A 461373-nucleotide genomic window follows, 5' to 3' on the forward strand; every position below is an offset into this window, starting at 1 on the left:
TATTTGGAGTATGATGTTGGAGTTTCGCAAGGACGCTATTTTTTTCATACGATGTGTTGTTAAGGCGCAAGGATTTTATCTGCGATAAAATTTAATGCTGTTGATGAGATTGCTTCGTCGCTGCGCTCCTCGCAATGACAAAAAAAGAGTATCGGCGGCCCGCAGGGCCACCGATACTTTCATTTATCTCTCAAGCGTAAAATTAGAAATCACTTTCGGACGTTCAGCCTCGTTGGCTGCTTTCCAGGATGTCCTGTACATCCATTCCGTCATTTTATGGAGCTTTTTATAGTTGATATTTTCAGATTCATCCTGAGGCGTGTGGTACTGATCATGGAGTACGCTGGTGAAAAACACTGCCGGAATTCCAATTTTTGCATACGGCAAATGATCACTTCTAAAGTAGAAATACTCGGCATGATTTGGAGAATCCCAGTCTTTCAGGTATTTGAATTTTGTACTTTCGTTATTGGCATCCTCTGCCATTTTAACCAATTCCTCAGAGTTTTTATGGGGTGCATTTCCTCCAAGGAGAGCGGCTTCATTATTATCATTTCTGCCGATCATATCTCCGTTCAGAACAGCTACAATCTTTTCTTTTGGAACCACCGGATGAGCAGCATGCCATCTGGAACCGAGCAATCCTCTTTCTTCCGCTCCATGGAAAACAAACAGAATACTTCTTTTCCCAGGTTGCTTTTTATAGGCTCGGGCCATGGCAAGCATTGCAACGCATGTACTGGCATTATCGTCGGCACCGTTGTAGATAGTGTCATTTTTTACGGGATGTCTGATTCCGTCATGATCCTGGTGACCGCTTAACAAAACATATTCTTCTTTAAGGGCAGGATCTGTACCTTCAATTTTTCCGATGATGTTTACGGAAGGATATTTGTAGGTTTCTGTGATAAGGTTCAGAGCCATTTTAGGGTTATTTTTCACCCAATTTGCATTTTCTCTTTTGATCCATAAAACAGGAATGTTATCCGTTATTTTTTCTCTCAGACCCTCTACGCCGTAAGTTCCTCTTGTCATTTGAGGAAGAACTTCAACCCAGCTTTTTTCAGAAATATCATCGGTGATGAAAATTATGGCTTTTGCGCCCAGTTCGAGAGCTTTGCTGTAATATTTTGTCCTTACAAAACCGGGATATCTTCTTACAAAAAGTGTCATTTCCTTGTCGATATTTTTATCGGAAGCATTGACGGCAAGAACTTTTCCTTTGATATTTAATTTGGAAAGCTCTTCAGGTTCTGCATTTCCGGCGTATACAATCTCAGCATCAATTGCGGCATTGACAGGTTCCGCAACAAGGAAATCTTTCCATAGTATCAGATTACTGTTTCCGATTTTCAGACTGGTTTGAGGAATCACCTGATGCCTGTACATATCAAAAAACTGGAAAAATGTACCGTTGTCACCAGCGGGCTTCATTCCGGCTTCTTTGGCTTTATCGGCCAGCCACATCGACACTTTTAATTCATCCAAAGTTCCTGCTTCACGACCCCAGAACTGATCGGCTGCCAGTTCATACATGTCTTTTCTGAGATCCATTTCTTTGATGGCAGAAACCAGTGGTTTTTTATAGTTTTGAGCATTCCCAAGGCTGAACAGGAGAATACTGAGTATGGAGAATATGTAATTTTTATTCATCAGATTTTTAATTGAAGTTAGCCAATTTATCTGAGAACTGTTTTGAAAACTCCTTTCTGTCTTCCTCCAGTTTTTCTTTGTCAGCCGGAAGGACATAATTAAAAAGGACTTTATCTTCATGGTCAAGAAATATAATTTCCTTTTCATTACCATCGATCATCTGGGCGAAAATTTCCCACATCGGGGTATCTTTCAGTCTTAATAATTCAAAAAACTGCTCCGCTTTTATTTCTATTCTCTGCATGTTTCGTTTTTTATGTATTTAAAAATGTTGTTTAAAATTCTAATAGTTTCAGCTTAAACTGAATGGCAAAATTCTGTTTGAAATTGGGTGTGGTATAATATCCGACTCTGTAGAACAGCCCTAAATTGAAGTAGCTTGACAGAAAATTATTCCACTCAAGACCCACCTCCTGATACAGGTGATCCAGTTTTCTGAATCTGAATTCATGGTATTCCGGATGCTTCATATCTCCGATGGTTCCTCTTAATACAAAATCAAAGCTCGAAATATTCTGTCCAAAGCTTTTGAAGTACAAAGGAAGCTTGTGGGTGAAGTAGTAGGCAATAAATTTATCATTGTAATACTTTCCGCCCTCCAGCGTGGCAAAACCAAGGTAAGAGGTAAGGTTAAAATTAAAATCCTTACTCGGGGAAGCCAGTCCGTTCATTGTAAAATGCTTCCAAATAGGAGCTTCACCCAATACCACACCTCCGTAAAGTCTGAATCCAGTGGTTCCGAGCATCGTTTTAAAGTTATGGACAAACAGGGCATCAAAACGGGTATAATTAAAATCTCCGCCCAAAACTTTGTAGCTTTGTTCGTAATTGAAATACAGTTCAGGATATTTCTGATCGATGATCGATTTTCCCTGAGGCGTCATGATATTCGTCGAGTTCGGGGAATATTTTAAAGTAAATAACGTATTGAAATTATCAAATTCACCGCCTTTTCCTCTGAATTCATAATCAAATTTAGCTTCCTCAATATTTCTTTTGGCTGCAAAAACCAGGGTCAGTCCATTCGTCACATCATTCAGGTAAGAAAGTGATGCTCCTCTGAAATGATAGTATTTATCATTGTTAATGTTGTTTCCGTAATTCATCATCCGCATCTTGAAATTCCACAGCCTTCTGTAGAACTCTCCCGATGCCGTCACATCATTATAATACTCGATTCTGAAAAATGAATTTTTATCCAACGTCGTCTTCATATCAAGACCGATTCCGTATTTCCATTTATCATCCTTAAAACCATAGGCAAAATAATAATCCGGAGAGAAATAGGGATTGAAGGTTTCATTCATTTTGGCTTTTAAACCAAGCCTGAAGCCTTCATATAAGTTGTAATTCACAATTTCATCTACGGCAAAATCTACAATGCCTGCCCTGATCTGTCCATTGATAAGACCCGTCAGGATTTTCGCTTTGTTGTCAATATTATACTTTCTGCCTAAGCTGTCAATCGTTTTGTAAGTGTTTTTTTCCCTTTCTGTCAGAGGGTCGGTCCGGTATTTATCAAGAAGATGTCCATCAGCGTTTTTTACAGAAAAAGTATAGCCTTTAAAATCATTACGATCCTCCTGAACCGGTGATTTGAAATCAAAATAGGTAGAAGTCAGGAAAGCATACGTTCCGAAACTGGTCCTGTCTTTCTTCTCAGGATGTTCTTCCGTTTTTCCTTTGTTTTCCTCTTCCATAGCCACTCTGCTCATTCTGAGTTTTACCTTTTCCTGAGCCAGAAACCATTTATTATTGTAGAAAACCCAGGTACTCGTGATGATACCGTCGTTTTTGTTCTTGCTGAAATTTTCAATCTTTTGAATCCCGTAGGTCTCAGTGTCTACATAGATAGCACCGTTATATTTTCTCCTTTTATCCGGTTTTTTGTAATTCACCTCACGGAAACGGATCACAAATGTTTTTCTGCCACTTACTTCAATGGTATCCGAAAGGAAAAAGCGGTAGAGCCCTCTGTTCTCCTGCTTGATCTGGTTCGGAACTTTGTCCCTGTTGCTCTGCTGGATGGCGATCATTTCGTAGATTGGCTGTTTAAGTCCGGAAATTCTGTTGTCCAGAATATTGACCTTTTCGCCGTACTGTTTAGAATATAAAAATTCCTGAGCCCTTTCCCACAGGAAGAGTTTACTTTTTGAAAAGATCTGTTTGGCAGAGATATTATTTAACGAATCTTTTTCTCTTTTTTTCTTGAAAAACTGCGTGTCATTGAAAAAATTATTAAACTGCGTAATACTGTCCTGATCAATGTCCATAGACATTTTTTCGTAGGATTTAAACGTATAGGAATCTAAACTCTTCGGTGAATTTTCGTTAAAAAGCTTGTTCACCTTTTTTAGGATGTCAATCGCTCTGGGATCACTCCGGTCTTCAATGACGACTTCTTCAATATCGGTAGTTTTTGATGCTTTTTTAAGCAGAGTAACTTCCATATCAGCTTCTACTGCTGCAGTTTCGATTTCGTATTTTTCGGCTTGTATCTCAATGGTACTGCATGAAGCTTTAAACTCCAGTGCTCCCTGGATATCTGTAAATCCCAGAACTTTTCCATCACAGGAAATTTTTGCGTTGGAAATAGGTTTTTGGTCAGTTTCGTCAATGACCCTGATCTTTGATTGAGCGTAACCAAAGAAAGACATTAACAAATACAGTAAGACTAAAAACCTTTTCATGTAAAAACTAGATCAAAAGTAGTAATATTTCTTGTGTTGAGAAAGTTTTTATGATTTGTTAATACATTGATTCCATCTAAGTTTCAGATAGAAAAATAGAGTAAAAGGAGATTTTAAAAATAAAGACATTTTAGTGATCATCCAATGCTCCCATAAAGTCGATGATCTTATCTGTTTCCTGATCCGTCAGTTGCAGTGGGCTGTCAGAAAGCGTCTGATTATCCACTTTAAAACCGAAACCCTTTCCGCCGCCTTTGTTATAAAAATTCATCACTTCTTTCAGGGTTTTATACCCTCCGTTATGCATATAGGGAGCCGTTTTGCTAATGTTTCTCAGGGTAGGTGTTTTAAATGAATGCTGTAATGCTGCCACCGTTTCATGGAATTTTCCTCTTCCCAGATCCTGATCAAACATTTTATTCTCTCCGTTCACAGCTGTTCCCAGTACTTCCTGTTCCGTTTTTTTGAAATTCGGGGGAACGGTTCCGTTAAACAAAGGAATGAAGTGACACAAAGCACACTGCGCTTTTCCTACAAAAAGATTGAATCCCTGTTTCTGGTTTTCGGTCATTGCAGAACGGTTTCCATTCATATACCGGTCAAAATTAGAATTAAATTTTGCTAAAGAACGGATGTAAGTTGCCAGTACATTCTGAAGTTGCCAGGTCTCTGCTTTCGGGGTGTTATAAATCTTTTTGAATGCCGGAAGGTACATCGGATCCTGATTAATTTTACCCAAAATGACATTCAGGTCACCGTGCATTTCTTCTTTGTTGGAGATCACATCCGAACTTTGACCTTCCAGATCATCTTTTCGCATATCCCAGAACTGTCCGTGCTGAAACCCTGCATAATTCAGGGAAGGTGTATTTCGCTGCAGTTCTGCATGGTCAAGAGACATCGATTTGGCAAGCCCGTCTGTAAAAGCTTTTTCCGGATTATGACAGGTTGCACAGCTTCTGTTGTTGCTGTTGGAGAGAATTTTGTCGCTAAAGAGTTTTTTACCCAAAGCCGCCTTTTCATCAGAGAATGCAAATTCTTTCCCGGGAATAAATGCATTGGGATTGAAAGCATTTTTCGAGAAAAAAGTAGCTGCATTTTTACTTAAAGCAGTGGTCACTTCAATGTCCGGAATGTTTTCCTGTTTTTTAAATTCCAGGAGTAAAGAAGAAATTGTATTCAAATGATCCGGAATGAAATTAACATAGTCAAACGTATTTCTGTCCGTATTTTTTTTCAGGGCAACAATGGCTGATTGAATGGCCGCGTTAATACTTTTCAGGGCCTTATCTTTTGACTGATCCGTAGAAATTTGCTGTAAAGTCAGTTGAACAGCTTCTAAAGAATAAGGCATTTCCTTCAAAAATGTTCCTGATATCGGGGTATCGAAACTTGAAATTCCTAAACTTGAAATCCTGAAAATTTCCTGTCTCGCAGCATCGAAAACCTGATCTTTGCTGATGGAGATTGCCTGAAAGTTGGTTTTAATGGTATTGCTTTTATTGATCAATTTCTTCAGAAACCTAATGGATTCTTCCTTGTTTTCAGGAGTGTAAGGGTAGAAGAGCTCTTCCAGAACCTGAAGACCTTCCGGTTCCAGTTCGGTATGCTCGTCCATTTCAATTTCAGAAAGGGCAGGACCGTTGATAAACCGCGCTGAATTCGGCAGGAAATATTCAACCGCCCATTCCATTTTTTTATAGGTAATTCTCAGTTCCTCAAATTTTCTCTGGATTGTCTTTTCATCGGTATTCTTTGAGACAAGAACGATGAGTTCGTTGATCTGTTTTTCAAAGGAAGCATTGTTTTTGGCTATTTCACTTTTTACAGCACTCAGATCCTCATTGATGGGCTGATGTTTGTCTGTTTTACACTGAAAAAGAACAAAAAGAACAGCTACAATGGATAATACAGCGAGGACCGGATATTTGACGAATATTTTCATAGGCATGAAAAAGTATCAACGGAAATTTCCGCTGATACTTTGGGCTTTTTATGGGATATCTAAAATTATTTCTCTACGTTTCTGATGATGACGATCTGGCCGCCTTCCTTATTGGTATTCACACCCGCACCGTCAGCATTTTTAAACTTATCCTTCTGCCAGGTATGAGAGTGGATGTTTACTGTAAAAGTATTCGGAATTCCAATGATGTCTGAGATGTCAACCATCGCTCCATACTCCCATGAACCGAATTTTTGAAGCGTTCCGGATTGGTTATATGCGGTCTGCCATGCTGTATCCAGTCTGTTATGTTTCATATTCAGCCACGGTTTGTACTGTTTTGTAGCGATATTCAGCTGCCAGATATAAGAATCATGAGCGGCGGCTGTGTAATAAGAATCACCGTCTTCCTGGATGTAAACGAAGTTCTCCGTTACACAAAGGTTATCAGGATTGATCAGGTTATTTCCCGGATTGGAATCTCCTTCTGCAACCACTTCCAGTTTTCCTGTCAGCATATTGTTTTCGTTAAGAACAAGCTTGTACACTCTTCCCCACATGGTTAATCCCGGTTTCGGAGTGGCACCGTCTGAAGATTCTCCTGTTGCCGTAAAGTAAATTTCTCTTCCTTTTCCAGCTCCTTTTCTGTAATCTACGTCCTCAACTCTTGAAAAACGGATCGCATTATTGTCAATGTTCTTTTGATTAATCTGTGCTCCGGTTGAATTTTTAGCATTGGAAATCTCAACAAATTCCACATCATAAGAACCTCCTTTCACCATATCGGTTTCCGTATAGTTGTTGTTGGTTCTTTTTAATGCATATAATTTTCCGTTGTCAAGATCTCCCTGAGTTGTTGAAACATACATGATCAGCTGTCCTGCAGACTGATGGGATGAAGAATAAGACTGATCTTCACCAATCATGATGTACGTTTTTCCGCCTGAAATATCTTTAGGAAGCGGAACTGCATTTTCCATAGAAGCTTTACCCAAAGCTGGTTTTACTCTTGTCTGGTCAGATGCCTGAGAAGCAGAAGCCAACGGATTAAGCGCGTGAACCATACTTTCTTCACCGGATTCACCGGCAGTAAGGAATGCACTGAAACCATGCGTTTCAGGAGTGGCAAGGGTAGCAGAACATAATCTGGTCATTCCTCCGATCCCGTTCAGGATGTATTCTCCTTTTACAGGTTTGAATGTTTTATCTAAATAAACTCTTGATACAGACTGAGTAATCTCGTGGTTCGTGATCATTAAATAACCATCTGAGCTGGGATCTTTCATAATTCCCATACCGTCCGGCTGACCTGCAAACACAAAATTAGGGGTTCCGGAAAGAACATCGGAACTGGAAATCAACGTCGTAATATTCAGATTTTCAAAACCCGTCATTCCATAAACGAAGGCCGGTTCCTGTGAAAAATTTTCAATTTTAATATTCTGATTGACAGGAGTGGTTTCCTGCCCGTCATTGTCATCGTTACAGCTCTGAAAGGCCATAGCAGCGAAGAATAGAGCTCCGATAGTTTTGTTAATTTTCATAATTACTTTTTTGAATTTCGATTGTAGCAAAACTAATGGTCTATTGTGAATTATATTTTAAGGGGACGCAACAAATAGTTTAAGTTTGGGTAATGGTTTGTTAAGATAAGATCAATAATTAGAATGGTTATAAATAAAAAAAACTCCTGATATTTTCAGGAGTTTTTAATGTTTTATGATAAAAGGATGATTAATCCTAAATATTCAAAGCTTTTTGGTAAGCATTTTCCAAACCGTCAATATTTTTACCTCCTGCCGTTGCAAAGCCCGGATTTCCGCCGCCGCCGCCCTGGATCTCTTTAGCCAGGTCTTTTACGATGGTTCCTGCCTGATAATCTGCTGCCAGATCGTCAGAAACTCCGACAGTGATCATGGGTTTTCCGTCCGCGTCAGAAAGAATAATCGTTACTGAATTTGGGGTTTCTTTTTTCAGCTGGAATACGATGTCTTTTACAGAACCTGCGTCCAGAGAAGTTTTCTTCACCAATAACTGCTTGTTACCTTTCTGTTCGTAAGCATTTTTCCATTCACCGATTTCTCCTTTCGCTTTTTCCTTTTTAAGGGCTTCCACTTCAGATTTTAAAGAGGCATTTTCGTCGATCAGTTTTTCAATAGATCTTACCACATCTTTAGATTTCAGCAATTGAGAAAGTTCAAGGATCTGTTTTTCTAAGTTTTTGAAATATTCCTCAGATTGATCTCCGGAAATCGCTTCAATTCTTCTAATTCCTGCCGCTGCAGAACCCTCAGAGGTAATTTTGAAATGACCGATGTCAATGGTGTTTTTCACGTGAGTTCCCCCGCAAAGTTCCTTAGAGCTTCCGAACTGGATCATTCTCACACTGTCTCCATATTTTTCACCAAACAAAGCCATAGCTCCTTTTTCCAAAGCCTCCTGAATAGGAATACTTCTGAATTCCTGTAAAGCAATGCTCTCTTTGATCTTGTGGTTTACTTTTTCTTCTACCAACGCCAGTTCTTCCTCCGTCATTTTATTGAAGTGAGAGAAGTCAAAACGAAGATAATCAGGACCTACGTAAGAACCTTTCTGCTCTACATGTGTTCCTAAAACCTCTCTTAATGCTTCATGCAAAAGGTGAGTCACAGAGTGGTTCGCCTGAGAGTTTTTTCTGTCGGTTGCATCTACTTTCGCATAGAAAACAGCACCAGCATCTTTCGGAAGACCGTTGATTAGAGAAATGATTAACCCGTTTTCTTTTTTAGTTTCCAAAACTTCGAAGCTTTCAACAGCATTTTCCAGAACTCCTTTGTCTCCTACCTGGCCACCGCCTTCAGGATAGAAAGGAGAACTGCTCAATACCACCTGGTAAAATTCTCCGTCTTTATTTTCTACTTTTCTGTATCTTGTAATATAGGTTTCAGATTCAATCTGGTCGTAGCCTACAAAGTTTTCAGGCTTTGTTTCTAAAGTGACCCAGTCGTATACTTTCTGAGCAGAATCAGCCTTTGAACGAAGCTTCTGCTTTTCCATTTCCACTTTAAATCCTGCTTCATCAATGGTAAGACCTTTTTCCTCCGCAATAATTCTCGTTAAATCATCCGGGAAACCGTACGTATCATATAATTCAAAAACTTCTTCGCTAGGTAATACTTTGGAACCGTCTGCAATCGTCTGCTCAATTAATTTCTCAACTCTGATCAGTCCGTTTTCAATGGTTTTTAGGAATGAATCTTCTTCACTTTTGATCACTTCAGTAACTAATTTTCCTTGCTTTTCCAATTCCGGGAAGAAAGGTCCCATCTGATCTTTAAGTACAGCAACCAATTCAAAAAGGAAAGGTTCTTTCATATCCAGGAATCGGTAAGAATAAGAAATTCCTCTTCTTAAAATTCTTCTGATCACATAACCTGCACCTCCGTTGGAAGGAAGCTGCCCGTCAGCAATAGCAAATGCCACCGCTCTGATGTGGTCTACCACAACACGGATCGCAATATCTTTTTCGTCTTCTAAAATTCCTGTATATTTTTTACCTGAAAGTTCTTCCACCTTAGCGATAAGCGGTGTGAAAACATCAGTATCATAATTGGAAGATTTGCCCTGAAGTGCCATACAAAGACGCTCGAAGCCCATTCCTGTATCCACGTGCTGTGCAGGAAGTTTTTCAAGAGATTTGTCAGCCTTTCTGTTGAATTCCATGAAAACCAGGTTCCATACTTCCACCACCTGCGGGTGATCGTTGTTGACAAGATCAAGTCCTGAAACTTTAGCTTTTTCTTCCGGTGTTCTAAGGTCAATATGGATCTCTGAACAAGGTCCGCAAGGCCCGCTTTCACCCATTTCCCAGAAATTATCCTTTTTGTTTCCGTTGATAATTCTGTCTTCAGAAATATGAGATTTCCAGAAATCGTAAGCATCCTGATCTCTTTCAAGGTTTTCAGAAGCATCTCCTTCGAAAATAGTTACGTATAAGTTTTCTTTCGGAACTCCGAATACTTCAGTCAGTAATTCCCAGGCAAAAGCAATAGCATCTTTTTTGAAATAATCACCAAAAGACCAGTTTCCTAACATTTCAAACATGGTATGGTGGTACGTATCTCTTCCCACATCATCCAGATCATTATGCTTTCCGGAAACTCTAAGACATTTCTGTGTATCGGCAATTCTTGGGGCCGTAGGCGTTTTGTAGCCTAAGAAAAAATCTTTGAACTGTGTCATTCCTGAGTTGGAAAACATAAGGGTAGGGTCGTCTTTCAACACGATAGGTGCTGAAGGAACGATAAGGTGGTCTTTACTTTTAAAATAATCTAAAAATTTTTGACGTATCTCTTGTGATGTCATAGTATTGCTTTGCTTTTAAAACTATCAAATTTTTGATAAGATGCAAATTTAATGTTTTTAAGCGATTTGTAAATAATTTTATGCTATGTTTTGAATGGGGTAGAGCGGGTAAAGTTTATTTGTTGTTGATAAAAGTACGGCTGCAAATAAATTCAAGGATCATTTTTGTCATTGCGAGGAGCGAAGCGACGAAGCAATCTCAAGAAAAGAAGCTTAACTATTTTGTATAAACCTATAAGGTTTGGTGGCTTTGGAGCATTTAGCGACCGTAGGAAAAGCAAAATGTTATTGAATAAACGGAAAGGATTTAACTATCATGTTGTTTTTAAGGTGCAATGGGAAATGAAGAGATTGCTTCGTCGTTGCACTCCTCGCAATGACAGCAGTCTACAATTTTATCGGAGATAAAATCCTTGCGCCTTAAAGCAGTATTAAATCGGAAATTTTTTGCGCCCTTGCGTTTATCCAACATTTTTGGAGTCATTAAAAAACATTCCGAATTCATTCCTTTTATAAGCCTCTCTCAATGTCTTAGTAATAAAAATTTTGCATGTTCTGTTTTAACTTTTTATATTCGTTTTAATATTAAATAAAGACCTGATCAATTTTATGATTTTGAGACCAAAATATAGGGTCTGTGGAAATCAGTAAAACTAGTTTTTATGATATTAAAGAATAGAAAATGACGAAAAATGAAGTGCTGAAAAGCTGGGTAGAGCAGTATTCCGGGCCTCTTTTGAAAAGAGCAGCCTATCTGCTTTCAGATAAAGTGGAAGCGGAAGACATCGTGCAGGATGTTTTTTTAGCCGCAATTTCGTCCTATGATTCTTTTGAAGGAAAAAGCCAGCCGCTCACCTGGCTGACAGCTATTTTAAACAGAAAAGCTGCTGATTTTTACCGGAAAAAGTATAAATCGGATCCCGAGATCAAACTGGATCATTTTTTTGATGAAACCGGTTCCTGGAAAAATGACGGTGTATTGAATGACTGGAATGTTTCAGAGAAGGAATCCGAACTTTTAGATAATAAAGATTTTAATAAAACCTTTGAGGAATGTATTGAGGATTTGCCCTCCAGATGGAAGATTCCGCTGAAAATGTATTATCTTCAGGAGAAAAAAGCAACGGAAGTGAGTCAGGAATTGAAGATATCTGCGACTAATCTTTGGAAGATCCTTCAAAGATGCAGAATGCAGCTGAGGGAATGTCTTGATAGCAACTGGTTTACCCACTTATAACCATATCATAAAAAATGTTGAGAAAATTTATTCATATTCTGTTCCTGCCATGCAGCAAAGCCACAATGCTGATGGAGAAAAGGAATGCACAGGCCATCTCCCGGAAGGAAGACTGGCAGCTTTCCATACACCTGAAGATCTGTAAATGGTGCCGTGCATATGAAGAAAAACTGAAAATTTTGGATGATATTTTAAAAAGAAAACTTTCTCAGAAAGAAAATACTGAAATTAATGATTCTGATATTCAAGGTTTTAAAAATAAAGTTTTAAAAAACTTAGATCTTTAGAAAAAATACTGTCAGGATTTTGAAATGTCTCCGACTATACTTTTGAAAACAAATAAAGTATCATTCAAAATCTTAAAGACATGAACGGAACATCAAAACTGAACGTCGAATCCGGAACGTACCAATCGGGATATTATATTTCACTTTTCGGGGCAGCATTGATTTTGCTCTGGATTGGCATATTCAAATTTACACCTACAGAGGCAGCTGCCATCAAACCACTGGTGGAAAACCATTTTCTTACTTTCTTCGTATATAAAACAGCAAGCGTCCAAATGGTGTCAAATGCTATCGGAGTGATAGAAATTATCATTGCCTTATTACTGATATTTAGTGTGAAATTTGCATCTCTAAGAAGGTATGCCGGAATTGGGCTGATCATGACATTTCTGGTAACGCTAAGCTATCTTTTCACAACACCCGGAATCTGGAAAATAGTGGATGGTGTTCCTGTCACAGATTTTTTCATCCTGAAAGATCTGATGTTATTGGGATTCGGGTTAATGATCGTACAAAACAATAAAAAGTAATGGATAAAAAGAAAAAAATGAAAAATATATTTATCGTACTCGGAATTATTCTGGGTATCGCAGTTTTTGCTGCAGGATCAGGGCTTTTTAAAAATTCTAAGTCCAAAGAGCTAACAAACGGAAAAGAAAAAGAAAATCAGGAAATTATGGATAATAAAAATGTCAGAGAAATCTATTTTGCAGGCGGATGTTTTTGGGGTACAGAGCACTTTTTTCAGCAGATCCGCGGAGTGGTGGGAACTGAAGTAGGCTATGCCAACGGAAATACTCAGAATCCAACATATGAAGAGGTGGTGAGCCATACCACAGGTTTTGCGGAAACGGTAAAAGTAAAATATGATCCTGAACAGGTTGATCTGAAATTGTTGATCGATCTTTATTTTAAAACAATTGATCCTACAACTCTGGACAAGCAGGGCAATGACAGAGGAAATCAGTACAGAACTGGTATTTATTTCAGCAATAAAGAAGATGAAACTTTAGTGAAAAATGAAGTTCTGAAACTGGCTAAAAATTATTCTCAGCCTGTAGTTGTAGAAACGGTAGCATTGAAAAACTTCTACAAAGCGGAAGATTATCATCAGGACTATCTGGATAAAAATCCGGGAGGTTACTGTCATATCGAGCCGGGACTTTTTGAAATGGCTAAAAATGCAAACCCACTTCCCAAAGCAAAATACCAAAAGCAGGATAAAAAAGTTTTAAAAGAAAAACTGACTGCAGAACAATATAACGTAACGCAGGAAAACGCCACAGAAAGACCTTTCCAAAATGAATACTGGAACGAAACCCGTGAAGGAATCTATGTAGATATCACCACTGGTGAACCTTTGTTTATTTCAACAGACAAGTTTGAATCCGGGTGCGGATGGCCAAGTTTTTCAAAACCGATCACCAAAAAACTGATCGATGAGAAAATGGACAAAACTGCCGGAATGGTAAGAGTGGAAGTAAGAAGTAAAACGGGAGATGCTCACCTGGGGCACGTTTTTACAGATGGTCCTACGGATAAAGGAGGTCTTAGATACTGTATCAACAGTGCTTCGCTGAAGTTTATCCCAAAAGCTGAAATGGAGAAAAAAGGCTACGGAGATTATATATCTCTGTTGGATAAAAAGTAATATGAAGAGAGACCGCTGAAAGGCGGTCTTTTTTGTTGTTAGGAAACAAACCAGGCATTTAAAACCTTGCTGAAAATCTTTGATTTTCTAGCGCCTTAAAATATTCTCATTTTCAGTCATGCCTTGCGTCTTTGCGGTTTCCCAACAAACCCCTAAAATAATAAATGGATGTTGAAAATATCACGCAGATTTCACGGATAACGCAGATTTCAGTACATTATTTACGCGCCAAACCTTATAGGTTTTATTGTTATAAAATTACTTGAATAAATTCAAGAGTTTAAATTGAAGAAAGTCTGAAAATTGGTTGACAGCAATACTTTTTAATAATGCATTTGAAATCTCTCTTTAATACTAAGCATTGAGATATTTACCAGGAATAAAAACCCGAACATGATGTAGAAAGCCTCCTTAGGAAGATTGATTAAAAACTGCTGAATTTTATCAAATAAATTGAGTTTATAAACTTCATTTAAAGAAATAACATCATGACAAAGAAAACACTCATATTTAAATTCTTCGATATTTGGATCGATGTAATTAACAGTGGCAAAGAAATGTCCTGTTTTTTCTAAATCATATGCATAAGTCTCTTGCTGAGTGATTGCCATATCATTTAATAAAGACGCAAAATCTCCATAGGTGTTATTTTTATTTAAAATAAATTCAATCCCTGTATTTTTTTTATTCCTTTTTTGAAGATTTTTTACTTCTGAAACATAAAAATTTGAATTTTCTTTTCCTTTACCAGGTTCGATTTTTATTTTTTTATAATCCCAGTTTCTCAATGGTTCAAAAGTGGAATTAAGGTTGCTTTTATCTTTTGATAGTTTTGCGGGAAGTCCAATATCCATAACAGAAACATTGATTTCCTCAAATTTTTGATTTCCGTAATACCAAAACAGCAGAGGAATAAGTACCGCACTGATCATTCCCGGCAGATAATATATTTTTTTCATTCCTGTCATTTTGATAAAATTAACGAAAAATTGAATACCCAAATAATCAAACCCTATTTTTAACATTCTACCCATACACAAAACAAAAAAGTGATCCAACGGACCACTTCATTTTTAAATCAATTCAATCATTCAATCTTTAAATTATTTAATTTTTCAATCATTAAATATTAATTGTTTACCAATCCCTTTTTCTCAGAATCCAGTAAGAACCAAAAATAAAGATCACAGACCAGATAATGCAGGCAATCATGCTTTCTGTTGGATAGTGAGCTTCATATTTTACCCCCATAATTTTCAGCATATTCAGTCTCATTAATGGATTAGGGATTAAATTTGACATACTCTCTAACGGTAAAAGACTGGTCACAAAAAAATCATTTTCCAGTACAGCTTTTCTCTGTTCGCCCTGCACTCCTGTTAATTTCTGGTAAGCTTCCAGACCGGCTAAAATCTTTTCAACTACCCAGTATGCAAAGAAACCAAGGAATACAAACATAGATTTTCTCAGTAATACGGAAAGAAACATCAGGAATGAGAAGAATGTAAACAGCTTTACAAAATAATTTCCTATAAAATAAACTTCTGCATACGTTTTTGAATCGTCGGTTACCTTAGAGTATTGATGTCCCAAAAACATAGCAATGATAAATACAATAAGAGTAGAGACTGTTGTAAAAATCGTGATCGTCAGAAGTTTTGATCCTATAAATTCTTTTCTGCTCAGACCATCAATCGTGTTTTGCTTAAACATCCTGTTGGTGAATTCCTGCGAAATTGAAAATACAATGATCAGTCCAAGGAAAATCTTTAGCAAAGCAACAATCCATGTCGTAAAATTCCAGATCTCGGGAAAATTATAAATTCCCTGTTCCTTTAAGTTGATAGTTCCTCCGAAAATATTCAGATCTACCAGTCCTATGAAAAGAAGGGCAATCAGAATGGCAAAATACATGATGGTAAAAACCTTGAACGGCCTGTAGTTCAGGTTTTTATAATATTCTAGTTTTAATAGTTTAAGCATGGGTATTCGTGTTTTTTACAAGTTCAAGAAATTGAGATTCAAGAGACAGTTTTTTCTTCGTTAAATGAGACAGAAAAATTCCCTTTTCAGCAAGCTTTTGATTTAAAGCCGAAGCAGATATAGACGCATCTTCCCGGATCTGAGCTTTGATAATCTCTCCGTCAGCTTTCACAGCACTGAACCACTGAAGTTCTTCCAATGCGCTTAAAAGTAAAGTGTTATTATCTGCCTTTAATTCAAAATATCCGTTATTCGCTGTCATTTCATCCACTCGTCCGCAATAAATTGAATTTCCTTCTTTCAAAACAATCACGTGGCTGCATATCTTTTCAATTTCGTCCAGAAGATGGCTGGCAATGATAATGGTAATGCCCTGTTTAGCAATATTACTGATGATCTCACGGATCTGAATAATTCCCTCCGGATCCAGACCATTCGTCGGTTCGTCAAGAATCATTACTTCAGGATTGTTCAGCATGGCGGAAGCGATGGCTAAACGCTGTTTCATTCCCAGAGAATACGTTTTGAAAGCATCATTTTTCCTTTCAAAAAGCCCTACCGTTTTCAGAACTTCTGCAATTCTGCTGTAAGGGGTTTCTTTAATCTCAGCCACAATCTTAAGATTCGTTTCGGCGTCCAGATAAGGATAAAAATTAGGCTGTTCAATGATGGCACCAATTCTTTTCAATGTATCCGGCTCTGTACCTTTCTTTCCAAACCAGTACCAGTCGCCGCTGGTAGGATTGATAGTGGAAAGCAGCATTCCGAATGTAGTAGATTTTCCACTTCCATTGGGACCAAGCAGGCCGTAAACGTTGCCTTTTTCTACATCAAAGGAGATATTATTGACAACCGTTCTCTTGAATTTTTTAGTCAAATTCTTTACTGACAAAATTTTTTCCATGTAATTTGTTTTACATAGTAGTAGTCTATGTAATTAACGGAATGTTACAACATTTGATTTTTTTTTAGTCAATATTTTTATTCGTTGTCATCAGAATCGATGTAACAAGATTCACAGGATCATTGTTTTATGGATGTAACTATTTTTATTGAACACAGACCTATTGTAAAATCATCACATCAAAAAAATATAACTATGAAAATTATGAAATGGACGAAGCGTATTCTTATGGCGCTGTTTTTAATCATTATTGTACTGTTGATTACAGGATTTGCCTTTGAAAAAATATCCCGTGCAAGGGCTGAAAAAATTAAACCTGACGGACAGTTCGCAGAAGTTGAAAATCATAAAATGCATTACCTTAAAGAAGGAACGGGCGGTCCGACAGTCGTTTTTGAAACAGCTTTTGATCCAGCAGGCCATTTGCAATGGTACCATATCCAGAAGGATCTTCCCAAAACCTACACTACTTTTTCCTACGACAGATCCGGAATTTTGTGGAGTGAGCGTGGAACCAATCCTAAAAAAGGTGAGAAAATAGCAGAAGAACTCCATACGTTGTTGGAAAAATCTGGTGCGCCAAAACCTTATATTTTGGTCGGACATTCTTTTGGAGGAATGCTGACGAGGTTTTTCGTTAAAAAATACCCTCAAGATGTGGCAGGTGTGATATTAGTTGACAGTCAATATCCTGCTGATGAAAAATTTCTTTCACCGGAAATGCATAAAATGGTTAATCAGGGCCTTCCAGGAGGATTTTTGAAGTTCGCGAATACTTTTGGAGCAGCGAGACTGATGTTTAAAAATATGTTTCCGCTGGGAGAACAGTATAAATACCAAAATTCATTGATGCCTGCGCTGCTTTACAAAAGTGCCGATGCTACCCTGGAAGAGCAGGATCATATGAAATCCATTAAAAAAGAAGCGGCTGCCATCAGTTCTTTTGGATCTATTCCTTTATATGTAATCACAGCAGGAGATAAGACAAGGTATAATACTTTCATTAAAGAGCCGAAATTAAAAAACGAAATGCTTGGTGCATGGGATAAAATGCAGAAAGATCTATTGAATTTATCCACCGACAGCAAACAGATTATAGTCCCTGCGAGCGGTCATTACATCAATCAGGATCAACCCAAGGTCATAGAAGAAACAGTGAATGAAATGGTGAAAAAAGTAGAAGATTAATAGATGTGAATGGTGAATTTTGCTTCGCAAGTGAATGGTGAATTTTAGGTTATGAGAGCCAAGAATCAAGATACAAGAACCAAACGTCAGATTTCAGACAGCAGATTAACTCAATAACTATGAACTTGCAACCAGCAACTGACAACATTCTTCAACCCATTACCAACTCCAAGACTCTCTCACTCTAAAACCCTCAAACGCTCAAACCCGAATCCAGGCTCATCAATTTTACTACATTTTCAATAGATGTTCAAGATTAAAATATTAAATTTGATAGAATTAATCGTTTGTTTATGAAGTTAATTGAATTAGCGAAGGAGCTTAATGTTTCGGCAGAAGCCATCAAACAGTTTATCCAGGATTTTGATCTGGAGCTGGGTGTCTGCATCAGTACCAACTTTGAAGTAAAGGAAGATTTCGAAAAGTTTGCCCGTGAAAATCTGGATTTTTTAAAGCTTTATGAAAAAGATCTTGACAAAAATAAAACCCTGGAGCAGATCGCTGAGGTGATTAACCAGCCTAAGGAGAAAGTAGAAGAAGCCATAAAGGAAACTAGCCCCAATATTTTTGACAACGGGTTTTTCCGTTCGTCTATCTCAAGTTACGGCATTGATAATAAACTCGGCGGTAATTATCAGTTTGTTTACGATTATTTTGGACAGAAAACCAGCCTGATGCATCGGGATTTTATAGGGTACAGAGATTTATTTTTCTATATATCGGCAGTTTTGGAGCCATTCCTGAATCCTCAGCAGATCAAAGACTGGGGAATCCATAAACCGGCAGGAATTATCCTTTACGGACCTCCGGGAAGCGGAAAAATTTTCTGGGCGACCAAAATTGCTGAAATTATTGGCTATAAGTTCAAAGAAGTTAAAAAACATTATCTGGGAACATCATTCATTGATGGGAACCCAACTAATTTCACTGACTTTCTCGTCACCATGATGAAAGAAGAGAAAGTCCTGCTTTTCCTTGATGATTTCGATGAAATTATGATGGAACGAAAAGCAGAAACAGATCTGGCTTCCTGTAATCTTGAAACTCAGGAACTCATCCTGCATTATATCGGAAAATTTGAAAAAGAAGAACTGCTGATGGTAGGTTCCGCTAATTCCGTTTCGGAAATCGATGAAGAAATTCTCGCTCCGGGAAGATTTGATGTGATGATTCCGGTATTTCCACCCAACGCGGCAGAACGTTCAGAAATCATCTTATATGCGATGACCCGAGGACTTGAGGAAGATTCTCTTCTCTATAAAATCCTTAAAAAGAACAAAGCCGATAAAGTTCCGTTCTGGCACGATATCTCAGCTAAAATGAAAGCATTCAGCAATACCATGCTGATAGATTTTACACAGAGTCTTAAAAAACGCCTTAAAAACCAATACCAAAGAACCAAAAACGAAAACCTGAAGATCGATCAGGCTCTTCTGAATGCTGCCTTAAGAGATGCTGGCGGAAAGCTTACCGAAGAATATCTTGACCAAGTAGCCAGATTCCTCGCAGATGCCATTATCAATAATTTTGACGAATTCAGATTCAGAATACAATCCCTGAAAAAAGAACTGGAAACCTATAAAGTAGTAGAAGAACCGAGAAGAGAAATTGGATTTCATCATAATGGGGAAGAGGGAAATGGCGGAGCGCAGGGCTGATGCGTTCTGGTTTGAGAGTGTGAGAGTAGGAGGGTTTTAGAGTGGGAGAGGCTTGGAGTTGGTGCGGGGTTCGGAGTATCTTGTCGGTTGCTAGTTGTTAGTTCATAATTATTGAGTTAATCATCTGCTATCTGAAATCTGGCGTCTGGTATCTTGGTTCTTGTATCTTGATTGACTTCGTCGAACTGACGTTTCTTGGCTCTCATAATCTAAAATTCACCATTCACTTGCGAAGCAAAATTGACCATTGACATATCTTAATCTCAGCCTAGAATCAAAAATTACTCATCACTTATTACTCATTACTTATGAACAGCGTTTGGGAACTTGAAACCTTTTACAGAAAAAGAGACATTGTTATCATTGGGTCCGGATTTTCCGGGCTATGGACGGCCGTGTGCATCAAGGAAAAATATCCTGAAAAATCGGTTTTAATTATTGAACGAAATACAGTTCCATTGGGAGCCTCCACCCGCAATGCCGGATTTGCCTGCTTTGGAAGCCTTACAGAAGTCATTGCTGATTCTCAGAAAATGGGCTGGAAGAAGACATTGGAACTTGTTAAGATGAGGTTTGAAGGTCTTCAGAAAATCAGAAGCTATTTTAAAAACAGTGACATAGATTTTGAACTGGACGGAGGCTATGAAATTTTGAATAATGAGGAGCCTTTGCAGCAGCTTGATGTTGTCAATGAGAAACTGAAAGCCATAACCGGTCTCGATAAAACCTACGCTCTGAATCAGGAGAAGCTCAAAGAATTCGGTCTCGGAAAATCGGAATTTCTTGTAGAAAACCCGTGTGAAGGAAGTCTGCATTCCGGGAAACTTTTGCAACAACTTTTGGAGAAATGTTATGAGCTGAAAGTTGAGTTTCTTTTCGGAACAGAAGTGAAAAATATTGATGAAAACGCAAAAGAAATTGATATTCACCTTTCGGAAACGCTTTCTGTAAAAGGTGATAAGGTTATTTACTGTACGAATGCTTTCAGTTCAAAATTCCTTGAAAAAGAAGAAATCATTCCTGCCCGCGGACAGATAATTTTAACAGAGCCAATTGTAGGTTTAAAACTCAGAGGAACTTTTCACTATGATGAAGGATTCTATTATTTCAGAAATCTTGGGAACCGGATTCTGCTGGGCGGTGGCCGGAATCAGGATTTTAAAACAGAAGAAACCACCAGTTTTGAAACCACCGAATTTTTACAGAACCATTTGGAACAATTTTTAAAAGAAGTTATCCTACCGAATCAAGACGTTAAGATCTCTCTCCGCTGGTCAGGCATTATGGCTATGGGTTCCGAAAAAACTCCGATTGTAAAGCAACTTTCAAACCGACAGTTCTGCGCAGTACGACTCTCAGGAATGGGAGTGGCGCTGGCTCCGAAAATAGGGGAGATGGTGGCTGAAATGGTGTAGATTTAGACATCAGACATCAGACATCAGATTTCGGACTAAGGCTAAGGAAAAGGCTCAGATTAAGACTACTATTTGAGCTCTAATACCCTCAAACGCTCGTACACTCAAACTCTTCAACCCGAATCCCGCACCCCGAAACTCTAAGACCCTCCAACGCTCCAACTCTAAAACCCTCCCACACTCAAACTCAAATTCACAAACCCGAAAAATTCCGTATTTTTGTATAAAATTAAAATTTCGTGATCAACAACGACCAGATAAAAGAAGTTCAGTCTAGAATTACAGACTTACATAAATACCTTCAGATCGACAAAAAGAAGATAGAAATAGCGAATGATGATGAAAAAACCGCCGCTCCCGAATTTTGGGATGCTCCAAAGGAAGCCGAAGTTTTTCTGAAGCAGCTTCGTTCCAAAAAAAGATGGGTGGAAGATTATGAGGAGATCAGTACCCAGTTTGAAGACCTTCAGGTGCTGGCAGAATTTGCCAAAGAAGATCCGGATTCTGAAAAGGAGCTGGATGAAACATTTCCAAAGCTTGTAGAAAAAATAGAAGACCTTGAATTCAAAAATATGCTTTCCAATGAAGGGGATGAGCTTTCTGCTGTGCTTCAGATCACGGCGGGAGCAGGAGGTACGGAAAGTTGTGACTGGGCCGCAATGCTGATGAGAATGTATACCATGTGGGCTGAAAAACAGGGGTATAAAATGCGTGAGCTTAACTATCAGGAAGGAGATGTAGCAGGCGTAAAAACCGTTACCCTTGAAATTGATGGTGAATATGCCTTCGGATATCTGAAAGGTGAGAACGGTGTACACAGACTGGTAAGGATTTCACCTTTTGACAGTAATGCAAAACGTCATACCAGTTTTGTTTCGGTATATGTTTATCCTTTGGTGGATGATACGATTGAGATCAACATCAACCCGGCTGATATTTCATTTGAAACCATGAGATCTTCCGGAGCAGGAGGTCAGAATGTGAACAAGGTAGAAACTGCCGTACGTCTTCGTCACGCACCCACCGGAATTATCATTGAAAACTCCGAATCCCGTTCCCAGCTTCAGAACAAAGAAAAAGCCATGCAGCTCCTTCGTTCCAGACTTTATGAAATGGAGCTTGAAGCGCGTATGAAAGCCAGAACCGAGATCGAAGCCAACAAGATGAAAATAGAATGGGGAAGCCAGATCAGAAACTACGTCATGCATCCGTATAAACTCGTAAAAGACGTTCGTTCTGCGCATGAAACTTCAGATGTGGATTCTGTAATGAACGGAAATATCACTCCATTCCTGAAAGCCTTCCTGATGGCCGATGGGACCGCTGTTTCAGACGATGATATGGACTTGTAAAATATCATGTCTCTATTTTAGTTAAAAACTTATAATTAATTTTTGTTTAAGACATTTTACGCTTACTTTTGTTGTTAATCGTTATATATGGAAGATTTCAATAGCTGGAGAGATTTACTGAACCCCGAGTTTTACATTAAAATGGGTGGGTTTTGGCTTATTTTATTTATCGTTTTTGCTGAAACAGGACTTTTTGTAGGATTTTTCCTGCCTGGAGATTCACTACTGTTCGTGTCAGGAATTTACGCCGTTGAAATCATCAAAGAGACTTTTGGCTCTACAGGGAGCGATTTCTTAGATACTACTATTCTAGCTTCATGTGTGGCACTTGCTGCCATTATCGGAAATGAGGTAGGATATTATTTTGGAGTGAAAACAGGTCCGGCTTTATATAAGAAGCAAGATACCATGCTGTTTAAGAAAAAATACCTTTATCAGGCTCATGACTTTTTTGAAAAACACGGTGCGCTGGCTATCATTATGGCGAGATTTTTACCGGTGGTAAGAACCTTTACGCCAATTGTTGCGGGTATAGTGAAAATGGACAAGAAAGAATTCTTAAGAGATAATGTAATCGGAGCTGTCCTTTGGTCATTTGTATTAATCTTTGCAGGACACTACTTAGATAAGTTATTCCAGGAACAGTTCGGAATCAATTTAAAAGAGAAACTGGAGCTGATTATCATTATCATCGTTCTGGTAACAACGCTTCCGGTGATCATCAAATTTGTATTCGGTAAAAAAGAAGACCATTCGAAATACGAAAACAAAGATTTAGATTAAGAAAATCACACAATCATATCAATAACCTGCTTTACGGCGGGTTATTTTTTTATCCATTCCAGAATGTTTGGGTAAATGATGCTGTCCCTTTTTATCCTGCTGAAAAACCTTGGAACGTGGCCTGTTCTTTTCATAAAAATCAGTTTGTGGGGAATATTCTGTTTCGTGAGGGCAGAATCCATAGACAATCCCTGGTGTTGGTTCACCAGAAAATCATTGTTTCCCTGAAACAGCAGTGTAGGAACATTTGAGATATTCGCGATTGGACTGGCTTCCTTAAAGGCTTCAGATATATTTTTCCGGTCAAATTTCTCTCCTACCACCTTCTGGAAAGTGGGAGAAGTATATTTTGAATAGAATGAATTAAGATACTCGGGGCTGAAAAAATCTGTTGGTCCGCTTAAAGAGATAATCTTTTTGATCTGCTCCGGATGCTTGTAACCGTAGAGTAGGGCAAGATGTCCGCCGGCGCTTTCCCCAAGCAGGATATAGTTGTTGGGCTGAAGTTCTGCTTTTTCGGCCAGTGAATTGAACTTTTCAATGGCGTATCCAATGTCTTCCAGTTGCTGTTTATACGTAATGTTTTTCTGTTTCGAAACAAGCCTGTAATTCATATTAATGCTTGGAATCTTATGTTCAAAAAGCATTTTCTGAATCTTGATCATATGCTCTTTCTTTCCAAGAGTCCATGCTCCGCCATGAACGATAAGAACTACGGGAGCATCTTCGGCATAATCCAAAGGAAGAAAGACATCCATTTTCTGTCTTTTATGATCGCCGTATTTTAGGTTGTAAATTTTCTGCTGACCACCGGTGCCTACCCAAACCCTGAATCTTGTATTACAGGACTGCAACAGGAAACTGAGGCATCCTATGATGAAAAAATGGTATCTGAGAATGAGCTTTTTCATTACTTAAATTTACGAATAAATTACGGGTTTCGGGGTATGGGTTTGAGTGTTTAAGAGTCTTAGTGTAAATTGGGTTTGGTGAATGTTGTCAGTTGCTGGTTGCTAGTTCTTAGTTATGGAGTTAATCATCTGCTGTCTGAAATCTGAAATCTTGGTTCTTGTATCTTGATTGACTTCGTCGAACGGACGTTTCTTGGCTCTCATAACCTAAAATTCACCATTCACTTGCGAAGCAAAATTCACCATTCACCTTTTTTGCTTAAAGCTTTTCCGCCGTTTTAGAAGAAAGCCCTTTTTTAATCATAATAACATCTTTTTCACCCTTTTTGAAAGTGAAAGATATTTCCATATCATCATCCTGTAGGAAAAATACGTCCTTTTTTTCGGCCAGCATTCTTACCTTGGGATCATTATCGTTTTGAATAAAAAGCTGCCCGTTTTCATTCAGAATATGAACAATATGATCATCTGATAGGGCATAATTACCTACATACTTTTTGAATAAATCGGTACTTAAAGTGACTTCTTTTTTAGGTTGCGGAAGCGTGTATGGCTGTCTTAAGATAGCTGCTAAAATAGTATTTCCTGCTTTCTCAAGTTTTTTACTCGTGATATTATTGAGCAGTATAATGCAGAGATCCTCATCGGGAAGCATCGCAAAATAGCTTGTAGAACCTTCTATATTTCCACCGTGATTGATGAGTTTTTTTCCATAAAGATCATCAACAAACCAACCATAGGCGTATCCGCTCAGATAAGGTGTGGTCGCTTTTTTAAATGACTCTTTGGAAACAATTGTATAATCCCTTAAGCCTTTATAATACTTGTAAAGGTCTTCAGCAGTACTGTAAATCTGTCCTGCAGGGCCGGTTAATGTGGGATTCCATATTTCTGTTTTGTCCTGCTTCGTTTTTGAAATATAGGAATAGGGAACCGTTTTGTACGGGCTCTTCAAAGCCAAGTAATCAAAGCCGGTATGCGTCATCTTCAGAGGATTTAAGATAATTTTTCTTACAGCATCTTCATAAGAAAGTCCCGTTACTTTTTCAATGATTATACCCAATAAAATATATCCGGAATTGGTATATGAGAACTGCGTGCCGGGTTCAAAATCCAGCGGCTCATTTTTGAAAAAAGAAAGTTCTTTGCTTTGGGTAATGGTCTCTCCGGTGTGAAGCAGGCGGAAGTATTCCTTATTTCGCAGCGCTTCGTAAATTCCTGAGGAATGAGTAAGGAGATGCTCAATGGTTATTTCTTTGCCTCTTGGATAATCAGGAATGAATTTGGAGATCGGGTCTTTGAATGAAAGTTTTCCTTCTTCGCTGAGCTTTACAATCGTTAAAGCAGTGAAAGATTTAGTCAGAGAAGCGATCTGATAGACACTTTTATCCTGATTGGGGATCTTTTTTTCTGCATTTTGCCAACCGTACGACTTTTCGAAAATGGTTTTATTCTGATAATGTACCAATGCCGTTCCGTTGAACTTATTAACAGCTGCAAACGCCTGTATAATGCTGTCTATTTCCTTCTTCCGTTCCTGGCTGATATTGCTTACATTGGGCTTAGTCTGAGCTTTAAGTGGAGAAGAGAATGTACTGAACATAAAAATCATACATCCTAAAACGAAAATATAAGATTGATGGCGCATGGTATCCGGTTTTAAAAAACGGTTAAAAGTAAGCAGACTTTTGTTCACATCAACGGTCCGTCCGCAGAAAATATTTAAAATTAATATCCAGAAACAAATAAAAATAGATTTTAATAATTATTTTTGCTTCACTTAACATATATTAAAAAAATATTAAAATAATATGGCATCTGGTTTTTTTGCAATTTTAGATGATATTGCCGCGCTGATGGATGATGTAGCTGTTACAAGTAAAATAGCAACACAGAGAACAGCAGGTATTCTGGGCGATGACCTGGCTGTGAATGCTGAGAAAGCTACAGGTTTTCTTTCTTCACGGGAAATCCCGGTTTTGTGGGCGATTACAAAAGGCTCCTTTATCAATAAACTGATCATTCTTCCTGTGGTATTCCTTCTCAACTGGCTCTATGCTCCGGCCATAAACTATGTGCTGATTCTGGGAGGATTATATCTGGCGTTTGAAGGCGTTGAAAAGATCATAGAATTTCTTTTTCACCGGGATAAAAAAGGTCACGAAGTGGTAGAAGAAATTGTAGAAGATGAAAAGAGTGATGAAGAAATAGAAAAAGCAAAGGTAAAATCGGCCATTACCACAGATTTTATTTTATCTGTTGAGATTGTCATCATTGCTTTGGGAACCGTTTTGGAAGAAAGTCATCCCTTCATTACCCAGATTTTGGTAACAAGTCTGGTTGCTTTTATCGCTACGGTAGGCGTGTACGGAATTGTTGCTTTGATTGTAAGAATGGATGATGCAGGATTCAAATTAATCAAAAAGAGTAATGATAAGGGCTTCTTTGGAAAGCTTGGACACTTTTTGGTAAATGCTTTACCGGTTGTTATTAAGGCTTTAGGAGTAATAGGTACCATTGCTTTGATTATGGTAGCTGGTGGTATTTTTGCACACAGAATAGAATTTCTTCACCATGTTTTACCTTCATGGTCTTCTAATGAGTTGCTTACTATTCTTAAAGAAATTATTCTGGGACTTATAGGAGGTCTGTTTGCGGTTGCACTTTTTACGATAGGAAAAGGGGCTGTTTCTTTGGTCAAGAAGAAATAAAAAATAAAAGAATTAAATTTAAATATTCAAAAAAGCCTGCACTCAGATATGAATGCAGGCTTTTTTATATTATTTTTTCAGATTTGACCTGATTAATTCAATGATGGTTACCGACTTTGTTCCAAACATATTTTTGACCCAGAATTCTGATGCCTGTTGCCGCTCCAGAATTAGAAAAAGGGCCAGACCTTCTTCCTGTGACCACCATCTTCCATTTCTCCTGACTCCCTTTATGACTGTTTCCAGATCTGTTTTACCTCCTTCAGGATGAATAAGCCATTGATACATTGAATATTGCCCGAGACCTTCCATGGTAAGAAACAGATCATCCATTGCTGCCAGAGTCTTGTATTTCCCTGTTAAATATTTTTTTTGTCTTTTATCCATCAGGTTCAGGCCTTTTAACAGCTCTTCCTGATCAAGTTCTTTATTGGAAATACTATTATAGAAGGTACTTACTTCAGCATTAAACAGGTTAACATATTCTTTATTCTGGCTGAAAATATTCTGAAGCATATCATCATTGGTATTGACTCCAAAATTATGTTCCTTTTCATATCGGGTAATTTTTATTCCAAAATTCAGCATTTGCTGCGAATGGGAAAATTCATGAAGAAATACCCCGGTAATTAAATTGTCCAATCCGAGTTCCTTGCTTTCTACGCCTGCTTTTTTCCAGAAACTGGGAAGAGGCATCACGAAAAAAGAATGATTTGCTGTACCGGGAATCTCGGAAGCATAAGAGGTGATACCTACCGGAATAGAATCTTTGTTGGGTAAAGTAATTTTGCCATGGTGAAGGGCCTTTTTCCAGGTTAATTTTAAATTTAAAAGGCTGGGTCCATTAATATTTTCCCCCTTATTTATAGTAACTGTAGAAGTTGAATACACATAGTTTTCATCAAAGAATATAAATTCTACAGGCGTTATGGAGTCAATTTTATAAATATTCTGATAAACCAATATCCATGCGGAAAACCAATGGGTCACTGTCTTTTGAAATTCTTCATTCGGAGTGCTCTGTCCCAATGTTTTGGCTTGGAAAATAAGAAGTACCAGAAAAAAGTATATTTTCTTCATATGTGTTGGATTGTGTGAAAAGCCAATATACAAAATATTACTATAAAGAAAGAGTTCGTAATTCCGGTTATTGATGAAGATAAAATCAAACCCCTTAAAACAAAAAAGTCGGAAGAAAAATCCTCCGACTACAACTGCCATAAGGCCTTATAATATATCTTAGTTGAATAAGTCTTTCACTTTATCGAAGAAAGTTTTTTCCTTCCCGGAAGGTTCTGCAACCATTTCTCCGCTTGACATCTGTTTTTCAAAGAAATCTTTCTGATCCTTTGTCAGTTTTTGCGGGGTCCATACATTGATGTGGATGAACATATCACCTTTTCCATAGCTATCGATGCTTGGAAGGCCTTTCCCGGCCAGTCTAAGGATCTTTCCGGACTGTGTCCCCGGATCAATGGTAATTTTAACTTTACCACCTACCGTTGGCACCTCTTTCTTGGTTCCTAAAGCGGCTTCAGCAAATGAAATATATAATTCCTGATGAAGATTGTCACCTTCTCTCTTGATTGTCTTATCTACTTCCTCCTCAATGATTACCAATAAATCACCCGGAATTCCTCCGAATGGCGCATCATTTCCTTTTCCTCTTACATTCAGCTGGATGCCGTCTCTTGCACCCGCCGGAATATTGATTGAGATTTCCTCTTCATCTTTGATCAGTCCCTGTGCATTGGCACCCGCTGGAATTTTATCGGCTACTTTACCGATTCCCTGACAGGTTCCACACGTAGTCTGTGTCTGCATCTGTCCGAACATTGTATTCATAACCTTTAGCTGAACACCGGAACCGTTACAGGTAGGACAGATTTTTGAAGTGGCACCTTCCGCCATCTTCATTTTTTTTACTTTGATGGTTTTTTGCGTTCCGTTCACCATTTCTTCAAGGTTCAGCTTGATTCTGATTCTTAAATTAGAACCTTTCACCTGCTGACGTCCTCCGCCACCGCCGCCAAAACCACCGAAGCCTCCGCCTCCGAAAATATCTCCAAACTGGCTGAAAATATCTTCCATGTTCATTCCGCCGCCGAAGCCTCCGCCTCCGAAGCCACCGTTTCCGCCCATTCCGGCATGACCGAACTGGTCGTATCTTGCACGTTTCTGGTCGTCGCTCAGTACTTCATACGCCTCTGCAGCTTCCTTAAATTTTTCCTCAGCCTCTTTATCACCTGGATTTTTGTCCGGGTGAAATTTGATGGCCATTTTTCGGTATGATTTCTTTATCTCTTCGGCCGATGCAGATTTACTGATCTCAAGAACTTCGTAATAATCTCTTTTTGACATAATGCTTATAATTGATTATTGATGAGTGATTAGTGGTGCAATAATACATCATTAATCAGTCATCATTTATCATTGATATTTTTAGTTTCCTGTTACTACTTTTGCAAAACGGATCACTTTATCACTTAAAGTATATCCTGTTTCAATAACGTCTACGATTTTGCCTTTTAGATCTTCCGATGGTGCAGGAATCTGAGTAATCGCCTCGTGGAAGTCTACATTGAATGTATCACCTGCTCTTACTTCCATAGGTTTTAAGCCTTTTTCAGTAAGTCTGTTCTTAAATTTCTGATAGATCAGTTCTACACCCTGAAGGTCAGATGAATTTCCATTTTTAGCAATTTCCTTTAAAGCTCTTTCGAAATCATCCAGAATACCCAGCATAGAAATCATCATATCCTGATTGGCATACTGGAAGAATTCCATCTTCTCTTTTGCCGTTCTTTTTTTATAATTTTCGAATTCAGCGTACAATCTGATGTAACGGTCTTTTTCTCCTGCCAAAAGTTCCTCTGCAGAAGGTGTCGCTGTCACATTTTCCTCAGCTGCCACTTCGTTCTGAACATTGTTTTCTTCCTGATTATTGATGCTTTCTTCGTTAATATCCTGATTTTCCATAATTCAATATTTATTTAAATAATTGTTTGACAAAGAACCTGCCAAATAGAAAATATGGACATTAAGGCAGAAAATGAAAACAGAAATTGGCTGTGAATGGTCAATTTTGCTGGGAAAGAAGGAGGGGAATGTGAAAAGTCAATTTTGCTTCGCAAGTGAATGGTGAATTTGTTGTGTTTGGAAAATTCACGATTTACAATTAAGAATTCACTTTATCGTTGTGAAAGGTCAATTTTGCTTCGCAAGTGAATGGTGAATTTGTTGTGTTTGGAAAATTCACGATTTACAATTAAGAATTCACTTTATCGTTGTGAAAGGTCAATTTTGCTGCGCAAGTCAATGGTGAATTTGTTGCGTTTAGAAAATCCACGATTTACAATTTAGAATTCACTTTACTGTTCACGATTCACTTTTTTATCCGGCAAATGTCTGATACAGTAAGTACAGGTTTAATACAATAATCACTACAGAAATAACCCAGACACTTATTTTTAAAATAGGTTTATTCACGAATTCTCCCATTTTGGCTTTGTCATTGGTGAACATGACCAGAGGAACTACCGCAAAACTAAGCTGCATGGATAAAATTACCTGACTTAAAACCAACAAATCTGTGGTTCCCTGTTCTCCATAAATGATAGCAACTATTAAAGCAGGAATCACAGCAATAAGCCTGGTGATTAGTCTTCTTAACCATGGTTTTAAACGGATGTTTAAAAAACCTTCCATGACGATCTGCCCTGCAAGTGTTCCCGTAAGCGTTGAGTTTTGTCCCGATGCCAGCAAAGCAATCGCAAAGGCAATACTTGCCATGGAAGCCCCTAAAATTGGAGTCAACATTTTGTAGGCATCGTGAATATCCGCTACGTGTTTATTTCCGGTGGTATGAAAAGTAGCAGCAGCCAGGATAAGAATCGCAGCGTTGATAAAGAAAGCCAGCATCAGAGAAACGGTACTGTCTAAGGTGGCGAACTTGATGGCTTCTTTTTTCCCTTCTTTGTTACGCTCATAATCTCTCGTCTGAACAATACTGCTGTGCAGATACAAGTTATGAGGCATAACGGTAGCTCCCAAAATTCCGATGGCGATATAGAGCATTGCCGGGTTTTGAATAATCTCTTTTTTAGGAACCAGTCCTCCAAGAATTTCATTAAAAGCAGGCTGTGAAATCACAATTTCATAGATAAAACAGGCCAGAATAATAAAGATAAGTCCGCCTACAATGCTTTCTATCCATCGGAAACCTTTAGCCTGAAGCAAGAGAATAATCAGAACGTCTACCGTTGTGATGACAATTCCCCAGGTCAGCGGAATATGGAATAAGAGGTTTAGAGCGATGGCAGAACCTATCACCTCCGCGAGATCACAGGCGGCGATGGCTATTTCACAGAATACCCACAGGATAAAATTTGTGGTAGGGTTGAAGTGGTCGCGACAGGCTTGTGCGAGATCCCTTTCGGCAACAACACCCAATTTTACAGACAGGTGCTGCAAAACCATTGCAAAAATATTTGAGATAAGAATTACCGAAAGCAGGGTGTACCCGAATTGAGCTCCTCCCGCAATGTCGGTAGCCCAGTTTCCCGGATCCATATAGCCTACGGCAATCATCAGTCCCGGACCTGCAAATGCTAGATATTTTCTCCAGAAAGAACCTTTTCTGGGAACTTTTATGGAGGAGTATACCTCTGGTAATGAGTGGGAAGTTTTATCTTTACGCCAGGCGTTATTTAAATTGAAATTCATAAATGTTAGAAATGACTAACAAATTTACTTAAATAAATGTAAATACGAAAGTCGGTGACAAAAAAAATCCCGAAAACTAATTTTCGGGATCCTATTTTTAAAGATTCTAAAGATCTATTTTGCAAATCTCACAGCCATTTTTCTGTCTGCAGCTCTTTCTGCATCAGAAGCTTTAGCGTCTACTTTAGCATATTTACTTCCGTAACCTTCAGCTTCTAAAACCTGAGCTCCAACGCCAGCTTTAGCTAAAGCACCTTTGATAAATTCAGCTCTTGATTTAGACAATTTTACATTGCTTGCTTCATTTCCTGTCTTATCAGTATATCCTCCGATTTTGATTTTTGCATCCGGGAATGCTTTTAAAATAGCAACCAGGTTGTCAAGCTGACCCTGAGAACCAGCTTCTAGTTCAGTAGCACTTCCAATTTTGAAGTTTACATGGTCAAAATCATACCACTTATCTTTTAATGCGGCATCATCAGCTGCATTTTTATAGTTACCGGATTTCAGGAAAGTAATCATCTGATCTTCCATACCTCCTTTGTAACCTTTCAGCATAACTCCGTTAAGATCGATGTTTTCATCTGTCTTAGCCGCTGGTGTAGTGGTAGCAGAAGTATCTGCCGGAGTGGTGGTAGCTGCTGTATCTGTTTTGGCAGCTGTAGAATCAGTGGTTGTAGTGGTCGTTGTCGTCTGTTTCTTTTCACATTGTTTCCAAAGGAAATAACCAGCGGCAATTAAAAGTAAAAGCGGAAGCAACCATTTCCAGATTGAACCTCCGCCTTCATTATTATTTCTGTCAGGATTGGTTCCTGCAGCTGTAGTACTTCTTGTAACTTCTATTTTAGGCTCTTCCGGTTTTGGAGCTGCTTCTGCATGAGAAGTTGTAGAACCTCCGCCAAACCAGCTTCCTAAATTCAGAGATGCCAGAGAAAGTCCTGCGGGAAGAAGTGAAGAAACAATTCCTTTCTGCTCACCCAACAGGTTTGAAATACCTGATTTGTCTAAATTATTATCAGCAGCATATTTTCCGATAGACCCTACCGTAGCTCCTGTTACCAAATTAAGCAGTGAACTGGAAGAGTTATTGCTGATTCCTGCATAGGTAGCAATAGCATTCACAATTCCACTGATTTTGTCTCCAAAAATAGAAGTCAGCAATGTAGAAATAACAGGGCTGCTGGATGCACCACCTATTAAATTTCCTAAAATTCCGCTCGACGAGGCATTGGTTATTGCATCCAAAACTCCCGGGTTATCAGAATTATTTGCCAGTCCTCCTACAACCGCAGGAAGTATACCTCCAATTGCTTTTGAAATACCGGATTCACTTTCTCCAAACTGTGAAGCTGCTTGTGAAACCAAAGCGGGACCTAATTGTCCTTTAATTAAATCAATGACATTTAAAGACATAATAAATTATTTTTTAGATTAATGTTGAATAAATTTAAACAAAAATCTGTCCAAAAGTCACTTTTTTTTGAATATTTATTTAATTTCCCACCAGGTTTTTGAAAATCAGCAAGGTTTTTTAATAAGCTTTTGCGAATAATACACGTCTATTAGACGGCTTTCCGCTCACCATAGAAATACCTTCTTCTACATCATCATCCATAGGAATACATCTGATGGTAGCCTTCGTTTCATCCTTGATCTGCTCTTCTTCTTCAGCAGTTCCATCCCAATGTGCGTAGATGAACCCACCTTTTTCTTCAAGAACCTTCTTGAATTCTTCGTAAGTATCCACTCTTGTGATGTTATCTTTTCTGAAGTTGAACGCTTTTTCGTAAAGGTCTTTCTGAATAGTCTGCAATAATTCTTCAATATATACATCCACTCCCTCAATAGAGCGAACTTCTTTTGTTAAATTATCTCTTCTTGCGATTTCAACAGATTTATTTTCAAGATCTCTTGGTCCCATTGCGATTCTTACAGGAACTCCTTTCAGTTCATATTCTGCAAATTTCCATCCTGGTTTGTTATGCGTATCGTCATCAAATTTTACAGAGATGCCTTTTGCTTTTAATTTCGCCACGATATCCAGTGCCACTTCGCTGATCTGAGCCAATTGCTCGTCTCCTTTAAAGATAGGAACGATCACTACCTGAATTGGAGCTAGGGTAGGAGGAAGTACCAGTCCGAAATCGTCGGAATGTGTCATGATTAATGCTCCCATCAAACGTGTGGAAGTTCCCCATGAGGTTGCCCATGCATGTTCAATCTTACCTTCTTTATTGGTGAATTTTACGTCGAATGCTTTCGCGAAATTCTGACCTAAGAAGTGAGAAGTTCCTGCCTGAAGTGCTTTTCCGTCCTGCATCAATGCTTCGATACAATAGGTTTCGTCAGCTCCCGCAAATCTTTCAGAAGGTGTCTTTAATCCTTTAACAACCGGCATCGCCATGAATTTCTCTGCAAAATCTGCATACACGTCATTCATTTTTTCAGCTTCTTCCACCGCTTCATCTTTGGTAGCGTGTGCCGTGTGGCCTTCCTGCCATAAGAATTCTGCGGTTCTTAAGAAAAGACGGGTTCTCATTTCCCAACGAACAACGTTTGCCCACTGGTTGATCAATATAGGAAGGTCTCTGTAAGACTGAATCCAGTTTTTATATGTATTCCAGATAATTGCTTCAGAAGTAGGACGCACGATAAGCTCTTCTTCCAGTTTAGCATCCGGATCTACAATCAGTTTGTGCGGATTGTCCGGATCTGTTTTTAATCTATAATGGGTAACTACTGCACATTCTTTAGCAAAACCTTCTGCATTTTTTTCTTCTGCCTCAAACAGGCTCTTGGGCACAAAAAGCGGGAAATAAGCATTAACGTGACCTGTTTCTTTGAATCTTTTGTCCATTTCATCACGCATTTTTTCCCAGATTGCATAGCCGTATGGTTTGATCACCATGCATCCTCGCACTCCAGAGTTTTCAGCTAAGTCAGCTTTTACCACCAACTCATTATACCATTTGCTGTAATCTTCGCTTCTTGAGGTTAATTTTGCCATTATTTTTTAAAATTTTTTTAACTTTTGTACATTATTGTTATCTAAAAATAAAAATCTATTTTTGATAGATTTATTTACCAGTGTTTTGGTACATTTTTGGTACAGATTGCAAATATAATTTAAATTAAAAATCTTTACGTTATCATGAAAAGAAATATACATAAAAATTTGCTCGGTCTGTTAAAGTCCAAAGGGATTTTAGCGATATCGGGTGGATTGCTGCTTGTGTCCTGTGGCGCTCAGATGGGCGGATATACAGAGACGGATGGGGTGTACTACGACCCCAATAAAGATACGCTGCCTGAAGGGGTGATCATCAATAACGGCGGAAACAGAGTGGGGGAAAACTATGATTATTACCAGGACTCTAATGTGATCCAGAATGCACAGACCAATTCCAGAGAACAGGACAACAGATATGATACTTGGAGTGATAACAACTGGAATACCAATGCTACAGACTCAGACTGGGGTGCTTTTGCCGGATCTCAGACCAACTATTACGACAATTCCTGGGGTTCACCTTGGGGATGGTATGGTGGTTATAGCCCTTATTGGGGCATGAACCGTGGCTGGGGCTGGGGAGGCTCGTTCGGATGGGGTAGCTCATTTGGATGGGGCGGATCCTTCGGCTGGGGCTGGGGAGGCTCTATGGGCTGGGGCAGTCCTTACTGGGGATACGGATATTCTCCTTATTGGGGCGGATATTATGACCCATTCTGGGGTGGCGGTTACGGTAACCCATATTGGGGCTGGAACGGCGGCTACTGGGGGAATGGCTACAGACCCATCTACAGAAGAAGTGGCGGTGGCGGATTCAGTAACCCTGGTTTGACCAATAATATTTACAGAAACAATAGTTATAACGGAGGTTTCAGAAACAGCAACAATAATGGAATGAATAATTCATCCAATGGCGGCTTCAGAAACGGAAGTACAAACGGAGGTTTCAGAAACAGTTCAAACGGTGGTTTTAGAAACAGCAACTCTACTAATAACGGAGGATTCAGACAAGGAAACATGAATGGTGGTTACCGAGGAGGACAACAGTCCGGAGGATTCCGTAATTCAAATTCTCAACCAAGACCTAATTATAATACACAACCAAGCTATAACAATAACAACAACGGAGGATTCAGATCCAATGATGGTGGCGGTTTCAGATCAAGCGGAGGTTCTTCCGGTGGTGGTTTTAGAGGCGGCGGTTCTTCAGGTGGTGGAGGCGGTGGCTTCAGATCATCTGGCGGAGGCGGAGGCGGCGGCTTCAGAGGTGGAAGATAATTTCAAACTTAATAACTATTAAATAAATAATGTTAAAAAAATCTTTAGTATTAATGAGTGTTGCTGCTGCATTTTATGCGCAGGCTCAGGATGTTTCTATATTGAGAAATACTGTAGATGTTTATTCCAGTACTCCGATGGTAGGTTCTTCAAAATTCAATGCAATGGCTGGAGCTAACGGAGCATTAGGAGGTGATGCCAATTCCATGCTTACGAACCCTGCTGGTTTGGGAGTTGCCATTTCAGGAGAAGTTTCCGGAACATTGGCCATCGCGGGAAATAAAAATAAAAGTACATGGGCGGGATCCACGATTGACTATAGCAAAACGAATACAGATCTTGGAAACGTAGGTGCTGTGATTACTTTTCCGCTGATGAGTGAAACAGGATGGAAGTTTATCAACATCGGGATCAATTATTCCAATCAGTCATTGGATAACTATGTAGAATCTCCGGGAAGTGATAATGTCATCAAAGATTTTACCGATAAAAGTTCATCTTTAGCAGGTCATGCTTACAACAGATATGGAAACCTTTCCAAGACCAGTTTTGGGGTTGGGGCGAACTATAATCATAATGTCTATTTAGGAGCTTCATTGAATTTTTTCAATGCCTCTATTGACCAGTATGATACAGCAGCCTTTAAATCTCTGGCTGACGGATCTATGGAGTATTTCGACAGACAAAATACACCTATGTTTGAAAGATCTTCCGGTTTTTCTGCCACTGTTGGGGTAATTGGAAAGCTGAGTCCTAATTTCAGAATTGGGGGTGCTATAGAAACACCTACTTTCTGGCGAATAGACAGAGATTATAATTTTTATAACGATCCCAACTATGGAGATGCGACAGGAAGTGAATCCCGAGATCTTACCACACCGCTTAAAGCGACCGTAAGTGCTGCATTTGTTGCCAGCAAAAACTTCTCATTAAATGTAGATTATACATTGGGACTGACAAGACCTAAATACACAGTAGTTACTGGTATTGAATCTGAACTGAACAGTTTCTTCAAGGATAATTATAAGAATGTTTCAGAAGTGAGAATCGGAGCAGAATACAGACTGAAACAGTTCAGAGTGAGAGGAGGTTACTCTTACGTATCCAATCCTTTTGATGCTTTAACGGTAAGCCAGGTAAATCCTGACGCTTCTACCTCTAACAACTCGTACAGCAATATGATGCTTAACAGCAGAAATCTTGCTTCGTTCGGTATTGGATATGATTTCAAAGCATTTTATATAGACGCATCTTATCAGTACATAACGTCTAAATACAGCAATCCTTACTTAAGAGGTATTGAAACAGGAAATCCTGATACAGATACTGCTTATTATTCTCCAACAAGAATCATGTCATCTGACTACTTTGCTGTTTCAGATGTGAAAAATAACAGAAACAACTTCTTTATTACATTAGGCTGGAAATTCTAATTCCAGATCGTGTAGTGAGTGATTAAATTGAAGGCTCCGGATCGTAAGATCCGGAGTTTTTTATTTCGTTTAAATTAAATAAAGATTAATGTGCAACAGGATGAGAGTGGAAAAGATGCATGATCAGGGCTAAAGAAACGCCCAGGATCACAAGGCCAATCTTTATCCAGTCGATATTATGATTCTTATTGCTCTCAAAAATAATCACAGAGGAGATATGCAGGAAGATTCCACCTACTATAGCCAGAAAATAAGGCTGAAGATCAGGATTGAAATAATTTCCAAGCAGCATTCCCATCGGAGAGGCAAGGGCAAACAGGGCAACGATCAGAATAGAAGGATACGGTGAACTTTTGGACTCATTTTTCCGGTTAAACAGAAAAGCTCCGAGAATAAATGAGATCGGAAGATTATGAAATACAATTCCCAAAAGATAAGGTGATAGCTGTTGTTTTTCATTGGCCAAAGGAATTCCCTCAATAAAAGCATGGATGAACAACCCAACCATCAGGGCCATCGGAAGAATGTTATTATCACTGTGATGATGAAAATGTCCGTGCTCGAAACCTTTCGTTAAAGCTTCAAGGATCATCTGAAGCAAAACTCCGGCGATTACGAAAATTCCCAGGCTGCTTCCGATTTTAGAAGTATAGACTTGTGGAAAAACCTCATTGAGACAGATGGTGATCAGAAATCCTGCACTCAGGACCAACAGATTTTTAGCCAGCTTTTCTTTTTTTCCGAAATGCTTGCCGAGAAAAACGCCCGTAATGACGCTTAAGATCAGTAAAACGACGGTTATCATGCTTTTTTCTTAAATAAATTGATACAGCGTGTAGAAACCTCACGGTCAAATTCATTCAGCTGATAATCGCCCCAGATCTTAACTCTTTCAAAACCGCAGTCTGTAGCATATGAATTAATGGCTTCCAAAGTATGAAGTTTTACTTTTTCAAAGAAGTGAAAAGGTTTTCCGTCCGCTTCAAAACGGATGTCCTTTATAATATGTCTTCCCTCGATCTTTTTCAGGATCTTAAAATCAATATCACCACGCGTTATTATAGTCTCAGGAACTATTTTTGTTCTCACGTACTCTTCGTTTAGATAATCCAAGACAAAATATCCTCCGGGTTTTAAAACATTATAAACCGACTGGAACACTTTTTTGTCGTCACTTTCGTTATCAAAGTACCCGAAACTAGTAAATAAATTGAAGACCGCATCCATCGGATCCGCATCAATAGGGTTTCGCATATCATGAACATTGAACAAAAGCGTCTGGGTTTCAAACTGTTTATCGAATTCGATACTTTGTCTGGAAAGGTCTAATCCCAGTACGTCATATCCTAATTTATTCAAAAAAACAGAGTGTCTACCTTTTCCGCAGGCCAGATCAATAATCTTGGATGAAGGCGGTAACTGAAGGTCTTCAGTGAGTTTTGTAATGAAATTTTCGGCTTCCGTATAGTCTCTGTTACTATAAAGAAGATGATAATAAGGTGTATCAAACCAAGATTCAAACCATTCCATAATGCAAAAATAACTAAATTTGTGCGGTTAAAAGCAAAGTATTTAAATATTGAAAGATCGAAAGATTCAATTAAGCGCAAAATTGAACCGCTAATCTTTTAATTATTAAATCATTAAATCTTTTAATTATAATTTATGGACACAGAAAATCTAAAGATTCAGATAAAGACATTCTTCGGACTGGAGCAGATCCTTGCTGAAGAGATCAAAAAATTAGGCGGGAAAAACGTAGAAATTAAAAACCGTGCGGTCAATTGTGAAGGTGACCTCGGCTTTCTTTATAAAATTAACTACTCTGCAAGAACAGCGTTAAAAATATTAATTCCCGTTTTTGAATTTAAAGCATTTAATCAACATCAGTTTTACAGTAAACTCTCTGCTATCGCATGGGAAGATTATATGCGTATAGACCAGTCTTTCGCGATTGATTCTACCGTGAACTCTGAAACATTTAAACATTCACAGTTCGTGACGTTGAAAATGAAGGATGCGATCGTGGATTATTTCCAGGAAAAATTCAACAGACGCCCTGATGTAGAGACAAGAAGTCCTGATATCAAGTTCCACCTGCATATTGACAGAGAACTGGTAACGATTTCTCTGGATTCTTCAGGAGATCCTTTATTTAAAAGAGGTTACAGAAAAGAGCAGGGTGAAGCGCCTATTAATGAAGTTTTGGCAAGCGGAATGCTTCAGCTGGCAGGTTGGGACGGAAAAGGAAACTTTTTGGATCCAATGTGTGGTTCAGGAACTCTTCTTGTGGAAGCAGCAATGATTGCCATGGATCTTCCTGCACAGATCTTTAGAAGAAGATTTGCTTTCCAGAACTGGGCTAATTATGATGCTGATCTTTTTGCAAAAATAAAAGAAGTCAGAGTCAACAGAGTGAGAGAATTTACCGGGAAGATCGTAGGCTATGATATTGATGGAAGAATGCTGAATGCAGCCAGAACCAATATTGAAGCAGCCGAAATGGAAGATGTAATCCAGGTGAAAACACAGGATTTCTTTGAATCCAAAAAAGAACTTTTCCCATTACTGATGGTTTTCAATCCACCTTATGACGAGAGAATCTCTATTAATGATGATGATTTCTACAAAAAAATAGGAGATACATTCAAAACAAGCTACCCGAACACATTAGCCTGGCTGATCTCCTCTGATCTGGAGGCTGTGAAGAAAATTGGTCTTCGTCCTTCACGAAAAATCAAACTTTTCAACGGAAAACTGGAAACCAGATTCCTGCAGTATGAAATGTATGAGGGAACGAAAAAACTTCATAAATTAGAAAAAGAATAATCAAATTTTACATAGAACCTTCCTTAGCCGGAAGGTTTTTTTAATTTAAACACTATTAGAATGTCGAAGTTATTTAAGGACTTACAGAAAAACTGAAACCCAATAGTAACTTCCATCCTCCTTCTTCCAGCTTCCTTTTTTAAAATAATCAGGTGTTTTTTAAAAAGATTTTTTATTTTTGCTTCAACTCAAATTTTAAATATGGCGTGGGATATTTTTGAAGCTTTAGGAGATGTATTGAATGGAGTGGATCTGTTATCCGGTAGTTCTTCATCTTCTGCGAGACTGAATTTTACTGATAAGACTTCAAAAAAGAAAAAGTCGAAGTATGTCACCGAAAAAGTAAGTGCAGGCTTAATAGCGGTGGCTGGAGTTTTACTTTTTTTTGTGTTTAAGGATCCGTTACCGGCAGAAAATTATACGCAGACTTTAATAGTGGCCTCACTTATAGGAGCTGCTATTTCAGGGATCCTGTTTTTTCTTTTGAATCTAATGGAGCTTTATTATTTTAAAAACTTTTTTAAATTATTACTTTTCAGTGGCTCGGTGATCTTGTTCTTTATTGCTCTCGTACTTTGTGTTTATTTCAAATCAGGAGTGTTTATTTAAAGACAGAATTAATAATGATCGTTTTGCGTGAAATATTTTCCCACAGATTCCGCAGATTGCACAGATTTTTTATGTGAAAATGTATACAATTTACCCTTACACACATCCGCTTCATAGAATCAACAAAGTTGATTCTCTCTTAGCCAACTTAAAATCTTCATCATCATAATAGAACTTTGCGTTAAAAAATTTCCGCAGATTCCGCAGATCATTCAGATTTGTATTACACAAAAAAGCTCCTAGTAAGGAGCTTAATTTTAATTTGTATTTTTTTTCTATTATAATTACAATGTCGTTTTCGTAAACATCTGTATAGACATATACCCACGTCCCCAGTTGAAGTTGGGATCTACCGTAGACCACATATTGAATCTGATCGTTGCGGTATCCGCAGTAGGTTCCACGTAACCGTTCAGAGCATAAGTGACATTCACTGGCGAAGCCGTATTGTTGACAACTGTATCTCCTACTGTAGCATTCACAGAAGCCATTCTTGAACTGGCACCTGAAGAAACCGCCGGAACCGTATATTTTCTGGAACCTGCCGGAAGCTCAGCTCCGTTCTTTAAAAAACGGACTCCATAATAGCCTCCGAAATTGGTTGCTATCGCGGTAGTTCCCATTGGAACGCTGTAAGTAGTGACAAGTTTTGCCTGGGTAAATGCGGGAATGGTAATCGTCACACTCAAACCTAAATTGATATTATTCACGGCAGTAGTAGCTGTCACAAGCTGATCTATAGGTGCCGTGGCTGTTACATCAAAAACATTGTCAAGTTTCCAGGCTGTTTTGTCACGCTGTTGATACGTGATCCATTGCGGAAGGGCAGGAGTTCCGTAATTGGTATAAAAACCTTCTTCCATATTGGTCGTGACATTCGTGTTGTAAACGATAAGTCCCTTCGCGGGAGATGGAATAGTGGTTCCGTCATTGGGAGCTGTCAAAGTGACACGTGGAATAAGCATTCCTTTATTGGTCGCATTGATTTGAAATTTGGCCGATGCATCCACCGTTGTGGTTCCCAAAGCTGCTGACCCTGTAGAAGTGATAATGAAGTCGTTGTCAGTCTGGGCAGCAGTAGGTGAGGCTGCATTATCTTTGTTTCCATCCACGTGGAAAGCTCCGGCCGGGTTATTTGTTCCTACTCCAACCTGTGCGCTCGAGAAGATACCCATAAGTAACGAAATGGCTGCTAAATTTGCTTTCATAGATTGTGATTTTGAATTAAAAAAATCTTTAAATGAATGTTTAATGATTGGATTTTAATCAAAAATACCTAAATATATTCAATGATATATCTTTACTTGTGTGTTTTATTTATAATTATTCTTTTATATGAGAACTAATTACATGTATAGAATACGTTTTTAATTAGATCAGTTTAAAGCGGAAGATTCAGGTCCATAAATTCTACAGGATCAATTTTTTATATGTTTGCTGAAAATTAACACATCCATGAATGACACTTTATATTTAAAATTTATGTAATTTTTATTTATTCATAGAATTTTCTTAATCTATTTCAAATGTTTAACGTTTGTTGTTTTTAATGATAAAATAATAACATATTTTGACGATTTATTATTGAATGCTTGGTTGTGTCTTCTCTACATTCGTATAAAACAATAAAATATTAACAATATGAAGAAGATAAGCTTAGTGTCTTTACTGATGATTTGTATCAGTATTTTCATGATTATTTCATGTAATTCAGAACGTTCAGATGATCCGGTCATTTCAAATGAATCTGTGTCAGCAAAAGGGAGTACAGCGTCTAAAGTGGCTGCTTTCGGGAAAAAGCCATTGTCAATTATGTACGTTGAAGTCAATAATAATGATATCAGGGAAGTAGGTAAATATAAGCTGGCAGACGGGAGACAGCTTTTTGATGTTGCTATTATTTTTGCTGCTAATATCAATTATAATACTTCCACCCAAAAAGCATATCTGCATTTTAATGACCAGGTTACCAATGTGCTTAGTAATAAAAATATGTACATAAAACCTTTACAGGATAAAGGAATTAAAGTCATGTTATCTATTCTTGGAAACCATCAGGGTGCAGGATTTGCTAATTTTCCAAATCAGGCTGCAGCGAAGGCTTTTGCCCAGGAATTAGCGAATGCTGTGAATACTTATGGTTTAGATGGTATCGATTTCGACGATGAATATGCCAATTATGGAGCCAATGGAACTCCTCAGCCTAATCAGTCTTCATTTGTCTATTTGGTGACTGCTCTCAGAGAATTGCTTCCGGATAAAATTATTTCATTTTATAATATTGGCCCTTCCGCAGACAATCTTTCTTATAATGGAGTTACTGTAGGATCTAAGGTAGATTTCGCATGGAATCCATATTACAGCACCTATTCCGCGCCTAATATTCCAGGTCTTGATAGTGCTCATAAGGGGGCTGCGGCAGTGAATGTGAACCCTGCAACTTCTACTTTTACAAACACGTCTACGGTTACGAATTATGCGCAGAGAACAAAAAATGATGGATATGGTGTTTTCCTGTATTATGATTTGGGATCTGCCAATATAGCATCCTACTTCTCTAAAGCTACGAATGTACTGTATGGGCAGAATACCGTATATTAAGATGATCAGCTGAGACAGGTAGTGCTTAAAAGTAGATATTAATACAAAATATATTATTTACAGCTTAATGTAAAGGACAAATATTTCAATAATATTTGTCCTTTTTATTTTTTAGCGATATTAACTGCTTGCTTCGTTGAATCAGTTTAAAGCAGATGGTACAAGTCCATATTGTTTTTTGAAGGCATAGGAGAAATGCGAAAGATCCTCAAAACCGACTTCCATGAATACATCCGAAGGTCTTTTATGCTTTTCTTTTAAATGATAATAGGCCAGTTCCAGCCGTTTTTGAGTAAGCCACCGTTGAGGCGTAGTCTGAAAAACTTTCCTGAAATCCCTGTTGAAAGTAGAAAGACTTCTTCCCGTAAGATACCCGAATCTTTCCAGAGGCATATTGAACATGTAATTTTTTTCCATAAAACCGATCAGATCTACTTTTCCAGGTTCTTCAAAATCGGCCAGAATATCATCTACTTCCGGATCAATTTCTCTGAGGATGCTGATGGCTTCAGTAATTTTAAACGAAGCAATATGCTCCGGGAAAGTTCCCTCCACTTCAAAATAAGGGATCAGAGAAGCAAGACAGCTTTTTAACAAAGGATGACTTTGAAAGCTATAAATTTTAGCATCATGGCCTGTTGTTTTGTGCTTTAATTCAACGGACGCATAAAAATGTTTCAGCTTTTCTGTGGTAAGATGCATAACTACAGCTTTGTGTGGAAGTCCGTCTTTAGGATAATTGATGATGGTCGCGAGATGGTTTCTGGGAATCAGAAAAATATCTCCAGCTTTGAACAGATAGGTTTTATCAGCCTGGATAATTTTGGTTTCGCCGGAAATAAACCAGACCAGCATGTGGTATTCAAAAACCGTTTCCGTTTTGAAGAGCTTATCGTCGTAGGTTGAAAGCTTGATGTCCGGGGTGATGTACTGTATCTGGAAATCCATCGTTTTTAGTTTATAAGTACAAATGTATTTAAAAAGTGATTATTCTCCATCGAAAGTAAAACCAAGCATTTCTTCACTCAATTTCCATAATCTCTCTGCATTTTCTCGGTCAATGGAATACGGTTGCACGCCACGGATGGTTGTCGGCTCATCATACCGGTGTTCTATCTGCCCGAGATCGATTTCAGCGATATCACAGTTTTCACAATACACTCCGCCGATATTCTGAAGATCAGGACTTGTTGCGCACCAAACGGTTGTAGCGGCACCTTGCGGAATTGTTTTTAATTTGGCTTCCACTTCAGGTTTTATTTTTCCATCCTTGTCATGCGTTCCCATCTGGATATAAAGATCAATAGGTTCTTCTCTCCCCAAATCGGTTCCATACACAGAACCCGGATGTAATGAATACGCTCTAATATTGAATTTCTTTCCCTTTTCATCCAATGCGACGGAAAATAAATTACATGCCGTTTTCGATTGGCCATAACCTGCAAGAGTCTGGTATTCTCTGTTTACAAAATTCGGATCTTCAAAATCAAACGGAGCCATCTGATGTCCATAAGAAGAAACACTTAGGACACGGGCGTTTCCTGCTTTTTTCAGTGCTGGCCAAAGTCTTGCGGTCAAATGGAATTGTCCAAGATAATTTGTGGTTAACTGAGATTCAAAACCTCTGTCATCTCTTCGAAGCGGAACCCACATAATGCCTGCATTATTGATCAGAAGATCAAGTTTTCTTCCCGATGCCAAGAATTTTTCGCTGAATGCATTGATAGAATCCGGATCCATCAGATCCATTTTTTCAAGTTCTATATGGTCAATACCCATAAGGTTTTTACCCGCTTTTTCAATATCTCTTGCCGGAATAATCACTGTTGCTCCGGCGGATACCAATACTTTCGTCGTTTCAAGACCAATTCCTGCGTAACCTCCCGTAATGATGACTGTTTTTCCGGTAAGGTCAATTCCATTGATAATTTCCTGTGCTGTTGATGCTGCATTAAACCCTGAATGAACAGGCTGTTGTAATGGATTGATATTCTGTATCATTTTTTATTGTTTAAAGTTCTACAGCAAATGTATAGTGTATCTATTATGATGATTTTGTTTAAAATGTCAAATTACTGTGTTGAGAATTTCAAAGCTATTTTTCAAACTTTAAAAGTTAATTTCTTTGAATAAGCTGTTAAACTGTTTGTAGATTCCTCAGCGAATAAGTAATTTTGAAAAATTTTCAATTTGAGACCTACTATTTCCATTGTCGTTGCTATTTTCAACCGAAAAGACGAACTTTTTGAACTGCTGAATTCTTTGACTTTTCAGACAGATAAAGAGTTTGAAGTGATTATTGTAGACGACGGTTCTCTTATTGATCTTAAGCCAACCATTCAAAATTTTGATGAAATACTGAACATCAAATATTTCAGAAAAGACAATTCCGGCCCCGGACTCAGCAGAAACTATGGGGCGAAGAGAGCTCAGAATGACTGGTTGCTTTTTGTAGACAGCGACGTGATCGTAGAAAAAGAATATATCGAAAATATTAAAAAAGATATTGAAACCATTCCATGCGATGCGTTCGGAGGAGCGGATAAAGCCCACAAAGGTTTTAATCTGATGCAGAAAGCCATTTCTTATTCGATGACCTCAGTTTTTACAACAGGAGGAATCAGAGGAAGTAAAAAAGCAGTTTCCAGATTTCAGCCGAGAAGTTTCAATATGGGCGTGAATAAATCAGTTTTTGAGAAAGTAGGCGGTTTTTCCGAGATGAGAATCGGGGAAGATCCGGATCTGTCCATGACCCTTTGGGAAAAAGGTTTTACGACCGCATTTTTCGATGATATCGCTGTGTTTCACAAGAGAAGGGTAGATCTGGGTAAATTTTCAAAACAGGTATATCAGTTTGGGTGTGCCAGACCCATTCTGAATCAGAGGCATCCCAATTATGTCAAAATCTCTTTTGCATTTCCTACCCTGTTTATGTTAGGGTATATTTTCGGTTTTATAGAATATTTTGTTTTAGGCAGAGGGATTATCCTGGCCTTTTACGGATTGTATACTTTCCTGGTATTATTCCATGCGATGGTAGTGACGAAAAATATAAGCATTGCCGGAATGGCGGTGATTTCTACCTATATTCAGATGTTTTCCTACGGCTATGGATTCCTGAAATCATGGGTGCTCCTGAATGTTTTCAGAATGAAACCCGAAGACGCTTTCCCGAAACATTTCCATATCAAATAGATCATCTTTTTTCATGCAAAGATTTATTAAATTAAGCAACTGGATAAATGCATGTCCGATTATATTTAAATAAAAAAATATTTTCTGTATTGCGGGCTGTCATATCGGCCTAGGAATTTGGAGCGTTAAAAAAATAAAAAAAATTGCTGAATTCCTGAATTTTGTATATATCCAAGAATATAAATTTAAACATGCTTTAATAAAAAAAATAAAAGCTGCCAGAAACTCCGACAGCTTTTATAACAATAAATTAGGATATAAATATAGTTTCATGGTTGAGAACGCCTGTTTTTAGCATGCATTCCCGCATTTTTTCATAAGTTCTGGCGATATCATGATCCAGTCCGATAGAGAACCTGATCAGTCCGTCTGAGATGCCCATTGCTTCACGTTCTTCTTCCGGAATCTCCGATGAAGTAGAACTTCCCGAGCAGGAAAATAAAGTTTTGTAGAATCCTAAACTCACCGCAAGATAGCCCAGGTTTTCCGCCTGCATCATTTCCATCAGCTCATTCGCTTTGTCAGTAGTTCCGGCATCTAGCGTAAGAAGTCCTCCAAATCCATATTCTTCGTACATCATAGATTTCATCAGCTCATGATCTTTATGGGATTTCAGTCCCGGATAAGATACTTTCAGTCCGTCTTTTTCAAACCTTTCCGCAAGATACATTGCGTTGTGACTGTGCTGCTTCATTCTGATATGAAGCGTTCTCAGGTTTTTCAGGATACTTGCAGATCTGAAGCTGTCCATGGTAGGTCCCAGAAGCATACAGGCTCCATTGTTTACGTTTTTCGTATCATTGATGAATTCCTGTGTTCCGCAGTAGACACCGCCTACCGTATCACTGCTTCCGTTGATAAATTTGGTTAAACTGTGAATAACGATATCAGCACCTAACAATGTAGGTGAAACAGAAAGAGGGGAGAAGGTATTATCTACAATCAGTTTAAGGTTGTGTTTTTTACAGATCTCCGAAAGCTTTCTAAGGTCTGCCACTTCAAGAAGCGGGTTGCTTACACTTTCGCAGTAGATGACTTTCGTATTGGGAGTTATGGCATTTTCTATAGACTCAAAATTACTGATGTCTACAAAAGTAGTGTCGATATGAAATGGAGGTAGGAAATTTTTAAGAAAAGCATACGTTCCACCGTAAATGGTTCTGCTGGAAATAATATGGTCACCGCTTTTACATACCTGCATTAAAACAGAAGTAATTGCTCCCATTCCGGATGCGGTAACGTTGGCAGCTTCTGTATTTTCCATTTTAGCCAATGCCTGAGCAAGATACAGATTCATCGGGGATGAATGTCTGGAATATAAATAACATCCTTCAGCATTGCCTTCAAAAGTATCAAACATGGTTTTTGCAGAGAGGAAGGTATAGGTAGAGCTGTCAGAAATCGATGGATTTACGCCTCCGAATTCGCCAAAATATTGCAGATCCTGGATCTCATTGGCTGCATTAAAATTTTCCATAAGCTTTAGATTTTATTTGTCGGGGTTAAATATGCTCTGTTTTCATAATTATTACAAGAGATATTTAAATATGTAGAATATAAATCTGGTATTTTTGCTTTTATTAGAAAATATGTTTATTATATTTGATTTTGTTAAACTTTATCCAAAAAATTATCTATGAACTTTGATGAAACTGATAAAAAACTGCTCCTGTTCCTTCAGGAAGACTGCAAACAGACCACCAAAGAACTGTCTTACAAGCTTGGTTTGTCTGTAACGGCTGTTTATGAACGGATAAAAAAGCTTGAAAATCTAGGCGTGATCTCGAAGTATGTCGCATTATTGGACAGGCATAAAATTGACCGGGATTTTATTGTCTTATGTCATATCAAATTAACACAGCACAAAAAAGAATTTGTGCTGCAGTTTGAAAGGGAAGTCATGAATCTGCAGGAAGTGACCGAATGTTTCCATGTAAGCGGTGATTACGACTATATCCTTAAAATTGGGGTAAAAGATATGGAGGATTACCGGAATTTCATGCTCAGCAAATTAACGGCGCTTCAGCATATAGCCAGCACGCACAGCTCTTTTATGATCTCTGAAGTGAAAAATACAACCGCTATTGTTCTGTAATTTAAACTGGGTTTGGTTGATGGTTGGTCGTAATTAACTATTAAATGATCGTCTGAAATCTGATGTCTGATGTCTGAAATCTAAAACAAGTGTCTTACCGAACTCAGGTAAATTTATACGAGGACTCCGTTCTTTGAAGCGATAGGTTCAGGAAGGTCGTCATGCTCTCCAATCATTTGAAGGACATCGATCTCAATGGTCCGGCATATGGAAAGCATCGGAATGTCGAACATCATTCCTTCAAACGGGTTTTCTGAGTAGTCACCAACAAGTTCCATCACGATGTAGATCCATCCGATAATGACACAGAAAGGAACGCTGATCAATATTCCCCAGTTTCCTAGTTTCGCAAATTCATTTACTAGTCCTAAAGGAAGAAGCATAATGAAAATCACGTTAAAAATAAAGGCCGTACTCGCAAACTGTCTCGGTGAAGGGAATTTTTTAATTCTTTCCGCCTGTCCCTGATAGTCATAAAACAAATTCAGAGCCTCCTGAAGCTGCATCTGGTTGAAATCTGTGATATCACCGAAATTTTTCAATTCATTCACATCTTTGGCCTGTTTTGAAATCAGATACGTGGCGAAATTTTTATATTCCGGCTGAAGATCCAGTTCCTTTTCCGAAAGGTATTTATGAAGGAAAATAGGCGTTCTTCCATAATCAGGGAATCCGGCTTTAATCAGTCGGTGTCTCCTGATATTAATATCCCCAAAATGTCTTTTCTGAGACATATGCTCCCATTCCGTAGGCACTAATAATTGTTCGCGGAACGTATACAGCCATGCAATATGGCGGTATGCAATTTTCTTTTTGATGCTTTCTGTTTCACTGTTGCCTTCACCCGTGGTGTTAAAAGCATACAGCATGGAAACGAAAGAACGGCTGGAATTCACAATTCCACCCCATATTTTCCGGGCTTCCCACAATCTGTCGTAGGCCTGGTTATTTTTAAAACCCACATAAAAAGCTTCTGCAGTACCAATCAGGGCGACAGGAACCCATGGTATGATCATCCATTTCCATTTAAAAAAATAAAAAAGGGCTGCCACTAAAGTACACCAGGCCGTAAGCCAGATAATATGTCCGCCTGCGAGATTGAGAACCTGTTTGTAATTAAAATATTTGGTGGTGATCATATTGTTTCATCAAGTTGGGTGTGCATAAGCAAAAGAAATACCAAAAACAGGGTGGTCTTTTGCTTTAATAAATGTAATAAAAAAAACCTCTAAAAAAATTAGAGGTTTCGTATAATTAATATGGTAATGTTTTTTTAGTCTTTCTCATTTAAAAAAAACTTCATCATCATCTTTGTTATGGAAATTGTAAATGATGACAAAGATATTATGAACACATGCTTTAAACAGTGAGGTTCCATAGATTTATGTCATAGAAATTTTGCCTTGCTGCTGATATCAAATACAATCTATAGTTTATATTTGCAAAAAATTATAAACATGAAAATATTTAAGGTGATTTCCCTAATCACTCTTTTTGGTATTTTGGATAATAATGTATTATTGGCTCAAAATTTAACCCTTAATGCAAATCTGCTGGAAACTAATTTTAATGAGGATAGTAATCCAACAAATCTAAATTTTATCACAGGAAATAGATTGATTTTTAATTCGAAATTTGGTATTGCAATAAAGGATTCTGATGGGGCGAAAAGTAAATTACTGATAAAAATAAGCTCAGCATACAAGAATTACGTAAACGAAGATAATGTCTATACTTATGACGCGGCAAAAGCACTGTATATTTCTGTGGTAGATCATAACGCTTATTTCTTTATCAAAAAGAATTCGCTGTTAAGTTTATGGAAAACAGATGGGACAGATGCAGGCACAAAGCTGATAAAAGAATTTCCTAATTCGAATTTTATGACTTCGGATTTTGTCATTACTTCATTTACGAAATTTAACAGCAAACTTTATTTTAATATTTACCACCAGTTTGGGAGTCCGAGTAGAAGTGAACTTTGGATTTCAGATGAGACTGCTGCAGGAACTGAAATTGTAAATACTCTTAATAATAATTCCACTTTATCTGCGGGAAATTATACACCAACTGCCAACCATCTGTATTTTACGAATTATAATTCTAATGCTTACTGGGAAAAGAAAATATGGAAATCTGATGGAACTGCAGCAGGTACAATACCTGTTTTTACCGGTGTTCAGGATGACTTTTCGATAGCAAGCGATATGGTGAAGCTTAATGGCCAGATCTATTTTATAAAGACCAAAAATAATAATTCCTACCTGTCGTATTATGATTACAGTAGCAATACAGTGACAGATGTAATGAGTCTTCCGGGTTTATCAGCCACGAATTCAAATTTATTTTTACAGAATAATTCTCTTGTTTTTGTTAATAATGACACGCTATGGAAATCAGATGGGACTTTAGCAGGAACCCATGCAGTTACCTCCAGTTCTTTTCCAGATTATGGAAATATAGAGATCAATAATATGACTGTATTTAAAAATAAAATTTATTTTGGCTGTTATTTAGGAAGCTTTTCAGAATATGCAAAACTGGTATATGACGGTGATTTCCTGACTAAATTTTCAGATTCATTTCCAGAATTAGAAACAGCTGCCATGGTAAAAAAGTCGGATGCTTATAGCGGAGAAAGCAATTACCTGATCTTTCTGAAATATACCAATTCAAATAAGGAGTATTTTGCATTTGATGGCTATTCTTCAAAACATATTCAAAATTTAAACTTTGATTATAATTCCGGTTTTGAAATAAATGTTGTGGATACACCGGATAATAATTTATTAATCAATGCGAAGACCAAAAAATATGGGCAGGAGATTTTTAAATTTGATTTTGGAAATGGCAGCTCAAATATTTATGAAAATGCAAATTCTACAGGCGGTTCATATCTTTATTCACCCCAAGAGTTGAACAATAAACTATTTTATTTTGGATCAGACGAATATGGGTTAGGTCCTATGTTGTCTGATGGTTCTGTGGCAGGGACAAAAAAAATCAATGAGAATATGACTGTTCAGGTTAATTCAGGATCATCGTATGTCAAAGATATTCCAAGTGTTAAAATAAATGATAAAATTTATTTTCCTTGTATGATTAACGGTTCCGGTTTAGAATTATGTGTTTCTGATGGGACGGCGGCAGGAACGCTTCAGGTAAAAGATATTAATCCTAATGGGAATGGACTTAGCTATGATACGCCTTACTTTTTCAAATTGGGGTTGAATAAATTTTTATTTAAAGCCAATGATGGAGCAGGAGAAAAGCTTTGGGTTTCAGACGGAACAAGCGCTGGAACAAGTATTGTATCGTCTTATGTATCAAGTAATGAGAAGTATGCGAGATTGAATAATACTACTTTTTTCACGTCTTATGATCATAACCTGAATAAGTCTGTGCTAATGAGTACTGATGGCACGCAAGGTAATACAAACGTTTTTCATGATTTTGGAGCAAAAAGAAACATGGTTTCAGTGTTAGGAAATACAGACAATAAGTTTTTTTGTTTAGTTTACAATCAAATAGATTATTGGACGAGTAATTATGAGGTGTGGATTTCAGATGGAACAGTGAATGGAACTTTCATGCTAAAAGCCTTTAGTAATCCGCACTATTCGAATCCTGGATTCAATACTCATGTAGCTATGCACAATAATAAGCTTTATTTTTATGCGTGCGCAGAGAATCAAACAAACCTTACTTTGCATTCACCCTATGTTTCTGATGGAACTATTAATGGAACGCATAAAATTTCTACAGAAGAATTTCCAAATGGTTCTTATTCGTCATCTCCGTATTCATCAAGTTTTATAACCAGTTGTTCGGATAAGGTTTATTTTATGCAGGTTCCAAGTAACTATGGATACAGCAGCATATGGGCTTACAGTAATAATCAGTTTAATAATATTTATATGCATCCTACACCCAATGTATCCCTTTTTATGCAGGATAGCGCTCAATGTATTAATGATAATTTGTTTTTCCTTAATAAGCAGTATACTGAAAATAAAATTTGGATAACTAATGGAACTTCAGGAATAAAGGAAGCAGACATTCAGGTCAATGGAGCTATTGCCAATAATGTTATTATCAATACTCTTGCAAAAGTAAATAACAAAATATTTTTAAATGCACCTTTTAGGGATTCTGATAATTTCAACTCCTACGGAAATGAGTTATATGTTATGGATGTAAGCCAGATTACGTTAGGAACTAATGAAGTTGTGGGTAACACTAAAAATAGTGAACGATCAGTAATGGTTTTTCCAAATCCTGCTGAATCAGTAGTTAATTTGGTAGCTACGAAAGATGATTATATTAAAAATGTTGAGCTTTATAATATGAGTGGGAATTTGATTCTTAATAAAAAACAGATCAACAATTCTAAAACAACATTAGATGTAAATACCATGGGAGCTGGGGTTTATCTTTTAAAAATTCAGACCGAAAAAGGAAATTTTGTTAAAAAGATCATAAAGAAATAGAAAATAACAAAGCCTCAGATATTCTGAGGCTTTGATTTTATTGATGAAAGAAAGTTAATTTCTTAATATTTCAGCATTTCTTCAATCTTTTTGCTGAGTTTTTCAGCATTAGGAAGCATTTCTTTTTCCAGAATCAAGTTGATAGGAACGGCCGGAACATCCAGAGAACCCATGGTTTCTACAGGTGCGTCCAGATATTTGAAACAGTTTTTCGAGATACGGTGTGCAAATGCTTCAGCGAATGAATTATTCAACTGTTCTTCCGTAAGAACGATACATTTTCCGTGGGCTTTCACTCTTTCGAACACAAGTTCTTCATCCAGAGGAATGATGGTTCTCAGATCGATTACTTCCACTTTTCCGCTGAAATTCTTCACAGCTTCCTTCGCCCAGTAAACACCCATTCCGTACGTGACTACCAATAACGTTCTGCCTTTTTCAGTTTCATTCTGATCAGCTTCAATAATTACTTTACCTTTTCCAAAAGGAAGGATATAATCTTCTGCCGGTTCAATAGTTTTAGCATCTTCAGTTCCCGGAACTTTGCTCCAGTATAAACCTTTGTGCTCTAACATGATCACTGGGTTCGGATCGTAATAAGCTGCTTTTAATAAACCTTTGAAATCGGCTGCATTACTAGGATAAGCGATCTTGATTCCTTTAATATTGGCTAAGATACTTTCTACACTTCCACTGTGGTAAGGTCCGCCACCGCCGTATGCACCGATAGGTACACGGATGATATTGCTTACAGGAAATTTCCCCTGACTTAAATAACTTGATTTTGAAATTTCAGTGATCAGCTGGTTGATCCCCGGATAGATGTAATCCGCGAACTGAACTTCTACGATAGGCTTTAATCCTACAGCGCTCATTCCGGCAGTTGATCCGATGATATAAGCTTCCTGGATAGCCGTATTGAAGACTCTTTTACTACCGAATTTTTTTCCTAAAGTCACCGTCTCTCTGAAAACACCTCCGATTCTTTCTCCTACATCCTGTCCGTAAAGAAGGGCTTCAGGATGCTTCCACATCAGTTCCTGAACCGCGTGAATGGCAGCATCTACCATAACGATTTTTTCACCGCCTGCAGGCTCACGCGTTCCCGTTTCCTCCGTAATTGGAGTAGGAGCGAAAACGTGTTGCATAACCGTTTCCGGCTTTGGATCTTCTGCATTTTTAGCTCTTTCAAAAGCTTCTTCAGCTTCAAGGCGGGCTTTTTTAGTGATCTGCTTTAAAAGATCTTCGTCAGCTCCTGATTCCAGAAGTTGTTTTCTAAGGATTTCACCCGGATCTTTAGCTCTATGTTTTGTTAAATCTTCTTCGTCTCTATAGAATTCTCTTCTTACTCCTGAAGTATGGTGACCGATAAGTACGGTTTTTGCACAGACAACCAAAGGTTTTCTTTCGTTTCTTACAAAATCCACGGCCTTTTTCATCGCTTCAAAACTTTCCACGAAATCGGTTCCGTCTACACGCATTCTGCTAAGACCTGTAAACCCAGCTACGAAATCGTAAGCATCACATGTTCTTGCTTCTTCTTTAGTTACGGAAATTCCCCATTCATTATCCTGTACAAGGAATATGATAGGAAGTTGATGAAGAGCAGCAAACTGTAAAGCTTCACTTACTTCACCTTCCGTTACGGAATTGTCTCCAAGGCTGCAAATCACAACAGGATTGTTTTCAAAAGTCTGTAAATTAAACTCCTGAATATACTTGATTCCCTGTGCAACTCCTGTAGTAGGAATGGTCTGCATTCCTGTAGCGGAACTCTGGTGAATGATCTTCGGTTTGTTTTCGTCTCTGCTTGAAGGGTGAGAATAATACGATCTTCCTCCTGAAAAAGGATCTTCCGCTTTGGCCAGCAATTGAAGCATCAGTTCATACGGCTCAAAACCGATTCCCAAAAGAATACTTTCGTCTCTGTAATAAGGAGAAATCCAGTCTTCTTTTTTTAGCTGATAAGCGGTAGCCAGCTGAATAGCCTCATGGCCTCTCGAAGTACTATGAACATATTTACAGATATTTCTGTTTTCTTCATAGATATCTGCCATTGCTTTAGCCAGCATCATGTGATTGTACGCTTTTAGCAAAATATCCTGAGAAACTTTTTCGTGAAGTGTATTTTCCATAGGAAGCAAATATACACAAAAAAACAAAATACGAACAAGTGTTAGTGTTTTCTTAAAATTGTTGTGGGTGAGGGCTTATTCCGCGATTAGTTTTCCGGAAATCAGTGCTTTGAGACTGTGCTGTTTATAATGATTTGTTTTAAAAAAAAGCCGCTTTCAAAAGATTTGAAAGCGGCCGGGGAATTAATGAAAAGTTGATTTGCTATTCTTTAATAACTCTTTTGGAAATGACATCTTTTTCAGTTTTTACCTCAATAATGTAAATACCATTGGAATATGCTGAAAGGTTTAAAGATTCGGTATCACCATTGATATTTCCGCTTTGTAGCTTTTTGCCGGATAGATCATAAATATTGAATGTAGCTTTTTTCGGAGCATTCAATACTTTCACAATGTCTTTTGTTTTAGTTGGAGCAATAATGATATTGCTTATAGGGCTCTCTAGAGCGAGTGTCTGATTTGTTTTTGAAACAGAAGCGCCGCTGTGACCCGTTACTATGATGGAATATTTTTGAGGTGCCGCAGCTCCCAAATTATTGACCAGACTGCCTTTATTGGTGATTTCTATTCTGTAACTTCTTCCTGCCACAGGAGCATCAATGACAACCTGTTCTACGTTGTCTACTTTGTTGTCTGCTTTTGTTGCAGCGGTCATTGGACTGTTTACATCCAGTTTCCAAGGATAGTAGACAGTGTTATTTGAGGTGTCTATAATTCTTAAATCCAGGTCATTGACTAATTTTGAGGTTCTGTTATTATGAAGATCCGGCCAATCCGCATTTTCATTTACTTTATATTCCGGGTCAATCCATGATATAGTTACTTTCAAAGGTTCAGTGCCGGAAGCGGTAACTGTTTTTTTATTGGCTATACTACTATTCAGTGTTTCATCTGTGAAGATTACGGTATTATTAGATTTTCCTACCAATAATTCTGCTCCTTTTTTAGCATTGATGAATCCCCATCCATTCTGTGGATCCGGGCCGATATTTCCTGCTTCTGAAGCAGAGTGTATGGTTAAGACTTTAGCAGATGCGGCATTCAGTTCGGCATTACTGAAAAGTTGTTTATTGATCTGCGTCCAAAGCCCTATTATACCCGTTACAATGGGTCCGGAATAGGAAGTTCCATTGCCTCCTGATGCATAATCTTGGCTTCCGATCGTGTTTTCAGCAGTGGAGGCATGGGATACATTAGGGCCTACGGTAGTAATATCGGGTTTAATACCTCCGTCATCTCTTGGTCCGGCACTGCTGTAAGAAGAATGGACTACATCTGATGCGGTATTATATCTTTTTCCGTTGGCCGTGATGATATCAGAAGCTCCAACAATAATAATATTTTTAGCAAGTGAGCCCGGTCCTATACAGTCATATCCCTGATCACAATTTTTTTTAGGTAGTACATCTGCGGATTTAAACTTAACGTAAGTTGAACCTGAGCTGTAATATTTCACTGCTGAAGCTGGTGGTAACATACCAAAAGAATTACCAGCAGATTTAACAATGATATAAGAAGGGTTGTTATAGACTATCTGATCATAATTTTGGTCAGTTGTAAAGTATAGCCCCTGCGCATCGTAGCTAATTCCTTTGTTGTAATAACTGGTCCATAACCATTTGTAGCTTCCGTCGATCACCTTGTAATCCCACCCTAAATTGGTGCCATAAGAATGATTGGATATTTTAGGCATGGCAGTTAATATTTTTTGAAATACAGTACTTTCAGTTGTGCTTCCTGGCAGCTTAGACGCGGAAAAGGAATAAGAATCAATTGTAGAATTTTTAGCAATTCCCTGGATATTTTTCCCCAAATAAGTGTAAGCTTTCCCACCGATAAAGCTGGAGACTCCGGTAGCGTGGGCACTGTAGTTCATCGTGCTTGCTTCTTTATTGGTAATTCTGTTTGTACTGTTGTTGAAAACTTCGTGTCCGGCATAAACACGTCCGCCGTCAAATACAGTAAATTTAATGTTCTCACCATTAAAAGACCCAGTTAATCCCGAAATGGTTCCGTTCTGGATAAAATCAGAATTGGAATTTTTAATCTGATCAATATCATGAGGCTCATAAAAGTAAGGTGTGTCTTCTATAAATCCTGCTAAAAGACTTCTTTTTTCTTCAATCTCTTTTTGATCACTCTTACCACTTTTAGCTTCACGGTTCCGGGCTACAAGAGCATCAAATTTTTCATTGTTAGTGTTTCTTTGTTTTTCGAATTCTTTGTATAGAGCGTCATTTTTTTGAGCACTTACAAATAGGGCGGCCAATGTTGCAGCCAGAAATAAATGTTTTTTCATATTGATATTTTTTTGTTATCGGGACAAATATATATGAACTTATTTCAATTGACAATGATTTATTATTTATATTTCAATAATTAGTTTATTTTATTGATATTAATTTATTTAAATTGTTATTTTTATTTAATTATTCATAATTGATGTTTGTTTTTAAGATAAAATTCACTTTTTATTTATAAAGCTAATTTTGTGAAAAGTTATTCGCCTTTCTTTTGTATTTTACTGCTGAATTTTTGAAAAAATGGAGTAACTTTACATTCTCTTTTTTTTAGAAAAGTTAGAAACTTATATGTATTTAATTTTTGACACAGAAACAACCGGTTTACCTAAGAATTTTAATGCTCCGCTTTCAGACTCTGATAACTGGCCAAGAATGGTTCAGATCGCGTGGCAGATACATGATGATGAGGGTAATTTAATTGAAAATCAGGATTATATTATAAAACCTGAAGGGTATGATATTCCCTTCAACGCCGCAAGGATCCACGGAATTACCACCAAGATCGCCAATGAAGAAGGACGTGACCTGCAGGAGATCCTGGAGGAATTTTCCAAAGCACTGGACAGGGTAAGAATCGTTTCCGGGCACAATGTAGAGTTCGATTACAATATCGTAGGAGCAGAATTCTTCAGAAAAGATATAAAAGACAACCTTCAGGCTAAACCTAAAGCTGATACCATGATTCTGGGAACAGATTATTGTAAGCTTGGTGGCGGAAGAGGAGGAAGGTATAAATCTCCTAAACTGGAAGAGCTGTACGAAAAGCTTTACGGTCATAAATTTGACGAAGCGCACAACGCAGCAGCCGACGTAAATGCGACCGCCAGGGTTTTCTTCGAAATGATGAGGATAGGCGTCATTCCTTCCGAAGTACTGAAAATCTCTGAAGATCAGCTTGAGTATTTCAAAAGACTTTATCCTGATCCGATAAAGCCGTTTCCTATTGTTATCAGACGGCAGGTTGCTGATTTTAACAGTAAGAAAAAACATACAGACTCCCGAAATATTGACGAAGTTGATATCGGAAAATATTTCAACTTCAACAGCCACAGTGTTTTCTCAACATTGATGGCGACTTCCAGCATAAATGATCTGATCAAAAAAGCTTCTGATGAAAACTTTCCTGCCGTAGGAATGGTAGACATCGGAAACATGATGGGGGCTTTTAAATTTGTATCAGCGGTAGAGTCCACAAACTCCGACCGTTCAAAAAAGCATAAAGAATTTCTTGCTAAAAAACAGGAAGCTGAAGAAAACGGAACAGAATTTACAGAAGAAGAACCGGTTTCAGCACCGCTTATTCCGATTGTCGGATGTGAGTTTTACATATCAGAACGTTACGAACAGAAACAATTTACCAAAGATGATCCCGACAGAAGAACGCAGATGGTTCTTTTGGCGAAGGATTTTAACGGATATAAAAACCTGGCGAAACTTTCGAGTATAGGATTTTTGAAAGGGTTCTATTTCGGAGTACCGAGGATCAGCAGAGAATTGATCGCTGAATATAAAGAGGGACTTATCGCTGTAACTTCCGGTATTTTGGGAGATATTCCTGATGCGATCCTTAATACAGGGGAGCAGAAAGGGGAAGAGCTTTTTAAATGGTGGAAGGAAACTTTCGGTGATGATTTCTATGTGCAGCTTCAGAACCATAAACTGCCTGAAGAAGAGCATTTGAATGAAGTTTTACTCTATTTGGCTGATAAATACGATACAAAAATCCTTGCCCAGAACGAAACATTTTATACCCAAAAAGATGATGCCAATATCCAGGATATCGTAAGCTGTATCAAAGACGGTGAAAAGCTGACAACTCCGGTAGGAAAAGGCTTCGGAAAACGACGAGGACTTACCACGGGAGAATATTATATTAAAAACAGCGACGAAATAAAAGAAACGTTTCTGGCTTATCCGGATGCTTTTGATGCGTATGAAGAATTTCTTGCGAAATTTAGTCCGTATACTTTAAAAAGAGATGTTCTTCTTCCTAAGTTTGATATTCCGGAAGAGTTCATCCATGCTGAAGATGCTGCGGATGGCGGAAAAAGAGGGGAGATGGCTTATCTTACACACTTAACGTATGAAGGAGCAAGAAAAAGATATATTGAAACCGGAATTACAGATGAAATCAAAGAACGTCTGGACTTTGAGCTCGATGTAATTGCGAATACCGGTTATCCCGGATATTTCCTTATCGTGCAGGATTTCTGTAACGAAGCCCGGAATATGGGCGTTTGGGTAGGACCGGGAAGGGGTTCTGCAGCAGGTTCTGCGGTAGCTTACTGTATTGGGATTACCAACGTTGACCCTATTAAATATGATCTCCTTTTTGAGAGATTCCTGAATCCGGAAAGGGTTTCCATGCCTGATATTGATATTGACTTTGATGATGAAGGCCGGGACAGGGTGATCAAATGGGTAATCGAAAAATATGGACAGAGTCAGGTAGCACAGATTATTACGTATTCAGTTTTAGGAGGTAAATCGGCTATTAAAGATGCCGGAAGGGTATTGGATCTTCCGATTCCTGATACCAATAATATTGCAAAACTGATTCCGCCAAGTCCCGGAATGAACATCGCAAAAGCTTTAGCTAAATATGATAAGCTGAAGCCTGAAGATCAAATGCTGGTGGATGAAATGAGAATGGTCCTCGATAATCCTGATGATCCGCGTTTCGATGTATTGGCGAGTGCCAGGAAAATGGAAGGTTGTATCAGGAATACCGGAATACACGCCTGTGGGGTGATTATTACGCCTGAGGATGTAAGTAACCTGGTTCCGATCACCATTGCCGCGAAAGATGCAGATATTCTGGTTTCCCAGTTTGATAACTCGGTGGCGGAAAGTGCCGGACTTTTGAAAATGGACTTCCTGGGACTTCGAACGCTGACGATCATTAAAGATGCCATGAAACTGGTAAAGCAAAGACATAATATAGACCTTGATCCGGATGAAATTCCGCTGGATGATACAAAAACATACCAGTTGTTTAAAGAAGGTAGAACTGTCGGGATTTTCCAGTATGAAAGCCCCGGAATGCAGAAGTACATGAGAGAGCTTAAGCCTACGGTTTTTGCCGATCTTATTGCCATGAACGCCTTGTACCGTCCGGGACCGATTAAATATATTCCGAACTTTATCAACAGGAAGCACGGAATCGAAGAAATTGTTTACGATTTACCGGAGACCGAAGAATATTTAAAAGAAACCTACGGAATTACCGTATACCAGGAGCAGGTAATGCTTTTATCCCAGAAGCTGGCCAACTTTACAAAAGGTGAAGCCGATACGCTAAGAAAGGCCATGGGTAAAAAGCAGATCGACGTTCTGAATAAAATGTACCCTAAATTCATTGAAGGAGGAAGGAAAAACAATCTTAACGAAGAGCGGTTAGAAAAAATTTGGAATGACTGGAAAGCCTTTGCAGAATATGCCTTCAACAAATCTCACTCTACATGCTATGCATTAATTGCCTACCATACTGCTTATCTGAAAGCTAATTATCCGGCTGAATATATGGCGAGTGTAATGAGTAACAACATTAACAATACGGACTCTATTACCATGTTTATGGAGGACTGCAAGAGTATCGGGGTAGATGTTTTGGGGCCGGATGTGAATGAATCTCAATATAAATTCTCTGTAAACGAAAAAGGGCAGATCCGTTTCGGTTTAGGAGCAATCAAAGGGATTGGAGAAGGGCCGAGTGAGGCGATTACAAGAGAAAGAGCCAATGGAAGGTTTAAAAATATTTATGATTTCTTCGAGAGAATTCAACCTTCCCAAATGAATAAAAGAGTGGCGGAAAGTTTAGTATTGGCAGGAGCTTTCGATGAACTTGGTTCTTACCACAGGGGTCAGTATTTTGATATTGATATGGCTGGTAAAACTAATCTGGAAAGGTTGATCAGATACGGACAGAGTTTCCAGGAGAGTAAAAACGAAATGGAGCACTCTCTTTTCGCAGACTTTGCCGATGAAGTGCAGATCGAGCAGCCAAAACTGCCACCTTGCCCGGAATGGCCGAATATGCATAAACTTAATAAAGAAAAAGAAATCATAGGATTCTATCTTTCTGCACATCCGCTGGATGAGTTTAAATATCATTTTCAGTTTATGCAGGGACAGTTATCTAAAAAATCTGTCCTGGAAAAAGACGAGGAAGAAAAGCTGGTGACGGACGAAGTTCCTATTTTGGAGAAAGATTCTTTGGATGAAACGGTGGATCTTATTGAAGTCGTTTCTGATGAATTGTCCATAGGAGAAGAGGAAGTGATAGAAGAAGTCACGAAAAAAGCCGAACCAAAAGGGAATTTTATGTTCTTAAACCTTGATGAGGTGGACGCGTACAAAGAGCAGGCTTTTGCTAATAAGCAGGAAGAACTGTTTGAAGAAAAGAAGAAAGACTGGAAAACGCTTCAGAAAGAAAGAGAAAATGGAGGTGGTGGAAAAGAATATACCGTAGCCGGACTTATTACTGAGTATAGAGTACAGGATGGGTTCAGAAGCGGTGAAAAAGTAGCTTTTGTAACGCTGGAAGATTATTCCGGGTCCTATTCTTTCAGGCTTGGAGACAGGGATTATATGCGTTTGAAAGAAAAGCTGGAAGTTCAGAGGTTTGTAATTTTTAAAATAAAATTCGCACAGGTAAAAGATGGAAGGGTTTTCGTGAATGTAAACGATGTCATAGAGCTTCAGGAAGCTTTTGAAAGGTTTGCAAAAAGCATTTCTCTGGTGATGGATGTGATGGATGTTCGGGCTGAAGATCTTGATTTCTTCAGAACAGTTCTCGACAGGAATAAAGGAAATCAGAAACTTAAATTCTTTATCAAAAATATAGAAGATGATTCCCAGATTGAAGTTCAGTCTATGAAACATTCTGTAGATCTGAATGGTGACCTGATCAAGGAAATTCAGCTTCTCAACAAATATGAGTTCTATTTGAATTGATAATGGGTACCTATTAAAAATATAAAAGCGGCATTTTGTCGCTTTTTTTGTTTTTTTAATTGAAAATGAGTGGAGTAGATGTAAAAAATTATTTTATGTTAAGTTAATATTTTTCATATTTAAGTGATTTTAAATTTCATTGTAAATAACTGGTAATCAAATGTATTTAATTTATCTTCAGATTGTGAATTTTAAGTTAAAATTAAACATATATTTAATTTTGTTTAAAAAATAGGCTTTTTTAATTGTTTTGATTTAATATTTTATGTTAATTTTTGATTCATTATTGAATATTTAAGTACATTTACAACCCTAATTTTTATTTTTACTATTTATGAAAAAAACTCTATTGTCGTTTTTATTCTTCTTAATGGCGACACTCATCAATGCCCAGGTGATTCTGGGCAGCGGAACTACACAGGGCGGGTATATGCCTGTGGATGTGAATTTCGGCTATAATTACAGTCAGCAGATTTTTACCAAGACTGAAATTAATGCAGCAGCAGCAGGCAATGTTACGGGGGTAAAATTCTTTCTCCCGAATAATGCAGATATTTCCAAATCTGTTGATTGGGTGGTTTATGTAGGACATACCACTAAGACAAGCTTTAGCTCTGTTACAGACTGGGTTCCTTTAGCCAGTATGACTCAGGTATTTTCAGGAGCCGTAAGTGTCGTGGGTAATGAAGTTACGGTCAACTTCAGTTCACCTTTTGCCTATAACAATACCGATAACCTGGTTATTGCTATTGATGAAAATACGGCAGACTATACGGCTAGTACCAATAAGTTTTACACGTATACAGGACCTTCAAATTCAGGGTTAGCATACAGAAGTGATACGATAAATCCAGATCCTGCAGCTCCTCCTTCAGGAACACGTGGGACTACCAAATCTGTTACCTCATTGTTGGGGCTTTCTCCGGCAGCAGCACCGGTATGTCCGGTTGTTTCTGCTCCTGCAGCAAATGCAACCAATGTATCTGTGTTGCCTACGATCAGTTGGGCGGGATCCAGCTATGCATCTTCTTACAAGTTGAGCGTAGGAACAACGCCAGGAGGTACAGATGTGATGAATATGGTAGATATTGGAAATGTTGTCAGTTATACATTTACCAGCTCTCTTGGCTTCAGTACGCAGTACTATTATACAGTATATGCATTAAACTCAGTGGGAGCAAGTACCGGATGTACGGAAAGAAGCTTTACTACTGCTTCGTTGGGATGCCCTTCCGTAAGTATTCCTGCAGCATCTGTACTGGGAACTTCGGTAAAGCCTACATTTACATGGTCTGCTGTAACAGGTGTGACAGGGTACCGTTTGAGTATCGGGACATCTGCAGGAGCTAATAATGTATTGAGTAATTTTGACTTAGGAAATGTATTGAGTTACACTTTAACTGCAGCACAGCAGCTTAACCCTTCTACTCAATATTTTTATACAATAACAGCCTACACCGCAAATGCTGCTTCTACAGGATGTACGGAAAGAAACTTCACTACAGGAGCCACATTACCTCCTGCTAATGATGATTGTTCCGGGGCAGTTTCGTTAACAGTTAATCCTGGGTTGACTTGTACAACGTCAACACCAGGGAATACTCTTGGGGCTACTTTCTCTATGGCCGCTACGCCTTGTAGTGGTAATCCGGGAGATGATGTTTGGTACAGTTTTACAGCTACAGGAAGCAGTCATCTGATTACGATTTCCAATGTAGTTTCTACCGGTGTCAGCTCTGATACCGATATGTACTTCCAGGTTCTTGGAGGAAGCTGTGGTACAATGACCAGCATATTGTGTTCTGATGATAATATCAATATGGCGACAGGACTTACTGCAGGCCAGACCTATTATGTAAGAGTTTATACTTATTCATCCAATGCAAATACCAACGCGAGCTTTAGTATTTGTGTATCCACACCTCCGCCACCACCGGCAAACGACGATTGTGCGAATGCGGTAACGGTAACGGTAAATGCTGATATGAACTGTGGTTCTTTAACGTCAGGAAATACTTCAGGAGGAACCAATTCTAATGTGCCGGTAGGTGCTTGTTCAGGTAGTCCTGATGACGATGTATGGTATAAATTTGTTGCTACAGGCACAAAGCATACGATCTGGTTTAAGAATGTAGCTTCTGTAGGAACTTCTTCATCTACTTCATTGTATGCTCAGGTATTCAGTGGTGCGTGCGGAACATTAACCAGCACTACATGTATTACCTCAAATTCAAGCTATACTGTTTTATCTAACCTGACAGCAGGGGAGACTTATTATGTAAGAGCTTATAACTCAAATGCTAACTCCGGGGCTTCATTGTATGCCAATACATTTGATCTATGCATAGGAACGCTACCTGCACCTCCGGCAAATGACGAGTGTTCAGGTGCTGCTACTTTGACTGTTAATCCAGATATGAGCTGTGGATCTGTAACTTCGGGAACTACTTTTGGAGCAACCAATTCTTCAGTTCCGGTAGGTACCTGTTCAGGAACTCCTGATGATGATGTCTGGTATGCATTTACTGCAACAGGAACTGCACATACGATTTGGTTAAAAAATGTGGTATCAGTGGGAAGCAGCTCATCTACGAGCCTGTATGCACAGGTATTCACAGGAGGATGTGGGGCTTTGGTCAACAAAACCTGTATCACTTCAAATACAAACTACACTGCGCTTACTGGCCTTACAGCTGGAGAAACTTATTATGTAAGAGTGTATAACTCCAATGCAAATACCTCTACAACGATTTATGCTAATACATTTAGTCTATGTATCGGTACATTGCCTCCTCCTCCGGCAAATGATGACTGTGCTAACGCGGTTTCATTAACAGTGAGCGGTACGGGAACTTGTACAAATCCTGTAAGTGGTTCTACTTATAGCGCGACTCAAAGTACAGGAACAACTCCAACTTGTGCTGCCACCGGAATCAATGACGATGTTTGGTATTCGTTTACGGCTACTGCAGCAACGCACCTGGTAACAGTAAATTATACGGATAATGCTACAGCAACACAGGTGTATTCAGGAGCTTGCGGTAGTTTTACAGCAGTGTCGTGTACAGATGGGGCTTTTGGTAATTCAAATGTATTGTTACAGAACCTAACAGCAGGTCAGGTTTATTATGTAAGAGTATATTCTTCATCAAGTACTACTACGATAGCTTCATCTTTCAGCATCTGCATCACTACACCGGTAGCGCCTGCTAACGATACGTGTGATACGGCAATTGCAATTCCTTGCGGTGGAACAGTAGAAGGCAACAATGCACTTGCTGCCAACGAAACTTTACCTACCAGTACTTGCGGTGGAACAACCACTACAGCAAGTTATAAAGGAGTATGGTATACCGTAAAAGCTCATGCAGCAGGACCTATTACAATCAGTGCTTGTGGAGCAGAGTTTGACAGTTACTTAAGAGTGTATTCTGGAAGTTGTGCCGCACTTTCGTGTGTAAGCAATACTTCGGGAATTGGTTATGCTGACGGCGGATGCCCTGGTGCAAATCTTAATGATTCATCTACTTTAACATTCAATGCCACAGCAGGAACTACGTATTATGTATTACTGACTGGTTATACTGCAGCGAGATTCGGAAAATATACGATTTCTGTGACGCAGGATTGCTCTACAATGGGTACTTCTGAGGTTAAAAAAGAAAACAATCTTAAAGCATACCCGAATCCTTTCGCAGATGTTCTGAATATTTCTGACATTTCTAAAGTGAAGTCAGTATCTATTGTTGATCTGGCAGGAAGAGTGGTGAAAACCATTGATAATCCTTCTTCAGCCCTTCAGTTGGGTGACTTGAAACAGGGAATGTATCTTGTGACTCTGAATATGAAAGACGGATCTAAGCAGACCATCAAGGCCATTAAAAAATAAAATTTTATTGACCATATTATAATAGAGCAGCAGCCGGAAGGCTGCTGTTTTTTTTGATGAAGGTCTTTTTTGTGAAGCAGTTTTACATAAATAGGCGAAAAATCTAGGTGTGGGATTATTTTAAAAATAAATTTCATATGGTGAATTATAGATAATTGTTAAAATATAAAACAGGATTTCTTTATTAGTAATAAGAAATAAATGAGCGGTTTGTTTTTTATGTAATTCATTGATTTATTGCTGTAATGATGAAATGTTTGATACATTGCCATTATTAATTTTAAACTCTTACGATATGAAAAAACTCTTATTTTTTATGGCAATGTTTCCTGTTTTTATCTTTGGACAGTGGACAGAAAATTTTGATTCCGGAACTACACTTCCCACAGGTTGGGCTGTAATCAACGCTGGCGGCAGTAATGGCTGGGATATTCGTGTGCCGAATTCAGGAACAGCACAGTCCGGGACAAACGTAGCGGGAATTACATATAATTCTACAGCTCATGATGATTATTTGATCACAAAAGCTATCAATGTTCAGGCAGGGATTAGTGACAGATTTTCTTTCTATATAAAATCAGCGTATACATTCGCTCTGGAAAATTATGAAGTCCTGCTTTCAACAACAGACCAGACACAAGCAGCTTTTTCCACAGTGATTCAGGCTACGTCAAAGGCTCCGGGTACATGGACACAAAAAACAATTAGTTTATATGCATACGTGGGACAAACGGTGTATGTAGCAATTCATGCAACGGATACAGACCAGCTTTATCTTTTTGCAGATAATTTTGTTGTAGATGCTCCTCCCACTATCGTACCCGACTGCACCCTATTTACTTTACCAGCAAATGGGGCTACCGGGGTAAATATAGATGGTATTCTGAACTGGAACCTGATATCATCAGCCTCAGGATATAAAATTAAAGTAGGTACTACGACCGGAGGAACTGATATTGTAAATAATACGGATGCAGGAAATGTGAATACTTATAATATTCCGGGCAGTCTCAGCCCTCAGACAACATATTATGCCACAGTGATTCCATACAATGCCATTGGTGATGCTGTAGGTTGTTCTGAAATTTCTTTTACTACTGCTTCTGCTCCTGCCAACGATAACTGTGCTAATGCGGTTCCCTTAAGTGTGGGAGTTCTCCTCACAGGTACCACTGAAGGAGCGAGCCAGAGTACAGAGACCGCACCAACTTGTTCAGCCACCGGTATAAATGATGATGTGTGGTATTCATTTACGGCTACAGAAACCACACACCTGATAACAATCAATTATACTGATAATGCAACGGCAGCGCAGGTTTATTCCGGATCTTGCGGCAGTCTTACAGCGGTTGCCTGTGCAAGCGGAGGCTTTGGAAATTCTAATCTGTTGCTGCAGAATTTAACAGCAGGACAGGTGTATTATCTGAGAGTATATTCTTCCACCTCTACTCCTGGTACAGTATCAAATTTCAGCATCTTTATAACAACACCCACAGTTCCTTCCAACGATACCTGCAATACCGCCATTGCAATAACGTGTGGTGGAACAGTAGAAGGGAATAATGCGCTTGCTTCCAATGACACCCTTCCCGGCAGTACTTGTGGAAGCGGGGGAACTACAGGAAGCTATAGAGGAGTATGGTATACCGTGACAGCTGTCGCTACAGGATCGATAACTGTAAGTGCTTGTGGAACAGAATTTGACAGCTATTTAAGAGTGTATTCGGGAGGCTGTTCAGGACTTACATGTGTAGGTAATACCTCAGGTGTGGGATATGCTGATGGCGGATGTCCTACCCCTAATATATTCAATGCTTCCACTTTAACGTTCAATGCTACGGCAGGTACAACATATCATGTACTACTCACAGGATATTCAGCAGCAAGATTTGGAAAATATACGATTTCGGTCACTCAGAATTGTTCTGCAATGGGCACTTCAGAAGTTTCAGGAGCTAAAAATGACATCAAAGCCTATCCGAATCCTTTTACAGATGTTCTGAATATTTCTGAGATCTCTAAAGTGAAGTCAGTGTCTATTACTGATCTGGCTGGAAGAGTTGTAAAAACAATTGATAATCCTTCTTCAGCCCTTCAGTTGGGAGATATGAAACAAGGAATATATCTGGTAACTCTGAATATGAAAGACGGATCTAAACAAACCATTAAGGCCATTAAAAAATAAATTTTTATTGACCATATCTTATAGAACAGCAGCCTTTTGGCTGCTGTTTTTTTGATGATAATTACTGAATAAAATCAGTTAAAAAATAGGAGTAATTCAATAGGTAATGATATTTGTTAAAAGTATTGTTTTTTAAATTTAAAAAATGATTATGTTGTATTTTTTTTATTAAATTAGCTTATACCATAAACAAATATTATATGAAAAAGATTTTACTTGCGAATCTGTTAATGATTAGCGCGTCGGCATTTGCGCAAACCTATTGTATCCCTGAGTTTTCAAGTGGATGCGATGGAGGAGATGTAATTGACAGTTTTACAATTTCGGCTGCCGGATTCAGCCATTTGGATACAGGATGTTCACAGGGAGCATATGGAGATTACCTCACACAGACTATTAACATGAATGCAGGCGTTAATTATGCCTTTTCTATTACCCATGGCTATTCTGACCAAAATGTCAGAATCTGGATCGATTTTGATAACAATGGAACTTTTGATGACGCAGCACCTGAATTGGTTGCTGAAGCAAGCAGTACAGGTCCTGACAACAATTCAGTGACCAACGGAACAATCAGTATTCCCTTAACTGCTGCGCCAGGAACTTACAGAATGAGAGTGGGAGACCGCTTTTCAAGCCAGCCGGAACCATGTAATACAGCGGGGTATGGAGAAGCACACGATTATACGGTAGTTATCGGAGCGGCTCCAAGCTGCCTTTCACCAGGTAATTTATCTTCCAGTACCGTTACTTCAAACTCGGCTTCTATTTCCTGGACAGCTTCTACAAGCACCGTTGGCGTAGGTTATGAATATTACCATTCTGATACAAGTACAGGACCAACAAGTACGACTACGGCTACGGGAAGTGTAGGTGCATCCGCTATTACGGCATCATTATCTTCACTTTCTCCTGCCACTACCTACTACGTATGGGTGAGATCTGTATGCAGTGCTTCCGATAAAAGTGCGTGGTCTGTAGGAACATCGTTTACAACAGAATGTGCCACGGTTGTACCTACCACTGCATATACCAATGATTTTGCTACATTCCCGGGCAACTGCTGGGAACAGGCTTCAGGTGGAGATCCCACTACAGGACCTGATGATACCGAAGAACTATGGTATCAGGGAGACTTTTTGAACGCGGACGACGGTAACAATTCTGCAAAAGTCAATCTTTACTTTACGGGTAATGCTGCATGGCTGAAGACGGTACCTTTCGATCTTTCAGCGGGAGGCTACAGAGTTAAGTTTGACTACGGAGTGACAGCGTTTTTCGATACTACACCATCCGGTATGGGATCTGATGATGTTGTTCAGTTTCTGGTATCAGGAGATGGAGGAAGCACATGGACGGTTCTACAGACCTGGAATGCGGCAAACGGACCTTCTAATACCTCTGCTACCTATTCTTATAATCTGACTTCCTACACTGGAGCGAATACGGTTTTTGCATTTTATGCTTCCGATGGAACGGTAAATGATCCGGAAGACTACGAATTCTTTATAGATAACTTTAAAGTAGAAACCGCGTCACTGTCAACGTCTGAAGTGTCCGGTGCAAAAGCAGCTATTAAAGCATATCCGAATCCGTTCACAGATGTTCTGAATATTTCAAAAGCAGAGCTTGTGAAATCAGTCTCGGTTTCCGATGTATCAGGAAGATTGGTGAAAACCATCGATAATCCTTCTTCAGCACTCCATTTGGGAGACTTGAAACAGGGATTATACTTTGTAACCCTGAATATGAAAGACGGCTCTAAACAAAGTATTAAAGCCATTAAAAAATAGAAAGAAAAAATCATAACACTACAAAAAAAAGACGGCTACTGCCGTCTTTTTATATTACTTATTACCCATCACTCATTACCCATCATTTATTAGGTACCGGCTGTATATCACCTGTAGTCATATGTTCAAAAAGGGTAGGGAAAAACATAACAAGGATAAAATAGATAATGATCATTAGTACAATTAATGAAAAAAGGATAATGACCAGGCTATTGGGCTTATTTTTCTTTTGTGGTTCCATGATTTTTGTGGTATTTGGTTAATAGATTAATATCAATACCAAATACTAAGCTAATTTCTTGCCACACTGTTTGCAGTATCTTGCGTCATCATCAATATCTTCATTACCGCACTGCTCGCAGATCTTTTCCAGATTCTGTCTTTTATTCCGCATTTCGGCAGTCACAATTCCTGTAGGAACTGCAATGATGGAATAACCTGCCAGCATCAGAATAACAGCAAAGAATTTACCCATCGGTGTAATAGGAGAGACATCGCCATAACCCACAGTGGTAACGGTAACTACGGCCCAGTAAATAGACTGCGGAATGGTTTCAAAACCGGGTCTTCCGCCTTCCACCATAAACATCAGAGAACCCACAATCACAGAAAAAATAATAAGGAATAAAAGGAAAATATAGATCTTTCTGGAACTGTGTTTTAAAGCCCTTACGATGAGGTAACCGTCATTCATAAAATCCAGAAGATTGAAAATTCTGAAAACCCTTAGCATTCTCAGCATTCTGAAAATCAGAAAATATTTGGTCACCGGAAAGAAAAAGCTAAGGAAGAAAGGAACCAGTGCCAAAAAATCGATGATTCCGAAAAAACTGAAAATATAGTTTTTCTTATTTTTTACCACACTGATACGCATCCAGTATTCAACCGTGAAGAAAATGGAAATGATCCATTCCAGGATCAGAAAAGTTCTGTGAAATTTCTTGTCAAGTTGAGGTACACTTTCCATCATAATAATGGCGGTACTTATCAGGATCAGAGATAATAATGTAATGTCAAATAACTTCCCGAGTCTGGTGTCGGCACGGTAGATAACCCTGTAAAGAAACCTTTTCCAAAGCTTGTCTTCAGGAACAAGATTATGTTCTCTTTCCATTTTTAATGTTTTTTAAAATTAACAAATTATCGTTATTTTCGTAGCAAACATACAGAATAAAATGACAATAAGCGAAGTAATTTCAAAAATAGAACTCCGTATTCCACTGCAGCAGGCAGAAGATTTTGACAATGTAGGATTGCTGTGCGGAGTGCCGGACCGTAATGTAAGCGGGATACTGGTTTGCCACGATGCTCTGGAGAATGTTGTGGATGAGGCTATTCAGAAAAACTGTAATCTGATCGTATGTTTTCATCCCATTATTTTTTCGGGTTTAAAATCACTGACGGGGAAAAACTATGTGGAAAGAGCTGTGTTAAAAGCTATTGAGAATAAAATTGCCATCTACGCCATCCATACGGCATTTGATAATGATTTCTTTGGAGTCAATCATGGAATTTGCAGCCATTTGGGATTAAAAGACGTGAAAATTCTTCAGCCTAAAAAAAATAATTTAAAACAACTGACGGTTTTCGTACCGAAAGAACAGTCTGAGCAGGTAAAAGAAGCGCTTTTCTCTGCAGGAGCCGGGAACATAGGGTTTTATGACGAATGTAGCTTCACCCTTAACGGAAACGGGACATTCAGACCGACGGAAGGCTCTAATCCATTTTCGGGACAGCAAGACGTTCGTGAAAACGCTGATGAAGATATGATTTCAGTGATTTTTGAAGGGTACAAACAGGGGAGAATCATTTCAGCCATGAAGGCAGCGCATCCGTACGAAGAAGTCGCTCATCAGATTTATCAGTTGGAGAACGATAACCAGCATACAGGTTTGGGAATGTATGGTGATTTGGAAGAAGGAATGGAGGAGCAGGATTTTTTAAAGTTCGTTAAAGAAAAATTCGGGCTGGAATTGATTAAACATTCTGATTTTACGGGCAAAAAAATCAAAAGAGTAGGAGTTCTTGGAGGTTCAGGAGCAAGCGGAATTAAGGCTGCATTATCCCAAAAATGTGATGCTTACCTCACCGGAGATATTAAATACCACGACTATTTTCTGGCAGAATCCAAAATGATGATCTGTGACATAGGCCATTATGAATCAGAACAATTTGTAACTCAACAATTATTTGAAATTTTATCACAAAAATTTAGTACATTTGCAATTTCAAAATCTATTGAAAAAACAAACCCAGTAAATTATTTCATTTAAGATATGGCAAAAACCAACGATATTTCAGTTGAAGAAAAATTAAGAGCTTTATACGATTTACAGATCATTGATTCAAGATTGGATGAAATCCGAAATACCAGAGGAGAATTGCCAATTGAAGTTGAAGATCTTGAAATTGAGATTGAAGGACTTGAAAAAAGAGCTGAAAAATTTCATGCAGACATCAAAGATCAGGACGATCAGATCAAAACTAAGCATGAAGTGATTAACCATGCAAAAACTTTAATTGAAAAATACAAATCTCAGCAGGATAACGTAAGAAACAATAAAGAGTTTGAAGCATTAGGAAAAGAAATGGAATTCCAGGATCTTGAAATTCAGCTTGCTGAAAAAAGAATTAAAGAATTCGGAGCTAAAATTGCTCACAAAAATGAAACTTTAAGCGAACTTAACAGTAAAATCGAAGATCTTAAGAACCATTTAAAATTCAAAAAAGAAGAATTGGATGGTCTTGTATCTGAAACTCAAAAAGAAGAAGAGTACTTAATAGAGCAGTCTAAAGAGTATGCAGGTAAGATCGACGAAAGATTACTGGCTTCATATAACAGAATCAGAAAGAGCTCTATCAACGGACTTGCTGTAGTAGGATTGGAAAGAGGAGCGCCGAAAGGTTCATTCTTCACAATTCCTCCTCAGAAGCAGATGGAAATCGCTCAGAGAAAGAAAATTATTATCGATGAGCATTCAGGGAAAATCCTGGTTGATGACGAATTGGTAATGGAAGAAAACGACAGAATGAAATCTGTAATTAAATTTTAATTACAATTCAAACCATATAAAAAGTGCTTCAGCAATGAAGCACTTTTTTTGTGTTTAATAGAATGCTTTGAAATCCTTAATCACTATGGATATTCAATGGACTTTAGCCTGTTGCATAGTTCCGGAAATGAAACAATGTTCATTTATTTCGACAGCTTTATATATGCTTAATCATCATAAAAATTCAATAGAAACGGGCTTTAGCCCGTTGCCCCGTCCCGGAAACGAAACAATGTTCATGTATTTCGACAACCTTATAAACGCTTAATGATAATATTCAATAGGAACGGGCTTTAGCCCGTTTTACATCACGTTTAATAATTTCACCCACGGCTTCAGCCAAAACATAAAAAAAGCTGCTTCATTTGAAACAGCTCATTGTATTTTTAGTCGTGATGCTCGTACATTTTATTGTAGAGATCCATAAACTTCTCTTTGACCGCTTTTCTCTTCAGCTTTAAAGTAGGCGTCAGAAGTCCTGTCTCGATCGCCCAAACTTCCGGGGTAAGTTCGATTCTTTTGATCTTTTCCCAGTTGCCAAGGTGTTCGTTGATGCCTTCTATTTCCTTTTCAATTCTTTCTTTTAATTCAGGGCTTTTGGCGATTTCTGCCGGAGTGGAACCGATATTCAGGTTATTTCTCATAGCCCAGTTTTTAGCAAACTCAAAATCAGGCTGTACCAATGCACACGGCATTTTTTCACCGTCACCTACCACCATGATCTGTTCAATGAATTTTGAAGCTTTTGCTTGATTTTCAATAGTTTGCGGAGCGATGTACTTTCCTCCTGATGTTTTGAACATTTCTTTTTTACGGTCAGTGATTTGAAGGAATCCTTCCGCATCAATATGTCCGATATCTCCTGTTTTAAAGAATCCGTCTTCTGTAAAAGCTTCTTTAGTCATATCTTCAGCTTTAAAATAGCCTTTGAAGATCGAAGGTCCTTTTACTGTAATTTCACCGTCTTCCTGAATTTTTACCTGTAAATTGTCCAATGGTACCCCAACAGTTCCAACTTTCATTTTCTCAAAACTGTTAACAGCAATTACCGGTGAAGTTTCTGTCAGTCCGTAGCCTTCCAGAATAGGAATTCCGGCATTCTGGAACATCATATTCAGCCTCGTAGACAATGCGGCAGAACCGGAAACCAGAGTTACGATTTCTCCTCCCATACCTTCTCTCCACTTGGAAAATACCAGCTTGTCGGCAATGATTTCCTGCAGTCCGGATGGTTTAGAGATGGTTTTCTTTTTACTGATCAGGTTTAAAGCCCAGAAGAATATTTTAGATTTCAGACCTCCCGCAGAAGAGCCTGTATTGTAGATTTTATCGTATACTTTTTCTACCAGTCTTGGTACCACAGTCATATAGTGAGGCTTCACTTCTTTGATGTTTTCCCCCATTTTATCGATGCTTTCAGCGAAATAGATGGAAAATCCATTGTACTGATACAGATAGAAAAGCATTCTTTCAAAAATATGACAGATCGGAAGGAAGCTTAAAGCTCTGGAATCTTTGTAATCAAGGCTTTTTCGCTTAGGAATTCTTGGAATTGAACCCAGAACATTCGAAACGATATTATGATGGGTAAGCATCACTCCTTTTGGTCTTCCCGTAGTTCCTGACGTATAAATAATAGTGGCCAGATCTTCAGAATTAATCGCATTGGAAAGGTCTTCCACTTCAATTTGTGTGGAATCATCTTCTCCAAGATCCAGAATTTCTCTCCAGTTGGCTGCTCCGCTTATCGTATCGAAAGTGAAAATACCCTGTAAAGAAGGGATATTATGCTTTACTTTCATCACTTTCGTCAGAAGTTCTTTATCGGACACAAAGCAATACTGTATTTCAGCATTATTAAAGATAAATTCATAATCTTCAGCAGAAATACTCGGATATACAGGAACAGAAACTACACCGATCTGGGATAGACCAAAATCCATTACCGCCCATTCTGTACGTGAATTGGTAGTGATCAGAGCAATCTTATCTCCGGGTTTTATTCCCAGTTTCAAAAGTCCTCTGGATATTTTATTTCCCTGATTGATAAACTCTAACGTTGAAGTTTTTTTCCATTCGCCCTGATATTTGGTAACAAACATATCCGTTTTAGGAAATTTTTCTAAAGCGTAGTGTGGAATATCGAATAATCTTTTGATCGTCATGATTTTTTAAGCAATTTTTAAAGAATTTTAAATATAAGCATTTTTTTTAATTGTAGTAATCAGAAATCACCAATTGAAAATTAATTGAATGCCTACCATAACAAACAAAGAATTTATAACCATTGTATAAAAAATACCGATACGATAATTCATTTAACCTAACCCTGAATTTTAGTCTCTATCACCTTCATTCACTGATCCCTGCCACCTAATCCCTGCCACCTGCTCCCTAATTTCCAATTCTATTTTCAGATTTCGTTAAAAAGTGTAAATTTACGGCTATCTAATTATTATTTTTTATGGACTTTAATTTATCGGAAGAACAGCTGATGATTCAGCAGGCTGCAAGAGATTTTGCACAAAATGAACTATTACCCGAAGTTATCGAAAGAGACCGCGAGCAGAAATTCCCTACAGAGCAAGTAAAGAAAATGGGAGAGATGGGGCTTCTGGGAATGATGGTGGATCCTAAATACGGAGGTGCTGGTATGGACAGTGTTTCTTACGTTCTGGCCATGGAGGAGATCGCGAAAATAGATGCTTCTGCAGCTGTGGTAATGTCTGTAAACAACTCATTGGTATGTGCAGGTCTTGAAAAATTTGCTTCCGAAGAACAGAAAGTGAAATACCTTACACCTCTTGCAAGCGGAAAGGTAATTGGAGCTTTCGCATTATCTGAGCCTGAAGCAGGTTCTGATGCTACTTCTCAAAAAACTACAGCAGAAGATAAAGGAGATTACTACCTTTTAAACGGTATTAAAAACTGGATCACGAATGGTGGAACAGCTTCTTACTACATCGTAATTGCACAGACAGATCCTGAGAAAAAACATAAAGGAATCAACGCTTTCATCGTAGAAAGAGGATGGGAAGGTTTTGAAGTAGGCGTAAAAGAAGACAAATTGGGAATCAGAGGAAGTGATACACACTCTTTGATCTTCAACAATGTAAAAGTACCTAAAGAGAACAGAATCGGGGAAGACGGTTTCGGCTTCAATTTTGCAATGGCAGTATTGAACGGAGGAAGAATCGGTATTGCTTCTCAGGCGTTGGGAATTGCTTCAGGAGCTTACGAACTGGCTTTAAAATATGCTAAAACAAGAAAAGCTTTCAAAACGGAGATCATCAATCACCAGGCGATTGCGTTCAAATTGGCAGATATGGCTACTCAGATCACGGCGGCAAGAATGCTGTGTTTCAAAGCTGCATGTGAGAAAGATGCCGGTAAAGATATCTCTGAAAGCGGAGCTATGGCAAAATTATACGCTTCTCAGGTAGCAATGGATACTACTATTGAAGCAGTACAGATCCACGGTGGATACGGATACGTGAAGGAATATCACGTAGAAAGAATGATGAGAGATGCGAAGATCACGCAGATCTATGAAGGTACTTCTGAAATCCAGAAAATTGTGATTTCAAGAAGCATCGCAAAATAAATATTTAAAACACACTGCTTATGAAAAAAACTTTGTGGATCAGTCTGGGCGTAGTCCTTCTTCTGATAAGCGTTTTTGTATGGTACAAATACTTTTTCGTTTTTGGGGAAGGGGTGAAATCCGGCTATCTGAATTATGCCATGAAAAAAGGCTATGTCTTCAAAACCTACGAAGGAAAATTGATCCAGGAAGGTTTTGGAAAAGGGAAAACAGGAACCATTACAAGCTACGAGTTTGAATTTTCTGTAGATGATCCTGAAATTTTTAAGCAGTTGGAAAGCAACAGCGGTAAAACTTTTGATCTTCATTACAAAGAATACAATGGAGCACTTCCCTGGAGAGGAAACACAAAGTTTGTTGTAGACAAAGTAGTGAATATGAAATAGCGAAAGGCTCCCATTTGGGAGCCTTTCTTTTACAAACCACTTACTTTAATAATATATGAGCGCTCTTTCAAGCGATATTATTCACTTTTAATCTTCTATTTTATAATCAGCTGATCTGATTTTGGAAACTGATCAACAATATCATCGCCTACACCGAAATTACCTTTTAGGATATCCTTCGGGTTTCCACTGATCCAGCTGCTCAGGTCAATCGCTTCGTAAAGTCCGTTATTAAATCCTAACAGAACAATCAGCTTTTCAGATCCGATGTTTTTGATGTAGTGTCCGGCTCCCATCGGAACGTAGCCTACGTCACCTTTTTCAAACTCATCCTTTACAAACTGTCCTTCAGCCAGAAATACACCCATTTCTGCACGTCCCTGAATATAATACTGCCACTCATCTGCATTCGGATGCCAGTGCATTTCTCTCAGGCCACCCGGTTCTATCTCGAAAATACTGCCGGTAATCGTCTTTGCAATAGGGAACTCTTTCTGGGTAACCACTCTCTGTAAACCTCCGCCCGGAACCGTAATCGGCTGTTGTGCCCCGAGAGGGTAACGATGTGTTGATACCAATGAAATTTCACCTCTTGCCGTAGAAAGTCCCGAACGGATATCAGGAAGCTCACACTGGGCAAAATAGGCTTCTCCCTGATATAGCTTTTTAACCTCTTCTTCAGTAATCCCAAGATTCTGAGCCGCAATGTCTACAGGAACACTTGAAATAAAATCTGTAATGCTGAACGTATGGTCTTCGGAAAAATCACCGTTGTCAAATATCAGAATGAAATGACAGCTTGTACTGCTGATGCACTGCAAAACATGACCAAAACCTCTGGGGAAATACCAGACATCTCCCGGATTGAAAATATCAACAGAAACATGACCCTCCGGATCAATCACCGTTGTTCTCATCTGTCCTTCCAGTACATAACCCCATTCCGCAGCATTGGCATGCCAGTGAAGTTCGCGGATGGCTCCCGGATCCAGATGCATACTCACTCCTGCAAGATTTTGTGAAGCTTCAAATTCCTTTACGGAAACACCTCTCGTGATCCCACCAGGTCCTAATCTGGGCTCTTTTTTTTCCAGTTCATATTTAAAATTGGGAAGCGTCTTATCCATGGATTATTATGCTTGTCTTAATAAATATAAATATAGGAAGAAGTAATGGTTCTAAATTTTTGTATTGATTAAAAAAATATTAAAAAAATCCATCTTTCGATGGATTCTGTTTTATTGAGGATGGTCGTCGGTCGTTTTTTTGTTTTTCTTCTTATAAAAATAGTATACTATCCCGCCGATAATGAATAATGGCCACAGGGGAAGAATGAAAAGAAAGGCAGATGTGATCACTCCCCAGCCTGATGAAATGGCTGCCAGTGATTTTCCACCGAAAGTTTTAGGTTCCTTTTCAACATCAGATTTATCCGTCAGGGTTACCGTTATCGTGCATAGGGTATTGTCTGCATAGTTATTTCCGGCAACCTGTATGTTTTTGGTTTCAATATCACCGATAGTGCTCAGATCATTCATTAAGGTATCAAAATTGCGGATCGGCACTTTAATGTCCATATAATATACTCTTCGTGTGTTCTCCGTGTAAGAAGATTCCCTTCTGACAGGCTCTGCGGTAACATAAGCCAGCTCTTCACTTTTTACATACCCGTTATTTCTCAAAGTTTCTTCCCTTACCAGTTCTTTTACGGTATCGGCATTGTCAGCCTTTACGGACAGCACTCCGGTTTTTACCATTCTGTTTTTCGCATTGAGCTCATAGCTGTCGTTTTTCGGTTGGTCTTTGTATACGATTTTGGTTTCTTTGATCACTTTTGGAGCCTGAACATTCACAACGATCTTTTCAGTTTTTTTCTCCGCAGAATCTTTTTTCTCGATTTTCGATTCCAGTTTGGTAGAGGTAATTTTATCAGAAAGAGAATCTACCATTTTCGAAGTATTTTCTATTTTCTGTTTGATTTCCCCTTTTGCATCTTCAAAATCTTTTATTCTGACGCTCGCCGAATCCAGAACTTTATCTGCTGTATTATTAATAGAGTTAACGGTTTCGCTTACAGCTGCAGCTGTACTGTCTGCGGCGTGTAATGTATCTTCTATTTTGGATTGGGTCCCTTCTGCCTTTTTACACATTATAAAAGTGCTGGATACGGCCACGAGTAATATGAACTTTTTCATAACATTATTTTTTTGATGAAGTAAAATTAGCGGTGAACGGAGCCAAACTTTTGTAAATGGAAAGTAATGTACTGGTAAAATTGTAATTAACTTGTTTTCAGTATTTTGTTTTTATTTTACAAAAGATTTACAAAAGATTTTCAGATGAACTTATGTATGTTTTCAAGCAGAAATAAAAAGATGTATGGAAACTTTCAATAGGATTGTATACTTTTTAGCTGTCGAACAGATTTTTCCGCTGCTGACTTTTGATGTTTAACTTTGCAGGGAAAAGATGCTTCGGCCTTGCTTTGCTATTTAAATTATTAGTTATTTTTAAACAATTGAATGATTTTAATAATTAATTATTGTGTTTTTTGGTTAATTTAACGGTTATTTGATAGTTTTTTAAAAAATATTTATAATTTGCATTTTGAATAATTACATTTGTGTATTAATATTTTAATAATGAAAAGATTATTTTTGTTGAGCTTTTTATTGCTTTTGTTTGGATTCGGAGGAGGATTAGGCTGTACAAATGTTTCTGCTTCAAAAAATAGTGTTAAAACAGAATCAGTCATGAGTAGAAATAATACTGAAATTAAATTTTCAGAAGTACGAAGACTGAATAGGGATGTATCATTAAAAGAGTATACCATTTTGCAATCTTTTGAGGAAACCGTGAAATTATACCGTTTAATGGAAGATAAGAGATTTTCGCGGTCGGCACCCATTCCTACATTAGATGAAAATGAGTTTCTGCTGGTGTTGAAGCCCAGATTGAAAACACAGCCATACGGAGATATTGAAATACAGAAAATAGAAGAAGTGAAATCTGTTTTAAATGTGTATTACAAAGAAATTAATAACGAAGAATATCTATTAAACAGAGAAAAGAATCCCATACTGATTCTTAAAGTAGAAGGGGAAATTCCTTCAGGTGTTAAGCTAATAACCTCTTAATTTAAATTTAAAAAAAATAAATAAATGAGAAAAAAATTACTGGTTTTGGGAACCTTACTCATGTTTTCAGCAGTGGGGTTTGCTCAAAAAAATTACTGGAAAAAATCTGACTCGAAAATCAACAGTGAAATTCGTGAAAGTAATGTAAAGATTACTGATTTCACTTTGTTTAAACTTAATGTCAGTGAAATTCAAAATCAACTTAAAAATTTGCCGGACAGTGACCTGCATCTGTCTAAAAAAGGAGTCCTGTTGAATTTTCCAAATTCTGAAGGAGGTTTTGATACTTACGAGGTTTTCGAATCATCAACGATGCATCCCGACCTTCAGAGCAGATATTCTGAGATCCGTTCTTACAGCGGTTTCAAAAAAGGAGACCAGTCAGCAGTTTTAAAGTTTACCATAGATCCTTATTTTGGATTTAACGGGATGATCAGAAATAATCAGGGAATTTATTATATTGATTCCTATACAAAAGATAATAACGTTTATAAACTTTATGACAGGAAAAATGCGTCATCTCCCAATCAGTTTGAATGTCTTTTTAATGAAAATAATGAACGGAATGAATCAGCTTTAAATGTTCAGAAAACAGTCATTGACGGATTGCTTAGAAAATACAGGCTGGCTATTACAACCACAACAGAATACACGGCTTATATTGCAGGGCAGGCCGGTGTAGGTGCAGGAACGGATGCTCAGAAAAAAGCGGCAGTTCTTGCAGCTGTTAACCTGGCTGTCACAAGATTGAATGAAGTTTTTGAAAAAGATATCTCCGTAAGATTACAGCTTATTCCGAATACAGATTCTTTATTCTTTATCAGTACAGATACTTTTAATACCCTGGATGCCGGGCAGATGTTAAATGAAAATATCACGGTTACCAATACTGTTATTGGTGCAGCCAACTACGATATCGGACACCTGTTCTTTCAGGCAAACGCAGGAAATGATAACGGTTTGGCAGCCACTCCTTCCATTTGTGGAAACAGTAAGGCGGGTGGAGTTACAGGTTCTGCAGTTCCGGTAGGAGATCCTTTTGTAATAGATTATGTAGCCCACGAAATGGGACACCAGTTTGGTGCCAACCATACGCAAAATAATGGTTGTAACAGAAATACGCCTACTTCCATAGAGCCGGGAAGTGCCAGCTCTATTATGGGATATGCCGGTATTTGTGCTCCCAATGTACAGCCCCATAGTGATGCTTATTTTCATGCAGTAAGCATCGCAGAAATGTATACCCGGTTAACTTCAGGGACAACTTCCAACTGTGGTGTTAAAACGCCTATTGCCAATACAGAGCCCATTGCCAATGCCGGCTTAGACAAAAGTATACCGAAGGGTACACCGTTTATGTTAACCGCAACTGCTACAGATGCAGATAATGACGCGCTTACCTATACCTGGGAACAGACTGATTTTGGGGTTGCGACTCAGCCGCCTCAACCGACCAATGCAGTGGGACCTCTTTTCAGGTCTGTAATGCCTACATCGTCACCTTCAAGATATTTTCCGAGACTTTCAACCATTGTTTCGGGCTATAACCCTGCCATTGTAACTCCTACGGATGTGAGAGCATGGGAGAAACTTGCCTCTGCAGGAAGAGATCTTAATTTTTCAGTTCTTGTAAGAGATAATAATCCACTGGGAGGGCAGACAGGACGTGATGATGTGAAACTTACCGTTATCAATGCTGCTGGACCTTTCGTGGTTACTTCACAAAACACTGCTGGAGTTGTTTGGACTCAGGGTCAGTCCTATGCCATTACCTGGGATGTTGCCAATACAACAGCTGCGCCTGTAAGCACACCAAATGTAACAATTCTGTTGTCAAAAGACGGTGGTCTTACTTTCCCAACAGTTTTGGTAGCAAGTACTCCTAACAGTGGTACCTATAATTATACTGTTCCGGCTGGTCTTGGAACAGTTTCAAACAATGCCAGAATTATGGTGAAAGCTGTGGATAATGTATTTTTAAATGTGAATTCTCAAAATTTTACAATTAATTCAGCAGTGGTAGTAGATCCCGGTCCAAATCCGGGGAATCCGATAATTCCTACAAGAATTTATCAGGGGCTGATGATATATCCTGTGCCTTCCAATGATGGCTATGTTTACATTAAAGCAGATTTCCCTAGACAGGTTCCTTTACGTCCTTATGTTATTTCTTATGAAATATTTTCAATGGATGGAAAACTGGTTGTTCCTAAAAAGACTAAATATATATTTGATAACGATCTGGAACAGATTAACCTAAAACATTTACCTACCGAATCCTATATGATTCATGTGACGGTAGATGGAGAAAAAATTGTTAAGAAATTAATGATGGTCCCTAAGTAAATCCTCCCTATAGATTAAAAAAAAAACCGTTCATAGGAACGGTTTTTTGTTTTTATGGGATTTAATATTATTCATTATTAAATTCACTGATAAAATGCAGTTTCACATTCGGGAATTTCTCCTGTGTCATATGAATCGTGAATGAAGAATCTGCCAGGAATACCAGCTGATCATATTTATCTCTTGCAAGGAAACGCTGCTTCAGTCTTGCAAACTCTTTAAACTCCTCAGATTTTTCGTCAGCTTCCACCCAACAGGCTTTGTGCATGGAAAGAGGTTCGTAGGTACATTTTGCACCATATTCATGCTCAAGACGGTACTGAATTACCTCATATTGAAGCGCACCTACCGTTCCGATGATCTTTCTGTTGTTCATTTCCAGGGTAAATAACTGCGCAACCCCTTCATCCATCAGCTGATCAATACCTTTTGCCAGTTGTTTAGCTTTAAGCGGATCATTGTTGTTGATATAACGGAAATGCTCAGGAGAGAAGCTTGGAACTCCTTTGAAGCTCAGTTTCTCACCTCCCGTCAGCGTATCACCGATTCTGAAACTTCCGGTATCGTGAAGACCTACAATATCTCCTGGGAAACTTTCGTCTACAACCTCCTTTTTGTCAGCGAAGAAGGCGTTTGGAGAAGAGAACTTCATTTTTTTACCTTCTCTTACCAATAAATAATTTTCATTTCTTTTAAATGTTCCCGAAACAATTTTCACAAAGGCCAAACGGTCTCTGTGCTTCGGATCCATATTCGCGTGGATCTTGAAAACGAATCCTGTGAAAGTACTTTCTTCAGGTTTCACAAGACGTGTATCACTTTCTTTAGGCTGAGGCATCGGTGCGATTTCAATAAAGGCATCCAATAACTCACGTACTCCGAAATTATTCAATGCAGAACCAAAGAATACAGGCTGAAGGTCACCTGCCATATAATCCTCACGGCTGAATTCAGGATATACAGACTGTACAAGTTCCAACTCATCTCTTAAGTTTTGAGCTGCTTTTTCTCCGATCACCTCGTCAATTGAAGGATCATTGATATCGTCAAACTTAATCGTTTCACCTACTTTCTGTTTCTTTTCTTCAAGGAATAACTGAATATTGTTTTCCCAGATGTTATAAATTCCCTGGAAGTCACTTCCCATCCCTATTGGAATGGATAACGGAACAACTCTTAATCCTAATTTCTGTTCCACCTCATCCAAAAGATCAAAGGCATCCTTACCTTCACGGTCAAGCTTATTAATGAAAACAAGCATCGGGATGTTTCTCATTCTGCAGACCTTCACCAATTTTTCAGTCTGCTCCTCAACCCCTTTTGCAACGTCGATGACAACGATTACGGAATCTACGGCAGTTAAAGTTCTGTAAGTGTCTTCAGCAAAATCCTTGTGACCCGGTGTATCCAGGATGTTTATTTTGTGGTCTTTATATTCAAATGCCAATACGGAAGTCGCTACAGAGATCCCTCTCTGTCTTTCGATTTCCATAAAGTCGGAGGTAGCTCCTTTTTTTATTTTGTTGGACTTTACCGCACCGGCTTCCTGAATCGCACCCCCAAAAAGAAGTAATTTTTCAGTAAGGGTTGTTTTTCCGGCATCCGGGTGGGAAATGATCCCGAAAGTCTTTCTTTTTTGTATTTCTTTGATTAAGTCTGACATAGTGTATTTTGAAGTTGCAAAAATCGGGATTTTTTGCGAGGTTTTCAAATAATTTACGGGAATAAATGGTTGGGAAGGTAGAATAGGGGCTTTATGGGTTTGCGAGGGGGAGAGTTTTAAGGTTTGAGTGTTTAATTAAGGCATAAAGATGAACACTAGTCTAAATTCTCTTTTTAAGTAAAATAAAATACCAGCCAAAGGATAAGTCCACAGATTAAAAAGGCTGCTGATATAACGAACAGAAGTATAAAACCTTCACTTTTTCGATCTATTTTCCATGTTTCTCGATCAATGAAATAGCTGTGAAAAACCTGAGGAGCAATTTTCAGATCCGGTCTGAAAATACTGATTCCCTGCAGAAAACGGGCGTATAGGGTATACCGGTCTTTGACGACATGGAGTGGAAGAGTCATTTCAACATATAAAGAATTTGAAGCATCTTTTTCAGATTGGGTAAAAACCTCGAGCAACGGTATGATTCCGCTATTTCTGGTATTATGTGATGAGATGTCAAATTCTTTTCCGGAAGCAACAAGATCGGCATACAGTATTTTTTTTACAGTTTCATTTTTTGAATTACAATAAAGAATTCCGGTTTCATTAATGATAATTTTACTTGCTGTAAGATTTCTTTTGATGATATAATGCTTTACTGAAGGAATTAAAATGCCAAATCCTATAGGAAAACAGATTAATGCCGGAATAAGCATCACTTCAATACCTCTTTTGTAAATTCCGTACGCGGGAAGAAGGATGAGAAAACCACAACCGAAAAGCAATACGCCATAAAGAAGTGTCTGAAGTATGAATGTCGGAAATGTGCTGATTTTAGATTCTAAACTTTGGAAAGACTTTTCTGAGTTCATTCTGGCTGTGATTGTGATGAATAGGCGAAAATAAGTATTTCCTTTTTTAGTTGCCCAAGGCTTTCAAAAAAATTATCTTTGTTTTCATAAATTTTTTACAGAGAAAAGCATGGAAAATAGCAGGTATCCGAAGTTTACGTTCACATGGATCGGTGGTCTTGTTCTGGTGGCAGGACTATTCATAGGAACAATGGCTGTTACTTTTTTTGGAAGTTTCTGGAAAATTGCTTTCAGAGAAAACCTTGAACTGAAAGACTGGTTTTTAATGCTGACGAATGCTGTTGGTTTTTTGACAGCAATTGCTTTTTTTGATTTTTTCATTGTGAGGCCGAGCACAGGAAAAAAACTGAATTTCAACTTTTCTCCCACAAATTTTTATACCTACCTCCTGATATTCCCTATGATGCTTGGGATGATGTTTATCTCCGAATTTATCACTTCACTGATTCCTGTCACGGGACCGTTTTGGGGAAAGTATTATGAATATTTTGCCCAGCTGATGGAACAGCTGACCTTTGAACCCGTGATCATGATCATCATGACCGTGATTATGGCTCCTATTTTTGAAGAGATTATTTTCAGGGGAATTATCCAGAAAGGATTAATGAATAAAGGAGTAGATCCTAAAAGAGCGATTTTTTATACATCCGTTATCTTCGGACTGATCCACGGAAATCCATGGCAGTTTGTAGGTGCGGTATTATTGGGAGGGGTTCTGGGATTAGTATATTATAAAACAAAATCTTTGTTGCTGCCGATGTTGCTGCACGGATTTAACAACCTGTGTTCTTCAATGCTGGTGACTTACACCAAAAGCGAAAGTTTTGCAGATGCCTTGAAAATTTCCGAATGGGTCATTTTAGCCGTTGGAATTGTTCTTTTTTCTTTATTCTACTACCTTTTCATGAAAAAGAATAAAGTGCATTACGCTGAAAATTTAAGAGATAACAGGAGTGAGCCGTAATAAAAATACGGACAAACGAATTGAGCAAAAATGAATATAGATATGGAATTATTGGTTGCTACGCACAACGTACACAAAAAAGAAGAGATCCAGCAGATTCTGGGAAATGATTTTACAGTAAAAAGCCTTACAGATTATAATATTCACGAAGAAATTGTAGAAGACGGCGATTCTTTTAACGCCAATGCCCTGATCAAAGCAAAATACTGTTTTGAGAAAACCGGAATTCCCAGCTTGGGTGACGACAGCGGACTTGTAGTGGAAGGTTTAGACGGCAGACCCGGAATTTTTTCCGCCCGTTATGCAGGAGATCACGATTTTGCTAAAAACATGGAAAAGGTTTTAAGCGAACTGGAAGGTGAAGAAAACAGAAAGGCGTATTTCATTACTGTTTTGTGTTATTATGATGAAAACGGAGCCCGCTATTTTGAAGGGAAAGCCCATGGGAATTTATTGACAGAAAACAAAGGACACAAAGGATTTGGATATGATCCTATCTTCGTTCCTGAAGGATATGAGATGACTTTTGCAGAAATGAATCCTGAAGATAAAAACAGAATCAGCCACCGTAAACAGGCATTAGACCTGTTCCTGGACTTCTTAAAAGTAAAATATTAATTCTGAACGAGTTCAGGATAAGAAAATTAAGATTGAGGGCTTGAGGGAGTTATGAGTTATGAGTTTCAGGGTCGGAGAGTTTTAGAGTTTTTAGAGTTTCGGGATGCGTGTGCCGGGTTCCAATCCTTTGACCCATTCTTTAATATCCTTACAAACTAATCACCTAATATCTGCTAGCTGCCATCTAAAATTCACCATTCACTTGCGAAGCAAAATTCACCATTGACATTCTTGCTCCCGTTTAAAGTCTGATACCTGAAATCTGATGTCTAAAAAAATGTCTTATCCTGAACTCGTGCTATGTTTAAATTTTCTGTCGTACATTTGTTTCAATAAACTATTGATTTGAGTACTTATTTAACGATACTGGGTTTTAACTCAGCTATTCCGACCATTAATTCTTCACCTACAGCCCAGCTGCTGGAAATAGAAGAAAGACACTTCCTGATCGATTGTGGAGAGGGAACACAGGTACAGCTGAGAAAAGCAAAAGCAAGATTTTCAAAGATCAATCATATCTTTATATCACACCTGCACGGCGATCATTGTTTCGGGCTGCCGGGACTTATAGCGTCTTTCCGTCTGCTTGGAAGGGATACTCCTATTCATGTTTACGGTCCGAAAGGCATAAAAAAAATGCTGGAAACCATCTTTACGATTACGGAAACGCACCGCGGTTTTGATGTCATTTATCACGAGCTGGATAAAGACTATTCCGAAAAGATTTATGAAGACAGCAGGGTAGAAGTGTATACCATTCCTTTGGATCACAGAATATACTGTAACGGTTATCTTTTTAAAGAAAAACCGAAAGACAGACACCTCAACATGAAGGAAATCGCTAAATACAGCGAAATTGAAAGCTGTGATTATCATAATATAAAAGCAGGAAAAGATGTCGTGCTGAGTGATGGGTACGTTCTTAAAAATGAAGTGCTGACCCTGGATCCGGCACCTCCGGTTTCCTATGCCTTCTGCAGCGATACCCGCTATCTTGAAACGGTACTCCCGATCATTAAAAATGTAACCGTTCTGTACCATGAGTCCACGTTCCTTCATGATCTGAAAGAAATGGCGGATTATACAGGACATTCAACGGCTCTGGAAGCGGCAACAATCGCTCAGAAAGCTGAAGTGGGGAAACTTATCCTGGGACATTTTTCAAACCGATATGGAGACCTTACGGTATTTACCGATGAAGCCAGAACTGTTTTTCCCAATACCTTCCTTCCAAAAGCCCTGGAAAGCGTAAAAATTTAAAACCTGTATGCTTAATTTTGAAGAATTAAAAAGCTTTTTGAACGAAAAGGCAGACCAATACAACAGTCCCGATTTTTTAGAAGATGACCCGATACAGATTCCGCACCGCTTTTCCTTAAAACAGGACGTGGAAATTGCAGGTTTTCTGGCGGCCACTATTTCCTGGGGAAACCGGAAGTCGATTGTGAAATCTGCAGAGAAAATGCTGGATATCATGGGGAATTCTCCTTATGATTTTGTATTGAATTATTCAGATAAAGATCTCGAAGTTCTTCAGGACAAAAGTATACACAGAACTTTTAACGGCCAGGATTTTGCTTACTTCATCAGGCAGTTCAATAAAATCTATAAAGAAAATGAAAGTCTCGAGAATTTATTTTTAGTAAAAGATCAGGAGACCAATTTTCTTCATGCTATTGAAAGATTCAGAAACAGTTTTCTGGAAACGGAGAAACACAGAAGCCATAAACACGTCAGTTCGCCATATAAAAATTCGTCCTCCAAAAGGATCATTATGTTCCTGCGCTGGATGGTACGGAAGGATAAGCATGGCGTAGATTTTGGGATTTGGGAAAATATAGACCAGAAACACCTGTCGATTCCGCTGGATGTTCATACGGGAAATATTTCGAGAAAGCTCGGTTTGGTTTCCAGAACGCAGAATGACTGGAAAACAGTGGAAGAACTGGATGCTGCTATCAGACAATTTGATGAGAAAGATCCCGCCAAATATGATTTTGCCCTGTTTGGACTGGGAGTGACCAAAGAACTCTTATAACACTACGAAAGGATGAAAAAAGAAACTGAAAAAACAGAAGTCGAAAAAACAGAAATCTTAGAGAAAATAGCAAACGGTATTACGTGGTGGGTAGGTTCTATTCCGTCACTTATCGTTCATACCTTATTCTTTATTACCTCATTTCTTTTGCCGATGCTCAATTTGGTTGAGTTTGACAAAATGCTTTTGATTCTTACAACAGTCGTTTCTCTGGAAGCGATTTATCTGGCTATTTTCATTCAGATGTCCGTGAATAAGAGTCATGAGAAAATTGAAGACATCCAGGAAGATATCGAGGAGATCAGTGAAGATATTGAAGACATCCAGGAAGATATTGAGGAGATCAGCGAAGACATTGAAGAAATCAGCGAAGATATCGAGGAGATCAATGAAGATATTGAGGACATCCAGGAAGATATTGAAGAGATTAATGAGGACGAGGATGACGAAGACCACAATGAAAGAGCTAAAAATGTGATCCTTAAAAGCAATGTGAATTCCAACAAAAATGAAATCAAAGCTCTAAAAGATATCATCAGCCAGCTTAAGAATGAAATTGAGGAACTGAAGAAATAAACAGATTTTTCGAACAGGACAAAAGATAACTGAGTATAATCATTCTCAGAAATAAAAGACCGGAAACAGTAAACCGGTCTTTTTTTATGCTGTTTTTAACATTGAAAATGTAATCCTACTAATTTTGTGGAATATATAATTATAAAATAAAATTATTACGAATACACGTGGTGAATTATTTGATCTTACTAAAAAAGAGTGTTTTTAATTGATATTTTTGCTACATTTGAGCAAACAATAATAAAATGTTAAGTTATAGATTGAATAATTACTTTTTAGTTACACTGTTTTTACTAACGTCTGTTTTGGCATTTTCCCAAAGGGCAGACCGAAAGCCAAAGCCTGAAAAGTTTAGTGCAGAAAGTAAGAAGGCCGGTGTATTCATAGACGTCAATGTACCCACTTACCCACCTTCAGCCTATACAATAGAAGATATTGTAAAAAAAGTGCTGATTTCCGGAGGATCGGTCTGTGCGGCCCCCAATGTGAGTAATGTAACCATAACTCCCAATCAGCTTTCAACAGATACAGAGAGAGCCTGGGGATATTTCAACAAAGGAACGACCAATTTCCCTTTTACTGATGGAGTTCTTCTGGTAACAGGAAAAGCAAGAAGGGCTGGAAACGGTTTGGAAGGCCCGAATTCATTAAGCGATATCGTGCCGGGTGCGGGAATGAATGATCCCGATCTGGTAGCAGCCATTAACCCACCGGGTAACCTTAAAGACGTGGTATCCCTGGAATTTGATTTTGTCCCGAACAGCAATCAGGTGAAATTCAATTATTTGTTTGCCTCAGAAGAATACACCAGTGGGTTTCCTTGTGGTGACTTCGCAGACGGTTTTGCCCTCCTTCTTAAAAAAGTAGGAGATCCTACCTATGAAAATCTGGCTATTTTGCCCAACGGAGACGGACCTGTAAGTGTAACGAATATTGTTCCGGCAGGAGTAGGCTGCGGTCCTGCAGACATTAAAAATGAACAGTATTTCGCTGGATTGAATACACTGAATGTAGAAACTAATTTTATAGGAAGAACGATACCTCTTAAAGCGGTTGCCACCGTTATTCCTGGCCAGACTTATCATTTTAAAATGGTTTTGGCGGATGCAATAGACAATAATTATGATTCTGCTGTATTCTTACAGGGAGGATCGTTTGATATCGGAATGACCATTGTTGACAATAACGGAAACCCTCTGGGAGAAACATTGAATATGTGCGACAATACCCCACAGGTTTTAAAAGCACAGGTAACAGCCGTTCCTGGAATGACGTACAAATGGTACAAAAACGGCGTCCTGATTCCTAATGCAACCAGTGCGATATACATAGCCACTTCTCCGGGAGTATATGAAGTGAAAACTTTTGTGGGCGGAACGGAATGTCAGAAAGCAAGCATCACGATCATAGGAGGAACTTCTCCTACTGCTCAGAGTGCCACACTCAAACTGTGTGCTACCCCGACTTTAAGTACCTTTAATCTGGACAGTGCAAAACCACAGATCAGTACAACAGCTGGAGCCGTATTCCGTTTTTATGCCAATCAGGCGGATGCACAAGCGCAAAATAACAGTTTCATCACCAACACAACAGCATATAATGGGACAGATAACCAGGTTATTTATGTGTTGGTTTCCAATGGAGCTTTCTGTAGCAAAATTGTTACCCTGACATTAAGAAGAGAAGAAACTCCGGTTGCCCAGCTTACCGCGCCAAGAATGAGAATCTGTGCCGGTGAGTCTCTGATCTTAACCGCTTCCGGTGGAGTAACGTATCAGTGGGGTGACGCATCATCGACTGGCGGCGTAAGAACGGTAAGCCCAACCCAAACGACTACTTATACAGTATATGCTATCGGTGCACAGGGATGCCGATCTCTGCAGCCTGCTACTATTACGGTTGATGTTGTACCGGCTATTGTATCTTCTCTGAAAGGAGGGCACATCTGTGAAGGAGATATGATTCTTTTAGACGCCGGATCAGGGCCGGGATATACCTATGAATGGAATACCGGTGAAACCACTCAGGCTATTACCGTGGGAACCCCGGGAGAATATACCGTAAAGATCAGCAACGGAGTGTGTTCCAAAGAATTTAAAACTCAGGTGATACGTGCCATAGTTCCTCAAATCATAAAAGTGGATTATAACGTGAACGGAACCATGGTTCTTACCGCAAGCAACCCAAGTAATGGGACACTGGAATATTCTGTAGATAACGGTTTCACATGGCAGGCTTCCAATGTATTCTCCAATGTTCCTAAAAATACAGTGATCTCCATCCGTGTCAAAGTGAAAAATACCAGCTGTGTAGGATTTCTTGAATATTTTACATTTGTCATAAAGAATGTGATCACGCCAAACGGAGATAAAGTAAATGATATCATCGATTTCAGTGGAGTGAGTGGATATAAGGACTTTAAGGGTCTGGTTTTCGACCGCTATGGAAGAGAGGTGTTTAAGGCTGTTAAAACCCGACCGTACTGGGATGGTTATTTCCAGGGAAAACGTCTGCCTACTTCATCCTATTGGTATCAGGTAACCTATGAGGATCCTGCCAGTAAGGAGATGGCGGTGAAAACAGGATGGATCCTTCTTAAAAATCTGGAATAAATTTTTATACAATATTTACAAAGACTGGTATTTTTGCCAGTCTTTTTTATTATTTTTAAATAAAGCAAGTTTATATTGTAAAATAAATAAACTTGTATTAGTGATAATGTAAATTGTGCTAAATTGAATTTCAATCAAAAAAAATAGTATTTTTGTTTCAAATACTATAAAATGTTAAATAGGAGGATTGGAAGTTTATTTTTGGCGTTATTTTTTGTACTCTTCGGAAGTTCTGTTTTTGCTCAAAACAGAGACAGGACTACAGTTACTCCAAAAAAGATAAACCCTGCCTCTATGAAAGCCGGTGCTTTTATAGATGTTAATACACCCAATTATCCGGAATCCAGTTACAGCGTTACACAGCTGGTGAAAGACGTGTTGATATCCGGAGGAGCCTGTTCTACGTCAAACGTGAGCAACGTTAATGTTTCTCCCAATTTATCGGTCAGTGATCCGAACCGCAGCTGGGGATTTTTTAACAAAGGAACTACCGCTTTCCCTTTTGCGAAAGGAATTATTCTTACTACAGGGTTTGCCAGAAGAGCAGGAAATAGCCTTGAGACGTCATTAAGTGATGCTCTGCCTTCTTCTTCCGGAGATTTAGATCTTGCAACGGCATTAAATGTAAGCAATAATTCGCTGAAGGATGCTACCTATATTGAATTTGATTTTGTTCCCACTTCTACTGAAATTACATTCAGGTATTTATTTGCTTCAAAAGAATACGATACAAGCCACCAGTTTGCCTGTAACATATCAGATGGATTTGCTTTACTGTTAAAGAAAGCCACAGATCCTACCTATACGAATCTTGCAGTACTTCCGAACTCAGCGGGCCCGGTGAGTGTAACCAATATTCACCCGACCATTCCCGGAGGTTCAGGTTGTGGTCCTGTCAATCAGCAGTATTTTGCAGGGATCAATAATAACCCTATGATTGAGACCAATTTTGACGGACGTACTGTGCCATTAATTGCAAAAGCAACGGTTGTTCCCGGTCAGACTTATCATTTTAAAATGGTTTTGGCAGATTACTCGGATTCCAATTTTGATTCCGGTGTTTTTCTTGAAGCCGGATCATTTGATATCGGGGTAAAGATTCTGGATCCTGCCGGAGTGCAGCTTCCTGCTACAGTTACGATGTGTGACAATTCGCCACAGATATTTACGGCTTCCGTACAGGCCCCGAATGTTACCTATCAGTGGTTTTTAAATAATAATCCTATTACGAATGCTACAGGTCCAAGTTATACTGCCACACAACCAGGAGTATACAGTGTACAGGTACTTATTCCGGGAAATAGCTGTCCGGGGACGGCCACGGTGACCGTAGTGGGCGGAACGTCTCCTACCGTACAGAATGCAGTGCTTACAGCCTGCTATACCGCCGGAAATGCAATTTTTAATTTACCTTCAGCACAGGCTTCCATCAGTACAACACCCGGTGCAACGTTTGATTATTATGTCAATCAGGCTGATGCACTAGCTGGAAATGCAAGTACTATTGCAGGTCCTGCTGCTTATTCAAGCCCGGGAGGACAAACAGTATATGTTAGAGTCAAAAACGGCTTCTGTGCCAAAGTAGCTGAACTGCAGCTTGTAAAAGCAGCTCAGATAGCCCCATCTATTTTACCTCCGGCCGTATTGACCTGCGCCAGTTCTCAGACCACTTTAGATGCTTCTGCTTCGGTATATCCTGCAGGATCCGTTTTCAGCTGGACAACTACAGGAGGAAACATAGTTTCAGGAGCCAATACATTAACTCCGGTTATCAATGCCCCGGGAACGTATACATTAACGATATCAAATACCTTCCAACCAGGTAGTGTAGTTTGTACAGGAGTTGCGAACGTGACCGTGACAGGAGACAGTGCGCCACCGGTAACGGGTCTTACCGCAACCAAAATACAGATCTGTAACGGTGAATCTGTTACTTTGACAGCATCAGGAGGTGTAACATACAACTGGGCAACGCTTCCGGGAACCGGAAATACCCAAACAGTAACACCTACTGCTACCACTACTTATACAGTGACTGCTGTAGGAGCTAATGGATGCGTCTCTCAAAATCCTGCGACCATTACTATTGAGGTTTCCCAACCGATCACAGTACAGAATGCCGTATTGCATAAATGCTACGCTCCGGGACTGACTTATGATCTTACCACAGCTCAGAGCCAGATCACTTCTGCGGGAGGTGGGGTGACATTTACTTATTATGTTCTACAGGCTGATGCTCAGGCGGGTAATGCTAATTTTATTGCAACACCTACGTCATATGCGCCACCGGCCAATCAAACGATATATGTTTTAGTGAAAAACGGAGGATGCCATTATGTGGTTGAACTTCAATTACTAAGAACCGCTGAAACAACACTTACGATAGCCGCACCACAGGAAATTACCTGTACGAATCCTCAGGCAACATTAAATGCTTCGGCATCAGTAGTGCCTGCAGGATCTACTATTGCCTGGACAACAACAGGTGGCGGGAATATTGTATCAGGAGCAAACACGCTGAACCCTGTAGTGAATGCAGGTGGAGTGTACACGCTTACGGTTACGAATGTTTCCCAGCCCGGTAATTTAAGCTGTACTTATACAGCTTCGGTTACGGTAACACAAAATACAGCACTGCCAACTGCTGCAGTAGTTTCTTCACAACCCAGAATATGTGTAGGAGAATCGGTAACACTGACGGCTTCAGGTGGTGTAACTTATAACTGGGTGGGGCTTCCAGGAAACGGAAACACTCAGGTAGTTTCTCCAACATCAACTACTGTATATACGGTATTTGCAGTAGGGGCCAACGGATGTATTTCTGCAACTCCTGCAACGGTTACTGTTGTGGTAGGCCCGCCAACTGCAGGAGTCACCGCATCTAAATTAAAAATATGTGCAGGAGAATCTGTAACCCTTACCGCTACCGGAGGATTTACTTATAACTGGGTAGGACTTCCAGGAAACGGAAACACTCAGGTAGTTTCTCCAACGATTACGACCATCTATTCTGTATTTGCCTTGGGAGGAAACGGCTGTAGTTCCATTAATCCGGCGACAGTGCAGATTGAAGTTGTACCTGCCATTGTTTCTACACTACAGGATGTTTACGTCTGTGCAGGAGATACCGGAATTCTGGATGCAGGACCGGGTGTTAATTATACTTATTTATGGAGTACAGGGGCAACTACCCAAACCATATCAACCAACGTTCCGGGAACGTATAGTGTAACCATCAGCAATGGGGTATGTTCTAAGGTTTTCACCGCAAAACTGTTGAATCCTGAACTGCCTAAGTTTATCAATGTGGTATATGAAAATCATGTGCTTACTCTTACCACCAGCAATCCTTCTGGAGCTGTTTTAGAGTTTTCAATAGACGGGGGAATAATTTGGCAGACGTCCAATATTTTCAATAATGTTCTGGATAATACAAATTATCATATGATGGTAAGAGAAAAAGATGCAAAGTGCAGTACATCACTGGATTATTTCACATTTGTGATCAGCAATGCCATTACACCCAATATGGACGGTATTAATGATACCATCAACTTTACAGGAATCAGCGGCTATAATAATTTTGCAGCGTCTGTTTTTGACAGATATGGAGCAGAGTTGTTCAGAGCTACCAAGACCGATGCGGTCTGGAGGGGAACTTTAAAAGGTCTGAACCTCGCTACAGGCACGTACTGGTATAAAGTACAATGGGAAAATCCAGCGAGTAAAAAACTTGAACAGCGTTCAGGTTGGATATTGTTAAAAAATAGGAACTAATAAGTAAACCTTCCATATTTGGAAGGTTTGTTTTTTTTATGTTAAAAAAAAAGTAAAAAATACACGGTATATTTGAAAATAAATTAAATTTGTTGAAACAAAAGTATTATGCGAAGAAATCTCCTGTTTTTTTTATTTTTTTTAGTCACCTCGACTTTTTCATATTCACAAACTGGCAAGCCCAGGATACCTCACAAAGAAAATATTCCCACAACAAATAAGGCTGGAGCTTTTATTGACGTTAATGTTCCTCCGTATCCGGAATCCGCATATTCCATTACACAGCTGGTAAAGGATGTCCTGATCTCTTCGGGAACCAATACATGTGTGACTCCCAGTGTAACTAATGTAAAGATAACCCCTAACCATGCAGTAAGCGATGCTGACAGATCATGGGGCTATTTCCATAAAGGAACGACCAATTTCCCTTTTAAAGATGGGATCGTATTGTCTACCGGGATAGCCAGAAGAACAGGGAATGGCCCTGAAGGAAACTTAGGTAATGATAACGGGGGCGGAACAGATTCAGACCTTGCCCAGGTAATCGGAGGTACGGGAACACTTGCTGATGCTGTTCTTCTTGAGTTTGACTTTGTCCCTACGACTTCTCAGATTAAATTTAATTATATATTAGCCTCTGAAGAATATTACGGAGGATTCCCGTGTGATTATGCCGATGCTTTTGCGATCCTGCTTAGGCCTACATCGGGAGGACCTTATCAAAATATGGCTATACTTCCCGGTGGTGCCGGACCTGTAAGTGTAACGAATATTCACCCGGCGATAGCAGGAGGATGTGCAGCTGTTAACGAGCAGTATTTCGGAGGATACAATACCACCAATATTGAAACCAATTTTGAAGGAAGAACTGTTCCTCTTACGGCTACAGCTACTGTAGTGGCCGGTCAGGAATATCACTTTAAGATGGTCATTGCAGATTATACCCCTTATTCTTTTCCGGATCACGTGTATGACTCTGCTGTGTTTCTGGAAGGCGGATCATTCAACATTGGCGTAGAGCTTTTAGATCCGAGCGGTGCTACTTTACCGTCAGATATCAATGTCTGTGATAATGTACCACAGGTGATCACAGCTTCAGTAAGCGATCCTAATTTATTATACAAATGGTTCCTGAATGGAGTGGCTATCCCGGGTGCTACCACAAACACTGTGACAGCCGTACAACCCGGAACCTACACGATTGAAGTAAGTGTTCCAGGAAATCCTTGTCCCGGAAAAGCAAGTATAGAAATCCACGGAGGAATGACTCCGCAGGCTCAGGATGCTACATTGCTGCTTTGTGCTACGCCGGATATCACTACTTTCGACCTTACGAATGCAATGCCATCCATCAGCCCCACACCGGGAGCTGTATTTAAATTCTATGTCAACCAGGCAGACGCAATTGCTCAAAATACCAACAACATCCAGAATATTTTAAATTATAATGGTACAGACGGACAGATCCTATACACCGTAGTTTCAAACGGAGGTTTCTGCAGCAAGCTCATAGAATTAAAATTGCTTAAAGAGACGACCCCTGTAGCGGGTGTAAAATCTTCCAGAATAAAGGTATGTCCGGGAGAATCCGTGACGCTGACTGCTGAAGGAGGAGTGACCTATCAATGGGTTAACTTCCCGGGCACGGGTAATACACAGACGGTAACCCTGCATCAGACTACGACATTCACCGTTTATGCAGTGGGAGCAAAAGGATGCCGTTCATTGAACCCTGCTACCATAAGAGTTGAGGTGACACCGGAAATCACTTCTCCTCTGAAAGATGTGGAAATGTGTCTGGGCGACCGTGTGGTTTTAGATGCCGGTGCAGGACCTAATTATAAGTATTTATGGAGTACGGGAGCATCCACACAGACTATTACGGTAGACAGCTGGGGTGTTTATACGGTAGAAGTAGATAACGGATTCTGTAAAAAAATATTCACGGCGAAAGTGGGAGGGGCAGCCACTCCATTTGTAACCGCCATAAATTATGAAAGTGCTAAAATGACAGTGACTATTATCGCAGAAAACCCTGTGATGAACAATACGCCAAGCACCTTAGAGTATTCTATAAACAATGGAATCACATGGCAGGATTCTAATATTTTCACCAACCTTTTAGACAATACAAATTATACGGTACAAGTAAGAAGGGTAGGGACTCATTGTATAGGAACATTTGATTTCTATACCCTGCAGATCAATAATATCATTACCCCTAATGACGATGGCGTAAATGATGTACTGGATCTTAAAGAACTTATTGGATTCAAAAACTTCACAGGATCAGTCTTTGACAGATACGGAGTGGAAATGTTCAGGTTCTCCAAAGAAAAACCGGTATGGGACGGAACCGTAGGAGGGAAGAAGCTCTCTACGGCTACATACTGGTACAAATTTAATTTTGAATATCCTAAGTCTAAAGTTCAGATGAACTGGTCCGGATGGATCATGCTTAAGAACAGAGAATAAAAGATAAAGCATACAGAAAAAGCCTTTCAAGAGAACTTGAAAGGCTTTTTTGTTTTTTAAAACAGACTTTACTGATTTTGTTTCCAGAGATTGGTAAAGCCGATAAAATCCAGAACGCTGAGCTCTTCCGCTCTTTTGTCCAGGAATTCATGGGTTTTTAAAGCCTCAGGAATGTTCAGTATTTTAAGGGAATTTGAAAGTTTTTTTCTTCTCTGATTAAATCCTGCTTTCACGATTTGTTTAAAAAGAACCTCGTTCCCTGCCAATCCTTCTTTAGGATTTCTGGTAATCCTGATGACCCCTGATTTTACTTTCGGAGGCGGATTGAACACATTCTCATGTACAGTGAACAGGTAGGTCACATCGTAATACGCCTGAATAAGGACAGACAGAATACCGTAATCTTTAGTTCTCGGTACTGCGGCTGTTCTTTCTGCGACTTCTTTCTGGAACATGCCTACCATTTCAGGAACCTGTCCGTAATAATCAATGATTTTAAACAGGATCTGTGAAGAAATGTTGTACGGGAAATTACCAATGATCGCGATCTGCTCTCCATTGATAAAATTAAAGTCCTGTTTCAGAAAATCTCCTACAAAAGTATTTTCTGTGATCTTTGAATAGTTCTTTTTAAGGTATTCAATAGATTCTGTATCAATCTCGGCAAGGTAGATGGTCTGATCCTTTTCGAGCAGATATTTGGTAAGGACTCCCATTCCGGGACCAACTTCCATGACGTTTTTATAGTCTTCAAAACTAAGACCTTCCACGATTTTTCTCGCGATATTTTCATCTGTCAGAAAGTGCTGTCCAAGATGTTTTTTTGCTTTTACACTCAAAGTTTTTTATGATTTTATTAACATTGATTTTCTCAATTTCGTCCCAAATTTCGGAAGTTTTTTTCTAATTTAGCCAAAAATTTTAATATTAATGGCTAAATCTGTAGATGAGTTTAATAAGAAAAGGCTTCGGTCCAGCAATATTACAGTAGTAATAAGTATTGCCTTAGTGTTATTTTTGTTAGGATTAATGGGGCTTATTTTAATTAATGCCCAGAAATATTCTGACTATATCAAAGAACAGTTGGTAGTAAATGCTTATTTTGATGAAAACTATGATGCGAAAGATTCTGTAAAAATTGCAAAACTGGAGGAAGAAACTTTTAAAAAGGTACAGACGTTAGCTCCTGTAAAAAAAGCGACCTACATCTCAAGGGATATGGCGGCAAAAGAAGCCAAGAAAACCATGGGGATAGACAGCGATGCGCTTTTTGAAGAAAATATTTTCCCTTCATCCATTGAAGTGGCATTAAAGCCTGAATACGTAGACCCTGCAAAAATAGACGGTGCGATTAAAATAATCAAATCTGTTCCGGGTATCGTGGATGTGAAAAATGACAGTACGCTGATGGTGGATGTTTACAACAACCTGAGCAGGATTTTAAAGTGGATCTTAGGATTCTCCGTTCTTTTCCTGATCCTGGCTGTGGTATTGATTAACAACTCTATCAGGCTGAAAATTTTCTCTAAAAGATTTATCATCAAAACCATGCAGCTCGTTGGGGCAAAAAGAAGGTTTATTCTTAAGCCGTTTATCATCGAAGCTGTCATTTTAGGTGCTATCGGTTCTACGATTGGACTTCTGGCGCTTGGTGGAGTATGGTATTATTTCACAAGTCAGATTGGTTCGGCTTTCGTACAGGACAATAATCAGTACTTCTGGTTAGTTGTTTTAGTACTTGGAGTAGGGGTGTTTATTTCTGTCCTAAGTACCATTTTCGCTACATGGAGATTCTTAAAATCAAACGTTGACGATCTATATTACTCTTAATAATGAGCAAAAAAACAAATAAACTGGCCGCTTCAGAGTTTGGCAAAGAAACCGAAGTTCCACAGGAAAGTACCTTTTACTTCGGGCAGCAGAACTTCAAGTGGATGCTGATAGGTCTGGCATTTATCGTAGTGGGATTCCTGCTGATGATGGGGCCTGATGCTAACACCGTAGATGGTAAATTTGATCCCAATTCATGGAATGACGATATTTTTTCCATTCGCAGGATCAGAATTGCACCACTGTTCATAGTGATAGGCTTCGTCATAGAAGTGTACGCTATTTTAAAAAGAAAATAAATACAAACTTTATTTAAGGATTAAGAGATTAAGGAATTCGGAAACATCTGAATTTCAAAATCTCTTAATCTTTTAATTTTTACAATATTATGGATTTAATCAAAGCGATTATTATTGCTATTATTGAAGGACTTACCGAGTATCTTCCAATTTCTTCTACAGCACACATGGGATTTACGGCCAACCTTTTGGGCCTGCAGGACGATGAATTTCTGAAAATGTTTCAGGTTTCCATTCAGTTTGGAGCTATTTTGTCTGTAGTGGTGGCGTACTGGAAGAAGTTCTTTGATCTGAAAAATATCCAGTTCTATTATAAACTTGCCTTTGCTGTGGTTCCTGCATTGGTGTTGGGGTACTTATTTGATGATAAAATTGAAGCTGTTCTTGGAAACCAGATCGCTATTTCTTCAGTACTCGTACTGGGAGGTGTCGTTCTTCTTTTTGTTGACAAATGGTTTAAAAACCCTAGAATTGATGATGAAAAAGGCATTACGATAAGAAGTGCCATTACCATCGGCTTCTGGCAGTGTCTTGCGATGATGCCGGGAACCAGCCGTAGTGCAGCTTCTATTATCGGAGGAATGTCACAGGGACTTACCAGAAAGGCTGCCGCAGAATTCTCTTTCTTTTTAGCAGTTCCCACGATGCTGGCGGTGACGGTGTATTCCGTTTTCCTGAAAACATGGGGTAAAGAAACGGCGCATCCTCAGAAAGGATATGAAATGATCATGGCCTCTCAGGATCACATCATGATCTTTGTGGTTGGAAATATTGTCGCATTTATTGTGGCATTGATCGCTATTAAAGCATTCATCGGGGTGCTGAACAAATATGGTTTCAAGCCTTGGGGTTGGTACCGTATTTTCGTAGGGATTGCCCTGTTGATTTATTTCTATTTCTTTAAGTAAGAGTATGAAAAATAATATTCTAAAAATACTGGCTTTTTCCGGATTAATCGTTTCCTGCGCTCCTGCACATACGCTTTTCGTGAAAAATAATACGAAAGAAAGAATAGAGTTTGTAGTAGAGCTTAAAGAGAAGAATACTACAGCCCAGGATTTAATGATCTGTAAAGAGCTTGTTCCAGACGAAGAACTGGATCACAAAGCTTTTATGGAGTATTCCAAGGAGGGAAAATGTTACAGTCAGAAAATTACAGCAATTAACAAGACCAGCTATAAATTTAATTTGCCGGAAAATTATACCGTAAATATTGTTCCGAATAGTTCTGTATATCCTTTTCACAACATCTACTACTTCATCGGAGATAAAAAATGCTTTGTGAATGTAGAAAACGGTCCCGACTGCAAACAGAGGGTCAATAAGCTCCCCAGCTTAGTAAGTATCACCGAAATTACAGAATAATGACAGCTGAAGAACTGCAATCAGGATATGTGTTTTTATTGGACAAACCTTTGGACTGGACTTCTTTCCAGGCTGTCAATAAAATGAAATATAAGCTCAAAAGAGAGTTTAATCTTCCCAAGAAATTTAAAATAGGCCACGCCGGAACGTTAGATCCAAGAGCAACGGGACTTCTCATTGTCTGCTGTGGAAAATTCACCAAGAAAATTCCTGAGATTCAGGATGCTCCCAAAGAATACTGGACCGAGATCAAAATAGGTGTTCAGACAGAATCCTATGATACTGAGAAGCCGGAAATTCTTCAGCAGGATTTTGCCCACATCACACAAGAGCAGATCAATGAAGCACTGGGGAAATTTGTTGGAGAAATCGAGCAGAAACCTCCTGTGTATTCAGCGATCAAGATAGACGGACAGAGAGCCTACAACCTGGCAAGAGCAGGGGAAGAAGTGGAAATGAAATCCAGAAAAACTACGATTTTCTATATTAATGATATTAAAATCGACCTTCCTTTGGTCAGCTTTACAGTAGGATGTTCAAAAGGAACCTATATCAGAAGTCTGGCTCACGATATCGGGCAGGAACTGAGAGTAGGGGCTTATCTGACCCAGCTCAGACGTACAAAAATCGGAGATTACACCATTGAAAATGCAACGGCTGATTTTCTGGAAAACGAATACAGATTTGAAGGCTTATGATAAAAAATTTACTCCTTATTTTAGGGCTCTTATCTTCCGCGATATTTTTTTCGCAGGAAACAGAGACAAAAAAAGAAAAAATGGGGTTTTATGTGAACCCATCACTGAATGTAGGCCTGAATCTTCAGACTAAAGATAATCAGTTCAGCAATTCACAGTATATTGAGCCGAAACGCGTGGGTAAAATAACGTATGGCGTCACAGCCATTGGAGGTTACAATTTTCTTCCTAACTTTGCACTCGGAACCGGATTTAAATACAGTTTTATAGAAGACAATTATCACCTGGTATATTGGATGATTCAGCCAAAGATCATATTCAGTCCGGGCGACCGTCCTTTTTATATTGATTTAAATTACGGAAAGCAGCTTAATCATTCAGCAATTTCAGATTCTGAATTTTGGGGTGCAAGGCTTGGAATCATGGTTTCCTATTCAAAAAGGCTGAGCCAGGAGGGTGGAATTACGTTTGAAGGACATCAGCTCAACGGGAAATCAAATGGCTTTTTCATTGGCTTAAGCTATGGAATTACCATTTTCAGCAATAAAAATTATACAGGTTACGGAGAAGACTAATGGAAAAAACGCGAATCAATAAATATTTATCAGAAGTAGGCTACTGTTCTAGAAGAGCCGCAGATAAACTTTTGGAAGAAGGAAGAATTACGATTAATGGAAAGGTTCCTGAGATGGGTACAAAAGTTTCCGATGAAGATGTGGTGGAAGTGGATGGGAAACCTATCCGTGAGCCGCAGGATAAGCCTGTTTATATCGCTTTTAATAAACCCGTGGGGATTGTCTGCACCACAGACACCAAACGTGAAAAAAACAATATCGTAGACTATATCAACTATCCGAAAAGAATTTTCCCGATCGGAAGGCTGGACAAACCGAGTGAAGGTCTGATCCTGCTGACCAGTGACGGCGATATTGTAAACAAAATCCTTAGAGCAAGAAACAACCACGAAAAAGAATACATCGTACGTCTTGACAAGCCAATGTCTCCGAAATTCCTTGATAAAATGAGGAATGGGGTTCCTATTCTGGATACCGTCACTAAAAAATGTGATGTGGAAAGAATCGATGATATGACGTTCCGTATCATCCTCACCCAGGGACTGAACAGACAGATCCGCAGAATGTGCGAATACCTCGGTTATGAAGTAAAAAAACTGAAACGTATCCGTATCATGAACATCAAATTGGATCTTCCGGTAGGAAAATGGCGTGAACTTACAGAAGAGGAACTTAATTCACTTAACAACCTTCTTTCTGACTCTATCAAAACAATTGATTAAGATCATATCATAAATAATAAAAAAGTAAGCAGGGATATTTTCCTGCTTATTTTTTTTCTGGTAATCTATCTGAAGATGGCAATGGAAAAGATACTTAAAGTGTTATTTTTTAATAAAATTCACACATTGGTGTAATATTTTTAGTTTATTGGTGTATATGTGTTATATTTATACTAATAACCACTAAAAACCTGGAAACCATGAAATTAAAGTTTAATCTACTTTCCCTTGTTATTTTATTAGTATTTTCAAATTGCCAAAATGATAACCATAATCCGGATCTCCCGCACGATTCTACATTTTACATTGATTACAGAAGCCTGAAAGGATTACCGGATGGAGTAGCGGTCATTGAGCTGGATCCTGAAGCTCCAAATTTTGGACATATCAGCAGCAAACTTGAATTAGGCGTTGGTGTCCTGCCTCATCATCTTTATTATAATCAGACGGCGAACAAATTATACACTACTGCTTTAGGAGGAAGCTATCTATACCAGATAAAAACAGGAAAAGACAAAAACGGACAGCCACAATTAGTGGATGCAACACCTATTGATACAGGAGAGAATACGGTAGGCGAAAATTTGTTTTTTACTAATGACGGAAGATATTTTATGACTTTTATGGGAGGAGCAGGAGGACAAAAGGATGGAAGTATAGGTGTTTTTAATGCCAATAGTAATCAGCTTATCAAAACTATTAAAGCTCCGATTCAAGACAATCCCAATCAATTTATTATGTACCCGCACGGTATTTCTGTTAATGAAGAAAAAGGAATAATGATGGTCACCTCAACCATTCACCCGGATCTTACTACCGGAATGGGAAACACCTGTACTTTATTAGATATGAATACCTATGAATTAAAAGAGACCTATCTGGTGGCAGACTCGCAAACAGATATGTCCAGTCCTGTCGAGGTTCTGTTACTCCGTGGAAAATTTCCACAGTATGCCCTTGCAACCACAATGCTGGGCGGTGATATCTGGATCGCTCCATACAATGCGGCAACCAAGAAATATGATGCTTTCAGTAAAATATTTGACGGAAGCACACAGGGATTAGGCTGGACACTCGAAATGTATATTGATGATAACAGCAAGCTCTATGTAAGTTTTGCAGATCCTGGAAAAGTTTTGGTCTTTGATATAAGTAATCTTCCTCAACTCAAGCTTTTAAAAACCCTTACGGCAGATAAAGGAGCACATCATATGGTTTTCTTTAAAACCAAAAAAGGAAAAGAAGTTGTAGCCGTACAAAATAACCTGTTGAATATTCCTAATTTAAATTCCGGCACCATTAGTGTTATTGAAATCGAGACGGGGAAAACGTTAGGGACAGTCGATTTACGCACCAAGTATGGAATATTGCCTGAATCAATTGAAGGCACGAATGGTCCCGGCAGCTACATGCACCATTAAAATGTAAAATAACCTGAGTTCTTTCAACTGGCAGTAATAATGTCAATGGTGAATTTTGCTACGCAAGTGAATGGTGAATTTTAGGTTGCAGGAAGTAGATATTAGGTGGCAGGTTGTAGGGATTATAGACTGTGCCAAAGGTTAAAACTAGGGAGCTTTTGATTTGGATTTTAAGTGGTATTGATATCAATGGTGAATTTTGCAACGCAAGTGAATGGTGAATAGCAGATTTTAGAGCCAAGAATCAAGAGCCAAGATTTTAGACATGAGACACAAGACATCGGACGATAATTTATTAGCTTAATTACTACCAACCAGCAACTCATGAACTAGCAACCAGCAACTCTTTAAAACCCTCTTTCACATTATTTTAAATATAATTTCATTCTTTCCTCATATTCGGGCTTTAATTTTAAAAGCTTCAGAATTTTCTTATCATCACGGTAGGTAGTCCGGTAGAATATAATTTTGTCAGCAGAATATTTGAAGTAGGGATGATCTTTCAGCCATTCTTCAGGAGCTTCTGTTAAAGTATATTTAGGAACATTTGAAACATCTAGCGGAGCAATAGAAAGTAATTTTTGAACCAAATCTTTATCAATATTATAAGTATCTAAAATTTGCTGTTTGTTGACAAAACCTCTCAGTTTTTTTCTAAAGCCAATCATTGATCCGGCACTTTTTTCATCCAGGCCAAATTCGAGTAACTGCTTGAATGTAATTGTATTTAAATCAATTTTTGAAAAGTCAGTTTCCTGTTTTTTGTCTACAGTAGGATTGAGTTTAATATATGGTTGTAATTCCTGAAATTTCTCTGAAGAGATTACAAAACATTTCTGAAGATCTTCCGGTGTCTTAAAACTTCCCCTAAGATTTCTGTCACGGTAATTGACAATCGTCTGAGCCTGTCTTTCCGAAAACCCTAAAACTTTCCATCCCTCTAAATCCGTTGTATTTGGATCAAAATTATGGTATTGAATTTTAGATTTTAAAGCATGACTTTTAGATGAATTTTTGAAATCATTAGGTTTTTTTGCCGGAAGCAGTACATAAGGTTCCAGCCTGCTGTAATTTTCAGAAGAGATGATAAAACATTCTTTAAATTTTTCCTTGCTGACAAAGCTTCCGCCTAAATAATTTTTATACTTTAAAATGGCTTCGGCCTGTTTTTCACTGAAACCTATTTTCATCCAGTCAGCAGCAGAAAAGCTATCCGGATTGAACTTTCGGGAGACGATGATCTCTTTCTTTTCGTAACCTTTAAATTTCCCGGAATAACGGTCTTTACCATTCTCAGGAAGCAGAAGATAAGACTCCAGCTCTGTGAACTTTTCAGGAGAAACGGCGTAGCATTTCTTAAATTGGGCTTTCGAGGTAAACTGACCTCCTACGATCTTTTTATAATTAAGAAGGGTAGCCACCTGTTTTTCAGAAAACCCTAAACGTTCCCACTGTTTTGCATCCAGTTCATTAGGATCAAAATCTGTCAGATTCAAAGGAACCGAGCTTTCTGTTATAAATCTAATCTCAGGAAATTTCTCTTTTCCCCTGCCGGTATAGTTCTGAAAGGCAAGAAGGACGATCATCAACGTTCCCATCAATGCCAGTTTCCGGTAATCATTTTTTCTCATCATTCCGTAAACTTATCAATAAAAACAAATCGGGGCAATGGAGTAAAGGATAATGCATCGTTTTGTACAACAAATACTTACAAATAGTTTTTAATTTACATTTGAATGCTTTTCAGGTAGAATGATTTGAAGAAATGAAGAAAATAATGGGGCGGTTGAAAAACAAAAGCATCCTTTAAAGATGCTTTTTATGATTTAATACTATTTATTCGGAATCTCGATCTGCGAGGGAAGCTTTCAGTTTCTGAAGCTCAGCCTTTATAAATTCAAGGCGGTCAATAATAGTCACCGTTTCAGAAATCTTGCTGTTGGTGGTCAGCGCGATTCTTGCGCCATCCAGTGTATAGCCTTTTTCCTTGACCAGATGATAGATCATTTGGAGGTTCTTAATATCTTCCGGAGTGAAGTAACGGTTCCCTTTCTTGTTCTTTTTAGGCTTAATGATAGGGAATTCCTGTTCCCAATACCGTATCAGTGAGGTGTTTACATCAAAAGCCTTTGCCACTTCTCCTATTGAATAATACAGTTTGTCAGGTAAATTTATCTTCATTGTATGAATCCTAAAAGCCAAAGATAAATATTTTTTAAACTCTGATGCAAATATGCACGTCTAAATCGTTATAACAGGAATTTTTTTTTTAAAATAACAGAAATGAAGTTTTATAACTAAAGTATTAATTTCTTTAATTATGTATTTTGTATGTATTTTTTTTATAAAATTCAAGATTATGATTAATTTGGGATTTTTTTTTGAGGATTTGATGGATAATTGTCATAAAATGAGCCTTTTATGTTATTATTTTTTCGTTAATTTGACTTACACTAAAAAATATTATTTTATGAAAAACTACTTCTTCCTTTCCATGGTGCTTCTTCCTTTTTTAGGAGCTGCGCAATGGACTAAAACTTCCGTGAGGACGCAGAAAGTCAAGGCTTCCCAGGAAAAGCTGGAATACTCGGCTTTGTATTCTTTAGATGCTAATCAACTTAAGCTTTCACTGAAAGGTGCTTCCGACCGTTTTTCCGGATCTAAAGGAGTGATTGTGTCACTTCCTACGGCAGGAGGTAAAATTGAAAAATTTCAGGTTTGGGAATCTTCCAATATGGATCCTGCTCTTCAGAAAAAATATCCGGATATCAAATCCTACGTAGGAACAGGGGTAGATGATCCTTCTGTATATCTGAGATTCAGTATGTCACCAGTAGGATTTTCATCCATGATTACCAGATCCGGTCTTTCCGAATTCATAGAACCTTATACTGAAGACAGAACCGTATATGCCGTTTTCGACTCTAATGCAAGAAGAGGTCAGGATAAAGAACCTTTTGAATGCTCCGTGATAGAGGGAGCAGAGAAAAGCGCTGCTGAAAAAAAAAACGAAAGTGTCAATAAGAAAACAGCAGGTTTTAATATTTTCAGACTGGCGTTATCCTGTACAGGAGAATATGCACAGTATCACTTAACAGCTGCGGGTACTCCCGCTACAGCTACAGATGCCGAAAAAAAAGCAGTGATTCTTGCTGCAATGAATGCATCACTGACAAGACTGAACAGTGTTTTTGAAAAAGACCTGTCCTTTCATTTTAACCTTATCGCCAATAATGAGACCATCATATTTTTAGATCCGGCTACAGATCCTTATACAAGTGGTGGCCCGAATGAAGCTCACGCTCAGATTTCTTCAAGGATTGCTCCTGAGGATTATGAGATGGGTCATTTAATAGATAAAAAAGGAGGAAACGGATCTGCCGGTGTAGGCGTTATCTGTAACAATAACTCAAAAGGAGCAGGATGGACTGCCCATAATTTTCCGGAAGGAGACAAGTTCGATATAGATTATGTAGCTCATGAAATGGGACATCAGCTGGGTGCAGGACACTCTTATACCTACAGATCTGCACAGGCGGATCAAAGAGTAGAGCCGGGAAGTGGAAGCACGATAATGGCGTACACAGGTATTACAACAGCTTCTGATGTTCAGTTTAATTCCAATGATTATTTTCATACCAATAGTGTTACCCAGATTAAAAATAAAATCAACAGTATTGTCTGTGGGGTCAATGCGCCTTTTGCAAATCCTGCTCCAGATGTTAATGCCGGTGCAGATTATACCATTCCTAAATCTACCCCATTTGTCCTAAAAGCAACCTCAGCAGATGCCAATACTGCTTCTTATACGTATACCTGGGAACAGGCAGATCAGGCTGCTGCTGCTCAGATCGGGGCAGGGGATATTTCAATAGCTTATCCTACAAAACCAACGGGACCTACTTTCAGATCTTTTACCCCAATAAGTTCTGCGGTAAGATATTTTCCTGATTTCAATAAAGTACTGGCAGGTGTTTTATCTACCCGTTGGGAATCGGTTTCAAGTGTGGCAAGAAGTCTTAATTTTGCAGCTACCGTAAGAAACAACAGTCCGGCACAGCCACAGGTTTCCAAAGATGCCACGGTGTTAACTGTGGATGCAGCATCCGGTCCTTTTCAGGTGACAGCCCCAATATTCGGGCAGTCATTAGCTTCAGGAGGAAACATTAATGTGAACTGGGATGTTGCCAATACCAATCAGGCTCCTGTAAGCACCGCTAATGTTAATATTAAACTATCTAAAGACGGTGGGCAGACCTTTACAACTATAGCGGCCAATACTGCCAATGACGGTAGTGAGCAGGTGACAATACCGGCGGGATCTATGTCTGCTAATGCTTATATTTTGGTAGAAGCAGTAGGGAATGTGTATTATGCAGTAAGCCCAAGTTTTGTGATCGATTATAACGTAACAGGCGAGACATGTAATACCTATACGTATAGCGGCCCGGCTGTGGCCATTACAGATGGTCCTGGCGGTACAGGTATCTCAGCACCTAGAATAAACATTCCTTTAATGGTCAACAATACGGGAACCATTACTAAAATAAAAGTGACACCGTCTGTTACCCATCCGAACATCAGTCAGCTGGCTATAGGAATTGAAAGTCCGGTCGGATCTTCAGCTCTTTTCTGGAACAGACAATGCTCCGGGCAGTCAGGAATTACAGCTTCATTCAGTGAGGCGGGGAGTGTGGTGGCTTGTGCATCACCTCTTGCGGGAGAAACGAAATCAAATGAATCTTTAGCGATATTTAAAGGACATAAAGCTCAGGGAGAATGGAAACTCTTTGCTACAGACAATAATGCAGGAAGTGCAGGAACAGTTACAGCATGGTCTCTGGAAGTATGTACAAGAGAAACCCAGACGCTGGGAACCCATGAGGTTTCTTCTCCATTGGCGGATGATATCAAAATTTATCCTAATCCAAGTGACGGTAATTTCTTCATTAAGTCTAGAAACTTAAAAGGAGAAGTGAAAGTAGGAATGTTTGATGCCAGCGGAAGAATAGTATTTTCATCTGCCTATCAGAGTGAAGGCAACAGCACAAAAGAGTTTAACGTTAATGTTCCGAAAGGAGTATATGTGATCAGCATCAATTCTTCAAAAGGAGCTTACAGTACAAAGCTTGTGATCAAATAACAGAATAATAATTTCTGAATGAAGGGCTGGTGAAAACCGGTCCTTTTTTTATGCCCATTTGCGTTGTCTCTCTTTTTGCAGTACTTTTATACAATAACTACCATCCGTCTATTATCAGAATGAATTCTATCTCTGTCCTTCATATCGAACTTTTCCAGTCCGGCAGGAATACTTCAGATTTTTATTTCAATACCATGAAAGAACATCTGGTGGTAGGTCACCGTCATATTGAAAAACCACACCGCCACGACTTTTACGCGGCTGTTCTCTTTACAAAAGGAAAAGGAACCCATGAGATCGATTTCCAGAAATACGAGGTGTCTGAAGGAAGTCTTTTCTTCCTGTCTCCGGGACAGATCCACAGCTGGGAACTTTCGGAAGATATTGACGGCTATATCTTTTTCTGCTCGCAGGAGTTTTATGAAATGCACTATGTAAGCCAGAAATTGAGGAATTTTCCCTTTTTCGGTTCTGTATCTTTTCCCCGCAAATTGCAGCTTGATGCTGGAGAATTGGTGAAAACGGACAGCTTATTTAAGGAACTTGGAAAAGAACATCAGTCTCAGTCCGTGATGAAGGAAGGATTTATTCTTTCCCTGATGTCACAGGTTTTCATCAATGCAACAAGACTGTTTTCGAAAGATATTGATATGCGTTCTTCTTCCGCCAGTCTTTCTTATTTTAAACATTATCAGGATTTCGAAAATCTGATAGAGCAGCATTTTACAGCTCAGAAATCAATATCTCACTATGCATCACTATTAGGAATTACTCCAAAACACCTGAACCGGATTGCACAGACCGTTGTTCAGAAGACAGCCACCGATGTTATTACCGAAAGGGTAGTTCTGGAAGCCAAAAGAATGCTGATGTATCTCGATGAAAGTCTCGTGGAAATTGCTTTCAGACTCGGATATGAAGAATATTCCTACTTTGTAAGAGTATTCCGGAAAAGCTCCGGAATGACTCCTACTCAGTTTATGAGAAAATACAAGGTTTAAAATGCTAGATATCAGATACAAGACATGTGCTCCCTCATCCTTTATCTCGCATCTCCAGTCTAAAATCTGACGTCTGAAATCTGAAATCTGAAATCTGACATCTATAGCAAAAGCTTAAACGGTCCCTCAAACGTTGTCTCAAATGAATCCAGCATTTCTCCTTTTTCATCAAATACCCCGATAACCATATTCTGTTTTGAGAATTTAATGTCTTCTTCCGGGAAGGTGATATTGATGTTTCCTTTCAGAATTTCATCCCCTTTCAGAATGATCTTTTCAGAACCGAAATATGTGATTTCTGCATGGGCCGGAGTCATTACTTTAATAGTCAGGGTCTTTTTCTCGTTGGATTTATTTAAAAGGGTATAAATAAAAGTATTGGTGATCTTACCGTCTTTAATAAAGAACGTAGAACCCGCCGGTTTAATAAATTTTGCCTCCATAGATCCTCGGTCATACATCAAGAAGCCTAAGAATCCGATGAGCAGGGCTAAAAATACCGTCGTCGCTTTCATTCTTGAAGTGAATTTGAAACTGTCTTGGTTTTCAATTTCTGCTTCTGTGGCATAGCGGACCAGTCCTTTTGGAAGTCCTACCTTCTCCATCACCTCATCACAGGCATCTATACAGGCTGTACAGTTCACGCATTCCAGCTGCTGTCCGTTTCTGATGTCAATACCGGTAGGGCAGACCACAACACACTGATGACAATCGATGCAGTCCCCTTTTCCTGCTGCTTTACGGTCTTCATTATTTCTCCATTTTGAACGGCCTTCTCCTCTTTTGAAATCATAATAGACATTGATCGTCTGCTTGTCGATCAACACGCCCTGAAGTCTTCCGTAAGGGCATACCAGTGTACAAACCTGCTCACGGAGCCACGCGAAAACAAAGTAGAACGTCATGGTGAAAAATATCATGGTAATGAATTTCAGGGGATGCTCCTGTGGTCCTTCATTCATAATACGGAATAATTCTTCGTATCCTACAATGTACATGAACATAACGTGAGCGATGATCAGCGAGATTAAAGCAAAAACGGACCATTTTAACAGCCTTTTTCTGATTTTTTCAGCATCCCATTCCTGTCTGTCCAGCTTCATCTGTTTGTTTCTGTCACCTTCGATCAGGTATTCAATTTTCCGGAACACCATTTCCATAAAAAGAGTCTGTGGACATAACCATCCGCAGAATATTCTTCCAAAAACCACGGTGAAAAGCATTACGAAGATCACGGAGGTTACGGCTCCCAGCGCCAGGATAAAGAAATCCTGAAGGTAAAACGGTTGTCCAAGGATAAAAAACCTTCTGTCGATCACATTGACCAGAAGAAAAGGATTGCCGTTGATCTTTACAAATGGCAGCCCGAAAAATATAGCAAGCATGACGTAGCTTGCATAATTCCTGTAGTTGGTATATTTTCCTTTTGGTTTTCGTGGAAAGACCCATTTTCTTTTGCCCGTTTCGTCCATGGTTCCCACCGAATTCCTAAACGTATCGTTTTCTATTTCTACAAATTGGCTGTTGCCTGATTCTGCACTCATTGCGGTACTTTTGTTAAGTTAAAAAAGTATTAAGGTGATATTTGAGATCGGATCAAGCTGGTTTTTCAGTCAGTTTTACAAAGGAAAAAGGAGTGTTGATCTTACCATGGCAAAGGTCCGCATAAAACTGTTTTTTAACTAATACCATCTGCTTCCAAAATAGGACAATTGAGACATTGTGCTTTGTCGTAGAGATGATTGTTCCCGAAAATTATTATATTTTTAGAAGTAGTTGAAATCCAGAGTTTTCAATTCTTTTTTTTCGTAGTTTAGCCCTACCCGGGGAAAGGCAGATTTACATTTCATTTTTTATGAAGTTTTCCACTTTGGCGGGTTTACTAAACAAGATTTCCGTGAAAAATAAAATTTCTATTGTATGCCTCCTGTTGTTCATTTGTTCAGCATTATCGGCTCAGATTCCAAATAAACTGACGCTTAATGAGAAAATCTATGGATTGTCTAAATTCTGGAGCGATGTGGAATACAATTTTGTCTATCTGTACAAAACGGATCAGCCCAAGTGGGATAAAGCTTATAGAGAAGCTATTGTAAGCATCCAGAAAACGGAAAACGATTACCAGTATTATAAAGAACTTAAAAAATTATGTGCTGTTTTAAAAGACGGACATACACAGGTTTATTTTCCGGAAGATATCGAAAATAAGATCATGGTTTCTATGTTTGGAGAATACAGGCTTTTTCTGATGAATGTACAGGGAAAGGTGTATGTGATCGGGACCAATAAAAGCAAAGAAAAAGAGATTCCGTTGGGAAGTGAGATCATAACAGTAAATGGGCTGTCTACAGCTGAATATCAGGATAAATTTGTTAAACCTTATATTTCCTCTTCTACCGTGAGTTATCTCAATTTTAAAGCAGGGGTGAATCTGTTAGAAGGAGTCAATGGAGACACTTACGACGTGGAAATCAAAACTCTAAAAGGAGATATCAGAAAACTGCATCTTACCCATTCAAAAACGGAGGAAACTGCTGTCAATCCTGAAGCGCTGCCCAATCAGTCGCTTTTTGAATTCAAATGGCTGAAAAATAATATTGCGTACGTAAAGATCAGCACCTTTGAGAACTCTTCCGTTGTGAAAGACTTCGAATCTAAGCTGTCTGAACTTAAGAATGCAAAAGGAATTATTCTGGATATCAGAAATAATGGCGGCGGCAGTTCTAAAAACTCAAAAAATATCGCAAAATATTTTGTCAAAGGAGATACCATTTATGGCGCGAAAAACTACAGCCGGAAGATCATTCCGACAGAAAGAGCTCTTGGTTCCTTTCTTACACCCAAAGATACGGTCGCTGGAAAAACTGAGTGGGGACTTTCAAAACAGGAAACCACTGATTTGTTTAAGGCCTATTCAGGGAGCAAGTTTCATGAATTTGAGTACAAACCTCAGGTGATAGAGCCTGTAGAAAAGCTGAACGTTCCTACTGTTGTGCTGACAAGTGTTTTAACAGCTTCAGCTGCAGAAGACTTTTTGATTTATCTCTATAATCAGAAAAATATAACCAGAATTGGTGACTATTCCAATGGAAGTACCGGTCAGCCTCTTCAGATAGAACTGCCGGGAAATGGCTCTGCCATTATATGTACCAAAAAAGTGACCCTGCCGGATGGTGAAGAATTTGTAGGAGTCGGGATTAAGCCGCATATTTTTGCAGAAAGAAACCTGAATGATACTTTATATCCTGTGAAGTTCGATTCTCAGCTCGAAGCTGGAATTAACTACTTAAAAAAAACTGTGAAAAACTAATGTAATTTTTACCGCTTAAACAAAGGGAATCTTATTTTACAAATTGTAAATTTGGAGGTCTTAAAGTTGAAGAATGAAAAATATATGCAGAATAAGTGTGATTGGTTTGGTTTTCGCATTGGTAAGCTGTCAATCAGTAAATTATAACAAAATGTTTTATGAAGATGTACAACCGGAGAAAGTGTCGGATCAATTCACTTTTACAGAAGGACCGTCTTCGGATCAACATGGAAATGTTTATTTCACTGACCAGCCTAATGACAAAATCTATTACTGGGACTGGAAAACCAATAAGGTCATAGAGTTTTTGGGAAAGACGGGCAGAGCCAACGGAACCCATTTCGATAAAGACGGAAACCTCATCACCTGTTCCGATGACCAGGGAGAAATCTGGAAAATTTCAAAAGATAAAAAAGTAGAAGTCATCCTGAAAGGTTTTGAAGGAAAAAGGTTCAACGGACCTAATGATGTCTGGAACGATGCGTCCGGCGGAATGTATTTTACAGATCCTTTATACAAAAGAGATTACTGGATAGATTTCAAGCAGGAAATTGCACATAAAAGTCTTTATTACAGAACGAAGGACGGAAAAACCATTAAGTTGGAAGCTTTTGTACAGCCCAACGGAATTGTGGGAAGTGAGATCTTTAAAAAACTTTATATTTCAGATATCGATGCCGGAAAAACCTATGTTTATGACATTCTTGGAGAAGGAAAGTTATCAGAAAGAAAGCTGTTCTGCGAGATGGGTTCAGACGGAATGACGCTGGATAAACATGGAAATCTCTATTTAACAGGAAAAGGAGTGCATATTTTTAACCGTCACGGAAAGAAACTGTACCATATTCCTATCGAAGAGGAATGGACTTCCAATGTCACTTTTGGGGGCGAAAATAATGATGTCTTATTCATCACTGCCTCAAAATCTGTATACACTCTACCCACGAGAGTAAGGGGAACCAGATAAATAACTTTTAAAATTAAACCATCCTTTAATTTAAGGATAATACAGAATAACTTAGTAAGACTGTCAGTGACAGTCTTTTTTTTGTACTTTAAACAGAGGTGATTTAAAATAGTTTTGAATTTTATTCTTGTTTATTCTTTAATTGATTAAAAATTATAAATGTATTTCTATTTATTGAGAATTATTTATGTTAATTATAAGAAATGTCAATAAACAGCATTGTATGTTGTTGATTTTGTGTGTTTTGTATTGTATTTTTTGCTTTTTTTGTAAAACATTTATAAGCATATAGAGATTTAAGTTTAATTGTGTATTTAAACCTTCGTAAAGAACTCTTTATATGAAAATTTTAACATAACACCTTCAAAATTATAGATATGAAATTTTACTTATTTATTGCATTGTCAATGATCCCGTTTTTAGGATCATCACAGTGGACAAGAACAGAACTGCGATCGCAGAAAGTCAAGAAATCACAGGAAAAACTGGAATTTTCAGCTTTGTATTCATTAAATGCAGATCAACTGAAACAGGCTTTACAAAAAGCTCCTGCACGTTTTGCCAATGCTAAGGGAGTTGTGGTTTCACTTCCAGTGGCTAACGGAAAACTGGAGAAATTTCAGGTTTGGGAGTTTTCTAATATGGCTCCTGAGCTTCAGGCTAAATATCCTGATATTAAATCTTATGTGGGAACCGGCGTGGAAGATCCATCTGTAGTTTTAAGATTCAGTCTTTCTCCGGTAGGGTTTTCATCTATGATTATCCGGTCCGGTGTTTCTGAATTTATAGAACCTTACACGGAAGACAGGACGGTATACGCTGTTTTTGACTCTAAAGCAAGAAGAGGTCACGATAAAGAACCTTTTGAATGCTCAGCAGCTGAAATGGCAGAAAAAAATCACGTAAATAACAGTGGTACAGTCAATAAAAAACTGGCAGGATTTAATGTCTTCAGAATGGCTTTATCCTGTACCGGAGAATATGCTCAATATCATTTGACGGCTGCAGGTACTCCCGGAACAGCCACAGATGCACAGAAAAAAGCAGTGATTCTAGCTGCTATGAACGCGTCCTTAACCAGAATGAATGGTGTTTTTGAAAAAGATCTTTCCGTTCATTTTAATTTAATTGCCAATAATGATGCGGTGATATTTCTCGACTCAGCAACAGATCCATATCCAGTGGACGCCGGTCCTGATGAAGCCAATGCCGGAATCATCACGGTACTGAGTGCCTCTGATTTTGACATGGGGCATTTATTGGATAAAAAAGATGCCAATGGAGCAGCTTATGGAGATGCGCTTTGCGGTTCTCAGCCGGGAAGAGGATGGACAGCCTGTAATTTTCCGGAAGGAGATACCTATGATATAGATTATGTAGCTCACGAAATGGGACATCAGATGGGTGCGGGGCATACCTATACTTCCCACACAGGTCAGGCTAACCAGAGAGTAGAGCCAGCCAGTGGAAGTACAATTATGGCGTACACAGGAATTATAGGAGGGAATTTAGATGTTCAGTTTAATTCCAATGATTATTACCATATCAACAGTATCAATCAGGTAAAGGCCAGAGTAGCTTCAATTTCTTGCGGTGTAAATACTCCGTTTACGAATCCTGCACCTGCCGCTACACTGGGAGGAAACTATACCATTCCAAAATCTACTCCCTTTGTACTGAAAGGAACAACTACAGATCCAGGCAGTGCTTCCTATACGTATACCATAGAACAGACAGATCAGGCTGCTACAGCGCAGATGGGAGCTAATTCCTTTGCGTACGCGGCGAAACCTTCAGGCCCTACCTTTAGATCTAAAACCCCTACCACTTCTCCGGTAAGATATTTCCCTGAATTTAATACGGTTTTGTCAGGAGTGCTTACGACTCGTTGGGAATCGGTTTCTGATGTAGGCAGAGTACTTAGCTTTAATATGTCTGTCAGAAACAATAATCCTGTACAACCGCAGGTTGGGCAGGCAACATCCGTTGTGACAGTAAATGCAGCGGCTGGGCCTTTTAAAGTGACCGCTCCTGCTTTCGGACAGTCATTGGCTTCGGGAGCATCATTTAATGTAACCTGGGATGTGGCAGCTACAAATGCAGCACCTATCAATACAGCCAATGTTAATATTAAATTATCTACAGACGGTGGCTTGACTTTTACCACCATTGCAGCCAATACAGCTAATGACGGAAGTGAGCAGGTGACAGTTCCTGCGGGATCTTCTTCAGCCAATGCTTTTGTTTTAATAGAAGCTGTAGGTAATGTTTATTATGCAGTGAGCCCAAGCTTTGTTATTGATTATTCAGTGACCGATGAGGCTTGTACAACCTATACTTACAGTGGAAGTCCTGTAGCCATTACAGACGGCCCGGGCGGCGGAAACATTTCTGCCCCAATCGTTACGGTTCCTTTAATGGTTAATAATACGGGAACGATCACAAAAATTAAAGTAACTCCAGCTATTACCCATCCAAACGTGAGGCATCTGTCTATAGGTATCGAAAGTCCTTTAGGATCTTCCGCTTTGGTTTGGAACCGCAGCTGTAATGGAAATTCAGGAATTACTGCCTCATTCAGTGATGCCGGAACTGCAGTGGCATGTGCTTCACCGGTTCAGGGTGAGACAAAATCTTATGAGACTTTAGCTATTTTTAAAGGACATAAAGCTCAGGGGCAATGGAAACTCTTTGCATCAGATAATAACCCGGGAAGTGCCGGAACTATTACAGGATGGTCTCTTGAGGTATGTACACAGCAGACAAAAACGCTGGGAACTAAGGAAACTTATTCTCCACTGGCAGATGATATCAGAATCTATCCTAATCCAAGTGATGGTAAGTTCTTCATTAAATCCAGAAATATAAAAGGAGAAATGAAAGTGACTGTGTTTGATTCTTCAGGCAGACTGATCTCTTCCGATGCTTACCAGAGCAATGGAGATTTCACCAAAGAGTTTAACTTAAATGTTTCTAAAGGTGTTTATATGATCAATATCAACTCGCCAAAAGGAGCATACAATCAAAAACTCATCGTTAAATAAATTTTTTTAGTAGTAGTATAACAACGAAGAGAGCCCGGTAAATTGCCGGACTCTCTTTTTATTTTTAATGGTTGGATTTGATTAATAAGCAACCTCCATTTTTACTTTTTTGCCTTTCAGTTTTTCAGCACTTAATTTCTTTAAAACAAAGCTTACTTTATTCCTGGAAACTGCTACATAAGAAGTCGTATCCTTCACTTCAATGATCCCGATATCTTCCTTCTGCAGTTCTCCTTTTTTGATAAGATAACCTACAATATCCACTTTATTGACTTTGTCTTTTTTTCCGGCACTGATGTAAATCGTCTGGAAAGGTGTTTTCTCAGGAACTTTATTAAAATCTTTTACACTTTCTTCAGGGGTATTGCTTTTAATGAACGGGAAGTTTTCATCTTCAGTCATGATCAGGTACGCAAAACCTTTTGCATTCATTCTGGCAGTACGTCCGTTTCTGTGGATGAAAGCATCTTCTTTCGGAGGAAGCTGATAATGAACGATAGATTCCACTTCTGGAACATCAAGACCTCGGGAAGCCAGATCCGTAGTGATTAATATTCTCGCAGAATCATTTCTGAATTTCAGAAGAGCACGTTCTCTCTCATCCTGTTCCATACCGCCATGGAAAGTTTCCCTGTCGATTCCTTTTTCAGCCAGAAGGTCAGAAATACGGTCTACAGCCTCACGGTGATTACAGAAAATCAGCGTTCTCTTATTTCCTATTTTACAGATTAAATTAAATAGCGTATCCAGTTTCTCTTCCGAAATAGTCATTACTTTTCTGAGCTGAATATCCGGTTTTACTTCGCTTAATTTTAGAAAATCAATGATCTTTTCATTTTTTAAACCTGTAAATTCTGGAATTTCATCCATTGTTGTTGCTGAGGTTAAAATTCTTTGCGAAAGTCCTCTCAGCGAACCTGAAATATATTCCATATCCTCATGAAAGCCCAGCTCCAAAGCTTTATCAAACTCATCTAAAACCAAAGTTTTAATCGTTTTAGGATCAAAATTGTTATTTCTTAAATGGTAAGTCACTCTTCCCGGAGTTCCGATTAAAACTGCTGGTGCTTCAATTAAATTATTGACCTCAATTTTTTTATCATGACCACCATAACACACTGACACTTTAAAATCTGTTCCCATTGATTTGAAAACCTGCTCAATCTGCAATGCCAGTTCCCTTGCCGGAACCAGGATCAAAGCCTGAATTCCCTGAACATCTTTTTTAAGGTTACGAAGAACCGGAAATAAAAATGCCAGCGTTTTCCCTGAACCTGTAGGAGATAGCAAAACAACATCCGTATTGTTTTCAGTAGTCTTATATGTAGATTTCTGCATCTGATTCATATCCTGAATCTGCAGTTTTTGATAAATTGATTCTAATTCCATTTTGCAAAGGTAGTAAATTTAGAGGGCAAGTTTGGAGTGGGGGAGTTTGAGCGTTTCAGGGTGGGAGAGTTTTTGAGTTTCGGGATACGAGATACGGGTTTGAGAGTTTGAGGGTGAGAGGGTTTGAGAGTGGGTAAAGTAAATGAGCTTGAAAGAAGTTTGTCAGTGGCTGTTTTTTTTAGTTGCTGGTTGTCAGTTGCTAGTTCGTAGTAATTAAGCCGATGGATAATCGTGCTTGATATCTATTATCTGGCATCTTTTTTTCTTAGCTCTTCACTAAAATCAAAGGACCATAATTTCAACCTTCGGCACGGTCCCTAATCCCTAAAACCTGCCACCTAATATCTGCCATCTACTTCAACCTACTCAACATCTCTTTCCCTCTCACTAAAGTAACAGGATAAGCTTCAGCCGTATTGGAAATGGCTTTTTCGTAAAAATCTTTGGCGGCTATGGTATTTCCCTGGGTAAAATTGATGAAACCTGATATCTCGTACATGAAATTTCGGAGCTTGAGATCTTTGTCTTCTTTGTCTGAGAGGTATTTTAGAAGTTTTTCGGCGGAGGTAAGACGGGCATCTTTGTAAGGCTTGATGTCATATCCATCAGGTTTGCTGAACCAGTAATCCCACATAGCGCCACTATTGTGTTCGTTCCATGAATATTTAACCAGTTGCAAAGCTACTTCAAGAAGGGCAGGATCAAGATTTTTATTTTTCGGATCCTGTTTTTCGCTTTCCGCAATATAATGGTCGATGGTGATGTCTGCGCCTTTCTCCTGTATTTCCTGAAAAATAGATTCTTTAAGGTATAAGGAATGGTTTTTGGAGAAATTTTCATAAGCAAATGACGAAGGAAAATGATCTGCCAGGTTTTCTATACGGTAGCCTTTTTTAAGTTCAGATTTTAAATCAATCTTATAAACGGTATTGTAATCGTGAAAAAGATACACGTAGATGATTCCTTTTTTTAAATCGCAGATGGTAGAATATAAAGTGTTCAATTCGCCTTCCTGATGGGTCTTGTCTAAAATGGTTTTTAGAAACCCAATATTGTTTTCCTTGGAAGCGGCAAGCATTTCATTGGCGATGTCCGGTCTTCTGCATGAAAGTTTTCCATTGATCATATTGCAGTTGGAATTCACCTGGAAATTACCGGTCTTTTCTGTGATTTTTCCGGGAGTGATCACAACAGAATTTCCTTCTTTATCCGCCAGCAGAACTTTGGCAGAGATGGCATAGTCATATTTCTTTAAATAGACCATGGCTTCTTTTACGGTTTTGCATTTTCCTAAAATTTCCCACATCAGATCTCCTTTGTAAGGATTTTGCAGATTCAGCTTACTCAGGTCGTAATTGGCTGCTGCAAAATCATAGAACAGGCCGTATTCATTCATGGCAGCGGCGGTCTGCATATCCGGAGCTCCGAAGCTGATGGATCCGTAGCGGTCTTTGGTAGCAGGATTATACCATATTCTTGTGAAAGGAGTCATGTCATCTTCATTGGCCGCAGCGAATGTTTCTCCACCTCTTGAGCATGAAAATATGGTACAGGCTTTTGCTGTGTTCATACCGGACGAAATCAGGCTGATAAAAATGAAAAGGAAATATTTATACATTGGTTAGTTTTTAGGAATGTTGGTGTTTTGATTGCAAAAAGATGATTTTGTTAAAGTTTTTTTGAAAAATATATTTATCTGAGTGTGGGATAAGGAGCCAAGAACCAAGATGCTAGACGTCAGACATCAGACATCAGATTTCAGACTTTAACTTTAGACGGAAGTAAAGATTGAGAGGGATTAAAAAGAAGATTTGTATTTTCAACACTACAACACTACAACACTACAACACTACAACACTACAACACTACAACACGAATCACAGATAAATTCCATTGTTAATATAAAATAAAATTCATATCTTTGCACCCACTTTTGTGTGAAAGGTTTGAAAAGGTAAAATATTAAAAATTAATTACTTCCGTATTTTTTAGATCCACATTTATTCAGACCATTAAAAAAGAAGGAATACAAATTTTATTAGAAAATGTCAAAAGAGACAAATTCAGCAGAGGTTTTATTAAACCAAAACGTAGCACCAGAACAATTTGATTGGGATTCATTCGAATCAGGTCTTGATGCAGATGCGAGAAAAGAAAAAAGCGATTTAGAAGAAATCTATAACGGATCTCTTAGCAGCTTGAACGATAACGACGTTATCACTGGTAAAGTTGTAAGATTAACGGATAAAGAAGCTATCGTTGATATCGATTTCAAATCTGAAGGTGTTATTTCTCTTAACGAATTCCGTTACAACCCAGGCCTGAAAGTAGGTGATGATGTGGAAGTAATGGTAGACAGAAGAGAAGACAAAACTGGACAATTACAGTTATCTCACAGAAAAGCTAGAACGCTTAAAGCTTGGGATAGAGTAAACGAACTTCACGAAACTGGAGAAATCGTTAACGGTTTTGTTAAGTCTAGAACTAAAGGAGGTATGATCGTTGACGTACACGGAATCGAAGCATTCTTACCAGGTTCTCAGATTGATGTTAAGCCAATCAAAGATTACGATCAGTTCGTAGGTAAAACTATGGAGTTCAAAGTTGTGAAAATCAACCCTGAGTTCAAAAACGTAGTAGTATCTCACAAAGCATTGATCGAAGCAGATATCGAAGGTCAGAAAAAAGAAATCATCGCTCAGCTTGAAAAAGGTCAGGTTCTTGAAGGTACTGTTAAGAATATTACTTCTTACGGTGTATTCATTGACTTAGGAGGTGTAGATGGATTGATCCACATTACAGACCTTTCTTGGTCTAGAGTGAACCACCCATCTGAAATTCTTGAGGACGGACAGACTGTGAAAGTTGTTATCCTTGATTTCGATGATGAGAAAACAAGAATCCAGTTAGGTATGAAGCAATTAGAAGCTCATCCTTGGGATGCTCTTTCTGCTGACATGAAAGTTGGAGATAAAGTAAAAGGAAAAGTAGTAGTTCTTGCTGACTATGGTGCATTCGTAGAAATCGCTCCAGGTGTAGAAGGATTGATCCACGTTTCTGAAATGTCTTGGTCTACTCACTTAAGATCTGCAGGAGACTTCGTGAAGGTAGGTGATGAAGTAGAAGCTGAAGTATTAACACTAGACAGAGAAGAAAGAAAAATTTCTCTTGGTATCAAGCAGTTATCTAAAGATCCATGGGAAAATATCGAAGCTAAGTATCCGGTAGGATCTCAGCATGTAGGAACTGTAAGAAACTTCACTAACTTTGGTGTATTCGTAGAGTTAGAAGAAGGTATCGACGGATTAATCTACATCTCTGATCTTTCTTGGACTAAGAAAATCAAGCACCCATCTGAGTTCTGTGCAGTAGGTGATAAATTAAACGTTATCGTTCTTGAATTAGACATCCAGGCTAGAAGATTATCTCTAGGTCACAAGCAGTTAACTGAAAACCCTTGGGATAAATTCGAAACGAAATATGCTGAAGGTACTATCCACGCTGGTAAGGCTGTAGAAGTTCACGATAAAGGAGCTTCTGTACAGTTCGAAGACGTAGAAGTTGAAGCTTTCTGCCCATCAAGATTATTAGAGAAAGAAGATGGATCTAAAATCAAGAAAGGTGAAGATGCTCAGTTCAAAGTAATCGAATTCAACAAAGAGTTCAAAAGAGTAGTAGTTTCTCATACTGGAATCTTCAGAGACGAAGAGAAGAAAAATATGAAAGACTCTTCTTCTAGAAACGTATCTTCTTCTTCAAACAACGAAGAAAGATCAACTCTTGGAGATATCGATGCATTAGCAGAATTGAAAAGAAAAATGGAAGAAGGTAAATAATCCTTAATCTATTTGAATATATGAAGCCGCTCGTAAGAGCGGCTTTTTTTTTTGTTTCTATGAGCAATCAGGATGTACGGCGTAAGATCTTGATTTTATGATGGTTGAAATTTATTTATTTGTTAATGTTTTTACTTTTTTGGTGTAATTTGATTGTAAATTATTTTAATTTACTTGATTATTATTAAATTATTTCATCAAATAGGGAAAAAATATTATTTTTAGCCAACTAAATTTAAACAATAACCATGAAAAGAACATTCTTATTTTTATTCATGACATTCATGATGTCATGGAGTGGACTTAAAGCACAAGGTCTTGATTACATTATCATGCTGGATAACGGAAGCTCCATCACCGCAGATGAATACGCTAATATGAAGCGGGGTGCCATTAAGCTGATGGAAGAGCTTTTGGCCTGTAATAACAAAAGCAGAGTAGCTGTTGTACAGTATGGAACAGGAAAGTATGGGGATACCAGTGGGACTTATAAGCCCATGATTTATATCGAATCCGATTTTACCAGCGATCAGTTTGTCGCCCAGAATTTTGAAAGACGTCTGGATTTTGGAGATCTTTTTAATGAATCATTAGGAATGATTGGTGATGCACTTGACGGAAATCCCAATGCTAATATTGTAAGTCCTCAGACAACCTTAGGCCTGGTGAGTGATCTTAGAGTGGTTGTATTTACTGATGCAATGAGAAATCTGGGCAATGCACTTACAGGCACTTATCTTGTGAATTCTGGCAGTCCGGGCTATGGTACTACTGCAGCATTTGTGAATGAACTGAAGTTCAAATACAACAGGGGTGCAAGGTTTACAATGATTCACACCAGTCCAGTGATGTCAGCAATCAGGGCTGGTGCAGCTATTGCCTCATATGGTGCGGGATCATATTCCGGACCGGTAGAACCTGTTCAGGGAGATCCTAATATTAACGTAACTCCAAGATTATATTTTAACAGGCCTAATGGATTTCAAGTTTTCCCTGGTGAAATAGACTACTGGAGAGATCTGGCACAAAATATATGCGAGACAAATGGTATGGGAACTGTAGATTTCAGATACGAGCCGGGAGAATGTATAGGATATACACAGGGTGTTGGCGGATATCATCATCTTCCGGCCGGGGCTACCTTATTAAATTTGAAGCTGGAACTGGTAGGCTTACAGTCGGGAACGGTTTTTCCTGTGCCGTTTAATCCTTCATTCGGGCCTGGCAACTATTTTGTCTATTATCCACTACCTTCAGACTTTGATGCTGCTGTAAATGGTGGAGCAACTGGAATTCAGAAATTCAAAGTAACAATGGAATACTCTTATAACGGTCAGACTGAAGTAGCCTATGCATGGAACAATTATCCGTTTTTTGATTATGACATTAACATGGATTGCCCGGTATTAAAGACAGCAAAACCATCAGAAGAAAAGATGTTCAAGCTTACTCCTAACCCTACTGATGGATTATTTAAAGTAATTCTGAATAAGGAACTTAAGTCAGGAAAGCTTGAGATCAGAGACTTGAGTGGAAATGCAGTGTACAATAAAATAGTGCGTAATCAAAAAGAAATAGACATTGATATCAGTTCCCGAAAAGAAGGGGTTTATATGGTTAATGTCACCAATGATAAGAACGAAATCTATTCAGAAAAAATAATTAAAAAATAAAAAATTAAGCTGTCTTTCAAGGCAGCTTTTTTTGTATAGCCTGCTATCACTTAATTGTAGAATTAATAAAAATCCCGGTGGTGAGATTATTTTTCTTAAAACATTTTATTTTTTAAAATAATTTATTAAAAAATAACGTTAATTGTGAATTATTTGTAAATTAGCGCCTTTATTAGTAAAAATGAAAAAGATAACTCTACCTCTTTTATTTGCTGCATTCGCAGTATTTCCTTCTACTTTATTTTCACAAGATAACGAGAAGCTAGTTAAGGATTATATTTCTCAAAACAAGATCAGAGAATATAAAAAGAACGATCTTACCAACTTCGTCATTGACAATATTGATGCATCAAAGTCAATGAACGGAAATGTTGTAAAGTTCCAGCAGACTTACAATGGAATGCCGGTTTATGGTTCCACAGGAACGGTGTTAGTTAAAGATAATAAAGTCGTTTATTATTCCGATAACTTTCTGAAAGATTATAAAGTATCTACTTCTGCTGCTGCAACGATCACAAAAGAAGCCGCGCTACAGAAGATAGCTGCTGATTTAGGGGCTGAGAATGTTTCGGAACTGCCGATTATGGCATTCTTCGAAAAAGGAGCTAATAAACATACTGCAGCGAAACAGAGACTGGTATATACTACAGATGATAACCAGAATCTTAGACTTGCCTATGAATACATCTTACATGAACCCAAAACAACAAATCACTGGAATATCCTCGTTGATGCCAATTCAGGTAAAATTTTAAGCAAACTGAATTTAAACCTTTCATGTAATTTCCATGATGGAGCCTTTGCTCATGACGAAAATACAATGGCATCATTGCCACAGGTTGAAACTGCCTACCGTTTCAATACAAATAACCTCGTTACTTTGGCACCGGATAATGCCTCTTATAACATTTTCCCTTTGCCGGTAGAAGCACCGACATTCGGATCGAGAGCTATAGTGAACAATCCATGGATTCTTGCTTCCTCACCGGAAGGATGGCATTCTAATGTAACCACTCATTACACCACCACAAGAGGGAATAATGTGTATGCTTACGATGATAAAGATGCCAATGAACAGACCTTCGGGGTTTCTCCGGATGGAGGAGCAACAAGAAATTTCAATTTTGCATACGACGCGAACGCTTTTACCTATCTTAATTTATCGGCAGCGACGACTAACTTGTTTTATATCAGTAATATGATGCACGATGTTTTCTACAAATTCGGATTTACTGAATCTGCAAGAAACTTCCAGAGCAATAATTTTGGTAACGGAGGTCTGGACGATGATGAGGTTTTTGCACAGTCACAAGATGGAGGAGGTTTTAATAATGCCAATTTTGCCCCTTATCCGGATAATTACAACCCGGTAATGCAGATGTATCTTTGGTTGGGTTCAAACCGTAAATTATTCTACAAAGCACCATCTGATGCAGTGGGCCGTGTTGTGAATGCGGGAGTTGCTCAGTTTGGACCTACATTAAATGATATTGGTATAACAGGAGATGTTAAACTGGCCAGTGTTATTGATGGCTGTACAGCATTAACTGCAGGAGAATTGGCAGGAAAAATTGGTCTTGTTGAAAGAGGTGGAACATGTGGTTTCTCTGTAAAAGTGAAAAATGCACAAAATGCAGGAGCTATTGGTGCCATTATTTATAACAATGCTGCCAATGGGGCTACGTTAGGAAATATGGGGGGTACCGATGCTACTGTTACCATACCTTCGATATTAATTACTAATGCTGAAGGTGAATATATTAAAGGAAAATTAGCTACGTCTACAACCGTAAATGTTGATTTGAGAGCAGATACAAAATATGACGGTAGCTTTGATAACGGAATCGTTGCTCATGAATACGGTCACGGAATCTCCAACAGATTGACAGGAACAGGATATAACTGTTTAAATTCAAATGCTGATAAAGAGCAGATGGGTGAAGGATGGTCAGATTTCTTTGCACTGATGCTGACCAACAGACCGGGAGACAACGCTACAGTAGCCAGAGCAATCGGAACATATGCCAGCGGACAGACCACTGCAGGTTCAGGGATCAGACCGGCTAAATATTCACCGGATTTCGCTGTGAATAACTATACTTACGGAAGAACAAATGGAATGGAATACAACAACGGATCAGCTATTGTTCCGGATGTTCACTCCATCGGATTTATCTGGGCAACCATGCTTTGGGATCTTAACTGGAAATATGTTGAGAAATACGGATATGCATCTGACGTAACTGCTAATGCTAACAGCGGAAGTGCAAGAGTACTTCAGTTGGTGACGGATGCATTGAAACTTCAGACATGTAATCCAACATTTATCGACGGAAGAAATGCAATCCTTCAGGCTGAATTGGCAACAACAGGAGGTGTAGACAAATGTATGATCTGGAGAGTTTTTGCTAAAAGAGGTTTAGGATCACTGGCTACTGCCGGATCTTCGACGAATATCAATGACCAGACAGAGAGCTTTACCCTTCCGGAAGGATGTTCTGCATTGTCAACAGAAGAAGTAAAAGCAGCTAAAAACACCATCTCTATCTACCCGAATCCTGCTAAAGATGAATTCTATATTAACTTCCCAAGCAGTACCATAGGAAAAGTAAGCCTTGAGATTTATGATATGTCAGGAAAACTGGTTTCTTCAGAAGATAAGATTTCACCGGTTGCCAGAAAAGCAGTTTCTACTAATGGCTTGATCAACGGAACCTATATGGTGAAGGTACAAGGTCTTGGTTTTGAAGCTACATCTAAAGTAATCGTTAAGAAATAATTACTCCATAAATCAATTTTTTGAGAATCGCCGCAAGCTTGCTTGCGGCGATTTTATTTATCTATCATAATGAGGTTTCAGGGTATTTCAATTATTATGTTGTAACTTTGCAGGCTGTAAAAAAAATTATGAAGAAGAAAAATATACTCAAGGGAGTTTTATTCGTAGGGATCGGGGCCAGTATATACGGAATGCTGGCAACATTTGTGAAAATGGCTTACCATGACGGTTTTACCACTTCTGAAGTGACCACTGCTCAGTTTGTGATGGGGCTGGTAGGGCTTCTGTTCCTGAATTTTATGCAGACCATCACATCCAAGCAGAAACTATCATCACCGAGTGCTAAAGAAGTAAGAATGCTGATGATCGCCGGAACGTCTTTAGGCTGTACAAGTCTGTTCTATTATATCGCGGTTCAGTATATTAATGTTTCCATAGCGATTGTGTTACTGATGCAGTCCGTTTGGTTCAGTGTTGTGGTGGAAAGTATTATTGCAAAGAAATTGCCTAATGCAAGAAAAGTGGTTTCCGTGATTATTGTACTGGTAGGAACTATTCTAGCAACAAACCTCATCAATATGGACATCGAGCTCGACTGGCATGGGGTTTTCTGGGGCTTAATGGCTGCGGCATCATATACCATGACCATGTTTACTTCCAATACGCTGGCTACACATCTTCCGGTATTCAGAAAAAGTATCATCATGCTTTCCGGTGGAGCAATTGTGATATTTGGATTCCTGTTTTTTGCCCAGATAGGACCGATGTATTTTGATGGATTAAAATCATTATACCTTAATTTTACTGAAAATACAGAGCATATTCACTCTTTCAATTATTCTATTTTCTGGACCTATGGATTTGTTCTGGCTTTGTTCGGAACCATTGTGCCGCCTATCTTATTCAATGTAGGTTTCCCGAATGCGGGGCTTGGCCTGGGAAGTATTGTTTCATCACTTGAACTTCCGGTATCGGTGACGATGGCTTTCGTTTTATTAGGTGAGAAAGTCTTGCTGGTTCAGTGGGGCGGGATTATTCTGATCCTTTTTGCGATTGTCCTGATGAACCTTCCCGCAAAAAAAGAATTGAAGACTATTGAAGTAGCTTAAAAAAATAATCAATTAAATAGTGTTAAAAACCGTTCCTTTTGGATCGGTTTTTTTAATTTTAATAGCTAAAACAAAACGTTCATGACTTATTTCCAAAAAGCAATGGCTGTCATCATGTTATCTGCGGTGCCCACCTTCTTATTTTCTCAGATAAAACCGCTTGATGCCATGTTGTCTGATTATCAGTATCCGTATGAAGTTCATTATTTAGATTTCAAATCTCAGAATAACGATCTCAAAATGGCTTATATGGATGTACAGCCCCAAAAGCCGAATGGAAAAACCATCATGCTTCTCCATGGAAAGAATTTTAACGGAGCGTACTGGCAAAAAACAGCAACAGATCTTTCAGAAAAAGGCTTCAGAGTAATTATTCCTGATCAGATCGGGTTTGGAAAGTCTTCTAAACCTCACAACTATCAGTTTTCTTTTTCACAGTTAGCAGAAAATACAAAAGCTATTTTGGATAAACTTCAGATCGATAAAGCAATCATTCTGGGGCATTCCATGGGTGGAATGGTTGCAACGAGATTTACGCTTCTCTATCCGGAAAAAGTTCAGAAACTGATTCTGGAAAACCCAATCGGACTGGAAGATTATAAAACTTTTGCTTCTTATCAGACCATAGATCAGGCCTACCAGTCTGAACTGAAAAATACAGCTGAGACTTACAAAAATTATCAGATGAAATTTTATTATGATAATCAATGGAAAGAAGAATATCAGCCATGGCTGGACCTTATCGCAGGCTGGACACTGCATAAAGATTATCCGCAGGTAGCCTGGGATGCTGCGCTTACTACAGATATGATCTATAACCAACCGGTCTGTTATGAATTCAAAAATATAAAAACACCGACACTGCTTATTATCGGAACGAGGGACAGAACGGCAATAGGAAAAGACAGGGCACCAAAAGAATTACAGCCTAAAATGGGACAGTATCAGGAATTAGGAAAAAAGACACAGCGGGAAATCGCCGGATCAAAATTAGTTGAGCTCGAAAATGTAGGACATCTTCCGCATATAGAAGTGTATCCTAAGTTTTTTACTGCTTTGTATGAGTTTATTAAATGAGGTAAAGGCTAAGACTAAGGCTGAGATTAAGGTTATTGAAAAGAATAGTTAAGAGACAATATAATAGTTTTTTAAGCTATACTTTCTTATCTTGAAAAGCATAGGTTAAAAACTGCTTAGAAAAGCCAGCCACAAGGTGGCGATTTAGCCCAAGATAGGATGAAGTCCTATCAGATTTCAAAGCTCCGCAATGATATCAAAATAAAAAGAGACTACCTGATAAACAGATAGTCTCTTTTTGTATGTATTGTTGTCTGAATTACTTTTTCTTGTAAGCAGCATCCTTGATTCTAGCTTTTTTACCTCTAAGGTCTCTGAAGTAATAAATTCTAGATCTTCTAACTCTACCTCTTCTGTCAACTTCAATTTTCTGAAGCGCAGGCATGTTGATAGGGAATACTCTTTCTACACCTACATCACCACTCATTTTTCTGATAGTGAAAGTTTTTGTAGCGCCAGTACCTCTCAATTGAATAACGGTACCTTTGAAGAACTGAGTTCTTGTTTTTTGTCCTTCTTTAATTTCGTAATACACAGTAATTGTGTCTCCTGCTTTGAATTCAGGGAAATCTTTTTTAGTAATGTACTGATCTTGTACGTACTTTAATAAATCCATTTTTAATAAAATAAAATGTTAAAGCTAAGCAACTTACACGTTCTTCGTCAGAGGTTGAATAACAGGTCGCAAAGATACAAAATACTTTTTGATTCTACCAAATAATTAATGTACTAAAAACTATAATTTTTTCACCCCAAATCTGACGTAAACTTAACAGTTCCTTTAAGTTCCCATCAGCAATAGTTTACATAGGAAGTCTACTTTTGCCCGAAATTAAAAAATCAGATCATTATTTTTTTAATGGCCTGATTTACAAATCGAAATAAATCTAAAACAAAAGTAAACTATTATGAAACACTATTTCTTCTTTTTCTGTTTTGCCGTCCAGATGGCATTCGGGCAGGCACTTTTCCCCTACCTGCAGAATCCGACGCCCAACTCGATGATTGTCAATTGGAAAACAGCTTCTGACAACGAAACGACCGTAATCTACGGAACATCTCCAACCAGTCTGAACGTGACGGTTACAGGAACCACAAACATTTTTTCAGATACGGGTTATAACAACAACTATTATTACCACACTGCAAAAGTGGCAGGTCTTCAGCCCAACACCAAATACTATTATAAAATAAAGACCGGAACTACAGAGTCTGCGGTTTATAATTTCAGAACCCTTCCTCTTCCGGGACAGGCTGCGACGGCAGACGGGAAAATCCGTTTCCTGATCATGGGAGACAACCAGATCAAAGCGGAACCCAGGTATGATACGCTTACTCTGAATGCTTTCAAAAAACTAAAGCAGAAATTTGGAGCCAGCACAGATCCTTCAGATAATATTGCGCTTACTTTTATGGTAGGAGACCAGGTAGACGTAGGAACACTGGACCATTATGAGAATGTCCATTTTAAAAAGAACATCAAATTATCACCATATCTTCCTATTCAAACAACGGTAGGAAACCACGAGACGTATGGAACGCTTGGGATGAATTCTTATTACGCCCATTTCTATATCGATGAAATTAAATATAAAAATATCTCATCAGGAAACGAAAACTATTATGCACAGCAGGCTGGAAACGTTCTGTTTGTAAGTTTGAGTTCTGAACATACAGGTACTGCACAGCAGACATGGCTTTCCCAGATTTTAGATGCAGCGAATGCTGATCCTACGGTAGACTGGATTATTTCTTTAAGTCACAGACCCTACCAGGCAGAGCAGTATGTAGGAGATATTTCTACATGGGTGAGAAACAATGCAGTGCCATTGCTGACGACTTCCAATAAATATTTAATGCACGTTGGAGCTCACCACCATTTATACCACAGAGGTCAGTTGAAAGAAACCCCGAATTATCAGATTATTTCCGGAGGTACAGCCTGGGACCAATATTGGGGAATGTCTAATGAGCAGGATTTTGATGATGTACAAAAAACACTGACTGACTGGACGTACCAGATCGTAGAAGTAGATGTGCAGACCGGAAAAGTAGATATAGAATGCTACTCAATTGGGGGTGTCTATAATAAGAAGCAAAACGAATTGGTAGATACTTTCCACCGGTATAAAAACCAGCCGAAGCCTTCAAAACCTTCTGTTACAAACACCTTTGCTGCATCAGTAACATTGCCTTTAACGCTTGACGGAAGTGCTTTTGCATCATCCAACGGAGAGCTTCTGAACACTACACAGTTCCAGATCAGTAAAGCGGCGAACTTTTCAGTTATTGAAAAAGAATTTTACCGTGATTATGAAAACTGGTTTGGGAAAGACGGAAACGGAACACCGGATAAAACGAAAAACTTAAATGCAGGAGTGGATATTACAAAAGCTACCATCGCTGCGAACTCTATCTCAAACGGGACTTATTATGTAAAGGTTCGTTACAGAGACAGAAACCTGGAATGGAGTGACTGGAGTGATGTCAAACAGTTTGAGGTAACCGGAAGTGTGGTTTCCAATCCTACTTTTACATTAGATAAAACCGAATATACACAAGCTGAGCCTATCACAGCGACTTACACCGGAGGACCTGGAAATCAGCAGGACTGGGTTGGAATTTATAAAAAAGGACAAACGCCTGCGACGACAACTTCTCAGGGCTTTATTTACACCAACGGACAAACGGCAGGAACAGCTGTGTTCACGAATGGTCTTGCCAATAAAGGTCAGTATTTTGCAGGTTTCTTTGCCAATGGAGGATATACTGAAATTACAGGCAGAAAAAGCTTCTATGTAGGACCGAAAGTAGTGCTGCAGGCTACGGCAGATACGTATCCGGTAGGAGGAACGGTTGTTATCAATTACAGCAGCGGACCGAATTTGGTGAAAGACTGGATCGGAATTTATAAAATGGGGCAGACGCCGGGAACCAATACGGCTACTAAATGGAGCTATGTGACAACACCTGCAGGAACACTGAATTTTACAGGTCTTGCAAAAGGATATTACTATGCTCAGTATCTTCTTGAAGACGGATATACAGGAATCGGAGATAAGGTATTCTTTAAAGTAGGGGATATCGTAACAGATTTATGGATCAACAAACCGGTCTATACATTAGGTGAAAATATTACCGCTTCATGGACAGATTCTCCTGGAATTATCAAAGACTGGCTGGGAATTTACCCTCAGAGTGTTCAGACGCCGGATGATAACTTTGTTTCTTATACGTATTTCGATGGGGTGACTCAGGGAACAAAAACCATCCAGGGAACAGCACTTCCTACAACACCGGGGAACTATTATATGGTAATGTTTACGAATGACTCTTATACAGAAGTTTCCAACAGAAAACAATTCCAGGTAACATCAGGAACATTGGGAACCGATGAAGTGAAAAGCACAGAGAAAAATGTAGTGATATACCCGAATCCAACGAAACCGGGTGAGCCTACATTCATCAAGAGTGATTATCCAATTGAGAAAATTGAGCTGTTATCAGCATCAGGACAGTTGTTGTATGAATCTAAAAACATCAACAACCAACGTTTCTCTCTGGTAAACGAAAATCTTCCGAAAGGCGTATACTTCGTAAAAGTGCACACAAGAAAATTATTTACTTTAAAACTGGTGATCCAGTAATATTCTAACAACATATTGAAAAAAAGCAGGAAAATTATTTCCTGCTTTTTCTATTTAATATGAACAGGAACAATAAAATGCAAATAACAATGATCATCTTTTTATTTTTTAATGGGAGATTAAGTTCATTAAAGCTCCTAAAATCATGATCGAAATACCAAATGTGATCATTCCCAATACATAGGAAACAAGGGCTTTAAAATAACTGGCTACCTTGCCTTTATCGAAAAACTGTCCTACAGACCAGGAAAAATAGACAAACACGATCGCTGCAGCAATCTGCATCAGATGATATTTCGTAAATCCTTCAACAATGGCAAAAACAGAGAACATCAGCATTTCCATTCCAAGAATAAAGCACAGAAGGATCAGTATTTCAAAAAAATTGTAATCGTATTTTCTGAAAAATATTTTTAGCCAAAAAGCAATAAACGCACCCATAATAATATTGGAATATCCATAATGACTTTGAACCCAATTATTAATGGCATTGAGCTTCGAATCTCCCGCACCATCAATTTTTATATAGCTGTCTTCGATATGGAAAAAATGATTGATAAGTGTGTAGATTAGCGATGTGACAATGATAAATATTACTGGTTTAACAAGCCGGCTTCTGTTTTCACTGATGAAATTCCTGATGTTTTCGCCGGGTCTTATTAATAATTCCCGTATGGTATACAAAATACCTCTGTCAAAATGTAAAACGTGTTCGATTTCATGGAGGATATAATGTCCGTCTATTCTTTTCGGTTTTAAATTTTGTCTGCAGTTTGAGCAAAATTCTTCATTCATAGTAGTTTAAGTTTTAAATGCAAAAAAAGATAAATAGTTTTACATACCCTTTACACTTTAGTTTAGTTTTTGGAATTTTTATGTACTCAAATACTTTTCTAATCTCCAGTCATCATTCTTTGCGTTAAAAAAATCTCACAGATTCTACAGATTCCGCAGATTTTTTCATGCAGTCAGACATTTCGCTTCATTGAATCAACGGAGTTGATTTCTCCCTTTGCACTCCTTAAATTTCCAGCATATTAATTATTCTTTGCGTGAAAAAAAACTCCCGCAGATTCCGCAGATTTCGAAGATTTTTTAATGCATTCAGACATTTAGCTTCATCAAATCAACGAAGTTGATTTCTCCCTTTGCTCTCCTTAAATTTCCAACATATTAATTATTCTTTGCGTGAAAAAAAACTCGCGCAGATTCTACAGAGTTCGCAGATTTTTTTATGCAGTCAGATATTTCGCTTTATCGAATCAACGAAGTTGATTTCTCCCTTTGCTCTCCTTAAATTTCCAGCATATTAATTATTCCTTGCGTGAAAAAAAACTCGCGCAGATTCCACAGATTCCGTAGATTTTTTAATGCATTCAGACATTTAGCTTCATCAAATCAACGAAGTTGATTCCCTTTTGCTCTCCTTAAATTTTCATCATAATTAATCATCCTTTGCGTCAAAAAAAACAGATACCAAGGTTTAAATTTTTCACAAAAAAAATCAGCCATTACAAACAGCCGATTTTTATATTGAAATTAGAATATTTTAAAATTCATACAGAAGATCATCTTCCTGTAAAATTGTACTCGAGGCACCGTAAGCATCCTGTGGTTCAGCATCTGCAAGAATTTTTGAGTCCTGGATAAGTTTTCCATCCGGAGTATACACTTTCAACAGTACCCATTTTCCACTGCGCTCCATTTCCTTTAAACCTGATTCGGTTTTATATTTGATTTTTCCGCTCTGAAGGACTCCGTCTTTTACAACGGCTTTATTGCCGGGCTTTCCTTTTGCATACTGTACGATCTGTGCTGTGAAACCTTCTGCTTCTTCCAAAGGCTGGCTGTAGGTATAAACAATGGCTCCTTTATCATCATAAACAGTGGAATCATATCCGGTCTGTTTAGCATTCATTTTTTTCTCAGATTTTAGCTTTTCATCTTCCCTGAAAGATTTTGAAAGAACTAAAATACCGTCTTTATATTGCTGTTCATTAAACTCTTCGTATAAAGTTCCGTTGTAAGGCATGTCATCCTTATACGTTAAAGTGCCTTTCAGTCTTCCGTCCGGATGATAGTATTTCATCTCCTGTACCACATCATCCTTTAAGACTTTTTCAGAAGACAGCTTTCCGTTTTCGTCAAAGTATTTATTCAGAATGACGGAACCGTTTTTATAGACATCAATGGCGGTAAAACCAGATAAATCATAACTGAACTGATAGTCTTCGCCGTCCTGAGGTTTGTAATAATTGGATTCTTTATCGTAAACGTAGATCAGATTTCCTATTTTCTTACCCGTCTCATCGTAGGTTGTTTTATAGCCGTCTTTTTTGCTTTTCTTATCTTCCTGAAGAATCTTTCCATTTTTTGAATAGATGATGCTCTCCTTGATTGTCCCGTCGCTTTTCTGCTTTTCGATTTTGGATACCCTCATCGGATTGTAGTAATAATCTACGGTTACATTGTCATCAGAGTTTCCTGTATTGCTTGTGCCGATGTGTTTTCCTTTATCGCCGTAATATTTAGTTTCGTACTTTCCTTTACTGTCTGTGGTGATTTCGTAGCGAATTCCTTTGATATCGTCATCATAGGCGATCGTTTTGAAATTCTCAGAATCCTCATAGGTGGTAATAGTATTGAAAGAAGAGGATAATTCAGCGTCTTTGTAGGTGTACATTTTTCCTTTAAAGGTACCGTCTGCTTTATAGACAAGATCTTCCACAGGTCTTCCTTTTTCATCAAACGTTTGGGCTGGTCCTATCTGTTTTCCGCCCGCAAATGTTGCTGTGCTCAATGTTTTACCTTCAGGGCTGTACCAGATCACTTTTCCTTCATAGACCTCGCTGCCCGGAGTGGCATTGGAAGCAAGACCTTCCATCTGCGGCTTACCATTTTTATAAAAATCTTTAATTAAAGTAAGCTTGCCTTTATTTTCAGTTTCCCGGTAGAATTCCATTTTATCCTGAGTGGTTTTCTCCCAGTTTTCGTCAAAATAGATTTTTTCCTGTGCGCTTACACTGATGCTGAGGATCAGAGCAAGAACTGCGGAGGTAAATAATTTTTTCATGTTTTTATTAAAGTTTAAATGATTCAGTAGTGTATAATTTGAAGTGAAATAGAAGGATCAGTCTGTATATAAACAACATTGATTGATCACGCCAAATATAAGTCAATTTGCCGAGAAATAGAGGGAATTGAACGCACAAAACCTCCGTAAAATCACGGAAATTTTTCTGAAAAATTTTACTATAAGAACATGCGGAAAATTGGATTGATCTGCCTTTTACAGCTCAATATTTTTACAAATAAAAGAAATCCTTCTTTTTCTTTTTGATCAGCTGATCGATCCCGAAAGCTTTGTATCCATTAAGAGAAAACATGCCCAACAGCATAATAAACAAAACCTGTGGCAGATAGAAAAAGTAGGTAAGCCATGTGAAAGGATCCATAGAACGGGTCCCAACGGCAGGATCTATGGGAACAAGTTCAGTAGGAATAGAGTGAAGGTCTTTGGTGAATAATGCCACCAACATGATGACAATTAATGACAGTGAACTGAATCTCGTTAAAAGCCCCAGCAATAAAAATAATCCCCAGAACGCTTCATTAAAAGCCACAAAATTAGCCATAAACTGAGGATTCGAAAAGCCTAAGCTACTAATGGTTTTCAACATATAGCCCTGAAAAACCGGATGGAAAAGTTTATTGAAACCTGTGATAAAAAAGAACAGCCCGATGCTTATTCTGCAAATGACATAAAACAAATCTCCGGTTGTATTGGACGTATTCTTTTCCATAGTATCGAGGTGTAAATTAAATTTTTAAATGGTTTAAAGGATTTAACTTAAAGTATGATGCCGGAATCCACCAAAAGTTAGATCTGAATTCAAATAAATTTCTGAATAATGGAGATATGAGAAAAATGATTAAATTTAACGGACAGAAAATCTAATATTTCATGATAGATAAAAGAGTAAAAAATGCAAAGGAAGCCATCGAAGGAATTAATGATGGAATGACTTTAATGCTGGGCGGGTTTGGTCTGTGCGGTATCCCTGAAAACTCAATAAATGCTTTGGTAGAGAGCGATGTGAAAGACGTAACCTGTATTTCAAACAACGCGGGTGTAGATGATTTTGGATTAGGATTGCTGCTTCAGAAAAGACAGATCAAAAAAATGATCTCTTCATATGTAGGCGAAAATGCTGAATTCGAAAGACAGATGCTGTCCGGAGAACTGGAGGTAGAGCTTACACCACAGGGAACTTTGGCAGAAAAATGCAGAGCGGCTCAGGCTGGAATTCCTGCTTTTTATACGCCTGCAGGATATGGAACTGAGATCGCAGAAGGAAAGGAAGTAAAAGATTTTAACGGAAAACCTCACATCCTTGAACACGCTTACAAAGCAGATTTCTCAATCGTAAAAGCATGGAAAGGGGACTATCTTGGAAACCTGATCTTTAAAGGTTCTGCAAGGAATTTCAACCATCCGATGGCGGGTGCGGCAAAAATTACCATTGCTGAAGTGGAAGAATTGGTAGAACCGGGTGTATTAGATCCTAATGAGATCCATATTCCGGGGATTATGGTGCAGAGAATTTTCCAGGGTGAAAAATTTGAAAAAAGAATTGAACAGAGAACGGTAAGACAGAAAGATTAATTCCTGTCGAAATCCGTTATTGACCATAAAAGAAAAGCGCTGAAATAATTCAGCGCTTTTTTTATTCCTGTGAAATAAGATTTTTTCTTTCCCCGATCTGTTGTCGCCACATCGCGAAATACAAACCTTTTTCTGCAATGAGATGGCTGTGAGAACCTGTTTCTATCACCTGTCCGCGTTCAAGAACATAGATTCTGTCTGCATGCATAATCGTGCTTAAACGGTGGGCAATAAGAACTGTAATCTGTTCTTTTTCTTTTGAAATATCTTTGATGGTAGACGTTATTTCCTCTTCTGTGATGCTGTCCAAAGCTGAAGTTGCTTCATCAAAAATCAGTAAATGAGGTTTTCTTAAAAGTGCTCTTGCAATGGCAATTCTTTGTTTTTCTCCACCACTCAGTTTCAGTCCGCCTTCACCAATAACGGTTTCAATACCTTTTTCAGCTCTTTCCAGCAATGCGGTACAGCTGGATTTCTTTAATGCCATTTCCAGATCTGCCTCGGTAGCATTGGGATTCACAAAAAGAAGATTTTCCTTGATGGTTCCTGCAAAAAGCTGAGTGTCCTGCGTTACAAAACCAATTTGATTTCTCAGTTCGTCAAAATCAAACTCTTTTCCGTTAATTCCATTGTAAAAAATATTTCCTTCCTGTGGCCTGTAAAGTCCAACCAGCAGTTTAACCAAAGTACTTTTTCCTGAACCACTTGGTCCCACAAAAGCAATGGTTTCGCCATTTTTCACATCAAAAGAGATATTGTTTAAAGCTTTATACTGAGCCGACTGGTGTTTGAAAGAAACATGCTTAAACTGTAATTCCTCAATAGCTCCAATTTGCTTGGGATGAAGCGGTTTTTCTTCCACTTCTTTCTTCATTAAATTGTCAAAATTCTGAAGAGAAGCCTCTGCTTCGCGGTAAGAAATAATGATATTCCCGATTTCCTGCATCGGTCCGAAAATAAAAAAACCATAGAACATAAGAGAAAGGTATTGTCCCGGAGTGACGATATTTTTAAAAATCAACAGTAACAACGTCATGGTAATCAGCTGCTGAAGAAAATTAACCATCGTTCCCTGAATAAAACTTAATGAACGGATGCTTTTCACCTTTCTCAGTTCAAGTCCAAGGATCTTGTACGTATTGTTATTTAAACGGATCACTTCCTGATTCGTTAATCCCAAACTTTTAACGATTTCTATATTTCTTAAGCTTTCGGTCGTACTTCCTGCCAGAGCTGTCGTTTCTGAAACAATATTCTTCTGAATGCTTTTGATTCTTTTACTCAATAAATTGGTGATGAAAGCAATCAGGAAAATTCCGCAGATATAAACAGGCATAATCGACCAGTGCAAACGGATCGCATACACGGAAACGAAAATGATACTGACTAAAATTCCAAAGAAAATATTAATAAAGCTGGTGATGAATTTTACGGTATCTTCTCTTACTTTCGTTAAAATAGATAAGGTTTCACCACTTCTCTGATCCTCAAATTCCTGATAAGGCAATGCCATTGAATGTTTCAGACCATCTGTAAAGATTTTCGCGCCAAACTTCTGAGTAATAACGCTTACCGCATAATCCTGAAAAGCTTTGGCAATTCTGCTCACCATCGCTGTTCCGATAAGCAATCCCAAAAAGTAAAAAACACCGTGATAAACGCCACTACCGTATAAATATTGATTCAGGTTTCTCGGCAGGAGCTTTTCCTTGTCAAAAAAGTTGGGATGTGTCACCAGCTGATCCAGGATATTACCCGTAATGGCCGGAGCAAATAAAGAAAAAACCTGGTTAATGGTAGCCAGCAGCAAAGAAAGCGCGATCAACCATTGATAAGGCTTAAGGTATCTTAAAAGTATTTTCATTCTAGTAAATAATGTTGCAAAATTAGAGATATTATTTTGACTTCTGGTATTAAGCTGAGTTTCGGTTAAGAAAATTAATATTAGTTGATTGGAAGCGTAAGTTACGGGGTACGCGGTGCGGGTTTGAGTGTTGGAGAGTTTGAGTGTTTTATAGTAGATGAGTTTGGAAGAGGGTTGTCAGTTGCTGTTTTTTTTGTTGCTGGTTGTCAGTTGCTAGGTGCTGGTTCGTAGTAATTAAGCTGATGGATAAGCGTCTCATATTTCACATCTTCCGTCTTATTTCTTAACTATAATCAAAAGACCATAATTTGAATCTTCGGCACAATCCCTGCAACCTGCTACCTAATATCTGCCACCTAGAACCTGCCACCTGCCTCACCTTTATCTCAACCTTAGCAACAAAGCCCTTTTGTATTCAAGTGAAAAGAATTAAATTGCAGTCTAAGTTTTTATTATGCTTACAAAAGAACAAATTGCTAAAAGGATTTCAAAAGAACTGAAAGACCGATATTATGTAAACCTGGGAATCGGAATCCCAACATTGGTGGCTAACTATGTTCCGGATGGTATTTCCGTAGAATTTCAAAGTGAAAACGGAGTGCTCGGAATGGGCCCTTTCCCTTTCGAAGGAGAAGAAGATGCCGATATCATCAATGCCGGAAAACAGACCATCACCATCCTGCCGGGAGGCTCATTTTTCGATTCGGCCTTCAGTTTCGGGATGATCCGCGGTCAGAAAGTAGATCTTACCATCCTTGGAGCGATGGAAGTTTCTGAAAACGGAGATATTGCCAACTGGAAAATTCCGGGAAAAATGGTTAAAGGAATGGGTGGAGCAATGGACCTTGTAGCATCTGCAGAAAATATTATCGTTGCGATGATGCACGTGAACAAAGCCGGAGAAAGCAAGATCCTGAAGAAATGTACCCTTCCGCTTACTGGCGTTAGCTGCGTGAAAAGAGTCGTAACCGAATTAGCTGTATTAGACGTTACTCCTCAAGGATTCAAACTGGTAGAAAGAGCACCGGGTGTTTCTGTGGAGCACATCGTAAAATCTACAGAAGCTGATCTGATCATCGAAGGTGAAATTCCTGAAATGCAATTTTAATATAATTGAAATTGCTTCGACTCCGCTCAGCATGACATCGCTAAAAATCTACTGTTAAATTTACATATAGTATTAGAAATGTCATGCTGAGCGGAGTCGAAGCATCATATAATTTTTGTTTCAAGACAAAAGAAAAAGTCTGTTTCAATATCTGAAACAGACTTTTTTATGTTTTAGATGTACTCAATATAATTACTGAAAATTCTTAATGAATTACGCTCAGTATAACATCTAACTTCTATTTTGAATCCTGCGCCCCAAAAACCTTCTGTAAAATAGAAGTCGTTCTCATTGCAGGTGTATTTCTGATTCCGCTTTCCTTTTCCGCGACCATTTTGAACACCCCATTGATGGTTTCTGTTGTTACATATTCATTAAGATCAGTCGTTACAGCCTGTCCTGTAAAGGTGTTGTATTTGGAGATCAGGTTTTTCCAGACCGTATCAGCACCTACTTTTCCTAACGAAGCTTTCACTTTGGGTTGAAACGCGGTAAACAGCTGACTTTGTGTTTTGGTCTGTAGATAATTGGTTGCTGCGTTATCACTGCTTAACAAAATATTTTTAGCATCCGTAATTGTCATGGATGTGATCGCTTTTGTAAAAATAGGTGCAGCTTCAGTTACAGCATCTTCAGCAGCTCTGTTTAATAATTTTACACCTTCATCTGCAAGACTTCCCATGCCCAGAGAGCGGAGTGTAGTGTCTATTTTTCTTAATTTTTCAGGCATTAAGATTTTTACGGCTTCATTCTTTAAAAATCCGTCTGTCAGAGCCAGTTTCTTTACACCATCAGTCACCCCAAGGCTTAAAGCTTCCTTTAATCCTGAAGAAATCTGTGTCGAGGTAAGGCTTCCAAGATTGATGGGAGAAGTTTTGGTTGGAGTTGCTGTCGTAGTAGTTGAAGTCGTGGTTGTCGCTGCAGGTGTTTTAGGTTTCGATGGATTGTCAAGATCAACACCGGTTTTAGTTTTAACCGTAGATTTGATAATATCTAAGAGCTGTGCCTGTGAAGAAATTGAAAATAATAATCCTGCGGCCAGTAAAATGCTTTTTCTCATTGTATTTTTTTGCAAATTTAGATGTTTTATTATTTAATAAGTTAAAATGCACCGAAGAGTTTTGGAAAATATTTATATTAGCTAAAACCTTAATCATACCCAGATGCGACGTTTTCTCTTTATATTTTCCACTCTTTTTTCCACTGTTTTTCATGCTCAGATGAAGCCGAATTTAATTCCTTATCCTCAAAGTGTTGAGTTTTCAAAAGGAGAATTTATTTTAAGTAATACAACAGCTGTAAAAGGTAATGAAAAGTCTTTTGAGTATCAGTTTTTTCTTAAATCTTTAAATAAAAACTATCAGTTGGATCTGTCAAAAAATGAAAGAACTCATGGAACAGATGTCATTTTTGTATCTGTAGATAAGGACAAAAAAGAAGATTATGAAATTAATGTAACAGAAGACTTTATGTCTGTGATTGGAAAGGATGATGCAGGGCTTTTTCACGGTATTCAAACGATGCTTCAACTTATTCAGAATTATAAAGATGGTAAAATTCCTGCTGTAAAGATCAAGGATTATCCAAAATTTGCCTGGCGCGGAATGCACCTGGACGTCTGCCGTCATTTCTTCAATGTGGATGAGGTCAAACAGTACATCGATTATCTGGCTATGTACAAGCTGAACACCTTTCATTGGCACCTGACAGATGATCAGGGCTGGAGAATTGAAATAAAAAAATATCCGAAACTGACCGAAATAGGTTCAAAACGTAAAGAATCTATGATTGGAGCTTATGTAGACAATACATTTGACGGGAAACCTTACGGCCCATATTTTTATACTCAGGAACAGATCAAAGACGTTGTTAAATATGCTCAGCAGAGACATATCACCATCGTTCCGGAAATTGAAATGCCGGGACATGCTTTAGCTGCTTTGTCTGCATATCCTGAATTGGCCTGTACAAAAGGGCCGTTTGAAGCGGCTACAAAATGGGGCGTTTTTGACGATGTGTTCTGCCCGAAAGAAGAAACATTCACCTTTCTGGAAAATGTTCTTGATGAGGTCATGAAATTATTCCCTTCCCAATACATCCACATTGGTGGTGATGAATGCCCGAAAACAAGATGGAAGGAATGTGCCCACTGCCAAGAATTAATTAAGAAAAATAATCTGAAGGATGAGCATGGTCTTCAAAGCTATTTCATCCACAGAATTGAAAAATATGTCAACAGTAAAGGCAGAAAAATCATTGGTTGGGATGAAATTCTCGAAGGTGGTCTTGCGCCAAACGCAGCCGTGATGAGCTGGACAGGAGTGAATGGAGGAATTGAAGCCGCAAAATCAGGACATTTCGCAGTGATGACGCCCGGAGCGTATTGCTATTTTGACCACTATCAGGGAGATCCGCAGTCGGAGCCTAATGCTTTTGGTGGATTTACACCTTTAGATAAAGTGTACTCTTATAATCCAATTCCTTCAGAGTTGAATGCGGAGCAGGCAAAATATATCATGGGTGTTCAGGCCAATTTATGGACAGAGTACATTACAGATTTTAAACAGGTGCAATACATGATTTTTCCAAGGCTGATGGCACTTTCTGAAGTTGGTTGGGGTACGGCAGATTCAAAGAACTACAAAGCATTTGAAAACAGAGTCATTAGTCAGTTCAAAGTTCTGGACAAAATGAAGGTGAATTATGCAAAAAGCATTTACAATATCTCTGGAAAAGTAATTCCTGCCGGTAGCGGTGTTTCTTATGAGCTTACCGTTTCACAGGACCCGAAAGGAATCCGATATACAACGGATGGAACAGATCCTTCTCTGAATTCGCAGGTATATCAGGGACCAATCAATATTTTGAAATCTTTAACTGTTAAATCTGCGTATTTTGAGGATGGAAAACTGAAAAGCGCCGTTTCTGCACAGGAATTTACAGTTTCAAAAACGACAGGAAAAAAAATAACCTTAGAACAGCAGCCAAGTGAAAATTATTCTTTCGGTGGCGCTTTTACTTTAGTGGATGGAATTATCGGAAATACCAGACAGCTGGGGAAAACGTGGCTTGGTTTTCAGGGGAAAGATGTCGTAGCGACTATTGATCTTGGTCAGAAGACAGGTTTTTCAGAAGTTTATTTCAATACTTTAGAAAATAAAGGAAGCTGGATCCATCTGGCGAAATCTGCGCAGATCTTTATTTCTGATGACGGTAAGAATTTTAAGATGATCAAAGAGATCGGAAAAGATGAAATCCAGAGTTCAAAAGGAAAAATAAAATTAAATGTAGGAAGCCAGAACTCAAAATATATCAAATTAAAAATAGAAAACGCTGGTATTATTCCTGCTGGAAATCCCGGAGCTGACTCAAAAGCATGGTTATTTGTGGATGAAATTGGCGTAAATTAGCCAAAAGTTGAATGATTATTATGCAGAACGACATCCTCACTTCAGAATTTGCCACCTCACCCGAACTGGTTGATAAACTCTATCAGTACGGCATTCCCAAAAGCTATACCGAAGGAGATATTATTCTGGATGAAAATACTTCCATACGCTCTATCCCGATCATTATGAAAGGGATGATCAAAGTGATCCGAACAGATGAAGACGGAAGAGAAATCCTGCTCTACTACATAAAAACCGGAGAAAGCTGCATCATGTCCTTTCTGGGCGGAATGCACAATGAAAAAAGTATGGTAAAAGCCGAAGTGGAAGAAGATACCGAAATCCTTTTTTTACCCGTAGGTAAAGCTTCACTGTTTATCAGAGAACATCCGGAATGGCTGGATTATATTTTTAAACTCTATCATAAACGTTTTGAAGAATTACTGGAAATCATCAACGCCATTTCTTTTAAAAAAGTAGATGAAAGACTTCTGAATCTTCTCAATAAAAAATCTGAACTTACCGGTTCTAAAGCCATTATCATCACCCATGAACAGCTGGCCAACGAGTTGGGTACCGTAAGAGTTGTCGTTTCAAGACTGCTCAAACAATTGGAAGAATCCGGAAAATTAAAACTGGGTAGAAATAGAATTGCTCTTTTATAATAATATTAGTCCCGACCCAAGTATTTTACACCAAACGATAATCTTAGATTTTTAAATAACTTAAGTGTCAAAAAACTATTGAGCCTTTTGTGGTTAAAAAAGTTTCTCAAAAAACACCTTATGTAACAAAAGTAGCTGTATATCTCACCAACTATCTCCATTTTTACAAAAATTAATCTAGAAAAAATGCTGGAAATTATAAAAGAACCCTGGCCCTGGTATGTAGCCGGCCCTTTGATCGGACTTACGGTTCCTGCCTTATTGATTCTTGGAAATAAATCCTTCGGAATCAGCTCTTCATTAAGACATATCTGTGCTGCATGCATTCCGGCCGGAATCAGTTTTTTCAAATACGACTGGAAGAAAGAAGTGTGGAATCTGTTTTTTGTACTGGGGATTTTTTTCGGGGGAATGATTGCTTCCCATTTTCTGCTCAATACATCCGAAATTACCGTTAATCCGGAATTGAAAACCGAATTGGCAGGCTACGGCATTACAGATTACACCAATCTGGTTCCTGTTCAGTTGATGAACTTTGAAAGTCTATTGACCCTTCGTGGATTCATCATGATGATTGTCGGAGGATTTCTGGTAGGCTTCGGAACAAGATATGCAGGTGGATGTACAAGCGGACACGCCATCATGGGACTTTCCAATCTGCAGTGGCCGTCATTGGTGGCAACGGTATGTTTTATGATCGGTGGTTTTATAATGGCCAATCTCATTCTGCCTGTTATTCTTTCCCTTTAAACTTTTAAACAAAATTGATTATGACTCATCATAAAGTAACCGATATCCGTCATCAGGATACCAACTGTACGAATGAAAGCAATCTGAAGCATCCATGGTACTACAATCTGAAATACCTTTTGGCTGGAATTATCTTTGGAATTATTTTCGTGAAAGCCGAGGTGATCAGTTGGTTCAGAATCCAGGAGATGTTCCGCCTGCAGTCTTTTCATATGTATGGAATCATCGGAAGTGCCGTTCTGGTGGGAATAATTTCGGTTGGATTAATCAAAAAATTCAATATTAAAACAATATATGGTGAACCTATAATCATACCTTCAAAAAAATTTAACAAAGGCCAGATCTATGGCGGATTGATCTTCGGATTTGGCTGGGCCATTACCGGAGCATGTCCCGGACCACTTTTTGCCCAAATCGGGACGGGCGCATTGGCGGTGAGTGTAACCCTTCTCAGTGCAGTTGCAGGAACATGGGTGTATGGTTATTTCAGAGACAAACTGCCACATTGATCATTAAAAAATAAGAAAAAGACTACAGAGCAGCTGCCGTGGTCTTTTTTCCTTTTATGCTAGCGGGAAAATTGCTAATTTGGGCGTCAAATACATCTCACATGCAAAGCAGACGAAACTTCATTAAAAAAACAGCCGCCGCTTCTCTGGCACTTGCTGTAAATCCCCTGGATCTCATCGCTAAAGACTTACCTGATCATTCTAAAGCAGTTGGAAAGCCAATCGTTCTCTCCACCTGGAATTTTGGTCTGAAAGCCAATGAAGAAGCCTGGACTATTCTTGGAAAAGGCGGAAAAGCGCTTGATGCAGTGGAAAAAGGAGTTCGTCTGGTAGAACTGGATCCTACAGAAAGAAGTGTAGGTTATGGCGGACGTCCGGACAGGGATGGAAGAGTGACTCTTGATGCCTGTATTATGGATGAAAACTATAATATCGGTTCCGTTGCATGTTTAGAGCATATCAAAAATCCTATTTCCGTGGCAAGATCGGTTATGGAAAAAACACCACACGTAATGCTGGTTGGAGATGGAGCTTTACAGTTCGCCCTTGCTCAAGGCTTTAAAAAGGAAAATCTTCTCACTCCCGAATCTGAAAAAGAATGGAAAGAATGGTTAAAAACCAGCGAATATAAACCCGTTGCCAATATTGAAAACCACGACACTATAGGAATGATTGCTCTTGACGCACAGGGAAACCTTTCCGGAGCCTGTACGACCAGTGGAATGGCGTTCAAAATGCATGGAAGGGTAGGAGATTCTCCTATTATCGGAGCGGGTCTGTTTGTTGATAATGAAGTAGGAGCAGCTACGGCTACAGGTCATGGCGAGGAAGTGATCCGGACTGTAGGAACCCATCTTGTGGTTGAACTGATGAGACAGGGCAGAAATCCTCAACAGGCCTGCAAAGAAGCAGTAGAAAGGATTGTGAATATTACCAAGAGAAGAAATAAAAACCTGAAAGACATCCAGGTTGGCTTTATCGCTTTAAATAAAAAAGGGGAGTACGGTTCGTACTGTATTCAGGACGGATTTAATTTCGCAGTCTATGATCAGAAAGGAAACCGTCTTGAAAAGCCGGAATTTGCCTTGAAATAAAAATATTTTCTTACCATTCAATAAAAAATAAATGTCAAAAATAGAAATAGCGTGTTTCAATCCTGAATCAGCCATAATTGCCTTTGAAAACGGAGCTGACAGAATCGAATTATGTGACGGATTAAGCGAAGGCGGGACGACTCCCGATTTTGAAACAATGAAAGAGCTAAGAGCAAAAATTAATATTCCGCTTTTTGTAATGATCAGACCACGAGGAGGAAATTTCACTTATTCTGAAGCTGAATTGGAGCAGATGAAAAAAGAATTGGTTCAGTTGAAATCTTTAGGCGCAGATGGTTTTGTTTTTGGGATCTTAGACCAAAATGATGAGGTGAATGTAGAACAGAATAAGGTTTTAGTTGAATTGGCTAATCCTCTTCCATGTACTTTTCACCGCGCTTTTGACAGAGCAACCCATCTTGAAGATTCTCTGGAAAAAGTAATTGACTGCGGTTTTAAAACAATTCTTACTTCAGGTCAGAAGCCCAATGTTTCAGAAGGTAAAGAAAATTTGAAAAAACTGGTTGAACTTTCCAATGGAAGAATTGAAATTCTGGTTGGAGGCGGTCTTCGCTCTACCAATATTGAAGAAATAAGAGAATTTACCAATGCTGACTATTTTCATTCTTCAGCAATCACGGATGGAGGAGCTTTTGCCATTGCAGATGAGGTTGTAGCTTTGAAAAATAAATAAAGCGGATTTTTTAACGCAAAGTTTTATTTTAGAGAGCGTTGAGTTTTGAGGAAGGCAAAGAGTGCGACGCTGCCGCTGATGAAGCTGTACAATAAGAAGATTGCTTAATCGAATCAATGAAATTGATTCCTTCTTTGCCGCCTTAAAGCTTTACATTGTAAAAATCAAACTTTGCGTCAAAATATGTCATGTTTTTTTAACGCAAAGCTTTATTTTAGAAGGCGCTTAGTTTTGAGGAAGGCAAAGAGTGCGACTGTGTCGCTGATGAAGCTATATGGATAAGAAGATCGCTTAGTCGAATCAATGAAATTGATTCTGTCTTTGCAGCCTTAATGTATGCAGTATTATAGTAAAACTTTGCGTTAAATATAATGTTTTTGTTTTTAGGGAATATTTAGGTAGTGTAATGCAAAAGTGGGATTATACCCTGAGTAGGTGTTTGGTATAAAACGTCTGCTTAATCGAATCAATGAAATTGATTCATTCTTTGCAGCCTTAATGTATGCAGTATTATAGTAAAAACTTTGCGTTAAATATAATGTTTTTGTTTTTAGGGAATATTTAGGTAGTGTAATGCAAAAGTGGGATTATACCCTGAGTAGGTGTTTGGTATAAAACGTCTGCTTAATCGAATCAATGAAATTGATTCTGTCTTTGCAGCCTTAATGTATGCAGTATTATAGTAAAAACTTTGCGTTAAATATAATGTTTTTGTTTTTAGGGAATATTTAGGTAGTGTAATGCAAAAGTGGGATTATACCCTGAGTAGGTGTTTGGTATAAAACGTCTGCTTAATCGAATCAATGAAATTGATTCCTTCTTTGCCGCCTTCAATTATACAGTATTAAAATAGACCTTTGCGTTAAAAAAACAAAACACAAAAAATAAAAAACACAAATGAATGACAGAAAACGAATTATCCTACAAAATAATAGGAGCAGCCATTGAAGTTCACAGAAATTTGGGAGTCGGGTTATTGGAAAATGCCTATGAAACTGCTCTTGCATATGAATTGAAACAGCAGGGAATAGATGTACAGCAACAAATATCTCTGCCTTTAAAGTATAAAGAAGTTACAATAGAAAATGCCTATAAAATTGATTTAATTGTAGAAAATAAGGTGATTATTGAAGTTAAAGCTGTTCTTGAATTGAATCCTGTTTTTAACGCTCAAGTTTTGACCTATCTGAAACTTACTAATATGAAGTTGGGGCTACTGATCAATTTTAACAGTGAACTTATCAAATACGGAATTCACAGAATTGTAAACAAACTTATTAATGAATAAATCCATCCTTTTTATCTTCCTTTTTATTCAAACTATGATGACTGCACAACTAACAGAACGAAGTTTGTCTTCGGAGAAATGGCAGTTCAAAAATACAAAAGAGCAGGATTGGATGTCTGCAAAAATTCCGGGTACCGTTCATCTGGATCTGATGGATAATAAGGTGATTCCTGATCCTTTCAAAGATGAAAATGAAAAAAAGGTGCAATGGATAGAAAATGAGGACTGGGAATATAAAACCATCTTTAAAGTATCTGCAAAGGAACTCAAAAATGATCATGTTGATTTGATTTTTAATGGTCTTGATACCTTCTCAGAGATCTACCTGAATGGAAAACTGTTGAAAAAAACAGACAATATGTTCAGGAAATGGAATGTTCCCGTGAAAGAGTTCCTGAAGCAAGGAGATAATGAGCTAAAGATTAAATTCAAATCAGCAGTGAAAGAAGGGAAGGAGCTTGCTCAAAAAGTTCCGTTTACAATGCCGGAATCACCCAGAAGCTTTATGAGAAAGGCTCAGTATCAGTTTGGATGGGATTGGGGTCCGAGATTGGTGACCGCAGGAATCTGGAAAGATATACAATTGGAGTCCTGGAATTTTGCAAAAATAGAGACGGTTAAATACCATCAGAACTTTTCAAATGAAGTTTTGGATTTTAATTTTGAAATTGAGATTAATGCACAGGAAGCCGGGAATTATAATTTGAATATTAATCAATTGAACAAGACCGTTTTGCTTAAAAAAGGGATGAACACCATTCGTCTTCCTTATGATATGAGTGGGTTCAAACTTTGGCAGCCCAACGGTTGGGGCGATGCGAATCTTCATGATTTTAAAATCGAACTTTTAAAAAATAAGACAGCTTTAGACCAAAAAAATATAAAAGTCGGACTTAGAACCGTAGAACTGGTTCAGGAAAAAGATGCAGCCGGAAAATCTTTCTATTTTAAAGTTAATGGAAAACCTTTGTATGCGAAAGGAACGAATTGGATCCCCGCTGACAGCTTTTCGCCCAGAATAACCAAAGAAAAATACCGGAAACTGATTAAAGATATGAAAGAGGCCAATATGAATATGGTCCGTGTCTGGGGTGGCGGAATTTATGAAGACGATGAATTCTACAAAGCCTGTGACGAAAACGGTATTTTGGTATGGCAGGATTTTATGTTTGCGGGAAGCTTTTATCCGGCTGATGAAGCTTTTTTAAACAACGTCAGAGAAGAGGTAAAAGATCAGGTGAACAGACTTCAGAATCACCCATCTATTGCTTTGTGGTGCGGGAACAATGAAGTAGATGAAGCCATTGTCAACTGGGGATACCAGAAACAGTTCAAATACTCAAAAGACGATTCCATTCAGGTTTGGAAAGACTATAAAAAGCTGTTCCATGATGTCATTCCAAATGCGTTACAGGAAAATCTTACTCAGGAAAAAAATATCTATTGGCCAAGTTCACCATCCATCGGTTGGGGACATAAAGAAAGTCTTACTGAAGGAGATTCCCATTACTGGGGAGTTTGGTGGGGAGAGCAGCCGTTTGAAATCTATAATGAAAAAGTAGGCCGTTTCATGTCTGAATATGGTTTTCAGGGGATGCCAAGCCTGGTAGCTGTAAAGTCTATGTTTTCCGGAATTCCTGATCTGAATTTGCAAAATCCTACGATCAAAGCTCATGAAAAGCATGGAAGAGGCTGGGAAATTATTAACGAATACATTAAAAGAGACTATCAACTTCCTTCAGACTTTGTACAATACAATTACATTTCCCAATTGCTGCAGGCGAGAGGTATGAGAATCGCTGTAGAAGCTCATCGTCGTGCAAAACCATACAATATGGGAACTTTATACTGGCAGCTGAACGACTGCTGGCCGGTGGTTTCGTGGTCTTCCATCGATTATTTAGGAAACTGGAAGGCCCTTCAGTATCAGATGAAACGAAGCTTTGAGCAGCAGGTTATTTTAACGGATGAAAAAGATGGGAATTTAAACTTTTACGCCATTAATGATGGAATTAAGAATTTTACTGATGTTAATTTAGAAATCAAAGCATTGAATTTTGACGGAAAGGTTTTAAAAGAAGCCAAAGCATCTTCAAAAGAAAAAGCATTGGAAAGTATTCTGAAATTTGATCCGATTGAAATCAAAAATGTAATAACTGAATCTGAAAAAAATAAAATCTTTTTGCAACTTACCTTAAAAGACAAAGAAGGGAAAATTATTGCTGTCAATAATCATTTCTTTGCTAAGCCCAAGGATCTGCAACTCACAAAACCAAATATCAAGATTAAAATAATCACTCCAAATGAAATTGAAATTTCCACAGATGAATTGGCAAAAGACGTTTACCTGATCGGAGATATTCATTTCAGCGATAATTTCTTTGATCTTCTTCCTCATACTTCAAAAAGAATCAAGCTTTCAAAACCTATGAAAAATATTGAAGTAATCAGCCTTTGGAATACCTTACAGAATTAAGAAAGTAATCGAAAACAAAAATCTGCATCATCAGCTGAATCAGCGAGAGCATAAAAAAAACAAACTTCATAGGTTTCAAAAACCTGTGAGGTTTAATAGTACTCAACAAAGTATTAATCATCCGCAGCATAAAATTTTATCGAAGATAAAATCCTTGCGCCTTACAACACAAAGCATGCAAAAAATAGCGCCTTTGCGACAATCCAACAACAAAAAGCCTTCCGTAGTTATTGGAAGGCTTCTTTCTATATAAAATAAGTTGGTGCTAATGAATTAATTACTGAACATACGCCACATAACTCTCATTAATGGCACCATTAGAAGTTTTTGCAAAGAAGGTATAATCTATCCAGAAATATCCGCTGCTTCCCCAGGAGGTTCCCCATGAATTCTGAACTTTAAATGCCTGCTTGCTGTCATCATACCCGATAACACAGATCGCATGACCTCCGTAGTTTTGGCCGGAATGGGCTTTCCAGATCCATCCTGTGCTTCCCATATTGTAAAAACTGTCATCTACACTTACGGCGATGACAACAGGAAGATTCATGCTCAATAGATTTTTCACGCCTGCAATGTCAGTTTTGTTAACCGTTCCCCAGCTTGTAAACTTGTGGGTACTGGCTGCACTTTTCTGCGTAGCATTAGGTTGGGTAGAACATCCCGCATCGGTGTACGGCATTTCGTTCCAGCTGCAGACTCCCTGGTTTTTGATCAGGTTAAGTCCCGCAGTTACATAAGCTCCCTGTGCGCAAGTACCGACTTTGATCTGGTTGTACACATACTCAGGGCTTCTGCTCTGTGTTACCCCCTTAAAGTTAAGTTCAAGAGAACTCGCGGCTGCATAAGCGGTAGCCCAGGCAACGCATGAACCTTCCGATCCCTGATTACCCACTGTTGAACTTGGAATAGAGTAGCTGCTTGGAAGACTTACTTTGGCAGCCTCAGAACTTTTCCCCTTAAACTTAAGCGTCAATGCTTCTACATCTGCTTTTTCATAAGAGTTAAAAGTCTGTTCATCCACCAGTCTGGCTCCCAGAGAATACTGCTTTTGGGAAGCCTGTTCCGGTGTTGAAGTGGTGATGTCCTCGTTGGAATTACAGGAGGACAGAAATAGCACGCCTAGTGCTAAAGACATTAATTTACTTTTCATATTAATTATTTTTGTGGTTTTGTAAAATTAATAATTTATTCAATATTTTGTGATTTATTTTGTAAAAAATATTAAAATTTAACATTAGAAATTAGTCGTATTTAGGAATTATGTTAAGATAGAGTATTCTGAAAATGTGATGTTTATTGAGTTTAATGAAATATATTCGCTTTAAATTTATTTTAAATAAAAATAGATTTTTGCGCTTAAAAATTACTTTTTGGAGCTCATAACTGAAAAATCAACCGTAACTTTGCAGTATATTTCTTACACATTATGGTAAATTTTGTTCTGATTGCAGTGTGTATTATCGCAGGAATGGTATTCAAGGCAACAAAATCTATCCATCCCGATGCCCACAAAGGAATTAACACCTGGATTCTTTATCTGGCCCTGCCTGCTGTGTCCTTTAAATACTTGCCCAAAGTAAAATGGACCACAGAAATGCTGTTTCCCATTGCAGCAACTTTTCTGATCTCAGTTTTCTGTTTCTTCTTCATGATGTTTTACAGCAAAAGTAAAGGCTACTCAAGAAGGTCCAGAAGTACATTGGAACTGACGAGCGGATACAGCAATACCTCCTTTATAGGTTTTCCTCTGATCAGTGCTTTTTATGGTGAAAGTCTATTAAGTATTGCGATCATCTGTGACCAGACCATGTTTTTTGCTCTTTCAACTATGGGAATTATTGCAGCGGTAAAAGGAGGAAGCAGATCCGGAAAAGTAAGCGCTCTGTTTATTTTGAAAAGACTGATCACCTTTCCGCCATTAATTGGATGTATCGCAGCACTGACCTTATCACAGTTTATTGATTTCACTGCTGCAGAACCGTTTTTTGATAAACTGGCTTCAACGGTAAGTCCATTGGCATTATTTTCTGTAGGGCTTCAGCTGAAATTCAACGGATGGAAAAAACTGATTCCCCAGATGTCCGTTTCCATGCTCTATAAACTAATCTTAGCTCCGGCTATTGTACTTGGATTAGCCTTGTTACTTAATATAAAAGGAGATGTAGCGAAAATCACTGTATTCGAAGCCGCTATGCCAACGGTCGTCACCTCCAGCATTATTGCAGAACAGTTCAGATTAAATACTAAGCTCACCAATCTGATCATCGGTTTCAGTATTCTCGTAGGATTCCTTACCTCTGCCGTCTGGTATCACATCACCGAATGGCTTTTCTAAAATAACAGACCGAAACTTACCTACGAGAACAAAAAATAATGATTACTGATTCTATTAAGCTGAGTTTTTATCCAGCAGCTTCATCAGCGACGAAGTCAAGCTCTTTGTCTTCTTAAAATTAAACGTCCTTTAAATCAAACTTTGCGTTTAAAAAATCGTACAAATTAAAAATAATCTCTCGCAGATTATACAGATTCAGCAGAGGCTTATGTATTTTAAATCTGTATAATTTGCTCAATCCGCGAGAAACCTTCAGCGCAATAAGAGCATTCATATGATGTATATACAAGAAACATATTCAATAGGAACGGGCTTTAGCCCGTTTAATTTTAATAATAACGCAAAACGGCTTTAGCCAAAATTTAAATTCACACAGTTCCTCGCAACAGTAGATACAATCTCAATAAAAAATTGCAGTTCTCTAAAGAAAAATCTAATTTTACACTTTAAAATTTTCCCTTGCAGTACGCCCAAATCGTTTTACCACTTAATTTAAAAGGATCTTTCACCTATAAAGTCCCTGAAGAGCTGATGCCGGATATTCAGCCCGGAATGCGTGTATTGGTGCCGTTTGGAGGCAAGAAGATTTATACGGGAATTGTTTTTGAACTTCACGACAATGCGCCTGAAAATTTTGTAGCCAAGGAAGTCATCAGTATTTTGGATGATCAACCGATTCTTCCTGAAGAACAAATCAATTTCTGGAACTGGCTTTCGGATTATTATCTGTGCGGATTGGGGGAGATTTACCGTTTTGCATTTCCTTCCTCTTTAAAACTGGAAAGTGAAACCTATTTAAAATTAAAACCCAATATAACGGTTGATTTTGAAAATCTGGATGTCAATGAAATGTACCTTGTCCAGGCATTGGAAGTGCGTCAGTTGATTAATTTAACGGATATTGAAGCCTTTATTCCTAAAAAAGATATCATTAAAACGATCAATTCTCTGATCGATCTGCAGTATATTGAAATTGACGAAAAAATTGCAGAAAAATATAAAGCTAAGGAAGTTGCGTATGTAAAGATTAATGATGAGGTTTTGGGTAATCAGAATCTGACGGAGATTTTGTTAAAACTGAACAAAGCTCCCAAACAGAAAGATCTTTTCCTGGCTATTTTAGAAAAACAGACTGAGCATCCTGATATTCCGGTTAAAAAATCTGAACTGTTTGAGGACGGATATTTCGGAAGCTCCCATTTCAAAGCCCTTGCAGATAAAAATCTTGTCGAAGAATATTATATGCAGAAAGACAGGATCGAGAGTTATGAAGGAGTCATTGAAGAACTTGAAGAACTTTCTGAGCAGCAGGAGGAAGCTAAAATTGAAATAGATGAAGCTTTCGAAGAAGGGAAAAACGTATTGTTGCATGGGGTAACTTCCTCAGGAAAAACACATATTTATTTAGAGAAAATTGAAGAATGCATTCAGGAAGGAAAAAATGTACTGTTCCTGCTTCCCGAAATTTCCCTGACCAAACAGATTACCCAAAGGCTGGAAAAAAAATACGGAAGACAGCTTGGTTTCTATCATCAGAAACTGACGGATTTTGAACGGGTGGAAGTCTGGAGAAGAATCAAACAGAACGATATCAAAATTCTCATAGGAACCCGGAATGCGATGTTTCTGCCGTTTAAAAATCTTGGACTGATCGTTGTAGATGAAGAGCATGATTCTGCATACAGACCAAGAGAAGCTTCCCCTAATTTCAATGCAAAAGATGCCGCACTGGTTTTAGGAAATATGTACGGAGCGGGTGTGATCCTCGGATCAGCGACGCCTTCAGTGGAAAGCTATTATAATGCACGAAAAGATAAAATAAAATATATCTTCCTGAACGAAAGATTCGGGAATGTCAATCTGCCGGAATACGAGCTCATCAACTTTAAAGAAGCCCAGGAATCTAAAAAAGTCTCCGGGAACTTTTCTTTGCACCTGATTGACGAGATCAAAAAGACGGTGGATGAAAAAAATCAAGCCATTGTGCTTCACAACCGCCGTGGTTATGCCAATGTCATAGAATGTGAAACCTGTGGCTATGTCAATTACTGTTCGAACTGTGATGTCGTCATGACCTATCACAAGGCTGCGAATGAAATGAAATGCCACTACTGCGGACAGAGAGCCTCAAAGCCGAGAAGCTGCCCGAAATGCCAGTCTGAAAACCTGAATGAAAGAGGAGTAGGCGTAGAGCAGATTCATGAAGAAGTGTCCAAACTCTTTCCTGACCATGAAGTAGATCGGATGGATGTGGACTCTATGCGTAAGAAATTTGCGTATGAAAAGCTGTACGAGAAAATTGAAGATGGTGAAACCGACATTATCGTAGGAACACAGATGATTTCTAAAGGTCTTGATTTTGACCATATCGAACTGGTGACCATTCCAAAAGCCGATTCCTTATTATATGTGCAGGATTTCAGAGCGGAGGAAAGAGCGTACCAGCTGATCACGCAGGTATCCGGAAGAGCAGGAAGGGTTTCTGGAAAAGGGAAAATCTTAATTCAGACTTATAACCCTGATCATTCCGTTTTTCAGCTGATCAAGATGAATAATCCGGCGAAAATCTATAAATATATCCTTACCGAACGTCAGAAATTCCACTATCCGCCGTTCACAAAGCTCATTATGATCGAGCTGAAGCACCGGAAAGAAGACAAAGTGAACAGAGCTTCCCAGTTTTTAGGATCCATTTTAAGGAAATATCTTCCTGAAGAATGTGTTTTGGGACCTGAAAGAGCGCAGATTGCAAGGCTGAATAATTTATACCAATTCCAAATTATGCTTAAACTTCCACGCGGTAAAAAGTATGATGAATTTAAGAAAATGGTTTTGCTGAGTTTGAATGAATTCGATGAAATCACTGCTTATCAAAGTATTAAAAAAGACGTTTTAGTAGATTTTTAACATTTTTTAACAAACTTTAGGCTCTTTTATAAGACCTCTGTGACCCTTTATCTGACAATAATTTCTACTTTTGGTCGTTGATTAAGTGTTTGGCTCTTTAATTGGATGATTTAACTTATCATTTTTTATTGTGTCAAACTATGGAACCAAAAAAAGATAGATGGTAAATTACAGAAAATATATTTCAAGTGCAGCGGTATTGGCTTCTGGGTTTTTCCTTGCTCAATCTACCGTTTCTACCGTTCTTTACTCACAGGCTTACGATAATCAAAGAAGTACTTTGAATCTGCCTTCTCCCATTACTTCGGTAGCGGAGAAGACAATTTTGTCGGCCAAAGAGCTCGTAGACATAAATGTAAACACAATGATGGCGGATCCTGTGCTGAAAAATGCCAGTTGGGGATTCGTAGTGTATGACCCGAAAACGAAGAAGGTGATCTCTTCGTACAATGAAAATACTCCTTTAGTACCGGCTTCTACTACCAAATTGTTGACCACGGAAACAGCGTTGAACCTTTTAGGCGAAAACTACCGTTGGATGACGCAGCTGGAATATTCAGGGACTATTGATGAAAGTGGAGTTTTAAATGGAAATTTGTATCTGATAGGCAGCGGAGACCCTTCTTTAGGAACCAATAAAGCAGGAGCGTGGTCATACAGAGACATTGTTTCAGACTTCATGAGCGGACTTTCCCGCGAAGGTATCAAAAAGGTAAATGGTGATATTATCATTCAGACAGCGCTTTTCAAAGGCAATATTACAATGCTTCCGGAAAATGTTGTATGGCTTGAAAACAATAATTACTACCTGCCTGTAGGAACTACCCGCGAGATCAATCCGGCAAACGAAAAGCTGATCGTGAAAAAATCAGGATTTGCTTCTGATAAAAAGTATTTCTACGTGTCTCCTTATGTGAACCAGATGGTGTATGCTGAAAAGTATGATGGCGACGGTATTTTAACCACAAAACTTCCGGATGCTCCGGCTTATCTTGCCAATACGTTCAGAACGACACTGGTGAAAAGCGGAATTGGAGTGACAGGAAAAGTAACGCCAAAAATGACGGATGCAGCACCTGAAAGCAGAAAACTGGTAGCAGCTTATAAATCTCCTACATTAGGTGATATTGTATTCTATACCAACCAGCACAGTGACAATTCTCTTGCAGAAGCTTTACTGAAAACAGTAGGTTACCAGAAAATGGGCGACCAGACTTCAGAATCAGGAAGAATAGTAGTAACCAACCACCTTAAAAATGAAAGCTTCGATATGATCGGGCTGAATTATATGGACGGAAGCGGACTTTCAAGAGGAAATAACGTAACGCCTATTTCTCAGGTGAAATTCCTGACTTCGTTAATGGATGAGAAATATTACAAAACATATTTTACGTCGCTGCCGGTAGGAGGGCAGTCCGGAACACTGAAAAGAATGTTCATCGGAACCGGAAACGGACAGGTTTTTGCTAAAACAGGAACTTTAAATAAAGTAAAGACTTTAGCAGGATATCTGAAAACCAACTCAGGGAAGACGCTTGTGTTTTCTTTAATGGTCAATAATTATTCAGGATCTGTAGATATGGTGAAGAAAAGAATGGAAAAAATTCTTGAGCCGGCTCTCGATCTTTAAACAATATTTTTTTTAATATTTATAAAAACCTTTTAATCCATGATTAGAAGGTTTTTTTTATCTTTGATTACATCTAATAACCTGAGTATGAGAAAATTTTATCTTTTAATCCTTGGCTTTTTAATCTCACAGAATTTTTTTAGCCAGAAACAGGAACCCAATATTGAAATGAAAGGGCTTATCGCAAAAGAAATGAACGCTTTTACGAAAAAGATGATCACCTACAATATCAATCCGAATACCTTAAATTATGATCTTCAGTACCAGAGAATGGATGTCAGTCTGGATCCTGCAGTATACAATATTTCAGGTTCCGTGACTTCTCATTTCAAGCCCACTCAGAATATGAGCAGCATTTATTTTGATCTGTCTGATATCATGGTGGTTTCTCAGGTGCAGTACCATGGAAGTAACCTGACCTTCCAGCAGCTTCCTACCAAAGAAGTGAAAATTGATTTTCCTGCCTCGATTCCTGCCAATACGCTTGATTCACTGACGATCCACTACTCAGGAGCCCCTTCTACAGGAAATGCTTTTACAACAACAACGCAGGGCGGAATCCCTATTTTATGCACTTTAAGTGAACCTTATGGAGCGCAGGACTGGTTTCCTACCAAGCAGAGCATGAACGATAAGATTGAACGATTTGATCTTAAAATTACCACACCTTCACAGTATAACGTAGCAGCTAACGGAAAATTAATGTCTGAAACCACGCTTCCCGGAAATCAGAAACTGACCTTCTGGAGAACAGCGTATCCTACAGCAGCCTATCTGATCGCCGTTTCCATCACCAATTTCGTTAAACTGAACGATATCATCGGGAATCCGCCGTTTCCGTTTGTGAATTACATATATCCTTCCACGAATGCCAATGCCACCAGCATGGCTAATATTGAATGGACCAAACAGGTTATGAATACTTTTGAGACCTATTTCGGACCCTATCCTTTCCGGAACGAAAAATATGGACATATGGAATTCAAATTCAATGGCGGAATGGAGCATCAGACCATGTCATCCATGGGTAGCTGGAGCAAACCGTTAATTGCTCATGAGCTGGCGCATCAATGGTTCGGAGATAAAGTGACTTGTGGTGCCTGGAATGATATCTGGCTTAATGAAGGTTTTGCAACATTCGGGGCTGGTCTTGCGAATGAAAAATTACTGATGACCAATGCTGAATTTAAGAACTTTCTGTTGGGAGAGATCAATAATATTACTTCTGCTCCCAATGGTTCTACTTACGTTCCGGATGCAGAGCTTTCAAGTGTAAGCAGAATTTTCAGTAACAGACTGACGTATGCAAAAGGGGCCTATATTCTGAGAATGATTAAATGGATTTTAGGAGACACCGCTTTCTATCAGGCCGTAAAAGACTATCATGGAAGACCGAATTTAGCCTACAGTTATGCCAGAACCGCAGATTTTAATGCATCGCTTTTACAATCCACTGGAAAAGATTTCACAGGATTCTTTAATGACTGGCTGTATGGTGAAGGTTATCCAAGCTATACCACAAAGTGGAAACAGACCGGAAACCAGATCTTTTTTAAAGTTTCACAAACCCAGAGTAGTCCATCGGTCAGCTTTTTTGAAATGCCATTACCAATCAAAGTGAACGGAACGGGAGGGGAGATTGCTTATTTTGTACTGAATCATACTGCTAATAATCAGGGGTTTTTAGAAACCGTTTCTTTTCCGGTTGCCAGTGTTGAATTCAATTATGATTATCAGATTCTTGAGAAAAATTCTACCGTGCTTCAGGATAATACGTTAAGTGTTTCTTCCGTAGAAAAGGATGAATTTGCATTATATCCGAATCCGGCTAAGAATGAACTGTATCTGAAAGGTTTTGAAAAAGCAGCAGAATATTTCATTCATGCTTTAGATGGGAAATTAATTAGAAAATCACTTTATCAGCCTGGAAAAGCAATCGGAATTTCAGAGCTGGTTCCGGGGACTTATATTTTTACCATCAGTGAGCAGCATATTAAGTTTGTAAAACATTAAAAACACACTAATTGATCTGTTTTATTTTCAAAATGATCACGATAAGTGTATTTAATTGTGAAATGAAATGGTCATGTGTCTCTATTTTTAATTTAAAAAATTACATATTAATGAAGATATTGTGAAATAAATATTTATAAAAAGCCATAAATGCTATAGTTTTTTATGTAAACATCTATTTTATATAAAATTGACCTTTTAATCTGTGATTAGAAGGTTTTTATCTATATTTAACCGAATAATTTTTTGGGAAATGAAAACACTTTATCTTTTGATTCTGAGCGCCTTGCTGCCGCAAGTGATGTACAGCCAGAATACACATGATCACAATATTGAAATGAAAGGATTGATAGCAATGGAGCAGAAATCCTTTGCTCATAAGATGGCCACTTACAATGTGAGCCCCAATACGCTGAATTACGATCTTCAGTATCAGAGAATGGACATCAGTCTGGATCCTGCAGTGTATAACATTTCAGGTTCTGTGACCTCGCACTTTAAGCCTAATCAGAATATGAGCAGCATCTATTTTGATCTTAACAGTACACTTACCGTTTCTCAGGTGAAATACCACGGAACAGATTTAACGTTTCAACAGCTTTCTACAAAAGAGCTGAAGATAGATTTTCCGGCTTCTATTCCTGCCAATACGCTGGATTCCCTGACGATCAATTACTCCGGTGCTCCATCTTCGGCTAACAGTGCTTTTTTTAATGGAAATCAGGGCGGAACGGCTGTTCTGTCAACATTAAGTGAGCCTTACGGTGCACAGGATTGGTTTCCTACCAAGCAGAGTCTGAACGATAAAATTGAGCGTTTCGATTTTAAAATTACCACACCTTCACAATATAACGTTGCAGCAAACGGCAAACTGATGTCTGAAACGATACTTCCGGGTTCAAAGAAACTGACTTTCTGGAGAACGGCGTATCCTACAGCAGCATATCTGATTGCGCTTTCGATTACCAATTTTACCAAATTAAACAGTACCATCGGAAATCCGCCTTTTCCGTTTGTAAATTATGTATTCCCATCCACCGCTTCCAATACGACGACAATGTCTAATATTGAATGGACGAAACAGGCGATGGATACATTTGAAACCTATTTTGGACCTTATCCTTTTCGTAATGAAAAGTACGGTCATATGCAGTTCCAGTGGGGAGGCGGTATGGAACATCAGACCATGTCTTCTATGGGAAGCTGGAGCAGAAGTATTATCGCTCATGAGCTTGCTCACCAATGGTTTGGGGATAAAGTAACCTGTGCAACCTGGAATGATATCTGGCTGAATGAAGGTTTTGCCACGTTCGGGGAACATTTGGCGAATGAAAAACTATTGATGACCAATGCTCAGTTTATGAGTTTTCTGGTTGATGAAAAAAATACCATTACCAGTGCGACCGGAGGAAGTACCTATGTTTCAGATGCAGAACTTTCCAATTCAAACAGGATTTTCAGCAGCAGACTTTCCTATGCAAAAGGAGGATATATTGTAAGAATGATCAAATGGATTTTGGGTGATACGGCTTTCTACCAGGCCGTAAAAGATTATCACGCAAGACCGAATTTAGCCTATGGTTATGCAAGTACCGCAGATTTTAAAGCTTCATTTCTTCAGTCCAGTGGAAAAGATCTGACTGAGTTTTTTAATGATTGGTTGTATGGACAAGGGTATCCAACTTATAATATCAAATGGAGACAGACCGGAAACCAGATTTTCTTTAAAGCAGGACAGACGCAGAGTAATGCTTCTGTAAGCTTTTTTGAAATGCCGCTACCGATCAAAGTCAATGGTACAGGAGGGCAGACCGCTTATTTTGTTCTGAATCATACGACCAATAATCAGGGGTTCCTTGAAACGGTTCCTTTTCCTGTGGCGAGTGTTCAGTTTAATTACGAACATCAGATTTTGGACAAAAACTCTACGGTAGTTCAGGATAATACACTAAGCGTTTCTTCTGTGGATAAAGAAGAGTTTGCACTGTATCCGAATCCGGCTAAGAATGAGCTGTATTTAAAAGGAGTTGACAGAGCTGTTGATTATTCGATTTATTCTGTTGATGGAAAACTGATCAGAAAAGCAGTATACCAGCCTGGAAAATCAGTTGAAATTTCAGAACTGGTACCGGGAACCTATATCTTTACAGTTCAGGAGAAAAATATAAAATTTGTTAAGCATTAAATAGAGTCAGGAGGTTTGAAGATTGAAGAGGGAAGTAATTGCAGTCTAAAATCAGAACTAAAAGTCTGTTTATTTTGGAACAAAGCCTCGAACTATCCTTGTCAAGGTTTTAAACCTTGACAAGGATGCCAACAGAAACTTTCACTTTCTCATTTTAACGAATTTAGATTAAATAAAAAAACGGACCTTGAGTCCGTTTTTTGTTGTTTTTTGAAATAGACAATCATGTAAAATAATATCCACAAGAAGGTCAAAACAGCTGATAATTTTAATAAAAGTTTTAACAGCCGGAAAAAGGTTAAAAAAGTGGATAGTAAAAATAGTGAGCGCGTTCAGCAGATAGTATGGCGTACAGTAATTCCATTGTTAAAATAATTTAAGGTTAAACATATTGTGATGAAGTTTTTAGATCAGGAAGCTTTTGTGTCTTCTGGCAGCCCGTGCAGCTCTTTTTCTGGCCGTTTTTACCTTGTGCCGAAACCATTTTTCTTTGAAGAGTTTACGCATCATATTATCAAAGTTTCTGGTCACAACCATATTTTTAAAGCCGCGCCATTTTTCGAGAAGGCTTGAAGGAAGTGCTCTTACAGAAACGGAGTAACCTTCGGTTTCATATTGTATATAATGCCACCAGCCGGAAGGGATATAGAGCGTTTCGCCTGGATTCAGAAGAGCCTCATAACCATTTAAGTACAGAAGAGCAGGGAATTCCCTGTAGTCAGGATCTTTGATATTGGACAAACTATGAAAATTGTAAGGCAGTTTATACATCAGATCCGACTGCTCCCACGGAAAAAGCCAGATTCTTTTGATGCCGTGAAACTGAGTAATGAAAACATGGGACATATCGATATCAATGTGGTTTCTGGTGATAGATCCTTCGCCACCGAAGAACATGAAAGGAAGCCATTTCAGTATTTTCCCATTTGTCACATCGTTATAATGGAGGTCGTCTTTAAGCTCCGGTTTGATATTAAGCAGATTGAATAAAAACAGTCTGTGTTCTGTAGGCGTTGTGCTGATCAGGTCAAGATATTCTGAAAATGTGGTTTGTCCGATCGGGCTGCTGGCGACTTTGTCCAGAGATTCCAGCTCACTTCCATATATGTTCACTTTATGATTTCCTGCTATTTCCTTGAAGTATTCATAATTCCACTTTTTAAAAGCAGGACTTTTAGGATCGATGAAGTCTTCCATAATAACAGGAAGGCGTGGTTTCATATAATTCTGTATAAAGCTTCGGGAACTTATTGTCTTTACTTTTTCTATCGGAGTCAGTCTCATATTCCTCAGTTTAGATGACAAATATAATTATTATCCTACTAAATTAGTAGACTAATTGTGTTAAAACTGAATTTGAACCCTATTTTTACAATAAAACTTTTAAAAGCCGATATTTTAACACCTTTTTATTAAATTAGCGCATCTAAAAAATTACTAAAAAATGATCTCTGAAAAATATCTTCAACATTTACAGAACGAACTGCAAAACATTGAAAATGACGGTCTTTATAAAAGAGAAAGAATCATCACTTCCCAGCAGAGTGCAGAAATAGAAGCTAACGGAAAGAAGCTTTTAAACTTTTGTGCCAATAATTATCTGGGTCTGTCCAACAATCCGGAGGTGATGAAGGCCTCTCAGGACATGATAGAGTCGCATGGTTACGGTATGTCATCTGTACGTTTCATCTGCGGAACACAGGATATTCACAAGCAATTAGAGAAGAAAGTCGCGGATTTCTTAGGTCTTGAAGACACGATTTTATATGCGGCATGTTTTGATGCAAACGGAGGTGTTTTTGAACCTTTATTTACCGAAGAAGATGCGATTATTTCAGACGAACTGAACCATGCATCAATTATTGACGGTGTACGTCTTTGTAAATCGGCAAGATACCGTTATAAAAATAATAATATGGCTGATCTGGAAGCCCAGTTAATCGCTGCTTCTGAAAAAGATCACCGTTTCAAAATCATCGTTACAGACGGAGTTTTCTCTATGGATGGTATTGTAGCAGACCTGAAAGGCGTATGTGACCTAGCAGACAAATACAATGCTCTGGTCATGGTGGATGACTCTCACGCAACAGGTTTCATCGGAAAAACAGGCCGTGGAACACACGAAGCCAATGAAGTGATGGGCAGAGTGGATATTATCACGTCTACCTTAGGAAAGGCTTTAGGTGGTGCTTTAGGAGGATTTACTTCCGGTAAAAAAGAGATCATCGATATGCTGAGACAGCGTTCCCGTCCTTATTTATTCTCGAATTCATTGGCGCCTGGTATCGTAGGAGCAGCATTGAAAGTTTTGGATATGATCTCTGATGACACTTCACTTCGTGATCAGGTGATGGAAAACGCAGAATATTTCAGAAAAGAAATGGTGGCCAAAGGATTTGATATTCCTGAAGGTGATGCTGCCATTGTTCCGGTGATGTTATACGACGCACCTCTTGCTCAGAAAATGGCTGAAAAGCTTATGGATGAAGGGATTTATGTAATCGGGTTCTTCTATCCTGTAGTACCGAAAGGAAAAGCAAGGATCAGAGTACAGCTTTCTGCTGCCCACACAAGAGCCCACCTTGACAAAGCGATTGCTGCTTTTGAAAAAGTAGGTAAAGAGCTTGGCGTGATTTCTTAATTAAAATAATAGACTATTTAAAACAGGTTTTATGAAAAAAATACTTCTGATCATCGGTTTTGTATGTTTTCAAAGTTTCTCAGCACAGAGCATTATGGATTTCGATCTTAAAAATGTTGAACTGCAGGGCATGAAACCTGCGACAATAGATAAAGAAATGAAAGATATCGGGATTACAAAAATCCCTTTTGTGACGGATAATCCCGATATTATTTCAAAAATAGAAGGCCCGGAAACGGCAGCTACCATTAAAAACTTCTACACCTTTACGTACAATAACGCTAAAAAGGATGATGGTGGAGTAATGGTTTATGAGTTTAAAACAAAAACTGATCTTGATGTATTTCTTGCCAAAAACTATGAACAGTCCAACAGCAGGACTTTAGTAAAAGGTTTGTTTTGCATTAATATCTGGAGCGATTATGGCCTGCATGTAAAAGGAAAGGAAACCAGTGAAGACCATCTGAACAAGCTGGAGAAGTATTACACGAACCTCGGGGCGAAAAGAGTAAAGCTACAGGAAATGCAGCCTCTTGACGCTACCGATCAATAATTTTTATATCTACTGATGCTTTATACAATAATCAAAGCACTGCATATCATTTTTATGGTAAGCTATTTTGCGGGAATTTTCTATCTCGTAAGAATTTTCGTTTACTATAAGGATACGGACGAATTTGCTGAAGAAAAAAAGAAAATCCTTAGAGAACAGTATACTTTCATGGCCAGAAGGCTTTGGAATATCATTACCGTTCCGGCAGGGATTATTATGGCAGTTTGCGGAATTGTGATGATCTTTCTGAATACCGGGCTGATGAAAATGCCGTGGTTCCATTTAAAACTCACTTTCCTGATCGGCCTTGCCGTTTATCATTACTGGTGCTGGAGAAAAGTGCTTAAACTGAAAGAGTTGAACGGACAAACCATCGAAACGCCTAATATCAAACTGAGACAGGCCAACGAGATCGCTACATTTCTTCTGTTCCTTGTGGTATTTACCGTGATCCTGAAATCTTCAGTGATTGAATACTGGTGGCAATTAATCGCTGGATTTTTCGTTCTTGTATTTCTGATCATGATGACGGTAAAACTCGTTAATAAAAATAAAAAAAACAAATAACTGTTGAAAGTAGAAGGTGTACATGATACATTTTACTTTTTACATTGTACAGAAAAACTATGATTGCAATTTTAAAGAAGGAACTTTGGAGTTACTTTGGAAACTGGAGCGCGTGGGTCATTATCGGCGCATTCAGTCTGATTACCGCTCTTTTCCTGTTTTTTTTCGAGAATGATTCTAATATTTTCGACATCGGAATGGCCTCTCTGCAGAGCTATTTCGTACTGGTTCCATGGCTGCTGATGTTTATTATGCCTGCATTGTCTATGAAGACCTTTGCGGAAGAACAGCAGACGGGAACCCTGAATTGGTTGTTTTCGCAGCCTTTAAAAGTTTCAGACTTGGTAACAGGGAAGTTTCTTTCAGTATGGATTGTTGGGGTTTTATGCCTGATTCCATCACTGATTTATCTTTATACCATCTATGTTTTAGGCGTTCCGGCCGGGAATATTGACCTAGGAATGACCTTCGGAAGCTATATCGGACTGATCGTGCTGATTGCAGCATTTTCAGGCGTTGGAATTCTGGCGTCTTCCTTATCACAGAATCAGATTATGGCGTACCTTTTGGGCGTTTTTATGTGTTTCATCATGTACTTTGGAATAGAGCAGCTGGCGAGCTACAAGCTTTTGGGCGGTGCCGATTTTGTTCTTCAGAATATAGGTTTTTATCAGCATTTTCTTGGCTTTACAAGAGGTCTTATCGATTTTAAAGATGTGGCTTATTTTATTCTGATCATCGGTGCTACGTTATTATTGTCCAACCATTTTATCTCTAAAAAGAAGTAGTATGATGAAGAAGTTCAATATTAAATCTCCATTAGGAATTTTCCTGATCGTAATAGTGCCTTTGGTGATTCTGTTTACGTATTCAGGAATCAGATTAGACTTAACAAAAGAAAAAAGATATACGCTTTCAGACAGTACGGTAAAAGTATTGGAATCTGTGAAAAAGCCGCTTACAGTAGATGTTTATCTTGAAGGTGACTTTCCGGCAAGCTTTAAGCAGCTTCAAAGCGAAACCAGATTTATGCTGGAAGAGTTCAGAAAGATCAATCCGAAGATTGATTTTAAATTCATCGATCCTATTAAGACAAAAATGTCTAAGGACACGCTAATGGCGATGGGAATGCAGCCTTCTGTTCTTCCGGACATCAAAGATGGTAAGATTACACAGATTACGCTTTTCCCTTATGCTGTGATCAAATATGACAAAAGGGGAGTGTCTATTCCGTTGGTGGTACAGCAGGCGGGAATAGATGCAGACCAGCAGCTGACCAGATCTATTGAAGGCCTTGAATACAGCCTGGTTTCCAATATCAAAAACATTGCGGCTGATAAAAGAAAGAAAGTCGGAATCCTGGTGAATCAGGATGAGCTTGGTCCTGAAGAGTTCCATGGTTTTATGCAATTGGCGCTGGAAAATTATGATGCAGGTCCTGTAGTTCCAAAAAATCAGACAGAACTTACTCTTGAAGATCTTCCTTTACTAAAGCAAATGAGCGCTCTGGTGATTGCAAAACCTAGAAAAGCATTTACAGATAACGAAAAAGTAATCCTTGATCAGTTCATTATGAACGGAGGGAAAACCCTTTGGATGATCGATGCCGTAAACGCTGAAATGGATACGCTGACAAGATCTCAAAAAGTAATGCCTTTCCCTGTAGATATCAATATGACGGATTTCTTTTTCAATTACGGAATCAGAATCAATCCGGCTTTGGTGAAGGATGTAAAGAAATTTGCCCTGTTGAAACTGGTAACGGGTGAAGTAGGAGGGAATCCTCAGTATACAAGCCTTCCGTGGCCGTATTTCCCGCTTGGAATTGCTGAAAATGATAATCCGATTACGAAAAATATCAACCCTGTAAAATTTGAATTCCCGACTTCCATTGATACATTAGGCGGAAGAAAAAATATCAAAACAAAGGTTCTTTTCGAATCCAGTGAGAGAACGCTTCTGAAGCAGGTTCCCAACTATGTGGATCTTAAAGAAATTGCCAGTGTAGACAGTCTTGGCCAAATGGAAAAACCAAGCAGACCTAAGATCTTTGCTGTTGCACTGGAAGGGAAATTCAACTCTGCCTATGCATCAAGGATTGAAAGAAAAGGATATCCGGGTTTCAAAAGCCAGAGTCCTGAAAACAAAATGATCGTAATTGCTGACGGAGATGTCGGAAGAAACAAAATGCATAAAGGCGAGCCACTTCCAATGGGAATTGACCGTCTGACGAATCAGGAGTTTGGTAACGAACAGTTCCTGAGAAACGCGTTGGATTATCTCTTGGACGACAGCAATCTGATGGCACTTAGAAACAGAAACATCGAAGAAAGACTTCTGGACAGAAACCGTATCACGGAAGAAAAAGCAAACTGGCAATGGCTGAATTTACTGCTGCCTTTAGTAGTAATCGGTCTGCTGGGAGGTCTGTTCTTCTGGATGAGGAAAAGAAAGTTTGGATAGAATATATAAAACCACCGTGAAAAACGGTGGTTTTTTTGTTTGTGGGCACGAGCGGGACGCTCGCGCCAGCATTGGGTAGCGTTGATGCTTTTACATATAAGAACACACTTTAATCCTTTCATTCCCTAATCCCTAATCCCTAATCCCTGCTACCTATTATCTACTATCTGCAACCTATCTTTAATATTTAAACGGAAGATTCACAATATCAATTACTTTTTCGCCTCTGTTGTTTTTTCCGGCTTCCCATTTCACTTGGTAAGTTGCTTTTTCAGCTGCTTTTTTTACTTCAGTATTGAAAACTTCATTTTCTCCGTAAGTGGAGACATTGATTACATCACCTTCTGAATTTACTTTCAGAATGATTTTCGTTTTTAAATCTTTACCGAGAGTCTTAAGAGCATCCGCATTTAAATTCTTTTTGACATTTTCAATAAATGCCTTGTTTCCTTTGGGATACTGAGCGGGAAAAGCTACCATTGGAGGCGCAGGAACAGACATATCCTGAGGCTGCCGCGATTCGAATTTGTCTTTTACTTTTTCTTCTTTTTTTACTTTCTGTGCAAACCCAATTCCGAACATGAAGATCAGGATGAGTAAGATTATTTTTTTCATAATAATTAGTTTTTGATTTTCTTGCTTTTTAAAGCTTTTCGGATACTACTTATCTAAATCCTAAGGTAGTGAATCTAAATGATCTGATTTTTAAAGACTTTTTAACCACAAATACCACAAATATTTTCACAAATCACAATATAACGTCATCTATATTGGTGTCATTCGTGAATATTCGTGCAGTTCGTGTTTTAATAAACGCAAAGGTTTAGCATAATATTGAATAGTTTAAGAAATACAAAGAGAAAAATCAATCTTTGATTGATTTGATGAAGCGTCTGCGTAAAAGTTTTCTTAGTCTATTTAAGCTGAATAGACATTCGTATATATCAATTGAACATTTTCCTGAATTCCAGCGGCGATTGATTCGTTTTCTGTTTAAACAACTTACTGAAAGACTGCGGATGCTCAAAGCCCAGTTCATATGCAATTTCACTTACCGAAAGATGAGTGGTGCTGAGTCGTTCTTTGGCCAGGTCGATCAGTTTATTCTGGATATGCTGCTGCGTATTTTGTTGGGTATGAATACGCAATAAAGATCCGAGATAATTGGGCGAAATATTCATCTCTCCGGCAATGAATTTTACAGAAGGAATTCCGTTTTCTATAAGATTTCCACTGTCAAAATACCGGGAAAGGACTTCCTCAAACCGCTCCAGAAGCTCGTGGCTGGATTTTTTCCGGGTGAAAAACTGCCGCTCATAAAAACGTTCGGAATAAATAAGTAGGAGCTCAATCTGAGCTGCAATCAGTTCCTGAGAAAACTTGTCGATATTCGACTGGTATTCCTTTTCTATATTTTTCAGAATGTCCACGACCACTTTTTCTTCTCTGTCCGAAAGGAAAAGCGCTTCATTAATATCATACTTGAAGAAGTCATACGATTTAATCTTTTTCGCAAGGGAAGTGTTCCAAAGAAAATCCGGATGAACCACCAGCAACCAACCCGTGGGCTCTACCACAACATCCGGCTTCATTTCCAGTTTCAGAAACTGAAGCGGAGAAACAAAACACAAAACCCCAGAATCAAAATCATATTCCTGTTGACCGTAGTTGAACTTCGCATTCACATTTCGCTTCAACCCGATGGAATAAAAATTCTGAATCCATTTCAGTTCATTGTCATCCATAGGATAATTGACCTTGCTGTAATCAATCAGACTGATCAAAGGATGCTCAGGATTGGGAAGATTACAGAAGGCATGAAATTCTGAAATTGAATTGAAGCGGAAAGGAGGTTTCATGATGCTAATTTAATTTTTTTGAGTGAAACTTGGAATGTATTTTAGTTGCTAGTTGCTAGTTGCTAGTTGCTAGTTGCTAGTTGATTGTTATTGTTTAAGGATTTGGCTTGCACTATAGATTTTATGTAGTTATAAAACATATAGTATTAGCGTTGTCATCCTGAGCATAACTGCAGGTTTACGAACGAAGTTCACGAAGGATTTTTGTGTGGTAAAAGTTGTATAAAGTATAATGTAGATTGTACAATGTATTTATAATATCTTTTATTCGACTATGCTCACATCATGACATTTTTAATGCTATATCACCGTAGACACAGTCAGTGTTTCCCATTGTTTTGCATCGCCGGTAATGGTTTTAATTTTATTATCCAGGAACTCAGCGGTGCCGCTTCCCAATAAGAAATGAACCGGTGGATTTTGTTCTTCACTGAGCGAGATGATAGCTGCTGCTCCTTTTTCAGGATCATTGGGCTGGTTACCGTTAATTTCGTTAAGGTGTGCCTGCTCGGAATTTCTAGCGGTTTCATAGACCTGGATTGGATTTTCAGGTGTTTTTACTGAATCTTTACTTAGAAAATCGGTACGGAAATACCCAGGATACACCACAGTGGCATGAACTCCGAATTCTTTGATCTCTTCAGCCAATGCTTCAGTTAGTCCTGCTACCGCAAACTTAGTCGAACAATAGATTCCCCAGCCCGGAAAATTCCCGGCATAGCCACCGATAGAAGAAATATTGAATATATGCCCAGATTTTTGTTCACGAAGATAAGGAACTGTATTCCTGATGACATTCAGTGTTCCGAATACATTGACATCGAAGTTGGCTCTGGCTTCCCTATCTGTAAGCTCTTCCAGCGTACCGATCTGCCCGTATCCGGCATTATTGACCACCACATCAAGCTGTCCGAAATGCTCCATCGTTTTTGATACCGCTGACTGCACATCTTCATTATCCGTTAAGTTCAGTTCAATCGGTAAGAATACATCAGATGGTTCTCCGATTTCTGAAATTAAAGACTGTGCATTTCTGGTAGCCGCTGCCACACGGTAGTTATTTTCTAATAATTTTTTTACCAAGGCCAATCCCAGACCTTTTGAGGCTCCTGTTACGAACCATACTTTTTTTGTTTCCATTTTTATTGGGTTTAAATAATGGTACAAAGATCGCAGGATCGGAAAGGGTATACGTAGCCCAATCAATGAATGATGTAATCAAATCGTGAATGTAGATGGAAAAAGGAAATCTTAAGGCTATCCAGCTGGCTCCTAATGAGGTTCAAGCCGTTGTATAAGTCCCGGGAGCTACTTATCTAACGGTCTTTACCCGCTTTGGAAGCTCATGAGGCCCCTTGGATAAGCCTCCTTAGTCCGTTTGTAAACTGCCAATAGTCCCTTAATGAACCCTGTTTACCCCCTTGCGTAAGGGGGTACCACTTGTTCAAGGGGCTCGGGACGGTTGTAAGAGGGGATGTTGGTAGTTGAATGAAGATTGTAATAAAGTTTTTGCTGTTGCCGTTATTTATTAATAGGGTACTTGTAGCCAGTTGCGAATAATGGGTGTCTTATGATATCCTTTGGTTAATTGATCAATGAGATCTTTTTCATCATTTTTATTGACACCAATTCCTAAATACATGGAATTCTTATGGATAAGAATCATTCCTTTACGATATTGAGGGTGGTTTTTATTCTTAAAGTAGAAATCATATTCCCTGTTGGGTTCAGATAAAATAAACGAAAGCATTTCAAAATAATCATCAGTTTCAAACTCTGTTTTTCCAAAATATTGAGGATGGCTAAAATATCCCTCTTTAGGCTTAAATCCGACTAACCAGTTTTTCATAAAATCAAATATAATCTCTTTATCAATAGTTGAGATGTGTATGTATAGATCAGTTAATTGAGATTCATTAATGTCAATAAAGTTTTTGACAACGTGTAAAGTACGATTACCCAACCTGGGCACAATAATTTCCATTATTTTAATATAGTGATCAATAGATTCATATGATAATCCAGCCGTAGAAATCACCAGCTTATTATTTGTTTTTAAAAGATAATATGTATAAACAAGAAAATTTTCTATCGCTTCACATGAGTTTAACTGATCATCTTTAAAACCTATTATATTTTCAATTTCAAGTTTTAATTTGTTCTTACCTTTTAGTTTGTCATAATTACTACCATAAATTTTAACCGCTTTTTCAATAGGAAAATTCACGGCGGTAAAATTTTTGTTATCAATTAAACTTTGATAATCGCTTTCTATGTCTGTTACGTATAAATTCATGTTTTTCAAATGTACTGTTTGTAGGTCGAATAGTATAGCTTTTGAAGGCATGAGCGAAATAATCGCGCCAGCCGGGAGCGCTAAGTTTAAAATTAGAGGTAAAATATATCCCTGTATAGATATGTTTTATTAAAGTCGCATACTTATTTTCTTAAAATAATTAGTACTCCCAATGGAAAATCATTGAATAAATCAAAACAAGAATAATACAACCCGATGTCAGCATTAAAAATAAAAGTGGAATGAATGATAAAATCATATTTTTCCTGTCATGACGACTTTTACTTACACTAAAATTAAATATTGTAGTCCCTAAAAAAAATGCCATGGATGGCAGGAAGCAAAAAAAATTGAATAATTGGGCTTTTTTTTCATAAAGGTACCTGGCATTTAATTCCGAAGGTCTGGCAAAATAATTTATGATGATGAAAAGCAGTACAATTACTGTAAATAATATTAAAATGATTGCAGGACTGAAAAATATTTTTATTGTTTTCATATTATTTACTGTTTTTTAAGATGTCTCTGGAATTGTAAATATAATAGTTCTTTGTTTAAAATAAAACCACTGCGAAAAGCAGTGGTTTATTTTTAAAAGGATACGAGCGTGAGGCTCGCGCCGATTGGTAATTAATTAAATAATATCACTTTCTAAATACCCAATAACTTTATTCCAATCTTCACTTAAATAAAATGTTCCTATATAATTGTCGTTGTCAATATTTACTCCTTTTAACAAACTTCCAGAATAATTTTCTAGTCCACTTAGTAAATTATTCATTTGCTCTGCGAGTTTATGATGTTTATTATCGACTGCATTTCCTTTTCTTATTTTATATATTCCAATTAAATTTTCTCTTTCAAATCTGCCATTACTTAGCCTCACATGATAGTCATTAATTTCTCCTGGTAGATTGACAGTTTGTTTTATTAAATTAAAAATATCTTCTATTGTTTTCATATTTTAAGGTTTTACGTTAACCGTAATAACAGGCTGCGCTGTTTCTAGTAAAACTTATTAGCCTTCATATTTGTAAATATAATAGTTCTTTGTTTACAATAAAACCACTGCAAAAAACAGTGGTTTTTATTTTTAAAAGGACACGAGCGTGACGCTCGCGCCAGCTTGGGGTGGCAAAACGATCACTCTATTTCTATAAAAGTACTACTTATTATTTCTCGTTAATATTGATTAGTAAAGAAAACCAACATTTTTGAAAGATTACTGCAGTCGTTTTTTATTATTTTTGATTACAAAATTGTTTATTTTAATGTATCCAATATATAAATATCAGTAACTCCCATTTCTCCATCCCCATATTCATATCCTTCTTCAAATAACCCTTTAATAATAAGATTATTATCTGTGGGGATATGTACGTCTACCATATAATAATTATTCTTTTTTAAACATTTTAAATCTTCTGTTTTTATTTCCTTATTATCTGAAAAGTATGATAGAGAAACAGTTGCAGATGTATTTACTTTATTTTTTTTATTTGGTATATAAAATTTATATCTTAAGATATGGGGTTTATCTAATTCTTCTTTCAAATAAAACAAACTATTTATTGTATCATCTCCATTACTTTTATTATAATTAATATACTGATTAACATATTCTTTATTATCGATAATTCGATATTCTAATCTAACATTATCAGCTTGAATATCTTTTTTATTCACAATACTCCACCAATTTATTTTTTGATTATATTGATTTATATACCCCTGAATCTTATAATTTTCAAACTCTCCACAGACTTTTTTTAGAGAGTCATGTACGGTAATTTCTTTATAGTTTTGCCATTTTTTTATATTGGTTGGAAAAGAAAAATATTCCGTGGGATTATAGTTTTCTTTTTTTATTTTTATATCCCCATTATGATTTTCTTTTTTACAAGAATAAACCGTAAATATTATTAATATAATTATATATACTTTACTCATTATTATTTTATATTTTTAGATTTTAAAATTCTTTGATTATCTACAGAATTCATAAATCTCATAAATCCTGTAGAGTCATTATTTTTTATATATTTTGCAGTGTCTAAAGATTTAAAAGATCCATTTTTATCATAAGTCCAAGTATTGTAAACACTGTATGTGCTATCACTTTGTTTACCTAATAAAGTGTTTTTAATATCCGCTAATCTATCTGCCACCCAAGATCCAGCATAAAACCTTCCTGCCCAAGTTATGTTTCCATTCTTTCCAGGTGCAGGAAAAGTACTAGGGACAACAAAACTACCCCAGTCTAAAGTAAAGGTTCTATCACCTGGTCTTAACTTATCATGTGTACTTGCATCAAAATCTGTTCTCGCCATACCACCAGTGTTTGTAATTTGAGGGAACTCCTCATTTGTAGTTTCTATTAAACTTGCTAAATAGGAAGACAATTGTTGTATAGCGCCATAAGGACCGTAACCTCTATTTTGTCTTTTTTCAAAATCATCAAGAACTTTTTTAAAAGCCACCATCATAGCTTGATGAAGCGCATCGATATTAAATTTAGTTCCTTTTTTACCTGTTAAAACAACAGGGGCAAGATCAATATTTTTACTGCCATCAGCATTCGAGCTTGTTGTATCGGATCCATTATTACTATTATTAGTCCCACTAGAACTTGCAGATGAGGTTAAACTGCCTCCGTTTCCTCCTCCTCCTGTAGGGTTTGCTAAGTTCTGAAAAGCTCCCCATCCATTATTCTGAGCGATAAAATCTATAAGCGCGTCATTATTTAGACTGCCTCCTCCGGCATAAAAACTCCAAAGTGATTTCGGATACATCACTGATTCATCTACAGCATCCTGTGTCTGTGGCTTTCTTCCATCAGGATCAATAAAGCTTATGGGGTTGTTAAAGGCATAATTATAAGGAGAATACCTTGTCATCTGCTCTGCCAATGGATCTATGACACCCCATCTTCCCAGATCAGACATATAAAACCGGGCTCCATAATCATACATTCCTGTTTCCTGAAGTTCTTTGCCGTTGTATTTATAACTGTGCCAGCTTCCAAAATCTGAGCTGTTAATTCCGTTTCCTCCTGTATGGTTAAGCCCGAAAGGATAGTAGTTGTTGGTTTCTAAAATTTCAGGAGCACCTGCGCTGTTTTTGGTAAAACTTACCCTTGTATTTCCAAGGTGGTCTTTATACTGGTAAATATAACGGTTTTCCTCGAAACTGTAAAAACCTTCTGCGGTAGGCACAAAATCAAGCTTCCATTCCGGAGTACCACCCCCGGGAAGTACAATGCCTTTATAAGCCTGTTCTTCATAGGCAAATTCTGTCCGGCAGGTCAGACAGGGCTGCAGTCCGCCTCCAAAATCATTATAGCTATACTGAAAGCCATCCAGATAGTCTGTCATACGGGTTGTGTTTGAAGATCCTCTTCCGCTTGATGGTGCGAAATACGTTTTTCTAAGTTTTGTTCCGTCAGCACGGTACAGATAATCAAGACTGTAAGAATTGGCTCCTAAAATGGTAGTCTGTGTAATCGCGTAGCTGTCCGGCAGGCTTAAGAAGTTGTAGGCAATGCTCTGGATTCCTTTATCCTTCATGGTGATCATATTGCCATTGGCATCATAATCGATCACGTTATTTCCGCCTTCATAGCCTGTATCGTTCATGGCATTTTCAATCACCTTATCCAGACGGTTTCCAGTGTATTCGTAAACCAGGTTATCCACCAGGGTAGAGGTCGTTCCAAAAACCGGAAAAGCATTTCTTTTGAGGGTGGTTATATTCCCGTGCAGATCGTAGGTAACATGCTCATTATAATTATTATTGTGAGGAGCTGTAGAACCCGGTTCTGCATAGATGGCATCTTTTAGCCTGTTCAGCGGATCGTATATATAGGAATATCTTTTGAGAATCCCGTCTGAAGCAGACTTCCAGTCAACTTCCGAAATGTTTCCATTACTTTTCCCCGGGGCAACAGTTGCATATTCCGGATTCTGGTATTTCAGGGCATAGCCAAAAAGTTTGCTGCCTAAAGTGGACGGATCATTTATTTTAGTCAGTGCTCCACGGATGTCGTACTGATAATCCATGCTTTCAAGACCGCCGCCTACTTTTTTATTGGACAGCTGGGAAAGCTCATTATAGGTGTTTTCTGCGAGCAGTTCCACGGGACCGCTGCCTACCTGATGATGGTGTTTCATCACCCTGTTCTGGCTGTCGTAATCAAAGCTTTGGGAGATGACCTTTTCTGTATCTGTGTTCAGTCTTTTGTGGTAGACTTTGGTTTGTTGGGCTACTCCTGCAAAATCAAGTTCTGTTTCGGTTTTGGTGTATCCACCCAAATGATTAATAGTATAGCTGCCTACAGATCTTCCTTTGGTGTCATAGTACGCATAAGTTTTGGTCCAGTTGTCATCTTCTATATTTTTCACCAGACTTAATGTAGGCATCATGTGAGTACTGACAGAAGCATTCTGCGCATCAGTGATGATGGGTTTCCCCATTATTGTAGCGGGAAACGAGGGATTAAAGCCGTATGCAGGGTAGGTGTCATAGTAGTTTACAGACAGTAATGTAACCCAACCCACAGTAGGATAGGTACTGTTTGGGTCATAATAGACGTCAACTCCTTGTCGGTAAAAGAAAGCATCAGCAGTTCTAGTAACGTTATTGCTTCCAAAAGTGTCAGCATAGGCCTGCTCAGAGCTTCTTCCTCCTCCGGAACTAATTCCGGTAAATGTCACTCTTCCAAACTTATCATATTTAGTATACAGCCATTGTCCTTTGCCTCTCATCATAATGTCCTGAACTGCTACCAATCTGTCCTGCTTATCATAAACCATCCATTCCCAGCCTTTCCCTGGAATTTTTTTCTCTACCAGCCTTCCCAATCCGTCATACCGGTACTGGTAGCACAGCTTATCCAGTAAAGCCTGATCGGGAACTGTATTGGATACTGCCAACGGAGGAATCACATAAGCCAGCTGTCCAAATTCATTATAAAGATAATAGGTGTCTACATCCTGCTGACCATCATTTTTTCTTACCAGAATGGTCTGTCCCTGACCATTCTGGTATTCTGTGGTCGTATTTCCATCCTGATCGGTAACAGACGTTTTATTAAGTTGGTTGAGCGCATAGTTTCCGGGTAGCGTGATGCCGGAATCGGTTCTGCCGTCCGCCCAGTCAGTAATGAGCACATACTTTTTTACTTCACCGTCTGCATTGGTATTATAAGTCATATTCACAGGTTTCTGAGACCATGTTGTTCCTGCCGGAAGCATCTGGTTCACCCTGCCTGTATAGATGTTATCATAGATTTTTTCGGCATAGATCTTTTCATTTCCGTATCCTGCAGAAGGAGCATTGCCGAGCGGATCGGTATAGATGGCCCCGTTCAGTGTTCCGCCTTGTGGAACCGGAAGGTAGCTTTTGGCTTCACGTCCTTTTGAATCATATTCTACGGGCATCACAACGTCTCTTCCAAGAGGTGTTGCTTTAATGGCCACGGTCTGAACAGGTCTTCCCAATCCGTCAAAATACTGTACAGTTTCTGACTTTTTGATACAGTCTGCATCCAGACAGTTTTTTGAATAGATATAGTTCTCAGAAGTGCTGAGATTGGTTTGCGCAGAAACAGTGAATGAAAAAAGAAGAATGAAAAGTGAAAAATATTTTCTTTTCTGTTTCTTTTTCAATGCTGAGCATGGAGGGGTTTTTATTATTTTTTTCATGATTTTATTTGTGTTTATAGTTATACTGAGTTTCCTGCAGCGTTTTTCCTTCAGCATCAGTTACTTTCATCAGCCTGTTGGCACTATCATAAACATTTACGGTTCTGATGCCGTTGGCAGAGATAGAGTTCGTTACCCCTATCATTGGGTCATAGGTAGTTGCCGATACATTATAATTTTTCAGTGCAGGATCTTTTCTTAAGGCCTCCAGGGCCTGTAACAATGCAGGTTCATTAGCAGGATTATCACGGTCTGCATTGGATGCATCTATGGCCGCAGTAACCGAAGCCAGAGAAGCTACCTGAGAATAGGCTGCTCCTGCGATCACGGCAATGGGCTTGGTCTGGTAATATCCCCAAATGGTTGTGGTTGGAATTCCGTTTTTTCCGGTGATCTGGACAAGGTTACCCTTGCTGTCATAAAGATCAAGCGTAGAAGCGGTATAAGGATTTTGGGTCTGCATATTGTAACCGATCACGGAAGTAGCGTATATGTGAGATGGGTCATCAAATTTGGTTTCGGCTTTTCCTACCAGCTTTCCGTTTCTTTTGGTAGAGGTTTCAAGAGGAATATCAACCATATTGGCACTAAGCAGCTTTTGTATCCCTTTGTCTGCGGGATAAAGAAGCGTTTTTTCCAGGATGGTTCCATCAGATAATGTTTCTTTAGAAGAGGTCATGTTGCTATAAGTATCCTCAAAAGTACTTTCTGAGGTTGATACCAGTTTTTTTGCTGTCCCCGAAATATAGTTTTCTGTTGTAGCACTTTGCTTTGAAATGATTATTTTTTTCACAGGAACAACAGGGGCATCTCCTTCTATAATGTTAGACAAAGGAACTTGCTTTAGGTCATAACTCATCTCGTTTTTTTGAAGCAACTGTCCTTCACTGTAGGTTTCTTTTTTCTCAAGAAATCCCATACTACGGATATAGGTACTCATATCTTTGTCTGAGAACCCAAAAGAAGGTGTAATTCCAGGAGTAATATCTTCCGGATTTCTGAAGTAATATTTTGAATAGCTACCGTTAATCATATCTGTTACCTTGATATTGGTGTATCCAATGGGTTTAATTCCATCTCTTGATCCAATAAAACTAAGCTCTACACTTTGATCCAGTATTGTTCCGCTGGAACGTAACGGGTTGTCAAATAGGGAATATTCATATTTTGTATAACTCAGTGGAGAGGATGCTCCGGAGTTGAAGTTTTTAATGCTTTTGATGCGCAGGCCGTGCCCATAGTCATTGTCATCAATACGCGTTTTTTTAAATGCATAAAGTTCTATGGTCCCTTCACTTTTTCCCTGGAACGTAAAATTAAGGGTTCCTTCACTTTCAAATGTCAACATACCATTTTGGCAAAACTCATTATTATTGACACCATAAGTATAGAGTTGGGGTTCAACACCGTTAATGTATATGGAATATTCGCGAGTTCCCGGTCTAACCGGAGGTCCGTAGTATAAAGCATCAAATTTCACCATCGCCACCTTATAATCGGCGGGGACAGTATAGGGCGGAGGATATTGCCCGGGCTCTGTTCGATAGGTAATGGTCTTAATTTTTTCAAAAGGATAATGATCATAATAGCCATTTGAAGCACTATTGTTGTTGTGTGGTAGTGCTTGAGATTCAAATTCATACTCAGTCTTTCCTCCTGATGGAAGGGTAATGCTTTTCAATGCCCCATAGGTACATGCTTCACGGTTCCTAGCCTCTGCAGAATGTAAAATACCACTGTCAAAATCACAATAATTAAAAGCATTTGGATAGCCAAAGCTGTCGGATCCGTTATTAGATCCCGAAGGGATAGGATTATATTCAAAAGAAAATTTTTGGATCTGATTGCTATTTTTATCAAGATTAATGAGTCCAATCAGATGATCTCCGGATCTTTCAAAAGCATATTGATTGATGACTGTATTTCGGGTATCTTTGAGAACAAGTTTATCTAAAATGTACCAATCTGCATTCTTTTCTGCACTTAGTAAAGGAGCCGGACCTGCATGCCTGTAAAGATATTCTATACTTCCTATACCATGAACGGTAATTTTCTTGATTTTCTGCTGCTGTAGTGAACCCAGAAACTGATTATACAGTTCTGTTGTAGTTTCATATTCAATAACAGCTGCTTCTTCATTTTTGATATTAAAAATCTTAGACAGGAAAAAACCGCTGTTAACCATTCTTGTAATTGTGGTTATATCGCTTATGTTTATTGTATTGATATTAAGCTTATCAAAAAGATAGCTATTCCCTTTAGTATCAGTAATGGTAAAAGACTTTATTTTACCTTCCTTTGTATCTTTTGTAATGGCTATTTTATCGTTTGATGGTGATGTGTGTACAGCTTCCAGTTCCTGGGTGGAGCTATTATTGGTGATAAAGAATTTTCCGCTTCCTCCAGGATAACTATAAGAAAAAACATCAGAATCAATTTTCCCATTAGTGCTTTTACTATAATCTTCTGCTCTGCGGGTTTTATCTCTTACAATACTTCCAACACTGGAAAGATTCCAGCCTAGGCCTGCATCACTGATCAGACTAAATCGGTTAAGGCTCTCAGTAGTGTAATTGACTGACAAGTTAATACCAATACCTGTTGTGGGAACCTCTATCCCAAGCAGTGGAAGGCCTATATTAGGAATGCCTTGAAATACATTGGCATCACCGTTCGTCACATAATCATATTTTTGAAGGCCTATTTTATCCTGCGCAGAAATGCTGATATTTCCTAAAAGAGCAGTCAATAAAAAAGCACTTAGTATTAATTTTTTCATCTTTGTTTATTTCTTTATGAGTTTAGCATTTGCCGTTTTATTTCCATCCGTTTTTATCGTCACCAGATAAGCCCCCTGAATCAGATTCTGAGTATTGATCTTCGTTACTTTATTCTTCGTTTTCAAGCTCTGAAGCTGTCTTCCACCCATATCATACAGCATAATATCAGCTTCTTTGAAATCGAAACCTATTTCTACATAAGCATAGTCTGAAACCGGATTCGGATAAATTTTAATATCTTGTTTTTCAATTAATTTATTGATCTGGCTGTCTCCAAGCTTGACAATCTTCCAGTTCTCTTTTCCAAGTTCTTCCGCACTGGTTCCTGCCAGAATGATGGAGCCATCTCTGTTTAATTTTATGTCTGAAAGTCTTTCCTCTTTCTTTCTGGATTCTCCTTTCACATATTTTCTCCACTCTTCATTGCCGTCCTGGTTCAGGTACAGCATCCAGAAGGTTTCATCATCTGTCTTTATCTTTCCTTCTGCCTGTGTATAGCCTCCTAAAAGAATTCCTTTTGAGGATTTATCATCTGCTGAATGTAGGACACTCATTCCCATTAAAATATCTCTGTTTTTGAAATTGAAAGACTTTTGCAAGATTGCATCGCCTCTTTCGTTTAAAGAAATTAGCCATAAATCTGTTCCTTCTTCAATCCCTACCGTTTTATTTCCCGATCTCTCAGATCTGGATTCTCCACCGATTAAATATCCTGCCGATGTTAAAGCCAATGTTCTGATATGATCATCGCCTTTGCCACCAAAGTTCTTCTCCCATTCTACTTTTCCGGTTTTATCAAGTTTGACGATCCAATAATCTCCCTCGCCGAAATTATCCGTAGACTTAGCGGTTCGGGATACGAGATGCGAGGTTGCCGAAGAAGACTTATCCGTGGAACCCGAAACCCGGATCTCGGAACTTCTCGAGTAAATTCCCAACAACGCTCCTCCATCTCTGGTAGGAATCATTTTCTCCACTTCATCCAGACCTTTTCCGCCCAGAACAGTTTCAGAAAGTATTTTTCCATTTTTATCCAATCTTGAGACCCAAACATCTTTTGACCCATAACCGCTAGTTCCCTGAGGCTCTCGAAGGGAACTTTGTCTGTTTCCAGCGACAAAAAATCCTAGGTCTGTTGTTTGAATAACAGATCGTGCTTCCTCATCAGAAGAACTTCCCAATGTTTTCTGCCAAAGTTCATCTCCGAATTCATTGATTCTGATCAGCCAGACATCAGATCCACCTTTGGAATCTTCTTTTTTATCCAATCCTTTTCCGGAATAAGATGTTCCGGCCAGAAGAAAACCTCCTTCCTGAGTGGCTACAGAAGCCGAAAGATAATCATGATTCTGCCCTGAGAAATATTTCTCCCAAACCTGCTCTCCCTGCTGGTTCAGTTTGATTAAATGGAAATCGTAACCATTATTCTGTTGACTCCCTTCCTGTATTTTGGATGCCTGAATTGAGCTTCCCGAAATAAGATATTGCTGATCAATAGTCGTCGTAACCTGGCTTAGAAAATTCTGTGTAGAAGACCTGATGTCTTTCTGCCACAATACTTCCTGGGCAGAAAGCCCCAGAAGCGTGCACAAGGTCAATGCACAGGAGTAGAATTTCTTCATCTATTTGTGTTTTAAATTAATATTAGTTTTATAAATAATGCGGCAAATTTAACGTTTTTTAACATATCTACAAGTCTCTTTAATTAGATTTAATGTGAGTTTTATCACTTACCGAAGTTTTTATAGCACAATGTGTTTTGATGAGGTAAAGGTATCATCACATAGCGATAAAACGTGTCGTATTATAATCGTTCGGGAATAAATCTACGGTATTACGGAAGAGAATAATCAATAGAAATTAAAGTCTAAAGCAAAAAAAGAGAAACCCGAAAGTTTCTCTTTATTATATACTATTTTCAGTTAAAATATCTTTATCCCTGTAAAACCGGAATAATATGCTCCCATTGCAGCTGTTGTGCATAGTCCAGCGCTGTTTTTCCGTTTTTGGATCTTACATTTTTATCGGCTCCGGCTTGCAGGGCAATTTTTACAGAAGTTAAATTTCCGGCAATCGTTTCTTTGTGCAGAAGCGTAAGACCATTATCATCCGCATGAGTCAGTTCATCAGGATATTCCTGCAGGAATTTCACGAATTCTCCTTCCATATTTTTACTCATCGGATGCTCTGTCAGATTTTCAGGTTTTTCCTTTTGCTCGTTCACCACGAGTATATCATTGAAATCTCCGAAATCCAGCTGCCAGGCGTCATCATGCTCCTTTCTTTCATCTTCCGGCATATCGGCACGCATTTTATGAATCGTAAATCCGCCGTAAGTTTTCGGTAGAGTATTTTCAGATGAAGAAAACAGTTTGGAAAGTCCTTTCTGTTTCTTTACTGCCGGAGTAATGGCAAATAACCAGTCACTGATCTTATTCAGAGGAATTTCGAAATAATCTCCGGGCTGTATGTTGGTCAGTTCATTAGGCTCATTCATCAGGAAACCGCTTACATGGTCGCCGTCAAAATCAATTTCATTGATCCACATATGCTCCACGGTATTTTCTCCGGTTTCAGGATCTTCCTGGCTGAATGAAGCTTTCACACAGGCCAGATCAAGACCCGGTATAATCCTTCTGTTTTCCCAGGACTGCTCCCGCCAGAAATATTTAAAAGTTTCTCTTGCTTTTTCATACGCTTCGATCATTTTGGGATCTTTCCCATCAGTAAATACAAACGAATTCTCTTCCATTGTGATTGGTGATTGATAAGTTAATAGTTGATAATGATGCCGGGTTCAAAAGTGTCTGAAACGCTCTTAAACCCGGCATGTTTTATTTTACTAAAATACGAAAAAACGTAAACAAATGTTTGAATTTTTCGGTAAAATTTTAATGTATTTTTATTCTTTATCTGCCATTTTAGGTAGGAGGGCAGCGGTTTTGTAGTAACTTATATCTGCGTCAATCTTGCTTTGCAGATTTTTAAAAGTAGCATATTCATAATGTTCCCATTCTTCATCATTGTCAGGATTGGGTGTTTTGTCTATAGCCAGTTCCAGTTTTCCGTCTTCCTGATAGCTGAATTCGATAGCGGCATATTTTTCACCGTTTTCATCATCAGCATACCAGCATTTCGTTGTTCTTTCCGGTATCGGCTGAAGTGTTTCATTATCAAGTATTTGAGAGCAGATGAAATTTTCAGGGTCATGGTGATAAAAAACGGTCTTTGAAACCAAAGGTTTTTCATCTACAGCCAGGGAATACATTTTATTGGTGGCAATGATGAAATCTCCGGCATTTTCCCTTTTCTCAATATCAAAAAGATCAGATTTTTCCTTCAGATAGTTCACGATCTCTTTTTCATCCTCCTCGTGGTTTATGAAATAATTGATGCTGTATATTTCATCTTCGGTGAGAAATTCAATTTCTTTCAGCACTTCAGAATCTTTTTCGTAATAATATAAATGATAGTCGTCTAATTTCTCAGCTTTGGCTTTTGAAATCACTTCTCCAAAAATGTTTTTGTATACTTTTTTCATGTTAGTCGTTTAATGTAGGTTGTGTTACCATTGTGTTTGTGTCAGGGAAAATTGGGAATATCTTACACACCTTTAAATCCCGCAGCCTTTAGATACAATTATCCTGCTTTGGTTAAGTTGGCTTTAGGAATTTTATGCAGTTTTGTGCAGCATTTTTTCAGGATGATTATTCCTGAAGTTCAAAAGCCATTGATATTTACAGTTGTGGTAGAAATTCGTTGATAGTGTCAGAATACACTTATCATTAACGGAATTGTGATCCGTTAGGAGGATTAGGGTTTTATTCTGGTTGTCTGTATGACATACCATTTGTACTTTTTCCCATATGCATGGACGCTATCCACGAGTTTAAAATGTTTACTTCTGTACTCAGTTTTCATGGGTGTTTTTTTTATGAGTTCAAATATATTTAAAATCAGAGAATTAAGGAATAATATCTGAATTTTTATAATAAGGATTTTTTGATAAGAAACCCGGGTATATTAGATCCATCTCTGAAGCGTAAATATATGGGGTCTCTGCATTACAGTGTTCAATGGCGGAAAACTCACCATGATCATCATATAAAAGCTCTACACTATACTGGAGCTGTTCGTCAAAATAATATTTTCTGATGATGACTTCTGATCCTCCGTTAAAATAATTTTCTTCCTTTTCATAAATCATCCGGTCATTGTTGTCATAAAGGCTGGTAAGATAAAACTCATCGTTCTTTCCCTTACTGTAGGCTGTACTGAATTCTTTCCTGTATCCACCAATATTTTCAGTTCTTATCAAAGAAAAATCTATCTCATGGAATGTTTTTACCAGAGCTGAAACTATTTCCTCTTCAGATTCATATTCCTTTATAAAATATTGAAATTCAGAATATTTGTCTACAATAGTGTTGTCAAAAGGAGCAGCATGTAGAAAAGCTTTCCATAAAAAAAGTATCTCCTTAAGATCTGAAAAAGGAATTTCCTGGAGGTGTGTCTGCTCAGGATCAATATCCTCAAACAGAGCGGAAGTATCTGTGTATCTCATGGTGAGAAAATCAAGATAGGTCTCCATGCAGTATTCGGGATCATAGAAGCCTTCTGAAATAATGAAATTAATCTCTGAAACTATTTCATCAATACTTTCGTCATCTTTAAAACGGCTTAGAAAATAGCCTAGGAAATCATTGTCCACACGATGTATGGCTGTTTTCATATTAACCGTCTTATCACTGGGAAAAGTGAAGGGACGGTCTACAAAGAAGAGCTTATATTTTTCTAAAATCTGCATTGCTTCATGATTAAATGTACATCGGGACAGATATTGAGATTCAATAGGTTGATTAGTTTTTATTAGAAAGATAAAATTTGATTTTTTTATTTCTGCTTGGTATTGATTTTTAAATTAAACATCTTTTATAAAGTCTTCGTATTCATAGTAAAACCTTTCAAAGCCATCCATTTTATCCCAGAAAAATTCGAAAATTTCCTGCCAGGTATTTTTGTTGAATACAGAAACCCCGTGTTTTTCAACCCAGATTTTGCTGATTACTTTTCCATTGTCAAGCGTAAAAAATTCTTCTTTTTGAAAGTCTCCTATAAAATCTTTCAAAATATCTTCCAAAGACCAGATCTTATAATAATACGCATTCCGGAAGATCTCATCCTTCATTTCGATATCCAATGAGACCTCCGCTTTTTTATTATCGGCATTAAATTTAAATGACATATCCTTGATCTTCGTATCATAGAGGAGCCATTTTCTGGGAAAAGACTTTCCAAAAGCCGTCCAAAATTCCTTTTTTAGCTGTTGAGCTTCTTGTTTACTGAACATGTGACAAACATAAGAATTTAATGGGAAAAGAACAACGTTATGAAAGTTAATGTATCAATTAGAGAAAATACATTTTTTCGATCATCATGTTCCCATTTATATTATTCAAACTATTTTCTTATTTTTGCTGTAATGCTTTCAAAAAAATCCCAATATGCTTTTAAAGCGCTTTCGTACCTTGTAGAAAAAAGGAATGATGGCCCGGTCCTTATATCCGAAATTGCGGAACGTAAGAAGATCCCTTTAAAGTTTTTAGAAAATATCCTGCTTGAATTAAAAAAAGCAGATATCCTTGACAGTAAGAAAGGGAAGGGAGGAGGATACTTCCTGAGAGAAAACCCTGAAAATGTGAAACTGGCCAAGATCATCCGATTAGTGAACGGCCCTATTGCCATGCTTCCCTGTGTCAGCTTAAACTTCTATGAAAAATGCGAAGACTGCAATGAAGATCACTGCGGGCTGCATGATGTGCTCATTGAAGTACGGGACGCCTCACTGAATATTCTCGAGAAAAAAACTTTAATGGATCTGGTTGATTAACCCGGTCCTTTTTTTTTGAATAATTAGTCTACTTTTTTGGTAGGATAATATTTTTATTTGATATTTGCAGTAGTCCAAATGACCCAATCACACTAAAAACTGCTCTGGTGCAGGTTTTAAAAGTTTCCGAGACCTTTAGATCTGCCAAAAGATCTGGATCCATGAAACTGAAAAGGTAGAGCAGGGGCTGTAATGATATTTAATATGATAATTTCAAGAAAAATTCAGATAAGACTCAATGTATTCTTTGTTACAGCTGCAGTCCTGCTGATCTCCGTTTTGTCCATGTACGAACTCGGCTATATGGATGAGCTGCTGAATATTTTAGCCAAAGACAATTATGTATTTTACTGGATGCTTCTCGTAGGAGTTGTGGCAGAAATTGTAGCGGGATCTATGGGAATGGGCTATGGGGTGATTTGTACAACGACGCTTTTATTCCTCAATATTCCGCCTCATATTGTAAGTGCAAGTATTCATTCTGCGGAGAGTTTTACGACTGCTGCGGGAAGTTTAAGTCATATCAAGCTTAAAAATGTAAGTAAAAGTCTGGTTAAAAAACTGGCCATTCCGGCAGTCATCGGAGCCGTTATCGGAGCGGTAAGTCTTACGTATCTTGGTGAATATTATGCTAAAATTACCAAAACGGTTATCGCTTTTTATACCCTTTATCTGGGAATTCAGATTCTATCCAATGCTTTTAAAAAGAAACAGAACCGGGCTATGAAAAGGAAGACAAACCTTACAAGGCTGGGCGTTATTGGTGGATTTATAGATTCATTTGCAGGAGGTGGCTGGGGTCCATTGGTGACCGGAACCCTGATCAAAAATGCATTCACGCCAAGATTTGCGGTGGGAAGTTCTACTGTTGCTAAATTTATATTAACCATAACAGCTGCCGTTACTTTTTTCTTTACCCTCGGAATCCAGCACTGGAATATTATCCTGGGACTTCTGATCGGTGGAATTATCACGGCTCCTTTTTCTGCCATGCTTACGGCAAAGCTTCCGGTGAAAAAAATGTTCATAGTCATTGGAATCCTTGTGATTGTAATGAGTTCCATAACTATTTATAAATCAGTTTTTAATTAAATCAGACAGAATTTGTAGAAAAATAAATGCCTGAAAAACATTTTTCGTTTTGAAAATATTCTACTTTTACACCACTAAATATTAGAACATGAATTTACATATAGTAGCGCTTTTTAAGTTTAACGAAAACTATCTGATGGACGCTGTAGAGCTTTTTCAAAATCTGGTAAAAGAGACGAGAAAAGAGGAAGGATGCCTTCAGTACGACCTTATCGAGGATAAAGATAACAAAGGAACTTTCTTTCTGATCGAACTTTGGGAAAGCGTTGAGCACCATAGCAGACATCTTGGACAGGACCACCTTCTTAATTTCCGTAAAGATGCTTCAAAAATGATGGAAAGTGCTGCGGAGGTGTATAAAGGGTTTAAGATTTATTGATTTTAAAGATTTAAAGATTTAAAAATTGAAGAATTTAAAAATTAGGGTTAAGTAATCATTGGACCTCTTAATCTTTAAATTTTTCAATGCTTTAATTAAAAATAAAATAACAAATAAAAGGCGGTTTCAGATTCTGAAACCGCCTTTTGATTAGAAAAAATAGAAAGTATTAAAATTTTGAGTTTATTTTACGATAAGTTTTTTCGTTTCCGTACTGCCTCCGAAAGTGATTTTTACGATATAGTTTCCGGCAGTAAGGTGAGATAAGTTCAGATCCTGCTTGTAGAAACCAGCCTGATTGCTAAGTTCTGCAGTATGTACTATTTTCCCGGTAAGGTCATAGACTTCTATGCTTCCTTTATTGTTTGCTTTTTCTTTAACATCAAAAAGAACAGTTACTTTTTTATCAGCCGTTGTTGGGTTTGGATAAATCCCGAAAGAAGCTTTTTTGCTTACTTCTGTGATCCCTAAAGTGGCTGTAATCTTCTTGTATTTGAAATACATATTTCCGGTTTGGGTACCTTCATTTGAGATGAAATACATTCTGTAATAGTCTGTGCCCTGTTTTACATAATATACTGCGTCAGAATATACTCCCGAAGTAGGCTTCCATGAATGACCGATAGTCGTAATATTACCGGAGAATGCTGTTGAAGCCGGAAGAGTAGAAGTTGCCGTTTCCTGAGTTTCAGGTCTTACTTTGGCTACTGAAATATTCGAATTTTGGATAACTCCGGACATTCTGTATTTCATGGTTTGCGGATTTCCCTGTGGGTCGGTATAAGGATAATCTGTGTAATATCTTGTAAACATCATGTCCCAGTTAGATCTTGCAGGCTCAAGGTTGGAAACCTTTTCACCGGTAGCAAATGAGAAGTAGTTGAAATAAGCATCATCAGATCCGTTGGCAACTGTTTTGGTTTGTGTAGCATCCCATGAAGAGGTTGCTGCATTCCATTTTGCATATTTAAAAGTATATCCTCCAAAATAATCTTCGATCATAAATTTCACAGACGCCCCTGAAGCGTACTGCATGATGAAGATTACTTTTCCTTCTACGTGATGGTTTAAAGGGTTATATTCTCCCCATCCATACGTTGCAGATCCTTGTTCAAATGCACCTTCCTGCAGATAGGTCGTGTTGTCAACATTAAAAAGTGGAGCTCCGTAAGAAGCGATGCTATTGCTTGTGATGTTGTTCCAGTCAGCCGGATTGGCAGATGCCTGATACACTTTGATATCATAAGCATCATTAATTCTTGTTCCAAAATTAGTTGCAGATGCTCTGTAAAAAGCTACATCCCATGAATTAGCGGGCTGTGATACTATATTATTGGCACTAAAGTCGAAAAAAACGCGGTTCTGGTAACTGCTCCCCATAGACAGATTAACTGTCGTGTATCCATTAGCATCCGTCTGTGCCAGTACTGTTTGTTGAACTGAAAGTGCAAACAGAGAGGTCAAAAGTAATTTTGTTTTCATAACAAGTAAAATTTATATGGTATTCTTATTTAGAATGATTCCACAAAAGTATATAATTATTTTTAATCATTCTAAATAAAAACATGATATTTATCCTGTTTCATTATAATTCCGTGATCAATACTGGTATTTTTGGCATAAAAAAAAGCCGGCTGGAAAACTTCCAGCCGGCTTTATAAAGGGATACTGTCTAATAAACCTTATTTTTTGATGAACTTAGATTTTACTACTGAACCTTCTGCAGTTTCCACAAGCATATAGTAAACGCCTGTATGCAATCCACTGATGTCAAATTTTTGTGCTTTTAATTTTCCTTCAGCAACTTTTTGTCCTGAAGCAGAATAAACTTCAATATTTTTAGGTTCTGTTCTTGTGATAAATTCTAAAGCTGTGTTGCTTGAATTTACTGCAAATTTGAAGTTCTCATTTACTTTAGCAGTATCATTAACTCCTAAAGAAGAAGAAGCTTTATATACTACATCATCAACCTGTATTGCTACGTGAGTGGCTGAAGGTGTAAATTTAAAAACGATATATGAACCTGTAGAAGCTGGAATATTAACAGTGATATTTTGTGTTACTCCAATTGTCGTTACATTAATAAGATTCCCTACTGGTACGAAAGTAGTCATGTCACTAGGGCTTGTAGAAACCCCGATCTGAATGGTTCCAGGACCTGGAGAAGGAGATACCAATGTCGTTGTGAATGTTAAAACTTTATTTCCTGTAGGAGCCTCTATCTGAGGAGAAATAAGGTAAGAAGAAGCTGTTGCATTATTACCGGCATAAGCCTGGATGAATTTCTGAGTATTATCATTTTCAAGTGCAGCTACAATCATTCTAGGCGGTGCTGGTGGAAATGCACCCGTAATAGGAGCAACTACTGCAGCCCAGCCTCCCTGTGGAAATGTGGTGGTTCCAATAGTAAAGTTGTTGAAATTTTCATTAAGCGCAGCTACTTGTGCATTCGCTGTAACAGCCGTAAACATTAAAGTTCCTAAAAGTAGTTTTAATTTCATAACGTATCTTTATTTAGAATTATTCCACAAAAATAAGTATTAATTTTTAATTGTTCTAAATAATCATAAATTTAACGTTTAAATTTTATTATTGATCCCATACAAAATCATTGCTCTTTCATTACAGGAAGAGATGAATCAGGTATGGAAAGTAGAAGAGGGAGAAAACAAGTTGTTTGAAGTGAGAAATACACTCACAGGATTATTTTAGTATGACTGCGAATGATTATAAAACCATTATCAGCTTCCAGTCTCCCTATTCCGGCTTCCTATCCACTAATTTTTTATTGCCTGCCCCAGATTCATCTGTTTCTAATAAATAACTCTCTTTTTGCAGTTTATTTTAATTTGAACGAAAAAAATTATGATAAATATCAATTTTTGATTAAAAATATTTACACAAGCGCTTCTCTAGAATGTTGTTTGTTGTGAAAAGGCAAAAAAAGAAATAATATTTTCCATTATTTTTAACTATTCTAAATAAAGCGTTATATTTGCCAAAATTTTACTCTATGAAGAAGAAAGTGCTTTCCGTTCTATCACTATCCATTGCCTTTTGGATGAACGCACAACAAAAAGATTCTCTTAATAAAAATAAAATAGAGGAAGTTGTCATTACAGGACAATATACACAGCAGTCGATTAATAAATCTATATATAAAGTTGACGTAATTGATGCCCAGCAGATCAAAAATATGGCTGCAACCAATGTGGCAGATGTTTTAAATCAAAGTCTTAACATACAAATTACACCAGATACCCGCTCAGGAAATTCTACCGCTAATATCATGGGGCTTGACGGGAATTATGTAAAAATATTAATTGATAATATTCCGGTAGTAGGAGATACAGGACTTGGAAGCAATATTGACCTAACCAAACTTTCCCTGAATAATGTAGAAAGAATTGAGATTGTAAAGGGAAGTATGGGGGTAGAATATGGAAATGGAGCAGTAGCCGGAGTCATCAATATTATTACCAGAAAAACAAGCACAAAAAAGGTTGCTGTAAAAGCATCTCTTCAGGAAGAAACGGTAAGAGATAACTACGACCTTAAGAAGAAAGGAAAGGGAAGACATATTCAGAACTTTAACGTAGATTATAATATAGACAACAATTGGTTTGCGAATATCAGTTTCAATCATAACCAATTCATGGGGTACGAAGGCGAGAGTAAAGGATATAAATATTTTGGGACAGACCCGGAGATAAAAAGAGGCTATGAATGGAATCCGAAGGATCAATACGACGCTTCTGCATTGATAAGATACAGCAAAAACAAAACTTCATTCTATTATAAACTTTCTTATCTGAACGAGAAATTTAATTTTTATAATCCTGAGACCAACAGGATTCCTCTTAACGATGGTCTGGGAGGCGTTGTTTACCAGAGCAGAGATAGAGAATACAATACCAACAGATGGATTCATCAGTTCAATATCCAGGCAAATTTAGGGGATATCCGATATATGGGAGACTTTTCTTATCAGACCCAGGATAGAAAATACTTTGATTACAACTACGATATTCCTAACAGATCTGTTACCAGTAAAGATGAAAAAAGATCATATTATCAGACAGATATCGTGTATTCAAGAGGGATGTTCAGTAATTTTCTGAACAATAAAACTTTTGATTTCCAGCTTGGTTATGAGCTGGATTATACCAATGGCCAGGCAGCGCTTATTGCAGGCCAGTTTTTTGGTGAATCTGTGAAAAGAAAAATCTTTACCTATTCCAATTTCCTTTCAGCGGAATGGAATATCTCAGATAAATTCTCATTAAGACCAGGGGCAAGACTTTCAGTAAGTGATATGTTTGATAACCAATTCAATTACTCCCTTTCTGCGAGACTGAAAACTTCTGACAACTCAAATCTGAGAGCTGTTGCCGGGACGGCCAACCGTTTTCCTACCTACGATGAGCTGTTTACTTTCTTTGTGAATATTAATCATGATGTTCAGGGAAATCCTGATCTGAATCCTGAAAAAGGGTTTTCTGCAGGTCTTTTCTGGGATCAGAATTTTTCAGCCGCTAATGACTGGAAAATAGCTTATAGTGTTAATGCACTCTATCTGGATGTACAGGACAGAATAGAAATGGTGATGATAAAAAGACCTTCCACCTATAAATATATGAACCTCAATACCTACAGAAACATGCTTTTATCTGCAAACGTAGATTTTAGAAAAGATCAGTTGGCATTTTCTTTAAGAGGTTCGGTGAATGGTACTTCTGTGTCATTAAATGAATTGGAACATACTTCTCCTACAGATTTCCAATATCTTGTACAGGCAGGAGCATCCGTAAATTATAAACTGAAAAATATAGGGACAGGCTTTTCTCTATACTATAAATATACAGGTCCCGGAAGAAACTATGTATTGGAAAATGATATCGAAGGTTTCAGACTTGGTAAAACAGACGGTTTTCATATGATGGATTTTATCGTAAGTCAGCCACTTTGGAAAGATCATCTTGAAGTGTCTGCGGGGGTGAAAAATATATTTGACGTTACAAGTCTGAATTCTACTTCCAGTGCAGGAGCTGGCCATATTGCAGGGGCAGACCGTATTAATTTATATTACGGAAGAAGCTATTTTGCAAGATTAATTTATCAATTTTAAAACTAAGCTATCATTATGAAATATTTAAAAATAGTATCTCTTCTGTCCATCATCGCTTTGCAGTCATGTCTGTCAGCAGATGAAGATCCGGTGCCGGTTGCTCCTCTTACGGGATCAGTAGTAGATGTTGCAGTAGGAGGACCTACAGAACCTAACCAGGTGTGGATTGATTTAAGTGACTACAAAAATGCGGTTACTAATACAAGAACAGACTGGGACCTTGGGTTTTATACAGGAGATGCATTTCGCGTAGTGATCAATGGATCTATAGCAATGACAGTTGCAAAAGTTCCTAATGCCACAGATATCAACATGGTAAAGGAATCAGATGTTGCTGCACTGAAAACAACGGCTCAGGTGGGAACATTCAATGCTTCCAATATGCAATATGTTGATAATCCTATTGGAAATTTCCTGACACAAACTACAGGAATCGATGCCATTAAAGAAAACGATGCAGAAAATCCGATTTATCTGGTGAACATGGGAAGGGATGTTCCACCTTCCAGCAATATTGGAGCCGGATCTGTAAATTTATCAGGAGCTGCGAGAGGCTGGAAGAAAGTGCAGATTCTACGTGCCCTGAACGGATACAAAATACGTTATGCTGATGTAGAAGCCACAACTTATAAGGAATATCTTATCGCAAAAGATACAGAGTATAATTTTACCTATTTCAATCTTAAGACCGGAGCACCCGCTAAGGTACAGCCTAAAAAGAAAAAATGGGATTTAGCATTTACAACGTTTACCAACGAAGTATTCTCAGCTCCGACTACCAGTGCGGGAAGCTATTTCTATGCTGATTTTATTATCACCAATACGCTGGATGGCGTTGGAGTATATCAGGTAAATGCAGGAGGTAATCTTGAACAGGCTTATAATGCATTCAAATTAAGTGATGTAGATCAGTCTAAATTTATTTTTAATGACCAGCGAGCTCTTGGAGATAAATGGAGAACGACTACCGGAACACCGGATATACCACAACCATTTGTATACTCAGACCGCTTTTTTGTCCTAAAAGATGCAGAAGGATTTTATTTTAAATTGAGATTCAATGCTATGAAAGACAAAAATGGAAACCGTGGTGCTTCCAATTTTGAATTTGACCCTTTATAATCAATCAAATAAATCGTATATCATGAAAAAAATAATTCTTGCAGCTTCCATTCTGATGGCAGTGTATTCATGCAAAAAAGAAGAAGGTGCAAAAAAAGAAAATACAACAGAAACCTCTGCTGAAGCTCCGAAAAGCAACAATAAAATTGTTACACTAAGCGGTGGAGTTACAGAAATTGTAAGTGCATTGGGCCATGAAAAAGAAATCGTAGGAACAGATGTTACAAGTACTTATCCTGAAACTTTAAAAACTACAGCTAAAGGACTTGGTCATGTAAGATCAATGACGATTGAGCCTATCATGGCGGTAAATCCTACTTTAATTTTAGCTTCAGAAAAAGATATCAATCCTGAATTGATGACCAAGATTAAATCTTCAGGAATCAAAGTTGAGGTTTTCAAACAGGATTACACCGTAGATGGAACCAAAAAACTAATTGCTGATGTAGCAAAAGCGGTTGGAAATACAGAGTATCAGAAATTAAATGATAAAATCGATGCTGATTTAAAGCAAATCCAGCCTATCGCTAAAAAACCTAAAGTATTGTTCATCTACGCAAGAGGAAACATGCTGATGGTTTCAGGAACAAAAACACCAATGGATGCACTGATCAGCCTTGCCGGCGGACAGAATGCCGTAACCGATTTCGAAGATTTCAAACCTTTGACACCGGAAGCAGTCGTAAAAGCTAATCCGGATGTTTTATTCTTCTTCTCAACCGGCCTTGAAGGTGCAGGAGGAAACGAAGGAGCACTTAAAATGCCGGGCGTAGCACAAACCAACGCAGGTAAAAACAAGAAGATCATCGCAATGGATGGAGGGTTAGTTTCAGGTTTCGGACCTAGACTAGGAGAAGCAGCATTAGGATTAAACAAACTTTTAATTGAGAACACAAAGTAAACTGTACTTTTATCTAATAATAGGTGCCGTACTGCTTGCTATCATAGCAGTACTGGCGCTTAATACTGGAGTCTACGACTTCGGAGGAATGTCACCCTTCAAAGTTTTATGGCAATATATAAAAGGAGATCCCGACTTATCTATAAGCAACAAATATGTGATCTGGGATGTGCGGGCAGCAAGGATCATTATGGCCATTTTAATAGGAAGCATGCTGGCGGTTTCCGGAACCGGTCTGCAGGGGCTTTTCAAAAACCCTCTGGCGACAGGAGATCTGATAGGTCTTACATCCGGGGCAACATTACTGGCGGCAATTGCCATTGTTTTAGGAGGACATTTCAAACAGTATCTTCCTGAAGCCGTACAATTTTCAATAGTAGGCATTGCAGCATTTATTGGTTCCCTTTTATCCATGATGCTTGTATACAGGATTTCTACGGCTGGTGGAAAAACCAATGTAGTGATGATGCTTCTTTCCGGAGTAGCCATTACCGCAATCGGGTTTTCGATCACCGGATTTTTGATCTATATTTCAAAAGATGAGCAACTCAGAGACCTTACGTTCTGGAATCTGGGAAGTCTGGCGGCAGCGACGTGGACGAAAAATATTATTTTAGCAGTCGTTCTGGTCATTTCTTACATCATTCTGCTTCCAAAGGGAAAGGCTTTAAATGCCATGATGCTTGGGGAAAAAGATGCACAGCATTTAGGAATCAATGTGGAAAAGCTTAAAAAGCAGATCATTATTATTGTCGCATTAATGGTGGGAACATGTGTGGCATTTTCAGGAACGATAGGATTTGTAGGGCTTATTGTCCCTTACATTCTAAGACTTTTGTTTAAATCCAATTACACATTTATCCTGCCTTTATCAGCCATATGCGGAAGTATATTATTGTTGACGGCAGATACGTTCAGCAGAAGTATTGTAGAACCTTCGGAACTTCCGATCGGGATTCTTACAGCACTGATGGGAGGTCCTATTTTTATTGCTATTTTAGTTAAATTCAAAAAATCTCTGTAATGATAAAGGCACATCAGATCAGTTACAAACACAAAGACTTCCATATTCTGGACGGGATAGATGTTGCTCTTGGATACGGTGAATTTCTTGCCATTGTAGGCCCGAACGGAGCCGGAAAATCAAGTTTGCTAAGCGTTTTGGCTAATGAGATCAAGTCCAGACAGAAAATACTGTTTAAAGATAAAGATATCACGCAATGGGATGTGAGAGAACTGTCTCAGCACAAGGCTAAATTTTCTCAGCACAACAGCAATGATATTCCGCTTGAAGTAAAAGATGTGATCATGATGGGAAGGTATCCCTATTTCGATGCCCAACCCGGAAAAGAAGATCTTGAAGCCATGAATAATATGATGTATGAAACCGACATCTTTCACCTTAAAGACAGAGAATACAACACCCTGTCCGGAGGTGAAAAGCAGCGTGTACATCTTTCAAGAGTCATGGCGCAGCTCGAAAATGAAATTGCCCACAAGCTGGTCTTTCTCGATGAGCCGCTGAATAATTTGGACATCAAACATCAGTATAAGGCGTTGGAAATTATTAAAAAATTCACCAAAAAAGCCAACAGCGCTATCGTTGTACTGCATGATCTGAATCTGGCAGCCCAGTTTGCCGACAAAATTTTATTAATGAAATCAGGAAAGGTGTCTGCATACGGAACGCCACAGGAAGTATTCACAGCTGAAAATATCAGTCATGCCTATAATTTTCCGTGCACCATCTGCGAACACCCAATTACCAATAACCCAATGATCATTTTTGGATAACCATGGAAAAAGATGAATTAAAAATCCTCGCTCAGAACCTTGCCAATCCACAGGGAGAAAAAGGAGTTGAGATCGGCGAGATGATGAACGCTACCAACATCAGCATGACCTTAGAAAGCGTCAAAACGCTTTTAATAGAAGATGATGAACACATCCTTGAAATAGGACACGGAAATGCCGGACATCTGAAAAATATTTTAAGCAGAGCCCAAAATCTGAAATACACAGGAGTAGATATTTCTGAAACCATGTACAATGAAGCAAAAAAGCTGAACAAAGACTTTGAAAGCCATGCCGATTTTGTATTGTATGAAGGAAAAAAACTTCCCTTTGAAGATAAAACGTTTGATAAAATATTTACCGTCAATACCGTTTATTTCTGGGAAAACCCGGTTGAGTTTCTCAATGAGATCTACAGAGTTTTAAAGAATGACGGAACTTTCGTTCTTACTTTCGGACAGAGAAAATTCATGGAAACGCTGCCGTTTACGGAATTTAATTTCACCATGTACAGCAACAGCGAAATGGAGGAGTTGGTTTCCAAAAGCCACTTCAAGAGAATGAAAATTTCTGAAAAAGAGGAAGATATTCAAAGCAAATCCGGAAACGAAACCATCCACAGAATTTATACAGTTTTAACCATAAAAAAATAAAATAATGAGCACGTTAGTTAATGATTTAAAGGAAAAATGGGAAGCTCTGAAAGCAGAAAATCCACATATAAGAATAAGAAACGCTGCGGCACAGTTAGGCGTAAGCGAAGCTGAATTATTGGTAACAAGCATTGGAGAAGGCGTTACGGTTCTGAATGCTGATTTCCCTGCTATCCTTACCGAAGCAGAGAAACTTGGAAAAGTTATGGCCCTTACCCGCAACGACGAATGCGTGCACGAAAGAAAAGGAATTTACCAGAACGGTGATTTCAGCAGTCCTCATGCACAGCTTTTCGTAGGAGAAGATATTGACCTTAGAATATTCCTTAACCACTGGAAATCTGCATTCGCAGTAGTGGAAGGAGATAAAAAAAGCCTTCAGTTTTTTGGAAAAGACGGTCTTGCCCTTCATAAGATCTATCTGACAAAAAACAGTGAGGAAGCAGCTTTCGATGCGATTGTAGAACAGTTCAAGGCTGAAGATCAGAATCAGGCATTCGCTGTTGAGGCAGTGGCTCCAAAAGCTCCTGAAAAAGCAGATGCTGAAATTGATGCGGAAGGATTCAAAAAAGCATGGACAGAATTAAAAGATACCCACGATTTCTTTATGATGACAAGAAAATTCGGGGTAAGCAGAACTCAGGCATTAAGACTGGCTCCGGAAGGATTTGCTAAAAAAATCGATAATGCTAAAGTGGTGAATGTTCTTGAAGATGCTTCAGAAAAGAATATTCCAATTATGGTATTCGTTGGAAACAGGGGAATCATCCAGATTCACACCGGAAATGTGAAGAAAACACTTTGGCACCAGCAGTGGTTCAATGTAATGGATCCGGATTTCAACTTACACCTTGATGTGACAAAAATTGCAGAAGCATGGATCGTGAAGAAACCTACTGAAGACGGAGAAGTAACGGCTATCGAAGTATTCAACAAAGAAGGAGACTTCATCGTTCAGTTCTTCGGAAAGAGAAAGCCGGGAATCCCTGAACTTCAGGAGTGGAAAGATCTCGTAGCAGAATTAGAGAAATAATAATTAGATGATTTTGAATGGGCCGTTTTGTTTTTTAATTCAAGACGGCCTTTTGTTTTTGATGCAGATCACTAGATTTGCTTAAGAATAAATAAATCGCAATTTTTTTTAACCACAAAAGTCACAAAAGTTTATTAAAGACTTTAGTTATTTCTAAAGTTAATACATTGCGCATAAGAAGTACACTTAAGTTGTGTGAAAATCTTTTGTAGTTTAAAATCAGCGTACAAATTTGTGTTATCTGTACAGCAATATTTGTGTAATTTGTGTTTAAATCAATTAAAATCAGCGTAAAAATTTGTATAATTTGTGTTTAAATAAAATAAAAATGAAGAATATTTTCATAGCCGTTTTGCTGGCAGGTTTTTGCTCATTAAGCGGGCAGGAGATCAGAGCCTATCAGTTTTATGACAAGAAAGGGAAAGAAGTAAAGACTGAAAAACTGGTTAAAGAACTGGCTGAATATGATGTGGTTTTCTTTGGTGAAAATCATAACAGTTCTATCAACCATTGGCTTCAGCTGAAAGTGACGGAAGGTTTATTTCAAAAGAAAAACGGACAGATCATCCTGGGTGCAGAAATGTTCGAAAGAGATAATCAGTCGCAGCTGAATCAATATCTGGAAGGAAAATTTGATGCTAAAACATTGAAAGATTCCGCCCGTTTGTGGAATAATTACGCAACGGATTACAAACCTTTGGTTGATTTTGCTAAAGCTAAAAAACTGAACTTTATCGCAACCAATATTCCAAGAAAATATGCGTCTCAGACGGCAAAAGAAGGTTTGGAATCTTTGAACAAATTAAGTGACAAAGAGAAAGCTTATATCGCTCAGCTTCCGATTAAAGTAACGCTGGATACTCCCGGGTATCAGGAAATGAAAGCGATGATGGGTGATCATGCGGAAGGAACAAAAGTGATGAATTTCATCTCCGCACAGGCTACGAAAGATGCTACCATGGCTGAATCTATCCTGAAAAGTATGCAGGCCGGAAAAACGTTTATCCATTACAACGGAAATTATCACAGTAAGGAATTCGGTGGAATTTTTTGGTACATTAAGCAGAAGAACCCGAGTCTTAAAATGGCGGTGATCTCTGTTTTTGAATCTGAAGATCCTGAACTGAAAGTTCCTGCGAAAGAATATAGCCCGACAGATTTCAATCTGATCATTCCGGCTGATATGACAAAAACATTTTAAAATTCAATAGAAACGGGCTTTGGTCCGTTTTTTTTTGTTTAAAAATCCTGAACAGTTTGTATAAAACCTCCATTCCAGTTACCTGTTTGAGGGACATTATTTATCTTTGTATCACAAATAGTAAAAATGAAAAAATTATCTTTTCTGCTTATCCTTTTTATTGGTTTTATCAACGCACAAAAGTTGACACCCGGTGAGATTTCGATCATTAATAAAGGGGATATCAATATGGCGATGCCAATTTATCAGACTACAGACGCTGATCAGCATAAAACTTTACTTAGCCTTTCCTCAGAAATCAACCCAGTGGAGCCTAATACCGCTGTTTTAGTGAAAAGAATGAAAGAATCTTTGCTTTCAACAGACGGTGGAGTAGGAATTGCGGCACCACAGGTCGGAATCAACAGAAAAGTGATTTGGGTACAGCGTTTTGACAAAGAAGGAAGTCCATTGGAATATTTCATCAATCCGGTGATTGTCTGGAGATCAGAATTACAGAATCTCGGCCCGGAAGGAGATTTATCCATTCCCGAATTCAGGGATCAGTTTTACAGAAGCAAAGTGATTCAGCTGGAATATGTGGATTTGAAAGGACAGAAATACTCAGAAATCGTGGAAGGCTTTACCGCAGTAATTTTTCAGCATGAAATAGACCATCTTTTCGGAATCCTGATTTCAGATAAAAAAGAAAAAGAGAAGAACGATTCTTATAAGAAAGTGGATGCTTTTAAAAAGAGTGATTCGACAACGAGATAATTGTTTTTTTCTAAATATAAATTCAATTTTTCTTTAAGTTTTTACCATACTTTTTTAATAGAATAATTACTTTTTGTTTCTTGTATATGTACATTTCGGGAAATTACTACAGCCCCAGAAAGATCCATATTGACCATTTCTTTTAATAAGGTTCCCCCCACAATCTGGACATGAAATATTTCGGTTGATAGTAGAGTTGGCTATTATTTTTTTATCTTCAGTACGGTTGTTTTTCCTTGCAGTGAGGATTGTTGCGACAATTTCGTTCCTGGTCCGTTCATATATATAGGCAGAGTCATATTTTTTTATGGTTTTGATTAACTTATTGGTATAAACAACATCAGTATATGTTTTGGTCTTTAGGGTTGCCCTTTTTGTAAATGTAATTATTGAGTAATATCGTAAATAAGGATAGTTTTTCAGGACGTGTTTTAAAGCATAAATATGACCCTGATTTTGTAAAATAGGATTGTAAAACTTACGTCTGTACTTATAAATAACCTGAAACCAATACCTGTCTTTTTCATAGCCTAAAATCCAGCCTTTATAATTCTTGGTTTCAATAACGAATATTCCATAATCTGAAACAATAATGTGATCTATTTGTGAAATGGAGCCTTTAATCTTTAATTCTATATTATTCAGGACAATATATTCTTTATTGTTTAATCTTTTAAGAATTTCAGAAACCCTGCGTTCACCAATATACCCCTTTATTTTTGGAGTGTAATATCTAATGATTAAGTACAGGATGCCTAAGATAAAAATGATTAAAAAACTACTGTCCATGCTGTTTTTACACTATTTCTGTTGATGTTTTTTTGTTTTCCATTAGTAAATAAAAAATCTGTCTCCAAAGAAACAGATTTTTTATTAAAAAGGAATTAAACTTAGTTATTCGTAACCACAATTTTCACCTCCATATTATTTCTCGTCGCATTGGAATATGGGCAAATCTGGTGTGCTTTTTCCGTCAAGGCCTGTGCTTCTTCGATAGAAACTCCGGGAATATTCACATCCAGTTCTGCTGCCAGACCGAAACCACCATTTTCAATCTGTCCGATGCTGATCTTAGCAGTTACGGTTGTTTCTCCTGTTTTGGTTTTCGCTAAACTGATCACTCTGTTAAGCGCACTGTCAAAACAAGCCGAATATCCGGCTGCAAAAAGCATTTCAGGATTGGCAAAATCATCATTACCACCACCTAAAGCTTTAGGCATTCTTACTTCAAGATCCAAAACTCCGTTTTCACTTTTTACATGGCCGTTTCTTCCGCCCTGTGCAGTTACCTGTGTTGTATATAACGTTTTCATTTATTTTTCTATTTTGTTTAATATTTTTTGGATAGTTTCCTTAAGATGAATAAGATCTTCTGTTTCTACTCCGATCTTATTCTGTATTTTTCCGGGAATTTCACATGCTTTTTGCTGCAGTTTTTTCCCAGCTTCAGTTAGGAAAACTTCAACAACTCTTTCATCCTCTTTTTTTCTTTTTCGGTCGATGATTCCCTTGCTCTCCAGTCTTTTTAGAAGAGGCGTTAAAGTTCCACTGTCCAGAAAAAGTTTGTCACCGATATGGCTGACTGCAAGACCGTCGTTTTCCCATAATACCATCAAAACGAGATACTGCGGATACGTAATGTCAATTTCATCAAGAAACGGACGGTAAAGTCCCGTAATCTCTTTCGCAATCACATAAAGCGGAAAGCAGATCTGGTTGTCTAGTTGTAACGATTTTGAATTTTCCATAAGGCTGAGCATGAAAGGTTTGTTGTGAATATATTACTTTTTGATGATGAATTCCTCCATAGGAACTCTTACTTTTTTCATCGTTGAAAGCCAGTCTTTTTCTTCATCTCTATACCCAAGATACAGAAGGCTGACACTTTTTAATCCTAATTCTTTTAATCCAAGAATTTCATCTACCACTTCATTGCTGAATCCTTCTGCCGGCGTACTGTCGATTTTTAATTCCGCAGCCTGAGCCAAAGCAAACCCTAAAGCAATATAAGTCTGGCGGGCTGTATGGGCAAAATGTTCCGCAGAAGTCTGATTGCCATACATTTGTTTAAGCATATCCGTATAGCTTCCAAAGCGGCCCTGTGGCAGTTCTCTTACATCGGTATGATGGTCATACACTTTATCAATTTTTTCATTGGAGTAGCTGTCCCATGCGGCAAAGACCAAAACGTGTGAAGAATCTTTCATCACTTCAGGGTTTAAAGCTCCGGCTACCATTTTTTCTTTTAATTCCTGATTTTCCACTACAATGATACGGAAAGGCTGAAGTCCGGATGAAGTAGGAGCCAGTCTCGCTGCTTCTAAAATAGTATTAAGATCTTCCTGTGATACTTTTTTTGACGGATCATAAGCTTTTACAGCGTGTCTCCATTGTAAGTCTTGTATTAATGACATTTCTATTATTTTAAATTATACTTCTTTATTTAATCATCCCGGAAAAAAAATCCGGAGATGAATTTCTTTAGCAAATGTATGACTAATTAGATTGTGTGCAATTTAATTTTGATAGATTTAATTTATAGCGATCTTAGAAGAAACCGAAAATAGGGATATTACGGGTTGAAGAGTTTGAGGGTTTAGATTTTGAGGGTTTGAGGGTTTTAGAGTAGATGAGTTTGAAAGAGGGTTGCTAGTTTCTGGTTGCTAGTTTAAAATAACATTGCATAATTATAGTTACATCATATTTTATATCTGTTGTCTGAAATCTGAAGTCTAAAATCTGAAATCTTGTGTCTGCAATAAAAATTCACCTTTCACTTGCGAAGCAAAATTCACCATTGACATTTCTAAATGGTAGCCTCAACCTAAAATCAGATATCTAAAACAAATGTTTTATCCCGAACTCACGTTAAAACAATAAAAATCCCCATCATTCTCTGTGATGGGGGATTTTGAAGGATGTGGTTGGTTTTTTTCATCGGCCTGCTTTAAGTGCAGTATTTCGATTGGAAGGAGAGGAAATCCTTGTTAGGGAATTTCATTCACCTGTTTGATAATATTGGTGTTATTTTCTATACCTATATTATATGCTTTTCCTCTTTTTTTACTCTGGCTTGTTTTTTCCAGAAGGGCTTTATAATCTTCCGACTTTTTAGACAGGTAAAAGATCTGTGGACTTATTCCAATGGATACACGGGTGAATTCCTCCGGTTTTTCCGGATCTTCAGTGACATCAGTGATGACAGAGTTATTATACCAGGTCAGGTTCTGTGAACTTGAGTTTCCGGAACAGGATGTGATCATAAATAGTAGTAATAGTATATAAGTCCAGGGTTTCATAGAAAAAATATTTAGTAAACAGCTCCTGCAATTAAATTATTAAAACGGCAGAAGCTGTATAAGTTAATTAAAATCCACAGCTTCCAACATTTGGAGCCGGAGATGGAGAACATCCTGAAAGTGATGAGAATATCGTCAGTACACAATTCGTGTTCACTAAGTTATTGTCATACAGGTAAGAATTGGAAGGGCTTCTGTAGTACACATTTCCTGCAGTATTAGCATAAGAAGATACTGATGCAGATCCACATGTCGTGTTGATACAGGCGTTTCTCCATGCTGTATCCGTTACAGGTCCGCTAGGGAACAGAGAAGGATCAATGATTCTTTTTTCAGTAACGCCGGATGCATTTTTATAGCTTACCAGAATGGCAACGTGATAACTCCATGCAACGCAGCAGGTACCGGTAGAAGCTTTTAAGTTTCCGTATACAAATTGTTTTTCACAATCGTAGCCGTTGTTGATCAGGATTTGTCTCATTTTGTGAGCTCTTGCATAGCATCCGTCTACAGGATATCTGAAGGTAATACATGGCGAAGATGCTGTAGAAGTACCGCAAGCCTGATTTTTGATCAGGGCAAACATGCTGTTCAGGGTAGCTACGTTAGGCAGAACGCTGGTTAATTTGTTCGTTTCACTTTTAGCCTCTTTTGTATAAGCAGATTTGAAGAAACGTACATCTTCTTCGCTTCCTTTTTCTACTTTCGCAATTTCATGCGTGTTTGGCTTGATGAAAACCTGAATTGGAGATTCGTTTTTCACGGCTTCTCTGATCAGGCTGATGTACGCTTCATTCTCCTTTGTAGGCGTGATGGTATAAAACTGAGCTGTAACGATGAAAGATACTTTCAGGGTACCGTTTTCATCTTCAATTCCTACAGGAATCGTTTTTCCAAGAGCTGTCAAAGGCTTGTTGCTCGTTTCGTTCTGACTCATTTGCTGTTCTGCGTTAGAGTCGTTACAGGCATTGAATGACAAAGCTGCCACGAATACCATCATTGATAACAGAAATTTTCTCATAATTTTCATAGTTTGGTGGTTAGTAATAAAATGTATTGATCTAAGTTTTGGTGTGTGTCGTTTTCCAGTGAATAATAAAAAAATAGTTCACTTTAATGTGATATTAAAAGTAGACAAAAATAGTATACTGACAAATTATTTTTCAATAAAATGTTAATTATTTTAACATATGCTTGAGTTAAACCTGTATTTTAGGGGTTTTGAATGGTTTTTTATTATTAATATATCGGTGGGGTTTCGATAATCGTAAAACCTAAATCGCAAGCAGAGAATGACAAGAAGTGTGTTTTGAGACTTAAAAATGTAAAAAACTACTAATTAAAACATATAAAAAATGTCTGCTTATCGTTTTAATTGTTTCATCATCGCAAGGGTAAACAAAGGTTTTTTGAAATGAAACAACTTTAATAAAGATAAACAAAGGCATTCTATTTAAGAGCGTAAAACAAAAAACACCGGAAAAATCTCAAAAATTCAGAGGTTTTGATTGATGTGAAAATCTTGTATTTCGGAGATAAGTGAAACGCCTTTGTTTATCTTACTTTAAAGAAATTAAAATTAATTCTTTGTTTTTCTTTGTGTTAAAGAAAAAAAGCATTCTATATAATGACAACTCATTAAAATATAAAAAGAAAACCGACTGTAGAACTACGGCCGGTTTTTATTGTTATTGCGAAGAATATTATTTGTTTACAAGCTCAGCGCCGAAAACATCTGCAAAGTGCTTTCTGATCTTAGCTTTTAAATCTTCCACTTCCTCAGTAGTCAGATCTCTTTCAAGTTCTCTTTTTACAGAAGTTACCTGCTTGTCTTTGATACCGCACGGAACAATATATTCAAAATAACGCATATCAGTATTGACGTTTAAAGCAAAACCATGAAGCGTTACCCATCGTGATGCTTTCACACCCATTGCGCAGATTTTTCTGGCATAAGGTTTTCCCACATCCAGCCAAACTCCGGTTTCGCCGGGTGAACGTTCTCCTTTGATTCCAAATTCACCAATGGCCCTGATGATCACTTCTTCCAGATTTCTCATATACAGATGAATATCCGTAAAGAAGTTTTCAAGATCCAGAACAGGATAGCCAACAATCTGTCCGAAACCATGATAAGTAATATCTCCACCACGGTTAACTTTCACAAAAGTGGCATCAATTTCTTTCAGTTTGTCGGTTCCGGCAAGCATATTTTCTTCATGACCGCTTTTTCCCAAAGTGTACACATGAGGATGTTCTACCAATAAGAAATGGTTGGATGTCGTCATGTGCTCTTCTGCCGGTAAATCACGGTTTTTAATTTTGGTATCAATGATATTTTTCATCAGACTCTCCTGATAATCCCAGGCGGGCTGATATTCTTTGATACCCAGATCTTCAAATTCTACTGATTTATTTTGATTTGTATTCATACGTTGCTGTCTGTTTTCTTAATGACCATGGAGTTGTGACGTCCTGCCATTTTTCTGACATACAAATTTAGTGAATTTTAACCTTTTATAGAATGGATAAAATCTATGGCAGCATTCTTCCAGTCTTTATGATTCAACAGCGTATGCACAAAGGCTGTTCCGATAATTCCACCGTCTGCTTTTTCAGTTACATTTTCAAAATCTTCTTTAGATTTAATCCCGAAACCAATCATCACTGGATTCTTAATTGGAAGGGAAGCCAGTCTTGAAAGATAGTTTTCATTTTTCAGAACTGCATTGCCATTTCCGGTGGTTGACGATGAACTTACCGCATACAGAAACCCGGAACTTAAAGAATCTAAGTATAAAATTCTCTCGTCGGAAGTTTCAGGAGTTACCAGAAACGTAAAATTAAGGTTATACTTTTTTATGATCAGGTGATAATTGTTTTCAAATTCAATCGGAGGAAGATCAGGAATGATAAGCCCCGAAACTCCGCTTTCCGAACATTCTTTACAGAACTCTTCAAAACCGAAACTCAAAACCGGGTTGATATAGCCCATCAGAATAATAGGGATCTGTATTTTGTCTTTGACCGTTTTTAGTTGAGAAAACAGTTTTTCAATGGTCATTCCGTTCTTTAAAGCCTGCTCATGGGCCTGCTGGATCACCGGACCATCTGCTACCGGATCCGAATAAGGCATCCCGATTTCCATCATATCCGCTCCGGACTGCTGGATCAGTTGTATAATATCAGCGGTATCTTCCAGTTGCGGAATTCCTGCTGTGAAGTATATGTTTAGTTTTTTCATTGTTATAATAGATGTTAGAAATTAGAAATTAGAGATTAGAAGTTAGAAGAGGTATTATAAATTGGAGGTGCTAAAGGACTAATTTCTAATCTCTAGCTTCTAATTTCTCTTAAATACGTTTCCATATCCTTATCCCCACGTCCGCTCAGGCAGATCACGACAATATCATTTTCCTTAAATTTCTTCTTATCCAAAACGGCGAGAGCATGAGAACTTTCCAGCGCCGGGATAATTCCTTCCAGTTTTGTCAGTTCAAAAGCAGACTGTAAGGCTTCCTCATCATTGATGCTGAAAAACTCAGCGCGTTTTTCTTTAAATAAATGAGCATGAAACGGCCCGATTCCCGGATAGTCAAGTCCTGCAGAGATCGAGTGGGGCTCAATAACCTGTCCGTCTCCTGTTTGCATCACAAGACTTTTGCTTCCATGAAGAACGCCTAATGTTCCCAGGAAAGTAGTTGCAGCTGATTTTCCGGAATCAACGCCTAATCCGCCAGCTTCCGCAGCAATGATTTTCACTTCTTTTTCTTCCACAAAATGATAGAAAGTTCCCGCTGCATTACTTCCTCCACCTACACAGGCGATCACATAATCCGGATTTTCCCTTCCTATTTTCTCCTTCAGTTGCTCCCTGATCTCTTTTGAAATAATACTTTGAAACCTAGCCACTAAATCAGGAAACGGATGAGGACCTACCACACTTCCGATTACGTAGTGGGTTGTCACAGGATTATTGATCCAGTCTCTAAGAGCTTCATTCACTGCGTCTTTCAGTGTTTTTGAACCTGAGGTTGCAGGGATGACTTCTGCACCCAGCATTTTCATTCTTGCAACATTCGGAGCCTGTCGCTGGATGTCGATTTCACCCATATAGACGATACATTCCAGACCCAGTAAAGCACAGGCCGTAGCGGTAGCCACGCCATGCTGTCCGGCACCGGTTTCAGCAATAATTCTGGTTTTCCCCAAACGTTTTGCTAAAAGAACCTGTCCCAGGGCATTGTTGATTTTATGGGCTCCCGTATGGTTGAGGTCTTCTCGTTTTAAATAGATCTGAGTATTGTATTTGTGACTTAAATTCTTAGCGAAATAGAGTGGTGTAGCACGTCCAACATAGTTTTTAAGCAGGTCCTGATACTCATTCTGAAACTCCTCGGATTCTATGATCTCAAGATAATTTTTCTGCAGTTCCTCTACATTCGGGTACAACATTTCTGGGATGAAAGCGCCTCCGAATTCACCATAATATCCGTGTTCATCAGGGTTTTTATAATTCATTGTATTATTCTTTAGTGATTAAATAAGCATTGTTTTCCGGGCTAAGCTGTCTGAGCAGCTCTTTTTTTTCTTTGGAAGTATTAAAAATTAAAATATCATCATCTTCAGAGCTGATCCATCCGGTTTCATCATTTTCAAGGATGGCTTTGGCTTTATCTTCCAAAATTTCAATATCACAGAGATGATAAAACGGTCGCAAATCTGTAAAACAGAATCCTATAGTTTCAAGATTCCTCTGAATGACATTTTCTGTAAAAGACCGGACCAGTTGCGATCCGTATCCTTTTTTCTCCTGAGCAGAAACCAGACCAACGGCCTCCGCAAAGGAATATTGTTTTCCGGAGATCTCCAGCACAAAATCAAAATTAAGCCGGATAACCGAAAGTATCTCTTCTTCAGAGTTTAACAGCAAATGAAATTCCGAATCTTTAAAGGAAGTGCGAAAGTCTGAAGGTGTCATCTCGCTCCACTCCGAAACGTCCCAAAGTTTCAGAATAAATCCCGTCTCGTGATCCGTCAGTTCGCTTGGTTTTTTAATTTGATAATTCATCAGTTAAGCTGTTGATAAAATGGATGTTATGATTACGTTGCTGTCTTGTGATCAGTTTTTTATGATGCATAAATTCAATTTTGCTGGTGAGATCAATTAATGTCGCTGTGTCTATTTTAGATTCATACATCGTGACCGCAATTTCCAGGTTGTCAATTAAAAAATAAGGATCGGAATCTTCATAAAGCAAAAAAATCTTCGCATAAATCTTTCCGAGGTCATATTTGATATTCGCCCTGACATGGCTGTCCAAAAATTTATCAGAAATAATAACCAGATAGTAACTATTCCAAAGACTGATCCTTTCAAAGAAATACTGGATATCACTCTCATCAAAGCTTTTGATAATGCCTATAAATTCCTGCAGCTGCCCGTCTATGGTCCAATATTCCGTATCACTGTCATTTTGAGAAACAAAATTATACAGAGACTGGATTTTTTTATTCCCGAATTTTGGCGGAAATAAGGTTTTATAAAATGTTTTTTTTAACTGATGTATGTTCATCATCTTGGTGTGTATTTTTTAGAGAGTCCCAAAGGGACGATTTAACTGTAGTAAAGGATGAAGTCCTTTACTTCTATCATTGCATTTAATCCCAAACGTATTTTTCATCATAATCAATATGATGCTTTTCCAACATTTCAATCACTTCATCCTTGAATTTTTGCTTCTGATGATGAATCCGCTGGTTTTTGATATACTTGATGACCCTATTCACTTCATCTCTACAAACTGAAAAAGCTCCATATCCATCCTGCCAGAAGAAGGTTTCATATTGAGGCCCTTTAGTCTTTATCCATTTTGAAGAATGGGCCTTGATTTCCTGAACCAGCTTCATCAGCGGTATTTTCCGTGAAAGAAGACATAAAATATGAATATGATCATCACTTCCACCTATCTGCAGGGCCGGACTTTCAAAATCCTTACACAATACTGCGATATAGGAAAACAACTGTTTTTATATTTCTTCATCAATGAAATCCTGCCGGTACTTTGTACTGAAAACAATGTGGATGTAGTTTTTTACTAGGGACTGGGGCATTTTATTTGTGTTTTTTATTAATGTGATCGGACTACATCCGATCTTTTGTTAAATCGTCCCTTTGGGACTCTTTCGATGTAATTTTATTTTTTTATGTGTTTCATTAATCGGACTGTATCCGATCTTTTGTTAAATCGTCCCTTTGGGACTCTTTCGATGTAATTTTATTTTTTTCTGTGTTTCTATTAATCGGACTGCATCCGATCTTTTGTTAAATCGTCCCTTTGGGACTCTTTCGATGTAATTTTTTTATTTTTTCCAGGTCTTTATTTCCCGGTTCTATTTCAAATTTTGAATTGATATCAACAGCAAATGGCTTTTGATTCAAAAGTTTGATATCTTCGATGTTTTCTTCTGAAATTCCACCACTCAGAAGATAGGGGAGCGGAATCTCTAATTCATTTAATAAGGTCCAGTCGAACTGTTTTCCAGTTCCTCCGAATGCTTTTCCGTCTGTATCAAAAAGAAAATAATCGACAATGGAAAGATGAGAATTGATCGTGTTTTCTATTTTTTTTCTGGTTTCCACATCATTATTTCCAATCCTGATCACCTTTATGATTTTAACATCCGGTTGCAGTTTTTGTCTTAATTCAATAATAAAATCTTCACTTTCATCACCGTGCAACTGAATCAGGTTTAATTCTGCCTGTTCAGCAATTTGAACAATTCTATCAATTTCTTCATTCACAAAAACTCCTGTTTTCCCCTGATGACCGATTTGAGCAATATCTTCCGGTTTCAAATGATTCAGAACATATCTCGGCGATTTTTCATAGAAAATAAAGCCAAGAAAATCTGTTTTCATGGAAATCAGTTCATGAATTTGATCTGGTTTTATTAAACCGCAAACTTTGAGTTTCATTTTGCAAATTGTTTAGAAATAATAATCCCAAAGCCGTCCGGGTCGAGAAAGTAAATTCCATTCTCCTTCCAATAAGGATTCTTAGGTTGCAGCATGGGGATTGTATGCTTTTTGAGATTTTCTGTGAAGTTTTGAAAGTCAGATTTTAATTCCGGATAAAACACCAATAAGTCATCTTCATCAAAAACCTGCATTGGGATTTCATCTGAAACGGTAAATTCCAGATGCCAGTTTTCATCTTTTTTTCCAAGAAAAATGCCATCATACCCGGCATGGTTTTCAAAAGTCCCCAAAATTTCAAAATTGAGAACAGAGGTATAAAATGCTTTGATTCTTTCTACATCTGTAGTATGTCTTGCGTATCTGAATTTCATATTAATTATTGTATTGCTATATTAGAAATAAATTCACTGAATTTGTTTCCAGGATCTTCATTTTTCATAAAATATTCTCCCATCAGGAAACCATCGAAGCCTTTTTCCTTTAAATATTTAAAATCTTCGATATTGTAAATTCCGCTTTCTGCCACAGACAAAACATCTTTCGGAAGCTGGTCTTTTAAAAGGACAGAATGTTGAAGATCAACTTTAAAATCCTTTAAATTCCTGTTGTTGATACCTACGAGATCTATTTTAGAATTAAAATGCTGTAACTCTTCTTCCGTATGAATTTCCAGCAAAACTTCCAGATCCAGCTCGTGGGCCAGCTCAGTAAACTCCTGAATCTGATTGGGAGATAGACACGCCGCAATCAGTAAAACCGCATCAGCCCCAATGCTTTTGGCTTCATAAAACTGGTATTCATCCACCATAAAATCCTTTCTGAGAATAGGAATGTTGATGTGATTTCTTACATTCAGAATATCATCAAAACTTCCTCCAAAAAAGTCCTTATCGGTAAGAATTGAAATTCCAGATGCTCCAAAACTTTGATAAGAAGAAGCCACTTCCAGAGGCTGAATCCGATCATTAATGATCCCTTTTGACGGAGATTGTCTTTTAAATTCGGCAATAATTCCGCTTTTGTTTTTTACAGATTCTTTAAGAGAAAAAGTTTTTCTTCCGAAAAATTCAGAATTCTTCAGTTGATCAATTGAAATGCTAGCTTTTGAAGCTGCGATTTCTTCTTTTTTTCTTGCAATAATTGTATCGAGTATTGTCATGTTTCCTTATAGAAGTTAGATGTTAGAAATTAGAAGTTAGATGTGCTCGAGAATAGTTTATAAAGTGTTATCCATTCACCAATAATTCAAGGCTTCTCAGTGCTTTTCCGCTTTCCAGACTTTCTTTGGCCATTAAGAGACAGTCTTCATAAGTTCCGAATTTCTGGGTGTGGAAAAGGGCAGTCGATGCATTGGCAAGAACAACAGAATTCTGCTGTATTGATCCGTTTCCTTCCAGAATATTTCTGAATATTTTTGCAGATTCCTGAGGTGTTTCACCAGCCAGAATACTTTCCGGACTTACGGATTCAAATCCCAGATCTTCTGCTGAATAAATTTCTTCACCGCTTTTTGTAATGATTTTACTGTCCTGGGTAAGACTTATTTCATCATAACCATCCAATCCATGTACGAGGATAAATTCACGTTCTTCTTTCTGTAACAGATATTGATAAATTCTTGCAATTTCAAGATTATAAACGCCAATCACAGAATATTTCGGTTTTGCAGGATTAACAAGTGGACCCAGAAGATTGAAAAATGTTCTCAGCCCCAACGCTTTTCTCAAAGCACCTACAGACTGAAGGGCAGGATGAAAATAGGGAGCGTGCAGGAAACAGATATTGGCTTTATCAAGATCTTTATTCAATTCGTCTGAATTGTTTTTGAACTGATAGCCAAGTTCTTCCATGACATTAGATGATCCTGTGGTAGCTGATGCCCCGTAGTTTCCGTGTTTTGCCACCTTCTGTCCAGTTCCTGCAACCACAAAGCTTGCCAATGTTGATATATTGATGGTGTTTTTACCATCACCTCCGGTTCCTACAATATCCATCGTATCATGGTGGTCAAGATGTATAGGAACAGCCATCTGCAGAAGTGCTTCCCTGAAACCTTCCAGTTCTTTTAAGGTAATGTTCCGCATTAGAAAAACGCTGATAAAGGCGGTCACTTCTGCCGAATTAAATTTATTCTGGGCAATTTCAATCATCGTTGCCTTCGCCTCAGATTTGGACAAAGTATGATGATTGAACAGGTATTGTAATATTTCTTTCATTTGTGGAGTTTTTATGGTTGTTACGTAATCGTTTTCTGTTGGTTTCATAATTCTACGGGGTAAGCAAATTGCATTAAGGCTTCAGTTGAACTGAAATTAAGTTTCTCTGCAAGTCTTTCTAAAACTTCTTCGTCTGCAAGATTTAAATTAATGTGTAACTGATCAAAGATTATATAGAGATCACAATCATATTTTGGGAAATCAAATAATTCTAAATACAGCGTAATCCTTTCATTTACATTATAATCAAGTTCTGAACTTGAAATTAAAGACTGGGCAAATAATTCGATTTGAAAACCACTCCAATTGCGAACATCTTCTTTTATTTTTTCAAGAATATGCTCACTGGAACTTTGAATGAGCCTTATGACATGATCAGTACCATGGCATTCACTCCACCAATCACTGTCCCAGTTCTCATGCTCCAAAATGTAAGCATAGATCTGTAGAACTTCTTCATCAGAACTTTGGGTTTTGCTGTTTTGAGCATATGTTTCTTTTTTGGTGAGAAACTGTTCAAACTCTTCCTTAGTCATCTCAGTTCAGTAAAAAATTTCGGATAATCACTTCTCCATCCGGAGTTAAAATGCTCTCCGGATGGAACTGCACGCCATGTACATCGTAAGTTTTATGCTGCAGAGCCATGATCATTCCGTCCTTATCTACAGCGGTGATTTCAAGATCTTCCGGGAAACCTTCCGGATTGACTGCCCAACTGTGGTATCTTCCTACTTCCATTCCTGAAGTCAGATTTCTGAAAATTTTGGTATTTTCTTTCACCAGCTCAGCAGAGGTTGCTACCCCATGAAAAATTTCTGAAAGATTGATCAGACTTCCTCCAAAAGCTTCTGCGATAGCCTGTTGTCCCAGACATACACCCAGGATACTTTTAGTAGAAGCATATTGTCTGATCAAATCGAGTAATATTCCGGCTTCCTCGGGTATTCCAGGGCCTGGAGAAAGAATAATTTTATCATATTTTCCGATCTCTTCCAAAGTAATCTGATCGTTTCTTACAACATCTACTTTCTGATCCAGAATTCGTTCAATGATCTGCACAAGGTTGTACGTAAAACTATCATAGTTATCAAAAACCAGAACTTTAAGTTGAGTAGGAGTTTCCGGTTGGTTTATATTGTTGCTCATTTTTTGTTTTTTTAATGGGTTGGGGAGTTTTGCTAGTTGCTAGTTGTCTGTTATTGTTAATTTATAACTCATCACTTTTAACTCATCACTATTTTACCGGCTTTGTCTACCGCTTTTTTCAGTGCATTTAATTTATTGTTCACTTCCTGCAATTCATTTTCAGGGACTGATTTTGCGACCAGTCCGGCTCCGGCCTGATAATAAAGGGTATTGTTTCTGCTTAAAAAAGTACGGATCATAATCGCCTGGTTGCAGGTTCCGTTTAATCCAATCATTCCGATGCATCCTCCGTAATAACCTCGGGAGTCTTTTTCGTACTGATCGATGAGCTGAAGGGCTTTATGTTTTGGGGCGCCGCTTAGAGTTCCCTGTGGAAAGGTAGCGGAAACCATGTCAAGCGGATTGATATTTTCCGGAAGATCAGCGGTCACTTCACTTACCATATGAATGACATGGGAGAAAAGCTGGATCTCCTTAAGTTTGGTAACGGTTACGTTTTTGCCCAGTTTTCCAAGATCGTTTCTGGCAAGGTCTACCAGCATAGTATGTTCTGCATTTTCCTTTGGATCGTTTTTCAAAGCTTCAATAGACTGAAGATCTGTTTCCAGATGCCCTGTTCTTTTAAAAGTCCCTGCAATAGGGTGGATGATAGCCTTATTATCTTTTATAATTAATTGACTTTCAGGACTTGATCCGAATAATTTATAATTTCCGTAATCAAAAAAGAAAAGATACGGTGACGGATTGATATTTCTAAGCGCACGGTATACATTGAATTCGTCCCCCTTGAATTTCTGTTCAAATCTTCTGCTTAACACCAATTGGAAAACATCCCCTCTCATGCAGTGTTTTTGAGCTGTTTTTACCAATTCGATATATTCTTCATCGGTAAGGTTAGACGTTTCGTTTTCTACTTTTTCGAAAGGGTAGACCGGAGTATTTTGGTTACGGATCAGATTTTCAAGCAGATAAAGTTCAGATTTCAAACCCGGAATCTGATTTTCAATGATATGCATTTCATCATTGTAATGATTGATCGCAATGACATATTGATAGAGTCTGTAACGTAGAATCGGGATTTCAACTTCCGGACTCTGTGGCTTCAGATGAATATCCTCAAAGAACTGTACCGCTTCAAAACTGGTATAGCCAAAAAGACTCTGAGCCGTCTGTTCGATTGGATCATGTGTAGTTTCACACTCGAAAGTACTTTGAAATTCATCAAAGATATCAGTAAGGTTTTTATCCCCAATCAACTGTTTTACAGGATCTGAACCCGGAAGCTTGATTTCAAATTCAGTCAGGTTTTTAACTTCAATTCCTGCCACAGCATTCACAGCAATAAAGGAAAAGTTATTGTCAATATTCTTTGAGTCTGAACTTTCCAAAAGAATCGTATCCCTGAACCGGTCTCTGATCTGAAGATAGATATTCATGGGAGTATAAAGATCTCCCAGTGTTTTTTTGGAATCGGTTTTTATTTTAATTTTTTGAGTGGTCATCTGACGTGTATTTTTTTGTTTTGAGTGAAATAAAAAAGGCTTTAACGGAATCCGTCAAAGCCTATATATTGTGTATTTTAATTATTCTGCTAAACCACTAGCAACATGACAATACCTCCAGACCCGACGAAGAGTTTGAAAGCCACCACCAAATATTGTTGCTCATGTTAATCATGTGACAAATGTAGAAATTTTTTTTATACAAAAACAAGAAAAAGTCCGAAAATTAAAAAACTTAAAAGAGAAATCCTTTATTTAAGCTGCTTCAACTCTGTTTTTAATTCCTCGATTTTTGCTTTGCATTCTTCACTATCATAGCTTTTTAGATAATCTTCCAGTGCGGCAATATATTCTTCTATGAATTCTTTATTTGTTTTGTCCGCCTCATATTTGATCTTAGCCGATTCTATCGGAGCCATTTTTTCATACTTCAGCCTATTGCTTCCTTCCTCAGACTGATTATAAAGAATCACGATGTTTTTCTCGTACCCCGGAATATATTTTACCGGGAAATATTGGCCCATCGCAGGAATTCTGATGGCATTTTCAATAGGGTAGACGGTCGCACTGGTCGTCGAAAAGAATGTTGAAGTAAATTTTCCGTCCTGTTTTTTAACAATCGCTTCGTAATCATGAATATACATGTCATTCAGCGTGGAATTGGTCTCTACATCGGAAGTGATGATCGCCGTACTTTCAATACCGTATTTATTTAAAAACCAGGCATTAAGATACTGTCCGGCAACACCATTCAATATTGCTAAAGGAATAATAGGAGCAAGAAACCATGCTTTTTTGGTCACAAAAGAAAGCAGACTAAAGAATGCCAGCAGAATAATCACAGTATAAAAACCATGATGACTGGTGAAAAACAGAATTTTGGAGATGAAAATCATAGCTTAAATTTAAAACTATCGGTACAAATAATCATTATCTAAACATTAAATTTCCGGAGAAATATTGGTAACGCGAACATTTGTCATGAGTTTAAACGCTTATTTTTTATATTTTTGTCTAAATTTTATAGAAAAAATAATGAGAAAAGTATTAGCAATTGCATTTATCGGAAGTTTATTAGTGGTAAACTGTTCTAAGAAACCAGACCATACATTACAGGACAGCAACACGATGCTTGAAGAGCCTGAAACTACGACAGTAGTAGACTCTACAGCTAAGAAAGCGGCTCCAGCTGCAGCTGCAACCCCAGCACCAGCTACTCCTGAAGCAGCTAAAACAGATTCTACTGCAGCAAAAAAATAATGAAAAAACTCCTTTTGGCAGGAGCTATGGGATTTTTGATCCTATCCTGTTCTAAAAAAGAAAATACGGAGGCACAAGGTGTACCCTCTGAGACATCCGCTGTTTCAGAGCCGGTAAAAGCGGCTAATCTTTCAGGTGATCAGATCATCGAAACATTAGACTGCTCAGGATGCCATGCCGTGAATGAGAGAATGATAGGACCTTCTTACAAAGAGATCGCAGGAAAATATTCTGATAAAGATATTGAAATGCTGGCCTCGAAAATTATAGAAGGCGGAAGCGGAGTTTGGGGAGGCGTTCCGATGGCTCCTCATCCACAGGTATCTAAAGAAGATGCTAAAAAAATGGTAGAATATATTTTGAGTCAGAAAAAATAAATATGACTACTGAAAAATCCAGTCTGCACACAAGAAATCTGCATCGCAATCCCTATGATTTTGATCAGCTTATTTCTTGTGTGCCAGAACTGAAGCACTATGTTTTTGTTAATGCTTACCAAACGAAGACCATTAACTTCAGTCTTCCCAAAGCGGTGAAACTGCTTAATCAGGCATTACTTTTACATTTTTACAACATTAAAAACTGGGATATTCCTGAGGCTAATCTATGTCCTCCTATTCCCGGACGTGCCGATTACATCCATTATATAGCAGATCTTTTAGCCGAGCTGCAAACTGAAATCCCGACGGGGACTTCTGTATCAGGTTTAGATATTGGAACTGGAGCGAATCTTGTTTATCCCTTGCTAGCCCACCGATCTTACGGGTGGAAAATGCTTGGAACAGAGATCAATAAAGATTCGTTAGAAAATGCTCAGCAAATTTTAGATCACAATCCGGATTTATCACCTGCTATCCAATTAAAACAGCAGCCCGATTCCCATCATATCTTCAAAAATATCATCGGGGCCGGCGACCGTTTTACATTTTCTATGTGCAATCCTCCTTTTCATGATTCTGAAGAATCTGCCATGAAAGGAAATCTTAGAAAAACAAAAAATGTCAATAAATCAGAGGCTAAAAAGACTTTACTTAATTTTGGCGGACAGCAGTCGGAATTGTGGTGTGAGGGTGGTGAGATCGCTTTTATTTCAAAAATGATCGAGGAAAGTGTTCAGTATTCCTCACAGGTTCTCTGGTTTACGTGTTTGGTTTCTAAAAAGGATAATCTTCCTAAGCTGAATTCTCTTTTAAAGAAAGTCAAAGCAGTAGATGTCAAAACCATCGATATGGCTCAGGGACAGAAAGTGAGCAGAATGCTGGCGTGGACTTTTATTCCCCGGAAAGAGAAGAAAGATTGGCTTTAACGTGAATTGTCAATTTTGCTTCGCAAGTCAATGGTGAATGTTAATTTGGGTGAATAGTTTTAATGGCCGGAGATAATGTCAATAGTGAATTTTGCTTCGCTAGTCAATTGTCAATAATAAATTTGTTCAAAGAAATTTCCTGCGAGCCCATTCAAAATTGATGGCGTTGGTTTAAACTATTCACACTATCCTCTAATTAATTCACTACGAAGTACATTCATAATTGACCATTCACATTTAAACCGTTAATCTTCAATGATAACCTCCATCAATAAATTCACTGCGAAGCATATTGACTATTGACCATTCACATTTAACTGCTATTCCTAATGATAATCATCTTCAAAGAATTCACTGCGAAGCAAATTCACCATTGCCCATTCACAATTAAAAAAATCATCATTGACAAATCACTAAAAATGCCTAAATTTGTACGCTTTTAGAAAAATAAGAAATGCAATTATCAGAACAAGAAATCATTAGAAGAGAAAAGCTGAACAAGCTTACTGAAATGGGAATAAATGCGTTCCCTGCGGAGGAGTATACGATTACAGATACTACAGAATCTATAAAACAGGATTTTTCTGAGAATAAACAGGTGAAGATCGCTGGTAGATTGATGTCTCGCAGAATTCAGGGAAAGGCTTCTTTTGCTGAATTGCAGGACTCTAAGGGTAAGATTCAGGTGTATTTCAACAGAGACGAGATCTGCCCGGGTGATGATAAAGAGCTGTACAATGAAGTGTACAAGCACCTTTTGGATATCGGAGATATTATCGGTATCGAAGGAACTTTATTCACGACTCAGGTAGGGGAAATGACGATTTTAGTAAAGAACTTTACGCTTCTTACTAAAGCTTTACGTCCGCTTCCTCAGGCTAAAACTGACGAAAATGGAGTAGTACACGACGGATTTACAGATCCTGAACTGAGATACAGACAGCGTTATGTAGATTTAACGGTTAATCCGCAGGTGAAAGAAATCTTCGTAAAAAGAACAAAAATGTTCAATGCGATGAGAACTTTCTTCAACGATGCCGGATATTTTGAGGTGGAAACACCAATTCTGCAGTCGATTCCCGGAGGAGCAGCGGCAAAACCGTTTATCACGCATCACAATGCTTTAGATATTCCATTATATTTAAGAATCGCGAACGAATTATATCTGAAAAGACTGATCGTTGGTGGTTTTGACGGGGTTTATGAGTTCTCTAAAAACTTCAGAAATGAAGGAATGGACAGAACACACAATCCTGAATTTACAGCGATGGAGATCTATGTAGCGTATAAAGACTACAACTGGATGATGGATTTCACAGAAAAACTGTTGGAATTCTGTGCCAATCAGGTAAACGGAAGTGCGGAATCTACTTTCGGAGAACATACGATCAACTGGAAAGCGCCTTATCCAAGGGTTTCTATGACAGAAGCGATCCAAAAATATACAGGTTTCGATATCACAGGGAAAACCGAGCAGGAACTGTTTGATTTTGCTAAATCTATCGGAATTGACGTCAATGAAACGATGGGGAAAGGAAAATTAATTGATGAGATCTTCGGTGAAAAGTGCGAAGGAAACTTCATTCAGCCGACATTCATCACAGACTATCCGATTGAAATGTCTCCATTGACGAAGAAACACAGAAGTAAAGAAGGCTTGACTGAGCGTTTTGAACTAATGGTTTGCGGAAAAGAAATCGCTAATGCTTATTCCGAGCTGAATGACCCGATTGACCAGAGAGAACGTTTCGAATCTCAAATGGCCTTATCAGAAAGAGGAGATGATGAAGCGATGTTCATCGACCAGGATTTCTTAAGAGCATTGGAATATGGTATGCCTCCAACTTCCGGATTGGGAATTGGGATGGACAGACTGATTATGTTCCTTACAAACAATGCATCTATCCAGGAAGTATTATTCTTCCCTCAGATGAGACCGGAAAAAACGGTTCCTCAGATTGAACTCGGTGAAGATGAAAAGGTAATTCTGGAAATTTTGAAATCAGGAGAACAGCTTGCTTTAAATGATGTGAAACAACAAAGTCAGCTTTCCGGTAAAAAATGGGACAAAGCATCTAAAACTTTGACGAAGAATAATTTGGTGAAAGTAGAGAAGATTGATGAGGTTCTTTTGATGAAACTCGCTTAAGCTTACTTTAAAATAAATAAAAACCGGCACAGAATCACTCTGTGCCGGTTTTTTTATTTCTTTAGCCGGATCTTACTTTCTCTGCTTACTGAATGAAGCCATCAGATAAAACAAAAACGGAAGGATAAACAAAGAACCGAGCATCAGTGCCCAACCCAAAGCATTAATGGTTTTTGGTGGAGCCATGTGTTCCAGTAACGAAAGATGCTGTCCGTTTCCAAGCAGAATGATATCGGGATTGTGCTGATAGGTAGCTGCAATCAGGATCATCACCATCTGAAAACCAGCTAAAGCCCTTACAGGAAGCAGTTTTCGCTTATGAAGGGCTCGAAGGATCAGTCCTAAAGCGACAGTAGCAAAGGAAATCGCCATGATACCCAATGGTTTTGAAAACACCCACATCACAAGAGGGATATCAGAAATGGAAGCGGTTAAAAATACCAGCATCCCCGTAACCACGACAAAAACCATCGTCTGTCTGGATTTTTTGATCATCAGGGTAAGATCCATTTTGTCACGGGTTTCCCTTAATGAAAAGATAGAAGCCAGATAAGCACAAAGTGCCACTGTAAAAAGACCTACGGAAACACCGAACCAGTTCAGCCAGCTGAATATATATAAGTCTAAAAATCCAACTGCGTCAGGATTGATTGAGTGTGAAACCGTTGCAGCAGCGATCAGTCCTAAGAAAAATGGTGTCAGCAGACTTGCATAATAGAAAACCTGCGTATATAAAACCTGCATATTGTCTTTCACCGCATCATAATGTCTGAAGGTAAAAGCAGTTCCCCTTGCAATAATACCTAAAAGCATCAGAACCAAAGGGATATGAAGATAGGTGGACATCGTAGTGTAAATCTCAGGAAATCCTACGAAAAGAATTACAATCGCAATGATCAGCCACATATGATTGGCCTCCCACACCGGGGCTATGGATTCGTACATAATCTCCTGGGTTTTGTGACGGGCTTTTTTATGGGTGAAAAGCTCTACAATTCCGGCTCCGAAATCAGCACCGCCCAAAATGATATACAGGCAGATAGAAAGCCATAGAAATCCTATTACTACGTAGATCATGATTTTTTGTTTTTATCGTTAAACTGAGCGTCTGTAGGGTCGTAAAGTTTAGGTACCATCTGGATCTGTCTTTTTAAAAGGAAGATGATGATCAGGGATAATGATACGAAAATAGCGGTAAAGAAGTAAAAAGAATACTGTATTCCCGGCATTGGAGTCACTGCATCTACCGTTTTCATAATTCCGTAGATGATCCACGGCTGTCTTCCTACTTCGGTCACTGTCCATCCTGCTTCCAAAGCTATATATCCGAAAGGAGTCGCGAACAGGAATGTTTTTAAAAGCCAGTTTTTAGTCAGCCACTCCTTTTTAAAGAAGAAAGCATACAGATAAATACTTCCGATAATGATCATCACCACTCCGAAGAAGATCATAATTTGAAACGCATAATGGACAACAGCTACCGGAGGCCACTCGTCTCTTGGGAAATCATTTAATCCTTTCACTTCATGATTGAAATCGTTGCTTACCAAAAAGCTTAATACTTTTGGAATTTTAATGGCATATTTTACTTCACCTTTCTCCTGATCAGGAATTCCGCCGATAATGAACGGGGCTCCTTTTTCAGTTTCAAAGTGAGCTTCCATCGCTGCCAGTTTTATAGGTTGTCTTTCCGCAACAGATTTAGCGGCTACGTCACCACTTAGAGGGGCTCCAAATGCTCCGATTAAAGCAAATCCGGCTGCAATCCTGAATGCTTTGGTATGAAATTCCACATTTTTTTTCTTCATAATTAAAAAGGCGTGAACCCCTGCAACGGCAAATCCTGTCGCACAGAACGCAGCCACGGTCATATGAAGAGCCTGAGGAAACCAGGCATCATTAAACATCGCTTTGATAGGATCTATATTTAAATACTGTCCGTTGATATAATCGAAACCTGTCGGTGAATTCATCCATGCATTAGCGGCAACCACAAGAATACCGGAAGCCAGTCCGCTAAGACCTACCAGAAATCCACAGAACCAATGGAACCATTTATTGAATTTTTCCCAGCCATATAAAAAGAACCCGATGGCAATGGCTTCAATAAAAAATGCGGTTCCCTCAAGAGAAAACGGCATTCCAAAGATGGGTCCGGCGTGTTTCATAAATCCCGGCCACAGAAGTCCAAGTTCAAACGAAAGCATGGTTCCTGAAACGGCTCCGGTAGCAAACAGAATCGCAACTCCCTTGCTCCAGGCTTTTGTAAGGCCTTTATATACTTCATTATTGGTCTTAAGGTATTTCCAGTGAGCGAAGGCCATCAGAAAGGGCATCACCATTCCCACACAGGCGAAAATGATATGAAAGCCCAGCGAGAGAGCCATCTGCGCGCGGGCTGCAATAAAATCATCCATATAATCAACTTTTGAGTAAATAAATTTAAGCATAAAATACGGATGTATAATATGATTTTATACAGATGCTATTTGGGAAATAGGTAATAACTTTAAACTTTTTTAACCTGATTTTGGAGTGGTAAAATTAAGAGGAAGAGCTGGCAGAAGAAAGATTTTATGGTGCATTCATTTTTAACGGGGACTTTAAAATTTGATGGAATTGCTTTAAACAGTAGTCATTCTTTGGTCTGAATAACTTCCCTCTTCCAGCCTCATGCTTCCTGAACTTATTAAAAACGAAAATATCTTATCCCGAGCTCAGGTTTTTAGGGAAACAGATTCCTCATTTATCATAAAAACTCTCCTCTTTTTTGACATATTTTAACTTTCATAAGTCGAAAAAAATCACGATATTTGTAGGTCTTTGCATTAGGCAAAATTTATTAATTTTATATGAGTCAAAAACAATATACAGCTAGCAGTATCCAGGCCTTAGAGGGTATGGAACACGTTCGACTAAGACCATCAATGTACATTGGAGATGTAGGAGTAAGAGGTCTTCATCATTTGGTTTATGAAGTAGTAGATAACTCTATTGACGAGGCTTTGGCAGGGTATTGCGATACCATTTTGGTAACCATCCACCAAGGGGAGAGTATCTCTGTAAAAGATAACGGTAGAGGGATTCCTGTAGATTTTCACGAAAAAGAACAAAAATCTGCTCTAGAGGTTGTCATGACTAAAATCGGAGCGGGTGGAAAATTTGATAAAGATTCCTATAAAGTATCCGGAGGTCTTCACGGAGTAGGGGTATCTTGTGTGAATGCACTTTCTACTTTATTGGTGGCTACAGTAAGTCTTAACGGTAAATTATATCAACAAAAATATTCAGAGGGAAAAGCCCTTGCAGATGTTGCTGAAATAGGGACTACCGCTGAAAGAGGAACAGAAGTTTTCTTCCAGCCGGATGCTACCATCTTTCAGGAAACGGTTTACAACTATGATACTCTTGCTACAAGATTGCGTGAACTTGCTTTCCTTAACAAAGGAATTACGATAACGCTTATCGACGAGAGAATTCCTAATGAAGACGGATCATTCCCTACAGAAATTTTTCATTCTGAAGGTGGTCTGAAAGAGTTTGTAGAATATATCGACGGAAACAGAGAATCTATCATGGAGAATGTGATCTTCATGGAAGCAGAAAGAGATGATATTCCAGTGGAAGTGGCGATGCGTTATAACACGTCATTCAGCGAGAATCTTCACTCTTACGTAAACAATATCAATACCCATGAAGGGGGAACTCACCTTGCAGGTTTCAGACGTGCTCTGACAAGAACACTGAAGAAATATGCTGATGATTTGGGTATTCCTCAGAAAGAAAAAGTAGAAATTACCGGAGATGACTTCCGTGAAGGATTGACGGCTGTGATTTCTGTAAAAGTAATGGAACCTCAGTTTGAAGGACAGACCAAAACGAAACTAGGAAACTCCGAAGTTTCAGGAGCTGTAGATAAAATTGTAGGGGAAATGCTGACCAACTTCCTTGAAGAGAACCCAAATGAGGCGAAAATTATCGTACAAAAGGTAGTTTTAGCCGCAAAAGCAAGACAGGCAGCGAAGAAAGCCCGTGAGATGGTTCAGAGAAAATCTCCAATGGGTGGTTCAGGACTTCCAGGGAAATTATCTGACTGTTCATCTAAAGATCCGGCAGAATCTGAACTATTCTTAGTAGAGGGAGATTCCGCAGGTGGAACTGCTAAGCAAGGTAGAGACAGACATTTCCAGGCTATTTTACCATTAAGAGGTAAGATTCTGAACGTTGAAAAATCAATGCTTCACAAAGTATATGACAACGAGGAAATTAAAAATATCTATACCGCTCTTGGCGTTTCTGTAGGTACGGAAGAAGACAGCAAAGCCCTGAATATGGCTAAACTGAGATACCATAAAGTAGTGATCATGACCGATGCCGATATTGACGGATCTCACATCTCTACCCTTATTCTTACATTCTTCTTCAGATTTATGAAGGAACTTATCGAAAACGGATATATCTATATTGCTCAGCCACCTTTATATTTATTAAAGAAAGGAAACAAAAAGATATATGCTTACAACGAGAAAGAGCGTGAAGAATTTACTTTGGAAATGGCTCCGGACGGAAAAGGTGTAGAAGTTCAGCGTTATAAAGGTCTTGGGGAAATGAATCCTGAGCAGCTTTGGGAAACAACCCTGAACCCTGAACACAGAATTTTAAAGCAGGTAACGATTGATAATGCAGTGGAAGCGGATAGTATTTTCTCAATGTTAATGGGAGATGAGGTACCGCCAAGAAGAGAATTTATCGAGAAAAATGCAAAATATGCGAAGATTGACGCATAATTGTTATTAAAAATATATTAAGAAAAGCTTCTATTTATTAGAAGCTTTTTTTATATTTGGTGAAAACCAATAAAAAATAATAATATGTTAACTCTTTTACAAACAGACCCTTATGATGGGGCTGATGCAATGTCTGGTGCAGCTGCTGCAGGACTGGGAATGGGCTCTATGATCTTCGGATTGCTGATCTATTTATTTTATGGATACTGTATGTATAAAATATTTCAGAAAGCAGGCAGAGAAGATGCATGGGCGGCTTTTGTTCCTATCTATAATATCATCGTACTGCTTGATATTGTTAAGAAACCGATTTGGTGGTTCATCCTGTTCCTGATTCCTTTCGTGAACTTATTTGCTTCATGGGTGGTGAATGACAGATTGGCAAAAGCCTTTGGAAAAGAAACTCCGGTGTATACCATTCTTCTTTTCTTCTTTGGGTTTATTTTTGTGCCGGTTCTTGCTTTCAGCAGTGATAAGTACGACAGCAACAGAATTCCAAATGATCAGTAATTAATAAAAAAATAGATAAAAGACTTCAGAAATGGAGTCTTTTTTTATGCCTTGTAGCAGAATTTTAAAATTTAACAAATTATTCTCTTTTGGAATATTTGTGTTGAAAAATTGTAAAAAATCCTTATTTATAGACATAAATTATTTAAATCATAATATAAATAGGTTTTATAAGTGTATACTTTTCTGTGGTATCATTATTTATATTGAAAATAAAAAATTAACATTTATTAAGATTTTATTATTTTTGCCCGATTTTAATAACCATGATGAAAAATTTAATTCTCGGAGCTCTATCTGAAGCCTCACTAAATGCTGCTAAAACAGTGTCTTCCAGTTCTGGAAAATTGACATTTTTCTCAATAACTGAAAGAATTAATTATATGAGAATCAGTAGCAAACTTAATACAGCGATATGCTGTCTTGCTTTTAATCTATTTTTTACACAGCATAAATTTATGGTTCATCCTGCTTTTGATGAAGCTGATCTAAAAAAAACAAATTCACTGATCGATAAGAATGCACCCGCAGAAATTCTTTACAACAGTGTACGTTATAATATTGCAACCAATACCATTGGGCCTAATTTCCTTGTAGAAAGAGAATATTATTCTAAAATAAAAATATACGACAAGAAAAATGCTGAAGAATGGCTGAATATAGAAATTCCTATTCAGTCCGGTACCGTGCTGGATAAATATGAAGTGAAGGTGTATAATCTTGTCAATAATAAAGTAGAAAGAATATCAATTGATAAAAAAGAACAACTCAAAGAAAATTTCACAAAAGGATTAAGATTTTTCAAACTGGCTATTCCCAATGTGTCAGATGGTGCTGTGATAGAATACAGATATAAAATCTCCTCATCAAATATATTCAACATTAATTATTTTCTGGAGTATAATATTCCTGTCGTGTATCAGGAATATAATCTGGAGTATCCTCATGAGAATCTGGATTATACTTTTAGTGCTACAGGGACTTTAATAAAGCCAGATCATCAATATACAAGCTCTGAAGCTCGTCTTGGTACGACCTATGACATATTCAGATTTGGTTATGAAAATACAAAACCTACACAAAGAGAAAGGTTTGTGAAAGATTCTGATAGAAACAGAGGGAAAATAAAACCGGAGGTTAAAGGCTATACGACAGAAAAATACAGATATACTTTCTCAAAAAGCTGGAACAGGATAGCAGATCTTTTGCATCATTCTGATGATTTTGGTGGTTATTTGAAAAGTAATGTAAAGGAAATATTACCTGAAAATATTAAAACTCACATTGACCCGCTCGAAAGGGCTAATAAAATTTTCAACTTTGTTAAGGAGAATTACAAATGGAACAGAAATGATAATATTATGGCCAGTCAGAATCTTGGTAAACTGTTGAAGACAAAATCAGGAAACAGTGCAGATATTAATCTGTTATTGGTGATGCTTCTAAGAAATGCCGGAATTGAAGCCAATCCACTGCTTATTTCTACAGCAGATAATGGAATACTTAATATTATTTCTCCTGGCTTTGGTGACTTAAACTTTGTGCTGGCTTCGGTTAAAATTAATGATCAGATCCATTTTTATGATGCCACATCTTTTGCTTCCAAAGCAGATCTTCTTCCGGAAAGAGACTGGAATGATTTCGGAATCCTGATAGAAAAAGATAAAGGAACTGATCTGTCGTTTTCCAATACGAATGTCAGTAAAAAAGAGCAGGTAATTAAAGCAGCCATAGATGTAGAAAATTCCCAGGTTAAAGGGACATTTATACAGAAAGATAACGGGATGTTTGCTATTGAAACATATGATGAATTTGATAGCAATAAAGATAAGTATAACGAATCTTTTAAATTAAAATACGGCGCAGATGTTAAAGATGTAGAGTCCAAACTAAATTCGGATGGTGATTTTGAAACTCAAATGAAGTTTTCCGGGAATAATCTAATGGATGTGATTGGAAGTAAAATTCTTATTAATCCGGTTATGTTTCTTAGTGCCGGAAATGATACATTTAATCAAACTGATGAAAGAAAATATCAGATCGATTTTCTGTCTGCTTTTGAAAAAGAGAAAAGAATAGAGCTGGAAATACCTGCAGATTATAAAATATCAAGCCTTCCTAAGGATAAAAAAGTACAGACCGATGATAAAGAAATAGCGTACTTCTATAAAGTAGAAACTGCGGGAAATAAACTCATTATTACATCTAAAATAAATATTGCCAGCCAGAACTACCCGAAAGAATATTATGCTTTCTTTAAACAAGTCTGGAAAGTAATGTCGGATGCTGAAAACCAGGTGATTAGTTTGGTTAAAAAATAATGATATACTAATGTTCATTTTAAAATTCTAATAAACGATGAAAATATTACTTCTTGTAGCTTTGTCTACAGCCTCAATATATTTTGCCCAAACCTATCCGGCATCTGCCATTCCCGAAAATTTAAAGAAAAATGCTGATGTAGTGATCAGAAAAGATTTTACAACAGCTCAGATTAATAAAATCGATGAAATCAAATACCAGTTCAATACGGTAACTACGGTCTTAAATAAAGATGGTGACTCTAAAGCTTTGATTTATATCCCTTATAAAAAGGGTGATAATATTTCGGACGTGAAGGTGACTATTTATGATGAAGCAGGAAAAAAGGTGAAAAGTTTTTCGAAATCTGATTTCGGAGACTTTGCTAACAATAGCCAAGGCGTGTTTTATTCTGATAACAGGATTTTGGCATTGTCATACACTTCCGCTCATTATCCTTATACTGTGGATTTTTCTTATCAGATCACCAATGATAATACCATTTTCATTCCTGATTTTGTGCCGTTTTCATCGCCGAATATATCTCTTGAAGAAGGGCAGTTTAAAATAATCAATAAATCAGGAATCGAACTCAGATCCAAGACATATCCTTCAAAATATAATTATGCATCGGTTGTGACAAGTGATAATGGAGGTGAAAAGACATACTCTTATAAGAATGTTCCGGCCATTGATGATGCTCAGATGCTTCCGCAACCCGTGAAAATTTTGCCGAAAGTGAGTTTTGCTTTAGCTAAATTCAATCTGGAGGGAAAGCAGGGAACGCTGAATAACTGGACAGATTTCGGAACCTGGTATTATACCAATCTTGTAGAGCCTGTTTCTGCGCCTACTCCCGCTATTAAAGCTGAGGTAGCTGCTTTGAAATTAGAAGGTTCAACTGAAGAGAAGGTAAAAAAACTCTACCAGTATATGCAGACAAAAACCAGATATATATTCGTAGGACTTGGAATAGGAGGATGGCTTCCTATGCTTCCCGATGAAGTGCATAAAAAAGGATACGGAGACTGTAAAGGACTTACCAATTACATGAAAACACTCTTGAATGAAGCAGGAATTCCTTCCAATTACTGCGTCATCAATTCCAGTTCATCTGAAGTGTCTTTTGATCCTGATTTTCCTGCCATGGGAGGAAATCACGCGATCCTGATGGTTCCTACTGAAAAAGGAAATATCTGGCTGGAAAATACATCTCAGCAGATCGCTTTTAACCATTTGGGTTACAGTACTACCGATAGAAATGTTCTTGCCGTCACTAAAAAAGGGATAGAGCTTATCAATACACCGGCATACACCGCAGAGCAGAATAGAGAGAAGCAAAACTTGAAAATCACTCTTAGTGAAGACAGTACCATAAAAGGAGAAGGTCAGTTTTCCTATACTGGAAGTCAATACGACAGTAATTTGTCCTATACTTATCTCTCTCCAAAAGAAAGGATTGAATCCATGAAAAGCAGATTTGATGTTCTGAATTTCGAGAAAGTGGAAATGAAAGACTTTGTGAATGATAAAGATAATGCGGTTGTGAAATTCAATTTGGATTTTAAAGCCAATAATTATTCTAAAACAACAGGAGAGAGTATGATTTTCCGAGCGGTGCCTATTTTCTCCAATTATCATTACAAAGCTGATGAAAACAGAGAACTTCCTTTTGAAATAGGACAGTCTTTTGAGGATGAATATGAAATAGATTTTGTACTTCCCAAGAATTATAAAATAGATGAAGTTCCACAAAATGTTACCGTTAATTCTGAATTTGGAACCTACAAACTGACCCTTGTGAAAAACGGGGAATCATTGAAAGTGAACCGTTTCATTAAGATTAATAAAGGGATTTTTCCAAAAGAGAAATACAACGACTATGTGAGCTTCCGTAAAAAAGCATTAAATGGAGATAATGCTAAAATTTTATTGACAAAAATTTAAATACAAACATGAAAAAAATATTTTTGACAGCATTTTGCTTCATCGCTTTGACTCTATTCAACGGTCAGAAACATGAATTTCTGAATCCTCCGGCATTCGATAATGCAGATCTGTCCAAAGCAAAATCACTGCTGGATGAGAATGCTCCCGCTGAAATCTTATATAAATCCGTACATTTCGGAGTAGATACCTCTACAGGAGATTTGCGGAAAAAAGTTTTTTACCGGGTAAAAATTTATGATAAAGATAAAGCTGAAGATTGGTTAAATCTGGAAATTCCATTACATAAAAATTCAGCTGGTGACGAGGAGGTTTTAAATAAAATGAAAGGCTTTGTATATAATCTCGAAAATGGAACAGCAATAACCACAAAAGTAGATAAAAGTTCAAAATACAAAAGCAAGGAAAGTAAATACACCACAATCACCAAATTTGCTTTTCCCAACGTAAAGAACGGTTCCGTTATAGAATACCAGTATGAAGTTTTATCTCCGTTTTTGTATTCTGTGCCGCAGATCATTATAGAATCGGATACGCCTTCACTTTATACGGAATATATTCTCGATGCCCCTTCTTATATAGCCTATAATGTAAATTATACGGGTTCATTAGCTCCAAAGCACCGAATAATAGAGGAAAAAACAATGTATGGGGTGCAGTTTAAAACCTATAGATTCGGATATGAAAATCTCAAAGGGTTTAAATCTGAAAAATTTGTTAAAAATGATAGGAATTACCGTACAAAAATAAGTGCAGAGCTGCATTCTACCAATTTTGGCCAGCTTAAAATGCATTCTTCTTCCTGGGAGGAAATCAAAGAAAAGCTGTATAAAGATGAAGACTTTGGTTCCGAACTAAAAAGAACGAAATTGGCAAAAGAAAATATGCCTGCAGGGATTTCAAGTCTGCCATCTGATGCTGAAAAAGCAGATGCTATCTTTAATTATGTAAAAAATACATTTACCTGGAATAAAGACCGCGGTATTTATACGGAAGATGGAATCAAAAAACTGATCGAAACCAAAACAGGAAATGCAGCAGAGATCAACCTTTTCCTGATTATGTTGCTTCGGGAGGCAGGGCTTACAGCAGAACCTCTGATCATTTCTACAGTAGACAATGGTCTGATTAATTTAACTTCTCCAAGTATCGTGAGTATGAATTTTGTTTTGGCAGCTGTAAAAATAAAAGATGGATTTAATCTTTTTGATGCTACTTCTAAACAGTCTTCAAAGAACAATCTTCCTCCAAGAGACTGGAATAATTATGGCGTTCTGATAGCTAAAGAAAAGACATCGCTCATGGAGATGACTAATACTACATCCAGTTTCAATTATCTTACTGCCGAAGCAAAGATCAATGAAGACGGAAGTATTTCGGGAACTTATGCTGATAAAGATACAGGTACATATGCTATGTTTGTTAAAGAAAGTTACGATGAAAATGCTGAAAAATATAAAAAACAGTACAAAGAAAATTATTCAATAGACTTTACAGGAATTGATTCAAAAATTTTAGAAAACGGAGATTTTGAAAGTACAATGAAATTCTCTTCAGACAATCTGATTGATAGAGTAGGAAAAAAGATGATCATCAACCCAATGTTGTTCCTGAACAAAAATTCCAATGAATTTGATCAGGCAGATGAAAGAAAATACCCTATTGATTTTATTTCTTCATTTACCAAAGTGAAAAAAATAATTCTGGAAATACCGGAAGGCTATCTCATAGAAAGTATGCCTAAAAGTAAAAAGATTGTTACCCAGGATAAAGAAATAGAATACAGCTATGTTGCCGAGCAGAAAGGAAATAAGCTGGAAATTATTTCTACGACCAAAATTGTAAGTCCGGATTATCCTAAAGAATATTATCCTGCATTTAAGCAGATTTGGGGAACCGCTTCAAAAAGTGAAAACCAGGTAATCAGTCTGATTAAAAAATCATAAAGGACAATTTGATTTAGATTCTTAGATTAAATAAAAATAATTTTGCAAAACCATTCATTTTTTGAATGGTTTTTGTATTAATACTAAAAAGATAAATTATGAAAAATACAATTGCCGTTCTGGCAGTTTCTTCTTTTCTTGCTTTTTCAGCATGTAAAAAGGCAGAAAATACAACTACACCTTCTGATAAGACCGCCGCATCACAGCCTGAAAAACTGGTCGTTGACTCTGTTAAAGTAAGTGATTCTTCAAAGATTGCAGACTCATTGAGCGTGAAATTCACTTCAAAATTGCTCGTTTTCCCGACGCTGAAAGAAAAAAAGCTCTTAGATAGTATTTATTTTCATGAGCAGGGAATTAAAGATTTTTCTCAAAAAGGACTGCAGGCTTATCTGGATAATCAGAAAAATGAGTACTTCAAATCTACGAAAAGTGAAAGCAAAGACTGGCTTTCAGATATTTCCTACGCCCAAAGCTGGTATACAAATTCCTATATGGACTTGATCTCTAATGAGAATGATTATATGCACATTGGATATGTATGGAGTTCATATGAAGGGGGTGCTCATGATAATTACGGATTTTCAGAAAGAGTTTTTGATCTTAAAAGCAATACAAAACTGGAGCTTAAAGATGTGACTTCAATGCCGAAAGCTAAACTGGAAGCGCTCTTGATGAAAAACCTGAATAAGGTAAAAAGCGGAACAACAGATGCTGAAGGAGACGTGAAAAACTCAGATATGCTATTGGTAGAGGTCATTCCTGCTACGAATAACTTCTATTTTGATCAGAAAAACCTGTACTTCCATTACAGCCCGTACGAAATTGCCGCTTTTGCAGCCGGAGATATTGTTATTCCTGTTTCATGGGATGAATTGAAAGGAACTCTGAATGCGGAATTTAAAGAAAGAATGAAAATAAAGTAAATTAATGCTTCCGGATCAGGAAGCATTTTCTATTTTTGCGGTAATGGAAAAAGCAGCTTTTATCATTAATCCCTTTTCGGCCAAAAAAAATTATCAGCCGTTTCTTGACGAACTCAAAAAAAAGGTTGACAATCCTTTGTACTATATCTCTGAATCTATCCCGGGGACAGATGATTTTATTAAGGCTAATTTTGACAATGTTGATATTTTTGTGGCTATAGGAGGCGACGGAACCATCTCCACTGTGGCGCGAAATCTTATTAATACAGAAAAAATTCTGGCCATATTTCCGGCAGGATCAGGGAATGGTTTTTCCAATGAAACTAAATTTAATAAAAATCTGGATGAACTTCTGGAAAAAATTAAAGCCAAAGCATTCAGGAAAATTGATACTTTTACGGTGAATGACAGACTGTCGATCAACGTTTCAGGAACAGGATTTGACGGAAAAGTGGTAAAAGAGTTTGAAAAAACCACCCGCGGATTCAAAAATTATATCAAAGTCTCTCTGAAGACATTCTTCAATTATAAACCCATCAAGGTTAAGTTTACCGACGAAGCTTATCAGCAGTACAATGGAAGATATCTGATGCTGAATATAGCCAACACCCGACAGTTCGGAAATAACGCTTATATTGCTCCCAATGCAAGTAAAAGTGATGGTTTGGTAGATATGGTATTGGTGAAAAAATTCCCGCTGACCTATTCCGCGCTTTTTGCGTTCAGGATGTTCACCAAAAGACTGAAGGATGATGAATATGTAACCTACCTTCCCGTTTCAGAAATTTCATTTAAAGTAACCACCAAAAACTGGCATCTCGACGGGGAATTTAATAAAATAGAATCACCGGTTCATGTGAAAGTCTTGCCTGCAAGTCTGAATATTTTAGTGTAGGTAAAGGTAAAGGTAAAGGTAAAGGTAAAGGTAAAGGGTGGCAGAGGTAAAAACAATCATTTTGAAATTCAATAGAGGTGGGCTTTAGCCCGCCTTAAAAATAAATCCTTATTCATTCGGCTTTAGCCAAAATCTAAAAATTAAAACACAAATTCCACAAATAGTCACAAAAACATTTAACATCATCATCTGTGAGAATCTTTGTCATCTGTGATTAAAAAGAATAATTGGTTTAAATTCTATTTATTTCTTAATGTTAAAACCTACATTCTGTTTTACGAAAAGTTTTTGCTGAGTGTTAACGTTCTTGTATCTGTCTCAACACCTAAAGTTCCAGCTTCTTCTCAATCTCAGCCGGATGATTCAGACAGTACTGTAACTGCTCTTTATCCAACTGCTTTTCCCAGTTTGCCACAACTACTGTAGCCACAGAATTTCCAATAACATTCGTCAAAGCTCTGCACTCACTCATAAACTTATCAATTCCCAAAATTAAAGTCATTCCGGCAATCGGAATCTCAGGAACGACAGCCAATGTTGCAGCCAGCGTTACAAATCCTGCTCCTGTAACACCTGCGGCTCCTTTTGAACTTAGCATCGCTACCAAAAGCAGCATCAACTGTTTTTCCAAAGGAAGATCAATATTCAGAGCCTGAGCGATAAACAGAGAAGCCAGCGTCATATAAATATTGGTTCCATCCAGATTGAAAGAATATCCGGTAGGTACTACCAGTCCTACAATAGCTCTCGAACACCCGGCTTTTTCCAGCTTTTCCATAATTCCGGGAAGTGCCGATTCGGAAGAGCTGGTTCCTAAAACCAGTAGAAGTTCCTCTTTCAGATAATACATCAGTTTAAAAATACTGAATCCGTTGTACCAGGCAACCGCTCCCAAAACCAATACCACAAAAAGGATAGACGTAATATAAAAGGTTCCCACTAAAAAGATCAGGTTCAGTACAGAATGAAGACCATATTTTCCGATAGTGAATGCCATTGCCCCAAAAGCCCCGATCGGAGCCAGTTTCATGAGCATATGGACAATTTTGAAAATCGGAGTGGATAGATCCTGTAAAAAGTCCGTTACTTTTTGACTTTTTTCTTTGGTTAAAACCAGAGCAACACCCATTAATATAGCTACCAGAAGTACCTGAAGAATATTTTCGCCAACCAATGGACTGAAAAGGGTTTCAGGAATAATATTCATGATAAAACCTGTCAGCGTAGAGTCATGAGCTTTCTGTTGATATTGTGAAACATCGCCGGATAGAGTAGCGGGGTCTATATTTAAACCGTGTCCCGGTTGTAGAATATTTCCGACAATCAGTCCGATGATCAATGCTAAAGTGGAAAACGTAAAAAAATAGATCATTGCTTTTACAGCAATACGGCCGACTTTTTTGAGATCGGTCATATGAGCAATTCCTAAAGTCAGGGTAATGAAGATCACCGGAGCGATGATCATTTTTACCAGTTTGATGAATCCATCGCCGAGAGGTTTCATTTTTTCACCCAGTTCAGGATAAAACCTTCCTAAAAGTATACCGGCTACTATGGCGATAATGACTTGAAAATAAAGCTGATGATAGAATTGTTTCGCTTTCAAAGGATTCTTTTTTAGATTTTGAAGCCGGAAAATTAAGAATTTTTATCTTAAAACATGACGAAAGTCAGTTAAATTGATAATTTTGGAAGGAGATGGAAGAAATGAAGATGGGAGATGGAAGTGCTGGAAGTTTTTAGTTTCGGTTTAAGGGATCATTTGCAAAACTTGGCAAAGAGATGAAATTTTTTCAAAGATTCTTTCCGGATATAGCGTCTGCTTAATCGAATCAATGCAATTGATTCCACTCTTTATATTCTTAAAGGGATGCGGCATCAGAATCAAATTTTGCGTTAAAAAAGCTCATCCATTCCCAGGTTTTGAAATTGATTCGGTTTAAGCCTTATGATTGAATTGAGGGTTACAGAAATAAAGAAATAAAAAATGCTTCGACTCCGCTCAGCATGACAACGTTGATAAGTACGTTATGTTGAGCGGAGTCGAAGCATATAGTATAATGATAACAAAATTATTCTACGGCAACAGAATCATCCCCGCGGCCATCTGCCACAGCATGAATGTTTCCATTGTCGTCCATCAGAATCAATTCAGTTTTTCCAATGTATTTTATTTTTTCAATCACGTAATTTTTGCTTTTCAGGGCTGAGATCGTACTTTCCGGAAAATTGTTCTCTACCGTGATTTTTTCCGGAAGCCACTGGTGATGGAATTTCGGTGCATTCACCGAGATATTGGCATTCAGTTTAAAATCTACCACATTCACAATCGATTGATAGACGGATGTAGGAATCGTTGTCCCTCCCGGAGTTCCCACCACCATATAAGGTTTTCCGTTTTTAAGGAGGATCGTAGGAGTCATGGAAGAAAGCATTCTTTTATTTGGCTGAATCGAGTTGGCTTCTCCTCCCACCGCTCCGAACATATTCGGAACTCCTGGTTTGATGGAAAAGTCATCCATTTCATTATTTAAAAAGAATCCTGCACCCGAAACTACAACCTTGCTTCCATAATATCCGTTAAGGGTAGTGGTCACAGAAGCTGTGTTTCCGTCCTTATCAATCACGGAAATATGAGTGGTTTGCGTAGATTCATTCGGTTGGCTGATGATTTTTCCCACTTCGGCGCTCGGTGTGGCTTTGTTGAAACTAAAACTTTTCCATCTGCTTTTTAAATAAGCATCAGAAGTCAGATAAGCAGTTTTGTCTTCAATGAAATCAGGATCACCCATGTATTCCGCCCGGTCAGCAAAAGCTCTTCTTTCAGCTTCAGTCATGATCTGTACAGCCTCTGTAGAATTCTGCTGGTATTTTTCCAGATTTTCATATCCGGCCATGGTCAACATTTGGGCAAGTAATACACCGCCGCTCGAAGGCAGAGGCATAGTCACCACACGGCTTCCTTTATAGTCAAATTCCAAAGGTTTTCTTTCGGCAGCTTTATAATTTTTAAGATCCTCTAAAGTCATGATTCCGTTTCCTTTTTTCATTTCAGAAACCATAAGCTCAGCTGTTTTTCCTTCGTAAAATCCTTTTGCGCCCTGTTTTTGAATTAATTTAAGCGTGGCAGCCAGTTCTTTCTGTACCAGAATATCACCTGCTTTCCACGGAGTATCTTTTACAAAAGCGATAGCTGATGTATTGTGTTTAAGGAATTTTTCTCTGTGGGTGTTCAGCATTTCAGCTTCCATTTCTGTGATGGCAAATCCTTTTTCTGCTAAATCAATGGCAGGCTGGATGATTTTGTCCATTGGTAGTTTACAGTATTTCAAAGTAGCATAAAAACCTGCAATACTTCCCGGGATCCCTACAGCAAGCCTTCCGTATTGAGAAAGATCTGTATTCGCTTTGCCGTTTTTGTCAACGTACATATCCCTTGAAGCTTTTTTAGGAGCAGTTTCTCTATAATCCAGTGTGAATTTTTCACCATTATTTTTAACACCCACTAAAAAACCGCCGCCGCCGATATTTCCAGCCTGAGGATAAACCACGGCCAGCGCATATTGTGTAGCGACAACTGCATCATAGGCATTTCCGCCCATTTTCATCATTTTTGCACCTGCTTCACTCGCAAGAGGATGGGCAGATACCACTGCACCTTTATTTTTTATTTTTACTTCCTTGACAATTTTAAAATCAGTAAACTGTGCCCAGTACACATTTCCGGCAAACAGTACTGCTGCAATGAAAAGCTTCTTCATAAGATTTTGTTTAAAACAAAAGTAGATATTTTTTTAATGCAAACGGTTGCAGGTTAAACAAATGGAATAGCTTGCTCTGGTGCTGTTAATAAAGAAAAAGAAGATATGGTCAGATATTTTTGATGATTTTTTATAGGATGTCAAATATGATTGATTTGTTTGAAATATTATTTTTTTTATCAATTTTCAAGGCAGGTATACAGAATCTATTTTTAACCCCAGCTTTATTATTATGATAAGCATGATTTTTTTACTTTTGTACAACTCTAAAAAAATATGTAAAAATGGAATCCTATACGGAAAGAATATTGATTACAGGTGCTCTGGGACAGATTGGCACCGAACTGACGAACAGACTTGTTGAAATGCACGGAGCTGACAATGTAGTAGCATCTGGACTGGACAGATGGCAAAAGGGAATTACCGCTGCCGGACATTACGAAAGAATGGATGTTACCAATACGCAGCTGGTAAGACAGGTGATCAAAGATTATGAGATTACTACAGTGTATCACCTGGCATCGCTTTTATCAGGAACTTCAGAAAAGCAGCCTATTTTTGCCTGGAAACTGAATCTTGAACCTCTTCTTCATTTTTGTGAAATGGCAAAGGAAGGGCTTCTTAAAAAGATCTTCTGGCCTAGTTCAATCGCTGTATTCGGGAAAGGAATTCCAAAACATGATGTAGCACAGGATGTGGTTTTAAATCCTACTACCGTGTACGGGATCTCGAAAATGGCAGGTGAAAAGTGGTGCGAATATTATTTTGACAAGCATGGAGTAGATGTAAGAAGTATCAGGTACCCGGGACTTATTTCATGGAAAACACCTGCCGGAGGTGGAACTACAGATTACGCTGTTGAGATTTTTTACGAAGCCATCGAGGAAGGAAAATACACAAGTTTCATTTCTGAAGACACCGGAATGCCGATGCTTTATATGGATGATGCGATCAACGCAACCTTGAAATTAATGGAAGCTCCGAAGGAAAGTCTTACCGTTCGTTCGTCTTATAATTTAGGAGGAATGTCATTTACACCGAAAGAACTTGCCGAAGAAATCAAGAAAGAAATACCGGAATTTACGATCGATTACAAACCGGATTTCAGACAGGCGATTGCAGATTCATGGCCGGCATCCATCGATGATTCTGTAGCGAAAAAGGACTGGGGACTGACCTATGATTTCGGAATTTCTGAAATGTCGAAGGACATGATCAAGAATCTTAAAGTGAAATTGAATAAAAATTAATTACTTAAAGTTAATATTTAAATAAATATTATTTTAACAATTGATTTTTAATTACTTATAAACTATATCTAAAATTTAATTTAAATGATTTTATTGACTTTTAACATCTTAAATATAGAGGCTGAAGCCAAAAACAGCGTGCAGATTTCTGATGAAGAAAGACTGAAGATCACAGAAGATAACACCAAAGCTATTCTTCGGATTTTAGATATTCATGACATCAAAGCCAGTTTTTTTGTGGAGATTTCCATCGCGGAAAAACTGCAGAATTTAATAAAAGCAATTTCATCCAAAGGGCATGAAATTGCTTTTTATAATTTCAATTCAAATCTTCAGGAAATTGAAGAGGTGAAAAAAAACATTCAGGATCTTCTCGAAAAACAGATCAGAGGAATCCGGCAGAAAGATTATAAACTGCCTCAGGAAGATCTGAAATCGCTGGAGTTTAATTATGTCTCCAATATCGATAATGCAGATGTTCTTTTTCCATTCAAACGACTGAAAAGAGATACCGAGATTAATGAAGAAGACGGGCTGAGTATTGTACCGGAAAGTATCTCACCTTACAGTCAGTTGCCGTATAATGATTTTGTGTTTCAGATCCTGCCGATGAACTATTACCAGAGTATGGTTTTTGAAACGCTGAAGAATGATGATTTTGTCTTAATCTATTTAAATTCATGGCAGTTCACTGATTTTAAAAAATACCGGTTTGATATTCCATTTTACAGAAGCCTCTTTTCAGGAAAGAAAATGGAAGACAAACTCGATGCCCTTCTTACCTGGGTGAATGAGCATGATATGGCGACCTCGCGGATGAAGGATTATATTTTTTAGGTGGTAGGTAGCAGGTTTTAGGTTGCAGGGATTAGGGATTAGGGATTAGGGATTAGGGATTAGGGATTGTGCCGAAGGTTGAAACTATGGTCTTTTGATTTGGTTTTTGGGCGAGATAGATGTCAATGGTGAATTTTGCTTCGCAAGTGAATGGTGAATGATAGATTCAAGAACCAAGAACCAAGATGTCAGACATTAGGCTAAGGTTTAGACTGAGATTATGCATTTTATTTACAAAAAACCAGCAACCCGGAACGTTATTTTAACTAGCAACTAGCAACTTGACAACCCTCAGACTCTCAAACGCTCTCACTCTCAAACTCAAAACTAGCTCAGCTCAAACAAAGTAATCTCAGGCAATACGCCCACTCTTCCCGGATATCCCAGAACACCGAAGCCTCTGTTCACGTAAAGCATTTTTCCTTCGCTTTCGTATAAATCGGCCCATTTTGGGTAACGGTATTGTACAGGAGACCATTTAACGTTTTTCAGATCTAAACCGAACTGCATTCCGTGGGTGTGTCCTGAAAGTGTCAAATGGATGTTTCCAGGGTGTTTTTTGACTACGTAATCAAAGTGGGTAGGGTCATGGCTCATCAGGATTTTCGGAGCAGATTCCGGCACCCCTTTTAAAGCATCATCAATCTTTCCGAATTGAGGAAATGGTTTTAATCCCCAGTTTTCAACGCCGAGAATGTATAATTTTTCTCCGTTTCTCTCAATCACTCTGTGTTCGTTTCTTAACATATCAAAACCTGCCTGTCTTTCATAGTCGATAAGCGTGTCGAGGTTTTTCTTCTTGGCATCGAGGGAAGTCCATGTTACATAGTCTCCATAATCGTGGTTTCCAAGTACTGCAAACTTGCCGTCTTTTGCTTTTATCTTTGAAAATAGAGGAATGAAAGGTTTGAATTCATCAGAAATATTATTGACCATATCGCCGGTAAAAAGCACAAGATCAGGATTTTGCTCGTTGATCAGATCAATAGCGTGCTGAAGTTTCGATGGATCTGAAAAACTGCCGCTGTGAACATCAGAGATCTGAATCACTTTATAACCTTCAAAATTTTTCGAAAGACCCGGAATCTTCACCTTAATCCTTCTTACAGTATGTCTATATTTTCCGAACGTAATTCCGTCGATGAAAAGAGCAGAAAGAACGCCTCCAAGGCCCAGTCCAACAATGCTCAGGAATTTCCTTCTTTCAGGGAAGAAATTTTCCTGTGGTCGTGTTAATCCGATTAAATAGCCTCCGGTTCTGAAAATATCGTCAATTAATAAAAACAGAACCACAAAGATTTTTGGAAGTATAAAGATCAGGAACAGCGAAATAGTGATCTGGACTCTAACGGAGCTTTTATCTGTTCTTTGGAAATGAGTAATTTCGTAGGCGAAAATCGCGTAAACGGTCAAAGATACAACCCAATACCCAAGCCTGATCCAGAAATTATCTGTTAATGTTCTTATAGCCTGATAGATATAAACTTCCAGAACCAGAAAGATAGCGGCAATGATCAAAAAATTTCTCTGCATGATAAATCTAAAAAAAGCACAAAGAATATGTTTCCCTGTGCTTTATATTTTTTTGTTAATTAAATATTTTAAGGAAATCTGTAAACGATAGCATTGATGTTCATTCCGGCACCTACCGAAGTCATCACAATGTTACCTTTATCTTTAAACGTTTGACCCTCCATTTTTCCTTTAATTATTAAATCATACATCGTAGGAATAGTTGCTACAGACGTATTTCCAAGATCCTGAATCGTCATAGGAGAGATCGCATGGTCGTAATCTTTCACATCATAAAGCTTGTGAAGTCTTTCGATCATGGCGTAATCCATTTTTGCATTCGCCTGGTGGATAAGGATTTTGTCAATGTTTTCGATAGAAAGTCCCGCATCTTCAATTGTTTCCTTGATTGCTGAAGGAACATTTTTAAGGGCGTACTCATAGATTTTTCTTCCCTGCATTCTTACATAAAGGCGTCTTTGATCTACGTTTGCGTTGATAGAAGACGCGTTTTCAAGATAACACAGTTCCGGACCGTTGTCACAAATGGTGTTGTGAGCAATGATACCTACATTTTCCTGATCTGTAGCCTGTACAACTACTGCACCGGCACCGTCAGCGAAAATCATTCTGTTTCTGTCATGCGGATCTGTAACGCGGCTTAAAGTTTCTGCACCTACCACAAGGATGGTTTTTGCAGCTTTTGCCTTGATAAGGTTGTCGGCAAGGATCATGGCTTCCACCCATCCCGGACATCCGAAAATCATATCATAAGTGATGCATTTTCTGTTTTTAATGCCCAGCTTATTTTTCACTCTTGCTGCCATATTAGGCATGAAATTCACATATCCGTCTACAGTAACTTCTCCAAAGTTGCTTGCGTAAATAATGTAGTCAAGGTCCTCGCCGTCTATTTTAGCATCCTCAAGGGCTGCTTTTGCAGCTTCAGAACCGATCTGTGAGTTGGAAAGATCGTCTTCAATGAATCTTCTGTTTTCTATTTCTGTGATTTCTACAAACTTCGCGATGGTTTCTTCTGCAGGTTTTTCAATCTTAACTCCGTCTTCAGTGTAGAACTCAGAATCCATGAAATAATCTCTACCAATAACTCTGTTAGGAATATAGGATCCGGAACCAATAATGATCGTATTCGGCATTCGTTTAAATGATTTTTTAAAGATGCAAAGTTAATAATTAATATTAATAACGGAGAATTAAAAATATTATTAAATTTGCAAAAATTGTACTTTACAATCGTATGAAAAACAACTCGTCCTTAAAAGGCTTACTTATTGCAGCTGTGGTGTTTATCGTTGCCTTTGGAGTCTACTTCTTTTTTTTAGCCAAGAAAAATTATTTTGTAGTAGACAACCCTACTCCCAATACCTATTATTTTAAAATCAATAATGGTTCTGAGGGGATAATTTCAGCGGGACAGTATGTTCACGTGGATATCAAAAAGGGGAAAAATTCCATCAAAGTTTTCGACCGGAATAAGAAAATGCTCTATGATTCTGCATTTGAAGTGAATAAGATTCGTGGGCTGATTAACATCGCACATCAGGATTATTATATTAATGATCAATATTATGGGTACAATCTTAAAAAAGATTCATTACTTTTGGCCCTGGACAAAATCACAATAGACGGAAAAGATTATTTCGGAGGAGCGAGACGCTTCAACAAGCTTTATACTGAAGATTTTTATTACAATGTGGATGAGGATTACGATAAAGTGATCAAAAACATTCAGCAGGTGGAATCGAGATCAAAGATTTTCAGAAAGCAGGATTTCCTAAATTATTACAAAGAATATTACAAGTTTTAAGTTTTGACAAAAGATATTACCAAAGTTACTCCCTACAATTCTGAGGCTACTAAAAAAAGCCAGGTAGAGGATATGTTCGACAATATTGCACCGAAGTATGACCTTCTGAATCATGTTTTATCTATGAAAATTGATGTTTTATGGAGAAATACATTGGTGAAAATGATGAAAAAAGACAACCCGCAGGAAGTGCTGGATGTGGCTACAGGAACGGGAGATTTAGCAATCACGATTGAAAAAGGAACCGATGCAAAAGTAATTGGTTTAGATTTATCACAACAAATGCTGAATGTTGGCGTTATTAAAATAAAAAAACTTAAATTAGACGGCAAAATTTCCATGCAAAAAGGAGATGCAGAAAATTTACCTTTCGAGGACAATAGATTCGATGCTGTTTCCGTTGCATTTGGAGTAAGGAATTTTGAAAACCTTACCAAAGGTTTGGCAGAATTAAGAAGAGTAGTTAAAGATAACAAGAGTGTTTATATACTGGAGTTTTCAAAGGTTGAGGGGTTCTTAGGTCCATTTTATATGTTTTATTTCAGAAACATATTACCTGCCATCGGCAGACTGGTATCCAAAGATAATAGGGCGTATACATACCTTCCGGATTCTGTAAATGCTTTTCCTTTCGGGGAAAAGATGAAGCAAATTCTTTTAGATACAGGATTTAAGAAAGTAGAATATAAAAAGCTAAGTTTAGGTATAGCCACAATTTATAAAGCAACAAAGTAACCTATGAATAAATTTCTATTAAGAGCACTGGTTTTAGCCTCAGTTAATATTGCTGTTTTTGCAGATGCGCAATTCAGAACCCGAAACAGAATGGATAAGTTGGAAGACTTTGACGAGCAGAAATTCAGTTGGGGTTTTTATTTGAACGGCAACAGGCTAGACTACCGTATCGTCCTTCATCCAAGATATGGTGCGGAAGGTAATCAGAATCTTGTTAAATCCAGAGAAAGCTACAGTTTCGGAGCTGGTTTGATCGCCAAGTGGAGACTGAATGATAATCTGGACCTAAGATTGGAGCCAGGCTTGCAATTTGCTCAAAGGCAGTTGATTTTTAATACCCAGTCCAATGACCAGTATGCTGCCGGAACATTGACTAATCCACCTTTTTTCCCAATTGCTTTAACTGAGAAAGATAAAGTAAGAGAGATTAAATCTACTTTGGTAGACATCCCTGTACTATTGGAGCTTCACGGGAACAGATGGTACAATTCAAGACCGTATATTGCAGGAGGGGTGAACTATATCGTGAACCTTCAGTCTAATTCTGATTCTGTGGATGACAACATGCAGCAGGTTTTCAGATCGACTACGCATAATTTTGCATGGTCTGCTGAAATGGGAATTCAGTTTTACTTCAATAAATTTAAACTTACGCCGGCGATCAGAGGAACATTCTTCATGAATAACGAGAAAGTGGCTGATAATGCGACTACACCTCCATATTGGGCGACAGCAATGTCTACGCTTCAGACAAGAGCGGTGATGTTTGTATTGAAATTCGAATAAGAAAATATACATTAAAAATACAAAAGGAGGTGCATCTGCATCTCCTTTTTTCGTACCAAATCAAAATATAGAGACATTTATTTTTGTTACTGTTATTATTTTTTTATTTTTGTTGCTAGTTAGAATATACAAAACCTGAAATGCTTCAAGATTTAGAAAACAATTTTTCAGAATTAGAGAGAAAGATTTTCCTTTTACAAAAGAATTATAAAAGTCTTACTGAAAGATTATCAGACTTAAGTGTTGAGCATGAAGAACTGAAAACGAAATATGATGAGGAGAGAAGAAGAAATCAGGTATTAGCAGAAGAACAAAAAAATATAAAACTTTATTCAGCAATATCAGGGAATCCTGAACACAACAGATTAATGAAAAACCATATCAACAGATTGGTGAAAGAAATTGATTTCTGTATTGCGCAGCTTCAAAACAGTGGATTATAATGGAGGTAAGAAGAATAACCATCAACATTGCAGGAAGGGTATATCCGCTGAACGTGCCGGCCGCAGAGGAGGAAACTCTGCGCAAGGTAGGAAAGCAGATCGAAAATATGATTAAAGATTTTGAACAGAACTTCGATGTCAGAGACAAACAGGATGCTTTGGCGATGTGTGCCCTTAAACTGGGAACCAACGCGGAAGTAGTTTCTCTGAACTACGAAAAAAATATAAATTCTACCAACGAAAGATTAGTGCAGATTAATCAGTCGTTGAATGAAATAGGGAAATAGAATTCTTTTCCCGTCAGACTGCCTACAATAATTCTAACACATTTAAGGTAAACTCAACGCTAAACAATTACCGAGCAAATGTCCGCTGAATGGCGTGCCGGGTCTCCCGGATTACAGACAGAGGAAATCAGTTCAAATCGTGTTGATTAGGAGTTTACTCTCAATCCCTGAATTGTTGTAGGTTTTTTTTATTTAGATAAGTGTAAGACAATTAAAACTCAATATATATTATGACAACAGCCATTATAGTCGGCGTTATTTGCTTAGTTATTGGCGCAGTGATAGGGATTCTTTTCTCTAAGAGCTCGCTGAATACCAAGGCAAAATTTATTGTAGATGATGCAAAGAAAAATGCCGAAAACCTTATAGAAAAAGCAAATGTTCAAGCTGAATCCATAAAGAAAGAAAAGAACCTACAGGCCAAAGAAAAGTTTTTGGAACTGAAATCTCAGCATGATGCGGATATCCAATCCCGTGAGAAAAAAATGCAGGAGGTAGAAAAAAGAACCAAAGACAAGGAACACAAGCTGAATGACGAGCTTAGCAAGACGGGAAAACTTGAAAAGGACCTTGACAAGCAGATTGGAGATTACGCTAAGAAAAATGAGATCTTAGATAGAAAACAGCAGGAACTTGAGGTGGCGACTACTAAAAAGGTAGAGATCCTTGAGAAAATTGCTAATTACACCGCAGAAGAAGCTAAAGCAGAATTGGTAGAAACCATGAAAGCAGAGGCTAAAACAAGAGCTCAGGCACACGTTCAGAGCATTATGGAGGAGGCACAGCTGAATGCTAAGAACGAAGCCAGAAAAATAGTTGTTCAGACCATTCAGAGAATTGGTACAGAACAGGCTATTGAAAACTCAGTATCTGTTTTCAACATTGAATCAGACGAGGTAAAAGGTAGAATCATTGGTAGAGAAGGTAGAAATATCCGTGCTTTGGAAGCAATGACAGGCGTGGAAATTATCGTAGATGATACTCCGGAAGCTATTCTTCTTTCTTGTTTTGATCCGGTAAGAAGAGAAATCGCAAGATTATCCCTACACAGATTGGTGACGGACGGAAGAATCCACCCGGCAAGAATCGAAGAAGTAGTAGAAAAAACAAAAAAACAGATCGAAGAAGAGATCATTGAAGTAGGAAAAAGAACAATCATTGATTTAGGAATCCACGGATTACACCCGGAACTGATCAAGATTGTAGGTAGAATGAAATACCGTTCTTCTTACGGACAGAACTTACTACAGCACTCAAGAGAAGTAGCGAACATTGCTGCAACGATGGCTGCTGAATTAGGATTGAACGTAAAACTAGCGAAAAGAGCAGGTCTTCTACACGATATCGGTAAAGTTCCTGAGCAGGAATCTGAACTTCCTCACGCTTTACTGGGAATGCAGTGGGCTGAAAAGTACGGTGAAAATGCAGAAGTTGTTAACGCAATTGGAGCTCACCACGACGAAATTGAAATGAAGTCATTATTATCACCGATCATCCAGGTAGCCGATGCTATCTCAGGAGCAAGACCGGGAGCAAGAAGACAGGTCCTTGAATCTTATATCCAGAGACTGAAAGATCTTGAATCTGCAGCCTTAAGTTTCGACGGCGTATCAAGCGCTTATGCGATCCAGGCAGGTAGAGAACTTAGAGTAATGGTAGAAAGCGGAAAAGTAAATGATGAAGTAGCGAACCAGCTTTCTTACGACATCTCTGAAAAAATCCAAAATGAACTGACGTATCCGGGACAGGTAAAAGTAACGGTAATCAGAGAAACAAGAGCTGTGAATATTGCAAGATAATAACAGAATAAAGATATTTTATAAAAACCTTTCAAGAAATTGAAAGGTTTTTTATTTTTATCAAAACTTAAAAATGCAAGAACTGTCTTTGTCTTCAAAACTGAAGTATATCTTTTCAATCCCCGTTATCATTTCCGCCCTGGGCTATTTCGTAGACATCTATGACCTGCTTTTATTCGGTATCGTAAGAATTCCAAGTTTAAAAGCTTTAGGCCTGAATCCCGACGCTGACGGAACCTTTATTCTCAACTGTCAGATGGTAGGACTCCTTATCGGTGGTGTGTTCTGGGGAATTTTTGGAGACAAAAAAGGACGACTGTCTGTCCTTTTCGGTTCTATTCTGGTATATTCCCTGGCCAATATAGCCTGTGGATTTCTTCCTTACTTTCCGAAAGAGCATCTCGTGTATCAATACGCGGGTTTAAGGTTCATCGCGGGAATAGGACTCGCCGGAGAGCTTGGAGCAGGAATTACCCTCGTTTCTGAGAGTCTCCCGAAGAATTTAAGAGCCATTGGAACTTCCGTGGTAGCCGGATTTGGACTGATGGGTGCTGTTGTGGCTCAGCTTACCGTAGAATTGGCCGGCGGTTGGAATATTTCCTACATCATCGGAGGAATTATGGGAATTATGCTGTTGTTGCTGAGAATCAGCGTTTCAGAATCCGGCATTTATAAAAACATAGTACATAAAAGCGTCTCAAAAGGCAATTTTCTCTCCTTCTTTACCAATAAGGAGCGGCTGACGAGATATCTCAAATGTATTGCGGTAGGATTGCCCACCTGGTATTGTATAGGGATCCTTGCTGTTTTAGCCAATCAGTTTGCCCCTGAATTAGGCATCAGGGATCTGAATCCCGGAAAAGCCATTATGTGGGCTTATATAGGCATTTCTGTAGGTGACCTGATGAGTGGTTTTATTTCCCATGCTTTAAAATCCCGGAAGATGGCTATTTTTTATATGCTGCTGTTCACGATCGTTGGTGTAGCGATCATGCTGTTTGGGAATACCAATACGGAAACAAAGTATTATATGTTCTGTGTCTGGTTGGGCTTTGGAACGGGATACTGGGCGATGTTTGTGACCCTTGCTGCCGAACAGTTCGGGACTAATATCAGAAATACGGCGACTACAACCGTCCCCAATATGGTGAGAGGCCTGGTTCCCGTGATGATTCTGGCGTTTGATCTGCTTAAAAATAATTTCACGGTGATCATCAGTGCAGCGGTCGTTGGATTGGTGGTCTTTGGACTGGCCTTTTATTCGGCACTCACGATTTCCGAAACGCATAATAAAGACCTTGAATTTACCGAATAATTAATGTTGTTTAAGAAATGGGGTGGTTGTGAATTGCGGTTATATCGTAATAAACACAATGGAATCAACGTTTTATTAAAGTTTTATTTAAATTATGTTGCGAATAATTAATATTTGTTTAACTTTGAAAAGTAACAAAACTATATTGTTTAATCTCAAATCAAATCACGTAACACTATGAAAAACGCTAAGAAATTAAGAAAAGCAGATCTAAAGAACATTATCGGAGGAATCAGCGGAAAACCTGATTTAACACTTTGCGGATGCAGCTGCTCAGGTTCTGTAACCGGACCTTGGTATTGCGTACAGCACATTGCCTGCACACAGGGATACAACTGTGGTGAGTCTGCAATTTAAGACTGTATATCAGTAAGAAAACTAAAACATTTCCACATTTAATACGCAAAAGCCTTTTGGGACCTTCCAAAAGGTTTTTGTCATTTTAAAGATGAGATTAAAAATGGTCCCAAAAAAAGGAATTCATTTTCTAATGTAGTTTTTCATATTGGCCTAGGAAGCTGGAGCGTTAAAAAAATTAAAACTCACTCCGTTAAAAAATTCCCATTGTTTGAGTGCGGCAAAAATATTGAACTGAAATAACAATATTTAATCCGCACGAGTTTGGGAATTTTAGGATTGAGTTTTAATTTTTAGCGGAAGCTTCCAGCCTTGAATTTTTGGTTCATTTTGTTTCAAGACAAAAGAACTAAAAAAGGAATAAATTATAGAAGTTAATTAATTGAATTTTAAAGTATTGATTTATAGTATTTTATATTTGTTTTAGCTGGTGATATAAATCAAACTCCCCACACTTATCGTAATCCATAAAATAACAGCCACAGCCAGCGGCTTAATTCCTATCGTTTTTAAAGTCCCGATCGAAAGAGTAGACCCAATAAAGAATAAAGTAAGATTCAGCCCCGATTTGGCTACTGCAGTCACAGAGCTGCTCAAGCCATCAAAAACAGGAAAATAAGTATTCAGAAGAATAGCCAGGATAAACCACCCGATAAACCACGGTATTTTAATTTTCGATTCTTTGTTTTTAAAAATAAACATCGTGATCACAGAAACCGGAATAATCCATAAGGCACGGGCCAGTTTCACCGTAGTGGCTATTTTTAAAGCCTCATTTCCATACTTTCCGGCCGCTCCAACCACAGAACTGGTATCATGGATTCCCACCGCACACCAAAGCCCAAACTGCTCCTGAGAAAGATGCAGCAAATGCCCGATAGCCGGATAAATAAACAACGCTACAGAATTTAAGGTGAAAATAATGGCAAGACCTAAAGAAATTTCTTTCGTCCCCGGTTTGATGATAGGAGAAACAGCTGCGATAGCACTTCCACCGCAGATCGCTGTTCCGGCAGAAATCAGATAAGAAAGCTTTTTCTCAAGTTTAAATACTCTTCCCAAAATATAGCCGAGAACCATCACCGTGAAAATACTGACAACCGTTAAAAAGAATCCTGTCTTCCCCGCCTGAAGCGCTTCATTCAGTTTGAGCCCAAAACCCAGTCCTACAATAGAAATCTGAAGCAACAAATGAATGTATCTGTGCAAATGCTTTTCGAACGGATTACCAATGAGAACCGCTAAACCAAAGCCTAAGGCCAGAGCTATCGGGGAAGAAATTAACGGGGTAAGACATGCAACACCGAGTACAATAAAAACAGTTTTTCGGATCATTTCATTTTGGATGAGCTCTTTCATAAGATAAGTTTTGAAATCAGACTCCAAAATTCCGAAATATAGTATTACAAAGTAAATCGTATTTTATTATGATGGATAACTTTTAGTTATGGATTGTAAGGTGAGAGAGTTTGAGGGTAGGAGGGTTTTAGAGTGGGAGCGTTTGAGTGGTTCAGGGTAACTTTGCTAGTTGCTAGTTGCTAGTTGCTAGTTGCTAGTTGCTAGTTGCTAGTTGCTAGTTGCTAGTTATATCATATTTTGCATCTGTTGTTGTCTGTTGTCTGTTGTCTGTTGTCTGAAATCTGACGTCTAATATCTGAAATCTATCCCAAAAATTCACCATTCACTTGCGAAGCAAAATTCACTATTGACCTCTACTCCGTCTAAAATCTAATCAAAAGACCATAGTTCAAACTGCGACCTATTCCCTGCAACCTATCATCTACTATCTAACTCCTCACAAATCTCAGAAATAATCTAATCATCTCCGACTGTTCTCCTTTCGGAAGAATAAAGTGAAAATTTCTTTCAATGCTGAAATTCCTGATATCTATGATAGTGAGCGTATTGTTTTTTAATTCATTTAAAATGGTACTGATGGACAGAAATGCCATACAATCCGAATGTAAAAGATAGTTTTTGATGCTTTCACTGCTTCCCAGCTGCATAACCGTGTTGAGCTCTTCGATGTTGATTCCTTTTTCCTTTAAACGGTTTTGGATGAATTCCTGAGTACCGGAGCCCTGTTCACGGAAGATCAGGTCTAAGTCATAAAGATCTTTTAGACTTAACGTTTTCTGAGCTAATGGATGATTGGCTTTTGCCGTGAGAACAATTTCATCCCCTTTAAAAATTTTATAGTCAAAAAATGAAGACTGAGATTCTCCTTCGATAATTCCGAGGTCTATTTTCCCTTCTTTTAAAAGTTCGGAAATAATTTCGGTATTATGGGCGATCAGTTCGATCTTAATTTCTTTATAATACGTATTGAATTTGGCCAGAAGTTCAGGCAAAACATATTGTGCAACACTGGTGCTGGCTCCGATAATCAACTTTCCTTTATGCTGTTCATTCACCTGACTGATCTCAAATTCCAGATCACGGTAGAGATTTCGGATCTTTTCGGCATATTCATATAGAATTTTTCCACTCTGGGTAAGATGTACGGAAGTTCCTTTTCGGTCAAAAAGTTTTGTACCGAGCTGACTTTCAATTTCTTTAATGTGTTTAGTCACAGCTGGCTGCGAAATATGAAGTTCTTCAGCAGCTTTCGTAAAACTCAGTCTTGAGGCAGCGGTATGGAAAACTTTTAATCTGTAGTCAAACATGGATGGAGCTTATGGTAACAAATTTAGTGAAATTATACGGGTTGGGGAGTTTGAGAGTTTCAGAGTTGGAGGGTTTGAGAGTTGGAGGGTTGAGAGTTTGAGTTGTATTGAGTTTTAGGAAGAAAAAAGCAAGAGTCAAGAACCAAGAATCTAGATGTCAGACAATTATTCATTAACTTAAATACTATGAACCAGCAACTAGCAACTAGCAACTAGCAACCAACTCTCCCACTCGAAATCCCTTACAAATCCGAAAAAGACTTACCTCCATCACTTTCATACCTTCGGTTTTTCGCTTCACCGATCTTTTGTTTTGTATAAATGCTGTTGTGGCCGGAAAGCAAATAGGAAACTACGCAGGCAATAGCAATATAAACACCTGATTCTGCCCCGAACAGCTCAATCCCCATCAGCATACAGGCCAGTGGGGTATTGGTAGCTCCGGCAAATACGGCTACAAAGCCCATTCCTGCAAGCAATCCGAACGGTAATGGAATAAACAGGGATAATGCACTGCCAAGAGTAGCTCCGATGAAAAATAGGGGTGTGACTTCGCCTCCTTTAAACCCTGCAGAAAGGGTAATGATGGTAAAAATCATTTTTAAAGCAAAATCGTAGAGCGGAAGCTGTTGTTTAAAAGATTCCAGAATGACAGGAATTCCCAGCCCGATGTATCTTGTGGTTCCCATGGCAAAAACAGCCAGAGCAACAATAATCCCACCGACTACGGGACGAAAAGGAGCATATTTAATTCTAGATTTAAAAACAGATCCAGTCCAGTGAATCATTCTGCTGAATCCTGCAGCACAGATTCCAAAAGCAATTCCGGCGAGAATACTATATACAATGGGCAAAAATTCCAGTTTAGGAATAAGGTCTATATGGTAATGGGTATGTTTGACATTCCAGAGATTGGTGGTTAAGTCTGCGAGAATGGCTGAAGCAAAAGCCGGGAAGATAGCATTGTACCGTATTCTTCCAATCAGGAAAACTTCCAGTGCAAAAACGGCTCCGGCCAACGGTGTTCCGAAAATAGATCCAAAACCTGCGGCAATGGCAGCGATAAGCAGGATTTTCCTTTCATTTTTATTAAGTTTAAAAGGTTTGCTGAGCTGGTCTGCAATAGCACCAGCCATCTGTAAAGCCGTACCTTCACGCCCGGCTGAACCTCCGAAAAAATGCGTAACAATGGTTCCCAGATACACAAATGGAGCCATTTTAAAGGGAATAATTTCTTTCGGATCATGAATATTGTCAATGAGCAGATTGTTTCCTGCTTCTACATCTTTTCCGTAATAATGGTATAAAAGGCCAATAAGAAAACCGGCAACAGGAAGCAGGGCAATGAGCCAGATATGACTTTCTCTGAATTGGGTTGCCCATTCCAGGGACTGTAAAAATCCCGCAGACGCTGTTCCTACTAATCCACCAATCAGAATACTGATGCACAGCCATTTTGAAATATAAGGCAGGGCAGGGTATTTTCTAAAAAATAATTGGGTATGAAAAATTGCTTTTCTATGAAGTGTCCGTTGTTTTTTTGACATAATAATCCTGATCAGTTATTGGTTAATAATCTCTTAATCAGGCGTCATCAGCTTCTGTAAAGCGGTTGGGTAAGGAAGAGCACCATTTCCTTTTGTTATACAAATATAATTATTCTCTGTGAATTTTAAAACTCTTTGAAGTGATGAAGATTCAAAATATTTATAAGAATGGTTTCATTTCATCCTCAATCTGCGTTCTGAGATCCATCAGGCGTTTAGCATATTTTTCCTGTTGTTTTTCCTCTTCAGTCTCAGGGACCCAAGCAGGGACAGGGAGTTTTTTGCCGTTTTCATCTACTGCCACAAAAACAATGATACAATGGGTCTTTTTGTCGAAAGTAGGCTGCTTCAGGTTTCTTGAAAAAACATTAATCGAAATATGCATGCTCGATTTTCCGGTATAAATCACCTGTGCATCCACTCGTACCACTTCCCCGATTTTAATAGGCTCATAAAAACGGATCCCGCCCACATAAACGGTTACCGAATAATTTCCGCTCCATGTCGTGGCACATGCATAACCTGCCTGATCGATCCATTTCATGACGCTTCCTCCATGTACATTTCCTCCATAATTCACATCTGAAGGCTCCGAAATAAACTGAAAAGTGATGGGCTTATTCTGCATCTTTATAAAATTTTAATAAAGTTATTTAATAATTTCCAGAATTTTAGATTAAATCCTACTTTTGAAAGACGAAACTTCAATGAAGAAGGAAATTTAATTTATAACAGCTTTAAAAAATAACAATGAAGAAAGTATTCCACCTTAATACATGCGATACCTGCAGAAAAATCCTTGCACAGTTTGATCTTGCAGACTGGGAACTTCGTGAAATTAAAAAAGAGCCCATCACCAAAGAAGAACTGGCAGCGATGTATAAAAAAACAAAATCATACGAAGCTCTGTTCAGCAAAAAATCTACACAGATTAAACTAAGAGGCCTGGATGCCAAATCTCTTGAAGAAAAGGATTTCAAAGATCTGCTTCTGGATCACTACACCTTTTTGAAACGTCCGGTTTTTATAACGGATGATGAAATATTTGTGGGAAATGATAAGAAGAATGTAGAAGCTCTGAGAGAATTCTTTGGAGTGGAAGACTAAAAAATTAAGCTAAGCATGTTGACATAAGATTCTAAATCTGATCAACAGAAAATGAATTTAATAAATGAGCTACAGATAAATTCTGTAGCTCTTTGTGTTATAGAAATTGAAAATTAAAGCCTTATTATTATGTGATAGTATGTGTTTTTTCAGTCGTTACTGTATAAGTTTCTGAAACCACATTGTCTACAAACTTCCATTCTGCCAGTGAGCTTGCGGAAGTAAATTTCACTTGCAGATATCCTCTTTTATAGAGATTGGCATATTCCAGATCATCTATAAGTATCGAAAACGCCTGAGCCAGTTCAATAGCCTGTGTAGGATCAGAAGTAATTCCCAGATAGCCTTCCAGTCCGGGAGAAGATACGGAGCTGCAAGCCAGCTCTGTTCCGATGAAGTTTCCCTGTGCATCTGACAATTTCCCCAGCCATGCGTTGTGCGTGTCTCCTGCCAGTACCACTACTTTTTTTCCTGCCAGAATAGAGTAGAGCTGCTCTCTCTCCATGAAATACCCATCCCAAGCATCCAGATTGTAAGGTAACGTTGTAGTGATTCTTGCTATTTCCTGCGGGGTAAGTGTAGGATCATGTTGTAGGTGTCTCGTTTTAAGAACAATCAGCTGGGAAATGGTGTTTTTAAGCAGCAGCATTGTTGCAGGCTGTGCACTTCCGTATTGTTTTATTTCTGCGAGGATTTTATTTAACACCATCAGCATTTCAGCAGGCACCATCATTTTGGTCATTAAGATCTGCTGTCCCAGTACTTTCCATTTTGCGGGATCTGCATTGATCTGAGAACCCAGCCACTGCATCTGCTCACTACCGATCAGCCTTCTGCCGGGGCTTAAGAAATCAGTTTTGAAGAGTGTCTGATTAAAGTTTCCTGCAGCATCAAGATAATCTGAGTATTCAAGCTGCTTATCCCTTGCGATTACCCTTGTGTCCATCATATAAAGAGAGACAATATTTCCGAAGTTAAAGGTTCTGTAGATTCTCAGATCCTTGCCCGTTTTTAAAGGAATATATTCGCTGTAAGCCTGAAATGCTGCCATTTTTCTGACCTCAAAACTTCCTTCATTAGGCTGATGATTCTCTGCTCCGGATTTATAAGTGTCGTTGGCAAATTCATGATCATCCCAAACGCAGATAAAAGGTTTTTTCTGATGAAGAAGCATTAGATTCTTGTCTCCTCTGTATTGCCTGTATCTTTCGCGGTAATCAGCGAGGGTAAGGATTTCCTTTGCCGGTTGATGAGCTCTTCCGAGCGGATTGGTGTAAGGATTGGTTCCATACTGTCCCGGAGCGTATTCATAGATGTAATCTCCAAGATGAACCACTACATCGGCGTCAGATTGTGCTATTGCGCCATATACATTGAAAAGTCCTGCCGGAAAATTGGAACAGGAAACCACGGCCATTTTCACTTCATGTACAGAATCTGTTTTTGAAGGCAAAGTGAGCGTTTCCCCTGTGATGCTGCTTTCTTTGGTTTTAATATTGTAAAACCTGTAATAGTATTTTGTATAGGAAGGAATGTTCTGAACATCTACTGCAACGGTAAAATCATTCACTGAAGTTACATTGACCTGTCCTTTCCTCACTATATCGGAAAAGCTACTGTTTCTGCTTACTTCCCAGATAATTTCAGCATTAATACCTGTGGAATATCTTGTCCAGATAATGACTCCTGTTTCTGAGGGATCAAAACTGGCGACTCCGGTTTCAAATCCTGCATTTTTCAGATTATCCGGAGCATTTCCGATATCGGTAAAATCATCATTGGTACAGCTTTCAATTAAAGGAGCTATAAGGATTCCTCCCGCAGCCAACAATGAATGTTTAAGAAATTTTCGTCTGTTGATTGAGTTATTATTTTCCATCAATTATTTTTCCCTGCAAAAAAAGATAATTGGAAGAACAAGTCTATTAACTCAGCTTTAATTATACTTTATGATTATTTAACCGGAATAATTTTAAAATGACAGGAATTAATATTTATTAGCTTTTTTTTTAATAATTAATTATTAAAGACTTATATTTATTATCACCAAAAAAATATGACCATGACAAAAGACTTTTTAAAAACAAAGAATCTTACAAGATCAGCATTAAAAGAGATTATCGGAGGAGTGAGACCACCGATTGTTAACTGCTTTACCCTTTGCGGGCCTGGCGGCGGCGTTATTTCCAATACTCCGGGAGTTGGTGATGCCTGCAGTCCGGACAGAAAGGTTTGCTGTATCTGCTATTAATCACAAAAAAAAAGGCTGTAAAATGAATTACAGCCTTTTTTTGAATATTTTTTTGAACAATTATACGAAAGGAGCTTTCACTACTTTTGCAGGAATGTTCTTATTTCTTACCTGAATAAAAATTTCAGAACCCAGTTTGAAATGAGGTTTGTCTACATAAGCAAGACCCAAACCTACCTTTTTCATTGGAGACTGTGTCCCTGAAGTTACTTTTCCGATTACATTTCCTTCTGCATCCACTACCGGATAATCATGTCTTGGAACACCTTTGTCCTGAAGTTCAAAACCTACAAGCTTTCTCGTAACCCCTTCTTCTTTCTGTTTTGCGAAAGTCTCTTTAGAAACAAAATCTTTATCGAATTTAGTGATCCATCCCAATCCTGCTTCAATAGGAGAAGTCGTATCATCGATATCATTTCCGTAAAGACAGAAACCTTTTTCCAATCTTAAAGTATCTCTTGCAGCAAGTCCGGCAGGAACGATTCCTTCCGCTTCACCTGCATTGATGATGGCATCCCAAAGCTCAACAGCATTTTCGTTGTTGAAGTAGATTTCAAATCCACCGCTTCCTGTATAACCTGTGTTCGAAATGATCACATTGTTGACACCGGCAACGCTTCCTACGGCAAAGTTATAGTAAGGAATTTCAGAAAGATTGGTCTCCGTAAGCTTCTGAAGGATCTCGGTAGCTCTTGGTCCCTGAACTGCTAATAATGACATCTCATCAGAAGCATTGGTCATCTGAGCCCCGAATGTGTTATATTTTGAGATATGATTCCAGTCTTTTTCAATATTTGACGCGTTTACTACTACAAAATACTTGTTGTCTTCCATTTTGTAAACAATAAGGTCGTCCACGATTCCTCCGTTTTCATTAGGAAGGCAAGAATATTGAGCTTTACCGTTTTCAAGAGCATCTACATTATTGGTCGTTACAAACTGTAAAAGGTCTTTAGATCCCGGTCCTTCAATAAAAAACTGTCCCATGTGCGAAACATCGAACAATCCTGCTTTTTCTCTTACTGCAAAATGCTCGTCTGTAACACCAGAATACTGTACAGGCATTTCAAAACCTGCAAAAGGTACGATTTTAGCGCCCAAAGAAACGTGTTTATCGTATAAGGCTGTTTTCTTCATATTTAATTTTTATTTCTTTATTTTAAAGCTGTTGAAAGTTTCGTTGAATAGGTTCATATAATTTCCGTTCCAGAACTTCTGGCCACAGTTGATGGAAACAAGATACAGATCTTTGTCCTTCTGAAATGCCCTGGTGATCCAGAACAGTTTCTCCTTTTCATCAAAATATTCGTAAAAATATTCTGTATAACCTTTTCTGCCTTTGTTTTCCTTTATTTTGCTTTCCGGCTCTTCAGATTTATAAAGTGCCAGGATAAATTTTTTCATGTCTGCTTTGGGAAGTTCAAGTCCGTGATATTCTGAAATGGTAATCGCTCCAACTTCATTGGATGGGAAAATATTCACAATATCGCTGTCATTGGTAGATCGCCAGCCTTCCGGAACATTGATAGAGTAGCCGGGACTGTCATACACTTTTGCTTTCTGGGCAAAAAACAAACTTGCCGATAAAAAAGCGGATACGAGCAGTATTTTTTTCATCAGTTAAAAATGGTGTTTATATTCTTCAAGGATAATTTTAAACCACTCCGTAAAATGGCCGGGATTTTCAGCGATTTCTTTGTCAAGATCTTCTGTGGAAATGAATCTTACTTCTTCCACTTCTTCAGGGTTTAAATTGAAATCCGTTTCATGGGTTCCTACAAATACGTGGTCGAGTTCATGTTCCCAAAGACCACCTCCTACATCTGCTTTATAGATAAAATTAAACTTTTCCGAAAGCTCAGCTTCAATTCCAAGTTCCTCTTTTATTCTGCGTTTGGCTCCTTCCAGATACGTTTCGCCTTCTCTGGGATGAGAACATACTGCATTGGTCCATTGGTTGGGAGAATGGTATTTTCCGGACGCTCTTTTCTGAAGAAGCATCTCTCCTTTGCTGTTGAACAAAAAGACGGAAAAAGCACGGTGCAGAAGACCGTTGATGTGAGCCTGCTGCTTTTCCATAAGACCCAAAACTTCATCTTCAGGATTTACTAAAACTACAAATTCTTCCATTTCTACAAATGTAAGCCTTATAAATGTATTTTGAAAATTTTTAGTGAAACATCATAGGGCTGAAACGAATGATAGAGGTCATGAAAATGAAAATAACCTGAGTTTTACGGAATGTCGGTTTCATGTTTTGGATGAGTAAATATTAACTCAAAACTGCTTTTCATATTCATATACTTTCAAACCTACGTTCCCAGAACTCATCACTCATCATTTAAAACTCATCACTCTTTAATAATGTACCGATACGGATCAAAAGTGCAGACAGCCCTGCAAAAAACAGGACAATCCAAAAAGCATTCGTCACAACTTTCATTAAACCTAATTGAGTAACATCAATGAAAGGATAAGGATAAAATCCGGAAAACCCGCCACGAAGCAGAATATATATAAAATAGACAGCAGGATACACTGCCCACTTTGGGATTATGCGATTTTGTAAAGCTTTCTTATTCTCATACAGATACCAGTAGATTAGAACCAGAATAGGGATGATGCTGTGAAGAAGTTCATCTGCGACACGCTGCATTCCTGCAGGATTCCATGTCTGGCGTAAAAGGATCTGATAAATAAGACCTACGATAAGGATGTAAACTGTCAGAGCACTTAAAATACCTGAGTTTTCCGGTTTTGAAAGGTTGCTTCTCAAGGACTGATACGTAAAATAAAGTGCTGCGAGCAAATTCGTAAGGATGGTGAAATAACTGAAAAACCTGATTGTAGTTTCCCCGAACGTCAATTTGCTGGTTTCAAGCATTAAATAATACTGGATGGTAAGAGCAAACCAGCCCGTAAAACAGAAGAGCAGAGATAAGATTCTTTTCATAAAGAAAATGTCTTTTAAAGGTCTATAAAGATAACAGTTCGGACTTAATTTCTTACTAATTGTGAAAATGAAATTATAAATGAGAAAATTTTTAACTATAAAGGGTTAAAATGTGAATAAAATATTTATATTATACATTAAATACTAGTTTTAGTAGTAAATTTTTAACTTAAACTAAGTTTAATGCTTCGTTTACTTATAAAAGCCTTAACTTTACATCTTAATAATTACTGATGGAATTAGAATACAAAGAGCATTTAAGTCCTATTCTTAAGGACGGGGTAAAAAATTATTTAATAGACATAGACGGTACCATTACAGATGACGTTCCGAATGAAGAACCCGAAAGAATGGTTACCTGCGAACCTTACCCGGATGCACTTGAAACAGTGAATAAATGGTATGACGAAGGACACCAGATCTGTTTTTTCACATCAAGAACAGAAAATCTGAAACAAATCACCATCGACTGGCTGGATAAGCACGGCTTCAAATACCACAGCGTACTCTGCGGAAAACCAAGAGGAGGCAACTATCACTGGATAGACAACCACCTGGTAAGAGCTACACGATACAAAGGCAGATTTACAGACCTTGTAGAAAAGCAGGTAACTATTGAAGTTTTCAAAGAAGATTAAGAAAACATATACAAAGATTTAAAAATTGAATGATGAAAGTGTACGCACTGAAATTCTTTAATTTTTAAATCTTTTCACTTTTAATATCAATTGTATTTATGAAAGTTTTAGCAAATGACGGTCTGGATCAATCTGGAATTGATGCCCTGGCTGAGAAAGGGTTTGAAGTGATCACTGCAAAAGTTCCGCAGGAGTTTTTGGTGGATTACATTAATGAGCATAAAATCCGTACCCTGTTGGTAAGGAGTGCTACACAGGTAAGAAAAGATATTATTGATGGATGTCCGTCGATTGAAATTATCGGACGTGGTGGTGTAGGAATGGATAATATTGATGTGGATTATGCAAGAGGAAAAGGAATTCATGTGATCAATACGCCATCTGCTTCTTCAGAATCGGTAGCTGAACTTGTTTTTGCTCACTTATTTTCAGGAGCGAGGTTCCTTCAGGATTCAAACAGAAAAATGCCTTTAGTAGGAGATACAGAATTTGCAGGTCTTAAAAAAGCGTATACTGCAGGTATCGAATTAAGAGGGAAAACCATCGGTATCGTTGGAATGGGAAGAATAGGACAGGAGGTTGCAAGAATTGCTCTTGGATTGGGAATGAGAGTGGTGGCGGCTGATAACAATGTAGGAAAAGCTAGCATCAAAGTAAAATTCTACAATAATCAGTTCATCAATGTAGATATTGAAACTGAACCGCTTCAGGAGGTATTGAAGCATTCAGACTTTATTACCCTTCACGTTCCGGCTCAGAAAGACGGATACATGATCGGGAAAAATGAATTTGATATGATGAAAGACGGCGTTGCCATCGTGAACTGCTCAAGAGGTGGTGTTATCGATGAATCCGCTTTAATTGATGCCTTGGATTCAGGTAAAGTGAAATTTGCCGGATTGGATGTGTTCATCAATGAGCCTACACCTTCTAAAGCGATATTGAATCATTCAAAGATTTCCCTGACTCCTCACACTGGTGCTTCTACTCTGGAAGCTCAGGACAGAATCGGGCTTTCTCTGGCAGAACAGATCTCAAGTATTTTACAGATTCAGTAATCACTGAACCGAATGAAAATAAAAAAGCACCTCAATTGGAGGTGCTTTTGTTTTATATATTATTCTTGCTTTTAAGAAGATCTCTGATCTCCGTCAGCAATTGTTGGTCTGCAGTAGGTCCGGCTGGAGCAGCCTCTTCTCTTTTAACCACTTTATTGGCTCCTTTGATGATCCAGAACAGTACCATAGCGATACACAGGAAGCTGATCACAGCAGAAAGGAAATTACCGTAAGTAACGCCATTCCACGATAGTTTTGAAATATTTTCTGCTCCTGCAGCTTTCAATGCCGGATTCAGTAAAAGCGGAGTGATTACATCTTCTACCAATGAGGAAACAATTTTCCCGAATGCTCCACCGATGATTACACCGACAGCCAGGTCAAGCACATTGCCCTTGAAAGCAAAGTCTCTAAATTCTTTAACAAATCCCATAATTTATATTTTTTTTAATTAGTATACACACAAAAATAGAATTAAAAAATGTAAAAAACGTTACTTTTCAGCGTTTTTTTTATTCCACAAATATTGAATTATTGCTTGTGTTTATAAGATCTTTGAAGTGGGATTGTGGTTTCAATTAAATATTTCACGGGTAAAATAATATCAATAGTTTTTTATTAAGATGATTGGCTCTGAAGTAGAACTTTCGTAATTTGGTTAAAAGTTTGACCTCATTTTATGAAAATATTTACCGCAGAACAAATACGCCGCTGGGATGCATTTACGATTTCTCACGAACCTGTTTCCTCCATACAGCTAATGGAAAGGGCTTCCGAAGCATTAGCCGGCTGGATTTCCGAAAACTGCAAAAATCACAAGAAAATTGCCCTGTTTTGTGGCAACGGAAACAATGGTGGCGATGGATTTGCTGTTGCCAGAATATTATATATGAAAGGCTTTGATGTAGATATTTTTGTAAAATATACTAAAGGCAAGTTTTCAGAGGATGCTTCAGTGAATGTAAAGCGGCTGCGGGATCTCTCCGGGATTTCGGTCAGAGAATTCAAAGAAGCGGATCAGTATAATTTTGATGCTAAAACCGTTGTTATTGATGCCCTTTTCGGAACCGGTTTATCCAGACCTTTGGAAGGAATCTTTAAGGAATTGGTTGAAGTTCTGAATGAGGAAAACTGCATTAAAATTTCTATCGATCTTCCTTCAGGACTGCCCGCTGATCATATGCCTGAAAATGGTGCTGCAATTTTTAAAGCAGACTACACGTTAAGCTTTCAAAGCTGGAAAAAGAGTTTTCTCCACCCTGAAACAGGGAAATACACCGGGAAAGTGATCATTTTGGATATAGGACTGCATTCAGGATATCTACAGACAGAAACTACATTAGATTTTGTCATTAATGAAAAGCTTGTTGACACGATCTTTAAACCAAGAGAGGATTTTTCACACAAAGGAACTTACGGAAAAGTGACCATTGCAGGAGGAAGCTTTGGTAAAATGGGAGCAGCAGTACTAGCTACTCAATCTGCACTGAAAACCGGAGCTGGTCTTACTTTTACATTAGCACCAAGATGCGGATATGAAATTCTGCAGATATCCTGTCCTGAAGCGATGTTTACAGAAGGAGGAAAGGAATTCATAGAAAATTTCGAAACAGAAAACGATACGGTTTATGGAATCGGGCCGGGATTGGGAACCCATGAAGAAACACAGAAGACATTGCTGGATTTCTTAAAAGAATCTACTAAGCCTCTGGTTTTGGATGCCGATGCATTGAATATTATTTCAAAAGACCCTGAAAATCTGAAACTGATTCCTGAGTTATCTGTGATCACACCGCATCCCAAGGAATTTGAAAGACTATTCGGAAGTACGGAAAACTCTTTTGAAAGACTGAAGCTGGCCCGTGAAAAAGCTGCAGAATTGAATATATACATCGTATTGAAAGACCACCACACACAGATAGTCAGTCCGGATGGTAACGTATTCTACAATATCACCGGAAATGCAGGGCTTGCCAAAGGTGGGAGCGGAGATATTCTTACAGGAATTCTGACTTCTCTCATAGCGCAGGGGTATTCTCAGGAAGATGCCTGTATTTTGGGAGTATGGCTTCACGGAAGAGCTGCCGATCTGGCTGCCGGGAAATATTCCAAAGAATCAATGCTTCCTACGGATGTGATCAATACGTTTGGAAGTGTCTTTGAAGAACTGAACAGGAGAAACGGGGTGAAACTTTAGTGTTAGAGTGTTTGAGAGGTTTAGAGTTAGTGGGTTCGAAGCGCTGCCAGTTGTTGGTTCAGTCTGAAATCTGAAATCTGATGTCTGAGATCTAGCATCTTTCCCAATAGAAAAAGGGCAAATTCACTATATGTAAATTTGCCCTTTCATTTTATAATTTCCTATTAATCAGGTTTTTCGTTTTCTGCCTGAGTGATTTTGAATTTCTTAGAAATAATCATAATAACTACCCCTGCGATCATAAACGGAATAGAAAGCACCTGTCCCGTATTCAGTCCGCCGATCTGGATGAACTCATCACCCTGAGGTTCTTTAAGGAATTCTACAAAGAATCTTACAGCCCAAAGAATGATAAAGAATAGTCCGAACAACCATCCCTGCTGATATTTTTTGTTTGTTTTTCTGTATAATACCCATAACAGGATGAACAGTAGAAAATATCCCCCAGCTTCTAGAAGTTGACCAGGATAACGTGGAACGGTAGGACCGTATTCACTGCTCTGTTGTGGGAAAAGAATAGCCAATGGAGAATTAGGATCAACGGCTTTTCCTACGATTTCAGAATTGAAAAAATTGCCGATTCTTACAAAAGCACCGCCTAGAGCAACCACAATCCCGATTCTGTCATACACCCAGAAAGGATTTTTCTTAATGATCTTAAATGAATAATACAGAGTAGTGAAAATCAACGCTATTGTGGCACCGTGGCTCGCAAGTCCTGAAAATCCTGTGAATTTAAATCCGTTTTTAGTACTGATAGGTAAAAATACACTCCAGAAATCCTCTTTAAACAGTTCCGGCTGGTAAAAAATAACGTGTCCTAATCTTGCACCTAAGATGGTTCCGATCAAGGTCCATGTGAAAAGCGGCTCCAGATATTTCTGGTTGACATTATCTATTTTAAAGATTCTCAGCATTAAAACATATCCGAAACCAAAGGCGAAAACGAACATCAGGCTATAAAAATGCAGCGTAACCGGTCCCAACTGAATTCCTTTTGAAGGATCCCAGATTTTGAAAGGCGTTTCCAGCGCTACGGATTCAGATCCGGTGATGGGTTTTGCTGATTTTACAGCATATTTGAATGTGGTGATATTGTCTTTTGTAGCAGGTGTTTCGATCAGTTTGAAATTTTTATCGAAAAGCTGATATTTGAAGGTTTTGTATTTCGCTAAAGTGATAATACTTGATTCGAAATAAGCAGGTTCAAAATTGGACTCGTTAAAGATGACCAGTACATTGCTGTCCGTCGTTTTTTCTGGAAAAGCATTAAGATCAATCACCTCTGTGGTGGAATAGATCTTTACAGGAACACTGGTTCCGTTTACTTTCAGAGTTCCATCCGATAAACCTCCCGGATAATCCTGGGCGAATGCGAACTGGGTGATAAACGCAAATAAGACGAGATAAATTCTGAAAAATAGGTTACTCATTTCTATTGATTTAATAGTTTGTTACTGATTTAATTTTTTCGGTGGAACAGGGTCGTAGCCGCTGCCTCCCCACGGATGACATTTTGAAATTCTTTTGATCCCCATCCATAATCCCCTGAAAACACCATGCACCTGAAGCGCTTCCACCATATAGTGAGAGCAGGTAGGTTCGTAACGGCAGTTTTTGGGAAGTAAGGGCGAAATAAACCACTGGTAAAATTTTATCAAAATTACCAAAGGAAAACTAATGATTTTATTGAATGTAAGTTTCAAAACAATGCAAAAATAGGGTAAAAAATTTAAAATTAGTTTAATTTTGTTATAAGTTTCAGGGATTCAAAACCTGAATCTGTTCATCAAAAAAATTAAAATATCTTGAGCCAAAATACTCCATTAGCCGAAAAATTAAGACCTAAAACCCTGGATGAAGTTCTTGGGCAGGAACATCTTACCGGCGAAAAAGGCACGATCAGGAAGATGATCGAAAACAATGCCCTGAATTCACTGATTCTTTGGGGACCTCCGGGAACCGGAAAAACAACGCTGGCGGAAATTATTTCTGAAAAATCAGGAAGGAAATTTTATAAGCTTTCAGCGGTTTCTTCAGGCGTGAAGGATGTTCGTGACGTTATTGAAGATGCTAAAAAACAGAATTTATTTTCAGGAAAATCTCCTATTTTGTTCATAGACGAGATCCACAGATTCAATAAATCGCAGCAGGATTCACTTTTACATGCAGTAGAGAAAGGCTGGATTGTTTTGATAGGTGCTACTACAGAAAATCCGAGTTTTGAAGTGGTATCCGCTCTTTTATCAAGAAGTCAGGTTTATATTTTGAAAGCGTTGAGCTATGAAAAACTTGAAGAATTGATTGATACGGCTTCACAGAGATACAATAAAGACGAAGGAACTCATTTTAAAATTGTAGAAAAAGAAGCCTTCATCCAGTATTCCGGTGGAGATGCCAGAAAACTGATCAATTCAGTGGAACTGGTCCTTAACCAATACATGAACTCCAGTAAGGAAGAGATCACCAATGCAGATGTCTTGGATATTTTGCAGGAAACCATGGTGCTGTATGATAAAAACGGCGAACAGCATTATGATATTATCTCAGCTTTTATAAAATCTATGCGTGGCGGTGATCCGAACGGTGCTGTGTACTGGTTGGCAAGAATGATTGCGGGAGGGGAGGATATCAAATTTATTGCAAGGAGAATGCTGATTCTTGCTGCTGAAGATATTGGTCTGGCCAATCCTAATGCTCTGGTGATCGCGAATAACTGTTTCCAGGCGGTGAATGTAATCGGGAATCCGGAATCGAGGATTATTTTAAGCGAAACAGCGGTATATCTGGCCGTTTCTCCTAAGAGCAATTCTACCTATATGGCGATCAATGATGCGCTGGCTCTTGTAAAGCAAACCGGAAATCTGCCTGTGCCGCTGCATCTGAGAAATGCACCTACCAAACTTATGAAAGATCTGGATTACGGCAAAGAATACAAATATGCCCATTCTTATGAAGGAAATTTCGTAGACCAGGATTTTCTGCCGGAAGAGATTAAAAATGCAAAATTATACCAGCCGGGTAATAATGCCACAGAAAAGAAAATTTATGAAGAGCTCAAGAAGAAGTGGAGCAACAGATATTAAAAAAAACAAAAGGATACACTCGCGGTACCCTTTTGTTATAATATAGTTGTTAATAATCTATTTATAATTGGCTACTTTTAAGAAAAGCGTTTTCTTACCGTTATAATCTTTAACTTCTGTGCTGCCTATAATGTCACCATAAATCTTTACACTGGTGTCAGGGAACTCATAACCTTCAATAACAACCGCTGTATTTTCAGGAAGTCCGTATTGTTCGTTCAGCTGAGCAAGAGATATTCTGTCCAAACCACCAAGTCCGTTTTTGAATTTTACTTCCGTAAGACCTTTTTCGGCAAGGAAACCGTACTTTTTTAAACTTTGAGGAAGTCCAGCAGCATTTTTATAGACATTTGAACTCTGAACTATAGATTTTCTTGCGCTAAACATGTCGGTGGTACCGACAATATCATTGGCAACTGCAAACTTTACAGAAGGATTCTTCTGTGCAGATAATGCTACAGATGACAATATTAAAAAAGAATAGAGTATTTTTTTCATAACCGGGATATGTAACTGTTAAAAACTGGATAAATATAATTAATTTTTATAAAATGTGAATGAATTTTTGTGATATTTTAAATATTGCTTATAAATAAAATGTTTTATTAGGGATTTTTGATTTTTGAAATATGATAATTTAAGACAGGATGATGGAGGATGGAAGAGGGAAGTTGTGGCGGTCTGAAGGGAAAGTATAATTATCTTTTATGAATAGAACCTCCCTCATCACTCTTCGCGCTTCCAGCTCAATTGCCCTGTTCCTCTTCCTTCTTGTCTACCATATTTTTAATAATATTCTTCAGTCTCTGGAATGTAAAAGAGCTTAACAGTAAAATAACACCCAATATAATGAATGCCGTAATTCTTGAAATATTATCCATCTGCCATACATCATAGCTGTACAGTTTCAGAATCATAATTCCGAAGAGGATAAAACCGATTCTGCTGTATTCAGGAATATTCTTTTTTAAACTGATATAAATAAAAATACTTGCCAGAACAGTCCATATAATTGGAAGGTAGAGAATGTTGAAATGTTCCCTGGCTTTATAAAGAAGAGAAACATCATTCACGGAACTTAACAGATAAGTGTTGTAAAATCCACAGCTTACCGCAATGACGATGGTCGCTGAAATAGCCAGATAGGATGGTTTTGTTTTGTAAAAACCGGAAATGGCAGAAGCATTCCATACCATATATATAAAAGGAATCCAGTAAAGAAAATGAATTGAATAAAACCCAAAACTCAGTTTTTTATGTAAAACTGCGGTAGCAACTTCTGATGCAGCAAATGAGGCATTGAAAATAATAAGGATAAGGAAAAGATAAACCAGTCCGGTCTGGATGGTGCTGTCGATATCAAGTTTTTTCCTGAACAGGATTAGTGTAAAAATATAGTAAATACTGAACAGAAACCCAATGCTTACCATAGCTGACCAAGGCATATCTGAAATATGATAAATAATCTCCAGCAGCAGGGCAAGATAGATAACACCATAACTCACAACAGCAAAAACGTTTTCAAAGAAACTCTCTGCCTGTTTTCCGGTCTCATTGATTCTTTTCAGTAAAAAGAGGTTGAAGATAGTAGTACCAATCGTGACAAGGCTGGTTAAAAATACCGGATTGAAAACGATACTCATGTCTTTCGTGTTAAAATATTCCGACCACGTCATTAGCTGTGCGATGATCACCAGTGGAAACAGAACATAAAAACACGTCTTGAAAATAGTATGTCCACTTTTTTTCCAGATATAAAGAAGAAGGGAAGCTTCTATTGCCCAAACACTCGTGATAAGATGGGTTTTGAACTGAAGGGCAACTGCTACCGTGATCAGACTGATCGTCAACGCTGCAAAAATGCAATAGCTGAAGCCAAAACTTTTCTTTCCGTATTCTTTGATTAAAAGCACACAATTGGCTGCCGCAAAAACAAGCGGGAAGATAATAACCGGTTCATAGCTTAAGGTTTTAAATATATAAATCAGTCCAATAATGCTTGAGAAATTAATCAGGACAAGCATCAAGGTATCCCAGGTTGAAAGTGTATTCTTTTTGAAATAATCCTGAAGAGCAAACAGGTAGAAAATAATATAACTGATCATATAAAAAACAATGCTCAGCAATTGAGGCTGCTCTGAAGTCCAGTAGAAAAGATAGACAGTAGTGAAAGCATAAGCCGTCCATCCCACACTTTTCCAGTGTTTAAGGAATGAAGCTGCCAGCATACCAATATTCAGGAGGGTGATATAAGTGAACAGGAAAAGGTAGTTGCTCTGTCCGGTACTGATCATCAGCGGAGCGGTAAAACCTCCCAGCAGAGCAATAATAATTATTACTTCACTTTTATAATAATAGGCAAGAACGATGGAAATAATGGTGATCAAGGTGGTAATAACAAATGCTGTATTCTGGGTAAACAGATGGTATTCCCGGAAAGCAATCGTAGTGGTAAAATACAGAACGGCAATTCCGCCTCCTGTAATGATAGACGCAAAGACAGCGTAATTTTTCCGTAGAAAGTGTCCTATCAGCATAATTCCGGCTCCTGCGGCCAGACCCAGCCCAGCTCTTGGCGCTTCTCCGATCCAGTTTTTATCTATAGCATATTTTACAAAATAACCGATTCCAAGAACAAGTGTGAAAATACCGACGATGGTCAGAATGTTTTGTTTTAAAAAATCAAAAACAGGTTCCAGCCAGTCTTTTTGCGGTGGTGAAGGAACTTCTTCAATGGCTCTTTCTTCTTGGATGGTACTTTCCTGTATCGGATAAGGTACTGCCTGTTCTGTTGAAGGTTCCTGCTCCTGTACATTCTGTTGAGGAACGATAATATTATGTTGCGGCTGGTTGATTTTAGAATTCAGATCACCAACTTCTTTCTCCAGCCTTCTGATCTTATTGTTAAGATGGCTGAAAATAAAGATGATTGCTATAATTAATATCGTCAGGAGAATTTCACTCATTCTTTAGTTTTTATCAAATATAAAGTAAATGTTTTTAACCCTATTAAAAATTAATCCATCACGTATTCTGTGATGGATTAACTGTGCAGAGCGATTAAATTATGTTCTTAATTAATTTGAAACTTTGTAAATGTAGAAAGATCCTACACTGGCTCCCAATAATCCGATATCAAGAGCAGAAGATCCTGTAAGTCCAAATGAGATTTTGTCTCCCGCCTGGAATGTATACAGGGAAGCGATCGTACTTTCGGAGATGGTTAAACTTAAAACCAATGGAACGGTAAGACCACTGAAAGAACGGCTGTCGATAAGAGTTCCTACACCCGCCCTGTTTCTGAAAATACCAATTCCCGGAGTATTCGTTAGAATAGCAGCCTGAAGTCCTGAACCGTAACGGAATGAAAATCCTACGTTGTAAACACCATTGGATGGAATCGTATACGTATTATCCGTATCCGAGAACAATGCTGCGGATCCTACTGATCTTTCAGCTGCCAAAAAGTTAACAGCCCTGAAACCTGCAGGGAAGAGACCTAAACTCAGAAGTGAGATTCCGGTCGTCTTTTTAGCTGAATAAACACTGGTGTTGGTAGCCGATGATGTTGTAGCTGCGTCAATGATGACCTGTGGATCCACTTTAACAACCTGAAATGTTCCCTGGTTCACTGCCATGATCTCATAACCTGGCAATGCGGTCACCATAGGTGTGTCACGAATCTTTAAAGTACCGTTTACATCCAGAGCAGCACTTGGAGTTGTTGTGTTAATTCCTACTTGGGAAAAAGCAGAAACCGCGGATAAAGCTAAAATTAAGCTGTAGATTTTGGTTTTCATGAGTAAGTTTTTTAATTAGTTTTCAGATTTTAAAATGCAAAAATCGTGCCTATTTTATGATTTATTTAACTATATATAGATAATTGTGTTGATATTTTAAACAAATGTTTATTATTTAATATATATTATTTCGTAATATCGTTATGTGTCGTTATTTTTAAATATTTTACAGGTAGTAAAAATAGATAATTTATTTTATATATCACTAACAAAGGATTTAATTTATATTAAAAAATCACGTGATACTGTCACTTTTTGTGACATATTGTGCTGCGATTGTGTCAGTGATGTCTGTATTGGCAGGGTTTCTAACAAAAAACACTGCCATATGAGGCAGTGTTTTTTTTATTTATATTAATATTTTTTAGCTTTCCAGAAGAAACTCTTTATAATTTCCTAAAAAATCGACTTCTGCATTGATAGATTGAAGTTCCAGAAGGGCATTTCCGTGGAGAACATCTTCCCATTTTCCCTGTACATTGATAAAGAAGAAATAATTACCAAGTCCTGTTTTCAGTGTTCTGGATTCAATTTTGCTGAGGTTCATTTTTCTCCAGGCAAAAACAGACAGAACCTGATGAAGTCCACCCGGATGATCTTCCGGAAGATTGATCAGCATCCCGGATTTTTCACCCAAGACTTCAAGTCTGTCATTTTCATAAGAAGACTGTTGTTTAGAAATAACGATAAATCGCGTATGGTTCTGCTCAAAATCCTGAATATTTCGGTGAACAATGTTTAATCCGTATAAATTAGCCGCAAACTGATTCGCCACCGCGGCAATTTTCAAATCCTTATTTTCAGAAACAAATTTGGCAGCTGCAGCTGTAGAAGAAAAATCCTGTCTGCTAATATCCTTAAACGTGCTGTCCAGAAAATGAAAGCTTTGTGCTAAAGCCTGCGGATGAGAATAAATCTTTTCGATATCCTCCATGCTGTTTTCAGGATGAATCATCAGATGGTGGGCAATAGGCATCACGCCTTCCGCTTGTATTTTGATGGAAGGGGTTTTGTAGAGATAATCCAGTGTCATAGAAACTGTTCCTTCAATGGAATTTTCCAATGGGACTACAGCTTTATCAGCTTCTCCTTTTTCAACGGCATTAAAACAGTCTAAAATATTAGCCTGTGGCAGAAGTTCTCCATCCGGAAAAAGCTGGGTGGCCGCAAGCTGTGTGAAACTTGCATGAGGGCCCAAAAATGCGATCTTCATATGTATTATATATAATTGTAGATGAACGTACAGTTTGAATTGGAAGTGCAAAGATGCAAATTAGTTTAAAAACAACCACCTTTAATAAATGGATTCCTTTCTCTTATCCGCAACTTCCCACCTCCAATCTCCAATTTACCGCCTGTAACCTGAAATCTGCTACCTGCTGCCTAAAATCTACCTAAAACCTATTCCTTCCAATGCTCTTCAATCAGTTTCATCAGGAAATCCGGACACCTGATTACTTTATTGGTTTTGGCGTCTAAAAAGAAGAGGGTAGTGGTGGCTTCTGTGATTTTTACCTGTTCCTCATTGAAAATTTCGTACTCAAATTCTATCCTTACGCCTGGAATTTTTTTAATATAAGTATGAATTTCTAATTTTTGGTCATACAGTGCCGGGCGGATATATTTGATTTTATAGTCCGAAACCGGAAGCCAAATTCCTTGGTTTTCAATTTCATCGTATGCCATTCCTATGTTTCTGAACAGTTCAACTCTGCCAATCTCGAAGTACTGTGCATAGTTCCCATAGTACACATATTTCATAGGGTCTGTTTCTCCGTAACGTACTCGTATTGAGTGTGTTGTATGTATCATTCTTGGTCCTTATTTATGCATACAAATATATTTTTAAATAATCAATACCTGCAATATTTTTTTTTGAAAAGAAAAAATTGGACCTTTGTCTTCCTTCTACAAAAAGTACTAACAACGAACTAATCGGGGCATAAATATGGATGAAAATTTAATGATGATATGGCAGAAGTGCCTTCAGTTCATGCGGGATAATCTGAACGCAGCTGAAGACAATTCTGATCTAAAGAAGCTTGAAAAATCCTTCGACATGCTATTCGATAAGGTACAGCCACTTTCGTTGGTTGCCAATAACCTTACGCTTATAGTGCCGAGCGATTTTTACAAGGAATATATTGAGGATAATTACCTATCCCTGCTTTCTGCTGCCCTGAAGAAAAATCTTGGAAAAGGAGTTAAATTGTGGTACTCTGTCATGGAAAACAGGCCTACCGGAGAGGAAAAGCCAATGACTATGAATATGAAGGGGAAAAGCGTTCCTACACCAAAAATGCAGGAAACAATGCCACAAGGATTCTCTGCCAATATTGTTAATCCTTTTGTAGTTCCGGGAATTAGAAAAGTAAATATAGATTCTAACCTGAAGTCGGACTATTCTTTTGATAATTATATAGAAGGAGAGAGTAATAAATTTGCTGCCACGGTAGCCAGATCTATTGCTAAAAGACCAGGAGCAACTGCTTTCAACCCATTGTTCCTTCACGGAGGATATGGAGTTGGAAAGACCCACTTGGGACAGGCGGTAGGCCTTGAGGTAAAAAGCCAGTTTCCGGATAAAGTAGTTCTTTATCTGTCTTCTGAGAAATTCATCCAGCAGTTTATTTCTGCTGCGAAAGCCCATAAGCAAACTGAGTTTGCGAACTTCTACCAGATGGTTGATGTTTTGATCATTGATGATATTCAGTTCCTGTCCGGAAAATCTGCGACACAGGACAGTTTCTTCCACATCTTTGACCACCTTCACCAGAACGGAAAGCAGATCATCCTTACATCAGATAAGGCACCTGCTGATATTATGGATATTCAGGAAAGAATTGTTTCCCGTTTCAAATGGGGACTTTCTGCCGAAATCAAATCTCCGGATCTTTCTACAAGAAGACAGATCATCGTAGATAAATTAAGCAGAGACGGAATTGTTCTTCCGGGTGATATGCTTGATTTCCTTGCTGCAGAAGCTAAGACGAATGTGAGAGAGCTTATCGGAGTGATCAACTCTGTGATTGCTTATTCTACAGTATATAAAACGGATTTAAGTCTTGAATTGCTGAAAGACACCATCAACAAGATTGCGGCGAACCAGAAAAAAGTCATCAACATCCCTTATATTCAGGAGGTGGTATGCGACTATTTTGGAATCAAAAAAGAACAGCTTCTTTCTAAGACAAGAAAAAGAGAAATTGCGCTTCCAAGACAATTGGCGATGTATTTCTCAAAAGAGCTAACGAACGCTACCTTTACAAAGATCGGTGAAGAGATGGGCGGAAAAGACCACTCTACGGTAATGTACGCTTGTGATACCATTAAAGATGTATCAAAAATCGACAAAGAGGTGAAAAAGTACGTTAAAGATCTTGCTGAAAGAATCAAAAAATAGAAAATAATTTAACTGAATAAATTGAAATGGAGAATAGTTTTATTCTTCATTTTTTTATTTAGTTTTGTGGCTGAGCAAGGTCTTTAAAATCTTTTAATAGTTAAATCATTTAATCTTTCAATTAAAAAAGCGATATGAAAATACTGATGGTCTGTCTCGGGAATATTTGTAGAAGTCCTTTAGCAGAGGGAATTATGAAGACAAAAGTTCCTGAAACCTTTTTTGTAGATTCCGCAGGAACTATTTCCATGCATGAAGGAAAACACCCCGATAAAAGAGCCATAAAGACAGCGGCCCATCATAATATTGATATATCTAACCAGAAATCCAGACCGATTACCAAAGCTGATTTTGACGCCTTTGATAAGATCTACTGCATGGATATTGATGTGTATGAAGATGTGATTTCAAAGACCCGGAATGAAAACCAGCGTCAGAAAGTTTCATTATTTCTGGAAGCTGCAGGTGATCACAAAAATGCTGAAGTTCCGGATCCGTACTGGGGAGATATGAATGATTTTGAAGCGGTATTTCAGTTGCTGGACAGAGGTTGTGAGGCTATTAAGAAGCAAATTCTGGATTAAATAAACCCGCTCAGGTAAGTGGTATTTTTACAAAGGGAAAGAAATTCTTACCTTTGTTAAAATAAACGATGAATGGAAAATTTCAGCCATCACATTTTCCATCCAACTCGCTCATCATTTCAACAACCTTTTTTGCAAGAAAGAACTAAAAAACAATAAAATGCTTTTTTTACTCCCAGCTTATTTATCTGAAAATACTTCTATCACTCATTTTTCACCCGTTTTGAAAGAGTACATCATGCAGACGGATTACTTCTTTGTAGAAAACGAAAAAACAGCCAGAAAAGTGGTTAAATTCTTTGCTCCTGAAAAGAAGCAATCGGATCTGAAACTTTTTTTATTGGATAAATACACGGAAAATGCTGATATCAAAGAAGCTCAGAATTTGATGCTGCAGGGACAGGATTTCGGACTTCTTTCCGAGGCGGGGCTTCCATGCATCGCTGATCCCGGAAACCTTATAGTGAAATGGTGTCATGAGAAAAATATCAGAGTGATCCCGCTTTCAGGGCCTTCATCCATAATTTTAGCTTTGATTTCCAGTGGATTCAACGGGCAGGAATTTACCTTCCATGGTTATCTTCCGATAGATAAAAGTGAGAAGAAAAAACAAATCCAGCGTCTTGAAAGCCTGGTGCAGCAAACCGGATATTCTCAGATCTTTATGGAAACTCCGTACAGAAATAATCCGCTTTTTGAAGATCTGACGAAATTCTTATCTCCAAATACAAAGCTCTGTATCGCGGCTAATATCAACGACCCGGAACATGAATTGATCCAGACAAAAACCATCAACGACTGGAAAAAAGCAAAGCCGGAACTTCATAAAATTCCTGCTGTATTTGTACTGGGGAAATAAAAGGTTAAAAAGGTAAAATTCTTTCGGATTTACAATCGTCAATTCCACCTATAAACACTGATTGATACTAAGAAAAGTAGTAACAATCCGTGGTTTCGTTGTGCTTAAACTTGAAGATAATTCTTCCGATATCTTTAAATGGAATAATTTATTAACATAATTGATTTATGTTGATTAATTTTAATCATAATTATATTTATTTAAGTTAATTTTTAATTAAACTTATTAATTACAATATGTTTTTTTAAATTTGAGTATTGCTTTAACGAATTCCGTTTTACTACGCTTCAATAGCTAATCTCATGCGTTTGATCAGACACAGATTTGAAAATACTGAAGTCCCATTTTAATAAAAACATGGCGACGACAAAATAGAGTAGAGTCTTTCCGTGGGATTAGCAAATCATAAAAAACACCTTAAATAATTAAATATGATTAAACTTAGAATCTTTTTTTCAGCACTATTGTTGTGCGTTCTGACATTTTCATCAACACAGCTGTCGGCCCATGGCTACGTCATGAGTCCGGCTTCGCGGGGCTATCAGGGAAGTCTTGACAAAGCTACACTAGGTTACACCGCAGCATTGGGAATCTATGGCAGCGTTATTAATGAACCTGGCTCTCTTGAAGCCAAAAAAGGATTTCCGGCATTCGGTCCTGCAGACGGAATGATTGCTTCTGCTAATGGAAGTATTGGAGGAAATACCATTCTGGATATCCAAACCGCTGACCGATGGAAGAAAACCAATGTCACAACCGGAGTGAATACTTTTATCTGGAAGTATCTCGCTTATCACGCCACCGCAAAATGGCATTATTATATGACGAAACCGGGCTGGAACCCCAATCAGCCGCTTTCCCGTCAAGACCTTGAATTGATAGGCGAGGTTGTTCATAATGGGACACCGCCACAAGATAATACACCGCATCATATCACCATTCCGGCCAATCGCCAGGGATATCATGTGATTCTTGCCGTTTGGGATGTTGCAGATACCGCCAATGCATTTTATAATGTAATTGATGTGAATGTACAGTCTACGGTAACACCTACACAACCGGCTACACCAACCGGATTGGCCAAAATAAGCGTAACAGGTTCTTCTGCAAAAATCGGTTGGACACCACAGGCAGATGCGGCCTCTTATACGGTTTTCCGTAACGGACAGGCTGTACAAACCGTAAATGTTCCTGAATTTGAAGACCAGGGTTTATCTGCTAATACGAACTATACTTACGAAGTACAGGCGAAAGGATCTACAGGACTGACTTCTCCGAAAAGCGCACCGCTTATTGTAAAGACGAATGACCAAAGCACGCCTGAAAAACCTGTAGCCCCATCCAATCTCCACTCGATGGGTGTCACTGAAAACTCTGTTTCGCTGATGTGGATGGCCTCAACCCATACATTGGGCATTAAAAATTATCAGGTCTTTGAAAATGGAATCAAGGTTGCGGAAACAACGCAAACCAGTTTCTTACGCACAGGTCTAACTCAGGATACCGAATACCGTTACACCATAAAAGCTGTGGCGCAGAACGACCAAATCTCCGATGCCAGTAATGAATTAAAAATCAGGACTAAAAAAATAGAAGGCGGAAATGGACAGGTCTACTGTGGAGCGCAGCAATATAATCCGGCCAATGCTTATCCAACAGCTCAGACAAGCGTATTCTATGCCTGCAAAATCTGGAAAAATAAATGGTACGCCAATCCGAATGAAGTTCCGGGTAGCAATATGGTTTGGGAAGAGATCAGCGTATGTACTGAAGGCCCGAACTGTCAGACAAGCGGTCCTGTTACCTATTGCGGATCTCAGTCTTATAATCCGGCAAAGGCGTATGCAACTGTCGGGACCAAAGTGTTCCATGCCTGCAAAATCTGGGAAAATAAATGGTATGCAAATCCGGGAGAAGCACCGGGAAGCAATGCAGTATGGAAGGTGGTAAGTAATTGTAATGAAGGGACTGAGTGTGCTGCAGGACGTAATAATCAGGAAGATGGCCTTTCAGTCATTGTATCGGATAATCTGATCAATTTCGCGCCGGAAAGCTACTACGGAAAAATCAGTGAAGTGAAGGTGTTTAATACACAGGGACTTCAGATGCTTTCTTCCGGAAATGTTTCAAGGAACAGCTTGAATATCAGTATTCTTCACCACGGAATCTATTTTGTGAAAATTCAGTATAAAGATGGAGGAAGTGTGACTAAAACGATCAAAAAGTAATCGCAAGAAATAATACATCATGAATAAAAGCCGCCTTCATCGTGAGGCGGCTTTTGTATTAATAGCTTTTAAATAAAAGATTAACAGGCTTGAAAATATCTCTTTTTGATCTTCTTTCAACATTTAACAGCTCTTAACATCCGCTTTGCATCATTCTTGTGTTACAGAGGATATAACACCAAAAAAATAAATTATGTCAGACAAGAAATTAGCAGGACTTTGGATCGATACGGAAAAGGCAATTGTGGTAAAAAATCACGACGCTCAGAATGCATTCAAATTTTTCCTTTGCAGCCCGGTAAAAGCAGAAATACAACATGGAAACTCCAGTGAGAATGCGGCGAATAATGCAGAACGTACGAACAGAGTCAAGTTCTTTAAAGAAGTGGAACATCTTCTGACCAATTCCCAGGAAGTCTATATTACAGGCCCGGGAACCATTCAGGAAGAGCTGAAAAACTATCTTCATGATACGGCTCAATTTAAAAACCTTAAGATAACTTTAGATACGGCACAGAAAATGTCGGACGAGCAGGTGCTCGAAACAGTTAAAGATTATTTCAATGCTTAAGTCATTGATAGTGCAGTAAAAATCCGGATATCACTGATATCCGGATTTTTATTATGATTAAAGTACTGAATGTTATAGGTTGATTATTATCCCGAAGCCAAAACCACGAAACCCGCATCCCGAAAAACTCAGGCTATTTTGGTCTTCCCCCTTTCCACTTTCTCCATAGATAAATAATGATCGGGATGAGTAATAAAAACGGCCAGAATGAAATAATTCCCAACAGAAAGCTCACAAAACTGTTCCAGCCTTCCGTCACAGAATCTCCGAAACGGCTTCCAAAACCAATTTTCGAAGTGGCAGAGCTTCTCACTTTTTCTTTGTATAAACTCAAATTGAGTGTGCTGTAATTCACCCGGTCATCAATAAACCGAAGTCTGCCTTCAGCAACGTCTATTTCATCTTCCAGTTCACGGATCTTCTCCTGGATTTCAATCATATCTTTCGTGGTAGAAGCACTTCTGAGCATGTCACGGTACTTTTCCAGATAGATCCTTTTATTGGCTAATTTGATGGAAACATCCGTATATTCTTCAGTGACATCATCAGACGAAATATTTTTGGACAAAACGGAGCCCACTCCGTCAGAAAATGAATTGATCAGTGCATCGAAATTTTTATGCGGGACACGGATCACAAGATCGAGATTATCGTCTACATCCGTATTTTGAAACTGTTCCGTTTGGATATAAGCATTATTTTTCTTCAGAATATCTGCCACCTGCGTCTGGGCTTTTTTAATGTCTCCCACCTGGATTCGCATGTTTCCGTTTTTAATGACTTTTTTGGCGATAGTGTCAATCTTTTTGGGGGCTACGGAAGGTTGCGCAGACTCATTTTCGTCCGGTAGTAGTTTTTCACTGATCGCATTTGGAGGAGTTACGTGTGGTGACTGAGAAGACTCTTCTTTATACTTAACAATATCAATTGATTTATCGGCTGCCGGAGAGGAATTGGCAACGTCCAGTTCGGATTTCTTGCATCCACCTATCAAAAGGAGCATACATAAAGGTAAAAATAATTTTCTCATGAATATTTTTTAAAGAACCTTATCAAAAATTATGCTTAAAACTTTAATTGATTTAAAATTCATATTATTTTATTAAAATGATTATGATTTAACTATTTTAGTAAAGTTTAAATATCATTTGAAATCTAAATTATTTTCTATTTTTATTGAATGAAAAAAAGTCTTTTAGCATTTGTGTTTTCTCCATTCTTACTATATGCCCAGGAAGTTCCCAAACTTACCGATGAAATGGCCGCTAAACTATTGGAAAAACCCCTTCACTGCATCAATCAGGAATATCCGAATAAAACAGCCCATATCATCAATAATGCCGGTGAGGTTACTTTAACTCCAAAAGACCTTCACCCAAGTTTTTATGGATGTTTCGACTGGCACAGCTCTGTTCACGGACACTGGATGCTTGTGAGATTGCTGAAGACAAAACCTAACCTGGCCAATGCAAAAGACATTGAAAAAATTCTTGAAAATTCGTTAAATAAAGAAAATTTACAGACCGAAGCTGATTATTTCACAAAATATCAACTGACCACCACATTTGAAAGAACCTACGGATGGGCTTGGCTGTTGAAACTGGATGAAGAACTGACTACGTGGAATCATCCTAAGGCTAAGATCTGGCATGAGAATTTAAAACCATTAACAGATAAAATCTTACAGTCATGGAAGACTTATCTTCCCAAGCAAACGTACCCGAACAGAACCGGAGTTCACCCCAATACCGCTTTTGGTCTGGCGTTCGCTATCGATTGGGCTAAAGCGAATCATGATGTGGAATTCGAGAATCAGCTAAAGGAAAAAGCAAAATATTTTTACGGTAAAGATCAGAAAACACCGGCTTATCTTGAACCGGACGGATCTGACTTCTTCTCTCCAAGTCTTGAAATTGCAGACCTGATGAGAAGAGTATTGCCACAAAAAGAATTCGTCCTTTGGCTGAATAATTTCTACGAAAAGAGAAGCTTGGAGAATATTGAAAAAATCCCTGTGGTAAGTGACCTGAGCGATTATCAGACCGTTCATTTGGTTGGACTTTCTTTCTCCAAAGCCTGGTGTATGAAAGGAATCTCCAAAGCGCTTCCTGACGGGCATCCATTGAAAAAAGACTTTAAGAAAACGGCCGATGTATTTTTAGCGAACGGACTTCCTTTATTATTTCAGGGAAATTATGGCGGAGATCACTGGCTGGCGAGCTTTGCGGTTTACTCTCTCGAGGACTAAAATATTGTAGGCGCAGAATATATTGGCTACATTTGTGTTATGTCAGCTTTAGAAAAATTCGGTGTTGAAATTTTCACTCAGCATAATATTTTCGAGAGAATTTCTGCGGATAAACCTTTCCGTCCGGAAAACCCTGCCTTTATATTTATTAAGTCAGGAACTATAAAGCTCCGTCAGCATTTCAGCGACCTGGAGCTTTCTGCCAATATGTTTATGGTGACCGATCCACAAACGATTTATGAGATGGTTTCCGTAAGCGGTGATTTCCAGTCAAGGATGGTTTCTTATAAAAGAGAATTTATTTCTGCATTGTCTTTGAAATTCAACAGGTTGATTACTTACCGTTATTTCCGCCAGCAGATGAATAAGGGAGTTCCTTTTCCCGAAAGTGAAATGGAAGTAGTCTGGAAAAGCGTCAATTTCCTTAAATATATTTTGGATTCAGAAACCGAAATGCTTTACAAAAAGGAAATGGTAGAGCATCTTTTCTCTGTTTTCTGCTATCAGATGGCCGGAATTATTTCAAAAGAGGATAATTATTCCATGAACCAGATGTCCAGACAGGAAGAGATCGTTTTTGTATTCCTCACAGATCTGGCCGAACATCATCTGACGGAAAGAACTGTTGAGTTCTATGCCGAGCGGCAGTCGATTACAACCAGACATCTTTCATCGGTTGTAAAATCCATTACAGGAAAGTCCGCCAGCCAGATCATTGCTTTGATTGTGATAAATGAGGCGAAAGTGCTTTTGAACTCCTCCAATAAACCAGTTTCAGAGGTTTCTTCTATCCTTGGTTTCAGTGATCAGTACGCGTTTTCCCACTTTTTTAAAAAACATCTGGAAGTAAGCCCCAGACAGTACAGACATCAGTTCGAAAGTTAAAATCTTACATTTGAACATCTTTTTCCAAAATTCAAACATTTGATTGAATTTGTTGTCGCCGTAACTTTGTATCCGTAAAACAAGGTAAAATGACAAATAACATAAAAACAGCACTATCACTCGTGATAGCTCTATTCCCTGCGCTGTTTTTTTCTCAACAGATCAAACAGATGACCGCAGGTGAAGCCGCCGATCTGGCTGTGAAAAACCACCAGCAGTTAAAAGTGGCTGCGCAGAATATTGACATTGCAAAACAGAATACAAATGTTGTAAAACTTCAGCAACTTCCCAACATCACAGCATCTACCAGTCAGTTCTATTTAGGAGATGCGGTAGCTATCGATAAAGATTTTTCGAATTCAACCAATATTCCGATGCCTCATTACGGAAGTTCATATGCTGTACAGGCTACTCAACTGATTTTTAAAGGAGGTTTGGTAAGCAAATCCATTGAAATGGCCGGTCTTCGCGAGCAGCTTTCTGAACTGGATCTGGAAAAAAACAAGCTTGATGTAAAATTTCTGGTGATCTCCAATTATCTGGATGTCTACAAAATGTTCAATCAGGAAACTGTTTTTGAGAATAACAAAAAACTCGCTCAGGAACGTTTGAAAAATATTCAGAAGTTCTATCAGCAGGGGATGGTAACCCGTAATGAAGTCATCCGTGGAGAACTGGCGATTAAAAATCTTGATCAGGGCATTCTGACGCTGACGAATAATAAAAAGATCCTCAATTATAATTTAAATATTGCTCTTGGGCTTCCTTCCGAAACAGAAATTGTTCCCGTTGAAAGTTTAACGGACAAAGAATCCGGAATCGGTATGGATTACTATATGGATCTTGCCCACGAAAGCAATCCACAGCTGAAATCGGCAAAGAAAAACATTGATGTTGCGGATAAGAACATTGAGATCATTAAAACAGATCAGATGCCGACATTATCCGGTTTTGGAGGGTATACTTTACAGCGTCCGATCACGAACAGGAATCCTGTTTTGGATATGTATTCCGGAGGATGGCAGGCTGGTGTTTCACTGAGCTATAATATTGATAATTTATACAAGACCAAGGAAAAAGTAAAGCTTGGTGAATTGCAGAAAAATCAGGCAGGCGATGCGGTGACACTGGTTCAGCAGAATGTAGATATGGCAGTGAATGCAGCCTATGTAAAATACCAGGAATCGATCCAGCAGGCTGACATTCTTAATGATTCGAAAAGACTGGCAGAAGAAAACTACAAGATCACGGAAGCCAAGTACTTAAACCAATTGGCGGTACAGGCTGAAATGATCGATGCACAGAATCAGAAGCTTCAGTCGGAGCTGGATTTTGCCAATGCTGAGATCAATGTGCTGTATCAATATTATAACCTGCTGAAGGCTGCAGGAACGCTTTAATTTTAAAACTGAAAATCAAGATAATGGAAAACAAGGAACAAACCACTCAAAATACTCAGGCCGCTCCGGCACAGTCAGGAGCAGCCGTTAAAAAGAAACAGAATAAAAAGAATAAAATAAGAGCCATCATTTCCAATACGGTTGTATTTCTGGTGATTGGATTCGGGCTTTTCTGGCTGGTTCGTGAATATTTCCACATCGGAGACAAAACCTACACGGAAGCGGCTCAGGTAGAGGAATTCATTAACCCGATCAATACAAGGGTTTCGGCTTATATCAAAGACATCAAATTCATCGAACACCAGAAGGTGAAAAAAGGAGATACTTTGGTTATTCTCGATAAAAATGAAATAGTAACCCAATTGGGTCAGGCTGAAGCTGCTTATCAGAATGCGATGGCACAAAGATCGGCAACAAGTTCATCCGTTAATACCGTTTCCAATAATGTAAGTGTGATGGAATCCAATATTGCAGGAGCAAAAGCCAGACTTTGGAACGCGGAGCAGAATTTAAACCGATATAAAAACCTTCTCGCTGCAGAAGCGGTGACCAGACAACAATACGATCAGATCAAAACAGAATATGATGCTCAGAAAGCAGCGTATGAAACTTTGGTGAATCAGAAGCAGTCGGCGAACCTTTCTACCACTGAGGTGAAAAGCAAGCTGGGAATTAATGATGCTGAGATTAAAAGAACAAAAGCAGCACTGGATATGGCAAAAATCAATCTTTCCTATACTGTGATCACAGCTCCTTACGACGGAATTATGGGGCGCAGAACGATTTCTGAAGGGCAATTGATTCAACCGGGTCAGCAGGTCGCTACCATCGTTCTGAACGGTCAGAAATGGGTAACTGCTAACTTCCTGGAAAGACAGATGCCGAATATTAAGATCGGTCAAAAAATAACGATGACGGCTGATGCTTTGGGTGGAAAAACATTTGAAGGAGTAGTCACTGCTATTTCCGCAGCGACAGGTTCAAGATATTCAAGCGTGCCTACAGACAACTCTACAGGTAACTTTATCAAAGTACAGCAAAGAATTCCGGTAAGAATAGAATTCAGCACTTCCAATAAAAAAGAAGATCTGGAAAAACTGAGCGCGGGGATGAATATGAATGTGAATATTAATTAAGACTGAGAGACATCAGATATCAGATTTCAGACAATTTGGAGTGAGAAATTGAGGATGATTAATGTTTGTTATCTGGCATCTGATAAAATAAACTACGTAAAATTAAGACTAATAGATATCAGATCTCAGACTTTTAACTGAGGAATAAATTGAAGACGGAATAATAAAGTCTGTTATCTGAAATCTGACATCTAGTATCTAAAAAAATGTACAACAAAGGACTATATAACGACTGGGTACCAAAACCCGTACAGCTGCTGCTCATCGTATTGCTATTGGCAGTGGTGATGCCGCTTGGCGGGGTGTATACCGGAAACATCAGTTATCTGGTGAGCGGTACCGGAGCAATGACAGAATATTTTATGTGGGCGAATTACGCGACCACAATCGGAATGGGAGCCTGTATGCCGATTGTTATCAGGCTGAAGATGAGATTCAAGGTCAGAGATAAAATGGCGGTGCTGCTTGTACTTTTGGGGGTGTTGAGCTATATTAATGCGACAACGATGCAGCCAATGATCTTCGTATTTACTGCTCTGGGAATCGGATTTTTAAAGATGATGGTGACTATAGAGCTGTTTCTTCCGCTTATGGTGATGATTGGAAACAGAGGAATGTTTTACGGACTGTTTTACACCTTTGTTCTGGCAATGAACCAGGTGGCGGCTTATTATGCGGCGGTGGTTTCCATTAATTATAACTGGCAGCATTTCTATGTGATTGCAGCGGTATTATGTTTTATACTGGCGTTGATTCACTGGATCTTTATGCACAATAAATACTTTGCCCTAAAGGTTCCGTTGCATTACATCGACTGGATGAGTATCATGCTGTTTGTTTCTACATTTATGTTTTCCGCTTATGTTTTTTCTTTCGGGAAACAGCAGGACTGGTGGAATTCGAAAAATATTATGAATGCGAGTATTGCTGCTTTTGTAAGCTTTGCTTTGCTGGTGGTTCGCCAGTTCACCTTAAAAAGACCTTATTTATCATTTAAAATTTTCAAAAAAAATAATGTGCAGCACGGCCTGTTTATGCTATTGTGGCTGGGAATGTTCTTAGGAACGACTTCGCTTCAGAATACCTTTGCAGTAGGAGTTCTCGGCTATGATCAGCAGACGAATGCAGGACTGAATCTGCTCATGGTTCCCGGAATTATCCTGGCAGGTGTGATTGCCGTATTCTGGTTCAAAAAAGAAATACCATTGAAAATGTACATCTTCTCGGGGTTTTCGGCGATGATGGGGTATGCATTGATCATGTACTTTTCGATGGTTTTAGAATTCAATTATGAGAACTGGTACCTGCCGATGTTTTTAAAAGGATTCGGAATGTGTTCGCTGTTTATTTCGGTGTGGTTCTATACTCTTGATAAACTTGAAATGGATGATATGCTGGCGGCAATCGGGCTGGTTTTGGTATGGAGAACGTTTCTGGCGGTGGGATTCTTTTCAGCATTGTATTCATGGTTTCAATATCGTTTTCAGATTACGGCGGTAGGAGATCTTGCGGTCTATATCGACGGAATGACGGTGACTCCCCAGACTTTGGCGGCCAATATGAAGACCCTTCAGCTGAATGCCATCATTGTATCCGGCAAAAAGATCTTCGGTTACATTATTCTGGTAGGCTTTGGAGTCCTCTTTTATGTGATGACGCATCATTTCGGAAGAGAAAGATTCCAGTATTTAAGATTCATCAGAGTGCTTGGTGGTAAATCTGTGATTGCGAGAAGAAGACTCCGCGAACGCAAACAATTATTAGAAGAAATAAAAGACGCAGCCGGGCCTGCGGTGTAAAGATACCTTGTTTTTCATGAGTAAGATCCTTGGCTTTGCGAAGTCCGGGATCTTACGTTTTTATGGCTACAGATAAAACATACCTTTTCAATCTGAGTTTGGGTTATGAGTTTTAAATGATGAGTTATTAGTTAAGAGGTACAGAATTGGGAAGGAGATCAAGTTTTTAAACGCAAAGCTTCAGCTTGTTAATGTTCAGTTTTGAGGAAGGCAAAGGTCGTGACCGTGTCACTGATGAAGCTACCGTTATAAAACATCCGCTTAATCGAATCGATCAAAGATCGATTCCGTCTTTGCAACCTTTAAACTATGCATAATTACTGTAAACCTTTGCGTTAAAAAAAGGCTTATCTCATGTCCAAGTTTTGAAATTGAAAGATTGTATACATGTAAAAGGCAGTTCCTCGCTTGAACTAGGAAACCCCGCATCCCGAAACGTTATGAGGTGCTCAGATGTATACTTTGAGCATCCTGAAATCATTAGAAAAACAAATGTCTTATCCCGGATTCAGGCCTTTTTAATGAAATATGAATAATTTCATACCTTGTTGTTTTTATTTAGAAAGAATAAAAATTAACTTTGGAAGTTTATAAAATTTGAGAAGAAAGAATGAAAAAGCAGTATGCATTCATAGGTCTGTTAGCTTCGGGAATAGTATTTTCCCAGACAGCGAATGATTCTATAGCCTCTAAAGGTATTGATGATGTAGTGATCGTGGCATCCAGAAAACCTACAAAGATTTCGGATATCCCGGGAACGGTTTGGGTGGTTCAGAAAGAAAAAATTCAGGAACAGGCGAAAAGTGGAGTTCCCATCAAAGAGATGCTTGCCATCCTGATCCCGAGTATGGACATTGGTCCTCAGGGAAGAACCAACTACGGACAAAACATGAGAGGCCGTTCTGCACTAGTTATGATAGACGGTGTTTCACTGAACAGCATCCGTGCTATCAGCCGTCAGCTGGACGCTATTGATCCGTTTAATATCGAAAGGATTGAAGTGCTTTCCGGAGCCAGCTCTATTTATGGAGGCAATGCGACAGGCGGTATCATTAATATCATAACAAAAACACCTCCTAAAAATGGGATCAGCGGAGAAACGGAATTGGGAGCAAGAACCGGATTCATGGGTAAAGATGACCACGATTTCCGTGCAGCACAGGCTATTGCAGTAAAAGGGGATCAGTTTTTCGGAAGACTAGGGGTTGCTTACCAGCAGAATGGCGGTGTTTATGGGGCTGATGAAAACCAGGTTTTAACCGATATTACTCAAACCGATCTCCAGTACAACCAATCTATTGATATATTGGCTACAGGAGGTTATAAATTTAATAATAAACATAAAATCACGGCATCCCTTCAGTATTACAATTCTAAGTTTAATGGAGACAGGAGTCTTTATTTAGGCCAGAATTTAAGTGCCTTTACGACAAAGAATGCCAACCTTTTGGAAATGCGTGACGGTTTTTCATCCGATAAAAATATAGGAACGGAGCGTTTCATGGGAACGGTTGCTTATAACGGCAACAATATTTTAGGAGGTCAGGATCTGTATGTGCAGTTTGCAGCGAGAGGGGAGAAGTTAGGATTTTATCCTTTTCCCGGAAATGTAACTTTACAGAGTGGAAGTAAGGCTTATATGTCTTCTTCGCAGCAGGATACCTATTATTCCGGTGTAAAAGCATTATTGTCGAAATCATGGAAAAGCCTGAATGTGACGTATGGAGTAGATATTGATCTTGAAAAATTCGAAGGAACCCAGTCGGTCTATGATATCTCAAAAACGATGTTAAGCGGAGGTTTGGTCAATGAGACTCAATACAGCCTGGGAAGATATCCTACCAACCATTCTCAGAGTTATGCAGGATATGTTCAGGCTAAATATGACATCTTACCTAAACTTCAGATCAATGGAGGAATCCGTTATCAGAATATGAATGTAAAGGTAGATGATTTTGTAGGTTCAGTGCAGCAAACGCAGGTTGCCATGGGATACGGAGCTTCGGCTTCTGCTATTCCGGGTGGAGAAAGTTCATATAATGTAACATTGGCGAATGCCGGTTTACTTTATAAATTCAATGAACAGCATCAGGCCTGGGGAATTTTTTCTCAGGGTGTGAGTCTGGCAGATCCCTCGAAATATTACGGAATTGGTATTTATAAGCTGAACGGTGCAAACTGGGATGTGACCTCAAGTATCAATGTAAAAGAACAACCGTTACAAGCTATCAAAACCAATCAGTTTGAAGTGGGATACCGTATCAACAAAGGTGGATTGAGAGGACAGATCGCAGGTTTCTTAAGTAATTCGGATAAAACAGTTACGGTTGACAGAAAAACCTTCCAGATTCTTGTGAATGATCTTAAGCTGAGAAATATGGGGATAGAAGCTGAGGTTTCTTACTCCATGAACAACGGGGTTTACTTCGGAGCCAGCGGACTTTTGATTAAATCTGAGGTTGAGAATAATGATGAATGGAAAAAGCAGGAAATTTACAATGCTTCCCCTTCAAAATTGGTCACTTACATCGGATATAATGTTAAAAGCTGGTCATTCAGGTTCCAGTCTTTACAGAATTTCAAGCTGACGGACGATCTTAAAAATGAAATCGATGGTTATAATACTTCAGATGTAATGGTAGGATACCGTTTCGACTGGGGTAAATTCAATCTGGGAATCCAGAATATTTTCAACACCGATTATCAGACCATCTGGAGCAAGCGTTCCCAGGTTTTATATTCTACTTACGGACTTCCTGAACTGTTCAGTTATAAAGGAAGAGGAAGAACATTTAATCTGTCTTATACCTTTGATTTTTAAAAATTTAAATCGAGCCGTTTAGCCTTGATTTAAATGTATCATATAATGACAGATCCGGCTTCTCATCATCAACGGAAGCCGGATTTTAACCTTAAAAATTCAGTTATGGCTAAAATTCAAACAGGCCGCATCGTTGCGGAAATGACGAGAAAAGAGTATATCACTGATCATTATATCAGAGTCTATCTGTATTCTCCGGAAGCTCATTTGTTTAAAAATACCACCATCGGTGACAATAATAAAATTGCTGTACCTCCGGTAGGTCTGGATGAAATTCATTTTCCGACACTGGATGAAAACCGCCAATGGGTGTATCCTCCAAAAGAAGTGGCTCCTGCCATAAGAACCTACACCCACAGAGGAATTGATCTTGAGAAAAATGAACTGATCATTGATTTTGTAGACCACGGCGATGGCGGTCCTGCATCAAAATGGGCCCGTGAATCTAAAGTCGGATCCAAACTGGGCATTATGATGAGAACGGAAGCAAAAGAAATGTATCCTGATGTTGAATGGTACCTGTTTATAGGCGATGCTACTGCCATTCCTGTTCTGAGCGCGATGCTGGAAACCCTGCCGGAAACAGCAAAAGGAGTCTGCATCATCGAAGTTCACGGAAAAGAAGATGAGCAAATCCTTGAAACTAAAGCTGATATTGAATTTAAATGGCTTCATAACGCCACTCCACACATCAGCAGTGAAATGGCGGATACCGTAAAAAAAATCACCCTTCCGGAAACTACAAAATTCGGCTATGTGGCAGCAGAATTTTCAAGCGTTAAAGAAATCCGTACCTATCTCAGAAAAGAAAAAAACTGGACTGCACAAGAACTTAATGCTTATTCTTACTGGAAAGCAGGTGTAGCGGAAAATGAGTCGGAGAAGGATAGACATAAGGAGAAGGATTCGATGGGATAGGTAGGTTTTAGGTGGCAGATTTTAGTTAGCAGGTTGCAGGGAATAGGCCGTAGTTTAAACTCTGGTTGTTTATTTGGATAGATGTCAATGGTGAATTTTGCTTCGCAAGTGAATGGTGAATGGTAGATTCAAGAGCCAAGATGCAAGACATCAGACGCTGAATTCACTAACTTAAGTACTACAAGCTAGCAACTAGCAACAAGCAACCGAAAAACCAGCAACTAAAAACACTCTCACCCGAAACCCTTGACCCTTCACCCGAAAACCCCTATCTTTGCACTTTTAAAGACGACAATGAAAGATTTAATGGGTAAGGCAGTCTGGGATTATTTTCACAACGAAAATCCTGAAGATCTGCAGACAGAAACTTCAATATCGGAACTGGATGAACTTCCGGTAGATTATCTTTTCAGAGATTTTGAAGAGATGAACGGTATTGAGCAGAAAGCACTTGAGCTTGCTCAGGGAAAAGTCCTGGACATTGGTGCCGGTGCGGGTTCCCACGCTTTGTATCTTCAGAATGAAAGAGATCTTGATGTCTTGGCGCTGGATATTTCACCAAAATCTATTGAAGTCTGCCAATTGAGAGGAATCAAAAAAGCGGTATGTAAAAACATGGTGGATTTTTCAGGAGAAACTTTTGATACCGTTCTGCTTCTGATGAATGGAACCGGAATTTTTGAAAGCCTGGAAAAAATTGATACCTATCTTCAGAAATTGCACAATTTAGTAAGTGATAACGGACAGATCCTGATTGACAGTACGGATATCCTGTATATGTTTGATCGTGATGAAGATGGCGGCGTTTATATTCCGGCAGGTGGTTATTATGGTGAACTGGATTATATTGTTCATTATAAAGGAGAATCTGAAAACCCAATCAAATGGCTTTATCTTGATTATACAACCCTGAAAAATGCGGCTGAAAATAACGGCTTTACCATAGAAAAAGTAATGCAGCATGAAGATTCTTACCTGGCAAAACTGACTAAAAAGTGACTTGAAAATAAATTTTGATTGGTATAGATTATCACGATCATTACAAGTGAAATCAGAATCGGAAAAATATAGGAAGCTGCTCTGTAGGGCAGCTTTTTGGGTATATGGGATGCCCATAGCAAAAGCAGAAAGAGCATTCCTATTGCGGCTGCAAAAACTTCGGGACTTTTTCTAAAGGAAGAAATGTTTTGAGAATTTATTTTGTGCATGAAAGCGACCAGGAAATACTGAACAGGCAGATAAATAAATCCAAAAATAAAAGTGAAAACCGCAGCAGTGTATTTCTTTAATTTAATAAAATTGATTCCCAGCAGTATAGCTCCCGGAACGGTTCCCACAATAAAACTGATGATTAAAATGATATCCCGTGGAAATAGTTTTATCGCATGCGGATCTTCAGAAACATTATCTTTCCACATTTCCTGTTCTTCCTGAAGCTTCAACTCTTGCTGATCTTTTTTGTCCTGAATGAGTTGCTGGATCTGTGCTTTTTCCTGTTCACTGAAAGTGCGTCCTCTTGCCTGAAGGATGTCAAAAGCCATTTGAACAGCTTCCGGAATAAAGCGGTTTCCTTCTTTTAAATAATTGTCCAGTTCGGGAGAGGATAATTTTTCCAGAACACTCTTTTTAACCATAGTTTATAAAATAAAATGGGCATAAAAAATGCCCATTCTGTATAATTGTTAGTTTGAAATTATCCGATCTCAATACCGTTTTCTACATTGCTGTCATCAGGTGTTACAAAAGATAATTTTCCGTCTGGTTTTGTTGTTAGTAAGAACATTCCCTGAGACTCAATTCCTCTGATTTTTCTAGGAGCCAGGTTCAGTAAGATCATCACCTGCTTTCCGATCAGCTCTTCCGGGGTGAAGCTTTCTGCAACACCAGAAACCACAGTTCTGATATCAACGCCTGTATCTACTTTAAACTTTAATAATTTATCCGCTTTTTCTACTTTTTCAGCTTCTAAAATGGTTGCTGTTCTAAGGTCTATTTTAGCAAAATCATCAAAAGAAATTTCTTCTTTCATAGGGTTGGCGTTAGGGTTTGTTTTTTTATTATTTTGTTTGGTCTGCTCCAGCTTTTCAATTTGAGCTTCGATGACACTGTCTTCAATTTTTGAGAAAAGAAGAGAAGCTTCATTGATTTTGTGACCTGTTTCTATTAAAACAGATTGGGTTTCAACATCGCTCCAGTTCACCTGTTCAGCATTGAACATTGTTAATAATTTTTCAGAGCTGAAAGGCATAAACGGTTCACATAACTGAGCTAAAGCAACAGCCAGCTGAGCGCCCACAAATAGAGATTGTGCTGCTTTTTCAGGACTGTCCTTAATCGTTTTCCAAGGTTCTTCAGCCTGAAGATACTGGTTTCCGAAACGGGCAAGATTCATTAATGCGGTTAATGCATTTCTGAATTCATAATTTTCTAAGAATCCTGAGATTTCTTTAGCCGCTTTATTGATTTCTTCCAGTTCAGGACTATTGATGTCTCCCTGAGGAACAACACCATCATAATATTTATGAATAAGAACGGCTACTCTATTGATAAAGTTTCCGAAAATTCCTACCAACTCAGAATTATTTTTAGTCTGGAAGTCTTTCCATGTAAAATTATTATCCTTTGTTTCAGGAGCTGATGAAAGAAGGGCATATCTTAATACATCCTGCTGTCCCGGGAATTCTTCTACATATTCATGCGCCCAAACTGCCCAGTTTCTGGACGTTGAGATCTTGTCGTTCTCAAGGTTTAAGAATTCAAACGCAGGAACATTTTTCGGCATGATATAATCACCGTGAGCCTTCATCATTGTAGGGAAAATAATACAGTGGAATACAATATTATCTTTTCCGATGAAATGAACCAGATCACTGCTTTCGCTCTGCCAGTAATCTTTCCAGTCTTTTCCGTTTTTCTTCGCCCATTCCTGAGTGAAAGAAATATATCCGATAGGCGCATCAAACCAAACATAAAGCACTTTCCCCTCCGCATTCGGAAGTGGAACAGGAACGCCCCAGTTTAGGTCTCTGGTCATAGCACGTGGCTTTAAACCATCGTTTAACCATGACTTAACCTGTCCGTAAACATTCGGTTTCCAGTCGTCTTTATGCCCTTCAATGATCCATTCGTTTAGGAAGTCTTCATATTCATTTAAAGGAAGATACCAGTTTTTGGTGTCTTTTAGAATCGGAACATTTCCGCTTAACATCGATTTCGGATTGATCAGTTCTGAAGGAGATAGGGTAGAACCACACTTTTCGCACTGGTCTCCGTAAGCATTTTCATTGCCACAGTTCGGGCAGGTTCCTACAATATATCGGTCTGCCAGGAATTCTCCGGCCTGTTCGTCAAAATACTGCTCAGAAACCTCTTCCGTGAATTTCCCTTTTTCGTAAAGAACTTTAAAGAAATCCTGGCTGGTTTCGTAATGCTTTTTAGAAGTCGTTCTGGAATACTCATCAAATGAAATTCCCAGATCCGAAAAAGATTTTTTGATGATCTCGTGGTATTTATCTACGATATCCTGAGGGGGCACCCCTTCTTTTTTTGCTCTGATGGTAATAGGAATTCCGTGCTCATCCGACCCGCAGATAAACGCTACATCTTTTCCTAATCTCCTCTGAAATCTTGCGTAGACATCCGCAGGAATATATACACCTGCCAAATGTCCTATATGAACCGGTCCGTTTGCATAAGGCAAAGCTGCCGTAATCATCTTTCTGTTTGACATTTTATAGTAAAGTTTTAACGGCAAAGATAAGGAATATCTCACTAAAACCGCCTAAACTTCCCCTATAATAAGTTTTTTAGTCTTCGGAAAGTGTTTAAGATTAAATTTAGTTAAACAAACGTTTAACGTAATGTTAATATTTTACAAGTATTATGCGAAGCATATGTTAATGTAATTTAGTGAAAAACAGATATTTAATTTTAAATAGTCAAACAATTTACATAAAATTATCTAAATTTTCAATAATATTATGGTAATTCTATTTTTTTTATAAATTGCAAAACTGTTAACACAGCTTTTTAAAACGAAACTAAAAAAACGATATTGTGAAAAATTTTACAACGGTATTAAAAATTGCACCGGCCTTTTTACTGGCCAGTTCAGTAATACATGCGCAGACCCAAGACAGTCTCACTAAGGAGAAAAAGATCGAGGAAGTAGTATTGATCGGGTATGGAAAGCAGAAAAAATCTGACCTTACAGGTTCCATTACTTCGGTGAGTGCAAAAGATTTTAACGGAGGAGCAGTTTCTGCAGGACAACTGATTCAGGGCAAAACACCCGGGGTACAGATCACCAACAACAGTGGTGCTCCCGGGTCAGGAACCAAGATCAGAATCAGAGGAACTTCTTCTTTGAGTGGTGAAAACTCCCCATTGATTGTTATTGACGGTGTTCCACAGGATTTTGTTGGAATGAATGGTGTTTCTGATCCTTTATCATTAATCAATCCCAATGATATTGAAACCTTTGACATCCTGAAAGATGCGTCTGCTACCGCCATTTATGGTAACAGGGCTTCCAATGGGGTTATTTTGATCACCACCAAAAAAGGAACGTCAGGAAAATTCAAGCTTAATTTTTCTACCGTGACTTCTGTTTCCACCAAAATGGGCAATGTAGATGTACTGACTGCACAGGAATTCAGAGATTTCGTGAATACCTACGCACCGGCCAGCTACAAAACTAAACTCGGAAACGCAGATACCAACTGGCAGGATCAGATTTACCAGGCAGCCTGGGGAACAGATAATAATGTGGCTTTTTCAGGAGGGATTAAAGGTTTGCCTTACCGTTTGTCAATAGGCTATAACGAGCAGAATGGTATTGTAAAATCAAATTCGTTCCGAAGAACTTCAGTCGGTTTAAACTTAAGCCCTAAATTCTTTGACAATCATTTATCTGTAAATGTGAATGCAAAAGGAACCTTTACAGATAACCGTTTTGTAGACGGCGGAGTAATCAAAGCGGCTACCTATTTTGACCCAACACAGCCTGTATATTCAGGAAACTCCAAATACGGAGGTTATTATGAGTGGCTGGATTCCGGATCTGCAACGGGATATAACGTGAATGCTAATTCAAACCCATTGGGAATGATTGAAGGGGTAAGAGATGTATCATCAGTGATCAGAGGATTGGGAAATATCCAGCTAGATTATAAATTTCACTTTCTTCCGGACCTGCATTTTAACGTAAATGCCGGATATGATTATACTAAAAGTGAAGGGCATAAATTTAAGGATGGTAATTTAAGACAGGGGTATGCTGATAAGGGGAGCTCCAATTTTTATTCTATGGAAAAGAATAATAAGCTCTTGGAAACCTACTTTAATTATGTTAAGAATATAAGTGCCATCAATACCGGCGTGGATATTACAGCAGGATATGCCTATCAGGATTTCCGGTTGAACATTCCGGGAGCCGTTACCTATAGAGGAACCGGAATCAATGCACAGGACCTGGATTTCCAAACTCAAAATACATTGGTATCCTTTTATGGGAGAGCCATTTTTACGGTAGCCAATAAATATATTATTTCAGGATCTGTACGTAGAGACGGTTCTTCCAGATTCTTTAACGGAACAACGGATAATGTATGGGGTGTCTTTCCAGGGGTTTCTTTAGCCTGGAAGCTTAACGAGGAAAGTTTCATCAAAAATATTTCTGCCATCAGTACACTGAAACTGAGAGCGGGATGGGGGAAAACAGGTCAGCAGGAGCTTCCTGCACTGGGAGTTAATGGGAATAAACCCAATAATTATCCGGCCTTTGCTTCATATAATCCGAGTTATCCCGGAGCAGGGTATCAGTTTGGAAATGAATTCTATTTCATGTTCAGACCTACCAACTATAACCCAAACCTTACCTGGGAAACGACGACAACAAAGAACATCGGTTTAGATTACGGTTTTGCTAAAAACAGAATTACCGGATCTATCGACCTTTTCAGAAAAGATACCAAAGATTTATTGGTGTATGCTGACGAACCGGCAGGAGGCTTAAGCAATGCCAGCTGGCAGAATGTGGGGGATATGAAGAATCAGGGAATCGAAGGTAGCATTACTGTAATTCCTGTTAAAAACGAAAAAACAACCTGGGAAGTAAGCTTTAATGCAACCCATTACAAGCCCGTAATCACCAAGCTGAAAGACAGAGCTGATGAATATTTCAATATGGAAGTAGGAGGTATTGAAGGAGGATCTGGAAACAGAATCCAGGCTCATGCGGTAGGCTATGCTCCCAACGCATTCTGGGTATATCAGCAGGTGTACGATACGGGTGGAAAACCTGTAGACGGAGCGTATGTTGACAGAAACGGAGACGGGGTAATCAATACGAAAGATATGTATTATTACAAATCTACCACTCCGGATGCTATTTTAGGATTCTCAACGAAAGTTTCCCATAAAAACTGGGACTTTGCCCTGAGCGCAAGAGCTGTATTAGGAAACTATGTGTATAACAATATGGCATCCAACAGTTCTTTACAGTCTGCCTCTACCAACGAATACCTTCAGAATGTATTCTCCACTGCTCCGGAATATAAGTTTTCTGTACCTCAATATAAATCAGATATTTATGTTGAGAATGCGTCGTTCTTAAGATTGGATAATATTAATGTTGGCTATAATTTCGGGGAAATTTTCTCTAAAGGAAGCAACCTGAAAATATATGGTATGGCTCAGAACGTTTTCGTGATTACGAAATATACAGGAGTAGATCCTGAAGTTTTTGGCGGAATAGACAACGGATACTATCAGATGCCTAGAATCTATTCTTTAGGCTTTAACTTTCAATTTTAAATAATAATTGCGATGAAACTAAATACAATCAAACTTAAAAATATAGTACTGCCTCTTTCTGCCGCATTTCTACTGACAGCAGCGTCTTGCGTTAACGATCTGGAAAGAGAACCGATTACGGATGTTACGGCAAAGGTCATCTACAAGGATTTTTCTAACTATAAAAATATTCTGGCAAAACTGTATGGAGGTCTTGCTATGGGAGGACAGATCAGTGGTGATGGTGATCAGCCGGATAGTGATATTAATGGAATCAATGGAGGTTTTTCACAATACACAAGATTACTGTACAATCTGAATGTACTGACTACTGACGAAGCTGTAATCGGCTGGAATGACGGAAACCTGCACACGCTTCATAAAATGACCTGGGATTCTTCCAACGAATTTATTGCAGCAATGTACTACAGAGTGTATACGGAAATTGCTTTCTGTAATGAGTTTTTGAGAAATGTGACTGATGCAAAATTAGCAGAAAATAATATTACCGGTGACAATCTTGCTCAGGCTAAACTGATGAGAACAGAAGCCCGTTTTCTGAGAGCGCAGTCTTATTATCATGCCATCGATATGTTTGGAAATGTCCCTTTTGTGGACGAAACTTATGTACCAGGATCTTTAACGCCTCCACAGAGAATCGAAAGAAAAGCATTATTTAACTTTATTGAGTCCGAACTGCTGGCAGTAGCCGGTGAACTGAAAGACCCTAAAACCAATGAGTACGGAAGAGCAGATAAAGCTGCGGCCTGGTCATTGCTGGCAAAGTTATATCTGAATGCGGAAGTATATACAGGAACACAGAGAAACACAGACTGTATCACGTACTGTAACAAAGTAATTGCAGCAGGCTATTCTCTAAAACCAAAGTATGACGAGTTATTCCTTGCGGATAACAACATCAGTAATCCTGAGCAGATTCTAAGTGTCAATTTTGACGGAATCAATACCCAGACCAATGGTGGAACCACTTATCTTGTTCATGCATCAATAGGTGGCGATATGAAGGCTTCTGAATTTGGTGTCAATGGCGGATGGGCTGGTTTAAGAACCACAAAGGCATTCGTAGGCCTGTTTCCTGCTGATGGAAGTGATAAAAGAGGAAGATTCTTTACTTCAGGGCAGAATCTGGAAATTAATAACCTGGGTGTCTTTACCGATGGATATGCATTTATCAAATATAAAAATATTAAAAGTAGCGGAACTCCCGGTGCCCATGATAACTGGGTAGAAGCCGATATTCCTTTGTATCGTCTGGCGGATATTTACCTGATGTATGCGGAAGCTGTTCTTAGAGGTGGTACCGGAGGAAGTGCTGCTACTGCAGTTACTTACGTTAATCAACTGAGAGAGCGTGCTTACGGGAATACCAACGGAAACGTAACTTCTATCAACCTGAACTTCATTTTAGATGAAAGAGCAAGAGAACTGTCATGGGAAACAACCAGAAGATCAGATCTTATCCGTTACAACAGATATACGACAGCAGATTATTTATGGCCGTGGAAAGGAAATGTTAAAGAAGGTAAAGCAGTAGAAAGCTTCAGAAACCTTTTCCCTATTCCGAACAGAGATATTGTGGCGAATCCTAACCTGATCCAAAATCCTGGTTACTAACCTTTAAATACCGTTAAAAATGAAAAATCTATTCAAAATATTAGCTGCGGTTTTCATCGGGATACTTATGGTTTCCTGCGAGAAGGATGAAGATAAGGCAGTGCTTGAGGTAAAGAAAAATCCTACCTTAACAGCAGATGCCAGCACATTGGTTATGCTTAAGGTCAATGAAAACGATAAAGCCGTAAAATTTACCTGGACCAATCCGGAATTTAATCTTGCTGTAGTAAATAATAATGCTCTGGAAGTAGCAAAAGCAGGAACAGGCTTTAAAGATGCTAAAAGTACAGATATAACTGCTGCAGACTTATCTGCAACTTATACTGTAAAAGATTTTAATAAAATTATTATCGATGCAGGATTTCTTCCTGAAATCGCAGAGAATATTGAAATTAGAATGAAGGCTTCCGTAGGAAACGCGGTATCTTATTCCAATGTGATTTCAATGAAGGTTACGCCATACCTTACGACTTATCCTTCTTTTTACCTTGTAGGAGAAGCATCTGTTGTAGGTTGGAATGCGGGAACTGCCCAGTTATTGTATAAAAACGAGAATATTTCTACCATATACACTTATCTGGAAGGTGCTAAAACATTCAGATTCCTGGGACAGAAAGACTGGAATCCGCTTAATTACAGTTTAGACTTTGCCGGAATGAATGCCGCAAACAAATATTTTAAAAACTGGTCTTCCAACTTATCGGCGGCACCGGCGGAAAATATTAAGTTTAACGGAACTACCGGAATGTATAAAATTGTTATTGATGCAGAAGCTGCACAAAAATCAATCACAGTAACTCCATCTCCGATCGCTGTCTGGAATCCTGCCAACCTGTATATTGTAGGAACTGTGAATTCATGGAGCGCTCCGACAGCTATTGCTATGACCAACCTGGGTAATGGTCAGTTTGAGCATACCATTGCTCTTCCTGCAGGGTCTCAGTTTAAATTCCTGGGTCAGCAGAGCTGGGGAGAACTTGACTGGGGAAATCTTTTAGGAGACGGCAATACAGGTTATCTGGCTCCGAAAGGAAGTAATGGAAATATTACATTTAACGGAAACGGAGGAAATTATAAAATTTCTGTAGATCTGAAATTAGGGATTTACAAAATCAACCCGTTATAATAATTAAGATGAATTATATAGTAAAGTGTTGCTTTACCGCAGCACTTTATCTATTTTTAAGGTTATAAATAGTCATTATGAAGAAAATTACAGTTGGAGCCATGCTGCTCTCAATGATGTTCGTGGGTGTGAAAGCACAGTCTTTGAAATCACCGGATGGAAAGTTTGAAATGAACTTTCAGCTGAAAGAAGGAGTTCCGTATTACAATCTGAAGTACAACGGAGCTGTGGTGGTAGAAGATTCTAAGTTAGGGTTAAGATTATTTAAAGACTCAGCCATCAAATTCGCGTCCGAAATTGCAAAACCGGATGATGCCAAATTTGACCTGAACAACGGGTTCACGAAAACAAATGAAAAACGTGACTCCAAAAACGAAACCTGGCAGCCGGTTCTGGGTGAAAAGAAAAACTATATCAACCATTACAACGAGCTGGCCGTTACGCTGGATCAGGCTTCTACAAGCAGAAGTATTGTAGTAAAGTTCAGACTGTTCAATGACGGTCTTGGATTCAGATATGAATTTCCGCAGCAGAAAAACCTGAACTATTTCGTGATCAGAGAAGAAGATTCTGAGATCGATTTCCCAACGGATATGAAAGCCTGGTGGATGGTGGCAGATTATGATTCTCAGGAATACCAGTATCAGGAAACAAAAATTTCTGAAATTCCTGCAAAATGGGACAAAGCTTTCGATGCCAATGCTTCACAGGCATTAGTGAAAAATGCTGTTCAGTCTCCGCTGATGCTTAAAAAAGAAGGCAAAGAGCCATTGTATGTGAATGTGGCGGAAGCAGCCGTTTTAGACTATCCGGCTTCCCATCTTGAAGTGGATGCTCAGAATTTTAAATTCAAAACACACCTTACTGCCGACAGACAGGGGGCAAAAGGATATATTCAGACCCCATCCGTGACACCGTGGAGAACCATTATCGTTTCTCCGAAAGCAGAAGAAGTGATGGAATCTAAAATGATTTTCAACCTGAATGAACCTACAAAATATACCGATACTTCCTATATTCACCCGACAAAATACATGGGTGTCTGGTGGGAAATGATCATCGGGAAATCCCAGTGGGCTTATTCTACAGCAGAAAATGTTCATTTGGATAAGACCGATTTTTCAAAGCTTACGCCGAATGGAAAACACGCTGCTAACAATACAAAAGTAAAAGAATACATCGATTTCGCTGCTGAAAACGGATTTCAGGGATTATTAATTGAAGGTTGGAATGTCGGTTGGGAAGACTGGTTCGGCCACTCCAAAGAATATGTTTTTGATTTCATTACGCCGTACCCGGATTTTGATATTAAAATGCTGAACGATTATGCCCATTCAAAAGGGATTAAGCTGATCATGCACCACGAAACTTCAGGTTCTGCAACGAACTACGAAAGATGGTCGGATAAAGCTTTTGAACTGATGAACAAATACGGTTATGATGCCGTTAAAACAGGTTATGTAGGCGATATTATTCCAAGAGGAGAACATCACTATTCCCAATGGACAATTAACCACTTCTACAGAATTGCAGAAAAAGCAAACCAGTATAAAATCATGGTCAATTCTCATGAGTCGGTTCGTCCTACAGGAGAAAGCCGTACCTATCCGAACTATATTTCGGCAGAAGCAGCCAGAGGAACCGAGTACGAAGCATTCGGAGGAAACAAGCCCGATCATCAGACCGTTCTTCCTTTCACAAGATGGATGGGCGGATCTATGGACTATACACCGGGAATCTTCCAGACCAAACTGGATTATTATTTCCCTGGTGACAAACGTTTCGTTAAAACCACACTGGCAAAGCAGCTGGCGTTATATGTAACGATGTACATGCCTCTTCAGATGGCAGCAGACCTTCCTGAGAACTACAAAAAGCATATGGATGCCTTCCAGTTCATCAAGGATGTTGCGGCAGACTGGGATGATACGAAAATTCTTTCAGCTGAGCCCGGAGATTATGTGATCACGGCCAGAAAAGCAAAAGGAACAGAAAACTGGTTCGTAGGAGGTATTACCGATGAAAATAAGCGTGAATACACCGTAGACTTCTCTTTCCTGGATAAAGGGAAAAAATATGAAGTAACCGTTTACGAAGATGGAAAAGATGCAGATTACATCGATAATCCTCAAAGTTATAACATCTACAAAAAACAGATCACCAGCAAATCTAAATTGAATTTCAAAATGGCAAGAAGCGGCGGTTTCGCAGTTTCTGTTAAGCCAGTGAATTAAGATTTAAATTCATAAGTTTGTGATGCCCCGGTTCATTATACATTCGGAAATGGGCCGGGGCATTAACTTTTTTATCAACTAACCATGAAAAACTTTAATTTACTGATCTGTATTTTTTTAGGATGTATAATCAATGCACAGAAAAAACTTCCTGTCGTAAAAGCGAATTCTAACCAGATGACCATTCTTGAAGTGGATAACGGATTCACCACAGACTGGAATGCAGATCCAAATATTAAACTTGATGTCTACACCACATCCAAACTTGATACAGAAAAAAAGACGATAAAAATAAAAACGGACATAGATTCTGCAAGTTTCACCATTAAAAAAGGAGAAAATAAAGACTTTATAGTGCTGTTAAAAGGAAAAGATTCCTGCGCCACCAGAATAGCAAGTCTTCCTCCGAAGAATTTCAGCAAAGCTAGGCCTCCTTTTCACGATACGATAAAACTTTCTATCAACGAACAGAATACCATGTTCGTAAAAACGATATTAAATAAAACAGATACCCTGACACTCAATTTTGATACGGGTTCAAGCGATCTTACCCTGACCAGAGAAACCTTAAAGAATAAAATCAAAAGCTCTTTAAAATCCGGATCCAATGCATTGGAGATCGGGAACAAAATCTATAAAGAGTTCAGCATTTATCCCGCTGATCTTTCAGGACACGGTACAGAAGGGCGTTTCGGATGGGATCTTTTTGACGGTATGATCGTAGAGCTTGATTATGATAAGGGCATTATGGCTGTTCATTCACAGCTTCCCAAAGAAGTAAAAAAAGATAAAAGCTATTCCAAACTGGCCATAAAGTATTTCAATAATGTTTTCTTCGTGGAAAGCAGTATTAGACAGGGGAAAAGCATCAACACAGACTGGTATCTTTTTGATACAGGATATCAGAGAACCGTAATGCTGGATGGGCCTATGCTGAAAGAACAGGGTTTCCCGGTGGATAGCATGAAGGAAATAAAAAGAGTAATCATGAAAGGGGCACAGGGAAATGAGGTGCCTGTGATCACATCAGGACTGGAATCACTTTCTTTAGGAAAATATACCCTGAAGAATATTCCCGCTCAGGTATTGTCTCAAAGCAGATTGGTAAGCAGATCAAGAATGCATATTCTGGGAAATGAAATTTTAAAAAGATTCAATGTTTTTTTTGACTTTCAAAACAATGTGGTTTACCTGAAGCCTAATAAGTTGATGGCTGAAAAATATATTGAACAGAGTTAAGATTACTTTTCAAAATATAATGATTAAATTGAAATCTGATATCAGATAAGGAAGGGAATGAAAAATAGAAATTTTCCCGTTATTAAATAGAAAATTACATGAAATTCATTTTAAAAACGACTGTTGTGTTACTACTGGGATGGGGATGCGTGATGCAGGCACAAACGGTAGGTAAGATCATGAAAGAGAAAGGGCCATTCAGAAAAGACACGGTTCTTTCCGTAAAAGATACTTATCTTCCGGTTACTGTCATCAAAGGCCGGGAAAAAGGTCCCGTCTTTAGTATTGTTGCCGGCATTCACGGATATGAATATCCTCCTATTATAGCTGTTCAGGAAATATTGCAGGAAATAAAACCGGAATCGGTAAAAGGAACGCTTATTATTGTTCCCATTGCCAATATGGAATCATTCCGGAAAAGAACTCCCTTCATCAGTCCCTTGGATCAGAAAAATTTAAACAATGCCTTTCCGGGATCATCCGCTGGAAGTCCTACGGATCAGATCGCTGATTTAATCACCGGAGAAATTATCTCAAACTCCACCATCTTTTTAGATATTCACGGAGGAGATGCGAACGAGGATTTGATTCCTTTTGTGTGCTATTATGACAGGAAAGATAGGCTGGAGAAAACAGTGCTGGCTCACAACCTTTCGGTACAGTCGCAAATCGGTATTATTGTGTCTTATCCCTACACGATCAGCTCAGCTGAACCTGCGAAATATGCTTTCAAACAGGCCGTACAGCAGGGAATCACAGCACTCAGTATAGAAGCCGGGAAACTGGGGACGGTTCAGAATGAAAATGTGGAAATGATCAAAACCGCAGTTTACAACATGCTTGACTATCTGAAGGTTTATCCGAAAGATAAATCAAAATCAAATAATCAAAATACCTTCGTTCATCTTAGCCAGCAGGATTATATCCGAGTTCCGGAAAGCGGAATTTTTTACAGCGATCTTAAAAGCGGTGATCGGGTAAAGAAAAAGCAGGTTCTGGGCTATATAAAAGATGAATTTGGAAACAAAAAACAGGAAATTATTTCAGATTCTGAGGGAATGATCCTGTATAAAGCAGGAACACCCCCGGTGAATAAGGGAGAAACTTTATTCTGCATCGGATATAATGAATCTTAACAGCACGTTATCATGAAAAAAATAGATGTAGTACTCGCGCTTTCAATAGCCTCCGCAGCTTTTTCTCAGACTAAACCTTTAGAGAAAGTGGAGCCCGCCTTCTGGTGGAAAGGAATGAAAAATCCTGACCTTCAGATCTTGGTGTATGGAAAAGATATTGCACAAAATGAAATCGAACTTTCCGATGGTATTCAGATAAAAGACGTAAAAAAAGTTGAAAATCCAAACTATGTCTTTATTACGGTTAATACCAATGAAATTAATGTTCCGAAGTTTAAAATCAATATTAAAAAAGGAAAGAAAAATATAAGTTCGTACGATTATGAGCTTAAACAGAGAGCTGCCGAATCTGCAGACCGTGAATCTTTTACCTCAAAAGATGTCATGTATCTCATCATGCCGGACCGTTTTGCCAACGGCGATGAAAAGAATGATTCCAGACCAGATCTCATTGAAAAAAACGACCGCAGCCTACCCAACGGAAGACATGGCGGCGATCTTCGTGGAATTATCAATAATCTCGACTATATCCAAAACCTTGGGGCAACGTCTGTCTGGCTGACACCCGTGAATGAAGACAATGAAAAAGTATATTCCTATCACGGATATGCACAGACCGATTTATATAAAATTGATGGACGCTATGGAACCAACGAAGACTATCGCGAACTTTCACAAAAACTGAACAAAAGAAACATGAAACTGGTCATGGATTATGTGACCAATCATTGGGGCGTTTCTCACTGGATGATCAAAGATCTGCCTTCAAAAGACTGGATCCATTGGTTTGATGAAGGGAAAAATGGGTTTTACCGTTCCAATTACAAAACAACCACCCAGTTTGATACCAATGCCTCAGAAATTGATAAGAAATATGCGCTGGATGGATGGTTTGATACCACAATGCCCGATATTAATCAAAAGAATCCGTTGGTCTTAAAATACCTTACCCAAAATGCCATCTGGTGGATAGAATATGCCGATCTGGGCGGTTTGCGGGTTGATACGTATCCTTATAATGATAAAGAAGCTATGGCCACTTGGGCAAAAGCCATCACAGACGAATATCCGAAATTCAATATTGTAGGGGAAACCTGGCTGTATACCGCCGGACAAATCTCTGCATGGCAGAAAAACTCCAAGACAGGAGAAGCGGCAGGCTACAATTCCAATCTGCCTTCCGTGATGGATTTTATGCTCTTCGCCGATATGCCGAAAGCCCTTAAAGAAAAAGAAGGCTGGGACACCGGAATGATCAAGCTTTATAATGTTTTTACCAGCGATTTTCTGTATCCGGACATCAATAATCTTCTCGTTTTCTTTGAAAATCATGACACGGAAAGATGGAATGAAATCTTCAATGGTGATCCGAAAGCCTACAAAATGGCAATGACCATGATTTCTACGGTAAGAGGTACTCCACAGATTTATTACGGATCAGAAATAGGCATGAGAGGAGATAAAACCAAAGGCGGTGATGCAGATATCCGCAGAGACTTTCCGGGAGGATGGAAATCGGATTCAAACAATGCATTCAGTCCTTCATCACAGACTCCTCAACAAAAGGAATTTTACCAGTTTACCCAAAAATTACTGAACTGGAGAAAAGGAAAAGAGGTGATTCATAATGGAAAAACTAAAAATTACGTTCCTCAGGAAGGCGTTTTTGTGTATTTCAGATATGATGGTAAAGAAAATGTAATGGTCATCCTTAACAATAACGAAAAAGATCAGACGTTAGACTTAAAACGTTTTGCAGAATCACTGAATGGGTTGAAGAAAGGGAAAGATATCATTTCAGAAAAGGTACTTTCTATGGAAAAGAGCCTTTCCGTGCCTGCAAAAACCTCTATGATTATTGAACTCCAAAACTAAATTACTTATACAATGAAAAAAATAACTCTTATCTGCACGCTGGTGCTTTTTATACTTGGTTGTACAGGCATGAATGCCCAATCCAACACTTCTAAATTTGACAAAGATAAAACAGCCATAGCAACCATGCTGGATGGCTTCAATACCGCCGCCGCGAAATCAGATTTTGATACCTATTTCAACTATTTTGCGGATGAGTCTACCTTCATCGGAACTGATGCTACAGAAGTTTGGGACAAAAAAGCCTTTATGGTATGGGCTAAACCTTATTTTGATAAAAAGAAAACCTGGAATTTTACGTCCCTTAAAAGAAATATCTATTTCAGCAAAGACGGAAAACTAGCCTGGTTTGACGAGATCCTGGATACTCAGATGAAAATATGCAGAGGTTCAGGCGTTGTCGAAAAAATAAACGGAGCCTGGAAAGTGAAGCAGTACGTACTTTCTGTAACCGTTCCTAATGATGTCGTTGACAAAGTGGTTTTAGAAAAAGCAGCGATTGAAGAGGTCTTAATCAAAGAATTGAAAAAATAATGGAGCCATCACACAGTTCACTTTCAAGAAGAATAAAGCCCAATCTTTCCATGGCTCAGATTATCAATATGAGTATGGGGTTTTTGGGTATCCAGATGGCTTTCGGGCTGCAAAACGGAAATGCGAGCAGGATTTTGGCCAATTTCGGGGCAGATGTTCACGAATTATCATGGTTTTGGTTGGTTGCGCCCATTACAGGGTTGATCGTTCAGCCTATTATCGGTCATATGGGAGATAATACCTGGAGTCCGTTTGGCCGGAGAAAACCTTATTTTCTGATTGGTGCGGTTTTATGCGCGATTGGCTTAGTGATGCTTCCCAATGCTGCGTCTGCCACGCAAGTGATGGCTGCCAATGTTTTATTAATGGCTGTAATTTTCCTTGCTATAATGGATGCTTCAATTAATGTGGCAATGGAACCTTTCCGCGCATTGGTGGGAGATATGCTTCCAAAACATCAGGCAACGATCGGGTTTTCAGTTCAGACCATTTTAATTGGAATCGGGGCTGTTATTGGCTCTGATTTACCGAATTGGTTAACAAAATTAGGCGTTTCAAATGTCGCTCCAAAAGGTTTTGTAGCAGATAATGTGATCTATGCATTTTACATCGGAGCAACCGTTTTAATTCTGTCAATTGTATATACCATCGTTACCACTAGAGAGTATTCTCCTGAAGAGTTTGCATCATTTGAAGAAGGGAAAGCGGTTGTAAAAAATGAATCGAAACTCTCAGATATTTTTAAAGATTTTAAAAATGCGCCTTCTCAAATGAAAAAACTGGGTATTGTTCAGTTTTTCTCATGGTTCGCCTTATTTACCATGTGGGTTTTCACAACAAGTGCTTTGGCGACGCATCATTTTGGACTTTCACCTGATGACACCCATTCTGCAGAGTTTAATAAAGCGGGAGATTTAACGGGAAGCTTATTCGGAAGTTATAATTTCTATGCAATTTTCTTTGCATTTGCATTGACACCAATTGCAAAATTTATAGGTAAAAAACAGACGCACGCCTTAGCTTTGGTTTGTGGCGGATTGGGTTTAATCTCAATGTATTTTATTAAAGATATTCATAGTCTATGGATCTCAATGGTAGGACTAGGATTTGCCTGGGCAAGTATTTTAGCAATGCCTTATGCAATGCTGATTGATTATATTCCCCAAAAGAAAATGGGAGTGTATATGGGTATTTTCAATTTCTTTATTGTCATTCCACAAATAATCAATGGTATTTTTGGAGGTCCGATTGTAAGCGGAGTTTTTGGAAAACAAGCCATAGACTATATTGTAGTCGGTGGGGTATGCATGCTGATCGGAGCTGTTGTTACTATGATCTTCGTAAAATCTGAAGATGAAACGCCTAAGGAAATTGAGGGGGAGATTAAGCAGGTGCATTTTTAGGGAGAGAAGTTAGAAGTTAGAAGTTAGAAGTTAGAAGTTAGAAGCGGGAAGATGGAAGGTGGAAGATGGAAGAGCGGAGAACTCGAATGGCATTATTATAAATTGATCACAGTAAAATTCAATAGGAGCGGGCTTTAGCCCGCTTTTTTAATAAACCACACGCACTAAGGCTTTAGCCAAAACTTAAAATATCCGGCTAATTTGATTCAGTATATTTTCATCTCCAATTTAGGGCTAACGTAAATACTCACATTTTAAAAATTTGCTCCATCTGCCAGATCCGCGAGAACTAAAAAAATAATACATTTCAAAACCAATTGATATCCTCAATCAATTTTACCTCCGATAAAATCCTTGTGTCTTAAAACATATGAACAGAAACTAATCTTTGCGTCATTGCGTTTTTCAACAAATAGAAGGTGCAATAAAAACACCGAAAATAGGCCTTCTCAAAAGCGAGACGGCCTATTTTAATTGACTCCAGGTCAAAAAACTTAATATCTTAACAATTAAAACTTACTTACGCCAAAACCGTTTCAATTTCCGCCACAGTCTTTGAAAAATTCTCATCTTTCAGCTGAGGAACCATCATGCCCTGAGATTTGAAAACTTCTACATCCGTAATTCCGATGAAACCGAATAACGTTTTTAAATAATGCTCCATATTCTCAATAAGTCCGTTTTCATAGATTCCGCCAACGGAAATATTTAAATATAGTTTCTTGTTTAATAGAAGACCTTTTGGCGTTCCGTCAGCATAAGAGAATGTTTTTCCGGCAACCGCAATACTGTCGATCCATGATTTTAAAGTGGAAGGAAAAGTGAAGTTGTAAAAAGGAACACCAATAACAATAATATCAGCTTCCTGAATTTCCTTTAATGCTTCATCGGAATATTTTGAAGCCTCTTTTTGCTCATCATTCTTTTCTTCGTCCGGAATTCTGGAAGCACTGAAATGATGAATTTCCATATGAGGAATAGGGTTTAAAGCCAGATCACGGATAACAACCGTGCTGTTTGGATTTCTATCTAATAACTGATTGATTACAGTTTGGGAAAGCTTATTGCTTACAGAGTTTTCTCCGCTGATGCTGGTTTGGATATTTAAAATATTTGCCATTTTGTTTTGAATTTTTTTCGTTTTTATTACTGACAAAATTATTGTAAATTTACTTTCCAAAGTATAGCAGTTACCTAAAGGAAAGTGAAAAAATGGAAAAACAGCACAACCATAAAGATTGTATGCAGGCCTTAAAGCCGGTTCGCGATACATTAGATGTGATTAACGGCAAATGGAAATTGCAGATTATTATTTCTTTAAACGCCGGAAACAAACGTTTTACAGAAATTGAACGAAGCATTCCGAAGCTGACCTCAAAGGTTTTAGCTAAAGAGTTAAAAGAACTGGAACAAAACGGTTTAGTTGAAAGAATCGTTAAAGATACGTATCCCGTAAGCATCGAATACTGTCCTACACAATACACAAAAACATTACACCCCGTTGTAGAATCCTTAAAAGACTGGGGCGAAAACCACCGTAAACATATTTTCGGAGCTCCGGCAGAAACTGAAAAACCCGAAAAAGCTAAATAAATGCTCATTACCATTGAGAAATCTGCTCAATCCGCAAAATCCGCGCGAGATAAAAAATAATGCATTCCAGAAATAAATAGGGACCAATTTGAATATAAAATTCAATAGGAGCGGGCTGTAGCCCGCTTTCAAATTAAGCATACCAATAAAGGCTTTAGCCAAAACTTAAAATCCCACCAGATCAAGAGCACATGAAATCACATATCAAAACTAATCAATATCCCCAATCAATTTTATCTTTGATGAAATCCTCGCGCCTTAAAAATATCCGGAGAGTAATAATCTTGCGCCTTTGCGTTTAACCAAAAAACAGCCTAAAATCCTTTCTTAACCTACATCAACACTTTCAAACACCTCTATATCCTACATTTGTACCATAAAATAATCACAGTATGAAAACAGTATATCATAAAGCAGATTCAAGAGGCCACGCAGATCACGGATGGCTGAACAGCTACCACACATTCAGTTTTGCCAACTATCAAAATAAGGACAGAACGAACTTCGGAGTATTGAGAGTATTGAACGACGATACCGTTTCACAGGGAATGGGATTCGGGACACACCCGCACAAGGACATGGAAATTATTTCAATTCCTTTGGAAGGTGATCTGGAACATAAAGATTCAATGGGAACGACTGCCGTTATCAAAAAAGGAGAAATCCAGGTAATGAGCGCAGGAACCGGAGTAATGCACAGCGAATACAACAGAAATAAAGATGAAGCTGTAAAGTTTCTTCAGATCTGGGTTTTTCCAAAAGATTTGAACGTTGAACCGAGATATGATCAGAAAAGCATTAAAGAAGGGGAAAAGATCAATGGATTCCAGCAAATTTTGTCTCCCAACAAAAATGATGACGGTGTTTGGATTCATCAGGATGCATGGTTTAATTTAGCTAATTTTAAAGCTGGAAACGGCAAAAATTATATGCTCAACAAAAAAGGGAACGGAGTGTATGCTTTTGTTTTGAAAGGTAGTGCCAAAGTAGGAGACAGAGTTTTGAACGAAAGAGACGGATTAGGAATCTGGGACACCCAAAGCTTTAATATCGAAGCCGTAGAGGATGCAGAGATCTTATTGATGGAAGTCCCAATGGACCTACCGGCTTATTTGAAATAGTAGATAATAATCAGAAACATTAAACAGATAAACAATAAATGAAAGTTTTAGCAATAGCAGGAAGCAATTCAGATGCTTCAATGAACAGACAGTTAGTAGCCTATGCATCGTCCTTATTTGAGAATGCAGACGTAGAAGTAGTAGACCTGAATCCTTTTGAAATGCCGATTTATAAGCACGAAAGAGAATTGGCAGGTGGAGTTCCTCAGGAAGCAAAGGATTTTGCAGCAAAAATCGACGGAGCGAATCTTCTTTTGGTTTCACTACCTGAGCATAACGGAACGTACTCTACAGCCTTTAAAAATGTATTCGACTGGGTATCGAGAATCAAAGACAGAACGGTATGGAATGAAGTACCCATGTTATTGATGTCTACCTCTCCCGGAGGAAGAGGAGGAGCTGGTGTTTTAGAGGCTGCATCGAAGCGTTTCCCTTTCCACGGAGGAAATATTGTAGAAACTTTCTCACTTCCATTCTTTAATGATAACTTTGATAAAGCTGAACAGAAGATTTCTAACGGCGAGAAAGACAGTGAATTAAAAGAAAAAATCAAGAAGATTGCAGCTATTGAAACCATCCTTGAAAAATAGAATTTGAATATTAATTTAAAATTACTATTTTTGCAAAAAGAAATAAGATGAAATTTCAGACCACTTTTAAAGAATGTTTCTCAGAGAAAGGGAAAACTGTGGGCTCTGAAATTCTGAGATAAAATAACGGCCGATAATCTACCAAGATTGTCGGCTTTTTTATTTTCTAAAATCTAGTAAAAATAAATATAAATACTAATGTAACAATGTACCAATTTATCAATGTACCAATAATTCTATGTAACCCAATTGGTAGATTGTTATATTGATAAATTGGTACACTTTAGTACATTAATAAATTATTAAACATGAGCAACACTTACAAATCAGCAGGCGTAGACAAAGAAGAAGGGTACAAAACCGTTGACAAGATCAAAAAGGCAGTAGGCGAGACCCACAACTCAAATGTATTGAACCATTTGGGAAGTTTTGGAGCTTTCTATGAGATCGGAGGATATAAAAATCCTGTGCTGGTTTCTGGAACAGACGGTGTAGGAACGAAGCTTAAAGTAGCTTTGGATACCAAACAATACGATTCTATCGGTATCGACTGTTTCGCCATGTGTGCCAATGATATCCTTTGCCACGGTGCAAAACCATTATTCTTCCTGGATTATCTGGCTTGTGGAAAGCTGGATTCTGAAATTGCTGCTGAGATCGTTCTTGGAATGGTGAAAGCATGTAAGGACAACAACTGCGCATTGATTGGTGGTGAAACTGCTGAAATGCCGGGAATGTATCAGCCGGGAGATTATGATGTTGCAGGATTCTGTGTAGGAATCGTTGAAAAAGATCAGATCATTGACGGTTCTACCATCAAGTCTGGAAATAAAATCATTGCTCTTCCAAGCTCAGGATTCCACTCCAACGGATTTTCACTGGTAAGAAAAGTATTCCCAAACTTCGAAGAAGAATTTGAAGGAAAACCTTTATACGAAACGTTATTAGTACCAACAAGACTATATTATAAAGACATTCACAGAGTATTGGAAGAAGTAAAAGTTTCCGGTATCGCTCACATTACAGGAGGTGGTCTTTATGAAAATGTACCAAGAATTATCCCTGAAGGACTTTGTGCTTCTATCGATGCGGCCAAAATCAAAATTCCTAGCATAATGCTTGAACTGGAAAAAAGAGGTGGTGTATCCCGTGAAGAAATGTACGGAACGTTCAATATGGGAGTAGGAATGATCATCGTTGCTGATGCTGACCACGCTGAAAAAGTATTACATCTTTTAGACGATGCGTACGAAATCGGAGAGATCACGGAGGGAAGCGAGAAAATTGATTTGAAATTTTAAATGACATCAGATCTCAGACATCAGACATCAGATTTTAAGTCTGAAATCTGACATCTGAAATCTAACATCTGAATTAATGAAAAACATAGTTATACTCGTTTCAGGTTCCGGCACCAATCTGCAGAGAATCATAGATACCATTGACAGCGGAGAGATCCAAAATGCAAAAGTATCTCTGGTAGTGGCAGACAGAGAATGTTACGGACTTGAAAGAGCAAAAAATCATAACATAGACCATATTCTGATTCCAAGAGGAAAGAATTTCAGCAGTGAATTGGCGAATGTAATTCCAAAAGATACAGATCTTATTGTATTGGCGGGATTCCTATCCATTCTGAAACCTGAATTCTGTGAAAACTGGACCGGGAAGATCATCAATATCCATCCGGCACTGCTTCCGAAATTCGGAGGAAAAGGTATGTGGGGAATGCACGTTCACAATGCCGTTATTGAAGCCAAAGAAAAGGAAAGTGGAGCTACCGTACACTTTGTAACTCCGGGAATTGATGAAGGGGAAGCGATTCTTCAGAAATCATTTGAAGTGACAGATGAAGATACCCCTGAAACCGTTGCGGAAAAAGTACATCATATTGAATATGAAATATTTCCAAAGGCGATCAATAAGGTTTTAGGAAATCAATAGATAATGTACAATATAACGATGTACCAGTTTACCAATTAAATTCATTGTTACATTGTTAAACTGATCCATTGCTACATTAAAAAAGAAATCTAAGTAAATAAAAATAAGTCCGGGGGTGAAAGACCGGGCTACAGTTTGAAATAACTGTAAAAAGTAAAAATTGAAAGCAAAAGTCCCGAAGGGACGATTTAACCAAGCATAGGATTTTTATCCTATATTTAGAAAATCCCCGGGACGGTTTAAACAAACATAGGAGGCAATCCTATGGGAAAAAATCAAAAAGTAAAAATGAGTAAAAAGAGAGTTTTAATCAGTGTTTCTGACAAAAGCGGATTGATCGAATTCGCCCAGTTCTTGGAAGCGCAGAATTATGAGTTGATTTCTACGGGAGGAACGTTCAAACATTTGAAAGACGCTGGTTTAAATCCGATTCAGATCGATGAGGTAACCAATTTCCCTGAAATGCTGGATGGAAGAGTGAAAACCCTTCACCCGAAAGTTCACGGAGGTCTTTTAGCGGTTCGTTCCAATGAAGAGCACATGAAAACCGTTCAGGAACATGGAATTGACCTGATCGACATGGTGATCGTAAACCTTTACCCTTTCTTTGAAAATGTAAACAAAGACATTTCTTTACATGAGAAAGTGGAATTTATTGATATCGGAGGTCCTTCAATGCTTCGTTCTGCGGCTAAGAATTTTGATTCTGTTACCGTAATTACCGATGTGGAAGATTATGCAACGGTAAAACTGGAAATGGAGCAGAACGGTGATACATACATCGAAACCCGTAAAAAACTGGCAGGAAAAGTATTCAACCTTACTTCAGCTTATGACGGTGCTATTTCAAGAATGCTTTTAGATGAAGAATATCCAACGTATCTTAATGCTTCTTACAAGAAAGCATCTGATTTAAGATATGGCGAAAACCCTCACCAAACTGCGGCTTACTACGTTTCTACGTTTGAGAACGGTGCAATGAAAGATTTCGAACAGCTTGGTGGTAAAGAACTTTCTTTCAACAACCTTCGTGATATGGACCTTTGCTGGAAAGTAGTGACTGAGTTTAAGGAAGAAATGGCATGTTGCGCGGTGAAGCATTCTACACCTTGTGGAGTAGCTATCGGAACATCTGCACTGGAAACGTATCAGAAAACTTTCGAATGTGACCCGATTTCTATTTTTGGCGGAATTGTTGCAATGAACTACAAGATCGATGCAGCAACGGCTGAAGAACTGAACAAAACATTCCTTGAGATCGTAATGGCTCCGGATTTTGATGAAGCAGCTCTTGAAGTTTTAAGAAAAAAGAAAAACCTTAGAATTATAAAAATCGTTAACCCGGTTTCTGACAAGCAAACATGGGTGAAAATTGACGGAGGAATTCTGGTTCAGGATAACGATTCTCATTTCTCAGACGATATCAAAGTAGTTACTGATGTACAGCCTTCAGAAGAGCAGAAAAAAGCCCTTCTTTTCTCTCAGAGAGTCGTGAAGTATGTAAAATCAAACGCTATTGTTGTTTCCAATGGTATTCAGGCCTTCGGAATCGGTGGCGGACAGGTCAACAGAATCTGGGCTACGGAACAGGCCATCGAAAGAGCAAAAGAGAAATTCTCAGGAGATCTTGTTTTGGCTTCTGACGCATTTTTCCCTTTCCGTGACGTAGTAGATTTTTGTGCTAAAGAAGGAATTAAAGCTATCATTCAGCCGGGTGGAAGTGTAAAAGATCAGGACAGTATTGAAGCTGCCAATGAGCACGGTATTCCAATGATGTTTACCGGAGTTAGACACTTTTTACACTAATTAAAATAGAATTAAAAAATAATTTGAGATTGTTTTTATAGCATTCAAAATTATATATTTGTAAATTAGACTAGATAATAAATAAAGTATGAGAATATTAATCATAGGTGAAGGCGGTAGAGAATCTGCTTTAGCAGCAAAGCTTCAGAATGACCCAAGAATTTCTAAAATGTTTTTTGCTAACGGTAATGCTACCACCGATGTAATAGGAAAAAATGTTCATTTATCAGAGATTAAAGAACTGAGAGATTTCGCGATTAAGGAGAAGGTAGATCTTACCATCGTAGGTCCTGAGGCTCCTCTTGTAGCGGGGTTGAAGGATGAATTCAAAAAGCATGATCTTAAAGTTTTTGGTCCGAACCAAAAAGTAGCAAGTCTGGAAGGAAGTAAAGCTTTCTCTAAGAAATTTATGCAGACCTATGATATCAAAACGGCTAAGGCTGTCGTATTTGATTCATACAATGATGCTAAAGAATATGTTCAGACACAGCAGTATCCTTTAGTGGTTAAGGCTAGTGGATTGGCAGGTGGAAAAGGAGTTGTGATCTGTGACAACCTTGAAGAAGCTGAAGCTACTATCCACGACTTCATGATCAGAAGAATTTATGGAGATGCCGGAATCCGTCTGGTTATTGAAGAATATTTAGAAGGTTTTGAAGCTTCAATCATTGCATTCTCGAATGGTGAAAAGATTTTCCCATGTATCGCTGCAAAAGATTACAAAAAAGCTGGAAACGGGGACACAGGACCAAATACCGGTGGTATGGGATCTGTAGCGCCAAGCCCTGATTTTACGCAGGAGCACTATGCTGATTTTGAAAAAAATATCTTAGAAACTACCATTAACGGTCTTAAAGGAGAAGGATTCAGCTTTAAAGGAATCATTTTCTTTGGATTAATGGTGACTAAAAACGGAACATACCTTCTTGAGTACAATATGAGATTCGGAGATCCGGAAACTCAGGTGTTAATGGCACTTATGGAAAACAATCTTCTTGATGTGATCCAGGATTGTATGGATGGAAAAGATATCGAGCTTAAGTTTAAAGACGAAAAAGCAGTATGTCTTGTAATGTGTTCCGGAGGTTATCCAAGAAACATCGAAACAGGATACGAAATTGTAGGAGAAGACAAACTGAAACATTCTAAACTTCTTTATGCAGGAGCCGTAAGAAAAGGCGACAAAGTGGTTTCCAACGGCGGACGAGTTCTGAACGTGGTGGCTACCGGAGCTACTTACGAAGATGCACGCAAAAAAGTATACGAAGATGCAGCCCACATTCATTTCGATTACGGATTCTACAGAGAAGACATCGGAAAGTTTTAAAATAAATCACGAAAAAAGATTTGGAACGTTTCCAAGTCTTTTTTTGTAAAACAGTCAATATTAGATACCAGATACGAGATCTCAGATACCAGACGTTCATGTCTGAAATCTGATGTCTGACATCTGATATCCTTTTAAACAAATCAATCAGTTATACAATGAACAACGGTATTATCATATTAGATTTCGGATCACAGTACAACCAGCTTATCGGAAGAAGAATCCGTGAGATGGGGGTATATTCTGAAATCCTTCCTTTCAATACACCTTTACAGGATATTTTAGCAAAACAGCCAAAAGGAATTATCCTTTCCGGTGGACCAAGTTCTGTGAATGCAGAAAATGCTCACCTGGTAGAAAAAGAGCTGTATGAGCAAGGGATTCCTGTGTTGGGAATTTGTTACGGAATGCAGCTTACCGCTCATCTTTTAGGCGGAAAAGTAAACAAAGGGGAAAAAGGAGAGTACGGAAAAGCACACCTGGATATCATCAAAGAAAATGCTTTGTTGAAAGGCGTTACTCAGAATTCTATTGTATGGATGAGTCACTTTGACGAAGTAGGAGAACTGCCTGCAGGTTTTGAATTAAACGCAAAATCAGGAGTTATTGCTTCTATTTCCAATGAAGACAGAAAAATCTATTGCGTACAGTTCCACCCGGAAGTTTCTCACACAGAAGAAGGCGGAAAGATGCTTGAAAACTTTGTTTTTGCCATCTGTGATGCTGAGAAAAACTGGAAACTGACGAATTATATCGAAAAAACAGTTGAAGAAATCCGTGAAAAAGTAGGAGACAGCAGAGTGATTCTGGGTCTTTCAGGAGGAGTTGATTCTTCTGTAGCTGCGGTTTTAATTCACAAAGCAATCGGTGATCAGCTGACATGTATCTTCGTTGATACAGGTTTATTGAGAAAAGAAGAAGGCCAGAAAGTAATGGACAACTATGGAGAGCACTTCCATATGAACATTAAAATGGTTGATGCTAAAGAAAGATTCCTTTCAAAACTGGCAGGAGTAGACGATCCGGAACAAAAAAGAAAGATCATCGGAAACGAATTTATTCACGTTTTTGATGAAGAATCCCATAAAATTGAAGGCGCTAAATTCTTAGCTCAGGGAACCATTTATCCTGACGTTATCGAAAGCCAGTCTGTAAACGGACCCTCTGCAGTGATCAAGTCTCACCACAATGTAGGAGGACTTCCTGAAGATATGGAATTCGAATTGTTAGAGCCGCTAAGAGAGCTTTTCAAGGATGAAGTAAGAAAAGTAGGTGAGGAGTTAGGTATTCCACATCACTTGGTACACAGACACCCTTTCCCGGGTCCTGGATTAGGGATCAGAGTATTGGGCGCTGTAGACGCTGAAAAAGTGAAAATCCTTCAGGAGGCTGATGATATTTTCATTGAGGAATTATACAAAAACGACCTTTACGAAAAAGTATCTCAGGCATTCGTTGTGCTTCTTCCTGTAAAATCAGTAGGAGTAATGGGAGATGAGAGAACGTATGAATACACCGCTGTAGTTCGTTCTGCCAACACCATCGACTTTATGACGGCAACGTGGAGCAGACTTCCTTACGAATTCTTAGATACCGTATCCAGCAGAATCATCAACGAAGTAAGAGGAATCAACAGAGTAGCTTACGATATTTCAAGTAAGCCGCCTGCAACGATTGAGTGGGAATAATCTTATTCTACTTCTTTAAAATAAAAAAATCCTGTTTATATCTTTATAAGCAGGATTTTTTATTAGTGTTAAATGAAATTTCTACCCGTTGTTTTATTTAGGAGCAATATTTTAAATAAAATCTTCGACTGCGCTCAGACTGAAAAAGTTCCAAAAAGCAGCCAATTATTAACGATGTCACACAGAGCGAAGTCGAAGTGTGTTTGAGTATGCGCTGTTTTAGTTTGTAAGATGTTTATGATCAGTAGATAAAGAAAAAATAAATTAAAAACTGTTTATCCTCAGAATTATTATACATTTAAGACGCAAACTCATATTCCGGAAGATGAAAATAAAATGTCTGCTTATAATGATCGGCCTTAGCTGGGCTTTGACTGGCTGCACAGCTGCTAATAAAAATATATCTTCTGCCGACACCTATCCCTGGTTTCCTTTTTCATGGTACGCTGCGAAAATTTCAGGAAAGAATTTTGATAAAGTAGCCATGCTCGTTCCGGTGAAAGTGAATGATTTAAATGCTGATTTTACCTTACAATTCGACCTTGGAAGCGATGCAACTCTGGTGTACGGAAATACTATAGACAGCTATTACAAAGAAAGTGAAATCAAGAACTTCCTCATAGAAAGCTCGAAATCTACGGATAACGGAGGAAAAAACGTGTACAAGACAAAAGGACTGATCTATCATTTAGGAAAACTGTCAAAAGATAATCTGGTCTATAAAGCAGGTTACGGGGATAAAATCGCCAAAGATTCTTTATTTACGAAGAAACCAAAACACATCGGAACTTTAGGCGCTGATGTGTTTAATAATAAAATCCTGATTATTGATTATCCTAACAAAAGAATGTGTGTGCTTGATTCTTTGGACAGCCATTGGAAAAAAGTGACCACGTTTGTAGATGCCAAATCGAATAATGGCAGGCTCCATATTCCACTCACTATTGCAGGGAAAACCCACTGGTTTCTGTTCGATACCGGAGCCAGCCTATTTCCGATCAATACCAATAAAGAGCTCTGGACTTCACTGGTAAATCAAACCGCCAAAACTGATACGATTATAGCCAACTCATGGGGTGAGAAAGTGAAATTTTATGGAAGGCCGATCAAAGAAAAAGTATACCTGGGAAAAAGAAAACTGGAAAATGATTATGCCTGGTATAATGACAACAAAAGACTTCAGGAATTCAATACCACCGAGAATATAGACGGCCTCACCGGAAATGCATTTTTTGTCAATAATGTTATAGTCCTTGATTTTAAAAATAAGAAATTTGGGGTAGTGAACTAATAATGTGACCCCTTATACAAATGAAAAAATATTTGATTGATCAATTAAAACTCCTTTACGAATCATTTGTAAAGGAGTTTTAAATAATAAATTCGTATGGCTATCCTGTTTTTATTTTAATGAAAGCATGGGAAGAAAAGAATGATAATATATATTTTCTTTCCAGGGGAATTTTATCCGTATATCGTCAATGTTGAGGAAATCCCTCAATGAATAATCATCATCTTGAAAATAAACTTCTTCGACGGAATCGTCCTGTTGATATTTAAATTGAATATTAGGAATTGTTTCATTTTGGAATTCATAATCAAAAACAAAAGGGTCCCCATAAAAATTTTTAAATTTATCGGTTTGAAGTCCAGTTATTAAATCTATTACACATCCGGCTAATCTTCTGTTTCTGTCATCAAATACGGAGATACCTTTGCCAAAGAGACTACCATTACGATAGAATATATATTCCCATTGTGTCTCTCCCTTATTGTTTTCTTCCTTATTATAATAGAACGTCCAGGGCTTGCCAAATGATCCGATATCTATATGATTAATAATGGCTTCTGATAATTGGTCTTCCGAAGAAAGATAAATTTCACCTCCTAACTGTTCAATCTGCTGTGTTTTGTAATTTTTTAAAAATCGTTCTATTTTTTTAAGACTGTTAGTGTCACCATCATAAGTTAAACAGTTAAATTCTGAAAGCTTAGGGAGTTGTTCTTTTAGTATTTCAATATTATTTTCGTCAGTGTATTTTATGTAAGTACCCACTTATTATATATTTTCTTAATTATTTTTCCTTAAATTTAAGTAAAATTACGTCAAATGCAAATAGAAACAAGAGCCCTGAGTCTTCAGGATTATGATGAACTGGTAATAACAATGAAACGCGCTTACCCGCAGATGTCCGAATCTATTTGGTCTAAAAAAAGCATAGAAAAACTCACCAGAATATTTCCTAAAGGCCAGATATGCATCACAGTAGATGGAAAACTGGCTGCCGTAGCCCTCTCCATTATTGTGAATTATGACGAATTCGGAGATGACCATACCTATGTGGATATTACCGGAAATTATACATTCAATACCCATCTTTCAACTGGAAATGTACTTTATGGAATCGAGGTTTTTGTAGATCCTGAGTTTCGTGAACTGCGTCTGGGAAGAAGACTGTATGATGCCAGAAAAGAATTGTGCGAACTGCTTAATCTGAAATCGATTATTCTGGGCGGAAGGATCCCGAACTATCATAAATACAGCGACGAACTTTCCCCGAGAGAATACATCAGAAGAGTAAGAGACAAGGAAATCTACGATCCTGTATTGTCTTTCCAGCTTTCCAATAACTTCCTTCCTATAAAGATCCTGAAAAAATACCTTCCGGAAGATGAATCATCACTGGAAAATGCCGTTTTGCTGCAGTGGAACAACATTTATTACAGCAAAAAGCCCAATACCATGCAGGACAGCATCATCCGTTTGGGACTGGTGCAGTGGCAGATGAGGCATTTTAAAAACATCGATGCTTTTTATGAGCAGGTTGAATTCTTTGTCAATGTGATGGGGGATTATAAATCGGACTTTGTTCTTTTCCCTGAGCTTTTCAATACGCCGCTGTTGGCACCTTTCAACAAGCTTTCAGAAAGAGACAGTATGATAGAATTGGCTAAATTAAGTGAGGATATCAAGAATAAAATTTCCGAGCTGGCCATCAGCTACAATGTCAATATTATTTCCGGAAGTATGCCTGTTTTCGATCCTGATAACAATGATTTATACAATGTAAGTTATCTGCTTCACCGTGACGGCCGTATTGATGAATACCGAAAGATCCACATTACGCCGAATGAAAGGAAATACTACGGAATGAAAGGCGGAAACGAGATCAGAGTTTTTGATACCGATTGCGGAAAAATAGGTCTTGTAATCTGTTACGACGTAGAATTTCCTGAACTGCCGAGGATTTTGGCCGATCAGGGAATGAAAATCCTCTTTGTACCTTACCTTACCGACACGCAGAATGCCTACATCAGAGTACGCCATTGTGCGGCTGCGAGAGCTATTGAAAATGAATGTTATGTCGCTATTGCCGGTTGTGTAGGAAATCTTCCGGGTGTGAACAATATGGACATCCAGTTTGGTCAGGCTGCCGTGTTTACGCCTTCAGATTTTGCTTTTCCATCCAATGCAGTGAAAGGAGAGGCTACTCCGAATACGGAAATGACCCTTATAGTAGACGTAGACCTTAATCTTCTGAAAGATCTTCATCATAACGGATCCGTTCAGGTGATGAATGACCGTAGAAAAGATCTCTATGAAACCTATCTTAAGTAAACCTGAGTTTGGGATAAGAATAAAGAATAAAGAATAAAGAATAAAGAGCAAAGAAAATTAGATATCACGGAAGAAAATTTAGATAGAAAACTTCCAGTATATTCAATAGGGGTGGGCTTCGGCCCAGCCTTTACAAGATATACGCATTGCAAAGGCTTTAGCCAAAACACAGACACAAAGTAAAAATAATAGATTAAAAAAAATATCCTGTCATCCGGCAGGATATTTTAGTTTCACCATCTTACACTTTAAAATGCAGAGAATAAATCCAGATCTGTTCCCGGTCTCTGTTGTTTTCAAAGTTTCTGAGCATCAGCTTCCGGTCAGCTTCTATTTTTCCATTGAAATAAAGCTTTCCATTAATAAAGACCTTCAATTTTTTATCTGGATTAATCATTTCCGGAGAAAGATTGAGTGAAAAAGATTGGATACACGATGTTTCGATCTTAAAAACCTGATCGGAATAAATAGCTTTTATCTTCCCTGACTTTCTTGGAAAATCAAAGGCATTTTTATTGACATTTTCCGTGATCAGACTGTCATTCTTATCGTATTTCAGCCATTTTGTGATTTTAAAATTCAACGCTTTGTGCCACTGGGCTTTGGGTTGGAGCGTATCAAGTTTCGTATCAGAAATCCAATCAATATTTCCATAATTGTTATCGTCGTATTCCCAGGTTAGTTCTTTCGGAAATGGATTCCTTTTACGGCTTTTTAAATCATTGAAAAGAATTTGAACTGCCGGCTCCGATTCGTTAAACTGAGGAAACCAATGCGGAAACCCATTGTAACGCTGTTCCTTATAATCAGCCTTGATTTCTTTCATCAGTTGAGTGAGGTCATCATTCGCATTCGGAGGATAATAATAATCCTGGTCGGTAGAAAAGTTAATGAAAGATCGGTTCTTTATATTTTCAATAAACGTTCCGCCTGTAAAAACTTTAGGAAAAGTATTAAATCCATAGAAACCTGCAAATGAGCCGGGCTGTTTCATGAGATACGAAAACGAACCGGTGGCTCCGTTGGAATGTCCGGAAATAAAAACTTTATTGTCATCTACATTGATGGCCTTTTTGATCTGTTTCATCATTTCCGGAACCATGAAAAATCCATCATCGGGAGTCATCCAGTTGTATTTTTTTCCACCTTTTGGAAAAACCAGAATGATATGACTCAGATCTGCGTATTTTGTATAAAACCTGTTCCAGCCGCCAAGATTTTCTGCCGGCATCTGATAATCGGTAAGGACGTTGTTACGTACAGCACCGTGAAGGAAAAAGAGGACAGGATATTTATTGCCAGGATCATAGTCTTTAGGAAGGTGAACAAGATAGGAAGTGTTAGTGGAATCATTTACTTTAAATAAAACGGAATAATTCTGTTGCTTCTTCGCTAAATAAGGAGAAGAATTTTTTATTTCGGAATACAGCTTAGCCACATTTTCCTTTTCATCAAAAGAATAATCCTTTGTCCTGAAAAATTCATCCTGAATTTCCTTTAAATCTTTATAGAAAAGCTCTTTGTCCTTTATGGCACTTTGCACAAGCGTTTTCCATCTGGGATCATCAAGTAAATTTTTATATTCACCTTTAGAAGATTCACCAATGACATAACCCCAGCCGGGATATCCGTCTTCATCAGCTTTCATTTTTGCAAGAGGGGTTAGATAATTGAACGCCTTATCTATATGATTTAATTCTGAAGCCAGGACCGAAGCCTTGTAAAGTCCTGTTCCGTCGATGCTGTCGGGGTAGATTTTGAAAGCACTTTCGTACATATCTAATGATTTCTGATAACCTGCATCATCTTTGGCCTTCCACATCGTTTCCAATGCTTTTTGCGTCAAAGTTGAATAATTTTCCTGCCCGTTGACAAGAAGACACACCAGAAGTAAACTCAATGTTATATAATATCTCATACCATCTAAAATTCGATGAGACAAAGCTATTCATCAAAGACGGTAAAAAATTGTAAAAATGGAACATTTCAAATTATGGCTGCAAACACCAGAAGGTATCCTGATTTCCAAGGATTGTACCCTTATCAAAAAAGCTTTTGGGTGAATTTTCGGTGAAATTTTTATAGGCTTTGTTAAAATGAGACTGGTCGTTGTAATTGAATTCATGAGCCAGTTCCGTGAAATTTCTGTGCGGATTTTCAAACAGTTTCTCGTTGATGGTTTTTCTGAAAAGAACAATTTCATGGAATTTTTTTACCGAAACCCCTAAATGAGCCTGAAAATTTCTGTTCAGATGCTGCCTGCTTATGCCCAAAGTATCGGAAAGTTTTGCAACCGTAAAATCGTCACACTGACTGAAAATATATTGAATGGATTGCTCAAGGATAACATTTTCAAAACTTTTAAATCTCTTTTCCAAGTAACTATCCAGCAGATTGGTGAAGGCTTCCGGATCTTCTGTTGAAAAAAGTATATTCAGTTGTTGTTGGCTGAAAAACTCAAAATCTGTGATGTAATCAGCAAAATTCAACGGTCTGTAAAACTGCTGGATTCCCAGAGGATGAAATACAATAACGATTCTGTGTACTTTCCCGGACTGTATAATATGAAGTACCTTTTCCCTGATAGGCGTAAAGATCTGCAACGCATGGGCAGCTTCATCAAAGACAACGTGTCCTTTTTCTTTCTGGGTATGGGATTTATAAAGAGAAACCGTATTGTTGAAATGAGGAAAGCATTGGAATTCACTGGTCTCATTATCCGGTTTTATATCCAGATAATAATAATCAACATAGGGCTTGATCAATGAACTTTTAGGTTTGAAAGTTTCAAATGTATTGTTCATTGTCTATGAATTGTATTTTTTCTCATTTCAGGTTCAATATAAACAATCTAATGATTTTTATCCTACAAAAATAAAAAAGAGCAGATGGTTTTCTGCTCTTTATTGAATATTTTTTCAAATTTTTATGCAAGCTGAGGACATACCACAGCCGGGCAGATCAGTCTTGGACATCTTGGTCTTCCGTCATCCGGACAGCACTTGTTGGAGCAGCTTGGAATAATGATACCGCTACCAGAAATTTCTTTTAATTGTTCTCTTGAAAGTTTGCTGTTACGTAAATTTTTCATTTTGTAAAATTTTATGGGTTAGTTGGTAATTTGTTAAGGATAAAGATAAAAAAATCCTTTTACATAATTGTGTGAGCGAATTTTTTTCATTTTTATTTATTTTATTTTCTGGGCTTTACGAAAAAAAATCAAAGAAGAATGGAATTTTTTTTTCAGGATATTCATGAAATTACTATCTTCACTGATCAATTTAAATATAATATAATGACAGGAACAGTAAAATGGTTTAACGAAACAAAAGGTTTTGGTTTTATTACACCAGACGGAGGCGGAAACGATATTTTTTGCCATCATTCAGCCATTCAGTCTTCAGGCCTTAGAACTTTGAAAGAAGGACAGGCAGTAGAATTTGAGATTAAAGAAGGTAAAAAAGGACCTGAAGCAGACAATGTTAAAGTAGTAGGATAATAACTTATTAAGATATTGTTTAAAATAAAGCTGCCATTTCAGGCGGCTTTTTTTGTGGATTTTTGGGCTATAAAAAAAGCAACAGGGCTCATTTTTTAACCATTAAGATAAGTGAAGAGAAAATCTAAAGATTTTTTAAGCCATATTTTTTATCATAAAATTTAAGAAATTCATCAACTAAAAACAAGCCACAAAGTGGCGATTTAGCCCAAGATAGGATGCAGTCCTATCAGATTCTCAAGCTACTCACTTCTATACTCCATTAATCTTTTCTCTCGCAGATTACACAGATAAAGCAGATTAAAAAAAGTTTTAAAAGCTCATCATTTAAAGCCAGATCAAAAGACAATTCTACATCTGCTTCATTCTAAGATTTACCGTTCAAATAAAAATTAAAATAGCAATAGGAACAATTTTTGGAGTAATTTGCATCAACTATCGAGAAACATATGTTTGACAAGCAGCAAAGAAAACTGAAAAGATCAGCCAGACTTATTTCCGTACTGAGCAAATACGGATTTAAAGATATGCTGGCGAGAATGAATACAGGAAATAAGCAGGAACAGATCTCTGCTGATCCGGATGAGGTGATTTCTAAAGGAACGGTATACGAAAGAATCAGGCTGGTACTGGAAGAGCTTGGACCTACATTTGTAAAACTGGGGCAGACATTCAGTAACCGGGAGGATCTTCTTCCGCCGGAACTGATCCAAGAGCTGCAGAAACTTCAGGACAAAGTGGATACCGTAGATATGGATGTGGAAGAAATTCTGGAAAATGAATTCAATATATCCATCAAAGACCATTTTCAGGAGATCCAGAAAGAACCTCTGGCCACTGCATCGATTGCGCAGGTATACAAAGCTGTTTTGATGGATGGCAGTCCTGTCATTCTCAAACTTAAAAAATCCGATGTACAGACCGTTATTGAAGATGATTTACTTCTCATCAAAGACCTGGAAAAACTGGTGTCTGCCTATTCCGAAATAGGAGAAAAACTGAATCTGAAACAGGCGATTTCCACTTTTGAAAAATCATTACTCGAAGAAGTTTCCCTGATCAACGAAAAAGAAAATATCCTGCACTTTGCCCGAAATTTTAAGAACAATAAAGAAACGTACGTTCCGAAGATTTATGAAGAATATTCCAATAACAATATTCTCTGTATGGAGTTTATTGATGGAATTAAGGTTACCGATAAAGCTGAGCTTTTAGCGAATAATATTGATCCTGTAAAGGTTTCCGAAGTAGGATTGAGGCTCTTTGTTTCACAGATCCTTGATTATGGATTTTTTCACGCCGATCCGCATGCCGGAAATATCCTGGTCAAAAAGAATGGGAAAATTGTCTTCATCGATTTTGGTGCAGTAGGAAAAATTCAACCGAACGATAAGGAAATCCTTGAAAACCTTATTGTAAGCTTTGTCGCTAAAAATCCGCATAAAATTGTACGTCACCTTAAAAAGATGGCAGTCAGTTATGAAATTCCCGACGAAAGAAGATTCGAGAATGATGTAGAAGATATTCTGAACTTTGTCCACAGCTCCTCGCTGCAGGATATCAATGTTCAGGTGATCATCAATAAAATGAAAGATATTCTGAAAGATAACAGGCTCTATATGCCGGACTATTTTTATCTTTTATTTAAGGGAATCAGTTTAATAGAAGGAGTGGGAAGAACGATCAATCCGGATCTTGATATTGTCAAAAGCCTTCATCCGTACACCAGAAAAATATTAACCAATAAGATTAAACCTAAGAATCTTTTAAAAACGGGAATGGACCGGATGCTGAATTTCACCGATAACGTGGATGAAATTCCTAAAGAACTCAGATCCGTTCTCCAAAAACTGGATGACAATAAATTTACAGTATCCAGTGAAATTAAAAATATTGAAAAGACCAACCAACTGATCAAATCAAGCATCGTTAATTTAATTTTAGCCATGGTCCTGGGTGCCAATATGATTGCCACAGCTATCGTTTTTGTGTCAGAATCAGGCCCGAGAATTGGAGAACTGTCTCTGGTTGCAGTTTTAGGTTTTGTATTCTCTATTATATTGGTATTAATACTTTTACTGAGAGTGACGAGGAAGTAGATGAGAAGTTAGATATTAGAAATCAGTTTGAAGGACTTTATGATTTCGGGCTCCCAACTAGCAAGTAGTAACCAGCAACTTTAAGGCTCTAAACCCCCACCCCGCAACAAAAAAAACTATGAAAAAACTAATTTTAACCACCATTATCTTCTGCAGTTCGCTGTTCTTAGCTCAGGAATCTGCTGAAAAAGGAATTCCTGGCGACTATGACGGAAATGGAACTAAAGAATATGCCTACACCAAAGTCAGTGACTGTACGGATGAATGTGATGGGAAATGTGAAACCACCATTTATTTCAGCGATAAAAAAATAAAACCGTTTACGATTTCACCCGCTAACAATGGAGGAGTATACAATCTGGGAGACCTTAATGAAGATGGAAAAGATGAGATTGGTTTTTATCCAGGCTGGTGTACAAGCTGCTGGCATGGCTTTCATGTTTATACATTAAGTAAAACAGGTTGGAAACCTTTGGTACCCTCTATTTCCACCCACTGTTCACAATGGGAAGAAGAAAAATTCCCTATTAAAAAAGATCCTAAAAAGAAAGGATACGTGATCATTACCTCAAGCGAATGGGAAGATGATGATATCAGGATTAAGAGTAAAAGTGTGAAGGTAAATTGAGTTTCGGAGTGAGACCGTTGTCAGTTGCCGGTTACTGGTTTGTAGTCATTAAGTTAATGAATTCAGCGTCTGATGTCTGAAATCTGAAATCTGATGTCTTGCATCTTGGCTCTTACATCTTAAAATTCACCATTCACACAAGATTATCCTCTAAATTTAAATACCTATCTTTGCACCATGGAAAAACTCACTTTTGCGGATTTTGACCTGCCGGTTAAAATTCTTGATGTTTTAGCGGATCTGGAATTATTCGAGCCTACACCTATTCAGGAAAAGAGCATTGGGCCTATACTTTCCGGGAGAGATGTAATGGGGATCGCACAGACCGGAACCGGGAAAACATTAGCTTATCTTCTGCCGGTTCTTAAAACATGGAAATATAACAAAACCGGGAATCCTACGGTTTTGATCCTTGTACCTACAAGAGAATTGGTGGTGCAGGTAGCTGAAATTGTTGAGAAACTTACAGAAAATATTACCGCAAGGGTAATCGGAATATATGGAGGGAAAAATATCAATACACAGAAACTGTTATTTAACAATGGATGTGATATTCTGGTAGGAACTCCGGGTAGGGTAATGGACCTTGCTATTGACAACGCTATATCATTAAGAGAAGTTCAGAAGCTGATCATTGATGAGTTTGATGAGATGCTGAATTTAGGATTCAGACCACAGCTTACTCATATTTTCGAAATGATGAAGCCGAAGAGACAGAACATTCTTTTCTCGGCTACTATGACTGAAGCTGTTGACGAAATGCTGGATCAATACTTTGCCAGTCCGATAGAAATTTCATTGGCAAAATCAGGAACGCCTCTTGAAAAAATTGAGCAGACCGGCTATAAAGTGGAAAACTTTAATACCAAAATCAACCTTCTTGAACATTTGTTGAAAACCAATGAAGATGAAATGTCGAAGGTGTTGATTTTTACCAATAATAAGAAAAATTCAGATCTTCTTTTCTCTAAAATTGATGAACTTTTCCCTGAGCAGTTTGATGTTATTCACTCAAACAAATCTCAGAACTACAGGCTTAAAGCCATGAAAAGATTTGAAAATGAAGAGGTCAGAGGATTAATTACGACTGACGTAATGGCGAGAGGTCTGGATATTTCAGATATTACCCACGTAATCAACTTTGAAACCCCTGAAATCCCTGAACAGTATATTCACAGAATCGGTAGAACGGGTAGGGCAGACAAAGACGGTAAAGCAATCACGTTCGTTACGAAAAAAGAAGAAGCTTATGTTCTTGACATTGAGTTATTGATGGACAAAGATCTTAAGTTTACTGATTTCCCTGCAGAAGTGAAAATAAATCCTAAGAAGATCGCTTCCGAAGAAGATGTGATCATTATGAAAAATCCTGCACAGGTAAAACTGTATGATGGTGGTGGAGCTTTTCACGAGAAAAAGGATAAAAACAAAAAAGAAAACTGGGGCGGACCTTCAAAAAGAAAAGCACCTAAGAAATTTGGAGCTAACAGGGCTCAGCAGAAATCTATATCTGTATCAAAATCTAAGAAAAAGAAATAAAAATAAAAAAAAATCCCGTCAGGGATTTTTTTTGTTTATACAGTTTATTATTTCATATAAGGCTTCATGACTTTCGTCCAGACTTCATATCCTTCCGGAGTCAGGTGGAGCATATCTTCCACGAAAAGATCTCTTCTTACGTTTCCATTGGAATCCTCCATGGCTTTAGTAATATCGATGAACTCTGCGTTAGGTTCTTTTTTCATGAAAGCTGCAATTTTCTTATTTGTTTCTTTCATCTGTGGCCATAGAATTTCGCGGCTCGGAGAAAATTTGATGGAAATGAAATCCACTTCAATATTTGGAAATCTTTGTCGGATCTTTTTGTAGAATGTTTTAAACCTATCGACCACTACTTGGGCTTTCAGCTCATGGTTGTCCGCGAAATCATTATCACCGCAGTAGATGATGATCTGTTTAGGTTGGTAAGGGTTTAAAAGGTCGTCAGCAAAATCATTCAGATCTGTCATTCTCGAACCTCCGAAACCTCTGTTGATAATGGTCTTGTCCGGGAAATAGCTGGCAACATCTGTCCACTTGGTGAAAGAGGAACTTCCTATCAGAAGGATGGCGTTTTTAGGTGGCGTGTTTTCCTGATCTGCTTTTTTGAAATTCTGAATATCCTGCCAGAACATCGGCTTTTTATCCTGAGAAAAGGATAGGGCAAAGTACAGCAATAGGAATGCTGAAAGAATCTTCTTCATTATAATCAATTTTAAAATATCTGATAAAAGTAATAAAAAACTCCCGGAAAAATCGGGAGTCTGTGTTTATCTTTTGTAGGTAACGTAGATCAGATCGTCAGTACCATCGTTATTGTAATCGTAAGCGCCGTACAGTTGGGCCATTTTCAGATCCTGGCTTGTAAGGATTTCAACTCTGTACCATCTTTCGGTATCATTGTCATTTTTGATGCTCAACAGCTTAGACTCTTCAGTATAGGTGAACTTACCTTCGTTTTTACCACTGATCTGGCAATCAACACCAGTTCCGGAGTAGTAGGTGTAGCTTGTGTAATAATCACTTCTGAAATGAAGTGTATTTTTAGCGTCACAGCCGGAAGGCGTTTCAGTTAAAAGTACTGTTTTATTGTCTTTTCCGGAAATAGTCTGGATTTTGCTTACCTTCCAGTCTCCGCTCATCATCTCTAATTCATAAGCTTCGAGATTGTCATCTTTACAGGAAGTTAGTGCCAAAGCAGAAAAGGCAAATAAAAGTAGCTGTTTTTTCATTTTCACAAATTTTAGAATATGCTAAAATATAAATAAATTTGAAATATCTATAATGAAATCCTGCTTTTTTAAACGAATGTTTATAAATAACAGGATTTTATATTGTGAAGCTTGGAAAATGACAGGTTTTGTAGGTAGCAGATGAGATTGTGGCAGAGTCAATGGTCAATTTTGCTTCGCAAGTCAATGTTGGGAGCCACGATGCAAGAAGTCAGATTTCAGACATCAGACAATAACTTATTAACTTAATCACTCCAAACTAGCAACCAGGAACCTCTTCCAAACTCATTTACCCTCAAAAACTCTAAGACGCTCAAACTCTCTCACCCTGGAACCCTAATAACTCATCTCTACAATTTTATAAGCATCCTGAGGCGTCAGCTTTTTGTACTCCCCAAGACCGGACCATTTTCTGTCTGTGAAAGCTTTTTCCACTCTTTCAGCAGTTCCTTTGTATTCTTCTGTGTATTCGGAAAGTTTGGTTTTGATATCAAGGCTGTGGAAGAATTCCTCCATTTTTTTGATTCCCAGTTCAGCTTTTTCTTCCAGAGTTCCGTCTTTGATTCCCCAGACTCTTTCAGCATACTGAGCCAGTTTTCCTTTCTTCGATTCAAAATTATAACGGTAGTGGGAAGGGGCAATCACCGCTAAAGTTCTTGCGTGGTCGATTCCGAAATAAGCTGTCAGTTCATGTCCCATAGCGTGTACTGCCCAGTCTGTGATCACTCCTTTCTGAATCAGTCCGTTCAGGGCCATTGTACAGCACCACATAAAGTTTCCGGCTGCGTCATAATCAAAATCACCTTTCAGTACTTTTGGAGCGGTTTTCTGAAGGCTGATCAGGATGCTTTCAGCAATTCTTTCCTGAAGATCTGCAGAAGACGGTGCCGTCATATACTGTTCCAAAACATGCGTATAAGCATCTGTAATACCGTTTACGATCTGATTTTTAGGAATTGTTCGGATCACTTCCGGATCTAATACTGAAAACTGAGGGAAAAGACCAGGTCCTCCTGAAGATAATTTTTCGTTGGTTTCTCTTCTTGAGATCACATATCCTGAATTCATTTCAGAACCGGTTGCCGGCAGCGTAAGGATACTTCCGAAAGGCATTCCTTCTCCTTCAAAAGTTCTCACTGAATTTCTCAGGATATCCCAGGGCTCACCGTCATAATTGGCTGCTGCAGAAAGAAATTTAGTTCCATCGATTACAGATCCTCCGCCTACAGCAAGAAGATAGTTGATGTTTTTTTCTTTGATAAAACTTAAAGCGTTGATCAGTACTTCATATTCCGGATTGGCAGGAACACCACCGAATTCATGCAGTTCATGATCCTTCAGCGCTTCTTTTACCTGATCGTAAACACCGTTGGTTTTGATGCTTCCGCCTCCATAGATCATTAATATTTTGGCATCTTTCGGAACTTCACGGGAGATCTTAGCGATTTCACCTTTTCCGAAAAGTATTTTTGTTGGATTTTTAAATTCGAAATTAAGCATTGTTCTAAATTTATTTGATTCAAATTTACGGAAAGCAATACGAAAACTGAGTTAATGAAATTTTAAAATTACTATCATGGAGTTTTATAATAACGATTTTGATTTAGGCTAAATTAGAGCCAAGAGCCAAGACATCAGACATGAGACTTTTAGGTTAAGGTTAAACTTGATATTGGAAAATGTCAAAGGTGAATTTTGCTTCGTAAGTGAATGGTGGCTTCGAGTACCTCAGCCACCAGATATTGCACTCCTGATTAAATATTCCAATGAATAAGTGATATTCCAAATGGTGGCTGAGGTACTCGAAGCCACCATCACCTGTAAACCCAATTTACACTAAGACGCTCAAACCCTCCGAATCTCAAACTCTCAAACCTCGAACCCCGCAACTTCCAGTCTTCTAACTACTCTTTGACAGGTAGGCCTTAGCATCCCGGATAAATTTCTCCTTGTCTTTTTTGATGTTTTCAACCAATTTTTTCCTTTCCTCCGGAATACTGAGGTATTTTTCGCCCCAAAGATTGATCTCAACGATCAGCGGAATCAGGTCAATTCCTTTCTCTGTCAGATGATAGAGAATTTTCAGTTTACTGTCCGGATGGTCTTTCTTCGCGATAATTTCTGCTTCCAGTAAATGCTGCAGCCGTGAAGCGAGAATATTGGTCGCGATTTTTTCATCTGCTTTAAGGAATTCTCCATACGTACATTCTTTCTTCAGCATCAGGTCGCGGATAATCAGCAGAGACCATTTATCACCCCAAATTTCCAGGGAAGAACTGATAGGGCAGTCTGATCTTTTTTTACTCATAGCCATATATTTAAAATAATACTTGCAAAATGAAAGTATTTGTTTTAATTTTACTTTTGTTTTGCAAGTAAATTTAAACATAAAAAATTGATAAATCAAATGGAAAATTTTGATGTTGCCGTGATCGGGTCCGGCCCCGGTGGTTATGTTGCTGCCATAAGAAGTGCACAGCTTGGTTATAAAACAGTGATCATAGAAAAGTATGATACCTTGGGAGGCACCTGTACCAATGTGGGATGCATTCCAACAAAAGCGCTGCTGGACAGTTCCCATCATTATTCGGAAGCTTCTCATCAGTTTGAAGAGCATGGGATAAAGGTGAATGATCTGAAACTGGATTTTCCTCAGATGTACAAAAGAAAATCTGAAGTGGTGTCCAAAAATACAGACGGTCTGAATTTCTTAATGAGTAAAAATAAAATTACCCGTTTGAAAGGAACTGCAGGTTTTATCAATGATTTGGTCATCAAAGTGACGAGTGATCTCGAAAGTACTGAAATTACAGCTCAAAACTATATCATCGCCACAGGTTCGAAACCATCATCAATTCCCGGAGTAGCTATTGATAAGCAAAGAATCATTACTTCTACAGAAGCTTTATCATTAGAGGAACATCCAAAATCTATGGTGATCATCGGAGGTGGGGTGATAGGAGTCGAAATGGCATCCATATTCAGCCGTATCGGAACTCAGGTAACGATTCTTGAATATGCAGATCATCTGATTGCCGGAATGGATCATGAATTGGGAAAAAGTCTTCAAAGAATTTTGAAAAAAGAAGGAATTGACATCCGTCTGGGTCAGTCTGTTTACAAAGCAGAGAACTCCGGTTCTTCAGCTAAAGTATTTTTTAAGGATAAAAATAATGAAGACCACGAACTGGAAGCAGAATATGTTTTGGTAGCTGTGGGAAGAAGCCCTTATACAAAAGGTTTGGGGTTGGAAAATGCAGGTGTACAGCTTGATGACCGCGGATTCATTAAGGTGGATGAAAACAGACAGACATCCGTTTCACATATTTACGCCATTGGTGATGTGGTAGGTGGTGCGATGCTTGCTCATAAAGCTGAAGAAGAAGGAGTCCTCGTTGCAGAAACGATTAATGGGCAAAAACGTCACATCCATTACGACCGTATTCCATCAGTAGTTTATACATGGCCTGAAGTGGCTTCTGTAGGGTTTTCTGAGGAATATCTAAAGAAAAATGATATCACTTATAATGTCGGGAAGTTTCCGTTTTCTGCCAGTGCCAGAGCAAGAGCGTCTATGGATACGGATGGTTTTGCAAAAGTTCTGGTAGATCCTAAATACGGGGAAGTACTGGGTGTTCATATCATTGGGGCCAGAGCAGCGGATCTCATTGCACAGGCTGTCATTGCACAGGAGTATGAGGTGACGGCTGAAGATATGTTTCGTATCTCCTACGCGCATCCTACCTATTCGGAAGCCCTGAAAGAAGCTTATCTGATGGCTTCAGGTCAGGGAGCAATTAATATTTAATGTAATTTGAGTTTGGGGAAAGAATAAAGAATAAAGAATAAAGATGCCATAAAAGCAAAGATGTCTGTACATTAGAAAGGATAAGGAAATTTAGATGATATGATTTTTTTTTTGTAAGTTTTTAATTTTCAACCATGTCAAGGTTCTGAACCTTGACATGGTTAATGGCTAAATTTTTTTTAATTCATAAAAAAACTGCTCAATCTGCTCGGAATTTTTTATCTTTTGAAACCACTTTTTTATTTGGAATCGGTCTGAGACGAAGTGTCACAATTTTCACTTTTAAAGTAAACCCCATTGTTTTTGGATTCCAGTTTACCGTTTTTTCTGTTGATCTTTATAAAATATGATTCTCTGATTTCCGGGCAGCCTTTAGACTTTGAAAGGTATAGATTAATATGTCTGTCCTCAATTTTATATGAGCTGCCTGCTTTATCACCTGTGTCTACTGAAAAACCATACGTTTGAGCCAATAAAATAGCTTCCGGAAGATTATCAATTGTTCCGATAAAATCCCTCAACTGCTGTTCACTGGAAAAATAAACGGATCTTTCTTTTTTGCAGGCAAGAATGTATGAAAAGCATCGGTTACCCACACATTTCTGGAAAAAACCTTTTTGAGGAAGAGGCTCATTGATGGTCATGAAATCCGGCATCTGGCTTTCATAGATCACTGCTTTTTCAGGATCGGTGTCATTGGTAAGAATTCTCCAGTAACCATAGTCTTTATCCGGAACAATAAATGGGTATAAATATTCCGTTGTATCCAGAATATTCGGAATCTTCCTGTAATCATCGGGAACCGTGGTCTGTGCAAAAAACAGACTGGATAGGATAAGGGAAGCGAACGCGATGATTTTCATAAAGGAAGTACTTTGGGGGCAAATTTACGAAAATGGATGAAGATTTATTTTTTATCCTTTAAATAATTCGCCGCATTGGTATTATCTGGATTGAGCAGTAATGATTTTTTATAATTTGCAACGGCTTCTTCTTTACTTCCCAGTGCATCTAATATTTCACCATAGCTGTCAAAAACATTGGAGCTATTGGGAAATAATTCGGTATTCAATTTGAAAACAGCTAATGCTTCATTTTTAAGATTACGTCCCACCATCTGATAGCCCCATGAATTGATCTCATCCTCAGACACCCTAAAGCTCTTGTTTTTCTTTTTGATTTTCTGATAAACCGAACCTATATTTTGATAACCGTCTGCACGAGTTTGTAAGTACAGCATTTTCATGTTGGGACTGAGTCCAAAACCATTTTCAGCTTTCATATCGGGAATATAATATCCTGCAATTTCATCAATGAACCATTCAGGATTTGAGCCCTGAAGGTTGGTTAAAACTACAATGGACAGATGATCCTGAGGATACACAAATAGGGAAGAACGCATACCGCCAACAGGGGCAACGGCAGGATGTTCAGTTCTTACAACAGTGGGCCATCCCAGGGCATAGCCATTTGTGAGTTTATTGAAACCGCCTACATTACCGTTATTGAGTTTTATGGTTGTGAAAAGTTCTGTGATGCTCTTTTTATCCTTAAGCAGTTTTCCTCCCTGTAAAGCCAGGAGCCATTTGCTTAAATCTTCTGCTGAGGACAGAATTCCAGTAGCCGTCCGGAAAAAGAGCGGGAAAGTGGCGAAAGCGTTGTGAAGTTTTCCATCATTGATCCATTGGCCATCGTTATTGATAATAGTGGAATAAGCACCTGCACTGTTATCAATAATATCGTTGGAATCTCCAAATTGGGTGACAAGCAGTTTAGATGGCTTGAATTGATTGTCTTCAATAAATTTTGTGAAATGTACTCCACTTAACTGAGTAATTATTTTTCCTAAGATAAGGTATCCAGTTTGGTTATAACTGAATTTTTCACCGGGTGAAAACTCCATCGGAAGGGTTTTAACGATTTCCCAGTTTTTACTTTCAATGCCTTCACCCAAAACCTGCTCTTTCTGATCAATATTATTGGGAAGACCAGATGTATTGCTTAAAAGCTGTTTGAAGGTTATGTTTTTCCAGTTGTCAGGAATATCACTGATATATTTGGAAATGGGATCATCTACTTTTAATTTTCCCTGCTCCTGTAACTGTAGAATAGCAACACCCACAAATGCCTTTGTCATTGAGTTGATCGAAAATACGCTATTGTTTTTTGTGGCATTTTGATGTTCAATATTGGCCAGTCCATAGCTGCTGAGCTGCTCAATTTTGTCATTTCTGATGATGGCCAATTGAAGTCCCGGGATCTTCAGCTCCTGCATTTTATGTTTGATGAAAGTATCAATGCTGTCAGAACGCTTTTGTGCTGTATAATCTTTGGGAAAAATAACAACGGTAATCAGTAGAAATGATTTTAATAAGATTTTCATGGAACTGTTTGTTATAAGACATGGAAAGGTAGCCTTTTATTACATGCCTGTAGAGTCTTTTCTTATTTTAACTGAAGAGGCGAGAGAGTCTTATGGTGGCTTCGGGAGCCTCAACCACCATTTTGAATATTAGTCATTCGTTGGAGTATCTAATGAGGAGTGTAGTATCTGGTGGCTGAGGTCCTCGAAGCCACCACTATCAGTGTCTGAAATCTGATGTTTGTAATACGGCTTCTTGTTTCTTAGCTCTTGGCTAAAATCAAAAGACCACAATTTCAACCTTCTGCACAATCCCTAATCCCTACAACCTGCCACCTAATATCTGCCACCTGCTACCTAAAATTCTCTACTGCAGTACAATTTTATAGTACCCTTTTTCATCCGTTACATCAATATTTATACCCGTAAAGGTTAATTTATTGACCTGATAGCCATCACAGCCGCCTTTAAACTCAGAGGATTGTATTGAAAAATTAAAAGCTTTAACATTAGACGTGAAAGAATAATTTTTTGTACCGTTATAAGCGCCGACATTTTCTAAAATGATCATGTCTTCAGATGTTTTGGTCAACTGTATTTCAACCTGATTTTCATCCTTAATTGAATACACAGTAAGGCTTCCGTTCGTGATCAGATTTACATCATCAGCATTAACGAATTTAAAAGCTATCGTTTGAGGAGCGTTATAACAATCTTCACCACAAGCTGTTACAATAAAAGCCATTAAAAAAAAGATAAAAATATTTTTCATTGGATTAATTTCTGTGAAAAGTAAAATTAATCATTAAACCATTGTGTACAAAATAATTATAAAACTGAATTATTATAACGGTTCCTGAATATTTTTAGAATCTGTGCCAGCTGGTAATCCGTGATATCAAAATCGTCAATGTTGACTTCTATTTTTTCGCTGTTATGAAAAAAATATAAATAATTAACTTCAGGTTGGTAATCATGTTTGGATTCACGACTTACTATACGTTTTACAATAATTTTTTCAAGCTGAATTTCATTCCACAAATATCTAGGATTATCTTTCAGTTGAATTCCTTTTCCATTGATCGAAATCATTACTTTAGATATTTTCTTAATTTCTACAATTACTTTTACAAGGAAATAGATTGTAAATGCGACTGACAATGCCATTATAAACATCGTTATAAAGTTGAACTTGATAATGATACAGGAAAGAAAAAAGATTCCCAGAATCACAAAAATACTGTACATAGAAATGGCAATGATTCTTCCTGAACGGGAATACTTAATTATAACCTGATCTAAAAGTGTATTTTCATCATATTCAATTTTATCATTTTTATGAATATTATATTCTTTATAAATAAAAACGCCATTGATAAAAGCGCCGATAAAAAATACAATGGAAAGGATGAAAAAGTATTGAAGTAAATAAACTCCTATGGATAAAGCTAAAATTCCTAAAATTGAATAGAAAATAATTCCAAATTTCATTGGTGTTTTAATTTTTTTTGCAAAGATATAGGTTAAATTCAAAGGATAGGAAGTCAGTAGGAAATATTATTTTTTAACCTGCTTTGCTTTATCAATATCTGTACTGATCAGATCTCTGGCGTAAGAAGTAGCCTTTTGATATTTCCCCAAAAATGCAGCCTTAAATTCATGGTCAATTTTTCCTTCTTTTATAATTTCATAAACAATCTCGGCTCTGATAGCCCTGAGTTCGAATAAAACCAGTTTATACGTATTTTTCTTATTATCCACTTGAAATAAAGTGTCAAATGCTGTAACTGCAGTGGTTACAGCTCCCAGGATTAAAATAGTTTTAGCTTGACTGAGATCTTCAATTTTTGATATTCCTGCTAAAATGGTAATGATTCCTGTAAAAATAATTTGAGTAATCCGGATAACATAAAACATCCAGATATACTGATCAGCCTTTCTTTCAATTCTGTCAATTTCCTTTTGTATCTGCAGATAAAAAGGATCGGTTATAGAGTCTTCTTTCATGGTAAATAGTTTCAAATAAAGTTATTGAATTAATTCCAAGGAAGAATATTAAAATAATTTGTTCCGGCGAACTCCGCTTTTTTGTCATTTGTCAATTCATTTAAAACCAAAATCCATTACATTTGTTATATGATACACGACCAACGAGCAGAAAAATTCAGGCAGATCGTGGAGAATAAGTTCCAGATCTACAATTCATTATTTATGAGCCTGCCTTATGATAAAATGACCAATATCGGGATGCTTCTTCCGTTCCTTTACGAGGAAAGCCGAAACGGATATGAAGAAGGCAAAACCCCTGAGGGAATTGTCGAAGAATTCTTTAAAAACCATACCGATCTTCAAACGGAGGAGCAGAAACTTGAACTGCTTTTTAAGATCATCCAGTACATCGAAAGACAGGTGGTTTTATTTGACAGTATTGAAGACGCGGCATTTCCCAACCTTCATTCCGAAAGTGACAGCGGAACGGTGACCAATCTTTTTGAACGTTCATATCAGGACCATAAACTTGAAAAAGTGCGTGAAAAACTGAAAGATTTCACTGTAAAAGTGGTGTTTACAGCACACCCGACTCAGTTTTATCCAAGCTCGGTACAGAGAATCATTCAGGACCTGCGTGGAGCGATTACCAGTGATTCCGTGACGCAGATTGATATGCTTTTGCAGCAGTTGGGAAAAACTCCTTTTGTCAATAAAGAAAAGCCGACGCCAATAGATGAGGCGCTTAGTATCATTTCCTATTTAAGATATGTGTATTACGATACAATAGGAGAACTTTTTACAAAGATCAGAAAGACCTTTGGAAACGGACATTTCCATCTGCATGAAGATATTATTCAACTTGGCTTCTGGCCGGGCGGGGACAGAGACGGAAATCCGTTTGTGACAGCTGATGTTACGAAAAGAGTAGCAGAAGAGCTTCGTTCCGCAATCCTAAAATCTTATTACAGTCATTTGAAATTTATCAGAAGAAGACTGAGCTTCAGAGGCGTTTCAGAGGTGTTGACACAATTGAGTGATGAGTTGTATGGCGCTATATTTAATGGAAAGATAATCACAGCAGACGATATTCTGAAAAAAACGGATGAAGCCGAAAAAATTCTGGTGAATGAGCACAATTCTTTGTTCTTAGACCTTTTAGCCAATTTTAGAGATCGTGTGAAAATTTTCGGAACTCACTTTGCAACGCTGGATGTCCGTCAGGACAGCAGGATTCATCAGAAAGTGATTGATGAGGTTTTTGCAAAGGTATATGGAGATGCGGAGGCTTCCCAGGAAGAAAAATTCAATAAATTGATTCAGCTTGGTGAAAAGGTAGATGCAGACCAGTTTGAAGATATCGTTAAAGATACCTTACTGACCGTTTCACAGGTTTCTGAGATTCAGGATCTGAATGGTCACAGAGGAATGAACCGCTACATTATTTCCAATTCCGATGCTGTAAAAGATGTGATGAATGTCTATGCATTTTTCAAAATCTGCGGTTATCAGGATGAAGAGATTAAGATGGACATTGTTCCTCTTTTTGAAACGATGGAAGGTTTGGCCAATTCTGAAAATGTAATGAACGAGCTTTATCAGAATCCGATGTATAAAAAGCATCTTGAAAGCAGAGGAAACCAGCAGACGATTATGCTTGGTTTTTCTGACGGAACAAAAGACGGTGGATATCTGAAGGCGAATTGGGAAATTTATAAGGCTAAAGAGGTCTTAACTAAACTTTCCGTTCAAAATGGAATTAAAGTCGTATTTTTTGACGGAAGAGGCGGTCCACCCGCAAGAGGAGGAGGGAAAACCCACGATTTCTATGCTTCACAGGGAAATACTATTGCCAACAATAAAATTGAACTCACGATACAAGGACAGACGATTACCAGTATTTTCGGAAATAAAGAACAGGCGAAATACAATTTTGAGCAGCTTCTGACTGCCGGAGTGGAAAATGATGTCTTTAAAAATTCTAAAAAAGACCTTACAGACAAAGAAAGAAAATTGATCGCCGAGCTGTCTGATATCAGTTATAAAAAATACTCCGATCTGAAAGCTCACCCTATGTTTGTCCCGTATCTTCAGGAAATGAGTACGCTGGAATATTATGGTAAAACAAATATCGGAAGCCGTCCTTCCAAAAGAGGAAACGGCAGTGAACTGAAATTTGAAGATCTTCGAGCGATTCCGTTCGTGGGATCATGGTCGCAGCTGAAGCAGAATGTTCCGGGATTTTTCGGATTCGGATTTGCCATGCAGCAGATGAAAGAGCAGGGAAGACTGGATGAGGTAAAAGAACTGTATAAAGGTTCTGATTTCTTTAAAACCTTAGTGCTGAACTCGATGATGAGTATGAACAAATCCTATTTTCCACTGACTTATTATATTAAAAATAATCCAAAGTTCGGTGCATTCTGGAATATATTGTTTGATGAATACACGCTTTCAAGAGATATTATGCTTGAACTTACCGGATTCAAAATGTTGCAGGAAGAAGATCCGCTGTCCAGAAAATCGGTGAAGATTCGTGAGAAGATTGTGCTTCCACTGTTGAGTATTCAGCAGTATGCCCTGATGAAGATCCAGAAAGGAGAAGGGAATAAAGAAGCTTATGAAAAGCTGGTGACCAGATCATTATTTGGAAATATTAACGCGAGCAGAAACTCAGCTTAATTGATGATAACAACGCCTTTCGATTGAGAGGCGTTTTTTTTTATATAAACCTAAATCACACAAATGGATTCACCTATGAACACAATGATTTTGTGAAACGGTTTTAGGTTTTGGCTAAAGCCATTTGATTGTTTATTAAAAGTAAAACGGGCTAAAGCCCGTTCCTATTGAATATTTGTGTCATAGATATCTCATGTGTGTGATCTGTAGATGATTTATTTTAAATAATGGATATGAAATTAACCACAGATTGCACAGATTTACACAGATGTTTATGGCAATCAAATCTGTATTATCAGCTAAATCTACGAGAAATTATATTTTTAGAACATATTATTACGCATGAAAATTCGTGACATCCGTGCTAAAACATTCGTGTCATTCGTGTTTGAAAAATCAAACACGAATAATTTTTTTTACTGTTGAATTATAAAGTAAAATTAACCACAGATTGCAAGGATTGACACAGATGTTTGTGGTAATTAAATCTGCATTATCAGCTGAATCTGTGAGAAATTATATTTTTAGAACACATTATTACGCATGAGAATTCGTGACGTCCGTGCTAAAACATTCGTGTCATTCGTGTTTGAAAAATCAAACAGGATAATTTTTTTTACTGTTGAATTATAAAGTAAAATTAACTACAGATTGCAAGGATTGACACAGATGTTTGTGGTAATTAAATCTGCATTATCAGCTGAATCTGCGAGAAATTCTATTTTTAAAACACATTATTACGCATGAGAATTCGTGAAATTTGTGCTAAAATATTGGTGTTATTTGTGTTTAAAAAATTATTCTTTTAAAAATTTCTCATAGAAAACCTGGTCCGTCGTCTGAATTTTCAGATAATAGGTTCCTTTCGGGAAATCTTCCACTTTTATAGATTTGAGTCCGGTATTTTTTCTAATCAGTTTTCCTAAATTATCATAGACTTCCAGAGATCGGATATCCGCTTCAGAAGCAATATTCAAAATATTTTTTACAGGATTCGGGAAGATGGCAAATTTTTCTTTTTTTACGATTTCAGAAGTATTCAATGTCTGATTATAAACATTTCCAAAGTTCAGAATACCATAGCCCATCTGGTCCGTATGAGCCGGATAGAGAGAAGCGGTCTGCCTCAGTTTCGTTCTCATCTGATCCCTGTTCATAACAGGGAAGGCCTGAATAAAACATGCTACACCACCTGCAGCGATTGGAGTAGCTATGGAAGTTCCATTAACGGAAGTCAATGTACTGTTAGTAACCGTTGCAGAAGCTGTTCCCCTTGCGCTTGCATCAGGTTTTACTACACCTAAGGAGTTCGGACCATATGATGAAAATCCCGAGGAATTTCCTGCAGAATCTACTGAACCGATTGTGAAAACTTTAGCATTGTCAGCCGGAGTCAGAAGGTAGTGCCATGGCTGCACACCGGAATTTCCTGCGGCTGAAAGAACAAATATTCCTTTATTAACGGCTATTTCAGCGGCTCTTGCAATGAAGGAAGTTGTTCCGTTCATATCGGAATAGGTATAGCTGTATCGGGTGTCATCAAAAGTATTGTACCCAAGAGATGAGGTGATCATGTCAACGCCCTTTCTGTCTGCTTCTTCAGCTGCTTCTATCCAGTACAATTCCTCTTCCGGAATTTCACCCACTGCATTTTCACTGCGGTAAAGATAAAAATCGGCATCGGGAGCGGATCCCACAAAAATATCTTTAATATAGCCTCCGATAGCTCCCAGAACTGCAGATCCATGATTGCTGATGGAGGTATCGTAGACATTATTTGTTTTGGTCACAAAATCATACACCGCTTTGATCTGATTATTGGTACGTATTCTTTCGAAAGCAGATCCTGTATTCACAAAGGGAAATCCTGCATCAATAACTGCAATCGAAATTCCTGTTCCTGTAAATCCTGCTAAATGAAGCGGCCTCACGTTGATCTGGTCGATTTGTGCGGAACCTGAGCCGTAATCAAAAACAGTCAGGTTTTTTTGGCTGGCAGAAGACATATTCCATTTGTCGTTGCCCGCTGTTTTGGTGATGGTAGGATGAGTTTTAGCAAAACGACCTACTGATGAAACATAAGGTTGTGCCTGCAGAATGGTGATCTGTGCGGGAGTGGCATTGACAGCTGCTCCGTTGAGCCATTTCGAGTAATCAATTACGGTAAAACCAAGATTCTGAAGGTTCTGAATATAGGACTGTTCGATAGGTGCATCCTGATCATTGAGCGGAATACCCAGCGAAGTACGTCTGTTAAGGGATTTTTGGGTCAGTTCTGAAAGAGGATTGGCGTAAAAAGCAGCTTTGTTCGGTTTGCCTGAAAAATAAACAAAAACAAGCTCTGTCTGCGCATTTACGGCGGAGTAACCCGCTAAAAGACAAATGAGTAAAAGTTTTTTCATAAAGTTATTTTGTATAAAGATAAAACAAAATCAATAAAATTTTTGATAGGATTTTAAATTCCTTATTTTTACACAAATATTTATTTATGAAAAAAATTCAGATGGTTGACTTGCAAAGTCAGTATTACAAAATAAAGAATGATGTAGACAATGCAGTTTTAAATGTAATGGATTCTGCGGCTTTTATCAACGGCCCTGAGGTAAAGTCTTTCCAGAATGAATTGGAATCTTATTTAGATGTAAAGCATGTGATCCCGTGTGCAAACGGAACGGATGCTTTACAGATCGCGCTGATGGCTTTGGACCTGAAAGAAGGTGATGAAGTGATCACAGCCGATTTTACTTTTGCCGCTACAGTAGAAGTTATTCATTTGCTTAAACTGAAATCAGTGCTGGTAGATGTAGATTACGATACATTCACAATCTCTACAGAAGAAATTAAAAAAGCGATTACGCCAAGAACTAAAGCGATCATTCCTGTACATATTTTCGGACAGTGTGCGAATATGGAGGAAATCCTTAAAATTGCCGAAGAGCACAACCTGTTTGTGATTGAAGACAATGCTCAGGCAATAGGTTCGGAGTTTACATTCTCAGACGGAACTCAAAAATATGCGGGAACTATGGCGACTGTGGGAACTACTTCATTTTTCCCTTCTAAAAATCTTGGATGTTATGGTGACGGAGGTGCTATTACGACCAACAATGATGAGCTGGCACACCGTTTAAGAGGAATTGTAAACCACGGAATGTACGAAAGATATTACCATGATGAGGTAGGGGTGAATTCAAGACTGGACAGCATTCAGGCGGCGGTTTTAAGAAAAAAACTACCCAATCTTGATTCTTACAACGATGCAAGAAGAAAGGCAGCTGATTATTATGACGAAGCTTTTGCAGGAATCGAAAATATTTTAACGCCAAAAAGAGCAGAAAACTCTACCCATGTATTCCACCAGTATACACTAAGAATTCTGAACGGAAAACGTAACGAACTTCAAAAGTTCCTTACAGAGAAAGAAATTCCGGCTATGATTTATTATCCAGTAGCATTGAGAAAGCAGAAAGCATATTACCAGGAAAGTAATGATGCTGATTTTGTGAATACAGATAAGCTTCTTGAGCAGGTGATTTCTCTGCCAATGCACACTGAATTAGACGAAGAGCAGCTGAAGTATATCACGGATGCAGTACGTGAGTTTATGGGATAAGGTATGCTTCACGACGAAAGAATACTTAAGAATAAATTTGCTTATTTTTTTACAATTGTTTTTATTTTAGGTTGGATTATTTATTATGGAGTATTTGTAATTAATGTTTTACTTAAAGGTTATAGATTAGTAGAAAAATACATTCAATTTAGAATTCCTGTTTATTTTTTAAACTTCATAGTATTTACATTATTGATTGTGACATTTGTACATGTTTTTAAAGAATCAAAAAAAATGTTTATGTATTTAAATGTTGCAGGGATTTCGATCATCATTTTAGGTTCTCTGAGCTTTTATATTAATTATGATGAGAAATGGGGAGCATATATCTATTCTTTTTTATTTGGGCTTACTTTGTTTTTAATAGGACCCATATTACTTATAAATTACTTTAGACATAGGCCTGCGAAGAGCGAGATAGACAACATAGGAACACACACAGATTAAAAAAAATATAACAAAAAAATGGCAGTACTTGTTACGGGCGGGCTCGGATACATCGGTTCCCATACAGTAGTTGAGCTTCTTAACGATGGTTTTGAAGTGGTTATTGTAGACGATTTATCCAACTCGGAAAGATTTATTTTAAAGAATATCGAAGAGATTACGGGCAAAAAGCCGTTTTTTTATCCTTTTGATTTAAGACGCAGAGAGCTCCTTACGCAGGTTTTTGATGCTCACCAGATCGAAGGATGTATCAATTTTGCAGCTTCCAAAGCAGTAGGAGAGAGCCAGGTAAAACCGGTGGATTATTATGAAAATAATTTATTCACACTGATCAATATTCTTCAGGAATTTAAAGAAAGAGGCCTCTCTAATTTTATATTCAGTTCTTCCTGCACCGTCTATGGGCAGGCGGAAAAGATGCCGATCGATGAGAATACACCGCTGAAGCTTCCGGAAAGTGTTTACGGAAAGACCAAGCAGATGGGAGAACAGATTTTAACGGATTTTGCGAAAGCATACAACAGAAGAATCTCCCTTCTAAGGTATTTTAACCCGATAGGAGCCCATCCTTCAGGAAAACTGGGCGAACTACCAATGGGAGTTCCCAACAATCTGGTTCCTTACGTGATGCAGACTGCTGCGGGAATCCGTGAGAAACTGAATATCTGGGGCGATGATTATGATACGGAAGACGGAACACCGGTCCGTGATTATATTTATGTTGTGGATCTTGCCAAGGCTCATGTAAGTGCCCTGAAAAAGCTGATGCAGAGTAGTGATGAAACAGTGATTGATATTTTTAACCTGGGAACAGGAAAAGGAGTGTCGGTACTGGAAGTGGTGAAAGCTTTCGAAACGGCTAATGATGTGAAAGTTCCTTATCAGATCTGTGCAAGAAGAGAAGGTGATATTACGGTGGCTTATGCCGATGTCCGCAAAGCTGAAAAAGAGCTTCACTGGAAATCGGAGACATCACTGGAGGAGTCCTTGAGAACAGTCTGGAAATGGCAGCTGTATCTGGATGCTCAGACCGTTTAAAAGAAGAACATAAAAACAGATTATAAAACAAATTACAAAATCTTTTCCTTCAGTCTTCACTTTTTTAAAGGTAAAGAAATGGTGACTGTCACGGAATTTTAATTGAAATTAGTATGAAAACACAAAAAATAGGTATTACATTTTCCTCATTTGACCTGCTTCATGCGGGACACATTAAAATGCTTGAAGAGGCTAAAACAGTGTGCGATTATTTAATTGTAGGGCTTCAGATCGATCCGTCTCACGACCGTCCGAATAAAAACAAGCCGAGCCAGACCATTGTAGAAAGATACATCCAGTTGAAGGCTGTCAATGCCGTAGACGAGATCATTCCCTATTATACAGAAGAAGATCTTCAGGATATTTTAAAGTCTTTTGTGATCGATGTAAGGATCATTGGTGATGATTATATGGACAGAGATTTTACCGGTAAAAGGTATTGTGAAGAGAAAGGAATTGAAATCTTTTACAATAAAAGAGATCACCGGTTTTCCACCAGCGACCTTAGAAGAAGAATCTACGAAGCTGAAAAAGAAAAATTCGAACAGACTGAAACTGTAAAATAAAAAAAATCCCGAAAATATTTTTCGGGATTTTTTTTATGGGTAATATGTTTACATTGGTCCTTGTTGGTCGTCGCCAGATGCATTGGAGTTGATATCTTTTTTCCTTTTAGGCTGTTCTACTTTCTCACCCTGCTTGAATCTGTAGGTAAGAGAAACTGAGAACTGTCTAGGTTGCCACTGCATATAAGAATCTCTTACGCTATTGGCTGTGTATGTTGTAGATCTCATGGATCTGGTATTGAAAATATCCTGAACATTAAAGGCTAAAGTTCCGTCCCCTTTCCAAATGGTTTTAGAAGCACCAAGACTGATGGCATACATGTCTTTTCTATCCTGATAGGCCGTTTTCTGGCCCCCTCTGTAGAATCCCTGTAGCTGGAAGCTGAATGTTTTATCTACTTTAATGGTTGAAGAAAGTCTCGCTCTTGTTGAAAAACCTTTACCATTAAAATCAGCAACAGCCTGAATAGGATTACCATTTTTATCAAAGGTATCATATAGCGTGCTTCCTTTTGTATTATAGCCAAACAAGTCGACATTTCCTAAGAATTTCAACCAGCTTGTTGCATCCCAGTTGAAGTTTAAATCTAAACCAAAACGGTCATCCGTACCCAGGTTAATAGGTTTTGTATGAGATTCTATACGCTTTGGAGTAGTAATAACTCCATTTTCATCTGTAGCCAAAATATTATACACTAACATTTTCGTGTCATCAGTCTGATGTCTGTAATATAGCGTAGGGTTAATCGTAAATTTCTTTTTTGAAATGCTGTACCCAAATTCAAAAGAGTCTACGTATGATGGGTTAAGATCAATGTTTCCGTCAAAAATATTTTGGTTATCATTATAACTCGGGTTAGGAATCATAAAGAATGATCTTGGGCGGTCTATTCTTCTTGTGTAGTTTAATAGCAACTGATTATCCTTAGCGAATTCATAACTTAAATATACGCTTGGGAATAAGTTATTGTAATTTTTATTAGTTGCAGGTACATTTTTCTTGGGGTCAAGACTTACGTAATTAATATCTACATTCGACAATTCATCTCTTACACCTACCTGATATCCTAATTTTCCGATTTTACTTTTGAATTGCAAATAAAAAGCATTAAAAGTCTCCTTATATGTTGCATCATAAGTGTATGGCTTAAGAAAATCTAATGGCTTTGTTGTGGTGCTCTCACGAACATCATTGCTATAATCATTGGTATTGATATCAATTCTGTATCCTGCTTCTAATTTTGAATATTCACCAATAGGCAACTCATAATCAACCTTACCAATAACAGATCTGTTAGTGGTATGTTGATTAATGATATCTTTCAAATTATCAATAGTATCATCAATATTGGTATCGTTGTATGACCGGCTTCTCTGTAAACTTAATGATAATGATAAATTTTGTCCTTTATCATCAAATTTATGATCCAAACCAAAATCACCTTGAAAAGCCAGGTTGTTGTTGGTTCCGAAAGTACTTCTGTTTGATGTATAAAAAGCATTTTTAAAAGGAGTATAGAGATAATCAATATTTCCAAAATTTTCACTGTCAAAAGTTCTTACGGTTCCGGATGCATTTACTGAGGTTTTTTCAGAAATGTCATAAACGATACCTGCAGAAGCGTTATAGTTGTTGTTTTTACTTTTAGTTTCAGAGTTAGTATTTCTTTGTATCAGATCATCATTTAATACGGCATTGTTAAAATAATCATCGTTTCTACTGGTATTTTTAGATTCTCTGTAGCCACCACCGCCATTTAGAAACCATGTAAAGTTTCCTTTTCTCCAGTTAAGGTTGGCGTTCAGGTTGGTTTGGGGAAGGTATCCTAAAGTTCCGATAACACTACCATTGAAACCGGTCTTCTTGGTTTTCTTTAAAATAATATTCAGAATACCCGCTGTACCGCTTGCCTCAAATTTAGAAGAAGGATTCGTGATCACTTCAATTCTGTCGATCTGGTCTGCCGGGATACTCTGAAGTGCATTGGCCCCATCATCTATTCCAAGAAGGGCAGATGGTTTTCCGTTAATCAGGAATCTTACATTCGAACTTCCTCTCATCGAAACAGTACCGTCAGTATCCACAGAAACAGAAGGAACGTTAGAAAGAACATCCTGAAGGTTTCCTCCTTTACTTACAATATCCTGAGAAGGGTCGTACGTTCTTTTGTCAAGCTCTACTTTATAAGGTTTCGTTGAGGCTGCAGTAATCACTACTCCCTGGATTTCCTGTGTTTTACCATCAAGGCTGGTTGTCGCTTCAGGTTGTATAGATAAAGCGCCGATGTTTCCAGGGCCTGCAATATTTTTAGTAATAGTGCTCTTCTTGTAGTCGATGGCTTCTACGGTGATATCATAGTTTCCAGGAGCTAATTCCAGTTTGTACTGTCCTTTTTCGTCGGTAAGTACAGCGTCGCTTAATGCTTTGTTCACTTTATTGCTGAACGTCACAGAAGCATAAGGAACCGGCTGGTTGTTTTTGTTGACAATCATTCCCGTAACGCCTGCTTTATCCTGCGCAAATGCCATGGCAGCTGCCGAAAGTACAAAAGTAAGTGCTAGCGTTTTTTTTGTGAAAATGTTGACAATTTCCGTCTGATTCATAAGGTATTGTTTGTGTAAAATCGTGAAAGTATAACTTATAACATTGTGAAATCATTAATTGGGTTGATTTTCAAAATATTATAATTTATGTATTATTTATAGATGTATAAGTCGTATGTAAGTGTTAAAAGTTAATTATCGTATTGTTAAATAAAAGTTAAATTAGTTTTTTATTTTATATTTTTTGAATTCAGCCAGTCCTGATACGCTTTTGCATTGATGGCATGCTCTTCTGCGCTGGCTGTAAATTTATGATAGCCGAACCTCGCCGGATCTGCACACATAAATATATAATTGTTGTTTTCTGCATTTAAAACAGCATCTACAGAGTTTTTGTCTACTACACAAATCGGTCCCGGAGGAATTCCTTTATTAGCATAGGTATTATAAGGCGATGGAGTAGACAGGTGTTTGTAAAATACGCGTTTGATTTGCTCTTTAAAATTAGTCTGCTTGTTGATCGCATAAATCACTGTTGGATCAGACTGAAGCTTCATTCCCTTTCTGTAACGGTTCAGGTATAATCCTGCAATCGTCTTCATCTCATCTTTTTTCCCTCCCGATTCTTTATAAACAATGGATGCCAAAGCATAAATCTGATCTCTGCTCAGACCCGACTGCTGTTCCTGATTCTTTCTGTCGCTCGTCCAGAACTCACTATACTGCTCATCGAATTTTTTGAAAAACTCTCTCGGACTTACCGTCCAGAAGAAATTATACGTATCGATGAAGAAGTATTTCTTTAAATCCTCTGCATTTTTATATCCTTTCTCTACAGCTACCTGATTCAGATCATTCACGAAGTGTAAAGAATCAAGTTCCGTCTTTTTCGTCACCTTCCCGATCATCTGATACATATCCCCGAAATCCCCGATTCTGAAACTGTTTTCAGACTGATTTCCGGCCTTGATCATATTCACAAGGTTGGTGTTTCCTGCTCCCGGTTGGAAATGGTAACGCCCCGGCTTGAAATACTGAGCAAGATCTTTATCCTTGGCCACAGCCTCGAATGCTTCTTTATCTTTTACATACGGGCCCACGGAGTCAAGGATCTGCTTAAAATCCGCTTTATGGGGAATTAAGACATAGCCATCCTTTTCTACGTTGTTACCGTAATATTTATTATAAAATCTCAAACCAAAAAATCCTGCCGCTCCAAAAACGATAAGAGCGATAACGAGAACAGTTTTTTTCATTATTAAAAAGTTGATTAAAAGTTTGTTTTTAAATAAGATCTATTTTGCCTCTAAAAACCTGCTTTGCCGGACCCTCCAACCAGATATTCTGAAAGGAATTTCCGTTTTTCTCAGCATGAACTTTAAGATCGCCTCCTAAAGTTTTAACTTTTACAGAGATTAGATTATGTTTTTGTAAAAAAGTTAAAGCAGAAGCTGTAACTCCTGTTCCACAACTGAAAGTTTCGTCCTCAACGCCTCGTTCATAGGTTCTTACAAAAATTTCATCATCATTAAATTTTTCAACAAAATTCACATTGATACCTTTTTCCTTATATTTTTCTGAATTTCTGATGCCGTTTCCTTCTGCAAAAACATTGTAATTCACCAGATCCTCTACATATCTTACATAATGAGGTGAGCCGGTATTCATCACCGTGTCTTCTCCGTCTGCAGAAATTGTATCCACATCAATCATCTTTAATTTAATGATCCCGTTATGAATCTCCGCTTCATGTTCACCATCAGTAGCAATGAACTTACATTTATCCTCAAAAATATCCAGGAAGAAAGCAAAGGCCACAAGACATCTTCCTCCGTTTCCGCACATCGTACTTTCGCCGCCGTCCGAATTATAGTAGACCATTTTGAAATCATAGTCGCCTTCATTTTCCAGAAGGATAAGACCATCTGCCCCGATTCCGAAACGTCTGTCACATAGTTTTTCAATAAGATCTTTTTCTTTGGGAAACTGCAGGTCACGGTTGTCTACCATCACAAAATCATTTCCAGTTCCCTGATATTTATAAAATTCCATATTATTTAGTGTAAAATTAACGAGCAAAATTAATATATTTAAAATGAAAAACGAACAGTGTTAGCTGTTCGTTTTCTTATTTATAATCGTTTTATCTAAATCCACCTCCGCTGGACTGCTGTCTCGTTGTACCACTGTTTTGCTGAGTGTTGTTCTGGGAGCTTGAGCTTCCTCTGAACCCGCCGGAAGATTCCGTTCTGGTGCTGTTCTGATTTTGGTTTTGGTTACTCGGTTGTGAGTTTCTGAAACCGCCACTGTTCTGGTTATTCTGGCTTCCCTGATTGTTCTGGTAAGTCCCGCCCGTTTGATTTCTGAAGCCTCCGTTGTTGCTTTGTGGTCTCTGGTTGTTGTTACCGTTATTGTAACTGCTGTTTGGATTTCTGAATCCGTTTCCATTGCTGTTACTGTTTCCACTGCCTGTCGGCTGTCCTCTGAATCCGTTATTCGGTCTTTGGGAAGTTATATTGGAATTGGATCTTCTTTCTACATAAACTTTTCTTCTGCTGTTCCCTGAATTATAGTAATAATAAGGAACACCACTATCATAATAATAATTGACGTCATTTCTGTAATAGTAGCCGTCATTTCCATAATAACCGCCGTTTCCGTAATAACCGGATGGAGCATAATAATTTCCGTTGTTATAATATGGGTCTCCGTAACCACCATTGTTTGCGTATCCGTCTGAATAAGCCAAACATGATGTCAGAGTACTAATAGCAACGATACTGAATGCTATTTTAAGTAAATTTTTCATGACTTTATTGTACTTTTTTCTTTTAAACTTTTTTTCCAATTGACGTATCCTAAGATCGCCATTATAGTAAATACCAAATATTGAACCGAAGTGATACCAAGCTCCTTAAAAATCATCATTGGGATACAAATAAAATCTCCGATGATCCAGAAAATCCAGTTCTCAATGCGCTGTCTGGCCATAAACCACATCCCCACTAAAAAAATAGAAGTCGTGATCGCATCCAGCCAATTCGCCCAGTCAAGATGATACAGTCCTAAATTCGTACCCTGCATAGAAAACTGATTATCTATGTAAGGTTTGTAATAATAGATCAGTGTTACCAGTGCAAGACTTAATATAAAAAGAACGCCTGCGAACATTCTTTCTCTATTGGTAGCCCAGGAAACATCGACATGAACGTGGTCTTTAGAGTTTTTTGACCATAAGATCCATCCGTAAACGCTCATCGCCGTATAATACACATTGATCATACAGTCGCCAAGCAGCCCGAAATTAAATAGAATATAGACGTAGATCAGCGTGGAGACAATGCCTGTAGGGTAGACCCAAATATTCTTTTTAATTGAAAAATACACGCTCAAAATTCCGAAAACCGTACCAGAGGCTTCAAGCAGGATTTGGGCAGCACTGTAGTTTTCATACGGCTTTACAAAAAGATCATATAAATTCATGCGATCAAAAATAAACAAAAATTAACACTTTTGAAAATAAATTAAATAATGTGTAAATCAGTTTTTTAAATACGTTTGTTTAAAATAAATCACGAAAGTTTATCAATAAACGTTAAGGTTTGTAAAATTTTTATATTTTCGTAAATCTTTAATTAAATAAAAAAACATGTCTAAAATTTGGGTTAAGAAGCCAATGAGCGCTTATGAAGCTGATATCAAAAAGAGCCAGCTGAAACGCGTTCTGGGAAAATGGAGCCTTACTGCTATCGGAATCGGGGCAATCATTGGAGGAGGAATTTTTGTACTTACGGGAACGGGTGCTTATTATAATGCCGGGCCTGCACTGGCACTTTCATTTGTTATAGCGGGAATCGCCTGTGTATTTGCAGCATTATGTTATGCAGAATTTGCTTCCATTCTTCCTGTAGAAGGATCAGCTTATGCTTACGCTTATGGAACGGTAGGAGAAATCTTCGCCTGGATCATAGGATGGGGGCTGATACTGGAATACGCTATGGGATCTATGACCGTCGCCGTCTCCTGGTCGGGATATTTTGCGAAACTCCTCAAAATGTTCGGGCTGCATCTTCCGGCTTATCTTACCACAGATCCGCAGACTTATATTGCAGCTGGAAATTCAGGTTTCTCTATGAACTTACCTGCGTTTCTGATTGTTTTCCTTGTGATCTCGATCTTAGTAAGAGGGACAAAAGGGGCTGCTAAAGCGAACAACTTCATTGTAGTACTTAAGGTTTCTGCTATTATTTTCGTAATTGTTGCAGGAGCTTTTATTATTTTCAATTCAGCTGATCCTTTTAAAAACTGGGTTCCATTCATTCCTGAGCCTACCACCATCACAGAAAATGGAGTCTCCCATTCTGCTTACGGTATTGCCGGAGTAGTAGCCGGAGCATCCGCTATTTTCTTTGCTTATGTAGGTTTCGATGCCGTTTCCACTCAGGCAGGAGAAGCCATTAACCCTAAAAAAGACGTACCGTTTGCCATCATCGCTTCGCTGATCATCTGTACACTTTTATATATCCTTGTTTCTTTAGTGTTAACGGGAATGATGCATTACACAGATTTTAATCCGCTTGGGAAATATCCGGATGCTATTAAAGCTCCTGTGGCTTATGCATTTGATATTGCAGGATACGCGTGGGCAGGATACATTATCACCATTGCTGCTACTGTAGGATTGATTTCAGTATTGATGGTAATGATCATGGGTCAGTCAAGAATTTTCTTAGGAATGTCTAAAGACGGATTGATTCCTGCTACTTTTTCAAAAGTAAACCCTAAAACAGGAGTTCCTACAAAAAACCTTCTTATTTTAGGCGTTGTGATTGCTATTGTAGCTTCTCTTACTCCTATTAATGACCTTGCACACATGACCAGTTTCGGAACCCTGTTCGCGTTTACCATGGTGTGTGTAGCAGTTTGGGTACTGAGAGTAAAAGAACCTGCATTACAGAGAAACTTTAAAGTTCCGGCTTTACCGCTTATTGCCTGTTTAGGTATCGCGATCAACGTTTATCTGATATTTAACCTGAGCAAAGAAGCACAAATGTATTCTTTCGCATGGCTGATCATCGGATTCTTTGTATACTTCCTGTACAGTAAAAAACACTCTAAGCTTCAGAACGGAGGCTACGGAGAAACTTTCAAAGCAGAACAGGAGCCTTTGGAAAAACATGATTTAGATTAAAAAACATACAATCAAAATCCGCAGATTACTGCGGATTTTTTATTTTTGTCTTATATGAAAAAATTAATCCTCATTGTATTTTCCTTTCTGGGAATTTTTACATTTTCTCAACAGATAGAAAGTTTCGAGACGATTCTTAATGATAAAATAAGCATCCGTGCTCTTGAAGTTGATGGCGGAAAAGTCTGGTACAGCGGAACAGATTCTAAGTTCGGGTTTGTTGATCTGAAGAATGTCAAAAATCAGAAACAGATCAGATTATCTGAAAAGAAGCTTCAGTTCAGAACGCTGGCGCAGGATAAAAACTCTTTTTATGCAATTAATATTGAGAGTCCTGCTTATTTTTTTAAGATTGATAAAGAAAGTTTAAAATCGGAAACTGTGTTTACAGATACGGCGAAAACTGCTTTTTATGATGCTCTGCATTTTGTGAATGATAAACTGGCTTATACCTTCAGTGATGCCGATAAAGATAATATGCTCAAGCTGGCTGTCTACAGAGATGGTCAATGGGGTATGTTCAAAAACAAGGTACAGCTGAATAGTGGTGAAGCCGCATTTGCAGCAAGCAATACCAATATCGCTTCCACAAAAAAATATCTGTGGGTTGCCACAGGAGGGAAATCATCACGGATTTTAAGATTAAATTTTAAAACGGAAAAAATTGAAACATTCAATACGCCTTTTATCCAGGGAGAATATTCTCAGGGAATGTATTCAATAGATTTTTATGATGACAGATTTGGCGTTGCAGTAGGTGGAGACTATACCAAACAGGACGCCAATATCAATAATATTGCTACAACGAATGATGGTGGTGAAAGCTGGCAGATTCAGGCATCCGGACAAAATGCAGGCTACACGACCTGTGTGAAAATCAAGCCCGGTTCCAAGGGTAAAGAGATGATTTCAGTGGGAGATCAACACATTAGCTATTCTTCTGATTTCGGGAAAACATGGAAGAAAATTTCTGATGAAAAAGGATTCTTTGTTTGCAGTTGGATCAATGTAAATACAGTTGTTTTTGCAGGAAAAGACAGGATTTCTGTGATGAAATTGAAGTCTTAACGGAAGAATAATGACTGTATCAGAATTGTAAATCTTACGTATAGAATTTATCATTCTTGGAGAAATTCCAGTAACCACCGTATTTAGACTCATTATAAAATACGGCCTAATATATTTCATGGTTTAAAATTCATAACTAATGGTTAATTTTGCAGGATGAAACTGGTGTAGTCCCAATTTCATGATTCGATAATATTTTAAATTTTGAAATGAATTCTTTAATAGATAAGTATAATATTCCCGGACCACGTTACACGTCTTATCCCACTGTTCCTTACTGGGACGAGTCAACATTTTCGCCCGAAAAGTGGAGGGATACGGTGATCAGGTCTTTTCATGAGAGCAATGCAGAGGAGGGAATTTCTATTTATATTCACCTGCCTTTCTGCGAGGCATTGTGTACGTTCTGTGCCTGTCACAAGCGTATTACAAAACAGCACAGCGTTGAAATTCCATATCTGGAAAGCGTTTTAAAAGAGTGGAAACTCTATCTGGAGCTTTTTGAAGAAAAACCGAAACTGAAAGAACTTCACCTCGGAGGAGGTACGCCTACATTTTTCTCACCTAAAAACTTAAAAACCTTATTGGAAGGGATTTTTGAAACGGTGGAAATTGCAGAACATCCCGAGTTTTCTTTTGAAGGACATCCGAATAATACTACACGAGACCATCTTCAGACCTTATATGACCTTGGATTCAGAAGAGTGAGTTTTGGAGTTCAGGATTATGATCCTAAAGTTCAGAAAGCCATCAACAGAATTCAGCCGTTTGAAAATGTGAAAAATGTAACGGAATGGGCCAAGGAAATCGGGTACAGCGGAATCAGTCATGATCTGGTATTCGGGCTTCCACATCAGTCCTGGGAGGCGATGGAGCATACGATCAGAAAAACGATGGAGCTGAAGCCGGATAGATTGGCGTTCTATTCCTATGCACACGTTCCGTGGGTAAAAGGAGTGGGGCAGAGAGGTTTTGATGAAAACGACCTTCCAAGCGGTGAAGAAAAACGCCGTTTATATGAAGACGGGAAAAAACTACTTCAGGATTTAGGATATATTGAAGTAGGAATGGACCATTTTTCTCTGGAACACGATGATCTGTATCAATCTCTTATTCAGAAAAAACTGCACAGGAACTTTATGGGCTATACTTCAAGCAATACCCAATTGATGGTTGGTCTTGGAATGTCTGCCATCTCAGATTCCTGGTATGCTTTTGCCCAGAATGTGAAAACCGTAGAAGAATATCAGAAGATGGTGGAAGAAGGTCAGATTCCGGTAGTGAAAGGTCATATTCTTGATGAAGAAGATCTTACTGTGAGAAGACATATTCTGAATCTGATGTGTCAGCTGGAAACTACCTTTACAGATAAAAATTCGTTCCCTGAACTGGAGAATGCATTTGAAATGCTGGAGGAAATGGAGAAGGATGAATTGGTGGAAATCTACGATAACCAGATTAAGATTACAGAAAAAGGAAGAGCATTTACGAGAAACGTCGCGATGGTATTTGACCTCAGAATGATGAGAAATAAACCTGAAACGAGAATTTTCTCTATGACGATATAGAAATAGAATATGAACCGGAAGTTTCTGATTGTTTTTCTATATGTATACACCCTGGCCTTCAGTGTCATCAAGACCATAAGACTTCCTAACGAATGGTCTGAGGCTCATTGGCTGATGGATTACCGGTTCGGATTTATAAAAAGGGGACTGGCCGGAGAAATTTTCGGGTTCTTTTTTGAGAAAAGCCTACTTCATATTCAGATCTTATCTGCAGGCATCTTATTGCTTCTCTATACGGCATTAATCATTATTTCCGTCCGTAATACCCTGCAGAAATACAGCATCAGGAAGGTTTTGTTCTATCTGGTCTTTTTTCTTTCACAGTATGTTGTACTCTCAGCACATCTTATTGGGTATCTTGATCATGTGATCTTCCTTCTGACTATACTGGCGGTTTATTTGATCAGAAATAAAAAAGTTTTTCTGGCTTCGCTGCTAGCTGTATTTGCGGTAGTAATCCATGAGATATCATTTTTTCTGATGGTTCCTGTCTGCCTTTTTGCGCTTCTGGTCTATGAAACGTCTGGTAAAAAGTTGATTTTTTCATCAGAACTGTTTAAAAAAGCAGGTCTGTTCCTTTTGTTGCCCGTAGTGGCTACGCTTTCCGTATCTTTTTATCAGGAATTGTATGGCAAAGAAAATGATCAGCTTATCCTGCATTATCTGGAGAATACAGGTTTTATAAGCCGAAAAGTTGCGGTGATGATTTCTTCTGCTTACACAGAAAGTTTTGGGACTTATCTCAAGGAGCAGAGTCCATTCTTTATAGAAAGGATGTTTCTGTCTAAAAATACGGTTAAATTCGGGCTTCCCATCTTGTTTATGATCTACCTTGCAATCAGGGAATTCAGAAAAGTCAATAAATATATTCTTATGCTTCTTGCGGCTGTTTCTTTATTTCCGCTTCTGCTTCACGCCATAGCATGGGATACGTTCAGGATATGGGCATTTCCTTTTATGATCCTTTTTCTGGGATTTTGGGTGTTAAGCAACAGGTTTTCCGATGTGGAAATTTCGGATGAACGGCTTTCGTGGTTTGAAATTTTAATCTTTGTGATTTCAGTTGTGCTTGTAGGCTTTTTTCAGAATACTCTTTTTGAAAATGAAATAGAAAGGTTATCGAAGCTTGAAAGAGTTGTTTTGCTGATTCCTGTATTTTTAGCAACAGGCTTTCTTTATTTTAAAAAAGCCCCAATAAAGAATATTGAGGCTTAGAATTTTTGTTTAATTGAGAATAAAGAGTCTAGAACCAAGCTGTAAGACATCAGACGCTGAATTTATTAACTTAATTATACGAACTAGCAACCAGCAACTGACAACATTCTCAAACTTAAGAACTCTCAACCCAAAATCATACTATTTAATCATCAGTTTCTGGCTATAAGACTTCATATCTCCCGATTTTATCATCAGATAATAAGCTCCCGGAGGAATTCCTGTAATATCAATACTGCCGTCATTTTCAATTTTCGCTTTCTCTAAAACTATTTTTCCTTCTATACTGGTCAGGTCTACGGTGCTGTTCTTGTCTGTAAGTCCTTCAATGAATACTTTTTCAGAAGCCGGGTTAGGATGGATGCTTATAGGATTAAATTCAGAAGTTTCGCCTGTTCCCAAGGTTCCGGTGGTGATTTTAAATATTTTTCCGCTGGTCACTGCTGCTACAAACAGTTCTTTCTGGGAATTCTGCCCGAACGTAGAGAAATTATTTCCTGCGCTGGCCGGACTCCATACTATAGAATTATCCGCATTCAGGATTCCGATCTGGGCAGAACAGTAATCGGCAAAGAAATATTTACCCTGAAGTGCAGGATACTGAGTTCCTCTGTACACATAGCCCCCGGTGATAGAGCATCTGCCTCCTGAATGATTGTACACTGCTATAGGGAAGGTCATTGTGCTCATGGCTGCACATCCTGCGGTATTATACGCATTGTTACCTTCATAACAGCGCCATCCGTAATTGATTCCTGCCTGTGTGATAGGCATTCTGTTAATTTCTTCAATTTGTCCCTGGCCTACATCAGCGATCATGACATTTCCAGTGGTTGTATCAAATGAAAATTTCCATGCATTTCTAAGTCCGTAAGACCAGATTTCATCAGCTCCGGTTACTAGAGTCCCTGCAAAAGGATTTCCTGGTGGGATATTATACGGTCCTGTGGCATTGACATCTATTCTTAACATTTTTCCCAGAAGTGAATTGATATTTTGAGAATTGTTGCCGGGATCTCCGCCACTTCCGCCATCTCCTGTTACTACCCAAAGATTCCCGTCGGGTGCAAAATGAATACTTCCGCCATTATGGTTGTCAAAAGGTTTTGGAATATTCAGAAGAATTTTTTCAGTGGTAGGATCGCCCAGATCCGGGTTTGTAGGGTTGACAGAATATCTCGCTACGATAATATTTCCTGCGGTGTTGTTGTAATACACAAAGAAATACCCGTTGGTTGCATATTGGGGATGAAACGCAAGACCCAGAAGGCCCCGCTCTCCGCCATAAAGAACTTTGGAACTGATGTTCATAAAATCAGCGCTGTTGATCGTTCCGTTGGGTTGGATGATCTTGATGATTCCGTCCTGCTGTACGACGAACAGGCGGGTGTCATTGGCATTCGTAATCTCAACGGGACTGGTAAGCCCGGACGCAAATTCCACTAAATTAATGCTCTGGGCATTAACGATTAAAGAAGAAAAGATGCAAAAGGTAAAAAATAGTTTTTTCATAATATTTTGATATTTAGTGTATTGATTAATGAATGAAAATTTTATACCAATCGGAATTTGAAAATTTCATTACGATAAGGAAGAAAAATTATTAAATCTTAAATAGAAATTAAAACCCCGATATATCTGAAAATAAACCATTTCTGCTGTTAAAAAATTCATAAAATAATAATAAAATCATTATATTTGCCGACTTAATTTAACGTAGTTATAACAAAATGCAAGGAAAAGGACTTATTACAATTGTTGCTATTGTACTAGGGTTAATTTGCTTAAATGAGCTATTACCAACTTGGTACGCCAGCAAAATTGAAAGGCAGGCGACTGCTGTTGCAGGAGACAATCCGGAAAAGTATCAGAAAGAAATCGCAAGACTTTCTAAAGATACTTTGAACCTGGGATTCACAAAACTTTATTACACTAAAGCCAAAGACAAGGAAATGAAACTTGGTCTTGACTTGAAAGGTGGGATCAACGTTCTTTTGGAAATTAACCAAAGAGACCTGGTGAATGATTTAACGAATTATTCCACCAATCCTGTTCTTATCGAGGCTTTAAACAAAACCGATGAAGTTCAGAAGAATTCTACAAAATCTTATATTGATAACTTCTTTGATCAGTTTGAAGCGATCAACAGAGCAAAAGGGACGAACCTTAAGCTTGCTGATCCTGAACTTTTCGGGAATACCAATTTATCAGAAATCAAGTACAATACTTCTGATGATCAGGTAAAAAGTATTATCAAGAGAAGAATTGATCTTTCTGTAGGTACAGCTTTCGAAGTAATCAGAACCAGAATCGACAAAATGGGTGCTGTGCAGCCAAACGTTCAGAGAGTACCTGGTACAGCTAGAATTTCTGTTGAAATGCCTGGTATGAAGGATATCGATAAAGTGAAGAAAATGCTTCAGACTTCCGCAAAACTTCAGTTCTGGGAAGTACAGCAGGTTCCTGAAATCGCTCCATATTTCCAGACATTGACTACAATGGTGGCAATAAAAGGTGATTCTATGGGAGTTGCGAAGAACACCAACTTCATGAATCTTTTAAACCTTGACAAATTAAGATCAAACGGTGTTGCAAGCGTAAAACTTTCTGATACAGCTGCTGTAAACAAAATTTTAAGCAGCAAAGTAGGTCAGTCATTACGTCCGGCTAACATTAAATATACACAGTTCATGTGGGGTTACAAGCCTGAAGGTACAGATACTGAAAGTTTAGTATTGTATGCCATCAGAGGTAACATCAACCAGAAAGCTCCTGTAGACGGCGCTGTTGAAACTGCAAGCATCAGCTATGATGAGTTGAGCAGAGTAGTAGTAGACATGCAGATGGATTCTAAAGGTGCTAAAGAATGGAAAACATTAACTGAGAAAAACGTAGGTAAACCGGTAGCGGTTACATTGGATGGCAGAGTATATACTGCACCAAACGTTGTAAATGCTATTCCTAACGGTAGAACTCAGATCTCGGGTAACTTCTCTCAGGAAGAAGCTAAAGAACTGGTAGACGTTTTAGGAGCGGGTAAATTACCTGCAGGAGCAAAAGTAGTTCAGGCTACCGTAGTAGGACCATCATTAGGACAGGAGTCTATTAATGCAGGGGTTATTTCATTTGCTATCGCATTTTTAATTATCATTGTGTATATCATTTTCTATTACGGTGGTGCAGGGGTGTACGCAGTAATTGCAATGATTGTCAACTTATTCTATATTTTCGGAATTATGGATTCCGGAGACTTTACCCTAACGCTTCCTGGTATCGCGGGTATTGTACTGACGATGGCCATGGCGGTGGATACGAACGTAATTATTTACGAAAGAACAAAAGAAGAACTATTTGCAGGCAAGAGCATTTTAGAAGCTTATAAAGATGGTTTCAAACATGCATTAAGTGCGATTGTTGATGGTCACTTAACGACATTATTGACAGCTGGTGTGCTTTTCTTATTCGGAACAGGACCTATTAAAGGATTTGCTCTGACATTAGGAATTGGTATCTTAATGACATTCTTTACTTCTGTATTGCTTTCAAGAGTAATGATCTTCTCAAGACTGAACAAAGGAAAACATCTTTCTGTTTGGACAGCTCCTACGAAGAACCTATTCAGAAATACATGGATCGATTTCATCGGAAAGAGAAAATATGCATACATTGTTTCAGGTATCTTAACAGTAATTTGTGTAGCATCTATCGCGATCCACGGATTCAAATATGGTATCGACTTTACTGGAGGTAGAAACTATGTGGTAAGATTTGATAAAGATGTAAATGCTGAAGATATCGAACAGAATTTAGTGAAAATATTCAAAACTGAAGACGGTAAAAACTCTTCTGTGGAAGCTAAAACTTTTGGAAACGACAGACAGCTGAAAATCTCTACAGACTACCTTATTGAAGATGAATCTTTAAAAGCTGACCAAACGGTAGAACAGAAATTATATGAAGGATTAAAAGCAAACTTACCTGTTAACACGACATTGCACGATTTCAAATCTGCAGATAAAGAACATGCAGGAATTATTTCTTCTGAAAAAGTAGGACCTACAGTAGCAGATGATATCCAGACTCATGGTATTCTTGCGGTAGTAGCTGCTTTAGCGGGGATCTTCATCTACATCTTACTTAGATTTAGAAAATGGCAATTCTCATTGGGTGCTGTTGTGGCACTATTCCATGATGCGGTAATTATTTTAGGGGCTTATTCATTGCTTCACAAATTTATGCCGTTCAACATGGAGATCAATCAGGATTTCGTTGCAGCGATTCTTACGGTATTGGGTTACTCAATCAATGATACCGTTATTATCTTCGATAGAATTAGAGAGTATTTAAGAGAGAAGAAAGCGTTAACATTAGCTGGATTATTTGATGACTCTATCTCAAGTACATTGGGTAGAACATTCAACACTTCATTCACAACGATTCTTGTAATCTTAGCAATCTTCATCTTCGGTGGTGATAACTTAAGAGGATTTATGTTTGCGATGTTAATCGGTATTGGATTCGGTACCTATTCATCTATCTTTATTGCATCGGCTATCGCGTATGACTTCCTTAAGACAGGAAAAGAAGACGAGGTACACGGCAAAACGACAAGTACAAAAGAAGTACTTGCTTCAAAATAAGACCAACTACAATAAATAAGTAAAGACCGTTTCGAAAGAAGCGGTCTTTTTTTGTGAGGTTTGAGGGCTTCTGGGTCACGAGATTTGTGTTTAAAAAAATTAATATGTAAAGTTCAAAGTTTGAATTTATATTTACCAGTCCAAATCTGAAATCTGATGTCTATCGTCTGGTGTCTGATGTCTAGTATCTTGACTCTTGATTCCCAACTAAACCCCACAATTTAGAATCATTATATTTCAGATTTGATTAATTTTGCACCACTATGGAAAACTCAAGGAAAAAAGCAGCCATCGGCTTTATATTTATTACTCTGCTCATCGACATTACAGGATGGGGAATCATTATTCCTGTAGTTCCCAAATTAATTGAGGAACTGATTCATGCCGATATCAGTGAAGCTGCGAAATATGGTGGCTGGCTTGGTTTTGCCTACGCATTTACTCAGTTTATCTTTTCTCCGGTCGTAGGAAACCTAAGTGACAAATACGGAAGGAGACCTATTATTCTGATCTCGCTTTTCGGTTTTGCAGTAGATTATATTTTCCTTGCGCTTGCACCAACCATTTGGTGGCTCTTTCTCGGAAGAGTCATCGCTGGCCTAACAGGAGCCAGTGTAACAACGGCAAGTGCTTATATTGCAGATATTTCTACTGATGAAGACAGAGCTAAAAACTTCGGTCTTATCGGAGCTGCTTTTGGTCTAGGATTTATTATAGGACCTGTATTAGGTGGACTTCTTGGACATTATGGGGCTAGAGTGCCTTTCTATGCGGCGGCAGGATTATGTTTTTTAAATTTCCTTTACGGGTACTTTGTTCTTCCTGAGAGTTTAGATAAAGATAAAAGGAGAGAATTCGACTGGAAACGTGCCAATCCTATCGGTTCATTTAAATTTTTAGGTAAACACCCGGAAATTTCAGGATTGATCTTTGCCCTTATTTTAATTTATATTGCAGGCCATGCCGTACAGAGCAACTGGAGCTTTTTTACCATGTATAAATTCAATTGGACAGAAAAGATGGTTGGTTTATCATTGGGAGTTGTAGGCGCTTTAGTAGGTCTGGTACAGGGTGTTCTGATCCGTTGGACAACTCCGAGGCTAGGTGAACAGAAAAGTATTTATTACGGATTGGCGCTGTATGCATTGGGAATGCTTCTGTTTGCTTTTGCAACAGAGGGCTGGATGATGTTTGCCTTCCTGGTTCCTTACTGTTTGGGAGGAATCTGTGGACCTGCGCTTCAGTCGGTGATCACGAAAAGTGTTCCATCTAATGAACAGGGTGAACTTCAGGGTGCACTGACCAGTTTAATGAGTGCCACTTCCATCGTAGGACCGCCATTGATGACCAATCTGTTTTACTTCTTTACCCATGATGAAGCGCCTTTTGAGTTTTCAGGAGCACCGTTCTTCCTGGCGTTTATTTTAATGGCCATAAGTGTGGTAATGACCTATTATGCGTTTCAGAAAAAAAATAAAAGACTGATCAAAAAACTCTAATTATTTTAAATTAAACAGATCGTATGAGCCGTATTCCCCAATATAAACCTGATGATTTCAAACCCATCCTGGATATAGATTGGGAGGAAAAGAGTACGGCAAAAAAAGAACTGAATGAGTTTTTTATAGAACCTCTACAGATACTTAAGGATGCCAAAACTCCTTCCCAGCCGCACCGGAAAACGGTCAATGATTTTATATTCATCAGGAAGGGGAGTGTAGAAAAAATGGTATGTTCAAGCCTGTTTGATGTGAAGGAAGGAATGATCATGCTCCTTCCTCCGCATAAGATCCGGACATTTATCCATAACACACCCGATTTGGAAGGATTTTACTGTCACTTTTCCAATGACTTCATCGCAGACGGCCCGGGTTTGAAGTATTTACATGACATATTGAACCACGCTGATATTATCTATGATCCAACTCTGTTTCTTGATCAGGAACATCGTGAGCGGATTTTTGTGATTCTTCAGCAGATGGAATCTTTGTATCAGCAGAACCGGAATCTGGATCTTATCCGTTTGTATCTTTTTACTCTGTTGGGAGAAATCCGGCATTTTATAGAAAAACTTCCACGCCATGATCTTTCAGTGAATGAAACGTTGGTTTTTCGTTTCCGGAAGCTGATCACTAGTCAGATTCAGAATTTACATTCGGTGAAAGAATATGCGGACCTTCTCAGTGTTTCTCCTAATCATCTCAATAAAACGATAAAAAATACAACAGGCAAAACGGCTTCAGAAATTATCAATGAGTCTTTATTAATGGAAGCAAAAGCCCTGTTATCGCTGCCCCATCTTTCTGTCTCAGAAATTGCCTTTGCTTTAGGCGTTGACGATGTTTCCTACTTTTCACGATTTTTCAAAAAACACAGCGGGATGAGCCCTTCCGATTACCGAAAAGGGATTGATTTGTCCTGATAATCGATTTATATGTTCTAACCATCTTCTCCTGTAATCCGGAATTTTGCGGATATAATTGATCACGGTTAAAACATGAAAAAAATAATTCTTTTCGCAGCAGGACTGTTTCCGCTGCTGTTTAATTCCCAGACCCATATCCCGGCTTCCAATCCGCCGGTATCATTTGAAGCCTTAGCCGGGAATAAAGGATTTGCTTCACAGATGACGGTAAATAAAGCATTTGAAGGAAGCAAAAGACTCGGTTTCTTCAGTGTGGCCAATATCTCTTCGAAATGGGATGAGAACAATTCCAAAGATGCCATGATCCAGGCCAATCTGACCTTTGAGGTTCTCAAAAATCTTCGTTTGGTGGGAGGTTCTCACTACACGCCTAATACAGGCCTCCGACCGACTGCCGGCTTTATGTATGCTAAAAATTTTAATGATTTCTTACTGATTGTCAATCCAAGGTTTATAGGGTTTTCCAAAAGCAGCATTGCCGAAGGTTTTGTCATGATAGAGTACAAGCCTAAAATCAGTGAAAACTGGAAAGGATATTCCCGCATCCAGGGGCTGTATTCCGAAACGATAAAAGACGGTGAACATGCCCGGAGTTATCTGATGCTTAGAGCGGGAGTGAGTTATAAAACCATCAGTTTTGGTGCAGGAGTCAACTTCGACAGCTACGGACCTTTTAAAGAAAGTAAGCATAATTACGGGGTATTTGCGGCAGCAAGATTATTTAACTAGACCCCAATTTTATACAATCATTTAATTTTTTTACTATGAAAGATTTATTTTTTAAAACGAATGATACATGGACAGGGACTGTTCTCAGATGGACATTAAGCATCATCTTTATCCCACACGGACTTCAGAAAATGTTCGGACTTTTCGGTGGAATGGGATTCAGCAAAACACTGGAGATTTTTACACACGATCTGCATCTCCCGTTTGCAGCGGCTTTGACGGTAATTATGGTAGAATTTTTAGGCTCATTCCTTTTGTTAGTGGGTTGGGCAGCCAGATTTTGGGCGCTATTATTTATTGGACTCATGATTGGCATTATGATAACCGCTCATATTCAGAACGGGTTTTTTATGAACTGGTTCGGAACTCAGAAAGGAGAGGGTTGTCAGTTTGATATTCTGGTAATCGGAATGGCCGTTGCTCTTTTATTTGAAGGCGCAGGAAGAATATCAGTAGATGGATGGTTATTTAACCGGAAAAATGGATAATAATCAAAGGCTATAAGCTAATAAAACAGGGAAGCCATTACAGCTTCCCCGTCTTCTATTGAAAAATATAATAATGTGTTCAGAGTTTTTACGGATAAAGTGATTTTGTTCCGTTGCTTACTACATTGCTTCCCAATCCGGAAAACGATACAGAGAAATTATTGGAATTAAAGCTTAAAGAACCTGTAGGGGTACATAATCCAAGCGCATATCTACATTGTCCGTAGGCGCCGGTTCTCTTCGTAACTTTACTTTCACTTTTTGCTTTTCCTAAGCTGATATTCCCCCAGTCGCTCACGTCTACATTAGAAACCGTAGAACCGGAATAATAGATCGTGATCTGATACCCGACTTCTCCTCTTTTAGAACCCCAAAGCCATTTTGCAGTCCACCATTCTTTGAACCATTTTGAAGCCACCTTCGCCTGAGCATCGGTAGGAGAAACTTCAGTAGTTCCTCTGGCATCCATCATCACAAGTCCGGCAAATACATTATCCCAGATAATGCCCGACTCATTATAGAAACAAAGAGAAGTGAATTGCTCTCCTTTATGAGTCCATGAAATTTCAAGAACGTCAGTTCCTGTTTTAATTTGCTCTGAAGCCGCTTCTTTAAGACCTTTTTGAGCCTCAACGAGTTGATCTCCGGAGAATAATGCTCCTATTTTTCCCACTTTTACAGTTTCCGGAGCCAGAATATTTCCTTCTGCTGTAAACTGATCTCTGTCAGAAATTAATTCCTGAGAGATGTCTATTCCTTTTTGAGTTGACAGTTTTCCTAGAACTGTGATTCCTGTGATTTGCAGGTCATTGTTCAGATACTGTTCAAGATTTTTCTTGGAATCGTTAATTTGTGTCTGAACATTCTCCGGAACAACCTTCAATCCGGGTGTAATTTCCTTTTTCAGATCAGCAGATGATACCTTAGAGGCAACAGGTTCCTGCATGATTTCACTGTTTTCATTCTGACAGGCAGTAAGCGTAAGTACCGATATCACGGCAAAAAGCTTGAAAGTAGTAACAAGTTTTTTCATAGTAAATATTTAATGATTTTGTGTGTAATAAATATAAAGAAATATATCATAACTCCCATTTATTTGAATTAAATATTTGTTAACTGAAAGTTGTGGAGAGGTTAAGGGGAGAGGACAAGATGCTAGATGTCAGATTTCAGACACGAGACATGAGACTTTAAGACTGATGTCAATGGTGAATTTTGCTTCGCAAGTGAATGGTGAATTTTAAAAACCAAGATGCTAGATGTCAGATACGAGACATGAGATTTTGGTGCAGAGGTCAATGGTAAATTTTGCTTCGCAAGTGAATGGTGAATTTTTATAGTAGACGTGAGATTTCAGATATATGAACGGTGGCTTCGGGTACCTTAGCCACCAGATATTACGCTCCTGATTGAATATTCTAATGAATAAGTGATATTTCAAATGGTGGCTGAGGCACTCGAAGCCACCATCACCTATAAACCCAATTTACACTAAGACTCTCAAACCCTCAAACTCATAAACGTTCCAACTCAAAACCCTTGAACAGGTAACCCGAAACCCACACCTCGCCCCCAAAATCTTAAAATTTGTTTAAAATTTTAGTTTACTGTAAATAAATAGTATAAACTTTCGTAATTTTACCCCATGGAATTAAGCATTGGAGAAATGGCATTGATCGCAGTGGCGATTGTTGTATTATTCGGTCCGGATAAACTTCCTCAGATAGCACGTGACTTAGGGGCGGGCGTTAGAAAGATGCGCGGTGCAGTGGAAGACATTAAAACTGAGATCATGAAAGAAACTGATAACCCGGTTTCCGAGATCAAGCGTGAAATTGAGAAGGTAAAAGATGCGGCAAAAGACTTCAATCCCATGAAGGATATTGAAAAAGATATCGTCACAGAACCTTCGACTACTAATGAACCTCCAAAAATAAAGCCTGCCGACGACGAAACCTACGAAGGGCCTGTAAGCAGATAATTCATGGAGGAAATCATTCAGGAGGACAAAAAGGTTTTTCTATACCTTAATAATTTGGGCGATACTTCCTTCGACCAGCTGTGGATGCTGATTTCCAGCACATGGATCTGGGTACCGCTTTATATTATATTTCTTTACTTTTTATACAAAAACTATAAACTAAAATCTTTAGTTTTCATCCTTATATTCATTGCACTTGGAGCTACGGTTTCAGATCAGCTGGCCAGTGTTTTCAAATATGGAGTGGCCAGGCTGCGGCCCTGCCATGATCCGAGTCTGGAACATTATATGAGGATTGTGAAGTGCGGCGGACAGTACGGGTTTTATTCTGCCCATGCGTCCAATACCTTCTTTCTGGCAGCTTATTTAAGTATTTTATTGAAAAAGAAGCTCAATTGGTTTCCATATGCTATATTTGTATGGGCTGTAGTAGTTTCTTATAGCCGAATATATTTAGGAGTTCATTTCCCGATAGATATTTTGGTGGGGGCGTTTGTTGGATCTTTATTGGGAGTGATATTTGGAGTACTCGCCAAAAAAGTCATCAACAAACAAACTATAACTTCATGAAAAAAACTTTATTACTGACAGCATTCTTATGCTCCTCATTCAGCCTTTACGCACAGGACAAAAAAACAGCCGAAGAATGCTTCAAAAAAGCAGACTATAAATGCGCTGAAGAACAATACACCAAACTGGCAGAGAAAGAGCAGATTCAGAAATATCAGTCTGAATATTACAACAGTCTGGGGACAGCCCAAAGAAGACTGGGAAAAACTACACTGGCTTTGAGGTCGTATGATTCAGCTTTAAAGGCTAATCCTTTGTCGGCTCCGGTGTATGCCAATCTCGCTTCATTAAACAGCCAGAAGGGAAATAAAGCCAAAGCACTGGAATACATTGCAAAAGGTCTCACCATCGATGCTGAGAATCCTGAATTTTATCTTACCCGTTCCAAAATTTATGACAGCCAGGGAAAAAAAGATCTTGCTTTAAATGATCTGAAGCAAATTTTAACCTTTGCTCCCGATAATATTTACGCCAAAACAGGACTGGCTAATCTGAAGAAAAATAACGGCGATCTGGACGGTGCTTTAAAAGATTACAATCAGCTGATCTCTGAAAAACCGGAATCACTTCTCTACAACGGAAGGGCAGATGTTTATTTCAAAATGAAAAAGTCTAAAGAAGCCCTTACGGATGTGAATAAAGCCATTTCCATTGATCCGAAATTTGCTCATTCTTACGTAACCAAAGCATTGATTTTATTCGATACGGCAAAACCTAAAGAAGCCTGTGAAAACCTTGACCGTGCCGTCAATTTAGGCTATGAAAAGGCTATTTTAGCAGATTATTATATGAAGTGTGTTGCAAAACCAAAATAAATTAATAGTTCCTACTATTTTTAAACCCATTAAGAAAGATATATAGATGTTGAATATTGTTCTTGTAGAACCCGAAATACCCAACAATACAGGTAACATAGGACGATTATGTGTAGGGACAGAAAGTAAATTACACCTGGTTCATCCATTTGGATTTGTCATCAATGATAAAAACCTGAAACGGTCCGGTTTGGATTATTGGGTGCATCTTGATGTTTCAGAATATGCCAATGTGGAGGAATGGATCAATAGTATTCCGGACCCTTCCCGTGTTTTCTTAATGAGTTCACATGCTGAAAAATCCTATCTGGAAAATGAATTTCAGGATGGTGATTGGCTGGTGTTCGGTAAGGAAAGTGTAGGTTTGAGTAAAGACGTTCTGGATAGTTTTGAGAATCATCTTACCATACCGATGTCAAAACTGATCCGAAGCTTTAATATTGCCAATTCCGTTGCTTTTGTAATTGGTGAAGCAAAAAGGCAGATTGGTTTAAAATTTTAAATATCCATTCTGAAACCCAGAAAAGTTTTAATCATTATGATAAGGCTTTTCCTGCAGGATCTCTTTAAAAATAAATTTATTGAGATTTAAAATATCTTTAGCCAAAATTCATGTATTAAACTTTTCGAGTTTAGTATAATTACTTCCTATCATAAATAAACAACATATTGAGAGAAAAACACTTCGATCTCTTTCTGTTTTTTGAATTGATCAATTAGGACTTTAGTCTTTGTGATTAGCTCGTATTTTCAATAAACGAAAATAATTTTGATATCTTTTGTTATAAATATTCGTCCTATTTCGATACATTTTCAAATCCTTTTCCTTTACAATCTCTATCAGAATTTATGGAGTTGAACTCTATTAAAGCGATAGGGATAGTTAATGATGAATCAAATATTTTAGTTTGAAAAATTAAATTGTAAAATTTTCAAATTCAGATATTTTAGTCACTTCTTTAAGAATTAATTTGTAGTTTAGCTCAAAACTATGTGTAATTTATATATTAATAATCAAAATTTCATTTTTTTTAATAATTTGAGTAATTTTTATACTGCACTACAGATATTATTTTTATTTTAAATCACTAAACAACTAGAAGTATGATGCCTGACTAAATTTTAATACAACCAATATATACTAAAAACTAATGATGACACATGAAAAACTAATTAAATTACTAAAGAATTATGGAGAAATTTCCAAGGAAGACGAAATTGACATAGCAGCTAAATTTATATTTCAAAAAACTAAGAAAAAAGAAATATTAGTGGGACAAAACTCTTCGTGTAATAAACTTTTCTTTGTAATAGAAGGATTTATAAGGGCATATTCCATTAATGACAAAGGAAACGAGGTTACCAGAATGATAGCCTGGGAGGGTAACTTTTTAACTGATATTGTTGGATTCAGGGATCAGAATATCAATCAGGAAATAATCGAAAGTCTTACAGATTCATTTTTGCTATTCATTACAAAGAATAATTTTGATTCACTGTTAAATTCATCTGAAAATTTTAAAAAGATTTATATCAAAGTGCTTGAAGAATATAGTAATATGCATATGAAAAAACTTCAGCTCATCAATATTGTTGATATTTCCCTTAAAATGAAATACTTTAAGGAACATTTTCCTGATCTGGTATTTAAATTAAATGATAAAATTTTAGCTTCTTTTCTGTCAATTTCCAGAGAAACTTTAGTGAGGCATAAAAAAATTTGGTGATGAATTCAATAAAGTGTGATTTAAATCATACTTTATTTGATATTTGTTAAATATGTTTGTGTCGTTATAATATCCATTATTAGTACTAATTGTGATTCTCGGGTTTTCTTTTGAACCTTTAAAAAAATCAACAGATAGTGAGATTATGCGAACACGATAAAATTTGTATAGGGTCATTTTAACGTTCAAGACCAAAGGAACAAAAAATTAATATGTCATGAAAAAAATAATCTTTTTAAGCGCAGGTGTTTTATCACTTATGTTAATGTCTTTTACAGGCGACAAAGAAAAAGTAATTGAAAGTGATGGAAAAACAATTTTAATTAAAGACACCAGTAAAATCTCTGAAGCTGATTTGAAAAAACTAGGAGAATTAGTGGTTGGATGGACATTCTGTGATACACAGGGTATAAGCAATGAATGCAAAACCAAATCTTTAAACCACCCTGATGTGCCCGTACAACAAGCACAATTGCAAAAAATAATTGACAAATATAACAGATAGTTCAAGATTTGTAAGATATGTAAGTTCCTTGCATTTTTATGTGAGGAACTTTTTTTACAACTGATAAAATGAAATATATTAACATAACCATATTTGTGATAATCATTACAAAATTGATCATAAACGGGATTAGCTCAACCACTGAAGGCTTTTGTACATTTTATGATTATGAAAGAAATGAGGCAACAAAAAAAATAGCAGATGTCAATGATATAGGCCATTATTTTTGGTATTACACAGGCTTTAACACCGGGTATGGTTTCTTTGCACCCAATGTTTCCAGTGATTTCATTATTCTTACAAAATATAATGAAGGATCTTTTGTAAGTTCTGGTTTCTTACAGACCAGAGAAGGGAAATTAAGATTTCTAAATGCAAACGGTATTTTTTTAGAGAATATCAAAAATGGATGGTCTCCAAAAAATAAGGAAAAAATAAGCTACAATAAAGCAGTACTGAAACAAATAAATGCATCATTTAGAAAAAAACATAATATAAATGATTGTGAGACAAAAGTCTATCTTTATGATTTTCCGAGGCTTTATAGTTCTGATAAGAGGATTAATTTAATACCAATAGACAGTGTTAGATAGCGTACAGGAAAAATTTAAACTGAAGGAAATTTTCTATAATCCGGAGTTTATCTTATTTTTCAGGGTTTCCATAGGAATGGTGATCCTGTTGCATTTTATTTCTTACTGGCAGGATTTTGATTTGTTATATGGGAAGAACAGCATTATCCCGATTGAGCTTAACAGAGCTTATGAAGGCACAAAATATTTTACCACAACAGATATATTATTATTTTTAGAAAAGTATTTCACCTATAATTCTTCGGTACTTATTTTTAAAGGTACTTTTGTTGCTTTATGCATTTGTATCATTTTAGGTTTTTACAGCAGGGCTTCCGCTTTGCTTTTACTTTTTCTTCAGATATCCGTTGTTAAATCAGGCATACAGTTTTCCTATGGAGCAGATTATTTTGAAAGTATGTCTTTATTTTATATTATTTTCTTTCCTTCAGATATCAGATTTTCTCAGTTAAATACAAAAACAAGAGATTTTACTATTTTCAAAAGAACCATTCAGTGGCATTTATGTATCTCTTATTTTTTTTCAGGTTTTGATAAAATATTGGGATTCAATTGGTGGAATGGAGAATCAATCTGGAAAGCATCCCATTTGCCGAATTTTACAAGATATATTGAACTGAATTCTATAACAGATAATCCCATAGTTTATATTATATTGGGATGGATAACCCTAATAATAGAAATATTTTATCCGTTATTTATCAATATAAATCATACCAGGAAAGTATGGTTATTTTTAACTATAGGAATGCATGTAGGCATAATAGTACTTTTTAACCTGTATTTTTTTGCCTCAATAATGATTATCTGGAACCTTACAGCTTATTATTTTAATTATTACGATGATGAAAAAGTTTAAACTACTAATCTTTATAGTACTGATTTCCAATGTTCTTTTTTCCCAAAATTATAAAGTTATTTATGATATAGCTTGGAAACCGTCTATAGAAAATAAAACTTTGGTGAACGATTTGGGAGTTTTAATTATCAATCAGTCAAAATCTTTTTTTAGCGGGTATGAAAATTTCAGAGATGATTCTTTGAAATCTTCTGTTGTTAAAAAATTTATTGAGGGAACCCAAAAAGGTAATCTGAGATTTCCGGAAGCAAGAAATAAATCAAGATTTCAAAAAGTAATTTTTAAAAACCTGTCGAATGATAGTCTTACACAGGAAGAAAAATTTTTTGTGACATCATTTCATATTAATTTTAACTGCAAAATGAATTGGAAGATGGAAAAAGATGAACCAAAAAATTATTTTGGATATACCTGTAAGAAAGCTACGTTAAATTTCGGAGGCAGGAAATGGACAGCATGGTATACTACAGAGATCCCGATCTCAGACGGGCCATATAAATTTCATGGTTTGCCAGGATTAATATTATCTATATCTGATAACAAAGGCGAATATGATTTTCATATAAAAGCAATAATAAAAGAGACTAATGACCTTCAATATAGAAGTTTCGGGCTACCTAAGCCTATAAAATTATCTTCTGAAAAATGGTTCGCTTATTATGAAAAATATAAAAAACAACCTTCAATAGTTTATGAAAACATTAATAGTGAAACTACTACTTATGTGATTAATGGGAAAGAAATAGGACGTAATGAGAAAAATGATTATGATATAAGGCAAAAGAAATATTTATTAGAAAATAATAATGAAATAGAAATTGTCAATACCTGTAAGTAATACTTTAGTTTCTGGTCTTGTTATGAAAAATCAGTCGTTATGATAAGGCTTTCCCTGCAGGATCTGGTCCGCACGGTAAAGTTGTTCCACAATAAATAAACGGATCATCTGATGCGTGAATGTCATTTTAGATAATGACATTTTTTCGTTAGCTCTGCTATAGATTTCCTCTGAAAAGCCATAAGCACCTCCGATTAGAATATGAACCTTTTTAACCGAAGAATTCATCCAGGTATCAATTTTCTGGGCAAATTCACGGCTAGTGAACTGTTTCCCTTTTTCATCAAGGATGATGACAAGATCGTTTTTGTCAATATAATTTAAGAACAGCTTAGATTCTTCCTTCTTCAAAAGATCAGGAGAAAGGTTTTTTGCATTTTTCACATCAGGAATTTCTGTGATCTCAAAATTCCAGTGTTTGGGAAGCCGGGTCAGATAATAGCTGATCAGAGAAGTGATCTCCTTGTCATCTGTTTTTCCGATACAAAGTAAGCTGATTCGCATGTATAAAGGGTTTCAAAAGGCAAAGATACCATTTTTGTGTTGGAAAATGGGAGAGATGCATCAAAGCGAGACTGAAAACGTTAAAATTGGAAAACCTGCATATTTCGGTTTTTCCAATGCATCAATCATTTACTATTTAAATTCTTTTATTTTACATCTTTCTGTTTTAAAGGATAAACGTGGAAGGATTGATCTGTTGGATAATTGCTATTTTTTAGCGTGCCATGTATTGGAATAAGGATAAGGAAAATGTTTATATTTGTACAAAGACTTATGTGAAACAGCCGATGCTTCTCTGTTAAAGGAGATAAAATCCGTTGTTTTACGAAGTGAAATACACCAAATAGATGAGTATTAAAATTCCCAGATTTATCTTGAAAATTCAAGAGTTTTTTGACGGCATACATATTCCTGTTCTCGGAATATCGCTTTGGCAGATGTTTCAGATCTATATTTCCGGAATTTTCAAAGGGAATATCGGAAGAAAAGCGGCGGCCATTTCCTGGAGTTTTACCATCAGTCTCTTTCCCTTTTTACTCTTTTTGCTTTCTGTTTTGCCCTATATGCCGCATTATGATAAGCTTCAGTTTTATATTTTTGAAGTGCTGATGCATAACGTTTTTCCATCCAATATGGAAGGCGATGTAAGAGGATATATTGAAACCAATATCATCCCGAATATGAAAGGGATCAGTAACCTGACGATCGTTCTGGCATTAGTTTTTGCAACGAACGGAACCTTTTCGCTCATCAACGGATTTAATGAAAATTCAGACGAAAAACTCACCGATGTCAAGGAATTTATTCTTTCATTCTTTATCACAATTGGCTTTATTACGATTGTATTTCTAGCGCTTTTCGGGGTGTATTATGTGGAGGTTGTTATGAAGCTTTTCACGCCGGCTTATGATATTTCGTGGCTGGTGAATAATCTTTCTAAAATTATTGGATTTGTTTCTTTTCCGCTCTTTTATTTCATTCTTCTAACCCTTTTCTACTGGTTGGGTACTGTGAAAATTGCGAGATTCAGACAGGCGGTTCCGGGTGCTATTTTAACGACGGTTCTCTTCGTTCTGACTACTTTTATTTTCGCGATCTACGTTAAAGATATTGCCCGTTACAACGTCCTTTACGGATCCATTGGAAGTATGATCCTTCTAATGGTTTGGGTAAATGTAAACGTATATCTTCTCCTGTTCGGGAATGAACTTAATATGGCCCTGAGAAAACTGAGGATTGAAAAACTACTTTCTGATGAAATTAAAAGAGAAGCCGTTCATTTCCACAGCGCAATAACAGAACCGAATCTGGAAAGCGACGAAGAACACCGGAGAAAGCTGGAAGAGAAGAAAAAAGATTAATTCTCTACAGCATTCACGTCTTCCTTCGAACTCATACTTAAGATCACAAATCCTAAAACTGCCGCTAGAAAAGAAGCGATCAGAATGGCAAATTTAGCCTCGTCCTGAATGGGAATATCATCTTTAAAGGAAAGAAGCGCTATAAAAATAGACATTGTAAATCCTATTCCCGCGAGAAGCCCGACACCAGCCATCTGTGGCCACGTACTGTTTTGAGGTAGGGAACTGAGTTTTAGTTTAATGGCAATAAACGAGAACAGATTGATCCCGATCAGTTTTCCTAAAATCAACCCGCAGATAATTCCCATTCCTAACGTACTCGTAACTCCCGCTACCATTTCACTGGTAAACGCAATATTGGTATTCGTTAAGGCAAATATCGGCATGATCAGAAAACTTACCGGAAAATGAAGCTTATGCTCCAGCTTTTCAAGAGGAGAAATGTCTACATTCGAAACATTCGTAGGAATGGAGAAGGCAAGTAAAACCCCCGCTATGGTCGCATGAATCCCTGAATGATGCAGGAAATACCATAAAAACAATCCCGGAATAATATAAAAAACAAGGCGTGTAACCTTGAAAAAGTTTAATAAAAATAATAAAGCTGCTGTTCCAAAGGATAACAGCAGATATGTCCAGTGGATCTGTTCCGTATAAAAAACAGCAATCACCAGAATTGCGCCCAGATCATCTACAATGGCCAGTGCAGCAAGAAATATTTTGATCGAATTCGGAATCTTTTTCCCAAGCATTGAAATGATAGCCAGTGAGAAGGCGATGTCCGTGGCCATAGGAATTCCCCAGCCGCTGCTGTAATCCGTCCCGGCATTGAAAAAGGTGTAGATCACCGCAGGAACCAGCATTCCGCCTACAGCTGCAAAAATAGGAAGTGAAGCGTTTTTAAAAGAAGAAAGTTCTCCTTCTACCATTTCCCTTTTGATTTCCAGTCCTACCAGCAGGAAGAAAACAGCCATAAGGCCGTCATTGATCCAGATGCTGACCGGATAGGTAAGATGGAACAGTGAAGTACCTACTTCTTTGTCTAAAAAGTTCTGGAAACCTTCACCGGCAGACGAATTAGCGATTAATAATGAAACCAGTACACAAAAAATAAGGATAATTCCTGATGCCTGATTACTGCTGAAAAATTTTTTAAAATAGAGAGATAAATTCATGCCTATGATTGTACTCGTCTCACTCTTGAAACGCCGTCAATATTTTTAAGTTTTTTAAATGTTTCTTCCAACTGACCTTTGTTTTTCACTTCGAGATTGATGTTCCCAGTAAAAATGCCGTTGTTGGATTCTATGGACATACTTTTCATGTCCATTCCCATACTTCCGCTGATCACGGTGGTAATATCGTTAATCATTCCCATTCTGTCGAGACCTTCAATTTCAATCTTCACTCTGTTCTTGAAGCTTTCCGCATTCACCCATTTGGCAGGGATCACACGGTAATCGTACTGAGCTCTCAGGTTGATGGCATTCGGGCAGTTGTCGCTGTGAACTTTAATACCATCAGAAATCGTAATAAATCCGAAAATTTTATCTCCGGGAATTACCGTACAGCATTTCGCATAGGAATAATTCAGTTTTTCTTCATCTTTTCCGAAAATGATCATGTCAAGGTTCTGCTCTTTCGGCTCCTCATAATGCACGTTTTTCGGTGGTGATTTTCTGAATCTGGAAAGTAAATTATTAAATACATTTTTACTTTCAATATATTTTCTCAGGCTGCTGACATCCAGTTCGTTACTTTGAAATTTAAGGAAGAGTTCCTGAGAGGTCTTTAAATTAAAGAATTTCTGAAGTTTGTTGACCTCTTCATCATTAAAATTGATCTTTGCATGGCGCAGCTTTCTCTGAAGAATTTCTTTTCCTTCTTCTACCAGCTGGTTTTTCTGAGAGTTCAGATAACTTTTGATCTTCGACTTCGCTTTGGATGTAACCACAAATTCCAGCCAGTCAGACTTCGGTTTCTGGTTTTGAGAAGACAAAATGTCGATCTGATCACCATTTTGAAGAACATAGGAAATAGGAACGAGCTTTCCATTGATCTTTGCCCCAAGACATTTCATCCCAAGGTCAGAGTGAACGGAAAAAGCAAAATCCAGTGCCGTAGCATTGGTGGGAAGGATTTTAATTTCCCCTTTTGGCGTAAATACAAATACTTCCTTAGAATATAAATTGAGCTTAATATTATCTAAAAGTTCAGACGTAGAAAGGTTTTGCTGCTGTTCAAGAACTTCACGGATCTCAGTTACCCATCTTTCGAAATTACGGTCTTCAGAGCTCTGTTTGTAGCCTTCTTTGTATTTGTAGTGTGCGGCAACTCCTTTTTCTGCAATCTCATTCATCCTTTCCGAACGGATCTGTACTTCGATCCATTTTTTATCCGGACCGAGAACCGTTAAATGGAGACTTTCATATCCGGTAGAACGGGGCTGCGTGATCCAGTCTCTCATTCTTGAAGGGTTACTGTGATAAACGTCGGTTACGATAGAATAGATCTTCCAGGCAAGAAATTTTTCGTTTTTTGCATCCGATTTGTAAATAATCCTGATGGCATAATTGTCAAAAACTTCCTCGAAAGAAACCCCTTGCTTCAGCATTTTCCTGTAAATAGAAGAAATAGCTTTTGCTCGGCCTTTGATATTAAAGTTTAAACCTTCTTCTTTTAATCTCTCCGAAACTTCGGTTTTAAACTCCTCAATATATCGTTCACGGTTTTCTTTGGCAGATTCCAGTTTCTCCGTGATCTCGTTGTAAACTTCGGGATTGTTATATTTTAATGAAAGATCTTCAAGCTCTGATTTGATATTGTACAGACCCAGACGGTGCGCCATGGGAGCGTAAATATAGACAGTCTCCGAAGCAATTTTTTTCTGCTTATCCGGAGCCATGCTTTCCAGCGTTCGCATATTGTGAAGGCGGTCGGCAATTTTAATCAGAATTACCCTGAAATCTTCGGAAAGCGTCAGTAAAAGTTTTCTGTAATTTTCAGATTGTACAGAAATGTTCTGATGGTTCATGATCGAGATCTTCGTGAGCCCGTTCACAATATTGGCGATCTTTTCTCCAAAAATCTTTTTCAGATCTTCATAGGTGTAGTCCGAATCCTCTACCACATCGTGCAGCAGGGCACAGGCAATGGAAGTAGCTCCCAGACCAATCTCGGTTGCTACAATTTTAGCAACGGCAATGGGGTGGTAGATGTAAGGTTCGCCGGATTTTCTCCTTTGATCCTTGTGAGCATCCAATGCGATATCGAATGCCTTCCGGATGAGCTTGTTATTTTCCTCGTCCAGAGTTCTGTATGTATTAGAAATCAGATCCTTATACCGGGCAAGGATCTCTTTATTTTCCTGTTCTAAATCGTAACTCATTTGTGCTAATGCCTATATTTAAACGAAAATACGAAATTTTTTAAACTTTTCACGCATAAAAAATCCGCAGAACGCTCCGCGGATTTCCGGTTATTAGATTTTATGTTTTTGTCAGAATTTCACTTCTGAATCCATGCCGCTGCTTGATGCCTTTATTTTCACATCGGGGCTGTTATGGATGTCGGCTCTGTTTCTGGCATCGATAAATCTTTTAAGATTATCATAATTCGCCTGCCCAATACCCATATTCTCGAATAAATAGGTCTTCAGTACTGAATTTTGGCTAAAAATATTCCGGGCGCCATCAGTTTGGTTATTATCTTTTACCGCAACACTCGCCAGGTACTGAGAGGTTTCAGAGCCGTTGTTAAGATATACTATGTAATCTGAATTTTCAAATCCTGAATTTTCTAGATCGGCTTCAAGCTTTTTGTAATCGCTGTGATGTGCAAATAATCCAGCTAATATATTTGACATAAGCAATGGTTTTTAAATTGTACTTAAAGATAATAAATATTTTTCAATATAACTAGTGTAAATTTAATAAAACTTCGTATTTATTATTTTATCTATAATATAATGTTAAAATTGTTAGGAATATCTATTGAACGGGTGTTTAAAATTAACAGTATTCGAATGGGATTTTTTTCTTAATCATTCATATACTCAAGTTCCGTCCAGCCAAACTGATAAAGATAAAGCAGGATCTGATCATAAAAATTGACCGTTCGCAATCCTCCGTTTTTGCCATAATTCACAATTTCTTTATGTTGGTCCGAATCGTAGTTGATGTCCAGGAAATAATTTCCGGTACGTTCTATAGGAGTGTTTTCTGAATTATCAATTTGGGTAAAGTCCATGTCATTCAAAAGGTTTTGAAGCTGGGCTTCATCTTCTTTAGATATTTTCTTAAAGTAGGTTTTATCAGCATCGAGATCATTAAGCCACGTATCATCCAGATACATTTTTTTCTCCTTAAAATCCAGTGTCATGACAAATTTTTCTTCAAACTCTATTCTTACGTTGTTGATTTTATGTTTAACGGGAGCTTTTATATATTCTGTAGCCATATTGTTTTTAATCATCAATACATCAGTATCATAGAAGTTTACAGAATCATAATTTTTTGATGAATCGTATTTTGGCTTTAGAACCTGAATGAGTTTTCCGTCCGGAGAAAGTTTTATGGCGATAGGTTCTTCATGGGTCTCTCTATAGGGATTGAATATTTTGTATTTGCCTGATTTCTGGCTCAGAACGATGGCAATATTTCCCATCTCATCACATAAGTTAAGAGGGAAAACATCAAGAATAGTTTCTCTTCCTTTGTATCCTTTTTTTGCTTTGATATTGACAAGATAGTCGTCCTGGCCATCGTTATTCAGGTCAGAAACGTAAAATGGACGGAGGTTTTCCTTCTTTATTTTTTCTCTGAAAGCTGCAGTGTCGGGAAAAGATGTTTTTGGAGGTAAGCTGTCATTGACCACAAAGTTTTCATAACAGGGATGGGTTTCGAAAATTGCTGCAATTTTTTTTTCGTCTCTTCTCTCTTTACTACACGAAAAGAGCAGGGATATAGAGGCTAATGGCAATATATATTTCATCATTTCCAAAAATAATAATTTTAATCAATTTATTTAATTTTTTCGTTAATTCTGCCATTATATTGTACATCTGCTTTAAATAATTCAAATTTGTTTTTTTTATAAAAATTAATCTACCATGAGAAGAATTTTATTTATTTTTTCCTTACTGTCTTCATTGATGCAGGCGCAGTACAGCTGGACTGCTTTTTCTTATCCACCCGCTAACGGAGGTAGCAGATATGATGATGTCTTTTTTCTGAATGAAAACCTGGGCTGGGCTGTACGAGGCGGTGGCGGCGCTGTTTTTAAAACAACAAACGGAGGAGATACCTGGGTACAAAAGACCGTGAGCGGGCCTGCCAATCAGTATTACCGGAATGTAGAATTCCTTAACGAAAATGTAGGTTTTCTGGGAACTTTGAACAACAGTTTCTATAAAACGGTTGACGGTGGAGAATCATGGCAGAAAGTAAATAATATGTCACCTTATCCTGCTGCGATCTGCGGTTTGGACTGTGTGGGAACTTCTACGGTTTATGGCTGTGGTGCATGGTTTTCCCCGGCCTATATTATAAAATCTACGGATAGTGGCAATACATGGGAGTATATCGATATGTCTGCCTATGCGAATGCTTTGGTGGAGATTACTTTCATTAATGAAAATGTAGGTTTTGTTTCAGGAAATGACAATGACGGAGCTGTCATACTTAAAACACTGGACGGCGGGGCAAGCTGGACAAAAATTTACAACAGCAATATCGCCAGTGAATTTGTCTGGAAAATGCAGCTTCTGGATAATAATAAAATTTTCTGCGCTATTGAATCTGAAGCCACAAATGCCGGGAAGCTTCTGAAATCTGTGAACGGAGGATTTACCTGGGAGACAAAGGATTTTCCGGATCCCTATGTACAGGCTGTTGGTTTCGTGTCGGAAACCCATGGTTGGATGGGCGGCCACAGTACTGGATTTTATGAAACTTTAGACGGTGGAAATACCTGGACCAATACCGGAGTAGGCGGATCTTTGAACAGGATCTTTTTTGTCAACAATAACCTTGCTTTTGCTGCCGGATCCAATATTTATAAGATGACGAGAGGAAGTTTAGACGTTAAAGAAAACCCGGGTGAAAATCAGGAAAGAAAGTTGAAAGTAGAAGTCGTTCCGAATCCTGTAAAAGATAAGCTGAACCTCAATGTTTATTATGTACATACCGATCATATTGTTGTGGGATTGTACGAAGCTTCCGGAAAGTTCATTAAAAATATTCTGAAAGATGATATCAGCGCTAAAGGATTGAAAAAATATTCCCTGGATTTCAATTATCCAAAAGGGAATTATCTTCTTGATGTGCATTCTAATCTGGGAAGACAGTCGATTAAAATAATAAAGTAAGGAAGCTGGAAGCGCGAAGAGGGGAGTTATTGAAGTCTACAGGAGGAATCTTAGAACTGCCTTTTACATCTATATATCGGATCAATTTCAAAACCTGGGGATGTGATCAGCTTTTTTTTAACGCAAAGGTTTACAATAATGATGCATAGTTTAAAGATTGCAAAGACTTAATCGATCTCAGATCGATTCGATTAAGCGGATGTTTTATACCAGTAGCTTCATCAGTGACGCAGTCACACCCTTTGCCTTCCTCAAAACTGAACATTAACAAGCTGAAACTTTGCGTTAAAAAACTTTATCAATCTTAATTTTCTTAATCTGGATTCAAGTTAAAAATAATAAATGCGCAGAGGTTTTCTGCGCATTTACTTTATCATATTTCAATCAGTTTACTTAACTGATGCTTTCATTTTTGATTTCTTCTACTATTTCCGGATTCAACAGGGTAGAAATATCTCCGAAATTACTGAAATCTCCTTCTGCAATTTTTCTAAGAATTCTACGCATAATTTTCCCTGAACGTGTTTTCGGAAGCCCTGAAACAAACTGGATCTTATCAAGCTTAGCAATAGGGCCTATCTGGTCTGAAATCAGCTGATTGATCTCCTTCTTAAGGTTTTCTTTATCACGGCCTTCTCCGGTTTCTTTTAAGATCACGAAGCCATACAAAGCATTTCCTTTGATGTCATGAGGATAACCAACGATTGCAGATTCTGCGACGGCAGGATGCTCATTGATGCTGTCTTCAATAGGAGCGGTTCCTAAATTATGCCCCGAAACAATGATCACATCATCTACGCGGCCTGTAATTCTGTAGTATCCGACTTCATCTCTCAATGCACCATCACCAGTGAAATATTTCCCCGGGAAAGCGCTGAAATAGGTTTCTTTATATCTTTGGTGATCGCCCCAGATCGTTCTTGCAATTCCCGGCCATGGAAATCGGATACAAAGGTTTCCGGTCACCTGGTTTCCTGTAATTTCATTGCGCTTATCATCCATTAAAACAGGCTGGATTCCCGGAAGTGGAAGCGTAGCATAAGTCGGTTTGGTTGGAGTAACAAATGGAAGCGGGGAGATCATGATGCCTCCTGTTTCCGTCTGCCACCAGGTGTCAACCACCGGACATTTTTTCTTTCCGACATGGTCATTGAACCAGTGCCATGCTTCTTCATTGATGGGCTCACCTACAGAACCAATCACTTTCAGCGTGCTCAGGTCATGCTTGTCTACCCATTCCGTGCTTTCTTTAGCTAATGAACGGATGGCGGTAGGAGCGGTGTAAAACTGCGTAATCTTATGTTTTTCGATTACTTCCCAGAAACGGTCCGGTTCAGGATACGTAGGTACACCTTCGAAAATAACGGTGGTTGCTCCATTCAGAAGTGGTCCGTATAAAATGTAGGAATGTCCGGTGATCCATCCGATATCTGCGGTACACCAGTAAATATCGTTTTCTTTATAATTGAATACATTTTTAAACGTATAGGCCGTGTACACCATATAACCGGCAGAGGTATGAAGCATTCCTTTCGGTTTTCCGGTAGAACCTGAAGTGTACAGGATGAAAAGAGGATCTTCTGCATCCATAATAACAGTCACGAAATCAGCGGAGGCTTTTTCATACAGATCAGCCATCCAGTGGTCTCTGCCTTCTTTCATTTTGATCTCGTTGTGTGTTCTTTTCACCACAAGAACGGAGTCTACGCTTGGTGTTTTTTCCAATGCTTCGTCTACGATAGTTTTCAGATCCAGCACTTTATTTCCTCTGTAACTTCCATCTGATGTGATGATCATTTTGGCATTACAGTCGTTGACTCTTGAAGCTACGGCAGAAGCGGAAAACCCTGCAAAGATCACAGAATGCACAGCTCCCAGCTTGGCGCAGGCCAGCATAGTAATGGCCAGTTCAGGGATCATGGGAAGATAGATGCAGACTCTGTCGCCTTTTTCAATCCCCATTTCGCGCAGTACGTTGGCTGTTTTATTGACGCGGTTGTACAGTTCATTGTAGGAAATATGCTGTGCTTCCTCTTTGGGGTCGTTGGGTTCCCAGATGATGGCTGTCTTTTCACCCCTTACGGCCAAATGTCTGTCTATACAGTTTTTGGTGATATTTAATTTAGCATTCTTAAACCATGTGATTTTGGCTTCATTCATATCATACTTAACCACCTTGCTCCATCTTTGGTACCACACAAAATTTTGATCAGCTATTTTGTCCCAGAATTTCTTCGGGTTTTTAATAGACTTTTTGTACTCTTCAAAATAATGCGGCAGATCTTCAATTAAGTAATTTCTCATATCCCTTCGTTTTTTTGAAATTTGAATTTATTAATATTAAATATATGTTTAATTTATCGCTTAAACCCTATAGTCATTGATTTTTTCCTGAATTTCCTCAATGATTTTTTCATCATCAATGGTAGACGGAATCTGAAAATCTTTTCCGTCCAGCAGCGTTCTTATCAGTTTCCTTAAGATCTTTCCGGAGCGGGTTTTCGGTAAGCGTTTGACAACCATAGCGTTTTTTAAAAAAGCCACAGCCCCGATCTTTTCACGAACCATTCTGATGATATCTTTTTCTACTTCCTCTTCAGAGATCGTTGTTCCGTTTTTCAAAACAACCGTAGCAAAAGGAACTTGACCTCTCAGTTCATCATCGATGCCTACGACAGCACATTCTGCAACATCGGGATGTGATGAAACAATTTCCTCCATTTCCGACGTAGAAAGTCGGTGTCCTGCTACATTGATCACATCATCCACTCTTCCGGTAATGAAAATATAGCCGTCTTCATCCCGAATAGCGCCGTCTCCCGAGAAATAATACCCTTTGTACTGCGAAAGATAGCTGCTTTGGAAACGTTCATTGTCATTCCAGATGCCCAAAAGTGCTCCGGGAGGTAGGGGAAGTTTGATGATTAAATAACCTTCCTGATGAGCATCAAGTTCATATCCGTTCTCATCAAAGATCTTGATATCATATCCCGGAATAGGTTTTCCGGCGGAAGCTCTTTTAATTTTATATTGATCATCGAAAGTCATCAGTCCCAGCATAGGCCATCCGGATTCGGTCTGCCACCAATGGTCAATAGCAGGAACTCCAATGTGCTCTGCAAACCAGTCTAAAGTGGCTACATCACATCGTTCTCCGGCCAGAAACTGTTTTTTGAAATGAGACAGATCGTATTTTTTAACCAGCTCACCATTCGGGTCTTCTTTTTTTATCGCTCTGATGGCTGTCGGAGCTGTAAACATGGTAGACACTTTGTATTCTGAAATAATTCTCCAGAACGTACCTGCATCAGGTGTCATGATGGGTTTTCCTTCAAAAATAATCGTTGTGTTTCTATTGATAAGCGGTCCGTAGACGCTGAAACTGTGACCTACCGCCCAGCCGAAATCTGAAGCTGCCCAATAGGTTTCTCCGGGTTCAACTCCGTAAATATATTTCATGGAAAACTTCAGCGATGTGGCGTAACCTCCGGTGTCCCGTGCAATTCCTTTCGGTTTTCCTGTAGTTCCTGAGGTGTAAAGTAAATACAATGGATGGGTAGATTCCACTGAAACGCAGTCTGCAGGCTCTGATTTTTGAACCAGTTCTTCATAATCAATCAGTCCTTCGAACATTTCATCCTGATTGTCTACCAGTTTTCTGTTGTAAACAATGATGTTGTCCACTTTATCCTGTGCCAGTTCAATGGCTTTTTCAACGAGTGGTAAGTAAGGAATTCTTCTGGCTATTTCTACACCGGCTGTAGCGGTGATCAATGCTTTGGGTTTGCAGTCATCAATTCGTACGACCAGTTCATTTGGGGCAAAACCTCCGAAAACCACATTGTGAATCACTCCGATTCTTGCACAGGCCAGCATCGCAAAAAGTGTTTGCGGAATCATTGGCATATAGATAACGGCTGTATCTCCTTTTTGAAGGCCTAATGAAACCAGTCCTCCTGCCAATTTTGAGATCTCTTCTTTGGCTTGACTAAAAGTGTAGGTTTTCTTCTGGTCTGTAACCGGAGAATCATAGACAATGGCAATCTGATCTCCAAAACCGTCTTCAATATGCTGATCAATACAGAGATAACACATATTGAGTTTTCCGTCCGCGTACCACTGCGGATAATCATTTTTATCTTTAGAAAGAATCTGTTCCGGAAACTCAAACCATTGGATCTCTTTGGCCTGTTCCTTCCAGAAATTTTCTTTGTCTTCTATGCTTTGTTTAAACAGAATATCTGCGTCCATATTAATTTTTGTGTTTCATGTTTTTGTTAATGCAAACAGAGGAGAGGTCAGCGTTTTGTTTTCAATCTACTGTCTCACATTTCCAGTTGTAAGTCTGAATTTTCTATCCTTGGCAAGGTTTTAAACCTTGCCAAGGATGTCTCAAGTCTCATATCTCATGTCTGAAATCTGATGTCTGAAATCTAAAATCTCCCTACCCAAACATCTCCTCAATCTGCTGCATCAGCTTCTTAATGGAATAAGGCTTCGTTACATACGCATCAGCGCCCATTTTGAGACCTTTTTCAATATCTTTCGGGTTGTTTTTTGCGCTCAGAAAAATGACTTTTGTGTCATTCATTCTTTCATCTTTTTTGATGGCTTCCAGGGTGCTGTATCCGTCCAGATTGGGCATCATGATGTCCAGAAGGATCACATCGGGAACCATAGTTTTCAGGAAGTCCAGAACTTCGGTTCCGTCTCTTGCGATATAAACGTCGTAGCCGTTTTTCTTAAAGCTGTATTCCAGCGACATTAATATTTTGTGTTCGTCATCGGCAATAATGATCTTTCTCATAGATGGTTATTGGTTTTGTTCAACTTCATTTATAATCTCTTGTAGTCTGTTGTAAGGAATGCGTATCGTAAAAGTGACACCCAGCCCGCTGTTTTCTGCCTGTATGGTTCCACTGTGAGCCTGAACGATCTTTTTTGAAATAGCCAGTCCGAGTCCGCTTCCTGTAGGTTTTAAAATATTCTGATTTTTCGACTGATAAAATTTATCAAAGATCATCTCCAGGTCTTCTTCCGGGATATGTCTTCCGGTGTTAAAAATGCTGATGATCAGATAGTTTTCTTTTTCTGATAATTTGGTTTGTATGGTTCCCTGATCATCGGTAAATTTTAAAGCGTTTCCGAGGATATTCTGGAAAAGCTGGATCATTCTCGCCTCGTCGTGTTCAAATGTAGGATGATTCAGGAGATTCACTTCACTTAAATGAATATTTTTCTGCTGTATCAGATGGAGTAGAGGATTTAAAGCTTTTTTGTAGGTTTCAAGAATATTATTTTCTTTGATGTTCAGAGCAATTTCGCCGTGTTCCAGTTTATCAAGGTAAAGAATATCGTTGATGATCTCGCTCAGCCTGTCAGATTCCGTGATGATATTGTTTAAAAATTCCTGTTTTATATCTGTTGGAATATCGTCATCGTCCGCTAAAATTTCTCCTGCCGAACGGATGGCGGTGATTGGGGTCCTTAATTCGTGGGCAACAGAATCCAGAAAGTCATCTTTCTGACGGTCTTTCACGATTAAGTTTTCATTAGCTGTTCTCAGATCATCAGAGAGTTTCTGCAATTCTTCAGACTGTTCCGTGAGCTTTTTATTGAGTGTAATATTTTCTTTAGATTCCTCTAAAATATTTAAAACTTCCTTTAAAGATATTTTATCTTCTTTGGTCACACCCTCAATCAGAATTTTTGCGGATGCAGTCCCAATTCTTCCTGCAAGAAGGTTTTCAGAGAATTTAATAAACCTTGAATCTGCCGTTTCCGTTTTAGAATCAATATTATATTTTAAATTAAAGATCCTTAAGGCCTGTTCCGTTTTATTCTTGCCTAAAAATCTTTCCAGAATATTCCTGATATCTGATACGTAAGCGGTTCCGCGCCATACAAAAGCATTCTCATGATTTAAGATATGCTTATCAATATCCACATATAATTCTGCGAAATTTCTTTCCCGGTAGTCTCCCTTAACGCTTACCGAAATAATGGTAAATAAGGCGGTATTGGTAAAAATGGACCAGAAGAATATTTCAGGAATTCTGCTTAAAAAAGAAATATGGAAAAATCCGAAAGCATTATAGGTTTCCCGGATAAAGCCTTTCAGTTCAGGATTGTAAGAGAAATAGTACTGCGGAATAATCAATCCGAAATAGCAAATGGCCAATCCCGCAAGAAGCCCTGCTACGGCACCCTTATAACTTCCCCTTCTCCAGAATATCGCTCCGAAAAAGGATGGTGCGAGCTGTGCAATTACAACAAATGAGATGAGTCCTACGGAATCCAGTGATGTTTTCAGAATAAAATATTTATAGAAAACAAAAGCCATGATGATCAAAGCGAAAATACTGAATTTCCGGATGTTCGTGATGTTTCTTGTATTTCGAACCTCGTTGTCAGATTTGAATTTTCCCAATAAACCATAAGGAATGATGAGGTTATTGGAAAGCATGATGGATAACGTAATAGCCGAAATAATGATCATGGAAATGCATGAGCTCAATCCACCCAGAAATACAAAAACCGTAATTAAAGTATTGTCAAAATATTGCGGAATCAGAATAGAGTAGAATTCCGGATTTACTTTTTCCCCGTCAAAAATAAGCCTTCCTCCCCACGCAATCGGGAAGATGAATATGGTGAAAATCAATAAATATAAAGGGAAAAACCAGATGGCTGTTCTGATGTGTTTTTCCTGTCTGTTCTCAATAATAGCGGTGTGAAACTGTCTCGGCAGAATGCAGATGGCTGTGGCGGAAATCATACACAAAACCATCCAGTTCATAGCGCCTTCAATCCCATTAAACGTATTTTTTTCTTTAAAATCTTCAAACTTGCTGGCCTTTTCATAAATATCGGAAAAGCCGTCGAATACAAAGTAAATCACAAAAATACCCAGAATAATGATGAAGAAAAGCTTTAAAAAACTCTCCAGGGCAATGGCGGAAATAATACCCAGACGTTTTTCTGAAGCATCTACATATCGGGTTCCGTAATAGGATGAGAATAAAGCAATTAAAACAACTACAAACGTCGCATTGTCAGTCAGTATATTGCTGGACATCGAAGTTTCAGTGACCAAATGGAAAGTTTCAGAAATTGCTTTGATCTGAAGTCCGATGTATGGAACGATGGCCAACAGGCAGACAATTGTAATGATTGCACTGAAGCTTCTGCTGTTCCCGTACCGCAAAGAAATGAAATCGGCAAGGCTGCTGATTTTGTTAATTCTGGAAATTCTTACAATCTTCGTGTTGATATAGATCCAAGCGGGAATAATCATGATGGGGCCAATGTAGATCGGCAGATAATTCAGTCCGCTGGTAGCGGCAACGCCAATGCTTCCATAGTACGTCCAGGCTGTGCAGTACACCGCCAGAGACAGCGCGTAGATGTAGGGATTGTTGATCCACCGCTTGCTCTTCTTCTTCTCCGCCAGATGGGCAACTAAGAACAAAAGGGCGAGATAGAGTAAAACAACAACAAATAACGCGAAACTACTCATCATACTTTTTTACGATTACAAAAGAAATAATGATGGAGATCATCCAGACCGCGAACAGATAAATCAGAATCATCGGGTAGCCGAAAACATCTTTTTCACTGTTGAAAAGCAGTGAAATAGGGATGCTGAAAGCCATCATCAGTCCGATGCTCAGGATAATCAGTTTTTGTTCGTGTCTTTTCTTCATAAATGATGATTGATAAAAGATAATTGATGAGTAACTGTCACCCATCAATTATCATTAATCGTTTATAAACTTAAATCTTATCGTCTGAATATTCTCCTATCAGCGAATAGTATCCGAAAATAGCCAATCCGCCTGAGATGATCGGCATCAGTACAAATAAGATGATAATCCCGAATACCAGATCTTCCTGCTTTCCTGAGGTGATTTTTGGAATCCCCAGAACCGTAGTTCCGAAATATCCCACCACCAGTGCTACTGCGATCCAGAGTATGCCTAATATTTTTTTTAGTCCGTTCATTTTAGTAGTTTTAAAATTAGTAAAAAATTAAGTGATTCGGTATTTAATCATGAATATTATTATTCTTATTTTTAAGATAAAACAATCCGATGATTAAACAGACTGCGGCGACCCCAATCGGATACCAAAGCCCTTCCAGATACCAGGTTGGATGTCCTGCATCTTTTCCCTGAGTAACCAGATATGTTGCCACTGCCGGAAGAAGTCCTCCAAATACTCCGTTTCCAATGTGATAAGGCAGAGACATTGAAGTGTAGCGAATTCTTACAGGGAACATTTCAACAAGGAAAGCAGCGATAGGACCGTAAACCATAGTTACAAACAATACCTGAATGAAGACCAGAAATACCAGATACCATCTTGTATCATTATTTAATGTAATAGATTTTGTAATTTTTGGTTCTTCCGCTTTTCCGTCTTTCATGACAGGGCCGGCTGCAGACCAGTGTACGATGCTGTCTTTTTTAATGAAAGTTCCGTCTGTAAACGTCGTTTCTTTGTGAAATGTAATTAAGCTGTCCGATGCAATATCTTTATGAATGGCGGCGGTTCTTGTCTCCTTGATTCCATCACTTGCAACGGTTTTAGCTTCGATGTTGACACTTTTGTACATGCTGTCATAAATCGGTCGGTAGGCTAAAATGGCCACCAGCATACCGGTCATCATAATTGCTTTTCGTCCGATTTTATCCGAAAGCCATCCGAAAAATACAAAGAATGGTGTTCCCATTAACAGGGCAGTAGCCATTAGATAATCCACCTGCATCGAGTCTATATTCATTACTTTCTGAAGGAAACTCATAGCGTAGAATTGTCCGGTATACCAGATAACACCCTGACCCATTGCAGCACCGAATAGTGCCAATAAAACGAATTTGAAATTGAATTTATTTCCGAAACTTTCTTTTAAAGGGTTTTTAGACGTTTTTCCCTCACTTTTAGCCTTTGCAAAAAGCGGAGATTCTTTCATGTTTTTTCTGATGAAATAAGAAACACCCACCATTAAAATGGAAATCCAAAATGGAACTCTCCATCCCCAGGAGTCAAATTCTGCTGCAGATAATGTGTTTTTAGTAATTAGAATTACAATTAACGAAATGAAAAGTCCTGCAGTAGCTGTCGTCTGAATCCATGAAGTCCAGTAGCCTCTTCTGTGTGGCTGTGCATATTCTGCAACATAAGTCGCAGCACCTCCGTATTCTCCTCCCAGAGCCAAACCCTGTAAAAGTCTTAAGATCAAAACTAAAACCGGTGCCATAAATCCGATGGTTTCGTATCCGGGAATACAGCCGATCAGGAAAGTGGAGAATCCCATAATCAGCAACGTGACAAGGAAAGTGTATTTTCTTCCGATAATATCCCCCAGTCTTCCGAAGAACAAAGCTCCGAAAGGCCTTACTACAAATCCGGCTGCAAAAGTAGCGAGTGTAGATAAAAATGCAGCAGTAGGATTGTCAGCAGGGAAAAATTTGGTCGCTAAAACGATTGCTAAACTTCCAAAAATATAAAAGTCATACCATTCTATCAGAGTACCGAGTGATGAGGCGGTGATCACGCTCCAGATGGTGCGGTTCTTCTGCCGTTCGGTCATATTCTCGTAGTTTTCGTGGTGATTTTCGCTCATGTTGATTGATTTTGATGTTAATGAATTAAGATATTGAGTTCATCCCGTGTTTAAAGGTAAATTTGGAACTGTACAATGAATTCGCCTTTTGAAGAAGGGCTTTCCGTAGGGCTGGTGTAAACCGGTCTTGTGGAATATTGCGTAGTAATTTTCGCGTGATGTCCGTCTATGAACCAGTTGGCTCCCACATCGAATTGTGAAGAGGATTTGTCGAATGCTTCAAAGCTTTTGTGCGTGTACGCTGCGAAAGGCTGTATTCTGATCTTCGGTTTTTCTGCCTGATTGGGAAGAAGTAAGCCTGCCTGAGCATACACTACATTTCCTGTTCCGATCATGGGTTGTAAGTTCCCGGGACCTGCGATGGCTCTATTTCCTGCAAAATTGGGATCATTGGCTGCAATATTCATTGTTCCCAGATTTCTAATGTAGTTGGGACCGAAATTGTAGTTGTAATATCCGGCATAAGCAGAAACAGCCATCTTATGTTTGGCATTTCCCAAAGGAATATCTGCAAAAGCATCCACTGCTACGAGGGTGATATCATGTTTTTCAATATTGGAATTGATGGAAGTTCTCGTCCCATCTGCCTGATGGTAAAAACCTGCACCCACATTGAAGACTTTCTTTGTTCCTAAATACGAACCCACTTTGAAAGGAAGTGTATTGGATTCTTCGTCAAGGAATTGATATTCAACATAGCCCGCTTTTGAAAAGCTTGGATTTCCATTATTGTCCACGGCTGCAGCTCTGGAAGGATCAGTAACGTTAACCGGAGCTAAATCTGTCGCAAAAGGTTTGTTTAAGCTGAATCGGTATTCCAGTTTACCATATTTTCCTTTAGCAAACATTCCGAGCTGTCTGGCAAATTGGTCTGAGTTATCAATTAACGGCCATGAGAAAATAGGGGAGTCTACAGTAAGGAAATTTAACGTAGAAGCCATCGTCATACGGGAAAGTCCCATGTAGTAATGAAGTCCTGCCCCTAAAGATAAGCTGAATTTTCCGGCTTCTCCAGGTAAAATAACTGCGTACTCATTCCATGCGTCATGAAAAAATAACTGTGGTTTCTTTCCGTTTCCGTAACCTCCTGTTCCTGTGGTGCCTGTGGCTCCGCCGTTAATGAAGGTTTGGTTATTGATCCCAAAGTGAGCAAGGATCATGTATCTTTTAGAGATCTGGGCATACATTAAAGCACGTAATCTTCTGTTTCCCAGACTCCAGGAATTGTCGGTGGCTTCTCCGCCTACCATGCTTCCCGGGTTCATTTGAGTATTCCTGAGCCAGAACTGGTCCCATAAAATAAATCTGATGTACTTATCTCCCTGCTGATTGAGGTTTAATTTTAGTCCGCCTCCGTAATCAGGAGAACCCTGTGAATATAAAGAACTGCTTATTAGGGCTAATCCAATAAATGAAAGTAATTTCTTCATAAATTATCAATTTTTGGCGTTGTTTTTTGTGAAAGCCAAATTGTAATTAATAATTTAGTTACAAAAATTTAATATATATTAGTGGTAATGGTATAGTTTTGTTGTAATGCTCTGGTTTTTAGGTGTGAGTTATAGGTTTTAGCGTTGGAGAGTGTGAGTGTTCGAGAGTTGGAGAGTAAATGAGTCTGAAGGTTATTGTTGGTTGAATCTTGGCTAACGAAGGGGTACTTGGTGGCTGATTTCTATGACGTTACCAAATTATTTATATAATTTTTTTCATAGGGCTTTTGTTTATTTATAACGGCAAAAGCCCTATGAATAATTTTATTTCTCACATTATTCAGTACCAACATTTTATTCTTTCCCTCAGCTACCTTTCTTAAATAATACTCTCTGAGATCATTTTCCAGTCTTATAGCACTCATTGCTGCCATATGAAGTATACTTTTTAATGATTTATCAGCGTAGAAAGATAGTTTAGGTTTGTATCTTATAGAAGTTCCCGATTGATGATCAAATGGAACAACGCCTGAATAACAGGCAAGTTTTCTAGGTTCTGTAATCTCTTGAAAGTTTCCTGTTTTTATTAACATCATCCAACATAAAACTTTTCCTATACCCGGAACACTCTTTAAAAGCTCACTTTTTTTCTTAAGATCCTGATGTGAAGCAATTACATTTTCTATATCCTTTTCTAAAATTGCAATATGTTTTTCTAAAAGCGATATTTCTTCTTTATTCATCTTCAACAATTCTTCAGCTAATGTGGATTGCATTAGTTTATAATTACTTTGCTGCTTTAATAAACTTGCTCTGAGTTTAACCTTAGAATTTCTTTCTGAAAACAAGAATCTTACCTTCTCAATACTTTCTGAATCCGGCTTCCAGGATTTAAGACTCTCTTGATTTTTTGAAGCAAAATCAGCAATTCTTTCTGAATCTATTTTATCATTCTTCCCCCTGACCAGCCCCTGGCTTCTTTTTAAATGAAGAGGATTGATAACAAAAACAGTATAAGAAAAATCCTTTAGGGCCTCATAAATATACCAATTATACCGCCCTGTATTTTCCATAGCAATAGTTACCTGAGAATACTTTTTGAGGCTTTTTAAAATCTTTTTGATCTCAGAAATACTGTTGCTAATGGTAAAAAAATCTTTTTTTGTCTCTTCTCTTCTGCAGATGTCCAAGGTTGTTGCACTGATATCAATGCCAATTATTACTTTTTCCATAACTTTGGGTTTAAGTTAAAAAAGGGAAAAGAGATTTTCATTTTCACTCAACTCCTTATAATGGGCCTTAATCCCGTATTTCTATTTGAGTTTTAAATGAATAAAGCATTTAATTCTTTATCAGCCAATGAATCTTATTCGGAGGCGCTCTTAGTTTAATTAAATGCTTTCTCTTTTTCTAAAGTTAATAACTTTTATCCTCTGCTAATCTAAAGGAGGTCCTCGAAGCCACCATTCCTATGTCTGAAATCTGAAATCTGAAATCTGATGTCTTGCATCTTGGCTCTTGAATCTTCTCTACTTCTTAAATCTCTCCCACTTAATGAGCATATACTTATCCGCAAACTGAGTAATAATAAGACCTGAGTTTTTGATGTTGTCTTCCTGAGAAATATATTCAATCAATTCATTCTGTTTTAGGATTTTATAGACGGGATGGAACTCAGAATGAGGTGGTCTTGTGATGTTGTATTTCTTGATCCATGAACTGATCGTAACGTGGGAAACTCCAATAATACGTTCTATTTCACGGAAGCTTAAGCCTTCAAGATAGAGCTGCAGGGCTTTGGTTACGTAGTAGTCGTCGATCTGTTTTCCCATTTTTTTGACGGTAAAATAGTAGTTGCAGTCTTTACAGAGAAAACGCTGTTTTTCTTTAATAATCCCGCTTTTTACAATGGTACTGCCATTACATTTTGGGCACTTGTTTTCCATAGCTATATGTTTTTAGCAAATATATAATAATTTAGCAAAGTTATATTTTATTGTAAAGATAAAATTACCTGTTTATTTCTTCAAATCAAAAAAAATATCTTTTTAATTTGGTTTTTAAAGTTATTATGCTTTAAATTTGCCAAAAAAATCAGATAAATAAATGGAAATAGAAATTTCCTCATGCGAACATCTCATGTATGTGAGTGAAATACAGCAGGAAATGTATGATTCAGCACAGCGCAGAGGAACGGGGATCGCAAAACGTTCCATCGAATACTTAACGAAAAAGATTTCAGAAGGTAACGCTGTGGTTGCTACTGAAAATGGCGAATGGGTGGGATTCTGTTACATTGAGACCTGGTCACATGGTCAGTTTGTAGCTAATTCGGGATTAATTGTATCTCCGAATTACAGGAACAGAGGAGTAGCCACTTTGATTAAGAATAAAGTTTTCCAGTTATCTAGAGAAAAATATCCGACTGCGAAGGTATTTGGATTGACCACAGGACTTGCCGTCATGAAAATCAACAGTGATCTGGGTTACAAGCCGGTGATCTATTCTGAACTGACTCAGGATGAAGAATTTTGGAGCGGTTGTAAGAACTGTGTGAACTATGAAATTTTAATGAAAAAGGAACGTAAAAACTGTCTGTGTACAGCGATGCTTTTCGTTCCTGAAAATAATAATAATGTAAACGGGACTGAAATTCAGCAGTCCGAAATTGATGATTACAATGGAGAAAAAGAAAGTAGTCTTAGCGTTTAGCGGAGGTTTGGATACCTCTTACTGTGCTAAATATCTTAGTGAAACACTGGGATATGAAGTGTATGCAGTGACTGTAAATACCGGAGGTTTTTCAAAAGAAGAAGAAAAAGAACTGGAGAAAAAAGCCTTCAATCTGGGGGTGAAAGAATACAGGTGCGTTGATGCTCAGGAAGATTATTACAATTCTTGTGTAAAGTATCTGATCTTCGGAAATGTGCTGAAAAACAATACCTATCCGTTATCTGTAAGCGCTGAGCGTACGGTTCAGGCGCAGGAAATTGCAAAATATGCCATTGAAACAGGTGCAGATGCTATTGCTCACGGAAGTACGGGAGCTGGAAATGATCAGGTCCGTTTCGATTTGATTTTCCAGGTGATGTGTCCAGAAGTGGAGATCATTACGCCAATCCGTGATATGAGCCTGTCCCGTGAAGAAGAAATTGAATTCCTGAAAGCCCAGGGGTATGAAATGGAATTCCACAAAGCACAGTATTCTGTAAATAAAGGGTTGTGGGGAACGTCTGTGGGAGGAAAAGAAACGTTAACATCTCGAAATTCTCTTCCGGAAGAAGCTTTTCCATCACAAATTAAAGAAACTCAGCCTTCAGAACTGGAGATTGAATTTAAAAACGGCGAGGTTGTAGCAGTAAACGGAGTAAATTTTGAACATTCCGTGAAGGCCATTCAAAAAATTGAAGAACTGGCTTCTGCTTACGGCATCGGTCGTGATATTCATGTTGGAGATACCATTGTGGGAATTAAAGGAAGAGTAGGATTTGAGGCAGCGGCGGCATCTGTGATTATCAAAGCGCACCATTTATTGGAAAAACATACGCTTTCAAAATATCAGCAGATGATGAAGTCCCAGCTTTCCGACTGGTATGGAAACTGGCTTCATGAAGCATTATTCCTGGATCCTGTGATGAGAAATATTGAATCTTTCTTAACCGATTCTCAGGAAACGGTCAGCGGAAAAGTATTTGTAACCCTTCATCCATACAGGTTTGTGTTAAACGGAATTGAATCCAAGCACGATCTGATGTCCGATAAATTCGGAAGTTACGGTGAAGCCAACAGAGCCTGGACAGGTGAAGATGTAAAAGGATACACAAAAATTGTAAGCAATTCCTTAAACATCTACCACCAGATCAATTCAAAATAAAAAATAAAGAGTTCCAACGGAACGATTTACCCAAGGATAGGACGCAGTCCTATCAATAATAACGATTTGCCCAAGAATAGGATGAAATCCTATCAATTATAATCAAATCATCATATCATTAAAAATATGAAAAAAGCAGGAATTGTAGGCGCCAATGGCTACACAGGAAGCGAATTGATCCGTGTGCTGGCTTTTCATCCCAATGTGTCATTGAGTTTTTTATATAGCCGTTCCAATTCGGGGACAAAGATTTCAGATTTGTACCCGGATTTAACGGCAGTTTGTGAGCAGGTTTTAACGGATCAACCGAAAGACGTGGATATTTTATTTCTGTGTCTTCCTCATAAGGAAAGTCAGAACTGGCTTACTAAAAATCCCGTAAAGGATGAGACTTTAATCATTGATCTTGGAAATGATTTTCGTTTGGACGGAAGTTTGGGAAACAGAAATTTTATCTACGGACTTCCTGAAATCAATAAAAAAAATCTGGAAGGTGCAAAAAGTATTGCCAACCCGGGATGTTTTGCAACGGCGATTCAGCTGGCGCTTCTTCCATTGGCTGAAAAAGGGTTGTTGAATGAAGTGTACACGACGGGGATTACAGGTTCTACAGGTGCAGGTCAGTCTTTGCAGGCAACGACACATTTCACGTGGAGGAATGATAATATTTCGGCGTACAAGACGCTGACGCATCAACATGTGGAGGAGATTTTACAGCAGTTAGTTTCGTTTAATCATAAAGATATCAGTCTGAATTTTGTTCCATGGAGGGGAGATTTTGCTAGAGGAATTTTTACAAGTTCTACAGTGAAAACAGATTTAGTACTTTCAGATATCGTTCAGTTGTATCAGGATTTTTATGAGGGGGAGCCTTTTGTAAAGGTAAGTGAAAATGCAATTGATTTAAAGCAGGTTGTCAATACCAATCGCTGTGTGATTCATATAGAAAAGAGTGGAAATGTAGCGGTTATTCACTCAGCGATTGACAATTTGTTAAAGGGGGCTTCCGGACAGGCCGTACAAAACATGAATATAGCGATGGGCTGGGAAGAAAACCTAGGACTGAACTTAAAACCTGTAGCATTTTAAAAAGGCGAATGGTTAATAAGGTGAATAGTCAATAAGTCAATTGTGAATTGTGAATTGAAAACCGAAATATTCGATTTAGGAAAATGGAGTGTTAAGGAAATTAATTCTATGAACGTTAAGGAAATTCTACTGTTTGAAGCGCGACAAAAATGTTGAACCGAAAAACAAATGCCGAATCCGCGCAAGTTTTAGAATTTTTAGAGAATAGAAATAATTTTTAGCGGAAGTTTCCAGGTCTTGAACTTTTGTTTCTTTTGTTTGACTACGTCGAATCTTCGATTTCAAGACAAAAGAAATTAATTAAAACAAAAAAAATGAATTTATTCAACGTATATCCATTATTCAACATAAATCCAGTAAAAGCTCAGGGTTCATTCCTTTGGGACGATAAAGGAGAAAAATATCTTGATTTCTATGGCGGTCACGCCGTGATTTCCATTGGACACAATCATCCGCATTATCAAACTCAATTGAAAGAGCAGCTGGAGAAAATATCTTTCTATTCAAACTCGGTTCAGAATGAATTGCAGACTGAGCTGGCGGAAAAATTAGGAAAACTTTCAGGTTATAAAGATTACAACCTTTTTCTGTGTAATTCAGGAGCTGAAGCGAATGAAAATGCTTTGAAACTGGCGTCTTTCCATAACGGAAAAAGTAAAGTACTTTATTTCTCAGGATCTTTCCACGGAAGAACTTCTGCGGCGGTTTCTGTGACAGATAATCCAAAAATTGTTGCTCCGGTTAATTTTTCTGAAAGGTTTATTAAATCTGAATGGAATGATATCCAACAGCTTGAAGAAATCTTTGAAACTGAGGGAAGTGAAATTTCATCCGTCATTATTGAAGGAATTCAAGGGGTAGGCGGAATTATGATCCCGACAGCGGAATTTTTATCCAAAATCAAAGAACTGTGTGAAAAATATGACGCAGCGTTGATTCTTGACGAAGTTCAGTCAGGGTACGGAAGAAGTGGATATTTCTTTGCGCATCAGGAATTTGGAATCGAACCGGATATGATCACGACAGCCAAAGGAATGGGAAATGGTTTCCCGATCGGAGGCGTTCTGATTCATCCGAAGTTTGAGGCAAGCAACGGTTTACTGGGAACAACCTTCGGAGGAAATCATCTGGCGTGTGCAGCAGCAATCGCTGTTCTGGATGTGATGAAAGAGGAAAATCTTACGGCCAATGCTCAGAAAATGGGTGATTATATTGAAAACGAAATTAAAGACTTTCCTCACATTAAATCCATTCGAAGGAAGGGATTAATGATTGGAGTAGAGTTGGATCAGGATTGTGCAGAAGTGAGGAAAAGTCTATTGTACGATCATCACATTTTTACAGGAAATTCCAATGACAAAAGTGTATTGAGGATCCTTCCGGCTCTTAATATCGGCAAAGAAGAAACAGATCTTTTTGTCGGTGCTTTAAAAGTAGTTTTAGATAAGATTTAACTTATAAATGGGTTAAGATTATCACAATTAATTAAAAAAATCATCAAATGAAAAAATTCACCTCTGTAAGCGACGTAAAAAACTTACAGGAAATCATAAAGAAAGCATTACAAATTAAAGAAAACCCCAATTCCGAACCGGAAAAAGGAAAGGGAAAAACAATAGGCCTTGTGTTTTTAAATTCAAGCTTAAGAACCCGTTTAAGCAGTCAGATTGCTGCTCAGAATTTAGGTTTGAATGTCCTGACTTTAAACGCAGCTCAGGAAGCCTGGAATCTGGAATTTGCAGACGGAGCCGTAATGAATGGCGATACCGTTGAACATATCAAAGATGCGATAGAAGTATTAAATCAATATTGTGACATCATTGCAGTACGTTGTTTCGCGGGCATGAAATCTAAGGAAGACGATGTCAACGAAAGTATTCTGAGTCAGTTTGAGCAGCATGCCAAAGTACCTGTTATTTCTCTGGAATCCGCAACGCGACACCCGCTTCAAAGTCTGGCAGACTGCATTACCATTACAGAAAACTGGAAAGAAGAACGCAAACCTAAAGTAGTGTTGACTTGGGCGCCACACATTAAACCGATTGCTCAGGCTGTAGGAAATTCCTTTGCAGAATGGATGCAGGAAATGGACGTTGATTTTGTCATTACCAATCCTGAAGGCTATGATCTGGATAAAAACTTCACGAAAGATATCAAAGTAATCCATAATCAGGATGACGCTTTAAAAGACGCTGATTTTATCTATGTGAAAAACTGGTCCTCTTTCGATGACTATGCAGCTATGCCGGAAGTAAAAGAAAGCTGGATGCTGACAGGGGAAAAGCTGAAGAACACCAACGATGGTAAAGTAATGCACTGTCTTCCTGTCCGTCGTAATGTAGAATTAAGCGATGAGGTAATGGACGGAGAAAACTCCATCATTTATCAGCAGGCCAAAAACAGAATTTTCTCTGCACAAGCTGTCTTTTCAGAAATTTTGAATGAATTGAATTCTAAATAACTGGAATTCCTTTTAATCCTTGACAAGGATAAGAATCTCAAGAACATTTAAAACCACAAAGAGTTCCAACGGAACGATTTAGCCAAGGATAGGAGGAAGTCCTATCAGTTATATCAACCAAAATGAAAGAAAAATTATACATCATAAAAATAGGAGGAGCCCTGATCGACGATCCGGAGTTGCTGGACCAATTTTTAGAGCAGTTTTCTGAAATTAAGGAAAAGAAAATTTTGGTTCATGGAGGTGGAAAATTAGCAACTACGCTGGCTGATAAATTGGGTGTTGAACAAAAAATGGTCAACGGGCGAAGAATCACGGATAAAGAGACGCTGGATATTGTGGCGATGGTGTATGCGGGAGGAATCAATAAAAATATTGTGGCAAAACTTCAGCAGAAAAAATGCAAAGCAATAGGTTTTTCCGGAGCTGATGCGAATTTAATTAAAGCCAAAAAAAGAGAACATCCCGAAATAGATTTCGGATTTGTGGGAGATATTGAGAAAAAAAGTGTGGATAGAAAATTGATCTCGAAATTGATTAAACTTAAGCTAGTCCCTGTTTTCTCAGCGATTACTCATGATAAAAAGGGAAACCTCTTCAATACCAACGCAGACACGATTGCTTCGGTCATGGCTCAGGCTTTATCTTCAAAATATGATGTGGAGTTATTGTATTGTTTTGATAAAGAAGGAGTTTTGGAGAATGTTGAAGATCCGGAATCAGTTATAAAAAGGGTGTCAGAAGAAGAGTTTTCTGTTTTAAAGGAAGCTGGAAAACTTCATAAAGGAATTTTGCCCAAACTTGAAAACGCTCTCGGAGCGGTAAAAAATAATGTAAACAAGGTATTCTTAATTAAAGAAACCAAATTAAAAAATCATATAGAAAGCCATCATGGAGGAACTGAAATCTGTTTATAGTAAAGAAGAGCTACTGACTCAAGCAGTTGAATTGCTTAAAAAACTGATTGCAATTCCTTCATTCAGTAAAGATGAATACAATACGTCTGTGGAAATTGAGAGCTTTTTTAAGAAGCATCACATTCCTGCGAAACGTTTTAAAAACAACATCTGGGCAGTCAATAAAAACTTTGATGTATTGAAACCGTCCATTTTACTGAACACCCATCATGATACGGTAAGACCGAATAAAGCCTACACGCTGGATCCGTTTCTTCCGGTTGAGCAGGACGGAAGGCTGTATGGATTGGGAAGTAATGATGCCGGAGCTTCTCTGGTGTCTATGGCTCAGGTTTTTTTACATTTTTATGAGAAAGAAGATTTAAAATATAATTTAGTTATTGCGTTGACGGCAGAGGAGGAGATTTCAGGATTTGATGGAATTGAGGCCTTATTTCCACAACTTCCGGACATCGGGCTCGCCATTGTAGGAGAACCCACGCAGATGAATCTGGCGATCGCGGAAAAAGGACTGTTGGTAATAGACGGTGAAATGAAAGGAACTCCTTCTCACGCTGCTCATCCGAACGATGATAATGCTATTGTAAAATGTATGGAAGATCTTCAGCATATTCTGAATTTCAGATTTCCGAAGATTTCAGATTATTTAGGGGAAGTTAAAGTGACGCTGTCGGGAATTCATGCCGGTGTTCAGCACAATGTAGTTCCGGAAGCCTGTACGTTCACTTTGGATGTAAGGGTGACCGATGAATATTCCAATCAGGAAGCTTTTGAAATCATTCAGTCGCAGATGAAATCTTCATTAACGGCCAGGTCTTTCAGGTTAAATTCCTCAAAAATAGAGATGAATCACCCTTTTGTACAGGCAGGTCTGGAAATCGGAAGGACCACTTACGGTTCACCAACATCATCCGACCAGGCCATTATTCCATGCACATCCGTGAAGATTGGTCCCGGCGACAGTAGGCGCTCCCACACCGCAGATGAATACATCTATATCAAAGAGATTGAGGAAGGAATTGAGATTTATATAAAGATCTTAGAAAAAGTTTTATAAGACATAAGATGTCAGATTTCAGACACAAGATTTTCAAAAGTCTGATATCTGACATCTGAAATCTATCATCTAAAAAATGTTTTAACCACGCTCAGCAGACCAACCAAAGTTCAGTTTTTAATAAGGATTTATGCAAAAAGACCATTAAAAACGAAGACTTTTCAATGCGGAGATGTTTTTTTATAGTTAAAGAGGCTTTGCTGAGCAGGTTGAAACGAATTAAATATTGTAAAGAATATTATTATGAAAAAAATATGGCAAAAGGATGACCTGGCCACCAATATATTAGTCAACACATTTACAGTTGGGAAAGATCTTGACTTTGACGAACGTTTAGCAAAATATGATGTTAAAGGTTCCATGGCGCACTGTCAGATGTTGGCAGAAACCGGAATTATCTCCGGCGAAGAATCAGAACAGATGCTTTCTGTTTTGACAGATATTTTAAAAGATATTGAGAACGGAAACTTTGAAATCGATAAAGAAGCAGAAGATATCCATTCTCAGATTGAAGCGATACTGATTGAAAAATTAGGCGATACCGGAAAGAAGATTCATACTGCTAGATCCCGTAATGATCAGGTTTTATTGGATATTAAACTTTATTTACTGGACGAAATCCGTGAAATCACAGCTTTGACAGATGAATTTTTCCAGATTTTAATCCAACTGGCTGATCAGCACAAGAATAAATTGCTTCCCGGTTATACCCATCTTCAGATTGCCATGCCATCATCGTTTGGATTATGGTTTGGAGCCTATGCGGAAGCATTATTAGATGATGTTGAACTGTTGTTTTCGGTGAAGAATATCATCAATAAAAATCCTTTGGGTTCAGCGGCAGGATACGGTTCCTCTTTTCCTATTGATAGAGAAAGTACGACCTACAACTTAGGTTTTCAGTCGATGAACTATAATTCGGTGTATGCGCAGATGACCCGTGGAAAATCTGAGAAAATGTTGTCCATGGCAATGGCTACTTTGGCGGGAACGCTTGGGAAATTTGCCTATGATGTCTGTTTATATCTAAGCCAGAACTTCGATTTTATAAGCTTTCCGAAAGAATTTACGACAGGAAGCAGCATTATGCCTCATAAAAAGAACCCGGATATTTTCGAGCTGGTTCGTGCACGATGCAACAGAATTCAGTCTTTACCGAATGAGCTTATCTTATTGACGAATAATTTACCGTCAGGTTACCACAGAGACGTTCAGCTGACGAAGGAAATTCTTTTTCCAGCTATTGATTCGTTAAAAGAATGTCTGGAGATATTAAGTTATACTCTTCCGAATATTCAGGTAAAAGATGGAATTCTGGAAGACGAAAAGTACAAATATCTTTTCAGTGTAGAGAAAATCAATGAAGAAGTGAAAAAAGGAAGTTCATTCCGCGATGCTTATGTAAAAGTAGGGCAGGAGATTGAAAATAATGAATTTGAGTTCGAAGTTGGAAACTTAGACCACAGTCATCAGGGAAGCATAGGAAATCTATGTCTGGACAAAATAGAATATCAGTTTAACAAGCTGAAGAATAAATTATTGGGTTAGTACTATCTTGATGCTTCGTAAACTTCGCTTGTAAACCGATAGTTTATGCTCAGCATGATGTCGTTACAAAATGACGTTTAATATTAGAAATGTCATGCTGAGCGAAGTCGAAGCATCTATTAGTTTAAATGAAAATTATTCAAGATCAATTTTAAACTTAGTTGATTTTTTAACCTCGTGAAGCACAATAGAACTGTGATACTGGCCAATATTAGGAATGTTTGAGATCACATTCACTGCGAAATCATTATAAGAATTGATATCCTTTGCAATGATTTTAAGCATATAGTCATACTCACCGGAAAGACTGATAATCTCCTGAACTTCATCATGTTTCATAATGTTTTTCTCAAAGGTTTCCAGTACTTTCTGAGACTGCTCCTTAAGACGGACATTACAGTAAACAACGATATTCAGACCCAGTTTTTCACGGTTCAAAAGACCCACATATTTTTCAATGATGCCATGTTTCTCCAGCTGCTTAATCCTTTCATACGTAGGAGTAAAAGTAAGACCTATCCTTTCTGAAATTTCTTTTACAGATAGCGTAGAGTCTTCCTGAATAATGCTGAGAATCATTTTGTCTTTTAAATCCATAGGGAGAATTGAGTTTTAACAAAAATATCAATTAAAAATGAAAATAAGGAAAGATTACAGGTTTTAATTTTTTTAGAACTTTGGTTTTGTAGATTCGTAAAAATACTATATCTTTGCACCTAATGAATAAAAGAGTATTTATATCATTAGATTTACCGGGCGAAAGCGCCCTTTACGATATTTATTGTTATTAAGCGAAGATCCTGTCTTCGCTTTTTTTATGCTCAAAAAATAAGAATTATGTTTACAATTACAGAACTAAGCACCGAGAGAATCAACAGTATACTGACCGAAGCACTGGCTTTTGCCAACGGAAAAACTGCAAAAATTGAAGGAGAAATTTTCTGCTCAAATCTTTTCTTTGAAGACAGCACAAGAACAAAGACAAGCTTTGACATCGCAGAAAGAAAACTGGGTCTGCAGGTAGTACCTTTTGATGCTTCCCACAGTTCTGTAAACAAAGGGGAGAGTCTTTATGATACTGTAAAAACCATTGAAAGCCTGGGAGTGAATCTGGTTGTGATCAGAGATAAGAAAGACAGATATTTTGAAGAACTGAGCAATATCAAAATTCCGATGATCAATGGAGGAGACGGAACAGGAAACCATCCTTCCCAGTGTATGCTGGATCTGATGACCATCTATCAGGAATTCGGAAAATTTGAAGGATTGAAGATAGGAATAGTAGGAGATGTAAAACACAGCCGTGTGGCCAATTCAAATGCTGAGGCATTGAGAAGATTAGGCGCTAAAGTTTATTTCTCAGGACCTGAGCATTGGTTTGATGAAGGCGCTTTAATTAACGGAACCTATTTACCGGTTGATCAGCTGATCGCTGAAGTAGATGTTCTGATGCTGTTAAGAATTCAGCACGAAAGACACGATGCAAAAATGAGCTACACCGCTTCTGAATACCACAGAAAATACGGTTTAACGAAAGAAAGAGAAAAAGTAATGAAAAACGGAGCGATCATCATGCATCCCGCGCCCATCAACAGAGGCGTTGAAATAGATACAGACCTGGTGGAATGCGATCGTTCAAGAGTATTCAAACAGATGCAGAACGGAGTCTTCGCAAGAATGGCCATCCTGAAAGAAGCACTGGAAAAAGAAGGATATACCTTTAAAGAATTGTAAAAAGTAAAACTGTAAAAAGTATTCATTAGTACATTAATACCTGAATACATTGTACAAAAGAAATTATACAGAATAAAATAGAATAAAGAGATAAATAAAATGAAGAAAAAATTAATACTGGAGTCCGGTGAAGTGTTTCATGGAGAAGGTTTCGGAGCAGAATTGGAAACTGCCGGAGAAGTAGTTTTCAATACCGGAATGACAGGGTATCAGGAGTTGATCTCCGATCCGTCATACTGCGGTCAGATTGTTTGCATGACCTATCCGCTTATCGGAAATTATGGTATTAACCGTGATGATTATGAAAGTATCGAGCCGGCTATTAAAGGACTTATCGTAAAAGAAGTTTGCGATCTTCCTTCCAATTTCCGTACTCAGATGACTTTAGAAGAATTATTTAAAAAGAAAAACCTTTCAGGGATTTCCGGAATCGACACCAGAAGACTGACAAGAATTCTACGTAATTCAGGAGTTGTGAAAGGGAAAATTGTAAACGTTGAAGCTGATGAGAACGAGGTGGTTGCAGAATTAAAAGGAACCAACTTCCCAATCAATCAGGTGGAAACCGTTTCTACAAAAACAGCTTACGCCAATCCGGGAAGAGGATTGAAAGTTGTTTTAGTAGATTTTGGGTCCAAATTAGGAATTATCAGAGAGCTGTCTCAAAGAAACTGCGACATCACTGTAGTTTCCCACGACACCACAGCAGAAGAAATTCTGTTAATGGATCCGGATGGAATTATGCTTTCAAACGGTCCTGGTGACCCGGAAGATAACCCTAAGGCATTAGAAATGATCCGCGGATTACTAGGAAAAGTTCCAATCTTCGGAATCTGTCTTGGACATCAGCTGATCGGTCTGGCTTGTGGCGCAAAAACGTTCAAACTGAAATTCGGACACAGAGGAGGAAACCACCCTGTACTGGATCTTGAGAAAAACAAAGTATCTATCACTTCTCAAAACCACGGTTATGCAGTAGATCAGGAAAGTCTTAAAGATACAGATCTTGTAGAAACTCACATCGCCCTAAACGACAGAACCAACGAAGGTCTGAAACACAAGATCCACCCATGCTTCTCCGTTCAGTACCACCCGGAAGCAAGCCCAGGTCCTGAGGACGCAAATTATTTGTTTGATGAGTTCATCGATTTAATGGAGGAGTTTAAGAAGTAACAAAGACTTCAGATATTAGACATCAGATAACAGACTTTATCATGCACAATTTTGAGAAATTACTTTTCTGGCAGAAATCAATAGAACTTGCGAAAGAGGTCTATATAGTTTGTGCAGAATTACCAAAAGATGAAAAGTTTGGTTTGATTTCTCAAATTAAAAGATCTGCTGTTTCCATCCCTTCTAATATAGCTGAAGGAGCGGGAAGAAACAATGATAGTGAGTTTTATCACTTTCTGGGTATTGCCAATGCTTCTTCCTTTGAATTGCAGACACAGTTAATTTTGACCAGAGAGTTGAATTTGCTGGATGCTCAAAAGGTTAACAGTCTGATATCAAATATAAATGAAATCCAAAGAATGATTTATACATTCAAATCTAATTTAAAAAAGTAAAACACAACGCTGGAAGTCTGAAATCTGAAATCTGACATCTGGTATCTAAAAAAAGAAAAATGGCAAAACGTACAGATATAAAAACAATTTTAGTAATCGGTTCAGGCCCTATCATCATCGGGCAGGCAGCTGAATTTGATTACGCAGGAACGCAGGCTTGTCTGTCTTTGAGAGAAGAAGGCTACAAGGTGATTTTGATCAACTCAAACCCTGCGACTATTATGACGGATGTGGAAATCGCTGATAAAGTATATATCGAGCCGATTTCGCTTCAGTTTGTAAGCCACATCATCAGAAAAGAACGTCCGGATGCTTTGCTACCAACGCTTGGAGGTCAGACAGGTCTGAATATGGCGGTAGAACTGGAAAAATCAGGAATTCTTGAAGAATGCAAAGTGGAAGTTTTAGGAACTACACTTTCTGCAATCAACAGAGCGGAAGACAGAGATCTTTTCCGTGAACTGATGAGAGAGCTTAACGAACCGGTTCCTGAATCAGATATCGTAACTACAGTAGAAGGAGCGATCCGTTTTGCTGAAGAAATCGGATATCCGGTGATTGTTCGTCCTGCCTTTACAATGGGAGGAACAGGAGGAGGTATCGCCTCTACGGAAGCTGAATTGAAGGAGATTGCTGAATTAGGATTAAAATACAGTCCGGTAACACAATGTCTTATCGAAAGATCAATTGCAGGTTTCAAAGAAATTGAATACGAAGTAATGCGTGATGCGAACGACAATGCGATTGTGGTTTGTAACATGGAAAATATAGATCCGGTAGGAGTTCACACAGGGGACTCTATCGTAGTGGCACCTTCTCAGACACTTTCTGACAGAGAGTATCAGTTATTGAGAAATGCTTCCCTAAAGATCATCAGAGCGCTGGGAATTGAAGGAGGATGTAACGTACAGCTGGCTTTAGACCCGCACTCATTCAACTACTATATCATCGAGGTGAACCCTAGAGTTTCCCGTTCATCAGCATTGGCAAGTAAAGCGACAGGATATCCAATCGCAAAAATTGCAGCGAAGATTGCGGTAGGTTTAACGCTTGACGAGATTATGAATCCGGTAACAGGAAAAACTTACGCATGTTTCGAGCCTGCTCTTGACTATGTGGTAACGAAATTCCCAAGATTCCCGTTCGATAAATTCGAAACTGCAGACAGAAGATTGTCTACACAGATGAAAGCAACCGGAGAAGTAATGGCCATCGGAAGAAACTTCGAGGAATCTTTACAGAAAGCCGTTCGTTCTTTAGAAACCGGTTTAAGACATTTGGGATTAAAAACAAAACAGGCTGCGGCTTTAACGGACGAAGATATCGAAAGAAGAATCAGAGTTTGTGATGACGAAAGACTGTTCATTATTTGTGATGCTTTAAGAAGAGGTTACGATTGGGAACAAATTGTAGAATGGAGTAAAATTGATAAATTCTTCATCTGGAAATTAAAGAAACTTGTTGATTTTGAAAAAGAGATTGCAGCCAATAAATTCGATAAAGAGACTTTAATTCAGGCTAAGAAACTAGGATTCTCAGATCAGAATATCGCTCACTTATGGGGATCTTCCCAGAGAGAGGTTTATAATTTCAGAAAGGAAAATGGTGTGATACCGGTTTACAAAATGGTAGACACGTGTGCAGCTGAATTTGAAAGTGAAACCCCTTATTTCTACGGAACTTATGAAGAAGAAAATGAAAGTGTCGTAACCGATAAAGAAAAAGTAATTGTTCTGGGTTCAGGACCAATCAGAATCGGACAGGGAGTAGAGTTTGACTATGCAACAGTTCACTCGGTTTGGGCCATCAAAGAATTAGGTTACGAAGCGATTATCATCAACAATAACCCTGAAACAGTTTCTACGGATTTCTCAATTTCAGATAAATTATACTTCGAGCCTTTAACGGAGGAAGATGTAATGAGCATTATTGATCTTGAAAAACCTATGGGAGTGGTGGTTCAGTTCGGAGGACAGACCGCGATTAACTTAGCAGATAAACTGGCTAGCTACGGAGTAAAAATTCTGGGAACTTCCCTGGAAGACTTAGACAGAGCTGAAAACAGAGATAAGTTTGAAAAAGCTCTTCAGGAAATGGGAATTCCTCAGCCTTTAGGAAAAACTTCAACTTCAAAAGAAGAAGCGATAAAAATTGCCAACGAAATTGGTTATCCGGTTTTAGTCCGTCCAAGTTATGTTTTAGGAGGTAGAGCAATGGAAATTGTGTACACAGAAAGCGAATTGGCTCATTACATGGAATTTGCGGTAGATGCAAGCCCGGAACACCCGGTTTTGGTAGACCGTTATATTACCGGAAAAGAAGTGGAAGTAGATGCCATCTGCGACGGTGAAACGGTTATTATTCCTGGAATCATGGAACACATCGAAAGAGCGGGAGTGCACTCCGGAGACTCTATTGCAGTGTATCCACCTCAGAATGTTTCACAGGAGGAAATCGATACTTTGGTAGATTATACCCAGAGACTGGCCAAAGGATTGAATGTGATCGGTTTAATGAATATCCAGTACGTTCTTTTCGAAGGAAACGTATACGTGATCGAAGTGAATCCACGTTCATCAAGAACAGTTCCGTTCTTATCCAAAATCACAGAAGTTCCGATGGCGAACTTAGCAACGAAAGCGATTTTAGGCCAGAAACTGACAGATTTAGGATACAAAAACGGATTGGTTCCGAATAAAGAAGGAGTCTTTGTAAAAGTTCCGGTATTCTCTTTCTCAAAACTGACGAAAGTAGATATCTCCCTGGGACCAGAAATGAAGTCTACAGGAGAAGTAATGGGGAAAGACACCACTTTGGAAAAAGCTCTTTACAAAGGATTAATCGCAGCAGGAAGAAAAGTTCCGATGCACGGTTCAATTTTGTTCACGGTAGCAGACAAGCACAAGCAAGAAGCGGCAGACCTTGCAGCAAGATTCCACGAAGTTGGTTTCAGAATCTGGGCAACAGAAGGAACGGCTAAATTCTTTGAAGAAAAAGGGATTCCTTGCAAAATCGGATACAAAATCGGAGAAGATGATGTCAACCTGATCGACCTGATTCAGAAAGGAAAAGTACAATACGTCGTAAATACCATGACCAAAGGGAAGCAGGTAGAAAGAGACGGATTCCAGATCAGAAGAATGAGTGTGGAAAACGGCGTTCCTTGTTTAACATCCATGGACACGGTAGAAGCCATCCTGAAAGTAATTGAAAGCATGAGTTTCAAAATGGAAACGATGTAATTTCGGATTCAGATAATATATTTTAAACCCCGCGAGTTTTCTTGCGGGGTTTTTGTTTTTAATGAGATAAAAAATACTTGTCCGTTTTTCGGTTGTACTATGAACGGTGGTAATTTAAATTTGTAAAAAAAGGAAATGAATAATTTTAAATTTGAAGCACTGAATCATTTAGATTTTGAATATTTGAATGATTTATCAGAAACTGAACTCGCAGAGAATCAAATTAAAAAGATGAAAGTAGATCAATTCCCGGGTTTTCCTTGCAGGACTACTTTGGAAGATGCTAAAATCGGTGAAATGGTTTTTCTCCTCAACTATGATTTTCACAATGTCAATTCTCCCTATCGGGCAAACGGACCTGTTTTTGTAAGGGCAAATCAACCGACAAAGACTTATGAAAACAACGAAATTCCGGTAATGTTCAATCATAGATTGCTATCACTTCGGGGGTATAATAAAGAAGCAATGATGATTTTTTCTGATGTTTCTGAAGGTAAATTTTTAAAAGAAAAACTTTCACAAATTCTGGAAAATCCAAAGATTGAATATATCCATTTACATAATGCAAAACCAGGATGCTTTAATTGTACTGTAAAAAGAATATAAAATACTTGTCCATTTTTCGGTTGCATAAAAACAGGATCCACCTTACTTTTATAAAAAATTAAAATGACTACAATTCATAAATTCAGAGAACTGCATAAGCAGGATGATCCGTTATTGATAGGAAACGTTTGGAATGTACAAAGTGCCAGAGCATATGAAAAACTAGGTTATCAGGCAGTAGCTACGTCAAGTTCCGCCGTAGCCTTCAGTCTGGGATACGAGGATGGCGAAAACATGAGTTTTGATGAATACTTTTATATCGTTGAGAGAATTTTGAAATCCGTCACCATTCCTTTGTCCGTAGATTTGGAAGGAGGTTATGGAAAAACGGTGGAGGAAATTGTTGTAAATATTTCCAGACTGGCAAAGGCCGGTGTAGTTGGAATCAATATCGAAGACAGTGTGATCATTGACGGAACCAGAAAACTATTGAGTACGCATGATTTCCATGAAAAATTAAATGCAGTCATTCTCCAACTTAAAGAGCAGAATATAGATATTTTCGTCAATGTAAGAATAGATCCGTTTCTTCTGGGAGTAGACAATACAGTACAGGAAACACTTGACCGGATAGAAATCATTGAAAGAGTAGGGGCAGACGGAATTTTCGTTCCATGCATTACCGAAGTACAGGATATTGAAAATGTTATTAAGACGGCAAAACTTCCTTTCAGTGTGATGTGTATGCCTGAACTTCCGGATTTTAAAACCCTTAAAACATTGGGGGTTAAAAGAATTTCATCAGGAAATTTCTTAAATGGGTATATTTATGGTGAATTGGAAACCGCATTAAAAGCCATTGGGGAGGCCGGAAGTTTTTCTCCTATTTTTTAGAAATCATGAAACTTACAGAAGAAAGAATGTATCAGGCATCTTTGGAAAAAGATTCCTCATTTGAAGGCATTTACTGGATGGCTGTAAAAACCACGGGTATATTCTGCCGGCCCACCTGTACGGCCAGAAAACCCAAAAGAGGGAACGTAGAATTTTTCGTCAATACCGAAAAAGCGATAGAAAATGGCTACAGACCCTGTAAAATATGCAAACCGCTTGAAAAATTGAATGAAACGCCCCGCTACATTCAGGATTTGCTGGATGAACTGCAGCAGAATGAATCACTAAAGATCAAAGACGCAGATCTTCTGGAAAGAAATATTGAACCGGTAACGATCAGGCGATGGTTTCTGAAAAACCATGGAATGACCTTTCATACTTTTCAACGGGAATTCAGAATGAATAAAGCCTTCAAAAAAATAAAAAACGGCGAAAGTATCATCGAAGTGGCATTGGATTCAGGCTATGAAAGTTTAAGCGGCTTCAATGAACGTTTTAAAGAAGTCATTGGTACCACACCTAAGAATACAGGCCGCCGGACCATCATTGATCTGAAAAGAATTGAGACCCCATTAGGTCCTATGTTTGCCTGCTCATGCGAGGAGGGAATCTGCCTGCTCGAATTTACAGACCGGAAAAATATAGACCGCCAGTTGGCCCATTTGTCCAAAGTAATGAACGCAGAAATCGTTCAGGGGGAAAATAAGCATTTCGAACAACTAGAGAGCGAACTGAATGAATATTTTGAGGGAAAAAGAACAACGTTTGAGGTGCCTCTTTATGTTACAGGTACAGATTTTCAGAAAAAAGTGTGGCAGCTTTTAACAGAAATCCCCAAAGGCGAAACCCGTACCTACAAACAGCAGTCTGAATTTTTGGGGAATCCTAAAGCCGTACGTGCCGTAGGAACAGCCAATGGAATTAATAAAATTGCCATTATCATTCCGTGTCACCGTGTGATAGGCTCAGATGGTGACTTGGTAGGGTATGCCGGAGGAATATGGAGGAAACAAAAGTTACTTGAGTTGGAAGGCGCTATCTTATTTTAAATATCTTTACAGAAAACCCCGCCATGTCCTCAGAATTTGACCCCGTTCTACATCACTTCAGCCAATATATTAAGCTCAGCGAGACTTTAAAAAAAGAACTGCTGGATAGATTGTCTTTTCAGACTTTTGAAAAGGGGGAACTTTTGCATGATGCTGATAAAATCTGCACCAAAAGCTATTTTATTCTCACCGGACTGACCAGGACCTACTATTTGAAGGACGGAACAGAGATTAGCGAATATTTCTCCAGTGAAAACGAATGGGTCAATTCCCCAAAAAGTTTTATAGGACGCATAAAAGATATCTATTCCATCGACTGTCTTGAAAAAACAGAAACATTCTGCCTCAAAATAAATGATCTGGGCTACTTATTCGATCACTTCCCTGAAATGGAACGGTATGCAAGATTATCTATGGGAAGCGTATTCGGGCACCTTATGGAAAGGATTACATCTCAAAGATTCACCACCGCTAAAGAAAAATATGAACATTTTCTGACGGTTTACAAAGGAATTTATCACAGAATTCCGCTGGGAATGACGGCATCCTATCTCGGAATTACCCAGTCTACGCTAAGCAGATTGCGGGCAGAAAAGTAGTTTTTGATCTAGAGCAAAAATTATCCGGATTCGCTGAGATATTTTTGTTAAAAAAAACAATGAAACTATTATTTAAAATTTTCTGCCTCCTGACGTTCGTATGCTCATTGGCTAAAGCTCAGGATACCATTCAATCAAAGAATACAGATGCCATTTTGTATCAGCCTTCCAAAAATATAAAGGGCCTTGTTGTAGGACTTGGAGGATCGGAAGGAGGAAATGCATGGGCATCGAAGCACTGGAAAACGGTGAGAGATCAGTTTTTAGACAAAGGATATGCATTCCTTGCGCTGGCATATTTCGGATCAAAAAATTCTCCAAAATTGCTTGAAAAGATTGAAATTCAGGATGTACATAACGCTATAAATCTTTCAAAACAGAAAATTCATACAGAAAAAGTGGCGGTGATAGGTGGTTCAAGGGGAGCGGATCTCGCTTTACTTCTGGGAAGTTATTATCCTGATATCTCATGTATCATCGGACTGTCAGCAAGCCATGCTGTTTTTCCAGGGAATACAGATCATTTTTCGACTTCGAGCTGGACTTTTGGCGGGAAAGAACTTCCTTTTGTTCCGGTGAATGAAGCAGCAGTCCCTTTTATGATGGAACGGAAAATAAGAAAAGCTTTTGAAGCGATGCTGCAGGACAAAGAATCTGAACAGAAATCCCTTATCAAAGTCGAACAGATCAAAGCTCCAATTCTCCTGATGTCCGGAACTGAGGACGAAATCTGCCCTTCATCAGAGATGTCTGAAAAAATCATTCAAAGATTAAAAAACAATCATTTCAAATACCGTTATGAACACCTACCGTTCAAAGGAAGCCATTCCGAACCGTATCAGCATTTCGATAAAGTTTTTGAATTTCTTCAGAAAAATTTCTAATCTACTTACCCGATCTCATCCTCAACCGTAACCTTAACCTCCAGCCCCTCTATTCAGCGTATTTTATAAGAAGTTAATTTTATGACATCTGTCAGTTTTTATTTAGAATTAATAAAAATAAGATAATTTTGCGGAACTAACTTACTTATACAATGAAAAGAATAATTATTTCTGCATCCTTTCTGGTGGCAACGATGCTGAGTGCCCAGAAAACGGATACCATCAAAGTTTCTGAAATTCAGTCCGTGTCACTTCAGGGAACCAACAATTACAGAACCAAAAAATCAGAATCTGTAGCGAGACTACCTCTCGAAAACCTTGAAAATCCTACCGTGTACAACATTGTCCCGAAAGAAATCATCAGCGAGATGAACGCCGTTGATTTTAATACGGCAATGGCTTCCGCACCGGGAGTGGTGGTGAATAACAGCGTGAACGACAGTGGAAACGATATCTTTCTAAGAGGCTTCAGCTCTTCTGCCAACTTCAGAAACGGGCTGCTTCAGAACCCCAGAGTACAGTCGGAAATTGCCAATGTGGAAAGAGTAGAAGTGATAAAAGGACCTTCGGGAACTCTTTTCGGGGGAACTTTGGCCAATTATGGAGGTATCGTGAATATTGTCACCAAAAAACCTCAGGAAAATTTCGGGGGAATCATCGGTTATACAACGGGAAGCTGGGGAATGAACAGGATCACTGCAGATGTCAATACTCCTTTGAATAAGGAAAAGACAGCATTGGCAAGATTTAATGTAGCGGCTTATTCCCAGGATTCTTTTCAGGATGCAGGCTACAATAAAGGACTGTTTTTCTCAGGAAGTATTCTGTATAAAGTGAGTGATAAAACAACGGTGACTTTGGATACAGAATTCCATGCACCGGAAAAAACATTGAATGCTTACGTGAGACAGTCCGAAAAATTAACAATCGGTTCGATGAAAGACCTTACAGGCGCTCACGACAGATCATTTACCAGCAATGATATCGGCTCGAAAAGAACCAATTTCGTCACGATGGCTGAGGTGACTCATAAATTCAATGATCAGTGGACTTCCAGAACTTCGTATCAAAGGGGAGAAGCTAATGAAAACGGATCCATATTTTTAGTCTTAAGCTATCTTGATAATAATACGGTAAGTCGTGGAATTCGTCCTTTTGACAGCTATAAAGTGACTACGGATAATATTCAGCAGAATTTTATCGGCGATTTTAAGATCGGGAATCTGCGAAACAGACTGGTCGTGGGGCTGGATTATTATCAGCAAAGCACGAAAAATCAGTATGGAATGTTCAAAAGAAGTGCTACAGATACCGTGGGTTCTGTGTTTGCTCCTTATGATATTATTAAGCTGGACGAGGCCTCTGCCTGGCAGCCTATCTCCAGAAGTCTGGTTGAAAATCTTGAAAGAATTCCCAACGATCCAACTAATAAAGTAAAACCGACTAATTACGAAATCAGCCATTTCAGTACTTTCAGCGTTTATGCGTCCAATGTCCTCAATATTACAGACAATTTACTGGTAATGGCGAGTTTAAGAATGGACAATTATAAAAATGATGATCTCAAAACGAATGGGGTAAAGGGAACCGGAAATTACAGTCAGACACAGTTTTCGCCAAAATTCGGTTTGGTGTATGAAATTGTAAAAAACGAAATTTCATTTTTCGCGAACTATGTCAACGGATTTAAAAATTTCGCACCGTCTCTCAATCAGGATGGAGTTCTTACAAGCTGGGATCCTGAGCAGGGGAACCAGTTTGAAGGTGGATTTAAACTTGATCTCTTTAATAAAAAACTACTTTCCACCATTACCTATTACAATATGAATGTAAAGAACAGACTCATTGCTGTTCCGGGTGGTTTGGGCAGTATGCAGGATGGAAAGATCAAAAATCAGGGGTTTGAAATGGACGTTATCGTGAATCCTTTTAAAGGCTGGAATATCGTTGCCGGATACGGATATAATGACAACAAATATGATGACAGAGGCGTGAATAACGGAAAAAGAATTGCATGGACACCAAAACACGTCGCGAATCTCTGGACCAGCTACAAGATCATGGACGGCTCCTATGAAGGTCTGGGATTTGGGGCCGGATTTAATTTTGTAGACAAAACCTATATCAATATCACCAATCATTTCCTGGCACCTGCTTATACCACTGTGGGAGCCACTGTTTTCTATGATAAAAAGAAATACAGAATCGGGGTGAAGATGAATAACGCACTGAATGACACCTACTGGAATTTCTACGGCCAGCCTCAGAAGCCGAGAGAGATCCTTGCCAACTTTGCCTTTAAATTCTAACCTTAATAAAACAAAAATAAGAGCGGTAATTCGTTGCCGCTCTGCTGTATTGATAGATATGGAAAAGAAAACAACAGATAAAAAGAAAAAGCAGGGAAAATCCCTCACGAAAAAAATAACAGGATGGCTCCATCTCTGGCTGGGACTGGTCTCAGGGATTATTGTCCTGGTAGTAACTCTTTCGGGAACGATCTTCGTCTTTTGTGATGAAATCATTGATCTATGCGGAGGAAGCGCCAAATATGTACAGGCTCCGGCCAATACAAAAAAAATGTCACCGGAAGAACTGCTGGCGAAATTTCATCAGCAGATTCCGGACAGAAAAGCATTTTATTTTGACACCTATAAAGAAGCCGACAGAACGTTCAGGGTAGCCTCGGCTACGAAACCACCCAAAGATAAAAATGCTCCCAAAGCAGGAAAACCAAAAGGTCGCGGACCAAGAGGGGTATTTGCCTATCATTACCTTGATCCTTACACGGGGAAAATTACAGGTTCTACGAAAAGCTATGAATTTTTCTATATCGTAGCACATATCCATGCCCAGCTTCTGGCCGGAAAATTCGGAAAAACAGTAGTCGGAGTGGCTTCTATTATATTTTTTGTTCAGTTAATTGGCGGACTCATTCTCTGGTGGCCGAAAAAGTGGAACAAAACGACAAGGACAGCGGCCTTTAAAATAAAATCAGGAACGAAATGGCGCAGGAAAAACTATGATTTCCATAATGTGTTCGGGTTCTATTCATTGTTACCGGCGGTTTTTATTACGATTACGGGGTTGATTATGGCCTACAAAATTTTGACAGATCTTACTCAGGAAGCCTTTGGCGGAATCGCTGATGCCCATAAAATTGCAGAGAAATATGAGCCTAAGTTTGATCCTGAGAAAAAAGCGCTGTCTTACGCAGATTTCGTAGATAAGAATTTCAAAAAATTTCCGGAAGCCAGACAGTTCAGAATGAGTATTCCAAGGAATGATTCTGCTACAGTGTACCATGTCGTTGCGGCAAAATTTATCGGTTTGAAAAGCCTTGCCAGCGGTAAAAGCATGGAGGCCAATAAATATACAGGAGAGGAAATTCAGTATCCGAAGGAAGTCATTATGCATGAAGTGATCGAGCATATGAACTTTGATCTGCATGTAGGATATTGGGGTGGTATGTTTGGGAAGATCTTCACCTTTGTGATCGGAATTATCTGTACAAGCCTTCCGGTGACGGGCTTTCTGATCTGGTGGGGCAGACGCAAAAAATCACCGAAAAAAGCAACAAAAGTTAAAAATATTCATCAACATAGAAAAGAACATCATGAACAGCCGGCTTAAATTTTTATTATTGAACCTATTCCTTCTTTGCAGTTTGTCAGCAGTGGCGCAGGAAAAAATAAACATCGGGGAAAAACAGGTCATATCCTCAGCGATCCTCAATGAAAAAAGAGAGATATGGATCCATCTTCCGAAAACCTATAATGACAGCAGCATTACTCCTGCAAAATATCCGGTGATCTATCTTCTGGATGGAGAAATCAATTTCGAATATTACACAGGAATGAGCGATTTTCTGGCCAGACCGCCTTATGCAGATATGCCGGAATGTATTGTTGTCGGCATCAAAAACACGGAAAGAACCAGAGATCTTACGCCTACAAAATCACAGAAGAAAAGCCCGGTAAATCCAAATGTCGTTCTTTTCGGAGACAGTGGTGAAAGTGAAAATTTTGTCAAATTTATAAAGGAAGAGTTGAAACCTTTCATCAGTAAAACCTACAGAACACAGGATTATTCCATTCTAGTAGGGCATTCTTTCGGGGGACTTTTTGCCGTGAATGTTCTGCTTACCCATCCGGAATATTTCAATGCTTATGTAGCGAATGATCCCAGTTTATGGTGGGATAACAATGTGATGATTTCCAAGACAAAAAGCTATCTGGAAAAAAACAAAGCATTTCCGGCTCACAAGTTTCTGTATGTTTCTCAGGCTGACAATGAAGAGCAGAACAAAAACTGGAATTCCGATATGACCCAGGCGATTGAAGAATTTAAAGGAATTGTTGAGAAAAACGGATCATTGAATTACAAACACCATTTCTTTGAAAGTGAAGTCCACGGAACGGTTTCCTATCCAGGGAATTATGATGCTTTGAAATTTATCTTTAAAGGTTTCAGAACAGATATTAAAAAACTGTCTAAAAATCCACAATTGCTTGAAGAAGAATACAAAAGGTTTTCAGAGAAAGCTGGATCTAATTTTACTCCTTCCGAGACTTATCTGAATGTCGTTCTTAAATTCATGAAGAGTAATAATTTTAAAGAATCGGAGGATTATTTTATAAACTTAAAGAACAGACTGTATCCTAAGATTAAATAATTGATTAATCTTATAAAAACTCATTAAGTTTAGGGTAGATTGAGGACGTATTCAATCTGCCCTTTTTTATTGGAGATTTAAAAACAATAGGGAAGTGTAACTTTTTAAAACGGTTTTTTGGATTCTAATTAATTTTTGGTTTCACGAATCTAATACAGACAAAATTGAATACTGCGGAAATGAGCCAGAAAGGAGAGGCAAAAACGATTGCAAATACAAAGAGGGGAATGATTCCTTTTAATCCTGCAATGATGATTCCGTCCGTGGCCATGCGGGTAGCTATTGAAGTGAGAATGCAGGCAAGCAGTAAGACGGAAAGACTTAAACCGATAGCAATACCGGCCAGTTTCCATTTTCCTAAAATTCCGGGATGGATATGTATTCTGTAAAATACAGCACAGCACATTAAACAAATCCCTGATGATATAAGAACAGGATAGATCAGAGATAAATCTGCAGCCATGATCATTAATGCAAAATTGGCGATCAGTATATTAATGAAAGTACAGAGTATCAAAAGAAAGACATTTTTTTTCATGGCCATTGGTTAATCAGTGACTTAAATTACAACTATTTTTCAGACTTTATCCTGAGAAATAAATTAGAAGTCCGTACTATATCGAAAGAGCAAACCTGAAGATTCACAGATTTGCTCTTTATTTCTATAGAAAAATCAGGCTCAGTTCTTGCCTAATGCCTGTTGTCACAATTGATGGTAATATCTTTATGTGCTTTATCTAAAAAGGTAATAGAAGGGCAGCCAAAAGATTGGGAAACAAATCCAAATACCACAGGAGGTTTTCCCTTGAAAAGATTGCCGGCCCACTGGAATTTATTGGCTCCGTCGGTGTCTATTCCATTCAGCGGAGTGAATTCTGCACCATCGCCACCGGTGGTGATCGTTTTTTCAAATATTTTTTCGTTACGGTTGTTAATCACTGCGAGTTGACGTTCCTGCACGATATCGCCTTCAAGAAAATCCTGAAGATAATAGGTAAGGTCGTTATCCTTAAACTGAAAAGTATTTCCAAATTTAAATGGGGAGCCGGAGAAATATTTTTTTGAAACCTCTGTGGCCGATTTTTCCCACTGCATAGGTTTGATCTTATTTTGAACAAATGGATCTTTATTTCCAAAATAGGCAATAGCGTTCGAATAACGGTCAAAAATATCCATATCTTTTTGCGTTTCGATCTGGAAACCAATCATATAAGAGCCAGTGTCAACTTCTTCTCCTTCGGGAGCATATGGCGTAAGATAAGCCACGGCTTTTAACTTGTTGAGAGGCGTTTTTTGTAGTTTATTGAACTCATAATTGAAAAGATACAGAGAATCAGTCTCCGTAAGATGCATACCGGTGAGCATTTTCTTTCTGTACTCAGCATCAAGTTCTACATACTGAAGCTTTTCAAAAGGAACATTTTTCTGATTTTTGATGAAGTCTGAAGGAATCGCATGAGAATCTGTATAGATATCGGATACGGAAATAAAAACATCCATCAGCTCATTACGCTGTACAAGAGAGACGTTATAAACATTGAAATGATTATAGTCTATTTCATCTGTCGTTTTCGCTGTTTTAACAGAATCATTGGAGATGCCTGTTGAATTGGATGCCGGTTTACTGACCTCTTTTTTACAACCCATCATAACCAGTTGTAAAAATAAAAGAACTAAGGCTGTACTGAATTTCATCATGGGTCTTACCTGAAAAAGTGAATAGTGTTTAGAATGTTGCACGTTTTAATTATTTTATGATATAATAAGGTTCTGAAAAATATTTACTCGGCTTGATATACGCCGTTTTTCGATCAGCATCAAAGACCCAGTTGAATCTTCGCAAAAGGTCTGCGCCAAAATAATTAACCGTTTGTTTTTTCAGGTCACCGATAAAAAATCCGGCTGAGACATCTTTTAAAACACTGTTTCCTACTTTCAGAAAAGGAAGTATGCCTTGTTTGGTGGTGATGCTTTTCCCACTGGAGTTTTTTAAGGTTTTTTCGCCTGTGATCTTCAGTTTTTTATCCAGTTCTTTTTCTGCGGCAAAATCGTTACTGTACAGCAATCCTCCTGAGTATCCGGACTGAAGTACAAAATAAGCTTCCTGCTGTTTGTCACCGTCAATAACGTTGTCAGCTACAATATAAAAAGCTTCATGATCATACAGGGTCACAATAGGCTGGTAGTCTTTCACATCAGGTGCTTGATCATAGACAATAAACTGATTGTGGTCGTAATCTATTTTAAATGCTTTTCCTCCAAAAAGGACGGTTCCGATCTTTCCGTCAGCCTCATGGCCAGCCATTTGATTGTCTGTAAAACGGACGTTATTCAATGTTAATTTTCCAATTTGTACCGTATTGTTTTCACTGATTTCATCTTTGTCAAAAACAATATGATCTGCTTTTCGTTGTTTTTCCGGAGAAATGGCGGCGTCTTCCATCGCGATCTGAAACATCAGATCCAGAGAATCTTTTTTATTGACTAAAGTTTTTACGATGATATTATTATGTTTGGTGAGTCTGAAAGGAATGGTCTGCTGTGCCTGTACACTGAAAAAGACCGTAGAAAACAGTAAGATAAGACTTGTTTTTTTGAACATGATGAAGTGATTAGTGGTTAAAATCCGGAATTTTAAAATTACCTATTATCTTTGGAACAGCAAACATTAATATCAAATGATTCAAAAACTGCTCAATGACGGACTGCACTGGGAAAAAAGGGAATTCAAACGGAATGAATTTCTGAAGATATCAGGAAGCACCGATACCGATATTTATTTTGTGGAAAATGGCAGCGTCCGGATTTTTATAATGGATGAAAATGAAGAACGGATCATCCGTTTCGGGTATACCGGAAATATTTTGGTCTCTATGGATTCGTTTCTGTCGGGAAAACCTTCGGATTTTTATATTCAGGCGATCAAAAAAACAACCGTAAAAGTGGCTTCAAAAAAAGATTTCTATGCATTTATTCAGTCTGATGAAGAGCATCTTAAGTTTTGGATCTCAATTTTAGAAGATCTTGTCCTGCAGCAGCTCGAAAGGGAAAAAGATCTTTTGACGAATTCACCCAAAGAGCGGTTTGAAAGAGTCTTAAAAAGAAGCCCGAAACTCTTTCAGGAAGTCCCGAATAAGTATATCGCCAACTACCTCAGAATGTCACCGGAAACTTTATCACGGCTTAAAAAATCTTGAGTTCAGTCAAGATTTAAGAAGAAAATGATCCCGAATTTTGCATAAAAATCATCAATGAAAATGTCTACACCACAATTGCTGGATGAGTTGAAGAGCCTTACCCAGACTCATTTAAAATATGCAGAAAACCTTTTGCAGCAGACGGATGAAAAACTCAATACCAGAGTGTCGGAAGGCAGCTGGAGCGTACTGGAATGCCTTGAACATCTCAACCGTTACGGAGATTTCTATATCCCTGAAATCAATCAGAGGATTTCTTCTTCGAAAACGTCTCCTGCCCCTGTTTTTAAACCTGGAATTTTGGGTAATTACTTTGCTAAATCGATGCTTCCGAAAGACAAGTTAAACAAAATGAAAACTCTTAAAAACATGGATCCCATCAACAGCCAACTGGATAAAAGGGTAGTGGAGAAATTTATCAGACAGCAAGGTCAGTTTTTAGATTTACTGGAAAAAGCGGAAAGTGTTGATTTAAATACAGTAAAAACCAGCGTCAGCATTTCAAAACTGATCAAAATTAAATTGGGTGATACCTTTCGTTTTGTGATTTATCATAATGAAAGGCATATCCGTCAGGCAGAAAGCGTTTTGAAGAATTTGTAATCAAAATGAAATTGCTATTATAATATCCTGTTACCGGGTTACCGGTTCAAACGGAGAGCGGGTGGGCTATACAGGAGGAATTTGGAGAAAGCAAAAATTATTGGCAGTAGTGAAGGCTGTTTTATTTTGATTTTTGTAAATTTAGGCAAAAATTTACACGTGAAAAAGTTACTATTTGCACTTTGCATATCAGCTTCGGCTTTAAGTTTTGCTCAGGATTATTCGGTACCGGCTGCAAGTCCGCGTCAGAAGGTAGAGCAGCAGTTTTCAATGTCTAAGATCAGCATTGACTATGGAAGACCGGGAGTGAAAGGGCGTAAGATCTTCGGAGAACTGGTTCCTTACGGACAGGTTTGGAGAGCTGGCGCGAATTCATCTACTAAAATTACATTCGGACAGTCTGTGAACTTCGGAGGGAAGACGGTTCCGGCTGGAACATATGGTCTTTTCATCGTACCTACAGAAAAAGAATGGAAAGTAATATTGAATAAAGATTTCCAGCAGTGGGGTGCTTATACCTACGATCCAAAACAGGATGTCGTAGATGTTATGGTCCCTGTGAATAAACTGGCAGACAAGCAGGAGTGGTTTGAAATTACCCTTAATCCTACAGATGAAAACTCTGGAAACTTAGTGATTAAGTGGGATATGGCTCAGGCTGAGGTGGCTTTAAAACCGGCAAAACCTGATGCGGTAATCAAAATTTCAGATAAGCTGAAAGAAATCAAAAAAATTGAAGCAGACGCAGCAAAAGCTAAAGGCTAGACAATGAAATTTTCAATACAACCTGTTTTAGACAGTGAAGAATATCAATTAATCCCCTTACAGCAAGGGGATTTTGAGTCTGTATATGAAGTGGCTTCCGATCCACGGGTTTGGGAACAGCATCCCAATAAAAACCGCTATCAGAGAGAAGTTTTTGAAAGCTTTTTTAAAGGCGCTATGGAAAGCGAAGGTGCTTTTAAAATCATAGAGAAATCCTCCGGTGAGGTTCTGGGAAGCACGCGTTTTTATAATTATGACGAAGCGGATAACCATATTTTCATCGGTTATACTTTCTATGGGACGAAATCCTGGGGAAAAGGAATCAATCCTAAAGTGAAAAAAATGATGCTCGATTATATTTTTCAATTTGTAGATAAGGTACATTTTCATATTGGCAAAGAGAATATCCGTTCTCAGACTGCACTGGAAAGAATTGGCGGGCAGAAGATCGGTGAAGAGGAAGTGGCTTATTTTGCAGAGCCTACAAGAACCAATTTCGTGTATGAAATAAAAAAAGAAAATCACTCATGAAAAAATACAAAATCCAGAAATCACCGTTTGTAGTGCCTACCACAGACGGGAAATTAATAGAAGAACATTGGGGAAACTCCACTGGAAATTCAAATGTGTCCATCGCTCACATGATGGCACCACCGGACTGGAGTGAGCCGCATCAGACGCCGGAATTTGATGAATTCACCCTGATCATTTCCGGGAAAAAGCAGTTTGAGATAGACGGCGAAATCATAACCTTGGAAAAAGGGCAGAGCATCCTGATCGAGAAAGGCGCAAGAGTGCGTTACAGCAACCCGTTTTCAGAACCATGCGATTATATTGCCATCTGTCTTCCTGCGTTTTCTATGGAACTGGTGAATAGAGAGAATTAAAAATGTACCAATATAGCAGTGTAACAATGTACCAATTACAATCCTCGGTAAAACCATTGTTACACTGTTACATTGATAGATTGTTACATTGAAATAAATTTATTTATTTCAGTATTTCCTTCAAAAACAGCACTGTATGATTCCAGGCTCTTTTGGCCATTACCTCATTGTAATCCGGTGACTTCGGATCGGTGAATGTATGCTTGGAATGGGCGTAGGTGATGATCTGCCAGTCAGCATTTCCTTCATTCATTTCCTTAATTAAATTATTGTAATCTTCCGGGGTTACGCCTTTATCATCTGCAGGGTTTTCAACTAAAATTTTCGTGGCAATAGGTCCGTTTTTCCGGGTCTGATCTTTTCCGATACTTCCGTGGATAGATACAACACCTACCACCGGAAGACTTCCTCTGGCAGACTCTAAGGCACCTGTTCCACCGAAACAGTAGCCAATCACGGCAATTTTCTCAGAAATAGCTCCGTTTTTCTTCAATTGCTCTAAAGCCAAAGAAATACGTTTCTGATAAGCATCATAATTTTGTTTGTAATATCCTGACGTTTTACCTGCAGAAGCATTATCTGCCGGGATATTTCCTTCACCGTAAATATCGGCAATGAAAGCAATATACCCTTGTTTTTCAAGTTCGGCAGCAGCAGTTTTGGCTTCGTCATCAATACCTTTCCAGGCGGGAAGGATCAGCACTCCCGGAAGTTTTTTTCCTGCGTTGGAAGTCACCAGGCCATTCAGTTTCTGTGAACCGTCCTGATAAGAAATGGTTTTTAGTTTCTGGCTGAAAACGGTTCCTGTGCTCATTATACAGGCTGTTAATAGAAGGGTGCGTATCATAGGGTAATATTTAATGTATATTTTGAATATTCGCGGACATAAAAAATCCTCATCTAAATTACTGAAAATAACTTATGATGAGGATTATAAATTATAAAGACTAATAGTGTCAGAATTTAATTCCCAGATTGGTCAGTTCATTTTCCAAATCAGTGTCAGGATTGATTTTAATTGTGGTGAAACCTAAAGTCTTAGCCATTTCAATATTCCTTGGGTTATCATCAATGAAAACAGATTCACCTGCCTGGATATTGTATCTTTCCAGGAGTACGTGCCAGATTTTCGGATCCGGTTTGATCAGTTTTTCTGTTCCTGAAACTACAATTTTTCCATTAAATATTTGAAAGAAGTCGTAGTTTTCCAGCGCATAGGGGAAAGTTTCTTCAGACCAGTTGGTTAAGCCGAACAATTGATAATCAGTGTTTTTTAAACGTCTTAAGAGGTCTACATTTTGTGGAATATCACTTTTCAGCATCACCGTCCAGTTATCGTAATAAGCTCGGAGTTCCTTTTCCCATTCCGGGAATTTTTTTACCTGAATATCAGTGCCTTCTGCCAGACTTCTTCCTTTGTCCTGCTGTTCATTCCATTCCGACTGGGCAATGTTTTCCAGAAAGTACTCCATTTTCTCATCGTCCTTGAAATAATCTTTGAAAAAATACCTCGGATCCCAATCCATTAAAACGCCGCCAAAATCGAAGATGATATTTTTAATTTCCATAAATGTTTTTAAACTTTTTTAATTGTATTTGATTACAAAAGTCGCAAAAGTTTTGGTATTTAAAGCCTTGATATTACTTAAATTTCAAAAGATTCTTATTCTTGAAATACTGGGTTCGTATAAGTGGGAAATTAAACTTTTATTTAACCACAAAAGTCACAAAAGTTTTAATGCATTGAAACACTTTAGAGCACTTTAGTTTCGGAAGATTATCGTCTTGAAAACAGTAAGAACACATAAGAAGGAAATCAGAGATTTTCATAAAACTTAAGTGCTCTTCTTATGCGCAATGTATTTACTTTAAAATAACTTAAGTGTTTAAAAACTTTTGTGACTTTTGTGGTTTAAAAAATCAGCAGTTTACTCCGGTTTATAGAATTGGTACTGCTCATTTTCATAATACGCATTGATGTGATGCAGCCCATTCGTCAGGATGATTTCTTTTGCTCCGATGATGGAGTTGTACCTCGCCGTCTGTTCAAATGTTTTCTCCGTTAGCTTGATTTGCGGGGCTTTACATTCGATAAGGATTACGGGTTCTGTTTTTTCGGTTACCAGAAGGTCAATTCTTTTGGTAAGGCCGTTCAGAAGGATCTTTTTCTCTGTGATCAGAGCAGACGGAGAATAGCCTTTTACCGAAAGATAATAGTGGATCCAGTGCTGGCGTACCCATTCTTCAGGAGTGAGCAGAAGGTAAGTTTTGCGGACTAAGTCATAAATAAAAAACTTATCTTTGTCTTTCTTGAATTTAAAATCAAAAGTTTCCTGAAAATTCAGTTTTGGAAGTTCCATTAATAAGATGAAAGAATTAGATTTAATCCTCAAAAATATTAAAAATAAAGAAGTTTTACCTATTTATTTTTTCCACGGAGAAGAACCTTACTTTATTGATGCTGCCGTAAAAGTGCTTGAACACGACTTTCTGGAGGAAGATGAAAAGGCTTTTAACCAGACTGTAGTGTACGGAAAAGATACCTCTTATCAGGAGATCCTTTCCCTTGCAAGACAGTTCCCGATGATGGGCGACAGGCAGGTGATTATTGTAAAGGAAGCTCAGGATTTGAAATTTAATGAGGATGAAAACCGTGTTCTGGAAACCTATGTGGAAAATCCGGTTCCTTCTACAGTGCTTGTTTTTGCGCATAAACATAAGAAGCTGGACAGTAGAAAAAAAGCGGCAAAAGCACTGGATAAAGCCAAAGCTCTTTTCTTAAGTGAATCTGTGAGAGACAGCAATCTTCCAAAATGGATTGCTGATGAATGTGCCCAACTGAAAATTAAAATTGCTCCGAATATTTCCAATCTACTGGCAGAATATTTAGGAAACGACCTTTCAAGAATTGCCAACGAACTGAACAAGCTGAAGATTATCCTCAAGGAAGGCGAAATGCTGGATGGAACGATCGTAGAAAACCATATCGGGATCAGCAAAGAATACAATGTTTTTGAACTTCAGAAAGCTTTAGGAACCAAAAATGCCGATGCCGCATTCAGGATCGCTCATTTTATGGGTAAAAATCCAAAGAATAATCCTTTTGTGATGATGCTGGCGAATCTGTACAGTTATTTTTCCAATGTGATCATTTACCAAACCATGGCCGGACAGCCACCACAGGCTATTGCTTCACAAATGGGCGTTAATCCCTATTTCATCAAAGACTATGCGGAAAGTGCAAGGTTATATCCTTTAAAACATGCTACCAGAGTCATTTCTATCTTAAGAGAATTTGACATGAAAGGAAAAGGTCTTGGAGCGGTGAATATGGGGGAGGCAGAGCTGATCAAGGAACTGGTGTATAAGATTATTAATGTGGATAAAATTAAGATGAAAGTTTGATGAGTTTTTGAGTGGGAGTGTTTGAGTGTTTTAGAGTGGGAGTGTTTTAGAGTGGGAGTGTTTTAGGGTTATATTTTTGTTGGTATGAGAAAAAGTGTTTTCCTGATTGTTTTGTCTGTGGTTTTAATGGTTTTTGCAACTCAGTATACTTTTGGACAGACGATAAAAGGCAGTCATTATGAATTAAATATTGCCCCGGATCAGAAAGCGGTTCTTATTTTATTTCCCTGTTTTCCCTGTAATATAGAACATACAAAAACGGAAGCCGGATTTTTAAAAGGCATCGACAGGAAAGGTGTCACCACGATTCTTTTAGACTATAATCAGAAATTATTTTTAACGGAATCTGAAAAGCAGAAGTACGCAAAAACTTTACACAGGATCTTTAAACGCAACAAAATTTCGCCCGATAATATATACATTGGAGGTTTTTCCGGTGGAGGAAATGTGGCCCTTCTGATGACAGCTTTCCTCATTAAACATCAGGATCCTCTACAACCCAAAGGGCTGATGGTCGTAGATTCTCCTATCGATCTTGAAAAGCTCTATGATAATGCCCAGAAAGATGTAGCCAAAAATGCAGATCCCGAAGCTGTAGAAGAGGGAAGGTACCTGACGGAGCTTCTGGAAAAAGAAATAGGAAAACAGGATACGAGCCGTGAGAAATATAAAACGTTGTCACCCTATTTAATGTCTGCATCTCCTGATGAAGGTAATATCCAATATCTTAAACATATTAAAACAAGATTGTACTGCGAACCTGATCTGAAATGGCAGCTCGAAAAGAAGAACAGAACCTACGAAGAACTTAACGCCTATGTACTGGAAAAAGCCAATCAGACATTACTTAAAGCAGGAAATACACAGACAGAACTGATCCAAACCAAAGACCGCGGCATCCGAGCCAACGGAACAAAACATCCGCATTCATGGAATATCGTGGAGGGGAATGAGCTGGTGAAATGGATGGTGGAGTAGTTGGGTTTGAGAGTCGGAGGGTTTGAGGGTTTGAGGGTTTGAGAGTGAGAGTGAATGGTCAATTTTGCTTCGCAAGTGAATGGTGAATTTAAGAACCAAGAATCAAGAGCCAAGAGCCAAGAAAGAAGATTCAAGACATCAGATTTCAGATATCAGACGCTGAATTCATTAACTTAATTACTACGAACTAGCAACTAGCAACCAGCAACTAGCAATTAGCAACCTTTCAAACCAAAAAACTCGTATCCCGAAACCCACACCCCGCATCCAAAGTATCAGAACCAGCAACCAGCAACTGACAACGTTTCCCCAACTCATTGACTCTAAAACCCTCAAACCCTCAAACCCTTCGACTCTAATACTCTCAAACTCTCCCACACTCAACCACATACCACCCAATCGACAGTCTACATATTTCATATTGACAAGTATCATTAAAAATACTTTAATAAAACAGTAAAAATTACGAAATTAGCAGCCTGAATTAAAATCTTTTTGAACAAAGTAAATTATGGAACAAAACATTTTAGATTGTGTGATCGTTGGATCCGGGCCTTCTGGCTTTACAGCGGCTATTTATGCGGCAAGAGCAGACTTGAAACCAGAACTATACACAGGTTTGGAGCCGGGCGGACAATTAACCACAACGACGGAGGTTGATAACTTTCCAGGATATCCGGCAGGGATTACAGGGCCTGAAATGATGATGGATCTGCAGAAGCAGGCGGAAAGATTCGAGACTAAAGTTCATTACGAAATGATCACTAAAGCTGAATTCTCCAAAGAAGAAGGCGGTGTTCACAAATTATACGCAGGAAATAAGGAAATCCTGGCCAAAACGGTCATTATCTCTACAGGAGCTACCGCAAAATATCTTGGCCTTGATGATGAGAAGAAATATGCAGGAGGCGGTGTTTCCGCATGTGCTACGTGCGACGGATTCTTCTACAGAGGAAAAGATGTGGTAGTAGTAGGAGCAGGAGATACAGCGGCAGAAGAGGCAACTTATCTTGCAAAGCTTACGAAAAAAGTAACAATGCTGGTAAGAAAAGACGTGTTCAGAGCTTCTAAAGCTATGATCCACAGAGTAGAAAATACACCGAATATCGAAGTGAAATTCAACCATGAATTAATCGGGATTGAAGGGGAGAACAGCCTTGTTGAAAGAGCGATGATCATTAACAACCAGACTCAGGAGAAATCTTCGGTAGATGTAGACGGTATCTTCATCGCCATCGGTCACAAGCCGAATACAGATATCTTCGTTGGACAGATTGACCTTGATGAAAACGGATATATCCTTACTGAAAAAGGATCTACAAGAACCAATCTTCCGGGTGTATTTGCGGCTGGAGATGTTCAGGATCATATCTATAGACAGGCGATCACCGCTGCAGGAAGCGGATGTATGGCGGCTATGGATGCAGAGAAATATCTTGCTGAATTACATTAATATTCAGCTTTTACAATACAAAGCGTACCCTGTGGGTGCGCTTTTTTGTTTTACTTTACCCTAAGATTTTTACCACAAAAGGCACAAAAGTTTTTAAACACTTTAGTTATTGTAAAGTAAATGCATTGCGCATAGAAGGTACACTTAAGTTTTTATGAAAATCTACGATTTTCTTGAGTATAAAAGTAAATCTATTGACCGAGCTTTAATTCGTGAGGATCATCATTCCCCTCGTTTGGAGGGGTGGCGAAAATTCTTTGAATTTTTGACGGGGTGGTTTAGTTTAGCACCATAAAAAAACTGCTTCAAGAGAAGCAGCTTTATTATTATCATCTGTTGTTACAGATTTATTTTTTAATGATCTTAAAGGTTTTGTTTTTTCCATTTTGGAAATTAATTTTTATAACATAAATTCCATTTGCGAGATTAGAAACATCAGGAGACTCATTAGTGAGTTTTTTTACCCATATTCCGGTTGAAGAATAAATGTCAATCGTGCTCATCTTTTCTTTTGATGTAATGACTAATTGGTCTTTTACTGGATTTTCTATTTGTATTTCTTTAGTTTGAATAGATTCGTTAGCAGATAGAGTAGAAGAGCTGTTGAGTACATATTTTACAACCTCAAAAGCTCCGTTATACATGCCTTCTCCACCATATACAAGGATGCTGTTATCAAAAACCTTAATGCTGACGATAGAATGGTTTTGCAAATTAGGATCATTTTCTACAAAGTTTCCAACAGAAGGATCCACAGTGCCACTTTGATCAAGCTTAGAGATGTAATAGGTATGTCCACCATTGGCATTTACATTTCCGGCAACATAATAGTGGCCGTTTTTCTCATAAAGATCAAAAAGCATCGCTCCAGCAGGGGGATTATAATTGAAGGCAGGATCTATGCTTCCGTCTGCATTTATTCTTTTTACGGTACCAAAGCCGGAACCGGTGTCTAACATGTCTATGCATGCTATTTTATTATTGCTGTCTATGAAGGCCTTACTTATCGCTAATGGAGGATCTACGGCCACCTCTCCATTATTGCCGAAGCTGGTCATAACCTGTCCGTTTGAATTGTACTTTTTTATAGTATAGGCATAGAAGCACATAATGCTGGACTGCTGATCCAATAATATATAACCGGGAATACTGGCAATTACAAGTTCTCCGTTATTTCCAAAACTGGTATCCTCGGTACCATCATTGTTTAATCTAAACAGATGGAGTTGGGAATCTGATGAACCATTCGGATGATATCCCTCTCCGGCGACCAGTATTTTATTATCCTGCTCATAGAGATCGGTAAACAGGATAGGATGGGCTAGAATTTTTGTTCCTCCGTTACCAAATGACGGATCCGGTTGTCCGTTTGGAAGGATTCTGATAACATCAAAATGAGAAGGGCTGTTGGTGGCAGGATCCATTTTTTTGCAAAGTAATGTCAATTTGTTATCGGAATGTCTTAAAAAGCCAATAAGATCATCCAACTGGTAATCTAAGAAGATTTTTCCATTGGTTCCAAAAGTAAGATCCAAAGGTCCTGTATAGCTTGTCGCTTTAGAAATAACCAATTGATGGGTATTAGAATCGAAAGAGCGATAGAAAACACTGCTGTTGGTGTCGGTTAAATTGCCTGCTAAGAAAGTTCCTGCGGGCAAATGATGTATTCCATTGGAAGCAAACGAAATATCCTTTAAAAGTTGGGAATAGATGACATTGACTGTAAGCAATGTTAATAGTAAAATTATTTTCTTCATTTGTTTTTTTTTGCAAAAATAAATAAAATAGAGCTGTTTTAATTGCTTTTTCACGCATTAAAGTGTTCATTATTAGTATTTTATGTATTTTAGAGATAACAGTATGTAATTAATAATCAACTATAAATATTTTAAATTCAAGAATAATATTTTTTTCTCTGCTTGCCGTAATCGTAATTCTAAATATGTTGTCAATAATTAATTCATCAAAAGATGAAATTTCTGAATTATTTTAAAGTTTATTTACATTTTTCAAAGATTTTATTTGAATGGTAACCGCTCATTATATTCAAATTATATTCAATAGGAACAGGCTTCAGCTTTTGTCATTGCGAGGAGCGAAGCGACGAAGCAATCTCTTTAACCGCAATTTTTTGTAATGAATTAAATTAGATTGCTTCACCTACAGTTCGCAATGACAGTCTTGGTGAAAATAGCGTCTGTGGGATATGTAAACCATACACACAGATATAGTTTGCAAGATGTTTTATACTAATTCTTTTGTGGTAAAATAAAACACACCGTTTCATCAAAATCTTTGGTCTTCCATTGAACGGAAACTTATTATATTCAACAGGAACGGGTTTCAGCTTTTGTCATTGCGAGGAGCAAAGCGACGAAGCAATCTCTCTAATCACAATTTTTTGTCATGAATTGAATTAGATTGCTTCACCTACGGTTCGCAATGACAGTCTTGGTGAAAATGGCGTCTTTAGGATATGCAAATAATACATGCCGATATAATCTGCAAGATGTTTTATACTATTCTTTAGTGGTAAAATAAAACACCCCGTTTCATCAAAATCCTTGGTCTTCCATTGAACGGAAGCTTATTATATTCAATAGGAACGGGCTTTAGCCCGTTTAAACAGAAATCAAGATTCATTCGGCTTTAGCCAAAACCTAATGTTTTTTTTGATCTCCCGCAGATTTCTCAGATGACGCAGATTGTGACGTCCGTTTTGAAGGTTTCAGCCTTCAGGCAGCTCTAAACTCCCTCCTGATGGTCTGTAAACGGGCTCTCTCCGGTTCCTGAAGTGGCTGCACGCTCTTTGTAAGCGTCTATAGGCCGTTACTGAACGACCTGGACCCGGTTGATGAACGGGTTTTACCCACTTATGAAAGGGGAGATACCCCTTGGGTAAGGGGGTAGAGGGACTTAGGTAAGGGGCTGCCAACGGTTATGGAAGGGGGCGGAGGTCTAAAAACAAAAAAACTGCTTCCGATGGAGCAGTTTTGTTTTATAATGAGTTCTATTGTACAGATCTATTTTCTGGCTTTTAATTTCTTATTTTCTGCGGTTAGGGCTTCTATCTGCTGTTTCAGGAGGTTGATATAGTCCTGCTGATTTTCTAAGATATAATCCGGGATGTTGTAATGGTTATTAAGAATTGCAGTTCCTGAATTGGTTGACGAGTCATTGAAATTGACGGTATTACCCGGTTTCTCTTCTTTAATGTCTTCTACCTTTACGTCCAATGCATTAGCCAGCTTCTCCCACTCATCATCAAATATTCTCACATCACCGCTTTCTTTACGGCTGTAGTTGGATACATCGGTAGCGATAATATTGGACATATACTCCTGCGTATAGCCTCTTTGCTTTCTTAGAGTTCTTAGCTTTTCCATAGAGTGGGGGTGTGTTTTTACAAATATAGAGAAAAAGTTTTTGCAAATAAGGATATATAAGATTATCCTTACTATTAAAATAATTAAGAGTTTTACAGAAATAAACTTTGAAATAAGTAAATTTGAATCTTAAATTAAGAAGTACAAATTAATAATATGGAAAATTTAAAATATAATCTCTCTGTATTGCAGGAAAAGGCTAAAGAAAGAACGGTTAAAACCCAAAGTATAGAATATGATATTGAAACTTTAATTAAAAAACTTGATAAAAATGTAATAAAGTTAGATCCAGAATATCAAAGAAGACATCGATGGGACAATAAGACTTCTTCAAGATTAATAGAAAGTTTAATTTTAAATATTCCAATTCCGACTATATATATATCGCAAGATGTTGATGTTGATGTTGAAACGGACGGCGAAGAATTTAGATATTCCGTAATTGATGGCCAACAACGTTTGACGGCTATTAAGAATTATTTAAAAAATAAATTTGTTTTAGAAGGGTTGGAAAGTCTTAATGAGCTGAACGGATGCTTTTATAAGGACTTACCTCCGTTTTTAACTAGGAGATTGGAAGAAAGAAGTATCAAATGTTTAAGAATTGATTCTACAATTGATTCCCAGGTTAAGCTTGATATATTTGAAAGATTAAATTCAGGTTCTGTAAAGCTTGAAGCTCAAGAGTTAAGAAACGCGGTCTATAGTGGACATTTTAATAACTTAATTAAAGACTTATCTAAAAATCAAAATTTTAGAGAACTCCTTCAAATAAGTAATGATACACCTGATAATAATAATAAGGTGAAAAAGATGGAAGACGTTGAGGTCGCTTTAAGATTTTTTGCTCTGACTAATAATAGATATATAAGATTTAAGAAAACTAAAGAAAAAGGGTTTTCTAGCTTCCTAGATGAGACTATGGAAGAATTTAATAATTTAAGTCAATTAGAGATAGAAGAAAAAAGAGAAGAGTTTGAAAAAACAATGGCATTTATTAATAAGAATTATGGTAAAGCAATTTTTTCAAAATATAAGATTGAAGAAGGAAATGCTCAACTAGTTTTGCAATCTAAATTTAATATTGCAGTGTATGACGCTTTTGCAATAGCTATTCATGATGCCTTATCTGAAGGAATAGATATTTCGAATAAAAAGGAAGAACTAAAAAAACTGTTTAGAGATAAAGAATTTTATAATTCTATTTCAGGAAGTTACTTGGATACTAATAAATTAAAATATCGTATAGAAACTACTAAACAAGTTTTAGGATGTCAGGGAATACTTTCGTAAGTTCGCGATTGGATGTAATTGCGAGTAGGTTTAATGAGATCGAGATTTTATTGCAATTGACAGAAGAAAATGTTTCACATCCAGCAAGATACGCAGCACTTTGTCGTTCTGCCCATGTTCTTTTGGTAAGCCATGTAGAAGGTATATATAAGGATATTGTTAAAGATGTAATTGACGACTTAAATTTCAACACAGATTTTTTTTGTAATGTAAAAAAGGATATTTTTAAAACCCATTCTCTTCATTTTATTCATACCGTTGAGAATGATAAAAGTGCTGAAAAAATTAAAGAAAAATTATGGAATGCTTTTAAAGATTGTAAAACTCAACTAATTCTAGAGCCTTTTCTTAGAACAGATAATAAAAATCCTACACCCCAAATTTTAGAGGAAATTTTGAAAAAATTTGGAGAGGAACATTTTTTTAGATCTTTAATTGAATCGAGATTAGAAGTTGTTTTTGAAAACAATAAGAAATTATCATTAAAGGAATTGGAAAAGATTAAAAGACACACAACTAATGGAGTGCAAAACTTTCCATATACACTTGATAAATCATACTTTTATAACTTTAACCTTCCAAATCTGGGAAAGGATAAGAAGGGGTTATTTGAAGAATTTTTAAATCAATTCTTAAATGACAGACATAAAATTGTACATGGACAGGCTCTTGATAATCCTAAAAACCACACTGAGATTTTAGAGTCAAAAGTAAAGATTGAGATTTTAATGTATGCTTTTATAATCTGTTTGTGTCATTTAAGTAATCCAGTAGCACTATTAAACTAAATTCTCTAAATTTATCCCACAACCAAAAACAACATGCACAACAAAATCATAAAAATAAAACACATCACAGGAACCTACACCATTGATGTAAAGGAGGGAAAACTGAACGAAATGCAAACCCAGCTGGACAAATGCCTGAACGATGAACAGGGCGCCATTGTGGTGAAGGGAGAAAACGGAGATCAGTTTGTATATCCAGCGGATCTTCTGAAAAACAGTTTTATTTCCATTGTGGATAGGGAAGAGGCGAAGGGGCTCTAAGCAAAACCAAAGTCCCAAAGGTATTATGAGACTACAGTTTTAGTTCAGGAACCGAATGCAGGGAGATTGTTTCAACAAATCACTGAAAAATAATTCCCCTGATTTTAAGCCTATTATTAAGTTTTGTTAAAATTTATCAGGGAAAAGTTTTGCAGAAATATAAAATCGTTTTATATTTGCACCACTGAAAACAACGGTATAGCCGTGATTCAGGAGAGATGGCAGAGTGGTCGATTGCGATAGTCTTGAAAACTATTGACTGTAACAGGTCCGGGGGTTCGAATCCCTCTCTCTCCGCAAAAGTTAAATATAAACCTACTGATAATCAGTGGGTTTTGTTTTTTTTGCAATGTTTCAAATTTAGTGATTTGATGTTTTTTGATAGCTAATAAGCTGAAAATCAATTAAGATAAAAACATTAAAGTTTAAAATTCGAGAGCAGGTTATCCTGCTCTTGTTTATTTTAGCGGATAAAAAACATAGTGGCTGCGCCTCTTTGCAGCCCATAGATGTTTCCAAGGCCTACGAGGAATTATCTTTGGTCCCGCCGCCCAAAGACTAAACCTTGAGATTTAATTTATATCAGGAAAAATGCTGTTACAATAACATGGGTTTGTATTTTGCTTCTAGGATTTAAATTTCTTCGATTTTGGGCTTTAGAAATCTTACCGGCATAATCACAAGTCTAAAATGAGCTGCTAAATATTTGAAGCAAATGGGGAATAGTAAATGTTGTTAATTAATGTAAAATTACTTGCCTGTATTTCTTACTGTTTTTTTAATAGATTTACGGCTAGATAATTAGATTATGAGAATTAAGTTAACGATGATGTTCGTAATGTTGTTCACAACAGTTTTCACAACAGTTATGGCACAAAAACAAATTAATCTTACACCCGAAATTGAAGTAACGCTCTCAAAAGGGTTAAATCTCTTTGATGATAAGGAAAATACAGAATCCATAAATAAGATGGTTAGGAGTGGAATCCCACCAGAACCTTATAGATTGCTTGTAACTGATTTCGCATATAAAAAGGGCAATATCATTGTTAGATTCTTTGTTGGAAAAAGTGAATGGCCTACTGACTACAATGAAGATAAAAGGCCAAAGTATAATAAATTGAACACCAGGCACGTCAAAGACACGAGCTTTTTAATTTTGGATTACCAGATCGGAAAAAAGTCGTATCATAAGATTGAAGTAAAGAATACAAAAAGCAAGGATGTTGTTACTATTGAAATCGAGTGCAATGCTTTTGTAAATGGGGGAAAGCAGAGAGCGGAGGATTTAATGAAGGAATTATTAGAGAGTTTTAGATTCAAATAAGCCCGTTAATAGTTTATTTTCGATTAACGTTTTGCCCACCTAAAGGCTAAACTTTGAGACTTTTTGTGAATGAAATTTTATTGAGCAACGCCAATCATTTATAATTTAAGAAATTCAATTAACTCTTTTACAGCTGCCCCACCAGCACGATTAGCCCCGATGGTAGAGGCAGAGGGGCCGTAGCCAATTAAATGAATTCTTGGATCCCTGCTGACTTGTGTGGCCAGTCTTCCTGACATTTCAATTCCTCCTTTATCATTTAAAAGATGTAATGCAGCCAGATGATCCAGAGAATGACGAAAGCCGGTATTCCAAAAAATAACGTCGGCATCAATGGTCGTTCCATCTTCCCATCGCACCCCGTTTTCAGTGATTTCTTCAAACATAGGTTTTCTGTCTAAAACGCCATTAAGTAACATTTCTTCAATAACTGGTGTAACGTGGATCCCCGTTACCGAAACAACCGAACTTGGAGGTAAACCCTCGCGAACTCTTTTTTCGACTGATGCAACAGCCTCTCTCCGCAGTTCAATACTAAATTCCTCTTTTTTAAAATCTACAGGTCGCCGGGTTACCCAGGTCGTTGTAGTAACTTTTGAAATTTCACCAAGCAACTGAATGGCGGAGATTCCGCCTCCGACAATGATAACATGCTTTCCTATGAATTCTTGAGCACCCTTATATTCACCGGTGTGCAGCTGTCTGCCGAGAAACTTGTCCCATCCGGGATATTTTGGACAATTGGGTGTTTTCCATGTACCTGTGGCATTAATCAAACCACGGGCAGTGAACTGAACGCCATTGGTATGAATCATAAACCGTCCATTTCGATCCGTAACTTCACTTACCCGTACGGGACGAATCACAGGAAGATTAAACTGCTTTTCGTATTGTTCATAATATTTTGGAAGAGCCAGATTTGCCTGTAATGAAGTATCCATCGTATCAACAGCATCGGCAAATGCCATTCCGGGAAGATCATTAATACCATTAACATTACTTAACGTCAGAGAGTCCCATCTATGCTGCCAGGCTCCACCGGAACCAAACTCATCATCCAAAACCACAAACCCCTTTCCCGGTTCTATTCCGCTTTTTCTAAGATAATACGCTGCCGACAATCCTGCCTGCCCTGCTCCGATTACCGCAATATCAACTTTGTAAAATAAATCCGGACGGATTTGCAAGTTTTTATCAGCTTCCATATAGTACTTGATTTTTTGACCTTACCGATTAATGTGCTTATTATTTTTCGCTTTATATGCTATTAACAGACTAAATGTATGAAATACCATCGACAATAACTAATATTTTAATTAAACGAATATAGGCCTGCAAAGCGGACTGACAATGGATTGATTGCTAAGTTATTGTTTTCATTAATAAGAAATCTTAATAGGGAAATTTATGGATGTTATTATATTTGTTGCTAGTTTTGTAAAGTGGTTAAAATAAAAAGAATAACTCCAACAGATTTCAGGGGACATTATATGCCTGAAATGTCGACTGATTTCCCAATATTAAAAACAGCTGTCCAGATTCATGATATTGGAAAAACATCAGGCTTTATTAAAGTACCTACGCCTTTACACAGGCCTCAGTACAATTTCATTGTTCATGTTACCAAAGGCAATGCAAAACAGCAGGTAGATGCAGATTTAATATCAATAAAAGAACACGAAATCTTATTGGTAAGACAGGGAAATGTCACCTCACTAAAGGAAGTGAGCCCGGATGCAACCGGTCATATTATTTTATTTGAAGACCAGACGCTTAACCAAATCCTATCAAAACAGGAGCTCATCAAGCTGTTTTCAGTTAATAATATCATTCATTTGCCACAAGAAAATAGCATCTGGCTAACCTCTCTATTTGAACTTTTGAGTACTGAGATTTATTCTCAAAATGCAAACTTAGATATTTGTTATTCACTTCTGCAGGCTGGGCTGCAGAAAATTTTTAGCTCAGGAAGCGAACTGAAGAAAGCAGTCAACCGAAATGCTGAAATTACTTTCAATTTTAAAGAATTGGTCTATAAACATTATATTGAACATAAAACGATTTTGTTTTACGCTGCTGAACTATCTGTTTCTGAAAATTATCTTCATAGGTGCATCAAAGAAACGATTGGAGAGAGTCCAAAAGAATGGATTAATAAAGTAAGTATTTTACAAAGTCAATTACTTTTACAGGATTTAACCAAGAGTATTTCAGAAATAGCTTTCGAACTTAATTATGGTGATCCCAGCTATTTTGGACGCCTGTTTAAGAAAATAAGTGGAGTAACCCCTTCAGAATACAGAATGACCTTTATGCAGGATTTGTCCGAGTAAAGAGTGATTTAGTTTTAAAGCATTTCCTGTTTTCAAACCACCTTTGTATTACTAAAATTCAAAGAAAATGAAAACATTGATTACTGTAAGAAATGCCATCAGGAAAAAGGTTGAAATGATTTTTTCCTTTAAACGCATAGGCATTATCAAAAGATCCTGCCTTTGTGTAATTGTTTCGGCTTTCTTCCTTTCAAACAAAAGCCACGGTCAGATTATTCAGGATATCGCCGGTATTGCCGTCACGGCTCATCATAAAGTTAGCTTTAAAGATGTGCCTTCAGAAAGTTCCCTGTCAGAAAATAAGTTCCAGCTCAATACTTATGACGCATGGTTAGGAATACCTCCTTTCGAAATTGGTAAAACAAGTGTTTTTAGTAATTTGAACTATCGGATGATGGATTTTAATTATGACAGAAATTCTATACAGGATGCCAATCGTATTGAAAGAATTCACGAGATAAAATCTGTCATTATAATTAAGCACCCACTTTCCGAAAAATGGTCGATTTTAGGAATAGCTATGCCCACTATTGCATCCGACTTTAAAAAATCGGTTTCTTTTGATGATTTAATTCTGGATGGAATAGTCGGATTGTCAAAAAAATTCGGGAGGGAGTCGAATCTTGAAGTCGGACTCGGAGTTCATGTTTTACATTCTTTTGGAGAAACTTTGATTACCCCGGGGATAGCAATTGATTACCAAAGTACAGATAAAAAATGGTTAGCCCAGTTTTACTGGCCGAGATTAAACGTGCTTTACAGCCTAAGCCCGAATACACAAATAGGTTTGGCCGGATCGATCGATTGGACACGTTTCAACCTGAAAAATTATAAAGACTATCATCTTAAAGAAGTCGATTACGCTCAGTTTTCTACCATTCATGGAGGCCTTCAGGTTCATCAACGATTAGTGGGCGGAATTTGGCTGCAGGCTCAAGCCGGAATGGGACTTTTAAATCGTTATGAATTGTTCGATACCCATCAAAAGACAGTCAATGATTTTTCTGCCTCCAATATGGCTTATGGGAAAGTTACTATTACCTATCGTATCGGCAGAAAATAAACAAATAAAAATAATGAAAACAATCATTTTCAGTTTCGTGACGATACACTGTACTACGTATTGTCAACGCCTGAAAATTAAGTGAATCAAAACCGATTTTCATCATCAATATCCAATGATAATCTTATGAACAATACCCATTCTCTTCAGTCAGCTTTTAACTTTCGGGCCCTGATTGCCTGCTTATATTTTTCCCACTTTAATGTCTTTTATATCTGGTTTTCTGCTCCAGAACAACAATCTTATGACAGCCAGTTATAGCAGTATTGGTTTGTCTTCTTTATTGTCAACACTTTGCAGTTTTATCTTGCTTTGGTGGTTTGAGTCGCAACGAATATTAGTGCGAAACAGGTTGATCAGATCTTTGGTGATCATTGTACTGATGATGGGCTTAGGGACCTTATGTATATGGCTATTTAATTGGCAGCACGAACGGTTTAATATTTTACTCTCTATCTTTTTGGGGGCTACCATACTTATCATTCGCGACCTTGTAATCAAACTTAACAGCTAAATCATTTATCCATAAAAACTCATCAACAGAAACATCTCAAACTTAGAAGAAATGAAGAATAAACTAAATAGAATACCCATGAAGAATAGGGATAATGAACGTTTAATCCTTACTAAAAGAATCAATTTATTTCAATGAAAAAAATGAAACCGGTTATCGTTGTTTTTGGATGTACAGGTACCGTTGGAACTGCTGTGATGCAGGAGCTCAAGGGTAGGGATTGTATGGTAAGAGGTGTTCTTCGAAACCCTGAAAGACCTTATCCGGTACCATTGGATAAAGGCCCATCGAATATAGCCTATGTTAGTGCTGATTTAAATTCTATGAACCAGCTTAAAGAGGTTTGCAAAGGGGCAGATGTTTTGTTTCTTTTAACAGCAACTGGTCCCAGTCAGGTAGAAAATGAAATTAATATTATCGATGCTGCGAGACAAAATGGTGTAAGACGAATTGTCAAGTTATCGGCTCCCATAGTTATGATGCCTGCCAAGGTAGAGGTGAGTCAATGGCATAGGAGAATAGATGAGCACCTTTGGCAGAATATGGATGAATTTTGCTGCCTTAGGCCACATTCTTTTATGCAAAATTGGGAACGAAATACTTTTACCATTCAGTATTTTGGGAAAATTTACGGAGCACTTGGTACAGCACGAAGAAATTATATCGATTGTCGTGATGTAGCTGAAATAGCGGTAAATTACTTGTTGACACCCGAAGAAATAAAAGAAAAATCTGTGGTTCTTACAGGTCCACAAGCCATTAGCCATATAGAAATGGCAGCCAAATTATCTCATGTAACCGGGCGCACTATTCAATATGTAAATGTAACACCAGATGAACTGTTTAACCTGTTAATCAACAGAGCGAAATTACCCGTATGGTTGGCTAACCATATTGTGGAACTTGATGAGCTGGCCATAAAAATTCCTGAACCGGAAGGGGACAATATTACCGGCTTACTGTTAAGAAAACCACGTATTATGGAAGAATATTTACAGGAAAACAGACATTTGTTTAAACGAAAACCACTGTGGAAGTCTTTATTGTAAGGCATGAATACGGAAGATTTGAAGCTATTGATACTATTCAAATGGAACTGAAGAAATAGGATGTTTAATAAAAAATAATGCTTAGCAGCAGTTTGATGAGATTGTGATAGTCCTGAAAACTATTGACTGTAACAGGTCCGGGTTTCGAATCCTTCTCTCCGCAAAAGAAAACCTTAGAATAATTTATTCTAAGGTTTTATTATTTTCAGAAATTTTGCTTTTCAAACGTATTGTAATTTTATTTTTTGAGCATAAATAGATCAAAAGAATTATACTGGGGATCGTAACCCGTTAAAAGTTTAGTCTTCTGAATATCAAGCCGCTTATAGGTATTATTGGAAATGGCATTTACTATTTCAAATTTTATGTTTTTAGACTCAATGCATAGATGCAGGAGCTGATTTAAATCATCGGGATGCAGATAGGCGCTTAAATCCCTGGCATTCATTTCTGTGAAATCCTCCGGAAATTCATAGGCTCCAATTCTAAGACATATTGCACTTAAGTCACTGCTGAAACAATGGTAGGAAAGCAGGGCTTCTCCAAAACATTTAGAAACACCATATAAATTGCCAGGCTTTACAGGCATGTCGGTGTTAAGCTGAATGTCTTTTGGATAACCTTCTATCGTTTGTGCGCTACTTGCATAAATAATTTTTTTACAACCCGCCGTAATAGCTGCATCAATAACATTCTTTGTTCCAATGATATTGGCGTCCAGTAAATCATCAAATGTGGCATCGGGATTGGCAATACCACCCAGATGAATAACAATGCTCACATTTTCACAAGCCTTTATGAGGTAATCCTTATCCGTAAGATTTCCTTGAAAATATTCAATGGATGCATCTTGAATCTTGGGAGGATGGAGATCAAAAATTCTAAATTGATATTGATCTGAAAAAGATTTGATAAAGTGGCTTCCAATTTTTCCGGAGCCTCCGGTAATTAATATCTTGTTAAGCATAAGTATTTGTTTATGAAATTATATAAGAAGTGTACGATATTGGGATAGTTGCAGTTCCACTGTCATTGCTTGGATCAGGCAAAGGTTACCAGTGGAATAGCTGTAAAACACTTAGCTATGTTCACATGCAGATGCTACCGGTTTCAATTGTTTTGCCTCTTCATTTTCTGTAATATTTTTAGGAAAGGTCACAAAACTCAGAAGAAAGGTTACCGTCAACAAAAGTATACTTACCCATAAAGTATAATGAACTCCGTAATACACACTGACTAATCCTCCAAGAAATGCACCTAAGGAAATTCCAATATTAAAGGATGAAGTCAATAAGCTATTGACAAATTCTAAGGAGTGATGGGGAACAGACTGTGATGTTCGGACATTGCATACCAAAAATCCGCAGGTATGGACCATTCCCCAAAAGGATACGAGTATAACCATGGGAATATAATAGCCTCCAAAATAGTAAGCAAGTATCTGTACGGCCACTAAAAGCACTAAGAACATCCTGGAAGCCAGGAGTACATTGCGGTTCAATGCTAATCCCATCAACCAGTTTCCCAATGTTCCCATTCCACCGAAAAGGAGTAACATCATACTGATCTGTGCACCGTCCATCTTGGTGATCTCTTCCAGGTAAGCGGTCAGGTAGGTATAACTCGCGAACATAGCAGCTAGCGTGGCGAGGGTAGAAACCAGATTAAGCCACAAAATAGGACTTTTCAAGACTGCCATCTTATTTTTGCCGGATATCTCAGGATTTGGCGGAATAGTCGGTATAAATAATAATAGGCCAATAAAAGCAATTAAACTGATAGCACTGCTAAGGAAAAATGAGGCTTGCCAGTTCTGGAAAAGATCTACGGCATAGGTTGTGAGTGGAATACCGAGTACCGTCGCCAAGCTTAATCCAAGCATAACTGTAGAAACGCCTTTTGCACCCCTTTCTTTGAAGGCAATGGCGATGGCGATATTCCAGAATAAAGGATGCAAGATGGCGGGTAATATACGGGCGATCATCAGGACGGTGAAATTAGTGGAAAATGCTGAAATTAAATTGGACAGAACAAATATACTCATGACCATACATAATAAAAGCTTCCGGTTTATTTTGGTCGTAAATGAGGTGATAAATGGGGAAGAAACCGCGACGGTGATCGCAAAAGCACTTAGTAGCCAACCTGCTGTATCGATGGATACGTCAAATTCCCGACTGATAGTCGGGAGGATGCCAACGATCCCAAACTCTGTTGTTATAATGCCAAAAGCGCCAAGTGCTAACGCGTAAATTGATGTTTTCATTTTTTATTACAATTAATATTTAGCAAATTTAAACAGAAATGTTTTTTAAAATCAGTACATATTCATGATAAATGGGTATTTTTGCCTTATGAAACGCGAGAATATCGATCAACTGGTTAAGGTGGAGTACCACCAGGCAGTACACTGTCCACTTCATGATAACAAGTTTTCCTTTTTTCAGATTGTCTATGTCATTTCTGGAAAGGGATTTCTTAAGATCAACAACAATATGGCTTCGTACAGTGAAGGAAGTCTGCTTCTACTGACACCCAATGATCAGCACTATTTGGAAGTCCTGGAATGTACGGATCTTTTACTCGTGAAGTTCAGCGAGCGGTATGTGAAAAACTATCCCTGGAACAGTATTAATTCAATGGAATGCATACTTTATGGTGCTTCCTTTCTGTCAGGATGTATTCTGCAAAATAAGCCTGACATTGTTTTGGTGAATTCAATTGTGGACTCACTGCTTCACGGCATACATCATCCGGATCTGTATCAGGATGAGCTGACGTTGAATTACGTTAATGCATTGATTGTCATCGCGGCAAGGAATATCTGCAAGATGAGGACAAATCAGATTACGTCCAATACGGATAAAAGGGTGATTCAGATTATGGATTATATCCAGGGTAACATCCATGATCCTGCATTATTGAAAGTTTCTGCGATCGCTAAGAAATTCGGATTTTCCGAAACCTATCTGGGGAGTTACTTTAAAAAGCAATGCGACGAAACGATTCAAAACTATATACTGAATTATAAAATGCGCTTGATTGAACATCGTGTGCTGTTCAGTGATATGCGTGTCAATGAAATTGTCACGGAGTTTGGTTTTTCTGATGAAAGCCACCTGAATAAATTTTTTAAGAAGCGACATCATATGAGTTTGACGGAATTCAAAAAGATGAAAAAACCTAAAGCGCTGGTTTAATGATGATTCTGCCTTATTTAGTTTTCGAATATTGTGTTTGAACGGGTACTGTCTTTTAATGCAGGCGACATTATACCTGAATGCATTAATTATAAAATTACGAAGTCATGTTGACTATAATTAGGTTTATTATTTTCTATTAATAATAAAATTTTATGTTTTGTATAAAAGTAATCTGGTACATTCAAATATATGATTACCTGTTTTTTTTAGAGCTCCTACTCATAATCTTTGGTATCCATGAAAGTTTTTTTATTAAGTGCCTAATTCATAAATAAATATTTATCTTAGCGGCCAATGTCACGAAATGTGGATATAGGTATTTTTTTTGCGAAGTTTTTATATATCTTTTGTTTCGTGGAAAATATTGCTCGGCGTCATTTTGTAAAAACAGTAACCAAAAACATTAATTTAAAAAAATCTATGAATTCAGCCGAAGTGATAAATAATACAAAATGGTTTTCAAAATTTTCATTATCGTTTTTAGCCATTGTTGGGGCTACAAATACTGCTCTTTTTATAATCCTGCCTCTTTTACCTTATAAAATTTCACAGTTTATATTTCCTGTAGGATTTCTTGCATTAGGATTGGCCATACTATTCTCAATAGGTTTTTCTATTTACTGGCACCGAAAAGAAAATAAAGGAACTTTTAATTCTATACCATATATTTCTTGGTTGTCAACACTTTTACGGTATTGGATGGCGTTTCTACTGTTGGATTTTGGCTTTCAAAAAATATTTGAGGTCAACTTTAATTATTCATATCATATAAATGATTCTTTAGCAAGCGTATTAACGGGGCCGGAATTAACCTGGAAGTATTATGGATTTTCTTACGGACTTGCTGTGATTTTGGCCTTGTTTCAAATAATTGGTGCTGTTCTTCTGTTATTCAAACGGACCACTTTATTAGGCATTACCATACTTTTACCTGTCATGCTGAACATTGTTTTGATTAATGTTTTTTATAGTATTGGCCCCATCACCTTATTTACATCTATCCTCATAACATTAGGCTTAGTTCATCTGTTTTTACAGCAAAAAGTTGATATCATAAAATTCTTTAATCAATACAAAAACAGACTGCCATCCATTGGTAATAATTTTTCACGCTCAATCGCCCGTGTTTTATGTATTTTAGTTCCTTTACTGTTTGTTATTTACTATAATTATGACGTTCATCTTTCAAAAAAGTATTTTGGAAAATGGAAAGTCACATCTATGACACGTAATGGGAAATTGGTTAAAGAAAATCAATGGCAGCAGGATACTTTGGCCTGGAAAACAATTTATATTGAAGAAAGAGGAAAAATGTACTATTGTCCGAATCCATATATGTATGTAGATAGTACTTCACTGTTTATGAAATATCATCACGATGATAAAGAACAGAATTTTAAGGTGATATCCTACGAAAAGAACCCGAAAAAACCTGACACAATTCCTGTTCAGATTAGCAATTTCAGGAATAACTCAATGCAATGGAAAATGATTTTCTACAAGGACACTATCCAAATGGAATTAAAGAAATAAAATCTTTAACAAAAAACGTTGCCAGCAGAAGTTTGATGAGATTGCGACAGTCCTGAAAACTATGGACTGTAACAGGTCCGGGTTTCGAATTCCTCTCTCCGCAAAAGAAATCTTATTCTAAGATTTTTTTATTTCTGAATGACGTGTAATACTCACTTTAACAGCATACAAACGTTGAGAAGAACGAAAACGTGATATGCCATCTTTTATAATAAACAAGAAAAAAATATGATCAGAAAATTATCCTTTTTATCCCTTTTTATTTTTAGTTCCGCTTTTTCCCAGCAAAAATATGAAGACAGCATAAAAAATATTATTGAAAAAGACTTTGTGAACATTAAGGCAACGGATTTCAAAAATCTGGTTCCTTATGAAACTGAAAAAGGAATGGGGTATTTAAACTCAAAAAACAATAAAGTTGTTGTAAAGCCCAACTATTATCAGTTAGATTTTGCCAAACCCAATTTAAGAGGGAATTACGATAATATTGCCTATTTTGAGATCGACAAAACAACCAAGAAGATGGAAGTCTTTTTACAGAATTGGCAGATTTTTGAAGCTTCTCCAGGAAATGGGCCCATAAAAAAAGCATATTCAAAAGGGTTTTATGTAGTCAATAATTCAATTTTTTCTTTTTCAGACACTTATACGTACTGTCCGGAATTATTTAAATACAGAAATGAGGATTTTGCTATCGCGATTAAGGATAATACATATGCAGTCATAAAACCTGATGGTGAAACTTTAAAAAACCTTGATTTTGATTATTCCAGTTTGCAAATTGTAGACATAGGAAATGACAACATTTGGTTCAAATACAAAACGGTAGGTGGAGAACTGGGTTTCATCAATATGAATGGAGAAAAAAAACTTATAAATGACATCATCAGCAACAGCAGAAGTCAGACAGAAGGTTATTTTTCTTTTATTGATTCAGAACATTCTACAAGAAGAAAGTATTATGGGTATTCTATTGAATCCAATGAGGAATCGTATGGAGTACTGGATTTGTTGACCATGACCTGGCTCATTAAACCACAGAAAGCACTTAAAATTGATGAAATTAATTACACAACGGATCAGAATTTAGACGAAAAATATGATTTACAAGACAGAAATAAATTAAAATTTTACTTTTTGGTTCGGGAAGAAAAAAAAGAAAGAGCTTACTATATTGACGACAAATTAAAAAAATATATACCCAAAAAATAAAACGGCGTTTACAGATAACGAGTGGGACCGATACTGTTTAGCGCCAAAACCCCCGATTCATAAAAAAACTTACTTATCTCATTGATATTTTTATTAGTATTGTAAAAACTAATTCAACCGGTTGAGCGGGCCTATTTAAGTGAACAGCAAGCCATTCCAAAAAGAAAGTATTTTTCAACTCATGAATATTGACGATCAAATATTATTTTTTTTAAGTGCCCTGGGTGTTTTTAATAGTGTTGTTCTGAGTTTTTACTTTTTATTCTTCAAGCACCACAAAGCCCAGTCTGATTTGTTTCTTGGGCTTTTATTATTGTCTTTAAGTGTAAGGATAGGAAAGTCCGTATTTTATAACTTCAATCCGCAGCTGTCAAAAACGTATTTACAGATAGGTTTGTCAGCTTGTTTTTTAATTGGTCCTCTGTTGTATTTTTATGTCAGATCAATACTGCAAAATCTTAATTATTCTTTTGCAAAATATAGTCTTACGCTGATCATTATCATCATAAGCGTGCTTGGTTTTCTTTTTCCATACAAGGATAACCCTGTCCTATGGAAAGGAATAATTTACTACCTGATCAATATTCAATGGTTTGTTTTTATTGTATTATCCATTTATGAAGTCAGACAGATTTTCAGGAAGCTGGTGACGAACCGCAAGCAAATCAGTTATCACGAAACCTGGGTATTGTCGGTTATTTTTGGGGTTTCAGCCATTTGGCTTTCGTATACTTTAGCTAAATACACATCCTATATTTCCGGATCCCTTGCTTTTTCCTTCAGCTTTTACATTTCCTTCCTTTTGATTTATTATGTAAAAAGCAAAACATCAGTTTCAGTGACTCATAAGGAAAAGTATATCAATAAAATAGATGAAAAATTAGTAAAAGAAATTCATGAACAAATCAGTATCCTTTTTGAAACGAGAAAAATATATACTAATCCGGATCTTACACTATCAATTTTAGCAAAGGAATTAAATATCCGCCCTCAATTGCTGTCACAGTTTATTAATGACAATTTGAAGAAAAGCTTTACTCAGTTCATCAATGAATATCGGATTGATGAAGCAAAACGGTTATTAAAAGAAAACACTCAGTTCAAAATAGATACAGTGGGCTTTGAATCCGGGTTTAATTCCAGCAGTACATTTTACAGTTCGTTTAAAAAAATCACAGGAATGACGCCTTCAAATTATCAAAAAGATAATTTCTACTCCTAAAATATACATCCGGACTTCATATTCATAAATCTGGAACGATTTAAAAATGAATCAATATAATTTTGAGAAACATTTTTAAAACGTTAAAATCCTAAGTTTATGAGAAAAATCTTTCTTGCCATCCTGTTTGCATTAGTATCCAATTTATGTTTTTCACAATCGGATCAGGTTCTGATTGAAAACTGTATTCAAAACTATATTGAGGGCACATCTTATAATAAGCCTGACCATATCAGCAAGGCTTTTTATGCTGAAGCCAATCTTTTTCTAAGCCACAAAGAAAAACCTTTATGGATTGTTCCCATTTCAGAATATGTTAGCTGGTTTGAAAAAGGGAATAAAGGCGTATTTAATGGTCGTTTAGGGAAAATCATCTCGATAGAATCTTATAATGATATTGCTGTTGCAAAAGCCGAAATCCTCATCCCTGAAAAAAAACAGGAATTCATGGATATGTTTCTGCTCAAAAAAATTCAGGGCGAATGGAAAATAATCAGCAAATCTGCAAGCAGCAAAACAAGCAATAAATCCGGAAAAAAAATACTATTCATTGTTTCCAATGCCCATTATTACGGAAACTCAACCATTTCAACAGGAAACAGCTTTGCCGAAATCGTAAATGCTTATGATACCTTTGTTAATTCAGGCTATACCGTTGATTTTGTAAGCCCAAAGGGTGGTGCTATTCCTTTAGCCTACATCAATACTTCTGACAGCCTGCAAAAGCAATATGTATATAAACGGGACTTTATGTACGCCTTAGAACATACGGTGAAGCCTGAAGAAATTGATTATACAATGTACAAAGGCGTTCATTATATCGGAGGCGGAAGTGCGATGTATGATGTTCCTGAAAATTCAGCGATTCAACGCATTGCTATGCAGGTGTATGAAGATAATAACGGCATTATTTCTTCGGTATGTCATGGAACGGCGGGTATTGTTAACCTGAAAACTAAAAATGGAAAATTCTTAGTGGAAGGAAAAAAAATAAGCGGCTATCCTGACTCCTTTGAAAAACAGGATGGCGAATACTTTAAACACTTCCCATTCTTGATTCAGAAGATGATAGAAGAGAGAGGCGGTCATTTTAAATTCTCAAAGAAAAATGAGGCTTATGTTGAACAAGATGGCCGGATTATTACAGGACAAAATTTTCAGTCATCCAATGGTGTTGCCTTAAAAATTATTGAATGGATTGAGAAAAATAATTAGTAGAATTGATCAACACTCAAGAGATAACAACCTTTAGATTTAATCTGAAGGTTTTTTGTGTTTATAATCAATTTCTTTGCGTCAAATCAAATTTTATCCTCAAAAATATATTCAAACATCAACCCAATCATCTGTGAAAATCCGTGTAATCCGTGGTTAATTTTTGCAATTCAATTATAAAAAAAACAGTTTTTTTTCACGCAAAGTTCTATTATAATTCCGTATAACATAAGTTGAGCAAAGAAGGAATCAATTTCATTGATTCGACTAAGCGAACGTTTTATTCATATGCTTTATCAGTGACGTAGTTGAACTCTTATCTTTTTCAAAACTCAGCGCCTCCTAAACGAATCTTTGCATCAAAAAAAAGCTTATCTCTTCCCAGTTTTGAAATTAATCCTTGATAGTGTATAAATGTTAAGCTGTTGATTGAATGATCTTTATTGTTTGCATAATAGATTTTAACAAAAAATTAAGTTATCGGAATTTTAAATTCTAACTTAGGTGAAATATTTGACAGCATGAAAAATAACTACCGAAAATCAAAGATTTATGAAAAAGGATGTTTACTGATCATCTTTTATTTATTTTCGTTTCTAATGCTCACTTCCTGTGAACAGAATGAACCGGAAGGGAATGGTAATTTAGGCGCGCCTGAAACCCAAAATCTGAAAAAAATGGGGGATATTACCCTGCAGAAAAATGTGATTATTCTGAATGAAGAATCGATATCGGCCATTTCTTCTACCGATAATCATAAAATTATATTCAGCAGATCTTCCCCACAAACAGACAGTATCCACACGGGAAGCATCATTACCGGAACCCAGTTAGAAGGGGATCAGGTACATACCATTCTGGCTAAAGTGACTTCCGTTTCTAAGTTGCAGAATCAGATCTTCGTGCAGACGGAAAGCGCAAAACTTGAAGAATTTATTTACAGCGGAACCATCAGCGGAACCTATGAGCCGGCTGAAAATAAGCCGATCAGTATTAATGGAAAGATGGCTAATTATGTTCCTTTGCAGGGTTTCACGACTCCCAATCTGGTGAACAGTATTGAAAATCTTGAAAGAAAATCATCAGACGCATCACAAAAACTGATCGAATTCAACCGTTTCAACTTTGATAAAACGATTCCTCTGCCTACCCAACAGGCAGGTCCTGTATCCGTAGCATCCAACGTACATATAAAAGGAGGATTCACTCCAAAAATTGATTATAAAATTGATTTTTCTTTTGGAAGATTAACCAATTTTGAAGTCAACTTTATCATGGATGAAATAGCTCTGCAGACTTTTGCGAATATTCAGGGAAGTTTAGGGTATACTGTCAGTGTAACAGATTATCTTAATATTCCTATTGCGCCCATCGTACTGGGACCTACAGGTCTTATATTAAGCCCGACCGTTTCAGCGGGTCCTTATGTGGGAATAGCTGCTACAGGAAAAGCACAGGTTAAACTTCTTGATATTACAGGAAATGCCAATATTTTGGTGGGAAGAAATCCGTCCATGAATATTTCACTGAAAAAAGAAGATGATCTGAGGATCACCAATCTGGAAGGCAACGTGAATGCGGAGGCTGGAGTAGAAGCCAAAGGTGCTGTCGGCCTGATGTTTATCACCGTTCCTTTAGCCAATTCGGGGCTAAAAGGAAGAGTATCTGCTGTTCCTTCTGTGGGGGTTGTTCTTATCCCTGATAGAAAAGGCGTTATAGATTTAAAAGCGAGAATCCAGGCCAATCTGTTTTATGGGTTCGGGGTCAATCCTTTCAGATATGAAGGCACGTTTCCTCTTATCCAGAAGGAATATCCAATCTATCACAGGGATTTTTATTTTTAAAATAAACTTTGAGTAACATACATAAGGATGGTATTTGTCATCCTTTTTAAATTAAAAAAGCACAGACCAAAATCTGTGCTTTCTATTTTAAATAAATTCAAAAAATATTATTTCCTGATGATCTTTGCCGTTTTAAAGACATTGCCCTTATCATCTTTAAGAGAAAGTAAATAAGTACCGGCTGGATACTTAGAAAGATCTGCGTTGATCGATTTTTCAATAGATTCAAGACTTCCTTTTGAACTGAATAGTATTTTACTGTCCATCCCGGAAATCTGTGCACTGTAATTTCCTGAAGCATTCTTTAATTGAATGTGAATGGAGCCATTCTGTTCCACGGGATTAGGATAAACAATCAATTCAAAATCTTTATTTTCCGCTTCCGTAACTCTAAGTGTTGAAGGTGGCGTCGAAGGATAAACCAAAATTTTCTGTCCGTCATAACCCACGGCATAAACAGCTGCCGCATTAGAAGGGTAGTATACTTTTGTAGTCTGATTGGTCGTGTCACCCGTACCCATTACAGATACATAAATCAATTGATTACTGGCATTGAATGTCTCATAGGCCACTGCATTTTTCCAGACACTGTGCTGTACCGTAAGATAATTACTGCTTAAAGCGGCTCCCTGACCTGTCTGCCCGCTTAACGGAAGCTGGTTGCGGAAAGCCCCAACACTTCGGGATGAAATATAATGCATCACCGGTGAAACAGGCTTCTGATAGTTCTTAGCCTGTATGGATGCAACAGTAGCATCAATCTGAGCCTGCGTAATGGTAAGCTGTCCGGTTCCGTAGTCATCAATAGACCTGTTTATTGGTTTTAAAAAGCCGGTTTTAATGAAGAATCCGGTTAAATCTTCCTGTACTGCATCGCAGGTATTTTTCACAAAATTCAGAAGCAGTTCACCATTTGAAACCCCTGAAGCATTGAAACTTCTTGCTTTGTTGGCAACCGTCCCGAACCAGTGTGCATAATCTACTCCCGTATAATTAGTAGGATAATTAAGGGAAAGAACCGGCGCATTTCGTGAAGCTCCGGCTAGCTGATAATACAGTTCAAGCTGCCAGAAAGGGACCAGCACTTTGAAAACATCCGTATTGGTATTCCCCTGTAAAGCTTCCTGATTGATGGTAGTATTCAAAATAGCTCCGTTTATTCTTCCTCCCGCGATGCTGGTCATTCCAGTGGCTGGTTCTACAGATTCTCTTTCCAGACGGGACATTCCATCGTTTTGTGGGTTCATATGATAATCTACCCATGTACTGTGCATATTATTGGTAACTTCTGTAGTCCCAATCCATTTAATGTCCGGTCTGATCTGATTGATGTGTCCGAATTCATGGGCAATTCCCCATAAAGACAATTGATTGACATCAGCCAAACTTTCTTCGCCCCAGTCAGAATCCATATTGATCCCTAATCCGCCGGCATACCAGCCTCCGCCGTTGTTACTGTAGCTGAACATACGGTTTTTCGGAATTAAATTATATTTATACAGTCCCATCACAAGCCACTCATTTTTTACAATAAGGTCGTATTTTGAAATAAGTTCCGAAGGATTAAAAGGAGCATAATTTTTCAGCATACTTTTTTTATAAACCAAATGAGAATGCTGTCCCACAACGTCAATCATGTGATATGCTGAATTGGTAAGATCCGTTTGCCAGTCACTTTGTGCAGAGGTTTGATAGTGATAAAGACCATTGACCTTACCGGAAACAATATTGATCTTAATATCAGCCAATGACGTATTGGTATTGTAATAACTGATGTATCCCAGACCACTGTTGGTAAGCTGAAATACATTCAGACCGTTATGAAGTTCATAATAGGAGGTAGTACCGCCAAGAACGGTAGAAAAATCTTTCACCTGAAGCGAAATACTGGCTCCTGAAGGAATATTTTCAGCAAACATAGCCACTTTATTTCCCTGTGCAAAAACAATACCTGTAGGGTTTTCAAAACTGTCGTAGCCGCTTCCCACTTTTAAATTACCTGTAGTAACAGCAATGGGTGGATAAACCTTATAATCCTGTACCCTGTATTTATTGACATAAGTTCTGTTGAACAGACACTGTGCCAAACCTTTATAGAACGGCGATGTCATCCCATCGATATCTCCCTGAGTAACGGCAGGCTTTAATGCTGAATAAAGACTGTTGGCAAAAATCTGGGTATAAGGATTTGCCGCTCCTGAAGAGCCCGCTGTGTAAAAGCCCATTTCAGCACAACTAGCAAAATTTCCCTGGCCATTATTTACGGTAATCCTCACATTTAAAGGGGTAATCTGATTAGGAAAATAGACATTCACAGGAGAGGATGAATGCTGAAAGTCAAACGACATCAGGGTAACAAACGTGCTGTTTGCCGTAGTATTATAAGTGATGCTCACACTTCCAAACCGACCGTTATCTCCACTGGTTCTGGGTGTGTATTTCAGATAATCAATAGGAGTGACCCCGTCTAATCTGTAATTTAACACTACCGGAAAAATGGTATTGCCATACGAAGAGTGATACAGCGTATTGACATTATTATCATAAGACTTATCGATATTCTCTCCCGACTGATAAGATGATGCCGTAGTTCCTGAAGGAATGATGGTAGCCTTTATATCGTTGGCACCATTGACACTTAGTTCTGAGGTATTGATGGTACAGTCCGTACCGTCAGCAATCGCGGGTTGTGTTTCAGAAAAGAATTTCATTTCTGCGCAGCTTGAAAAGTTTCCTACGCCGGCATTTACCGAGATTTTAATAATGTAAGGATTCTGGATAGCGGTTGGAAAAACAACTTCCTTATCCTGAGCATTAGCTGCCCAGATTAAATTATTGCTTACCGGAATGAAAGTATTGGGAGCTGCCTGTGTACTGTAGGAAATACTTACATTGGTCCACATACCATTGGTGCCGGATTGTCTGGGCGTATAAACCAGTTTTTTGATGCTGGTGACATTGGAGGTAAAATAAAATTTAAGTTCATCCGGAATACCGCTCTGAGACCATTTGGAATGATAAATAGTGGTATTGTCACCGTCAAGCAACTTTGCAAATTCAGCTCCGGGCTGTGCCGGCTGCAAAGAGGTACCTGAATAGACGGGAACCTGATAAAGCTGTGAAAATACAAGCGATCCCCATAAACTAAAGAAATACAATAGTAATTTTTTCATAATCATATATTTAAAGTAATAAGTTGTCGTGTGTTAAAAAGCTAATAGTTCATGATAACTATATATGTTGGTGAATCTATAATTCCATAAGGTTTGCATCCCTTCCTAATCAATTTTGAGATCCTGTTTCGTAACTTCCTCGATTCTTAAAGTTAATGCATATATTGATGTTGGGGCTTGTTTTTTTTTTCATTATTCGATACTATATTGTCATTTTTCCCACTATGTTGATATATTTAAAGCAGCTAAAGGAATTTTGTTTGTTGAATTTCAAATTTATATTTAATGTATAGGAATTAAGAACACAAAGAATTATGATCAATTTTTATTTTGGATAGGTATATATTGCCAGAGCAGATTAACAAAGTAAAATCCGTTCATCTTTATAATCTGCGTGAAATCTTTTATAATCTCTGCATATCCATTCCCTTCATCAGAATCAATGAAGTTGATTTCATCTTTGTTTCCTTTAAAGACCGTATCATAATTTTCTTTACGTAAGAAAGATAAACTTGATCTGCTCCATAAGTTTTGCATGTGTAATTGTCCATATTATTCTAAAAGAATCCTAAAATCTAAAAGAATACCCAATATAGGGTAAAATCTTAATGGCGTTGGTTTGATAGACCTGAAACCGGTTATCTTCGATTTCTGCATTGGCGAACAGGGGAGCAGGATTACCAATAATATTGTTTATCCCAAACCGCAGTACTCCCTGCCTGTTAGAGCGGTATGTTTTGGAATATGCCGCCCCCAGATCAAGGTTATAATTATCCGGAAGTTTATAGTTATTGGGTTCCGTCTCATACCCGTCAAAATTCTCCAGCCTGTTTTTACCGGCCAGTCCATCGCCAATATCCACCAGCGTATACTGAGGAACAGTAATAGATTTTCCAGTAATGTAATTAAAAACACCCGAAACACTCCACCGTTCACCCAGATTAGCTGTTGCCATACAGGTGACCTGATTTCTTAAATCAGTCGGGGCCTTGAACGGTTTGCCTTCATTTATCTGTGCGGAAGAATAAATAGTTTTGCTAAGGGTATAATTGGCCTGTAAGCTCAGCCAGTTTAATTTTTGTTTATATTCTATTTCTAAGCCTTGACTGTACCCTTTACCGGAAATGATCCTGTCCGGCCAGGGTGCAGTCTCATCAACGGGCATATAGTTTTCATCCAGCCTGTACATTAAAATATTGTTGAAATTCTTCCGGTAAAGCTCAATACTGATCCCTCCCCCGGAGGAAAATGAACGGCGGTAGCCCAACTCGAAAATAAAGGCCTCTTCCGGTGGCAGGTCCTTATTACTGGGCGCACGGAATTCATTGGGAATGGATATTCCGCTTAAACTGATCTGATGGTAAAACTGGGCCATAAAGGAGTAGGCCGCAAAAAACCTGCTGGATGCATTCAGGTCATAAGAAATTGCGGTACGCGGCTGGAACGAATGATAGGTTTTGTTTTTTACCAAAAATGAGGTGTAATGCAGTCCTGCCTTTAATTTCAGCTTATCCGAAAGGCTGATATCATTGTCCGAATAAAGCTTTAAGTGTACTGATTTCTGTGTTTCTGTATCTGGTACAGATTCAGGATAAAAATCGGATACGGCAGCGCTGAACCTTGTGAAATTTACCCTAAAGCCAATAAAACTCTGCAGGTTGTTGTTCCATTGGTAGGTTAAGTCATTATCGATGCCTACATCGGTGATCCTGTTGAACTGTGGCGTTCCTGTTGCCTCACCATCCTGTACCAGGTTGCTGTAATTGCTGAACAATAAGGTGCTGTTCTGGAAAAGTCTGCTGTTATGGACCTTGTTCCACCTTGCAGAAATCAGTTTGTTTCCCCAATCGAGCGTAAAATCCGGACGTTTTTCACCGGATATCCCCAAACTAAACCGGTCGCTGCCCAGATAAGAGGAAAGGTAGACCCGGCTGGTTGAATCAATCCTGTAATTCAGCTTAACGTTTATATCATAGAGATAATACTTAAAATCTGATGGTCCTTTGTCCAAAAGACCGATAAGGCCATCGATCCAGCTCCGGCGTGCACTTGCGATAAAAGAAACCTTGTTTTTTATGATTGGCCCCTCAAACATGACCGAATTGGTAAGAAGCCCCAGGTTCGCAGCCCCGTGATACTCCTGCATATTACCTTCTTTTGTTTTGATATCGATTACGGATGATAGCCGCCCTTCGTATCGTGATGGAAAAGAGCCTTTATAAAAATCGATGTGCTTAACAATATCAGCATTAAAAATGGAAAGGAGCCCTGTAAAATGGTTATAGTTATATACCGGCGCGCCGTCCAGCAAAACCAGGTTCTGATCTGAGCTGCCACCCCTTACGTTCATGCTGCCACTGGCCATACCTCCGGAAACACCCGCCCTGAACTGTAAGGATTTTAACGGATCCTGCTGTCCCAGGGTGAAGGGCAGTGCTGGAGTTTCTTTTACATTTACCGCATGTGGATCCCTGAAAGAATTTTGCCTGCCCGATATTTTTACCTCCTCCAGTTTTATTTCCCCTTTTAAATGGAAATCATGTACCAGGTCACTTTTTAAGTGAATGGTATCAATCTGCGGCGGATAACCGATATGGCTGACTTCAATAATATAAGTGCCTGGTTTCAGTTCCAGGCTGTAAAAGCCATAATCGTTTGCTTTGACAGCGATGTTATTGAGTGGCGCTTTTAAAGTCGCATAAGGAAGCGCCTCAAGACTGTTCTGCACATAGACAAAACCACTGAGCTTAAAATTCCGGGCAGGTTGTACCTGTACGGGATACAGTAATATTTTATTTCCCCGGTCTTCAAAACGCACCGGTTCTTTGGCCAGGAGTATGGACAGCAGGGTGGAGGTTTTGTACCTGCCTTTTTTGAGTTTAATTTTTTGCGTCAATCCAAGCTGGTTACTGCTGTAGGATAAAGGGATGCCCTGCGCCGCAATTTCTGAGAGATAGCTTCCGAGGGTTCCGTTTTCGGTGGTGATGTAGACTTCTTTATTTAACAGACCTTCCTTTGCCTGTGCAAAAAGGCAACTGCAAAAACAAACAATGAGCAGATAACATAATATGGCTGCTTTGATTATTGTTTTTCGCATGTGATCCCGGATACGGTTACCTTTTTGCCTGAGATTTTGTAGGTAAAACCAAAAATACGGCTTAGTTCTTCAAAAACTTTCTCAGGCGGCTGGCGGTCATACTGTGATGTTAATAAGCATGAGCCTTCATAGCCATTTTCAACAACTATAGAAATATGATAATAATCTTCCAGTGCAGTAAAGACCTGTTTTAACGGCACATCTTTAAAATTAAGTTTTCCGCTTTTCCAGGCTAGGTCATTTTCATTAGCAGACACCTTTAATATCGTCCCGTTGGAAACAGAAACTGCCTGATTGGCGGTCAGAACGGTGGACTGGCCACTCGGTTCATCCTTTACGGCCACCTTTCCGCTGTTTACCA

The 461373-nt window shown here is 38.1% G+C and carries 378 protein-coding genes, 1 tRNA gene and 1 riboswitch (1 of these 380 only partly in view); of the genes, 220 read left to right on the forward strand and 159 right to left on the reverse strand.

The genetic code is table 11. The features are described from left to right. Nucleotides 1–183: 183 nt before the first annotated feature. The 6 genes from BUA72_RS10300 to alaS form a co-directional block, all read right to left on the reverse strand. Nucleotides 184–1653 carry a M20/M25/M40 family metallo-hydrolase gene (locus tag BUA72_RS10300; RefSeq protein ID WP_072922850.1) on the reverse strand — a complete coding sequence of 490 codons (1470 nt, stop codon included), beginning with the start codon at nt 1651–1653 and terminating at the stop codon, nt 184–186. Nucleotides 1654–1660: 7 nt separating this feature from the next. Continuing rightward, nucleotides 1661–1897: a hypothetical protein gene (locus BUA72_RS10305; RefSeq protein WP_072922851.1), complete on the reverse strand. Its 237-nt coding sequence runs from the start codon at nt 1895–1897 to the stop codon at nt 1661–1663. A gap of 31 nt (nt 1898–1928) precedes the next feature. Continuing rightward, on the reverse strand, nt 1929–4343 hold the full coding sequence (locus BUA72_RS10310) for a peptidase associated and DUF5686 domain-containing protein (RefSeq protein ID WP_072922852.1): 2415 nt from the start codon (nt 4341–4343) through the stop codon (nt 1929–1931). Nucleotides 4344–4473: 130 nt separating this feature from the next. After that, nucleotides 4474–6288 carry a cytochrome-c peroxidase gene (locus tag BUA72_RS10315; protein ID WP_072922853.1) on the reverse strand — a complete coding sequence of 605 codons (1815 nt, stop codon included), beginning with the start codon at nt 6286–6288 and terminating at the stop codon, nt 4474–4476. Between the two features lie 65 nt (nt 6289–6353). Then, nucleotides 6354–7832: a PhoX family protein gene (locus BUA72_RS10320; protein ID WP_072922854.1), complete on the reverse strand. Its 1479-nt coding sequence runs from the start codon at nt 7830–7832 to the stop codon at nt 6354–6356. Nucleotides 7833–8028: 196 nt separating this feature from the next. Beyond that, nucleotides 8029–10632, reverse strand: a complete 2604-nt coding sequence (gene alaS / locus BUA72_RS10325; RefSeq protein WP_072922855.1) for an alanine--tRNA ligase — start codon at nt 10630–10632, stop codon at nt 8029–8031. Nucleotides 10633–11314: 682 nt separating this feature from the next. Between alaS and BUA72_RS10330 the strand changes: the two genes are divergently transcribed. The 4 genes from BUA72_RS10330 to msrB all read left to right on the forward strand — a co-directional run bounded on the left by BUA72_RS10330 (nt 11315) and on the right by msrB (nt 13807). After that, the gene (locus tag BUA72_RS10330; protein WP_072922856.1) at nt 11315–11869 is read left to right on the forward strand and encodes a sigma-70 family RNA polymerase sigma factor; all 555 of its coding nucleotides are present in this window, start codon (nt 11315–11317) and stop codon (nt 11867–11869) included. A gap of 14 nt (nt 11870–11883) precedes the next feature. Beyond that, nucleotides 11884–12156, forward strand: a complete 273-nt coding sequence (locus tag BUA72_RS10335) for a hypothetical protein (RefSeq protein ID WP_047448716.1) — start codon at nt 11884–11886, stop codon at nt 12154–12156. 80 nt (nt 12157–12236) lie between these two features. Next, a complete protein-coding gene (locus BUA72_RS10340) occupies nt 12237–12686 on the forward strand; it encodes a DUF417 family protein (RefSeq protein WP_072922857.1) in 450 nt (149 codons plus the stop codon). A 17-nt stretch (nt 12687–12703) separates the two neighbouring features. Beyond that, complete coding sequence (gene msrB / locus BUA72_RS10345; RefSeq protein WP_047449147.1) at nt 12704–13807, forward strand: peptide-methionine (R)-S-oxide reductase MsrB; 1104 nt, start codon at nt 12704–12706, stop codon at nt 13805–13807. Nucleotides 13808–14130: 323 nt separating this feature from the next. On the opposite strand, the gene BUA72_RS10350 is transcribed toward msrB, so the two are convergent. From BUA72_RS10350 to BUA72_RS10360, 3 genes are all read right to left on the reverse strand, one after another. Continuing rightward, complete coding sequence (locus BUA72_RS10350; RefSeq protein ID WP_228407860.1) at nt 14131–14739, reverse strand: hypothetical protein; 609 nt, start codon at nt 14737–14739, stop codon at nt 14131–14133. 205 nt (nt 14740–14944) lie between these two features. Then, nucleotides 14945–15790 carry an ABC transporter permease gene (locus BUA72_RS10355; protein ID WP_072922858.1) on the reverse strand — a complete coding sequence of 282 codons (846 nt, stop codon included), beginning with the start codon at nt 15788–15790 and terminating at the stop codon, nt 14945–14947. Beyond that, on the reverse strand, nt 15783–16694 hold the full coding sequence (locus BUA72_RS10360; RefSeq protein WP_072922859.1) for an ABC transporter ATP-binding protein: 912 nt from the start codon (nt 16692–16694) through the stop codon (nt 15783–15785). Before BUA72_RS10360 ends, BUA72_RS10355 begins: the two co-directional genes overlap by 8 nt. A 195-nt stretch (nt 16695–16889) precedes the next feature. On the opposite strand from BUA72_RS10360, the gene BUA72_RS10365 reads away from it, so the two are divergent. From BUA72_RS10365 to BUA72_RS10385, 5 genes are all read left to right on the forward strand, one after another. Further along, on the forward strand, nt 16890–17882 hold the full coding sequence (locus tag BUA72_RS10365) for an alpha/beta hydrolase (protein ID WP_175548881.1): 993 nt from the start codon (nt 16890–16892) through the stop codon (nt 17880–17882). Between the two features lie 293 nt (nt 17883–18175). Further along, entirely contained in the window at nt 18176–19540 is a 1365-nt protein-coding gene (locus BUA72_RS10370; protein ID WP_072922861.1) for an AAA family ATPase, read from the forward strand. A gap of 308 nt (nt 19541–19848) precedes the next feature. Further along, nucleotides 19849–20955 carry an NAD(P)/FAD-dependent oxidoreductase gene (locus BUA72_RS10375; protein WP_072922862.1) on the forward strand — a complete coding sequence of 369 codons (1107 nt, stop codon included), beginning with the start codon at nt 19849–19851 and terminating at the stop codon, nt 20953–20955. A 239-nt stretch (nt 20956–21194) separates the two neighbouring features. After that, nucleotides 21195–22307, forward strand: a complete 1113-nt coding sequence (gene prfB / locus BUA72_RS10380; RefSeq protein WP_047448696.1) for a peptide chain release factor 2 — start codon at nt 21195–21197, stop codon at nt 22305–22307. A gap of 87 nt (nt 22308–22394) precedes the next feature. Continuing rightward, complete coding sequence (locus BUA72_RS10385; RefSeq protein ID WP_047448693.1) at nt 22395–23090, forward strand: DedA family protein; 696 nt, start codon at nt 22395–22397, stop codon at nt 23088–23090. Nucleotides 23091–23131: 41 nt separating this feature from the next. Here the strand turns inward: BUA72_RS10385 and BUA72_RS10390 are convergent, their stop codons facing one another. Together BUA72_RS10390 and BUA72_RS10395 are read right to left on the reverse strand one after the other, a co-directional pair. Next, on the reverse strand, nt 23132–24001 hold the full coding sequence (locus BUA72_RS10390) for an alpha/beta hydrolase (protein WP_072922863.1): 870 nt from the start codon (nt 23999–24001) through the stop codon (nt 23132–23134). A gap of 259 nt (nt 24002–24260) precedes the next feature. After that, the gene (locus BUA72_RS10395; protein ID WP_139259585.1) at nt 24261–25649 is read right to left on the reverse strand and encodes a serine hydrolase; all 1389 of its coding nucleotides are present in this window, start codon (nt 25647–25649) and stop codon (nt 24261–24263) included. A gap of 163 nt (nt 25650–25812) precedes the next feature. On the opposite strand from BUA72_RS10395, the gene BUA72_RS10400 reads away from it, so the two are divergent. Beyond that, nucleotides 25813–26712, forward strand: coding sequence for a DUF808 domain-containing protein (locus BUA72_RS10400; protein WP_034726515.1), 900 nt, complete (start codon nt 25813–25815; stop codon nt 26710–26712). A 69-nt stretch (nt 26713–26781) separates the two neighbouring features. On the opposite strand, the gene BUA72_RS10405 is transcribed toward BUA72_RS10400, so the two are convergent. The 6 genes from BUA72_RS10405 to proS form a co-directional block, all read right to left on the reverse strand. After that, nucleotides 26782–27792 (reverse strand): hypothetical protein, encoded by a 1011-nt coding sequence (locus BUA72_RS10405; protein ID WP_072922865.1) that lies wholly within the window; start codon nt 27790–27792, stop codon nt 26782–26784. Between the two features lie 159 nt (nt 27793–27951). Continuing rightward, complete coding sequence (gene dnaJ / locus BUA72_RS10410; RefSeq protein ID WP_034726513.1) at nt 27952–29073, reverse strand: molecular chaperone DnaJ; 1122 nt, start codon at nt 29071–29073, stop codon at nt 27952–27954. Nucleotides 29074–29154: 81 nt separating this feature from the next. Then, nucleotides 29155–29691: a nucleotide exchange factor GrpE gene (locus BUA72_RS10415; protein WP_047448665.1), complete on the reverse strand. Its 537-nt coding sequence runs from the start codon at nt 29689–29691 to the stop codon at nt 29155–29157. A 414-nt stretch (nt 29692–30105) separates the two neighbouring features. Next, nucleotides 30106–31437 (reverse strand): Nramp family divalent metal transporter, encoded by a 1332-nt coding sequence (locus BUA72_RS10420; protein ID WP_072922866.1) that lies wholly within the window; start codon nt 31435–31437, stop codon nt 30106–30108. A gap of 114 nt (nt 31438–31551) precedes the next feature. Continuing rightward, nucleotides 31552–32850: an OmpA family protein gene (locus tag BUA72_RS10425; RefSeq protein WP_047448661.1), complete on the reverse strand. Its 1299-nt coding sequence runs from the start codon at nt 32848–32850 to the stop codon at nt 31552–31554. A 118-nt stretch (nt 32851–32968) separates the two neighbouring features. Beyond that, nucleotides 32969–34444 carry a proline--tRNA ligase gene (gene proS / locus BUA72_RS10430; protein WP_072922867.1) on the reverse strand — a complete coding sequence of 492 codons (1476 nt, stop codon included), beginning with the start codon at nt 34442–34444 and terminating at the stop codon, nt 32969–32971. Nucleotides 34445–34588: 144 nt separating this feature from the next. On the opposite strand from proS, the gene BUA72_RS24455 reads away from it, so the two are divergent. Continuing rightward, nucleotides 34589–35725: a prolyl-tRNA synthetase gene (locus BUA72_RS24455; RefSeq protein WP_072922868.1), complete on the forward strand. Its 1137-nt coding sequence runs from the start codon at nt 34589–34591 to the stop codon at nt 35723–35725. 29 nt (nt 35726–35754) lie between these two features. Next, nucleotides 35755–37158, forward strand: coding sequence for an OmpP1/FadL family transporter (locus BUA72_RS10440; protein WP_072922869.1), 1404 nt, complete (start codon nt 35755–35757; stop codon nt 37156–37158). An 85-nt stretch (nt 37159–37243) separates the two neighbouring features. Here BUA72_RS10440 and BUA72_RS10445 read toward each other — a convergent pair whose 3' ends face one another. Further along, on the reverse strand, nt 37244–37963 hold the full coding sequence (locus BUA72_RS10445; protein WP_228407861.1) for a ZIP family metal transporter: 720 nt from the start codon (nt 37961–37963) through the stop codon (nt 37244–37246). Continuing rightward, entirely contained in the window at nt 37960–38688 is a 729-nt protein-coding gene (locus tag BUA72_RS10450; protein ID WP_034726496.1) for a class I SAM-dependent DNA methyltransferase, read from the reverse strand. The genes BUA72_RS10445 and BUA72_RS10450 overlap by 4 nt, the downstream gene beginning before the upstream one ends. Before the next feature lie 135 nt (nt 38689–38823). Between BUA72_RS10450 and BUA72_RS10455 the strand changes: the two genes are divergently transcribed. Next, nucleotides 38824–39987 carry a THUMP domain-containing class I SAM-dependent RNA methyltransferase gene (locus tag BUA72_RS10455; protein WP_034726495.1) on the forward strand — a complete coding sequence of 388 codons (1164 nt, stop codon included), beginning with the start codon at nt 38824–38826 and terminating at the stop codon, nt 39985–39987. Nucleotides 39988–40188: 201 nt separating this feature from the next. Beyond that, on the forward strand, nt 40189–40596 hold the full coding sequence (locus tag BUA72_RS10460; protein ID WP_072922870.1) for a branched-chain amino acid ABC transporter substrate-binding protein: 408 nt from the start codon (nt 40189–40191) through the stop codon (nt 40594–40596). 284 nt (nt 40597–40880) lie between these two features. Here BUA72_RS10460 and BUA72_RS10465 read toward each other — a convergent pair whose 3' ends face one another. Continuing rightward, a complete protein-coding gene (locus BUA72_RS10465; RefSeq protein WP_072922871.1) occupies nt 40881–41804 on the reverse strand; it encodes a hypothetical protein in 924 nt (307 codons plus the stop codon). A gap of 433 nt (nt 41805–42237) precedes the next feature. Here BUA72_RS10465 and BUA72_RS10470 point away from each other — a divergent pair, with 433 nt between their 5' ends. Then, nucleotides 42238–43197: an endo-beta-N-acetylglucosaminidase H gene (locus tag BUA72_RS10470; RefSeq protein ID WP_083544177.1), complete on the forward strand. Its 960-nt coding sequence runs from the start codon at nt 42238–42240 to the stop codon at nt 43195–43197. A gap of 141 nt (nt 43198–43338) precedes the next feature. On the opposite strand, the gene BUA72_RS10475 is transcribed toward BUA72_RS10470, so the two are convergent. Both BUA72_RS10475 and BUA72_RS10480 read right to left on the reverse strand, forming a co-directional pair. Continuing rightward, a complete protein-coding gene (locus BUA72_RS10475; RefSeq protein ID WP_072922872.1) occupies nt 43339–44145 on the reverse strand; it encodes a helix-turn-helix domain-containing protein in 807 nt (268 codons plus the stop codon). Between the two features lie 39 nt (nt 44146–44184). After that, on the reverse strand, nt 44185–45198 hold the full coding sequence (locus BUA72_RS10480; protein ID WP_072922873.1) for an SDR family NAD(P)-dependent oxidoreductase: 1014 nt from the start codon (nt 45196–45198) through the stop codon (nt 44185–44187). Nucleotides 45199–45387: 189 nt separating this feature from the next. On the opposite strand from BUA72_RS10480, the gene BUA72_RS10485 reads away from it, so the two are divergent. Then, nucleotides 45388–46392: a glycosyltransferase family 2 protein gene (locus BUA72_RS10485; RefSeq protein WP_072922874.1), complete on the forward strand. Its 1005-nt coding sequence runs from the start codon at nt 45388–45390 to the stop codon at nt 46390–46392. Nucleotides 46393–46642: 250 nt separating this feature from the next. Here BUA72_RS10485 and BUA72_RS10490 read toward each other — a convergent pair whose 3' ends face one another. Then, nucleotides 46643–47869 carry an aminotransferase class I/II-fold pyridoxal phosphate-dependent enzyme gene (locus BUA72_RS10490; protein WP_034726484.1) on the reverse strand — a complete coding sequence of 409 codons (1227 nt, stop codon included), beginning with the start codon at nt 47867–47869 and terminating at the stop codon, nt 46643–46645. A 159-nt stretch (nt 47870–48028) separates the two neighbouring features. Here BUA72_RS10490 and BUA72_RS10495 point away from each other — a divergent pair, with 159 nt between their 5' ends. Next, nucleotides 48029–48487 (forward strand): Lrp/AsnC family transcriptional regulator, encoded by a 459-nt coding sequence (locus BUA72_RS10495; protein ID WP_047448638.1) that lies wholly within the window; start codon nt 48029–48031, stop codon nt 48485–48487. A 113-nt stretch (nt 48488–48600) separates the two neighbouring features. Here the strand turns inward: BUA72_RS10495 and BUA72_RS10500 are convergent, their stop codons facing one another. Then, the gene (locus tag BUA72_RS10500) at nt 48601–49626 is read right to left on the reverse strand and encodes a bestrophin family protein (protein ID WP_072922875.1); all 1026 of its coding nucleotides are present in this window, start codon (nt 49624–49626) and stop codon (nt 48601–48603) included. A gap of 318 nt (nt 49627–49944) precedes the next feature. Between BUA72_RS10500 and BUA72_RS10505 the strand changes: the two genes are divergently transcribed. Next, nucleotides 49945–52977, forward strand: a complete 3033-nt coding sequence (locus BUA72_RS10505; RefSeq protein ID WP_072922876.1) for a T9SS type A sorting domain-containing protein — start codon at nt 49945–49947, stop codon at nt 52975–52977. A gap of 62 nt (nt 52978–53039) precedes the next feature. On the opposite strand, the gene BUA72_RS10510 is transcribed toward BUA72_RS10505, so the two are convergent. Further along, the gene (locus BUA72_RS10510; RefSeq protein WP_047448628.1) at nt 53040–55112 is read right to left on the reverse strand and encodes an alpha-ketoacid dehydrogenase subunit alpha/beta; all 2073 of its coding nucleotides are present in this window, start codon (nt 55110–55112) and stop codon (nt 53040–53042) included. 202 nt (nt 55113–55314) lie between these two features. Beyond that, nucleotides 55315–57411: a S8 family peptidase gene (locus BUA72_RS10515; protein WP_072922877.1), complete on the reverse strand. Its 2097-nt coding sequence runs from the start codon at nt 57409–57411 to the stop codon at nt 55315–55317. Between the two features lie 292 nt (nt 57412–57703). On the opposite strand from BUA72_RS10515, the gene dnaE reads away from it, so the two are divergent. The 4 genes from dnaE to BUA72_RS10535 all read left to right on the forward strand — a co-directional run bounded on the left by dnaE (nt 57704) and on the right by BUA72_RS10535 (nt 70238). Continuing rightward, on the forward strand, nt 57704–62371 hold the full coding sequence (gene dnaE, locus BUA72_RS10520; RefSeq protein ID WP_072922878.1) for a DNA polymerase III subunit alpha: 4668 nt from the start codon (nt 57704–57706) through the stop codon (nt 62369–62371). Nucleotides 62372–62705: 334 nt separating this feature from the next. Beyond that, a complete protein-coding gene (locus BUA72_RS10525) occupies nt 62706–66260 on the forward strand; it encodes a T9SS type A sorting domain-containing protein (protein WP_083544178.1) in 3555 nt (1184 codons plus the stop codon). A 295-nt stretch (nt 66261–66555) separates the two neighbouring features. Then, nucleotides 66556–68445, forward strand: a complete 1890-nt coding sequence (locus BUA72_RS10530; RefSeq protein WP_072922880.1) for a T9SS-dependent choice-of-anchor J family protein — start codon at nt 66556–66558, stop codon at nt 68443–68445. A gap of 200 nt (nt 68446–68645) precedes the next feature. Next, complete coding sequence (locus BUA72_RS10535; protein WP_072922881.1) at nt 68646–70238, forward strand: GEVED domain-containing protein; 1593 nt, start codon at nt 68646–68648, stop codon at nt 70236–70238. 286 nt (nt 70239–70524) lie between these two features. On the opposite strand, the gene BUA72_RS10540 is transcribed toward BUA72_RS10535, so the two are convergent. Beyond that, nucleotides 70525–71352 carry an ion transporter gene (locus BUA72_RS10540; protein WP_034726475.1) on the reverse strand — a complete coding sequence of 276 codons (828 nt, stop codon included), beginning with the start codon at nt 71350–71352 and terminating at the stop codon, nt 70525–70527. 61 nt (nt 71353–71413) lie between these two features. Between BUA72_RS10540 and BUA72_RS10545 the strand changes: the two genes are divergently transcribed. After that, nucleotides 71414–72511, forward strand: coding sequence for a Nif3-like dinuclear metal center hexameric protein (locus BUA72_RS10545; protein ID WP_072922882.1), 1098 nt, complete (start codon nt 71414–71416; stop codon nt 72509–72511). Between the two features lie 3 nt (nt 72512–72514). Continuing rightward, on the forward strand, nt 72515–73291 hold the full coding sequence (locus BUA72_RS10550) for a zinc ribbon domain-containing protein (RefSeq protein WP_034726472.1): 777 nt from the start codon (nt 72515–72517) through the stop codon (nt 73289–73291). Between the two features lie 386 nt (nt 73292–73677). Here BUA72_RS10550 and BUA72_RS10555 read toward each other — a convergent pair whose 3' ends face one another. Beyond that, the gene (locus BUA72_RS10555) at nt 73678–75456 is read right to left on the reverse strand and encodes an AMP-dependent synthetase/ligase (protein ID WP_072922883.1); all 1779 of its coding nucleotides are present in this window, start codon (nt 75454–75456) and stop codon (nt 73678–73680) included. A gap of 299 nt (nt 75457–75755) precedes the next feature. Here BUA72_RS10555 and BUA72_RS10560 point away from each other — a divergent pair, with 299 nt between their 5' ends. Next, nucleotides 75756–76895, forward strand: a complete 1140-nt coding sequence (locus BUA72_RS10560; protein ID WP_072922884.1) for an acyl-CoA dehydrogenase — start codon at nt 75756–75758, stop codon at nt 76893–76895. 20 nt (nt 76896–76915) lie between these two features. After that, nucleotides 76916–77281, forward strand: coding sequence for a hypothetical protein (locus BUA72_RS10565; RefSeq protein WP_072922885.1), 366 nt, complete (start codon nt 76916–76918; stop codon nt 77279–77281). A gap of 95 nt (nt 77282–77376) precedes the next feature. Here the strand turns inward: BUA72_RS10565 and BUA72_RS10570 are convergent, their stop codons facing one another. Next, nucleotides 77377–78408, reverse strand: coding sequence for a cupin domain-containing protein (locus BUA72_RS10570; protein WP_072922886.1), 1032 nt, complete (start codon nt 78406–78408; stop codon nt 77377–77379). A 111-nt stretch (nt 78409–78519) separates the two neighbouring features. Next, on the reverse strand, nt 78520–79476 hold the full coding sequence (locus BUA72_RS10575; protein ID WP_072922887.1) for a DUF4349 domain-containing protein: 957 nt from the start codon (nt 79474–79476) through the stop codon (nt 78520–78522). 447 nt (nt 79477–79923) lie between these two features. Here BUA72_RS10575 and BUA72_RS10580 point away from each other — a divergent pair, with 447 nt between their 5' ends. Further along, on the forward strand, nt 79924–80418 hold the full coding sequence (locus BUA72_RS10580; RefSeq protein WP_072922888.1) for a hypothetical protein: 495 nt from the start codon (nt 79924–79926) through the stop codon (nt 80416–80418). Nucleotides 80419–80442: 24 nt separating this feature from the next. After that, nucleotides 80443–82764, forward strand: coding sequence for a reprolysin-like metallopeptidase (locus BUA72_RS10585; protein WP_083544180.1), 2322 nt, complete (start codon nt 80443–80445; stop codon nt 82762–82764). A 67-nt stretch (nt 82765–82831) separates the two neighbouring features. Here the strand turns inward: BUA72_RS10585 and BUA72_RS10590 are convergent, their stop codons facing one another. Both BUA72_RS10590 and BUA72_RS10595 read right to left on the reverse strand, forming a co-directional pair. After that, nucleotides 82832–84427 (reverse strand): peptide chain release factor 3, encoded by a 1596-nt coding sequence (locus tag BUA72_RS10590; RefSeq protein WP_072922889.1) that lies wholly within the window; start codon nt 84425–84427, stop codon nt 82832–82834. Between the two features lie 173 nt (nt 84428–84600). Next, the gene (locus BUA72_RS10595) at nt 84601–85293 is read right to left on the reverse strand and encodes a hypothetical protein (RefSeq protein WP_072922890.1); all 693 of its coding nucleotides are present in this window, start codon (nt 85291–85293) and stop codon (nt 84601–84603) included. Nucleotides 85294–85402: 109 nt separating this feature from the next. Between BUA72_RS10595 and BUA72_RS10600 the strand changes: the two genes are divergently transcribed. The 8 genes from BUA72_RS10600 (at nt 85403) to BUA72_RS10635 (ending at nt 98353) form a co-directional block, all read left to right on the forward strand. After that, nucleotides 85403–86257, forward strand: coding sequence for a CPBP family intramembrane glutamic endopeptidase (locus tag BUA72_RS10600; protein WP_072922891.1), 855 nt, complete (start codon nt 85403–85405; stop codon nt 86255–86257). A 42-nt stretch (nt 86258–86299) separates the two neighbouring features. Further along, nucleotides 86300–86875: an RdgB/HAM1 family non-canonical purine NTP pyrophosphatase gene (rdgB, locus tag BUA72_RS10605; protein WP_072923165.1), complete on the forward strand. Its 576-nt coding sequence runs from the start codon at nt 86300–86302 to the stop codon at nt 86873–86875. Between the two features lie 345 nt (nt 86876–87220). Then, nucleotides 87221–88135 (forward strand): ribonuclease Z, encoded by a 915-nt coding sequence (locus BUA72_RS10610; RefSeq protein ID WP_047448573.1) that lies wholly within the window; start codon nt 87221–87223, stop codon nt 88133–88135. 7 nt (nt 88136–88142) lie between these two features. Then, on the forward strand, nt 88143–88913 hold the full coding sequence (locus tag BUA72_RS10615; protein ID WP_072922892.1) for a TIGR02757 family protein: 771 nt from the start codon (nt 88143–88145) through the stop codon (nt 88911–88913). Nucleotides 88914–88925: 12 nt separating this feature from the next. Next, nucleotides 88926–89489: a DUF1003 domain-containing protein gene (locus BUA72_RS10620; protein WP_072922893.1), complete on the forward strand. Its 564-nt coding sequence runs from the start codon at nt 88926–88928 to the stop codon at nt 89487–89489. 245 nt (nt 89490–89734) lie between these two features. After that, a complete protein-coding gene (locus BUA72_RS10625) occupies nt 89735–92101 on the forward strand; it encodes a choice-of-anchor L domain-containing protein (protein ID WP_072922894.1) in 2367 nt (788 codons plus the stop codon). A 171-nt stretch (nt 92102–92272) separates the two neighbouring features. Beyond that, entirely contained in the window at nt 92273–95878 is a 3606-nt protein-coding gene (locus BUA72_RS10630; RefSeq protein ID WP_072922895.1) for a choice-of-anchor L domain-containing protein, read from the forward strand. A gap of 108 nt (nt 95879–95986) precedes the next feature. Then, complete coding sequence (locus BUA72_RS10635; protein ID WP_072922896.1) at nt 95987–98353, forward strand: choice-of-anchor L domain-containing protein; 2367 nt, start codon at nt 95987–95989, stop codon at nt 98351–98353. 68 nt (nt 98354–98421) lie between these two features. Here the strand turns inward: BUA72_RS10635 and rsmA are convergent, their stop codons facing one another. Continuing rightward, nucleotides 98422–99192 (reverse strand): 16S rRNA (adenine(1518)-N(6)/adenine(1519)-N(6))-dimethyltransferase RsmA, encoded by a 771-nt coding sequence (gene rsmA / locus BUA72_RS10640; protein WP_047448558.1) that lies wholly within the window; start codon nt 99190–99192, stop codon nt 98422–98424. 91 nt (nt 99193–99283) lie between these two features. Between rsmA and BUA72_RS10645 the strand changes: the two genes are divergently transcribed. The 8 genes from BUA72_RS10645 to BUA72_RS10680 all read left to right on the forward strand — a co-directional run bounded on the left by BUA72_RS10645 (nt 99284) and on the right by BUA72_RS10680 (nt 105263). After that, nucleotides 99284–100183, forward strand: coding sequence for a cell division protein FtsX (locus BUA72_RS10645; RefSeq protein WP_047448557.1), 900 nt, complete (start codon nt 99284–99286; stop codon nt 100181–100183). Between the two features lie 2 nt (nt 100184–100185). Continuing rightward, the gene (locus BUA72_RS10650) at nt 100186–100482 is read left to right on the forward strand and encodes a DUF3098 domain-containing protein (RefSeq protein ID WP_175548882.1); all 297 of its coding nucleotides are present in this window, start codon (nt 100186–100188) and stop codon (nt 100480–100482) included. 89 nt (nt 100483–100571) lie between these two features. Next, nucleotides 100572–101390, forward strand: a complete 819-nt coding sequence (locus tag BUA72_RS10655; protein ID WP_072922897.1) for an undecaprenyl-diphosphate phosphatase — start codon at nt 100572–100574, stop codon at nt 101388–101390. A 4-nt stretch (nt 101391–101394) separates the two neighbouring features. Further along, the gene (locus tag BUA72_RS10660; protein ID WP_072922898.1) at nt 101395–101847 is read left to right on the forward strand and encodes a hypothetical protein; all 453 of its coding nucleotides are present in this window, start codon (nt 101395–101397) and stop codon (nt 101845–101847) included. Next, nucleotides 101847–102545: a tRNA pseudouridine(55) synthase TruB gene (gene truB / locus BUA72_RS10665; protein WP_072922899.1), complete on the forward strand. Its 699-nt coding sequence runs from the start codon at nt 101847–101849 to the stop codon at nt 102543–102545. The genes BUA72_RS10660 and truB overlap by 1 nt, the downstream gene beginning before the upstream one ends. Then, nucleotides 102542–103120, forward strand: a complete 579-nt coding sequence (locus BUA72_RS10670) for a hypothetical protein (protein WP_072922900.1) — start codon at nt 102542–102544, stop codon at nt 103118–103120. The genes truB and BUA72_RS10670 overlap by 4 nt, the downstream gene beginning before the upstream one ends. Beyond that, the gene (rluF, locus tag BUA72_RS10675) at nt 103120–103842 is read left to right on the forward strand and encodes a 23S rRNA pseudouridine(2604) synthase RluF (protein ID WP_047448544.1); all 723 of its coding nucleotides are present in this window, start codon (nt 103120–103122) and stop codon (nt 103840–103842) included. Before BUA72_RS10670 ends, rluF begins: the two co-directional genes overlap by 1 nt. Before the next feature lie 200 nt (nt 103843–104042). Next, a complete protein-coding gene (locus tag BUA72_RS10680) occupies nt 104043–105263 on the forward strand; it encodes a YncE family protein (RefSeq protein ID WP_072922901.1) in 1221 nt (406 codons plus the stop codon). 365 nt (nt 105264–105628) lie between these two features. Here BUA72_RS10680 and BUA72_RS10685 read toward each other — a convergent pair whose 3' ends face one another. Both BUA72_RS10685 and BUA72_RS10690 read right to left on the reverse strand, forming a co-directional pair. Next, the gene (locus BUA72_RS10685; RefSeq protein WP_072922902.1) at nt 105629–106894 is read right to left on the reverse strand and encodes a ComEA family DNA-binding protein; all 1266 of its coding nucleotides are present in this window, start codon (nt 106892–106894) and stop codon (nt 105629–105631) included. 205 nt (nt 106895–107099) lie between these two features. Continuing rightward, nucleotides 107100–107444: a MerR family transcriptional regulator gene (locus tag BUA72_RS10690; protein ID WP_034704939.1), complete on the reverse strand. Its 345-nt coding sequence runs from the start codon at nt 107442–107444 to the stop codon at nt 107100–107102. Between the two features lie 289 nt (nt 107445–107733). Between BUA72_RS10690 and BUA72_RS10695 the strand changes: the two genes are divergently transcribed. Beyond that, complete coding sequence (locus tag BUA72_RS10695) at nt 107734–110406, forward strand: reprolysin-like metallopeptidase (protein ID WP_175548883.1); 2673 nt, start codon at nt 107734–107736, stop codon at nt 110404–110406. Nucleotides 110407–110456: 50 nt separating this feature from the next. Then, nucleotides 110457–111407, forward strand: coding sequence for an AraC family transcriptional regulator (locus tag BUA72_RS10700; RefSeq protein ID WP_228407862.1), 951 nt, complete (start codon nt 110457–110459; stop codon nt 111405–111407). A gap of 101 nt (nt 111408–111508) precedes the next feature. On the opposite strand, the gene ccoG is transcribed toward BUA72_RS10700, so the two are convergent. Beyond that, nucleotides 111509–112951: a cytochrome c oxidase accessory protein CcoG gene (gene ccoG, locus BUA72_RS10705; RefSeq protein WP_047448534.1), complete on the reverse strand. Its 1443-nt coding sequence runs from the start codon at nt 112949–112951 to the stop codon at nt 111509–111511. A 353-nt stretch (nt 112952–113304) separates the two neighbouring features. Between ccoG and BUA72_RS10710 the strand changes: the two genes are divergently transcribed. The 3 genes from BUA72_RS10710 to BUA72_RS10720 all read left to right on the forward strand — a co-directional run bounded on the left by BUA72_RS10710 (nt 113305) and on the right by BUA72_RS10720 (nt 118728). Then, nucleotides 113305–114717 carry a S41 family peptidase gene (locus BUA72_RS10710; protein WP_175548884.1) on the forward strand — a complete coding sequence of 471 codons (1413 nt, stop codon included), beginning with the start codon at nt 113305–113307 and terminating at the stop codon, nt 114715–114717. 73 nt (nt 114718–114790) lie between these two features. Then, complete coding sequence (locus tag BUA72_RS10715) at nt 114791–115684, forward strand: SMP-30/gluconolactonase/LRE family protein (protein ID WP_047448532.1); 894 nt, start codon at nt 114791–114793, stop codon at nt 115682–115684. A gap of 377 nt (nt 115685–116061) precedes the next feature. Beyond that, on the forward strand, nt 116062–118728 hold the full coding sequence (locus BUA72_RS10720; protein WP_083544183.1) for a zinc-dependent metalloprotease: 2667 nt from the start codon (nt 116062–116064) through the stop codon (nt 118726–118728). Between the two features lie 81 nt (nt 118729–118809). Here BUA72_RS10720 and BUA72_RS10725 read toward each other — a convergent pair whose 3' ends face one another. Both BUA72_RS10725 and BUA72_RS10730 read right to left on the reverse strand, forming a co-directional pair. Then, nucleotides 118810–120117, reverse strand: a complete 1308-nt coding sequence (locus tag BUA72_RS10725) for a DEAD/DEAH box helicase (RefSeq protein WP_072922906.1) — start codon at nt 120115–120117, stop codon at nt 118810–118812. 352 nt (nt 120118–120469) lie between these two features. Continuing rightward, nucleotides 120470–121735 (reverse strand): C45 family peptidase, encoded by a 1266-nt coding sequence (locus tag BUA72_RS10730; protein ID WP_072922907.1) that lies wholly within the window; start codon nt 121733–121735, stop codon nt 120470–120472. Between the two features lie 427 nt (nt 121736–122162). Here BUA72_RS10730 and rpsA point away from each other — a divergent pair, with 427 nt between their 5' ends. The 5 genes from rpsA (at nt 122163) to BUA72_RS10755 (ending at nt 130591) form a co-directional block, all read left to right on the forward strand. Then, nucleotides 122163–123953, forward strand: a complete 1791-nt coding sequence (gene rpsA, locus BUA72_RS10735; RefSeq protein WP_034726429.1) for a 30S ribosomal protein S1 — start codon at nt 122163–122165, stop codon at nt 123951–123953. A gap of 248 nt (nt 123954–124201) precedes the next feature. Next, complete coding sequence (locus BUA72_RS10740) at nt 124202–125626, forward strand: T9SS type A sorting domain-containing protein (RefSeq protein ID WP_072922908.1); 1425 nt, start codon at nt 124202–124204, stop codon at nt 125624–125626. A 181-nt stretch (nt 125627–125807) separates the two neighbouring features. Continuing rightward, nucleotides 125808–128405, forward strand: a complete 2598-nt coding sequence (locus BUA72_RS10745; RefSeq protein WP_072922909.1) for a T9SS-dependent M36 family metallopeptidase — start codon at nt 125808–125810, stop codon at nt 128403–128405. Between the two features lie 128 nt (nt 128406–128533). Next, nucleotides 128534–129514, forward strand: a complete 981-nt coding sequence (locus BUA72_RS10750) for an EamA family transporter (protein ID WP_047449114.1) — start codon at nt 128534–128536, stop codon at nt 129512–129514. An 81-nt stretch (nt 129515–129595) separates the two neighbouring features. After that, nucleotides 129596–130591 carry an alpha/beta fold hydrolase gene (locus BUA72_RS10755; protein ID WP_083544184.1) on the forward strand — a complete coding sequence of 332 codons (996 nt, stop codon included), beginning with the start codon at nt 129596–129598 and terminating at the stop codon, nt 130589–130591. Nucleotides 130592–130850: 259 nt separating this feature from the next. Here the strand turns inward: BUA72_RS10755 and rplS are convergent, their stop codons facing one another. Beyond that, a complete protein-coding gene (gene rplS, locus BUA72_RS10760) occupies nt 130851–131207 on the reverse strand; it encodes a 50S ribosomal protein L19 (RefSeq protein ID WP_034704964.1) in 357 nt (118 codons plus the stop codon). Between the two features lie 292 nt (nt 131208–131499). On the opposite strand from rplS, the gene BUA72_RS10765 reads away from it, so the two are divergent. Next, on the forward strand, nt 131500–134238 hold the full coding sequence (locus tag BUA72_RS10765; RefSeq protein WP_072922910.1) for a fibronectin type III domain-containing protein: 2739 nt from the start codon (nt 131500–131502) through the stop codon (nt 134236–134238). A 108-nt stretch (nt 134239–134346) separates the two neighbouring features. Here the strand turns inward: BUA72_RS10765 and BUA72_RS10770 are convergent, their stop codons facing one another. The 3 genes from BUA72_RS10770 to BUA72_RS10780 all read right to left on the reverse strand — a co-directional run bounded on the left by BUA72_RS10770 (nt 134347) and on the right by BUA72_RS10780 (nt 138041). Continuing rightward, on the reverse strand, nt 134347–135033 hold the full coding sequence (locus BUA72_RS10770) for a DUF3667 domain-containing protein (protein ID WP_072922911.1): 687 nt from the start codon (nt 135031–135033) through the stop codon (nt 134347–134349). A gap of 754 nt (nt 135034–135787) precedes the next feature. After that, nucleotides 135788–137311: a toxin-antitoxin system YwqK family antitoxin gene (locus tag BUA72_RS10775; protein ID WP_072922912.1), complete on the reverse strand. Its 1524-nt coding sequence runs from the start codon at nt 137309–137311 to the stop codon at nt 135788–135790. 232 nt (nt 137312–137543) lie between these two features. After that, the gene (locus BUA72_RS10780) at nt 137544–138041 is read right to left on the reverse strand and encodes a DoxX family protein (RefSeq protein ID WP_072922913.1); all 498 of its coding nucleotides are present in this window, start codon (nt 138039–138041) and stop codon (nt 137544–137546) included. 161 nt (nt 138042–138202) lie between these two features. Here BUA72_RS10780 and BUA72_RS10785 point away from each other — a divergent pair, with 161 nt between their 5' ends. After that, a complete protein-coding gene (locus BUA72_RS10785; RefSeq protein ID WP_034726421.1) occupies nt 138203–138904 on the forward strand; it encodes a CoA transferase subunit A in 702 nt (233 codons plus the stop codon). Nucleotides 138905–138965: 61 nt separating this feature from the next. Here BUA72_RS10785 and BUA72_RS10790 read toward each other — a convergent pair whose 3' ends face one another. After that, nucleotides 138966–140768 (reverse strand): ABC transporter ATP-binding protein, encoded by a 1803-nt coding sequence (locus BUA72_RS10790; RefSeq protein ID WP_034726420.1) that lies wholly within the window; start codon nt 140766–140768, stop codon nt 138966–138968. A gap of 454 nt (nt 140769–141222) precedes the next feature. Between BUA72_RS10790 and BUA72_RS10795 the strand changes: the two genes are divergently transcribed. Further along, nucleotides 141223–141876 (forward strand): CoA transferase subunit B, encoded by a 654-nt coding sequence (locus BUA72_RS10795; RefSeq protein WP_072922914.1) that lies wholly within the window; start codon nt 141223–141225, stop codon nt 141874–141876. A 238-nt stretch (nt 141877–142114) separates the two neighbouring features. On the opposite strand, the gene BUA72_RS10800 is transcribed toward BUA72_RS10795, so the two are convergent. Further along, a complete protein-coding gene (locus tag BUA72_RS10800) occupies nt 142115–142936 on the reverse strand; it encodes a DUF4197 domain-containing protein (RefSeq protein ID WP_072922915.1) in 822 nt (273 codons plus the stop codon). A 103-nt stretch (nt 142937–143039) separates the two neighbouring features. Between BUA72_RS10800 and BUA72_RS10805 the strand changes: the two genes are divergently transcribed. From BUA72_RS10805 to BUA72_RS10840, 8 genes are all read left to right on the forward strand, one after another. Beyond that, nucleotides 143040–145286: a glycoside hydrolase family 20 protein gene (locus BUA72_RS10805; RefSeq protein WP_072922916.1), complete on the forward strand. Its 2247-nt coding sequence runs from the start codon at nt 143040–143042 to the stop codon at nt 145284–145286. A 20-nt stretch (nt 145287–145306) separates the two neighbouring features. After that, nucleotides 145307–145930 (forward strand): Crp/Fnr family transcriptional regulator, encoded by a 624-nt coding sequence (locus BUA72_RS10810; protein WP_072923169.1) that lies wholly within the window; start codon nt 145307–145309, stop codon nt 145928–145930. 186 nt (nt 145931–146116) lie between these two features. Continuing rightward, entirely contained in the window at nt 146117–146680 is a 564-nt protein-coding gene (locus BUA72_RS10815; protein WP_072922917.1) for a YeeE/YedE family protein, read from the forward strand. 20 nt (nt 146681–146700) lie between these two features. After that, a complete protein-coding gene (locus BUA72_RS10820) occupies nt 146701–147189 on the forward strand; it encodes a DUF6691 family protein (protein ID WP_072922918.1) in 489 nt (162 codons plus the stop codon). 101 nt (nt 147190–147290) lie between these two features. Next, complete coding sequence (locus BUA72_RS10825) at nt 147291–148283, forward strand: isoaspartyl peptidase/L-asparaginase family protein (RefSeq protein WP_072922919.1); 993 nt, start codon at nt 147291–147293, stop codon at nt 148281–148283. 31 nt (nt 148284–148314) lie between these two features. Continuing rightward, a complete protein-coding gene (locus BUA72_RS10830; RefSeq protein WP_072922920.1) occupies nt 148315–148977 on the forward strand; it encodes a copper homeostasis protein CutC in 663 nt (220 codons plus the stop codon). 901 nt (nt 148978–149878) lie between these two features. Then, nucleotides 149879–150265: a GxxExxY protein gene (locus tag BUA72_RS10835; protein ID WP_072922921.1), complete on the forward strand. Its 387-nt coding sequence runs from the start codon at nt 149879–149881 to the stop codon at nt 150263–150265. Then, entirely contained in the window at nt 150258–152741 is a 2484-nt protein-coding gene (locus BUA72_RS10840; protein ID WP_072922922.1) for a beta-mannosidase, read from the forward strand. The genes BUA72_RS10835 and BUA72_RS10840 overlap by 8 nt, the downstream gene beginning before the upstream one ends. Nucleotides 152742–153018: 277 nt before the next feature. On the opposite strand, the gene BUA72_RS10845 is transcribed toward BUA72_RS10840, so the two are convergent. After that, nucleotides 153019–153894 carry a C1 family peptidase gene (locus BUA72_RS10845; protein WP_072922923.1) on the reverse strand — a complete coding sequence of 292 codons (876 nt, stop codon included), beginning with the start codon at nt 153892–153894 and terminating at the stop codon, nt 153019–153021. Between the two features lie 276 nt (nt 153895–154170). On the opposite strand from BUA72_RS10845, the gene BUA72_RS10850 reads away from it, so the two are divergent. From BUA72_RS10850 to BUA72_RS10870, 5 genes are all read left to right on the forward strand, one after another. Beyond that, nucleotides 154171–155079 (forward strand): AEC family transporter, encoded by a 909-nt coding sequence (locus BUA72_RS10850; protein ID WP_047448474.1) that lies wholly within the window; start codon nt 154171–154173, stop codon nt 155077–155079. A 459-nt stretch (nt 155080–155538) separates the two neighbouring features. Further along, on the forward strand, nt 155539–157986 hold the full coding sequence (gene priA / locus BUA72_RS10855; protein WP_072922924.1) for a replication restart helicase PriA: 2448 nt from the start codon (nt 155539–155541) through the stop codon (nt 157984–157986). 160 nt (nt 157987–158146) lie between these two features. Beyond that, nucleotides 158147–159616 (forward strand): D-alanyl-D-alanine carboxypeptidase/D-alanyl-D-alanine endopeptidase, encoded by a 1470-nt coding sequence (gene dacB / locus BUA72_RS10860; RefSeq protein ID WP_072922925.1) that lies wholly within the window; start codon nt 158147–158149, stop codon nt 159614–159616. Between the two features lie 87 nt (nt 159617–159703). Next, nucleotides 159704–161629 carry a M1 family metallopeptidase gene (locus BUA72_RS10865; protein ID WP_072922926.1) on the forward strand — a complete coding sequence of 642 codons (1926 nt, stop codon included), beginning with the start codon at nt 159704–159706 and terminating at the stop codon, nt 161627–161629. 253 nt (nt 161630–161882) lie between these two features. After that, the gene (locus tag BUA72_RS10870; protein ID WP_072922927.1) at nt 161883–163814 is read left to right on the forward strand and encodes a M1 family metallopeptidase; all 1932 of its coding nucleotides are present in this window, start codon (nt 161883–161885) and stop codon (nt 163812–163814) included. 405 nt (nt 163815–164219) lie between these two features. On the opposite strand, the gene BUA72_RS10875 is transcribed toward BUA72_RS10870, so the two are convergent. After that, nucleotides 164220–165098, reverse strand: a complete 879-nt coding sequence (locus BUA72_RS10875; protein ID WP_072922928.1) for a cupin-like domain-containing protein — start codon at nt 165096–165098, stop codon at nt 164220–164222. 160 nt (nt 165099–165258) lie between these two features. Between BUA72_RS10875 and kbl the strand changes: the two genes are divergently transcribed. From kbl to gldG, 5 genes are read left to right on the forward strand one after another with little or no spacing between them, the layout of a single operon-like run. Then, nucleotides 165259–166455 (forward strand): glycine C-acetyltransferase, encoded by a 1197-nt coding sequence (gene kbl, locus BUA72_RS10880; protein WP_072922929.1) that lies wholly within the window; start codon nt 165259–165261, stop codon nt 166453–166455. A 31-nt stretch (nt 166456–166486) separates the two neighbouring features. Then, nucleotides 166487–167008 (forward strand): hypothetical protein, encoded by a 522-nt coding sequence (locus tag BUA72_RS10885; RefSeq protein ID WP_072922930.1) that lies wholly within the window; start codon nt 166487–166489, stop codon nt 167006–167008. Nucleotides 167009–167023: 15 nt separating this feature from the next. Then, a complete protein-coding gene (locus BUA72_RS10890) occupies nt 167024–167575 on the forward strand; it encodes a CopD family protein (protein WP_072922931.1) in 552 nt (183 codons plus the stop codon). Between the two features lie 59 nt (nt 167576–167634). Beyond that, entirely contained in the window at nt 167635–168363 is a 729-nt protein-coding gene (locus BUA72_RS10895) for an ABC transporter permease (protein ID WP_034726396.1), read from the forward strand. A 4-nt stretch (nt 168364–168367) separates the two neighbouring features. After that, complete coding sequence (gene gldG, locus BUA72_RS10900) at nt 168368–170038, forward strand: gliding motility-associated ABC transporter substrate-binding protein GldG (protein WP_072923170.1); 1671 nt, start codon at nt 168368–168370, stop codon at nt 170036–170038. Nucleotides 170039–170218: 180 nt separating this feature from the next. Here gldG and BUA72_RS10905 read toward each other — a convergent pair whose 3' ends face one another. The 13 genes from BUA72_RS10905 to BUA72_RS10970 all read right to left on the reverse strand — a co-directional run bounded on the left by BUA72_RS10905 (nt 170219) and on the right by BUA72_RS10970 (nt 188025). Then, on the reverse strand, nt 170219–170653 hold the full coding sequence (locus tag BUA72_RS10905) for a hypothetical protein (protein ID WP_072922932.1): 435 nt from the start codon (nt 170651–170653) through the stop codon (nt 170219–170221). 329 nt (nt 170654–170982) lie between these two features. Next, nucleotides 170983–171897, reverse strand: coding sequence for a helix-turn-helix domain-containing protein (locus BUA72_RS10910; RefSeq protein WP_047448450.1), 915 nt, complete (start codon nt 171895–171897; stop codon nt 170983–170985). Nucleotides 171898–172197: 300 nt separating this feature from the next. Next, a complete protein-coding gene (locus tag BUA72_RS10915) occupies nt 172198–173037 on the reverse strand; it encodes an SDR family NAD(P)-dependent oxidoreductase (protein ID WP_072922933.1) in 840 nt (279 codons plus the stop codon). A 388-nt stretch (nt 173038–173425) separates the two neighbouring features. Further along, nucleotides 173426–174193, reverse strand: coding sequence for a hypothetical protein (locus BUA72_RS10920; RefSeq protein ID WP_139259587.1), 768 nt, complete (start codon nt 174191–174193; stop codon nt 173426–173428). 634 nt (nt 174194–174827) lie between these two features. Continuing rightward, nucleotides 174828–175154, reverse strand: coding sequence for a hypothetical protein (locus tag BUA72_RS10930; protein WP_072922936.1), 327 nt, complete (start codon nt 175152–175154; stop codon nt 174828–174830). A 302-nt stretch (nt 175155–175456) separates the two neighbouring features. Further along, nucleotides 175457–176143, reverse strand: coding sequence for a hypothetical protein (locus tag BUA72_RS10935; RefSeq protein WP_072922937.1), 687 nt, complete (start codon nt 176141–176143; stop codon nt 175457–175459). 2 nt (nt 176144–176145) lie between these two features. Next, entirely contained in the window at nt 176146–179895 is a 3750-nt protein-coding gene (locus tag BUA72_RS10940) for a DUF6443 domain-containing protein (RefSeq protein WP_175548885.1), read from the reverse strand. Nucleotides 179896–179899: 4 nt separating this feature from the next. Next, nucleotides 179900–182674 (reverse strand): hypothetical protein, encoded by a 2775-nt coding sequence (locus BUA72_RS10945; RefSeq protein ID WP_139259588.1) that lies wholly within the window; start codon nt 182672–182674, stop codon nt 179900–179902. 6 nt (nt 182675–182680) lie between these two features. Then, a complete protein-coding gene (locus BUA72_RS10950; RefSeq protein WP_072922940.1) occupies nt 182681–184297 on the reverse strand; it encodes a T9SS type A sorting domain-containing protein in 1617 nt (538 codons plus the stop codon). 311 nt (nt 184298–184608) lie between these two features. Next, the gene (locus BUA72_RS10955) at nt 184609–185427 is read right to left on the reverse strand and encodes a DUF2314 domain-containing protein (protein WP_072922941.1); all 819 of its coding nucleotides are present in this window, start codon (nt 185425–185427) and stop codon (nt 184609–184611) included. 150 nt (nt 185428–185577) lie between these two features. Further along, complete coding sequence (locus tag BUA72_RS10960; protein ID WP_072922942.1) at nt 185578–186216, reverse strand: hypothetical protein; 639 nt, start codon at nt 186214–186216, stop codon at nt 185578–185580. Between the two features lie 423 nt (nt 186217–186639). Continuing rightward, the gene (locus BUA72_RS10965; protein ID WP_072922943.1) at nt 186640–187482 is read right to left on the reverse strand and encodes a hypothetical protein; all 843 of its coding nucleotides are present in this window, start codon (nt 187480–187482) and stop codon (nt 186640–186642) included. 114 nt (nt 187483–187596) lie between these two features. Beyond that, the gene (locus tag BUA72_RS10970; protein WP_072922944.1) at nt 187597–188025 is read right to left on the reverse strand and encodes a DUF4268 domain-containing protein; all 429 of its coding nucleotides are present in this window, start codon (nt 188023–188025) and stop codon (nt 187597–187599) included. Between the two features lie 132 nt (nt 188026–188157). Here BUA72_RS10970 and BUA72_RS10975 point away from each other — a divergent pair, with 132 nt between their 5' ends. The 3 genes from BUA72_RS10975 to BUA72_RS10985 all read left to right on the forward strand — a co-directional run bounded on the left by BUA72_RS10975 (nt 188158) and on the right by BUA72_RS10985 (nt 190036). Then, entirely contained in the window at nt 188158–188565 is a 408-nt protein-coding gene (locus BUA72_RS10975; RefSeq protein WP_034726378.1) for an RrF2 family transcriptional regulator, read from the forward strand. A gap of 204 nt (nt 188566–188769) precedes the next feature. After that, nucleotides 188770–189657: a sulfite exporter TauE/SafE family protein gene (locus tag BUA72_RS10980; RefSeq protein WP_072922945.1), complete on the forward strand. Its 888-nt coding sequence runs from the start codon at nt 188770–188772 to the stop codon at nt 189655–189657. An 88-nt stretch (nt 189658–189745) separates the two neighbouring features. Continuing rightward, nucleotides 189746–190036 carry a putative quinol monooxygenase gene (locus BUA72_RS10985; protein ID WP_047448412.1) on the forward strand — a complete coding sequence of 97 codons (291 nt, stop codon included), beginning with the start codon at nt 189746–189748 and terminating at the stop codon, nt 190034–190036. A 183-nt stretch (nt 190037–190219) separates the two neighbouring features. Here BUA72_RS10985 and BUA72_RS10990 read toward each other — a convergent pair whose 3' ends face one another. Beyond that, nucleotides 190220–191518, reverse strand: a complete 1299-nt coding sequence (locus BUA72_RS10990) for a T9SS type A sorting domain-containing protein (protein WP_072922946.1) — start codon at nt 191516–191518, stop codon at nt 190220–190222. Between the two features lie 200 nt (nt 191519–191718). Further along, complete coding sequence (locus BUA72_RS10995) at nt 191719–192537, reverse strand: T9SS-dependent choice-of-anchor J family protein (protein ID WP_072922947.1); 819 nt, start codon at nt 192535–192537, stop codon at nt 191719–191721. Nucleotides 192538–193049: 512 nt separating this feature from the next. Here BUA72_RS10995 and BUA72_RS11000 point away from each other — a divergent pair. The 9 genes from BUA72_RS11000 (at nt 193050) to BUA72_RS11040 (ending at nt 202624) form a co-directional block, all read left to right on the forward strand. After that, nucleotides 193050–195164 carry a TonB-dependent receptor plug domain-containing protein gene (locus BUA72_RS11000; protein WP_072922948.1) on the forward strand — a complete coding sequence of 705 codons (2115 nt, stop codon included), beginning with the start codon at nt 193050–193052 and terminating at the stop codon, nt 195162–195164. A 15-nt stretch (nt 195165–195179) separates the two neighbouring features. Continuing rightward, nucleotides 195180–196286, forward strand: coding sequence for an HmuY family protein (locus tag BUA72_RS11005; protein ID WP_175548886.1), 1107 nt, complete (start codon nt 195180–195182; stop codon nt 196284–196286). A 22-nt stretch (nt 196287–196308) separates the two neighbouring features. Next, nucleotides 196309–197187, forward strand: coding sequence for a heme/hemin ABC transporter substrate-binding protein (locus BUA72_RS11010; RefSeq protein ID WP_047448392.1), 879 nt, complete (start codon nt 196309–196311; stop codon nt 197185–197187). Further along, nucleotides 197171–198211 carry a FecCD family ABC transporter permease gene (locus BUA72_RS11015; RefSeq protein WP_047448389.1) on the forward strand — a complete coding sequence of 347 codons (1041 nt, stop codon included), beginning with the start codon at nt 197171–197173 and terminating at the stop codon, nt 198209–198211. Before BUA72_RS11010 ends, BUA72_RS11015 begins: the two co-directional genes overlap by 17 nt. Beyond that, the gene (locus BUA72_RS11020) at nt 198211–198981 is read left to right on the forward strand and encodes a heme ABC transporter ATP-binding protein (protein ID WP_072922950.1); all 771 of its coding nucleotides are present in this window, start codon (nt 198211–198213) and stop codon (nt 198979–198981) included. Before BUA72_RS11015 ends, BUA72_RS11020 begins: the two co-directional genes overlap by 1 nt. A 2-nt stretch (nt 198982–198983) precedes the next feature. Next, nucleotides 198984–199634, forward strand: a complete 651-nt coding sequence (locus BUA72_RS11025; protein WP_072922951.1) for a class I SAM-dependent methyltransferase — start codon at nt 198984–198986, stop codon at nt 199632–199634. A 4-nt stretch (nt 199635–199638) separates the two neighbouring features. Continuing rightward, nucleotides 199639–200667, forward strand: coding sequence for a hemin-degrading factor (locus BUA72_RS11030; RefSeq protein ID WP_034726367.1), 1029 nt, complete (start codon nt 199639–199641; stop codon nt 200665–200667). Nucleotides 200668–200995: 328 nt separating this feature from the next. Next, nucleotides 200996–201868: a ChaN family lipoprotein gene (locus tag BUA72_RS11035; RefSeq protein ID WP_072922952.1), complete on the forward strand. Its 873-nt coding sequence runs from the start codon at nt 200996–200998 to the stop codon at nt 201866–201868. Nucleotides 201869–201994: 126 nt separating this feature from the next. Further along, the gene (locus BUA72_RS11040; protein WP_072922953.1) at nt 201995–202624 is read left to right on the forward strand and encodes a peptide deformylase; all 630 of its coding nucleotides are present in this window, start codon (nt 201995–201997) and stop codon (nt 202622–202624) included. A 66-nt stretch (nt 202625–202690) separates the two neighbouring features. On the opposite strand, the gene BUA72_RS11045 is transcribed toward BUA72_RS11040, so the two are convergent. The 20 genes from BUA72_RS11045 to BUA72_RS11140 form a co-directional block, all read right to left on the reverse strand. Beyond that, nucleotides 202691–203413: an NERD domain-containing protein gene (locus BUA72_RS11045; RefSeq protein WP_072922954.1), complete on the reverse strand. Its 723-nt coding sequence runs from the start codon at nt 203411–203413 to the stop codon at nt 202691–202693. A gap of 101 nt (nt 203414–203514) precedes the next feature. Further along, nucleotides 203515–203937 (reverse strand): organic hydroperoxide resistance protein, encoded by a 423-nt coding sequence (locus BUA72_RS11050; protein WP_034726364.1) that lies wholly within the window; start codon nt 203935–203937, stop codon nt 203515–203517. Then, entirely contained in the window at nt 203938–204372 is a 435-nt protein-coding gene (locus BUA72_RS11055; protein ID WP_047449087.1) for a MarR family winged helix-turn-helix transcriptional regulator, read from the reverse strand. A 33-nt stretch (nt 204373–204405) separates the two neighbouring features. Beyond that, a complete protein-coding gene (locus BUA72_RS11060; protein WP_072922955.1) occupies nt 204406–205038 on the reverse strand; it encodes an NAD(P)H-dependent oxidoreductase in 633 nt (210 codons plus the stop codon). A gap of 573 nt (nt 205039–205611) precedes the next feature. Continuing rightward, on the reverse strand, nt 205612–205923 hold the full coding sequence (locus tag BUA72_RS11065; RefSeq protein ID WP_139259589.1) for a hypothetical protein: 312 nt from the start codon (nt 205921–205923) through the stop codon (nt 205612–205614). Between the two features lie 67 nt (nt 205924–205990). After that, on the reverse strand, nt 205991–206944 hold the full coding sequence (locus tag BUA72_RS11070) for a protein-glutamine glutaminase (RefSeq protein ID WP_139259590.1): 954 nt from the start codon (nt 206942–206944) through the stop codon (nt 205991–205993). Nucleotides 206945–207626: 682 nt separating this feature from the next. Continuing rightward, nucleotides 207627–208355 (reverse strand): lipoyl(octanoyl) transferase LipB, encoded by a 729-nt coding sequence (gene lipB, locus BUA72_RS11075; RefSeq protein ID WP_072922956.1) that lies wholly within the window; start codon nt 208353–208355, stop codon nt 207627–207629. A gap of 77 nt (nt 208356–208432) precedes the next feature. After that, complete coding sequence (gene trpA / locus BUA72_RS11080) at nt 208433–209167, reverse strand: tryptophan synthase subunit alpha (RefSeq protein WP_072922957.1); 735 nt, start codon at nt 209165–209167, stop codon at nt 208433–208435. 92 nt (nt 209168–209259) lie between these two features. Continuing rightward, the gene (gene trpB / locus BUA72_RS11085) at nt 209260–210444 is read right to left on the reverse strand and encodes a tryptophan synthase subunit beta (protein WP_072922958.1); all 1185 of its coding nucleotides are present in this window, start codon (nt 210442–210444) and stop codon (nt 209260–209262) included. A 4-nt stretch (nt 210445–210448) separates the two neighbouring features. Next, nucleotides 210449–210994, reverse strand: coding sequence for a hypothetical protein (locus BUA72_RS11090; protein ID WP_072922959.1), 546 nt, complete (start codon nt 210992–210994; stop codon nt 210449–210451). Then, entirely contained in the window at nt 210978–211502 is a 525-nt protein-coding gene (locus BUA72_RS11095; RefSeq protein WP_047448350.1) for a hypothetical protein, read from the reverse strand. Before BUA72_RS11095 ends, BUA72_RS11090 begins: the two co-directional genes overlap by 17 nt. An 82-nt stretch (nt 211503–211584) precedes the next feature. Next, a complete protein-coding gene (locus BUA72_RS11100) occupies nt 211585–211947 on the reverse strand; it encodes a transposase (protein ID WP_228407863.1) in 363 nt (120 codons plus the stop codon). A 301-nt stretch (nt 211948–212248) separates the two neighbouring features. Next, the gene (locus tag BUA72_RS11105; RefSeq protein ID WP_262484401.1) at nt 212249–212845 is read right to left on the reverse strand and encodes a phosphoribosylanthranilate isomerase; all 597 of its coding nucleotides are present in this window, start codon (nt 212843–212845) and stop codon (nt 212249–212251) included. Between the two features lie 53 nt (nt 212846–212898). Next, nucleotides 212899–213276 carry a VOC family protein gene (locus BUA72_RS11110; RefSeq protein ID WP_083544185.1) on the reverse strand — a complete coding sequence of 126 codons (378 nt, stop codon included), beginning with the start codon at nt 213274–213276 and terminating at the stop codon, nt 212899–212901. A 5-nt stretch (nt 213277–213281) separates the two neighbouring features. Further along, on the reverse strand, nt 213282–214064 hold the full coding sequence (gene trpC, locus BUA72_RS11115) for an indole-3-glycerol phosphate synthase TrpC (RefSeq protein WP_072922962.1): 783 nt from the start codon (nt 214062–214064) through the stop codon (nt 213282–213284). Between the two features lie 67 nt (nt 214065–214131). After that, nucleotides 214132–215121 (reverse strand): anthranilate phosphoribosyltransferase, encoded by a 990-nt coding sequence (gene trpD / locus BUA72_RS11120; RefSeq protein WP_072923171.1) that lies wholly within the window; start codon nt 215119–215121, stop codon nt 214132–214134. 44 nt (nt 215122–215165) lie between these two features. Next, a complete protein-coding gene (locus BUA72_RS11125) occupies nt 215166–215657 on the reverse strand; it encodes a hypothetical protein (protein WP_072922963.1) in 492 nt (163 codons plus the stop codon). Nucleotide 215658: 1 nt separating this feature from the next. Further along, nucleotides 215659–216267: an anthranilate synthase component II gene (locus tag BUA72_RS11130; RefSeq protein ID WP_072922964.1), complete on the reverse strand. Its 609-nt coding sequence runs from the start codon at nt 216265–216267 to the stop codon at nt 215659–215661. 77 nt (nt 216268–216344) lie between these two features. Further along, a complete protein-coding gene (locus BUA72_RS11135) occupies nt 216345–217769 on the reverse strand; it encodes an anthranilate synthase component I family protein (RefSeq protein WP_072922965.1) in 1425 nt (474 codons plus the stop codon). Nucleotides 217770–218020: 251 nt separating this feature from the next. Then, entirely contained in the window at nt 218021–218665 is a 645-nt protein-coding gene (locus BUA72_RS11140; RefSeq protein ID WP_072922966.1) for a hypothetical protein, read from the reverse strand. Nucleotides 218666–218804: 139 nt separating this feature from the next. Between BUA72_RS11140 and BUA72_RS11145 the strand changes: the two genes are divergently transcribed. From BUA72_RS11145 to lysS, 4 genes are all read left to right on the forward strand, one after another. Next, nucleotides 218805–219029, forward strand: coding sequence for a hypothetical protein (locus BUA72_RS11145; protein WP_072922967.1), 225 nt, complete (start codon nt 218805–218807; stop codon nt 219027–219029). Then, entirely contained in the window at nt 219029–219406 is a 378-nt protein-coding gene (locus BUA72_RS11150) for a c-type cytochrome (protein WP_072922968.1), read from the forward strand. Before BUA72_RS11145 ends, BUA72_RS11150 begins: the two co-directional genes overlap by 1 nt. Before the next feature lie 2 nt (nt 219407–219408). Then, nucleotides 219409–220335, forward strand: a complete 927-nt coding sequence (gene rlmF, locus BUA72_RS11155) for a 23S rRNA (adenine(1618)-N(6))-methyltransferase RlmF (protein ID WP_072922969.1) — start codon at nt 219409–219411, stop codon at nt 220333–220335. A gap of 454 nt (nt 220336–220789) precedes the next feature. Next, nucleotides 220790–222484: a lysine--tRNA ligase gene (gene lysS / locus BUA72_RS11160; protein ID WP_072922970.1), complete on the forward strand. Its 1695-nt coding sequence runs from the start codon at nt 220790–220792 to the stop codon at nt 222482–222484. Between the two features lie 72 nt (nt 222485–222556). Here lysS and BUA72_RS11165 read toward each other — a convergent pair whose 3' ends face one another. Both BUA72_RS11165 and BUA72_RS11170 read right to left on the reverse strand, forming a co-directional pair. Continuing rightward, on the reverse strand, nt 222557–223561 hold the full coding sequence (locus BUA72_RS11165; RefSeq protein WP_072922971.1) for a cytochrome d ubiquinol oxidase subunit II: 1005 nt from the start codon (nt 223559–223561) through the stop codon (nt 222557–222559). Beyond that, on the reverse strand, nt 223558–224901 hold the full coding sequence (locus BUA72_RS11170; protein WP_047449077.1) for a cytochrome ubiquinol oxidase subunit I: 1344 nt from the start codon (nt 224899–224901) through the stop codon (nt 223558–223560). Before BUA72_RS11170 ends, BUA72_RS11165 begins: the two co-directional genes overlap by 4 nt. A gap of 435 nt (nt 224902–225336) precedes the next feature. Here BUA72_RS11170 and gyrB point away from each other — a divergent pair, with 435 nt between their 5' ends. From gyrB to BUA72_RS11205, 7 genes are all read left to right on the forward strand, one after another. Next, nucleotides 225337–227271: a DNA topoisomerase (ATP-hydrolyzing) subunit B gene (gene gyrB / locus BUA72_RS11175; protein WP_047448308.1), complete on the forward strand. Its 1935-nt coding sequence runs from the start codon at nt 225337–225339 to the stop codon at nt 227269–227271. 84 nt (nt 227272–227355) lie between these two features. After that, nucleotides 227356–227781: a DUF5684 domain-containing protein gene (locus BUA72_RS11180; protein WP_047448305.1), complete on the forward strand. Its 426-nt coding sequence runs from the start codon at nt 227356–227358 to the stop codon at nt 227779–227781. A 266-nt stretch (nt 227782–228047) separates the two neighbouring features. Continuing rightward, nucleotides 228048–230102 carry a DUF3857 domain-containing protein gene (locus tag BUA72_RS11185; protein WP_083544186.1) on the forward strand — a complete coding sequence of 685 codons (2055 nt, stop codon included), beginning with the start codon at nt 228048–228050 and terminating at the stop codon, nt 230100–230102. A gap of 37 nt (nt 230103–230139) precedes the next feature. Then, complete coding sequence (locus tag BUA72_RS11190; RefSeq protein WP_047448302.1) at nt 230140–232029, forward strand: DUF3857 domain-containing protein; 1890 nt, start codon at nt 230140–230142, stop codon at nt 232027–232029. An 8-nt stretch (nt 232030–232037) separates the two neighbouring features. Then, entirely contained in the window at nt 232038–233975 is a 1938-nt protein-coding gene (locus tag BUA72_RS11195; RefSeq protein ID WP_072922972.1) for a transglutaminase domain-containing protein, read from the forward strand. A gap of 98 nt (nt 233976–234073) precedes the next feature. Then, nucleotides 234074–234901 carry an RsiV family protein gene (locus tag BUA72_RS11200; protein ID WP_072922973.1) on the forward strand — a complete coding sequence of 276 codons (828 nt, stop codon included), beginning with the start codon at nt 234074–234076 and terminating at the stop codon, nt 234899–234901. A gap of 4 nt (nt 234902–234905) precedes the next feature. Next, on the forward strand, nt 234906–235796 hold the full coding sequence (locus tag BUA72_RS11205; RefSeq protein WP_228407864.1) for a diacylglycerol/lipid kinase family protein: 891 nt from the start codon (nt 234906–234908) through the stop codon (nt 235794–235796). A gap of 325 nt (nt 235797–236121) precedes the next feature. Here BUA72_RS11205 and BUA72_RS11210 read toward each other — a convergent pair whose 3' ends face one another. Together BUA72_RS11210 and ggt are read right to left on the reverse strand one after the other, a co-directional pair. Next, a complete protein-coding gene (locus BUA72_RS11210; RefSeq protein WP_072922974.1) occupies nt 236122–237402 on the reverse strand; it encodes a dicarboxylate/amino acid:cation symporter in 1281 nt (426 codons plus the stop codon). A gap of 466 nt (nt 237403–237868) precedes the next feature. Further along, complete coding sequence (gene ggt, locus BUA72_RS11215; protein WP_072922975.1) at nt 237869–239557, reverse strand: gamma-glutamyltransferase; 1689 nt, start codon at nt 239555–239557, stop codon at nt 237869–237871. A 284-nt stretch (nt 239558–239841) separates the two neighbouring features. On the opposite strand from ggt, the gene BUA72_RS11220 reads away from it, so the two are divergent. Together BUA72_RS11220 and BUA72_RS11225 are read left to right on the forward strand one after the other, a co-directional pair. Continuing rightward, complete coding sequence (locus tag BUA72_RS11220) at nt 239842–240807, forward strand: NAD-dependent epimerase/dehydratase family protein (RefSeq protein ID WP_047448287.1); 966 nt, start codon at nt 239842–239844, stop codon at nt 240805–240807. Between the two features lie 84 nt (nt 240808–240891). Beyond that, on the forward strand, nt 240892–241644 hold the full coding sequence (locus BUA72_RS11225; RefSeq protein WP_072922976.1) for a polysaccharide deacetylase family protein: 753 nt from the start codon (nt 240892–240894) through the stop codon (nt 241642–241644). Nucleotides 241645–241971: 327 nt separating this feature from the next. On the opposite strand, the gene BUA72_RS11230 is transcribed toward BUA72_RS11225, so the two are convergent. Further along, a complete protein-coding gene (locus tag BUA72_RS11230) occupies nt 241972–243177 on the reverse strand; it encodes a metallophosphoesterase (protein WP_072922977.1) in 1206 nt (401 codons plus the stop codon). Between the two features lie 68 nt (nt 243178–243245). After that, nucleotides 243246–244313: a 3-oxoacyl-ACP synthase III family protein gene (locus BUA72_RS11235; RefSeq protein ID WP_047448278.1), complete on the reverse strand. Its 1068-nt coding sequence runs from the start codon at nt 244311–244313 to the stop codon at nt 243246–243248. 101 nt (nt 244314–244414) lie between these two features. Between BUA72_RS11235 and BUA72_RS11240 the strand changes: the two genes are divergently transcribed. The 8 genes from BUA72_RS11240 to BUA72_RS11275 all read left to right on the forward strand — a co-directional run bounded on the left by BUA72_RS11240 (nt 244415) and on the right by BUA72_RS11275 (nt 250706). After that, on the forward strand, nt 244415–244984 hold the full coding sequence (locus tag BUA72_RS11240; RefSeq protein WP_072922978.1) for a hypothetical protein: 570 nt from the start codon (nt 244415–244417) through the stop codon (nt 244982–244984). A 3-nt stretch (nt 244985–244987) separates the two neighbouring features. Further along, on the forward strand, nt 244988–245719 hold the full coding sequence (gene ubiE, locus BUA72_RS11245; RefSeq protein WP_034743381.1) for a bifunctional demethylmenaquinone methyltransferase/2-methoxy-6-polyprenyl-1,4-benzoquinol methylase UbiE: 732 nt from the start codon (nt 244988–244990) through the stop codon (nt 245717–245719). A 3-nt stretch (nt 245720–245722) separates the two neighbouring features. Then, entirely contained in the window at nt 245723–246505 is a 783-nt protein-coding gene (locus BUA72_RS11250; protein WP_047448268.1) for a type IX secretion/gliding motility protein PorT/SprT, read from the forward strand. A 140-nt stretch (nt 246506–246645) separates the two neighbouring features. Continuing rightward, nucleotides 246646–246948, forward strand: a complete 303-nt coding sequence (locus BUA72_RS11255; protein WP_047448265.1) for a hypothetical protein — start codon at nt 246646–246648, stop codon at nt 246946–246948. Next, nucleotides 246948–247235, forward strand: a complete 288-nt coding sequence (locus tag BUA72_RS11260) for a cell division protein ZapA (protein ID WP_034726323.1) — start codon at nt 246948–246950, stop codon at nt 247233–247235. Before BUA72_RS11255 ends, BUA72_RS11260 begins: the two co-directional genes overlap by 1 nt. A gap of 230 nt (nt 247236–247465) precedes the next feature. Beyond that, on the forward strand, nt 247466–249034 hold the full coding sequence (gene rny / locus BUA72_RS11265; protein WP_047448262.1) for a ribonuclease Y: 1569 nt from the start codon (nt 247466–247468) through the stop codon (nt 249032–249034). Nucleotides 249035–249107: 73 nt separating this feature from the next. Next, on the forward strand, nt 249108–250349 hold the full coding sequence (locus tag BUA72_RS11270) for an MFS transporter (protein ID WP_072922979.1): 1242 nt from the start codon (nt 249108–249110) through the stop codon (nt 250347–250349). A 177-nt stretch (nt 250350–250526) separates the two neighbouring features. After that, a complete protein-coding gene (locus tag BUA72_RS11275; RefSeq protein WP_072922980.1) occupies nt 250527–250706 on the forward strand; it encodes a hypothetical protein in 180 nt (59 codons plus the stop codon). A gap of 423 nt (nt 250707–251129) precedes the next feature. On the opposite strand, the gene BUA72_RS11280 is transcribed toward BUA72_RS11275, so the two are convergent. The 4 genes from BUA72_RS11280 to BUA72_RS11295 form a co-directional block, all read right to left on the reverse strand. Then, nucleotides 251130–252065, reverse strand: coding sequence for a YeiH family protein (locus BUA72_RS11280; RefSeq protein WP_072923173.1), 936 nt, complete (start codon nt 252063–252065; stop codon nt 251130–251132). 428 nt (nt 252066–252493) lie between these two features. Next, complete coding sequence (locus BUA72_RS11285) at nt 252494–253372, reverse strand: LysR family transcriptional regulator (protein ID WP_072922981.1); 879 nt, start codon at nt 253370–253372, stop codon at nt 252494–252496. A gap of 242 nt (nt 253373–253614) precedes the next feature. Continuing rightward, complete coding sequence (locus tag BUA72_RS11290) at nt 253615–254919, reverse strand: voltage-gated chloride channel family protein (protein WP_175548887.1); 1305 nt, start codon at nt 254917–254919, stop codon at nt 253615–253617. Between the two features lie 31 nt (nt 254920–254950). Beyond that, nucleotides 254951–255018: riboswitch (Fluoride riboswitch) on the reverse strand. Between the two features lie 61 nt (nt 255019–255079). Next, nucleotides 255080–255547, reverse strand: coding sequence for an acyl-CoA thioesterase (locus BUA72_RS11295; protein ID WP_047448250.1), 468 nt, complete (start codon nt 255545–255547; stop codon nt 255080–255082). A 122-nt stretch (nt 255548–255669) separates the two neighbouring features. On the opposite strand from BUA72_RS11295, the gene BUA72_RS11300 reads away from it, so the two are divergent. Continuing rightward, nucleotides 255670–256026, forward strand: a complete 357-nt coding sequence (locus BUA72_RS11300; RefSeq protein ID WP_047448247.1) for an arsenate reductase family protein — start codon at nt 255670–255672, stop codon at nt 256024–256026. A 127-nt stretch (nt 256027–256153) separates the two neighbouring features. Here BUA72_RS11300 and BUA72_RS11305 read toward each other — a convergent pair whose 3' ends face one another. Beyond that, entirely contained in the window at nt 256154–257905 is a 1752-nt protein-coding gene (locus tag BUA72_RS11305; RefSeq protein WP_072922982.1) for an alkaline phosphatase D family protein, read from the reverse strand. 183 nt (nt 257906–258088) lie between these two features. Between BUA72_RS11305 and BUA72_RS11310 the strand changes: the two genes are divergently transcribed. After that, nucleotides 258089–258277 (forward strand): hypothetical protein, encoded by a 189-nt coding sequence (locus tag BUA72_RS11310; RefSeq protein ID WP_139222021.1) that lies wholly within the window; start codon nt 258089–258091, stop codon nt 258275–258277. A gap of 60 nt (nt 258278–258337) precedes the next feature. On the opposite strand, the gene gcvT is transcribed toward BUA72_RS11310, so the two are convergent. The 4 genes from gcvT to BUA72_RS11330 form a co-directional block, all read right to left on the reverse strand. Next, nucleotides 258338–259414: a glycine cleavage system aminomethyltransferase GcvT gene (gene gcvT / locus BUA72_RS11315; protein ID WP_047448239.1), complete on the reverse strand. Its 1077-nt coding sequence runs from the start codon at nt 259412–259414 to the stop codon at nt 258338–258340. A gap of 9 nt (nt 259415–259423) precedes the next feature. Then, complete coding sequence (locus BUA72_RS11320; RefSeq protein WP_228384027.1) at nt 259424–259894, reverse strand: hypothetical protein; 471 nt, start codon at nt 259892–259894, stop codon at nt 259424–259426. 3 nt (nt 259895–259897) lie between these two features. After that, nucleotides 259898–260407: an isopentenyl-diphosphate Delta-isomerase gene (gene idi, locus BUA72_RS11325; RefSeq protein WP_047448237.1), complete on the reverse strand. Its 510-nt coding sequence runs from the start codon at nt 260405–260407 to the stop codon at nt 259898–259900. A gap of 211 nt (nt 260408–260618) precedes the next feature. Beyond that, nucleotides 260619–261230, reverse strand: a complete 612-nt coding sequence (locus BUA72_RS11330) for a Pr6Pr family membrane protein (RefSeq protein ID WP_072922983.1) — start codon at nt 261228–261230, stop codon at nt 260619–260621. 233 nt (nt 261231–261463) lie between these two features. Here BUA72_RS11330 and BUA72_RS11335 point away from each other — a divergent pair, with 233 nt between their 5' ends. Both BUA72_RS11335 and BUA72_RS11340 read left to right on the forward strand, forming a co-directional pair. Continuing rightward, nucleotides 261464–261868: an LNS2 domain-containing protein gene (locus BUA72_RS11335; protein WP_034726304.1), complete on the forward strand. Its 405-nt coding sequence runs from the start codon at nt 261464–261466 to the stop codon at nt 261866–261868. 98 nt (nt 261869–261966) lie between these two features. Beyond that, nucleotides 261967–262926, forward strand: a complete 960-nt coding sequence (locus BUA72_RS11340) for a D-2-hydroxyacid dehydrogenase (RefSeq protein ID WP_072922984.1) — start codon at nt 261967–261969, stop codon at nt 262924–262926. A gap of 52 nt (nt 262927–262978) precedes the next feature. Here the strand turns inward: BUA72_RS11340 and mscL are convergent, their stop codons facing one another. Next, nucleotides 262979–263359 carry a large conductance mechanosensitive channel protein MscL gene (gene mscL, locus BUA72_RS11345; RefSeq protein ID WP_047448229.1) on the reverse strand — a complete coding sequence of 127 codons (381 nt, stop codon included), beginning with the start codon at nt 263357–263359 and terminating at the stop codon, nt 262979–262981. A gap of 246 nt (nt 263360–263605) precedes the next feature. Between mscL and BUA72_RS11350 the strand changes: the two genes are divergently transcribed. Then, the gene (locus tag BUA72_RS11350; RefSeq protein ID WP_072922985.1) at nt 263606–265123 is read left to right on the forward strand and encodes a bifunctional ADP-dependent NAD(P)H-hydrate dehydratase/NAD(P)H-hydrate epimerase; all 1518 of its coding nucleotides are present in this window, start codon (nt 263606–263608) and stop codon (nt 265121–265123) included. A gap of 164 nt (nt 265124–265287) precedes the next feature. On the opposite strand, the gene lgt is transcribed toward BUA72_RS11350, so the two are convergent. Then, nucleotides 265288–266154, reverse strand: a complete 867-nt coding sequence (gene lgt / locus BUA72_RS11355; protein WP_072923175.1) for a prolipoprotein diacylglyceryl transferase — start codon at nt 266152–266154, stop codon at nt 265288–265290. A 423-nt stretch (nt 266155–266577) separates the two neighbouring features. Then, entirely contained in the window at nt 266578–266829 is a 252-nt protein-coding gene (gene yidD, locus BUA72_RS11360) for a membrane protein insertion efficiency factor YidD (protein ID WP_047448223.1), read from the reverse strand. Between the two features lie 102 nt (nt 266830–266931). Here yidD and BUA72_RS11365 point away from each other — a divergent pair, with 102 nt between their 5' ends. Further along, nucleotides 266932–268209 carry a replication-associated recombination protein A gene (locus BUA72_RS11365; RefSeq protein ID WP_072922986.1) on the forward strand — a complete coding sequence of 426 codons (1278 nt, stop codon included), beginning with the start codon at nt 266932–266934 and terminating at the stop codon, nt 268207–268209. Between the two features lie 57 nt (nt 268210–268266). On the opposite strand, the gene BUA72_RS11370 is transcribed toward BUA72_RS11365, so the two are convergent. From BUA72_RS11370 to BUA72_RS11390, 5 genes are all read right to left on the reverse strand, one after another. Continuing rightward, complete coding sequence (locus BUA72_RS11370) at nt 268267–268707, reverse strand: hypothetical protein (protein WP_072922987.1); 441 nt, start codon at nt 268705–268707, stop codon at nt 268267–268269. Nucleotides 268708–268955: 248 nt separating this feature from the next. After that, nucleotides 268956–271175 carry a DUF2339 domain-containing protein gene (locus BUA72_RS11375; RefSeq protein ID WP_072922988.1) on the reverse strand — a complete coding sequence of 740 codons (2220 nt, stop codon included), beginning with the start codon at nt 271173–271175 and terminating at the stop codon, nt 268956–268958. Nucleotides 271176–271286: 111 nt separating this feature from the next. After that, entirely contained in the window at nt 271287–272009 is a 723-nt protein-coding gene (locus tag BUA72_RS11380; protein ID WP_047448212.1) for a hypothetical protein, read from the reverse strand. 364 nt (nt 272010–272373) lie between these two features. Then, the gene (gene pheA / locus BUA72_RS11385; RefSeq protein WP_047448209.1) at nt 272374–273222 is read right to left on the reverse strand and encodes a prephenate dehydratase; all 849 of its coding nucleotides are present in this window, start codon (nt 273220–273222) and stop codon (nt 272374–272376) included. A 188-nt stretch (nt 273223–273410) separates the two neighbouring features. Further along, on the reverse strand, nt 273411–273821 hold the full coding sequence (locus BUA72_RS11390) for an acyl-CoA thioesterase (RefSeq protein WP_047448206.1): 411 nt from the start codon (nt 273819–273821) through the stop codon (nt 273411–273413). A 136-nt stretch (nt 273822–273957) separates the two neighbouring features. Here BUA72_RS11390 and dnaA point away from each other — a divergent pair, with 136 nt between their 5' ends. The 5 genes from dnaA (at nt 273958) to BUA72_RS11415 (ending at nt 279654) form a co-directional block, all read left to right on the forward strand. Further along, complete coding sequence (dnaA, locus tag BUA72_RS11395) at nt 273958–275412, forward strand: chromosomal replication initiator protein DnaA (RefSeq protein WP_034726286.1); 1455 nt, start codon at nt 273958–273960, stop codon at nt 275410–275412. Nucleotides 275413–275546: 134 nt separating this feature from the next. Beyond that, nucleotides 275547–275996, forward strand: coding sequence for a low molecular weight protein-tyrosine-phosphatase (locus BUA72_RS11400; protein WP_047448202.1), 450 nt, complete (start codon nt 275547–275549; stop codon nt 275994–275996). Nucleotides 275997–276156: 160 nt separating this feature from the next. Next, the gene (locus BUA72_RS11405; RefSeq protein ID WP_072922989.1) at nt 276157–276855 is read left to right on the forward strand and encodes an SAM-dependent methyltransferase; all 699 of its coding nucleotides are present in this window, start codon (nt 276157–276159) and stop codon (nt 276853–276855) included. Nucleotides 276856–277286: 431 nt separating this feature from the next. Continuing rightward, complete coding sequence (locus BUA72_RS11410; RefSeq protein WP_083544187.1) at nt 277287–279083, forward strand: lytic polysaccharide monooxygenase; 1797 nt, start codon at nt 277287–277289, stop codon at nt 279081–279083. Nucleotides 279084–279276: 193 nt separating this feature from the next. Then, nucleotides 279277–279654, forward strand: coding sequence for a hypothetical protein (locus BUA72_RS11415; RefSeq protein WP_034726281.1), 378 nt, complete (start codon nt 279277–279279; stop codon nt 279652–279654). A gap of 133 nt (nt 279655–279787) precedes the next feature. Here the strand turns inward: BUA72_RS11415 and BUA72_RS11420 are convergent, their stop codons facing one another. Continuing rightward, nucleotides 279788–280684: a DUF4349 domain-containing protein gene (locus tag BUA72_RS11420; RefSeq protein WP_072922991.1), complete on the reverse strand. Its 897-nt coding sequence runs from the start codon at nt 280682–280684 to the stop codon at nt 279788–279790. A gap of 150 nt (nt 280685–280834) precedes the next feature. On the opposite strand from BUA72_RS11420, the gene BUA72_RS11425 reads away from it, so the two are divergent. From BUA72_RS11425 to BUA72_RS11460, 8 genes are all read left to right on the forward strand, one after another. Continuing rightward, nucleotides 280835–281902 (forward strand): DUF2891 domain-containing protein, encoded by a 1068-nt coding sequence (locus tag BUA72_RS11425; RefSeq protein ID WP_072922992.1) that lies wholly within the window; start codon nt 280835–280837, stop codon nt 281900–281902. Nucleotides 281903–281941: 39 nt separating this feature from the next. Then, complete coding sequence (locus tag BUA72_RS11430; RefSeq protein WP_072922993.1) at nt 281942–282787, forward strand: helix-turn-helix domain-containing protein; 846 nt, start codon at nt 281942–281944, stop codon at nt 282785–282787. A gap of 89 nt (nt 282788–282876) precedes the next feature. After that, nucleotides 282877–284187 (forward strand): TolC family protein, encoded by a 1311-nt coding sequence (locus BUA72_RS11435; protein WP_072922994.1) that lies wholly within the window; start codon nt 282877–282879, stop codon nt 284185–284187. Nucleotides 284188–284210: 23 nt separating this feature from the next. Continuing rightward, on the forward strand, nt 284211–285323 hold the full coding sequence (locus BUA72_RS11440; RefSeq protein ID WP_072922995.1) for an HlyD family secretion protein: 1113 nt from the start codon (nt 284211–284213) through the stop codon (nt 285321–285323). 206 nt (nt 285324–285529) lie between these two features. Then, nucleotides 285530–287122, forward strand: coding sequence for an efflux MFS transporter permease (locus tag BUA72_RS11445; RefSeq protein WP_072922996.1), 1593 nt, complete (start codon nt 285530–285532; stop codon nt 287120–287122). A 610-nt stretch (nt 287123–287732) separates the two neighbouring features. Continuing rightward, nucleotides 287733–289943, forward strand: coding sequence for a TonB-dependent receptor (locus tag BUA72_RS11450; RefSeq protein WP_072922997.1), 2211 nt, complete (start codon nt 287733–287735; stop codon nt 289941–289943). A gap of 105 nt (nt 289944–290048) precedes the next feature. Continuing rightward, the gene (locus tag BUA72_RS11455) at nt 290049–290861 is read left to right on the forward strand and encodes a siderophore-interacting protein (RefSeq protein ID WP_072923176.1); all 813 of its coding nucleotides are present in this window, start codon (nt 290049–290051) and stop codon (nt 290859–290861) included. 294 nt (nt 290862–291155) lie between these two features. Next, the gene (locus tag BUA72_RS11460; RefSeq protein WP_072922998.1) at nt 291156–291860 is read left to right on the forward strand and encodes a class I SAM-dependent methyltransferase; all 705 of its coding nucleotides are present in this window, start codon (nt 291156–291158) and stop codon (nt 291858–291860) included. On the opposite strand, the gene BUA72_RS11465 is transcribed toward BUA72_RS11460, so the two are convergent. Next, nucleotides 291833–292495 carry a hypothetical protein gene (locus tag BUA72_RS11465; RefSeq protein WP_072922999.1) on the reverse strand — a complete coding sequence of 221 codons (663 nt, stop codon included), beginning with the start codon at nt 292493–292495 and terminating at the stop codon, nt 291833–291835. The two genes, BUA72_RS11460 and BUA72_RS11465, sit on opposite strands and share 28 nt — an antisense overlap. A gap of 59 nt (nt 292496–292554) precedes the next feature. Beyond that, entirely contained in the window at nt 292555–294591 is a 2037-nt protein-coding gene (gene metG, locus BUA72_RS11470; RefSeq protein ID WP_072923000.1) for a methionine--tRNA ligase, read from the reverse strand. A 326-nt stretch (nt 294592–294917) separates the two neighbouring features. Here metG and BUA72_RS11475 point away from each other — a divergent pair, with 326 nt between their 5' ends. The 9 genes from BUA72_RS11475 (at nt 294918) to BUA72_RS11515 (ending at nt 308838) form a co-directional block, all read left to right on the forward strand. Beyond that, the gene (locus BUA72_RS11475; protein ID WP_047448174.1) at nt 294918–297677 is read left to right on the forward strand and encodes a SusC/RagA family TonB-linked outer membrane protein; all 2760 of its coding nucleotides are present in this window, start codon (nt 294918–294920) and stop codon (nt 297675–297677) included. 12 nt (nt 297678–297689) lie between these two features. Continuing rightward, nucleotides 297690–299291, forward strand: coding sequence for a RagB/SusD family nutrient uptake outer membrane protein (locus BUA72_RS11480; RefSeq protein ID WP_083544188.1), 1602 nt, complete (start codon nt 297690–297692; stop codon nt 299289–299291). Between the two features lie 19 nt (nt 299292–299310). Beyond that, nucleotides 299311–300417, forward strand: a complete 1107-nt coding sequence (locus BUA72_RS11485; RefSeq protein WP_072923001.1) for a SusE domain-containing protein — start codon at nt 299311–299313, stop codon at nt 300415–300417. A 77-nt stretch (nt 300418–300494) separates the two neighbouring features. Next, nucleotides 300495–302651 (forward strand): glycoside hydrolase family 97 protein, encoded by a 2157-nt coding sequence (locus tag BUA72_RS11490; protein ID WP_047448165.1) that lies wholly within the window; start codon nt 300495–300497, stop codon nt 302649–302651. 84 nt (nt 302652–302735) lie between these two features. Continuing rightward, nucleotides 302736–303890: a pepsin/retropepsin-like aspartic protease family protein gene (locus tag BUA72_RS11495; protein ID WP_228407865.1), complete on the forward strand. Its 1155-nt coding sequence runs from the start codon at nt 302736–302738 to the stop codon at nt 303888–303890. 98 nt (nt 303891–303988) lie between these two features. Next, complete coding sequence (locus BUA72_RS11500; RefSeq protein ID WP_072923002.1) at nt 303989–305026, forward strand: succinylglutamate desuccinylase/aspartoacylase family protein; 1038 nt, start codon at nt 303989–303991, stop codon at nt 305024–305026. A 12-nt stretch (nt 305027–305038) separates the two neighbouring features. Beyond that, nucleotides 305039–306901 (forward strand): glycoside hydrolase family 13 protein, encoded by a 1863-nt coding sequence (locus BUA72_RS11505; RefSeq protein ID WP_072923003.1) that lies wholly within the window; start codon nt 305039–305041, stop codon nt 306899–306901. A gap of 12 nt (nt 306902–306913) precedes the next feature. Next, nucleotides 306914–307435 carry a nuclear transport factor 2 family protein gene (locus tag BUA72_RS11510; RefSeq protein WP_072923004.1) on the forward strand — a complete coding sequence of 174 codons (522 nt, stop codon included), beginning with the start codon at nt 306914–306916 and terminating at the stop codon, nt 307433–307435. After that, the gene (locus tag BUA72_RS11515; protein WP_072923005.1) at nt 307435–308838 is read left to right on the forward strand and encodes an MFS transporter; all 1404 of its coding nucleotides are present in this window, start codon (nt 307435–307437) and stop codon (nt 308836–308838) included. Before BUA72_RS11510 ends, BUA72_RS11515 begins: the two co-directional genes overlap by 1 nt. Nucleotides 308839–309358: 520 nt before the next feature. On the opposite strand, the gene BUA72_RS11520 is transcribed toward BUA72_RS11515, so the two are convergent. Continuing rightward, entirely contained in the window at nt 309359–309958 is a 600-nt protein-coding gene (locus BUA72_RS11520) for an FMN-dependent NADH-azoreductase (protein WP_047448150.1), read from the reverse strand. A 92-nt stretch (nt 309959–310050) separates the two neighbouring features. On the opposite strand from BUA72_RS11520, the gene BUA72_RS11525 reads away from it, so the two are divergent. From BUA72_RS11525 to BUA72_RS11565, 9 genes are all read left to right on the forward strand, one after another. Beyond that, the gene (locus BUA72_RS11525; protein WP_072923006.1) at nt 310051–310431 is read left to right on the forward strand and encodes a winged helix-turn-helix transcriptional regulator; all 381 of its coding nucleotides are present in this window, start codon (nt 310051–310053) and stop codon (nt 310429–310431) included. 392 nt (nt 310432–310823) lie between these two features. After that, a complete protein-coding gene (locus BUA72_RS11530) occupies nt 310824–311552 on the forward strand; it encodes a pirin family protein (RefSeq protein WP_072923007.1) in 729 nt (242 codons plus the stop codon). Nucleotides 311553–311590: 38 nt separating this feature from the next. After that, nucleotides 311591–312142: an NADPH-dependent FMN reductase gene (locus BUA72_RS11535; RefSeq protein ID WP_047448143.1), complete on the forward strand. Its 552-nt coding sequence runs from the start codon at nt 311591–311593 to the stop codon at nt 312140–312142. A gap of 308 nt (nt 312143–312450) precedes the next feature. Next, a complete protein-coding gene (gene purM, locus BUA72_RS11540) occupies nt 312451–313443 on the forward strand; it encodes a phosphoribosylformylglycinamidine cyclo-ligase (protein ID WP_072923008.1) in 993 nt (330 codons plus the stop codon). Nucleotides 313444–313519: 76 nt separating this feature from the next. After that, nucleotides 313520–314086, forward strand: coding sequence for a phosphoribosylglycinamide formyltransferase (gene purN / locus BUA72_RS11545; RefSeq protein WP_047448139.1), 567 nt, complete (start codon nt 313520–313522; stop codon nt 314084–314086). 288 nt (nt 314087–314374) lie between these two features. After that, nucleotides 314375–315892 carry a bifunctional phosphoribosylaminoimidazolecarboxamide formyltransferase/IMP cyclohydrolase gene (gene purH / locus BUA72_RS11550; protein WP_047449042.1) on the forward strand — a complete coding sequence of 506 codons (1518 nt, stop codon included), beginning with the start codon at nt 314375–314377 and terminating at the stop codon, nt 315890–315892. A gap of 88 nt (nt 315893–315980) precedes the next feature. After that, a complete protein-coding gene (purD, locus tag BUA72_RS11555; protein ID WP_034726245.1) occupies nt 315981–317219 on the forward strand; it encodes a phosphoribosylamine--glycine ligase in 1239 nt (412 codons plus the stop codon). A 158-nt stretch (nt 317220–317377) separates the two neighbouring features. After that, the gene (gene guaA, locus BUA72_RS11560; RefSeq protein WP_034726244.1) at nt 317378–318907 is read left to right on the forward strand and encodes a glutamine-hydrolyzing GMP synthase; all 1530 of its coding nucleotides are present in this window, start codon (nt 317378–317380) and stop codon (nt 318905–318907) included. 325 nt (nt 318908–319232) lie between these two features. Then, a complete protein-coding gene (locus tag BUA72_RS11565) occupies nt 319233–320198 on the forward strand; it encodes a pepsin/retropepsin-like aspartic protease family protein (protein WP_139259591.1) in 966 nt (321 codons plus the stop codon). A 111-nt stretch (nt 320199–320309) separates the two neighbouring features. On the opposite strand, the gene BUA72_RS11570 is transcribed toward BUA72_RS11565, so the two are convergent. Further along, a complete protein-coding gene (locus tag BUA72_RS11570) occupies nt 320310–320963 on the reverse strand; it encodes a hypothetical protein (RefSeq protein WP_072923010.1) in 654 nt (217 codons plus the stop codon). 54 nt (nt 320964–321017) lie between these two features. On the opposite strand from BUA72_RS11570, the gene BUA72_RS11575 reads away from it, so the two are divergent. Further along, on the forward strand, nt 321018–322526 hold the full coding sequence (locus BUA72_RS11575) for a carbon-nitrogen hydrolase family protein (RefSeq protein ID WP_034726240.1): 1509 nt from the start codon (nt 321018–321020) through the stop codon (nt 322524–322526). A 241-nt stretch (nt 322527–322767) separates the two neighbouring features. Here the strand turns inward: BUA72_RS11575 and BUA72_RS11580 are convergent, their stop codons facing one another. The 3 genes from BUA72_RS11580 to BUA72_RS24460 all read right to left on the reverse strand — a co-directional run bounded on the left by BUA72_RS11580 (nt 322768) and on the right by BUA72_RS24460 (nt 325617). Then, nucleotides 322768–324444 carry an alpha/beta hydrolase-fold protein gene (locus BUA72_RS11580; protein ID WP_072923011.1) on the reverse strand — a complete coding sequence of 559 codons (1677 nt, stop codon included), beginning with the start codon at nt 324442–324444 and terminating at the stop codon, nt 322768–322770. Between the two features lie 73 nt (nt 324445–324517). Continuing rightward, a complete protein-coding gene (locus tag BUA72_RS11585) occupies nt 324518–325330 on the reverse strand; it encodes a helix-turn-helix domain-containing protein (protein WP_072923012.1) in 813 nt (270 codons plus the stop codon). A 122-nt stretch (nt 325331–325452) separates the two neighbouring features. Next, nucleotides 325453–325617, reverse strand: coding sequence for a hypothetical protein (locus BUA72_RS24460; protein WP_175548888.1), 165 nt, complete (start codon nt 325615–325617; stop codon nt 325453–325455). 204 nt (nt 325618–325821) lie between these two features. Between BUA72_RS24460 and BUA72_RS11590 the strand changes: the two genes are divergently transcribed. From BUA72_RS11590 to BUA72_RS11605, 4 genes are all read left to right on the forward strand, one after another. Then, nucleotides 325822–326025 carry a cold-shock protein gene (locus BUA72_RS11590; RefSeq protein WP_165570743.1) on the forward strand — a complete coding sequence of 68 codons (204 nt, stop codon included), beginning with the start codon at nt 325822–325824 and terminating at the stop codon, nt 326023–326025. A gap of 449 nt (nt 326026–326474) precedes the next feature. Then, a complete protein-coding gene (locus BUA72_RS11595) occupies nt 326475–328124 on the forward strand; it encodes an ABC1 kinase family protein (RefSeq protein WP_047448129.1) in 1650 nt (549 codons plus the stop codon). A 118-nt stretch (nt 328125–328242) separates the two neighbouring features. Further along, on the forward strand, nt 328243–328752 hold the full coding sequence (locus BUA72_RS11600; protein WP_072923013.1) for a hypothetical protein: 510 nt from the start codon (nt 328243–328245) through the stop codon (nt 328750–328752). A gap of 177 nt (nt 328753–328929) precedes the next feature. Next, complete coding sequence (locus BUA72_RS11605; protein WP_047448124.1) at nt 328930–330291, forward strand: DEAD/DEAH box helicase; 1362 nt, start codon at nt 328930–328932, stop codon at nt 330289–330291. A gap of 47 nt (nt 330292–330338) precedes the next feature. Here BUA72_RS11605 and BUA72_RS11610 read toward each other — a convergent pair whose 3' ends face one another. The 4 genes from BUA72_RS11610 to BUA72_RS11625 form a co-directional block, all read right to left on the reverse strand. Continuing rightward, the gene (locus tag BUA72_RS11610) at nt 330339–330995 is read right to left on the reverse strand and encodes a GDSL-type esterase/lipase family protein (protein ID WP_072923014.1); all 657 of its coding nucleotides are present in this window, start codon (nt 330993–330995) and stop codon (nt 330339–330341) included. Nucleotides 330996–331061: 66 nt separating this feature from the next. Further along, entirely contained in the window at nt 331062–331523 is a 462-nt protein-coding gene (locus tag BUA72_RS11615) for a lipocalin family protein (protein ID WP_047448117.1), read from the reverse strand. A gap of 336 nt (nt 331524–331859) precedes the next feature. After that, on the reverse strand, nt 331860–333023 hold the full coding sequence (locus tag BUA72_RS11620; protein WP_072923015.1) for an iron-containing alcohol dehydrogenase: 1164 nt from the start codon (nt 333021–333023) through the stop codon (nt 331860–331862). Between the two features lie 400 nt (nt 333024–333423). After that, complete coding sequence (locus BUA72_RS11625; protein ID WP_228407866.1) at nt 333424–333831, reverse strand: winged helix-turn-helix transcriptional regulator; 408 nt, start codon at nt 333829–333831, stop codon at nt 333424–333426. A 99-nt stretch (nt 333832–333930) separates the two neighbouring features. On the opposite strand from BUA72_RS11625, the gene lpdA reads away from it, so the two are divergent. Further along, complete coding sequence (gene lpdA / locus BUA72_RS11630; RefSeq protein ID WP_072923017.1) at nt 333931–335331, forward strand: dihydrolipoyl dehydrogenase; 1401 nt, start codon at nt 333931–333933, stop codon at nt 335329–335331. Between the two features lie 239 nt (nt 335332–335570). Here lpdA and BUA72_RS11635 read toward each other — a convergent pair whose 3' ends face one another. Next, a complete protein-coding gene (locus BUA72_RS11635; RefSeq protein ID WP_072923018.1) occupies nt 335571–336194 on the reverse strand; it encodes a hypothetical protein in 624 nt (207 codons plus the stop codon). A 44-nt stretch (nt 336195–336238) separates the two neighbouring features. Continuing rightward, nucleotides 336239–337714 carry a serine hydrolase domain-containing protein gene (locus BUA72_RS11640; RefSeq protein ID WP_083544189.1) on the reverse strand — a complete coding sequence of 492 codons (1476 nt, stop codon included), beginning with the start codon at nt 337712–337714 and terminating at the stop codon, nt 336239–336241. Here BUA72_RS11640 and BUA72_RS24745 point away from each other — a divergent pair. Continuing rightward, nucleotides 337713–337847, forward strand: coding sequence for a hypothetical protein (locus BUA72_RS24745; RefSeq protein WP_262484405.1), 135 nt, complete (start codon nt 337713–337715; stop codon nt 337845–337847). The two genes, BUA72_RS11640 and BUA72_RS24745, sit on opposite strands and share 2 nt — an antisense overlap. A gap of 213 nt (nt 337848–338060) precedes the next feature. Here BUA72_RS24745 and BUA72_RS11645 read toward each other — a convergent pair whose 3' ends face one another. The 3 genes from BUA72_RS11645 to BUA72_RS11655 all read right to left on the reverse strand — a co-directional run bounded on the left by BUA72_RS11645 (nt 338061) and on the right by BUA72_RS11655 (nt 339700). Beyond that, on the reverse strand, nt 338061–338465 hold the full coding sequence (locus BUA72_RS11645) for a hypothetical protein (RefSeq protein WP_072923019.1): 405 nt from the start codon (nt 338463–338465) through the stop codon (nt 338061–338063). Nucleotides 338466–338521: 56 nt separating this feature from the next. Further along, entirely contained in the window at nt 338522–339184 is a 663-nt protein-coding gene (locus tag BUA72_RS11650) for a hypothetical protein (protein ID WP_072923020.1), read from the reverse strand. A 66-nt stretch (nt 339185–339250) separates the two neighbouring features. Continuing rightward, entirely contained in the window at nt 339251–339700 is a 450-nt protein-coding gene (locus BUA72_RS11655; RefSeq protein ID WP_047448094.1) for an SLATT domain-containing protein, read from the reverse strand. Nucleotides 339701–339829: 129 nt separating this feature from the next. On the opposite strand from BUA72_RS11655, the gene BUA72_RS11660 reads away from it, so the two are divergent. Further along, nucleotides 339830–342364, forward strand: a complete 2535-nt coding sequence (locus BUA72_RS11660; RefSeq protein WP_072923021.1) for a phosphoenolpyruvate carboxylase — start codon at nt 339830–339832, stop codon at nt 342362–342364. A 797-nt stretch (nt 342365–343161) separates the two neighbouring features. On the opposite strand, the gene BUA72_RS11665 is transcribed toward BUA72_RS11660, so the two are convergent. Then, complete coding sequence (locus tag BUA72_RS11665; RefSeq protein WP_072923022.1) at nt 343162–344766, reverse strand: S8/S53 family peptidase; 1605 nt, start codon at nt 344764–344766, stop codon at nt 343162–343164. Between the two features lie 86 nt (nt 344767–344852). Between BUA72_RS11665 and BUA72_RS11670 the strand changes: the two genes are divergently transcribed. The 4 genes from BUA72_RS11670 to BUA72_RS11685 all read left to right on the forward strand — a co-directional run bounded on the left by BUA72_RS11670 (nt 344853) and on the right by BUA72_RS11685 (nt 348028). Further along, the gene (locus tag BUA72_RS11670; protein WP_072923023.1) at nt 344853–345977 is read left to right on the forward strand and encodes a DegT/DnrJ/EryC1/StrS family aminotransferase; all 1125 of its coding nucleotides are present in this window, start codon (nt 344853–344855) and stop codon (nt 345975–345977) included. Nucleotides 345978–345980: 3 nt separating this feature from the next. Further along, nucleotides 345981–346424: a hypothetical protein gene (locus BUA72_RS11675; protein ID WP_072923024.1), complete on the forward strand. Its 444-nt coding sequence runs from the start codon at nt 345981–345983 to the stop codon at nt 346422–346424. A gap of 18 nt (nt 346425–346442) precedes the next feature. Beyond that, nucleotides 346443–347462 carry a UDP-glucose 4-epimerase GalE gene (gene galE, locus BUA72_RS11680; RefSeq protein ID WP_047448082.1) on the forward strand — a complete coding sequence of 340 codons (1020 nt, stop codon included), beginning with the start codon at nt 346443–346445 and terminating at the stop codon, nt 347460–347462. A gap of 113 nt (nt 347463–347575) precedes the next feature. Further along, entirely contained in the window at nt 347576–348028 is a 453-nt protein-coding gene (locus BUA72_RS11685) for an adenylyltransferase/cytidyltransferase family protein (RefSeq protein ID WP_047448080.1), read from the forward strand. 48 nt (nt 348029–348076) lie between these two features. Here BUA72_RS11685 and BUA72_RS11690 read toward each other — a convergent pair whose 3' ends face one another. From BUA72_RS11690 to pnuC, 5 genes are all read right to left on the reverse strand, one after another. Next, nucleotides 348077–350632 carry a TonB-dependent receptor domain-containing protein gene (locus BUA72_RS11690; protein WP_072923025.1) on the reverse strand — a complete coding sequence of 852 codons (2556 nt, stop codon included), beginning with the start codon at nt 350630–350632 and terminating at the stop codon, nt 348077–348079. A 170-nt stretch (nt 350633–350802) separates the two neighbouring features. Continuing rightward, nucleotides 350803–351828 (reverse strand): endolytic transglycosylase MltG, encoded by a 1026-nt coding sequence (gene mltG / locus BUA72_RS11695; protein ID WP_072923026.1) that lies wholly within the window; start codon nt 351826–351828, stop codon nt 350803–350805. A gap of 28 nt (nt 351829–351856) precedes the next feature. Beyond that, a complete protein-coding gene (gene dapF / locus BUA72_RS11700; RefSeq protein ID WP_072923027.1) occupies nt 351857–352624 on the reverse strand; it encodes a diaminopimelate epimerase in 768 nt (255 codons plus the stop codon). 91 nt (nt 352625–352715) lie between these two features. Further along, nucleotides 352716–353381: a hypothetical protein gene (locus BUA72_RS11705; protein ID WP_072923180.1), complete on the reverse strand. Its 666-nt coding sequence runs from the start codon at nt 353379–353381 to the stop codon at nt 352716–352718. After that, the gene (gene pnuC, locus BUA72_RS11710) at nt 353378–354055 is read right to left on the reverse strand and encodes a nicotinamide riboside transporter PnuC (protein WP_072923028.1); all 678 of its coding nucleotides are present in this window, start codon (nt 354053–354055) and stop codon (nt 353378–353380) included. The genes BUA72_RS11705 and pnuC overlap by 4 nt, the downstream gene beginning before the upstream one ends. A 166-nt stretch (nt 354056–354221) precedes the next feature. On the opposite strand from pnuC, the gene BUA72_RS11715 reads away from it, so the two are divergent. The 4 genes from BUA72_RS11715 to BUA72_RS11730 all read left to right on the forward strand — a co-directional run bounded on the left by BUA72_RS11715 (nt 354222) and on the right by BUA72_RS11730 (nt 359614). Beyond that, nucleotides 354222–355763: an APC family permease gene (locus tag BUA72_RS11715; protein WP_047448060.1), complete on the forward strand. Its 1542-nt coding sequence runs from the start codon at nt 354222–354224 to the stop codon at nt 355761–355763. A gap of 54 nt (nt 355764–355817) precedes the next feature. After that, nucleotides 355818–356831 carry a WD40/YVTN/BNR-like repeat-containing protein gene (locus BUA72_RS11720; RefSeq protein ID WP_072923029.1) on the forward strand — a complete coding sequence of 338 codons (1014 nt, stop codon included), beginning with the start codon at nt 355818–355820 and terminating at the stop codon, nt 356829–356831. 209 nt (nt 356832–357040) lie between these two features. Further along, on the forward strand, nt 357041–358399 hold the full coding sequence (gene hemN, locus BUA72_RS11725; protein WP_047448056.1) for an oxygen-independent coproporphyrinogen III oxidase: 1359 nt from the start codon (nt 357041–357043) through the stop codon (nt 358397–358399). Between the two features lie 9 nt (nt 358400–358408). After that, nucleotides 358409–359614, forward strand: coding sequence for a hypothetical protein (locus BUA72_RS11730; protein ID WP_072923030.1), 1206 nt, complete (start codon nt 358409–358411; stop codon nt 359612–359614). Between the two features lie 141 nt (nt 359615–359755). Here BUA72_RS11730 and BUA72_RS11735 read toward each other — a convergent pair whose 3' ends face one another. Beyond that, nucleotides 359756–361126, reverse strand: a complete 1371-nt coding sequence (locus tag BUA72_RS11735) for a PQQ-dependent sugar dehydrogenase (RefSeq protein ID WP_072923031.1) — start codon at nt 361124–361126, stop codon at nt 359756–359758. A gap of 218 nt (nt 361127–361344) precedes the next feature. Between BUA72_RS11735 and secD the strand changes: the two genes are divergently transcribed. The 5 genes from secD (at nt 361345) to BUA72_RS11760 (ending at nt 367896) form a co-directional block, all read left to right on the forward strand. Beyond that, a complete protein-coding gene (secD, locus tag BUA72_RS11740) occupies nt 361345–364254 on the forward strand; it encodes a protein translocase subunit SecD (RefSeq protein ID WP_072923032.1) in 2910 nt (969 codons plus the stop codon). Nucleotides 364255–364517: 263 nt separating this feature from the next. Next, nucleotides 364518–365753 carry a TCR/Tet family MFS transporter gene (locus BUA72_RS11745; protein WP_072923033.1) on the forward strand — a complete coding sequence of 412 codons (1236 nt, stop codon included), beginning with the start codon at nt 364518–364520 and terminating at the stop codon, nt 365751–365753. Between the two features lie 23 nt (nt 365754–365776). Then, nucleotides 365777–366676 (forward strand): helix-turn-helix domain-containing protein, encoded by a 900-nt coding sequence (locus tag BUA72_RS11750; RefSeq protein WP_072923034.1) that lies wholly within the window; start codon nt 365777–365779, stop codon nt 366674–366676. A 75-nt stretch (nt 366677–366751) separates the two neighbouring features. Beyond that, nucleotides 366752–367408: a hypothetical protein gene (locus BUA72_RS11755; RefSeq protein ID WP_072923035.1), complete on the forward strand. Its 657-nt coding sequence runs from the start codon at nt 366752–366754 to the stop codon at nt 367406–367408. Between the two features lie 35 nt (nt 367409–367443). After that, nucleotides 367444–367896 (forward strand): DoxX family protein, encoded by a 453-nt coding sequence (locus BUA72_RS11760; RefSeq protein ID WP_072923036.1) that lies wholly within the window; start codon nt 367444–367446, stop codon nt 367894–367896. Nucleotides 367897–367984: 88 nt separating this feature from the next. Here BUA72_RS11760 and BUA72_RS11765 read toward each other — a convergent pair whose 3' ends face one another. Continuing rightward, on the reverse strand, nt 367985–368929 hold the full coding sequence (locus BUA72_RS11765) for a hypothetical protein (protein WP_072923037.1): 945 nt from the start codon (nt 368927–368929) through the stop codon (nt 367985–367987). 612 nt (nt 368930–369541) lie between these two features. Here BUA72_RS11765 and BUA72_RS11770 point away from each other — a divergent pair. From BUA72_RS11770 to BUA72_RS11810, 9 genes are all read left to right on the forward strand, one after another. Continuing rightward, nucleotides 369542–369877 carry a Sec-independent protein translocase subunit TatA/TatB gene (locus BUA72_RS11770; protein WP_072923038.1) on the forward strand — a complete coding sequence of 112 codons (336 nt, stop codon included), beginning with the start codon at nt 369542–369544 and terminating at the stop codon, nt 369875–369877. Nucleotides 369878–369880: 3 nt separating this feature from the next. After that, entirely contained in the window at nt 369881–370447 is a 567-nt protein-coding gene (locus BUA72_RS11775; RefSeq protein WP_047455964.1) for a phosphatase PAP2 family protein, read from the forward strand. Continuing rightward, nucleotides 370444–371262 (forward strand): tetratricopeptide repeat protein, encoded by an 819-nt coding sequence (locus tag BUA72_RS11780; RefSeq protein ID WP_072923039.1) that lies wholly within the window; start codon nt 370444–370446, stop codon nt 371260–371262. Before BUA72_RS11775 ends, BUA72_RS11780 begins: the two co-directional genes overlap by 4 nt. A 46-nt stretch (nt 371263–371308) precedes the next feature. Continuing rightward, entirely contained in the window at nt 371309–371764 is a 456-nt protein-coding gene (locus BUA72_RS11785; protein WP_072923040.1) for a tRNA (cytidine(34)-2'-O)-methyltransferase, read from the forward strand. Between the two features lie 649 nt (nt 371765–372413). Next, on the forward strand, nt 372414–372989 hold the full coding sequence (locus tag BUA72_RS11790; RefSeq protein WP_047455967.1) for a Crp/Fnr family transcriptional regulator: 576 nt from the start codon (nt 372414–372416) through the stop codon (nt 372987–372989). 217 nt (nt 372990–373206) lie between these two features. Beyond that, nucleotides 373207–373494 carry a hypothetical protein gene (locus BUA72_RS11795; RefSeq protein WP_131797321.1) on the forward strand — a complete coding sequence of 96 codons (288 nt, stop codon included), beginning with the start codon at nt 373207–373209 and terminating at the stop codon, nt 373492–373494. A 68-nt stretch (nt 373495–373562) separates the two neighbouring features. Then, nucleotides 373563–374087, forward strand: coding sequence for a hypothetical protein (locus BUA72_RS11800; RefSeq protein ID WP_047455969.1), 525 nt, complete (start codon nt 373563–373565; stop codon nt 374085–374087). Next, nucleotides 374077–374946 carry a hypothetical protein gene (locus BUA72_RS11805; protein WP_072923041.1) on the forward strand — a complete coding sequence of 290 codons (870 nt, stop codon included), beginning with the start codon at nt 374077–374079 and terminating at the stop codon, nt 374944–374946. The genes BUA72_RS11800 and BUA72_RS11805 overlap by 11 nt, the downstream gene beginning before the upstream one ends. After that, entirely contained in the window at nt 374933–375784 is an 852-nt protein-coding gene (locus BUA72_RS11810) for a GLPGLI family protein (RefSeq protein WP_072923042.1), read from the forward strand. Before BUA72_RS11805 ends, BUA72_RS11810 begins: the two co-directional genes overlap by 14 nt. A 30-nt stretch (nt 375785–375814) precedes the next feature. Here BUA72_RS11810 and BUA72_RS11815 read toward each other — a convergent pair whose 3' ends face one another. Beyond that, a complete protein-coding gene (locus tag BUA72_RS11815) occupies nt 375815–376288 on the reverse strand; it encodes a 23S rRNA (pseudouridine(1915)-N(3))-methyltransferase RlmH (RefSeq protein WP_072923043.1) in 474 nt (157 codons plus the stop codon). A gap of 347 nt (nt 376289–376635) precedes the next feature. Here BUA72_RS11815 and BUA72_RS11825 point away from each other — a divergent pair, with 347 nt between their 5' ends. After that, nucleotides 376636–377649: a YihY/virulence factor BrkB family protein gene (locus BUA72_RS11825; protein WP_034731144.1), complete on the forward strand. Its 1014-nt coding sequence runs from the start codon at nt 376636–376638 to the stop codon at nt 377647–377649. On the opposite strand, the gene nhaA is transcribed toward BUA72_RS11825, so the two are convergent. The 4 genes from nhaA to BUA72_RS11845 form a co-directional block, all read right to left on the reverse strand. Beyond that, complete coding sequence (gene nhaA / locus BUA72_RS11830) at nt 377646–378824, reverse strand: Na+/H+ antiporter NhaA (RefSeq protein ID WP_072923044.1); 1179 nt, start codon at nt 378822–378824, stop codon at nt 377646–377648. The genes BUA72_RS11825 and nhaA overlap by 4 nt on opposite strands. 2 nt (nt 378825–378826) lie before the next feature. Beyond that, the gene (locus BUA72_RS11835; protein WP_034731136.1) at nt 378827–381037 is read right to left on the reverse strand and encodes a RelA/SpoT family protein; all 2211 of its coding nucleotides are present in this window, start codon (nt 381035–381037) and stop codon (nt 378827–378829) included. Nucleotides 381038–381148: 111 nt separating this feature from the next. Then, nucleotides 381149–381514: a hypothetical protein gene (locus tag BUA72_RS11840; RefSeq protein ID WP_047455975.1), complete on the reverse strand. Its 366-nt coding sequence runs from the start codon at nt 381512–381514 to the stop codon at nt 381149–381151. 173 nt (nt 381515–381687) lie between these two features. Next, complete coding sequence (locus tag BUA72_RS11845; RefSeq protein ID WP_072923045.1) at nt 381688–382644, reverse strand: hypothetical protein; 957 nt, start codon at nt 382642–382644, stop codon at nt 381688–381690. Nucleotides 382645–382759: 115 nt separating this feature from the next. On the opposite strand from BUA72_RS11845, the gene BUA72_RS11850 reads away from it, so the two are divergent. After that, a complete protein-coding gene (locus tag BUA72_RS11850) occupies nt 382760–384016 on the forward strand; it encodes a photosystem II stability/assembly factor-like protein (protein WP_072923046.1) in 1257 nt (418 codons plus the stop codon). 393 nt (nt 384017–384409) lie between these two features. Here BUA72_RS11850 and acs read toward each other — a convergent pair whose 3' ends face one another. From acs to BUA72_RS11900, 10 genes are all read right to left on the reverse strand, one after another. Beyond that, nucleotides 384410–386320: an acetate--CoA ligase gene (gene acs, locus BUA72_RS11855; protein WP_072923047.1), complete on the reverse strand. Its 1911-nt coding sequence runs from the start codon at nt 386318–386320 to the stop codon at nt 384410–384412. A gap of 60 nt (nt 386321–386380) precedes the next feature. Beyond that, nucleotides 386381–388267 (reverse strand): AMP-binding protein, encoded by a 1887-nt coding sequence (locus tag BUA72_RS11860; protein ID WP_072923048.1) that lies wholly within the window; start codon nt 388265–388267, stop codon nt 386381–386383. 193 nt (nt 388268–388460) lie between these two features. Continuing rightward, nucleotides 388461–388823, reverse strand: a complete 363-nt coding sequence (locus BUA72_RS11865; protein ID WP_047455980.1) for a response regulator transcription factor — start codon at nt 388821–388823, stop codon at nt 388461–388463. 6 nt (nt 388824–388829) lie between these two features. After that, nucleotides 388830–391535, reverse strand: coding sequence for an ATP-binding protein (locus BUA72_RS11870; RefSeq protein ID WP_072923049.1), 2706 nt, complete (start codon nt 391533–391535; stop codon nt 388830–388832). After that, complete coding sequence (locus BUA72_RS11875) at nt 391528–391722, reverse strand: hypothetical protein (RefSeq protein WP_034731116.1); 195 nt, start codon at nt 391720–391722, stop codon at nt 391528–391530. Before BUA72_RS11875 ends, BUA72_RS11870 begins: the two co-directional genes overlap by 8 nt. Nucleotides 391723–391792: 70 nt before the next feature. Next, entirely contained in the window at nt 391793–392020 is a 228-nt protein-coding gene (locus BUA72_RS11880; RefSeq protein ID WP_047455982.1) for a DUF6814 family protein, read from the reverse strand. Nucleotides 392021–392063: 43 nt separating this feature from the next. Beyond that, on the reverse strand, nt 392064–393644 hold the full coding sequence (locus BUA72_RS11885; protein WP_052202592.1) for an MFS transporter: 1581 nt from the start codon (nt 393642–393644) through the stop codon (nt 392064–392066). A 50-nt stretch (nt 393645–393694) separates the two neighbouring features. After that, on the reverse strand, nt 393695–395074 hold the full coding sequence (locus tag BUA72_RS11890; RefSeq protein WP_072923050.1) for a porin: 1380 nt from the start codon (nt 395072–395074) through the stop codon (nt 393695–393697). A 242-nt stretch (nt 395075–395316) separates the two neighbouring features. Continuing rightward, on the reverse strand, nt 395317–396306 hold the full coding sequence (locus BUA72_RS11895; RefSeq protein ID WP_072923051.1) for an IS110 family RNA-guided transposase: 990 nt from the start codon (nt 396304–396306) through the stop codon (nt 395317–395319). Between the two features lie 297 nt (nt 396307–396603). Then, nucleotides 396604–397020 carry a transposase-like zinc-binding domain-containing protein gene (locus tag BUA72_RS11900; protein WP_072923052.1) on the reverse strand — a complete coding sequence of 139 codons (417 nt, stop codon included), beginning with the start codon at nt 397018–397020 and terminating at the stop codon, nt 396604–396606. Between the two features lie 160 nt (nt 397021–397180). On the opposite strand from BUA72_RS11900, the gene BUA72_RS11905 reads away from it, so the two are divergent. The 8 genes from BUA72_RS11905 to argH all read left to right on the forward strand — a co-directional run bounded on the left by BUA72_RS11905 (nt 397181) and on the right by argH (nt 406020). Then, nucleotides 397181–397786, forward strand: coding sequence for a GNAT family N-acetyltransferase (locus BUA72_RS11905; RefSeq protein ID WP_051891347.1), 606 nt, complete (start codon nt 397181–397183; stop codon nt 397784–397786). After that, entirely contained in the window at nt 397755–398948 is a 1194-nt protein-coding gene (gene argG / locus BUA72_RS11910) for an argininosuccinate synthase (RefSeq protein WP_047455985.1), read from the forward strand. Before BUA72_RS11905 ends, argG begins: the two co-directional genes overlap by 32 nt. A gap of 126 nt (nt 398949–399074) precedes the next feature. After that, nucleotides 399075–400037, forward strand: coding sequence for an N-acetyl-gamma-glutamyl-phosphate reductase (gene argC, locus BUA72_RS11915; RefSeq protein WP_083544191.1), 963 nt, complete (start codon nt 399075–399077; stop codon nt 400035–400037). A 314-nt stretch (nt 400038–400351) separates the two neighbouring features. Next, on the forward strand, nt 400352–401491 hold the full coding sequence (locus tag BUA72_RS11920) for an aspartate aminotransferase family protein (RefSeq protein WP_072923054.1): 1140 nt from the start codon (nt 400352–400354) through the stop codon (nt 401489–401491). A gap of 47 nt (nt 401492–401538) precedes the next feature. After that, complete coding sequence (locus BUA72_RS11925; RefSeq protein WP_072923055.1) at nt 401539–402498, forward strand: Rossmann-fold NAD(P)-binding domain-containing protein; 960 nt, start codon at nt 401539–401541, stop codon at nt 402496–402498. 122 nt (nt 402499–402620) lie between these two features. After that, nucleotides 402621–403415, forward strand: coding sequence for an acetylglutamate kinase (gene argB / locus BUA72_RS11930; RefSeq protein WP_072923056.1), 795 nt, complete (start codon nt 402621–402623; stop codon nt 403413–403415). Further along, nucleotides 403390–404472, forward strand: coding sequence for a M20 family metallo-hydrolase (locus BUA72_RS11935; RefSeq protein WP_072923057.1), 1083 nt, complete (start codon nt 403390–403392; stop codon nt 404470–404472). The genes argB and BUA72_RS11935 overlap by 26 nt, the downstream gene beginning before the upstream one ends. A gap of 243 nt (nt 404473–404715) precedes the next feature. Then, the gene (gene argH, locus BUA72_RS11940; RefSeq protein ID WP_052202593.1) at nt 404716–406020 is read left to right on the forward strand and encodes an argininosuccinate lyase; all 1305 of its coding nucleotides are present in this window, start codon (nt 404716–404718) and stop codon (nt 406018–406020) included. Nucleotides 406021–406155: 135 nt separating this feature from the next. Here the strand turns inward: argH and BUA72_RS11945 are convergent, their stop codons facing one another. Beyond that, nucleotides 406156–406617 carry an Lrp/AsnC family transcriptional regulator gene (locus BUA72_RS11945; protein ID WP_034731090.1) on the reverse strand — a complete coding sequence of 154 codons (462 nt, stop codon included), beginning with the start codon at nt 406615–406617 and terminating at the stop codon, nt 406156–406158. 240 nt (nt 406618–406857) lie between these two features. Here BUA72_RS11945 and BUA72_RS11950 point away from each other — a divergent pair, with 240 nt between their 5' ends. From BUA72_RS11950 to BUA72_RS12005, 12 genes are all read left to right on the forward strand, one after another. Next, the gene (locus tag BUA72_RS11950; RefSeq protein ID WP_034731088.1) at nt 406858–407754 is read left to right on the forward strand and encodes an aspartate carbamoyltransferase catalytic subunit; all 897 of its coding nucleotides are present in this window, start codon (nt 406858–406860) and stop codon (nt 407752–407754) included. A gap of 99 nt (nt 407755–407853) precedes the next feature. After that, nucleotides 407854–408927, forward strand: coding sequence for a carbamoyl phosphate synthase small subunit (locus BUA72_RS11955; protein ID WP_072923058.1), 1074 nt, complete (start codon nt 407854–407856; stop codon nt 408925–408927). Nucleotides 408928–408968: 41 nt separating this feature from the next. After that, on the forward strand, nt 408969–409322 hold the full coding sequence (locus BUA72_RS11960) for a four helix bundle protein (RefSeq protein ID WP_072923059.1): 354 nt from the start codon (nt 408969–408971) through the stop codon (nt 409320–409322). Nucleotides 409323–409381: 59 nt separating this feature from the next. After that, a complete protein-coding gene (gene carB, locus BUA72_RS11965; protein ID WP_072923060.1) occupies nt 409382–412564 on the forward strand; it encodes a carbamoyl-phosphate synthase large subunit in 3183 nt (1060 codons plus the stop codon). Between the two features lie 135 nt (nt 412565–412699). After that, nucleotides 412700–413170 (forward strand): DUF1203 domain-containing protein, encoded by a 471-nt coding sequence (locus BUA72_RS11970; protein ID WP_072923061.1) that lies wholly within the window; start codon nt 412700–412702, stop codon nt 413168–413170. Nucleotides 413171–413233: 63 nt separating this feature from the next. Continuing rightward, nucleotides 413234–414004, forward strand: a complete 771-nt coding sequence (locus tag BUA72_RS11975) for an isocitrate lyase/PEP mutase family protein (protein WP_072923062.1) — start codon at nt 413234–413236, stop codon at nt 414002–414004. Between the two features lie 5 nt (nt 414005–414009). Beyond that, nucleotides 414010–415053: a bifunctional transcriptional activator/DNA repair enzyme AdaA gene (locus tag BUA72_RS11980; protein ID WP_072923063.1), complete on the forward strand. Its 1044-nt coding sequence runs from the start codon at nt 414010–414012 to the stop codon at nt 415051–415053. 23 nt (nt 415054–415076) lie between these two features. After that, nucleotides 415077–415652 carry a Crp/Fnr family transcriptional regulator gene (locus tag BUA72_RS11985; RefSeq protein ID WP_083544192.1) on the forward strand — a complete coding sequence of 192 codons (576 nt, stop codon included), beginning with the start codon at nt 415077–415079 and terminating at the stop codon, nt 415650–415652. Between the two features lie 59 nt (nt 415653–415711). Then, nucleotides 415712–416536: an acyl-CoA thioester hydrolase/BAAT C-terminal domain-containing protein gene (locus BUA72_RS11990; protein ID WP_083544193.1), complete on the forward strand. Its 825-nt coding sequence runs from the start codon at nt 415712–415714 to the stop codon at nt 416534–416536. Nucleotides 416537–416688: 152 nt separating this feature from the next. After that, on the forward strand, nt 416689–418845 hold the full coding sequence (locus BUA72_RS11995; RefSeq protein WP_072923065.1) for a TonB-dependent siderophore receptor: 2157 nt from the start codon (nt 416689–416691) through the stop codon (nt 418843–418845). A 58-nt stretch (nt 418846–418903) separates the two neighbouring features. Further along, nucleotides 418904–420169: a PepSY-associated TM helix domain-containing protein gene (locus tag BUA72_RS12000; RefSeq protein ID WP_072923066.1), complete on the forward strand. Its 1266-nt coding sequence runs from the start codon at nt 418904–418906 to the stop codon at nt 420167–420169. Between the two features lie 10 nt (nt 420170–420179). Next, nucleotides 420180–421211 carry an alpha/beta hydrolase gene (locus BUA72_RS12005; RefSeq protein ID WP_175548889.1) on the forward strand — a complete coding sequence of 344 codons (1032 nt, stop codon included), beginning with the start codon at nt 420180–420182 and terminating at the stop codon, nt 421209–421211. A gap of 124 nt (nt 421212–421335) precedes the next feature. On the opposite strand, the gene BUA72_RS12010 is transcribed toward BUA72_RS12005, so the two are convergent. From BUA72_RS12010 to BUA72_RS12020, 3 genes are all read right to left on the reverse strand, one after another. Beyond that, complete coding sequence (locus BUA72_RS12010; RefSeq protein ID WP_139259592.1) at nt 421336–421749, reverse strand: hypothetical protein; 414 nt, start codon at nt 421747–421749, stop codon at nt 421336–421338. Between the two features lie 152 nt (nt 421750–421901). After that, on the reverse strand, nt 421902–422951 hold the full coding sequence (locus BUA72_RS12015) for a hypothetical protein (RefSeq protein ID WP_139259593.1): 1050 nt from the start codon (nt 422949–422951) through the stop codon (nt 421902–421904). Nucleotides 422952–422958: 7 nt separating this feature from the next. Further along, complete coding sequence (locus BUA72_RS12020) at nt 422959–423813, reverse strand: hypothetical protein (protein ID WP_072923070.1); 855 nt, start codon at nt 423811–423813, stop codon at nt 422959–422961. A gap of 76 nt (nt 423814–423889) precedes the next feature. On the opposite strand from BUA72_RS12020, the gene BUA72_RS12025 reads away from it, so the two are divergent. Genes BUA72_RS12025 through BUA72_RS12050 form a run of 6 tightly spaced genes read left to right on the forward strand, consistent with a single transcriptional unit; the run spans nt 423890 to nt 426663 of the window. Further along, on the forward strand, nt 423890–424408 hold the full coding sequence (locus BUA72_RS12025) for a Crp/Fnr family transcriptional regulator (RefSeq protein ID WP_072923071.1): 519 nt from the start codon (nt 423890–423892) through the stop codon (nt 424406–424408). A gap of 54 nt (nt 424409–424462) precedes the next feature. After that, nucleotides 424463–425011, forward strand: a complete 549-nt coding sequence (locus BUA72_RS12030) for a DinB family protein (protein ID WP_175548890.1) — start codon at nt 424463–424465, stop codon at nt 425009–425011. 22 nt (nt 425012–425033) lie between these two features. After that, nucleotides 425034–425141 (forward strand): MGMT family protein, encoded by a 108-nt coding sequence (locus BUA72_RS12035; protein ID WP_262484411.1) that lies wholly within the window; start codon nt 425034–425036, stop codon nt 425139–425141. A gap of 29 nt (nt 425142–425170) precedes the next feature. Continuing rightward, on the forward strand, nt 425171–425776 hold the full coding sequence (locus tag BUA72_RS12040; RefSeq protein ID WP_072923182.1) for a DUF2911 domain-containing protein: 606 nt from the start codon (nt 425171–425173) through the stop codon (nt 425774–425776). 3 nt (nt 425777–425779) lie between these two features. Then, nucleotides 425780–426307 carry a GNAT family N-acetyltransferase gene (locus tag BUA72_RS12045; protein ID WP_072923073.1) on the forward strand — a complete coding sequence of 176 codons (528 nt, stop codon included), beginning with the start codon at nt 425780–425782 and terminating at the stop codon, nt 426305–426307. Then, the gene (locus BUA72_RS12050) at nt 426304–426663 is read left to right on the forward strand and encodes a cupin domain-containing protein (RefSeq protein WP_072923074.1); all 360 of its coding nucleotides are present in this window, start codon (nt 426304–426306) and stop codon (nt 426661–426663) included. The genes BUA72_RS12045 and BUA72_RS12050 overlap by 4 nt, the downstream gene beginning before the upstream one ends. Before the next feature lie 103 nt (nt 426664–426766). Here BUA72_RS12050 and BUA72_RS12055 read toward each other — a convergent pair whose 3' ends face one another. From BUA72_RS12055 to BUA72_RS12065, 3 genes are all read right to left on the reverse strand, one after another. After that, nucleotides 426767–427510: a dienelactone hydrolase family protein gene (locus tag BUA72_RS12055; RefSeq protein ID WP_072923075.1), complete on the reverse strand. Its 744-nt coding sequence runs from the start codon at nt 427508–427510 to the stop codon at nt 426767–426769. A gap of 109 nt (nt 427511–427619) precedes the next feature. After that, on the reverse strand, nt 427620–428231 hold the full coding sequence (locus BUA72_RS12060) for an HAD family hydrolase (protein ID WP_072923076.1): 612 nt from the start codon (nt 428229–428231) through the stop codon (nt 427620–427622). Between the two features lie 360 nt (nt 428232–428591). Beyond that, entirely contained in the window at nt 428592–429023 is a 432-nt protein-coding gene (locus BUA72_RS12065) for a type I restriction enzyme HsdR N-terminal domain-containing protein (RefSeq protein WP_072923077.1), read from the reverse strand. 7 nt (nt 429024–429030) lie between these two features. Between BUA72_RS12065 and holA the strand changes: the two genes are divergently transcribed. The 3 genes from holA (at nt 429031) to trxB (ending at nt 432499) form a co-directional block, all read left to right on the forward strand. Beyond that, nucleotides 429031–430068: a DNA polymerase III subunit delta gene (gene holA, locus BUA72_RS12070; protein WP_072923078.1), complete on the forward strand. Its 1038-nt coding sequence runs from the start codon at nt 429031–429033 to the stop codon at nt 430066–430068. Between the two features lie 84 nt (nt 430069–430152). Next, nucleotides 430153–431046, forward strand: a complete 894-nt coding sequence (locus BUA72_RS12075) for a hypothetical protein (protein ID WP_072923079.1) — start codon at nt 430153–430155, stop codon at nt 431044–431046. A 511-nt stretch (nt 431047–431557) separates the two neighbouring features. After that, entirely contained in the window at nt 431558–432499 is a 942-nt protein-coding gene (trxB, locus tag BUA72_RS12085; RefSeq protein ID WP_034731014.1) for a thioredoxin-disulfide reductase, read from the forward strand. Between the two features lie 347 nt (nt 432500–432846). Here the strand turns inward: trxB and BUA72_RS12090 are convergent, their stop codons facing one another. Next, entirely contained in the window at nt 432847–434256 is a 1410-nt protein-coding gene (locus tag BUA72_RS12090; RefSeq protein ID WP_072923081.1) for a T9SS type A sorting domain-containing protein, read from the reverse strand. A gap of 1266 nt (nt 434257–435522) precedes the next feature. Then, nucleotides 435523–435885 carry a helix-turn-helix domain-containing protein gene (locus tag BUA72_RS12095; RefSeq protein WP_072923082.1) on the reverse strand — a complete coding sequence of 121 codons (363 nt, stop codon included), beginning with the start codon at nt 435883–435885 and terminating at the stop codon, nt 435523–435525. Between the two features lie 156 nt (nt 435886–436041). Here BUA72_RS12095 and BUA72_RS12100 point away from each other — a divergent pair, with 156 nt between their 5' ends. The 5 genes from BUA72_RS12100 (at nt 436042) to BUA72_RS12120 (ending at nt 439554) form a co-directional block, all read left to right on the forward strand. Beyond that, nucleotides 436042–437178 (forward strand): DUF262 domain-containing protein, encoded by a 1137-nt coding sequence (locus tag BUA72_RS12100; RefSeq protein WP_072923083.1) that lies wholly within the window; start codon nt 436042–436044, stop codon nt 437176–437178. Then, nucleotides 437157–437966, forward strand: coding sequence for a HEPN domain-containing protein (locus BUA72_RS12105; RefSeq protein ID WP_072923084.1), 810 nt, complete (start codon nt 437157–437159; stop codon nt 437964–437966). Before BUA72_RS12100 ends, BUA72_RS12105 begins: the two co-directional genes overlap by 22 nt. A 33-nt stretch (nt 437967–437999) precedes the next feature. After that, complete coding sequence (locus BUA72_RS12110) at nt 438000–438227, forward strand: glyceraldehyde-3-phosphate dehydrogenase (RefSeq protein WP_072923085.1); 228 nt, start codon at nt 438000–438002, stop codon at nt 438225–438227. Nucleotides 438228–438439: 212 nt separating this feature from the next. Continuing rightward, nucleotides 438440–438524 (forward strand) — tRNA-Ser (locus BUA72_RS12115). A 511-nt stretch (nt 438525–439035) separates the two neighbouring features. Next, a complete protein-coding gene (locus tag BUA72_RS12120; protein ID WP_072923086.1) occupies nt 439036–439554 on the forward strand; it encodes a hypothetical protein in 519 nt (172 codons plus the stop codon). Between the two features lie 98 nt (nt 439555–439652). Here the strand turns inward: BUA72_RS12120 and BUA72_RS12125 are convergent, their stop codons facing one another. Next, on the reverse strand, nt 439653–440759 hold the full coding sequence (locus tag BUA72_RS12125) for an NAD(P)-binding domain-containing protein (RefSeq protein WP_072923087.1): 1107 nt from the start codon (nt 440757–440759) through the stop codon (nt 439653–439655). A 294-nt stretch (nt 440760–441053) separates the two neighbouring features. Between BUA72_RS12125 and BUA72_RS12130 the strand changes: the two genes are divergently transcribed. From BUA72_RS12130 to BUA72_RS12145, 3 genes are all read left to right on the forward strand, one after another. Then, nucleotides 441054–441887, forward strand: a complete 834-nt coding sequence (locus tag BUA72_RS12130) for a helix-turn-helix domain-containing protein (protein WP_228384068.1) — start codon at nt 441054–441056, stop codon at nt 441885–441887. Nucleotides 441888–441954: 67 nt separating this feature from the next. Next, the gene (locus tag BUA72_RS12135; protein WP_072923088.1) at nt 441955–442950 is read left to right on the forward strand and encodes a DUF6268 family outer membrane beta-barrel protein; all 996 of its coding nucleotides are present in this window, start codon (nt 441955–441957) and stop codon (nt 442948–442950) included. Nucleotides 442951–443598: 648 nt separating this feature from the next. After that, nucleotides 443599–444513: an NmrA family NAD(P)-binding protein gene (locus BUA72_RS12145; RefSeq protein WP_072923089.1), complete on the forward strand. Its 915-nt coding sequence runs from the start codon at nt 443599–443601 to the stop codon at nt 444511–444513. A 238-nt stretch (nt 444514–444751) separates the two neighbouring features. Here BUA72_RS12145 and BUA72_RS12150 read toward each other — a convergent pair whose 3' ends face one another. Together BUA72_RS12150 and BUA72_RS12155 are read right to left on the reverse strand one after the other, a co-directional pair. Further along, nucleotides 444752–445480, reverse strand: coding sequence for an NAD-dependent epimerase/dehydratase family protein (locus BUA72_RS12150; protein WP_072923090.1), 729 nt, complete (start codon nt 445478–445480; stop codon nt 444752–444754). Between the two features lie 111 nt (nt 445481–445591). After that, complete coding sequence (locus BUA72_RS12155) at nt 445592–446779, reverse strand: MFS transporter (RefSeq protein ID WP_072923091.1); 1188 nt, start codon at nt 446777–446779, stop codon at nt 445592–445594. 88 nt (nt 446780–446867) lie between these two features. Between BUA72_RS12155 and BUA72_RS12160 the strand changes: the two genes are divergently transcribed. From BUA72_RS12160 to BUA72_RS12185, 6 genes are all read left to right on the forward strand, one after another. Next, nucleotides 446868–447713: an AraC family transcriptional regulator gene (locus tag BUA72_RS12160; protein ID WP_072923092.1), complete on the forward strand. Its 846-nt coding sequence runs from the start codon at nt 446868–446870 to the stop codon at nt 447711–447713. A gap of 423 nt (nt 447714–448136) precedes the next feature. Then, nucleotides 448137–449249 carry a hypothetical protein gene (locus tag BUA72_RS12165; RefSeq protein ID WP_175548891.1) on the forward strand — a complete coding sequence of 371 codons (1113 nt, stop codon included), beginning with the start codon at nt 448137–448139 and terminating at the stop codon, nt 449247–449249. Nucleotides 449250–449477: 228 nt separating this feature from the next. Then, nucleotides 449478–450461 carry a hypothetical protein gene (locus tag BUA72_RS12170; RefSeq protein WP_072923094.1) on the forward strand — a complete coding sequence of 328 codons (984 nt, stop codon included), beginning with the start codon at nt 449478–449480 and terminating at the stop codon, nt 450459–450461. Nucleotides 450462–450642: 181 nt separating this feature from the next. Then, entirely contained in the window at nt 450643–451683 is a 1041-nt protein-coding gene (locus BUA72_RS12175) for a helix-turn-helix domain-containing protein (RefSeq protein ID WP_072923095.1), read from the forward strand. Between the two features lie 99 nt (nt 451684–451782). Then, the gene (locus tag BUA72_RS12180; RefSeq protein WP_072923096.1) at nt 451783–452898 is read left to right on the forward strand and encodes a nuclear transport factor 2 family protein; all 1116 of its coding nucleotides are present in this window, start codon (nt 451783–451785) and stop codon (nt 452896–452898) included. 521 nt (nt 452899–453419) lie between these two features. After that, nucleotides 453420–454742 carry a hypothetical protein gene (locus BUA72_RS12185; protein ID WP_072923097.1) on the forward strand — a complete coding sequence of 441 codons (1323 nt, stop codon included), beginning with the start codon at nt 453420–453422 and terminating at the stop codon, nt 454740–454742. A 107-nt stretch (nt 454743–454849) separates the two neighbouring features. Here BUA72_RS12185 and BUA72_RS12190 read toward each other — a convergent pair whose 3' ends face one another. The 3 genes from BUA72_RS12190 to BUA72_RS12205 all read right to left on the reverse strand — a co-directional run. Further along, the gene (locus tag BUA72_RS12190) at nt 454850–457915 is read right to left on the reverse strand and encodes a M60 family metallopeptidase (protein WP_175548892.1); all 3066 of its coding nucleotides are present in this window, start codon (nt 457913–457915) and stop codon (nt 454850–454852) included. Between the two features lie 568 nt (nt 457916–458483). Beyond that, nucleotides 458484–461012 carry a TonB-dependent receptor gene (locus tag BUA72_RS12200; protein ID WP_072923100.1) on the reverse strand — a complete coding sequence of 843 codons (2529 nt, stop codon included), beginning with the start codon at nt 461010–461012 and terminating at the stop codon, nt 458484–458486. Continuing rightward, nucleotides 460997–461373 carry the final stretch of a FecR family protein gene (locus BUA72_RS12205; RefSeq protein ID WP_175548893.1) on the reverse strand. 583 nt of this gene lie beyond the right edge of the window, so only the last 377 of its 960 coding nucleotides appear in the window; its start codon lies beyond the right edge, outside the window — the gene reads right to left on this strand; it ends in the stop codon at nt 460997–460999. Before BUA72_RS12205 ends, BUA72_RS12200 begins: the two co-directional genes overlap by 16 nt.

Origin of the sequence: Chryseobacterium sp. OV279, assembly GCF_900128945.1 — a bacterium.
Lineage (GTDB): Bacteria > Bacteroidota > Bacteroidia > Flavobacteriales > Weeksellaceae > Chryseobacterium.

Excerpts from the sequence above, each read along its gene's own strand:
- BUA72_RS10300 (WP_072922850.1), bottom strand. The coding sequence starts at position 1,653 with ATGAATAAAAATTACATATTCTCCATACTCAGTATTCTCCTGTTCAGC.
- BUA72_RS10305 (WP_072922851.1), bottom strand. The coding sequence starts at position 1,897 with ATGCAGAGAATAGAAATAAAAGCGGAGCAGTTTTTTGAATTATTAAGA.
- BUA72_RS10310 (WP_072922852.1), bottom strand. The coding sequence starts at position 4,343 with ATGAAAAGGTTTTTAGTCTTACTGTATTTGTTAATGTCTTTCTTTGGT.
- BUA72_RS10315 (WP_072922853.1), bottom strand. The coding sequence starts at position 6,288 with ATGAAAATATTCGTCAAATATCCGGTCCTCGCTGTATTATCCATTGTA.
- BUA72_RS10320 (WP_072922854.1), bottom strand. The coding sequence starts at position 7,832 with ATGAAAATTAACAAAACTATCGGAGCTCTATTCTTCGCTGCTATGGCC.
- alaS (WP_072922855.1), bottom strand. The coding sequence starts at position 10,632 with ATGACATCACAAGAGATACGTCAAAAATTTTTAGATTATTTTAAAAGT.
- BUA72_RS10330 (WP_072922856.1), top strand. The coding sequence starts at position 11,315 with ATGACGAAAAATGAAGTGCTGAAAAGCTGGGTAGAGCAGTATTCCGGG.
- BUA72_RS10335 (WP_047448716.1), top strand. The coding sequence starts at position 11,884 with ATGTTGAGAAAATTTATTCATATTCTGTTCCTGCCATGCAGCAAAGCC.
- BUA72_RS10340 (WP_072922857.1), top strand. The coding sequence starts at position 12,237 with ATGAACGGAACATCAAAACTGAACGTCGAATCCGGAACGTACCAATCG.
- msrB (WP_047449147.1), top strand. The coding sequence starts at position 12,704 with ATGAAAAATATATTTATCGTACTCGGAATTATTCTGGGTATCGCAGTT.
- BUA72_RS10350 (WP_228407860.1), bottom strand. The coding sequence starts at position 14,739 with ATGATCAGTGCGGTACTTATTCCTCTGCTGTTTTGGTATTACGGAAAT.
- BUA72_RS10355 (WP_072922858.1), bottom strand. The coding sequence starts at position 15,790 with ATGCTTAAACTATTAAAACTAGAATATTATAAAAACCTGAACTACAGG.
- BUA72_RS10360 (WP_072922859.1), bottom strand. The coding sequence starts at position 16,694 with ATGGAAAAAATTTTGTCAGTAAAGAATTTGACTAAAAAATTCAAGAGA.
- BUA72_RS10365 (WP_175548881.1), top strand. The coding sequence starts at position 16,890 with ATGAAAATTATGAAATGGACGAAGCGTATTCTTATGGCGCTGTTTTTA.
- BUA72_RS10370 (WP_072922861.1), top strand. The coding sequence starts at position 18,176 with ATGAAGTTAATTGAATTAGCGAAGGAGCTTAATGTTTCGGCAGAAGCC.
- BUA72_RS10375 (WP_072922862.1), top strand. The coding sequence starts at position 19,849 with ATGAACAGCGTTTGGGAACTTGAAACCTTTTACAGAAAAAGAGACATT.
- BUA72_RS10385 (WP_047448693.1), top strand. The coding sequence starts at position 22,395 with ATGGAAGATTTCAATAGCTGGAGAGATTTACTGAACCCCGAGTTTTAC.
- BUA72_RS10390 (WP_072922863.1), bottom strand. The coding sequence starts at position 24,001 with ATGAAAAAGCTCATTCTCAGATACCATTTTTTCATCATAGGATGCCTC.
- BUA72_RS10395 (WP_139259585.1), bottom strand. The coding sequence starts at position 25,649 with ATGCGCCATCAATCTTATATTTTCGTTTTAGGATGTATGATTTTTATG.
- BUA72_RS10400 (WP_034726515.1), top strand. The coding sequence starts at position 25,813 with ATGGCATCTGGTTTTTTTGCAATTTTAGATGATATTGCCGCGCTGATG.
- BUA72_RS10405 (WP_072922865.1), bottom strand. The coding sequence starts at position 27,792 with ATGAAGAAAATATACTTTTTTCTGGTACTTCTTATTTTCCAAGCCAAA.
- dnaJ (WP_034726513.1), bottom strand. The coding sequence starts at position 29,073 with ATGTCAAAAAGAGATTATTACGAAGTTCTTGAGATCAGTAAATCTGCA.
- BUA72_RS10415 (WP_047448665.1), bottom strand. The coding sequence starts at position 29,691 with ATGGAAAATCAGGATATTAACGAAGAAAGCATCAATAATCAGGAAGAA.
- BUA72_RS10420 (WP_072922866.1), bottom strand. The coding sequence starts at position 31,437 with ATGAATTTCAATTTAAATAACGCCTGGCGTAAAGATAAAACTTCCCAC.
- BUA72_RS10425 (WP_047448661.1), bottom strand. The coding sequence starts at position 32,850 with ATGTCTTTAAATGTCATTGATTTAATTAAAGGACAATTAGGTCCCGCT.
- proS (WP_072922867.1), bottom strand. The coding sequence starts at position 34,444 with ATGGCAAAATTAACCTCAAGAAGCGAAGATTACAGCAAATGGTATAAT.
- BUA72_RS24455 (WP_072922868.1), top strand. The coding sequence starts at position 34,589 with ATGAAAAGAAATATACATAAAAATTTGCTCGGTCTGTTAAAGTCCAAA.
- BUA72_RS10440 (WP_072922869.1), top strand. The coding sequence starts at position 35,755 with ATGTTAAAAAAATCTTTAGTATTAATGAGTGTTGCTGCTGCATTTTAT.
- BUA72_RS10445 (WP_228407861.1), bottom strand. The coding sequence starts at position 37,963 with ATGATAACCGTCGTTTTACTGATCTTAAGCGTCATTACGGGCGTTTTT.
- BUA72_RS10450 (WP_034726496.1), bottom strand. The coding sequence starts at position 38,688 with ATGGAATGGTTTGAATCTTGGTTTGATACACCTTATTATCATCTTCTT.
- BUA72_RS10455 (WP_034726495.1), top strand. The coding sequence starts at position 38,824 with ATGGACACAGAAAATCTAAAGATTCAGATAAAGACATTCTTCGGACTG.
- BUA72_RS10460 (WP_072922870.1), top strand. The coding sequence starts at position 40,189 with ATGGCGTGGGATATTTTTGAAGCTTTAGGAGATGTATTGAATGGAGTG.
- BUA72_RS10465 (WP_072922871.1), bottom strand. The coding sequence starts at position 41,804 with ATGAAAGCAAATTTAGCAGCCATTTCGTTACTTATGGGTATCTTCTCG.
- BUA72_RS10470 (WP_083544177.1), top strand. The coding sequence starts at position 42,238 with ATGAAGAAGATAAGCTTAGTGTCTTTACTGATGATTTGTATCAGTATT.
- BUA72_RS10475 (WP_072922872.1), bottom strand. The coding sequence starts at position 44,145 with ATGGATTTCCAGATACAGTACATCACCCCGGACATCAAGCTTTCAACC.
- BUA72_RS10480 (WP_072922873.1), bottom strand. The coding sequence starts at position 45,198 with ATGATACAGAATATCAATCCATTACAACAGCCTGTTCATTCAGGGTTT.
- BUA72_RS10490 (WP_034726484.1), bottom strand. The coding sequence starts at position 47,869 with ATGGAAAATTTTAATGCAGCCAATGAGATCCAGGATCTGCAATATTTT.
- BUA72_RS10495 (WP_047448638.1), top strand. The coding sequence starts at position 48,029 with ATGAACTTTGATGAAACTGATAAAAAACTGCTCCTGTTCCTTCAGGAA.
- BUA72_RS10500 (WP_072922875.1), bottom strand. The coding sequence starts at position 49,626 with ATGATCACCACCAAATATTTTAATTACAAACAGGTTCTCAATCTCGCA.
- BUA72_RS10505 (WP_072922876.1), top strand. The coding sequence starts at position 49,945 with ATGAAAATATTTAAGGTGATTTCCCTAATCACTCTTTTTGGTATTTTG.
- BUA72_RS10510 (WP_047448628.1), bottom strand. The coding sequence starts at position 55,112 with ATGGAAAATACACTTCACGAAAAAGTTTCTCAGGATATTTTGCTAAAA.
- BUA72_RS10515 (WP_072922877.1), bottom strand. The coding sequence starts at position 57,411 with ATGAAAAAACATTTATTTCTGGCTGCAACATTGGCCGCCCTATTTGTA.
- dnaE (WP_072922878.1), top strand. The coding sequence starts at position 57,704 with ATGTATTTAATTTTTGACACAGAAACAACCGGTTTACCTAAGAATTTT.
- BUA72_RS10525 (WP_083544178.1), top strand. The coding sequence starts at position 62,706 with ATGAAAAAAACTCTATTGTCGTTTTTATTCTTCTTAATGGCGACACTC.
- BUA72_RS10530 (WP_072922880.1), top strand. The coding sequence starts at position 66,556 with ATGAAAAAACTCTTATTTTTTATGGCAATGTTTCCTGTTTTTATCTTT.
- BUA72_RS10535 (WP_072922881.1), top strand. The coding sequence starts at position 68,646 with ATGAAAAAGATTTTACTTGCGAATCTGTTAATGATTAGCGCGTCGGCA.
- BUA72_RS10540 (WP_034726475.1), bottom strand. The coding sequence starts at position 71,352 with ATGGAAAGAGAACATAATCTTGTTCCTGAAGACAAGCTTTGGAAAAGG.
- BUA72_RS10545 (WP_072922882.1), top strand. The coding sequence starts at position 71,414 with ATGACAATAAGCGAAGTAATTTCAAAAATAGAACTCCGTATTCCACTG.
- BUA72_RS10550 (WP_034726472.1), top strand. The coding sequence starts at position 72,515 with ATGGCAAAAACCAACGATATTTCAGTTGAAGAAAAATTAAGAGCTTTA.
- BUA72_RS10555 (WP_072922883.1), bottom strand. The coding sequence starts at position 75,456 with ATGACGATCAAAAGATTATTCGATATTCCACACTACGCTTTAGAAAAA.
- BUA72_RS10560 (WP_072922884.1), top strand. The coding sequence starts at position 75,756 with ATGGACTTTAATTTATCGGAAGAACAGCTGATGATTCAGCAGGCTGCA.
- BUA72_RS10565 (WP_072922885.1), top strand. The coding sequence starts at position 76,916 with ATGAAAAAAACTTTGTGGATCAGTCTGGGCGTAGTCCTTCTTCTGATA.
- BUA72_RS10570 (WP_072922886.1), bottom strand. The coding sequence starts at position 78,408 with ATGGATAAGACGCTTCCCAATTTTAAATATGAACTGGAAAAAAAAGAG.
- BUA72_RS10575 (WP_072922887.1), bottom strand. The coding sequence starts at position 79,476 with ATGAAAAAGTTCATATTACTCGTGGCCGTATCCAGCACTTTTATAATG.
- BUA72_RS10580 (WP_072922888.1), top strand. The coding sequence starts at position 79,924 with ATGAAAAGATTATTTTTGTTGAGCTTTTTATTGCTTTTGTTTGGATTC.
- BUA72_RS10585 (WP_083544180.1), top strand. The coding sequence starts at position 80,443 with ATGAGAAAAAAATTACTGGTTTTGGGAACCTTACTCATGTTTTCAGCA.
- BUA72_RS10590 (WP_072922889.1), bottom strand. The coding sequence starts at position 84,427 with ATGTCAGACTTAATCAAAGAAATACAAAAAAGAAAGACTTTCGGGATC.
- BUA72_RS10595 (WP_072922890.1), bottom strand. The coding sequence starts at position 85,293 with ATGAACTCAGAAAAGTCTTTCCAAAGTTTAGAATCTAAAATCAGCACA.
- BUA72_RS10600 (WP_072922891.1), top strand. The coding sequence starts at position 85,403 with ATGGAAAATAGCAGGTATCCGAAGTTTACGTTCACATGGATCGGTGGT.
- rdgB (WP_072923165.1), top strand. The coding sequence starts at position 86,300 with ATGGAATTATTGGTTGCTACGCACAACGTACACAAAAAAGAAGAGATC.
- BUA72_RS10615 (WP_072922892.1), top strand. The coding sequence starts at position 88,143 with ATGCTTAATTTTGAAGAATTAAAAAGCTTTTTGAACGAAAAGGCAGAC.
- BUA72_RS10620 (WP_072922893.1), top strand. The coding sequence starts at position 88,926 with ATGAAAAAAGAAACTGAAAAAACAGAAGTCGAAAAAACAGAAATCTTA.
- BUA72_RS10625 (WP_072922894.1), top strand. The coding sequence starts at position 89,735 with ATGTTAAGTTATAGATTGAATAATTACTTTTTAGTTACACTGTTTTTA.
- BUA72_RS10630 (WP_072922895.1), top strand. The coding sequence starts at position 92,273 with ATGTTAAATAGGAGGATTGGAAGTTTATTTTTGGCGTTATTTTTTGTA.
- BUA72_RS10635 (WP_072922896.1), top strand. The coding sequence starts at position 95,987 with ATGCGAAGAAATCTCCTGTTTTTTTTATTTTTTTTAGTCACCTCGACT.
- BUA72_RS10645 (WP_047448557.1), top strand. The coding sequence starts at position 99,284 with ATGGCTAAATCTGTAGATGAGTTTAATAAGAAAAGGCTTCGGTCCAGC.
- BUA72_RS10650 (WP_175548882.1), top strand. The coding sequence starts at position 100,186 with ATGAGCAAAAAAACAAATAAACTGGCCGCTTCAGAGTTTGGCAAAGAA.
- BUA72_RS10655 (WP_072922897.1), top strand. The coding sequence starts at position 100,572 with ATGGATTTAATCAAAGCGATTATTATTGCTATTATTGAAGGACTTACC.
- BUA72_RS10660 (WP_072922898.1), top strand. The coding sequence starts at position 101,395 with ATGAAAAATAATATTCTAAAAATACTGGCTTTTTCCGGATTAATCGTT.
- truB (WP_072922899.1), top strand. The coding sequence starts at position 101,847 with ATGACAGCTGAAGAACTGCAATCAGGATATGTGTTTTTATTGGACAAA.
- BUA72_RS10670 (WP_072922900.1), top strand. The coding sequence starts at position 102,542 with ATGATAAAAAATTTACTCCTTATTTTAGGGCTCTTATCTTCCGCGATA.
- rluF (WP_047448544.1), top strand. The coding sequence starts at position 103,120 with ATGGAAAAAACGCGAATCAATAAATATTTATCAGAAGTAGGCTACTGT.
- BUA72_RS10680 (WP_072922901.1), top strand. The coding sequence starts at position 104,043 with ATGAAATTAAAGTTTAATCTACTTTCCCTTGTTATTTTATTAGTATTT.
- BUA72_RS10685 (WP_072922902.1), bottom strand. The coding sequence starts at position 106,894 with ATGAGAAAAAATGATTACCGGAAACTGGCATTGATGGGAACGTTGATG.
- BUA72_RS10690 (WP_034704939.1), bottom strand. The coding sequence starts at position 107,444 with ATGAAGATAAATTTACCTGACAAACTGTATTATTCAATAGGAGAAGTG.
- BUA72_RS10695 (WP_175548883.1), top strand. The coding sequence starts at position 107,734 with ATGAAAAACTACTTCTTCCTTTCCATGGTGCTTCTTCCTTTTTTAGGA.
- BUA72_RS10700 (WP_228407862.1), top strand. The coding sequence starts at position 110,457 with ATGCCCATTTGCGTTGTCTCTCTTTTTGCAGTACTTTTATACAATAAC.
- ccoG (WP_047448534.1), bottom strand. The coding sequence starts at position 112,951 with ATGAGTGCAGAATCAGGCAACAGCCAATTTGTAGAAATAGAAAACGAT.
- BUA72_RS10715 (WP_047448532.1), top strand. The coding sequence starts at position 114,791 with ATGAAAAATATATGCAGAATAAGTGTGATTGGTTTGGTTTTCGCATTG.
- BUA72_RS10720 (WP_083544183.1), top strand. The coding sequence starts at position 116,062 with ATGAAATTTTACTTATTTATTGCATTGTCAATGATCCCGTTTTTAGGA.
- BUA72_RS10725 (WP_072922906.1), bottom strand. The coding sequence starts at position 120,117 with ATGGAATTAGAATCAATTTATCAAAAACTGCAGATTCAGGATATGAAT.
- BUA72_RS10730 (WP_072922907.1), bottom strand. The coding sequence starts at position 121,735 with ATGTATAAATATTTCCTTTTCATTTTTATCAGCCTGATTTCGTCCGGT.
- rpsA (WP_034726429.1), top strand. The coding sequence starts at position 122,163 with ATGTCAAAAGAGACAAATTCAGCAGAGGTTTTATTAAACCAAAACGTA.
- BUA72_RS10740 (WP_072922908.1), top strand. The coding sequence starts at position 124,202 with ATGAAAAGAACATTCTTATTTTTATTCATGACATTCATGATGTCATGG.
- BUA72_RS10745 (WP_072922909.1), top strand. The coding sequence starts at position 125,808 with ATGAAAAAGATAACTCTACCTCTTTTATTTGCTGCATTCGCAGTATTT.
- BUA72_RS10750 (WP_047449114.1), top strand. The coding sequence starts at position 128,534 with ATGAAGAAGAAAAATATACTCAAGGGAGTTTTATTCGTAGGGATCGGG.
- BUA72_RS10755 (WP_083544184.1), top strand. The coding sequence starts at position 129,596 with ATGACTTATTTCCAAAAAGCAATGGCTGTCATCATGTTATCTGCGGTG.
- rplS (WP_034704964.1), bottom strand. The coding sequence starts at position 131,207 with ATGGATTTATTAAAGTACGTACAAGATCAGTACATTACTAAAAAAGAT.
- BUA72_RS10765 (WP_072922910.1), top strand. The coding sequence starts at position 131,500 with ATGAAACACTATTTCTTCTTTTTCTGTTTTGCCGTCCAGATGGCATTC.
- BUA72_RS10770 (WP_072922911.1), bottom strand. The coding sequence starts at position 135,033 with ATGAATGAAGAATTTTGCTCAAACTGCAGACAAAATTTAAAACCGAAA.
- BUA72_RS10775 (WP_072922912.1), bottom strand. The coding sequence starts at position 137,311 with ATGAAAAAATTATTTACCTCCGCAGTTCTTGCTCTGATCCTCAGCATC.
- BUA72_RS10780 (WP_072922913.1), bottom strand. The coding sequence starts at position 138,041 with ATGGAAAAGAATACGTCCAATACAACCGGAGATTTGTTTTATGTCATT.
- BUA72_RS10785 (WP_034726421.1), top strand. The coding sequence starts at position 138,203 with ATGATAGATAAAAGAGTAAAAAATGCAAAGGAAGCCATCGAAGGAATT.
- BUA72_RS10790 (WP_034726420.1), bottom strand. The coding sequence starts at position 140,768 with ATGAAAATACTTTTAAGATACCTTAAGCCTTATCAATGGTTGATCGCG.
- BUA72_RS10795 (WP_072922914.1), top strand. The coding sequence starts at position 141,223 with ATGCTTACAAAAGAACAAATTGCTAAAAGGATTTCAAAAGAACTGAAA.
- BUA72_RS10800 (WP_072922915.1), bottom strand. The coding sequence starts at position 142,936 with ATGAGAAAAAGCATTTTACTGGCCGCAGGATTATTATTTTCAATTTCT.
- BUA72_RS10805 (WP_072922916.1), top strand. The coding sequence starts at position 143,040 with ATGCGACGTTTTCTCTTTATATTTTCCACTCTTTTTTCCACTGTTTTT.
- BUA72_RS10810 (WP_072923169.1), top strand. The coding sequence starts at position 145,307 with ATGCAGAACGACATCCTCACTTCAGAATTTGCCACCTCACCCGAACTG.
- BUA72_RS10815 (WP_072922917.1), top strand. The coding sequence starts at position 146,117 with ATGCTGGAAATTATAAAAGAACCCTGGCCCTGGTATGTAGCCGGCCCT.
- BUA72_RS10820 (WP_072922918.1), top strand. The coding sequence starts at position 146,701 with ATGACTCATCATAAAGTAACCGATATCCGTCATCAGGATACCAACTGT.
- BUA72_RS10825 (WP_072922919.1), top strand. The coding sequence starts at position 147,291 with ATGCAAAGCAGACGAAACTTCATTAAAAAAACAGCCGCCGCTTCTCTG.
- BUA72_RS10830 (WP_072922920.1), top strand. The coding sequence starts at position 148,315 with ATGTCAAAAATAGAAATAGCGTGTTTCAATCCTGAATCAGCCATAATT.
- BUA72_RS10835 (WP_072922921.1), top strand. The coding sequence starts at position 149,879 with ATGACAGAAAACGAATTATCCTACAAAATAATAGGAGCAGCCATTGAA.
- BUA72_RS10840 (WP_072922922.1), top strand. The coding sequence starts at position 150,258 with ATGAATAAATCCATCCTTTTTATCTTCCTTTTTATTCAAACTATGATG.
- BUA72_RS10845 (WP_072922923.1), bottom strand. The coding sequence starts at position 153,894 with ATGAAAAGTAAATTAATGTCTTTAGCACTAGGCGTGCTATTTCTGTCC.
- BUA72_RS10850 (WP_047448474.1), top strand. The coding sequence starts at position 154,171 with ATGGTAAATTTTGTTCTGATTGCAGTGTGTATTATCGCAGGAATGGTA.
- dacB (WP_072922925.1), top strand. The coding sequence starts at position 158,147 with ATGGTAAATTACAGAAAATATATTTCAAGTGCAGCGGTATTGGCTTCT.
- BUA72_RS10865 (WP_072922926.1), top strand. The coding sequence starts at position 159,704 with ATGAGAAAATTTTATCTTTTAATCCTTGGCTTTTTAATCTCACAGAAT.
- BUA72_RS10870 (WP_072922927.1), top strand. The coding sequence starts at position 161,883 with ATGAAAACACTTTATCTTTTGATTCTGAGCGCCTTGCTGCCGCAAGTG.
- BUA72_RS10875 (WP_072922928.1), bottom strand. The coding sequence starts at position 165,098 with ATGAGACTGACTCCGATAGAAAAAGTAAAGACAATAAGTTCCCGAAGC.
- kbl (WP_072922929.1), top strand. The coding sequence starts at position 165,259 with ATGATCTCTGAAAAATATCTTCAACATTTACAGAACGAACTGCAAAAC.
- BUA72_RS10885 (WP_072922930.1), top strand. The coding sequence starts at position 166,487 with ATGAAAAAAATACTTCTGATCATCGGTTTTGTATGTTTTCAAAGTTTC.
- BUA72_RS10890 (WP_072922931.1), top strand. The coding sequence starts at position 167,024 with ATGCTTTATACAATAATCAAAGCACTGCATATCATTTTTATGGTAAGC.
- BUA72_RS10895 (WP_034726396.1), top strand. The coding sequence starts at position 167,635 with ATGATTGCAATTTTAAAGAAGGAACTTTGGAGTTACTTTGGAAACTGG.
- gldG (WP_072923170.1), top strand. The coding sequence starts at position 168,368 with ATGAAGAAGTTCAATATTAAATCTCCATTAGGAATTTTCCTGATCGTA.
- BUA72_RS10905 (WP_072922932.1), bottom strand. The coding sequence starts at position 170,653 with ATGAAAAAAATAATCTTACTCATCCTGATCTTCATGTTCGGAATTGGG.
- BUA72_RS10910 (WP_047448450.1), bottom strand. The coding sequence starts at position 171,897 with ATGAAACCTCCTTTCCGCTTCAATTCAATTTCAGAATTTCATGCCTTC.
- BUA72_RS10915 (WP_072922933.1), bottom strand. The coding sequence starts at position 173,037 with ATGGAAACAAAAAAAGTATGGTTCGTAACAGGAGCCTCAAAAGGTCTG.
- BUA72_RS10920 (WP_139259587.1), bottom strand. The coding sequence starts at position 174,193 with ATGAATTTATACGTAACAGACATAGAAAGCGATTATCAAAGTTTAATT.
- BUA72_RS10930 (WP_072922936.1), bottom strand. The coding sequence starts at position 175,154 with ATGAAAACAATAGAAGATATTTTTAATTTAATAAAACAAACTGTCAAT.
- BUA72_RS10935 (WP_072922937.1), bottom strand. The coding sequence starts at position 176,143 with ATGAGTAAAGTATATATAATTATATTAATAATATTTACGGTTTATTCT.
- BUA72_RS10940 (WP_175548885.1), bottom strand. The coding sequence starts at position 179,895 with ATGAAAAAAATAATAAAAACCCCTCCATGCTCAGCATTGAAAAAGAAA.
- BUA72_RS10945 (WP_139259588.1), bottom strand. The coding sequence starts at position 182,674 with ATGAAAAAATTAATACTAAGTGCTTTTTTATTGACTGCTCTTTTAGGA.
- BUA72_RS10950 (WP_072922940.1), bottom strand. The coding sequence starts at position 184,297 with ATGAAGAAATTCTACTCCTGTGCATTGACCTTGTGCACGCTTCTGGGG.
- BUA72_RS10955 (WP_072922941.1), bottom strand. The coding sequence starts at position 185,427 with ATGGAAGAGAATTCGTTTGTATTTACTGATGGGAAAGATCCCAAAATG.
- BUA72_RS10960 (WP_072922942.1), bottom strand. The coding sequence starts at position 186,216 with ATGAAAAAAGTATACAAAAACATTTTTGGAGAAGTGATTTCAAAAGCC.
- BUA72_RS10965 (WP_072922943.1), bottom strand. The coding sequence starts at position 187,482 with ATGCAGATTTTAGAAAAATATAAGCTCTTCTTTGTAGACCGTCCCTTC.
- BUA72_RS10970 (WP_072922944.1), bottom strand. The coding sequence starts at position 188,025 with ATGTTCAGTAAACAAGAAGCTCAACAGCTAAAAAAGGAATTTTGGACG.
- BUA72_RS10975 (WP_034726378.1), top strand. The coding sequence starts at position 188,158 with ATGCTTTCAAAAAAATCCCAATATGCTTTTAAAGCGCTTTCGTACCTT.
- BUA72_RS10980 (WP_072922945.1), top strand. The coding sequence starts at position 188,770 with ATGATAATTTCAAGAAAAATTCAGATAAGACTCAATGTATTCTTTGTT.
- BUA72_RS10985 (WP_047448412.1), top strand. The coding sequence starts at position 189,746 with ATGAATTTACATATAGTAGCGCTTTTTAAGTTTAACGAAAACTATCTG.
- BUA72_RS10990 (WP_072922946.1), bottom strand. The coding sequence starts at position 191,518 with ATGAAAACAAAATTACTTTTGACCTCTCTGTTTGCACTTTCAGTTCAA.
- BUA72_RS10995 (WP_072922947.1), bottom strand. The coding sequence starts at position 192,537 with ATGAAATTAAAACTACTTTTAGGAACTTTAATGTTTACGGCTGTTACA.
- BUA72_RS11000 (WP_072922948.1), top strand. The coding sequence starts at position 193,050 with ATGAAGAAGAAAGTGCTTTCCGTTCTATCACTATCCATTGCCTTTTGG.
- BUA72_RS11005 (WP_175548886.1), top strand. The coding sequence starts at position 195,180 with ATGAAATATTTAAAAATAGTATCTCTTCTGTCCATCATCGCTTTGCAG.
- BUA72_RS11010 (WP_047448392.1), top strand. The coding sequence starts at position 196,309 with ATGAAAAAAATAATTCTTGCAGCTTCCATTCTGATGGCAGTGTATTCA.
- BUA72_RS11020 (WP_072922950.1), top strand. The coding sequence starts at position 198,211 with ATGATAAAGGCACATCAGATCAGTTACAAACACAAAGACTTCCATATT.
- BUA72_RS11025 (WP_072922951.1), top strand. The coding sequence starts at position 198,984 with ATGGAAAAAGATGAATTAAAAATCCTCGCTCAGAACCTTGCCAATCCA.
- BUA72_RS11030 (WP_034726367.1), top strand. The coding sequence starts at position 199,639 with ATGAGCACGTTAGTTAATGATTTAAAGGAAAAATGGGAAGCTCTGAAA.
- BUA72_RS11035 (WP_072922952.1), top strand. The coding sequence starts at position 200,996 with ATGAAGAATATTTTCATAGCCGTTTTGCTGGCAGGTTTTTGCTCATTA.
- BUA72_RS11040 (WP_072922953.1), top strand. The coding sequence starts at position 201,995 with ATGAAAAAATTATCTTTTCTGCTTATCCTTTTTATTGGTTTTATCAAC.
- BUA72_RS11045 (WP_072922954.1), bottom strand. The coding sequence starts at position 203,413 with ATGGACAGTAGTTTTTTAATCATTTTTATCTTAGGCATCCTGTACTTA.
- BUA72_RS11050 (WP_034726364.1), bottom strand. The coding sequence starts at position 203,937 with ATGAAAACGTTATATACAACACAGGTAACTGCACAGGGCGGAAGAAAC.
- BUA72_RS11055 (WP_047449087.1), bottom strand. The coding sequence starts at position 204,372 with ATGGAAAATTCAAAATCGTTACAACTAGACAACCAGATCTGCTTTCCG.
- BUA72_RS11060 (WP_072922955.1), bottom strand. The coding sequence starts at position 205,038 with ATGTCATTAATACAAGACTTACAATGGAGACACGCTGTAAAAGCTTAT.
- BUA72_RS11065 (WP_139259589.1), bottom strand. The coding sequence starts at position 205,923 with ATGAAACCCTGGACTTATATACTATTACTACTATTTATGATCACATCC.
- BUA72_RS11070 (WP_139259590.1), bottom strand. The coding sequence starts at position 206,944 with ATGAGAAAATTTCTGTTATCAATGATGGTATTCGTGGCAGCTTTGTCA.
- lipB (WP_072922956.1), bottom strand. The coding sequence starts at position 208,355 with ATGAATACAAATCAAAATAAATCAGTAGAATTTGAAGATCTGGGTATC.
- trpA (WP_072922957.1), bottom strand. The coding sequence starts at position 209,167 with ATGAAAAAACTAAACATATACTTCACAGCAGGAATTCCGCAACTGGAA.
- trpB (WP_072922958.1), bottom strand. The coding sequence starts at position 210,444 with ATGAATTATAAAAACCCTGATGAACACGGATATTATGGTGAATTCGGA.
- BUA72_RS11090 (WP_072922959.1), bottom strand. The coding sequence starts at position 210,994 with ATGAATTATCAAATTAAAAAACCAAGCGAACTGACGGATCACGAGACG.
- BUA72_RS11095 (WP_047448350.1), bottom strand. The coding sequence starts at position 211,502 with ATGATGAACATACATCAGTTAAAAAAAACATTTTATAAAACCTTATTT.
- BUA72_RS11105 (WP_262484401.1), bottom strand. The coding sequence starts at position 212,845 with ATGAAAACAGATTTTCTTGGCTTTATTTTCTATGAAAAATCGCCGAGA.
- BUA72_RS11110 (WP_083544185.1), bottom strand. The coding sequence starts at position 213,276 with ATGAAATTCAGATACGCAAGACATACTACAGATGTAGAAAGAATCAAA.
- trpC (WP_072922962.1), bottom strand. The coding sequence starts at position 214,064 with ATGACAATACTCGATACAATTATTGCAAGAAAAAAAGAAGAAATCGCA.
- trpD (WP_072923171.1), bottom strand. The coding sequence starts at position 215,121 with ATGAAAGAAATATTACAATACCTGTTCAATCATCATACTTTGTCCAAA.
- BUA72_RS11125 (WP_072922963.1), bottom strand. The coding sequence starts at position 215,657 with ATGACTAAGGAAGAGTTTGAACAGTTTCTCACCAAAAAAGAAACATAT.
- BUA72_RS11130 (WP_072922964.1), bottom strand. The coding sequence starts at position 216,267 with ATGAGCAACAATATAAACCAACCGGAAACTCCTACTCAACTTAAAGTT.
- BUA72_RS11135 (WP_072922965.1), bottom strand. The coding sequence starts at position 217,769 with ATGACCACTCAAAAAATTAAAATAAAAACCGATTCCAAAAAAACACTG.
- BUA72_RS11140 (WP_072922966.1), bottom strand. The coding sequence starts at position 218,665 with ATGATTTTCATCTCCAAAATTCTGTTTTTCACCAGTCATCATGGTTTT.
- BUA72_RS11145 (WP_072922967.1), top strand. The coding sequence starts at position 218,805 with ATGAGAAAAGTATTAGCAATTGCATTTATCGGAAGTTTATTAGTGGTA.
- BUA72_RS11150 (WP_072922968.1), top strand. The coding sequence starts at position 219,029 with ATGAAAAAACTCCTTTTGGCAGGAGCTATGGGATTTTTGATCCTATCC.
- rlmF (WP_072922969.1), top strand. The coding sequence starts at position 219,409 with ATGACTACTGAAAAATCCAGTCTGCACACAAGAAATCTGCATCGCAAT.
- lysS (WP_072922970.1), top strand. The coding sequence starts at position 220,790 with ATGCAATTATCAGAACAAGAAATCATTAGAAGAGAAAAGCTGAACAAG.
- BUA72_RS11165 (WP_072922971.1), bottom strand. The coding sequence starts at position 223,561 with ATGATCTACGTAGTAATAGGATTTCTATGGCTTTCTATCTGCCTGTAT.
- BUA72_RS11170 (WP_047449077.1), bottom strand. The coding sequence starts at position 224,901 with ATGGATGATTTTATTGCAGCCCGCGCGCAGATGGCTCTCTCGCTGGGC.
- gyrB (WP_047448308.1), top strand. The coding sequence starts at position 225,337 with ATGAGTCAAAAACAATATACAGCTAGCAGTATCCAGGCCTTAGAGGGT.
- BUA72_RS11180 (WP_047448305.1), top strand. The coding sequence starts at position 227,356 with ATGTTAACTCTTTTACAAACAGACCCTTATGATGGGGCTGATGCAATG.
- BUA72_RS11185 (WP_083544186.1), top strand. The coding sequence starts at position 228,048 with ATGATGAAAAATTTAATTCTCGGAGCTCTATCTGAAGCCTCACTAAAT.
- BUA72_RS11190 (WP_047448302.1), top strand. The coding sequence starts at position 230,140 with ATGAAAATATTACTTCTTGTAGCTTTGTCTACAGCCTCAATATATTTT.
- BUA72_RS11195 (WP_072922972.1), top strand. The coding sequence starts at position 232,038 with ATGAAAAAAATATTTTTGACAGCATTTTGCTTCATCGCTTTGACTCTA.
- BUA72_RS11200 (WP_072922973.1), top strand. The coding sequence starts at position 234,074 with ATGAAAAATACAATTGCCGTTCTGGCAGTTTCTTCTTTTCTTGCTTTT.
- BUA72_RS11205 (WP_228407864.1), top strand. The coding sequence starts at position 234,906 with ATGCTTCCGGATCAGGAAGCATTTTCTATTTTTGCGGTAATGGAAAAA.
- ggt (WP_072922975.1), bottom strand. The coding sequence starts at position 239,557 with ATGAAGAAGCTTTTCATTGCAGCAGTACTGTTTGCCGGAAATGTGTAC.
- BUA72_RS11220 (WP_047448287.1), top strand. The coding sequence starts at position 239,842 with ATGGAATCCTATACGGAAAGAATATTGATTACAGGTGCTCTGGGACAG.
- BUA72_RS11225 (WP_072922976.1), top strand. The coding sequence starts at position 240,892 with ATGATTTTATTGACTTTTAACATCTTAAATATAGAGGCTGAAGCCAAA.
- BUA72_RS11230 (WP_072922977.1), bottom strand. The coding sequence starts at position 243,177 with ATGCAGAGAAATTTTTTGATCATTGCCGCTATCTTTCTGGTTCTGGAA.
- BUA72_RS11235 (WP_047448278.1), bottom strand. The coding sequence starts at position 244,313 with ATGCCGAATACGATCATTATTGGTTCCGGATCCTATATTCCTAACAGA.
- BUA72_RS11240 (WP_072922978.1), top strand. The coding sequence starts at position 244,415 with ATGAAAAACAACTCGTCCTTAAAAGGCTTACTTATTGCAGCTGTGGTG.
- BUA72_RS11250 (WP_047448268.1), top strand. The coding sequence starts at position 245,723 with ATGAATAAATTTCTATTAAGAGCACTGGTTTTAGCCTCAGTTAATATT.
- BUA72_RS11255 (WP_047448265.1), top strand. The coding sequence starts at position 246,646 with ATGCTTCAAGATTTAGAAAACAATTTTTCAGAATTAGAGAGAAAGATT.
- BUA72_RS11260 (WP_034726323.1), top strand. The coding sequence starts at position 246,948 with ATGGAGGTAAGAAGAATAACCATCAACATTGCAGGAAGGGTATATCCG.
- rny (WP_047448262.1), top strand. The coding sequence starts at position 247,466 with ATGACAACAGCCATTATAGTCGGCGTTATTTGCTTAGTTATTGGCGCA.
- BUA72_RS11270 (WP_072922979.1), top strand. The coding sequence starts at position 249,108 with ATGCAAGAACTGTCTTTGTCTTCAAAACTGAAGTATATCTTTTCAATC.
- BUA72_RS11275 (WP_072922980.1), top strand. The coding sequence starts at position 250,527 with ATGAAAAACGCTAAGAAATTAAGAAAAGCAGATCTAAAGAACATTATC.
- BUA72_RS11280 (WP_072923173.1), bottom strand. The coding sequence starts at position 252,065 with ATGAAAGAGCTCATCCAAAATGAAATGATCCGAAAAACTGTTTTTATT.
- BUA72_RS11285 (WP_072922981.1), bottom strand. The coding sequence starts at position 253,372 with ATGTTTGACTACAGATTAAAAGTTTTCCATACCGCTGCCTCAAGACTG.
- BUA72_RS11290 (WP_175548887.1), bottom strand. The coding sequence starts at position 254,919 with ATGTCAAAAAAACAACGGACACTTCATAGAAAAGCAATTTTTCATACC.
- BUA72_RS11295 (WP_047448250.1), bottom strand. The coding sequence starts at position 255,547 with ATGCAGAATAAGCCCATCACTTTTCAGTTTATTTCGGAGCCTTCAGAT.
- BUA72_RS11300 (WP_047448247.1), top strand. The coding sequence starts at position 255,670 with ATGAAGAAAGTATTCCACCTTAATACATGCGATACCTGCAGAAAAATC.
- BUA72_RS11305 (WP_072922982.1), bottom strand. The coding sequence starts at position 257,905 with ATGGAAAATAATAACTCAATCAACAGACGAAAATTTCTTAAACATTCA.
- BUA72_RS11310 (WP_139222021.1), top strand. The coding sequence starts at position 258,089 with ATGACAAAAGACTTTTTAAAAACAAAGAATCTTACAAGATCAGCATTA.
- gcvT (WP_047448239.1), bottom strand. The coding sequence starts at position 259,414 with ATGAAGAAAACAGCCTTATACGATAAACACGTTTCTTTGGGCGCTAAA.
- BUA72_RS11320 (WP_228384027.1), bottom strand. The coding sequence starts at position 259,894 with ATGAAAAAAATACTGCTCGTATCCGCTTTTTTATCGGCAAGTTTGTTT.
- idi (WP_047448237.1), bottom strand. The coding sequence starts at position 260,407 with ATGGAAGAATTTGTAGTTTTAGTAAATCCTGAAGATGAAGTTTTGGGT.
- BUA72_RS11330 (WP_072922983.1), bottom strand. The coding sequence starts at position 261,230 with ATGAAAAGAATCTTATCTCTGCTCTTCTGTTTTACGGGCTGGTTTGCT.
- BUA72_RS11335 (WP_034726304.1), top strand. The coding sequence starts at position 261,464 with ATGGAATTAGAATACAAAGAGCATTTAAGTCCTATTCTTAAGGACGGG.
- BUA72_RS11340 (WP_072922984.1), top strand. The coding sequence starts at position 261,967 with ATGAAAGTTTTAGCAAATGACGGTCTGGATCAATCTGGAATTGATGCC.
- mscL (WP_047448229.1), bottom strand. The coding sequence starts at position 263,359 with ATGGGATTTGTTAAAGAATTTAGAGACTTTGCTTTCAAGGGCAATGTG.
- BUA72_RS11350 (WP_072922985.1), top strand. The coding sequence starts at position 263,606 with ATGAAAATATTTACCGCAGAACAAATACGCCGCTGGGATGCATTTACG.
- BUA72_RS11370 (WP_072922987.1), bottom strand. The coding sequence starts at position 268,707 with ATGAAAAAAATACTCTATTCTTTTTTAATATTGTCATCTGTAGCATTA.
- BUA72_RS11375 (WP_072922988.1), bottom strand. The coding sequence starts at position 271,175 with ATGAGTGAAATTCTCCTGACGATATTAATTATAGCAATCATCTTTATT.
- BUA72_RS11380 (WP_047448212.1), bottom strand. The coding sequence starts at position 272,009 with ATGAAAACCAAAATCTACAGCTTAATTTTAGCTTTATCCGCGGTTTCT.
- pheA (WP_047448209.1), bottom strand. The coding sequence starts at position 273,222 with ATGAAGATCGCATTTTTGGGCCCTCATGCAAGTTTCACACAGCTTGCG.
- BUA72_RS11390 (WP_047448206.1), bottom strand. The coding sequence starts at position 273,821 with ATGATACATACAACACACTCAATACGAGTACGTTACGGAGAAACAGAC.
- dnaA (WP_034726286.1), top strand. The coding sequence starts at position 273,958 with ATGGATGAAAATTTAATGATGATATGGCAGAAGTGCCTTCAGTTCATG.
- BUA72_RS11400 (WP_047448202.1), top strand. The coding sequence starts at position 275,547 with ATGAAAATACTGATGGTCTGTCTCGGGAATATTTGTAGAAGTCCTTTA.
- BUA72_RS11405 (WP_072922989.1), top strand. The coding sequence starts at position 276,157 with ATGCTTTTTTTACTCCCAGCTTATTTATCTGAAAATACTTCTATCACT.
- BUA72_RS11410 (WP_083544187.1), top strand. The coding sequence starts at position 277,287 with ATGATTAAACTTAGAATCTTTTTTTCAGCACTATTGTTGTGCGTTCTG.
- BUA72_RS11415 (WP_034726281.1), top strand. The coding sequence starts at position 279,277 with ATGTCAGACAAGAAATTAGCAGGACTTTGGATCGATACGGAAAAGGCA.
- BUA72_RS11420 (WP_072922991.1), bottom strand. The coding sequence starts at position 280,684 with ATGAGAAAATTATTTTTACCTTTATGTATGCTCCTTTTGATAGGTGGA.
- BUA72_RS11425 (WP_072922992.1), top strand. The coding sequence starts at position 280,835 with ATGAAAAAAAGTCTTTTAGCATTTGTGTTTTCTCCATTCTTACTATAT.
- BUA72_RS11430 (WP_072922993.1), top strand. The coding sequence starts at position 281,942 with ATGTCAGCTTTAGAAAAATTCGGTGTTGAAATTTTCACTCAGCATAAT.
- BUA72_RS11435 (WP_072922994.1), top strand. The coding sequence starts at position 282,877 with ATGACAAATAACATAAAAACAGCACTATCACTCGTGATAGCTCTATTC.
- BUA72_RS11440 (WP_072922995.1), top strand. The coding sequence starts at position 284,211 with ATGGAAAACAAGGAACAAACCACTCAAAATACTCAGGCCGCTCCGGCA.
- BUA72_RS11445 (WP_072922996.1), top strand. The coding sequence starts at position 285,530 with ATGTACAACAAAGGACTATATAACGACTGGGTACCAAAACCCGTACAG.
- BUA72_RS11450 (WP_072922997.1), top strand. The coding sequence starts at position 287,733 with ATGAAAAAGCAGTATGCATTCATAGGTCTGTTAGCTTCGGGAATAGTA.
- BUA72_RS11455 (WP_072923176.1), top strand. The coding sequence starts at position 290,049 with ATGGCTAAAATTCAAACAGGCCGCATCGTTGCGGAAATGACGAGAAAA.
- BUA72_RS11460 (WP_072922998.1), top strand. The coding sequence starts at position 291,156 with ATGAAAGATTTAATGGGTAAGGCAGTCTGGGATTATTTTCACAACGAA.
- BUA72_RS11465 (WP_072922999.1), bottom strand. The coding sequence starts at position 292,495 with ATGGTTAAAAAGAGTGTTCTGGAAAAATTATCCTCTCCCGAACTGGAC.
- metG (WP_072923000.1), bottom strand. The coding sequence starts at position 294,591 with ATGTCAAACAGAAAGATGATTACGGCAGCTTTGCCTTATGCAAACGGA.
- BUA72_RS11480 (WP_083544188.1), top strand. The coding sequence starts at position 297,690 with ATGAAACTAAATACAATCAAACTTAAAAATATAGTACTGCCTCTTTCT.
- BUA72_RS11485 (WP_072923001.1), top strand. The coding sequence starts at position 299,311 with ATGAAAAATCTATTCAAAATATTAGCTGCGGTTTTCATCGGGATACTT.
- BUA72_RS11490 (WP_047448165.1), top strand. The coding sequence starts at position 300,495 with ATGAAGAAAATTACAGTTGGAGCCATGCTGCTCTCAATGATGTTCGTG.
- BUA72_RS11495 (WP_228407865.1), top strand. The coding sequence starts at position 302,736 with ATGAAAAACTTTAATTTACTGATCTGTATTTTTTTAGGATGTATAATC.
- BUA72_RS11500 (WP_072923002.1), top strand. The coding sequence starts at position 303,989 with ATGAAATTCATTTTAAAAACGACTGTTGTGTTACTACTGGGATGGGGA.
- BUA72_RS11505 (WP_072923003.1), top strand. The coding sequence starts at position 305,039 with ATGAAAAAAATAGATGTAGTACTCGCGCTTTCAATAGCCTCCGCAGCT.
- BUA72_RS11510 (WP_072923004.1), top strand. The coding sequence starts at position 306,914 with ATGAAAAAAATAACTCTTATCTGCACGCTGGTGCTTTTTATACTTGGT.
- BUA72_RS11515 (WP_072923005.1), top strand. The coding sequence starts at position 307,435 with ATGGAGCCATCACACAGTTCACTTTCAAGAAGAATAAAGCCCAATCTT.
- BUA72_RS11520 (WP_047448150.1), bottom strand. The coding sequence starts at position 309,958 with ATGGCAAATATTTTAAATATCCAAACCAGCATCAGCGGAGAAAACTCT.
- BUA72_RS11525 (WP_072923006.1), top strand. The coding sequence starts at position 310,051 with ATGGAAAAACAGCACAACCATAAAGATTGTATGCAGGCCTTAAAGCCG.
- BUA72_RS11530 (WP_072923007.1), top strand. The coding sequence starts at position 310,824 with ATGAAAACAGTATATCATAAAGCAGATTCAAGAGGCCACGCAGATCAC.
- BUA72_RS11535 (WP_047448143.1), top strand. The coding sequence starts at position 311,591 with ATGAAAGTTTTAGCAATAGCAGGAAGCAATTCAGATGCTTCAATGAAC.
- purM (WP_072923008.1), top strand. The coding sequence starts at position 312,451 with ATGAGCAACACTTACAAATCAGCAGGCGTAGACAAAGAAGAAGGGTAC.
- purN (WP_047448139.1), top strand. The coding sequence starts at position 313,520 with ATGAAAAACATAGTTATACTCGTTTCAGGTTCCGGCACCAATCTGCAG.
- purH (WP_047449042.1), top strand. The coding sequence starts at position 314,375 with ATGAGTAAAAAGAGAGTTTTAATCAGTGTTTCTGACAAAAGCGGATTG.
- purD (WP_034726245.1), top strand. The coding sequence starts at position 315,981 with ATGAGAATATTAATCATAGGTGAAGGCGGTAGAGAATCTGCTTTAGCA.
- guaA (WP_034726244.1), top strand. The coding sequence starts at position 317,378 with ATGAACAACGGTATTATCATATTAGATTTCGGATCACAGTACAACCAG.
- BUA72_RS11565 (WP_139259591.1), top strand. The coding sequence starts at position 319,233 with ATGAAAATAAAATGTCTGCTTATAATGATCGGCCTTAGCTGGGCTTTG.
- BUA72_RS11575 (WP_034726240.1), top strand. The coding sequence starts at position 321,018 with ATGCAAATAGAAACAAGAGCCCTGAGTCTTCAGGATTATGATGAACTG.
- BUA72_RS11580 (WP_072923011.1), bottom strand. The coding sequence starts at position 324,444 with ATGAGATATTATATAACATTGAGTTTACTTCTGGTGTGTCTTCTTGTC.
- BUA72_RS11585 (WP_072923012.1), bottom strand. The coding sequence starts at position 325,330 with ATGAACAATACATTTGAAACTTTCAAACCTAAAAGTTCATTGATCAAG.
- BUA72_RS24460 (WP_175548888.1), bottom strand. The coding sequence starts at position 325,617 with ATGAAAAATTTACGTAACAGCAAACTTTCAAGAGAACAATTAAAAGAA.
- BUA72_RS11590 (WP_165570743.1), top strand. The coding sequence starts at position 325,822 with ATGACAGGAACAGTAAAATGGTTTAACGAAACAAAAGGTTTTGGTTTT.
- BUA72_RS11595 (WP_047448129.1), top strand. The coding sequence starts at position 326,475 with ATGTTTGACAAGCAGCAAAGAAAACTGAAAAGATCAGCCAGACTTATT.
- BUA72_RS11600 (WP_072923013.1), top strand. The coding sequence starts at position 328,243 with ATGAAAAAACTAATTTTAACCACCATTATCTTCTGCAGTTCGCTGTTC.
- BUA72_RS11605 (WP_047448124.1), top strand. The coding sequence starts at position 328,930 with ATGGAAAAACTCACTTTTGCGGATTTTGACCTGCCGGTTAAAATTCTT.
- BUA72_RS11610 (WP_072923014.1), bottom strand. The coding sequence starts at position 330,995 with ATGAAGAAGATTCTTTCAGCATTCCTATTGCTGTACTTTGCCCTATCC.
- BUA72_RS11615 (WP_047448117.1), bottom strand. The coding sequence starts at position 331,523 with ATGAAAAAACAGCTACTTTTATTTGCCTTTTCTGCTTTGGCACTAACT.
- BUA72_RS11620 (WP_072923015.1), bottom strand. The coding sequence starts at position 333,023 with ATGCTTAATTTCGAATTTAAAAATCCAACAAAAATACTTTTCGGAAAA.
- BUA72_RS11625 (WP_228407866.1), bottom strand. The coding sequence starts at position 333,831 with ATGAGTAAAAAAAGATCAGACTGCCCTATCAGTTCTTCCCTGGAAATT.
- lpdA (WP_072923017.1), top strand. The coding sequence starts at position 333,931 with ATGGAAAATTTTGATGTTGCCGTGATCGGGTCCGGCCCCGGTGGTTAT.
- BUA72_RS11635 (WP_072923018.1), bottom strand. The coding sequence starts at position 336,194 with ATGAAAATCATCGCGTTCGCTTCCCTTATCCTATCCAGTCTGTTTTTT.
- BUA72_RS24745 (WP_262484405.1), top strand. The coding sequence starts at position 337,713 with ATGGAACTGTTTGTTATAAGACATGGAAAGGTAGCCTTTTATTACATG.
- BUA72_RS11640 (WP_083544189.1), bottom strand. The coding sequence starts at position 337,714 with ATGAAAATCTTATTAAAATCATTTCTACTGATTACCGTTGTTATTTTT.
- BUA72_RS11645 (WP_072923019.1), bottom strand. The coding sequence starts at position 338,465 with ATGAAAAATATTTTTATCTTTTTTTTAATGGCTTTTATTGTAACAGCT.
- BUA72_RS11650 (WP_072923020.1), bottom strand. The coding sequence starts at position 339,184 with ATGAAATTTGGAATTATTTTCTATTCAATTTTAGGAATTTTAGCTTTA.
- BUA72_RS11655 (WP_047448094.1), bottom strand. The coding sequence starts at position 339,700 with ATGAAAGAAGACTCTATAACCGATCCTTTTTATCTGCAGATACAAAAG.
- BUA72_RS11660 (WP_072923021.1), top strand. The coding sequence starts at position 339,830 with ATGATACACGACCAACGAGCAGAAAAATTCAGGCAGATCGTGGAGAAT.
- BUA72_RS11665 (WP_072923022.1), bottom strand. The coding sequence starts at position 344,766 with ATGAAAAAACTTTTACTCATTTGTCTTTTAGCGGGTTACTCCGCCGTA.
- BUA72_RS11670 (WP_072923023.1), top strand. The coding sequence starts at position 344,853 with ATGAAAAAAATTCAGATGGTTGACTTGCAAAGTCAGTATTACAAAATA.
- BUA72_RS11675 (WP_072923024.1), top strand. The coding sequence starts at position 345,981 with ATGCTTCACGACGAAAGAATACTTAAGAATAAATTTGCTTATTTTTTT.
- galE (WP_047448082.1), top strand. The coding sequence starts at position 346,443 with ATGGCAGTACTTGTTACGGGCGGGCTCGGATACATCGGTTCCCATACA.
- BUA72_RS11685 (WP_047448080.1), top strand. The coding sequence starts at position 347,576 with ATGAAAACACAAAAAATAGGTATTACATTTTCCTCATTTGACCTGCTT.
- BUA72_RS11690 (WP_072923025.1), bottom strand. The coding sequence starts at position 350,632 with ATGAATCAGACGGAAATTGTCAACATTTTCACAAAAAAAACGCTAGCA.
- mltG (WP_072923026.1), bottom strand. The coding sequence starts at position 351,828 with ATGAAAAAAACTGTTCTCGTTATCGCTCTTATCGTTTTTGGAGCGGCA.
- dapF (WP_072923027.1), bottom strand. The coding sequence starts at position 352,624 with ATGGAATTTTATAAATATCAGGGAACTGGAAATGATTTTGTGATGGTA.
- BUA72_RS11705 (WP_072923180.1), bottom strand. The coding sequence starts at position 353,381 with ATGAAAAATTTACTTAAAATAGCATTCAGTATCGTTGCTATTAGTACT.
- pnuC (WP_072923028.1), bottom strand. The coding sequence starts at position 354,055 with ATGAATTTATATGATCTTTTTGTAAAGCCGTATGAAAACTACAGTGCT.
- BUA72_RS11715 (WP_047448060.1), top strand. The coding sequence starts at position 354,222 with ATGTCTAAAATTTGGGTTAAGAAGCCAATGAGCGCTTATGAAGCTGAT.
- BUA72_RS11720 (WP_072923029.1), top strand. The coding sequence starts at position 355,818 with ATGAAAAAATTAATCCTCATTGTATTTTCCTTTCTGGGAATTTTTACA.
- hemN (WP_047448056.1), top strand. The coding sequence starts at position 357,041 with ATGAATTCTTTAATAGATAAGTATAATATTCCCGGACCACGTTACACG.
- BUA72_RS11730 (WP_072923030.1), top strand. The coding sequence starts at position 358,409 with ATGAACCGGAAGTTTCTGATTGTTTTTCTATATGTATACACCCTGGCC.
- BUA72_RS11735 (WP_072923031.1), bottom strand. The coding sequence starts at position 361,126 with ATGAAAAAACTATTTTTTACCTTTTGCATCTTTTCTTCTTTAATCGTT.
- secD (WP_072923032.1), top strand. The coding sequence starts at position 361,345 with ATGCAAGGAAAAGGACTTATTACAATTGTTGCTATTGTACTAGGGTTA.
- BUA72_RS11745 (WP_072923033.1), top strand. The coding sequence starts at position 364,518 with ATGGAAAACTCAAGGAAAAAAGCAGCCATCGGCTTTATATTTATTACT.
- BUA72_RS11750 (WP_072923034.1), top strand. The coding sequence starts at position 365,777 with ATGAGCCGTATTCCCCAATATAAACCTGATGATTTCAAACCCATCCTG.
- BUA72_RS11755 (WP_072923035.1), top strand. The coding sequence starts at position 366,752 with ATGAAAAAAATAATTCTTTTCGCAGCAGGACTGTTTCCGCTGCTGTTT.
- BUA72_RS11760 (WP_072923036.1), top strand. The coding sequence starts at position 367,444 with ATGAAAGATTTATTTTTTAAAACGAATGATACATGGACAGGGACTGTT.
- BUA72_RS11765 (WP_072923037.1), bottom strand. The coding sequence starts at position 368,929 with ATGAAAAAACTTGTTACTACTTTCAAGCTTTTTGCCGTGATATCGGTA.
- BUA72_RS11770 (WP_072923038.1), top strand. The coding sequence starts at position 369,542 with ATGGAATTAAGCATTGGAGAAATGGCATTGATCGCAGTGGCGATTGTT.
- BUA72_RS11775 (WP_047455964.1), top strand. The coding sequence starts at position 369,881 with ATGGAGGAAATCATTCAGGAGGACAAAAAGGTTTTTCTATACCTTAAT.
- BUA72_RS11780 (WP_072923039.1), top strand. The coding sequence starts at position 370,444 with ATGAAAAAAACTTTATTACTGACAGCATTCTTATGCTCCTCATTCAGC.
- BUA72_RS11785 (WP_072923040.1), top strand. The coding sequence starts at position 371,309 with ATGTTGAATATTGTTCTTGTAGAACCCGAAATACCCAACAATACAGGT.
- BUA72_RS11790 (WP_047455967.1), top strand. The coding sequence starts at position 372,414 with ATGATGACACATGAAAAACTAATTAAATTACTAAAGAATTATGGAGAA.
- BUA72_RS11795 (WP_131797321.1), top strand. The coding sequence starts at position 373,207 with ATGAAAAAAATAATCTTTTTAAGCGCAGGTGTTTTATCACTTATGTTA.
- BUA72_RS11800 (WP_047455969.1), top strand. The coding sequence starts at position 373,563 with ATGAAATATATTAACATAACCATATTTGTGATAATCATTACAAAATTG.
- BUA72_RS11810 (WP_072923042.1), top strand. The coding sequence starts at position 374,933 with ATGAAAAAGTTTAAACTACTAATCTTTATAGTACTGATTTCCAATGTT.
- BUA72_RS11815 (WP_072923043.1), bottom strand. The coding sequence starts at position 376,288 with ATGCGAATCAGCTTACTTTGTATCGGAAAAACAGATGACAAGGAGATC.
- BUA72_RS11825 (WP_034731144.1), top strand. The coding sequence starts at position 376,636 with ATGAGTATTAAAATTCCCAGATTTATCTTGAAAATTCAAGAGTTTTTT.
- nhaA (WP_072923044.1), bottom strand. The coding sequence starts at position 378,824 with ATGAATTTATCTCTCTATTTTAAAAAATTTTTCAGCAGTAATCAGGCA.
- BUA72_RS11835 (WP_034731136.1), bottom strand. The coding sequence starts at position 381,037 with ATGAGTTACGATTTAGAACAGGAAAATAAAGAGATCCTTGCCCGGTAT.
- BUA72_RS11840 (WP_047455975.1), bottom strand. The coding sequence starts at position 381,514 with ATGTCAAATATATTAGCTGGATTATTTGCACATCACAGCGATTACAAA.
- BUA72_RS11845 (WP_072923045.1), bottom strand. The coding sequence starts at position 382,644 with ATGATGAAATATATATTGCCATTAGCCTCTATATCCCTGCTCTTTTCG.
- BUA72_RS11850 (WP_072923046.1), top strand. The coding sequence starts at position 382,760 with ATGAGAAGAATTTTATTTATTTTTTCCTTACTGTCTTCATTGATGCAG.
- acs (WP_072923047.1), bottom strand. The coding sequence starts at position 386,320 with ATGAGAAATTACTTAATTGAAGATCTGCCGCATTATTTTGAAGAGTAC.
- BUA72_RS11860 (WP_072923048.1), bottom strand. The coding sequence starts at position 388,267 with ATGGACGCAGATATTCTGTTTAAACAAAGCATAGAAGACAAAGAAAAT.
- BUA72_RS11865 (WP_047455980.1), bottom strand. The coding sequence starts at position 388,823 with ATGAGAAAGATCATTATTGCCGATGACGAACACAAAATATTAATGTCG.
- BUA72_RS11870 (WP_072923049.1), bottom strand. The coding sequence starts at position 391,535 with ATGAGTAGTTTCGCGTTATTTGTTGTTGTTTTACTCTATCTCGCCCTT.
- BUA72_RS11875 (WP_034731116.1), bottom strand. The coding sequence starts at position 391,722 with ATGAAGAAAAGACACGAACAAAAACTGATTATCCTGAGCATCGGACTG.
- BUA72_RS11880 (WP_047455982.1), bottom strand. The coding sequence starts at position 392,020 with ATGAACGGACTAAAAAAAATATTAGGCATACTCTGGATCGCAGTAGCA.
- BUA72_RS11885 (WP_052202592.1), bottom strand. The coding sequence starts at position 393,644 with ATGAGCGAAAATCACCACGAAAACTACGAGAATATGACCGAACGGCAG.
- BUA72_RS11890 (WP_072923050.1), bottom strand. The coding sequence starts at position 395,074 with ATGAAGAAATTACTTTCATTTATTGGATTAGCCCTAATAAGCAGTTCT.
- BUA72_RS11895 (WP_072923051.1), bottom strand. The coding sequence starts at position 396,306 with ATGGAAAAAGTAATAATTGGCATTGATATCAGTGCAACAACCTTGGAC.
- BUA72_RS11900 (WP_072923052.1), bottom strand. The coding sequence starts at position 397,020 with ATGGAAAACAAGTGCCCAAAATGTAATGGCAGTACCATTGTAAAAAGC.
- BUA72_RS11905 (WP_051891347.1), top strand. The coding sequence starts at position 397,181 with ATGGAAATAGAAATTTCCTCATGCGAACATCTCATGTATGTGAGTGAA.
- argG (WP_047455985.1), top strand. The coding sequence starts at position 397,755 with ATGGAGAAAAAGAAAGTAGTCTTAGCGTTTAGCGGAGGTTTGGATACC.
- argC (WP_083544191.1), top strand. The coding sequence starts at position 399,075 with ATGAAAAAAGCAGGAATTGTAGGCGCCAATGGCTACACAGGAAGCGAA.
- BUA72_RS11920 (WP_072923054.1), top strand. The coding sequence starts at position 400,352 with ATGAATTTATTCAACGTATATCCATTATTCAACATAAATCCAGTAAAA.
- BUA72_RS11925 (WP_072923055.1), top strand. The coding sequence starts at position 401,539 with ATGAAAAAATTCACCTCTGTAAGCGACGTAAAAAACTTACAGGAAATC.
- argB (WP_072923056.1), top strand. The coding sequence starts at position 402,621 with ATGAAAGAAAAATTATACATCATAAAAATAGGAGGAGCCCTGATCGAC.
- BUA72_RS11935 (WP_072923057.1), top strand. The coding sequence starts at position 403,390 with ATGGAGGAACTGAAATCTGTTTATAGTAAAGAAGAGCTACTGACTCAA.
- argH (WP_052202593.1), top strand. The coding sequence starts at position 404,716 with ATGAAAAAAATATGGCAAAAGGATGACCTGGCCACCAATATATTAGTC.
- BUA72_RS11945 (WP_034731090.1), bottom strand. The coding sequence starts at position 406,617 with ATGGATTTAAAAGACAAAATGATTCTCAGCATTATTCAGGAAGACTCT.
- BUA72_RS11950 (WP_034731088.1), top strand. The coding sequence starts at position 406,858 with ATGTTTACAATTACAGAACTAAGCACCGAGAGAATCAACAGTATACTG.
- BUA72_RS11955 (WP_072923058.1), top strand. The coding sequence starts at position 407,854 with ATGAAGAAAAAATTAATACTGGAGTCCGGTGAAGTGTTTCATGGAGAA.
- BUA72_RS11960 (WP_072923059.1), top strand. The coding sequence starts at position 408,969 with ATGCACAATTTTGAGAAATTACTTTTCTGGCAGAAATCAATAGAACTT.
- carB (WP_072923060.1), top strand. The coding sequence starts at position 409,382 with ATGGCAAAACGTACAGATATAAAAACAATTTTAGTAATCGGTTCAGGC.
- BUA72_RS11970 (WP_072923061.1), top strand. The coding sequence starts at position 412,700 with ATGAATAATTTTAAATTTGAAGCACTGAATCATTTAGATTTTGAATAT.
- BUA72_RS11975 (WP_072923062.1), top strand. The coding sequence starts at position 413,234 with ATGACTACAATTCATAAATTCAGAGAACTGCATAAGCAGGATGATCCG.
- BUA72_RS11980 (WP_072923063.1), top strand. The coding sequence starts at position 414,010 with ATGAAACTTACAGAAGAAAGAATGTATCAGGCATCTTTGGAAAAAGAT.
- BUA72_RS11985 (WP_083544192.1), top strand. The coding sequence starts at position 415,077 with ATGTCCTCAGAATTTGACCCCGTTCTACATCACTTCAGCCAATATATT.
- BUA72_RS11990 (WP_083544193.1), top strand. The coding sequence starts at position 415,712 with ATGAAACTATTATTTAAAATTTTCTGCCTCCTGACGTTCGTATGCTCA.
- BUA72_RS11995 (WP_072923065.1), top strand. The coding sequence starts at position 416,689 with ATGAAAAGAATAATTATTTCTGCATCCTTTCTGGTGGCAACGATGCTG.
- BUA72_RS12000 (WP_072923066.1), top strand. The coding sequence starts at position 418,904 with ATGGAAAAGAAAACAACAGATAAAAAGAAAAAGCAGGGAAAATCCCTC.
- BUA72_RS12010 (WP_139259592.1), bottom strand. The coding sequence starts at position 421,749 with ATGAAAAAAAATGTCTTTCTTTTGATACTCTGTACTTTCATTAATATA.
- BUA72_RS12020 (WP_072923070.1), bottom strand. The coding sequence starts at position 423,813 with ATGTTCAAAAAAACAAGTCTTATCTTACTGTTTTCTACGGTCTTTTTC.
- BUA72_RS12025 (WP_072923071.1), top strand. The coding sequence starts at position 423,890 with ATGATTCAAAAACTGCTCAATGACGGACTGCACTGGGAAAAAAGGGAA.
- BUA72_RS12030 (WP_175548890.1), top strand. The coding sequence starts at position 424,463 with ATGAAAATGTCTACACCACAATTGCTGGATGAGTTGAAGAGCCTTACC.
- BUA72_RS12045 (WP_072923073.1), top strand. The coding sequence starts at position 425,780 with ATGAAATTTTCAATACAACCTGTTTTAGACAGTGAAGAATATCAATTA.
- BUA72_RS12050 (WP_072923074.1), top strand. The coding sequence starts at position 426,304 with ATGAAAAAATACAAAATCCAGAAATCACCGTTTGTAGTGCCTACCACA.
- BUA72_RS12055 (WP_072923075.1), bottom strand. The coding sequence starts at position 427,510 with ATGATACGCACCCTTCTATTAACAGCCTGTATAATGAGCACAGGAACC.
- BUA72_RS12060 (WP_072923076.1), bottom strand. The coding sequence starts at position 428,231 with ATGGAAATTAAAAATATCATCTTCGATTTTGGCGGCGTTTTAATGGAT.
- BUA72_RS12065 (WP_072923077.1), bottom strand. The coding sequence starts at position 429,023 with ATGGAACTTCCAAAACTGAATTTTCAGGAAACTTTTGATTTTAAATTC.
- holA (WP_072923078.1), top strand. The coding sequence starts at position 429,031 with ATGAAAGAATTAGATTTAATCCTCAAAAATATTAAAAATAAAGAAGTT.
- BUA72_RS12075 (WP_072923079.1), top strand. The coding sequence starts at position 430,153 with ATGAGAAAAAGTGTTTTCCTGATTGTTTTGTCTGTGGTTTTAATGGTT.
- trxB (WP_034731014.1), top strand. The coding sequence starts at position 431,558 with ATGGAACAAAACATTTTAGATTGTGTGATCGTTGGATCCGGGCCTTCT.
- BUA72_RS12090 (WP_072923081.1), bottom strand. The coding sequence starts at position 434,256 with ATGAAGAAAATAATTTTACTATTAACATTGCTTACAGTCAATGTCATC.
- BUA72_RS12095 (WP_072923082.1), bottom strand. The coding sequence starts at position 435,885 with ATGGAAAAGCTAAGAACTCTAAGAAAGCAAAGAGGCTATACGCAGGAG.
- BUA72_RS12100 (WP_072923083.1), top strand. The coding sequence starts at position 436,042 with ATGGAAAATTTAAAATATAATCTCTCTGTATTGCAGGAAAAGGCTAAA.
- BUA72_RS12105 (WP_072923084.1), top strand. The coding sequence starts at position 437,157 with ATGTCAGGGAATACTTTCGTAAGTTCGCGATTGGATGTAATTGCGAGT.
- BUA72_RS12110 (WP_072923085.1), top strand. The coding sequence starts at position 438,000 with ATGCACAACAAAATCATAAAAATAAAACACATCACAGGAACCTACACC.
- BUA72_RS12120 (WP_072923086.1), top strand. The coding sequence starts at position 439,036 with ATGAGAATTAAGTTAACGATGATGTTCGTAATGTTGTTCACAACAGTT.
- BUA72_RS12125 (WP_072923087.1), bottom strand. The coding sequence starts at position 440,759 with ATGGAAGCTGATAAAAACTTGCAAATCCGTCCGGATTTATTTTACAAA.
- BUA72_RS12130 (WP_228384068.1), top strand. The coding sequence starts at position 441,054 with ATGTCGACTGATTTCCCAATATTAAAAACAGCTGTCCAGATTCATGAT.
- BUA72_RS12135 (WP_072923088.1), top strand. The coding sequence starts at position 441,955 with ATGAAAACATTGATTACTGTAAGAAATGCCATCAGGAAAAAGGTTGAA.
- BUA72_RS12145 (WP_072923089.1), top strand. The coding sequence starts at position 443,599 with ATGAAAAAAATGAAACCGGTTATCGTTGTTTTTGGATGTACAGGTACC.
- BUA72_RS12150 (WP_072923090.1), bottom strand. The coding sequence starts at position 445,480 with ATGCTTAACAAGATATTAATTACCGGAGGCTCCGGAAAAATTGGAAGC.
- BUA72_RS12155 (WP_072923091.1), bottom strand. The coding sequence starts at position 446,779 with ATGAAAACATCAATTTACGCGTTAGCACTTGGCGCTTTTGGCATTATA.
- BUA72_RS12160 (WP_072923092.1), top strand. The coding sequence starts at position 446,868 with ATGAAACGCGAGAATATCGATCAACTGGTTAAGGTGGAGTACCACCAG.
- BUA72_RS12165 (WP_175548891.1), top strand. The coding sequence starts at position 448,137 with ATGAATTCAGCCGAAGTGATAAATAATACAAAATGGTTTTCAAAATTT.
- BUA72_RS12170 (WP_072923094.1), top strand. The coding sequence starts at position 449,478 with ATGATCAGAAAATTATCCTTTTTATCCCTTTTTATTTTTAGTTCCGCT.
- BUA72_RS12175 (WP_072923095.1), top strand. The coding sequence starts at position 450,643 with ATGAATATTGACGATCAAATATTATTTTTTTTAAGTGCCCTGGGTGTT.
- BUA72_RS12180 (WP_072923096.1), top strand. The coding sequence starts at position 451,783 with ATGAGAAAAATCTTTCTTGCCATCCTGTTTGCATTAGTATCCAATTTA.
- BUA72_RS12185 (WP_072923097.1), top strand. The coding sequence starts at position 453,420 with ATGAAAAATAACTACCGAAAATCAAAGATTTATGAAAAAGGATGTTTA.
- BUA72_RS12190 (WP_175548892.1), bottom strand. The coding sequence starts at position 457,915 with ATGAAAAAATTACTATTGTATTTCTTTAGTTTATGGGGATCGCTTGTA.
- BUA72_RS12200 (WP_072923100.1), bottom strand. The coding sequence starts at position 461,012 with ATGCGAAAAACAATAATCAAAGCAGCCATATTATGTTATCTGCTCATT.